Source organism: Haloprofundus sp. MHR1 (genome assembly GCF_005155585.1).
Taxonomy (GTDB): domain Archaea; phylum Halobacteriota; class Halobacteria; order Halobacteriales; family Haloferacaceae; genus Haloprofundus; species Haloprofundus halophilus.
In genome coordinates this window covers 57,672-512,913 of sequence record NZ_CP039833.1, presented here as the reverse complement: position 1 = coordinate 512,913, position 455,242 = coordinate 57,672, and the positions used below count along the sequence as shown (strand labels likewise).

General features: G+C 61.8%; 431 protein-coding genes, 5 tRNA genes, 1 other RNA gene and 3 pseudogenes (2 of these 440 only partly in view). 180 read left to right on the top strand and 260 right to left on the bottom strand.

What is annotated here, in order from left to right; translation table 11 throughout:
- The 3 genes from FCF25_RS02430 to FCF25_RS02420 form a co-directional block, all read left to right on the top strand.
- Positions 1-1,910: the 3' portion of an aldehyde ferredoxin oxidoreductase family protein gene (locus FCF25_RS02430; protein WP_117594589.1), read on the top strand. It extends 22 nt beyond the left edge of the window; 1,910 of the gene's 1,932 nt are visible here — the last part of the coding sequence; its start codon lies off the left edge, out of view; the stop codon is at positions 1,908-1,910.
- A 169-nt stretch (positions 1,911-2,079) separates the two neighbouring features.
- The gene (locus tag FCF25_RS02425; RefSeq protein ID WP_137047217.1) at positions 2,080-2,337 is read left to right on the top strand and encodes a hypothetical protein; all 258 of its coding nucleotides are present in this window, start codon (positions 2,080-2,082) and stop codon (positions 2,335-2,337) included.
- Between the two features lie 83 nt (positions 2,338-2,420).
- Positions 2,421-3,104, top strand: a complete 684-nt coding sequence (locus tag FCF25_RS02420) for a class I SAM-dependent methyltransferase (protein WP_137047216.1) — start codon at positions 2,421-2,423, stop codon at positions 3,102-3,104.
- Positions 3,105-3,201: 97 nt separating this feature from the next.
- Here FCF25_RS02420 and FCF25_RS02415 read toward each other — a convergent pair whose 3' ends face one another.
- The 6 genes from FCF25_RS02415 to FCF25_RS02390 form a co-directional block, all read right to left on the bottom strand.
- Positions 3,202-3,567: an AzlD domain-containing protein gene (locus FCF25_RS02415; protein ID WP_137047215.1), complete on the bottom strand. Its 366-nt coding sequence runs from the start codon at positions 3,565-3,567 to the stop codon at positions 3,202-3,204.
- Positions 3,564-4,262: an AzlC family ABC transporter permease gene (locus FCF25_RS02410; protein ID WP_117594584.1), complete on the bottom strand. Its 699-nt coding sequence runs from the start codon at positions 4,260-4,262 to the stop codon at positions 3,564-3,566. Before FCF25_RS02410 ends, FCF25_RS02415 begins: the two co-directional genes overlap by 4 nt.
- A gap of 301 nt (positions 4,263-4,563) precedes the next feature.
- Entirely contained in the window at positions 4,564-4,995 is a 432-nt protein-coding gene (locus tag FCF25_RS02405; RefSeq protein WP_232819735.1) for a hypothetical protein, read from the bottom strand.
- 2 nt (positions 4,996-4,997) lie between these two features.
- Positions 4,998-5,276: a hypothetical protein gene (locus FCF25_RS02400; protein WP_117594583.1), complete on the bottom strand. Its 279-nt coding sequence runs from the start codon at positions 5,274-5,276 to the stop codon at positions 4,998-5,000.
- 1 nt (position 5,277) lies between these two features.
- Complete coding sequence (locus tag FCF25_RS02395; RefSeq protein ID WP_117594582.1) at positions 5,278-5,556, bottom strand: ubiquitin-like small modifier protein 1; 279 nt, start codon at positions 5,554-5,556, stop codon at positions 5,278-5,280.
- A gap of 77 nt (positions 5,557-5,633) precedes the next feature.
- Complete coding sequence (locus FCF25_RS02390) at positions 5,634-5,837, bottom strand: hypothetical protein (RefSeq protein WP_117594581.1); 204 nt, start codon at positions 5,835-5,837, stop codon at positions 5,634-5,636.
- A 143-nt stretch (positions 5,838-5,980) separates the two neighbouring features.
- Here FCF25_RS02390 and FCF25_RS02385 point away from each other — a divergent pair, with 143 nt between their 5' ends.
- Together FCF25_RS02385 and FCF25_RS02380 are read left to right on the top strand one after the other, a co-directional pair.
- Positions 5,981-6,382 (top strand): hypothetical protein, encoded by a 402-nt coding sequence (locus tag FCF25_RS02385; protein ID WP_117594580.1) that lies wholly within the window; start codon positions 5,981-5,983, stop codon positions 6,380-6,382.
- 81 nt (positions 6,383-6,463) lie between these two features.
- On the top strand, positions 6,464-6,682 hold the full coding sequence (locus FCF25_RS02380) for a hypothetical protein (RefSeq protein ID WP_137047214.1): 219 nt from the start codon (positions 6,464-6,466) through the stop codon (positions 6,680-6,682).
- 734 nt (positions 6,683-7,416) lie between these two features.
- Here the strand turns inward: FCF25_RS02380 and FCF25_RS02375 are convergent.
- From FCF25_RS02375 to FCF25_RS02360, 4 genes are read right to left on the bottom strand one after another with little or no spacing between them, the layout of a single operon-like run.
- Positions 7,417-8,430: a cytochrome b/b6 domain-containing protein gene (locus tag FCF25_RS02375; protein ID WP_117594578.1), complete on the bottom strand. Its 1,014-nt coding sequence runs from the start codon at positions 8,428-8,430 to the stop codon at positions 7,417-7,419.
- Positions 8,427-8,888: a hypothetical protein gene (locus FCF25_RS02370; protein WP_174786363.1), complete on the bottom strand. Its 462-nt coding sequence runs from the start codon at positions 8,886-8,888 to the stop codon at positions 8,427-8,429. The genes FCF25_RS02375 and FCF25_RS02370 overlap by 4 nt, the downstream gene beginning before the upstream one ends.
- On the bottom strand, positions 8,888-9,526 hold the full coding sequence (locus tag FCF25_RS02365) for a 4Fe-4S dicluster domain-containing protein (RefSeq protein WP_117595295.1): 639 nt from the start codon (positions 9,524-9,526) through the stop codon (positions 8,888-8,890). Before FCF25_RS02365 ends, FCF25_RS02370 begins: the two co-directional genes overlap by 1 nt.
- A gap of 39 nt (positions 9,527-9,565) precedes the next feature.
- Positions 9,566-12,811 carry a formate dehydrogenase subunit alpha gene (locus FCF25_RS02360; protein ID WP_137047213.1) on the bottom strand — a complete coding sequence of 1,082 codons (3,246 nt, stop codon included), beginning with the start codon at positions 12,809-12,811 and terminating at the stop codon, positions 9,566-9,568.
- A gap of 210 nt (positions 12,812-13,021) precedes the next feature.
- Here FCF25_RS02360 and FCF25_RS02355 point away from each other — a divergent pair, with 210 nt between their 5' ends.
- Positions 13,022-15,148: a hydrogenase iron-sulfur subunit gene (locus tag FCF25_RS02355; protein ID WP_137047212.1), complete on the top strand. Its 2,127-nt coding sequence runs from the start codon at positions 13,022-13,024 to the stop codon at positions 15,146-15,148.
- Positions 15,148-15,777 carry a molecular chaperone gene (locus tag FCF25_RS02350; RefSeq protein WP_137047211.1) on the top strand — a complete coding sequence of 210 codons (630 nt, stop codon included), beginning with the start codon at positions 15,148-15,150 and terminating at the stop codon, positions 15,775-15,777. The genes FCF25_RS02355 and FCF25_RS02350 overlap by 1 nt, the downstream gene beginning before the upstream one ends.
- Before the next feature lie 214 nt (positions 15,778-15,991).
- Here the strand turns inward: FCF25_RS02350 and FCF25_RS02345 are convergent, their stop codons facing one another.
- From FCF25_RS02345 to FCF25_RS15470, 3 genes are read right to left on the bottom strand one after another with little or no spacing between them, the layout of a single operon-like run.
- Positions 15,992-16,228 (bottom strand): hypothetical protein, encoded by a 237-nt coding sequence (locus FCF25_RS02345; RefSeq protein WP_137047210.1) that lies wholly within the window; start codon positions 16,226-16,228, stop codon positions 15,992-15,994.
- The gene (locus tag FCF25_RS02340; protein WP_117594573.1) at positions 16,221-16,502 is read right to left on the bottom strand and encodes a hypothetical protein; all 282 of its coding nucleotides are present in this window, start codon (positions 16,500-16,502) and stop codon (positions 16,221-16,223) included. Before FCF25_RS02340 ends, FCF25_RS02345 begins: the two co-directional genes overlap by 8 nt.
- Positions 16,499-16,651: a hypothetical protein gene (locus FCF25_RS15470; RefSeq protein WP_157972726.1), complete on the bottom strand. Its 153-nt coding sequence runs from the start codon at positions 16,649-16,651 to the stop codon at positions 16,499-16,501. Before FCF25_RS15470 ends, FCF25_RS02340 begins: the two co-directional genes overlap by 4 nt.
- A 168-nt stretch (positions 16,652-16,819) precedes the next feature.
- Between FCF25_RS15470 and FCF25_RS02335 the strand changes: the two genes are divergently transcribed.
- Positions 16,820-18,016, top strand: a complete 1,197-nt coding sequence (locus tag FCF25_RS02335; RefSeq protein ID WP_217353087.1) for a Dyp-type peroxidase — start codon at positions 16,820-16,822, stop codon at positions 18,014-18,016.
- Between the two features lie 37 nt (positions 18,017-18,053).
- Here the strand turns inward: FCF25_RS02335 and FCF25_RS02330 are convergent, their stop codons facing one another.
- The 6 genes from FCF25_RS02330 to FCF25_RS02310 all read right to left on the bottom strand — a co-directional run bounded on the left by FCF25_RS02330 (position 18,054) and on the right by FCF25_RS02310 (position 21,934).
- Positions 18,054-18,242: a hypothetical protein gene (locus tag FCF25_RS02330; RefSeq protein WP_117594571.1), complete on the bottom strand. Its 189-nt coding sequence runs from the start codon at positions 18,240-18,242 to the stop codon at positions 18,054-18,056.
- An 82-nt stretch (positions 18,243-18,324) separates the two neighbouring features.
- Entirely contained in the window at positions 18,325-18,663 is a 339-nt protein-coding gene (locus tag FCF25_RS02325) for a hypothetical protein (RefSeq protein WP_117594570.1), read from the bottom strand.
- Positions 18,660-18,806 (bottom strand): hypothetical protein, encoded by a 147-nt coding sequence (locus FCF25_RS15465; RefSeq protein WP_157972725.1) that lies wholly within the window; start codon positions 18,804-18,806, stop codon positions 18,660-18,662. The genes FCF25_RS02325 and FCF25_RS15465 overlap by 4 nt, the downstream gene beginning before the upstream one ends.
- Position 18,807: 1 nt before the next feature.
- Complete coding sequence (locus FCF25_RS02320; RefSeq protein ID WP_137047208.1) at positions 18,808-19,074, bottom strand: hypothetical protein; 267 nt, start codon at positions 19,072-19,074, stop codon at positions 18,808-18,810.
- Positions 19,075-19,227: 153 nt separating this feature from the next.
- A complete protein-coding gene (locus FCF25_RS15460; RefSeq protein ID WP_168191193.1) occupies positions 19,228-20,067 on the bottom strand; it encodes a hypothetical protein in 840 nt (279 codons plus the stop codon).
- A complete protein-coding gene (locus FCF25_RS02310; RefSeq protein ID WP_137047207.1) occupies positions 20,057-21,934 on the bottom strand; it encodes an aldehyde ferredoxin oxidoreductase family protein in 1,878 nt (625 codons plus the stop codon). Before FCF25_RS02310 ends, FCF25_RS15460 begins: the two co-directional genes overlap by 11 nt.
- A 128-nt stretch (positions 21,935-22,062) precedes the next feature.
- Here FCF25_RS02310 and FCF25_RS02305 point away from each other — a divergent pair, with 128 nt between their 5' ends.
- Complete coding sequence (locus FCF25_RS02305; RefSeq protein WP_137047206.1) at positions 22,063-22,680, top strand: molybdenum cofactor guanylyltransferase; 618 nt, start codon at positions 22,063-22,065, stop codon at positions 22,678-22,680.
- 72 nt (positions 22,681-22,752) lie between these two features.
- Positions 22,753-23,742 carry a hypothetical protein gene (locus FCF25_RS02300; RefSeq protein WP_137047205.1) on the top strand — a complete coding sequence of 330 codons (990 nt, stop codon included), beginning with the start codon at positions 22,753-22,755 and terminating at the stop codon, positions 23,740-23,742.
- A gap of 26 nt (positions 23,743-23,768) precedes the next feature.
- Here FCF25_RS02300 and yqeC read toward each other — a convergent pair whose 3' ends face one another.
- The 11 genes from yqeC to trmY all read right to left on the bottom strand — a co-directional run bounded on the left by yqeC (position 23,769) and on the right by trmY (position 34,350).
- Positions 23,769-24,515 carry a selenium cofactor biosynthesis protein YqeC gene (gene yqeC / locus FCF25_RS02295; RefSeq protein ID WP_137047204.1) on the bottom strand — a complete coding sequence of 249 codons (747 nt, stop codon included), beginning with the start codon at positions 24,513-24,515 and terminating at the stop codon, positions 23,769-23,771.
- A 6-nt stretch (positions 24,516-24,521) separates the two neighbouring features.
- Positions 24,522-24,908, bottom strand: coding sequence for a hypothetical protein (locus FCF25_RS02290; RefSeq protein WP_117594565.1), 387 nt, complete (start codon positions 24,906-24,908; stop codon positions 24,522-24,524).
- A gap of 122 nt (positions 24,909-25,030) precedes the next feature.
- Positions 25,031-25,585, bottom strand: coding sequence for a hypothetical protein (locus tag FCF25_RS02285; RefSeq protein ID WP_117594564.1), 555 nt, complete (start codon positions 25,583-25,585; stop codon positions 25,031-25,033).
- A 452-nt stretch (positions 25,586-26,037) separates the two neighbouring features.
- Positions 26,038-27,795 carry an archaeosine synthase subunit alpha gene (gene arcS, locus FCF25_RS02280; protein WP_137047203.1) on the bottom strand — a complete coding sequence of 586 codons (1,758 nt, stop codon included), beginning with the start codon at positions 27,793-27,795 and terminating at the stop codon, positions 26,038-26,040.
- Between the two features lie 52 nt (positions 27,796-27,847).
- Entirely contained in the window at positions 27,848-29,338 is a 1,491-nt protein-coding gene (gene tgtA / locus FCF25_RS02275) for a tRNA guanosine(15) transglycosylase TgtA (RefSeq protein ID WP_137047202.1), read from the bottom strand.
- 75 nt (positions 29,339-29,413) lie between these two features.
- Positions 29,414-30,004 carry an NUDIX hydrolase gene (locus tag FCF25_RS02270; RefSeq protein ID WP_394347880.1) on the bottom strand — a complete coding sequence of 197 codons (591 nt, stop codon included), beginning with the start codon at positions 30,002-30,004 and terminating at the stop codon, positions 29,414-29,416.
- A 52-nt stretch (positions 30,005-30,056) separates the two neighbouring features.
- A complete protein-coding gene (locus tag FCF25_RS02265) occupies positions 30,057-31,340 on the bottom strand; it encodes an arylsulfotransferase family protein (RefSeq protein WP_137047201.1) in 1,284 nt (427 codons plus the stop codon).
- Positions 31,341-31,449: 109 nt separating this feature from the next.
- Complete coding sequence (locus FCF25_RS02260; protein WP_137047200.1) at positions 31,450-32,664, bottom strand: carboxylate--amine ligase; 1,215 nt, start codon at positions 32,662-32,664, stop codon at positions 31,450-31,452.
- A gap of 589 nt (positions 32,665-33,253) precedes the next feature.
- Positions 33,254-33,326: transfer RNA gene (locus FCF25_RS02255), tRNA-Pro, on the bottom strand.
- Positions 33,327-33,382: 56 nt separating this feature from the next.
- Positions 33,383-33,754: a CHY zinc finger protein gene (locus FCF25_RS02250; protein ID WP_137047199.1), complete on the bottom strand. Its 372-nt coding sequence runs from the start codon at positions 33,752-33,754 to the stop codon at positions 33,383-33,385.
- A complete protein-coding gene (gene trmY / locus FCF25_RS02245; protein ID WP_137047198.1) occupies positions 33,754-34,350 on the bottom strand; it encodes a tRNA (pseudouridine(54)-N(1))-methyltransferase TrmY in 597 nt (198 codons plus the stop codon). Before trmY ends, FCF25_RS02250 begins: the two co-directional genes overlap by 1 nt.
- 423 nt (positions 34,351-34,773) lie before the next feature.
- Between trmY and FCF25_RS02240 the strand changes: the two genes are divergently transcribed.
- From FCF25_RS02240 to FCF25_RS02220, 5 genes are all read left to right on the top strand, one after another.
- On the top strand, positions 34,774-36,465 hold the full coding sequence (locus FCF25_RS02240; RefSeq protein WP_117594557.1) for an ABC transporter substrate-binding protein: 1,692 nt from the start codon (positions 34,774-34,776) through the stop codon (positions 36,463-36,465).
- Positions 36,466-36,568: 103 nt separating this feature from the next.
- A complete protein-coding gene (locus tag FCF25_RS02235; RefSeq protein WP_117594556.1) occupies positions 36,569-37,567 on the top strand; it encodes an ABC transporter permease in 999 nt (332 codons plus the stop codon).
- A 2-nt stretch (positions 37,568-37,569) separates the two neighbouring features.
- On the top strand, positions 37,570-38,571 hold the full coding sequence (locus tag FCF25_RS02230; RefSeq protein ID WP_117594555.1) for an ABC transporter permease: 1,002 nt from the start codon (positions 37,570-37,572) through the stop codon (positions 38,569-38,571).
- On the top strand, positions 38,571-39,689 hold the full coding sequence (locus tag FCF25_RS02225) for an ABC transporter ATP-binding protein (RefSeq protein ID WP_117594554.1): 1,119 nt from the start codon (positions 38,571-38,573) through the stop codon (positions 39,687-39,689). The genes FCF25_RS02230 and FCF25_RS02225 overlap by 1 nt, the downstream gene beginning before the upstream one ends.
- Entirely contained in the window at positions 39,682-40,968 is a 1,287-nt protein-coding gene (locus FCF25_RS02220; protein ID WP_137047197.1) for an ABC transporter ATP-binding protein, read from the top strand. The genes FCF25_RS02225 and FCF25_RS02220 overlap by 8 nt, the downstream gene beginning before the upstream one ends.
- A gap of 74 nt (positions 40,969-41,042) precedes the next feature.
- On the opposite strand, the gene FCF25_RS02215 is transcribed toward FCF25_RS02220, so the two are convergent.
- From FCF25_RS02215 to FCF25_RS02205, 3 genes are all read right to left on the bottom strand, one after another.
- The gene (locus tag FCF25_RS02215) at positions 41,043-41,534 is read right to left on the bottom strand and encodes a hypothetical protein (RefSeq protein WP_137047196.1); all 492 of its coding nucleotides are present in this window, start codon (positions 41,532-41,534) and stop codon (positions 41,043-41,045) included.
- A 457-nt stretch (positions 41,535-41,991) separates the two neighbouring features.
- On the bottom strand, positions 41,992-43,017 hold the full coding sequence (locus tag FCF25_RS02210; RefSeq protein WP_137047195.1) for a DUF1616 domain-containing protein: 1,026 nt from the start codon (positions 43,015-43,017) through the stop codon (positions 41,992-41,994).
- A 131-nt stretch (positions 43,018-43,148) separates the two neighbouring features.
- Positions 43,149-45,389 carry a hypothetical protein gene (locus tag FCF25_RS02205; RefSeq protein ID WP_168191192.1) on the bottom strand — a complete coding sequence of 747 codons (2,241 nt, stop codon included), beginning with the start codon at positions 45,387-45,389 and terminating at the stop codon, positions 43,149-43,151.
- Positions 45,390-45,415: 26 nt separating this feature from the next.
- Between FCF25_RS02205 and FCF25_RS02200 the strand changes: the two genes are divergently transcribed.
- Positions 45,416-46,873: a DUF58 domain-containing protein gene (locus tag FCF25_RS02200; RefSeq protein WP_168191191.1), complete on the top strand. Its 1,458-nt coding sequence runs from the start codon at positions 45,416-45,418 to the stop codon at positions 46,871-46,873.
- Positions 46,874-47,440: 567 nt separating this feature from the next.
- Positions 47,441-48,289 carry a hypothetical protein gene (locus FCF25_RS02190; RefSeq protein WP_137047191.1) on the top strand — a complete coding sequence of 283 codons (849 nt, stop codon included), beginning with the start codon at positions 47,441-47,443 and terminating at the stop codon, positions 48,287-48,289.
- Between the two features lie 129 nt (positions 48,290-48,418).
- Here FCF25_RS02190 and FCF25_RS02185 read toward each other — a convergent pair whose 3' ends face one another.
- From FCF25_RS02185 to FCF25_RS02150, 8 genes are all read right to left on the bottom strand, one after another.
- Positions 48,419-49,387 (bottom strand): MoxR family ATPase, encoded by a 969-nt coding sequence (locus FCF25_RS02185; protein ID WP_137047190.1) that lies wholly within the window; start codon positions 49,385-49,387, stop codon positions 48,419-48,421.
- Positions 49,380-50,480 (bottom strand): DUF4350 domain-containing protein, encoded by a 1,101-nt coding sequence (locus tag FCF25_RS02180; protein WP_137047189.1) that lies wholly within the window; start codon positions 50,478-50,480, stop codon positions 49,380-49,382. Before FCF25_RS02180 ends, FCF25_RS02185 begins: the two co-directional genes overlap by 8 nt.
- Positions 50,481-50,756 carry a hypothetical protein gene (locus tag FCF25_RS15850; protein WP_137047188.1) on the bottom strand — a complete coding sequence of 92 codons (276 nt, stop codon included), beginning with the start codon at positions 50,754-50,756 and terminating at the stop codon, positions 50,481-50,483.
- A 691-nt stretch (positions 50,757-51,447) separates the two neighbouring features.
- Positions 51,448-51,924: an ArsR family transcriptional regulator gene (locus FCF25_RS02170; RefSeq protein ID WP_137047187.1), complete on the bottom strand. Its 477-nt coding sequence runs from the start codon at positions 51,922-51,924 to the stop codon at positions 51,448-51,450.
- A gap of 93 nt (positions 51,925-52,017) precedes the next feature.
- Entirely contained in the window at positions 52,018-53,250 is a 1,233-nt protein-coding gene (locus tag FCF25_RS02165) for an ABC transporter permease (RefSeq protein ID WP_137047186.1), read from the bottom strand.
- Positions 53,247-54,356, bottom strand: coding sequence for an ABC transporter permease (locus tag FCF25_RS02160; RefSeq protein ID WP_254425880.1), 1,110 nt, complete (start codon positions 54,354-54,356; stop codon positions 53,247-53,249). Before FCF25_RS02160 ends, FCF25_RS02165 begins: the two co-directional genes overlap by 4 nt.
- Positions 54,357-54,477: 121 nt before the next feature.
- Positions 54,478-55,206 carry an ABC transporter ATP-binding protein gene (locus tag FCF25_RS02155; RefSeq protein WP_137047184.1) on the bottom strand — a complete coding sequence of 243 codons (729 nt, stop codon included), beginning with the start codon at positions 55,204-55,206 and terminating at the stop codon, positions 54,478-54,480.
- Positions 55,207-55,392: 186 nt separating this feature from the next.
- A complete protein-coding gene (locus FCF25_RS02150) occupies positions 55,393-57,978 on the bottom strand; it encodes a PGF-pre-PGF domain-containing protein (protein WP_137047183.1) in 2,586 nt (861 codons plus the stop codon).
- A 176-nt stretch (positions 57,979-58,154) separates the two neighbouring features.
- Between FCF25_RS02150 and FCF25_RS02145 the strand changes: the two genes are divergently transcribed.
- Positions 58,155-59,177: a hypothetical protein gene (locus tag FCF25_RS02145; RefSeq protein WP_137047182.1), complete on the top strand. Its 1,023-nt coding sequence runs from the start codon at positions 58,155-58,157 to the stop codon at positions 59,175-59,177.
- Positions 59,178-59,427: 250 nt separating this feature from the next.
- Here the strand turns inward: FCF25_RS02145 and FCF25_RS02140 are convergent, their stop codons facing one another.
- The 3 genes from FCF25_RS02140 to FCF25_RS02125 all read right to left on the bottom strand — a co-directional run bounded on the left by FCF25_RS02140 (position 59,428) and on the right by FCF25_RS02125 (position 63,688).
- Positions 59,428-59,961 carry a metal-dependent hydrolase gene (locus FCF25_RS02140; RefSeq protein ID WP_168191190.1) on the bottom strand — a complete coding sequence of 178 codons (534 nt, stop codon included), beginning with the start codon at positions 59,959-59,961 and terminating at the stop codon, positions 59,428-59,430.
- 845 nt (positions 59,962-60,806) lie between these two features.
- On the bottom strand, positions 60,807-61,361 hold the full coding sequence (locus FCF25_RS02130; protein ID WP_137047180.1) for a DoxX family protein: 555 nt from the start codon (positions 61,359-61,361) through the stop codon (positions 60,807-60,809).
- Positions 61,362-63,001: 1,640 nt separating this feature from the next.
- Complete coding sequence (locus FCF25_RS02125) at positions 63,002-63,688, bottom strand: hypothetical protein (RefSeq protein ID WP_137047179.1); 687 nt, start codon at positions 63,686-63,688, stop codon at positions 63,002-63,004.
- 212 nt (positions 63,689-63,900) lie between these two features.
- Here FCF25_RS02125 and FCF25_RS02120 point away from each other — a divergent pair, with 212 nt between their 5' ends.
- Positions 63,901-64,710, top strand: coding sequence for a hypothetical protein (locus FCF25_RS02120; RefSeq protein WP_137047178.1), 810 nt, complete (start codon positions 63,901-63,903; stop codon positions 64,708-64,710).
- A gap of 127 nt (positions 64,711-64,837) precedes the next feature.
- On the opposite strand, the gene FCF25_RS02115 is transcribed toward FCF25_RS02120, so the two are convergent.
- Both FCF25_RS02115 and FCF25_RS02110 read right to left on the bottom strand, forming a co-directional pair.
- On the bottom strand, positions 64,838-65,323 hold the full coding sequence (locus FCF25_RS02115) for a hypothetical protein (RefSeq protein ID WP_137047177.1): 486 nt from the start codon (positions 65,321-65,323) through the stop codon (positions 64,838-64,840).
- Positions 65,304-66,005 carry a nucleotidyltransferase domain-containing protein gene (locus FCF25_RS02110; RefSeq protein ID WP_137047176.1) on the bottom strand — a complete coding sequence of 234 codons (702 nt, stop codon included), beginning with the start codon at positions 66,003-66,005 and terminating at the stop codon, positions 65,304-65,306. Before FCF25_RS02110 ends, FCF25_RS02115 begins: the two co-directional genes overlap by 20 nt.
- A 161-nt stretch (positions 66,006-66,166) precedes the next feature.
- On the opposite strand from FCF25_RS02110, the gene FCF25_RS02105 reads away from it, so the two are divergent.
- Positions 66,167-67,330 (top strand): tubulin/FtsZ family protein, encoded by a 1,164-nt coding sequence (locus FCF25_RS02105; protein ID WP_137047175.1) that lies wholly within the window; start codon positions 66,167-66,169, stop codon positions 67,328-67,330.
- Between the two features lie 88 nt (positions 67,331-67,418).
- On the opposite strand, the gene FCF25_RS02100 is transcribed toward FCF25_RS02105, so the two are convergent.
- The 6 genes from FCF25_RS02100 to FCF25_RS02075 all read right to left on the bottom strand — a co-directional run bounded on the left by FCF25_RS02100 (position 67,419) and on the right by FCF25_RS02075 (position 74,121).
- A complete protein-coding gene (locus FCF25_RS02100; RefSeq protein ID WP_137047174.1) occupies positions 67,419-67,700 on the bottom strand; it encodes a ribbon-helix-helix domain-containing protein in 282 nt (93 codons plus the stop codon).
- A gap of 236 nt (positions 67,701-67,936) precedes the next feature.
- Positions 67,937-69,037, bottom strand: coding sequence for a DUF5305 family protein (locus tag FCF25_RS02095; RefSeq protein WP_137047173.1), 1,101 nt, complete (start codon positions 69,035-69,037; stop codon positions 67,937-67,939).
- Positions 69,038-69,518: 481 nt separating this feature from the next.
- On the bottom strand, positions 69,519-70,502 hold the full coding sequence (locus tag FCF25_RS02090) for a signal peptidase I (protein WP_137047172.1): 984 nt from the start codon (positions 70,500-70,502) through the stop codon (positions 69,519-69,521).
- Between the two features lie 20 nt (positions 70,503-70,522).
- Positions 70,523-71,080 (bottom strand): hypothetical protein, encoded by a 558-nt coding sequence (locus FCF25_RS02085; protein ID WP_137047171.1) that lies wholly within the window; start codon positions 71,078-71,080, stop codon positions 70,523-70,525.
- Positions 71,081-71,151: 71 nt separating this feature from the next.
- Entirely contained in the window at positions 71,152-72,255 is a 1,104-nt protein-coding gene (locus FCF25_RS02080) for a bacterio-opsin activator domain-containing protein (protein ID WP_254425896.1), read from the bottom strand.
- A gap of 192 nt (positions 72,256-72,447) precedes the next feature.
- Entirely contained in the window at positions 72,448-74,121 is a 1,674-nt protein-coding gene (locus FCF25_RS02075) for a PAS domain S-box protein (RefSeq protein WP_137047169.1), read from the bottom strand.
- Between the two features lie 831 nt (positions 74,122-74,952).
- Here FCF25_RS02075 and FCF25_RS15845 point away from each other — a divergent pair.
- Positions 74,953-75,828 (top strand): hypothetical protein, encoded by an 876-nt coding sequence (locus FCF25_RS15845; RefSeq protein WP_254425879.1) that lies wholly within the window; start codon positions 74,953-74,955, stop codon positions 75,826-75,828.
- The gene (locus FCF25_RS02065; protein WP_137047168.1) at positions 75,825-76,385 is read left to right on the top strand and encodes a hypothetical protein; all 561 of its coding nucleotides are present in this window, start codon (positions 75,825-75,827) and stop codon (positions 76,383-76,385) included. The genes FCF25_RS15845 and FCF25_RS02065 overlap by 4 nt, the downstream gene beginning before the upstream one ends.
- 80 nt (positions 76,386-76,465) lie before the next feature.
- On the opposite strand, the gene aglF (FCF25_RS02060) is transcribed toward FCF25_RS02065, so the two are convergent.
- Positions 76,466-77,197, bottom strand: a complete 732-nt coding sequence (gene aglF / locus FCF25_RS02060; RefSeq protein ID WP_137047167.1) for a UTP--glucose-1-phosphate uridylyltransferase AglF — start codon at positions 77,195-77,197, stop codon at positions 76,466-76,468.
- 111 nt (positions 77,198-77,308) lie between these two features.
- On the opposite strand from aglF (FCF25_RS02060), the gene aglM reads away from it, so the two are divergent.
- Positions 77,309-78,607 carry a UDP-glucose 6-dehydrogenase AglM gene (aglM, locus tag FCF25_RS02055; RefSeq protein WP_137047166.1) on the top strand — a complete coding sequence of 433 codons (1,299 nt, stop codon included), beginning with the start codon at positions 77,309-77,311 and terminating at the stop codon, positions 78,605-78,607.
- Here aglM and FCF25_RS02050 read toward each other — a convergent pair whose 3' ends face one another.
- Positions 78,608-79,633: a sugar phosphate nucleotidyltransferase gene (locus FCF25_RS02050; RefSeq protein ID WP_137047165.1), complete on the bottom strand. Its 1,026-nt coding sequence runs from the start codon at positions 79,631-79,633 to the stop codon at positions 78,608-78,610. It lies immediately after the preceding gene.
- 814 nt (positions 79,634-80,447) lie between these two features.
- On the opposite strand from FCF25_RS02050, the gene FCF25_RS02045 reads away from it, so the two are divergent.
- Together FCF25_RS02045 and FCF25_RS02040 are read left to right on the top strand one after the other, a co-directional pair.
- Complete coding sequence (locus tag FCF25_RS02045; protein WP_137047164.1) at positions 80,448-81,689, top strand: glycosyltransferase family 2 protein; 1,242 nt, start codon at positions 80,448-80,450, stop codon at positions 81,687-81,689.
- 116 nt (positions 81,690-81,805) lie between these two features.
- Positions 81,806-83,266, top strand: coding sequence for an oligosaccharide flippase family protein (locus FCF25_RS02040; protein WP_137047163.1), 1,461 nt, complete (start codon positions 81,806-81,808; stop codon positions 83,264-83,266).
- Positions 83,267-83,395: 129 nt separating this feature from the next.
- Here the strand turns inward: FCF25_RS02040 and FCF25_RS02035 are convergent, their stop codons facing one another.
- The gene (locus tag FCF25_RS02035; RefSeq protein WP_217353086.1) at positions 83,396-84,424 is read right to left on the bottom strand and encodes a polysaccharide pyruvyl transferase family protein; all 1,029 of its coding nucleotides are present in this window, start codon (positions 84,422-84,424) and stop codon (positions 83,396-83,398) included.
- A 101-nt stretch (positions 84,425-84,525) separates the two neighbouring features.
- Positions 84,526-85,608: a glycosyltransferase family 4 protein gene (locus FCF25_RS02030; protein ID WP_137047162.1), complete on the bottom strand. Its 1,083-nt coding sequence runs from the start codon at positions 85,606-85,608 to the stop codon at positions 84,526-84,528.
- A gap of 395 nt (positions 85,609-86,003) precedes the next feature.
- On the opposite strand from FCF25_RS02030, the gene FCF25_RS02025 reads away from it, so the two are divergent.
- Positions 86,004-87,572, top strand: coding sequence for a hypothetical protein (locus tag FCF25_RS02025; RefSeq protein WP_137047161.1), 1,569 nt, complete (start codon positions 86,004-86,006; stop codon positions 87,570-87,572).
- A gap of 1,472 nt (positions 87,573-89,044) precedes the next feature.
- Here the strand turns inward: FCF25_RS02025 and FCF25_RS02020 are convergent.
- From FCF25_RS02020 to FCF25_RS02010, 3 genes are read right to left on the bottom strand one after another with little or no spacing between them, the layout of a single operon-like run.
- The gene (locus FCF25_RS02020; RefSeq protein ID WP_137047160.1) at positions 89,045-90,076 is read right to left on the bottom strand and encodes a glycosyltransferase family 4 protein; all 1,032 of its coding nucleotides are present in this window, start codon (positions 90,074-90,076) and stop codon (positions 89,045-89,047) included.
- 1 nt (position 90,077) lies between these two features.
- Positions 90,078-91,157, bottom strand: a complete 1,080-nt coding sequence (locus FCF25_RS02015; RefSeq protein WP_137047159.1) for a glycosyltransferase family 1 protein — start codon at positions 91,155-91,157, stop codon at positions 90,078-90,080.
- Positions 91,158-92,429 (bottom strand): sulfatase, encoded by a 1,272-nt coding sequence (locus FCF25_RS02010; RefSeq protein WP_137047158.1) that lies wholly within the window; start codon positions 92,427-92,429, stop codon positions 91,158-91,160.
- A gap of 489 nt (positions 92,430-92,918) precedes the next feature.
- On the opposite strand from FCF25_RS02010, the gene FCF25_RS02005 reads away from it, so the two are divergent.
- The gene (locus FCF25_RS02005; protein ID WP_137047157.1) at positions 92,919-94,070 is read left to right on the top strand and encodes a glycosyltransferase family 4 protein; all 1,152 of its coding nucleotides are present in this window, start codon (positions 92,919-92,921) and stop codon (positions 94,068-94,070) included.
- A 107-nt stretch (positions 94,071-94,177) separates the two neighbouring features.
- Here FCF25_RS02005 and FCF25_RS02000 read toward each other — a convergent pair whose 3' ends face one another.
- Entirely contained in the window at positions 94,178-95,098 is a 921-nt protein-coding gene (locus FCF25_RS02000) for an NAD-dependent epimerase/dehydratase family protein (RefSeq protein WP_137047156.1), read from the bottom strand.
- A gap of 367 nt (positions 95,099-95,465) precedes the next feature.
- Positions 95,466-95,771, bottom strand: coding sequence for a hypothetical protein (locus FCF25_RS01990; protein WP_137047154.1), 306 nt, complete (start codon positions 95,769-95,771; stop codon positions 95,466-95,468).
- Between the two features lie 192 nt (positions 95,772-95,963).
- Here FCF25_RS01990 and FCF25_RS01985 point away from each other — a divergent pair, with 192 nt between their 5' ends.
- The gene (locus FCF25_RS01985) at positions 95,964-96,194 is read left to right on the top strand and encodes an HTH domain-containing protein (RefSeq protein WP_137047153.1); all 231 of its coding nucleotides are present in this window, start codon (positions 95,964-95,966) and stop codon (positions 96,192-96,194) included.
- 10 nt (positions 96,195-96,204) lie between these two features.
- Here the strand turns inward: FCF25_RS01985 and FCF25_RS01980 are convergent, their stop codons facing one another.
- Positions 96,205-96,492, bottom strand: coding sequence for an ArsR family transcriptional regulator (locus FCF25_RS01980; protein WP_168191189.1), 288 nt, complete (start codon positions 96,490-96,492; stop codon positions 96,205-96,207).
- A gap of 197 nt (positions 96,493-96,689) precedes the next feature.
- Between FCF25_RS01980 and FCF25_RS01975 the strand changes: the two genes are divergently transcribed.
- Positions 96,690-97,421, top strand: coding sequence for a hypothetical protein (locus tag FCF25_RS01975; RefSeq protein WP_343192891.1), 732 nt, complete (start codon positions 96,690-96,692; stop codon positions 97,419-97,421).
- 685 nt (positions 97,422-98,106) lie between these two features.
- Positions 98,107-98,694, top strand: a complete 588-nt coding sequence (locus FCF25_RS01970) for a YdcF family protein (RefSeq protein ID WP_137047151.1) — start codon at positions 98,107-98,109, stop codon at positions 98,692-98,694.
- A gap of 468 nt (positions 98,695-99,162) precedes the next feature.
- On the opposite strand, the gene FCF25_RS01965 is transcribed toward FCF25_RS01970, so the two are convergent.
- The 6 genes from FCF25_RS01965 to FCF25_RS01940 form a co-directional block, all read right to left on the bottom strand.
- Positions 99,163-100,101 carry a hypothetical protein gene (locus tag FCF25_RS01965; RefSeq protein ID WP_137047150.1) on the bottom strand — a complete coding sequence of 313 codons (939 nt, stop codon included), beginning with the start codon at positions 100,099-100,101 and terminating at the stop codon, positions 99,163-99,165.
- 114 nt (positions 100,102-100,215) lie between these two features.
- Positions 100,216-101,283 (bottom strand): CARDB domain-containing protein, encoded by a 1,068-nt coding sequence (locus FCF25_RS01960; RefSeq protein ID WP_137047149.1) that lies wholly within the window; start codon positions 101,281-101,283, stop codon positions 100,216-100,218.
- Positions 101,283-103,064 (bottom strand): LamG domain-containing protein, encoded by a 1,782-nt coding sequence (locus FCF25_RS01955; protein WP_168191188.1) that lies wholly within the window; start codon positions 103,062-103,064, stop codon positions 101,283-101,285. Before FCF25_RS01955 ends, FCF25_RS01960 begins: the two co-directional genes overlap by 1 nt.
- Positions 103,065-103,939: 875 nt before the next feature.
- Positions 103,940-104,350 (bottom strand): type IV pilin, encoded by a 411-nt coding sequence (locus tag FCF25_RS01950; protein ID WP_137047147.1) that lies wholly within the window; start codon positions 104,348-104,350, stop codon positions 103,940-103,942.
- 772 nt (positions 104,351-105,122) lie between these two features.
- Positions 105,123-105,302: a hypothetical protein gene (locus FCF25_RS01945; RefSeq protein ID WP_137047146.1), complete on the bottom strand. Its 180-nt coding sequence runs from the start codon at positions 105,300-105,302 to the stop codon at positions 105,123-105,125.
- Between the two features lie 1,132 nt (positions 105,303-106,434).
- A complete protein-coding gene (locus tag FCF25_RS01940; protein WP_137047145.1) occupies positions 106,435-106,956 on the bottom strand; it encodes an ArsR family transcriptional regulator in 522 nt (173 codons plus the stop codon).
- A gap of 732 nt (positions 106,957-107,688) precedes the next feature.
- On the opposite strand from FCF25_RS01940, the gene FCF25_RS01935 reads away from it, so the two are divergent.
- Positions 107,689-108,255 (top strand): winged helix-turn-helix transcriptional regulator, encoded by a 567-nt coding sequence (locus FCF25_RS01935; RefSeq protein WP_168191187.1) that lies wholly within the window; start codon positions 107,689-107,691, stop codon positions 108,253-108,255.
- Between the two features lie 95 nt (positions 108,256-108,350).
- On the opposite strand, the gene FCF25_RS01930 is transcribed toward FCF25_RS01935, so the two are convergent.
- The gene (locus tag FCF25_RS01930; protein ID WP_137047143.1) at positions 108,351-108,626 is read right to left on the bottom strand and encodes a helix-turn-helix transcriptional regulator; all 276 of its coding nucleotides are present in this window, start codon (positions 108,624-108,626) and stop codon (positions 108,351-108,353) included.
- Between the two features lie 343 nt (positions 108,627-108,969).
- Between FCF25_RS01930 and FCF25_RS01925 the strand changes: the two genes are divergently transcribed.
- Positions 108,970-110,820, top strand: coding sequence for an ABC transporter ATP-binding protein (locus FCF25_RS01925; RefSeq protein WP_137047142.1), 1,851 nt, complete (start codon positions 108,970-108,972; stop codon positions 110,818-110,820).
- Between the two features lie 28 nt (positions 110,821-110,848).
- Here the strand turns inward: FCF25_RS01925 and FCF25_RS01920 are convergent, their stop codons facing one another.
- The 7 genes from FCF25_RS01920 to FCF25_RS01890 form a co-directional block, all read right to left on the bottom strand.
- On the bottom strand, positions 110,849-111,232 hold the full coding sequence (locus FCF25_RS01920; RefSeq protein ID WP_137047141.1) for a type II toxin-antitoxin system VapC family toxin: 384 nt from the start codon (positions 111,230-111,232) through the stop codon (positions 110,849-110,851).
- Positions 111,219-111,446: an antitoxin VapB family protein gene (locus FCF25_RS01915; RefSeq protein ID WP_117594535.1), complete on the bottom strand. Its 228-nt coding sequence runs from the start codon at positions 111,444-111,446 to the stop codon at positions 111,219-111,221. Before FCF25_RS01915 ends, FCF25_RS01920 begins: the two co-directional genes overlap by 14 nt.
- A gap of 80 nt (positions 111,447-111,526) precedes the next feature.
- Complete coding sequence (locus FCF25_RS01910; protein WP_137047140.1) at positions 111,527-113,098, bottom strand: glycosyltransferase family 39 protein; 1,572 nt, start codon at positions 113,096-113,098, stop codon at positions 111,527-111,529.
- 211 nt (positions 113,099-113,309) lie between these two features.
- Positions 113,310-114,977, bottom strand: coding sequence for a gamma-glutamyltransferase family protein (locus FCF25_RS01905; protein WP_137047139.1), 1,668 nt, complete (start codon positions 114,975-114,977; stop codon positions 113,310-113,312).
- Positions 114,978-115,163: 186 nt separating this feature from the next.
- Positions 115,164-116,711 carry a TrkH family potassium uptake protein gene (locus FCF25_RS01900; protein WP_137047138.1) on the bottom strand — a complete coding sequence of 516 codons (1,548 nt, stop codon included), beginning with the start codon at positions 116,709-116,711 and terminating at the stop codon, positions 115,164-115,166.
- 244 nt (positions 116,712-116,955) lie between these two features.
- Positions 116,956-117,411 (bottom strand): universal stress protein, encoded by a 456-nt coding sequence (locus FCF25_RS01895; protein WP_137047137.1) that lies wholly within the window; start codon positions 117,409-117,411, stop codon positions 116,956-116,958.
- Between the two features lie 159 nt (positions 117,412-117,570).
- The gene (locus FCF25_RS01890) at positions 117,571-118,005 is read right to left on the bottom strand and encodes a pyridoxamine 5'-phosphate oxidase family protein (protein WP_137047136.1); all 435 of its coding nucleotides are present in this window, start codon (positions 118,003-118,005) and stop codon (positions 117,571-117,573) included.
- A gap of 117 nt (positions 118,006-118,122) precedes the next feature.
- Here FCF25_RS01890 and FCF25_RS01885 point away from each other — a divergent pair, with 117 nt between their 5' ends.
- From FCF25_RS01885 to FCF25_RS01865, 5 genes are all read left to right on the top strand, one after another.
- On the top strand, positions 118,123-118,827 hold the full coding sequence (locus tag FCF25_RS01885; RefSeq protein ID WP_137047135.1) for a hypothetical protein: 705 nt from the start codon (positions 118,123-118,125) through the stop codon (positions 118,825-118,827).
- A complete protein-coding gene (locus tag FCF25_RS01880) occupies positions 118,824-119,273 on the top strand; it encodes a hypothetical protein (protein WP_137047134.1) in 450 nt (149 codons plus the stop codon). The genes FCF25_RS01885 and FCF25_RS01880 overlap by 4 nt, the downstream gene beginning before the upstream one ends.
- Positions 119,274-119,355: 82 nt before the next feature.
- Entirely contained in the window at positions 119,356-120,492 is a 1,137-nt protein-coding gene (locus FCF25_RS01875) for an ABC transporter ATP-binding protein (protein WP_137047133.1), read from the top strand.
- A gap of 167 nt (positions 120,493-120,659) precedes the next feature.
- Entirely contained in the window at positions 120,660-120,947 is a 288-nt protein-coding gene (locus tag FCF25_RS01870; protein ID WP_137047132.1) for an amphi-Trp domain-containing protein, read from the top strand.
- A 29-nt stretch (positions 120,948-120,976) separates the two neighbouring features.
- The gene (locus FCF25_RS01865) at positions 120,977-121,858 is read left to right on the top strand and encodes a universal stress protein (RefSeq protein ID WP_137047131.1); all 882 of its coding nucleotides are present in this window, start codon (positions 120,977-120,979) and stop codon (positions 121,856-121,858) included.
- A gap of 85 nt (positions 121,859-121,943) precedes the next feature.
- On the opposite strand, the gene FCF25_RS01860 is transcribed toward FCF25_RS01865, so the two are convergent.
- Both FCF25_RS01860 and FCF25_RS01855 read right to left on the bottom strand, forming a co-directional pair.
- A complete protein-coding gene (locus FCF25_RS01860) occupies positions 121,944-122,189 on the bottom strand; it encodes a type II toxin-antitoxin system HicA family toxin (protein WP_137047130.1) in 246 nt (81 codons plus the stop codon).
- Between the two features lie 3 nt (positions 122,190-122,192).
- The gene (locus tag FCF25_RS01855; protein WP_137047129.1) at positions 122,193-122,462 is read right to left on the bottom strand and encodes a type II toxin-antitoxin system HicB family antitoxin; all 270 of its coding nucleotides are present in this window, start codon (positions 122,460-122,462) and stop codon (positions 122,193-122,195) included.
- 183 nt (positions 122,463-122,645) lie between these two features.
- On the opposite strand from FCF25_RS01855, the gene FCF25_RS01850 reads away from it, so the two are divergent.
- The 3 genes from FCF25_RS01850 to FCF25_RS01840 all read left to right on the top strand — a co-directional run bounded on the left by FCF25_RS01850 (position 122,646) and on the right by FCF25_RS01840 (position 124,315).
- Positions 122,646-123,725: a TrmB family transcriptional regulator gene (locus tag FCF25_RS01850; RefSeq protein ID WP_117594524.1), complete on the top strand. Its 1,080-nt coding sequence runs from the start codon at positions 122,646-122,648 to the stop codon at positions 123,723-123,725.
- Positions 123,726-123,807: 82 nt separating this feature from the next.
- Positions 123,808-124,068 carry a hypothetical protein gene (locus tag FCF25_RS01845; protein ID WP_137047127.1) on the top strand — a complete coding sequence of 87 codons (261 nt, stop codon included), beginning with the start codon at positions 123,808-123,810 and terminating at the stop codon, positions 124,066-124,068.
- A 1-nt stretch (position 124,069) separates the two neighbouring features.
- Positions 124,070-124,315: a type II toxin-antitoxin system HicA family toxin gene (locus FCF25_RS01840; RefSeq protein WP_137047126.1), complete on the top strand. Its 246-nt coding sequence runs from the start codon at positions 124,070-124,072 to the stop codon at positions 124,313-124,315.
- A gap of 280 nt (positions 124,316-124,595) precedes the next feature.
- Here the strand turns inward: FCF25_RS01840 and FCF25_RS01835 are convergent, their stop codons facing one another.
- The 5 genes from FCF25_RS01835 to FCF25_RS01815 form a co-directional block, all read right to left on the bottom strand.
- Positions 124,596-125,417: a hypothetical protein gene (locus FCF25_RS01835; protein WP_137047125.1), complete on the bottom strand. Its 822-nt coding sequence runs from the start codon at positions 125,415-125,417 to the stop codon at positions 124,596-124,598.
- 134 nt (positions 125,418-125,551) lie between these two features.
- Entirely contained in the window at positions 125,552-125,794 is a 243-nt protein-coding gene (locus FCF25_RS01830; RefSeq protein ID WP_137047124.1) for a hypothetical protein, read from the bottom strand.
- A gap of 108 nt (positions 125,795-125,902) precedes the next feature.
- Entirely contained in the window at positions 125,903-126,598 is a 696-nt protein-coding gene (locus FCF25_RS01825) for a DUF2270 domain-containing protein (protein WP_137047123.1), read from the bottom strand.
- Positions 126,599-126,777: 179 nt separating this feature from the next.
- Entirely contained in the window at positions 126,778-127,383 is a 606-nt protein-coding gene (locus FCF25_RS01820; protein ID WP_137047122.1) for an OsmC family protein, read from the bottom strand.
- 122 nt (positions 127,384-127,505) lie between these two features.
- Positions 127,506-128,330 (bottom strand): winged helix-turn-helix domain-containing protein, encoded by an 825-nt coding sequence (locus tag FCF25_RS01815; RefSeq protein WP_137047121.1) that lies wholly within the window; start codon positions 128,328-128,330, stop codon positions 127,506-127,508.
- Positions 128,331-128,501: 171 nt separating this feature from the next.
- Between FCF25_RS01815 and FCF25_RS01810 the strand changes: the two genes are divergently transcribed.
- Both FCF25_RS01810 and FCF25_RS01805 read left to right on the top strand, forming a co-directional pair.
- Complete coding sequence (locus FCF25_RS01810) at positions 128,502-128,990, top strand: nucleotidyltransferase family protein (protein ID WP_117594516.1); 489 nt, start codon at positions 128,502-128,504, stop codon at positions 128,988-128,990.
- Positions 128,987-129,445 carry a DUF86 domain-containing protein gene (locus tag FCF25_RS01805; RefSeq protein WP_117594515.1) on the top strand — a complete coding sequence of 153 codons (459 nt, stop codon included), beginning with the start codon at positions 128,987-128,989 and terminating at the stop codon, positions 129,443-129,445. Before FCF25_RS01810 ends, FCF25_RS01805 begins: the two co-directional genes overlap by 4 nt.
- A gap of 561 nt (positions 129,446-130,006) precedes the next feature.
- Here the strand turns inward: FCF25_RS01805 and FCF25_RS01800 are convergent.
- Positions 130,007-131,230 carry an RNA-guided endonuclease TnpB family protein gene (locus FCF25_RS01800; protein WP_137047120.1) on the bottom strand — a complete coding sequence of 408 codons (1,224 nt, stop codon included), beginning with the start codon at positions 131,228-131,230 and terminating at the stop codon, positions 130,007-130,009.
- 135 nt (positions 131,231-131,365) lie between these two features.
- Between FCF25_RS01800 and FCF25_RS01795 the strand changes: the two genes are divergently transcribed.
- The 6 genes from FCF25_RS01795 to FCF25_RS01770 all read left to right on the top strand — a co-directional run bounded on the left by FCF25_RS01795 (position 131,366) and on the right by FCF25_RS01770 (position 140,023).
- Positions 131,366-133,324, top strand: a complete 1,959-nt coding sequence (locus tag FCF25_RS01795; RefSeq protein WP_137047119.1) for a glycogen debranching N-terminal domain-containing protein — start codon at positions 131,366-131,368, stop codon at positions 133,322-133,324.
- Between the two features lie 180 nt (positions 133,325-133,504).
- Positions 133,505-134,761, top strand: a complete 1,257-nt coding sequence (locus FCF25_RS01790; RefSeq protein WP_137047118.1) for a Gfo/Idh/MocA family protein — start codon at positions 133,505-133,507, stop codon at positions 134,759-134,761.
- Positions 134,762-135,025: 264 nt separating this feature from the next.
- Complete coding sequence (locus FCF25_RS01785; protein WP_137047117.1) at positions 135,026-136,147, top strand: BMP family protein; 1,122 nt, start codon at positions 135,026-135,028, stop codon at positions 136,145-136,147.
- Between the two features lie 74 nt (positions 136,148-136,221).
- A complete protein-coding gene (locus tag FCF25_RS01780) occupies positions 136,222-137,847 on the top strand; it encodes an ABC transporter ATP-binding protein (protein ID WP_137047116.1) in 1,626 nt (541 codons plus the stop codon).
- A 53-nt stretch (positions 137,848-137,900) separates the two neighbouring features.
- A complete protein-coding gene (locus FCF25_RS01775) occupies positions 137,901-138,977 on the top strand; it encodes an ABC transporter permease (RefSeq protein ID WP_137049336.1) in 1,077 nt (358 codons plus the stop codon).
- Positions 138,974-140,023 carry an ABC transporter permease gene (locus FCF25_RS01770; RefSeq protein WP_137047115.1) on the top strand — a complete coding sequence of 350 codons (1,050 nt, stop codon included), beginning with the start codon at positions 138,974-138,976 and terminating at the stop codon, positions 140,021-140,023. Before FCF25_RS01775 ends, FCF25_RS01770 begins: the two co-directional genes overlap by 4 nt.
- A 180-nt stretch (positions 140,024-140,203) precedes the next feature.
- Here the strand turns inward: FCF25_RS01770 and FCF25_RS01765 are convergent, their stop codons facing one another.
- Positions 140,204-140,962, bottom strand: coding sequence for a ZIP family metal transporter (locus FCF25_RS01765; protein WP_137047114.1), 759 nt, complete (start codon positions 140,960-140,962; stop codon positions 140,204-140,206).
- Positions 140,963-141,009: 47 nt separating this feature from the next.
- A pseudogene (locus FCF25_RS15780) lies at positions 141,010-141,318 on the bottom strand (DUF6789 family protein); the annotation flags it as partial.
- 502 nt (positions 141,319-141,820) lie between these two features.
- Here FCF25_RS15780 and FCF25_RS01755 point away from each other — a divergent pair.
- Complete coding sequence (locus FCF25_RS01755; RefSeq protein WP_137047113.1) at positions 141,821-142,213, top strand: putative toxin-antitoxin system toxin component, PIN family; 393 nt, start codon at positions 141,821-141,823, stop codon at positions 142,211-142,213.
- A gap of 174 nt (positions 142,214-142,387) precedes the next feature.
- Here the strand turns inward: FCF25_RS01755 and FCF25_RS01750 are convergent, their stop codons facing one another.
- Positions 142,388-143,029 carry a peptidase gene (locus FCF25_RS01750; RefSeq protein WP_137047112.1) on the bottom strand — a complete coding sequence of 214 codons (642 nt, stop codon included), beginning with the start codon at positions 143,027-143,029 and terminating at the stop codon, positions 142,388-142,390.
- Positions 143,026-144,411 carry a M28 family peptidase gene (locus tag FCF25_RS01745; protein ID WP_137047111.1) on the bottom strand — a complete coding sequence of 462 codons (1,386 nt, stop codon included), beginning with the start codon at positions 144,409-144,411 and terminating at the stop codon, positions 143,026-143,028. Before FCF25_RS01745 ends, FCF25_RS01750 begins: the two co-directional genes overlap by 4 nt.
- A 180-nt stretch (positions 144,412-144,591) precedes the next feature.
- Between FCF25_RS01745 and FCF25_RS01740 the strand changes: the two genes are divergently transcribed.
- Both FCF25_RS01740 and FCF25_RS15455 read left to right on the top strand, forming a co-directional pair.
- A complete protein-coding gene (locus tag FCF25_RS01740; protein ID WP_137047110.1) occupies positions 144,592-146,070 on the top strand; it encodes a carotenoid oxygenase family protein in 1,479 nt (492 codons plus the stop codon).
- A gap of 234 nt (positions 146,071-146,304) precedes the next feature.
- Entirely contained in the window at positions 146,305-146,445 is a 141-nt protein-coding gene (locus FCF25_RS15455; RefSeq protein ID WP_168191186.1) for a hypothetical protein, read from the top strand.
- Here the strand turns inward: FCF25_RS15455 and FCF25_RS01735 are convergent.
- Positions 146,442-148,511, bottom strand: a complete 2,070-nt coding sequence (locus FCF25_RS01735) for a hypothetical protein (RefSeq protein WP_137047109.1) — start codon at positions 148,509-148,511, stop codon at positions 146,442-146,444. The two genes, FCF25_RS15455 and FCF25_RS01735, sit on opposite strands and share 4 nt — an antisense overlap.
- A gap of 286 nt (positions 148,512-148,797) precedes the next feature.
- On the opposite strand from FCF25_RS01735, the gene FCF25_RS01730 reads away from it, so the two are divergent.
- Both FCF25_RS01730 and FCF25_RS01725 read left to right on the top strand, forming a co-directional pair.
- Complete coding sequence (locus FCF25_RS01730; protein ID WP_137047108.1) at positions 148,798-149,322, top strand: hypothetical protein; 525 nt, start codon at positions 148,798-148,800, stop codon at positions 149,320-149,322.
- A complete protein-coding gene (locus tag FCF25_RS01725) occupies positions 149,319-151,286 on the top strand; it encodes a hypothetical protein (RefSeq protein WP_137047107.1) in 1,968 nt (655 codons plus the stop codon). The genes FCF25_RS01730 and FCF25_RS01725 overlap by 4 nt, the downstream gene beginning before the upstream one ends.
- 248 nt (positions 151,287-151,534) lie before the next feature.
- Here FCF25_RS01725 and FCF25_RS01720 read toward each other — a convergent pair whose 3' ends face one another.
- Entirely contained in the window at positions 151,535-151,867 is a 333-nt protein-coding gene (locus tag FCF25_RS01720) for a hypothetical protein (protein WP_137047106.1), read from the bottom strand.
- Between the two features lie 297 nt (positions 151,868-152,164).
- Positions 152,165-152,773, bottom strand: a complete 609-nt coding sequence (locus FCF25_RS01715) for a hypothetical protein (RefSeq protein ID WP_137047105.1) — start codon at positions 152,771-152,773, stop codon at positions 152,165-152,167.
- A 301-nt stretch (positions 152,774-153,074) separates the two neighbouring features.
- Here FCF25_RS01715 and aglF (FCF25_RS01710) point away from each other — a divergent pair, with 301 nt between their 5' ends.
- Entirely contained in the window at positions 153,075-153,803 is a 729-nt protein-coding gene (gene aglF, locus FCF25_RS01710) for a UTP--glucose-1-phosphate uridylyltransferase AglF (RefSeq protein WP_137047104.1), read from the top strand.
- 363 nt (positions 153,804-154,166) lie between these two features.
- Positions 154,167-156,881 (top strand): LamG-like jellyroll fold domain-containing protein, encoded by a 2,715-nt coding sequence (locus tag FCF25_RS01705; protein WP_168191185.1) that lies wholly within the window; start codon positions 154,167-154,169, stop codon positions 156,879-156,881.
- A gap of 1,334 nt (positions 156,882-158,215) precedes the next feature.
- Here FCF25_RS01705 and FCF25_RS01695 read toward each other — a convergent pair.
- From FCF25_RS01695 to FCF25_RS01680, 4 genes are all read right to left on the bottom strand, one after another.
- The gene (locus tag FCF25_RS01695; RefSeq protein WP_137047101.1) at positions 158,216-159,145 is read right to left on the bottom strand and encodes a glycosyltransferase; all 930 of its coding nucleotides are present in this window, start codon (positions 159,143-159,145) and stop codon (positions 158,216-158,218) included.
- A gap of 46 nt (positions 159,146-159,191) precedes the next feature.
- Entirely contained in the window at positions 159,192-160,259 is a 1,068-nt protein-coding gene (locus FCF25_RS01690) for a glycosyltransferase family 4 protein (protein WP_137047100.1), read from the bottom strand.
- Positions 160,256-161,743 (bottom strand): flippase, encoded by a 1,488-nt coding sequence (locus FCF25_RS01685; RefSeq protein ID WP_137047099.1) that lies wholly within the window; start codon positions 161,741-161,743, stop codon positions 160,256-160,258. The genes FCF25_RS01690 and FCF25_RS01685 overlap by 4 nt, the downstream gene beginning before the upstream one ends.
- A gap of 75 nt (positions 161,744-161,818) precedes the next feature.
- Positions 161,819-163,414, bottom strand: a complete 1,596-nt coding sequence (locus FCF25_RS01680) for an O-antigen ligase (RefSeq protein ID WP_168191184.1) — start codon at positions 163,412-163,414, stop codon at positions 161,819-161,821.
- A gap of 347 nt (positions 163,415-163,761) precedes the next feature.
- Between FCF25_RS01680 and FCF25_RS01675 the strand changes: the two genes are divergently transcribed.
- Together FCF25_RS01675 and FCF25_RS01670 are read left to right on the top strand one after the other, a co-directional pair.
- Positions 163,762-164,661, top strand: a complete 900-nt coding sequence (locus FCF25_RS01675) for a glycosyltransferase family 1 protein (protein WP_168191183.1) — start codon at positions 163,762-163,764, stop codon at positions 164,659-164,661.
- Positions 164,661-165,860, top strand: coding sequence for a glycosyltransferase (locus FCF25_RS01670; RefSeq protein ID WP_137047096.1), 1,200 nt, complete (start codon positions 164,661-164,663; stop codon positions 165,858-165,860). The genes FCF25_RS01675 and FCF25_RS01670 overlap by 1 nt, the downstream gene beginning before the upstream one ends.
- Before the next feature lie 429 nt (positions 165,861-166,289).
- On the opposite strand, the gene FCF25_RS01665 is transcribed toward FCF25_RS01670, so the two are convergent.
- Positions 166,290-167,732, bottom strand: a complete 1,443-nt coding sequence (locus FCF25_RS01665) for a sugar transferase (RefSeq protein WP_137047095.1) — start codon at positions 167,730-167,732, stop codon at positions 166,290-166,292.
- 211 nt (positions 167,733-167,943) lie between these two features.
- Between FCF25_RS01665 and FCF25_RS01660 the strand changes: the two genes are divergently transcribed.
- Positions 167,944-168,225 carry a PadR family transcriptional regulator gene (locus tag FCF25_RS01660; protein ID WP_117594478.1) on the top strand — a complete coding sequence of 94 codons (282 nt, stop codon included), beginning with the start codon at positions 167,944-167,946 and terminating at the stop codon, positions 168,223-168,225.
- A gap of 245 nt (positions 168,226-168,470) precedes the next feature.
- Here the strand turns inward: FCF25_RS01660 and FCF25_RS01655 are convergent, their stop codons facing one another.
- Genes FCF25_RS01655 through FCF25_RS01645 form a run of 3 tightly spaced genes read right to left on the bottom strand, consistent with a single transcriptional unit; the run spans position 168,471 to position 170,016 of the window.
- Positions 168,471-169,436: a hypothetical protein gene (locus FCF25_RS01655; protein WP_137047094.1), complete on the bottom strand. Its 966-nt coding sequence runs from the start codon at positions 169,434-169,436 to the stop codon at positions 168,471-168,473.
- Positions 169,433-169,681 (bottom strand): hypothetical protein, encoded by a 249-nt coding sequence (locus FCF25_RS01650; RefSeq protein ID WP_137047093.1) that lies wholly within the window; start codon positions 169,679-169,681, stop codon positions 169,433-169,435. The genes FCF25_RS01655 and FCF25_RS01650 overlap by 4 nt, the downstream gene beginning before the upstream one ends.
- The gene (locus FCF25_RS01645) at positions 169,678-170,016 is read right to left on the bottom strand and encodes a hypothetical protein (RefSeq protein ID WP_137047092.1); all 339 of its coding nucleotides are present in this window, start codon (positions 170,014-170,016) and stop codon (positions 169,678-169,680) included. The genes FCF25_RS01650 and FCF25_RS01645 overlap by 4 nt, the downstream gene beginning before the upstream one ends.
- Positions 170,017-170,181: 165 nt before the next feature.
- On the opposite strand from FCF25_RS01645, the gene FCF25_RS01640 reads away from it, so the two are divergent.
- A complete protein-coding gene (locus tag FCF25_RS01640) occupies positions 170,182-170,421 on the top strand; it encodes a MarR family transcriptional regulator (RefSeq protein WP_254425876.1) in 240 nt (79 codons plus the stop codon).
- Positions 170,408-170,731, top strand: coding sequence for an HNH endonuclease (locus tag FCF25_RS16005; RefSeq protein ID WP_137047091.1), 324 nt, complete (start codon positions 170,408-170,410; stop codon positions 170,729-170,731). The genes FCF25_RS01640 and FCF25_RS16005 overlap by 14 nt, the downstream gene beginning before the upstream one ends.
- 204 nt (positions 170,732-170,935) lie before the next feature.
- Here the strand turns inward: FCF25_RS16005 and FCF25_RS01630 are convergent, their stop codons facing one another.
- The 16 genes from FCF25_RS01630 to FCF25_RS01560 all read right to left on the bottom strand — a co-directional run bounded on the left by FCF25_RS01630 (position 170,936) and on the right by FCF25_RS01560 (position 187,075).
- On the bottom strand, positions 170,936-171,670 hold the full coding sequence (locus FCF25_RS01630; protein ID WP_137047090.1) for an MBL fold metallo-hydrolase: 735 nt from the start codon (positions 171,668-171,670) through the stop codon (positions 170,936-170,938).
- A 110-nt stretch (positions 171,671-171,780) separates the two neighbouring features.
- Entirely contained in the window at positions 171,781-172,752 is a 972-nt protein-coding gene (locus FCF25_RS01625) for an aldo/keto reductase (protein WP_137047089.1), read from the bottom strand.
- A gap of 181 nt (positions 172,753-172,933) precedes the next feature.
- Positions 172,934-173,326, bottom strand: coding sequence for a helix-turn-helix domain-containing protein (locus tag FCF25_RS01620; RefSeq protein ID WP_137047088.1), 393 nt, complete (start codon positions 173,324-173,326; stop codon positions 172,934-172,936).
- A gap of 168 nt (positions 173,327-173,494) precedes the next feature.
- A complete protein-coding gene (locus FCF25_RS16000; RefSeq protein ID WP_394347882.1) occupies positions 173,495-173,947 on the bottom strand; it encodes a hypothetical protein in 453 nt (150 codons plus the stop codon).
- A gap of 440 nt (positions 173,948-174,387) precedes the next feature.
- Positions 174,388-176,457: a VirB4 family type IV secretion system protein gene (locus FCF25_RS01615; RefSeq protein WP_217353084.1), complete on the bottom strand. Its 2,070-nt coding sequence runs from the start codon at positions 176,455-176,457 to the stop codon at positions 174,388-174,390.
- Positions 176,454-177,467: a hypothetical protein gene (locus FCF25_RS01610; protein ID WP_137047087.1), complete on the bottom strand. Its 1,014-nt coding sequence runs from the start codon at positions 177,465-177,467 to the stop codon at positions 176,454-176,456. Before FCF25_RS01610 ends, FCF25_RS01615 begins: the two co-directional genes overlap by 4 nt.
- Positions 177,464-178,732, bottom strand: coding sequence for a hypothetical protein (locus FCF25_RS01605; RefSeq protein ID WP_137047086.1), 1,269 nt, complete (start codon positions 178,730-178,732; stop codon positions 177,464-177,466). Before FCF25_RS01605 ends, FCF25_RS01610 begins: the two co-directional genes overlap by 4 nt.
- Before the next feature lie 24 nt (positions 178,733-178,756).
- Entirely contained in the window at positions 178,757-179,272 is a 516-nt protein-coding gene (locus tag FCF25_RS01600; protein ID WP_137047085.1) for a hypothetical protein, read from the bottom strand.
- Between the two features lie 344 nt (positions 179,273-179,616).
- A complete protein-coding gene (locus tag FCF25_RS01595) occupies positions 179,617-181,251 on the bottom strand; it encodes a hypothetical protein (protein WP_137047084.1) in 1,635 nt (544 codons plus the stop codon).
- A 74-nt stretch (positions 181,252-181,325) separates the two neighbouring features.
- Positions 181,326-181,571, bottom strand: coding sequence for a hypothetical protein (locus FCF25_RS01590; protein WP_174786362.1), 246 nt, complete (start codon positions 181,569-181,571; stop codon positions 181,326-181,328).
- Between the two features lie 305 nt (positions 181,572-181,876).
- Positions 181,877-183,055 carry a hypothetical protein gene (locus FCF25_RS01585; protein WP_137047083.1) on the bottom strand — a complete coding sequence of 393 codons (1,179 nt, stop codon included), beginning with the start codon at positions 183,053-183,055 and terminating at the stop codon, positions 181,877-181,879.
- 71 nt (positions 183,056-183,126) lie between these two features.
- Positions 183,127-184,284 (bottom strand): hypothetical protein, encoded by a 1,158-nt coding sequence (locus tag FCF25_RS01580; protein ID WP_137049334.1) that lies wholly within the window; start codon positions 184,282-184,284, stop codon positions 183,127-183,129.
- Positions 184,285-184,448: 164 nt separating this feature from the next.
- Positions 184,449-184,883, bottom strand: coding sequence for a hypothetical protein (locus FCF25_RS15995; RefSeq protein ID WP_137047082.1), 435 nt, complete (start codon positions 184,881-184,883; stop codon positions 184,449-184,451).
- A gap of 8 nt (positions 184,884-184,891) precedes the next feature.
- Positions 184,892-185,425: a sugar-specific transcriptional regulator TrmB gene (locus FCF25_RS01570; RefSeq protein ID WP_137047081.1), complete on the bottom strand. Its 534-nt coding sequence runs from the start codon at positions 185,423-185,425 to the stop codon at positions 184,892-184,894.
- A gap of 149 nt (positions 185,426-185,574) precedes the next feature.
- Positions 185,575-186,549 carry a transcription initiation factor IIB family protein gene (locus FCF25_RS01565; RefSeq protein ID WP_137047080.1) on the bottom strand — a complete coding sequence of 325 codons (975 nt, stop codon included), beginning with the start codon at positions 186,547-186,549 and terminating at the stop codon, positions 185,575-185,577.
- A 106-nt stretch (positions 186,550-186,655) separates the two neighbouring features.
- Positions 186,656-187,075, bottom strand: coding sequence for an SWIM zinc finger family protein (locus FCF25_RS01560; protein ID WP_137047079.1), 420 nt, complete (start codon positions 187,073-187,075; stop codon positions 186,656-186,658).
- A gap of 111 nt (positions 187,076-187,186) precedes the next feature.
- Here FCF25_RS01560 and FCF25_RS01555 point away from each other — a divergent pair, with 111 nt between their 5' ends.
- Both FCF25_RS01555 and FCF25_RS01550 read left to right on the top strand, forming a co-directional pair.
- The gene (locus FCF25_RS01555) at positions 187,187-188,827 is read left to right on the top strand and encodes an acyl-CoA synthetase (protein ID WP_137047078.1); all 1,641 of its coding nucleotides are present in this window, start codon (positions 187,187-187,189) and stop codon (positions 188,825-188,827) included.
- A 178-nt stretch (positions 188,828-189,005) separates the two neighbouring features.
- Positions 189,006-190,388, top strand: coding sequence for an ATP-binding protein (locus tag FCF25_RS01550; protein ID WP_137047077.1), 1,383 nt, complete (start codon positions 189,006-189,008; stop codon positions 190,386-190,388).
- A 210-nt stretch (positions 190,389-190,598) separates the two neighbouring features.
- On the opposite strand, the gene FCF25_RS01545 is transcribed toward FCF25_RS01550, so the two are convergent.
- A complete protein-coding gene (locus FCF25_RS01545) occupies positions 190,599-191,015 on the bottom strand; it encodes a DUF1428 domain-containing protein (RefSeq protein WP_137047076.1) in 417 nt (138 codons plus the stop codon).
- A 69-nt stretch (positions 191,016-191,084) separates the two neighbouring features.
- Complete coding sequence (locus FCF25_RS01540; RefSeq protein WP_217353083.1) at positions 191,085-191,603, bottom strand: monooxygenase family protein; 519 nt, start codon at positions 191,601-191,603, stop codon at positions 191,085-191,087.
- Between the two features lie 840 nt (positions 191,604-192,443).
- Between FCF25_RS01540 and FCF25_RS01535 the strand changes: the two genes are divergently transcribed.
- A complete protein-coding gene (locus FCF25_RS01535; RefSeq protein ID WP_137047075.1) occupies positions 192,444-192,728 on the top strand; it encodes a ribbon-helix-helix domain-containing protein in 285 nt (94 codons plus the stop codon).
- On the top strand, positions 192,721-193,005 hold the full coding sequence (locus FCF25_RS01530) for a type II toxin-antitoxin system RelE/ParE family toxin (protein ID WP_137047074.1): 285 nt from the start codon (positions 192,721-192,723) through the stop codon (positions 193,003-193,005). Before FCF25_RS01535 ends, FCF25_RS01530 begins: the two co-directional genes overlap by 8 nt.
- A gap of 116 nt (positions 193,006-193,121) precedes the next feature.
- Here the strand turns inward: FCF25_RS01530 and FCF25_RS01525 are convergent, their stop codons facing one another.
- Positions 193,122-194,015, bottom strand: a complete 894-nt coding sequence (locus FCF25_RS01525) for a DNA-binding protein (RefSeq protein ID WP_137047073.1) — start codon at positions 194,013-194,015, stop codon at positions 193,122-193,124.
- A gap of 444 nt (positions 194,016-194,459) precedes the next feature.
- Between FCF25_RS01525 and FCF25_RS01520 the strand changes: the two genes are divergently transcribed.
- A complete protein-coding gene (locus FCF25_RS01520; protein WP_137047072.1) occupies positions 194,460-194,747 on the top strand; it encodes an antitoxin VapB family protein in 288 nt (95 codons plus the stop codon).
- 106 nt (positions 194,748-194,853) lie between these two features.
- Positions 194,854-195,285, top strand: a complete 432-nt coding sequence (locus FCF25_RS01515) for an ArsR family transcriptional regulator (protein WP_117594459.1) — start codon at positions 194,854-194,856, stop codon at positions 195,283-195,285.
- Between the two features lie 295 nt (positions 195,286-195,580).
- Here FCF25_RS01515 and FCF25_RS01510 read toward each other — a convergent pair whose 3' ends face one another.
- The 3 genes from FCF25_RS01510 to FCF25_RS01500 all read right to left on the bottom strand — a co-directional run bounded on the left by FCF25_RS01510 (position 195,581) and on the right by FCF25_RS01500 (position 198,564).
- Entirely contained in the window at positions 195,581-195,865 is a 285-nt protein-coding gene (locus FCF25_RS01510) for a type II toxin-antitoxin system RelE/ParE family toxin (protein ID WP_137047071.1), read from the bottom strand.
- A complete protein-coding gene (locus tag FCF25_RS01505) occupies positions 195,855-196,151 on the bottom strand; it encodes a ribbon-helix-helix domain-containing protein (protein WP_137047070.1) in 297 nt (98 codons plus the stop codon). The genes FCF25_RS01510 and FCF25_RS01505 overlap by 11 nt, the downstream gene beginning before the upstream one ends.
- 1,159 nt (positions 196,152-197,310) lie before the next feature.
- Entirely contained in the window at positions 197,311-198,564 is a 1,254-nt protein-coding gene (locus tag FCF25_RS01500; protein ID WP_137047069.1) for an RNA-guided endonuclease TnpB family protein, read from the bottom strand.
- Between the two features lie 262 nt (positions 198,565-198,826).
- Between FCF25_RS01500 and FCF25_RS01495 the strand changes: the two genes are divergently transcribed.
- Positions 198,827-202,474 carry an ATP-binding protein gene (locus tag FCF25_RS01495; protein ID WP_137047068.1) on the top strand — a complete coding sequence of 1,216 codons (3,648 nt, stop codon included), beginning with the start codon at positions 198,827-198,829 and terminating at the stop codon, positions 202,472-202,474.
- A gap of 924 nt (positions 202,475-203,398) precedes the next feature.
- A complete protein-coding gene (locus FCF25_RS01490; RefSeq protein WP_137047067.1) occupies positions 203,399-203,680 on the top strand; it encodes a PadR family transcriptional regulator in 282 nt (93 codons plus the stop codon).
- Between the two features lie 290 nt (positions 203,681-203,970).
- On the opposite strand, the gene FCF25_RS01485 is transcribed toward FCF25_RS01490, so the two are convergent.
- Entirely contained in the window at positions 203,971-204,399 is a 429-nt protein-coding gene (locus FCF25_RS01485; RefSeq protein WP_137047066.1) for an HNH endonuclease signature motif containing protein, read from the bottom strand.
- A gap of 341 nt (positions 204,400-204,740) precedes the next feature.
- Between FCF25_RS01485 and FCF25_RS01480 the strand changes: the two genes are divergently transcribed.
- From FCF25_RS01480 to FCF25_RS01470, 3 genes are all read left to right on the top strand, one after another.
- On the top strand, positions 204,741-205,505 hold the full coding sequence (locus FCF25_RS01480; RefSeq protein WP_137047065.1) for a YihY/virulence factor BrkB family protein: 765 nt from the start codon (positions 204,741-204,743) through the stop codon (positions 205,503-205,505).
- Between the two features lie 536 nt (positions 205,506-206,041).
- Entirely contained in the window at positions 206,042-206,224 is a 183-nt protein-coding gene (locus FCF25_RS01475) for an orc1/cdc6 family replication initiation protein (protein WP_137047064.1), read from the top strand.
- A 180-nt stretch (positions 206,225-206,404) separates the two neighbouring features.
- Positions 206,405-207,637 (top strand): MFS transporter, encoded by a 1,233-nt coding sequence (locus FCF25_RS01470; protein WP_137047063.1) that lies wholly within the window; start codon positions 206,405-206,407, stop codon positions 207,635-207,637.
- Positions 207,638-207,814: 177 nt separating this feature from the next.
- On the opposite strand, the gene FCF25_RS01465 is transcribed toward FCF25_RS01470, so the two are convergent.
- On the bottom strand, positions 207,815-208,543 hold the full coding sequence (locus tag FCF25_RS01465) for a hypothetical protein (RefSeq protein WP_117594443.1): 729 nt from the start codon (positions 208,541-208,543) through the stop codon (positions 207,815-207,817).
- Between the two features lie 514 nt (positions 208,544-209,057).
- Between FCF25_RS01465 and FCF25_RS01460 the strand changes: the two genes are divergently transcribed.
- Positions 209,058-212,000, top strand: coding sequence for a PAS domain S-box protein (locus FCF25_RS01460; RefSeq protein WP_137047062.1), 2,943 nt, complete (start codon positions 209,058-209,060; stop codon positions 211,998-212,000).
- A gap of 74 nt (positions 212,001-212,074) precedes the next feature.
- On the opposite strand, the gene FCF25_RS01455 is transcribed toward FCF25_RS01460, so the two are convergent.
- Complete coding sequence (locus tag FCF25_RS01455) at positions 212,075-213,520, bottom strand: hypothetical protein (protein ID WP_137047061.1); 1,446 nt, start codon at positions 213,518-213,520, stop codon at positions 212,075-212,077.
- The gene (locus tag FCF25_RS01450; protein ID WP_137047060.1) at positions 213,513-214,256 is read right to left on the bottom strand and encodes an ABC transporter ATP-binding protein; all 744 of its coding nucleotides are present in this window, start codon (positions 214,254-214,256) and stop codon (positions 213,513-213,515) included. The genes FCF25_RS01455 and FCF25_RS01450 overlap by 8 nt, the downstream gene beginning before the upstream one ends.
- Positions 214,257-215,205: 949 nt before the next feature.
- Here FCF25_RS01450 and FCF25_RS01445 point away from each other — a divergent pair.
- Positions 215,206-215,619: a helix-turn-helix transcriptional regulator gene (locus tag FCF25_RS01445; protein WP_168191182.1), complete on the top strand. Its 414-nt coding sequence runs from the start codon at positions 215,206-215,208 to the stop codon at positions 215,617-215,619.
- 207 nt (positions 215,620-215,826) lie between these two features.
- Here FCF25_RS01445 and FCF25_RS01440 read toward each other — a convergent pair whose 3' ends face one another.
- The 3 genes from FCF25_RS01440 to FCF25_RS01430 all read right to left on the bottom strand — a co-directional run bounded on the left by FCF25_RS01440 (position 215,827) and on the right by FCF25_RS01430 (position 217,353).
- The gene (locus FCF25_RS01440) at positions 215,827-216,390 is read right to left on the bottom strand and encodes a DoxX family membrane protein (RefSeq protein ID WP_117594438.1); all 564 of its coding nucleotides are present in this window, start codon (positions 216,388-216,390) and stop codon (positions 215,827-215,829) included.
- Between the two features lie 197 nt (positions 216,391-216,587).
- Positions 216,588-216,956: a hypothetical protein gene (locus tag FCF25_RS01435; RefSeq protein WP_137047059.1), complete on the bottom strand. Its 369-nt coding sequence runs from the start codon at positions 216,954-216,956 to the stop codon at positions 216,588-216,590.
- A gap of 187 nt (positions 216,957-217,143) precedes the next feature.
- The gene (locus FCF25_RS01430; RefSeq protein WP_137047058.1) at positions 217,144-217,353 is read right to left on the bottom strand and encodes a hypothetical protein; all 210 of its coding nucleotides are present in this window, start codon (positions 217,351-217,353) and stop codon (positions 217,144-217,146) included.
- Between the two features lie 829 nt (positions 217,354-218,182).
- Here FCF25_RS01430 and FCF25_RS01425 point away from each other — a divergent pair.
- The 4 genes from FCF25_RS01425 to FCF25_RS01410 all read left to right on the top strand — a co-directional run bounded on the left by FCF25_RS01425 (position 218,183) and on the right by FCF25_RS01410 (position 222,853).
- Positions 218,183-219,556: an ethanolamine ammonia-lyase subunit EutB gene (locus FCF25_RS01425; RefSeq protein ID WP_137047057.1), complete on the top strand. Its 1,374-nt coding sequence runs from the start codon at positions 218,183-218,185 to the stop codon at positions 219,554-219,556.
- Positions 219,553-220,287, top strand: coding sequence for an ethanolamine ammonia-lyase subunit EutC (eutC, locus tag FCF25_RS01420; RefSeq protein ID WP_137049332.1), 735 nt, complete (start codon positions 219,553-219,555; stop codon positions 220,285-220,287). Before FCF25_RS01425 ends, eutC begins: the two co-directional genes overlap by 4 nt.
- Positions 220,288-220,301: 14 nt before the next feature.
- On the top strand, positions 220,302-221,756 hold the full coding sequence (locus FCF25_RS01415) for an ethanolamine ammonia-lyase reactivating factor EutA (protein WP_137047056.1): 1,455 nt from the start codon (positions 220,302-220,304) through the stop codon (positions 221,754-221,756).
- 113 nt (positions 221,757-221,869) lie between these two features.
- Positions 221,870-222,853, top strand: coding sequence for a hypothetical protein (locus FCF25_RS01410; protein ID WP_137047055.1), 984 nt, complete (start codon positions 221,870-221,872; stop codon positions 222,851-222,853).
- 363 nt (positions 222,854-223,216) lie between these two features.
- On the opposite strand, the gene FCF25_RS01405 is transcribed toward FCF25_RS01410, so the two are convergent.
- A complete protein-coding gene (locus tag FCF25_RS01405; protein ID WP_137047054.1) occupies positions 223,217-224,008 on the bottom strand; it encodes a CPBP family intramembrane glutamic endopeptidase in 792 nt (263 codons plus the stop codon).
- A 208-nt stretch (positions 224,009-224,216) separates the two neighbouring features.
- Here FCF25_RS01405 and FCF25_RS01400 point away from each other — a divergent pair, with 208 nt between their 5' ends.
- From FCF25_RS01400 to FCF25_RS01375, 6 genes are all read left to right on the top strand, one after another.
- Positions 224,217-225,299 carry a trans-acting enoyl reductase family protein gene (locus tag FCF25_RS01400; RefSeq protein WP_137047053.1) on the top strand — a complete coding sequence of 361 codons (1,083 nt, stop codon included), beginning with the start codon at positions 224,217-224,219 and terminating at the stop codon, positions 225,297-225,299.
- Positions 225,300-225,493: 194 nt separating this feature from the next.
- On the top strand, positions 225,494-225,883 hold the full coding sequence (tnpA, locus tag FCF25_RS01395; RefSeq protein ID WP_137047052.1) for an IS200/IS605 family transposase: 390 nt from the start codon (positions 225,494-225,496) through the stop codon (positions 225,881-225,883).
- Position 225,884: 1 nt separating this feature from the next.
- Complete coding sequence (locus FCF25_RS01390; RefSeq protein WP_137047051.1) at positions 225,885-227,057, top strand: RNA-guided endonuclease TnpB family protein; 1,173 nt, start codon at positions 225,885-225,887, stop codon at positions 227,055-227,057.
- Positions 227,058-227,327: 270 nt separating this feature from the next.
- Positions 227,328-227,687 (top strand): hypothetical protein, encoded by a 360-nt coding sequence (locus tag FCF25_RS01385; RefSeq protein WP_137047050.1) that lies wholly within the window; start codon positions 227,328-227,330, stop codon positions 227,685-227,687.
- A 217-nt stretch (positions 227,688-227,904) separates the two neighbouring features.
- Positions 227,905-228,372 (top strand): hypothetical protein, encoded by a 468-nt coding sequence (locus FCF25_RS01380; protein ID WP_137047049.1) that lies wholly within the window; start codon positions 227,905-227,907, stop codon positions 228,370-228,372.
- 565 nt (positions 228,373-228,937) lie between these two features.
- Positions 228,938-229,162, top strand: a complete 225-nt coding sequence (locus FCF25_RS01375; protein WP_198665700.1) for a hypothetical protein — start codon at positions 228,938-228,940, stop codon at positions 229,160-229,162.
- Between the two features lie 205 nt (positions 229,163-229,367).
- Here FCF25_RS01375 and FCF25_RS01370 read toward each other — a convergent pair whose 3' ends face one another.
- The gene (locus FCF25_RS01370) at positions 229,368-229,880 is read right to left on the bottom strand and encodes a universal stress protein (RefSeq protein ID WP_137047048.1); all 513 of its coding nucleotides are present in this window, start codon (positions 229,878-229,880) and stop codon (positions 229,368-229,370) included.
- Between the two features lie 167 nt (positions 229,881-230,047).
- Here FCF25_RS01370 and FCF25_RS01365 point away from each other — a divergent pair, with 167 nt between their 5' ends.
- Positions 230,048-230,839, top strand: coding sequence for a winged helix-turn-helix domain-containing protein (locus FCF25_RS01365; RefSeq protein ID WP_174786361.1), 792 nt, complete (start codon positions 230,048-230,050; stop codon positions 230,837-230,839).
- A gap of 147 nt (positions 230,840-230,986) precedes the next feature.
- Positions 230,987-231,232, top strand: a complete 246-nt coding sequence (locus tag FCF25_RS01360; protein ID WP_117594429.1) for a CopG family ribbon-helix-helix protein — start codon at positions 230,987-230,989, stop codon at positions 231,230-231,232.
- A gap of 49 nt (positions 231,233-231,281) precedes the next feature.
- On the opposite strand, the gene glmS is transcribed toward FCF25_RS01360, so the two are convergent.
- The 7 genes from glmS to FCF25_RS01325 all read right to left on the bottom strand — a co-directional run bounded on the left by glmS (position 231,282) and on the right by FCF25_RS01325 (position 240,248).
- On the bottom strand, positions 231,282-233,090 hold the full coding sequence (gene glmS / locus FCF25_RS01355; RefSeq protein ID WP_117594428.1) for a glutamine--fructose-6-phosphate transaminase (isomerizing): 1,809 nt from the start codon (positions 233,088-233,090) through the stop codon (positions 231,282-231,284).
- Positions 233,090-234,346 carry a sugar phosphate nucleotidyltransferase gene (locus tag FCF25_RS01350; RefSeq protein WP_117594427.1) on the bottom strand — a complete coding sequence of 419 codons (1,257 nt, stop codon included), beginning with the start codon at positions 234,344-234,346 and terminating at the stop codon, positions 233,090-233,092. Before FCF25_RS01350 ends, glmS begins: the two co-directional genes overlap by 1 nt.
- A gap of 178 nt (positions 234,347-234,524) precedes the next feature.
- Complete coding sequence (gene glmU, locus FCF25_RS01345) at positions 234,525-235,709, bottom strand: bifunctional sugar-1-phosphate nucleotidylyltransferase/acetyltransferase (RefSeq protein ID WP_137047047.1); 1,185 nt, start codon at positions 235,707-235,709, stop codon at positions 234,525-234,527.
- Positions 235,710-235,839: 130 nt separating this feature from the next.
- Positions 235,840-236,409 carry a VIT1/CCC1 transporter family protein gene (locus FCF25_RS01340; protein ID WP_137047046.1) on the bottom strand — a complete coding sequence of 190 codons (570 nt, stop codon included), beginning with the start codon at positions 236,407-236,409 and terminating at the stop codon, positions 235,840-235,842.
- A gap of 7 nt (positions 236,410-236,416) precedes the next feature.
- On the bottom strand, positions 236,417-236,710 hold the full coding sequence (locus tag FCF25_RS01335; RefSeq protein ID WP_117594424.1) for a DUF211 domain-containing protein: 294 nt from the start codon (positions 236,708-236,710) through the stop codon (positions 236,417-236,419).
- 76 nt (positions 236,711-236,786) lie between these two features.
- Positions 236,787-239,357 carry a cation-translocating P-type ATPase gene (locus tag FCF25_RS01330; RefSeq protein ID WP_137047045.1) on the bottom strand — a complete coding sequence of 857 codons (2,571 nt, stop codon included), beginning with the start codon at positions 239,355-239,357 and terminating at the stop codon, positions 236,787-236,789.
- A gap of 78 nt (positions 239,358-239,435) precedes the next feature.
- The gene (locus FCF25_RS01325) at positions 239,436-240,248 is read right to left on the bottom strand and encodes an undecaprenyl-diphosphate phosphatase (protein WP_137047044.1); all 813 of its coding nucleotides are present in this window, start codon (positions 240,246-240,248) and stop codon (positions 239,436-239,438) included.
- Positions 240,249-240,366: 118 nt separating this feature from the next.
- Here FCF25_RS01325 and FCF25_RS01320 point away from each other — a divergent pair, with 118 nt between their 5' ends.
- Positions 240,367-240,936 carry a metal-dependent hydrolase gene (locus FCF25_RS01320; protein ID WP_137047043.1) on the top strand — a complete coding sequence of 190 codons (570 nt, stop codon included), beginning with the start codon at positions 240,367-240,369 and terminating at the stop codon, positions 240,934-240,936.
- A 114-nt stretch (positions 240,937-241,050) separates the two neighbouring features.
- Here the strand turns inward: FCF25_RS01320 and FCF25_RS01315 are convergent, their stop codons facing one another.
- The 5 genes from FCF25_RS01315 to FCF25_RS01295 form a co-directional block, all read right to left on the bottom strand.
- The gene (locus tag FCF25_RS01315) at positions 241,051-242,247 is read right to left on the bottom strand and encodes an amidohydrolase family protein (RefSeq protein ID WP_137047042.1); all 1,197 of its coding nucleotides are present in this window, start codon (positions 242,245-242,247) and stop codon (positions 241,051-241,053) included.
- A 208-nt stretch (positions 242,248-242,455) separates the two neighbouring features.
- On the bottom strand, positions 242,456-242,887 hold the full coding sequence (locus FCF25_RS01310) for a universal stress protein (protein ID WP_137047041.1): 432 nt from the start codon (positions 242,885-242,887) through the stop codon (positions 242,456-242,458).
- Between the two features lie 110 nt (positions 242,888-242,997).
- The gene (locus FCF25_RS01305; RefSeq protein WP_137047040.1) at positions 242,998-243,768 is read right to left on the bottom strand and encodes an ABC transporter permease; all 771 of its coding nucleotides are present in this window, start codon (positions 243,766-243,768) and stop codon (positions 242,998-243,000) included.
- Positions 243,768-244,772: an ABC transporter ATP-binding protein gene (locus FCF25_RS01300; protein WP_137047039.1), complete on the bottom strand. Its 1,005-nt coding sequence runs from the start codon at positions 244,770-244,772 to the stop codon at positions 243,768-243,770. The genes FCF25_RS01305 and FCF25_RS01300 overlap by 1 nt, the downstream gene beginning before the upstream one ends.
- A gap of 160 nt (positions 244,773-244,932) precedes the next feature.
- The gene (locus tag FCF25_RS01295; protein ID WP_137047038.1) at positions 244,933-246,738 is read right to left on the bottom strand and encodes an L-aspartate oxidase; all 1,806 of its coding nucleotides are present in this window, start codon (positions 246,736-246,738) and stop codon (positions 244,933-244,935) included.
- A gap of 616 nt (positions 246,739-247,354) precedes the next feature.
- On the opposite strand from FCF25_RS01295, the gene FCF25_RS01290 reads away from it, so the two are divergent.
- Both FCF25_RS01290 and FCF25_RS01285 read left to right on the top strand, forming a co-directional pair.
- Positions 247,355-247,696, top strand: coding sequence for a hypothetical protein (locus FCF25_RS01290; protein ID WP_137047037.1), 342 nt, complete (start codon positions 247,355-247,357; stop codon positions 247,694-247,696).
- 197 nt (positions 247,697-247,893) lie between these two features.
- Entirely contained in the window at positions 247,894-248,433 is a 540-nt protein-coding gene (locus FCF25_RS01285) for a DUF4112 domain-containing protein (RefSeq protein ID WP_137047036.1), read from the top strand.
- A 153-nt stretch (positions 248,434-248,586) separates the two neighbouring features.
- Here the strand turns inward: FCF25_RS01285 and FCF25_RS01280 are convergent, their stop codons facing one another.
- Complete coding sequence (locus FCF25_RS01280) at positions 248,587-249,771, bottom strand: PLP-dependent aspartate aminotransferase family protein (RefSeq protein WP_137047035.1); 1,185 nt, start codon at positions 249,769-249,771, stop codon at positions 248,587-248,589.
- Between the two features lie 208 nt (positions 249,772-249,979).
- Here FCF25_RS01280 and FCF25_RS01275 point away from each other — a divergent pair, with 208 nt between their 5' ends.
- Complete coding sequence (locus tag FCF25_RS01275) at positions 249,980-250,300, top strand: antibiotic biosynthesis monooxygenase (protein ID WP_137047034.1); 321 nt, start codon at positions 249,980-249,982, stop codon at positions 250,298-250,300.
- Positions 250,301-250,495: 195 nt separating this feature from the next.
- Here the strand turns inward: FCF25_RS01275 and FCF25_RS01270 are convergent, their stop codons facing one another.
- Positions 250,496-251,482: a DMT family transporter gene (locus FCF25_RS01270; protein ID WP_137047033.1), complete on the bottom strand. Its 987-nt coding sequence runs from the start codon at positions 251,480-251,482 to the stop codon at positions 250,496-250,498.
- Positions 251,483-251,672: 190 nt separating this feature from the next.
- Between FCF25_RS01270 and FCF25_RS01265 the strand changes: the two genes are divergently transcribed.
- Together FCF25_RS01265 and rnhB are read left to right on the top strand one after the other, a co-directional pair.
- Complete coding sequence (locus FCF25_RS01265; RefSeq protein WP_137047032.1) at positions 251,673-252,977, top strand: tRNA pseudouridine(54/55) synthase Pus10; 1,305 nt, start codon at positions 251,673-251,675, stop codon at positions 252,975-252,977.
- A gap of 562 nt (positions 252,978-253,539) precedes the next feature.
- The gene (rnhB, locus tag FCF25_RS01260; RefSeq protein WP_137047031.1) at positions 253,540-254,187 is read left to right on the top strand and encodes a ribonuclease HII; all 648 of its coding nucleotides are present in this window, start codon (positions 253,540-253,542) and stop codon (positions 254,185-254,187) included.
- A gap of 282 nt (positions 254,188-254,469) precedes the next feature.
- On the opposite strand, the gene FCF25_RS01255 is transcribed toward rnhB, so the two are convergent.
- Both FCF25_RS01255 and secF read right to left on the bottom strand, forming a co-directional pair.
- Positions 254,470-256,071 carry a preprotein translocase subunit SecD gene (locus FCF25_RS01255; RefSeq protein ID WP_117594403.1) on the bottom strand — a complete coding sequence of 534 codons (1,602 nt, stop codon included), beginning with the start codon at positions 256,069-256,071 and terminating at the stop codon, positions 254,470-254,472.
- Positions 256,071-256,961 (bottom strand): protein translocase subunit SecF, encoded by an 891-nt coding sequence (secF, locus tag FCF25_RS01250; protein ID WP_137047030.1) that lies wholly within the window; start codon positions 256,959-256,961, stop codon positions 256,071-256,073. Before secF ends, FCF25_RS01255 begins: the two co-directional genes overlap by 1 nt.
- Positions 256,962-257,040: 79 nt before the next feature.
- Between secF and FCF25_RS01245 the strand changes: the two genes are divergently transcribed.
- Positions 257,041-257,469 (top strand): hypothetical protein, encoded by a 429-nt coding sequence (locus FCF25_RS01245; RefSeq protein ID WP_343192890.1) that lies wholly within the window; start codon positions 257,041-257,043, stop codon positions 257,467-257,469.
- Positions 257,470-257,606: 137 nt separating this feature from the next.
- On the top strand, positions 257,607-257,891 hold the full coding sequence (eif1A, locus tag FCF25_RS01240) for a translation initiation factor eIF-1A (protein ID WP_117594401.1): 285 nt from the start codon (positions 257,607-257,609) through the stop codon (positions 257,889-257,891).
- 111 nt (positions 257,892-258,002) lie between these two features.
- Here eif1A and FCF25_RS01235 read toward each other — a convergent pair whose 3' ends face one another.
- On the bottom strand, positions 258,003-258,479 hold the full coding sequence (locus tag FCF25_RS01235) for a DUF5812 family protein (protein ID WP_117594400.1): 477 nt from the start codon (positions 258,477-258,479) through the stop codon (positions 258,003-258,005).
- A 91-nt stretch (positions 258,480-258,570) separates the two neighbouring features.
- Positions 258,571-259,083, bottom strand: a complete 513-nt coding sequence (locus FCF25_RS01230) for a hypothetical protein (RefSeq protein WP_137047029.1) — start codon at positions 259,081-259,083, stop codon at positions 258,571-258,573.
- 117 nt (positions 259,084-259,200) lie between these two features.
- Between FCF25_RS01230 and FCF25_RS01225 the strand changes: the two genes are divergently transcribed.
- Positions 259,201-260,487: a glucose-6-phosphate isomerase gene (locus FCF25_RS01225; protein ID WP_137047028.1), complete on the top strand. Its 1,287-nt coding sequence runs from the start codon at positions 259,201-259,203 to the stop codon at positions 260,485-260,487.
- Between the two features lie 87 nt (positions 260,488-260,574).
- Entirely contained in the window at positions 260,575-261,330 is a 756-nt protein-coding gene (locus FCF25_RS01220) for a CPBP family intramembrane glutamic endopeptidase (RefSeq protein WP_137047027.1), read from the top strand.
- A 54-nt stretch (positions 261,331-261,384) separates the two neighbouring features.
- On the opposite strand, the gene FCF25_RS01215 is transcribed toward FCF25_RS01220, so the two are convergent.
- Together FCF25_RS01215 and FCF25_RS01210 are read right to left on the bottom strand one after the other, a co-directional pair.
- Positions 261,385-261,843, bottom strand: coding sequence for an NOB1 family endonuclease (locus FCF25_RS01215; RefSeq protein ID WP_117594396.1), 459 nt, complete (start codon positions 261,841-261,843; stop codon positions 261,385-261,387).
- 4 nt (positions 261,844-261,847) lie between these two features.
- The gene (locus FCF25_RS01210) at positions 261,848-262,096 is read right to left on the bottom strand and encodes a PRC-barrel domain-containing protein (protein WP_117594395.1); all 249 of its coding nucleotides are present in this window, start codon (positions 262,094-262,096) and stop codon (positions 261,848-261,850) included.
- A gap of 209 nt (positions 262,097-262,305) precedes the next feature.
- On the opposite strand from FCF25_RS01210, the gene infB reads away from it, so the two are divergent.
- On the top strand, positions 262,306-264,108 hold the full coding sequence (gene infB / locus FCF25_RS01205; protein WP_137047026.1) for a translation initiation factor IF-2: 1,803 nt from the start codon (positions 262,306-262,308) through the stop codon (positions 264,106-264,108).
- A 157-nt stretch (positions 264,109-264,265) separates the two neighbouring features.
- On the top strand, positions 264,266-264,544 hold the full coding sequence (locus FCF25_RS01200; protein ID WP_137047025.1) for a hypothetical protein: 279 nt from the start codon (positions 264,266-264,268) through the stop codon (positions 264,542-264,544).
- 105 nt (positions 264,545-264,649) lie between these two features.
- On the opposite strand, the gene FCF25_RS01195 is transcribed toward FCF25_RS01200, so the two are convergent.
- The 7 genes from FCF25_RS01195 to pepF all read right to left on the bottom strand — a co-directional run bounded on the left by FCF25_RS01195 (position 264,650) and on the right by pepF (position 271,290).
- On the bottom strand, positions 264,650-265,033 hold the full coding sequence (locus FCF25_RS01195; protein WP_137047024.1) for a DUF5811 family protein: 384 nt from the start codon (positions 265,031-265,033) through the stop codon (positions 264,650-264,652).
- Between the two features lie 60 nt (positions 265,034-265,093).
- On the bottom strand, positions 265,094-265,567 hold the full coding sequence (locus FCF25_RS01190) for a pyruvoyl-dependent arginine decarboxylase (protein ID WP_117594391.1): 474 nt from the start codon (positions 265,565-265,567) through the stop codon (positions 265,094-265,096).
- 52 nt (positions 265,568-265,619) lie between these two features.
- Positions 265,620-266,846, bottom strand: a complete 1,227-nt coding sequence (locus tag FCF25_RS01185) for a proteasome-activating nucleotidase (RefSeq protein ID WP_117594390.1) — start codon at positions 266,844-266,846, stop codon at positions 265,620-265,622.
- Between the two features lie 120 nt (positions 266,847-266,966).
- A complete protein-coding gene (locus FCF25_RS01180) occupies positions 266,967-267,878 on the bottom strand; it encodes a CoA ester lyase (protein ID WP_137047023.1) in 912 nt (303 codons plus the stop codon).
- Positions 267,879-268,862: an isocitrate lyase gene (gene aceA, locus FCF25_RS01175; RefSeq protein WP_232819757.1), complete on the bottom strand. Its 984-nt coding sequence runs from the start codon at positions 268,860-268,862 to the stop codon at positions 267,879-267,881.
- Positions 268,863-268,945: 83 nt separating this feature from the next.
- Complete coding sequence (locus FCF25_RS01170) at positions 268,946-269,134, bottom strand: hypothetical protein (protein WP_254425874.1); 189 nt, start codon at positions 269,132-269,134, stop codon at positions 268,946-268,948.
- A gap of 356 nt (positions 269,135-269,490) precedes the next feature.
- Positions 269,491-271,290: an oligoendopeptidase F gene (pepF, locus tag FCF25_RS01165; RefSeq protein ID WP_137047021.1), complete on the bottom strand. Its 1,800-nt coding sequence runs from the start codon at positions 271,288-271,290 to the stop codon at positions 269,491-269,493.
- A gap of 177 nt (positions 271,291-271,467) precedes the next feature.
- Here pepF and FCF25_RS01160 point away from each other — a divergent pair, with 177 nt between their 5' ends.
- Positions 271,468-272,850, top strand: coding sequence for a M28 family peptidase (locus FCF25_RS01160; protein ID WP_137047020.1), 1,383 nt, complete (start codon positions 271,468-271,470; stop codon positions 272,848-272,850).
- Here the strand turns inward: FCF25_RS01160 and truA are convergent, their stop codons facing one another.
- From truA to FCF25_RS01110, 10 genes are all read right to left on the bottom strand, one after another.
- Positions 272,851-273,720 (bottom strand): tRNA pseudouridine(38-40) synthase TruA, encoded by an 870-nt coding sequence (gene truA, locus FCF25_RS01155; RefSeq protein ID WP_117594383.1) that lies wholly within the window; start codon positions 273,718-273,720, stop codon positions 272,851-272,853.
- A 25-nt stretch (positions 273,721-273,745) separates the two neighbouring features.
- A complete protein-coding gene (locus FCF25_RS01150; RefSeq protein WP_117594382.1) occupies positions 273,746-274,204 on the bottom strand; it encodes a universal stress protein in 459 nt (152 codons plus the stop codon).
- 60 nt (positions 274,205-274,264) lie between these two features.
- Positions 274,265-274,807: a hypothetical protein gene (locus FCF25_RS01145; protein ID WP_137047019.1), complete on the bottom strand. Its 543-nt coding sequence runs from the start codon at positions 274,805-274,807 to the stop codon at positions 274,265-274,267.
- Positions 274,800-275,264, bottom strand: a complete 465-nt coding sequence (locus tag FCF25_RS01140; RefSeq protein ID WP_137047018.1) for a hypothetical protein — start codon at positions 275,262-275,264, stop codon at positions 274,800-274,802. The genes FCF25_RS01145 and FCF25_RS01140 overlap by 8 nt, the downstream gene beginning before the upstream one ends.
- Before the next feature lie 97 nt (positions 275,265-275,361).
- Positions 275,362-276,657 carry a histidine--tRNA ligase gene (hisS, locus tag FCF25_RS01135; protein ID WP_137047017.1) on the bottom strand — a complete coding sequence of 432 codons (1,296 nt, stop codon included), beginning with the start codon at positions 276,655-276,657 and terminating at the stop codon, positions 275,362-275,364.
- A 210-nt stretch (positions 276,658-276,867) separates the two neighbouring features.
- The gene (locus FCF25_RS01130) at positions 276,868-277,785 is read right to left on the bottom strand and encodes an EamA family transporter (protein WP_137047016.1); all 918 of its coding nucleotides are present in this window, start codon (positions 277,783-277,785) and stop codon (positions 276,868-276,870) included.
- Between the two features lie 180 nt (positions 277,786-277,965).
- Positions 277,966-278,559 (bottom strand): alpha hydrolase, encoded by a 594-nt coding sequence (locus FCF25_RS01125; RefSeq protein ID WP_137047015.1) that lies wholly within the window; start codon positions 278,557-278,559, stop codon positions 277,966-277,968.
- Positions 278,559-278,921 (bottom strand): DNA-binding protein, encoded by a 363-nt coding sequence (locus FCF25_RS01120; RefSeq protein WP_117594376.1) that lies wholly within the window; start codon positions 278,919-278,921, stop codon positions 278,559-278,561. The genes FCF25_RS01125 and FCF25_RS01120 overlap by 1 nt, the downstream gene beginning before the upstream one ends.
- 87 nt (positions 278,922-279,008) lie before the next feature.
- Complete coding sequence (locus FCF25_RS01115; protein WP_117594375.1) at positions 279,009-279,464, bottom strand: 30S ribosomal protein S19e; 456 nt, start codon at positions 279,462-279,464, stop codon at positions 279,009-279,011.
- A 92-nt stretch (positions 279,465-279,556) separates the two neighbouring features.
- Positions 279,557-280,582, bottom strand: a complete 1,026-nt coding sequence (locus FCF25_RS01110; RefSeq protein ID WP_117594374.1) for a lysylphosphatidylglycerol synthase transmembrane domain-containing protein — start codon at positions 280,580-280,582, stop codon at positions 279,557-279,559.
- Positions 280,583-280,755: 173 nt separating this feature from the next.
- On the opposite strand from FCF25_RS01110, the gene thiL reads away from it, so the two are divergent.
- Positions 280,756-281,637 carry a thiamine-phosphate kinase gene (gene thiL, locus FCF25_RS01105; RefSeq protein WP_137047014.1) on the top strand — a complete coding sequence of 294 codons (882 nt, stop codon included), beginning with the start codon at positions 280,756-280,758 and terminating at the stop codon, positions 281,635-281,637.
- Between the two features lie 42 nt (positions 281,638-281,679).
- Here the strand turns inward: thiL and FCF25_RS01100 are convergent, their stop codons facing one another.
- The 3 genes from FCF25_RS01100 to FCF25_RS01090 all read right to left on the bottom strand — a co-directional run bounded on the left by FCF25_RS01100 (position 281,680) and on the right by FCF25_RS01090 (position 284,485).
- Positions 281,680-282,840 carry a site-2 protease family protein gene (locus FCF25_RS01100; protein ID WP_137047013.1) on the bottom strand — a complete coding sequence of 387 codons (1,161 nt, stop codon included), beginning with the start codon at positions 282,838-282,840 and terminating at the stop codon, positions 281,680-281,682.
- A gap of 298 nt (positions 282,841-283,138) precedes the next feature.
- The gene (locus tag FCF25_RS01095; protein WP_117595281.1) at positions 283,139-283,387 is read right to left on the bottom strand and encodes a hypothetical protein; all 249 of its coding nucleotides are present in this window, start codon (positions 283,385-283,387) and stop codon (positions 283,139-283,141) included.
- A 306-nt stretch (positions 283,388-283,693) separates the two neighbouring features.
- Positions 283,694-284,485, bottom strand: coding sequence for a molybdopterin synthase (locus FCF25_RS01090; RefSeq protein ID WP_137047012.1), 792 nt, complete (start codon positions 284,483-284,485; stop codon positions 283,694-283,696).
- Between the two features lie 157 nt (positions 284,486-284,642).
- Here FCF25_RS01090 and pyrH point away from each other — a divergent pair, with 157 nt between their 5' ends.
- The 3 genes from pyrH to FCF25_RS01075 all read left to right on the top strand — a co-directional run bounded on the left by pyrH (position 284,643) and on the right by FCF25_RS01075 (position 288,988).
- On the top strand, positions 284,643-285,362 hold the full coding sequence (gene pyrH, locus FCF25_RS01085; protein WP_117594370.1) for a UMP kinase: 720 nt from the start codon (positions 284,643-284,645) through the stop codon (positions 285,360-285,362).
- A complete protein-coding gene (gene lysS, locus FCF25_RS01080; RefSeq protein WP_137047011.1) occupies positions 285,359-287,047 on the top strand; it encodes a lysine--tRNA ligase in 1,689 nt (562 codons plus the stop codon). Before pyrH ends, lysS begins: the two co-directional genes overlap by 4 nt.
- Positions 287,048-287,200: 153 nt before the next feature.
- Positions 287,201-288,988, top strand: a complete 1,788-nt coding sequence (locus FCF25_RS01075) for a site-2 protease family protein (RefSeq protein ID WP_137047010.1) — start codon at positions 287,201-287,203, stop codon at positions 288,986-288,988.
- A 42-nt stretch (positions 288,989-289,030) separates the two neighbouring features.
- On the opposite strand, the gene FCF25_RS01070 is transcribed toward FCF25_RS01075, so the two are convergent.
- Both FCF25_RS01070 and FCF25_RS01065 read right to left on the bottom strand, forming a co-directional pair.
- Positions 289,031-289,552: a PadR family transcriptional regulator gene (locus FCF25_RS01070; protein ID WP_117594367.1), complete on the bottom strand. Its 522-nt coding sequence runs from the start codon at positions 289,550-289,552 to the stop codon at positions 289,031-289,033.
- A gap of 77 nt (positions 289,553-289,629) precedes the next feature.
- The gene (locus tag FCF25_RS01065; RefSeq protein ID WP_137047009.1) at positions 289,630-290,499 is read right to left on the bottom strand and encodes a formate/nitrite transporter family protein; all 870 of its coding nucleotides are present in this window, start codon (positions 290,497-290,499) and stop codon (positions 289,630-289,632) included.
- 121 nt (positions 290,500-290,620) lie between these two features.
- On the opposite strand from FCF25_RS01065, the gene FCF25_RS01060 reads away from it, so the two are divergent.
- Positions 290,621-292,174 (top strand): heme-binding protein, encoded by a 1,554-nt coding sequence (locus tag FCF25_RS01060; protein ID WP_137047008.1) that lies wholly within the window; start codon positions 290,621-290,623, stop codon positions 292,172-292,174.
- Positions 292,175-292,216: 42 nt separating this feature from the next.
- Here FCF25_RS01060 and FCF25_RS15990 read toward each other — a convergent pair whose 3' ends face one another.
- The 4 genes from FCF25_RS15990 to FCF25_RS01040 form a co-directional block, all read right to left on the bottom strand.
- Positions 292,217-292,645 (bottom strand): HVO_2922 family protein, encoded by a 429-nt coding sequence (locus FCF25_RS15990; protein WP_137047007.1) that lies wholly within the window; start codon positions 292,643-292,645, stop codon positions 292,217-292,219.
- Between the two features lie 157 nt (positions 292,646-292,802).
- The gene (locus FCF25_RS01050; RefSeq protein WP_117594363.1) at positions 292,803-293,138 is read right to left on the bottom strand and encodes a hypothetical protein; all 336 of its coding nucleotides are present in this window, start codon (positions 293,136-293,138) and stop codon (positions 292,803-292,805) included.
- 446 nt (positions 293,139-293,584) lie between these two features.
- Positions 293,585-294,637 (bottom strand): aldo/keto reductase, encoded by a 1,053-nt coding sequence (locus tag FCF25_RS01045; protein WP_117594362.1) that lies wholly within the window; start codon positions 294,635-294,637, stop codon positions 293,585-293,587.
- Positions 294,638-294,939: 302 nt separating this feature from the next.
- A complete protein-coding gene (locus FCF25_RS01040; protein WP_117594361.1) occupies positions 294,940-296,232 on the bottom strand; it encodes an MFS transporter in 1,293 nt (430 codons plus the stop codon).
- Positions 296,233-296,593: 361 nt separating this feature from the next.
- On the opposite strand from FCF25_RS01040, the gene FCF25_RS01035 reads away from it, so the two are divergent.
- Together FCF25_RS01035 and FCF25_RS01030 are read left to right on the top strand one after the other, a co-directional pair.
- The gene (locus tag FCF25_RS01035; protein ID WP_137047006.1) at positions 296,594-297,328 is read left to right on the top strand and encodes a helix-turn-helix domain-containing protein; all 735 of its coding nucleotides are present in this window, start codon (positions 296,594-296,596) and stop codon (positions 297,326-297,328) included.
- Positions 297,329-297,496: 168 nt separating this feature from the next.
- Positions 297,497-299,641 carry a GH32 C-terminal domain-containing protein gene (locus FCF25_RS01030; protein WP_137047005.1) on the top strand — a complete coding sequence of 715 codons (2,145 nt, stop codon included), beginning with the start codon at positions 297,497-297,499 and terminating at the stop codon, positions 299,639-299,641.
- Between the two features lie 18 nt (positions 299,642-299,659).
- Here FCF25_RS01030 and FCF25_RS01025 read toward each other — a convergent pair whose 3' ends face one another.
- Entirely contained in the window at positions 299,660-300,991 is a 1,332-nt protein-coding gene (locus FCF25_RS01025) for a glycoside hydrolase family 68 protein (RefSeq protein ID WP_137047004.1), read from the bottom strand.
- Positions 300,992-301,046: 55 nt separating this feature from the next.
- Positions 301,047-301,490 (bottom strand): hypothetical protein, encoded by a 444-nt coding sequence (locus tag FCF25_RS01020; RefSeq protein WP_137047003.1) that lies wholly within the window; start codon positions 301,488-301,490, stop codon positions 301,047-301,049.
- Positions 301,491-301,600: 110 nt separating this feature from the next.
- Here FCF25_RS01020 and FCF25_RS01015 point away from each other — a divergent pair, with 110 nt between their 5' ends.
- The 7 genes from FCF25_RS01015 to FCF25_RS00985 all read left to right on the top strand — a co-directional run bounded on the left by FCF25_RS01015 (position 301,601) and on the right by FCF25_RS00985 (position 307,334).
- The gene (locus tag FCF25_RS01015; RefSeq protein ID WP_137047002.1) at positions 301,601-302,500 is read left to right on the top strand and encodes an acyltransferase; all 900 of its coding nucleotides are present in this window, start codon (positions 301,601-301,603) and stop codon (positions 302,498-302,500) included.
- Positions 302,501-302,595: 95 nt separating this feature from the next.
- Positions 302,596-303,714, top strand: a complete 1,119-nt coding sequence (locus FCF25_RS01010) for a sorbosone dehydrogenase family protein (protein WP_137047001.1) — start codon at positions 302,596-302,598, stop codon at positions 303,712-303,714.
- Positions 303,715-303,890: 176 nt separating this feature from the next.
- Positions 303,891-304,223 (top strand): hypothetical protein, encoded by a 333-nt coding sequence (locus FCF25_RS01005; RefSeq protein ID WP_117594353.1) that lies wholly within the window; start codon positions 303,891-303,893, stop codon positions 304,221-304,223.
- Positions 304,224-304,265: 42 nt separating this feature from the next.
- The gene (locus FCF25_RS01000; RefSeq protein ID WP_137047000.1) at positions 304,266-305,000 is read left to right on the top strand and encodes a hypothetical protein; all 735 of its coding nucleotides are present in this window, start codon (positions 304,266-304,268) and stop codon (positions 304,998-305,000) included.
- Positions 305,001-305,093: 93 nt separating this feature from the next.
- On the top strand, positions 305,094-305,666 hold the full coding sequence (locus FCF25_RS00995; RefSeq protein WP_117594351.1) for a hypothetical protein: 573 nt from the start codon (positions 305,094-305,096) through the stop codon (positions 305,664-305,666).
- Positions 305,667-305,818: 152 nt separating this feature from the next.
- Positions 305,819-306,334 carry a CNNM domain-containing protein gene (locus FCF25_RS00990; RefSeq protein ID WP_117594350.1) on the top strand — a complete coding sequence of 172 codons (516 nt, stop codon included), beginning with the start codon at positions 305,819-305,821 and terminating at the stop codon, positions 306,332-306,334.
- A gap of 52 nt (positions 306,335-306,386) precedes the next feature.
- Positions 306,387-307,334, top strand: coding sequence for a hypothetical protein (locus FCF25_RS00985; RefSeq protein ID WP_137046999.1), 948 nt, complete (start codon positions 306,387-306,389; stop codon positions 307,332-307,334).
- A 42-nt stretch (positions 307,335-307,376) separates the two neighbouring features.
- Here FCF25_RS00985 and FCF25_RS00980 read toward each other — a convergent pair.
- A tRNA-Gly gene (locus tag FCF25_RS00980) sits at positions 307,377-307,447 on the bottom strand.
- Positions 307,448-307,741: 294 nt separating this feature from the next.
- Between FCF25_RS00980 and FCF25_RS00975 the strand changes: the two genes are divergently transcribed.
- Complete coding sequence (locus FCF25_RS00975; RefSeq protein WP_137046998.1) at positions 307,742-308,575, top strand: NAD+ synthase; 834 nt, start codon at positions 307,742-307,744, stop codon at positions 308,573-308,575.
- Positions 308,576-308,577: 2 nt separating this feature from the next.
- Here the strand turns inward: FCF25_RS00975 and FCF25_RS00970 are convergent, their stop codons facing one another.
- Positions 308,578-309,279, bottom strand: coding sequence for an enoyl-CoA hydratase/isomerase family protein (locus tag FCF25_RS00970; protein ID WP_117595280.1), 702 nt, complete (start codon positions 309,277-309,279; stop codon positions 308,578-308,580).
- 59 nt (positions 309,280-309,338) lie between these two features.
- On the opposite strand from FCF25_RS00970, the gene FCF25_RS00965 reads away from it, so the two are divergent.
- Together FCF25_RS00965 and FCF25_RS00960 are read left to right on the top strand one after the other, a co-directional pair.
- Complete coding sequence (locus FCF25_RS00965) at positions 309,339-310,055, top strand: hypothetical protein (protein ID WP_137046997.1); 717 nt, start codon at positions 309,339-309,341, stop codon at positions 310,053-310,055.
- Positions 310,056-310,110: 55 nt separating this feature from the next.
- Positions 310,111-310,182: transfer RNA gene (locus tag FCF25_RS00960), tRNA-Thr, on the top strand.
- 65 nt (positions 310,183-310,247) lie between these two features.
- Here the strand turns inward: FCF25_RS00960 and FCF25_RS00955 are convergent.
- Complete coding sequence (locus tag FCF25_RS00955; RefSeq protein WP_137049331.1) at positions 310,248-311,816, bottom strand: class I adenylate-forming enzyme family protein; 1,569 nt, start codon at positions 311,814-311,816, stop codon at positions 310,248-310,250.
- Positions 311,817-312,011: 195 nt separating this feature from the next.
- Here FCF25_RS00955 and FCF25_RS00950 point away from each other — a divergent pair, with 195 nt between their 5' ends.
- A complete protein-coding gene (locus FCF25_RS00950) occupies positions 312,012-313,148 on the top strand; it encodes a GNAT family N-acetyltransferase (RefSeq protein ID WP_137046996.1) in 1,137 nt (378 codons plus the stop codon).
- A gap of 11 nt (positions 313,149-313,159) precedes the next feature.
- Here FCF25_RS00950 and FCF25_RS00945 read toward each other — a convergent pair whose 3' ends face one another.
- Positions 313,160-313,762, bottom strand: a complete 603-nt coding sequence (locus FCF25_RS00945) for a metal-dependent hydrolase (RefSeq protein ID WP_174786360.1) — start codon at positions 313,760-313,762, stop codon at positions 313,160-313,162.
- Positions 313,763-313,918: 156 nt separating this feature from the next.
- Between FCF25_RS00945 and FCF25_RS00940 the strand changes: the two genes are divergently transcribed.
- The 3 genes from FCF25_RS00940 to FCF25_RS00930 all read left to right on the top strand — a co-directional run bounded on the left by FCF25_RS00940 (position 313,919) and on the right by FCF25_RS00930 (position 316,550).
- Positions 313,919-314,551, top strand: coding sequence for a hypothetical protein (locus tag FCF25_RS00940; RefSeq protein WP_137046995.1), 633 nt, complete (start codon positions 313,919-313,921; stop codon positions 314,549-314,551).
- Positions 314,552-314,639: 88 nt separating this feature from the next.
- Positions 314,640-315,314, top strand: a complete 675-nt coding sequence (locus tag FCF25_RS00935; RefSeq protein WP_117594344.1) for a TrkA family potassium uptake protein — start codon at positions 314,640-314,642, stop codon at positions 315,312-315,314.
- A 378-nt stretch (positions 315,315-315,692) separates the two neighbouring features.
- Positions 315,693-316,550 carry a dihydrodipicolinate synthase family protein gene (locus FCF25_RS00930; protein WP_137046994.1) on the top strand — a complete coding sequence of 286 codons (858 nt, stop codon included), beginning with the start codon at positions 315,693-315,695 and terminating at the stop codon, positions 316,548-316,550.
- Positions 316,551-316,568: 18 nt separating this feature from the next.
- On the opposite strand, the gene FCF25_RS00925 is transcribed toward FCF25_RS00930, so the two are convergent.
- From FCF25_RS00925 to FCF25_RS00910, 4 genes are read right to left on the bottom strand one after another with little or no spacing between them, the layout of a single operon-like run.
- The gene (locus FCF25_RS00925; protein ID WP_137046993.1) at positions 316,569-317,291 is read right to left on the bottom strand and encodes a TOBE domain-containing protein; all 723 of its coding nucleotides are present in this window, start codon (positions 317,289-317,291) and stop codon (positions 316,569-316,571) included.
- 54 nt (positions 317,292-317,345) lie between these two features.
- Positions 317,346-318,293 carry an ATP-binding cassette domain-containing protein gene (locus FCF25_RS00920; RefSeq protein WP_137046992.1) on the bottom strand — a complete coding sequence of 316 codons (948 nt, stop codon included), beginning with the start codon at positions 318,291-318,293 and terminating at the stop codon, positions 317,346-317,348.
- Positions 318,290-318,973 carry an ABC transporter permease gene (locus FCF25_RS00915; protein ID WP_137049329.1) on the bottom strand — a complete coding sequence of 228 codons (684 nt, stop codon included), beginning with the start codon at positions 318,971-318,973 and terminating at the stop codon, positions 318,290-318,292. The genes FCF25_RS00920 and FCF25_RS00915 overlap by 4 nt, the downstream gene beginning before the upstream one ends.
- 27 nt (positions 318,974-319,000) lie before the next feature.
- On the bottom strand, positions 319,001-320,056 hold the full coding sequence (locus FCF25_RS00910) for a substrate-binding domain-containing protein (protein ID WP_137046991.1): 1,056 nt from the start codon (positions 320,054-320,056) through the stop codon (positions 319,001-319,003).
- A 133-nt stretch (positions 320,057-320,189) separates the two neighbouring features.
- Between FCF25_RS00910 and FCF25_RS00905 the strand changes: the two genes are divergently transcribed.
- Both FCF25_RS00905 and FCF25_RS00900 read left to right on the top strand, forming a co-directional pair.
- Positions 320,190-321,293, top strand: coding sequence for a putative sulfate/molybdate transporter (locus FCF25_RS00905; protein ID WP_137046990.1), 1,104 nt, complete (start codon positions 320,190-320,192; stop codon positions 321,291-321,293).
- Positions 321,294-321,415: 122 nt separating this feature from the next.
- Positions 321,416-321,913 (top strand): hypothetical protein, encoded by a 498-nt coding sequence (locus FCF25_RS00900; protein WP_117594338.1) that lies wholly within the window; start codon positions 321,416-321,418, stop codon positions 321,911-321,913.
- 223 nt (positions 321,914-322,136) lie between these two features.
- Here FCF25_RS00900 and FCF25_RS00895 read toward each other — a convergent pair whose 3' ends face one another.
- A complete protein-coding gene (locus FCF25_RS00895) occupies positions 322,137-322,763 on the bottom strand; it encodes a non-canonical purine NTP pyrophosphatase (RefSeq protein WP_137046989.1) in 627 nt (208 codons plus the stop codon).
- A 198-nt stretch (positions 322,764-322,961) separates the two neighbouring features.
- Between FCF25_RS00895 and FCF25_RS00890 the strand changes: the two genes are divergently transcribed.
- A complete protein-coding gene (locus FCF25_RS00890) occupies positions 322,962-323,213 on the top strand; it encodes a hypothetical protein (RefSeq protein ID WP_117594336.1) in 252 nt (83 codons plus the stop codon).
- A 37-nt stretch (positions 323,214-323,250) separates the two neighbouring features.
- On the opposite strand, the gene FCF25_RS00885 is transcribed toward FCF25_RS00890, so the two are convergent.
- The 8 genes from FCF25_RS00885 to FCF25_RS00850 form a co-directional block, all read right to left on the bottom strand.
- Positions 323,251-323,526 (bottom strand): DUF5808 domain-containing protein, encoded by a 276-nt coding sequence (locus FCF25_RS00885; RefSeq protein ID WP_117594335.1) that lies wholly within the window; start codon positions 323,524-323,526, stop codon positions 323,251-323,253.
- A gap of 101 nt (positions 323,527-323,627) precedes the next feature.
- Positions 323,628-325,223, bottom strand: a complete 1,596-nt coding sequence (locus FCF25_RS00880) for a bifunctional N(6)-L-threonylcarbamoyladenine synthase/serine/threonine protein kinase (RefSeq protein ID WP_117594334.1) — start codon at positions 325,221-325,223, stop codon at positions 323,628-323,630.
- A gap of 8 nt (positions 325,224-325,231) precedes the next feature.
- A complete protein-coding gene (locus FCF25_RS00875; protein WP_117594333.1) occupies positions 325,232-325,543 on the bottom strand; it encodes a 30S ribosomal protein S24e in 312 nt (103 codons plus the stop codon).
- Between the two features lie 90 nt (positions 325,544-325,633).
- Positions 325,634-326,164: a GTP-dependent dephospho-CoA kinase family protein gene (locus FCF25_RS00870; RefSeq protein ID WP_117594332.1), complete on the bottom strand. Its 531-nt coding sequence runs from the start codon at positions 326,162-326,164 to the stop codon at positions 325,634-325,636.
- A gap of 7 nt (positions 326,165-326,171) precedes the next feature.
- Positions 326,172-326,369 (bottom strand): transcription elongation factor subunit Spt4, encoded by a 198-nt coding sequence (gene spt4, locus FCF25_RS00865; RefSeq protein ID WP_117594331.1) that lies wholly within the window; start codon positions 326,367-326,369, stop codon positions 326,172-326,174.
- On the bottom strand, positions 326,369-326,941 hold the full coding sequence (locus FCF25_RS00860) for a DNA-directed RNA polymerase (protein ID WP_117594330.1): 573 nt from the start codon (positions 326,939-326,941) through the stop codon (positions 326,369-326,371). The genes spt4 and FCF25_RS00860 overlap by 1 nt, the downstream gene beginning before the upstream one ends.
- 1 nt (position 326,942) lies before the next feature.
- Positions 326,943-327,317: a twitching motility protein PilT gene (locus FCF25_RS00855; RefSeq protein ID WP_117595277.1), complete on the bottom strand. Its 375-nt coding sequence runs from the start codon at positions 327,315-327,317 to the stop codon at positions 326,943-326,945.
- An 18-nt stretch (positions 327,318-327,335) separates the two neighbouring features.
- The gene (locus tag FCF25_RS00850) at positions 327,336-328,565 is read right to left on the bottom strand and encodes a translation initiation factor IF-2 subunit gamma (RefSeq protein ID WP_137046988.1); all 1,230 of its coding nucleotides are present in this window, start codon (positions 328,563-328,565) and stop codon (positions 327,336-327,338) included.
- A 189-nt stretch (positions 328,566-328,754) separates the two neighbouring features.
- On the opposite strand from FCF25_RS00850, the gene FCF25_RS00845 reads away from it, so the two are divergent.
- Positions 328,755-329,744, top strand: a complete 990-nt coding sequence (locus FCF25_RS00845; protein ID WP_137049328.1) for a DUF5787 family protein — start codon at positions 328,755-328,757, stop codon at positions 329,742-329,744.
- 3 nt (positions 329,745-329,747) lie between these two features.
- On the opposite strand, the gene FCF25_RS00840 is transcribed toward FCF25_RS00845, so the two are convergent.
- Entirely contained in the window at positions 329,748-330,572 is an 825-nt protein-coding gene (locus tag FCF25_RS00840; RefSeq protein ID WP_137046987.1) for an MBL fold metallo-hydrolase, read from the bottom strand.
- Positions 330,572-331,984: an ATP-binding protein gene (locus FCF25_RS00835; protein ID WP_137046986.1), complete on the bottom strand. Its 1,413-nt coding sequence runs from the start codon at positions 331,982-331,984 to the stop codon at positions 330,572-330,574. Before FCF25_RS00835 ends, FCF25_RS00840 begins: the two co-directional genes overlap by 1 nt.
- Before the next feature lie 280 nt (positions 331,985-332,264).
- Here FCF25_RS00835 and FCF25_RS00830 point away from each other — a divergent pair, with 280 nt between their 5' ends.
- From FCF25_RS00830 to FCF25_RS00820, 3 genes are all read left to right on the top strand, one after another.
- On the top strand, positions 332,265-333,398 hold the full coding sequence (locus FCF25_RS00830; RefSeq protein WP_117594326.1) for a thiolase family protein: 1,134 nt from the start codon (positions 332,265-332,267) through the stop codon (positions 333,396-333,398).
- 238 nt (positions 333,399-333,636) lie between these two features.
- Positions 333,637-334,305 (top strand): hypothetical protein, encoded by a 669-nt coding sequence (locus FCF25_RS00825; protein ID WP_137046985.1) that lies wholly within the window; start codon positions 333,637-333,639, stop codon positions 334,303-334,305.
- 129 nt (positions 334,306-334,434) lie between these two features.
- The gene (locus FCF25_RS00820; protein ID WP_137046984.1) at positions 334,435-335,043 is read left to right on the top strand and encodes a hypothetical protein; all 609 of its coding nucleotides are present in this window, start codon (positions 334,435-334,437) and stop codon (positions 335,041-335,043) included.
- Positions 335,044-335,103: 60 nt separating this feature from the next.
- On the opposite strand, the gene FCF25_RS00815 is transcribed toward FCF25_RS00820, so the two are convergent.
- The 4 genes from FCF25_RS00815 to FCF25_RS00800 form a co-directional block, all read right to left on the bottom strand.
- Positions 335,104-336,795 (bottom strand): aldehyde ferredoxin oxidoreductase family protein, encoded by a 1,692-nt coding sequence (locus FCF25_RS00815; protein WP_137046983.1) that lies wholly within the window; start codon positions 336,793-336,795, stop codon positions 335,104-335,106.
- Between the two features lie 42 nt (positions 336,796-336,837).
- Positions 336,838-337,482, bottom strand: a complete 645-nt coding sequence (locus FCF25_RS00810) for a cyclase family protein (protein ID WP_137046982.1) — start codon at positions 337,480-337,482, stop codon at positions 336,838-336,840.
- Positions 337,483-337,589: 107 nt separating this feature from the next.
- Positions 337,590-339,563 carry a long-chain fatty acid--CoA ligase gene (locus FCF25_RS00805; protein WP_137046981.1) on the bottom strand — a complete coding sequence of 658 codons (1,974 nt, stop codon included), beginning with the start codon at positions 339,561-339,563 and terminating at the stop codon, positions 337,590-337,592.
- A gap of 116 nt (positions 339,564-339,679) precedes the next feature.
- On the bottom strand, positions 339,680-340,597 hold the full coding sequence (locus FCF25_RS00800; RefSeq protein ID WP_137046980.1) for an MBL fold metallo-hydrolase: 918 nt from the start codon (positions 340,595-340,597) through the stop codon (positions 339,680-339,682).
- A 138-nt stretch (positions 340,598-340,735) separates the two neighbouring features.
- Between FCF25_RS00800 and serS the strand changes: the two genes are divergently transcribed.
- Positions 340,736-342,118 (top strand): serine--tRNA ligase, encoded by a 1,383-nt coding sequence (gene serS, locus FCF25_RS00795; RefSeq protein ID WP_117594319.1) that lies wholly within the window; start codon positions 340,736-340,738, stop codon positions 342,116-342,118.
- A 79-nt stretch (positions 342,119-342,197) separates the two neighbouring features.
- Positions 342,198-342,560 (top strand): SHOCT domain-containing protein, encoded by a 363-nt coding sequence (locus FCF25_RS00790; protein WP_137046979.1) that lies wholly within the window; start codon positions 342,198-342,200, stop codon positions 342,558-342,560.
- 14 nt (positions 342,561-342,574) lie between these two features.
- Here the strand turns inward: FCF25_RS00790 and FCF25_RS00785 are convergent, their stop codons facing one another.
- Positions 342,575-342,913 (bottom strand): nuclear transport factor 2 family protein, encoded by a 339-nt coding sequence (locus FCF25_RS00785; RefSeq protein ID WP_137046978.1) that lies wholly within the window; start codon positions 342,911-342,913, stop codon positions 342,575-342,577.
- 230 nt (positions 342,914-343,143) lie between these two features.
- Between FCF25_RS00785 and FCF25_RS00780 the strand changes: the two genes are divergently transcribed.
- Positions 343,144-343,647 carry a DUF367 family protein gene (locus FCF25_RS00780; RefSeq protein WP_117594316.1) on the top strand — a complete coding sequence of 168 codons (504 nt, stop codon included), beginning with the start codon at positions 343,144-343,146 and terminating at the stop codon, positions 343,645-343,647.
- A 126-nt stretch (positions 343,648-343,773) separates the two neighbouring features.
- On the opposite strand, the gene FCF25_RS00775 is transcribed toward FCF25_RS00780, so the two are convergent.
- Positions 343,774-344,178, bottom strand: coding sequence for a DUF5518 domain-containing protein (locus FCF25_RS00775; RefSeq protein ID WP_117594315.1), 405 nt, complete (start codon positions 344,176-344,178; stop codon positions 343,774-343,776).
- A gap of 87 nt (positions 344,179-344,265) precedes the next feature.
- Positions 344,266-344,628 (bottom strand): DUF5518 domain-containing protein, encoded by a 363-nt coding sequence (locus FCF25_RS00770; protein WP_117594314.1) that lies wholly within the window; start codon positions 344,626-344,628, stop codon positions 344,266-344,268.
- A 139-nt stretch (positions 344,629-344,767) separates the two neighbouring features.
- On the opposite strand from FCF25_RS00770, the gene FCF25_RS00765 reads away from it, so the two are divergent.
- Complete coding sequence (locus FCF25_RS00765) at positions 344,768-345,784, top strand: NOG1 family protein (protein WP_137046977.1); 1,017 nt, start codon at positions 344,768-344,770, stop codon at positions 345,782-345,784.
- Positions 345,785-346,362: 578 nt separating this feature from the next.
- Here FCF25_RS00765 and FCF25_RS00760 read toward each other — a convergent pair.
- The 3 genes from FCF25_RS00760 to FCF25_RS00750 form a co-directional block, all read right to left on the bottom strand.
- Entirely contained in the window at positions 346,363-347,076 is a 714-nt protein-coding gene (locus tag FCF25_RS00760) for an SIMPL domain-containing protein (RefSeq protein WP_137046976.1), read from the bottom strand.
- A gap of 35 nt (positions 347,077-347,111) precedes the next feature.
- Positions 347,112-348,527: a TIGR00341 family protein gene (locus FCF25_RS00755; RefSeq protein WP_174786359.1), complete on the bottom strand. Its 1,416-nt coding sequence runs from the start codon at positions 348,525-348,527 to the stop codon at positions 347,112-347,114.
- Between the two features lie 64 nt (positions 348,528-348,591).
- Positions 348,592-349,302 carry a 5-formyltetrahydrofolate cyclo-ligase gene (locus FCF25_RS00750; RefSeq protein ID WP_137046975.1) on the bottom strand — a complete coding sequence of 237 codons (711 nt, stop codon included), beginning with the start codon at positions 349,300-349,302 and terminating at the stop codon, positions 348,592-348,594.
- A 223-nt stretch (positions 349,303-349,525) separates the two neighbouring features.
- Between FCF25_RS00750 and engB the strand changes: the two genes are divergently transcribed.
- The gene (gene engB / locus FCF25_RS00745; protein WP_117594310.1) at positions 349,526-350,152 is read left to right on the top strand and encodes a GTP-binding protein EngB; all 627 of its coding nucleotides are present in this window, start codon (positions 349,526-349,528) and stop codon (positions 350,150-350,152) included.
- A gap of 136 nt (positions 350,153-350,288) precedes the next feature.
- Entirely contained in the window at positions 350,289-350,516 is a 228-nt protein-coding gene (locus FCF25_RS00740) for a hypothetical protein (protein WP_137046974.1), read from the top strand.
- 35 nt (positions 350,517-350,551) lie between these two features.
- Here FCF25_RS00740 and ddh read toward each other — a convergent pair whose 3' ends face one another.
- Together ddh and FCF25_RS00730 are read right to left on the bottom strand one after the other, a co-directional pair.
- Positions 350,552-351,478: a D-2-hydroxyacid dehydrogenase gene (gene ddh / locus FCF25_RS00735; protein ID WP_137046973.1), complete on the bottom strand. Its 927-nt coding sequence runs from the start codon at positions 351,476-351,478 to the stop codon at positions 350,552-350,554.
- 221 nt (positions 351,479-351,699) lie between these two features.
- Positions 351,700-353,007, bottom strand: a complete 1,308-nt coding sequence (locus tag FCF25_RS00730) for an NUDIX domain-containing protein (protein WP_137046972.1) — start codon at positions 353,005-353,007, stop codon at positions 351,700-351,702.
- 90 nt (positions 353,008-353,097) lie between these two features.
- Between FCF25_RS00730 and FCF25_RS00725 the strand changes: the two genes are divergently transcribed.
- Both FCF25_RS00725 and FCF25_RS00720 read left to right on the top strand, forming a co-directional pair.
- Positions 353,098-353,592, top strand: coding sequence for a metallophosphoesterase family protein (locus tag FCF25_RS00725; protein ID WP_137046971.1), 495 nt, complete (start codon positions 353,098-353,100; stop codon positions 353,590-353,592).
- A 43-nt stretch (positions 353,593-353,635) separates the two neighbouring features.
- Positions 353,636-354,394, top strand: a complete 759-nt coding sequence (locus FCF25_RS00720; RefSeq protein ID WP_137046970.1) for a coenzyme F420-0:L-glutamate ligase — start codon at positions 353,636-353,638, stop codon at positions 354,392-354,394.
- A 38-nt stretch (positions 354,395-354,432) separates the two neighbouring features.
- On the opposite strand, the gene FCF25_RS00715 is transcribed toward FCF25_RS00720, so the two are convergent.
- Complete coding sequence (locus FCF25_RS00715; RefSeq protein WP_137046969.1) at positions 354,433-355,587, bottom strand: pyridoxal phosphate-dependent aminotransferase; 1,155 nt, start codon at positions 355,585-355,587, stop codon at positions 354,433-354,435.
- Positions 355,588-355,825: 238 nt separating this feature from the next.
- Here FCF25_RS00715 and FCF25_RS00710 point away from each other — a divergent pair, with 238 nt between their 5' ends.
- Positions 355,826-356,809, top strand: a complete 984-nt coding sequence (locus FCF25_RS00710) for a 5,10-methylenetetrahydromethanopterin reductase (RefSeq protein WP_137046968.1) — start codon at positions 355,826-355,828, stop codon at positions 356,807-356,809.
- Here FCF25_RS00710 and FCF25_RS00705 read toward each other — a convergent pair.
- Positions 356,766-357,020: a hypothetical protein gene (locus tag FCF25_RS00705; RefSeq protein ID WP_117594302.1), complete on the bottom strand. Its 255-nt coding sequence runs from the start codon at positions 357,018-357,020 to the stop codon at positions 356,766-356,768. The genes FCF25_RS00710 and FCF25_RS00705 overlap by 44 nt on opposite strands.
- A gap of 221 nt (positions 357,021-357,241) precedes the next feature.
- Here FCF25_RS00705 and FCF25_RS00700 point away from each other — a divergent pair, with 221 nt between their 5' ends.
- Positions 357,242-357,523: a hypothetical protein gene (locus FCF25_RS00700; RefSeq protein WP_137046967.1), complete on the top strand. Its 282-nt coding sequence runs from the start codon at positions 357,242-357,244 to the stop codon at positions 357,521-357,523.
- A gap of 34 nt (positions 357,524-357,557) precedes the next feature.
- On the opposite strand, the gene mutL is transcribed toward FCF25_RS00700, so the two are convergent.
- Positions 357,558-359,210 carry a DNA mismatch repair endonuclease MutL gene (gene mutL, locus FCF25_RS00695; protein WP_137046966.1) on the bottom strand — a complete coding sequence of 551 codons (1,653 nt, stop codon included), beginning with the start codon at positions 359,208-359,210 and terminating at the stop codon, positions 357,558-357,560.
- A gap of 5 nt (positions 359,211-359,215) precedes the next feature.
- Positions 359,216-361,975 carry a DNA mismatch repair protein MutS gene (gene mutS / locus FCF25_RS00690; protein ID WP_137046965.1) on the bottom strand — a complete coding sequence of 920 codons (2,760 nt, stop codon included), beginning with the start codon at positions 361,973-361,975 and terminating at the stop codon, positions 359,216-359,218.
- A gap of 203 nt (positions 361,976-362,178) precedes the next feature.
- Between mutS and FCF25_RS00685 the strand changes: the two genes are divergently transcribed.
- The 5 genes from FCF25_RS00685 to FCF25_RS00665 all read left to right on the top strand — a co-directional run bounded on the left by FCF25_RS00685 (position 362,179) and on the right by FCF25_RS00665 (position 367,345).
- Positions 362,179-363,147 carry a MoxR family ATPase gene (locus tag FCF25_RS00685; RefSeq protein ID WP_117594298.1) on the top strand — a complete coding sequence of 323 codons (969 nt, stop codon included), beginning with the start codon at positions 362,179-362,181 and terminating at the stop codon, positions 363,145-363,147.
- Positions 363,144-364,217 carry a DUF58 domain-containing protein gene (locus FCF25_RS00680; protein ID WP_117594297.1) on the top strand — a complete coding sequence of 358 codons (1,074 nt, stop codon included), beginning with the start codon at positions 363,144-363,146 and terminating at the stop codon, positions 364,215-364,217. Before FCF25_RS00685 ends, FCF25_RS00680 begins: the two co-directional genes overlap by 4 nt.
- On the top strand, positions 364,214-366,451 hold the full coding sequence (locus FCF25_RS00675; RefSeq protein ID WP_137046964.1) for a DUF3488 and DUF4129 domain-containing transglutaminase family protein: 2,238 nt from the start codon (positions 364,214-364,216) through the stop codon (positions 366,449-366,451). The genes FCF25_RS00680 and FCF25_RS00675 overlap by 4 nt, the downstream gene beginning before the upstream one ends.
- A gap of 140 nt (positions 366,452-366,591) precedes the next feature.
- On the top strand, positions 366,592-366,885 hold the full coding sequence (gene yciH, locus FCF25_RS00670; protein WP_058581971.1) for a stress response translation initiation inhibitor YciH: 294 nt from the start codon (positions 366,592-366,594) through the stop codon (positions 366,883-366,885).
- A 148-nt stretch (positions 366,886-367,033) separates the two neighbouring features.
- Positions 367,034-367,345, top strand: coding sequence for a hypothetical protein (locus FCF25_RS00665; RefSeq protein WP_137046963.1), 312 nt, complete (start codon positions 367,034-367,036; stop codon positions 367,343-367,345).
- Here FCF25_RS00665 and FCF25_RS00660 read toward each other — a convergent pair.
- A complete protein-coding gene (locus FCF25_RS00660; RefSeq protein WP_137046962.1) occupies positions 367,342-367,698 on the bottom strand; it encodes a rhodanese-like domain-containing protein in 357 nt (118 codons plus the stop codon). The two genes, FCF25_RS00665 and FCF25_RS00660, sit on opposite strands and share 4 nt — an antisense overlap.
- 79 nt (positions 367,699-367,777) lie before the next feature.
- On the opposite strand from FCF25_RS00660, the gene FCF25_RS00655 reads away from it, so the two are divergent.
- The gene (locus FCF25_RS00655; protein WP_137046961.1) at positions 367,778-368,551 is read left to right on the top strand and encodes a hypothetical protein; all 774 of its coding nucleotides are present in this window, start codon (positions 367,778-367,780) and stop codon (positions 368,549-368,551) included.
- Between the two features lies 1 nt (position 368,552).
- On the opposite strand, the gene FCF25_RS00650 is transcribed toward FCF25_RS00655, so the two are convergent.
- The 7 genes from FCF25_RS00650 to FCF25_RS00620 all read right to left on the bottom strand — a co-directional run bounded on the left by FCF25_RS00650 (position 368,553) and on the right by FCF25_RS00620 (position 374,395).
- The gene (locus FCF25_RS00650) at positions 368,553-369,167 is read right to left on the bottom strand and encodes an NUDIX hydrolase (RefSeq protein WP_137046960.1); all 615 of its coding nucleotides are present in this window, start codon (positions 369,165-369,167) and stop codon (positions 368,553-368,555) included.
- A complete protein-coding gene (locus FCF25_RS00645) occupies positions 369,164-369,547 on the bottom strand; it encodes a hypothetical protein (RefSeq protein WP_137046959.1) in 384 nt (127 codons plus the stop codon). Before FCF25_RS00645 ends, FCF25_RS00650 begins: the two co-directional genes overlap by 4 nt.
- A gap of 66 nt (positions 369,548-369,613) precedes the next feature.
- Positions 369,614-370,030, bottom strand: coding sequence for a DUF5809 family protein (locus FCF25_RS00640; RefSeq protein ID WP_137046958.1), 417 nt, complete (start codon positions 370,028-370,030; stop codon positions 369,614-369,616).
- Positions 370,031-370,082: 52 nt separating this feature from the next.
- Positions 370,083-370,577 (bottom strand): DUF5810 domain-containing protein, encoded by a 495-nt coding sequence (locus tag FCF25_RS00635; protein ID WP_137046957.1) that lies wholly within the window; start codon positions 370,575-370,577, stop codon positions 370,083-370,085.
- 33 nt (positions 370,578-370,610) lie between these two features.
- A complete protein-coding gene (locus tag FCF25_RS00630) occupies positions 370,611-371,171 on the bottom strand; it encodes a GNAT family N-acetyltransferase (RefSeq protein WP_117594288.1) in 561 nt (186 codons plus the stop codon).
- Between the two features lie 142 nt (positions 371,172-371,313).
- Positions 371,314-373,290: an aconitate hydratase gene (locus FCF25_RS00625; protein WP_117594287.1), complete on the bottom strand. Its 1,977-nt coding sequence runs from the start codon at positions 373,288-373,290 to the stop codon at positions 371,314-371,316.
- Positions 373,291-373,438: 148 nt separating this feature from the next.
- The gene (locus FCF25_RS00620; RefSeq protein WP_137049326.1) at positions 373,439-374,395 is read right to left on the bottom strand and encodes a YeiH family protein; all 957 of its coding nucleotides are present in this window, start codon (positions 374,393-374,395) and stop codon (positions 373,439-373,441) included.
- Between the two features lie 333 nt (positions 374,396-374,728).
- Here FCF25_RS00620 and FCF25_RS00615 point away from each other — a divergent pair, with 333 nt between their 5' ends.
- The 3 genes from FCF25_RS00615 (at position 374,729) to FCF25_RS00605 (ending at position 376,372) form a co-directional block, all read left to right on the top strand.
- Complete coding sequence (locus FCF25_RS00615) at positions 374,729-375,205, top strand: deoxyuridine 5'-triphosphate nucleotidohydrolase (protein WP_117594286.1); 477 nt, start codon at positions 374,729-374,731, stop codon at positions 375,203-375,205.
- Positions 375,206-375,289: 84 nt separating this feature from the next.
- On the top strand, positions 375,290-375,973 hold the full coding sequence (locus FCF25_RS00610) for a helix-turn-helix domain-containing protein (RefSeq protein ID WP_117594285.1): 684 nt from the start codon (positions 375,290-375,292) through the stop codon (positions 375,971-375,973).
- A 45-nt stretch (positions 375,974-376,018) separates the two neighbouring features.
- On the top strand, positions 376,019-376,372 hold the full coding sequence (locus tag FCF25_RS00605) for a HalOD1 output domain-containing protein (RefSeq protein ID WP_157972705.1): 354 nt from the start codon (positions 376,019-376,021) through the stop codon (positions 376,370-376,372).
- Positions 376,373-376,937: 565 nt separating this feature from the next.
- On the opposite strand, the gene FCF25_RS00600 is transcribed toward FCF25_RS00605, so the two are convergent.
- A tRNA-Lys gene (locus FCF25_RS00600) sits at positions 376,938-377,011 on the bottom strand.
- 115 nt (positions 377,012-377,126) lie between these two features.
- Between FCF25_RS00600 and FCF25_RS00595 the strand changes: the two genes are divergently transcribed.
- Entirely contained in the window at positions 377,127-378,371 is a 1,245-nt protein-coding gene (locus FCF25_RS00595) for a M20/M25/M40 family metallo-hydrolase (RefSeq protein WP_137046956.1), read from the top strand.
- Positions 378,372-378,391: 20 nt separating this feature from the next.
- Here the strand turns inward: FCF25_RS00595 and FCF25_RS00590 are convergent, their stop codons facing one another.
- Both FCF25_RS00590 and FCF25_RS00585 read right to left on the bottom strand, forming a co-directional pair.
- Positions 378,392-379,078, bottom strand: a complete 687-nt coding sequence (locus FCF25_RS00590) for a hypothetical protein (protein WP_137046955.1) — start codon at positions 379,076-379,078, stop codon at positions 378,392-378,394.
- A gap of 216 nt (positions 379,079-379,294) precedes the next feature.
- Positions 379,295-379,525, bottom strand: coding sequence for a hypothetical protein (locus FCF25_RS00585; protein WP_137046954.1), 231 nt, complete (start codon positions 379,523-379,525; stop codon positions 379,295-379,297).
- A gap of 303 nt (positions 379,526-379,828) precedes the next feature.
- Here FCF25_RS00585 and FCF25_RS00580 point away from each other — a divergent pair, with 303 nt between their 5' ends.
- From FCF25_RS00580 to FCF25_RS00565, 4 genes are all read left to right on the top strand, one after another.
- On the top strand, positions 379,829-380,146 hold the full coding sequence (locus FCF25_RS00580; protein ID WP_137046953.1) for a hypothetical protein: 318 nt from the start codon (positions 379,829-379,831) through the stop codon (positions 380,144-380,146).
- 88 nt (positions 380,147-380,234) lie between these two features.
- Positions 380,235-382,001 carry a nitrite/sulfite reductase gene (locus FCF25_RS00575; RefSeq protein ID WP_137046952.1) on the top strand — a complete coding sequence of 589 codons (1,767 nt, stop codon included), beginning with the start codon at positions 380,235-380,237 and terminating at the stop codon, positions 381,999-382,001.
- A 535-nt stretch (positions 382,002-382,536) separates the two neighbouring features.
- Positions 382,537-383,367: a class I SAM-dependent methyltransferase gene (locus FCF25_RS00570; protein WP_137046951.1), complete on the top strand. Its 831-nt coding sequence runs from the start codon at positions 382,537-382,539 to the stop codon at positions 383,365-383,367.
- 124 nt (positions 383,368-383,491) lie between these two features.
- On the top strand, positions 383,492-383,797 hold the full coding sequence (locus tag FCF25_RS00565) for a DUF6360 family protein (RefSeq protein WP_137046950.1): 306 nt from the start codon (positions 383,492-383,494) through the stop codon (positions 383,795-383,797).
- A 4-nt stretch (positions 383,798-383,801) separates the two neighbouring features.
- On the opposite strand, the gene FCF25_RS00560 is transcribed toward FCF25_RS00565, so the two are convergent.
- Positions 383,802-384,218 carry a hypothetical protein gene (locus tag FCF25_RS00560; RefSeq protein WP_137046949.1) on the bottom strand — a complete coding sequence of 139 codons (417 nt, stop codon included), beginning with the start codon at positions 384,216-384,218 and terminating at the stop codon, positions 383,802-383,804.
- Between the two features lie 140 nt (positions 384,219-384,358).
- Between FCF25_RS00560 and ilvC the strand changes: the two genes are divergently transcribed.
- The 4 genes from ilvC (at position 384,359) to FCF25_RS00540 (ending at position 387,737) form a co-directional block, all read left to right on the top strand.
- Positions 384,359-385,432 (top strand): ketol-acid reductoisomerase, encoded by a 1,074-nt coding sequence (ilvC, locus tag FCF25_RS00555; protein ID WP_137046948.1) that lies wholly within the window; start codon positions 384,359-384,361, stop codon positions 385,430-385,432.
- Between the two features lie 60 nt (positions 385,433-385,492).
- A complete protein-coding gene (locus FCF25_RS00550; RefSeq protein WP_137046947.1) occupies positions 385,493-386,449 on the top strand; it encodes an oxidoreductase in 957 nt (318 codons plus the stop codon).
- Positions 386,450-386,650: 201 nt separating this feature from the next.
- The gene (locus FCF25_RS00545; RefSeq protein WP_137046946.1) at positions 386,651-386,947 is read left to right on the top strand and encodes a CPCC family cysteine-rich protein; all 297 of its coding nucleotides are present in this window, start codon (positions 386,651-386,653) and stop codon (positions 386,945-386,947) included.
- 160 nt (positions 386,948-387,107) lie between these two features.
- Entirely contained in the window at positions 387,108-387,737 is a 630-nt protein-coding gene (locus FCF25_RS00540; RefSeq protein WP_137046945.1) for a VOC family protein, read from the top strand.
- Positions 387,738-387,777: 40 nt separating this feature from the next.
- Here the strand turns inward: FCF25_RS00540 and FCF25_RS00535 are convergent, their stop codons facing one another.
- On the bottom strand, positions 387,778-389,019 hold the full coding sequence (locus FCF25_RS00535; protein WP_137046944.1) for an MBL fold metallo-hydrolase: 1,242 nt from the start codon (positions 389,017-389,019) through the stop codon (positions 387,778-387,780).
- A gap of 267 nt (positions 389,020-389,286) precedes the next feature.
- Here FCF25_RS00535 and FCF25_RS00530 point away from each other — a divergent pair, with 267 nt between their 5' ends.
- Positions 389,287-389,493 (top strand): hypothetical protein, encoded by a 207-nt coding sequence (locus FCF25_RS00530; protein WP_137046943.1) that lies wholly within the window; start codon positions 389,287-389,289, stop codon positions 389,491-389,493.
- Between the two features lie 55 nt (positions 389,494-389,548).
- On the opposite strand, the gene FCF25_RS00525 is transcribed toward FCF25_RS00530, so the two are convergent.
- From FCF25_RS00525 to rnpB, 5 genes are all read right to left on the bottom strand, one after another.
- Positions 389,549-389,824: a hypothetical protein gene (locus tag FCF25_RS00525; protein WP_137046942.1), complete on the bottom strand. Its 276-nt coding sequence runs from the start codon at positions 389,822-389,824 to the stop codon at positions 389,549-389,551.
- A gap of 51 nt (positions 389,825-389,875) precedes the next feature.
- The gene (locus FCF25_RS00520) at positions 389,876-390,772 is read right to left on the bottom strand and encodes a hypothetical protein (RefSeq protein ID WP_137046941.1); all 897 of its coding nucleotides are present in this window, start codon (positions 390,770-390,772) and stop codon (positions 389,876-389,878) included.
- Positions 390,773-390,925: 153 nt separating this feature from the next.
- Positions 390,926-391,975, bottom strand: a complete 1,050-nt coding sequence (locus FCF25_RS00515) for a matrixin family metalloprotease (RefSeq protein WP_137046940.1) — start codon at positions 391,973-391,975, stop codon at positions 390,926-390,928.
- 142 nt (positions 391,976-392,117) lie between these two features.
- On the bottom strand, positions 392,118-394,784 hold the full coding sequence (locus tag FCF25_RS00510) for a heavy metal translocating P-type ATPase (protein ID WP_137046939.1): 2,667 nt from the start codon (positions 394,782-394,784) through the stop codon (positions 392,118-392,120).
- Positions 394,785-394,919: 135 nt separating this feature from the next.
- Positions 394,920-395,294, bottom strand: an RNA gene (gene rnpB / locus FCF25_RS00505) — RNase P RNA component.
- A 134-nt stretch (positions 395,295-395,428) separates the two neighbouring features.
- Between rnpB and FCF25_RS00500 the strand changes: the two genes are divergently transcribed.
- Positions 395,429-396,031: a TIGR00296 family protein gene (locus tag FCF25_RS00500; RefSeq protein WP_117594266.1), complete on the top strand. Its 603-nt coding sequence runs from the start codon at positions 395,429-395,431 to the stop codon at positions 396,029-396,031.
- A gap of 110 nt (positions 396,032-396,141) precedes the next feature.
- Positions 396,142-396,399 carry a hypothetical protein gene (locus FCF25_RS00495; protein WP_137046938.1) on the top strand — a complete coding sequence of 86 codons (258 nt, stop codon included), beginning with the start codon at positions 396,142-396,144 and terminating at the stop codon, positions 396,397-396,399.
- Positions 396,400-396,423: 24 nt separating this feature from the next.
- On the opposite strand, the gene FCF25_RS00490 is transcribed toward FCF25_RS00495, so the two are convergent.
- From FCF25_RS00490 to FCF25_RS00475, 4 genes are all read right to left on the bottom strand, one after another.
- Positions 396,424-397,581, bottom strand: a complete 1,158-nt coding sequence (locus FCF25_RS00490; protein ID WP_137046937.1) for a nicotinate phosphoribosyltransferase — start codon at positions 397,579-397,581, stop codon at positions 396,424-396,426.
- A 181-nt stretch (positions 397,582-397,762) separates the two neighbouring features.
- Positions 397,763-398,596 carry a universal stress protein gene (locus FCF25_RS00485; protein WP_137046936.1) on the bottom strand — a complete coding sequence of 278 codons (834 nt, stop codon included), beginning with the start codon at positions 398,594-398,596 and terminating at the stop codon, positions 397,763-397,765.
- A gap of 87 nt (positions 398,597-398,683) precedes the next feature.
- The gene (locus FCF25_RS00480) at positions 398,684-400,042 is read right to left on the bottom strand and encodes an Hvo_1808 family surface protein (RefSeq protein WP_137046935.1); all 1,359 of its coding nucleotides are present in this window, start codon (positions 400,040-400,042) and stop codon (positions 398,684-398,686) included.
- Positions 400,043-400,159: 117 nt separating this feature from the next.
- Positions 400,160-401,710: an Hvo_1808 family surface protein gene (locus FCF25_RS00475; protein WP_137046934.1), complete on the bottom strand. Its 1,551-nt coding sequence runs from the start codon at positions 401,708-401,710 to the stop codon at positions 400,160-400,162.
- Between the two features lie 201 nt (positions 401,711-401,911).
- Here FCF25_RS00475 and FCF25_RS00470 point away from each other — a divergent pair, with 201 nt between their 5' ends.
- A complete protein-coding gene (locus FCF25_RS00470; protein ID WP_137046933.1) occupies positions 401,912-402,490 on the top strand; it encodes a cysteine hydrolase family protein in 579 nt (192 codons plus the stop codon).
- Here FCF25_RS00470 and FCF25_RS00465 read toward each other — a convergent pair.
- Complete coding sequence (locus FCF25_RS00465; RefSeq protein WP_117594259.1) at positions 402,483-402,932, bottom strand: PaaI family thioesterase; 450 nt, start codon at positions 402,930-402,932, stop codon at positions 402,483-402,485. The two genes, FCF25_RS00470 and FCF25_RS00465, sit on opposite strands and share 8 nt — an antisense overlap.
- Positions 402,933-403,239: 307 nt before the next feature.
- Here FCF25_RS00465 and FCF25_RS00460 point away from each other — a divergent pair.
- Positions 403,240-403,680 (top strand): annotated as a pseudogene (locus FCF25_RS00460) (DUF4385 domain-containing protein); the annotation flags it as partial.
- Between the two features lie 148 nt (positions 403,681-403,828).
- Here FCF25_RS00460 and FCF25_RS00455 read toward each other — a convergent pair.
- The gene (locus FCF25_RS00455) at positions 403,829-404,788 is read right to left on the bottom strand and encodes a hypothetical protein (protein WP_137046931.1); all 960 of its coding nucleotides are present in this window, start codon (positions 404,786-404,788) and stop codon (positions 403,829-403,831) included.
- A 124-nt stretch (positions 404,789-404,912) separates the two neighbouring features.
- On the opposite strand from FCF25_RS00455, the gene FCF25_RS00450 reads away from it, so the two are divergent.
- Positions 404,913-405,602 (top strand): lipoate--protein ligase family protein, encoded by a 690-nt coding sequence (locus FCF25_RS00450; protein ID WP_137046930.1) that lies wholly within the window; start codon positions 404,913-404,915, stop codon positions 405,600-405,602.
- Positions 405,603-405,609: 7 nt separating this feature from the next.
- Here the strand turns inward: FCF25_RS00450 and FCF25_RS00445 are convergent, their stop codons facing one another.
- Positions 405,610-405,801: a hypothetical protein gene (locus FCF25_RS00445; protein ID WP_137046929.1), complete on the bottom strand. Its 192-nt coding sequence runs from the start codon at positions 405,799-405,801 to the stop codon at positions 405,610-405,612.
- A 129-nt stretch (positions 405,802-405,930) separates the two neighbouring features.
- Between FCF25_RS00445 and FCF25_RS00440 the strand changes: the two genes are divergently transcribed.
- Positions 405,931-407,253 (top strand): dihydroorotase, encoded by a 1,323-nt coding sequence (locus FCF25_RS00440; RefSeq protein ID WP_137046928.1) that lies wholly within the window; start codon positions 405,931-405,933, stop codon positions 407,251-407,253.
- A gap of 170 nt (positions 407,254-407,423) precedes the next feature.
- Here the strand turns inward: FCF25_RS00440 and FCF25_RS00435 are convergent, their stop codons facing one another.
- Positions 407,424-407,723, bottom strand: coding sequence for a hypothetical protein (locus tag FCF25_RS00435; RefSeq protein ID WP_254425873.1), 300 nt, complete (start codon positions 407,721-407,723; stop codon positions 407,424-407,426).
- A 164-nt stretch (positions 407,724-407,887) separates the two neighbouring features.
- On the opposite strand from FCF25_RS00435, the gene FCF25_RS00430 reads away from it, so the two are divergent.
- From FCF25_RS00430 to FCF25_RS00415, 4 genes are all read left to right on the top strand, one after another.
- Positions 407,888-408,418: a hypothetical protein gene (locus FCF25_RS00430; RefSeq protein WP_117594253.1), complete on the top strand. Its 531-nt coding sequence runs from the start codon at positions 407,888-407,890 to the stop codon at positions 408,416-408,418.
- A 111-nt stretch (positions 408,419-408,529) separates the two neighbouring features.
- Positions 408,530-408,934, top strand: a complete 405-nt coding sequence (locus FCF25_RS00425) for a 30S ribosomal protein S6e (RefSeq protein WP_117594252.1) — start codon at positions 408,530-408,532, stop codon at positions 408,932-408,934.
- 52 nt (positions 408,935-408,986) lie between these two features.
- The gene (locus FCF25_RS00420; RefSeq protein ID WP_137046927.1) at positions 408,987-409,415 is read left to right on the top strand and encodes a hypothetical protein; all 429 of its coding nucleotides are present in this window, start codon (positions 408,987-408,989) and stop codon (positions 409,413-409,415) included.
- Positions 409,416-409,470: 55 nt separating this feature from the next.
- Positions 409,471-409,914, top strand: coding sequence for a DUF5807 family protein (locus FCF25_RS00415; protein ID WP_117594250.1), 444 nt, complete (start codon positions 409,471-409,473; stop codon positions 409,912-409,914).
- A gap of 9 nt (positions 409,915-409,923) precedes the next feature.
- Here FCF25_RS00415 and FCF25_RS00410 read toward each other — a convergent pair whose 3' ends face one another.
- Positions 409,924-411,159, bottom strand: a complete 1,236-nt coding sequence (locus FCF25_RS00410; RefSeq protein ID WP_117594249.1) for a DHH family phosphoesterase — start codon at positions 411,157-411,159, stop codon at positions 409,924-409,926.
- A gap of 291 nt (positions 411,160-411,450) precedes the next feature.
- Here FCF25_RS00410 and FCF25_RS00405 point away from each other — a divergent pair, with 291 nt between their 5' ends.
- Positions 411,451-411,891: a CBS domain-containing protein gene (locus tag FCF25_RS00405; RefSeq protein WP_117594248.1), complete on the top strand. Its 441-nt coding sequence runs from the start codon at positions 411,451-411,453 to the stop codon at positions 411,889-411,891.
- Between the two features lie 119 nt (positions 411,892-412,010).
- On the opposite strand, the gene FCF25_RS00400 is transcribed toward FCF25_RS00405, so the two are convergent.
- Positions 412,011-412,448 (bottom strand): universal stress protein, encoded by a 438-nt coding sequence (locus FCF25_RS00400; protein ID WP_117594247.1) that lies wholly within the window; start codon positions 412,446-412,448, stop codon positions 412,011-412,013.
- Between the two features lie 123 nt (positions 412,449-412,571).
- Here FCF25_RS00400 and FCF25_RS00395 point away from each other — a divergent pair, with 123 nt between their 5' ends.
- On the top strand, positions 412,572-413,024 hold the full coding sequence (locus FCF25_RS00395; protein WP_117594246.1) for a universal stress protein: 453 nt from the start codon (positions 412,572-412,574) through the stop codon (positions 413,022-413,024).
- Between the two features lie 15 nt (positions 413,025-413,039).
- On the opposite strand, the gene FCF25_RS00390 is transcribed toward FCF25_RS00395, so the two are convergent.
- The 3 genes from FCF25_RS00390 to FCF25_RS00380 all read right to left on the bottom strand — a co-directional run bounded on the left by FCF25_RS00390 (position 413,040) and on the right by FCF25_RS00380 (position 414,825).
- On the bottom strand, positions 413,040-413,798 hold the full coding sequence (locus FCF25_RS00390) for a creatininase family protein (protein WP_137046926.1): 759 nt from the start codon (positions 413,796-413,798) through the stop codon (positions 413,040-413,042).
- A 128-nt stretch (positions 413,799-413,926) separates the two neighbouring features.
- Entirely contained in the window at positions 413,927-414,460 is a 534-nt protein-coding gene (locus tag FCF25_RS00385) for a GNAT family N-acetyltransferase (protein WP_117594244.1), read from the bottom strand.
- A complete protein-coding gene (locus FCF25_RS00380; protein ID WP_117594243.1) occupies positions 414,457-414,825 on the bottom strand; it encodes a universal stress protein in 369 nt (122 codons plus the stop codon). Before FCF25_RS00380 ends, FCF25_RS00385 begins: the two co-directional genes overlap by 4 nt.
- Before the next feature lie 131 nt (positions 414,826-414,956).
- Between FCF25_RS00380 and FCF25_RS00375 the strand changes: the two genes are divergently transcribed.
- The gene (locus FCF25_RS00375) at positions 414,957-415,769 is read left to right on the top strand and encodes a DUF5806 family protein (RefSeq protein WP_254425872.1); all 813 of its coding nucleotides are present in this window, start codon (positions 414,957-414,959) and stop codon (positions 415,767-415,769) included.
- 31 nt (positions 415,770-415,800) lie between these two features.
- Here FCF25_RS00375 and FCF25_RS00370 read toward each other — a convergent pair whose 3' ends face one another.
- A complete protein-coding gene (locus tag FCF25_RS00370; RefSeq protein WP_137046925.1) occupies positions 415,801-416,199 on the bottom strand; it encodes a hypothetical protein in 399 nt (132 codons plus the stop codon).
- Between the two features lie 130 nt (positions 416,200-416,329).
- Here FCF25_RS00370 and FCF25_RS00365 point away from each other — a divergent pair, with 130 nt between their 5' ends.
- Complete coding sequence (locus tag FCF25_RS00365; RefSeq protein ID WP_137046924.1) at positions 416,330-416,686, top strand: hypothetical protein; 357 nt, start codon at positions 416,330-416,332, stop codon at positions 416,684-416,686.
- 320 nt (positions 416,687-417,006) lie between these two features.
- Here FCF25_RS00365 and FCF25_RS00360 read toward each other — a convergent pair whose 3' ends face one another.
- The gene (locus FCF25_RS00360) at positions 417,007-418,104 is read right to left on the bottom strand and encodes an aminopeptidase (RefSeq protein ID WP_137046923.1); all 1,098 of its coding nucleotides are present in this window, start codon (positions 418,102-418,104) and stop codon (positions 417,007-417,009) included.
- A 90-nt stretch (positions 418,105-418,194) separates the two neighbouring features.
- A complete protein-coding gene (locus FCF25_RS00355; RefSeq protein ID WP_117594239.1) occupies positions 418,195-418,599 on the bottom strand; it encodes a CBS domain-containing protein in 405 nt (134 codons plus the stop codon).
- A gap of 117 nt (positions 418,600-418,716) precedes the next feature.
- On the opposite strand from FCF25_RS00355, the gene gnd reads away from it, so the two are divergent.
- The 4 genes from gnd (at position 418,717) to FCF25_RS00335 (ending at position 421,270) form a co-directional block, all read left to right on the top strand.
- Positions 418,717-419,610 carry a phosphogluconate dehydrogenase (NAD(+)-dependent, decarboxylating) gene (gene gnd, locus FCF25_RS00350; RefSeq protein ID WP_137046922.1) on the top strand — a complete coding sequence of 298 codons (894 nt, stop codon included), beginning with the start codon at positions 418,717-418,719 and terminating at the stop codon, positions 419,608-419,610.
- Positions 419,611-420,128: 518 nt separating this feature from the next.
- Positions 420,129-420,374 (top strand): hypothetical protein, encoded by a 246-nt coding sequence (locus FCF25_RS00345; protein ID WP_137046921.1) that lies wholly within the window; start codon positions 420,129-420,131, stop codon positions 420,372-420,374.
- 121 nt (positions 420,375-420,495) lie between these two features.
- Positions 420,496-421,086, top strand: a complete 591-nt coding sequence (locus FCF25_RS00340) for a 2Fe-2S iron-sulfur cluster-binding protein (RefSeq protein WP_137046920.1) — start codon at positions 420,496-420,498, stop codon at positions 421,084-421,086.
- Positions 421,087-421,197: 111 nt separating this feature from the next.
- A tRNA-Arg gene (locus FCF25_RS00335) sits at positions 421,198-421,270 on the top strand.
- A 291-nt stretch (positions 421,271-421,561) separates the two neighbouring features.
- Here FCF25_RS00335 and FCF25_RS00330 read toward each other — a convergent pair.
- The 5 genes from FCF25_RS00330 to yaaA all read right to left on the bottom strand — a co-directional run bounded on the left by FCF25_RS00330 (position 421,562) and on the right by yaaA (position 430,733).
- Positions 421,562-424,711, bottom strand: coding sequence for a homing endonuclease associated repeat-containing protein (locus FCF25_RS00330; protein ID WP_137046919.1), 3,150 nt, complete (start codon positions 424,709-424,711; stop codon positions 421,562-421,564).
- Entirely contained in the window at positions 424,708-427,245 is a 2,538-nt protein-coding gene (locus tag FCF25_RS00325) for a DEAD/DEAH box helicase (RefSeq protein ID WP_137046918.1), read from the bottom strand. The genes FCF25_RS00330 and FCF25_RS00325 overlap by 4 nt, the downstream gene beginning before the upstream one ends.
- A 202-nt stretch (positions 427,246-427,447) precedes the next feature.
- A complete protein-coding gene (locus FCF25_RS00320; RefSeq protein WP_137046917.1) occupies positions 427,448-429,025 on the bottom strand; it encodes an ATP-binding protein in 1,578 nt (525 codons plus the stop codon).
- 1 nt (position 429,026) lies between these two features.
- A complete protein-coding gene (locus FCF25_RS00315) occupies positions 429,027-430,085 on the bottom strand; it encodes a tRNA-guanine transglycosylase (RefSeq protein WP_343192889.1) in 1,059 nt (352 codons plus the stop codon).
- A 186-nt stretch (positions 430,086-430,271) separates the two neighbouring features.
- Complete coding sequence (gene yaaA / locus FCF25_RS00310) at positions 430,272-430,733, bottom strand: peroxide stress protein YaaA (protein ID WP_254425893.1); 462 nt, start codon at positions 430,731-430,733, stop codon at positions 430,272-430,274.
- Between the two features lie 572 nt (positions 430,734-431,305).
- Here yaaA and FCF25_RS00305 point away from each other — a divergent pair.
- Together FCF25_RS00305 and FCF25_RS00300 are read left to right on the top strand one after the other, a co-directional pair.
- Positions 431,306-433,534, top strand: coding sequence for a homing endonuclease associated repeat-containing protein (locus FCF25_RS00305; RefSeq protein ID WP_137046915.1), 2,229 nt, complete (start codon positions 431,306-431,308; stop codon positions 433,532-433,534).
- A gap of 67 nt (positions 433,535-433,601) precedes the next feature.
- Entirely contained in the window at positions 433,602-435,653 is a 2,052-nt protein-coding gene (locus tag FCF25_RS00300) for a DUF5591 domain-containing protein (RefSeq protein WP_168191180.1), read from the top strand.
- Between the two features lie 44 nt (positions 435,654-435,697).
- Here FCF25_RS00300 and FCF25_RS00295 read toward each other — a convergent pair whose 3' ends face one another.
- From FCF25_RS00295 to FCF25_RS00275, 5 genes are read right to left on the bottom strand one after another with little or no spacing between them, the layout of a single operon-like run.
- A complete protein-coding gene (locus tag FCF25_RS00295; RefSeq protein ID WP_137046914.1) occupies positions 435,698-436,375 on the bottom strand; it encodes a hypothetical protein in 678 nt (225 codons plus the stop codon).
- Positions 436,365-439,301: a hypothetical protein gene (locus FCF25_RS00290; protein WP_254425871.1), complete on the bottom strand. Its 2,937-nt coding sequence runs from the start codon at positions 439,299-439,301 to the stop codon at positions 436,365-436,367. The genes FCF25_RS00295 and FCF25_RS00290 overlap by 11 nt, the downstream gene beginning before the upstream one ends.
- A complete protein-coding gene (locus FCF25_RS00285) occupies positions 439,298-440,125 on the bottom strand; it encodes a hypothetical protein (protein ID WP_137046913.1) in 828 nt (275 codons plus the stop codon). The genes FCF25_RS00290 and FCF25_RS00285 overlap by 4 nt, the downstream gene beginning before the upstream one ends.
- Positions 440,122-441,054 (bottom strand): hypothetical protein, encoded by a 933-nt coding sequence (locus FCF25_RS00280; RefSeq protein WP_137046912.1) that lies wholly within the window; start codon positions 441,052-441,054, stop codon positions 440,122-440,124. The genes FCF25_RS00285 and FCF25_RS00280 overlap by 4 nt, the downstream gene beginning before the upstream one ends.
- The gene (locus tag FCF25_RS00275) at positions 441,051-445,709 is read right to left on the bottom strand and encodes a DEAD/DEAH box helicase (protein ID WP_137046911.1); all 4,659 of its coding nucleotides are present in this window, start codon (positions 445,707-445,709) and stop codon (positions 441,051-441,053) included. Before FCF25_RS00275 ends, FCF25_RS00280 begins: the two co-directional genes overlap by 4 nt.
- A 447-nt stretch (positions 445,710-446,156) precedes the next feature.
- Between FCF25_RS00275 and FCF25_RS00270 the strand changes: the two genes are divergently transcribed.
- The 4 genes and pseudogenes from FCF25_RS00270 to FCF25_RS00255 form a co-directional block, all read left to right on the top strand.
- Positions 446,157-450,206 (top strand): DEAD/DEAH box helicase, encoded by a 4,050-nt coding sequence (locus FCF25_RS00270; RefSeq protein WP_137046910.1) that lies wholly within the window; start codon positions 446,157-446,159, stop codon positions 450,204-450,206.
- Positions 450,178-450,627, top strand: coding sequence for a phospholipase D-like domain-containing protein (locus FCF25_RS00265; protein WP_254425870.1), 450 nt, complete (start codon positions 450,178-450,180; stop codon positions 450,625-450,627). Before FCF25_RS00270 ends, FCF25_RS00265 begins: the two co-directional genes overlap by 29 nt.
- Positions 450,628-451,089: 462 nt before the next feature.
- Positions 451,090-451,905 carry a hypothetical protein gene (locus tag FCF25_RS00260; protein ID WP_137046909.1) on the top strand — a complete coding sequence of 272 codons (816 nt, stop codon included), beginning with the start codon at positions 451,090-451,092 and terminating at the stop codon, positions 451,903-451,905.
- A 177-nt stretch (positions 451,906-452,082) separates the two neighbouring features.
- Positions 452,083-452,642: pseudogene (locus FCF25_RS00255) on the top strand (hypothetical protein); the annotation flags it as partial.
- A 63-nt stretch (positions 452,643-452,705) separates the two neighbouring features.
- On the opposite strand, the gene FCF25_RS00250 reads toward FCF25_RS00255, so the two are convergent.
- On the bottom strand, positions 452,706-453,056 hold the full coding sequence (locus FCF25_RS00250) for a hypothetical protein (protein WP_117594233.1): 351 nt from the start codon (positions 453,054-453,056) through the stop codon (positions 452,706-452,708).
- Between the two features lie 94 nt (positions 453,057-453,150).
- On the opposite strand from FCF25_RS00250, the gene FCF25_RS00245 reads away from it, so the two are divergent.
- Positions 453,151-454,041, top strand: a complete 891-nt coding sequence (locus FCF25_RS00245) for a universal stress protein (RefSeq protein WP_137046908.1) — start codon at positions 453,151-453,153, stop codon at positions 454,039-454,041.
- A 102-nt stretch (positions 454,042-454,143) separates the two neighbouring features.
- Here the strand turns inward: FCF25_RS00245 and FCF25_RS00240 are convergent, their stop codons facing one another.
- Both FCF25_RS00240 and FCF25_RS00235 read right to left on the bottom strand, forming a co-directional pair.
- Positions 454,144-455,004 (bottom strand): hypothetical protein, encoded by an 861-nt coding sequence (locus FCF25_RS00240; protein WP_117594229.1) that lies wholly within the window; start codon positions 455,002-455,004, stop codon positions 454,144-454,146.
- Positions 455,005-455,120: 116 nt separating this feature from the next.
- Positions 455,121-455,242, bottom strand: the 3' end of a protein-coding gene (locus tag FCF25_RS00235; protein ID WP_137046907.1) for a PAS domain S-box protein. The gene runs 2,131 nt beyond the window's last position; only the last 122 of its 2,253 coding nucleotides appear in the window; its start codon lies off the right edge, out of view; the stop codon is at positions 455,121-455,123.

Here is a 455,242-nt window from a genome sequence, read left to right as displayed (position 1 = left end):
AGGACCACGTAGGGGAGGTCGACCTCACATCGGGCGAGGTGGCCTACCGAGGCATCGACGACGAGGACGCGCGCAAGTACATCGGCGCGCGCGGCCTCGGCGTGAAGTACGTCTTCGACGCCGGACCGGACGTCGACCCGGACGGCCCGGAGAACCGGCTCGCGTTCATGAACGGTCCGTTGACGGGCACCCAGACGGTGATGAGCGGCCGCATCGCCGTCGTCACGAAATCGCCGCTCACCGGCACCGTCACCGACTCCCACCACGGCGGCTGGTCCGGCGCGCGGCTGAAGTGGTCCGGCTTCGACGGCCTCGTCTTCGACGGCAAGGCCGAAGAGCCGGTGTACGCGTACGTCGAAGACGGAGAGGTCGAACTCCGCGACGCCTCTCACCTGTGGGGGAAGGGCGTCCACGAGACCATCGAGACCATCGGCGAGGAGGTCGACGGCAGCGTCGGCAAGAACGTCTCCGTGATGGCCATCGGTCCCGGCGGCGAGAACGGCGTGCGCTACGCCTGCATCGTCAACGAGGACGACCGAGCCTCGGGCCGCGGCGGCACCGGCTGCGTGATGGGCTCGAAGAACCTCAAGGCGGTCGTCGTCAAATCCGGCACCCGGATGCCGAAGCCGGCGGACCCCGAGACGTTCCAGAAGGGCTACCAGCAGGGGATGCAGGCGATTCAGGAGTCCGACGTCACCGCGCCGAACGAGGGTGGCCTCTCGATGTACGGGACGAACGTCCTCATGAACATCACCGAGGAGATGGACGGCCTCCCGGTGAAGAACGGCAAGTACACCTCGACGCGGAGCTTCTCCGAGAGCGAGGGGACGACCATCGACGCCGAGGAGGTCTCCGGCGAGAACGTCCGCGAGAACATCCTCGTCGACGAGCCGACGTGTCACTCCTGCCCCGTCGCCTGTAAGAAGGAAGTCGAGGTGACGACGATGCACAAGGGCGAGGAGATGAACGTCCGGATGGAGTCGTACGAGTACGAGTCGGCGTACGCGCTCGGCCCGAACTCCGGCCACACCGAGCGCGACGACATCGCGCTCATGATCGACCGCTGCAACGACATGGGCGTCGACACCATCGAGGTTGGCAACATGATGGCGATGGCGATGGAGATGTCCGAGGAGGGCAAACTCGACGACGTCGGGACGCTCGACTGGGGCGACTCCGAGACGATGGTCGACCTCATCGAGCGGATTTCGCACCGCGAGGAGGGCCTCCCGGACCTGCTCGCCGAGGGCGCGCGGCGCATCGCCGAGAAGAAAGACGCAGAGGAGAACTCGCTGGCCGTCAAGGGCCAGACGATTCCGGCGTACGACCCGCGCTGCATGAAGGGCATGGGCATCGCCTACGCCACCTCGAACCGCGGGGCGTGCCACCTGCGCGCCTACACCCCGGCCGCCGAGATCCTCGGCGTCCCCGAAAAGGTCGACCCGTACGCGTGGGAGGGGAAGGGCGAACTCACCGCGACGTTCCAGGACCTCCACGCCATCTCCGACAGCTTCGACATCTGCAAGTTCAACGCCTTCGCGGAGGGCATCGAGGAGTACGTCCTGCAGTACAACGGCATGACCGGCCTCGACGTGACCGAGGACGAACTCATCGAGGCGGGCGAGCGCGTCTACAACCTCGAACGCTACTACAACAACCTCGCAGGTTTCGACGGTTCGGACGACTCGCTGCCGGCGCGGTTCCTCGACGGCGAGGGCGGCGTCCCCGGACAGGGCGCCTCCGAGGGCGAGTTCTGCGAACTCGACGAGATGAAAGACGAGTACTACAGCCACCGCGGCTGGGTCGACGGCGTCGTCCCCGACGAGAAACTCGACGAACTCGAAATCGATATCGGTCCCGGCACGGGCGTCAGCAGCGGCAGCGACTCCGCCGCCCCCGCCGACGACTGAGCGACCGTCCAAATCGAAGATTTTTCTTTTTCCAGTTCCTGAGAGACTACTACGTCGTATTCACATCTCGCGGTCGACTTCGATTCGACCACGCCGACTCGCTCAAACGGACAGCCACAGAGAGTGTCGTTCGAGCAAACTTTTTCAGCGAGTCTACCGCAGAAGGAGTATGTCCCGAAACCCTCCGACCCTCCGCGAACTGGCACGGACGAACGCGGGAATCGTCGCGCTCGTCCTGTTTTTCTTCCTCGCGCTGTACTCGATACTCATTGCTCAACAACTGTTTTTCGTCATCTGGCTCGCCGTCGCCGTTTTACCGCTCTACCTGCTCTACCGCTTCGTCCTCGCGTTCGAGCGAATCGCCGACGCCGCACAGCGGTTCGCCGCCGTCCGCGAGCGCGAGTCGCCGTCCGAAGAACGGCCGTGAAATCCCGCGACCGAAGTCGTGGGCTTGTTCCGCGAATCTCTGCAACAGTACGATTTTTGGTACTCGGTAGCTCATCACGTACTGTGAGCGCAGAGAACTCGGAGCGACCCGGAAAGTCCGTCGACGAGCTCCGGCGCATCTACGGCGACGCCGCGTCGCAGTTCGACCGCGCAGAGCCGTTCGACCGGCTGTTTCTCGGACGGAGCCGTCACCGCCTCTTCTCGCGGGCCAGCGGTCGCGTACTCGACGTCGCCTGCGGCACCGGAGCCAACTTCCCGTATCTCCCCGCGGGCGTCTCGGTCGTCGGCGTCGACCTCAGTCCGGAGATGCTGGAGCGAGCGCGGAAGCGGGCCGACGAACTCGGCATCGACGCCGACCTCCGAGAGGCCGACGCGCAGTCGCTTCCGTTCGGCGACGACAGTTTCGACACGGTTGTCTCGTCGCTGTCGACGTGTACGTTCCCCGACCCGGTCGCGGCGCTCGAAGAGATGGCCCGGGTTTGCGAGCCCGACGGACAGATTCTCCTGCTCGAACACGGCCGAAGCCGCGTCGAACCGCTGGCGCGGCTGCAGGACCGCTTCGCGCCGTGGCACTTCGAGCAGATGGGCTGTCGGTGGAACCAGACGCCCGAACAGGTCGTGATAGAGGCGGGGCTCCAAGTCGACGGCGTCAGTCACCGGTATCTCGGGATTCTCACCGAGTTGGTCGCCTCGCCGTCCGAGCAGCCGTCGGATTCACACCCGTCCTCGGAACGCGAAGCGTTCTAACTTTGATCTGCGAACGAGACGCGGAGCGTCTCGTCGACGCCGTGAACGGCGGAGCTCTCTTCTCGACTCGGGTCGCCGACTCCTTTTCGCTAGCCACCTAGAGCAAAAACTGTAGCGCCCACAGCGCGCCCATCCCGACGGTGATAGTCGCGATGACGCTCTCGGTGCGCCAGGCGACGGCTGCCGCTATTGCACCGGCGAGCAGTCGGTCGTTCGAGAGCGTCTCGACGACTGTCGGCTCTATCGTCACGATGGCCGGGAAGACCAGCGCCGCCAACACCGCCGGCGGGACGTACCGAAGCACCGCGCGGATTCGCGGCGAGACGGTCTCTCCGGCCCCGCTTCGACCACCCGCGGACCCGGACCCGAACAGGGCGAGAAACGAAAAGCGGATGGCGAACGTCAGCACGCCGATGGCGAGGACGACGGCCCACACCGTCGTCGTCGGATACGACGTCGTCATCGAGGACCACGCTCCGCGAGGAGTCCGGCGACGATACCCACCGTCGCCCCGACGAGCAACCCGAGGTTCAGCGGGAGTCCGGCGGCGACGACGGCGACGACTCCGCCGCAGACGCCCGCCACCGTCGTCGGCACGTCCTTCATCGCCGGCACGAGAAGCGCCAGAAAGACCAGCGGAACGGTGAAGTCGAGGCCCCAACCGTCGGGGACGCCGGTGCCGAGGACGAGTCCGGCGACCGTCCCCAACTGCCAGACGACCCAGAGGCTCACCGCGACGCCGAGGTAATACCAGCGGCGGTCGGAGACGCCCGACGGTTCCGCCTCTCCGAGCGGTCCGTAGTGCGCGACCGAGAGCGCGTACGCTTGGTCGGTGAGAAAGTACGCCAGCACCGCCTTCGACCGACCGGCGAGCGACCGGAAGTACGGCGCGAGAGACGCCGAGTACATCAGCATGCGGAGGTTGATGACGACGGCGGTGAGTACGACGACCGGCACGGCGGCGTCGCGGGCGAGCAGGTCGAGCGTCGCCAACTGCGACGCACCGGCGAAGACGAACACCGAGAGGCCGACGGCCTGCGCCGCCGAGAGCCCGGCGTCGACGGCGGCGACGCCGAAGACGACGGCGAACGGAACGATGCCGAGAAACAACGGCAACACGTCCCGGACGCCGGTCCGAAGTTCCGTAGGAACGTTCATGTACACTCTCGGAACACCCGATAGGAAACCCCTGTCTATCCGGCAACGGCGTCACCTTCTTCTCTCAGCGAGTCGAGTGAACTGCGATTCGGAAAACACGCCGACGAGGGATGCAGTCGGTCGGTCCGGTGGTCGAAGTCGACGGCCAGGTGATTCTCGAAGACGTGAGCGAGGACGGCGGTAGCTGCTGTACGGGAGCGACCAGAACGAACCGATGAACGTCTACCGCTCCGACACCGAGTCCGGACGTACTCCGTCGGCGGCTATCTCGACCGCCGACTCCGAGCGTCGAGTCTGGCGGTTACAGGCCGATAACCGCGACTTGTCTGATTTCGAGCGCCGAGTCGAACTCCTCTCGCCGACCGTCGGAGCGCCCGATTCGACGCAACTGCTCCTCGTGGGTTCGGCGAATCGCGTCCGTCTCTCGGTGGTCGAGTCCGAGCCGCTCGCCGACGCCCGCCCAGTGGTCGTCGGGAACGAAGAACGCGGCGTACTCGTCGGTCTCGTCGACGAGTTCGTACCGCTGGCGATAGTCGTCTATCCGGCCGCCGAGATCCGCCTGCGTTCGTGTGAGAAGCGCCGGAAGCCGCTCCGGCGGGATGCTCGCCTTCGCGCCCGCGACGAGCATAACCTGCCCTTCGATGGGGACGTCTTCGATATCGACGACGGTCGGTTCGGCGTCGTCTGGGGGTGCGCCCGCGTCTCTTTCGCCGTTCCCGTGGTCTTCGGACACGGTTACCCGCCGGCGCGCATCGCTTTCTGCGAGAACCGCTCTATCAGCGGGTCGAGCGTCTCGGCGTCGCCCTCGAAGACGAGCGTCACCTCGGTGATGTCGAGGGTCGGCCCAATGTCGACTTTCTCCGAGGAGAGCGTCGCCTCCCAGTCGTCGCCGACGACGCGGTCGTCCTCGACGCGTTCGCCGCCGAGGTTCGTCAGGTAGTGGGCGGCGAGGCGCTCGGAGATACCCCGAAACGACTTCTCGACGGTTTTCGTCTCGTTGGTGGCGTCGCTCATCTCACCCTCCGGCGACCGGCGGGAAGACGCTCAGCGTGTCGCCGTCCTCCATGGTCGTCTCGATTCCCTCCATGTGGAGCACCTCGCGCCCGTTCTTCAGGACGTTTATCTGCGGTCTGAGGTCGCCGTCTTCGAGCAACTGGCCCTCGAGTCCGCCGAACTCCGCTTCGAGCGCCGAGAGAACGTCACCGACGGTGCGGTCCCCGTCGTACTCGCGCTCGATAGTCTTCTGTCCGACGGCCTCGCGGAACGTCGCGAAGAACCGCAGTTCGAGTTGCATAGTCGCAGAAGGCGTGGAATCGGTAAAAAGGTGTGCGGAGAGGCGGTTCGCGCCGCCGAGCGTCGCGCCGGGCGGCGTCACAGCAGGAGGTTCGCCGCCATCGCAATCAGGAAAATACCGATAGCGGCGACGATGAGCGCGTTCGAGGCGTTTCGGAGCCGCGTCGACGACGTACGCGGGTCCGGGTTGGAGTCTCGCGTCAGCCACATCACGCCGCCGACGCCGCCGATCGCGACGAGCAGTACCGCCACCACGTACACCGTGTTGAGGATTCCGGCCATATGCGAATAGTTCGCATGCTGGACACAAAAACGGTACGGCGACCCGGAGGCGACGAGTCGCGGGAGCGACGCGACGACTCGGCGCGACTCCCGCGAGTCGCCGACGTGCCAACATATATCGGAGTCGATGGCAGAGGTGAACTATGCGGATGGAACTCCGGGTGTGCAAGCACTGTTTCGAGGGCGAACACGGCAACCCGCAGAAGACGGCCGTCACGAAGGATATGGTGCGCTGCGCCCGCCGCGTCCGCGAGTACAAGGACCTCATCGGTCTCGACTCGCTGTACGTGACGATGGTCGAGGAGGGCGACCCCGGCGGCGCCGAAGAACTGCGCGCCATCGTCGCCCGCATCGAGAACGACCAGATTTCGCTCTCGGACACCCAACTCGTCATGGAGGACGACGACGGCAACATGCTCGTCTACCCCGAACCGAAGGACGTCCTCGAAGTGCTGACGCGCAACATCGACCAGATCAGCCAGCACACCAGACAGGACGTGACCGTCGAACTCTCCACCGAGGGCGCGGAGTTGCTCTCGGCGTAAGCGTAGACACACCGCGTACCGAGTGAATTATCCGAACAGTTCGGACAGAAAACTTATCCGAGGGTGGACGAACTCGTAGATATGTACCAAACACCCGCTCCGACGCACGGGTACGTCCCCGTCGTCGTCGCGTTCTGGGTGTATCTCGTCGTTGCGGGAGCCGTCGCGCTCGGGGCGATGGAGTTCGGTGTGTCCGATAGCGGGGCGCTTCTGGTCTTTCTCGTCGCCGCGGCTCTCCTGCTGAAGCCGTTCGTTCCCGTGTTTCGGCGGCTGATGTCGAATGCGAGTAACGAGGAGTGAGTTACTACGGGCGAGTGAAATCTAACAGTAGTTTGAATACGATTTTATTTATCCAAAACTTATGTTGAAGTAGCCATACATACCGGTGCTAAACTCACCGACTCATTCACTTTGGGCTTAGCAGAAGCAAACCCCTATTGAGGTTCACCGATGAACGTCGTCGCAGATAGTTATTAATACAATAATGCCATCCACGTCTTCATGAAGAAACGAGCCCTAGCGATATGTATTGGTGTGATTTTTTCAATAATATCTATATCTATTGTATGGATATACTTTGGCCCCGAAGTAGGAGTTCTTTTCGGGGTGTTTTGGATTGCACTCCCAGTTCTCACGAACGAGATTTTTGAACGACGGACACCATATTCGTGAGATACCCGTATTACCCCGTAACATGAATAAGAACGTGGTCTCGTGAGAACACACCTTTGACACGCTTAATCGAGAGTCCGAATAATCAATACGCATACCTACCTAGCAAATCAGCAGCCTCCGTTTCAGATACAAGTCTAAATAAAATAACCTCAACACGGGCTACTTCTAAGCAAACTACTCCGGTTGCAGGACGATGAACAACTGCGTTGCATTTCTTGTTTGTACGAGAATCGCGGAGCGATTCTCGGCCGAGGAGCGAACGGAAGCCGTGAAGCGGCTGAAGTAAGTGACGAGTGCTTTTGGTCGAGCTTTTACCGAGCGAGGGCAACGTAGTTGCCCGAGCGCAGGGTAAAAGGTCGCTAGTCGTCGTTCGGCTGGTTCACCTGTCCCCCGTCCGTCGTCGCCGTCGCGCGCGCCTCCTGCTCCAGCTGCTTCTGCCAGCGGACGCGAAGCAGGTTGCCGTACATCTGCAGCGCCATACCGATGAACAGCACGAGGATACCGACGTTGATGCCGACGGTCAAGAGCAGGTCCGTCGGACCCCCGCCGACGACGAGTTCGCGCGGCACGGGGTAGCCCTCGTCGAAGATGCTCCCGACGAGCACGCTGACGATGCCGATGACGGTGAGCACGCCCATGACGTTCGTCGCCCACCCCCACGACGGCGCGAGGGTGAGTTGGCTGATACCCGTCGAGTCGTGGTCGGTGTCGGCGTGCTCCTCCGGAATCAGCTTCCGGGGGATGAACGCCTTCACCTCCACCGGGTAGAACGCCGGGTGGAAACCGTGCTCGAAGATGTGGAACATCACGCCCATCAGCATGATGACGCCGAGCAGGCCGTGGAAGACGACGAATGCCATCGCCGCCGTCTTCGTGGCGAAGTACTGCATCACGCCGGTCTTGCTCCAGATGAGCAGTCCGGAGATGGTGAGCAGCGTCAGTTCGATGGAGAAGATGTAGATGACGCCCTTGCCGATGTACGACAGTAGCGGCACGTCGTCGGACTTGTAGCCCGCGAACTGCCGGGCGTTCGGGTGGCGCTCGTCGGCCATCCCGAGGACGAACTTGAAGTCCTGAATCGCCGCCGCGACGTCGTCGGGACCCATCAGAATCTCGCGGAAGTTACCGCGGCCGGTGCTCGTCGTCAGCATCATCAACACCCAAAAGACGATGAGCGCGACGAGGGCCAGCCCCGCGATGCGGTGGACCGCCGTCACGCCGGTGCTACCGCCCATCAGCGTGACCAACCACCAGAGTTCGTCGTTGAACATCAGGCCGTAGCCCGAGAAGAACAGGATGAACACGTCCAGCGCCAAGAGCGTGTGGAACGTCGTCGTCATCCGGGTGAACTTCCCGTGGTCCAAGTTCGTCATCGGCCGTCACCCCCTCGGTCACCGGGGGAACCATCGGTGTCGACGGACCCGTCGGCGGCCGCAGTCGCGTCGGCCGCCGTCCGACCACCGTCGGCGACGGCGTCCGCGTCCGAGTCGTAGCGCGCCGTCTCGCCGGGTTGTCGCATCCGCGAGGCGAGGCGGCGGAACGCGCCCCAGTGGACGAACAACATGACGAGGATGCCGAGTCCCATCAACACGTCGGCGGCGTGGATGAACGCGATGAGGAAGTCGAGCGCCGGAATCGTGTTCCCGGCGCGCCAGTCGGCGCCGATACCGCCGGCTTCGACGGTCGGAGCCACGCGGAACAGCGTCTCGGCGTTGTACGCGAACCCCGACGCCCACCAGACGACGACGGCGGTGACCGCGAGCGCGACGAGGGCGTTGACGGCGATGGCCAGCCCGCTGTAGTCGCGCGTCTCCGGCAGCGAGCGACTCATCAGAACGCCTCCGCGTCTTCGCCGAAGATGATCTCCATCGCCTCCGAGTTGAAGAACGACGCACTCCCGCGCTTGTCGAGTTCCTCGGCTATCTGACCGGCGGTGCCGACGAGGAGCGCGTCGGTGGCGCACTCCTCGGCGCAGGCCGGGCCCTTGCCGACGTCCTGGCGTTCCTCGCACATCGTACACTTGTCCATCGTACCGCCGGTGCCGAACAGTTTCGCCGCGCCCTCGTCGGCGTCGGGGAACTGCGGCGCGCCGAACGGACACGCCGACAGGCAGTACTGACAGCCGACGCAGAGGTCGTCGCGGACCTCGACGAACCCGTTCTCCTTCTTGAACAGCGAGTCGGTCGGGCAGACCGAGACGCATGGTGCGTTCTCGCAGTGGTAACACTGCATCGGCACGCTCGTCTCGCCGGGGTTCTGGCCCTGCCTGAGCGCCTTCGCGCTGTGGGCGTTGAGTCCCGCCGCCGCCTCCTCGCCTTCGAGCATCGTCGAGATGCTGATTCGCTGTTCGTCCCGCGGGACGTCCCACGTCCGTTTACAGGCGACGACACAGCCGCCGCAGTCGATACACGCCTCCACGTCGGGGAAGATTCGCGCGTCCTCGCCGACGCTCATGACACCCTGTGACATCTTCGTTTCGTTCGTGTTGTTTGTGGCCATCGTATCACCTCATTGGACGGTTTTCGAGTCGCGGACGTCGAAGTCCTTCTGCGTCCCGACGTTGTCGCGGTCCTGCGGGAACTCCAGCGCCGACAGGTCGACGCCCATGTTGAGCTCGTCGACGAGTTCCTGCGTCGCCGGCCGCACCTTCACCATCGCCGCCTTCGTCTCCTGCATCTGCGTCTCGACGTCGTACCCCTTCGACGTGATGAGGTTCACGCTGTCGCCCAGCGCGAACGGTACCGTCCCGTCGGGGTAGCGCTCCTCTAAGCTCTTGCCGCGCCAGACGCCGCCCCAGTGGAACGGGAGGAACGTCTCGCGGTCGTTCGGGCGGTTCGTCACCCGCGCCTTCACGAGAATCGACCCGCGGTCGGTCGTCGAGACGACGACCAGGTCGCCACCGTCGACGCCGAGTTCCTCGGCCATGTTCGGCGTTATCTCGGCGTACATGTGCGGTTGCAGGTCCGCCAGGAAGATGTTCGAGCGGCTCTCGGAGCCGCCGCCCTGGTGTTCGACCTGCCGTCCCGTCGTCATGATGACGTCGAAGCCGTTCTCGGCGGCTTTCCGCGTCGCATCTTCCTGGACCGTCGCGTTGTCCTGGTCGAGGCGGTAGAAGTTCCGCTGCTGGCCGTTCGCCGGCCACCGCTCGACGAGGTCCGGTCGCGGACTCTCGATGGGTTCGCGGTGGACCGGAATCGGGTCGAGGAAGTTCCACGCGACCGCGCGAGCCTTCGCCCGACCCGTCGGCGGGTCCGGCTGTTTGAAGTCGTAGGGGCGGTAGTCGTCGAGGTCGAACTCCGCCCAGTCGAAGCGCTCGTTCATGTCACGCGCGGCGTCGAGCACCGACTTCGTCGGGTCGAGCGCGTACCGCGTCGGGAGGTTCGGCGCGTCGGCGTTCTCCAAATCTTCGGGCAGCGTCGTCGTGAAGCCGGGATACTGCGGGACGCCGCGAATCGGCCCCGACCCGTTCCACCAGTCGGGGTTAAACGAGTCGCGAAGCAGGTTCAACCCCTCCTCACCCTGCTGGTCGAACGTCGCTCGGAGCGGGTAGTCCTGCGAGGGCGTCGTCATCTCGTTCCACTCCTGCGGGTTCGGCGCGGTCGTCCCCCACCGGGCGCGGAAGTCGTGGCCGCCCTCGTTGGGGTCTAAGTCGTCGGTCCAGATGATGGGCGTGCCGGGGTGGCCCTCGCCCCAACAGGGCCACGGGAGTTGCCAGAACTCGCCTTCGTGCGGCCCCTGGGTCGCCTTCAGGTCCTCGGTGCTGAACGCCCAGTCGTACTCGCGCTGGCTCTCCAGTCGCTCGGGGTCCTGCTGATAGCCGATGGTTCGAACGCCGAGGTTGATCTCCCGGAGCACGTCCTGATACGTGCTCTTGCCGCTGTACAGTTCGGGTCCGGTTCCCCAGTCGAAGTGGTCGCCGAAGCCGAGTCGGTCGGCGAGTTCCTGCATTATCTGCAGGTCGGGTTTCGTGTTGTGCGAGGGGTTGCGAACCGGGTCGCTCCACTGCACCGACCGGTGGGAGTTCGTCAGCGAACGGTAGTGTTCGTACTGACTCGCCGCCGGGAGGATGATGACGCCGTCGGAGCGGTCGGCCATCACCGACGCCAGCGAGGGGAACACGTCGACGACGACCAGCAAGTCGAGCAGGTCCATCCCGTCGCGCATCTGCTCCATCTCGCTGATGGAGTTCGCCGAGTGGCCCCAGAAGAACGCCGCCTTCACCGGGTTCGGCTGGTAGATTGGCGTCTCGTTGAGTCGCTGTTCCTGCGGGAGCGCGGCGTCGAACCACCGGGCGACGGTCAGCCCGTTCTGGAACATCATCGACCGCTCGCTCGGGAACGAGTCGTCGATTTCGTCGTCGCTCGGGCCCGCGGCGCTGGATTCGTCGGGGTTCGACGACTTGTCGTAGTTGACGTACTCGTCCTGTCGGGCGTACTGATCGCTCGGCATCAGGTCGTAGCGGTCGTACAGTTCGCGGAAGCTGATACTGCCGCTCGTGTACGGACTCTGCGACCAGACGTCGGCCCAGTACTGCCACGACCCGGCCGACGACACCGAGTAGTAGCCCGGCAGGATGTGGCTCGCAACCGCGAGGTCGGTCGCCCCCTGGACGTTCGCGTGCCCGCGCATCACCTGCAGGCCGCCGCCGCTGCGGGCGGCGCTGCCGGAGGCGAGACTCGCCAGCGCGTACGACCGGATGTTCTGCGTCCCGTTGTTGTGCTGGGTGCCGCCCATCGCCCACTCTATCTGGACGTTCGGCTTGTTCTCGATGACGAGGTCGCCCAACTCCCGGATCTGTTCCTCGCTTATCCACGTGATGTCGGCGACGGTTTCGAGGTCGTACTGGTCGAGGTTGCGGTCGATGTCCGGCCAGCCGTTCACCCGTCCGTTCAGCATCTCCCGGTCGAGTTCGTCCTGTTCGCGCAGGTAGTACATCAGCCCCATCATCAGCGCCACGTCCGTCCCCGGGCGGATGCGGTAGAAGTGGTCGGCGTGCGCCGACGTCTTCGTGAAGCGCGCGTCGACGGAGGCGATGGTGCCGCCGCGACGCTGGCCTTCGAGGATGTGCTGCATCGCAATCGGGTGCGCCTCGGCGGGGTTCTGCCCGATGATGATGTTGAGGTCGAAGTTGCGGTAGTCGTTGATAGTGTTCGTCATCGCGCCGTAGCCCCACGTGTTCGCGAGGCCGGCGACCGTCGTCGAGTGGCAGATGCGCGCCTGGTGGTCGCAGTTGTTCGTCCCGTACAGCGACGCGAGTTTCCGGAACGCGTACGCCTCCTCGTTGGAGTGGTGCGCGCTGCCGAGCCACATCGTGCTGTCCGGGCCGTACTCTTCGCGGATGCGCTCGAGTTCGCTCGCGATCTCGTCGTACGCCTGCGACCAGGAGATCTTCCGCCACTCGCCGTCGACTTTCTTCAGCGGATGTTTCAGCCGCTTCGGCGAGTGTTCGCTCCCGTAGATGGCCGCCCCTTTCGAGCAGAGCGACCCGTTGTTGATGGGGTTCTCGTGCCAGGGCTCCTGTCCGACGAACGCGTTGCCCTTCCGTTCGGCGCGGAAGCCGCAGCCGACCGCGCAGAAGTTGCAGATCGTCTTCGTCAGTTCCCCCTCCGTGTCGGTGCCGTCCGTCTCACCCTCCTCGCTCTGGGCGAGCGCCTGTCCGGCACCGCCCCCGCCGAGAGCGACGGCACCCGCGAGCGCGCTCGCCTTGAGGAAGGACCGCCTGTCCAAGTCCAGCGAAACCGGTTCTGTGCTCATTTCTGAGTGTCTCGTTCGGTCGTTCTCTCGTCCCGATTCGACTCGCCTCGTTTTCGTCGTGGGCGCATGCGTTGGTAAGATATCTGCTAGCAAAGACCATTAAATTACGGGAGGAATGTCCCATTAACCCGTTCCGCGGGCGAGATTACCGTATGGTAGCGGATTGTTGGCACGCAAAGGCTTTCGTGGGTGCTACGAGTTGTCGTGGGTATGAACGTCGGCGCTTTCGTCTGCTCGTGCGGCGACACCTGCGACATCGACCTGGAACGCGCGCGAGACGGCGTCCGCGACGTGGACGTCGTCGCCAGTTCGACACTCCTGTGCGAGGACGGCCTCCCCGCGATGGCGCAACTCGTCGACGAGTACGAACTCGACCAGTTGCTCGTCACCGCCCCGGATTCGGGCTGCCAACGGCGCTTCCGTGCGCTCGCGGAGGAGAAAGGCCTCCACCCGGAGGCCACCTCGTTCGTCGACCACCGCGCGGGCGCGGGGTGGGTTCACGAGCGCGACGCGGCCACGGACAAGACCGCTCGTCTGCTGAACGCGCGCCGCGCCGGACTCGAACACGAGGCGGCGACCCGAACCGTCACGGGCGAGGCCGGCGACGCCGTCGTCGTCGTCGGCGACGCCGAGACGGCCGCCGCGCTCGCAGACTCCGCCGAGGTGACGCTCGTCGCCGACGGTCGCGACTTCCACGGCGTCGACGCCGACCTCTCGGACGTGACCGTCGAACGCGGCCGCGTCGTCGGCGTCGAGGGCGAGTTCGGCGAGTTCGAGGTGACGCTCCGAGCGGAGGTGACGGAGGACTGCGTCTCCTGCATGAAGTGCGTGAAGGAGGGGCCCGGCGGGATGCTGACGCGCTACCCCGTCGACGTCGACCCCGAGGCTCCCGGCGGCGAGTGGGAGGAGTGCTGTCCGACCGACGCCATCGACCGCTCGGGCGTCGAACGAACCATCGACGCCGACCAGGTGGTCTCCCCCGACTCGCCCTCGGTCGCCCGCGGCGGCCGACTCGGCTTCTACACCGGCCCCGTCGACGCCGGAACCGTCGCGGCCGTCGAGAGTCTCCTCGGCGGCGTCACGAAACCGAAGTATCTCGACTTGGAGCTGGACGTCTGCGCCGCGGGCGAGTCGAGCCAGCGGGGCTGTACCGCCTGTACCGACGCCTGCCCCCACGACGCCGTCCGGCGACCGACCGTCGACTCCGTCGAGTTCGACGAGGTGGCGTGTCAGGACTGCGGCGCGTGTACGAGCGCCTGCCCGACGGGCGCGACGATGCTCCGCGAACCCTCGAACGAGCGCCTCGCCCGCGAGGTCGAAGCCCTTCTCGACGTCAAGGAGCAGGGCGGCGGTTGGCTGTTCAGCCGGGGTGAGAAGGGAATCGAGACGCCGGTTATCGCGTTCGTCTGTTCGGAGCGCGCCGCCGACGCGCTCCGCGCCTACGGCCGCCGCGCCGCCAGCGGTACCGACCTCACCTACCCGCCCATCCTGCCCGTCTCCGTGAACTGCACCGACACCGTCGGCGAAGCGCACGTGCTGCACGCGCTCGCTGCGGGGGCTGACGGCGTCGCCATCGTCGGCTGCGGGGACAGTTGTCTGCACTCCGGGCCGGACCCGAAAGCCGAACTCGTCGAGCGGCTGAACCGCGCGACGGCCGACCTCGGCCTCGGCGAGCGCGTCGGGTTCTTCGCGCCCGGCCCCGACGACCACGAGTCGTTCGTCGAAGCGGTCGAAGGGTTCGTCGAGGGCCTCTCGGAGACGCCGGTTCCGGCGGGCGAACACCGCGCGACGGGCGTCGTCCGCGACGACAAGCCGAACCCGGCGTTCAACACCCACGACTGGGCGCTGGAGAGCGTTCGAGCCATCGTCGACCGCGCCGACCCCGACCAGGACGTGATTCGGGGGCTGGAGACGTTCGGACTGATGGCGGTGAGCGACGCGTGCAACCTCACGCCGACCTGTTCGACGCTCTGTCCGACCGACGCCATCCGGCGGACGGCCGACGGCGACCTACAGTTCAGCCACGAGGACTGCGTCAACTGCGGGCTCTGCGAGGAGGGCTGTCCGGAGACGGCCATCACCATCGAGACGGGGTTGGACCTCTCTCGACTCCCCGAGCGCAACGACGGCGAGCGCTGGGAGACGGTGTACGAGGGCGAGATGGCCGAGTGCGTCCGCTGCGGGAAGCCGTTCGCCAGTCGGGGCTCCATCGAGAAGGTGAAAGGCGAAGTCGGCGACGTGGTCGAAGGCGTCGCGCCGAACGCCGACGCGAGCGTCTTCGACTACTGCGGGGACTGTCGCGCCGGGCTACTGTTCGAACACGGAGGTGGCCGGTGATGGACGACGCCGCCGTCTACGACGCCCGCCTCGAACTGCTGGACTTCGTCGTCGAGGTGTTCTGGGACGTCCCCGACGAGTCGTTCCTCTCGAACCTGCTCGGCGACGGCCTCCAGCTGCCGGACGCGGAGGTGAACGAGTCGTTGGACGAGGGGTTCGACCTGCTTCGACAGTTCGTCGCCGACAACGAGGGCCGCGACCCGGCGGCGGTCCGCGACGAGCTGGCGCGAGAGTACACGCGGGTGTTCGTCGGACCGCGTCCGCCCGTCCTGGCGCACGAGACGTACTACCGCGAGGACACCGACTTCATCGGCGAGGGGCTGGCGAGAGTCGAAGCCAGTTACGGCGCCGCCGGTTGGAAACCCCCCGAGGAGTACGGCGAGGAGAACGACTTCATCGCCGTCGAACTCGCGTTCCTCCGCTACCTCGTCGAACGACAGTACCACGGGGCCGAGGAGGCGTTCGGCTACGAACGCGTCTTCCTCGACGAGCATCTGTCCGCGTGGCACGAGGCGTTCGTCGACGACGTGCTCGACGAGACGGAGGAACCGCTGTTCCGGGCGGCGGCGCTCGTCTTCGACGGTCTCGTCGAGTTCGAAGACGAACTCGTCGCGCAGATGGTCTCGTAGGGACTCGCGTCGCTGGCTGTCGCTCGCGGGTGTCGAGTACCGATTGTCAGCCAGCGAGTCGAGCACAAGAACGACTTGCCGAGACTCCGCCCCCCATCGGGCCGCAGAGCGGAACGTGCTGACAACCGAATCGGTGTACGCTTTCACCTATAGAAAACCTGATTCCATAACAGATTGGGACTGTCCGCCGGGCGGCCGCATCGCGCGGGACCGTTCAGCGTCGGTCGGCCGCGTAGACGACGCCGAACCCCGAAACGAGGGAGAGGCCGAGGAACACCATCGTCACCGGCATCAGTAAGCTCATCGCCTGTTCCATCCGAAAGTACCACTCCCAGGTCGCGTACGACTCGGCGACGATGGCGACGACGGCGACACCCAACACAGATAGGACGAGTCCGGCGACGGAGACCGCGGCGAACCGGCGAAGCGCGGCGACCGAGCGGCTACGCATCGAACCACCACCGAGAGACGAACAGTGCCGCCGTGAGCGGCACGAGCGGCACCATCAACGCCGCGACGAACAGACCCATGTAACTGATAGTCGATTCGAGATGTATCGCCCAGTGCCAGGTCCCTTTCAGTTCGGCAATGACCGCGACGGTTCCGACGACGAGCAGCGAAAAGCACAGCAGCGACGCGAGGAGGTACACCGTCGCCCGGAGGTAGTAGAGCGTCCGCTCGGCGCTCGGAACGGCGGCGGCGAACGACCGAGACGCGCCGCTCACGACTCGTACTCCCCGTACGCGCGGTAGGCGTCGTACGCGACGAATCCGAGGACGACGGCTCCGAACCCGAGCGAGACGAGCGCGACCTCCAGCGAGATCGGCCCGTTGATACCCGTCACGCCCCGGGCGTGAAGGAGTGTCGGAAACATCGTTGACGGAGGTTGTGCGAGCGAGCGAATAAATGTACGGTCGATGGGAGTTTCGAACGGCAAACGTGACAGTGTACCGAACCGACAGACAGTTTTTTGCGAACGCCGCCACTGCAGTACACAGATACCGTGGTCTCCCGACGCACTGCGCTCAGTCGTCTCGCAGTCGTGACAGGAGCCGCCGGCTTCGCGGGGTGTAGCCGTCTGTTGGACCCGGCGACCGGCCCCGGCGTCGAGGGACTCGCCGCCAACCCGCGGAGCGACCGCCTCCCGGACCGCCAGTTCGCGCAGAGCGAGTACCTCCCGACCGACGACTCGGGCAACGAGTTGCAGGCTCGGTACCGCCGCGTGCTCCTCCTCGACATGCGCCGAGACCCGTCGGTCGAAGACGCGCGAACCGTCGAGCGTGCGATGCGGACGCTCGAAGCGGCGTACGACTGGCACCACGAGGGACTGTTCCACGCGCTGGCGTGGGGGACGAACTACTTCGAGCGCGTCGGCGAACTCTCGCACGTCCCCGTCTCGCCGCCGCAGGTGCTGTCGCGGACGGACGAACCGAACCTCCAGTCGTTCGACGCCGCGCTCGTCTTGGAGAGCGACCTGCCGTCGAACCTCGCGGCCGCCGAGAACGCGCTGTTCGGTTCCCGGAGCCGAATCGGAGGCGAGTCGGTCGACCACCGCCTCGGCGACGTGTTCGGCGTCCGCGGCCGCCGGACCGGCTTCCTCGGCGAGGGGCTCCCGGCCGAACACGCCGACGCCGAGGGCGTCCCCGGCGACGCGCTGACCGGCGAGGAGCAGATGTTCATGGGCTTCTTCTCGGGGCGCAAGCGGACCCAACCGAGAGAAGAGAGCGTCGCCATCCCGGAGGGGCGGTTCGTCGACGGAACGACGATGCACCTCAGTCGGCTGACGGTGAACCTCCGCGACTGGTACGGCGCGTTGACCGAGCGGGAGCGCATCCAGCGGATGTTCTCGCCGGAGTTCACCGAAGACGACGTGGCGAACCTCACCGACGACGTCCCGTTCTCCGACCGGGTCCGCGAACACGCCCGCGACCACGACGTCGTCGGCCACCACGAGAAAGTCGCGCAGGTCCGCCGCGACGACACCGACGAACCGCTGGTGCTCCGCCGCGACTTCAACACCGTCGACGGCGGGAAGCCCGGCGTCCACTTCGTCGCCTTCCAGCGGGAACTCGACGACTTCCGGCGGACGCGAAAGGCGATGAACGGCTGGTACGTCCGCGACGACAGTCCGGCGATAACCGACCGCGAACACAACGGCATCCTCAACTTCGTCCGCGTCACCTCGCGGGCGAACTTCTACGTCCCCGCGCGGAACGACCGCTCGTTCCCGCTGCTTTGAGCCGTCGCAGAAAAGTGGTCGTCGGCCGCCGCCGGCCTCACTCCGTCGGCTCGACGTCGTCGTCGAGGAGACCGAGTTTCGATTTCAGTTCCCGCGAGAACACCGGCTTGCCGTCGACTTCGCCCTGGTTGATCTCCTGCGGACCGGTCTCGTACTCCCAGACGGCGTGGCCTTTGTACTCGTCCATCGCCGCCGTCGGTCGCCACCCGCTGTCCTTCTTCGCCATGTGCGAACGGTTCGCAGTGCGTCGTGTTAATAGTTCGTGTGGCGGAGCGCGCCTCGGTCGAGGGTTCGGCAGGACGCGCGGCTCACTTCGGCGGGGCGTTCGAGGGCCGTTTCGCGTCGTCGTCCAGGAAGACGCGGGCGAACAGGTCGACGTGGAGGCCGAGCACCGTCGCCTCGTCGACGCCCGTTCGCTCCGCGTGCGACGAGAGCAACGCCGCCAGTTCGTCGCTGGGTTCGTAGCGAAGTTCGCCGTCCTCGACCGCGAACTCGACCTCGTGCGCGCCGGAGACGAGGTGTTCGACCTCCAAGAGCGCCTGTTCGGCTTTCACTTCGCAGGCGTCCTCGGGGTCCATGAGGCGCGTGTCGGCCCACTCCTCGGCCGCCTCGCGGAACCGCTCCGAGAGCGGGACGGCGAGCGTCAAAACGACACACCCCCCTCGTCGGCGAACGCGACGGTCCAGGCCGTCTGCTTTTCGCAGACCGGACAGCGCATCGTCAGCGTCGACTCGTCGAAGCGGCCGAACCGACCGAGTTGACCGCACTCGGTGCACTCGAACTGCGTCATCTCACTTCTCCGGCGGCCACGTGCTCGGCGCGGGGTCGGACTCGCCGAGTTCGCTGAACAGCACTAACAGGACGCCGACGAAGACGGCCATCACGACGAGACCGACGAGACCGCCCATCGCGCCCGTCCCGGCGGTCGGCGTCGTCCACGTGAGCGGCGACTCGACGAGCGAGAACACCCGTACCGCGGTGAGTGTCAACCACGCCATCGCGGCGACGATGCCGAACGTGAGCACCCACGACTGGCGGAAACCGTTTCTGAGGCTCATGCTGCGTGCTAATGCGTGTCGATATCACAAAAATGTACGTGCGTCCGTCAGGTATCGCTGGATTTCGCTGCGTCGTCGGCCTCCCCACCCGCGTCAGTCTTGCCACCCGCGTCAGTCTTGCTACCCGCGTCGCCCTCGTCACCCGCGTCGGCCTCACCGCCCCCCGTCGCGTTCTTCGCGTTCGTCGCCGTCTCGGTCGACGAGCGGCCATCCGGCCTTCTCGGCGGCGGTCTCCAGCGGGACGAACTCCCACCCGCTCTCCTCGGCGACGTACTCGTCGACGCCCGCGACGCCGACGACGACCATCCGCTCGGCGAAGAACATCGAGTGGCCGTCGATACCGGCGAGTCGCTCCGCCGGACCGGTGCCGGTGCCGTTGAAGAAGTCGACGTCGACGACCGACTCGCGCTGGAACTTGGTGATGACGTGGGCGTCCACGTCGCCGACGATGCCGACCCAGTCGGTCCACCCCTCCGCGTCGGCGAAGGCGGCCGCCGGGTTCTCCAGCCGTTTCACGGCTTCGTACGTCAGCGCCATCGTCATCTCGGAGGGTCCGCTCCCGTGCGGTCCCGTCGGCTCCGGTTCCACGTCGTCGTCCTCACCGTCTTCGCCGTCGTCGCCGCCCGCGTCGTCGGCGTCGACGGTCCCCGACGCCGCGCCTCCCGCGCCCCCGCCCTCGATGGGGATGCCGACCGGACTGTCGTCGTTGGTTCGCGGCACGCGCGGAATCGCGCGGTGGTCCGTCCCGGCATCATCCCCCGAGTCCGTCGGGGTGGCGTCGCCGTCGAGTGAGTCGGGCGAATTAGGCGATCCGACCGCGTCAGACGACTCGACCACGTCCGACGACCCGACCGCGTCGTCGCCCGACCCGTCGGTCCCCGTCTCGTCGTCGGGGTCGCCTTCGCCCTTCCAGAACCAGTCGCCGCGTTTGGGCCGCTCCGCGTCGCTGTCGGTCGATACGTCCAGTTCGTCGAGGTCGATGCTATCTGTCATCTGTGTCGTGTCGGTCGTGTCGGTCGTGTCGGCGGTCCGCGACGGTCGTCGTGTCGCGCCCCGCGTTCGTCGTCGTCGCCTCCTCGGCCAGTGGCGTCGCCTCGTCGACGACGCCGCCGAGGCCGAGTCGCTCGACCGTCGCCCGGGTCGGGCGACCGTCGGGGCCCCACCCGCGGGCGGCGTAGTAGGCGTCGAGCAGTCGCTCGAACGCCTCGGGGTCGACGGCGCGTCCGGCGGCGGGGCCCTCCGAGAGCGGTCGGCGAAGCGCCTCCGGGAGCGCGTCGTCGCTCCGGTCGAACCCCTCGCGGACGTTGAACAGGCGGACGAGCGTCCAGATTCGTTCGCCGGTTCGGCTCAGTTCGTCGGCGTCGTGCGGTAGTCCGACCGCGTCCAGCCACTCCCGACCGAGGTCGTCCCACATCGTCTCCCCGACGAAGTCGTCGGCGACGAGGCTCCAGAGGACGGAGCGGACGGTCTGCGCGCCCGCGACGGCCTCGACGACGTCGGCGTCGTCCCACGCCTCGAACACCTCGCGCTCGACCGGTCTGGCTCGGCGGTGGCAGGCCCCGCGGTCGCTCGTCGCGTACGCCAGCGCCATCCCGATCGCGCCACGAGGGTCGTACGACGGCAGTTCCATCGACTTGACCGTCGGGACGAGGTCGTCGCCGCCGTAGCGCGCCGCGGCGTCGGCGACGCCCTCGGCGAGCGCGTCGGCCAGTTCGCCGTCGCGTGCGGCGATTGCGTCGAGCAGGCGGCGGGCCGCCTCGTCGTCGCCGAAGCGGGCGTCGGTCTCGACGAGGCCGGCGTCGGCGGCGCGGATAGCCCACGCGACGGCGTTTCCGGCGCTGATGACGTCGACGCCGAGGCGGTCGCACGTCTCGCCGAGCGACGCGACGGCGTCGAACTCCTCGACGCCGAGTCCGGCACCGAGCGTCATCGGCGTCGCCCCACGCGGGACGCTCTCGCCCTCGCCCTCGTCGTCGTCGTCTCCGGTCCGGACGCGGAAGCCGCCGGGTGCGGTCTCCGTGTCGCGTTCGCGGCCGACGGCCGCCTCGCGCGCCGCCTCGATGCCGATGTTCTCGGCGGCGTCGAACTGGCCGCACTGCCAGCCCTCGGTGGCGAGGACGCCGACCTCGTTGGCGAAGTCGACGCTCTCCAAGGTCTCGCCCGCGGCCTGCCAGCGCCCCGTGTCGTGGTCTTCGTAGCGACGTTCGTACCGGTCGCGCAGTTCCGCGAGCGCCGGCGGTATCTCGGGCGCGTCGCCGCGGGCGACGACGGCCTTCAGTCGCTTCGACCCCATCACCGCGCCCGCGCCGCCGCGTCCGGCGTGGTGGTCGCCGCCGTCGGAGGCGATGGTCGCGTAGGCGACTTCGGACTCGCCGGCCGGCCCGATGCACGCGACGGCGGCGTCGGGAAACGCCGCGTCCGTCTCGACGGTGTCGCAGCCCCACAAGTCGTCGGCGGGTTCTATCGTCGCCGTGCCGCCGTCGACGACGAGCGCCACCGGCCGACTGGCGCGTCCGGTGACCAGGACTCCGAGACAGTCGTCGAGCGACCCGGCGAGGCGTTCGGGGAACGACCCGCCGCTGTAGGAGTCGAGAAAACCGCCGGTGAGCGGCGACTTCGTCACCGCCGCGTAGCGCGTCTCACCCGGGAGATACCCCGATAGCGGGCCGAGCACGAACGAGAGGAGGTTGTCGGGACCGAGCGGGTCGACGCCGGGTGCGAGCTCCGCGTAGAGGTAACGCGCGCCCAACCCCTTCCCGCCGAGGTAGCCGCGTCGCCACTCGTCGGGGACGCGCGCTCTCTCGACGGTCTCCGCCGAGAGGTCCACCCGCAGCACCGCGTCGCGCGTGGGCGTCGCCATCTGGTTTATAAATGATTCTTCACGGCAATAAACGTTGGCGGGGCGGCAGTCCGGACGACGGAGGGCGGTCCGAGGAGCGTTCGCCGACCGGCGCAAGAGGCATGTCCCGCGCTCTCGAACCGCCACGCATGCGCACGGGAGTCATCGTCGCCGGCGGCCGGTCGACCCGCTTCGGCGACGCCGACAAAGCGACCGCCGACCTCGCCGGAACGCCGATGATTCGCCGCGTCGGCGACCGACTCGCGGACGTCGTCGACGAACTTGTCGTCAACTGCCGCGCCGACCAGCGCGCGGCCATCCTCGACGCGTTCGAGAGCTACCCGCGTCCGGTCTCCGTCGCCGAGGACGAGACGCCCGACCAGGGGCCGGTGTCGGGGATTCGAACCGGCCTCCGCGCCGCCTCGGGCGAGTACGCCGTCGTCGTCGCTTGCGACATGCCGTTCGTCGACCCCGGCGTCGTCTCGTACCTGTTCGAGCGCGCCGAGGGCCACGACGCTGCCGTACCGCAGTTAGACGACCAGTGGTTCCAGACGACGCACGCTGTGTACCGAGCGACCGCGATGGCCGACGCCTGCGACGCGGCGCTCGAAGCGGGCGCGCGGAAGGTCGTCGACCCGCTGTTCGAGCTGGACTACGTCGTCGTCGACGAGACCGAGATTGCGGAACACGGGGAGTTGCGGACGTTCGAGAACCTGAACACGCGCGAGGAGTTCGAGGAGGCGGCCGCGGAGTTGGCAGGGGAGTAGCGTGAGTCCGAGAATGCGCAGAGAGACATCACGGGAGTGACTTTTATTACCGACCCGCGAGGCGATGAGAGTATGCGACGCCGCCAGTTCCTCGCGTCCGCCGCCGCCCTCCTCCCCGCCGCGTTCGGTGGGTGCGCCGCCCTCTCCGGAACCGACGTAATGAGCGGAAACGGACGACCAGCGGTCGCCTACGCGCCGACCGCCAGCGTTGAGATGACCGCCGTCGACGACGTAGACATCGCCGAACGAATCACCTACGAACTCGGGCCGCCGGACGCCCCACAGCACCGCTTCGTCGCCGACGTCGTCGAGAACGGGTCGACGACGACGGAGGGTACCGAACCGGAGATTCCAGCCGACGTGCTGGCCGTCTACGACGGAAGCGTCTATCAACTCGTCCAAACAGTCGAGAACCGCCAACACGCGACAGCGTACTCTGTCCTCATCGACATCGTCCAAGGATCAGTCGAGGAGGACGAAATTGTTCGGTTCGAGGACCTCCCGGCGGCCGACCGCGAGGTGTTCGCCGCTCGCGGCTTCGACGAGGGCGAGATTATCGGCATCGGGACGGGGCTCGTCTACACCGACGAGCAGCGCGAGGCGTCGGCGCTCGTCCCGGAGCCCGAGCACACCGTCATCGTCTGGGAGAACGGCGAACGAGCGCGGTTCAGCGTGGACGGCTCGCACGAAGTCGAACTGAAGACGTACCTGTACACGGCCGAGACTGTCGCGGAGGACGCCGCGGCGTACGGCCGAGAAGTCCGCGAATCGCACGAGTTCTCGCTGTCGGGGCTCTCGTCGGCCGAGCGGTCTGTCGTCGACGAGGCGGTCGAGTCCGAGCACGGATACACGGTCCCGCATGACGAGTCGCCGCCGGAGGCGCTCGTCTCGCTCGTCGACCGGTTCCGACCGCAGGACCCCGTCGAAGGCGGACAGGACGGGCGCACCAGCGGGTCGTACCCCGTCCGGTACAACGGTACGGTCCACTGGGCGAGTCTCTATGTGAACGAGAGTGTTTTCGAGAGTCAGGAAGACGAGACGTCGAACGAGAGCGCGTCGTAGCCCGTCGAATAGCCGTCTCCGGCGGATTACTCCACTACGTCGACGACCGGTCGCTCCTCGTCGAGTAACCGAGTCAGCACCACACGCTCTACGCGGTCACCCGCGCGCTCCAGCACCTTCGACGCGATGTCGCGCCCCACGTCCGCAAGTTCCGCGTCGTCGACTTTGTTCACGACCGGAATCGCCGTCGCTCCCTCGGGAACGCGCTTCAACCCGCCGTCGTCGCTGGCGAGGACGGCCGCGACCGTGTCGGCCGTAATCGTGTCTCCGGTGCCGATTCCGGCGATAGCTGCGACTCGCTCGGGTCGGTGAACCAGATTCTCGTCCAGCGGTTCGCCGACGACGTGCGCGCTGGCGATGGGCAGAACCGTGTCGGTCGTCTCCGGAATCTGCGGTTCCCTGTCGCTCGGGGCTTTGAAGTCGCGCATCCGTGCGCCGTCGGCTTTCACGAGCACCGGCCCGTCGTGCGCTGCGGCGAGACTATCGAGCAGTTCGTTCTCGTAGCCGTGGTACCGCACGTCGTCGGCCCGCCCGGGAACGAGGCCGAGCGGAAAGTCGTCGGCTGTCGCTCCTTCGAGCGCGGCAAGCGGGTCGTCGGTGACGACGACCGTCTCTACATTCTCTTCGAGCGACGGAATCGGGATTCGGACCGACGCGGTGACGACGGCCCGGTCGAGGCGCGAGGCCAGCGCGTACATCGTCGTCTTCTTGCCGCCCGCGCCGACGACGCAGGTCATCCTCTCGCGTGCAGCGAGGGCGTCTGCGAGGTGCATCGGCCGCTACCGCTTCCCGAAGCGGATGCCGTCCTCGACGAGGCGATGGTTCCGCTCGCGGTCGATCTGCTCGGTCAGCCAGTCGACTTCGTACAGCTGGAGCATCAAGTCGGCGTGGAGATTCCGCCACGCGATGGCGTAGATGGGCGACTGGCCCCACGCGCGCAGTTCGGGGACGAACTCGTCGTAGCGTTCGAGTTGCGACTCCAGGCGTTCGAGCGCGTCCGTGACGTACTCGGCGGCCTCGGCCTCGCCCTCCGCCTGGTCGATGGCACGGTTGATGCGCGACTCGATGCCGTCGACCGCGCGTTGCATGTCCTGAGCGGCGGCGTCGCTGTCGTCCGGCAGTGAGTCGAGGATGCGACGCGGGACGCCGAGTGAAACGTGTTCCATGGCTCGGAGTCACGCGGCCGCGTCTAAAAAGTTGGCTCGTCGGTCGTCCCGTCCGAGACCCCCCAACAGTTCTCGAACGGGGCGCTACGGGCGGAGTGCCCGAAGTCGTCGCTCGCGCGGCGTCACCCCAGCGAGGAGTTCGGCGCGTTCTGACCGCCGCCGCGCCGAGTTCGACGGAATCGGTGGTCCGCCAGCGACTCCCAGATGTCTTCGGCGGTGCATCGAGAGCCGCCGCCCGCCGGAGGTAGGTGACGACGGGAGCCGCCCGAGTCGTCGCTCCCCGCGACGTTGAACGGCTGTCCGCGCGTCTGCCCCCACGTCTCGCATTCGAGGACGTCGGAGCGGGCGGTGAGGTGGTCGGCCAGTGCGGCGATGCGCACCGGAATCTCGGTCACCTCGTGCTCACGTCGTTTCGGGTCGGCGACGGTGTTTACCCACTCCATCGCCTCGACGAACGCCGCGACCGCGGACGAACGGGTCTGCGTGAATCCGATGGTCGTGACGCTCGTCGCCTCGCCCGCGCTCTCACGACAGTACAGCTCCCACTCTCTGTTCGGCAGCCGAACGGCGTGCAGCGAGAGTCGCCACCGCTCGGGGACGAACTTCACTTCGTCGTCCGAGAGCGTCTCGCACATCCAGCCGTTCGGGACGACGATGTCAGTGGCCGTAGCGACCATCTTCGATCACCCCGTGAGTGCGCACCGGTGCGGTCGGCGCGGTCGCCTCCGCGAGGCGACCCGGGACGGTACCCTGCCTTTGGAGATCGCTGCCGTGGTATTGGATCTTTGACATGGCTCGTGCGTCGGCCCGGTCCGGAGGCCCGGTTCCGGTGGCCGTGATCCGACGGAGCGTCGTACCACACGACATCGAATAAATAGCTACAACCGTCCACTTGATAAATAGACAGTTGGCCGTTCTTATGCACCGATGAAACCACCCGCGAGCGTCGATTCGTCCCGTCAAGATGCCGTGGTGGGCTGATTCGCGGTCGGCGTAAAACGGGTACGAGTTCGTGACCGTTTTCGAGAAACCTCACATTTCGCAACTTCTGTCGAAATAGGCCGCGTAGGCGGCTTCTATCCTCCGAATTTGCCACCCGATTTCCGGCGTGAACGGTCGTGAACGGTCGTCACTTCTCGTCGACGTGTCGCACCTCGGCGGCGACGCCGCGCGTCGATTCGGCCATCTCCGGCCCCGACATCTCCGCTCTGGCGACGGCGAACGCCTTCGGCCCCTCGACGACCACCTCGTCGCCGGGACGGATCTCCTCGTCGGCGTCGACGACGCCGGGAGCGAGCACGCTGCCGTGCGGAACGAAACGGTCTATCTCGATACGTTTCGTCGGTGCGTCGGAGGCGTCCCACAGTCGCGCCCCGGCGAGCGTGAAGGAGAGCACGCCGTACTGCGGCACCATCGTCGCCAACTGCTCGCCGTCGCCGTCGCGGACCTGCAGTTTGGGGTAGCGACTCGTCATCTTGATGTCGGCGTCCGCGAACAGGGCGTCGCCCGCGCCGTCGCCGAACTGGTAGTCGGCGATGGCTTTCACGGTGTTGTGTTCGCGCTCTCGTTTTCGATACTTGGGTTCGTTCGACAGCGTCGACGCCAGATTCGCCAGCGACTCCGTCGTCGTCGGGTGGTCTTCGACGGTGTACTCGAACGGCGTATCCACGTCTCTCTCGACGCGTTCGACGATGTCGCGGTAGCCCTCCGGCGGGACGTGCGCGACGACGCGCGGGTACTCGTTGCGCTGGAGGTAGCGCCGCAGCACCTCGGTGACGAACTCCTTTTCGTCCTCGGACCACCGACCGGTCACGACGGAGTCGTAGTGCTGGGCGGGGTAGGTGAGTTCGAGTTCCTGCGGGACGACGCCGATGGGCGAGGTCATCGACACCTGGTGGGCGCGGAACTGTACGGCGTCGTGGTACTGGCCGTGGCTCTGCGACTCGCTGTACGGTTTTCGGGCCGAACACGGCACGAGCACCAGGGGAGTGTCGAACCGGTTTCGGTAGCGGGTCGTCACCCGCTCGGCGAAGCGCTGAATCTCGACGCGGCGCAGCGAATCTTCGGTCGCGGCGGTGAGTTCCGAGTCCCGAATCACGGGCGTTCGCTCCTCCAGGTAGCCGTACTGCTGGTCGAACTCGCGGAACGCCGCCGTGAGCCAGACGTCGTGACGGGCCTGTCCCTCGACGTAGTCGCGGAGTCGGCCGTCGCGGATGCGGCGGCGGACGGTCGCCAACTCCGCCTTCAATGCGTTGACGTTGTGTTCGGCGCAGTCCTCGCGGGTGAACTCGTCGACGCCGCCGAGACAGGCCGAGCAGGCGCAGGGGAGTTCGTCGAGGTCTTCGAGGAAGTACTCGGCGTCGCTCGTGAGGTACTTCCCCTCGAACCCTTTCACCCGGGCGCGCTTGGCGTCGACGAGGTCGATTCCGGCGTAGACGAGCGTCGCGGCGTTGGTCGGTGTCGCGACCCCCGAGAGGTACAGCGCGGTGTCGGCCGGCAGCGACTCGCTCGCCTCGATTACTGAGTCCTTGAAAGCGGCGGCATGTCCGACGAAGCCGTGGGCGTCCGAGAGAATGTACGCGTCCGCACCCACGTCGCGGGCGGCGTCGGCGGCGACGACGGCCGCGCTCGGGTAGTCCGTGTCGGGGTAGTCGACGGCGAACGACTCCTTGACCTCCTCGCGGGTCCCCGCCGGGAAACCGCGGTGCGGGAGGACGGTCAGGCGGTTCTCGTCGCCCTCGGGGGCGTCGCGTTCGGCCGCCCAGAGGCTTCCGGCGTCCTCGACGACGTCGTCGACGAGCGCGGGCGTGGTGCGCGACTCCGACAGGCGGAGTTCGCCGAGGCGAGCGGCCCCGTCGCGGGCGTGCACCTCGAAGTAATCGGTCATGGTCGCTCTCTGCGGCGGAGGGTGAACTATCTTGCTTTGTCCACCGACGCCGTCACTCGGACGCGACGGTCGACAGCGGTTCGAGCGCGACGGAGTCGGGGACCGCTTCGAGCGCCCCGTCTCCCCAGTCGTCGTGCGCGAGCGTGAACGACACCTCGGGGTTGTCGGCGACGAGCGCCGCGACGCCCTCGGCGGCCGCCCGTCGGGCCGCGTCGTCGAGTCGGTCCGGAACCTGCGCGTTCAGCGGGTACGTGTCCGAGAGCGCGCCGGGGAACGGACCGAACGGAGGGACGACCTTCCAGACGGCGTCGTACTCGCTCTCGGAGGGCGTCCCTCCTTCGGTCAGCAGCGCGTCGTCGTACTCCGCGAGGTCCAGTCGGGCCAAGCGACGGTGGTGTCGGCGAACTTCGGGTCGCCGCGCGCTCTCGTGGGAGACGTGGAAGAACGAGCCTTTGGCGGCGGGGTCGGACTCCTCTAGCTGGTCGGCGTGGTCGAGCAGCGCGCGGTAGCCGTCGAGCATCGCGGGGTGACCGCGGGCGCGGACCTCGACGAGTTCGAGGAGGTTGCCCGCGCGGATGGCCTGCTTGATGCGGCGAATTTCGGCGAACGTCACGTGGAGGTTGTGCTCGGCGAGGAGGCGCTCGGTGTCGGCGTCGCTGGCGCTTTTGACCTCGTCTGGCGTGTGCGACGAACAGACCGGACAGGAACACGGGAAGTAGTCGAGGTCTTCGAGGTGTTCGGTTCCGCGGACGGTGAGATAGCGCCCGTCGCGGGCGTAGAGCGCGTAGGCGGCGGAGTCGAAGAGGTCACAGCCCATGGCGACGGCGAGCGCGAACATCATCGGGTGACCCGCGCCGAAGAGGTGGACCGGACAGTCGGCGCCGAGGCCGCGCTTTGCGGCGGCGACGGCGTCGACCATGTCGTCGTAGCGGTAGGCGTTCATCAGCGGGACGACCGCCCCGACGGGGAACACGTCGAGGCTCGTCGCGTCGGCGTGACCGGCGGCGCGTTCCCGGAGGTCGGGGTACGTAGAGCCCTGCACGGGGGCGTTGATGAGCATCTCGCCGGCGTCGAACGCTTCGGCGTCGGCGAGCGCCCGCTCGGTGATTTCGAGTTCCTCTTCCGCCTGCTCGCGGGGGACATCAGGCGGCGTCGGGATGTCGACGGGGGTGCCGATGTCGGAGCCGATATCCCTCTGGAACTGCAGAATCTCGGTCGTCGTCACGTCGATGTCGCCGTACTCGGCCAGCTGGAACGACCCCGAGTCGGTCATGATCGCGCCCGAGAAGTCGAGCATCTCGTGGAGACCCACGTCGAGCGCCCGTTCGCGGAGTTCCGCGGTCTTGCGGATGATGTAGGAGTTGGTGATGAGAATCTCCGCGCCGAACTCCGACTGGAGTCGGGCGGGCGAAATCGTCTGGACGTTGGGGTTGACGACGGGTAGAAGCGCCGGCGTCTCGACGGTCACCCCGGCGCGCGGCACGGTGAGTTGGCCGATGCGTCCGGCCGTGTCACCCTGCCGCTGCTCGAAACAGTCGCGCATACACCGCCGCGTTTCGGCGGCGCGTCGGTAAGGGTTGCGTTCCGGCGGTACGGTGAACTGAACAGAGGAATCTAGTTACGGCCGCGCGAGTTCGTACTGCAGCACGCCGAGCGACGTCCTTCCATCCAGAATCTCGTTGTCGGCGACGGCCGCCAACAGCTCCTCGTAGCTTGTCGTCGTCGGACGGATGCTCTCGTTGAAGTCGAGTTCCTGCTCGGCGGTCGGCTCACAGCCGCGGGCGACGAAGTAGTGGTGAACCGAGTTGGCGATGCCGTTGGCGGGTTCGGCGACGTAGAACTTCTCCATCGTGTCGGCTTCGTACCCCGTCTCCTCGGCGAGTTCGCGGTGAGCGGCGGCGGCGAAGTCGTCGTCGTCCGGTTCGGTGCCGCCCGCTGGAAGACCGCGGTTGACGTGGCCGACAGCCTGTCGCCACTCCTCTACGAGCACCACGTCGCCGTCGGGGGTGAACGGCAGAATCACGACGGCAGGTGGCTCGTCGACGTAGTGGAAATCCGTCTCCGTGCCGTCGGGCAGGCGGACGTCGTCCATGCGGACGTCGAACCCCGGACAGGAGTAGTCGATTCGCGAGTCCGTCGTCTCCCAGTCGAGGCGGCTCCCGTCGTTGGCGGTCCCGCCGTCGGCGTCGGCGTCGGCGTCGTCGTTCACGTCTCGTGGTTCGGCGGCGAGTCGAAAAATCGTCCGGTCGACGGGCGGACGCTCAGCCGCGTCGCCGCGCCGCGAACGCCGAACGGGCCGCCGTCCCGAGGCCGGCGAAGACGAGCCCCAGCGAGACGAGCGTGACGACGAGGTGAATCTCGGCAACCCAGAACGGCAGCGGCACGCTCGTGCGGAGCACCTGTAGGAGGAACGAGATACCGGGGACGTCGCCGGAGGCGGTACCGGTGAACCTGCTCGCGCCGTCGCTGTGCGGCTGTCCGCCGACCGTTTCGCCCTCGGGGAGACGTTCGGCTTCGTACGGGATGTGACGCGTCCGGACGCTCCAGACGGTCTCGCCGGATTCGTTGACCTCGACGATACGCTGGTTCGCCGAGTCGGTGATGAGCGTGTTGCCGTTGGGCAAGCGGTCGGCGTCTCGCGGCCACGCGAAGGCGACGCCCTCGGCTTCGGAGAGCTCCCATCCGACGGTCCAGTTGCCGTCGTCGCCCCGCTGGAGTTCGACGACGCGACCGTTCTCTGAGTCGGCGACGAGTATCGTGTCCTCGTTGAGCCACTGCGGGTTGTGCTGGCGGTTCAGCACCGAGGGGTCGCCGACGCGTCCGTCCTCGGGGTTCGGGTCCTCGTTGATTATCTCGACGACGCCCTCGCCGCGTTCGACGACGACCAACTGGTTGGCGTTGCGAACCGAGACGAGGTAGCGGTCGTCGCCGAGGTGGTCGACGTCGTTGATGTGGAGCCAGTCCTCGCGCGTCGGGTCGTCGGGGCCGTCCGTGTAGATGCTGCTGGCGTTCCACTGCCACGTTATCTCGCCGCCCCGGACGGTCATGATGCGCTCGTGCTCCATGTCGCTGACGAGGAACTCGCCGGAAGGGAGTCGTTCCACGTCGTGCACTTCGCTGTTCGCGCGCGTGCGTACGGGAAAACTGAACTCCGAGACGACCTCCGGGTTCTCGCCGGGTTCGATGACGCGGAACCCGGTGTGGGTACACGGCGACTCGTAGGGGCCGCAGTCGGTGTACCCGCTGTCCATGAAGCCCGCCATGACGCTCCCGTTGTCGAGCATCGTCACGTCGAAGTAGCTGTCGGCGTCGGCGAGTTGCCAGGCGACCTCGTCGTTTTCGAGCAGGTAAACGCTCCCGTAGTCGTGGAGTCCCGGTCCGCCGCCCTGCGAGCCGACGAGCGTCCGCATCGTCTCGTTCGAGTCGGGGTCGTGGCTCTGGGTCGCGCCGATAGTCGGCGCGGTGGCGGCGCTGACGACGACCATACCGGCGAAAAGCGCGACGCCCGCGAGAACGAGGGCGGCACTCGTGCGTTTCGAAACCATCGAAGTACGGATAACTGTCGCGGGAACCACGATGAACGTTCGGGCAGCGGCGTTAGAGTCCGCGTCCCTCGCAGACGTCGGCGTCGCGGTCTCTCAGCGAGTCCCGCGCTCAACTGGAGCCGTGGAGCCGGTTTCGGAGCATTCGGTTCGCGCCACTGACGAACAGTCCGAGGTCGTCGACGTGCGTGTAGTCGAGGTAAGGGTCCTCGCAGAACGACGAGAACAGCTCTCTCGCCGTCGCGCCGAGCGACGGTCGCTCGACGTGCGGGGACTCGTCTCGAAAGAGACTGAGCACGTAACCGAGTTCGCCGCGGAGCGAGTGGCTCCCGCTGTCGATCTCGTACCTCGGGTCGATGCGGTCTATCTGGTCGGTCGCCGCCTGCCAGTAGTAGTACGGGAAGTCCGCACCCGCGTGAACGGTCGCCGGGAGCGACTGCCACATTCGAGGGTTTATCTCGGTGAGTTTGAACTCGCCGGTCTCGGCGTCGCACATGTACTCTACGCACGCGAGGCCGTGCCAGTCGAGTTCGCTCAACAGGTCGTTCGCTACCTGTTCGAGTTCCTCGATGTAGACGGACTTCCGGTAGACGCCGCCGCCGCCGACGTAGGAGTCGCCCCGAATCTGACGGTGCTGGAACGTCGCCAGCGGCTCCCCGTGGTCGTACAGTCCGGCGAACATGTACTCGTCGGAACTCGTCACGTACTCCTGGACGATGGGGTCGTGTTTCATCTCGTCTAAGATGGCGTCGACGTCGGGGTGTTCGCCCGGCGAGAGATGCTTGACGCTCTTGACTTTCGAGGACTGTCCGGGCGCGTAGCCGTCGACGTACCCGTCCGCGAGGAGGTTGTACCGGGATTTGATGATGAGTTCCGGTTCCCAGTCGTCCACTTCGCTGAGCAGTCGCGTCTCCGGCACCGGAACGCCCGCTTTCTCCGCGGCGGCGGCCAACTGAAGCCTGTCCTGCGAGCGCCGGAGCACCTCGAACGACGGGGCGACCAGGTCGACGACTTCGTCGAACTCGTCTCTGTAGCGCGAGAAGACGTACGCGTCCTCTTCGCGCGCGGGGATGACGGTCCGAACGTCCGGACGCGACGCCAAGCCGAGGAGAGCGTTCTTGTAGCCGACGAGGTCGACGTCGGGGGCCGGCACCGAGAGACGTTCCCCGCAGTACCGGGAGGCGAACACCGGTGGGTTGTCGTGTTCCGACGCGACGACGGTGTTGATTCCGCGCCGTCCGAGCGACCGTATCGTCGGGTACGTCCGAGACGGCCCGAGTCCGGTGGGAATCAACACCGATTCCCTCGTCCCACAGTTTTTAGCCATACTTACCAATTCTATTTCGAAAGACATTAATGCACTGCTGAGTTTAGCCCGTTACGCCCCACGTTACGCAGTTATCGGATCGTAAACGCCTGCTTTGTTCCGGTCTTTCAGAATCGAACTCAGCTATCCATCAAACGCCTGAATCCCACCGATATTCGCCCGAGATTCGGAGTTTTTCGCTCGTAATCCACCGTTTTTCGCCCGTAATCCATCGACACACCGACGACAGGCACCCCATTCGATACGTATGGGCGTCCTACTGGAGGGACGCCGCCGGGGACGCGTTCGTGTCCGTCTATTGTCCATTTAGGGGGTGTTCGCCCCTTCGAGGCGGGAGAAAACGGTCCGTTAGGACGACCGAGACGGGTGCTATCTTCGCGGCGTCACCGACTCCCGGGCACCGGATGCCTGCGCCGCTACGCGTCGCTCGCCGTTGCGAAGTGCGGGAGAAGTGGGCCGGCGCAGATTCGAACTCGCCCAGACGTGCTCGCTTCGCTGCGCGCGACTGGTCTGCCCGAATCCGCGTGGCGAACCTTTCACACCGCTACGGGCGACCTGCTGCGCTCGTCGTTGCAAAGTGCGGGAGAAGTGGGCCGGCGCAGATTCGAACTGCGGTTACGGCCACCCGAAGGCCGAAGGATACCAAGCTACCCCACCGGCCCGCACGACTGAGTTGCCCGGGACGATGTTTAAGAGTTGCGAAAGGCGGGGTACTGCGTCACGTCGTGTCGAAGTATCGCTGCGCATGCGAGGCGCACCCAGGATTGAACGCCGCCCCGCAGGACCGACAGGTGTGGCCGGAGTCGAGGTACGACGCGACCGAGAGCCGTTCACCGCAGACGCCGCACAGCACCGCCGGGTCGTCGAACCGGTCGGCGGGCCACCGCTGCGCTTCGTGGTCGGCGAGCGCCTCGTGGCACTCGAAACACGGGAAATAGACGCCGCAGCAGGGGAACTTGATCGCGATCACGTCCCGTTCGGTGTCGTAGTGCTCGCACCGAGTGTCGGCGTCGACGCCGACGCCGCGGAGGGGAACGTCGAATCGAGCGTCGAAGCCGAGTCCTTCGGCATCGTCGCGTTCCGGAGCCATCAGTATCGAGTGTAGGCTTCGGTGTCGAGGTAGTTGTGCGCGACGGTGATAGCGTGGTCGGCGTGCAGCGTCTCGGGGCCGAGACGCACGCGTTCGTCGGCCACGGCGTCGAGACGCGACGCCTCCTCGTCGGAGAAGTCGCGGTGGTCCGAGAGGACGAACGCCGGATTTTTGGGGGGGTCGACGTCGACGACGGGGGTACCGTCCTCGTGGAGCTGCATCACCGTCGACTCGGCGGCGACGGCGTCGAGCGTCGCCTCGAACCCCATGCGGTAGAGCGAAACCCCCGGACTGCTCTCGGCGGGCATGTGGCCGATGGCCTCCTCGCGCGCGTCGAGCGCCTTCCGAATCAGCGCCGCGGTACTCCGCTCGTCGGGGTTCAGCCGTCGGAGCTCCGACCCTTCGAATCGGACCGTGTACTCGTCGCCGAGGACGAGGTGGGTCCGCACGTCCTCACGAATCGCGTGCGAGAGAAAGAACGCGGAGTTGACGCATCGACAGAGCACGTCGAGGCGGCCCGCGCCGCCGGCGATGTCGTCCAGCGAGAACGCCGAAGTCGTGGGGGCGTCGTGGCCGATGATGACGAACTGGCGCATACCGGAGGTGACGGCGGAGCCGCCTTGGGTCTGTCTACTCGCCGCGCGCCGGTCCCGGCGCGAAAATCGTCGGCGTTTTCTCGCTCGGCCGTCCGCTCCGATGAGTGCACAAAAAACTGTGGTTGAATTTTCCAGACCACAACCCGATGTGTAGTTACGTTCGGTCGGAATCTGGCCTTGCTCTGGTTCAATCAACGGTTACAATACCGGTAACTCGGATAAACACCCGAACGAGAGTCGAAAATAGACAAACTGTAGAACCATTTAGAATATGAACCGGCAATCAACGTCTCCAATATTCCACAGTCGTCCAAAACTGGACCTTATTGTTAAATTCTGTTGAGAGATACGTCTGAAGAGCGTTAGGTATTTATATAATCGGCAAAGACGAAATGGTATCCTTCGCGAGTGATGTGACAGCGCATGACGAAAGATAACAACTCCCAACTGATCAATCGGCGTCGAATGCTCCAGGGCCTCGGCGTCGCAGGTATCGCAAGCGTAGCTGGTTGTTCGAGCGGTGGCGGTGGCGGTGACGACACCGACAACCAGAGCGGCAACGGCTCCGGTGGCGGCAACCAGAGCGGTGACGGCTCCGGTGACGGACAGTCCTCCCAGGGCGGTCAGCTCAAGATAGGTCTCGTCAAGAGTCCCCTCGAGTTCGACCCCATCGTCCTCAACGACGTACCGTCCCAGCAGGTCTCTCAGAACATCTTCGAGGGCCTCTACGAGTACGACGAGTCGACCGGACTCGTTCCCGCGCTCGCAGAGGGCGAACCGGAGGTCAACGACGACGGCACCGTGTACACCGTCCAGATCGCCGAGGACGCGACGTTCCAGAACGGCGACCCCGTCACCTCCGAGGACGTGAAGTACTCCTTCGAGGCACCGGTCAAAGAGGAGACCGAGAACGCCTCCGAAGTGAACATGGTCGAGTCCATCGACACGCCGGAGGAGAAGACGGTCCGGTTCAACCTCTCGTACCCGTACGGCGCGTTCGGCGAGACGACGCTCGCGTGGAGCATCGTCCCGAAATCCGTCCGCGAGGAGGACAAAGACGCGTTCAACAACAGCAAACCGGTCGGCTCCGGTCCGTTCCAGTTCGACGAGTGGCAGGAAGGGCAGTTCGCCCGCATCAGCCGCTACGACGACTACTGGGGCGACCTGACGCCGAACCTCCAGTCGGTCGAGTTCGTCCCCGTCGAGGAGTCGACGACCCGCGTGACGACGCTGCGCAACGGCGAGAACGACGTCATCGAGGAGATTCCGCCGAAGCTCTACTCCTCGGTCGAACAGATTCAGGACGCCGGTATCCAGGAAGTGCCCGGCATCGGGTACTTCTACATGGCGTTCAACTGCGCGGAAGGCCCGACGACGGACCCCAAAGTCCGCGAAGCGGTCGACTACTGCTTCGACATGGACCAGGCGGTCCAGAACTACGTCGAGCCGACCGGTGTCCGCCAGTACAGCCCGCTGCCGCAGTCCATCATCGACGACTGGGGCTTCAACGCCCAGCAGTGGCAGGAGATCCCCCACGGCAAAAACATCGAACAGGCGAACAAGCTGTTCGACGAGGCCGGCGTCAGCAAAGACTACTCGTGGCGCATCATCGTCCCGCCGGACGACAAGCGCGAACAGATCGGCGTGACGGTGTCGAACGGGCTGCAGGAAGCCGGCTTCAACAACGTCGAAGTCCAGCGGCTCGACTGGGGTGCGTTCCTCGAACAGTACGTCTCCGGTAGCGAGGACGACTACAACATGTACACGCTCGGTTGGTCCGGTTCGCCCGACCCCGACGCGTTCACCTACTACATGTTCGGCGCGACCGAGGACACTCTCGGCGTCACCGACGGAACGTTCTACCACGACTCCAGCGAACGCGCGAAGACCGCGACCGAGAAGTTCGTCCAGGCTCGCGAGATCAACGACCAGGAGCAGCGCAAGCAGCTCTACACCGAGGGCATCACGACGGTGCTCGAAGACCGCGCACACCTGCCCGCGTACAACCTCAAGAACAGCTTCGGCGTGAAGAACTACGTGAACGACTTCGCGGAGCACCCGGTGGACAGCTTCCACCTCGCGTCGAACCACAACAACGTCTCGGTCGACAAGTAGACTCGTCACAGCCCGAGTCTATCCGTTCAGTATTTCGATACTTACCGTGGAAAACATTCACAACCGTACTGCCGTAGGCTGCAATCAGGGATGACAGACAGCAATGAGTAGACTCCGATATGCGATCGGTCGACTCCTGCAGGCGATACCCGTACTGCTCGGAGTCGTGACCATCACGTTCCTTCTGACCGATGCGATTCCGGGCGATCCGGTGAGCATCATGCTCGGCCCCTCGCCGAGTGCACAGCAGGCCGAAGCCATCCGTGCGAAGTTCGGCCTCGACCAACCACTGTACGTTCGCTACTTCAACTACCTCTTCGACGTTATCCGCCTCGACCTCGGCGAGAGCCTCTACTACGGGGTGCCGGTGACGCAGAAGATCATGGAGCGGCTTCCCGTGACGATGCTGCTGATGGTGTCGAGCTTCTCGTTCGCGCTCGCTACCGCGGTGCCGCTGGGCATCATCTCGGCGAAACGTCGCAACAAGCCCGCCGACCACATCTCGCGCGTCGTCGCCCTCCTGGGCGTCAGCACGCCGTCGTTCTGGATCGGCCTGATGCTCATCATCATCTTCTCGTACAACTTCAACGTGCTTCCGGCGACGAGTCTCGTGATGCCGTGGGCCGACCCCACGACGGTCGGCGGCGCGTCGAACCAGATAGACGTCGTCATCACCGCCATCCAACATCTGATACTGCCGACCATCACGCTCGGCACGCTCCAGATGGCGGCGTTCACCCGCATCGAGCGCTCATCGATGCTCGAAGTGCTGGGTGAGGAGTACGTCAAACTCGCCCGCGCGTACGGCGTCAGCGAGGGGAAGATCCTCCGCAAGCACGCCTTCCGCAACGCACAGCTCCCGCTCATCACCATCGTCGGCCTCCAGTTGACGACGGCGCTGGGCGGTGCCGTCCTGACCGAGACCGTCTTCTCCATCAACGGAATGGGGCGGCTCGTCATTACGGCGATTCAGAACCAGGACTTCCTCTTGGTGATGGGGACGACGCTGATGTTCGGTGTCGTCTTCGTCGTCGGTGTCATCATCACCGACCTGTCGTACGCGTACGTCGACCCGAGAGTCTCCTTCGAGGGAGGTGACTGACAATGGCACCCGACACATCTACCCCCCAGAACACCGACGGACCGAACGGCGGCGCGGCCGGCGAACCGCAGGACGACGAGTTCGAGGCCCGCGTCGGCATCTGGTACACCGTCTCGCAGATCAAACGCGACCCGACGGCGTTAGCCGGCTTGGGAATCGTCGCGGTCATGACCGCCATCGCGCTGTTCGCGTACGTCGACGGCGTCTTCCTCGACTTCTGGTTCGCGGAGACGTTCTGGTACCACCCCAACCGCGACCCCTCGCAGGCGGAGATTCTCCTTCCGCCGTACGGGCTGACCAACGAAATCTACCCGATGACGCCCGGGACGCTCGAACACCCGCTCGGCACCGACCACCGCGGCCGTGACATCGCCGTCCGGCTGTTCTACGGCACTCGAATCGCCATCACGGTCGGCATCGTCTCCACCGGCATCGCGCTGGTGCTGGGGACGCTCGTCGGCGCGGTCGCCGGCTACTACGGCGGCTGGATCGACGACGCGCTGATGCGCGCCGCCGAGACGCTGTTCGCCATCCCGTTCCTCGTGCTCGTCATCGCGTTCATGGCCGCCTTCGGGCGCAACCTCACGTTCGCGATGGTCGGCGTCGGCATCGCGACGATTCCGACGTTCGCGCGACTCATCCGCTCGCGGGTGCTGAGCGTCCGCGAGGAAGATTACATCGAGGCGGCGAGAGCCGCCGGGGTACGCGACAGAAACATCATCCTCAGACACATCGTTCCGAACAGTTTCGCGCCGGTGCTCGTGCAGGCGACGCTGCAGGTCGGCATCAACATCCTCATCATCGCCGGCCTCTCGTTCCTCGGCTACGGCGCACAGCCCCCGACGGCCTCGTGGGGACAGATGCTCTCGGCCTCTCGGCAGTATCTGCTGCCGGACCCGTGGTTCAGCATCTGGCCCGGCATCGCCATCCTCATCACGGTGGTCGGTTTCAACCTCGTCGGTGACGGTCTGAGAGACGCACTCGACCCACGGATCAACAACTGATGGCAGAACCACTACTCACCGTCGAAAACTTGCAGACACAGTTCTTCACCGAGGAAGGTGTCGTCCGCGCGGTGGACGGCATCAGCTTCACGGTGGAAGAAGGAGAGCTCGTCGGCCTCGTCGGCGAGTCCGGCGCGGGTAAATCCGTCGCCACGAGCTCCATCATGCGACTCGTCGAGGAACCCGGCGAGGTCGTCGGCGGTACCGTCAAGTACCGCGACAAGGTCATCCTCGACTTCGAGGAGGGCCCGGACGGCGAGCGCCGCCCGTCCGACGAGATGCTGTCGAACAAGCAGATGCGCGACGAGATTCGCGGTAGCGAGATCGCCATCATCTTCCAGGACCCGATGGAGGCGCTCAACCCCGTCTTCACCATCGGCAGCCAACTGAAGGAGTTCATCGAGATCAACCGCGACGTCTCCGGAACGGAGGCCAAAGAGATAGCCGTCGACATGCTCCGCGAGGTCGGCATCCCCGAACCCGAAGAGCGCTACGACAGCTATCCGCACCAGTTCTCCGGCGGGATGCGCCAGCGCGTCCTCATCGCCATGGCGCTGTCGTGCGAACCGAGCCTCATCATCGCCGACGAGCCGACGACGGCGCTCGACGTCACCGTCGAGGGCCAGATTCTCGACCTCGTCGACGAACTGCAGGACAAATACGGCACGAGTTTCCTCTGGGTCACCCACGACATGGGCGTCGTCGCCGAGATCTGCGACCGCGTCAACGTGATGTATCTCGGCGAGATCATCGAGCAGGCGGAGGTCGACGACCTGTTCTACGAGACGAAACACCCCTACACGGAGGCGCTGCTCGACTCGATGCCGCGCCCCGACGAGACGGTCGAGGAGCTCGACCCGATAAAGGGCGTGATGCCGGAGGCGATCAACCCGCCGCCGGGCTGTCGGTTCCACACCCGCTGTCCGGACGCCCGCGAGGTGTGTCGCCGGACGCGACCCGTCTACCAGGACGTCGGCGGGCCGGAGGGGTACACCCACCGCGTCTCCTGTGTGAAGTACGAGGACGTCGGCTACGAGGACTCCGAACCGCTGGAGACGGAGGCGACCGCCGCGTTCGGCGGCGAGCTCGTCGAGACCCGAGGTGAGAGCAATGAGTAGCACGACGACGAAGTCCGAGGAGCGGGAGAAACAGGAGACGATACTCCGCATCGAGGGACTGACGAAACACTACTCGCAGGGGTCGGGACTGTTCAGCAGTATCTGGCCGAAACCGAAGGTGAAAGCCGTCGACGACGTCTCCTTCGAGATCGAACGCGGCGAGACGCTGGGTCTCGTCGGCGAGTCCGGCTGTGGGAAGTCGACGCTCGCGCGGACGGTGCTCAACCTCGTCGAGCCGACCGACGGAGCCGTCTACTTCAACGGGCGCAACATCGCCGACCTCTCGGGCGAACAGCTGCGCCAGCAGCGTGAGGACATGCAGATGATCTTCCAGGACCCCCAGTCCAGCCTCGACCCCCGGATGAAGATCGGGACCATCGTCGAGGAACCGATGCGCGCCCACGACCTCTACGAAGGAGAGCGCGAGGAGCGCGCACGCGAACTCTTGGAGAAGGTGGGCTTGGACCCGCAGCACTACAACCGCTACCCGCACCAGTTCTCCGGCGGACAGCGCCAACGGGTGAACCTCGCGCGGGCGCTGGCGGTCAACCCCGACTTCATCGTCTGCGACGAACCGGTGTCGGCGCTCGACGTGTCGATTCAGGCGCAGGTGCTGAACACGATGCAGGAACTGCAGGACGAGTTCGGCCTCACGTACCTGTTCATCGCGCACGACCTCTCGGTCATCCGGCACATCTCCGACCGGGTCGCCGTGATGTACCTCGGTCAGATGGTCGAACTCGCCGAGACCGAGGAACTGTACGAGAACCCCCAACACCCGTACACCCAGGCGCTGCTCGGGTCGATTCCGGTTCCGGACCCCCGAGCGGAGGGCCGCCGCGGCCTCCTCGAAGGCGACGTTCCGTCGCCCATCGAGCCGCCGTCGGGCTGTCGGTTCCGCACGCGCTGTCCGAAGCTCATCGCGCCCGAACAGTACGAGATGACCGAGTCCGAGTGGACGGGCGCTCGCCGCTTCATGCGGGCGGTCTCCCGACGGACGTTCGAGGTGGAGAACGAGGCTCAGTTGCGAGACGAGTTCTTCGATCAGGGCGTTCCCAGCGGCGAGGCCGGCGACATCGTCGAGACGGCCATCGACTTGTTGCTCAGCGACGAGTGGGAGCAAGCCGACGAGCTTCTCGAAGAGTCCTTCGCCGACCCGAGCATCTGTGCGCAGGAGAAACCCGACTACGCCGTCGAGACGGAGTACGGCACGGGCGTCCACCACGCGGCGTGTCACCTCCACCGCGAGGGAATCGACAACACCGCCAACGCCGACTGAGGCGAAACGTTGGCCCGTCGTCCGTTCTCCTTCTGATTCGACTCCGTTTCGGCCTCGCTCGGGGGCGAATCGGTTTATCCGAGTTCGATTTCTACAGAGTCGTGCAGGCGACCGTCGCCGGTCGCGACGAACGCGCCGAGTTCGTGAACGCCCGGGTCGGGGAGCTCCCAGGTCGTCCGGTCGGCGACTCGCTTGAGGCGACCGCTCCACGTCCGCTCGATGACTTTCGTCTCCTTGGCCCGGAAGGCGAACGACCCCGGACTGTCGCTCAGATACCGCGACTCGTCGCTTCCCTCCAGCAGTCCGTCGACGGTCCACCCCCAGAGCCGTCGCTGCGGCGTCGTCACCGTCACCGGAACCGGGAGTCGGTTCCGTATCGTGATCGTCAGGTCGACCGGCTCGCCGCGTTCGTAGCGGGTTCGCTCGACGGCGAGCCGAATCGTCAACCCGCGCCGGGCCAACGGTTGCGGGACGAACTGGCCGAGTCTCTCGGCGAACGACCTGCCGCCCTCGTCGAAGCCGTACCGACTCTCGCGGTCCGACGAGGCGGACGCTTTCCCTGGCATAGCGGTTCGTATCGAGCGTCGCGCAGATGGCTCTGTCGACTTCGTCGGAATGTGGTAGGATCTCGCGACGCGACTGTGTATGTAAGCTATCCACGACTAACGTTGTGGGCTATCTCTTTGGATCGCTGTGAATTAGGCGGGACTCGAGGGCGCAGAGAACAACTAGAACGCAAAACATTGTGGACTTGACTAGGGTAGTTTACATATAGAGCATAAAGCAGAGCACGATAGTGAGACTCAAAAGTACAATCAATAGCTTCCATTTCGTGTTGACTACTTCCGGCAATCCAGAAAATCCACTATCAAGCTTCATTTTTTGCTCCCAGATGAATATCGTCTTGTGGTCTCGGCTGTCTCCAAAACAGCTGTTCTCTCAACTCAAACATTTGTCTGCTGGATTGAAAGAACGGTCTATTAATAATGTTTGTGCATTGGTCAGTTCAATTCTGTGTTAAGTTTACCCAGATTCAGACTGAGAAACGTTTACCCACAGATGGCCCTCTCGATACGCGTTTTCAACAGTTGGGTCTGCAGGTGGTTCTGATTTATACAATAGGTACGTCAGCCGAAGTCGCTCGCCGGTGAGTTGCGGTTGTACTGTATGGTTAAGCCGCCACGACTCATTGTGCGCAAGTCGGGTTTCAAACCGCTGCAACTCTTCTTCTTCGAGCACTGTCGTCGAGTTATTGGATACCTCGACGCGTTGGAGTTCGACGACTACAGTATAGTTGACTGACTCGTGTTCTTGATTTCCGATTCCAACGTACAGAGACGTTGCTTCTCCCTGCGTCAGATTCTGTGGATAATTATCCGCGACGAGTTCTCCATCGTCGTTCTCGGTCAATAGATAGAGCTCAGAGAACGACTCTCCCTCCTTTGGGACCGCAACAGCGTATCCTACGCTCGCTACGGCAAGTACGACGCTTACTGCGAGGATGACGTTCAGCGCTGCATCCGTTTTCGTATCCGGTTCAAAGAGCTCTGCACGCCCAGCTGCAATCCACGCGCGATATGGAACTACAAACTGCTCTTCTTTGGGAAGGGACCGTCGGCGATTCGCAGCGATAATCGTTGCTATGATTGTGAACGCACTCAGCGAAATGACGATTGGGACTAAGCGAATCCCCCAAGGAGTGAAGTTGAGGATGAGACCAATGAGTGGCGAGATCGCAATGCTCGTCCCAAACGAAAGTGCAATCCGTTCGAGTCCATCAATTCCCCCGTCTGTGATTGCTCCTTTATCACCATCTTGGTGGGAGTTAGTCTCGCCTGCTTCAGGAAAAAGAGCGGCGATAAACGCATACCCAGGGATGAATAACACGAACGGAAGCCCCAGGATGATCCGCAGTGGCGTCTCACTGATTACCGGAAAGAGCGCGGCAATACCCGTGGCAAGGACAAATACCGAGACCGCTGCCAAATCCGCAGGCAACGTCCGTATTCCTTCAGGCAAGAGAAGACGCCAGTCGAATTCGCTACTCACATTTGCTCCCTACATGTACCCCGTGAAAAATGAGTCGATACTATTCGGAGTACAAGGTACACAGGGTGTATACAGCGGGCGGCACCACCCAACCACTCGCTAAGAAACGTAACAGAGCTACGATTTTATTCTCAGTCCGATGTGATACCATCGGTATCGGTGCTTTGGGACTCTCCAAGAAGCATTTTCACCGCAGACAGGGTATCTGAGGCATCTTTCGCAGAGAGTTCTTCACGCCGATAAGCTGCGTGTTCATACGCAACGGTAAGTTGCTGAAGTACCGTCAGATCAGTTTGTACTGCACTGTGGTCTGCAACTGTCTGGTACCACTCCCAGTGTGTTTGTTGCTCTATATTATCGCTTCTCAACTGCTTCGAGAACTGCTCACGTACTACCGTATAGGCTAGTTCAATGGCATGGTCGGTGCGTCCATCAGCTAAGGCATCAGTTGCAAGACTTAGACGAGATGATGCGGGTGAGACAGATACTGAAGGCTCGGTGACTGGTTCGCTGGTGATCGTTTCAGACTCGTCTATTTCAGATTTTTCGGTCGTCTCCTCGGCTTCGTCTTCCCGACGTCGCCACCATACAAATCCGGCGACGACGACTATGACGATGGCTGCAACTATCGCTACCGTAGCCGTGGTGAGGCCGCTCAGTTGGCCACTCTCCTGGGTTTTGCTGCCAGATTCACCCCCGAGATTGCGGAGTGTGACTTCAGTCACTGCACGTGACTGCTCGAGGTTCGTTTTTTCACCTGGGAACACAGCAGCGAATGCAACCGTTGAATTCACTGCCTCGAGATCTGAGGTCGAAACAGCAGTCTGGAAGCGACCGTTCTCGTTTGTAGTGGTCGAAGCAACTGTACTCCCATTTTGCTTAATGAGCACACTTTGTCCAGCAAGTGCTTTTCCTGTTTGTGTCGTCAGCTCGCCCTGAAGCGCCACTGAGGAACTTGAGGACTGGCTCCCTGAGACACTCAGTTGTGTCTCCGTAGGTTCGACCATCACTGTCTCTACTTGCTCGTCGATGGCGATTGCTTGCGATTGTGAGGTCGTAGAGACAGTGAGTGATTGCTCGCCTGCAGGAACTTCGGCTGGGACCGATTCAGTGAGGCTAAATGATCCAGCGTCAGTCGTTTGGACGGTTCCTAGCTCTACGCCGCCCATTGAGACAACAAGTGGGAGATCGCTCACTTGTTCGTCTTCAACGGAGACTGACCCAGAGACGGTCACTGTGTCATCAAAACTGGTAGTCGCTGGGGCTTCTGACAGTGAAACCGAGCCAGAGACTTGTTCGATAGATGTGTTGAGCGTCGTATTCGATCCATAGTAAATCGATGTCTCTTCAGGTACGTATCTGACTGTGAGTGTCGTCTCACCCTGTGGAAGTGTTCGTGGACGGAATGTGGTTGCAATGTGACCCTCTGCGTCTGTTTGTGTCTGAATCTGGCGTGAGCCAGTATTGAGGATGATGTTCTGATTCGAGAGGGATTCACCGTCTGCGGTCGTCAGTTGCCCAGTGATAGACAGCGGATTGAGATACGACGTCTGTGATTGTTGGGTTGTAAGGGTAAGTGAGGTTTCGACGAATTCTGCTGCTCGGATTTCTGCTTGTTGGTCGGTGATGTTCTGTGTGATGTTGGCGATGCGCTCTTGGGAGTCGTTCGTCTCGACACCTGTTCGGTTGCTCAGACGCTCGTAGGACGTCGTCAGATCCAAGCCGGTTTGACTGACGTTTGACTCATGTTCTGCTAGTTCTCGGGCAAGTTGTCGGGCACGTTCTTCGTCTCCGTTTTGCTTTGCCTCTTGATATTCGTCGTATGTATCGCGGTACGACTGTACGTCTGTTCCGTACTCTTGTTGCTCTTCGCGAGTGTGTTCGAGCCGGGAGCTTGCACCAGTCGATCCTTCGACGTCGACGTACTTGTCGAGCAACTCGGAGTACTCATCACCAATTAGATCACGGCCACGCTGGTACTCACCTTGCTCTATCTCGACTGTACCATCACCCAGTCGAGTCACCATTTTCTCTATGAGATATGCACGGAGTTGGGTAGTGTCTCCATCGCGGCCTGCAGTATCGGGATTCTCGTGACGGACAGAACTGTTGTTCGAGGGCGTCTGGCCTTGTACGTACTCGTCTTCGGTTAGCGCTGGTTGTGCATCTGCGGCAGCGACAGTCTCGCCCGCAGTTGCAACTACCGGAGTGGAAAATACGCTCACCAGCAGAAGGTAGCAAAGGAAAACTGCGAAAATTCGCTGATATAGCGAAGACGAACGGTTCACGATAGGGTCGAATGAGCGGAAGTATAAATTCTCTTTCTTCTCTGGAATGTGTTGAGCTACCAAACAACCGAACAGAACATTCAATGGTTACTGGTGATACTCCCAGAGCAATGCGGCTCACACGAGAAGGCACTGTGGTTGTCGTCTTGCTTGTTATACTGGCTGTGTTCGCAGTCCTTCTCGAAAGAATCACGCTCATTGTCGCCGTTGCAGCTGTTGGCGCGTGGCTTCTCACCTACCAGTGGTCTGTCGTCAATTCGTTCATCGAGGCCAACGAAACGCATTCGGTAGCTCTCACTCCACATCAGTCTCAACACTTCGTAGATGAGGACGTAGACATTACATTACAACTGACGAAGTCTGCAGCGACTGACGTCTCGTTGACTGTTGTGTCACCCCTGCCAGTTGGGGCTAGTGGCTCACCACGTGAGGACCGCCGCGTCTCAATTGCTGGCACTGATTCGAGTGTATCGACAGCCTTCACTCATCAGTATCCAGTTGCAGGGCAATATTCACTCCCAGCAATTGAGCTCACGTTTGCAGACCGGCTTGGGCTGTTTATCGAAGAGCAATATGTCGAAACAGAGACCCAGATTCAAATCACTCCACATGCACCGCGTTCGATGCACGTGGGACAAGGTGGCGAGCGTATCGCCTCTGCGTACGGTGATACACCATCGGGTCAGCGTGGCGGTGGCTTACTGCCGCTCGTTCTCAGAGAGTACACAGGCGAAGACTCGGCGCGCCAAATTGACTGGAAGGCTACCGCTCGACTTGGAACACCCTACATCACAGAATACGAGCAAGAGGCAGACTATCAGACGATTTTAGTCGTCGATCATCGCACCCCAATGGCTGACGGTCCACGTGGTCAAACAAAATTTGACTACGTACGGGATCTCGCACTAGGTTTTCTCGAAGCGGGGTTCGAATCAACGGATTCTGTCGGGATGACTGTTGTAGAGGAGGATTCCTATCGGTGGATTCGAAAGCCAACATCGGGTATTGAGTCACATCAAATACTCAGCGAGGAACTTCAACGACTCGAAGGACCGACTCCCTCTTCGTCCAAATCTCGGGTTACTGTTAGCGGTAGCCGCTTCCGCGAAGAAGGCCAACTGCTTCGACAACGGCTCTCAACAGAGTCGACAGCGTTCGAGACGACACTTCGTCACTATCTTCGGCCAGTGGCGAATCAAACGCAGACACAAGCCGATTCGCTGCAAGAAGCACTTACGACTCTCTACACGCGACGGGGTCGCAGTGGATCTGGCGAAGTTCTGTTGTTCACAGATGACTCAAACCGGCATCGGTTGCTCAATTCGATTTCTACACTCCGAAGGCACGGCTACACGGTTGGTGTTTTTCTCACACCAACGGTTCTCTTCGAATCTCAGAACCTTACTGACATCGCAGCAGAGTACGAACGATACGTCTCCTTCGAGGAGTTCAGAAAACGACTCACTCGACTCTCCGGAGTTTCTGCGTTCGAGGTTGGACCACGTGACCGGCTGTCTGTCCTGCTGTCAAACTCTCAAAGCCACCGACAGCAGTCTCGGCAGGATTAACTGTGCGTAGTAATAGACCCGAATTTATGAGCACTTCGTCGGACACGCAGTTATTCAACTCACGGGGGTTCCTCTCTTCCCAATCGCGAGTCCTCGCAGTCAGTGCAGTTTGTCTGGTTCTTGCTCTGTTTGGTGTCATTGGTGGCGTACTCGGTACTGTGATTGCCCTTTTGGTCGTCGCAAGTACAGTTTTCACAAACGAACTCATCGGATACGCGATTGGGTCGGTTCTCCTTGCTGCGCTCACCCCTGATGCATCGCTTGCTTCGTCGGTCGCTTCGTACATCGCTCTAAGTAGCCTTCTTCTCCCGTTGCTACAGCGATCTTGGGACCAGTCTTTTTTCTCTGGAGTACTCCACTACGGTGTACTTTTAGCGGTATTTACTACAGGAATCATCGCTATCAGCACGTGGTACTCTTCAGCACTCGTGGTGGCTACACTCGTTTTAACTGGCATCGGATTTTGTGGATATGGATTGCACCGATATGAGCGAGTGAGACTAGGCCTTGTCGAGGCAGGTGAGGCTCATGAGTAAATCAACGAACTCCGGACGTAGTGAGGAACGTATGGACGGTAGGGTAAACGCAGAATCAACGCCTGACCGAATGATTGAGCTCCAGGCACAAATTGAGCTATTAGAACGTGAAAACGAGCGACTTCGAAGAGAAACACGCCGTGCAAAGCAAGTTACGCATAGACGGGCCGCACTCTCGCTTGCAGTAATTGGTGCACTCTGTGGGGGGACAGCATTGTTGCTGCCGTCAGTCCGTGACCTCCTGTTTTCCCTCTCTGGAATCGGACTGTTCGGAGCAGTGCTGACCTACTATCTCACACCGGAGCACGTTCTCACAGCCGATGTAAGCGAGCGTGTCTACACCGCTGTTGTTGAAAACGAACAAGCAGTGGTTTCAGAGCTGGATTTAAGCGACGAGCGAGTCTATCTGCCGAGTACCGACTCTGGCGACGTTCGGCTTTTCATCCCTCAACACAGCGAGTACCAACTTCCAGAACCAGAGGAACTACGCTCGGTTTTCGTTGTTTCCGCGTCTGGGAACCAACGAGGCGTCTCATTCGTCCCTGCAGGGCAGTTACTGTTTGGAGAGTTCACAGAGACACACACCCTCTCAGAATCCTCCTTCGAGGGGTATATCTCACAACTCACCGACGCTGCTGTCCACTCATTCGAGCTTACGACTGCGGCAGAGTATGAAGTAAACGAGACTGAGGGTCGGCTTACCGTTGAATGTATAGAGCCCGCCTATAATGGTTCTGTCCAGTTTGATCATCCACTCTCGTCTTTCTTCGCAGTCGCAGTTGCTACTCGCCTTGGATCTGCAGTCTCGACAACGACGACTTTCAATGACGAAACTTTAACGACGACCTGTCAGTGGGAGCCTCTATCCGAGGATGAGTAGAATTATCAACTGGTAATCTAACCAACTGATTGTGGCTGCTTTGGACAAGCAGACACCACCCCAGATTTGGGGATGCACTCCCCCTCCCTTCTCTTTCCCATCAGAAACACAACGTTGGTCTGGTCGTCGCTAATGGGAATTCGTTGCGATATTCTCAGGGAGTGGAACCGAATCAAGAATCGATTGGATGATATCTTGGACAGAGCGCCCACTGAGTTCAGACTCCGTACTCAGTATCAACCGATGCTGCAGGATAGACGGCGCTAAGGCCTTGATGTCATCTGGAAGCACGTAATCTCGGTCATGAATTGCTGCTCGAGCTTTTGCGGCCCGAAGGAAGGCAATGGATGCACGAGGGGATCCGCCATACTCTAACTCTTCGGTGGTCCGCGTTTCCGCAACAATCTGCAGAATGTATTCTTTGATTTTGTCGGCGACAAACACCTGTTCGACGGCTTTACGGGCTGTTTTGAGATCAGCTTGTGTCACTGCTACGTTTGCCTGGTCAGCACGTAATTCCGAGCGCTGGTCGACACGATCGAGCAGTTGGTGTTCGATGTCGCTTGACGGAAGATCTACGACGAGCTTTTGCTGGAAGCGGTCACGCTGTGCTTCCGGAAGTTCGAACGTCCCCTCCATCTCTATTGGATTTTGCGTCGCCACGACAAAGAACGGAGACGGGAGTGATAGCGTCTCTCCGTCGATACTAACCTCTCCTTCTTGCATCGCTTCTAAGAGTGCGCTCTGTGTTTTTGGCGTCGAACGATTGATCTCATCTGCGATTACAACATTCGAAAATATTGGGCCTTCCCGACGCTCGAATTCTCCCGTCTGTGCCCGATAAACACTTGTCCCAGTGATGTCCGCAGGAACCATATCAGGCGTCATCTGGATTCGCTTTACCTCAAGGCCGCTTGTCCGAGCAAACACGTTAGCAATCGTCGTCTTTGCAACCCCAGGAACACCCTCTAAAAGCACGTGCCCGTTGGTCAAAAGAGCAATAGTGAGGCGCTCGACAACCTCTGCATTGCCGATAAGCACCGTATTCGCTTCTTTTTGTACGGCTTCATAGAACGCCGCCGCACTCACGCTACTCATTATCCTCTTTCTGCGCGTCGTTCATTAAAACTCCTTTTATTATGCGTCGAACCCGCTCTCGTTCCCACTCGGGATGTTGCGCTAGAAGATACGATTCTAGCGCAACGGTACGTGATTCGAGATTATCTTTCGTACTACTCTCTGTCTGGGGGTGTGCTGTCTTATCTCGCTGTAGGCGTTGGCTCAGCGAAGTCTCAACGGACGGATTGTACGCCCACAACCCGATGAGACCAATCAATCCAACACCGACGATAGCTTGCAAGAACGCTGACTGGCGAAGCGTCAACAACGCTACTGCCAGTGGTGGTTGCTGACCTGCATTAGAGAAATCAAACAGCACAGCATCTGTTTGTGTGAGCAAATTCCGACTCAGTTGCTCATTTCCTGGGCGGTCAACCATCGAGTTGATGAAAACACTCGGATCTGAGACTACGATTACTCGGCCATCACCGACCCGTTCGCTGACCATGACTGGCCGCTCACGCAGCGTTTCGTTATCGTCAAGCTCTCCGTTTGGTGTCGTATCCAGATAGCTGAACTCTGAGGATCTGGCGAGTACCGTCGAATTGTTTGCTGAAAGTACGGTCCCGTGATTCAGTGAGAGTTGCTCGACGTCTCTGGTGAGATTTGTGTCCGAAATATTCGTTGCAAGTGGCATCGCAGGAGAGCGGTAGTACGCTTCTTCATCACGAAGTGGGCGACCGTCGATGCGGGCTGAAACTCCAAGGTCTTCCAGCAAGGGATTGCTGTGAGCCCCATAGTCCTCAGCGACGACGAGCGTCCCTCCAGACTCAACAAACGCCTGGACTCTGGCTGTCTGTTGAGCGCTGTAATTGCGCTCTGGCGAGATAATAAATGCCGTTGTGTTTGTCGACGCGGAGTCGTATGCCGTCGTGTTCAGTATAACGGCTGACTCAGTATCGGTATCGTCAGCTAGCGTCTGCAACTGCGTTGTTCCATCCCATGCTCCATTGTAGATTCCGAACGCCGCAGCAGACGTACTTGCAGCGAAGATTGCACTTACCGCAAGACAGAGTGCGAGTACTATGGTGAGTAACTCGGGGTACGACCAGTCGCGGCCACGAAGACGCATCTAAAATACCCCCGAGGGAAGAATCTCAAGAATCCGCTGAACGACGATGTAACCGAATACGGCCAATCCGAGGACGATAACCCATCGGAGTCGACTTCGCCATTGGGGTGTGACTGAAAACGGTGCTGTGAGTTCGACGATTACCAAAAATCCGATGAGCGAACACACAAAGACTAGCTCTAAAGAGAGCGCATCCAGCAAGGTGAGTATCACCACGACGCCGAGCATCCACGCTATCTGTGCGTTGATAAACCGTGCTCGACGAACTGTCGTCATAGTCCCTCCGAGGTGGAAACCCACGACTTGAGTCGTTCACAAGACGCGTAACGTCTTGTTAGCCAATCAGAATTCTGTGAGTTCTGATGACGTGGGAGGAAACCGACAGGGTGATTCTCAAACAATACAGACTGCGTTGATTGGTTTCGATACGATTTATGTGACATTGAGTCGTTGGTGTTGGTAGTGCTGGAAGGCCAAACGTGTCTGCCAGTACGGGCCGGTGTAATGCGGCCCCGGACAGACCGTCCCGGCGATGTGCCGAAACTCGGGGACAATGCCGCTGTCCCTCCGAGGTGGTGTACACCACCCGCGAAACAGCCGCGTTCGAGTCCACCGAGAATTAAAGCGGTGTGAGTCAGCGCCTCCGGTTTGGAGAGTGAGCTTCCATACCCCTGTACCCCGGTGGGACACAAACCCCCTTTCGGGAGTACCCGCTCGTGGAATAGAGTAATTCCACACGGGGAACTGCTGGCGTGCAGCCCGCCTGCGAGGTGTCGAGTTGTGGGCCGAAACCCCTCGCGGGGGAAAGCCCACGACTGAAGTCGTGGGTACATTACTAGCTTTCCTCTCTAAGTCCTTGCTTACCAATGTGTCGGCTTCTGTTTGCAACAGTGATTCTGGTATATCCGCCGAGGAGTGGAGCGAGAGTTATTGAATCGACCGAAGAGATGAAGCACCCAGTAGAGTTTCACAGATCGTCAGGTGTCTCTAGCTCAGGTTCATCAAACTCGAGAGCTTCAGCAACGGCCTCTGGAAGGTCTGGTCGTGGAGCACCTTCGTGACGCAGCACTCGCTCAGACTTTTTCGTCTCCTCATAGACAGCGCGTGCTATCGGGACGCCCCGGAGGAAGTTGTGTTCGTAGAGGATCTCGACACCGCGTTCAGTCGGTCCCCAAAATTTCGAGGGGAGATTCCGCGTTGACGCATTCGGTTTATGAACGTAGGCATTGAGGAGACTCACCTCTCGAAGTCGCTCAAGCTGGTCGAGGATCGCGGCCTCGTTCTTCGAAATCATGTAGTCAAGTTCGGCCAGCGACACGAGGTGAGCGGGATGGCCGAGGATTAACTGGATGATGAGATACCGAGTCTCCTGCGAGAGCAGTTCACGCATTCGTCGCTGCTCTGCAAACGGATCCTCGAATCCCTCCGGAACCGTATCGCTCATATCTCAACCTAGCTTTCTCGACTGCATAATGATTTAGGTTAACTAGGTCAATAGAATCGTCGTTTGGCTGAGTCAATTAGGGTATAAAGGATGTCACGCGTTAAGGTGAGATAACGGTGAGAGCCTACTCAACCGCCATACAGCAATCAGAGAGCCCACGACACTCATAATGGGCGCAAGTACGAGTCCTGCCATGAGAACTTGCTCAGAAGCTTGTACCAGTCCTTCAAAGCCAACCAACTGCTCGGCGATGATATTGAGCACTTCTGCAGCAGGTACCGTGAGTACAACACCGAGGACGCCGCCAGCGATTCCTAGCAAGAGCGCTTGAATCACCACGATAGTCGAAAGCGTCGCTGTCGACCCACCAAGGGCACGAAACGCGGCGAACTGCTGTCGCTGTTGATACACAAGCGAAAGCAGGAGATTCACTGTCAAAGCGATACCTGAGATAAGCGCTAACCCAACGAGGCTGAGTCCACTTGCGATGACGACTGCCTGCCGTTGTAGCGTCGCTTGGAACTGCTCTTGGTTCGTCCGAATCGTATACTCTGGATACTGATCTCTAAGTTCGGTGGCCACTGCTTCAGGATTCGTTCCTTCTGTCAGCGAGACAGACACCATCGTCGAACGGTCTCCACCAGTCGTCCCCGTCACTTCCTGAAGTTCGCTGAGTGGTAATACGACTGTTGGCGTGCCAAGGAAGTTCGAGTACGTTGGCGAGATTCCGACAACTGTGAACTCGTGTTGACGTGCACTTGCGAGCGTCCCACCAATATAGAGTGAATCCCCGATAGAGACGTTCAGCATCGACGCTGTCTGTTCGTCGATGACGACCTCATAGATCATCGGCCCCTCATACGTGCCGTTTGCGTAGTGGATGTCCTTCTGATCGATTTCTTTTCCTTCGGTGATTTGTACAGAGCCACCGCGTGCAGGCCCACCGACACCGACGAACGTCTCGAACTGGGAGGTGTTCTTTCCAACATATACCGTTTGGAAGGCCAGTGGCGCTGCTGTTCGGACATCATCACGCGATTCAAGCTCATCAGAAAGCTGGTGAGAGTTCAAGACGGGGTTTTCAATTCCTCCTGCAGTTCCGGGAGCTAGTCGGGCTGTTCCACCAGTAATCCAGAGATCACGACCCGATGAATCAAATTTCTCCTGACCAGTCGTAACGACGCCTGCCCCGACGCTTGCAAGTAACGTTGCAGCAAGCACTGCAAGCGCGAGTCCAACGACCGCGAGCACAGTTCGCATCCGTTCGTGTCTAAGCTGTGCGAGCGCGACGGAGAGCCCTCCGCTGAGACGGCTCAACCACCTCATTGTTGGAGACCCTCCACTGGTTCGATACGGCGACTCAGCCAGATCGGATACGGCGCCGCAAGAACCCCGATAATGACTGCAACACAAATCCCATACCCAAACATGAGCGGATCGAAGAGTGCAATCGACTCGACGCCGAGCAAGTCTGCACTGAGCGCATTGACGACGACGATTCCACCGGCACCAAGGAGTACGCCAACAAATCCACCAATAAGCGTCACAACGACTGTTTCAGTGAGGATGAGAAGTGACTGGGAGCGAGCCGAATATCCAATTGCACCAAGCAATGCAAGGGTCGACCGGTCTGCGAGAATCTCAAGTCCCATGATGGTTCCGACGAGAAGGACACCCGTCACAAGTGCTGTGACGAATGCAGCTAGTGCAATTGCAAGCGACAGATTCGATGTCGAAACATCACGACTTGCAAATCCAGTCTGTGTCACAACCTCCGTACCAGGATAGAACCCAGCAAGCTTCGATTTGACGCTTGGATCGTTTGTCGAGACTAGAATCTGTTGTGCTTGGTCTCCGCCCGTACTCCCAGACAGTGCCTGGAGTTCTGAGAGATGCACAATCCCAACTGGGAGTGTCCCTGCCCCCGACTGAATACCGCCGTCTGTGACGTTTGCGATCTGAAGCGTTCTCGTTGTCCCTCTGTCCGACGCCGTATACTCACTTCCAAGGGACCCATTGAGCAAGTCTGCAGTCCCACTACTAACGACCAGTTCACCGGTCCAACTTCCATTGTACGTACCATTTGCATAGTAGGGGTCTCCAGGTGTAAGCCCAGCAGTCGATAACCCAGCTACGTTCCGCCCAGACTCGTCGGGAATCACACCTACCAGAAGAATATACTCACGAGTCCCATCAGCACCTGTTACGCGTGTGATTTGTGTCTGAACAGGCGTGACATATGAAATTCGATCGTCCGACCTGAGTCTCGAAGTTGCACGGTGAACACCGCCAAGTTGTGGTCCATCAACTTCGACAGCAAGCGAAGATTGACCAGTCTCCTCTGGGACAATCCAGTAATCGACGGACTCACTTTGGATTGCAGATTGTGAGGCAAGCCCCAGTGAGACACCTGTGACGACCGTCAAAAGCATGATTGCAAGCGCGACTCCACTGACGCTGAAGACGACCCGACTAGATGCAACAGCGAGTCGACCTCGGATTCGTGTGACAGCAAGGCTGATGAGGCCACTGATGCGCTGTAGTCTGCGTGAATTACCCATGCTGTGTGTCGATACGCTTTCCATCTTTGAGTCGAACAACGCGGTCCATCCGATCGAGTGTCTGCTTGTCGTGTGAGGCAACGAATACCGCACACTCACTCGTTAGGTCTTCAAATAAATCCAGAATCGAGGCCCCAGTCTCAGTATCGAGCTCCCCAGTCGGTTCGTCTGCGATAAGCAGGTTCGGGTCGGTCGAAAGCGCTCGTGCAATCGCGACGCGTTGTTGTTCGCCACCGCTTAGCTCACCTGGTTTGTGTGAGATGCGGTCTCGTAATCCAACTCGCTCCAGTAACGCCGTTGCACGCTCTTTGCGCTCGTTTCGACTCAGTCCTAACTCAATGAGTGGTAAGGCGACGTTTGCTCGGGCAGAGAGCGCTGGCAAGAGGTAGAAATGCTGAAACACAATTCCGACTCGCTGGAGTCGCATTTGCGCGCGAGATCTTTCGCTTTTGGTCGCAGTGTCTTCTCCGTCGAGAATGACCGTTCCTGAGGTGGGAACGTCAAGTCCGGCAAGGAGGTGCAGAAGTGTTGATTTTCCACTCCCACTTGGACCAGCGACCCCGACGAGTTCGCCACGTCGAACACTGAGTGAGACTGAAGATACAGCAGTGACCGTTTGAGCGGTCTTGTCTCTTCCAAATACTCGTCCAGCGCCGCCGAGGCTGTACGTTCGAGTAACGCCCTCACAACGGACGACAGGCGGCTCTTTGGAGTGTGACATCGTTTCAGACGTCTGCGAACCAGAAGACGTCGACCGACCCGGATTTCTCATTGGGCGCGAGTTTCCCAGACTGCTATAAAAAACTATCCGACACGACTGCTTGAGAAAGCTCTCGTCTCGTTGTGTCTCTTGGTAGTTAGACTGTCATCGAGTGGATGAGAGAAAATGTACTGCTGGAAGAGTGTGCTATCGCAGCCGCTCTTCGATTTCTCTGCGGTTGACGTAGGCGAACGTACCCACGATGACGAGTACGATCAACACCAACAGCAGGATAATCGGTAGCGAGAGAAGACCGCCTCCAGACCCATCTCCGTCATTCGTGTCATCACCGCCATCGACCTCGTCAACAGGCTCGTCCTGGACCGTGAGGACCCCGAGGCCCTCTCCGTTAATTGCGAGGTCATAGGAGCCTGCCTCGTCGAAGGCAACCGAGAAGATAACCTCTGTCTGTTCACCAGCAGGCACGGTCACGTCTTTCGTCTCGATAACCTCACCGTCTGCGGTGAGTTCGACCGAATAGGTGCCTTCTGCGTCACCAGTATTTTCGACAGTCGTCGTGATGTCCGTCGTCTGGCCGACTGCTGCGGTCGTACTCGCAAGCGACGAGCCGCTCAGTGCAAACGACGGCTGACCCGACTGATCGGATTCTTGGTAGCCGACCGCGTAAACCGTAAAGCCAGGCGACACCGCGCGGTAGTTGTTCCCGTTGAGGTGCTTCGTTTCGAGCGTCTGCCACTCACCGTCGTGGAAGCGAAGCAGTTGGACGTTGTCAGGCGAAACTCCCTCTGGGAGCTCCGAACTGTCGAGTCGGAAATTGAATTTGACGTTGTCAATGTCGTCATCAGAGAGACCGTTTGCATTCACCTCGAAGAAACGAACTGCGGGCGTAGGCGGCGTCGTGACGCTACCTGGCTGGCTGTCGAGATCAGCGTAGTCGACATTGAAGCCTTTCGCTGTGTTCTTCATCTGGATGTCGAAGTTCTTGAGCGCTCCACCGTTGTCAACATTGAAGCCGACAGTCTGTCCGCCAAAGACTGTGCCAGTGCTCGCGGTCATGCGGCCGTTGTTCTCTTTGGCCTTGATGCGGTCGGGACCGCGGTCTTCATCGTCATCGCTTGGCGGACCGCCGCCACCGCCGCCACCACCGCCACCACCGCCGCCTCGGGCTTCAGTGACTTCCAGTTGGAATGATCGAGCCGCCGTTGCCCCACGGTCGTCTGTTGCAACAACCTCGATGGTGTACGTTCCTTTGTCACCCGGTTTCGGTGCGATGTTTATTTTCGGAGCCCCCTCAGTATCTGTGTTGAGCTCTACGAAGTCTGGCGCGTTCGCAAGAGACAGCGACAGCGAGTCACCGTCAGGGTCCTCCGCGCTGACTGGGACAATCTTCGAGTTGCCCTCTTGGACCTTCTTATCGGGGATGTATTCGATCGTGGGGTTTGTGTTCTCCTCATCGTAACAGGTCTCACCCTCTGGAAGCATGCAGAGTGTGCCCTGGTCAACCGAGAAGTGCGATGGGTCGTCACCAACGGCGATGTGAACCCAGACGTATTTGGTCCGTTCCCAGTCAGAGTTGGTTTTGACGTTAATGAGTTCATCGTCGTCTCCCGAGATGGCAGTCAGGGAAGCGTCGATTTGCTGGCCGTCGTCGGAACCATCGCTCTCGGAGATAATCTCACCAGTACTGCTGATGCCCATCGTCGGGTCCAATTCACCGTCATCGAACGACTGGAAGGACGTTGCCTCGTCGCTGACACTCACGTGACCGTTGACTGAGGTAATGTCGCTTGTCGCAGTGACGTCCTTGATGTTTCCATCGTCGTCTTTGGTGACCTCGAAGTCAAGCTTGCTGTTCTCGAACTTCGAGCGTTCGTAGACGAGGACCATGTGGTCAGTCGATTCTGACGAGTAGTCGGCATCCGAGAACCGCGAGTGTGCGTTGAAGGTCAGCGTGTCGCCAGGTTTCGCGTAGATGTCGTCTTTTTCTCCCTGCTCTTCGACTTTGTCCTCGTTTTCATCTACGAGATACGTGTTAGATCGGGTCAGGAGGACAGGAACGGCGTCCATACCGATAACACGGACATTACCGGAGACCGAGAGGTCACCGTCGTGGGCGCTGAATCCGTCACTACCATCGAGCGGTTGGACGAGGAAGAACGCGTAGTGGCCAGGTTCGTCGGGCGTGTAGGACGTCTGCAGTTTCCCTTCGCTATCAATAGAGAGGTCGTCAACGACCTCAACGAAATCGGCGTTGTCGTTGACTGCCTGCTCGAATGATTCTTCATCAGTGTTCGAGTCTTCGAGCATCTCCTGTGCAGACTGGCTATCGAAACCGTCGCCCATCTTCGCAACGACGAGTTGAGCATTATTTTCGTCAGCGAATTTGGAGGTATCGACCGTACCGGCGCGCGTCTTGAACGTAAGGTCAATTTCATTGCCGACACGGTAGGAAGAGAGAACCTGTTTGTTGAGTGGGATATCACTCCCATCGACGTTCAAATTCGAGGATGGGGCTCGAACGTTGACAGTACCACCGTATGGGTCCGTCGGTCGCAATGAGAAGGGTGCATAGTCCCAGACACTCACTTGGTTGGTTATCTCTGTGCTTTCGCTTGCCAGCTCAGAGGTTTCTGAGTTGTACAGGACTGCATCGGATCCCAACGATTGGGAGTGTGAACTCCCGACCGCTGCGACGCCTTGGATCCCCATCGTTGAAGCCACCATGAGAACCGCAAGACAGACAGCCATTATTTTCTTAGAACTGAATGTCATTGTGTGAATTCTGTATTCCTAATTGATATCATTTCCGGTTAACATATGGTATCTGGTACGTCCTCAGATGCCGCAAAATCGCGGAGATTAGCTCTCAGCCGATGCAGATATTTTGCGCCTCACAGACAATATTGAACGGAATAGTTTTCAAGGAGGTCACACTGTTTCTTAACTATATGTACGTACGCGTAGGTGCTGTCCTCGTTTCTGTCCTCCTCTTGCTTTCAGGCGGGGCAGTTGTCCTCGCCGACAATCCAGACTATTCGATTAGTGTTCAAAATAATGTAGATGTCCCAGATCGAACGCTTACACTCCAAGGAACCGATTACGATGTTTCTGAGATTGGGTCTGTTGATTCTGGAGAGGACATCGTTGTGAATACTGATGGGCCAGACGGTGAGACATACCGAGTTTTACTCTACAACAGCAACGAACAACGAGAGTATCAAAGTGACCTTCAATCGGGTTCCAGTACCGTCTCATTTGATACAGAGGGGCTCACACCCGGGTCGTATCTCGCTGCAATTTACGGTCCACAGGGAGATGTCGAACAAGTCCATCCTGTTGTGATTAACGCATACGACATTTCTCAATCGATTCCTGCATCGGTAACGGCTGGTGAGACTGTTGACGTTACAATCGATGTCTCTGCTCGCCAGAATGCACCTGAGATGAGTGAAGTAGAGGTTGCGGTCGTTGCGCAGGGAGATACCACACAGCGAGTTACCGCGACGAAGGAGGGTGATGAATACATTGCGTCTGTGACGTTCGATTCGAGTGGCAGCTACGAACTGTATACTACTGTCCGGGGTACAGATACCTACAACGGTCAAAATGAACTGTTGGCACTCACTCAGACACAAGAAATCGAGGTAGCAGAAGCAACAACCGATTCAGGGAATGATGAGTCGTCTGGTGGCTCAACAACAACCGAACAGCCAACCAATACGACGACAACGGCTGCAGTTACCTCGACACCACTCGAAGAAACGACTACGCAGATCTCGAATACGACTTCCTCGACAACGGAATCTGAGACTACTACGTCGACGCAGACGTCTTCGGATGTCATCACGCCCAATGATACGTCTACGGCGGCAACTGAGACGACAAACACGGCAACACCTGGGTTCTCAATGTTGCTCGCAGTCGTTGCCTTGGTAGGTAGCATCTGTGCACTTGCCTTACGTCAACGTTAGGTAGATCATTTTTGGCAGGAAGTTCGTGGACCGTTGGGCCGGCTATAAAGTTCCTTGAAGAATTGGGATACAATATACGTGGTCATGTTCTTGACCTAGCAAGGGTTACTGGGTCGCCGCTACGGTGTAAATTCGAAAGTCAGATATTTTCGGTAGCGATGTGTGACATACTACTGAAAAGCTTTCACAGAGAATCTACCCCAGTTTAGTTACAGTAAGAATTGTCCGTTGCTTATCCTGGACGAGCGTGTTACCTTCGGAAAAATTGTGTAACCTTTTGAAGCCCCGGGTAGCCATCGTAGACCCAGACGACGACGCCTAGGAAAAATATTGCTAGCTCGAACATGAAGAACGAGTCCATTTCCATGTTTAGGAAATGAACAAGGAAACTTGAATCTGACTCATATGGCGGCGGTGGATACAGGGGCCACAGCAAAAATCGAAGAAAGACGACATCTAACTCAAGCAACGGTGAGAGTGCATCGCCAAGTAGATGACTAAGATACCCAACAGCAAATCCAATCCCGAGCGATTTACGGCTACTCCGTCGGGTAATGTAGAGTACGACGGTGAGAATGATCGCAGCTGAAATGAGCGAATGAGTTAGCGAGCGACCAGACGGAATCACGCCGAACGTCCATGCAAGCGGTTTGTCGATGAGATCTGGGAATTGGGTCCCGATTGCGAGTGCGATGACTGGTCCATCCGAGAGACGCCACTCGCGTTGCCAGGTGAGCAGTCGGTACAAAAGATACCCGAGTGCTGCGTGTCCCCATGGCCACATTAGTTGTAACTTCGGAGTCTCTGACATACATCTTCTGAAAACAGAAGAATGGGACGTCGTAGCTGAGCTTAGAATGAGGTACTAGACCGCTTCAAGGAAAGATACCTGTGAGTAGGGAGCGAAAGCGGGCGTCGCATGACGAGGATGGGTGCCTTGCGACGCTCCGCTGGCAGGCGAATCCGGGTGTGTTCGCTTGCCAATGAACTATTCGATAGGGGACAGATATCTATTCTGGATGCTCACCAAGTTAGGAAAGTGAAATAAACCGTAATTTTCACCGAGTACAATGAGAGTGGCTCTGAGTCGTGCAGAAATCGTAGTTCTCCGTGATAGCGAGACGCTCCGCGTCTCAAATTACTTGACTCTGATGTAGTTCATAACTTGTGTATCCGAAATTGAGAATACGAGGACCGAAAGGTTGACACACCACTGCGATGCCCTTGTACGGTCTGACACACCATTTGGGCCGTAGAGTAGCGAGTATTCGCTAAGTGGAATTTGACTCGCTACTATACGATACTGCTTATTGAGCCATGAAGATGATTCCTAATATTATTGGGGAGCCTCGACATCCCACCGATTGAGTACGAACTGCGTTTCAGGATTGAGTGGTCCGGCTCGAGTGGCAACGGCGTCTGTTCCTTGACTTTGTTTGAGACGGGCGTAAGCGAGTGCAGCACAAATCGTATCCGTATCTGGCTGCTGGTGACCAATCACGTAGGTCGATTTCGACATCGTCGCTTCGTAATCGTCTCAGATAGATAGCAGTTCCGTTAGTGAACTGTGAGTAAGTAATGTGCGACTTGGGTGGTACTACGAACTCAATTCTCAGCGGTCTGAAGACGTTATCCGAGGAAATACCGGGTCCAGGGATAGCGCTCAACGAGTGGCTCTCCTTGAATCTCGTACGCTTCGATGTAGGCGTCAACTCCGAGAATTCGACCAGCGCCGAAGGCAGCGACTGAGAGGAAGACGAGCATGTACGCGAAGTCGCCGTTGATGTACCCATGAGCGATGTCCCAATTGCCAAGATAGAACAACAACATCATGAACGCACCCCAGAACGCGGCAAATCGAGTCAGGGCACCAACTAAGAGACCCAACCCAATGAGAATCTCACCCCATGGGACAGCGATATCCACGAAGTCGACGAACCACGCGTTGCTACCCATTGCGACGAACAGATCGGCCACGGGGCTTCCGTTGGCCGGTGGCGCATTCTGCAGGTATCCCGCTGCGCTGAACTCTCCCGACAATACTTTGTCGAGACCGCTCTGAAAAAACGCTAGCCCCATCATGAGCCGCAATGCAAAAATAAACCACACGCTCAGCGTGTGGAGCCTCCCTTCCGCTGTGAACCCCGCGATTGTACTCCGTAGTTGGACCTCTTGAGAGGACATATTCGAGATAGATTGTCAGCAGCTTATAAAGTACCTTTGCTAGTGCAGTACAAATTCGGATAGACGCTCGCAATCTCTGACTTGAGTCTCTGTTCTGGATTTGCCAAAATAGCAGGCTCGCACCAATTGGAAGGTGTGTTCGAAGAACGTAGCAGACACTCTAAGGACAACAAGAGACTCGAGGAGCAGATTGTCAACGGGCCGTATCCGGGCAAGGATATACAGCCCGTCAACGAATCATGCTGACCCGGCGCGGGAAATTGCTTGGAAACCACGCCCCCGCTCACACAGAGGTGGCGAGTACTACGGGTGATGGGCCTTAGGTTAGGCCCTGCAGAGTCCTCTGGGCCCTCCGTAATAAACCTTTCAATTTATCTAACAGTATTGTTCACGGACTTGTGTCCACCGCTTGTTGGCAACCGAGTGAATGTTGGTGTGGTGAATTCTCGATACTCAACTATATGCTCTCTGAGTGCAATACTGGTAGAGCACGAATCACATGCGTAATCGTCATACTACGTCGATTTTATCGACGGTTCTAGTTAGTCGTTTGACGAACTTATCCACTCATGATATTGTTCTTTACTTGCAATATAGGTGGTGCGGACTGAGTTACTATCTCGGAAACGAAAGTGGAACTCGTGGACGACAGTGAACGCAAAGTGCTTGCAGATGGCTGTCCGACGCATCTGGTCGAGTCTCAGTGTCCTCAAGTTCGCGCACGATTCTGATGGACACGCTGTCACACCATTGGTCGAGTCCGAAGACCGCGAGCGTATCGAGAAGCGTTACCGGATGTTGTCTCGCAAACAACACGGCTCTGCGGGGACAACGCAGACGACCGTGCGTGAAGCAGTCTCGAAACCCTCTGCCAGCAATGATTAACTGGCATTCCCACCGTGTGGGAAGCCCCGCCGTGAACGGCGGGGAGGATGTCACTATACAGTACACGCAACGACCTCCCACGCATTAGTGTTGGCGGTGTTACAAAAATCCAGATCCCGGCCAACAAGAGAATCAACTAGTGCTGGTTACCCAATCTCTGATGCGTCGAAATTGATGTCCTCACTGCACTAACGCGCGAGGATTCTCACGTTGGGACGTTGGCTACTGGCTTACGGAGACAATTTCTGAGTTTCTAGAGATGAAGTGAGAAAATCTACGACTTCAGTCGTGGGCTTTCGCCTCGTATCTGTGTGAAATGTGGTCTCTGGTTTACTCGAATATCCAACCTTGCCCTCAAGTCTGGAACTGTAACGTCGAATAGCCGGATTTCTTTCTTGTAGAAAGAGAGGAACCAGACTATTAGAGTTTGAACTATAATAGCCTAGACTCTATCATCGTCGCTGTTCTCGAAAGTGGAGGCGAAAGCTATCCTCGGGAACTAGTGAGATGTGGTTTCTACCTGGCTCCTACATCCAAACCAATACATAGAGGAACTTTTATGATTTCACCCGGTTGTCGGTAACAATACTAGAGTTGTTACATCATATCAGCCACTTGGTTCATGATTTTGAAATTGTATGCTTATTTTTCCTACAGATGAGATATACCCTCAAGATCGACTCGTCAGTTCCCATCTGGGGACGGTATACGCTCGCTGGTCAACGTTGGAACTGCAATCGGAAATGTCGATTCTCTCAGCTCAATATGAGAAATTCACCAGCAAAGAACCACCAGCTTGCATCCGAAAGCAAGAGCATCGCTACGACGAACAGTGCGATAGTGACGATTCGGGAAACGACGGGTCGTATCTGGACCCACCGCGACTGGAACTCCGTGACAACGCCTTCGTGTTTTCCACAGCAGATTGCGCCGAGGATGATGACGAGTGGAGCTTGCGAGATTAGTATCCAAACTGAGTGGGCAGCAACGACCGACCACAGAGACGTTTCTCGGCTCGCGACCACGATAAGTGAGACAAACATCGGGTCGACAAATGCAGTGAGTGCAAAGAACAATCCGAGCCCGACGAGCGCTGGCAGGCTCGTCCCTCGAGGAATACGTGAACTGGGTGTCTGAGTGGTGGAGTTCTTGAGTCGAAGAAGTCCCCAACCCAGAAATCCAACTCCGAGTCCGAATTCGAGTGTTGCAATCACTGGATCAGTTGGGACAAAGACCGTCCAGTCGAGTTCGCTAATTCGAGGACCAAGGACAACTGTAAGCACCGTCCCAAAGACGAGTGTGCCAACAATCGAAATGAGCCCATAGAGAGTGACGTCTTGTTTTCGAGCCCCACCGCTAAGTGCTCCAGCTGCGAACAACGCTTTCGTAGGATCGAGGCCTGCAACGCCAAGTCCCAATGCAGTGAGTACGAGTTCGATCATTTGTGGGCTCTATCTGGAATGTCGAATGGATTTCAGTCCCCGTTCTGACTGGATGAGTAGTTTGTTATAACTTTTCTGTATGTGGTCTGTGAAATATTGTTAGAATATACAGAATGTTCAATTTGAGTGCTAGTAATCAACTATCGATACGTGTCTCCTTACTTCGAACGCACCCACAAGTGAGAAGTACGAAGACTCGCAGAACTACTGCAATGGGTACTGGTATACAGTTGTTTGACGAATCTGAGTTCGCCCGCCTCTACAGGTCACCTGCAAACGGCGACGGGTGGGTAGACGTCCAGCAGTACCGACGCCTCCAGGAATACGTCGACGATAATCCGAATACGACCATTTCTGGCGCTGCACGTGCGGTTGACATTCCTCGTTCACGCGCTCGACTCTGGTTGGGCGACAGTAGACCCAATGCAGTACGCGGACTTGACAGTGCGCGCGAGCACAACTGGCTGCCGCTGACATTCGATTCGCCGATGGTACGCCCGTTGACGGTGCTTCTCTCTGGAATCTTTTCGGGGGGATGGGTCGCACACGACTACGTTCCAAGTTTCACCGTTGACGTCAACGAGAGAGGGGTCAACAAGCAGATTGCGGAGGCACTACATGAGGCCGGCGCTGGATTGGAAGTGTCGCCCCGTCAAGAGGGCCATGTCGATATCAGAAAGCCTGCGCGCGATACCGGTGTGCTCGGTCGCGTGTTGGTCTGTCTCGGCGCACCTGTGGGCAAGAAATTCGAAGGTGACGTGCAGTTTCCGACGTGGTTGTTCGACGCACCGAGTGACGTTCGAGAGGCGTTCGCCGACCTCTACGTTCGCAATCGAGGCGTTATTCAAGACGGTGTGTTATGCATTCGCGAAAAGCGTCCTGACGCCTACCACGAGTCGCTTGCGGCGTATCTCTCGGCAGTGTCGGGTGAGCGTGTGACCGTTTCCGAATCGGGAACGGTGATGTGTTCTGTGGATGCGACGAAGGTACTTGGCGCGACGTTTGAGGATGTGTCCGCCTGAGAGGATAGCGCTCGTAGAGACACCGATACTGACTTCCCTGTCTGTGAATCGCTATACTCCGACCACGTTCGACATCGACTCGTTCACTAGCAATCTCCAAGTCAGTAGGTAAAGAATGGGTGACAATTCAACTGCAGATACAATCATGTTTCTTTGAGGATTGATTCACGACGAACGTATGTGTCTCATTGGCCAACGCAAACAGATTCTCTGCGCGTTCTCTTGCGGCGAGACCGTCTTGGTAGTATGTTTTTGCTCGATGATTTCGCCACAGATCTTGGAGATTGGTAGCGACGTGTTCTGAGAGGATTCCGCGTCTGATCGCTTCCGTATACACGCCCGGATGTGTTCCTGGGAGATCTCTAGGTTCGATACCGCCTTCGAGCAGTTTGAATTCGATCACTCGCTCGATAGCGACGAAGGACGCTTCAATCACAATTGTATAGTATCCCTGTTCGAGAAGCACCTCAGCACCTGCAAGAAGTCGACATGACTTCCGGAGTTGGAGGATATCTGCCTCTCTTGTTTCCAGTCCGACTTCGATTTCGTCAGGCCGTCGGTCGAACGCTGCCTGCACTTCGTCAACGAGTGTTTCAATTCGATTGCCGCTCATTGCTCAGCACCTCCTTTCTAACCTGCTGGAAGGCTTGACTACCGAAAACGGTGACTCCTTCTTGGAACAGCTCTTGAAGCTTTCCACTGGCTCGCTGTGCACTTTCGAGCGACTCAACAAATGACTCGAAGGTGTACCGATCGCCACTGAACTGCTCTTCGCTAAGCTCGGTGATGATAGTGGAAACTGTACGGCGGGCAATCGTCCGATCACCGTCGACGAGGACGAACACGTCGATATCGCTTTTTCGATCGGCTTCACCACGGGCAACGCTTCCAAACACGAGCACTCCGAGTAATCGATCGATTTTATCCTCGTTGTCAACAGCAGCTTCGACCCGATTTACAAACGCTCGAATGGGCTCGTGGTACTCCGTTTGCTCGATTGCGAGTATCGGATCGTCCTTCTGGAGAGTTGCAGGATTGATTGAGATGTAGTTTCGTTGGGCTGTCTCGCGTATGCTGATGACTTCGAGCTCGTCAAGGAGTTCGATTGCCCGCCAAATCGTCGACCGGCTGTGATCTGTTTCGCTTGCTAGCTCTTTAATCGTGAACTCAGACTCATGCGCATCAACTAGTATTCGCAAGATGTCGTCAGCCGCCCGAAGTCTGAAGATTTTCGTCTCACTACCTGGGTGGACGCGAACGCATACCTTTATCCCTTGTTTCGTCTCGTCGGACACTGTCCGAGTATATGCAACGAGGTATAATAAACGTTAGTTGCTGATCGAGATGTGGGGAAATCTGGTTGTGACCTCTCCCTTGAAATCGAACAGATATATTAGAAAATAAAGAAAGTTCCAAAGACCGGTAGATTCACAATCGTACTGTCAAACCTCTATCTATGAAATTGGTTCTCGTTGGGATTGGACACGCAGGGGGGAAAATCGTCGAGGCATTTTACGATCGTGAGACGCAGAACCTGCCAGAGTTCGTCGTTGACGCCGTTGCGTTCAACACGGCCCGTGCGGATCTTCACAGTCTCGAGCGTATTCCGGAGTCGAATCGATATTTGTTCGGTCAGGTGGATGCCAAAGGTCATGGTGTCGGTGGTGACAGAGACCTCGCAGCCTCGCTTGCTGCAGAAGACAAACACGAGCTTCTGGAGGCAATCGATTCGATTCCAACGGCGCATGCGGACGCCTTTCTTATCGTCACCTCGCTAGGTGGGGGCACCGGAAGCGGGGCCGCTTCAGTGCTCACAACAGAACTGCAGCGTCTGTACTCACAACCTGTGTATGGGCTTGGAGTGCTTCCAGCGGAGGATGAAGACGAGATCTATGCGGTGAACACGGCGCAATCGCTTCAGCGGCTCGTTCCCGAAGTCGATCATTTGCTCTGCTTCGATAACGAGACGTGGGTTCGCAGTGGAGAGACAGTCGAAGACGCGTACGAGCGGATTAATACCGAAATCGCTCGGCGACTCTCTGTGTTGTTTTCTGCAGGGGAGGTCACAGCAGACCGCCCGGTCGCAGAAAGCGTCGTCGATGCGAGCGAAATCATCAATACACTTGGACAAAACGGCATCTCAGCTGTCGGATACGCTGAAAGCCAACTCGAGGAATCAACGCAATCGACATCTCGATTCGGCCTTTCAAACCTGCTTGGATCGGACTCCGAACCGGTCGATCCGATACAGGCAACCAGCCGGATTACGACGACAATCCGCAAAGCAGCTCGTCGACGACTCTCTGTGTCGTGTGAACTCTCGAGTGTCGAGCGTGTGTTGGTCGTCGTGAGTGGCCCACCACAGTGGTTGAATCGAGACGGTATCGAAAAGGGGCGACAGTGGATCGCTGAGGAAACTGGCTGTCTCGAGGTTCGGGGTGGGGACTATCCACTTCCAAATAGTGAGGCTATCTCAGTTGTGATAGTGTTTTCTGGGGTGAGTGAGGTATCTCGTATTGACGATATCCAAGCGGTGGCTGCAAAGGTGCAAACACAGGAGTCGGCTGAGTCGGAGGAGGAATTCGAGTCGTTCGTTGGCGATGAGGGTTCCGTCGAATAGGAATCAACCTTGTTCATTACGCAATCTGCGACCTTCGAATCGAGTCCTCCGAGATGCTCGACGGCCTGAGCGATGTATTCGACCTCCGTCATTCGTCGCCGTCGAGTCCACGACGTTCCCGCACTTCGTCGGCGCCGTAGGCCTCGCCGTGTTCCGCCTGTTCGCGGCTCTTTTCGAGGTCGTCTAGCGTCTCTTCGGAAAGCGTAACCTGTGGATTCACCCAGTTGCGAAGCGCGTCGCGGATCGCCTCGGGTTTACTTGAATACCCACGGCGTTCCCACTCCTCGTCGATTTGGTTCAGAAGCGGTTCGGGAACGCGGACGTTGATCTTCTCCATCCGGTTGTCGCCGGCGTTCGTGTCGGTACTCATACGGTGTGATACAGCGGTGGTACAGAAAGAGCGTCTCAAACTTGAGTACAGCACCCACCTATTGCACGAATTTGCAGAACCTGCCCGCCTTTATCGTTGACACCGTCGTCCTCAACACAGCTCAAGCACACCTTCACATCTTCAATTATATTTCAGAGGCAAATTGAGATTTGTTCGGTAAGGTGGATGTCGAAGGTGATGGTAACGATCCCTATTGGTTGAGTATGAACTGTATTTCAGTCGTTGGTCATCGGCTCCCCAAGTGGGAACTCGAAGGAGTCTTCTGCTTCAGTAAGTGGCTCACCGTCTTGATAGATATAGACGATCTCACCATCGAGTATGGCATAGCGAGACTGTGAGACGTCGTAGACGATTCGTTTCTCACTGTCAATTGCGACATCAACGAGATCCTCTAGGGTCTCTATCTGAACCGCTTGGTGTGTGAGATTTTGTGGGAGCGTTCCGGCAGAAATCCACTCTGCGTAACGCGCTTTATGCAACGCCGCTCGTTCACGTTCTGGATCACAGTCATCGGCGTATACCACAGTTGCGACGCTGCCGACTGCACCACTGAGCGCGACGAGCACAAAGACGAGTGTCGTGTGTGGAACGACGACTAAGCCCAAAATGGGCAGTGACAGGCTGAAGACCTTCGAAGAGAGTGGCTGTATCTGGTTTTCAGTTGTTCTGTGTTCGTTCTGCATCGAGATGTGTTCGATCTCGTAGGAACCATCTCGAATGACTATCTCTCCACGGTCGCTCAAAAGTCCCTCGTAGGTATCTGTCGAGTACTGTGAGTCGACCTGGAGATACACATAGACACGCCCAGCATCCCTTATTTCGGATTCTAACTGAGCGACGCGTTGGTCAACTGCAGAGATATTCACCGGTGCACTGCTCACAACTCGTTGGCTCGGGGTGGCGACATTCGTCTTTTGGAGACGCTGAGTCTGTTTCCAGAACGTCTCGCCACTGGACGTCTCTGCTTCATACACGAGCGAAATCCGTTGGGTTCCCTGAACTGGGGCACCACTCGACGAGTTCGTCACTGCACTCACTATTACAGTGGGGGCGCTGCTCCGAGGGTAAACCGGCATATTCGAAAGTGTCTCACCCTGTGAATACAGCGCTGAGTCGTGCTCAATCGTTGCCCGTGAATTGATGGCCGTCTCGATTGTTTGGCGATCGGTTGTTGTCGTGACTTCAGTCGTTGGTGGCGAAGTGAACGTGATTCCAGCTCCAAGGATGCTGATAAGCGTGAGAGCGATACAGATTCGGAAGATGCGCCCGGACTGCGTCGCCAGCAAATACCGGAGTTTGTGGATGCCTGGAATCATTATGCGGTGATTGGTACGTATCGATTTGGTGCGTTGACCGTCAGTCCCCGACCCGATGCATTCACGTGGAAATACAGTCGCTCGCCATCGAGAGTGGAATCTGGTGCGATGGAGACATCGATCGTTTTAGAACGCCCATCGGGAAGCGAAAACGAAACGTCGTCACCGACTATCTCACCGTCGACGACGAGATCGCCCCTTTCCGTCGCGTTCGAATGCAGTTGGACTTCAACCGTTACATCCGTCTGCAAGTTGTTCGTGACCGTTACCAACTGGTTTTCCTGCCCGATCGTAACCGACTGGGCACTATCCAGCTTATGACTACCCTCAGAGTCGGCAACGACCTCAAAGGTTGAACCACGAGAGACGCTTGCCGTAGAGAACGACCCAGCCGGAACGACAAGTGATCCGACGAGTATGATTCCGACAACGACACAGAGTACTGACGACCGGCTTCGGCGTCGAGGGTGGGTTCGTGATTTCATCTGAACGAGTTCCTGAATGGACGCCGTCGCGACCGACTGTGCAAGAGCTGTTTTCCGTCGACAAACACCCACACGAGTAGATACAGCGGTCCAATGATCGCAGACATCGTCGCGACCGCAGCGAGGAGTGGATGAATCGCCTGTAAAGGCGAAACTACACCGTATGGCAAAACGGCAGGATAGCGGTAGAGCTGAATCGATGCCTGATAGGGACCAGGTGTACGCTGTGGCGGTACTCGGACCTGAATACCACTTATTTGGGTGGTTTGCTCACCTGCTGTAAGTGTGAGCCCTGTTGCTTCGATGAACTCGTGTGTGTACGCTGGGCGGCCACTGAACTCGACATCAACTGTTCGCGTTGCCGACTCACCGACCGGGATGATGTGATCGCCAGGCTCTGCAGTATCGCTCGCAATAAACGTCAGTGTGGATGTTGGCGCACCAAGAACGAAGGCCGCAGAACTACCGATAATGGCCATTACGACGAGTGGAATGAGAAGCGATCGGAACCGAACGATATCTCGAGTACGCGTCTTTCCACCAGTGAGGCCGGAGGTGACGATGAGAAGCCCAACGCCGAGTTTCCAATGCGTCTGTATGAAAGCGACAACCGTCCCAAAGTAGGGCAGCACAAGTGGTTGCCCACTAATTGTGGCTACTTTCCCCAGTACTTCCTCGCTCGTGACGAGCGGATACCCAGCGCTTTGGTCCGTTGAGGGATTGTTGTCGCCTTGAGTAATGAACCCATCCTCAGTGATTTCGACAACGCGATGGGTGACGTGTTCACTACGTTCTTCCGAGTAGTACGTGAGTATGTCCCCGGCTTCGATAGTCCCCGTCGGCACGACGAGATATCCGTCTCCCTGCATAATTGTCGGTTCCATGCTATTACTGTAGACGTACGAGAGGTGGATCGGTGAACTCGGCAGTATGAAGACGAGCAAGCAGATTATCGTTCCAACGTAGATCCACCGGTTCATCGAAAATGGAAGGTATTCGATTAGGCGGAGATGGTGAGCTCTCCAGTGAGATCTGCCGTCGAAAGATCGACATCCGTCGTGTCGATTGTGAGCACGACATAGTATGGCGTATCGGCAGTCGCCGTGAACGAGCCCTCTGCTTCCTCGCTTGCAGTCGTCTCCGAGGTTGCAGTAGAGTCGGTGTCATTCCATGACAACACTTCGAACTCCACGTTTGGGTTGGTACCAGTCGAACCATCGGGGTCAGCACCCCCGGTGAACGTGTAGGAAAGCGTCACGTCACTTCCTTTAGACGGCGTAATGGTGAATGCGTTCGCCGTAGTCGGATCAGCCACATCACCAAAGACGAACTCTGAGTTGGCGTTCAGAGATGGGAAGTTAATGAGTAGCTCCCCTGTCGTGGCATCCTCGGTGATTTGAGTGAACTCAGTACTTGGGTCAAGCGCGATGAGTGCCTCGCTGTCTGTCTTAACGCCAATCGTCGCCTCACGAGTGACCGTTGCGCTCGTATATGCTGTTGCTGCGATACCGGTGCCCATGATGGCACCAACCGTTGCGATGAGTGTTCGTCTCTGCATCAACTATATTGAAATACTGCATCCGAGGATAATCTGTCCTATTGGTATATAGGTCGGCGTGTGGAGCCTACCTACTCATCTAACCTCTCTTTAGAATCTGGGCCAAATGTATTCTGGAAAATTCGGTTGGTGCCTTTTCGAATATGCTGCTGAAACGTGGGTCCAGAGACACCGAGACTGGCTGCGATTTCCTCTCCTGTTTTGGTACGGGGCCACTCAAAGTATCCCTCCAGATAGGCTGTGTGCAGTGCTTGCAGTTGTTTTTCGGTCACGAGGTTCGCAATCTCATACTGTAAGCCACTTACCGCTTGCTTTGGGACCGCCGTTCGTCGAATCAACTCAAGGTGTGGTAATTCCTTAGTACACGCTTCGACGAACGACCGAACATCCGTCGAATCAGACAACGTTACCGAGAGACTTCCGCCTTTGGGACGGACAACGAGAGACTGAACCGAGCCGCCATGGTTGGAAATCACCGATGGGACGGTGAGAGTAGATGCGACGAGTGCAAGCAAAGCAGCACCGCCAGACGAGTCGACGAGGTTTGCGTCTGTGATATGTGTTGATTCACGGGCTGTTTCGAGGACAGAGTCTGGATTCTCAGCTTCGAGAGCGACATACACTAACCACGAGTCATCTCGATGCGGCGCAAGCGCTTCGACGGTAAGCGAACAGTCTGCGGTCGCTGCTAACTCGAATAATGGGTCATCGGGTGATTCAATCTCGAACTCGAGTGAAATCGAGTGTCCAGATAAAAGCGCCTCTTTTCGTTGAACTGCGCTAATCGCATTCCCGATATGGGCTGCTAACTCCTCTAAGACAGCGACCTCTTCATCCGCAAAGAGTCCTGGCTTCTCACCATAAACCTCGAAGAAGCCGTAGTGGTGGTTCCGGTCTGTAAGCGGAAAGCAGGCAACGCTGTGAAATCCGTTGGTGAGCGCCATCTTCCGCCATGGTTCATCTGTACTCTCTTGGAGGATGTTTTGGATGACGACTGGCTTTCCTGACTCAAGGACTTGCTGTGGGCGAGATTCGACGTTGTTTTCCTCATCACAATGCTTGAGAATCGAATCAAGGACTGACTGTTCCTTCCCAGCCCATTCATGGGCAACGAGTTCTGTTTCAGACTCGAAATCGCCGACCCAAGCGAACGAGTAGTATTCTGCGTTCGTCAGTTCCTCACAGACTGCACGTTCGACTTCAGTGTGCGACTCTGCCTTGACGAGCGCTGCGTTGATGTTTCGGATGATCCGGTTGATTCGGTTGATTCGTTGAAGCTGTTCGTTTTGCTGTGCAAGTTGGGTTTCTTGCTGGTGAATCGCTCGATCGCGCGCTGTGCGCTCAAGCGCTACTTCTGTATTTGCTGCTTACAACTCGGCGAATTCGACGTCGCTGTCGTCAAAGATGCCCTGCTCTGTGGCACCTGAAAGCAGCAGGCCATACTCTCCAAGCGGAACGTACAGTTCAGTCTCGATGTCCGTCTCTGGATTATAGACTAACCTGTTTTGCGAGACGTTTTCGACGACGCGTGTCTCGCCGTCGATAAAGACGTCCCACGCAATGCTATCACCGGTAGAAAACGTCGGAATCTCGTCGAATAGCTCGTACGTATCGTCGGTCGAGGCAGTAGGGCACAGGCTTGCTGTGTCATCATCCCAGAGAAACACGGTGACTGCAGGTAATTCGAGGATGTTAGCTGCTGCGTTGACAGCTGTTTCTGCAATCGATTCTGGTGTCCGCGCCTGCATGAGTTCGCGTGTCGTTTCATGGAGCGTCTTTAGCATCCGTTCTCGAGTCCGAAGATCGGATGCATGCTTTAGCTGATTAAGCGCTGCAGTGCCGTTTGCAGCGAGAATCTCGGCTAGTTGTTGGGACGCCTTTGAGAATGGTTCGTTCTCAGTCAGTCCTACATTGAGCGTTCCGTGTTCTCCAAGTGGGTAGTAGTATACTTGCTTCAGTTTCCCTCGGTCTCTTCCATCATCGATATCTTCCACGCGCGTGTAATGTTCGGAAACACCGCTTCGATAGACCCGAGAGACGGGCGCATCTTCGTTTATGGAGTAGTCTGGAAGCGTCGAGAAGACCGCTTTCGTCTCATCAGGAACGCCAACGGGGAGGAGTCTGTCACCCTCGATGAGCTGGACTGTACTTACAGGATTATCGACGACCTGCTTGGTTGCCATCGCAACGATTTCTGCGATCTCTTCTCGAGAAGTTGCTTCGAGCAGGTTACGCGTTGTTGTATGGAGGCCGCGGAGTGCTCGCTCGTACTGCTTTCGATCAGAGATATCCCGTCCGACCCCACAAATTCCGATAACGTTTCCCTCCTCATCGCAAAACGGGCTTCGACTGAACTCAAATGGGATCTGCGTTCCGTCTTTGGTGAGGAGGTCAACCTCCAGTCTCGGTGGCTCTTCTTCGAGCGCCGTCGACAACGATTCTTGGACTCGTTCGTGTTGCGACGCTGGAAATAACTCACTCGGAGTTAGGGTCTGGACGTCTGCATCCGTATATCCAGTTGTAGACGTTATCGCGTCGTTCCAATACTGTGGTTGTCCGTCTAAGTCCGTGACATAGACCACATCATCAATCGAACCGAAGAGACGGTCGATAACCGTGAGATTCTCTTCGAGACGTTGCTGTTGGCGGTACCGATGAACGAATCCAGTTACTGTCTCTACGATTCGGTCGACATGATTGAGACGGACGTCTTTTTTGAGATAGCCAGTGTTTGCCGTGTTGACCGCCCGACTAGCAATCTCTTCGCTTCCTGCACTGGTAAGCAAAATAAATGGGATGGCTGTATTGGTCGCTCGAATCGTTTCGAGTACCTCGATACCATCCATTTCAGGCATGTGATAATCGCAGAGAATACAATCAATATCTTCAGTCGACTCAAACCGCGCAATTCCATTCTGAGGGTCTGTTTCCGTCGTAAACTCGAATGCTTGATTCGTTTGCTCGAGAAGAATTTGTAATAGTTCGAGGAAATCACTATTGTCATCAATTAAAAGGAGTCTTATTTCGGTGTTAGAGGGCATTGATATCCATATTATTTTCTGCGCATATTAGTTGGCTGGTTTTGAAGTGAAGAATCGACAATAAGGTCGTGGTAGAGACTTGAGACACTCCCTTGCACTTTCTTGCCGCGTATCGTCGTGCTTGCTTGTCCAAAGACACCGACGCGAACCGGTGATTCGAGGTCGCTGTACGAGAGTCGGGATGAGCCAACCTTAACCAACACAGGCGGCATATGCGTTCAGGTTGTTGGTTAAGACTCGAGCCAATGGAGTTGTATTCGGATTCGTATGACCGATACTAGAGTGTGAAGTCTACCAAGAAGACTCGAAAGCTCAGTCTGTGGTGCCGCCTTCTTCCTGCAGGCGGCGTACGGCTTCGTCAAGACCAACTGGGTAGCCGACATTGACACGCCAGCTATCGTTCCTTTATATCTCGTTGTATTTCGTCAGACACTGCCCGAGTAGACGAAGCGAAGTACAACAAAACGAGGAGACGTTGTCGAGACACGGCTCGATGGACCCTATTTTGCTGAACCGCGAGGAAGGATGTTCCACGTCGTCGCAAACTACATTCACCTCTCACTACAAAGCCGGCCAAGGTAGTGAGAATCCTCGCAAGCTATTTTATCAATCGTATGAGTTCTCCGAGACGTGAGTACAGATGTAGAGCCAAGCGACTGGATGTGCCTTGACCCGTGGTGGTCAGCCTATACAGAAACCCATTCAATTGCTCGAAGTCACGCTTCAGCGCACGTATTCGGCATGCAGCGGTTGGCACATTGTTGGAACGAACTCGATCCGTGGTGGCAGGTGTACACAGAATCTTCGCCTGTCGAACAACGCTCTCCCTCGGTGCGAACACTCGGTTTAGAACAGTTGGGCGAATATTGGGACGAACTTGACCCGTGGTGGGACGTCTACACCGAGACGGGACATGAAACAGCAATAAAAATCTCCGAGCTCCTCGAACAGTCCAATGAAGAGTGGAAGGCCTCTGACGCACCCTTCGACACAGACCCGTTAGCTGTGGATTTGACGAACGAACGAGTTCAACGAGGACCGCTTCAGCCAAACGGTGAGGTAGCGTGGTCGCGGTGGTTGGCACAACTGTTGTGTCCGTCTGCAGCGCTTGTCTCAGAGCTCTTCGATGTAGCCGTGGAGCACCCTCCGAGCGAGGTCATCCGGGAAGCACGTCTTTCAAAAAAAGAAGGGGCTTTCCGACGACCGGATATTCTCGTCTGTGACGCCGAGTATGGAGTCTCGATAGAAGTGAAGTTAGGCGATGAGAACTACCAGAAGACAGCCGACACAGCAAGGCTCGTCGAGCAACACTACACCGAACAGGACTGGACGCACGTTCTCTTGCTCCCAAAACGAAAACGTGAGCGGCTTACCTCGATTGTTGAGCCACCACTCAAACCTCGGACCGATGGTCTGGCTCAACTTCACTGGGAGGACCCCGGCCCTATCGACGTGCTCTACTGGCGTGACGTGACGTCGGCACTTCGATTACTTCTGCGTCACGGCACAGTCATTGACGACCACTGGGCAGCCAATGCGTATCTGTTCTGTGCGGTCGCCGAACAACAACTCATGCAGTTCCAGCCGCAGGCAGTAATTGATCGATTGGCTGTCCCCACGGATGTCGTAGACACGATCCAACCGATTGGCATTGCCGAGGTTCTGGAACAACAACTAACATATCTCCGCGAGAGGGTGCGCCCATGACAGACGAATTCCTTACGAAGGGGCTCCAAAACGACCGCTATCTCAAGGCGCTTCAGTTGGTCGACCAGTTCGAAGACGAAATCGAAGCAATGTTGCTTGAATTCGGTCAGCGGATGGTCGACCAACAGCCCGATTTGTTCGATCGAAGAACCGACCCTAGTGTGAAAACCACTCAAAGTCCGTCCACTGGACTAGCGTCTCACCGAATGTACCATTCAATGGACGGACCTCGCGCTCCCGACAGCGGCAAAAACCAAAGACTGCACGTTCACCTGTACTGGATGCCGCCGACAGAATACGCCCGTACCGACGTCAACAGCGCATTACGGGCGTTTGGATACAAAATCAAGTCTGCTGATACGGATGTTGATGACTGGGTCGCAGAACAGACTCGGGCTCGTGACTGGCCGTTGCAAACATCTGGAAACCCGTACGACTCTAACACAGTCTTCTACAACCACGTCAGTTCAGCCGCGGAGATTGAAGAGACTGCAGAGACGCTCGTCGAACACTTTTCGGAGTTCGGAGACGCATACGCAGGTGATTCAGACGAGTAATCGTGATGAGAGAGATACCGCGTTGCGCAACAAGTTGTAGGCAGAGTTTCTGAAAGGGGAAAATACCGTTTGACGAGGGCTCAGTCTGCTTTCGCGACTTCTTCGTCCTGCAAGCGACGTTCGGCCTCGTCACGGTCCTCCGGATAGCCGACGTCGACACGCCAGCCATCGATGCGGAGTGCGTCAATCGTCCGCCCACTTTGGATAAGGAGATTGATTGCATCCGTGATCTCGTATTCGCCGCGGTCGGACGGCTGGACGAGATGACACGCATGGAAGATCTCCGGCGAGAACGTGTAAAAGCCAGTCATCACGAGGTTCGTCGGCGGCTCATCAGGTTTCTCGATGACTTCCGTAATCTCACCGTAGTCGTTCGTGTTACAGACGCCGTAGCGACTGGCTTCCTCCCAGGGTACTTCCTCGACGAGGAATGCGGCGTCAGCGCGCTGTTCTTGCTGGCGACGCATGACATCGCCGAGGTTTGCCTCGAAGATGTTGTCGCCGAGCATCAACACGAAGTCGTCGTCGATGTGCTCTTCGACGGTAAGGAGTGCGTGTGCCAGTCCCTTCTGTTCGCGCTGGTGGGCGTACTTGATCGGAACGCCCTGGACTTCGTCGCCGTAGTAGCTGATAATCTGTTCCTTGTTATGGCCGACGACGACGATGAACTCGTCTGCACCGAGGTGGGCGAGTTTCTCGAAACAATGTGTCAAGATGGGTTCGCCGTCGACTTCGACGAGACCCTTCGGTTTGTCATCGGTGAGGGGCTTGAGCCGAGTTCCTTTCCCGGCTGCGAGGACGACTGCCTTCATAGCACATTCGCGGAACTACTGATATGTATATCTTTTCACTAGAGTGGAGAGTTTCGCTGTTCTGGATTACTATCTGAACATTCTTAGGGAGTCGTCGCAACCACCGTCTCAATGCGCGTCAGCATCATCGGAAGCGGCTATGTCGGTACGACCCTCGCTGCGTGTCTTGCAGAGTTTGGCCATGAGGTCGTCAATGTGGATATCGATGAATCAATTGTGTCGCAAATTGAGGCCGGTGAGGCACCGATTCACGAACCCGGACTGGACGAGTTGATTGCGAAACATGGTAGTAATAGACTTCGTACGACAACCAACTACAGCCGTATCTTAGATACTGACGTCACCTTTCTCGCGCTTCCAACTCCGTCTGATGAAGACGGACAGATTGACACAAGCATCATCGAAGCCGGGGCTCGAACCTTGGGGGAGACACTTGCGAAGAAAGACGACATGCATCTCGTTGTCACCAAAAGCACAGTCGTTCCGGGGACGACTGAAGACGTCCTTGCATCGATCGTTGCTGAGACGTCAGGCAAGACACTGGGTGAGGATCTCCTCGTTGGGATGAATCCTGAGTTCTTGCGAGAAGGGAGTGCAGTTTCGGATTTGCAGCATCCAGACAAGCTCGTGTTTGGTGTGAATGAGACTGAAGCAGCAGATCTACTCACAGAGCTCTATGCACCGCTGCAAGCGGAGGCAGACTCGGAAATTCCGGTAGTTGAGACGGGTATCCGTGAAGCAGAGATGATTAAGTACGCGAACAACGCGTTTCTCGCCTCGAAAATCAGTCTCGTCAACGAACTCGGAAACATCTGCAAAGAATTCGGTGTCGACGCATACGAGGTTGCAGATGCAATCGGCTTGGATGATCGTATTGGTGAGCGTTTCCTCCGCAGTGGTGTCGGCTGGGGTGGGTCGTGTTTCCCAAAGGATACGGCTGCGATTATCACTGCCGCACGAGACGCAGGGTATGAACCACAACTGCTTGAGGCGGCTGTGAGTGTGAATGAGACGCAACCAAAGCGACTGCTTTCGCTACTCAGTAATCAAGTTGACGTGGAGGGAAAACGGATTGCTGTACTCGGACTCTCGTTCAAACCAGGTACGGACGATATCCGACACTCTCGTGCGATTCCCGTAATTGATGGGTTGCTTAGTCGTGGTGCATCTGTTGTAGCCTACGATCCGGTCGCTACCGAAAACATGCGCGAACAGTTCCCAGAGATTGAGTATGCGGAGAGTGCTGGGGATGCACTCGTGGATGCTGATGGCTGTGTTGTCGTCACTGACTGGGATGAGTTCGCAGCGCTCAACAGCGAATTTGATGAGATGAAAACTCCGATTGTCGTTGATGGTCGTCGCGTGATTACGCGACGAGACGAAATCGAGTATGAAGGACTAACCTGGTAGTTAGTTCTGGGCGACTTCAGTCGCGTCTTCGTCTGCTTCTTCGTTGCTCTCTGCGTCCTGAGAAACCGTCGTATGTGAGCCGACAACGCTCTCAGAGAGACCGATGTTCTCGACGGTCGCTTCGGTGTCGATTACCGAGTCGTTGAGCGTAGCGTTGGTGATGGTACTATCCGGGAAGACAACTGAACGAGTAAGCGTCGAATCAGTTACGGTCGCACCAGAGAGGATTTGGACACTTCCTTCGAGACGGGAGTTTTCGACTGTCGCATCGTCGGCGACGAGCGGTTCGCCTGCGAGCGCCCAGTCAACTGCTTCGAGATAGCCCTCTGCAGAGCCAATGTCAAACCACGCACCTGAGAACGTGAATGCGCGGACCGTCTGTCGCGACTGTAGCCACTGGAGGAACCAGCCCGGTTCATCCGGGTTATTGTCCGAGGATAGATACTCGTCGAACTGCGAGAGAACTTCAGAGGGGAAAGCGTAGCAAGCAAGCGAGACAAGCGTACTGTTTGGATTGTCGGGCTTTTCCTGGAAGTTCACCACTTCTCCATCGTCGAGTTCGACGAGACCGTATGCTTTCGCCTTCTCCTTCGATTCGACGTCGTAAGCGGCAAGCGACGGCGTAGACTCCTCCTCAAAGTGGTCGATAAACTCGGGAAGATCAAAACTGAAGAGGTTGTCACCGGCGACGACGACGAGGTCTTCGTCATTGTCTTCGAGATCCTCGCGATCGATGAGTTGGGCGAGCGCGCCGACGACACCGAACTTCTCGTCTTCCTCGTCAGTTTTCTCGACGGACAGTCGGGGTTTCTCGAACTCGGAGTCTTCGAGGTGAGTCTCGAAGTCTGGGGCGAAGCGTTCGTTCGTGCTGACGAAGACGTCGGTGATGCGGTCGTCGGCTTCGAGATCCGAAAGCAGTTCGTCGATGACAGTGGTTTCACCGACCGGCAAGAGCATCTTTGGACGGTCCTTCGTGAGTGGCCACAGGCGGGTCGCATACCCTCCAGCTAAGACAATCGCTTGCATAGGAGCGTACCAACACCTAAAATGTAAATAACTTACTATGATGGCAATTGAGTAGCGCTCTTAGAGGCGAAACTGGCTTTCGGAATATGAGTTAGACGCTAGCGCCACTCATTGAGATCGTAACGTAGGCTCGTATCGATATTCGGTCGTTCCTCCGCGGTCGACTCGATATCAGCAGACTGGGTTTGTATTTGGGCGTCTGATTTGTCTGCCCATGGGTGTTCGATTAGTCCGCGTCGAATGAGCCAACGGTGAACGGCGAGTGTGACCGACCGTTTGAGTCCCATAATCTCTATGAGCGCTATATCTGCTTTGTAATGAGAGCGCTACTGAGTACCATGGACGCAGTAATATCGGTTTTTAGGTGGTTTTGAGATTTGGTAATAATCGGGCAGAAAGACTTATGGGATAGTTGATGTGATTTGTTTGAAAGATGGATCCGAAACAGCATGACTCCCCTGAGCGGTCCGATGACCCAAAGACGGGGAAGCTCCAGTGCCGCGTCTGTGGGGTTTCTGTGTCCCGTTCTGATACGGGGATGCTTTCGATGTCGATTATGATGAACTGCCCAGAATGTGGCGCTTCACTTTGAGCTAATACTGTCTTCGTAGCACAGTAACAACTATGTAAGTTTCCTGATTTGCAGAGACTTCTACCTTCTAAGAATATCGACACGAAAGCAATTCTTTTGTAGGAGTAGTAATCAGTATCTTTCAGGGATAGTTCGCCGAGGTGTGAAATTCACTTGGCGGCTCATCTGCGACCTCCTGGGTCACTCTGACCTAGCGTCAGAAAGGGGAGAATATAAGACAAAATGTCACTGCAAAATTCAAAATCAAATACACTTCAGAACGCACAATCGCTAAACTCCGGAGCAGAAATTGAACTGGACCGCGACCATCCCGGCGATAAATACCTCGTTGACGAGGATAGTGAACAGACGCCTGAGTTTACCGTCGTCATGCCCACGCTCAACGAAGAACAGGGCATCGCCGAGTGTATCCGGCGTATCAAGAATGCACTCGTCGACTTAGAGATGACTGGCGAAATTGTCGTCAGTGATAGCTCCACTGACCGAACGCCTGAGATTGCAGAAGCACTCGGCGCACGCGTCGTTGTTCCGGATAAGCCTGGATATGGGTATGCGTACATGTACGCCTTCGAGCGTGCCCGTGGTGAGTACATCGCCATCGGCGACGCCGACTGTACGTACGACTTCGAGGAACTCCCGAAGCTGTATGATCTCGTGGCGAACGGTGATGCGGACATGGCCATGGGGAGCCGCCTTGAGGGAGAGATTCTTCCAGGCTCAATGCCGAAGCTTCACCAGTACGTTGGGAATCCGTTGCTGACGAAGTTCCTTAACGTGTTCTACCGCGCTGGCGTCAGCGACGCCCACAGTGGGATGCGTGTCTTTTCGCGTGAGGCGCTTGAGACGATGGACCTCAACTCAACGGGCATGGAGTTCGCCTCCGAGATGATTATGGAAGCCGGCGCGAAGGATTTAGAGATTGAAGAGATTCCGATTACGTACCACCCACGCGAGGGTGAAGCGACACTCGAGAGTTTCTCTGACGGCTGGCGACACGTGAAGTTCATGTTGGTGAATGCGCCTGGGCATCTCTTCTCGATTCCAGGGATGGTTCTTGGAGTAGTTGGGATGCTCGTGATGGGGCTCGCATATACGAGCGTTCAGCTTGGGCCGGTTTCGCTCGGTCTAAACTCGATGATCGCAGGGAGCTTGCTGACACTTGTCGGCTATCAAGTAGCGAGTTTAGGAGCCTTTTCGACGGTCGCAAGCGATCCGATTCAGAAAGCGAATGATCCGTTCACGACGTGGCTGATCCAGCGAGTCAGCCTCGAGCGTGGTGCTACGATTGGGCTTGGCATCTTTGGAGTCGGTGCAGCATACGCTGCAGTCGTTGTTGGACGGTGGATCAGGGGCGGCTTCGCGACGGTTCCCGTTGTAGAGACAAATATACTGGCGTTCACTGCGATTATTCTTGGGGTTCAGATCTTCTTCGGATCTTTCTTCCTGAGTGCGATAGCGAAGTAAATCAATTTGAAAGACTGAGTTCGTTGTTAAACTTTCATTTAGATAACAGTTCCTAACACGTCGCCTCAAATCATAGTTAATTAAGTCCTCAAAGCAATTGTTTCCCTACAATCAATATGGCTTCACTGCTACGTTCTATACTCTCCATATTTTCCGGGAAGTTAGCCGGAATACTGATCAGTCTAGCTTTCACCCCAATCCTCGTCCGAATCGTTTCTAGAGCGGACTATGGGCTCTATGCGAGTATTCTCGCGGGGTTCAGTATCATAACGTTGCTTTCGAGAGGAGGATTGTTCGATGCTACGCGTAAAATTGTCGCCGAGAACAACAACGATACTGCTGCGGTTTTGTCGGTTATATTGACAGCGTTGATAATTAGCATCCTGTATGCCGCTCTGGCTACAGCGCTCATCTTTGTGATTATCCAAATTGGTCTGATTCCCTCTCGGTACACCCCCTTCGTCTGGATTTTGGCAACAACCCTCCTGTTCACCAACATATTCGCGACTGTGAGAGGGGTATTCTATGGGTTCCAGCAGGAATCGATCAGTGAAATACTCAATGTATCACGTCAGTTGTTATACGCAATTTTAGCACTGATACTTGCGTACATTGGCTACGATGTAGTCGGCGTGTTCACTGGCTACGCACTCTCATTCATACTACTAGGGGTTTTAGGGATTGTTGTTCTGTTTAAATTTTCTCTGTTTTCGATTGGTGGAACTCATGAATTTCACACGTATGCACCTGAGATAGTGCGGTACGGCGGATTCCAGCTAATCGGAGGTTTGAGCGCGACGCTGCTGTACAAGGCAGATATCATCCTAGTGGAGACATTTCGCGGAAGCACATCGACGGCCCTCTATCAGAGTGCTATTGTACCAGCCGAAATGATATGGTTCGTTCCATCCGTCATACAGCTAGCCTTTCTTCAACGTAGTGCGAGTCTCTGGAAAGACAACAACATAGAGGAGATAAACAGTAACATCAGATTGGGAATTAAATATGGTGTACTTTCGTTGACGCTGTTTGGCGGCGGCCTGTTCGTTCTTTCTGAACCATTTCTCGCAGTATACTTCGGAAGCGAATACACGAGCGCAGCGTTTACACTGAAATTACTCATCTTCGGTACGTTCTTTTTGGGTATCAGCCGAACGGTCGTCCCGGTTCTACAAGCGACAGGCTCCGTCAAGGAAAGCGAGCTCGTCACAGTTGGTGGACTCCTTATCAACGTTCTGCTAAATGTTCTGCTCATCCCGAGATATGGCATTCTCGGTGCGGGTATCGGAACGACAATCTCGTACATTGCCATCTTCCTCGGTAATGTCGTTATCTGGTTCCAGTCCCCGTTCGACCTCGTCCCGTTCCGATGGGTATCCAGACTGATTTTCGTTCAGGCAGTCTTCTTCAGTGTTTTTGCTACTCTAGTATACGTTTCTAACTTTTCTCCGCTAATAACGCTCTCCGTGTTCCCAGCAGTTGGTTTCCTCATTTTCTTCGTTGTGAATCTCTATGCTGGCTATATTCCAAAATCAGCGATAGAAGACCACCTGAAAACGAGAATCGACTATCTGTAGCAGTGGTCAACTGCTGTAGGTTCATCCGCTCCTCAGACGCTGGAGGAAGTTACATCTGAATGCCTTACTGTCCAATGAGACGGAAGACAGCTTGGTGTTGAAGGCGTAGATGCTCTGCTTCTAGCGGCGTCACTCCAGATATTCGAATAGTAACTCCAAATTCTGGTGGGCTGAGTTCTGTATCGAGCTGACGTTCGACACGGACGTGAATTCAAATGGAACCTCTTTGTGAGGCTTGTATGCTGGCACGTCCAGCCGGTCGGCGATAGCTGCTACTTTCGGTTCGTAGGCTAGAGTGAGGACAGGTTTTCCACAGATTGCTGCAAAGATTAACGAATGGTAACGTGTTGTAACCATTCGTTCCATACGACTAACGCGATTGAGTGTTTTTTCGACCGAGAATTTGTGCTCGAAGATAGGGATATCTAGATGCTTGCGAGCGAACTCCTCATCTCTTGAGTGGAACGGAATAAAGACAGGATTCTCGATCTGATCACAGATGTTCTGTGCGTTGGCGATGTACCGTTCTGTCGCTTTATGCAGGTCCTCATATCCGAAGTAGTTCTTCAGGATCTCATCCGACATATCCTCCTTCTCGTCGAAATACGGTCTGAAGTTCACGCCCGTTTTGTCAGTTACTTCAGCCTCTGGGTCATCGTAGAGGAAAACGGGACACGCTGTAACAGTAATCTCGATATCACAAACTGCTTGAATATTGTCTTTAGCACGTTGGTCCCGAACAGTTATTAAATCTACGTTCGGCAGTGTCTCTGATATAAGGTTTCGAGCTTCCTCTGAATGAAAACCTGGCGCACCAACACCGATAATAAAACTCCGCTCACCACTAGTCACGTAATTGAGACGCTTTTGGAGATGGTCCGTGCCATACCAATCGTGAAGAACGCCGCCACCACCTAGTATTCTATTCGGGGCATTACTGTACTCAACATTTTTATCAAACAAATACGCCCGACGACCATTTTTTTTGAGAGTTTTTGTAAAAATTTCTCCCAAAGCCCGATCTCCAATATTGCCAGTTCGGTAGCTCCCTTGCACACCAACATCATGGGGAGAGTATTTACGTACGGAATTTCGAATCGCTGTAGAGACGTTCTCAGGATTTCTCACACTTTTCATTAATTGGCTGAGAGAATACATGCAGCAATGTTTCACACAGAGTTTGATAACTATTGTGAGAGAAGACTAGGAATGAGGCCAGCACTAGTGTGCACGCTTCACTTAAAAAGTACCAGTTCGGCTTACAGCAGCGATTCGTACAGCTCTACATACTGAGTCGCAACTGAGTCGATATCGAATTCGTCAATGCGAGAACGGGCCTGAGCGACGTATTCCTCTCGTACTGTGTCATCCGAAAGAAGCTTGGTCATCTTGTTTGATAGCTCGACGTGGTCAGTTTCATCGTCAAGTAACGTCCCCCCATCACCGACAGCCTCGGGAACACCACCGACAGTAGAACCGATGACCGGAGTTCCGGCTGCCTGGGCTTCGATGTAGACGATACCGAATCCCTCGACATCGTAGTTCATGCCGCCAGCAGGCAGCACAAAGAAATCTGCGTTCTGGAGGCGTTCGATTTTGTCGGCTTCACTTATTCGTCCGAGCATCCGAACAGAGTCAAGGCGTTCGGTCTTCTCAACGAGGGAGTCGTACTTCGGTCCCGTTCCGGCAATGTCAAGCGTTCTATCGCCGCGAGCGCTTTCGTCTACTTCCTGCCACGCATTAACAATTGTCTCGATATTCTTCCGGTCGACAATCCGTGATATCGTGAATACGTTATGTTCGCTCTCATCTGTTGTCTCAACAGATGGCGTGTAGCGGTCCACATCTATCGACGGGTGAATGATAGAATTAGGTGATATCCCATGATCCCGTTCGATAATAGAACCGGTGAACTCACTGACAGCATGGATAGCGGTTGCCTGTCTCAACGCAGCGGCGGCGAGGCGCTTGTTACTCAGTTCGAGGGCATGCGCGGTAACGATTGAAGGGATGCCTTTGGATTCTGCTGCTTGGAGTGCAGGCAGCATACGGATATGGGTAGCGTGGACGATATCTGGATCGTGTTCATCGATTTGCTCGGTGACTCGCCGGTAGACTGTATTGAAAAACGGATGAAAATGTGGAGAAAATATTTGTAGCGCAGATAGAGTCCGTCCAGTAGGGAGATAGTCTGTTTTAGTTGGGGTGTACTGTTCAGGATCAATCTGTTCGATAATTGGTGTATGACCCTGGTTTTCGAGACCCTTTTCCAGATTCCGAACAACAGTTTGTATTCCACCAGGTGGCGGTGGATAATCCGGTGTCACGATGAGTAACTTCATAGCCGAAGGTTAGAGCCACTTTTAAAATAGATTTATGTTCTCTTTGATGTACTACCCTCTGATCAGGGCCTGAGGATACCTCCTAAGGACTGACCGTTAGACCGGGACCCAGAACCTTTCAGAGTATGTCGATATCGGTCTAAAGACCAATAACCGCAAGACAGCGCCCTATCAAACGGCCGTGATAAACCCCACATTGATTGGGAATTGGTGACGACGTCAACAACGGCACCGGTCCCACCAATCCCTGCCCTATACCACAAATGGTCAAGTTATCGGAGAGTACCGAACTCCGTATGATGGTCTAAGAGATACACTATCAAAAATAGATGTTCCGGCATTCGGCTCGAATATCCAAAGCATCATATAACATCAAATAATCCATCCTGCATAGAATGGCCAACGCTCGATTGGTCCGGTGTAAGCTCTGGATATCTGTTTACTTCTTCGCATTCGCAGCATTCGCTTTCCTCTCGATAGTTCCAAACACTTCCATCCCTGTCGAAGCAAATTATGCCGCATTGCTTACGGTATTCATGCTTCCTGTCCTCATAGCTTTAAAATTCGATGTCCCCCTGTGGGTGCTATCTATCTTTGTTTTCGCGACCCCGTTCATCACGATGCTCGCAGTCGTTGGACCTAACGAAGCAGGATTCTACGGGTATGACCCGAACAACCATACCATGGTAGCATATGAGCTTTTTCAGAGTGGGTGGGGCGAAGTAACATCTTGGCTTGGTCACTGGCCAGCCTTCCCCGCTGCAGTGTCTGTCGTCGTCGAGGTAACCGGTCTTGATGTGGAGACTGCTGGCAAGTACCTCCCTTTGATCGTTGCTACAGTCCCACTCTTCCTCTTCCGCGGGCTGGCTCGTGTCGTCGATGACTCCGCGGCCTTTCTTGCCGCGATAGGGGCAGCCTCTTCACAGAAGCTCCTAACGTTTCAGGTGAAGTTCATCGAGGAGCCCTTAGCGATGGTTCTGTTATTCTTCTCGATTGCCGCGGTTTTCGTCGTCAGTAATCCAAGAAAACAGGCAATAGTTGTGGTCCCAGCGATGAGTATTATTGGGCTCGTCCACCACTACATCGCTGTAGTCGGGGCGGTGATTTTCTTATTGTGGTCTGCAGTCAGAAATCTGTCCCTCTCATCGCGCTTTGATACGATTCATACGAGATTTGTGCCGACAGCTGTTTACGGAATTATTGCGACCGTGGTATTGGCGTTCGTGTTCTTATTCCCATATGAATCGTTCTCACGTTTTGTCACCGTCAAACTCATAACTGGGTTTGACCCTCCGTCGCTCACTGGATCCGCTGCCCAACCAGCTTTTGAGAGGAAGCTATTGGTTTGGTCCTCGTTTGTCGTATACTTCGCGATGAGCACCATCACAGCTGCAGGTGTACTCTCGAAGGGGAAAACTGCCGACTGGGAGTTCGCGTGGGCAGTTCTGTCTGGCATTTTCGCAGTTGGTTTCCTCGGGACGACTGTCGCAGGCAAGATCGTCCCGCTGTCTGCGGGCCGGTATCTAGGTTTTATGATTCTATTATTAACTCCAGTCACCGTTGTGATGTTAGTCAATAAGCGCGTCACCGTACCACGACCCAAGACTGTTGCCGTGGTACTTGTAACAGCACTGGTCATTACGCAGCTTGCTCTCGTCCCAGCGTATGTCATCGATACAAACCCGTCACAAATGGTATATTTAGAGGCGCACTACACTTCCTCAGAATATGCAGCAGCCGATTGGATGAAGATACATGGACAGGGGCAGTTAATTGCCGATGAGCATCCCCGTTTCTGGACCTTCAGTAATAAATACGATAACGTAAGCAGGCTATCTGATGCCCCAACCTGCAAGTCTTACTCGGTTCAACGTTCTAATTATCTGGGGATAGACCAATGGGTCCGGCCAGCCGGGCATAACGTCTTTTACTCAGCGGGAGGGATTACGATCGGTAGCTGTTAATTTCACTCTTTAATACTTATATATTAGGAAGCCGTCCACGTCACAACATCAACGACAGACATTCAATTCTCAGTACTATCATCCCAATATCTGGCCCCTTCGTCGAGTCGACAGTCCCGCCGTTGCTGAATCTCTCATAACCGTCGTAGAGGAATGACACGGGATAGAAGATAGCCGTTGCGGGATCATACATCCGTCAGCGAAGTAAGCCAAGCCAGTATCACCGTTCATAGACACGCGAGTAGTGTTATCTGTTTTCAACTGTCGTATGTCAAGCACTATTTCTACATCCACATCTGTGTAGGTTTCAATAGCTACGCCACCACTGCTAATGTCTAGGTCTTGGGCAGACACACCGTCGCCTTGGAGATGAACTCCTTTGGACGTAGACGTATTTGGCTCTCTGAGCCCAACGTTTTCAACTTCGTAATGGGCTGTGAGTCTGATGAGTTGATTTCCGCGAGTCGTGGTATCTGTAACTCGAATGTCTAATTCGGACGTACGGGAGCCATCGGACCGGAGGTCAATAAGCCCCATCTGGTCAAACGCCCTGTATAATACACACCGTCTATCTCCACCTTGTGACTAGACTGCGCCAAAATTCCAAGCTCATCAGCGTGCGGACTTTCAACAGTTATGTCTCGGAGCGTGGAGTTGCCTTCGTCGCCAGCGGCACTTGGTATGCGAAATTTAACGACGTGTTCTAGCTGAGTCCCCTTGGGAGTTATCGCCGTGTCGTGGGCGTGGACGGTTTCGATGGTGTCACCCGAGGTTTTAGAACCGTTCCCTCACACGATAATGCCACCCGTGCTATAGAACACACTGCCTTCGATGTTCTTTGCATAGTTGTTGCTCCCATGTTCGATATACAACCAGTGGTCGGTGGCTGTGTTTTCGAGTTCGAGACCTCTGAACATGCTTTCGTCTCGGCAGCCACCAAATTTGTCCGGATGATGTAATTAAATAATACGATTCGACCATACAGTCGGTAGGGTGGAAGTCACCAGCCTCGTCCGCTGAAACAGCAAATCGTGGGCTCAATTGGAGCCGTATAAATAACGGAATTCCGATTCTCGTCCGTCAACCTCGACATTTCTGACCCCTCTTTCGTCCGCAAAACAGACTGTGGGGTATCACTTAGATTGTTTGGAAGAGTGGATTACGCACCAAGATAAACGAGCGGGTCAAACGTGACGTTGCTCGGGATGGAAAGGTAATCGCACTGAAACGTCCCTTATCGGGGGACGGCCAGACCCCACCGTTGTCCCCGAGGAAGTCCAGTTTCGCTTGCCAGTTCGCTTGGGTCGCGCCAGGATCAAGAAAAGAGATATTGATCTGTAGCTGCTCTATCCCTACCGAGAATTTGTTGAGCAAAGCTAATTCCAAGAGAAATAAGGATACACATCGGATGAGACATCCATGTTTAGTAAAGAAGCCTCATCAAGTGAGACACTATGACCATATTGCTCTTATCAACAGTGCTCTGTAGCAATTAATTCAGTTTTTCGTGCTACCTTTTCCCAAGAGAACTCCTCAGCCTTCGCAATACAAGAATCAGGAGACAGGCCCAATACATCAGTTACCCCAGTATGATAATCATCAGTCACCCGTCCACATGAGTCGTCGACGATTTCGGCTGCACCACAGCGGTCGCTGACGACGACAGGCGTGCCACAAGCGAGCGATTCGAGAATGACGTTGCCGAACGCCTCAAAGTTCGCTGGATGGATGGTTGCAATCGCCGAACTATAGTATTCGGCGAGTTCCGACTGGTCAACCCGTCCGATAGCCCGCAGATTCTCGGATTCGGCGACGTCTCCGACCACATACACAGGATAAGAAGCTTCACGGGCGAATGCTCTGACTTTCGGTAATCCTTTTCTAGGGCTGTTACCGACAAAGAGCACGTACTCGTCGTCGGGAACATCTCGGGGGTAGAAAATCTCCTGATCGACGCCGTTGTAGACGATGTGCGTCGGACTTGAAATTTGATATTCGTCTTTCCATACGGACTCTGTCAACTCGCTATTGAAGATCAGCCTATCGGCACAGTCAAACACCCGCTGTGTCGTCCAGCGACGAGTTCTGGCCAGTGCTGAATCTGCAATCTTGGTCAGTACTCCCATCTGAGTTCGGCTGAAAGTCCGTTCAATGTGTTTTGCATCGTGGACCTTGTGTAGCGTTGGGATACCGAGGTCGTATGGGATCTCGGTATGGGTCAGCGCAACGTCGTAGTCGTGAATGTCGAACCCACGCAACGTGTTGTATAGCGCAGTAGGAAACTGAAGATGGTAGCCTGAGAGCGAATAATAATCGACCCAGTGAATATCTAACGACTCCGCGCTCTCGATAGAGTCCGTGGTATCGATTGCTCGTGGTCTGCCAGCCAGAATTGTGATATTGTGTCCAAAATCGGCTAATTTGCTGTAAAGGTTTTTCAGATGGTACGAAATACCCCCAGCAACGTACGGGGGAAATTCACGTGAGATGACTATCAGGTCCATATTAGACCGTTTTTGAGAGAACGTCTCGTAGTTGTTTAGTCGCGTTTTTCCAGGTGAACTCTCGAGCATACGCTTTCCCCTGAGTTATAAGATTTCTAGCTAGTTGCTCATCCTCTAATATCTGTACTATTGCATCTGTAATGCCCTGAACGTCTTCAGGGTCAACCAGGATACACCCTTTTTGGAGGATCTCTCCGAGAGATGTCGTTTCAGAAGCAACGACAGGCGTGCCACATGCTAGGGCTTCCAGCGGCGGGAGCCCAAATCCTTCGTACAGCGACGGAAAGACAAAGACGTCCGCGTTCTCGTAGGCGAACTTCAGTTCCTCTTCAGTTACGAATCCAGGGGTAACAATATTATCTCGGCTTTCGATATCTACGCCCTTGAAAATGTTCTTGTTCTCAGGCCCAATGATGACCAGCTCGTGTGGGAGATTAGTTTGTTCTTTGATAGCGACGTAGGACTTGACGACCCGCTCCAGATTCTTTCGTGGGTTCATCGACCCGACGAATAGCAAGTAGTTCTCAGGAAGACCATCAAGTGGCTCACTCTTGGTGGTGAAAAACGACTCGTCAACGCCGTTGTATACGACAGATACTTTGGATTCAGGTACGTTGAGATGTTGGACAATCTCACCCTTCGAGAATTCAGAAACCGTCGTGATTGTGTCCGCCAGTTTCGCACCACGAGGAACAGTAGTTTTCCGGTACAGTTGATGAACGCCGCTAGACCATCCTTTTAGGGCGTTCACGTCGTGGATACACATCACGACGGGACACGAGGTCCGGGTTGCAGGAGCGTTGCCGTTCGGACAGTACAGCACGTCAATATCTGACCGGTCTGCCAGAGTAGGCAGTGCAACCCGTTCCCAGAGGAGACCGTACATCTGCGATGGGACAGGGTAACCAGTGGTGACAAGAGGAGTGTCTGGAAAGACTAATTCCAACTCCTTCGCACCAAACAAAACGACGTCAGTGTCGTCTCTTTCGATTAGTCCTTTCGTATGTTTTATCGAAGTCTGTACTGCCCCACCGGGTTCATCAACTGTAAACGTTCGTGCGTTAACGCCTACCTTCATCATCTATTCTTTGTACCCAAGCGCATCGAGCCGTCGTTCGACTTCGTCGTTCACTTCTTCTGAATCTGAAGTGCATTCACCGTTTTCTCGCTTAATACGTTCCTTGACGTGGGCTTCCAGTTCACTCTGGTGAGACCGGTCAGTACAGGAATCGAACTGAATTGACTCCGTCTCCTGATCTCGCTCACAGAAACAGGCACCAGTTTCGGTCCGGGAAGCATAACGCCGGAGATGGCTGTGCTCGTCTTCACCGCGGACTTGGAGGAACACTGTTCTGTCCTTCCCCGTTATCTCAAACAGTGATTCACCCTCCCATTCGTTATCAATGCTGACGATATCGTCAATGGTGGCAGCGATATCGAGTGTACTGGCGGGGGCCGTCACCTTCTTACCGCCGGCGCCACCCGGCGGCCGTACTAGCAACGGCACCTTCGTAATTTCGTCGTGCAGATACCGCGGGTGTTCATAGTAGCCGTGTTCACCGAACGCGTCACCGTGGTCGGCAGTGAAAATCACTACCGACTTCTCTATTATTCCACGCTCCCGAAGGTCATCCAGAAACTCCCCTATGCGCTCATCGATATACCGAATCTCGGCGTCGTATAGATCAATCAGTAGCTGCCGCTCATCGTCGGTAATGGAGTCGGGGTCGTTGATGGCATGCTTGTACAGCGATTGGGCGTCCCGACTGGACAAGCCGTGGTCGGAATACAGCGTCGCGTAGTCACCTGGCGGTTCGTACGGGCCGTGGGTGTCCATGTAGTGATTCCAGAGGAAGAACGACCCGTCCTCATTAAGCGAATCGACCCACTTCAATGATCGCTCGTTTATCTCCTCGGCGCGAGCGTAGTGTCGGTTTCGAAGCTTATCGAGCGCTCGCTGCGCCAGTGCGATCAGCTTGTGCTGGCCGAGGTGAAGGTCGTCATCGAATTTGTCAAACCCCCTATCGAAGCCGTACGCCCGTGAGACAAAGGGATTCGAGTGAAAGCCACCGGTTTTGAATCCCGCATTAGAGAGTGTCGAAGCAACTGTGTCCGTTGCGAGGCGATAGTCGGAGCAGATTGCGGCGTCGGGGTACTTGCCCGTGAGAAGTGCTGGTACCGCCTCACGCGTATGCGAACTTGCGCTGTAGGTGTTCGTGAAGTGCAAACTCTCCTTTGCAAGGTCGTCTAATACAGGTGAAGTTTCTCGATGATATCCGTGACAAGAGAGGTGGTCAGCACGGAGGGCGTCAGCCGAAAGCAGGATAATATTCTCTGGACGTTCCGTCGTCATCTGGGTGTAACCTATTCGCGCAGTATTTTATTCTTCCGAAACGAGAGATCAACTCGGGGATATTACTGTTCCATTTCAGACTCCTGGTCTTCGATGAATTCGCATAGGTCGGTGTGTCTCGCAGATTCTGCTATATTCGACGAAGCGGTTAAAGCGGTTCACTACGATCTGTCTGCAGTATTTGATTTCCGGTACACTACGGATCTGCTATGTTACGCATAGCATTCCTGAAGGTTTCGTTGTGACACTCTAATCCCAACTCTAAACGCTAGGATATGCGGGATATACGGTGAAACAGCAAGGTGTGACAAATGACTCTGGTCCCGCAATACCTCTTAGAAACGGTGTAGCTTGACACTTTGTTGGACAGTTTAGCCCTCGAAACGTATTATTCTAGTACGGCTCCAAGCACCTCCGCAATTGGAAAGTGAGAATCCGGCTTTTTCAAGACCGAAACAGTGTTATCGTAGCCAATATGTTCGGCATGTAATGCGAGTCTGTTTCGTCTCAAACGTCGTCTACCCTTACGTGACCGGCGGTGCAGAGAAGCGCATCCACGAAATCGCCACCCGACTCGTTGCGAAGGGCCACGATGTCACCATCTACGGGCGTCACTTCTGGGACGGCCCGGAGGAGATAACCCACGAAGGGATCACTCTTCGAGCGGTCGCACCTGCGACCGATCTTTATACTGATGATCGGCGCTCTATCACAGAAGCCATTGATTTCAGTGCCCGACTCGCTATTCCGCTGCGTAAAGAACTAAGCACCCAAAACCACGACCTTGTTGTCGCCTCCGTCTTCCCGTTTTTTCCCATCCTTTCCTCGAAACTTGCTGGGTTAGGAACTGGAACTCCCATTGTAACCACATGGCATGAAGTCTGGCGCTCCTACTGGAACGACTATCTTGGACGATTAGCTCCCTTTGGACAAACCATCGAGTATCTCACGGCACATACACCACAATTTCCCATCGCCGTCTCGGGAATCACCGCTGACCGTCTCGCCAAGATTGGGCCGTCACGGAATTCTATCGAAGTTGTCCCAAATGGTATCGACATCTCTCAAATCGATGACGCACCACTACCGAGAGACAACGGTCAGGACAGTTACGATGTTCTCTTTGCCGGACGACTCATTTCTGATAAGAATGTCTCGCTACTTCTAGACGCATTTGACTCAATTGCTGACCACTATGACGCAACACTTGGCATAATTGGCGATGGTCCAGAGAGTGACCGCCTGCGCAAACAAGCCTCAAAGCTTGGCTGTTCGGAGCAAATCTCCTTCCTCGGGTTTCTTGACGAGTACGATGACGTACTAGGCCACATGCGAGCAGCACGCGTATTTGCCTCTCCGTCGACTCGAGAAGGATTTGGCATCACGTTTGCCGAGGCGATGGCCGCAGATTGCACTGTGATTGCTGCAGACCACCCCGAGTCTGCAGCGAGCGAAGTCATCGAAGATGCTGGATATCTCGTTGATCCCTCAAAGGAGGCTGTTGCAGACGCACTCGATCGAGCCCTTGCTGGTGATCGGCCAACCCAGAATCCACGGTCTCGCGCTCAGCAGTTTGATTGGGATAATGTTGCTGACCAGGCTGAATCAGCCTATCGCAGAGCGGTCAATGGAACGTGGTGATTATGAACTGGAATAAGGTATCTTCTGTATAGCGTCGATTGTTGATGCCTTGCTTAGTTACTCAGTTGAGAGACACTGTATCTATACGTGAGGTAGAGCGACTCATATTATTCCTTGTACTGCCGACAGACCCTCTCTATTCCTTCTTCGAAGCTAATCTGGGGCACCCATTTAGTTGCTTTTCGCATCTTCTCAATCGAAGCCATCGTATCGTGGACGTACACACTGTCTGGAATTGGGTTTTCCACGTACTCTGGTTCTACCTCGGTAGCAAGTTCCTCGTTTAGTAGCTCAACAACGGTATTGAAGTTATAGCTCTCTCCTGTTCCAAGGTTATACACACCTGTCAGTCGGTGTTCTGCGGCTGCAACTAGACCACGAACGATATCATTGACGTGCGTGAAGTCACGCGTCTGCGTCCCATCCCCGTAGATTTTCGGCGACCGGCCATTCGCAATATCATCGGCAAACTGTGCGATGATATTCGCATACTCGCCTTTGTGTTCTTCAGCGCCACCATAGCCCTGATACACCGAGAAGAAGCGCATACCAGCCATCGACATATCGTAGTGGTTAGCAAAGTATTCTGCGTAACACTCACGAGCCAGCTTCGACGCCTCATACCCCGTATTCACCGTCACATCCATATCCTCAGGAGAGGGCTCTGTCCGATTCCCGTAAATCGAGGACGTGGAAGCATACACTACTGTGTCACACCCATCATCTCGCGCCTGTTCGACGACGTTTACGAAGCCTTCGACGTTCACACGAGCACCTTTCGTCGGGTCATCTTCGTGCATTGCGTACGATGAGAGTGCGGCGAGATGGAACACGACGTCAACGTCTGTCGGGAGATCTTCGTCCAGGACACTTGCGTTGACGAACTCGACTTCGTCGCCGAGGTTCTCAGGCGTTCCAAGATATCCGTCGTCGAGAGCAATAACGTCATTCGATTCAGCGAGATGGTTCGCAAGATTCGATCCAATGAAACCTGCTCCTCCAGTAACGAGAATACGCTGTCCTTGCATTTGGTCAAAGTGTAGTACTCTGTGGTAAATACTCTTTCATTGATGAGTTCATTCACAAAGATAGCCCTAGCTAAGTGGTACTCTTCTTTCGTCTCCTAGGCTCACTGTGGAGGGTTCAATAGGCCTTCAATACCATGAAAACAAAGAGATGTCAGTGGCGGTTTGTCGAGTAGCTACCGTCCTTGACAGTCGTGCACTTCGATTCGCTCTGGCAGTCCAACCTTCCGACAGACTGGACACTCAACTAGTGGCGTCGACGAAAGTTCCTCACAGGACTGCAGAGCTGCGTACAAGTGTGCTTGCACGTCAGGGTCCTGAGTCCGAGACAAAGCCTGGGAGAGATGCATTCGGAGTTCTTCGCGTGCGCTCATATACGGGCCTCCTTCTGTCGAACATCGACTCTGAGTCCAGCGTGTGCAAGTTGACCGAATGACTCCCAGCCACGTTTCTGTGCGACGTATTTCTGCCAGTGTGTAAGGGGGCGACCGTTGAGTGGTTGGTAGTAATCGAGGTCGCGGCCGTTGTGGACGACGACGGCGTCGGCGGACTGGTAGTAGTGATGCGTGTAGCCCTCTTCGTCGACGCCGAGAGTGAACGAGCGTGCGAGCGCGTGGGTGAAGTGGTTGATGAGCGATACGGTAGGCTCTTGTGTTGCGGCTTTCCTAGTTGACATTGGTCTTCTGCTCCAATTTGGAAGACCGGTCCCGCGTGTACCAGCACGCGGGCATTCTCATACCCGAAAGGGACCTGTCTTCCGTACCACAAGACACGTGTCTCATGGAAATAAACGTACCGGAATAGACTGACTCTGATGAGGTGAGACAGGTGTCGCAAGGGCTACGTGTACTGATTCTAAAGACCAGGTATGACGAGAAATCGTGACGAGGAAGGCAAGTTTACTGAGCTTACAACGTCCGAATCTGTGCTCAAGATTCTTGAGAACTCCGATGACCCAGTCATGACAGCAACGGAGATCGCTGACAAACTGGACGTCTCACGTGACACAGTGGGTCGAAAACTTGCTCAATTAGCAGAGGTCGACAAAGTCGGTCGAAAAGAGGTTGGTGCCAGATCCGTGGTTTGGTGGATAAAATAGCTGGGGTAAGCTACTCCAAAAAGTCTTCAAGAGTGAGATCCTCTGGTGAAATTTCACCAGACAAGTACTGTTCGCCCTTCTCTGTGATTTTGTATAGACCTCTTTCTTCGTCGTGATAGTCGACTAATCCTGCTGCCTTCAGTTTTCGAAGTCGCTGATTAATCGACGAGAGCGCATACGCGATGTTGGCCTCAATAACTCCAGGCGTCACTATCAGTGGTCGATTTCCCTCGTTTAGCAAGAACTCTAGAATCGCATCATCCGCACGGGTCATCCATTCAACGTGCGGTCGTCTCATGTTTCTATGAGCCACAGACCACCCAATAAGCGTGGCTAATATGTCGGTGAAGTATCTTGAACAGCGCGTTCTAACATAGCGTTCAATGCACTAGTTCTAAGTACCGACAGAGAGAAACACGGACTAACGACTGTTCACTGGATTACTTAGTCCTCTCAGAAAGGACCCGTGCTGAAGACACGGATCCGGTGCGGTCGATGGAAGTCAAACCGCATGCCATCGAACACCCCCCTCACGCAAAAAGGTCTCGTCGCACAGCCACCCCTCACCTCGGAGGTCACCCAATGACTGACTCTCTCGAAGACCTCCAGTCACGACTCGATGAACTCGAAGACCGCGTCGACGCACTCGAAAACCAAAAATCAGATCTCGAAGAAACGGTCGACGCGCAAGCTGAAACCATCGCCTCTCAGCGCGAGCAACTCAAAGCACAACGCGAACGCCTCAACGAGTACGAAGAGAAACTCACTGTATCGAGTGACCACCGAAAACACCTTCAACAGCGTATTCACGCACTCGAAGACACCGAAGATACAGACTCCGACGAGGCTAGTCAGAACAAATCGCCACTGCAGCAACTCGCCAGCCTCCCCTCGAAAGCCGTCTCGAAACTCACGGCCAACCAAGAACGTGCTCGTTTCATCGCCAAAGACGTCCGCGAGTACGCGAAGAAAGTCCCCGCAGGCTTCACCATCGACTCAGCCACAATCCGAAAGATTCTGAAAGCCAAAGAGGGGCGAACGCCCCACACCCAGACCATCAGTCGCGTCATGGACTTTCTCGACCGACTCGGGAAAGAAGACGTCCAGGTAGTCAAACGCCGTGGAACCAAACGCACCGTCTTCACAGAACGCGCAGTGGCCGAACTCGCGAGTACGTCACCGAAGTCGAACACGGCCATCACAGACGTTGTGATGAGGTGGCGATAACGAGGCTGTGATTTAGACGGACGAGTCTCACTCGGAGACCTCGTCCGCAGACACCAACCCACGAGTACGCCCTACTCTGAGCAGCAGCACCCGGAAAATCCCAGTCGTGGATAGGAGTTGTAGACGAGGTAGAAACGAGAGTAGAGAGAATACACGATCGAGACTAATCACAACGAGTGTGATATCGTACCGACTGACAGTGGCACAGCGATACGTGAAATATCAGAGCATGGGAAGGCCGTTACTGTGACAGGGGCCGAAATGGACGGTTGGTCTGTCTCCACACATCTCTCGTCGAACTCTTTCGTCGCTATAGAGAGTAGTGTGATCAAAATGGTGGGTACACTTTTCGCAGGAAACAGTAGCTCGAGCGTGCTCTCTGAGTTCGAATCGATTCTCACAGTTCGGACACCAGATGATCATTGTGAGAGGAGCGTGAATTTCATCGGTTATAGTTATTGTTAAATATACTCAACAGGGCGTGGTAAGTTGGAGATCTCACGGGATTACCAAGTTCCGTAATCATACGAGAAGGACGATTTGTAGAGGTGAATAGGAGACTAGAATCACCTACACACGGTCTACTCCCTGAGGTTACTCATGAATCACACTGCGCCACTACATCAAAATATTTGAGAGTTCAAATCAGCGAAGAGATTATAATCATCGACGAGAGGATGGACGTATGGTCGTTGTCGTGCTTGGTCATGAACTCCAATCGGAGGGCATACATCCGCAACTCCAAGCACGCATGGACGCCGGGATCGAGGCGTTCACAAACACTGACGCGACATATCTGCTCTTAAGCGGCGGCCAAGTAAATCCTCACATAGACAAAACGGAATGTGAGGTGATGGCCGAATACGCTCACTCCCAAGGTATCGATCCAACGCGTATCATCTCAGAGCCCTCTGCGTTAGACACAATCGGAAACGGTTACTTTACGCGCATCTGCATTGACGAACTCGGTCACCACGTAGAGACGCTCTATCTCGTGACCTCGCAGTATCACGCACAGCGAGCGAAATACATCTTCAAACAGTGCTTCGGCGATACCGTCGAAATCGATGTGAGCTACTGTGTTGATTCTGGGAGAGAAACACACCCAGTTCGTCACCGAGCCAAACTCGATCAAGTGAGAAAATTTTTCGACCCAATACCGACTGGTGACATGGATGCAATTCGTCAACGACTCAGCGAGACACATGAGCTCTATGAGCTGACTGAGACAACGCTGACGTCAGCAACGGCTGCCGATATCACCGTCCAATAACTCGAGTTCAGAGAGTCGCTCGTAGAACTCATCGCCCTCCATTCGCGTTACCGCAGAAAGCCCGTCGATTACGACGACTGGGTAGTAGTGGCGATCCTTGCGTGGCCGAAAGCCATGAACTTGGCTGCACTCACAGAGAAGACGAATGTACTCTCGGTTGGCGGCTGCGGCCACAGTATCTGGAACCGCTCTCTCGTACTGTGTCCACGTTTCAGAATCTTCTGACTCGCGTTCAAGCCGCTGTCGACAGCCCTCACACATTGTAATGAGGTTCTCCGACTTCGTGTTCTCTATCGACCCATCAATATAATGAGTAAGAAGCTGGTCAGTCGCACTACAGACCGCACACTCGCCAGCATTCATCGCAAAAGTGACCCGCTGAGGGTCTCTGTTCTCCTCTCGCTTCGATTCCGGCATACGGTACTCGATACCTCTCATAACCCCTAATGAATGTGCTGAATTACTAGACTAGACCATCGAACTGCTATACGCTTTCAACTGTGCAACTTCACTGCGTCGGAGCAAATACCCAATCGCGATGACGATGTTGATGAGGGGGAGGACGGCACCGAGAAGCCAATACGTCCAGAGCGGGTTCCAGACGCCTGCACTTTGCAATCGTCGAATATCGAGCCCCATCGCGATCGGCAATAAAACCCAGCCACCAATACCAAAAACAGCGACGACAACGCTCCCGTTAACAGTGACGGCAGAGCTACCCAGTACTGCTATCTGTGGAAGGATCGCCAGTACAATCAGAAGATGCCATCCGAACCCCGTTAGTGACTCTTGGACGTCTTCGGAGTTCGACGCAGAAGCTCGTGGCGTATCTTTTTCGAGGACCTGGTGACGTTGGTAGAGATACAGGAGGGTGACAACCAGATTGATTGGAAAGACGAACAAACCGAGCGTCCATTTGACTCGAATTCCCCAGTGGGCATGGGTTGCGAGATACCCCATATCGTAGTGCGCACCGAGTACGAGCAATCCAACTGCAATCGTACGCACAAACAGCCGAAGTCCCTGATCACCAACCGAGAACACGACGAATCCAATCCAGAGTAGTTGCGCGATGAATCCAGCATAGACGAGTGTAATCCAGCGTCCAGATCGGCCTGCACCACGGAGTGGCTTGTCCTCTGGATTTCGTCCCGAAAGGATGTTGAGTCGATCAGAGATGAGTGGTGAGTCACGTCTCCCACCGTTGGTGGCGACGTATCGAGCAAGCTCGAGAAGTGCGTAGCCTCCATAGAGGAGGTTTCCTGCGAGAAGCGTTGACCCACCAAGATCGTCTGTAAAAGAAAGCGCTGGGTGAGAAAGAAGGTCAGTAAGGATAGCAAAGCCGACGGCGAGCAGACAAAAGCCCAGCATCGCGAGGAAAATCGAGAGTGTGTCTCGCCGTTCCATGAGTAGTGCTTAGTACGTAATACTAATACACTCCTATTAAATCATAGTGCTAAAAGAGTATCAGGAATTGTAACAAGATGATTTGCTAAAGATGTCGATGAGAGATGGGTCCGACTATTCCGCTAACTCTGCGGTCCTTGCCGTTGCGAGCGTCTCAATGGCGTTTTCCGTCTGCCGAACAGCCCCTTGTACGAACTGTTCAGAGAGACTCTTCTCACGAGCCTTCTTCGCACCTCTCTGTAACGCAGCAAACGAATTCAAAACCGCCCCAAGCTGATTAATTGCCGTTCCGATCGCGTTATTCGCCTGCTTCTCACGACCTGACTCACACTCGTTGGTCGCTCGCTCTAAACTCTTCAAGACGGCTGTGAGCTTCTCTTCAAACGAGCGAGCCTGCCCACCAGACAGCTCCGTTGTAACCTCTTCTCGAATACCCTCAATCACTTGTCTCGCAGTCGCGATGAAGTCAGCTTTCCCTGCTACCGAAAGCGTGACCGTTTTCGTGTCACTGCCTGCGTTCTCCGAACTCACTTTGAAAGTGAGCGTAAACTCTCCAATACGGTCTGCAGTCAACGTAAACTCCGAGCGTGCTTGCTCCTCAGCTGCAAGCTCACCGATCGATTCCTCATCTGGCGATACGGGGAGTTTCGTGTTACCATCAATACTCACGTCACTCGCCACAGCATCCCCGATATTCATCAACGTAACTGGGATTGAGACCGTCTCACCCTTCGGGATATGAGTATTCGGCGTTGTCGTCTGAACGATTTCTACACTTGGATCTATCTGTGCCTCATCGAGAACTGGGTCAACCTCTGCTGCTTGTTTTTGGAACTGTTCTTCTTTTTCTCCGAGTTCTCGTGCTGTCCCTACCAGCTCATCTGGTTTGACGTTCTCTGGACTCGTCTCGAAGATTCCACCATAGGTGAGGATGCCCGTCCGAGAGAGACTCACGCTAATATGTGACCGAGCCAGCGATTCGAGTTGGTCTCGTTTCTTCGCAGATACGTCATTCGTGTTCCGGACTCGAAGCGCTTTCCGCGCACGAATCTCTTCGTCTTGCTTTACGTCACTGTAGGCTGCCTGGAGTTCATCGAGACGACTCGACGCCTGCTCGAAGTTTTCGCTTTCGACTGCAGTTGCGAACGCAGTGAGAAGATCTGGGATACGAGTAGCAGACATTAGACTCCACCTCCTGTGACGACATCATCAAGCGTTGCATTGTGGATATCGACTGTGGTGAACAGCACGCTCAAGCCACCAATCGTGCTCAGCGTAGCTGCCGTCAATCCGAACAGGAGACTCACTAACGTGAGAGCTGCCCCAACTGGTGCAAGGAACCCAGTGTAGAGCATGATCGTTCCAGCAAGCCCAAGGAAACTGGTGACCAACCCAATGAGATCGAAAAGTTCGAAGGCCTTTCTCTTCTCTATCACTTCCTCGTTCATCGCTTCGATTCCCCGCTGTGCGGCCTCTTGTGCATCCGTGGTGGTACCACCAATGTCGGCTGTCTCCGGTTCGGTGCCACCGAGGGCTTCGTCGAACTCCACGAGATTATCATCGATCGCTCGCCCCGGAATCACCTTCTCGAAGGTAGCGACGAGCCCATTACCGAGAGTATCTCGCTTGTCATCAATGAAATCTCCGAGAATGGCGCCCAACGTCTCTCCATCTTCAATTTCGTTGTCGAAGATCGACTCGAGGACGACTGCTAATGCTTCGTCAATCGCATTGCTGACTGGGCTGACGATTTCGTCGAACGACCCGACCATCAGCCCCGTCGTTAGTTGAATCGCGTCCTCGGCGAATACTGTAGCTTCACCGACTCTGTCTATTGATTGGGCGATCGATTTGAGTGCTCGAACGCCTGTAAGGATAATGACGGTGAGACTGATGGCACTGCTCACAGATCTGCCAGCGACGTCGTAGCGTCCGTCAGCGGCTGGCGAATCAGTGGGCGCACCAATCAGGTTATCGGGGTTTTGCGGCGAATCGAGTGTTTGGGGGCTGATGATTCCTAAGAGGTTCTCAGTGACGTTCTCGCCCGCTTTGTGACGTTCGACGATATCGGTTGCAAGTGCCTCATCAATCAGTTCATCTTCGAGTGATTGCTCGATACCACTCAGGGTCTCGCCCACTCGTGACCGTTCATCTATCGATGGAGAGACCGTACTGACTTGGGCTGCGAGTCTGCGTTTCTGGTCTGCGACTTCTTGGAATGACCGGGGGTTGGTGTCTGGTGGTGATTGTTCGCCGGGCGTGTTGGTGACGGTTCGTCCGCTTTCTTCATCCAATGGATATTGAATGAGGTCACCAGTCGGAAGCGTGGCGTCCGCTGGGGTTGCGACTGCGCGGGTGATAACGTAGCGGTCGTAGTCTGAAAGTGTTGCAGTTCCCCTGCGTCGCCCCATGACGCGGAACTGGTCGCGGGCTGTGAAGCCGTTTCCGTCGTAGAAAGATTGTCCGACTTGCTGTCCGTTGATGTAGACGGTGTAAGTGTTTTCGCTGGCATCGAGGACGACGCGTATGTTGTACCACTGGCCGTCCTGGAAGTCACCGCTGACTGCAATGTCGCCGCCGCCGAAGACGTTCCGGAAGTAGAGCCCTCGCCCAGCGATGCCGTTTGTGAATGCTCTAAAGCCATAGGAGGCGCTATCTTGGTCGTTGAATAGATAGCCGAGGCCGCTGCCTTGTGCGTGTCGCCAGAACATGTCGATTGTGAGGTCGCCGTCGGTAGAGGGACGAAATTGTGGTTTGACGCCACCGTCGTCGGCGACTCGGAGTGCTCGTTCGTTCTGTGTTTGGGGTGCGCCTTCGTTTAACCGACGGTACGTAGAGGCGGCGATTTTCCCATTTGGGAGAGGTGAGGGATTGATTTCGAGGGTTTGTACGGTTGAGAAACGCGGTTGTTTTTCTGTTATTGGCTCGCCTCTGTCGTTGACTGGTTCGTCTTCTTCAGCCACGACCTGGCCGGTCATCGTGATGTTTGTTACACTTGCGATGCCACCGTACCTGATTATCTGCCGTCTAGTAAATTTACTAACCATTGCTGCGAAAGCCAGTCAACTATCCTATATTATAAAAATACTGTATTATTATTTATAAGAGTAAGCGAATAAAATGGCATCTGTCCATACTATCCACAACCAGAATACGATCCGTAAACCAAGCAAAACCTATAGATAGCGCTCAAAGAGTGATCATCGAAAGCGCTTCCAACAACGTATCTACGTGCTCGAAGATGCCGAAGACACCAGTAAATCACCATTTCGACAGCTCGTCAGTCTCCCCTCGAAAGCCGTCTCGAAGCTCACAGCCAATCAAGAACGCGCTCGCTTCATCGTCAAAGACGTCCGCGAGTACGCAAAAAAAGTCCCTGCTAGCTACACAATTACTCAGCCTCAATCCGAAAGATTCTGAACGCTAAAGTCGCTCAGAATCGCTGAGAGACGCAATTACCTCTGAAAATGGTGGCAAATCGAGTTCCCTGCTATAGCACTTTCAGACTCGTCGCCTCATGAAGCGTAATCAGTTGTAACCAAAGTGGAACCGGGACAGATGACAATCTACCAATCAAACCAGTACTACTTCCTGTTACAATCGCGGCTGTTTCTGTATATCTTGGAAGCAACATTGGTGACCTGAGCGGATTATCTACGATGATGAAATTCGTCACGAGGAATGGTACCAGATGCTTCGACTTACTTTCGTGAAATTTGAATAGTTGTCACTGTAAGTTCGGTCGAGCACTTCAACGAAGGATATGGCCCAATAATCACCGCTAGAATTATTATTCTAGATAATATATTACTGAAGAAAGTTCGATGATTCGTTTCGATTACTCAGGGACTTCGTACGAGCCGACGACAGACTCGCCATCACCGCCTACGTAGACAACAGAGATAGAATCTCCGCCATTTACATCTACTTTTGCTGTCGACCCAGTTCTAACGATTTGACTGTAAGGGTCAGTCACATCGTTTCCGTTTTTCCGTACTTCAATCTCGCCAGCATCAAACGTGTCTCCACCACGGTGAGTAATCGTTACTGTGCCCGCACCTCCAGCTTCGTCTTCATCATAATCGAATCCGAAACTCGCCTGAGGCGCAGTCTGAATGTTATCCCCCAGACCCAAAACGAACGTCCCGATGACGGCCGCGAGGATCACAGTAATTGCGACCATAAGGATGACCCCTATGACCGGCGATACAGCCCGATTTTCGTTACCGAACGGATTTGGAAATTTCATGGTGTGTCTTGTTGAACACGTCCTCACTCCCCCTGTGGACAATTGAGAATCTCAGTAGGCATACCGACTCTACTGTGGAGGTGCGGGGACATTTGATTCACTCCCCCTCACACCATCGACCCGTCTCTATTGTCCGGTACTGAGTGTTTGCGTGTCTATCCAAGTTGAATACAGTAGGAATACATAACTCTTTCCTTGAATGAATGGTCTGTCAATTTGTATTGTTCATGAATGAAAATAAACTCGTCAGATATATGTCTTTTTAGAGAAGAGACTAAAATCCACCACGGCGTTCGAGCAAAAACTCTGGGTCAATACACCTCTTACATCGGTCTACGCGCATCGCAACATCGTATCGTCCATGCCATCTCAAACAAAACCTCCCACGTAGTAGTCCTTCGAGAGTACGATAAGAGCGACTTTGGCCGATTCGAGCGGTTCACACGGAGACCGAATCAGCGACCGCTGCGTGCTTCTGTAGAGTACGTACACACCGCTCCTCTTCCTGTCTGAGGTCACATGCTGTATACACGATACAGGTCGGATACTTACGGTTCGTCATTCGAGACACGACGACACGACCTGGAATCACAATTGCAAGGTCGTCCCCATTGTCGAACGTCAGTAACTCAGATGCTCTGCGAGAAACCCGTGACACCATCACCAACAACGAGGAAGTCGACTACGATGTCCATCCGCAGTTTACTATCGAAGAATCCATCCGCGACGCTCGGTGCTGTATCGGAAGCAGTGAGTACCAAACGAAGCAAAACTAGACTCTGAGATCCGAAACAACTCCCCAAGAAAACGCCATAAACGTAACCACGATAAGCGCAGTCGTCGCACTTCCAGCGATCGCCGCCATGCTTCCCGCCCCGAGCACCAAGAGGAATGCAACGAGGAGTATCCCCAAAAGTGCTATCCGGGTGGCTTCACCGATGGAATCGAACATCTACTTTTCCCCATTATAGTTAAGAGTATAATACTGTATCTTATTTTGAATTGAATTTGGACAGGGTATGGTAGTAGGGAAGAAAAAGAGTGTGTCATGACGTGCCTCACACGCTCGCCAAGAATTCTGATGTCTCGTTGGTGGGTCCAAGTGACGATCTCTACAACCCATTCGACCTCCTATCACATAGCGGTTCACAGTCAAATTCGGGCGGTACACTCCATCAGCTATGGCGAAAATGAGCGAATAACGCTTTAACCCAGACGACAACTGACAGAATTTCAATCTGTACAGGCGGTCCGTATCCGGAATCAGTCTCTTCATCTGGGTGTGTATCCGAACATGTGGGGCACACACCAGCAAGCCGGGCAGCGAGATCAATTGGGAGAACACAGCTTCGATGTCTGAGGGGCTCTCGACGCGATGTAGCGACTACGTTATTAACACCGTGCAAACGTCTATTCGGTCGGTTTTCAAAAATTGGAATCACTAGACGTAACGGAGTTGTACACCTATTCTGCACAAGTAACTCAGCGAGAAAATGAGTCAGGCGATTCATACGTAGGCAATCCTCTTTCGACGATATCGCCATCAAAAACGTCTGTGCCGTCTATTTCTGGGTTAATAATCGACTCTCGAAGACGACGCTATTCGACTTGCGTTCTTCCATGAAATCATGGGCGAGAGCGCGAGTGTATGGAAAATTCTGTTTTCAAAGTCGACACTGGAAATCGGAGCATCCACGACAGAGTGAGAATCTGCCCACGTCAGCGAAGAACCGGTCTACAGACGCCAGAACAGGGAGCGAAACTCAGACGATGATTGGCGATTATCTCCGAGTCGACGACAGCGTGACGTACCACAGTCGACGACGTACACTCAGGGGGATGAACGCTATTTCCGGATGTCAAATGGATGTATCCACATTCGGAGAGCCTGCTCGGTCGTCAGTGACCCACGGCTGAAGTCGTAGGCTTCCGCCTCACATCTGTGTGAATTGCCCAGCAAGTTCTTCTCGCGTCTCACGAACTGCGGGATGTCGACCAACACTTCGACGCAGTTCAAGCAATACCGCATGCGATGCCTCGCCTGAATCATACTCGCCATCAGCTGCAAACAGTATCGAGAGGGCCTACACTGGCTCAGGTGCCGATCCTGTATACTCTGCGTAGTGCTCAATCGCATCCTCTACGAGCCGCAGACGATACTGAATGAGAGCCCAGTCACTCGCAATCTCGCGAAGTTCACGTGTCTCTTGAGCGGTTTCCGTCTGCGCGGCTCGCGTACGGATTTCTCCAGAAGACACAACATTGTATTCCTCGCGCCAGTCCTCTAGCTGTTCTTGGAGGGCAGCACGCAATCCGACGAGATCATCTCGAGACCGACTGTCCAATAACTCTCGGAGCGCTTGCATCCGCGTATAAAGCGGGTCGGGCTGATACATCAGTGCTTGATCTCCAGACACTATTTGGAGGACACCCATCTCAGCAAGCCGTTCAAGGTGGTCACGAGCACTATTTCCAGCGACGAGGGCTTGGTCTGCAATCCAGTCGGCAGTTCTGGGCTGATCCAGTGTGACGGCGATGCTGCGAACGCGGTCAAACGCGCTCGTCTGTGCTTTCCATAGCGCAGAGCCAGGCGCATCGTCGGTCATACCTACATCATATACGAGGAGTACAATAGTCCCATCGAGAATGCAATTACTTGCATTTCACCCGATTCTGCGACCCCAAAAGGGGGAGTGTGCCCACGGGGAGCGATGGTGTGTCAGAACTGTCGGGGTGCCCGTGGGGGAGTGTCGATACTCCATTAGTAACTAGCCGCGCAGTACATATAATATTGTTTGACAGTCATTCTAAATGTCTTTTCCTGAGAGAAACGCCAGCCATCCGACCCGAAGAGCCAAGAGAGCTCTCACGTGACCTAGAGGTGATGCGAAAGTCTGAGACGCCACTTTCGAACATCGAACAGGAGGCCTTTACTCGCATCCAGCAGCTTGCCGACTATACCGACGGTGATCTCTCACCGACTGACGTTCGTGCAGCTATCAGAGCGGCCGACATTACACAACCAGACGAAATCCTCGAACAACTCATCCTCAAAGGCTATCTCTACAGAGTCGATAATACGATTCGGTTAACATAGCTGCGTCCACCCGTGACGAATCTGTTTACAATCACCGAACGCTGGGTTGCCCAAACACAGTCAGTATTTCTGGGTTACTCGAGTGTCTCATTCAAAGCCGCTTTCAATCAGTTCCTGACGCAAGATTCTCTGTTCCTCCCACAAATAAAATCATTATAAGCTACTCTTACTTAAGTATCAAGCTATTCAATGAACAAACCTCATGTCGAGTCAACTCGCCGGCGGAAGCACTGTGAATCAGATGACCTACGAACTGACGGGCTCTTTTTCTCCACACGATCTCAAAGAAGTCCTCGAACAACTCGGAGACAGTGTTCAAATCAAACGGTTTGAGCTAGAGGTCACACCCAGTGAAAATACACAACTCACACTGCCACAGATCGAAAGCACAGGCCAAGCAGATATCGAAGAAGAGCTGTCGAACCAACCGACGTCTACAGAGGAAACCCCCGACCTCGAACCACAACTTGAAACACAAGAGATAGAGACAGCACCAGAGACTGAGGCTGACGAAACATCCAAAGACCAACCAAAGGCACCCCGGTTGCAGGCTGGTGGAGACCCTTATCAGATCATGCAGGTCTTGACCAAAGAAGACGGATGGCTTCGAACTAAAGAGCTTCGTGAGATGATTCCCGACGACTGGGACGTCTCGAAGGATACGATTGGGACCTCCTTGTGGAACCTCGAAGACCGAGACCTCGTCGAGAAACGCCCCTACGAGGAGGACAAACGACAGACGGAGTATCGAGCTACGGATGCCGGTAAAGAGGCTGTCAAGCGTACGCAAGCGCGCGAGGAAGAGTAGATCGCTTTTGTCAGGTACCTCTGACTGAAGTCATGGGTTATTGACAGTACAACCATCCAATTGAACCCCCTCTCAAGTTGAATCTTTCCTAAAAATCAACCTTCGACGTACTGTGCTTCCCAGTTGTTACGGGCGTTGATCTCTCGGGTGCCTCGTTGGGTGACAGAATACACGTTGGTCCGTCTGTCCATTTTGCCTTTTTTCAGCAGTCCCTTATCGACAAGTGTGTCAAGGTTGGGGTAGAGACGTCCATGGTGGATTTCGGTTTCGTAGTACTCTTCGAGTTCATCTTTGATTGCGAGGCCGTGGGGTTCGTCGAGACCCGCAGTCACGGTGAGAAGGTCACGCTGAAAGCCAGTCAGGTCGTACACGTCTGAAGAGGTATTATTTATATTATATATGTCTTTTTTATTGTGTTGGTGAATATAATGTTAGTTTTGAATATAATCATTCGGGCGTCAGCTTGTCGAGGAACGTAGTTTGGTTTCCCGTCGTCGGCTTCCTCTCCCGACATGAGTCGTAGGCTACCGACCTGTGTACGCTAGCTTTTGATTCCGAAAAAATCGAACACCACCACGCAGTTCATGCCCGTTGGCACCGTTACCTTCGGTAAGGGCGTCTTCGGGCGTCGGCCATCGCATGTCACACGCAGTTCCCCCAGCCACAGGTGAGACGAATCCGAACGGCGCCGGCCGCGGACGACAGACGGACCCGATGGTTCGGCTCTTTTCGGACTACGGCCAGAAAGATCGCTGGCTGTTCGTCGTCGGTCTCGTCGCGAGCCTGTTCAGTCGACTCGTCGCGCTCGTTCCCCCGCTGGTGCTCGGTATCGCCATCGACGCGCTGTTCACCCCCGGCACCGAGACGGCGTACCGCCTCCCCGTCGTCCCCGACGGATCGCTGCCGTCGACGCCCGAAGCCCAACTGTGGCTCTCGCTCGGCCTCATCGTCGGCGCGTCGCTTCTCTCGGTCGCGCTCTCGTGGACGCAGGGCGTCTCGCTGTCGCTGTACTCGAATCGCGTCCAGCACGCCATCCGGACCGACACGTACGCGACGATGCAGCGCCTCGACGCGGCCTTCTTCGACGACAAGCAGACCGGCGAGGTGATGAGCATCCTCAACAGCGACGTCCGAAACCTCCGGGAGTTTCTCGGAACGACGCTCAGCGGCGCGGTCCAACTCGTCGTCTCCGCGCTCGGTATCGGCGCGGTGCTGTTCTGGCTCAACGCGCAGTTGGCGGCTATCACGCTCGTCGCCATGCCCGTTCTGGTCGTCTTTACCGTCGCGTTCATGCGGACGATTCGACCGCGCTACCGCGCGCTTCGCGCGAGCGTCGGCGCGCTCAACACCCGACTGGAGAACAACCTCTCGGGGATAGAGGTCATCAAGACCTCCAACACCGAGACGTACGAGGACGGCCGCATCGAGGACGCCTCGTGGGACTACTACCTGAAGACGTGGGCGGTCGCCAAACTGGAATACTTCTACCAACCGGGGATGGAACTCGCCGCCAACGTCTCGTTCGCGGCGACGTTCGCCATCGGCGGCTACTGGCTGGTCAGCGGGTCGACCGGTCCGCTGGGCGGTCCGGGGTTGCAGGTCGGCGAGTTCGTCACGTTCCTGTTCATGACCCAGCGGTTCGTCGACCCGCTGGCGGGCGCGGGCCGCATCGTCAACTCCTACGAGAACGCCCGCGCCTCCGGCGAGCGCATCTTCGGGCTGACCGACCTCCCGGTCGCCGTCGTCGACGACGAGAACGCTGTCGACCTCGGCCGCGTCGAGGGTCGAATCGAGTACGACTCTGTTTCGTTTGCCTACGAGGAGGGCCGACCCGTCCTCTCGGAGGTGGGCTTCGTCGCCGAACCGGGCGAGACCGTCGCGCTCGTCGGTCCCACGGGCGCGGGGAAGTCGACGGCCGCGAAACTGCTGCTTCGCCTTTATGACGTAACCGACGGGTCGGTCCGCCTCGACGGCGTCGACGTGCGCGACGCGACGCTCGACAGCCTCCGCCGCGCCGTCGGCTACGTCAGCCAGGACGTCTACCTGTTCGACGGCACGGTCAGAGAGAACCTCGTCTACGGCGCGTTCGACGCGACGGAGGCGGAGATGGTCGCCGCCGCGAGAGCCGCCGAGGCCCACGAGTTCGTCTCGGAACTCCCCGAGGGGTACGACACTCGAATCGGCGAGCGGGGAATCAAACTCTCGGGCGGGCAGCGCCAGCGGCTCTCCATCGCCCGCGCGATGTTACAGGACCCGGACGTGCTCGTGTTGGACGAGGCCACCTCCGCCGTCGACACCGAAACCGAGTTGCTCATCCAGCGGGCACTGACGCGGCTGACCGAGAATCGAACGACACTCGTCATCGCACACCGCCTCTCGACGATTCGGCGGGCCGACCAGATTCTCGTCCTCGAAGGCGGGCGCGTCGTCGAACGCGGGACGCACGACGAACTCGTCTCGCTGGGCGGGCTGTACGCGACGCTATGGGGCGTGCAGGCGGGAGAGTTCGACCGACTCGACGAGGCGGCCGTCGCGCGTCTGGTGCGCGAGGATGCGGACGATTAAACGGGAACTGTTGGCCCCCAACAGTAGGTCAGTACGTGAGCGTCTCGAGATCGTCCACGCGGTCGAAGTGGCCATCTCGTGTGATTAGCGTCGAACCCGACGAGCGACAGATACCCGCGATGAGCGTATCCATCGACCCAATCGGAGTTCCGGCATCGGACAGCTCAGCGCTCATGTACGCTGCCTCTGCCGCATCGTCGACGGTCAGTTCGAGCGGCTCGATCCAGTGTAGATCCTCACGGACTTCGCGGACACCCTCCTCCCCGCGAAGACGAGCAGCGCCGACGAATACTTCGTGCAGCACTACTGTCGGGGCGAAAAACGGCTGATTTTCGCGCGTTTCGAGTACCTGCTTTAGTTCCTCGGAGCCTTCGAGATAGTCGATGAGCGCACTCGTGTCAAAACAGTTCATTTCGACGCTCCTCGAGGTCGTCGTCGAACTCGTCTTCCGTTTCTTCGACGGCCTCGCGAAGACCGGTCCCCTTCCACGAGCCGAATCCTTTCATGATATCCCGCTCACTCCCCGTGAGACGAAGAATTGTATCCGTGAAACTCTCCCCTTCTTTTTTGTGTGCCTTCAGACGCTCGTACGCTTCGTCGGTGATTGTGAGACTCTTCGTCCCCATACGTATACGTCTACGTGTACACGTACTTAGGGTTCCCGTCGACGTGGCACCGAACGATCCGAAAAGAGAGCTGGAACGAACTACGACTCCGTCGACACTACGCGGAAGACGACGACGCCGTCGTTCTCGTACGCCGCCTCGTAACCCTCGGCGGCCATCAACGACGCCGCGAGTTCGCCGCCGCCGGTGGTTCGCTTCCCACGGACGATGTACGTCCCTTTCGGGACGTAGAGGTAGTCGGGCGTCACGTCCGCCGCGTTCAACGTCTCGGAGACGCAGTCGGCGGAGTCACAGGTCGACACCGTCCGGTACAGCTCTTTCTGCTCGGCGTACGTCTCCGCCCCTTCCCACTCGACGCCCCACAGGCCGACCACCATCGTCCGCTTGCTGACGTCGGGGAACCACTCGGCGGCGTCGCCGACGACGACGAACGTCGCGTCTTCGGGGGTCTCGTCGCCGGCCCACTCCATCGCGGCCACGTCGTCGTCGTCGACGAAGGCGGGCGCGATGGAGGGTTCGGCGACGGTCATCGAGTAGCCGACGACGCCGAGACCGCAGACCAGCGTCACGGCGACGGCGACGGCGGCGAGCGTCCGTCGCTTCGGTCGGGGGACTCGCTCGGCGACCGCGGTTCGGACCGGCGCGAACGCCAGCGCGACGACGGCGAACGTGCCGACGAACGCGACGAATCGCGCCTGCTGGAACAACAGCGCCGCCGCGACGGTCCAGACGCCGAGGAACGGTCGCCGGACGAGAAACAGCGCCGCCGCGAGCAGGAGCGGTATCGCGAGCCACGGGGTGACGGCGAGTCCGCCGCCGATGCCGCCGTGCGTTCCGGAGGCCTCGGTGAACACCTCGATACCGTGCGTGGAGACGTTCCAGAGCAGCCACGGCGTCGCCAGCGCGAACCCGCCGGCGGCGACGACGCCCCCGCGGAGAAAGCCCGCGAGCGACCGGTCGAGCGAGAGCCACAGGATGACGAAACTGCCGACGAAAAACAGCGTGTACGTCGGGTGCGTCAGGAGCGTCAGTCCGAAGCAGAGCGCGGAGACGGCGAGCCACCGGCGTTCGTAGCCCGTCGTCTCGACGGCGGTGTACAGTCTGTACCCGGCGTAGATGCCGCAGACGGCGAACAGGAACGCGGGTGCGCGGACCAACCCGCCGGCGGTGATGTGCCACTGGAGCACCTTCGGGTTGAGCGCGACGAGGAGTCCGACGGCCGACGCCGCCGGACGGGAGGCGAGCACGTCGCGCGCGAGCAGATACGTCGGCGCGAGATACGCGATGGTGACGAGCCCGGGGAAGAAGCGCGCGAGTGCGAACGGCCCGACGCCCGTCACGTCGCGTATCGCGGCGATGACGTAGAACATCAGCGGCGGGTACGCGAAGGGGACGCCGTCGACCGTGTAGTACGGTATGGATTCGGGTGGGAGATAGCCGTTAGCGGCGATCTGTTCGCCCATCAGGTTGTAGAGGCCGGCACCGTAACCCGGGTAGGCGTTGACCGTCAGATACAGAGCGTAGACGGCGACACCCGCCAGGAGTACGGGCGAGACGTAGCGGGCGTCCGCGCGGGAGAACAGCCCCGCGACGGCGCTCGGGTGGAACTGCCGAAGTTCGGAGACGACGTTCGAGTCGTCGGTATCACCCATCGGCTGTGTCACGAGGTATCACCACTCGTTCGACACACGAGGGGGTAAAGAGGGCGGAGAGAGGTCACGACTCCTCATTCAGGCTCTGGAAGAAAATATGTTCTCGGTTTCCGCCGAGCGATGCAACGTCGTACGACGGTGGTTGCACCGGGTGAGAAATAATAATCAGTGCGGCTGAGTTATCGGTACTGTGAAGTGCCGAGTGCGAGCTTCAGTACCCCAGCGCGTTGCCGTCTTTTCGGGGTTCCGTCGCCGCCGAGAGGACGCCGTCTTCGTTGCGGACGAACTGCGCGCCGCCGAACATCAGCGGCGCGAGAATCTGCACCTCGTGGCCCATCCGGGTGAGCGCCGTCGGCACGCCGGAGTCCGAGAACTCCTCGACCGCGAGCTGTCCGTCCTCGCGGTAGCGCCAGCGCGGGCGGTCCAACGCGGCTTGAATCGAGAGATCGTAGTCGACGACGTTCGAGATGACCTGCGCGTGGCCCTGCGGCTGCATGTACCCGCCCATCACGCCGAACGCCGCCCAGTCGTCCTCGCCGAGTTTGGCGACGGCGGGCACGAGGGTGTGGAACGGTCGCTTGCCCGCTTCGAGGTGGTTCGGGTGATCGGGGTCGAGCGAGAACGACGCGCCGCGGTTCTGTAGCGCGATGCCCGTATCGCCCGCAACGACGCCCGAGCCGAAGCCGGCGAACCGGGAGTTGATGTAGGAGACGACGTTGCCCTCGTCGTCGGCGACGCAGAGCAGCACGGTGTCGGCGTCTTCGGCCTGCGCGTCCGGAACTCCGAAGCTCACGTCGTGGTCGGCCGTCTCGCCGACTCCCTCGGCGCGCTTTCTCGCCCACTCCTTCGACGCCAGCGGCGGAATCTCCTCGTACTCGGGGTCGGTGATGTAGCGGTGGCCGTCGTGGAACGCGAGTTTCATCGCCTCCGCGAAGTAGTGGACGCGCTCCGCGGAGTCGAGCGGATGGTCGGCCGCGCCGAGTTCTTCTGCGATGTTGAGCGCTTCGAGCGCGATGAGTCCCTGGTTGTTCGGCGGCAGTTCGTAGATTTCGGCGCCGTTGTACGTCGTCGACACCGGGTCGACGAACTCCGGTTCGAAGTCGGCGAGGTCGTCGACGGTCATGAAGCCGCCGAGTCCCTGGATTTCGCTCGCGATGGCTTCGGCGATGTCGCCCTCGTAGACGATATCTGCTCCTTCTTCGGCGATGCGCTCCATCGTCGCACCGAGTTTCGGCAGCGACACCATATCGCCCGTCTCGGGCGCTTCGCCGTCGAAGAGGTAGGCGTCGCGGGCGTGCTCGGATTTGAACAGTTCCTCGCCGTGCTGCCACTGCGCGGAGACGACTTCGGTAACCGGGTAGCCGTTGTTCGCGTACTCGATGGCCGGTTGGAGCACCTCGCCGAGCGTCATCCGACCGAGTTCCTCCACCGTGGTCTCCCACCCGCGGGCGGTGCCGGGAACCGTCACGGCGTGCGGACCGAGGAAGGGCATCCCCGCCTCCTCCGCGGAGTCGACAGCGTAGCCGCGAGAGGCCGGATACCACGACGAGCGCGTCTCCTCGTCGGCGTCTTCGATAGCCTCCCGCACTTTCTCGATGCTCGTTCCCGAGGGCGCACCGCCGCAGGAGCGCATCGCGCCGACCTCGCCGTCGGCGGTGCGGTAGAGCGCGAACACGTCGCCGCCGAGGCCCGTCGACGTGGGTTCGACGACGTTCAGCGCCGCTGCGGTGGCGACGGCCGCGTCGAAGGCGTTGCCGCCCTCCTGGAGGGTGGTGATTCCCGCCTGTGCGGCGAGCGGTTGGCTCGTGGAGACCACGCCGCGACGACCGTACACGGTCGACCGGCGTGAGGTGAAACTGTCGAGGTCACTGGCGTCCATACCACCCCTTGGCAAATCGGCCTCAAAGAGCCACGCGAGTGGGGGGTTCTTGCCGGTGGTGGCTCCCGGTCGCACGGCGTCACTGGCTCTGTCGAAACCCACCGGAGCGGGATAGGAATAGCGTGCGAGATACGGGGGAGGATATAAGGAAGGATGTTCCGAGAACGGTGCATCTACTAAGGGTCGTCACTGCCGCCAAAACGTCGGTGTGAGGATGACCAGCACCGAGAGCACCTCCAAACGACCAATCCACATCAGAAAGACCATGTAGAGTTTTGCGGCATCCGAGAACGGCAGGAAACTGTTCATCGGACCAACAACACCGAAGCCCGGACCAATGTTCCCCAGCGTGGCAATGGCGACGCTCATCGCCTCGAGACCAGACAACGACACGCCAGCCGTTCGGAGACTATCGAGATACAGAAGCATCGTCGAGAGGGTGAATATCGTCAAAAAGAGCAGTATGAACACGAGTACATCGCGAATAGTCTGCTCGTCGACGACTTTCCGGTCGAGTCGTAGCGGTTTAACGGCCTCGGGATGGACCGACGTGAACAGTGTTCGGAAGATAGCCTTTTTGACGAGAACCCACCGGACAATCTTGATCGAACCGGCTGCCGACCCCGCAGAGCCGCCCAGAAAATACGCAAACAACAGTATCGTCTGTGCAGAGGCATCCCAGGTGTTGAAATCCATGCTCGCGTACCCAGTCGTCGTCACGATAGCGATCACCTGAAAGAGTCCCTGCCGGAGCGAATTTTCGAGATTTCCGGGAATGATGTCAAGGTTCGCCGGCGGTTCGGCGATTCCAACGCCGAGAAAGAGCACTGCCGAGATTACTGTCCCGAAAGCGAGGATGGCAAGTAGATACGAACGGAACTCTGTATTGTTGGTTAACCGGCGAGGCTCTCCCCGAAAGACGTACCAGAACAGAGCGAAGTTCGTCCCTGCGACAACCATGAACGGCATTACTGCCCACTGGACCGCAGGCGTGAACGCCTCCACGCTCCGTGCCTCCGGAGAGAATCCACCGGTAGGCAGTGTCGTGAGTGCGTGCGCAACCGCATTGTAGAGGGTCATGTTCGGCGCTAATCCACTCAGATGCAACCCGTAATAGACGACAATCGCGAGAACGGTGAACCCGGCGTAGATTCCCCATAGCCCACGCGCAGTCTGCTGAAGACGCGGCGTCATCTTCTCCAGCGATATTCCCGGTGCTTCCTGCTTCATGATCTGGGCACCTCCAACCGAGAGCTCTGGCAGGATGGCGACCATCAACACGAGAATACCCATACCGCCGAGCCATTGGGTGAGCTGGCGCCACATCAGCATCGCGTACCCATGGCGCTCAACCGAGATCTCCCCGAGAACAGTCGCACCGGTCGTCGTGAATCCACTCATGCTCTCGAACAGAGCGTTGACTGGATTGGCAACAGTGCCTGTTCCGGCGACGAGATACGGAACCGTTCCCACTAACGGCACGACCAGCCACGCAAGACTTACTAAGAGGAATACCTCTCGCTGTCTCAGTTCGCCATCGTTGTTGACTCGCTCTAAGAGGAATCCACCGCCAACCATGAGCACGCTAGTGGCGACGAATGGGACCGGGTTTTCACCGTAATAGAACGCCAGGACGAGCGGGAACAGCGGCGTAATGCCGATGTATTTGAGAACTGTCCCGACGAGGGCCACGCTTACTCTGTAATCGACATAGACGCTCGGTGTGCGGGCCATCGAATATCTATGGTGGTCGAACGACGAACGGGTGGGCGTTTCGGTTCGGTTGCGCTTCGAGGAGACTGTTCATTGTTTCCATCGTGGAGTCATTTTTGTTCTTGGATTCTGTCCCACTCTTCCACACAGTTCTCACAGAGAAATCCTGTGAATCCATCTACATCGTATCCCTGCACACTCGTATCGTCCCCACATCGCTCACATTTCATAGTTGGTCCTGATGGGTAACTCGGGTACTGTCTCGTCACGCATCGTGGGTGAAAACTATCCTCTTCTGTTCCTTCGGGAGTGCAATCACTGGTATTTTACTCCGTTTGAAGAGCTCAGTCGTGACATCTCCGCTGAGGAATTTGATCCAACGGCTTCCAACTCGCGGGACGAACGCAATCGAGGTCGCGTTTTCCTCTTCGGCGGCGTCCCGAATCGTTTCTCCGACGTTTCGCCCGTATAAGGTGCGGAACTCAAGCGTCGGTCCGTCGTCGGGAAACACATCCAAAAAGGATTGATACGCCTTTTCGGCGAACGCTTGACGCTGTTCGACGGATGCCTTGTCGGGTACCCCTTCGCCCTTCTCGATGACGTGAACGACGATGACCTGTGAATCCCCACGAGCATAGTGGTAGACGATTCGGGCGGTGCTCGCTGCGTCGTCTGGACCGGCGATTGGGACGATTACTGTGCCGAAAATATTGGAACTCATAGTCTCTACATTCGACTCCTTCACCAAAATCCCTCCGGTAGAATTGTTGGATACGTAATGAGGTGCGTCTCAAATTCTGATTGAACAATTCCTTCGAGCGGACCCCGGTTCTGTGTCGACGCCCTCCTGTTAGTTACCGTGCGACCTCCCAAACTCGACCTACGACGTTCGACGGCCGGTGACCGATTCGATGTCCAGCCGGTAGAACACCGGGTCGATATCCTCGACCGTCTCGCCGAAGACGCGCAGCGAGGTGTACGCCTCGTTGATTTCGGCGTCGTCGGGTCGGTCGTCCGCCGAGAGTCTGGTGAACGGCCCGCGGACGATGACGCTCCACGACTCGTCCGGCGACGGAGCGTCGTACAGCACGAAACACGCCTCGGCCGTCTCGTCCGCGAACGCCAGTTTGTCGCTCTCGTCGTGTCTGCCGAGACGGAAGTAGAGCGCGTCGCCGTCGAAGTAGTACGCGACCGGAATCGCGTACGCCTCGCTGTCTCGCGCGAGCGACAGCACGCCGTCGGTCCGCTGTTCGAGCGCCGCTTCGACCTCCGCTCGGTCCATACCGACGGTGTAGATGTATTCGAGATGGTGCAATGGAACCCCTCGGAGTATCGTTCGGCGGCGAGTGGGATAATCCAGTCGCCGAAACGACACTACTCCGGTAGTGTGCTACCGGTGTGCTTTTGCGTCCGGCGTGCGGCAACACGAGCGATGCGCGCGACGACCGACGAGACCCAACGCCTCGACCCGATAGCCGCCGTCTCGGCGTTCGGCCGGGCGACGTACTCCGACCTCGTGACCGTCGTCGCGCTGAGCGTCGCCGCGTCGCTCGCGTCGCTCCCACTCGTCACGCTCGGGGCGGCGCTTCTCGCGCTCGTGGAGACGATGACCGACGTCGTCGAGGGTGAGGCCGCCGGACGGAGGGTGAGCGAGCGGGCGCGACTCGCCGCCTTCCGCGAGTCGTTTCGACGGAATCTCCGACGTGGCCTCCCGTTCAGTCTGCTCGCAATCGCCGTCGTCGCGACGACCTACGCCTACTCGACTATCGCGCTCACCGTCCGACAGCCCGCGTTCCTCCTCGGCGCGCTCGCTGGCTTGTACGCCGTCGTCATCGTCGTCGTCGTCCTCTTTCGGGCCGCCTCGCTGGTGGCTCGCGCGCCCGAAGAACCTCGCACGGAGCTGTCTACGACCACCGCACTCCGCGACGCGGCGTACCACCTGCTGGAGACGCCCTCGTTCAGCGTCCTGCAGTCCTGTTTCGCCGCGCTCCTGTTGGGGCTCTGCGTCTCGCTCGGCATCGCCGTCGTGTTGCTGTTACCGGGGTGGCTGGCGCTGTTGGAGGTCGTCGCCTTCGAGGAGACGACGGGCGAGGGGGCCGAACGAATCGTCCTCGCGTACCGGGGTGAACTCGTGTGACCAGCCGAGAACTCCACCTCGTGAGCGCCGTCCCGGTGGCGTTTCTCGCCGTCGCCGTCGGTCACCACCCCGCCGTCGCGCTCCCGCTGGTCGTCGGGGTGTTGCTGCCCGAACTGGACGCGCTCCGCGAGGAGACGCATCGCTCGTGGCTCGTGCACACGTTTCTGTTCCCGACGCTGCTGTATCAGGCGGCGCTCCGTCTCGACCTTCTGTCTGTGCTTCCCGCGCTGGCGACGACGATTCACTTCCTCGCGCTCGGGATGGGACTTCACTTTCTGGCCGACTACGTCTACCCGCGAAAGCAGACGAACCCCGGCGCGGAGTGGCCCGTCCGCCCGGTCGGCTTCTCCTCGCCGTGGGGGCTGCTCTGGCTCGGTATCTCGTGGGCGATTCAGTGGTACGGCTACCTCGCCGCGGCGTTTCTGCCGTGGTTGGCCGGCGTTTGAGTCGACCGCAACTCGCCCGTTCGAGTGACACTACTCCAGTAGTAACACATATACGCCCGGAACGGATTGTTCGTGATAGACCATGGCAAGCGCCGAGTACGACGACGTCTACAAAGTGTTCGACTCCGGTGAGGACGAAGTCGTCGCCGTCGAGGACCTCTCTCTGACCGTCGAGGAGGGAGAGTTCCTCGTGCTCGTCGGTCCCTCGGGATGCGGCAAGTCGACGACGCTGCGACTGCTCGCGGGGCTGGAGACCATCTCCGACGGCGAGATACGCATCACCGACGAGGTCGTCAACGACGAGAAACCGAAGGACCGCGACATCGCGATGGTGTTCCAGAACTACGCGCTCTACCCGCACAAGACGGTCCGCGAGAACATGGCGTTCGGCCTGGAGATGACGACCGAACTCGCCGACAGCGAGATTCAGACGCGCGTCGAGGAGGCCGCGGAGATGCTCTCCATCTCGGAGCTCCTGGACCGCCGTCCGAAGGCGCTCTCGGGGGGACAGAAACAGCGCGTCGCGCTCGGTCGCGCCATCGTCCGCGAGCCCACGGTGTTTCTGATGGACGAGCCGCTTTCGAACCTCGACGCCAAACTCCGCACCGAGATGCGCACCGAACTCCAGCAGTTACACGACAAGCTGGGCGTCGCCACCGTCTACGTGACGCACGACCAGACGGAGGCGATGACGATGGGCGACCGTATCGCCGTCCTCGACGACGGGCAGCTCCAGCAGCTCGGCACGCCGCTGGAGTGCTACCACGAGCCCGCGAACCGCTTCGTCGCGGGCTTCATCGGGTCGCCCTCGATGAACTTCGTCGAGATGGAGTACGACCCGACCGCCGGTCGGGGGCTGACCGACGGCGTCACCTACCAGTTCACCGACGGGCAGACGAGCGTTCTCGGGAGCCGAGGGCGGGTGACGCTCGGTATCCGCCCCGAAGACGTCGAACTCGCGGGGGAGTCCGGTCCCGACACCGTCGAGGCGACCGTCGAAGTCGTCGAACCGATGGGCCGCGAACACCTGCTGCACCTCGACGTCGGCGGCGACGAGGTGACCGCGTCGGTGTCGGGCGACTACGACATCGACATCGGCGACCGCGTGCGTCTGCAGTTCCCCCGCGACCGCATCCACGCCTTCGACGCCGGTTCCGGCGAGACACTGTTCAACCGTTCGCGACAGACCGAGTCGCTGCCGGACGGCGTGAAGCTGTAGCGTTCCGGCAGCGTTCGGAGACGATTTGAGCTCAGCTGTAGCTTCGTGAACTGCCTCGGAGGCGAGCCCCGAGGACTCGGCCTGCGCCGCCTTGTGAGCCCGCGGATGGTTCTCGACGTTCGACAACCTGCCTCTCGCTTATGCGGTCGTGTGTTCTACCAGACAGTATGGGAGAGCTCGAAACCGAATCCGAGAAAACGCGGTCCGAGGTCGCGTCGTACCTCCGCGAGTTAGCCGACCAGTTAGACGGTGACGGGGACGTCACGCTCGAACTCGGCGGTCAGCACGTGCGACTGAACCCCGTGAATCCGGTGACGTTCAAGCTCGAAGGCGAGTCGGATTGGTCCGAGGGCGACACCGAGGCCAAACAGAGCATCGAGTTCGAGTTGGTCTGGTGGCGTGAGGCTCGGACAGCCGAAGAGGGCGCGTTAGATATCAGTACCGAGGGCGAGTAATTTCACCCACCTCTCCGACTGTAGACACCATGTACGACCGCATCTTGTACCCGACGGACGGGAGCGAGCCCGCAGAATCGGTGTTCGACTACGCGCTCGAAATCGCGAGCGCACACGAGGCGACGATACACGTCCTCAACGTCGCGGACACCGGCCGGGACAGCCTCACGCAGAGACAGGAGGCCGTCGCCGAGTTGGAGCGAGAAGGGCAAGAGATCGTCGACGAGGCGGCACAGCGTGCGACAGACGGTGGTGTCGCCGTCGTCTCTGAGGTCCGTCGGGGCACCCCGTCGACGGCCATCGTCGAGTACGCGAAACAGTTCAACGTCGACCTCGTGGTGATGCCGACGCACGGTCGGCGCGGACTGACGCAGTTTCTCGTCGGGAGCGTCACCGAACGCGTCATCAACACCGCCGAAGCGCCCGTCGTGTCGGTCAACCCCGACGGAGACCGCCCGCGCACCTACCCGTGTGAGAACCTCCTCGTCCCGGTAGACGGGAGCCGTGGCGCGCAACTCGCGCTGGCTGAGGGAGTCGCCGTCGCGAACGCGACCGGCGCGGCGCTTCACCTGCTGCACGTCGTCGACACGGGGAGTCTCGGCCTCGATGCCCGTTCCATCCTGAAGGAGGATGAACTGACTGAGAGGGCGAACTCGATCGTCGCGGACGCGGTCGAGACCGCCGAGACGGCGTCCGTCGAGACGATCGAGACCGAAGTCGAGTACGGCTCTCCGGCCAGACAGATTCGCAGCTACATCGACGAGAACGACGTCGACCTCGCCGTCCTCGGGACGCAGGGCGTGACGGAGTTCAACCGCTACGTGATGGGCGGCGTCAGCGCGAAACTGGTCAGAACGTCGCCGATTCCGATGATGTGGGTCCGCGAGCCCGAGTCGGACGACGCTGCGTGACCGACTTGCGCGTTGAGTGCAGCAGGGGCGAGTGAATCGACTCCGGATTCGATACTCCCGACCGGGCTCGTCCCTCCGTCGAGGATTAGGCGTTTTCGTCGATCCACTCGCAGAACGCATCGAAGTCGTGTGCGCCGGCACTTTCAGCGATGCTTCGGAGCGTCCCGGTACGGAGTTCGCTATGCAGCGGAACGGTCACCTGTCGGCGATCCTCTTCGTTCGTCGGGTGTTCGTAGTACAGTTGGGCGTGGTCCCCGGTTGTTCGTCGCCACTCGAATCCGCCGACGTTGACCAGTACTTTCACGATCTCCACCCCGGAGAACCGTCTCATCGATTAGTCGAGTACGTCCGGCGGTTCCTCGTCGCCAGTGGTGTTGTTCGCGGGGTCGATTCCCAGCGCACGAAGTTCCTCGTCTGTCGGTTCGCGGCCACGTTCACCGGTGTGAACTGCGACGGCGTCGTCGAGGTTATCCAGCGCCTCTTCTCTGGACTCTCCCTGTGTGGTCACGCCCGTGTCGACATCTTTTGCGACCCACCAGCCGTTCTCTTGCCAGAGGCGAATCTCGCCATCGTTGGCGTCACCGTTCCGAGTCGAACTGGCCATCGTACCTCTACTTGCCGGATGAGGTGTATAAGCATTCGGCACACCGCTCTCGTGGAAAACGCGACTGTGATTTCTCAGCGAAAGCACGCTGAATCGGTTAACTCGATAACCGACTCGCCCGTCAGTACACCGAAACACCGCAACACCGAAACCGTCCGCCCTCCCTCTATTCGGTATCCGAGCATGGACACCGACCAACTCCGCTCGACGCTGGAGCGGACCGGACTCACGCAGTACGAAGCCGAAGCCTACATCGCGACGGTCGAACTCGGCAGCGCCCCCGCGACCGAGATAGCCGACGCCTCCGGCGTGCCGCAGGCGCGCATCTACGACGTGCTTCGCAACTTAGAGAGCGACGGCTACATCGAGACGTACCAACAGGGGAGCCTCCACGCCCGCGCGCACGACCCCGCCGCGGTCGTCGACGACCTGCAGGCCTACGCGGAGACGGTGACGAGCGCCGCCGCCGAGATACGCGACAGGTGGGAGCGCCCGACCGTCGAGAACCATCGCGTGAGCGTGCTCAAACCCCTCTCGTCCATCTTCGACCGCGCGCACGAGGCCATCGAAGCTGCCGAGAACGAACTCCAGTTGGCGGTGACGCCCCCGCAGTACGACCGCTTCCGCGACGCGCTCGCGGCGGCGGTCGACCGCGGCGTCGTCGTCAAACTCGTCCTGACGCCCGAACAGTCCGCCGACGCCACCGTCGACGACCGCGTGTTCGACTTCGCGGGCGTCGCCACCGAGGTCCGACTCCGGACGCTGCCGACGCCGTTTCTCGTCCTCGCCGACCGGACGCACGTCTGCTTCGCGCCCGAAGCGCCGCTGCACCCCAACCACGAGTACGGCGTGCTCGTCAACGACTACTCGCTGTCGCGCATCTTCGACGCCCACTTCCAGACGGCGTTCTGGGAGACGTGGGAGACGCTGTACTCCGCGCGCGACGGGTCGCTGCCGGCGACGTACACGAACATCCGCGAGTGCATCCGCGACGTCTACGAGGACGTCGAGGCGGGGCGCGAGGTGACGCTCACCGTCATCGGACAAAACCGGACCGGACGCGAGAAACGGGAACTCACCGGTCGCGTCGTCGACGTGAACTACGTCGCCAGCGAGGGCGACGCCGGGCCGCTGCTGTCGAGTTTCGTCGAGGCGGCGACGCTCGAACTCGACACCGGCGACGAGGTGGTCAGCGTCGGCGGCTGGGGTGCGCTCGTCGAGGATATCGAGGGCCAGCGGTTCGTGGTAGAGAAAATCAATTGACGATGTTCGCGACGGTCGGCTCGAAATCCCAAAGGAGACCGTCCGAACGCTTATTGGAGCAGTGGACCTGGTTTCGGTAGGGATGGCCAGTACGACTCGAAAAAACGACGACGGGGGGGTTGAGTTCGTCCACGAGAGCGACGGACAGGTCACCGCGAGGGATATCGAGACGGGTGTCGCATCCTTCGGAGAGACCCGCGCAGAGGCGCTACGAATGCTCGCAGACGCCCTCGACGCCTACTACGGAGAAGGCGAGTCCGTAGAAACGGAGACGCTGGCCACGGAGTTCGGCCTCGACGAGGACGAGGTCGGAAGCGAAGGCCGCCCGCCGTGGGACGCCTAGCGTGGGCCGGACGACGTTCACGGGGCGGGAGGTCGCCAAAGTGTTGATGAAGCTTGGCTACGAACCGAAGTCACGGACCGGGAGTCACCTCACACTGGAGTACGTCAACCCAGACACCGGCGAGGTACGACGACCGACAGTTCCGATTCACGGTGAGATTCCCCGGGGGACGCTCGGAAGTATCGCCAAGCAGTGCGGTGCTGAGGACTTTCAGTCGTTCTGTGAGTGGGTCGACGAGCACTGTTAAGATGTGGCCCCAACAGTAAGCTGCAGAAGTGTGGAGAGAGCATCGCCCTTTAGAGCGAGGAAGGTGTTGAGTCGATTACTGAGGTGCTCGTCGACGGTTCGCCATCGAGCGCCTTTCGTTCCTCTGGTCCCCATCACCGAACTGCGAAAACCATCCTCGGATACCAGAGTCGTAGGAGTGGTGCCGAATCGTACCGACAGCCCGCTACAACGTCACCACACACTCCTTGAGTTCGTGCGTAGTAGCTCGAAATCGCTCCGTTCTGTCGAGAGCCGCCGGTTCAGAGATTCGGGGTTGAGTCGACGCCGGTTTTTCGCTCTCGAATCTCCTCGTAGAACGCGACCGAGTACAGCGCGCCCACGCTGCCGACGACCGCCGTGACGACGGTTGTGAGCACGACCTGTGCGAGCGCGCTCGTCAACGGGAGCTGTGCGGGGGCGGCCGCCGCAGCTCCCGCGCCCGACTGGGGCAGCAAGAGGAACTGCGCGACGCCGATAACGCCGGCGACCGCGAACACGCCGACCATCGTGACCACGAAGTAACCGACGGTGCTCAGGAGATTCCGGCGCACGAGGCCGACGCTCCCTTTGAGACCCGAGACGGCGCTTGCGTCGTTCAAGACGATTTCGTGGCTGTAGAACTGGATGAAGAACGCGAACACGAGGTAGACGAGGCCGACGAGGAGACCGACGCCGAGACCGACGAACAGTCCGGTCTGGCTGCCGCTCGCAGCGGAGAAAACGCCGGCGAAGACGCCGGCGAAGACGACGAACATCAGCACCAGGACGACTCCCGTAACCAGGAGGTACGCGGCGAGCAGCGAGACGTAGTTCCGCTTGCCGGCCTGGACGAACGTCTCGAGTTTCGTCTTCGTTCTGAGCGCTTCGTCGGCCATGCCGATCATCCCGCCCTGGACGAACGGGGTGCCGAAGACGTACACGACGAACAGCAGGCCCGAAACGACGAGCGAGAGTATCGGACTGACGTACTGTGCGAGCAACTGCGGTGCCTGGAGGAGACCGAACAGTCCGATTACCGCGACGAGAATCGGACTCCGGGCCAACGCACCGGGCACTTTCCGGAGGGCATTCAGGACAGCCATCTCTTAGGGTTCTAACGTAACACCAGATAGTCATTATGGTGAGTTGACTACTTTAGACGGACGCACCAACGGGTCGTCGAGGAGAGACTGACGGGGTGGAGAGCGTCCGTTCACCGCAGAGCTCGTCGGATATCTCACTCGTCGACGATTTCCGCGGCCGCGAACCACTGTTCGACGAGGGAGTTGACCAGCAGAAAGACGATAGTAAGATTCGCGACGCCGGCGAGAAACAGCATCAAAAGCTCGCCGGTAGGAGTGGCTCCACCTTCCAGAACCGCCGTCGTAAGCCACGTGACCAGGAGCACTCCGACCGTCGCGAAGACGACGTACTTACCGACCGAGGGTCGATTCTCCTCTCGAACCTTCATTTCTGGCATGCGGTCTCATTATCCAATGTGCGTAAAATACATATCGACGACCGAGTGTCACGACCTCACCGCTCACACTCGTCCGTGCTGGATACGGAGCGCACGTCGATGAACATCTCACTCTCGCTTCCACTTCCCCGGCTCTTCGCCGTGTATCTCCCCCGTCGCTTCGCGGCTGCTCGGCCAGAAGGCGACGACCGCGATACAGAGGTAGACGACCGAAAGCACGCCCGCGACAGCCTCGCCCGGGATTCCCGGCAACGCTGCGGCGTCGGACCACGTCGTCTCGGGCGTGAGGATGGTGATTTTGACGACCCAGGTGAGGCCGACGATGACGAACAGGAGGCCGTAAATCCGACGAAGTCGCCGCGAGAGCGCTTCGAGCAGCGTCACTTTGAACTTCGGATACCGAAGGTCGTCACCCAGTTCCTCGCGCCACTGCGAGTGTTCGACGCCTTTGGGGTCGAGTGCGTTCGCGAAGACGTTCTGCTGGACGAAGCGCACTCGGCTCCGGTACAGGTCGTAGAAGCGGTAGCGCCGCGCCTCGTAGCTGAGAAAGATACCCAAAACCACGACACCGACCAGTAGTAGGTTCGGAGATATGCTCGGGTCGGCCAACACGACCGAGAGAAGCGCGGCGATAATCGTGACGACCCAGTTGGTCGTCTGGTCGATGCGGTTCTGGGCGTTGTTCGTCTGGCTGACCTCGCCGCGGTAGTAGTGCGGAATCGTCGACAGGAGCGCGTCTGCGTCGTGGGCGATCTCGCCGGCCACCTCTTGGTCTTCTCTCTCGAGGGAATCGTGGGTTGTCATACGCTCTCTAGTGGCACCCGTCCGGCAAATCGTCGCTGTCGGGAGCCCGAGACAGTACGCTCGGGGGACGTATCCGTTCGTCGCTCGCGTCGAGTCGGCGAGCGGTCCGCGGCGACGCCGCCGAAACTCCCTCCCTTCGTCCCGCCGTCGTCGGGACACGGGCGGCGTCGGTCGTGCGCTCAGTCGTCGGCGTGCATCGCCGTGGTCGTCTCGACGGCGACGTCGACGTCCTGGGCGAGCGAGACGAACGCGAACACCGGCGCGCGCCGCGTCCACTCGTCTATCGTCTCCTCGTCGACGCCCTCCGCTTCGATCTCCACCTCGGCGGTGAGGTTATCGAAGACGCCGTCGGCTTCGTCGAGGTCGGCGAGGCCGAAGAGGACGCTCGGGTCGAAGTCGGTCCGGACGTGCGTCTGCAGTTTCTCGATGTCGACGCCGTTGGCGACGGCGTTGACGCTGATGCCCACGTTGATACACGACGCGAGCGCCGACAGCGCGGCTTCGATGGGTTCCAGTCGGTCGGTTCCGCCGACCCACCCGCCCGCGTCCATCACTTCCTTCCACGCCCCGTAGGGAATGGTGTACTCTCGGGTCTCGCGCGAAATCGTCTCGCCGCCGAGCGTGTAGCTGTCCACCTTCGCCAAACTGTGCGCGCACGTTCCCTCGTAGGTCGAACGCGCGCCGAGCCCGAGCTGCACCGCGTCGGGGTTCTCGGCCGCGTATTCGGCGAACCCTTCGAGTTTGTTCAGGTCTACGCCGTGCACGATTTGCTGGTCGTCAGTCATAGTTTCGTGTCGCCTCCGACAGCCGGAAGAACGACCTCAGAGACGTTGTAGTTATTTCGTGCTGTCTCGGCAGGTCCTGACATCGTTTCAGCTACTGACCGCGCGTCAACAGCCGCTCAGCCTCACTGCACGTAGGCTTCGGGTTCGACCGGTCGCGCGTCGGCCTCGAACGAGGCGTACGTCAGCTCCGCCCACTCGCGGATGACCGGCGCGTCGGCCTCGACCAACGCCCGGACCGACCCGCTGTCCCGTTCGTAACAGCTGATCGTGACTCGATCGTCGAGGAGGCCGACTCCGCACTCGGGGAGTTCGTCGTGTTCGAGGACGGTGAAGTTGTCCCGCCTCTGCATCTCCGAGCTGCGCTGCGGATACGTCGCGACGAAGTACGCGTGGCAACTCGGTCGGTCGATCAGCGTGATCTCGACTCCGGCGTCGATGAGAGAGAACAGCGAGTCGAAGCAGGGCTCCATCAGCGCAACCTCGGGTCGGAGATACCGGACCTCGTCTGTCTGCCGGAGGAGCGACTCGAACCGTCTCACGGGACGGTACGGCGAGTCGGGTTCCGGGAGCGTAACGGTCAGTTCGGCCCAGGTCTCGGTCGGGAACTCGGTCACCTCGTCCGGAAGCCAGTGCCAGACGTCGCGCAACTTCCGTTCGGTTTCGACGAGGCTCGTCAGGTCCTCCATCCCGGCCGCGATAGCCTCTCCGAGCCGCGTCGCCACGTACCGGTACCCCTCCTTTCGGACCCAGGAACGGTACTCGAACTGGCGCAACGTTCGCCGAATCGTCGACGGCGACACGCCGGTTTGCTCACAGAGTTCGGAGCGACTCCGGGGACGCTCCGTCAGCGCAATGAGCGTCGGAATACGGTGCTCGGACCGCGCGAGATACGCGATGTCACCGATTGGTGAGTCCGTGTCGACAGTGTTCGTGCCATTTAGTCCCATGTTACTCTTTGGCAAACGGCCGAGATAACTATTTGGGGCGGAGTACGCGCTCTGTATGCAGCACGCCCGTCGGGACATCTCCGAGTTAATATCACTGGTGAGACATCTACAAGGAACAGTGTCCGAGGGGCACCTGCGTTTTTATATGGCCGGAAACCCTGATTTCGGACAATGAGAACCGTCGAGTCGACCGCTGTCAATGCGTCCGTTGATCTCGACGCCCTCCTCGGCGTTCTTCGGGAGCATCCGGTCCGGCTTGCGATTCTCTTCGGCTCACACGCGACCGAGACGACGCACTCAGCAAGCGATATCGATCTCGCGGTCGAATTCGACGCTGAACGCCCGTCAGATTCGAACTACAACGATACTTTCCTTGGATTGAGTGCCGATCTGAGTGATACACTCGGGACCGATGACGTGGATCTCGTCGATCTTCATGCAGCCTCACCAGCACTCGCGGAGGCGGTCTTCGAAAATGGTGTACTCCTCCTCGGCGAGCAAGAACGCGCCGCCGAGCTTCGTCAGCAGATAACGGCGGCTGATACCGAGACGCAGTCACCTCGCGAACGGCTCGACGCAGCGCTGGCCAGAATTGACGCCCATCTCGATAGCGGTGATGCTAGGGCGCCTGTATCCGGCGAGTCGGAGAATGACGGATGACGACTGATAGCTTTCCAGCGGACCGTCTCAACAGGATTCTGACTGCTGTCGAAACCATTGAGGAGAGCCTCGGTGTACTCGCCCGGAAGCAGCGTCTCAGTCGCGACGAATACAAGTCTGATTCGGATACTCGTGATATCGTCGAGCGCCGGTTCGTAAAGATGACTGAAGCCTCGATTGACATCGGTGAAGAACTCGTCAAGCACGAACGTGGGCACCCACCAGCTAGCAATCCAGAGTCGATGCGAGCGCTCGGTGAGATTGGAGTGCTTTCACCAACGCTGGCCGAGGAGATGGCACAGGGGGCTCGATTCCGCAACGTGTTGTCGCATACATATGGACGAATCATCGATCACGATGTCGTCTACAACGCGCTCCAAGATCTGGAGCGCTATCGACTGTTTGTCCAAGCGGTTCGCGACTACCTCGATTCCATCGGCGCGCTTGACGACTGACTTCGTCGGAGAAGCGAGTAAATCAACACCTAGTTGCCGAACTCAAGGAGAGAACCCACGACTGTACTCGTCGGAAGCCACGACCGACCACTAACGGCGCTCGCAAACCTATCGGAAATCGGTTAGAAAGCTATTTACCGGCTATGAGCCTCTGAGGAGCAGGAGATGCCGGCGTACTGTCGGCCTCGAAGCACATGACTGAGAAACATCTACACAATGGAAACGAACCGACTGTGTTCGCACGATGCACCGATTGTGCGAACATCTATCCCGCACAGGAGAAGACGAACGGGAGTTTCCGTCCGGTCGGGACAGACGGGTCGTGCAACTGTGGAAACGCAGAATTCGAACTCGTCGATTGAAGAACAGATCGTGTCATCCCGCCGAATCGCGGGCTATCGTCTGTCATGTTCTGGACGTATGGACACCTGTTAAGAAACATTCGAGAATCCCACTACTGAAGTAGTGTGAAGTAAGACGTATAACTGGGAGCCGACCACAACACACGATAGGTCAACTGCCTCGGCGTCAAGCCCCGAGGCTTGTCGGTGGACTCCCGCTCTACCCGAGTAACTCGGTAGGTCGGAATCGACCATTTGCGTTCACCGTCCCTGACTTGAGAGCCAGTTGACTTGTGGCTCGTTCAGCACCAGACTTGAGCCAGTGCTGAACAAGACGCCACCCGATATTCCGAGCGGCGTTATAATCGCTATGCAATTGCTTTCCACATTTCAGGCACTCAAATTCGTCACCGTCACGATTGTTTTCGTGCGTGAAGCCACACTCACTGTGACTACACCGCTGAGACGTGTACGCCGGATTCACGTCGTCCACGTCGATGCCGTGTTCTTCGGCTTTATATTCGACGTGTCGTTGCAGTTCGCGGAACGCCCACTGCTGGAACTTTGAAGCGTTCGAGATGCGTTTGCGGATATGTTTCAGGTTCTCGAACGAGATTGCCGTGCAATTGTTCTCCACGGCTTCTTGCACAATCGCTTTTGACATGCGGTGGAGGTAGTCCGTGCTCCACCGAGCGAACCGATTGCCGATACTTTTGATGGTAAGGTGTGCGGAGCGAGTGCCCGTCTGTTGTAAGCTGCCGCGCCGACGCTCGTACTCTTTGCGGCGGTGGTTGAGGTAGTCTGCGTTACCGAAAAACGCTCCCGTACTGGTGACGGCGATATATCCGTCCACGTTCAAGTCCACACCGAGAACCACTCCGTTCTCGGATTCTTCGTCACAAGACGGTTCAACGTTTTTCTTCACGGCGACGTGGAGGTAGTACGTTCCGTCACGTTTGTGCAGCGTTGCTTCGCGTTTATCCCATTCATCCGTCCAGTAGTCCTCGAACGGCGTGCCTTCCTCGTTGACGGGCGTGACGTATCCGCCCGTCACACGCTTGTCGGTTGTGGCGAGGGATACGTGGTCGTCATTGTAGGTGATGGTTCGTCCGTTATACACGACGACTGAGCCTTTGAACTCGGGTTTGCTTGCTTTCTCACCGTCTTCGATGATGCGATCTTTGCAGTTTCCGAGTGCGGTGGCCGCGAGGTTCCTCGCGGATTGAACGAGACTGGATTGCAGAGAAAGTTTGCTACGAACGTCAGAATACGTCTCTTTGTGGAGCGTATTCTTCGTGTCCGTGATTTCGTAGGGGTTGTCGTCCCATCCGTGGTCTGCGACGTGTTGGGCTGCGTGTCGGAACTGCTCGAACGTCTCGTCGAGAACGCTGTGTGCGTCCTCGGGAACGTCGAGTTTGACTTGGATGTTCCGAACAACCTCCATACTTCATTAGTATAGGCAGAGATACTTAGAACTACATAATAGGTTGGAAGTCGGTCTTGCTATCAAACGCGGTATGTGCATCTATTGTCTGCTTCCTCCCACAACTAAAGTCGTGGGTCTCCGTCTTGATATCTGATGAAGACAGACAGCACCGTGGCGAACGGGTCGACCTTCCTCGTGACCGACGAGGACGGCGCGCCGACGCGTGGCCACGACGGGTTCTACCACCGAGACACGAGGCGTCTCGACCGGTACCGACTCGGGGCGAGCGGGAGAACGCTCGAACCGCTCGAACTGGTCGACGTCCGCCCCGCCGAGCGACTCGTCCACCTCGCGACGCCGCTGGAGCGCGGCGCGCGAGCGCTGCAACTGAGTCGCCGCCAGTTCGTCACCGACGGCCTCTACGAGTCGGTGACCGTCACGAACCTCACGCGCGACCCCCACACGGAGACGCTCGAACTCGCCGTCGGCACCCGGTTCGACGACCTGTTCGAGGTGCGCGGCTTCGACGGCAACGCGCTCCGCGACCGAGATATCGACGTGGAGACGCGCGAAAACGGCGTGACGTTCACGTACGACCCCGACGACGTCGAGTTCGACGCGTCGGTCTCCGTGACCGCGAACCGCGACGTCGACGTCGGCGTCGAGACCGCGGGCGACCGGGTCGACGCGACGCTGTTGGTGCCGCTGGAACTCGACCCGCAGGAGTCACAGCAGCTCTCGCTTGCGGTGACGACCGACGGACCGACCTCGAACGTGCGGGCGGCCGTCGACGCGGCCCGCGACGAAGTCCGCGAGCGCGAACGCGAGTGGGCCGAAGCGACGACGCTGGAGGACGCGCCCGCAGGCTGGGAGTCGGTACTCGAAGAGAGCCGCGAGAACCTGCTGGAACTCCGTCTCGACACCGAGTACGGACCGATGCTCGCCGCGGGGATGCCGTGGTTCGCGACCGCGTTCGGCCGCGACTCGCTCATCGCCGCCTACCAGTCGCTCGGCCTCTCGACCGAGTTGGCGAAGGGCACCTGTCGCTACCTCGCCGCCCACCAGGCCGAGGCGGAAGACGAGTTCCGCGACGCCGAACCGGGCAAGATTCTCCACGAGGTCCGTTACGGCGAACTCGCCGCCCGCGGCGAGGTGCCGCACTCGCCGTACTACGGCACCGTCGACGCGACGGCGCTGTTCGTCGTGCTCGTCCACGAGACGTGGAAACGCACCGGCGACGACGCCTTCGCCGAGGAGCTGCGCCCGCACGTCGAACGCGCGCTCGACTGGCTCGACGAGTACGGCGACCGCGACGGCGACGGCTTCCTCGAGTACCCGACCGACGGCGGCGACGGCAGCCTCACCCATCAGGCGTGGAAGGACAGCGGTGACGGCATCATGCACCCCGACGGCGAGCATCCGGAGGGACCGCTCGCGGTCGCCGAGGTGCAGGGCTACGCCTACGACGCCAAGCGCCGCGCCGCCGACCTCGCACGCCACGCCGGCGACGAGGCGCGCGCGACCGAACTGGAGCGCGAGGCCGCCGCCCTCAAGGAGGCGTTCGACGAGGCGTTCTGGCTCCCCGAGGAGAACTGCTACGCCGTCGCGCTCGACGGCGAGAAAAAGCGGGTCGCGTCGGTGACGACGAACGCGGGTCACTGCCTGTGGAGCGGCATCGTCCCCGAGGCGCGGGCGGACGCGCTCGTCGACCGCCTCGTCGCCGACGACATGTTCACCGGCTGGGGCATCCGGACGCTCGCGGCGAGCCACGGCGTCTACAACCCGCAGAGCTACCACCTCGGCAGCGTCTGGCCGCACGACAACTCGCTGGTCGTCCTCGGGATGGCCCGCTACGGCCGCGTCGACGCCGCCCGACGGGTCGCGGAAGGGCTGGTCGATGCCGCGGAAAAACGCGGCAACGACCGCCTCCCCGAACTGTTCGCCGGGTTCGAGCGCGAGGAGACCGAAGTGCCGGTCTCCTACGGCGAAGCGTGCGAACCGCAGGCGTGGGCCGCCGCTGCCCCGCTGGCGTTCCTGCAGGCCGTCGCCGGAAGCGTCGCGGAGGTCCCCGACGAACCGGACTCGCGTGACGCGCCGACGCCGAGTTCGTAGGCGCTGACAACCGCGAGGCTCCGTTTGGGACGGCGATGCGCTGCGCGGTCGCCCCGGAAACACGACGCTGGTGACGTTGTTCGTCTCGGCCGTGGCGAGTACAGTACGACACTGCACGGTGAGAGGGCGAGCGGCGTGTCAAGCTATTTATATTGCCGACGGCGATTGCTCATCGAGTACATGTCAGCGAACGATTCACTAGGGATCGGGTTCGTCGGTGCCGGATTCATCACGGATACGTTTCACTCCGAGACGCTTCGCGGGATTCGCCACGCCCACGCGGCCGGTGTGATGAACCCCACCCGGAGCAAGGCCGAGGCCGTCGCCGAGAAACTCGAGGAGTACGAGTGCGGCGACGCGACGGTCCACGAGTCGGTCGGCGACCTCACCGAGGACCCGGATGTGGACGCACTCTGGATCACCAGTCCGAACTTCACCCGCCTTGAGACGGTCGAAGAGATCGTCAGTGCGGTCGAAGACGATGCTAACCTCGACGGAATCGCCATCGAAAAGCCACTCGCACGCAATCTCACGGAGGCCAGGCGAGTCGTCGAACTGATCGAGTCGATCGACGTCGCCCACGCGTATCTCGAGAACCAAGTCTACATGCCCGGCGTGGAGAGGGTCAAAGCGTTGCTGTGGGAGAGCGCCGAGGCGGCGGGTCGTCCCTACCTCGCGCGTTCGGCCGAGGAGCACGCGGGACCGCACTCGGCGTGGTTCTGGGACGGGGAGAAACAGGGCGGAGGCGTTCTGAACGACATGATGTGTCACTCCCACAAGGTCAACAAACACCTGCTCGAATCGACGACGGGTGACGACCTGACGCCGCTCGCGGTCACCTGCGACCTCTCGACGCTGAAGTGGGCGCGTGAGGAGTACGCAGACCGGCTTGCGGCGGATTTCGACGTCGATTTCCAGTCGAAGCCGACTGAGGATTACGCACACGCGACGGTGTTCTACGAAACCGACGACGGGGAAGTCGTCGTCGCGGAGTCCACGAACTCGTGGTGTTTCGTCGGTTCCGGACTCCGGATAACCATCGAACTGCTCGGCCCGGAGTACTCGGGGAACATCAACACACTCGAATCCGGCGTCGGTATCTTCGTCTCGTCCGATAACGAGGACGACGCGGGCTACGTGGTCGAGAAACAGCAGGCGACGCAAGGAGAGATGGCCGTCATCCCCGACGAGGTGACGACGTACGGGTATCTGGACCAGAACCGTCACGTCGTTTCCGCGTTCCGTGCGGGCGAGAACGCTCGAGAGGACCTCCACGACGGACTGGAGGTCGTCGAACTCTGTATGGCCTCGTACCTCGCTGCCGAACGCGGAGAACGTGTCGAATTTGCCGATGTCGATTTAGAGGGGTACATTCCCGCGCCCGCACGCGGCGAGTTCGATCCGTACCCGGCCGAATCGACGGGTGACCGACCGTAGCGGTCGCGCGACCGACAATCGGGGGTGTCACTACTCTCACCGATGAGACGACGAACGCGTTGATAATGGCCGGAGCGGTCCGAGGTTGTTTACTATCTGAAAATGCCTTAACTAATCTATTGTGATACACGGATTATGTCGAGCGTTCGGGAGAGGGCAAACCTACTTCTCGGTGGCAGTTTCGGTGAATAGATGTCAACTATGCGGCAACATTGTTGGTAGTGCATAGAATCATATACTCGAATTACGGTTGGTAGTTGTATGATGCCTCACAGGAAAGATGGGTGTAGCCGCAAAGACTCGGACAGCGAGAGATCATCGGTCGACCGCCGGTCGTTTCTCCGGTCGGGAGCGGCAGGAGCAGCGGCGGTCGGCGGACTGTCGCTGGCCGGTTGTATGAGCGGAGGCGGCGGAGGCGGCGGCGCCGAGTACCAGATGACGATTATTTCGAGTCCGGCGGGCTTCGACGATCAGGCGTTCAACGACAACGCGCTTTCGGGACTCGAAGACGCGGCCGAGGAGTGGGACATCGACGTCAATCAGGTCGAGGAGACGAACCAAGGCGCGTACGCCGAGCGGCAGGCCGACGCCGCCGAAGCCGGCCCCGACCTCATCGTGCTGGTCGCTGACCAGCATACGGACCCGCTGCAGGAGAACGCTCCCGAGTACCCCGACGTCAACTGGATGCTCATCAACAACGTCGTCGAGGAACCCAACGTCTCGGGGTGGATCGAGATGAACCACGAGATGTCGTTTCTCGCCGGTGTCGGCGCCGGGACGCTGACGCAGGAAGAGATCGAACATGAGGGGAGTTCGACGAACCCCGACGAGAGCACCGTCGGCTTCGTCGGCGGTGAGGAGATTCCCCTCATCGAGGCGTTCGAGGTGTCGTACAGACAGGGCGTCGAGTGGGTGGACGACAGCATCGAGGTGCTCACCGGCTACGGCGGCAGTTTCAGCGACCCGTCGGGCGTGAACGACCAGGCCGTCTCGCAGTTCGACAGCGGGGCCGACATCGTCTGGCACGCGGCGTCGGCCGCGGGCGAAGGGGCGTTCCAGGCCGCGGACGACAACAATCGGTTCGCGATCGGCGTCGACAGCGACCAGTCGGTCGCGTTCGACAGCTATCAGGACGTCATCCTCGGTTCCGCCATCAAAGCGCTCAACGAGGCGACGTACGAGGTCGCGGGGGCCGTCGTCAACGACGAATGGGACAGCGTCCAGGGAGAACAGAACCTCTCCACGGAGGGCGGACAGATCGACTGGGTGACCGGCCAGGCGTTCGACGGCAACATGCCCGATTCGCTCGACCAGAACATCCAGGACGCGAAGGACGCCATCGTCAACGGCGGGATCGACTTCGAGTGCGGTCCGACCGGGTGTTGAGCCGAGAGCGAAGCTTTTCAGCCGATATTTTATTCCCCTCCAAAAGAGTGTATCATGACTAACACGAGCGCACTATGACTGCGAATAGCACACCCCCGGCCGTGAGATTAGCGGGAATCACCAAACGGTTCGGCGACGTCGTCGCGAACGACAGCGTCGATTTTACCGTCGAGGCGGGGTCGATTCACGCGCTCATCGGCGAGAACGGGTCCGGAAAGACCACGCTGATGAGTATTCTCTACGGTCTCTACGACCAGAACGAGGGGACGATACACGTCGATGGCGAGGAACGGTCGTTCGACACCCCCCGGGACGCGATGAACGCGGGAGTCGGTATGATTCACCAGCACTTCCAGCTCGTGATGCCGATGACCGTCCTGCAGAACGTCGTTCTCGGCCACGAGCCGGTGAAAAACGGATTCGTCGACGAAGAGCGCGCGCGAGAAGAGATCGAAGCCATCAGCACCCGCTACGGGTTCGACGTCGTCGAACATCTCGACACCCCGGTCAGGGAACTCGACCTCGGGACGAGACAGCGCGTCGAAATCGTCAAGAGCCTCTACCGCGGGGCCGAGATTCTCATTCTCGACGAACCGACGGCCGTCCTCACGCCGCAGGAAGTGGACGGACTGATCGACCTCATGGAAGACCTCAGAGCGGACGGCCGCTCTCTCATCTTCATCTCGCACAAACTCGACGAGGCGTTGGCGGTCGCCGACGATATCACCGTTCTCCGCGACGGCAACGCGGTCGGGACGGTGTCCGCTTCCGAGACATCCGAGGCGGAACTCGCCCGCATGATGGTCGGTCGGAACGTCCTGTTCGAAAGCGACGCCCGCGAGACGACGGTCGGTGAACCGGTTCTCGAAGCCGAGAACCTCCGGGTCGCCGGAGATCGCGGCCTGGAGAAAGTCTCGGATGTGAGTCTCTCGGTGAGGGAGGGCGAGATTCTCGGCATCGCGGGGGTTCAGGGGAACGGGCAGACCGAGTTGGTCGAAGCCCTCACCGGTCTCCGAACCCTCAGTTCGGGCGTCGTCCGATTCGACGGCGACGACATCTCGGCGGCGTCGAGGCGCGACCGAATCGAGGCGGGTATCGCCTACGTTCCCGAAGACCGCCACGTCGAGGGGCTGGTGATGGAGTACGACCTGGTCGAAAACGGACTGCTCGGAAATCAGACGATAGCGCCGTTTGCGAACGGCGGCTTCCTCGATTGGGGGGCCGTCCGCGAACACACCGAGGAGATCATCGAGGAGTTCGACGTGCAACCGCCGAACCCCGACAGCGAAGCGGAGTCCCTGTCGGGCGGAAACCAACAGAAGTTCATCGTCGGTCGGGAACTCGGCCACGACCCGGACGTGTTGGTCGCCTCCCACCCGACTCGCGGCGTGGATATCGGGGCGATAGAGTTCATTCACGAACGGTTGACCGAACTCCGCGACGAGGGACTCGCGATCGTCGTCGTCTCCTCGAAGTTAGAGGAGATTCAGGCGCTCTCGGACCGAATCGCGGTCATGTACGAAGGCGAGTTCATCGACACGGTGGACCCGGGCGACGTGACCGAAGCGGAACTCGGCCTCCTGATGGCCGGACAGCGCCTCGACGACGGGGGCGACGCGTCCGAGGACGGAGTGCCAGAGGGCGAGGTGTCTCCGAGCGGGACGTCCGGGGACGAATCGAGTAGCGGGGTCGAGACGTGAGTTCGACCGACGAACCCGGCGCTCGGTCGCTTCTGGACCGCGTCGGCGACCGACTGTTCGACGCCACGGTGCTGGAGCGCCTCGGCATCGCGCTCGTGTCGATACTCACCGCGATTCTCCTCGGCCTCCTCATGGTCGCCGCCGCGGGGTACAATCCGATAGTCTTCCTGAACAACTTGATCGTCGGCGCGATCGGGAGCGAGCGAATGCTGGCGCGAACGCTACGGATATCGACGTTCTTCATCGTAACCGGCGTCGCCGTCGCCATCGCGTTCAGAGCGGGCGTGTTCAACATCGGCGTCCAAGGTCAGTTCGTCGTCGGTGGACTCGCCTGCGCCATGTCCATCCTCTGGGCGGCCCCGTACCTGCCCAGCGGGGGGCTCGGCGGGGTCGGTCTGATGCTCATCGGAACCGTCGCCGCCGCCGTCAGCGGCGGCTTGTACGGCGCGCTCCCCGGCGTGTTGAAGGCGTACGCCGACGCGAACGAGATAATCACGACGATAATGCTGAACTTCATCGCGATCGGCGTCGTCAGTTGGCTGATCACGAACCCGTTCCGGGAGGCGGGGTCGACGAACGTCCAGACCGAACCGCTCCCGGCCAGCGTCGGACTCCCGCCGGTCGTCTTCGGCGAGTCGGGGTTCTCGGTCGTCGGACTCGTCCTCACGCTCGCGCTCGTCGCGGTCGTCGCCATCGTCATGGCGCGAACTCGCTTCGGCTACGACATGATGACGAGCGGCTACCAGGCGTCGGCCGCGGTGTACTCCGGCGTGGACGCGAAGCGAAACGTCGTCGCGACGATGACGTTCTCCGGTGCGGTCGCCGGACTCGCGAGCGCGCTCTTCGTCATCATGTATCAGGGACGGTTTCTCGAACCGGCGAGCATCCACACGTACGGCTACGACGCGATCGCGGTGAGTCTGCTCGCGGCGAACAACCCGCTCGGCGTCGTCCCGGCGGCGCTGCTGTTCGGCGGCCTCAATTCGGCGACGTCGTACATTCAGATCTACAGCGACGTCCCCGTCCAACTCATCGACGGTATCGTCGGAATCGTCATCCTCTTCGTGGCCGTTCCGGAGCTGTTCCGCATGGCCGCACACTGGGCCGAGTTCGGAGGTGAAGACGAATGAGCGTCGTCGAGTACGCCGGTCGTAAACGAGTCAGGCTGGTCAGCCTCGCCGTCGTCGCGGCGCTCGCCGTCGGAGTGGTGGCGACCGTCGCGTTCGACGTCCCGCTCGAAAGCATCTTCACGCCCGGATACGTCGCCCGGTCGATGGAGTTGGCGGCTCCCATCACGCTCGCGGCGATTGGCGGCCTGTACGCCGAGAAGAGCGGCGTGTTCAACATCGGACTCGAGGGGTTCATGATATTCGGCGCGTTCTTCGCGGCGGTCGGGACGTACTTCGCGGGAGGTAGCGGGCCCGTCCACGCGTGGGCCGGAATCGCGTTCGCGACGGCGCTCACGACGGTACTGGCGTCGCTGTTCGCCGTTCTGTTGATTCGGTACAAGGCCGACCAAATCGTCGCCGGTCTCGGCGTCTGGTTCATCGGTCTCGGTCTCGCTCCGTTTGCGGCGTCCGTCATCTGGGGGTCCAGAAACAGCCCCCGAATCCCTTCCGTCGGGCGACTGACTGTGCCGGGCCTCAACGAGATACCGTATCTCGGGCGAATCGTCTTCGACCAGTCGCCGCTCGTGTGGCTCACCGCTCTCGTCGTGGTCGGTTCGTGGGTGTTCCTCTACCGAACGAACTACGGCTACTGGATTCAGGCGGCGGGCGAGAATCCGGAGGCGCTCGATACGGCCGGTGTCGACGTCAATCGCGTTCGCTACGCGGCGGTGATATTCTCGGGGGCGATGGCGGGCCTCGGCGGTGCCGTGTTACTCGCCCACAGTTCGTCGTTCATCGGCACCGGCCAGACCATGGTCGACGGTCGCGGATGGCTCGGCATCGTCGCCTATCTGTTCGGGAACTACAATCCGCTCGGTGCGGCCGTAGCGGCACTTCTCTTCGGAGGGGTCGATATGCTGCAGGGACAGCTCCAAACGCTGAACATCGATCTCTCCGCCAAGTTGCTGGAGCTGCTCCCGTACGTCGTCGTCATCGTCGTACTCAGCGGGTGGGGGAAGACGCGGGTTCCCGCATCTGTCGGCGAGCCGTACGAGTCGGAGGACTGACTACCTCCCGCGACGTTTCTTGAACCGCGAAAAACCGGGCAGAAGCCACGCCTGCGGCGTTCACTTCGCTCCCTCGTTAGCCGGTCGGTCGCGAACTCGTCGCGACTGGATCGAGACCGCAAGTTCCGGGTTCGAAGCCCACAGATACACTCTCTGTACTCCGCATTCGACGGATTCTCCTCACCCGGTTACTCCACCAAACAGTCTGATTCCGAGCATGAGGACGATGCCGACGAGGAAGACGAGAAAGTAGAGCACGGAGCGGAGCGTGTCGTCTTCCCGCTTTATCTCCGGAATCAAGTCCGAACTGGCGATGTAGATGAAGTTACCCGCCGCGAACGGAAGCAGGAACGTCGAGAGGTCGGCGAAGACGTTGTCGAGGTAGAAGCCGACGACACCGCCGAGGATGACGGTCGACTGCGTGAGATAGTTGAGGACGAGCGCCCGGCGTCGGTCGAACCCGCCGTAGACGAGAACGCCGAAATCTCCGATCTCCTGCGGGACTTCGTGGAACGCGATCGCCAACGTCGTGACCAGGCCGAGCGGCACGCTCACGAGGAACGCCCCGGCGATGACGAGTCCGTCGATGAAGTTGTGGAGCGTATCGGAGACTAAGACGAGGTAGGAGACGGGTTCGTGTTCGTGGGTCGTAGCGTGGTGGTGATGCCACCGAAGGAACTGTTCGAGCACGTAGAACAGACAGAACCCGCCGATGACCGTCAGAAACAGCGGCAGCGTGTCAGCCGATTCAGTTTCGGCGACCGCCCGGGGGAGGAGATGGAGGAACGCACCCCCGATGAGACTTCCCGCAGCGAAGGCGACGAGGCCCAACAGTATCTTGTCGGTCAACTCGTCGCGCAGAAACAACGTGAGAACGCCGACCCACGCGGTGAGACTGACGCCGACGGTCGTGATGACGATCCACCCGAGCGGGCTCATCTATCCAGTATCGTGTCGGCGAGCGTATAAATCATATAGGCGGCCCGTCAGTCGCTGAGGAACGTGCGGTGGTCCGCGAGGTAGTCGTACCCGCCGCCGAGAACGAGTCCGTATATCAGATACGACACCAGCGTCACGGCCAGCAGCGGGAGGTCCTCGGCGACCGTCTCGGTTCCGACGAAGACGCCCAACAGAGCGCCGACGACGTATCCGGACCAGAGGATGAGTCCGAACACCGCGCCGTGGGCGACCCCCGACTCGCCCGGGAGTCCCCACGTGAACCCGCCGAAGAGGAGCGGCCAGGCCACCGCGAAGATGAGTCCGAACCAGAGGTACGTCAGCAGCGTCGCGGTGAGCGTCCCGAGTCCGCAGTAGGGAGGTCCGCCGACGGCACAGAGACTCGTGAAGTGGCGAACACGAAGGGGTCTGTTCCGGGGAGCAACACGTCCGCAGCGAAGAGAAACACGAGAAGTACGACTGTCGCTACGACTCCCGCTCCGAGGCTACTTCGGATCGGACCCATAGGATAGCATCAACTCCGTTACACAAAACTGTAGGCTTGATTCCGGAGTTGCGAACGACTCTGCAGAACCGTCCGAGAGCGAGGAGTCGAGCAACGCCGATTCGACGGGACGAAGCAAATCGGTTCGACAGAGCGGAACTCTCGAACAGAGAAAGCGATTTACAGGCACGCCTGCAATTACTGGTAATGGGTAGCTACGCAACGCCGCCGAATCGGGCTGACGAATCGTCCGACGACAACGAACCTCGACCGCGACTGGGCGATCTTCTTTCGGGCCGATTTGCAGATGTAGACCTCGATTCCGTCGAAGTAGTCCGTGACGAACGAAAGTAGGAATGAAGGTCTTCATCGATACGAACGTCTTCATTGCCAGTCTGACCGACGAACCGGGCCGCGGCGAGGTTGCGACGCAGTTACTCAATAAAGACTACGAGTTCTGTACATCTATTCTAAATCTCATGGAGATTCGGTCAGTGATGACCAAGAAGAAGCGCGTTGAGCAAGACCGAGTCGAAGCGGTATTATCTGATATTTACAGTACTGTGGACATATACGCACCCGAAATCAGTGACCAAATCACGGCGTATGAATTACAGCGGGACAACCTCCTCTATACGATGGATTGCGTCCTTCTCGCATTGGCGGACGACGTGAACGCGACGTTGACTACTTTCGATGGAGAGATTCTCGACCACGGTGGTGTCGCACCAAAAGAGTTGATTGACTAGTTCGACCCGAGCAAGAACCTGCTATCGTGGTTTTTTGATAACAGGCCGCGTTCCTTCCTCGGGCCCGGTGCACTCGTTCGATTCCCGTGAGAACCGTCGTTTAAGTGTGACATCCAATCCAGTACGAAGGTCGGTGGAGGACGATCAAAGGAGAGTCAACCAGAGACCGCCGACTCAGCCGCCCAGCGTCGTCTCGAACGTCAACTCGACCGCGCGCTGCTGCAGTTCGAGCGGGAGGCTCGCCTCCACCGCACCGCCCGCCGTCGCTTCGTCCTCGCTCGCTTTCTCGGCGGCCATCTCCGGCGTCAACGGCATGTGGACGAACCCCATCGGCGTCTCCAGCCCTTCGCGCTCCAAGAGCGCCCGCGTACTGTACAGCACGTTGTTGCAGAGGTGCGTTCCCGCCGTGTTCGAGACGCGCGCGGGAATACCGGCGTCCAACAGCGACTCGACGACCGACACCACCGGAAGCGTCGAGAAGTACGCGTCCGCGCTGTCGGCGTCGATGACTTCGTTTCGCGGTTCCGCATCCGCGTTGTCGGCGACGCCGCCGCAGTCGTTGACGTTGACGCCGATTCGTTCGACGGAGACGGCGGAGCGGCCGGCCGCGAGTCCGGTCGAGACGATCACGTCGGGGTCGTAGTCGGCGACGAGCGTCGCCATCTCGTCGGCGGCGACGGCGTACTCGACCGGCAGCACGCGACCGACGATCTCGTGACCGGCGACGGTCCCGCCGTCGAGTTCCTCCGCGAGCGTCTGCGTCGGGTTCTCGTCGTCGTCGCCGAACGGTTCGTAGCCGGTGAGAACCAGCGTCATCGGCCCTCGTTCGCCTCGCTTCGAGCGTCGTCGTCGTACGGCCAGCGTCCGCCCATCTTCAGTTCGGTGACGTAGCCGGCGTCGATGCTGTCTCGAATCTCGCTGCGCGTCTTGTGCGGCGTCTCCACCTCGTCGCTCGCGAGATGATAGGCAGTGCTCGCGAGAATCGTCGCCACGTCGCGCAGGTCGCGCGGGTCGAGTTTGTCCAGCGTATCGGCGTGGGTGTGTCCCCAGCCGCGGCCGCTCTGGTCGGAGGTCGAGGAGGCCATCACCGCGGGGACGCCCTCCTGGACGAACGCCCACTGGTCGCCGTGCGGCGAGATGGTGTCGCCCGACTGGATGGGCACGTCGAGCGTCTCGCCCATCGCCTCGAACGCCTCGCCCATCTCGTCGAAGCCGTTGGTGCCGACGCGGACGTTCCGGGAGTTCGCCGGGCCGTCGACGTTCAGGACGCATTTGACCGAGTCGAGGTCGCGACTCTCCGCGAAGTGGTACGCCCCCCAGAGGCCGATCTCCTCGGAGCCGAATGTGACGAACCGAACGCGGGAGTCGAGGTCCGATTCGACCTGCGCGAGCAGTCGGCCGATTTCGGCGACGAGCGCCGACCCCGCACCGTTGTCGTTCGCGCCGTCGGCGATGTCGTGGGCGTCGACGTGCGCGGTCACGAGCACCTCTTCGTCGGCGTCGGCGGGGCCGAGGACGCCCTCGACGTTTCTCGATTTCGTCGGTTCGTTTCGGCAGTCGACGTCGAGTTCGACGACGAACCCCTCCTGTTCGTCCGCGTAGCGCGCGAGTCGCTCGCCGACCTCCTTGGAGACGCCGACGGCCGGAATCGGCCCCGGTCGGTTGTGGTAGCCGACCTCGCCGGTCGGCGGCAGCGACCCCTCGATGTGGTTTCGGAAGAGGAATCCGATCGCGCCGTGGTCGGCGGCGTTGACGTACTTCTCCATGCGGTGGAGCCACCGGTCGGTGTTCTCCGGGGTGTCGCTGGAGACGAGCGCGATTGCGCCCTGCAGGTCGTCGCCGACCTCGTCGAACTCCTCGTAGGTACCGTCGCCGACGTCGACGACCGGCCCCGAGACCGTCCCCGATGGCGACCCCGGCAGCGCCAGCACGTCGTGTTGGCTCTCGTGGCGACGCGGGTGCGACCCGCGGAGTTCGATAGCGGAGCTGCCGCGCCACCACCCGGGGATGTCGAACTCGTCTATCTCGACCTCGCGCAGGCCCGCCTCCTCGAAGGCGTCGGCGACGACCGCCGCGCCCGCCTTCTCGCCTTCCTGTCCGGCCATTCGATTGCCGACGTCGACGAGCGACTGGAGCGTCTCCCACCCGAAGGTGCTGGTCTGTGCGTCGCCGACGACGTCGTCGGGAAGTCGTGTCATGCGAGAGCGTTCGTCGGGGACGACAAGAGTGTCGGGGAAGCGGTCAGCTACTCGAACTGCACTCCGGGCGCGGAAGGGACGGAACGACCAGGACAAACACCATTCGGCTGGCGACTGACTCCTCGGTATGGACTGCGGAGCCGCAGTCGAAGCGGTACCGATAGTCGAGGTGACGCACCGATGAGCGGCGACCACCGACTCGGCCTCCGACCCGCGACGACCGAGTACGCCGACGAACCGCTCCGAATCGAGGGTGAGATTCCACCGTGGCTGGAGGGGACGCTCGTCCGCAACGGCCCGGGGTCGTTCGCCGTGGGCGACCGCCGAGTCAACCACTGGTTCGACGGACTGGCGATGCTGCGCCGCTTCGCCATCGGCGACGGCGAGGTCCGGTACAGTAACCGGTTCCTGCGGAGTCGACAGTTCCGCCACGTCCGCGAGCACGGACGCCTCCGCCTCCGCGAGTTCGGTACGGACCCGCAGTGGCGCGGCCTCGGTCACCTCCGACGGTTCGGGATTCGCGCGGCGACGGACAACGCCCCCGTCGACGTAGTCTACCTCGGCGGCCGCCATCTCGCGGTGACGGAGACGCCGCGGTGGACCGTCTACGACCCCGAAACGCTCCGGACGCGGGGGGAACGGGAGTTCGACGACGAGGTCGGACGGGCGGGCCCGCTCGCGCACGTCCACTACGACCCGTTTCGAGAGGAGATTGTGGGCGTCGCGACGCGCTTCGGTCTCCGGAGCGAGTACGTCGTCTACCGCGTCCCCGACGGGAAAGAGCGGCGCGAGGTGGTCGCGCGGATTCCGATTCGCCGCCCCGGCTACCTCCACAGTTTCGCGCTGACGCCGAACTACGTCGCCGTGCTCGTCCCGCCGTTTCGGACCTCGCCGCTCGCGTTGCTCCGGGACCGCCCGTTCGTCGAGAGTTACCGCTGGGAGCCCGAACGAGGGACGCGCGTCCTCGTCGTCGACAGAGAGAGCGGCGAACTCGTCGTCGATACGCGGACCGCGCCGTGTTTCGTCTTCCATCACGTCAACGCCTTCGAGCGAGGCGGTGCACTCCACCTCGACGTGGCGGCGTTCGAGGACGCGAGCGTCGTCGACGCGTTCTCTCTCGACAGCTTTGACTCGCCCGAGTTCGCGCCGCCGGGTGCGGAACTCCGTCGCCTGCAGGTCGACCCCGAAACCGGGCACGTCGTCACGCGGGCGTTACATCCGGGTCACGTGGAGTTTCCGACGATTCACTACGGGCGTCACAACACCCACCCGTATCGCTACGTCTACGGTGTCGGAACCGCCGAGCGCTCGCCCGAGGGCTACGCCGACCGAATCGTGAAAATCGACCTCGGCGAACGCGACGGTCAGTTTCGGGCGTCGAGAACGTGGACCGAGCCGAACGTCTACCCGGGCGAACCGCTGTTCGTACCGCGAGTCTCGCCCGAGACGGACGGAGACGGCGAGGAGACCGTCGCGGAGGACGACGGCGCGCTCCTCTCCGTCGTGCTCGACGCCGACGCCGAGCGGTCGTTCCTCTTGATACTCGACGCGGCGACGATGACCGAGCGCGCTCGGGCGGTGTTCGACGCGCCGATTCCCTTCGACTTTCACGGCCAGTTCTACCGCAGTGGCGAGCGACCGACCCGTTCGATGGCATAGCGAGACTACCGAGGAGACCGTCGAGAGACGGCGTGTCGGCCATGCCGACCCGAAAATGACAGCGGTCGAGAATAGGCGGAAGAACCACATACCCTCCGTGAGAAACGATAACTCGGCGGCTGTCGTGACAGCTGATAAATGCGTTATTGCGTCTAGATACTGATATTATATTATTGAATTATCTGTGGGAAGTGTTTAAATATACTCATTATCTCGGAGGGTGTCGTCTGTAGTATGAGCCAGAACGACTCTGCGATGGCGAACTACCTCAAAAACAACCCCCGGATGGTCGGCGTCGTCTTCACGATGATGCTGCTTCTCTCACAGACAGGAAACGCCGCGGCGGCGGCCGGTGGATGGGTTTCTGGCCCTTAAACCTCGTACCGTTCGATAGATCTGCTCCACCGGAGCTCACCTTCGAATCGAACAGGCAGATCTTCAAGTTGAAGAAATTCAAACAACTCCTCTGCTGAAACCTCTTGGGTCTGAGGTGTGCCCGACGGGAGAGAATACTGTTGTTGGTCGGAAATATACGGAATCATCAAGCTACCCATGCCAAACTTATCGGTGGGGTATCCGCGAACCGAAATTTCGTATTGGTTTTCTTTTTGACTAACCTCGCAGAGGAAGGGTGCGCCGCTTTCAGCCTGCGCGATGGCGAGGCCACCATCACCGACGACGACGTACTGATTGCCGACGATGCTCTCGCCGCGAGCGATTTCGAGCGCCACCGAAAGTGGGAAGCCCCCGTTGAGTAGGCGCGCCAGCGTCGAACCGATGCGCACTGCGCCGCTGTTGATGACGTCCGAGAGCGTGACGATGCCGCCAATGGCTCCGGCCTCGATGAGCGACAGTCCCTGTTCGTAGGACGTACAGCCGTTCAACAGGAACGCGTCGACACCCACGTCGTCGAGTTCGCGCGCGTCGAGGCGGCCGTCGGTGCACTCGAAGCCGCCGTCGTCGATGTGGCCGATGTAGTGGAGGAACTCCGTCTCCTCGCGGAGCACCTCGGCCAACTCGTCGGTGGTGAGAGAGCGGTGGATGCGGACGTCGAACGGGAGTTCGTCGCGCGACCCGTACACCTGGTCGATGTCGTCGCGCTCCTCACTCATCTGGGCGTCGTTGCAGACGACGACGATGTCGATGTCGTCGTCGTCGGCTACCGTCCGACTGAGTCGGTTACGATACGCTTCGATGGTGGCCTTGTTCGCGCCGACGGGCGCTCCGTCGCCGACCCACGCTTGCTCGACGGAATCGGCCGACTCGGGTTCGACGAACTCCATCGACGATGGCTGTGCCGCCGTACTCCGGGTGAACTCGTCGCTGTCGCGGAGGAACTCCTGGACGGCGTCGACCTGTATCTTCGGCGCGGTCGACGCCTCCGTTTTCGTGGGCGTGCGCACGATTGCGAGGTCGTCGACGAGAAACGGCAGTAGCTCTGCGCTCTGAGCCGTCGGCGCGACGTGGCTGACGAGTTTCCACTCCGGTTGGTGCGGTTCCAGTGTCTCGTACGGAATCGAGAGGTACGCTTCGAGTCGCTCGTCTGAGGGAAGCTCGTAGAGCCGTTCGAAGTCGATGTCGGCGGTCGATTCGACCGCGCGACGCTCGTGGAGGTCGACTTTGTATAGTCCCTCGGTCCGACAGAGGCAGTCGAGGAAGAACACGTGACGTAAGACGCGCTCGAGTTCTTTCTCGACGCCCTCGCAGGTGTCGAGTCGGTGCTCGAAGCCCGAGTCGGTCACGAGGCGAGCCACTGGTCCGGGTTCGACGCGTGCACCGAGGTAGTACGCGAGCGGTGCGGCCGTGTGGACGTACGAACGTTCGCGCGGGAGTTCGATGCGGATGCCCGTCTCGGGGGCGACGACGTCGTCCGGTGCATCGAACGTCTCGCCGAGTTCGACCGTCGGCGGGTGACCGCGGAGCGTCGGGTAGGACCGCTCCGGCGTCGTCGTCTTCATCGCCGACCCGAACAGCGAGACGGCGCGCATCACGTCCTCGACCGAGTCGCCGACGGTGATGGTTCCGGCCGGGTGCTCGTGGTGCGAGCGCCCGCCCAGCGATACCGTCGTCTCCGCGCCGAAGTCGAGACGCTGCTGCGTGCGGTCGACGGTGAGCCCGCTCGACACGCGCAGGTACATCTTGATTGGCGTACAGAGTTCGACGGCGTACTCGCCGTCGGGGAGCGTGAGCGAGTCCGAGGGAGTGACGTGTGCGAGCATCGTCCCGTCGGTGTCGCGGACGTAGATCGGGACGACCGTCGGCAGCGTCAGCGACGACGTTCGGAACGAGACGGCGGCGTCGACGGGGAACCGAAACTCGTCGGTGTCGACGGGTTCGGGGTCGACCGGATTCGGCGTCCCGAGTTCGTATCGGTGGCGCTCGACGGGGTCGACGACTTCGATGCCGTCGCCGCCGTCGCTGCACCCGAACCGTACGGTCATCGAGACCACCTCCGGGTAGAGGCCACGGTTGGGTGAGTAGTCATTGCCCATTGAATTTGGCTGAAAGTATAACAATGTGTCGGCGTCGCCGAAGGTTCGACGAAATGTCTTCAACCGGGGCCAGAAGTCGCATCTGGCCGCGACAGATGCGCTTCTTGCAGGAGGAGAAGACGCCGCAGTCTGGCGAAACCGGCCGTCGAACATCGGTTCTCACAACCGATCAGTCAGAAGTCCTGTATTTCAGTTCCGACGCATTTATCCAGTCTCTCTGCCGTTCGCAGGTAGCATGCGAACGTCGGGCACCGTCGTGTGGCTCTCGGTTCTTTTAATCGCGGCACTCTCGATAGCGAGCGGCCCGCTCGTCGGCGGCGTCGACTTCACGTCCGCGGGGGACACGACCGGCGACAGCGGGTCCGGGGGTGCGCTCGGAGCCGGGAACGCGACGGTCACCGACGTTTCCCTCGATGCAGCGGGAGTCCGACTCGAACGAGGTGGCTACGGTTCGCAGGCGTACTATCTCAGCGTCCCGGACGCGACGGTCCGGCTTCAATCGGTGACCGGTCGTCCGATACTCAGCTACAAGATCCGGGTTCCCGCGCTCGGTCTCGAACGGAGTTCGGCCGTGTTTCTGAACGAGTCGTACACCGAAGCCGGGGCGACGACGCTCGCGTTGACAGTCGACGACGACCCCGTCGACCCCGAGCGGGTGACCGAGTCGAGTTACGAGGCGGAGCTGTCGGTGCTGTTGCGGACGGAGTCGGGGAGTCGGACGCTTCGACGGCTCTCGGTCACCGTGGAGGTCGAACGGTGAGCGACTCGAAGCGACGTCTCGTGACCGAAATCTTCGGCGATAGAGCGGGTCTCGCGCTGTTTCTCTTCTCTCTCGCCTTCTTCAGTCTGTTCTGGCGCGTCGGCGTGTTCGTCAACGACACCTACACCGTCGCCAACGCGTTCGTCGGCGTCGCCGACGGGCATCTCTACGTCGACGAACTCCGATACGGCCCGGCCGACGGCGCGACGCCGGGAATGAACGTCGTCGACGGCCGGCTGTACGGTCGAAACTACGGACAGATGGCGCTCGCGCTCCCGATACTGTGGGCGCTCGAACTGAGCGCGCTCGTCGCGGCCCCCCGACTCGTCGTCGTCGGCCTGTGGAGTCTCACTGTCCTGGGCGCGTGTGTCGTCGCTGGACGGGTCGCCGGTCGTCCAGCGGTGGGCGACGTTGTCGGCTCCGTCGCCGCCGTGGGACTGTTCGCGGCGAATCTCCCGTTTGCGACGCCGCTCGACCCGAAGTGGTTCCCGTTGATGGCGCTACAGTTGGCGTCGATGCTCGCGGCGGCGCTCGCGGGCGTCGTCACGTATCGGTTGCTCGCGCGCGTCGCCGACAGGAGAGCGGGACTCGCCGCGGGAGCGCTACTGACCGTGGCGACGCCCGTGGGCTTCTGGGCGTCGTTGCCGAAGCGACACGCGACGATGGCGCTCGTCGTCGTCGTGGTGCTGTACACGTTCTATCGAAGTCGAGAGTGCGCCGAAAGCGACCCTCGACGCGCGCTCGGCTTTCGGGCAGCAGCGTACGCGACGATCGGTCTCTCGACGTGGGTGCAACCCGCCGAGGCGTTGACGCTGTTCGTCGCGCTCGCACCGGTCGACTTGCTGACCGCGCGGCGCACCGACTGGCGTACGCTCGGCGTCGTCGCCGCCGCGTTCGCGCTCTCGCTGCTCCCGTTTCTGGCGACGAACGCGGCCGTGACTGGAAATCCGCTGTCGCCGCCGCGTCTGTGGCCTCGGTTTACGGGTGAGCAGGCACTCGCGGTGGAGCCGACGAGCGGAACCGGCAGCGAGAGCGTCGGTAGCGAGGTCGGCGGTAACGAGACTGTCGACGCCGAAACCGCCGGCGGAGAAGACGTGAGCGGAAACGGCGGTGACGCCTCGAACACCGACCTCGTCGCATCCGTCGGCGTACTCCTCGTCAGCGCCCTCGACCGGGCGGCGCTGTTCGGCGAGTTTCTCGGCCGGGGACTGCGCGCGAGCGTCGAACCCGTCCGACTCTACCGCATCTTCGTCCGCAGCGGCTATCTCGCCGGCGTCGCCGGCGACGACGGCGGCGAAGCGGTCAACATGGCGCTCGTCGAGTCCGCGCCGGTCCTCGGTGCGCTCGTCGGGATGGTCCCGCTCGCGGTTCGCCGGGTGCGCAGGTCCGTCGGGAAGCGGTCGAATCGAGGAGCGGTCGGCGACCGACTGTTTGGATTTCTCACCGCCCTACAGTCGCCGACGCGCGCGACGGACCTGCTGGCCGTAACGAGCTTCTCGACGTTCTCGCTCATCTACCTGCACCGGCTGCCGCTGCACGCGATGGTGACGGTTCGGTATCTCGTGCCCCTGGTTCCGATACTGGTCTACGCAGTGGTTCGTCTCGAAAGCGTCCGCGACGCACTCGGTGAGTGGTCGGCGCTCGGATGGAGCTACGTAGGAACGGTCGCTGTCGGCGGTCAGTTGCTGTTGCTCGCACTGCTGCTCGACGGCGTCCAGTTGGGCGAGGCGATCCAGTTGCACGCGCTGGTCCATCTCGCGGCCGCGACGGCGCTGGCGCTGTGGGTTCTGTTCGCTGCGCGTCGTGACGAGACGCATCCGCGCGTCGGTGCCGCACTGGTGGGCGTCGCCTGCGGGTCGACGACGGTGTTTCTGCTGCTGTCGGGCTGGGAGTACTTCGGGTACGCGGGCGAGTTCGCGCTGCCGGCGATTCGCGTACTGTCGCGGGCGCTGCCGCTGTTCTAACGAGCAGTCGGGTGAACGTGCTCACCCGTGTCGACCCTCGTACTCGGTGCCGTTGCGGTGTACGAGAATAGCGCGACCGTCGAAGAACTCGACAGCGCCGGGAACGTCGCGCCGACGTCACCGTCGCGGTCGGCTGAGCCGACTGTATGGGTCTAATAGAGGAGAGTGACGGAGCAATTCACTAAAGAAACCCCGGTCGAACTCCGGGGGAGCGGGTACGAACCGAGTTCGGAGTGCGGAGCGTTTTCTCAGCGCCGTATCTGTCCCTGTATCTGGCTTCGGACGTCGGCGGCGGAGTCGTACGTTCGGTCGTCGGCCGGGGCGAGCACCTCGTCGACGGGCTTCCACCCGCCCCGCGTTTCGACCTCGCGGTCGCCGAAAGCCTCGATCAGTTCGTCCGTCGTCGCCGGATACTCGTGGGTTTCGAGCGCGTCGTCCAACTCGCCGAGTCCCTCTTCGGGTTCGTCGGGCACCGGTTCGGTCTCGTCAGCGCGGTCGCGCGCCTCCTGCATCTCCCGCTCTCGTTGGCGTCGCTCCGCATCGTCGGCTTGCTTGTCTCGACTCTTTTTCGTATCTGCCATCCTCTACACTACGGGAGTGAGCGATAAAACGCTGTGGCCGTCCACGGTGAAGCGCTCAATCAAGTGACTCTGTCGGCCCGTTCGCTCGGTTCGACCGTGTCTCGGATGTTACGACGGCCTCTCGGGAGATTCCGCGGGATGTTTGTTCGCTCCGAAAACAGTTTACAGAACACACTTTCTATTTGTCACATTTGACACCGTCGACGGTTCTGATAAAATTCCGAGAGAGCGAGTTCACCGCGTCGGGTCTCCGGAGTCGATGCCGTTGACGGATGGCGAGCGCGTCGCGTCGGGCGCTTACCGAACGTCGCGAGTTCGTCTCAGTTGCTGGCGGCCGAAGACGACCCACGCGAGTCCGAAGAACACCATCGGTCCCGCCCACGGGTCGGCCGTCTCGCCCATCACGTACGTCGTGAAGCCGTACGCGAGCGGGAGACCGACCGGCAGCGCGGCGACGAAGAGCCAGCTTTCGAGTCTCGGCTGGACGTCGGCACGGAGCCTCGCAACGCCGAACCCAAAGGCACCGACGACCGTGACGAGGAACCCCAGGACGAACCCGAGGAAGGCGATGCCCGGGCCGTAGATGGCTATCGGCAACGCGACGGCGGTCACGATGGTTCCGAGTGCGACCATCGCGAAGGTCAGTTTCGCAACTCTCCCGAACCAGTCGCGTTCGTGCAGGTAGAACGCCGGGAGTCCGACCAGAATCAGCAGGAACCCGATAGCGCCGAGCGGGTCTGCGTAGACGAACTCCGCCTCGTTCAACACGGTGAACAGTGCGAGACCGACCCCCACGACGAGCAGCCCACCGAGAATCGCGGCGAGCGCGCTGAGCTGCCAGAACCGACCGTCTGTCGACGTCGTCTTCCCGTACTGTCCGACCTCTTCCGTCTCGTATGTAACCATGCTTCCACCGATTCGGAGGTGGTACGTGCGTACCGCGTTCGAATCAGATAGATTACGCGTTCTCAGGGCTTAACGAGTGACCTTGATTTCGAGAACCCGTTTTCGGTGAGTCGATTACGAAACTCGATTCGGTCAGCCGTCTAACCCGCTCGCCACGTCCGAGTCGTCGAATTCGTTCACTTTCGCCGGTCGTCGCCAACTGCTCACAACAATTCAGCCGGTGTGACGAATTTCATATAGAGATAGAGAACACTCACCGTCAGTGTAAAGACACATATTGGATGCGTTCGCGGAGGGTGGTATGCAAGCAGTTGTGCTCGCGGCGGGGAAGGGGACTCGCCTGCGGCCGCTCACCGACGAGAAACCGAAGGGACTGGTCGAAGTCGACGGGAAGCCGATTCTGACGCACTGTTTCGAGAAACTCGCTCGACTCGGTGCCAACGAGTTCATCGTCGTCGTCGGCTACAAGAAGGAGAAGGTCATCAGCCACTACGGCGACGAGGTGCAGGGCGTTCCCATCACCTACGCTCACCAGCGCGAGCAAAACGGGTTGGCGCACGCGCTGCTCACGGTCGAAGAACACATCGACGACGACTTCATCCTGATGCTCGGCGACAACGTCTTCGAGGCGAATCTCGGCGACGTGCTCCGACGACAGCGCGAAGAGCGCGCCGACGCGGCGTTTCTGGTCGAGGAAGTGCCGTGGGAGGAGGCGAGTCGCTACGGCGTCTGCGACACCAACGACTACGGCGAGATAATCGAAGTCGTCGAGAAACCCGACGAACCACCGTCGAACCTGGTGATGACCGGGTTCTACACCTTCTCGCCGGCCATCTTCCACGCCTGCCATCTGGTCCAGCCGTCGGACCGCGGCGAGTACGAGATTACGGATGCCATCAACCTGCTTCTGCAGAGCGGGCGCACCATCGACGCGATTCGTTTGGATGGTTGGCGCGTCGACGTCGGCTATCCCGAGGATAGAGAGGAAGCAGAACGGCGGTTACAAGAGGAACTCGCAGAGACGGCGTAGTTCGACGGAAGCCGTCGTCACCGCCCTTCGGAGGATTTTAACCGTTCTTTCACCGTGTAGCCAGCAATGACTGAAACGCGCGAGGCGACGAACGCCCTCCTCGCGGAGCGGCCGAACGCCGAGTCGGCGCTTCGTTCCATCCTCGCCGCCGACGAACGCGGCACGTGGACGTTCGACGACGTAGACGTCGACTCGGGACTGTTCGGCGAGATCGTCGCCGCGGATATCGTCGAGAAGCGAGACGGTGGCTACCGGGTCAACGACCCCGCGGCGGTTCGTGCGGCGCTCGACGGTGACGAGGGGGCGACGGAGACGGCGTCTTCACGGTCGATTTCGACGCCGTCGATGCCTTCGCTCTCGAACGTGCGCGTCGACCGGACCGCTGCGCTCGCGCTCGCGGGGGCGCTCGCCTTTCTCGCGCTGCTTCGACTCATCTCGATTTCGGCGGTGTTCCGCGAGGGCGCTATCGTCCTCTCGGCGAACGACCCGTACTTCTACCGGTACATCGTCGAAACCGTGGCTGCGGAGACGAGCGGGCCGTTCGACTTCGGCGCGTTGGCGTCGTTGCCCCAGCGCGTGACCGCTGGTGAACCACTTTTGGTCGTCACGCTCTGGTTCTGGACCGAGTTGCTCGGCGGCGATGCGAATGCTTCGGGCGTCGTTCTCGCCGTGTATCCCGTCGTCTTCGCGGTGCTGACCGGCGCGCTGGTGTATCTGACGACGCTTCGACTGACCGACGACCGACGGGTCGGACTCGCCGCGGTGCTGGCGCTGGCGCTGGTGCCTGCGCACGCCTACCGGACGAGTCTCGGATTCGCCGACCATCATGCGTTCGACTACTTCTGGCTGGCGCTGACCGCGGCGGCGCTGGTATCGTTGGCCGTGCGGTCGAGTCGCGGCTCCGACCGTGATGCGGGGATGGCGTTTTGGAGTGTGGTGTTCGGCGTCGCCGTCGCCGGGCAGACGCTCGCGTGGGAGGCCGGGCCGTTGCTGATTCTGCCGCTCGGGTTGATCGTCGTCGGCTGGGCGACCACGGCGGTTCGAGCGGGGATGTCGCCGATTCGCGAACTGGGCGGCGTGGTCGGTGGGTTAGCGCTCGCCGCCGTACTGACTGCCGGTGCACACTTCGCACTGGGGTGGCACGGAGAGACCGTCGCGTTCGCGCCCGCGGGGTTGTTCGTCGGCGCTGTCGCTGTGGTGGGCGTCGCCGAACTGGCACTGCGTCAGCAGTGGTCCGCGGGGAGGCTCCTCGGCGGAGAGGTCGTCGCGGGCGTCGTCGTTTTCGGGATTTTGCCCTTCGTCGTCCCACAGTTGGGAGCCGAACTGCAGAGCGGGATTCAGTTCCTCTTCGAGACGGAGGGAATCGTCGAGACGCAGTCGCTCGTCAGCGCCGACCAGGGCTCGCTCGTCGGGCCGCTGCTCTCGTTCGGACTGTTGGTTCTCCTGGGACTGCCGTACGCTGGATGGGCGATGCTGCGTGGGTCGCGGGCGTACGAACCGGGCTTGCTGGCGATGGCGACGTACGCGTGGTACTTCCTCGCGTTGGCGCTGGTTCAGTTGCGCTTCGCCGGTGAGCTGTCGGTGTTCGTCGCTATTTTCGCGGGGTTGGGCTTCGTCCATCTGGCGGCGAAGATAGACGCGGTGCGGATGCCGAAGCCGTTTGCCGAAGTGGAGTCGGGACGGCGTGGTCGTGAAAAAGCGGAGGAGACGATGGGGTTGGAGCGCCCGGAGCGCCGCGAGGCGATGTCGCTTCTGGGACTTGGACTGTTCGCCGGGAGCTTCAGTTTCGTCCAGATTCCGGTAAAGACTGGGCAGTTGTTGGTTTCTGATGGGTTGTACGACGCGGCGATGTGGATGCGTGAGTATTCTGAGGAGCAAGGGTGGGAGTATCCCGAGAACTACGTGTTCAGCGAGTGGAGCTGGAATCGGGCGTACAACTATCTGGTGAACGGGAACTCGGATTCATACGGGTTTGCGCGGAGCAACTATCGTGAGTTCCTCGGGTCGAGCAACGGCGAGAAGTGGTACCAGCGGTTGCAGGACCGAGTGGGGTTCGTCGTGACTGAAGGTGGAGCAACTGTCGCCGGCAACGCTGATGGCGGTGCGATGCTGCAGTCGCGGTTGCACACCCAGTACGGAGGCGGTGATGGGTCAGTTCCCGGTATTGGCCACTACAAGGCACTCTATGCGAGTGAGGGCGGGTCACAGAAGGTGTTCGGTCTCGTTCCCGGTGCGATACTCGTCGGACGTGGCGACGGGGACAGTCAGACCGTGACGACGGAGGTGGACGTCGGAAGTGAGTCGGTCACGTACGAGCGGTCGGTACAGCCGACGGAGAACGGGTGGTGTGCGGTTCGAGTGCCGCATGCTGGGGAGTATTCGTTGGCTGGCCAGCAATATCAGGTCTCGGAGGAAGTGGTGCAGTCTGGCGGGTTCTCGTCTGAGAAGGGGTCCCGTGCGGTGTGGTCGTTCAACGAAGGGCACGGTGAGTACGTGTTCGATTCAGAAGGAGGTCACCATGGATACGCTAATGGTGTTTCGTGGACCAATGGTATTGACGGGCGCGCGTTGGCGTTCGACGGGAGCGGGTCGGTGACAGTTCCAAATGTAGAGGAATTGAGTGGAGAGAATGGATTCACTGTGTCGGCATGGCTTCGGACGGATGGAGGTGTCGACTATCAAGAAAAGTTGCAGTACCCACGTATCGTCTCAAATGCAGAGAACAGTAGATACAACGAAACAGCAGGTTTTCAGATAGCCTTAGCAAATGGCAAGGCTCTAGCGTCTCTCGGCGACGGAGAAGACGTCGCGACCTTAGTAGGTCCTCCTGTTGACGACTCGGAGTGGCATCACTTAGCGCTTGTTTGGAATAGCAACGAAGTATGGTTTTACGTTGACAGTGAACTCGTCCAGCACCAGAATTTCACTAGTTCAGTAACACCGCCAAATTATCTCGGTATTGGCGCATCTTCGGACAACTATCAACGGTTCCGCGGACGTATCGACCAAGTAGAGATACGACGGCAGCCAGCCGGTCAGAAAACTATTATCCAGTTATATGAGCAATTCACATCCTAATCTCTCAGTTTGTATCTCGGTGCTAATTTGAGAGTTGACGTATTATCCCAATCAGTGCAAATACTCGCCACTCGCGGGGTCGGATTCATTGTAGGCCACCTGGCGGGGGCTTTTCTCGAAGACGGCTACAGCATCACCTCCCTCAACGATTTAGAGCTATTCTATGATGTTGGAATCCAGAATAGAGTGTTGAACAGTATCGATTAGTCATTGCCGAGCGGGCGAGTATCAACTCATTATCGGCGCTGACAGCGGTTCATAAGACAGCGCAAGCCAACGCTGGACTCGCTTGACGACCAGCTTCCGCTCGCCAGTTTGAATAAAAGCGCGATATGCCTCGGATGAACCATGGAGAATCTACACTTGACTCTCGTCCGGAAGAAACATCTAGAGAGGCATACCTATAAAAGATATTCGATTTTCGGGGAGTCATGGTAAACAACCGTCCAAAAAGAATATTCCCGATGAGATTTCATCTCGTTCGGCTATAGTAGGTTTCACTTGTCGGCCCAGATCGGAAACTGTTCAATGGATTCAGCGCCATCAATTCCACGAAATCACAGCAAAGAGACCTGGTGTACGGAAAGTCTCATTTAGGAAATCCCTGTCTTCGTACCACTAGTATTATCTATGAATATTCAACTGACAGAGGTCGTATCTTAGATGGAGATGTACCGGTGGATTAATTTTTAGTAAAAATATCTTGATACTCTATATAATATTACTAATAAATTATCACCACGCGCGTCGATATATACTCGGGTTACTAAGCAGACTCTGCGGACTTTATTCAAATTCACACTCAGTTACTGAGTTTGAGAGGGTACGTGGCCGATCTTTAGATTAGTTCAACCTCAAATAAAATACGACTGTCAAGGGGCTAAGGAGTCCGAATGGAAAAGAACGTTTTAGAACGCTAGCACTCACGAAAACCCTGTGGGAAACCAGCTTATCGGAAGTGCACCCTCTCGAAATTATTTGTCTCACGGCCGTTCTCAGTCGCCACATATACACTAGACAGCTCCGGCGGTTCCAAGGCTCCGATGACCAGCGCGCCAAATTGCGTCTTGACGAAGCGCTCACAGTAAACCATCAGACGAGCGCCCGTGGCGATGGCAAAGCCGCTAACGTCAGATTTTTCGAACATCTGGGTGTCGAAGAGTGGAATCACCGTTATTTCGTCAAACCTCGTCTGGTGGACTAGCGCAAATCCACGATTTTACCAGCAACGAACCTGGGAAGAAAATCCGCTATAATGTCGAATATATTGGGGTTAGGACTTCTGGTACGACATGGAAACCGTCATCTAGCATATTTGGTCCACCAAATCCTAATTACACTGCGTCTATCAACTGTTCCCAGTGGACAGTGAACCTCTTGATATCATATTCTTCCTCTACGAATCGCTTTGCATTTTGGCCGAGAGAAGAGGCGAGCTCCCGATTGTTTCTAAGCTGTTCTATCCGAGTGTACGCCTCTTCAGCGTTTGCGACGACGAATCCCTCTACTCCGTCTTGAATAATTTGATTTGGGTGTTCCCACGTGATTATGGGAAGTCCGGCGGCCATGGCCTCAAGAAGTCCCAGGTTGTATGAATTCTCCGGAGGTTTAGTCAGGTTAAGATAATATCTATGTGACTTATATGTCTGGAGCAAGGTCGTCCATCCTTCCGGGCTAGCCTCCTCTATACTGGGGTTCTTCCCCACAATTTTGATAGATGTTTTCTCAAGAAGATATTTGAGTGCATTTGTCCGGAAATGAGGCCTTTCTAAATGGTTAGCTACGACGACTCCGCTCTGTTTTGCTCCTGACCACTCTGGAAATTGCTCTGTCGGAATGCCATGTCTGATTGTCGTTCCTTCGAAGGGCCATGTCTCTGCTACGAACTTCGATATAAATACAACGTCAAACTTGTCTTGTTTCACGAGCGGTCGGAGTGCATGAGCAAGGCCGCTCTTTGCTTTCTGTCTCATGTAATTCTGATCCGACCCCGGGTGTTTGCGGTTCCCGTGGATTACCTGTATTAATTTTGTTCGGTGTATAGCGCTCTTCGGGAGTAGTGGCCATAAATCCGATAGCTGATGGCTAATTACCGCATCCATCCGTTTGATGAGTTCCTCGTCAATTTTGTCGATCATCTTTACGTTTTCAGGAATTGGCCGCGTCTCTTCTTCCCACCTGTTGACCACATAGAGGTTAACATCTGCACGACTGAGAAGATATAAATACGGTGTATGCCTGTTTATCGTCAAAATGTTGCGCACGGCTTGACTATCCTATGAGAACCGAGTAGTAAGAGGATACCGCTTCTTACAGTTGCTGATTGAGTTCGTGACTGACTTCGCTGGCAACATCCTTCCAACTTCTGAATTTGGGCGATGGATTGACATTTGCACATTTTTTGACTATCTCTGAAATATCTGAGTCATGCCCGACAATATATCCGTTCTCGCCATTTTCAATTAGGCTGGCCACACCACAATTATCCGTCACTACGCACGGTGTTCCTTCCGCGAGTGCCTCTGCTACGACGAGACCATACGACTCCCAGTCGGAAATATGCATAAGACAACTTGCACCCGCCATCGCCGATCGAGTAAGTTCGTAGCTAAGTGGTCCCAATACATGGACGCGGTCCTCAACGCCGTGCTGCTCAGCTACATGAATTGGGTCTCTCTTCACTTCGCCGATGAGTATGTAATCGACCTGCGGTATTTCTTTAAGTGCGTTCACAGTCTTCTCTTGCCCCTTCTCTGGAGTAACATCTCCTACGCTCAGGATGTATTCGCTGACCGAGTGATTTACCCTATCGTCAAGAAGAGCTTCGAACTTCTCGGAATCAACATCCACATGTGTAACCCCATTCTCAATGACAATTTCTCCCGAATCAGATATATATCCTCTAGTGACTAACTCTTTCTTTTCAAGATTTGAAACGAATATCACACTGTCAGCTATCGCTGTTTCCGCTCTAATTAGTGGCCTTAGAAGATATCTGTGTTTAGCTGACTCACGACCCATGAATGAGCTATGTGTGTGATATACTAACTTGGTCTTACTAGTGAGCGAAGCGACAGCTGCCGAGATCGCATGTGGTCCAGACAACCCATGGCAGTATATAAGATCGTGTTTCTGACCTTCTTTGACTAACCTTTGAGATAGAGCATAGGGCCTGGCTGATGTCCTTGCGAGCGAGGGGGTCTTCAACTGTACTATTGGAACACCGTCCCACTCATACCGTTTATATACGTCTCCGAATGAATATATTGTTGGATTGAATGTTTTTTTCAGATAATCAACAATCCATTTTGCAGTACGTTCCCCTCCTCCCACCGGATTAGGGAAATATGACGAACAGAAAACTGCTATATCGCTCATGTAATTAACCTTAGTAGCGTGTCTTTGATGATGTTATCTCTTTCGTCTATCGTGACCCTGGATAAACCTAAAATGAAAAGTATGCCTGCTCCTACGGTCGCCCCAAGAAGTGCTATTAGTTGAGGCAGGTCAGCTATCTCTAGAGCCGTGATGAGACCTGCCGTCAACACTGGTATTATGCTCGCCCGTAGGTGATCCTTGGAAAATGGGTTAATCCCCAAGTATTGATAGATTTCCAATAGGCGAAGTGCTTCCATCAACGCCATTGAACTGGCGGTCGCGACAGCCGCTCCAACATACCCAAACTGAGGAATAAGCAGGATATTGAGAACGACATTTGCGATTACTGCTATACCTGTGTTGATGAGATCAAGTCTAGAACTCACAGCCATGTTCAGTGAATGCGCCGCTGGACCAGCCAGAGAATGGACAACATGTGCGGTGGCAATCAGCATGAGTGCCACCCCACCTTGAATAAATTCTCTTCCGAAAAGGCTCAGAAGAGTATTCCTGAAACCAATAAGCAGCACGAAACCCGTGATAGTTGATATAAACAACCATCTGGAAAACACTGGATATAAATCTCGGATTTGATCAACATCTTCTTCCAAAGTCGCAAACAGGGGCTCAATCAATAAGCCAAGTGCGAACGAAGGAATCACCAATACAGATGCTAATTTGAAAGATGCTTGGTATATTCCGGCTTCTGATGCACTCCTTAGTGCTCCAAGAATGAACTTGTCTATCCACAGCAGGAGGAACGTGGACAGTGTACTGCCTAGGACGGGGATGGAGAATCTCAAGAGATCACTTGCCCGCGATGCCGAAACGAACAGTGAGTCATCCCTACTTCGGGGAACGAAACTAAAGGCTACGAGAAATATGACTATTTGCGCAACCGCATATCCCCCAAGGGCACCAACTATGCCTGTATTCAGAGCTATTAGGGAGACTGGAAACACGAATACGAGGCTCGGTTTTAGAATTAAATCTATGATTATGTAATCTCTTGCAGAATTGAATGCTCGCAATCCATTAGCAATCACCCCGGATGCAGCAACAAACGGGATTGACCAGACTGAAATATACAACAGTGTTACTACATCAAAGTTGAATAATCGGCCTATTTTGGCAGAGAAGACAATCATTGATACTGCGATTGCGCTCCCGGTAACGAGTGAAATAGCAATACTGGTCAGGAAAATTGGCGCCGACCGCTGTCTATCCGTGGAGTCGGCATACTTTATTATGCCTCTGCTCAAGCCGAGTCGAGAGGCCGTTCCTGCTAATACTATCATCCCTATTATGATCGCGTATTTTCCGAACGCCTCCGGGCCGAGTAGAGATCCAACTGCTATTTGCACACCTAGCCCAAGCGCCATCGCGAAGCATCTACCTACGACAGAGAGACCGGTAGAGGATACAACCGCAGCTAACCGTTCCGAGATCTGTTCTTCAAATTCTATTCCGCGCTCAGTAGACACGGTCTGATATGATTACTGAACAGTTGAACTGTCTTTCGCTCACGAGCCTGCTCAATTCTGAGCCAGATAATTCAATCACCTATCGACGTATACGGTACTGGCAGCAAGTATCCAGAACGGTAATATGACTGTGAACCGGTCAAGGACCACGTGATCAAGTAGACCGAACGCCAAGCAGCCAAGTATACCTGCAAATATTCCAGATTGAACTACCCTATCGGCCTCCTCTTCAAACACCGTTCGAAGTATTCTCTGGAGGACCAGAAGCACTGCTACAATATAGAAGACCAATCCTGGAATACCGATTCCTGTAGCAATCATCAGATAGATGTTGTGAACCCCCATCGGTGGCGAGATACCATATTCGGACGCGATATATCGAAAGTTAACGCCACCAATCCCGAATAGGGGTTCTCGAACGATGATATCAAGAGATGCGAGATACTGTTTCAGACGGATTTCGAGTGAATTTACGCTGAATAGGGGATTTTCGTACAACCAGTCCGGTATTTGAACGGCGGGTGCTGACCCATCCGGCGTTACTGACGTCCCTTCACTCATCCCCAAATCTGGACTCCCTGTTGCGTTCCCCGAACCGTTTGAGCCCTGTTCCTCCGGGGCGTTGTTCTGTCGCGTAACATCGGACGGTGCAAGCGTGATGGCCGACATGATCACGCCGAAGAAAACGTATTCGGCCATCGTGTGGGTAGTCTCACGTACCCGCTGTCTATTGGCGAGCAACAGGAGAACAGCGAACGCCGCTAACGAGACAAGCATCGCCCCCCGCGCCGCATCGCTAGTCGTCGCGCGGTTCAGGAAGACCATCGCCACTGCGAGAAGTGTCAATCCCATCTTCCGCGCTCGGTCCTCGTTCGTGAGCGCGAGCGCAACGACGACCGGAACAACGAGCACCGTGAGGGCGGCATAGGCATACGCCATCCCCGTGAAGCCAGTGACGAAAAGGCCCATCTCCACTTGCAGTCCGCCCGGAACGTGCAAGAGCGCCGTGGTCGGTTCCGCACCTCCGCCGAGGTGCGACAGGCCGAACGACCGCGCGTTGAGGAACTGCGCGGCCGCGACCGCAGTGTGGAGCGTCACGGCGACAACAACGAGACGTACCGTATCGCCGGCAGTGATATATGCGTCGTCAATTGCACGGCCAACCGTAACGGACGCGAGCCACACCTGCAAGAGGTATACAGTGAAGAATGCGGCGACCATAGGATGACTCGGACTACCGAACACCGCTGAGAGCGCCGCCCAGACGACCACGCCCCCCAGCGCAAACTCCGATTTCTTGTACCGATCCCGGCGATACCAGCCGTTCTTAACGCCTACAGCGGCGAGGACGAGGAGCGGAAGTTGGAACGCCCAAAGCGAGGGCCCGAAGAACCCCGTCACATTCCGGAGATACCACTCGTCGAAGAGCGGTACGTAAGGCGAGGTCAGCGGGACGTTTAGTGCGAACGTTGACGTAATCACGAGCGCGACGACCGCGCCACCGACGACTGTGCCTCGCTGCACGACGAGCGCACCGTAACCGACCGTGACCGCGACGATCGCCAGCAGTGCGGGGTACGGGACAACCGATTCAAACAGGACACCCACTACGGGCGCGAACACGCCCAGACCAAGACACAGGAAAACGACGTAGCTGTCGATGTCCGACAAACTCCACTCGATTCCTCGCTCTCGATACTTCATCCGATAGCGTCTATTTCTATCGGTAACTAATAACGCCGTTGGGTTCTAATACGAAGCGGCTAAGGTGCCGACACCCGCTAGCGATAATAGTGCCTGTTGGAATCGATTCGCGCTCACTCGTCGGGGCCACCTCCGGGGTCGGAAACTACCTCCGCGGCGTCGTCTCCGCGTCTGCGTTCTCCCAGACCCCGCGTGGGTACTATCGCCTGCCGACCGAGAACGAGCCATCCATGTCAATACCGTCGACCCCGCTGCGAGCGTCCCGGGTGGTGGACCGCGCTCTTGGTCCCGCTGCACCAGCGTGGTGGGTGAATGTGACGCTCCCGCTCGCCCTCCGCGAGGACGATGTCGACTGTTTCCTCGGCCCGAACTTCCTCAAACCCGTCTACTGCCCTGCGCCAAGCGTTATTGTCGTCCACGACCTTGTACACCGCGTCCATCCCGCTGTTCACACTGCACCGTACCGTGCCTACCTCCGGACGTTCCTCCCGCTCTCGGTCCGCACAGCCGACCACATCGTCACTGTCTCCGAAAGTACGAAACGAGACCTCCAGCGGTTCTTCGACGTCCCCGACTCTCAGGTATCCGTTGCGCCGCCCGCCGCAGACGACCGGTTCCGACCGCGCACCCTTTCTGACGACGACCGCAAGCAACTCCATGAGGAGTACGACCTCCCCGACGAGTTCGTGCTGTTTGTCGGAAACGTCGAGCCCCGAAAGAACGTCTCGACGCTGGTTCGTGCGCTCGCACGGCTCCCTGAGTCCGACCGGCTCCCCGCAGTCATTGTCGGCCAAGACCACGTCCCGGACCCGGAGTTCGCAGACACTCTCAACGCCGCGTGGTCGGATGGACTCGTCCACCGCCCTGGATACGTTCCCGATGACGACCTTCCGTTGCTATATAACCTCGCGTCCGTCTTCGTCTACCCCTCTCTCTACGAGGGGTTCGGAATCCCGCCACTGGAGGCGATGCAGTCGGGGACGCCCGTTGTCACATCCGACCGCTCCTCGCTACCCGAAGTCGTCGGTGACGCCGGCATCACGGTTGACCCCACCGACCCCGATGCGCTCGCCGACGCCATCGCACGACTGCTGACGGACTCAGACCTCACGCAGACATACAGGGAACGCGGACTGATACGAGCAAAACAGTTCACATGGAAGAGTACGGCGCACACCATCAGTAACGCGCTCGACACGGTTCGACGCAACTGATGGCCCGCATACTCGTCCTCTGTTCCCGACTCCCGTATCCGCTGACCGGAGGCGCGAAAATACGGATGTTCTACACCGCCCGCGAACTCGCACTCGAGCACGACGTCGAACTGCTGGTCGTGGACGAAGCTCCGGTCGACGACAAAGCAATCTCCGAACTCGAATCGGTGTTCGCGGACGTCAACGTTTTCTCCCACCCATCGTCCCGATTCTACCTGAACACCGTCCCCGGTCTGTTTTCGCGGCGTCCACTCCAGGCACACTACTTCCACTTCGGGGCGGTGAACACATGGCTGGACGAGCACGAACACCGGTTCGATCTATTGTACTGCAACCATGTCCGTACCACGGAGTACGTTAGGGGCCGCTCAACGCCAAAAGTGGTCGACCTTGTGGATGCCATCTCCCGGAACTACCGGGAGGCGAGCCGGGACGCGAGCGGGCTCTGGCGGTTCATCTATCCGTTGGAGTATCGGCGACTGCGGCGGTACGAACGCCGAGTCGTGCGCGCGTTCGACCGGGCGTTCATTATCACGACCGCCGACCGAGCGTTCATCACCGACGGTGGATCATACCCCTCACCCTCGGTCCTCCCGAACGGCGTGAAACCCGAACTACTTGAGCGCGAACCTGCCGCCCACCGCGTAGTGGAGTCAGCACCGACGATCGTCTTCCTCGGGAAGATGGATTACTTCCCAAACGAGAACGCGGCCGAATACTTCGCTAGCGAGGTATTCCCGCAGGTCCGCGAGACGTATCCTGCTGCCGAGTTTTTCGTAGTGGGTTCTAGCCCGAGCGACAAAGTGGCCGTTCTTGACGACATTCCCGGTGTCACCGTCACCGGGTTCGTCGAGGATCCCCGAGAGTACCTTAATCGGGCAGACGTAGTCGTTGCACCAATGCGCCACGGCGCAGGGTTACAGAACAAGGTTCTTGAAGCGATGGCGCTCGGCCGCCCTATTGTAGTCACTTCCCTCGCTAGGGAAGGAATCAATGCGGACGACGGACGACACCTCGTCGTCGCTGACGACCCGCAATCATTCGCCGCGGAAGCTACCGCCCTACTATCGAATGTAGAGCGTCGCCGACAGATTGGTCGTGCGGCACGCGATCTCGTCGCGTCCCAATACACGTGGGAACGTATCGGGAAATATCTCCGTAAGACTGTGGGGGAAACCCTCGAAGCCTCCCGCGAGTGATTACACGAGTCGATTGTCCATTTTTGAACGAATCTTGTACTCAGTCACATTTAGTGCTCGCGTGTACACTTCTACAGGTAGGCAAGGCGAGTGAGTACAGGTTCGAGTGCGCGTGAACCACGTCGTAGGAATGAGTGTCCCGAAGAAAAAACGCCACACCGAGCGAGATGTTGTTGTCGAGCGAACTTGTCGTCACCGGATAGCGCACGAGATCATAGCCGTCTCAGCACTCTCGGTGCGATTCGTTGACGCTACGCGAGAGCGTCAACAACGTTACGTCGTAACCCCATCGCCGCTTGATCGCGACTCATCGCATGGACGCGGTACGCACTGCCGCCCTTCACCTCCGGATACAGCGTCTGCGCGACGCGGAGAATTCGCATTACGCAGCGCTTGCAGAACGAGCAGTATGGTTCGTTCGGTTCGGCCTCACCGAAGGTACTCCACGATATCTTCGAGAACCAACCACAACTGTCGCATAACAATCTTCGTATCATACCCCAGCGACTGCCGTCGAACGTACTCGATGTCGTAGCGAATCTTCTCGTCCGGCTCATGGCCTGTCGCCTGGTTGACCTGCGCCAATCCGGTCAGCCCTGGTTTGATGAACCACCGTTTCTGCCAGTCCGCCACACCGGATTGAATATCCGAATCCAACTCGGGACGCTCCGGTCGGGGGCCGACGACGCTCATCTGCCCGACGAGAATCGCCCAGAGCTGGGGAATCTCGTCGATGTGCGTCCGCCGAAGCACCTTCCCGACGCGAGTCACGCGGGGGTCAACTCCACCGGCGTCTTCCTCGCTCACCACCGCCCCCGTCTCGGCCTCGGCGTCCTCAACCATACTCCGGAACTTGTAGACGCTGAACGTCTCGCCGAAGACGGCTGTCCGCTCTTGTTCGTACAACACCGGCCCGTCGCTGTCGAGTTTGATCGCGAGCGAGACGAGTAAGAGAAGCGGCGAGAGAACGAGCAACCCCGCCGCCGCGAACACTACGTCGAACCCACGCTTCAGCATGTAATCCTGCATGTCCCACGGTTCGACGTCCACGTCGACCAGCGTCCCCACGCTCGATTCGGCGGTCAACACCGAATCGGCGTAGTCGCGGTGCACCTTCACCTCGACGCCGTGTTCGTGGCACGCGTCGATCGCGCCGAAGAACTCCGCGCGGTCGGGGCGCATGAACGCCAGCACGACGGTGTCGACGTGCTGCTCGACGAGCACGTCGTCTAGCCGGGAGAACCCGCCGAGATGCGTGAGTTCCGGAAGCACGTTACCGCCGTCGGCCCTCGCGTCGGTCGCCGCCGTGTCGTCGTCGACGACTGCACGCCGGCGGGTACGCGGCAGCGCGCTCGTCGGGCAGACGTAGCCCAACACGGACAATGACACCTCCTGAGCGATGCGCTCGATGAGCGTCGGGTCGTCGCCGACGATGACCGTCCGCCCGGACTCCGCGGGCGGTCGACGGCGAATCCAGACGAACCACGCCGGCAGCGCGACCAGCAACAGACCGACGACCATCACGAGCGTCGCGCGCGGGAGTCTGTGCGACCACTCGAAGTAACCGAACGTCGCGAGCGCGAGACCGGCGACGAGGACGAGTTTCTGCGTGAGCGCGACGACGTCGAGAATCCGACGCGGGCGCGGCTTGTACAGCGGCACTAAGCTCGCGAGCACGGCGAGAACCGCCGTCCAGACCGCACGGCTGAGCGAGGTCCCTTCGAGAACGTGTGCGTCGAGGCGGTCGAACAGCGGAACGTACGTCGTAAACAGCCACTGCGGAAGCGGATGGTTGGCGAAGTACACCGCGAGGGCCGTGAGACTGGCAGCGCCGACGACGCTGACGACCCGGTACCGCCACCCTGTAAGCATCGTATCATGGAATAAATCGGCAGCAGATAAACGCTATGATTAGGCCAAAGATGCAGCTCGGAATCAAAAATACGTGTACTAACAATTTCGAGTCGGCCGATTCTACGGTGAGTGGCTCAGGTATCCACGCTCGCAATCTACAGTCCACTCACAAACTGTCGGTGAAAGTGACACTGTGAAACGTTATACACGAGTTCGTTGGTTGTGTCATATGCACAACTTGAGTGGTTTCCAACGAGATCTCCTGTACGTGATTTCTGGACTCGATCAACCTTCGGGACAGCAAGTCAAAGACGAACTCGAATCGTACGTCGACGGCGAAATCAACCACGGACAGCTCTACCCGAACCTCGACACCCTCGTCAACAAATCATACGTCGAGAAAGGTCCGATAGACCGTCGAACGAACTACTATGCAATTACGGAGAACGGGAAAGAAGCGATCCGCAAGCGGCGGTCGTGGGAAGATCAATACCGATCGGTCGAAGCGTGATTCGACACGGTGCCTGAAAGCTTCCTGACGCCGCTGTAAGCGCGTCCGAGACAGTTGCGTAAGCTCAAAGCCCCTCGAAAAGTCTCAGGTAAACTCGATTCGCGTCCGCTTCACGTCCGCTCACAAAGTAGACTCTGCAGTAGCGAAGTGTTGTATACACACTGCGTTTGTCTGAGCCCAATCAGACGTGTATCTGCTGAGAGAGGTTCGGGTTCTCACCCTGGATGTTGACTTACGCTTGTTTCTCACCTCGTGCTTACAGCGGCGTCAGGTATGGATTGTTTTGTGTGAGAGGCGTTTCCAGAGTCACTTCTGGTGGCTTGCTGTATCGATTCGAACAACGCATCTGCGTCAGTACGAGCGTCTTCTACTGCCGACCGCTCGTGGCCGTCTGTAGTCGTCTCCGTGTCCACAGTCTCATCCTCGAAGTTTCCAGTCTCAATTTCCTCCATTGCGTCTTCGAGACCGTCCATGTAGTCTGTGAGTCGACCTACATCTGCGACTAAGGAATTCTCCTTGCCCGGTTTGTCCTTGCCACGGAACTCGAAAAGAGGCTCTTGTCCTCCTTTCCGGGTGAAGTCTTCGAACGCGAGGAAGGCACGTCGAACAGTCGTCGACTGTCCACTCCGCGTCATATCTCCTGCGTTGCGGAGACAACGCTTGGCCTGCTTTGAGCTGTACTGATACTCGTCACCAGAACGCTGTCCGCGTTCGATTACATCCCGGAATAAGCGGACTGCCCTGCGAGTGCTTGCGTGCTTTTCTTCGCGGAGGTATTCGGCGTCGCCGTCGCGGTAGTCCTGATGGAGTTTGTGCAGCGGCACCAACGAATCGCGCATGAGTTCTTTGCGCGTGGCTGTACGTTCTCCTGTCTCGACGTACTCTTTGAGGTCTCGAACTAGCGATTTCGTCGTCGACAACGCTGAGCCGATCGGGACGCCACCGATGTAGATGTCCTTGGGATTTTTCGCATGTCCTTCATCGGTGAGTTCGCCTCGGATTTCGACGAAGCGCTGCTCGTCACGGTGGTCGTCTAATTGTCGACGGAGTCGTGCATTCTCTTCGCGGACGTCCGTGAGTTCTGCACGTAACTGATCAACCTCTTCGCGTGTTGGTCGACGCTCAAGTTCTTCCTCTAAGGAGTCAAGTCGCGAGGTGAGCGCCTCGATCGCCTCTTCGTTGGAAGCGACGGTGTCGACATCGACGCTCATCGGTCTCCCTCCGAGGAAGCGATAGCAGAGTCACATCCAACCGTGGTCTTCTGCGAGGGTTCGTCGAGGAACGTCCGGCAGTCGTGCTCAAGAATGCGTTCGGGGAGCCCGACTGCACCACAGACCTCACACGTCGTCAGTTCCGTCTCTGAGTCGCCGCCATCCTGTGAGTGGTTACAGTCGAGCCGTTCGCGTTGACAGCCATAGCAGAACTCTGTCTCGGGCTGGTTGTCGAAGGTGCTCATGCTGTGGCCTCCGCGACACGCCAAAGCGTCTGGACAACCCCAGTCTGTTCACAGATGATTCCTGTGGACTCTCCGGTCCAGATATTTCGCTGGGTACCGAGGATGTAGGTTTTGGCGTTCGCCCAGTCACCACGGACTTTGACGAGGTGGATGAGTTGGTCTTCGCCGTTGACGACAGGAAACTCGCGGGTACCGAGGTTGACGACGGTGAGTGGCTTCGACCGGTCGTCGAAGAGTACCTGATCTCCACGACGGAGATCTCGAATGTTGGTGATTGCTTCGCCTGTCTTTCGACTGTCGGTGCAGTTTTCACTGCTGGTTGCGTTTGTTGACATGCTTTCGCTCGCTCGAAAGCGTGGTCGGCGGTGCAACGCCGGCCGATTTCTCGGCTATACCATGCTTTCGTCAATGAGTCCTAAACATCGCTTAGACGTAAACCTATTGGTTGTAGGCTTGCGACCGTAGGTTAATAAACATCGCCATGCATCATACATTTGTAGATGAGTTCAGAAATCGCATCCATGAATCCTGAACACCTCCGTGACGCGGATAAAGGAATTCTGGATGAGTTGAAAACAGGCCGGGCAAATGCTCCTCTATTGGCCGAACGCTTGGACTACTCAAAGCAATACGTCCGTGAACGTCTTGTGATCCTTAAGCGAGAGGGCCACATCCGTTCCTTAGGATACGGGTTATATGAGTTTGTGAACGACCCCCGAGAAACGCATGGAGAGGATTGACTGTCCTGAGGAGGGCTGTTTCTACACAGCGCCCTGTATGAAGGCCTTCAAATCACACTATGGGAATATGCACGAACCGCCATACCCCTATGAGAGAAAGTCACCATACGGTCCTCACTGGGCACGTCAACGAAGACGGACCGTTGAACGGGATGAATACACGTGCGTAGAGTGCGGCTGTCTGTCGCAAAAACAGGGCGGCACGGTCATACTGCATGTTCACCACATTGATGAGGATAAGCAGAACAACTACTTAGAGAATCTTCAGACACTCTGTAAGGGCTGCCACCGGCAAAAACACGATCACTAAGAAGTGATAGACGAGGTCGATACCGCACTCGAATACAGCTCGGCCTCGCCGAAATCTGATTGGGATTGGCGGAAGTCATCGTACTTTCTCAAGAGAACGGCGAGAGTTCTACAGGTTACCTGGCTTGTAGGTAAATCGCGTGCGCTTGCCTACTGCCAGTATCCCCGATGTGCTGAAGAACCACCCCTTCGGAAACGGTTCCTATTATAGCGAAATCTGTGCTCCGTCTTCAGGAACGTGGACGTTCTCCGTTTTCGACCGCAATTCGTCGCGGGTGAGAAGGCAGTGGTTGATCGCCTCCATGTGGACGACACCGACGATGCCATCAGTGGCGCCGCGGACGGCGACGATGTCCTCAACTCCCATCGTAATCGGTTCGCCGTGATTGAACTGTGCTTCGCCGCCGTTGAGGATAACCATATCCGGTGTAAACTGGTCAAGTGTCCGTTCGACCGCATCGTACCAGACCGTGTCACCAGCGAGGTACAGCGTCTTGTCGGCTTCAAAGATGAATCCGGAGACAGGCCCCATCTCCTCGGCTAGCTGTCCGTGTCCATGACGGCCAGGCGTTCGATGCAGTGTGACCCCGTCGAACGAGACCTCGTCGTCAACCGGTCGGACGTCGGTGAACCCGTCGTCTCCGAAGGCGTCTGCTTCCACAGGCTGACAGAACAACGGGACGTCGGCGTCAAGTTCCTCCGTTGCTGCCTCGTCGAAGTGGTCCGGATGACGGTGAGTGACGGCCACGGCGTCGTAGGACAGTTCGATGTCTGGCAGTGGGACAAGCGGATTCGAACGGTCGTTCGGCGTATTCTGTATGGGCGGCAAATCACCGGGAGCCGCAAACAAAGGATCGACGAGGAACGTCGTCTCGCTCACGGTCACGAGGACAGTCGCATTCCGTACGAGACGAACACTGAGGTTTGAGCTGGTCGACATGCGAGAGAACCTTCGACAGGCAGCTAGTTATCGTCTACTCACAATTGCAGAAACACCATCAGATAGTAACCACTTCAACAGAGCCGGTGCTTTGGGTGACCAAACCAGGTTCACTCGTGTCCTGACACCGGAATCGGCTCGTATGGCTCTTCGAGGTACTCAATGTCAGAATCCGACAGGGAGATGTCGAGCGCTTCCACAGCGTCTTCGAGATGTTCGATACTCGACGTTCCGACGATCGGCGTCGTCACCCATTCTTTGTGGAACTGCCATGCGAGCGCAATCTGTGCCATCTTCACGCCCTTTTCGTCGGCGAGTTCCTGCACACGCTGATTTATCTCGGGACCGCCGCCCTTGGTGTAGCCACGCCCGAGCGAGGACTCGTGTTCACCGCGCGTCGTCGCGTCGAACTCTCCGTAGGGACGTGTGAGAAAGCCCGCCGCCAGCGGACTCCACGGCATCACCGCGATGTCCTCTTTCTCACAGAGCGGCAGCATCTCTCGCTCCTCCTCTCGATAAGCGAGGTTGTAGAGGTTCTGCATCGAGACGAACCGCTCTAGACCGAGACTATTGGACGTATGGAGGGCCTCGGCGAACTGGTGTGCCCACATCGACGACGCACCGATGTGGCGCACCTTCCCGCGGCGAACCGCGTCGTCCAGCGCGCGAAGCGTCGTCTCGATGGGCGTGTCGTAATCGAAGCGATGGATCTGGTAGAGGTCAACCGTGTCCATGCCCAATCGGTTGAGCGAATTTTCTAACTCCTGTTCGATACTCTTCCGTGAGAGGCCGCCGGAGTTCGGGTCGTCCTCGTCCATCTGCCCATAGACTTTGGTTGCGACGACGAACTCGTCGCGGTCGTACTCTGAGAGTACTTCGCCGAGAATCTCTTCGCTCTCGCCGTAGGAGTAGACGTTCGCCGTGTCGAAGAAGTTGATTCCGAGGTCGATAGCTCGCTCGATGAGTTCGCGGCTCTCTTCTCTGTTGAGCATCCACTCGTCCCAGTTCGTTCCAAAACTCATGCAGCCGAGACAGATCTTGCTTACCGTTGTTCCGGTCCGACCAAAGGTGGTGTACTCCATGCCGAGACGATACAGAGAAACGGCAAAAAGATACGGTAGGACCGTCTGCCCTGCCGGAACACGGTCCCGCTCTCGATTCTTCCCAATTACCGGTGGAAAGACACGCCAAGTGTTCGAGTTTGACCGATACCACCGAAGTTCTCAGGAAGTGCCGAAAGTCACCCGATTCTGTGAAATCTGACTACGAGTAGGCCTCGTTGAACTCACGTTCCCGACGCATCAGCTCCTCGACACCGTGTTTGAGGATTCCACATCCCATTGCTGTCGGCCGGTAGTACGTGTAGAAGCCTTGGCTGTCGGCGGTTCGGCGTTGGCGTTTGTCGACGAGACCGACGTCGACCAACTCATCGAGGTGGTAGTGGAAATTGTGGGGTTCAACGCCAACTGCAGACTTGAGTTTAGCAGCGCTCAGTTCGTTGTTGGCGACGAGCGTTCGCAGGATGCGAAACCGCGTTGGGTGGCCGATCGCCTGTTGCATTGCGAGGTACTCTTCGAGCGTCAACCCGCTCTCTTCGGGAAGCGGTGGCTCTGGTTGACGAACCTCGTCTGTAGGGCGACGGTCGGTTTCGGCCATGAATTGCCTCGATTGGGAGTTGTTTTGCTACGTACTTAGTTATTCTCTAGTAGAATATTCACAAGAATGAGAATGGTTATGCATGAAATTCAAACAGATGATCTGAATTTGGAGACGAATCTCGGAGATTGTCCCTCAAGCGTTCACTACAGAATCAACGGAACGGAGTCAACTGGAATATCCGTCGGTAACACGAGTACACGCCCGCTCAACAGTCATCTCACCATAGGTCGCACCGTCAGCGTAGTGAACCTCATCCCACTTCTCACGAACCAATCCAGACTGTCGAAACAGCCGATCGACTTGTGAGGAATCACCACCCGCCCAAAACGCAAGCAAACAACACAGTGCAATATCTGCCTCCGAATGGCTATCGTATCCACTGATATCACCGTTCCAAAGTCGAGAGAACTTCTCACTGTTTGCCGCTGATTGGGCACGTTGGAGTATCTCTTCATCATCCAATTTCGAGGAGAACGACAGCCTACGGGGTTGCGTGGTAGATTTCGTTCCTGAGCGAGTTGACCCAGAGTCGGCAACGAAGTCAGAGTGAACGCTTCGAATCGCGCGCGAACGCTCACGAATCTGTTCGGGCGTTGTGAGCACATGATTGCCAGTCATCGTGAAAAATCGGCCGTCGTCGTACATCTCGACCATCCCGCGTCGACGTGCGCCACTGGGGAGGGTCCCCCGAGCGATGATATGTACTCCCGTTCCTGATGGCGAGACTTCAGTATACGACCGGAGACGTCTGACAATCTCGACGGCCTCGCTATTCAGCGTCACCGCATCAGGGTCACGACAGTCATCGAGGTCGATGCCGACATACGGGTCGTCACTGGTGAAGACGAAGCCGATGCCCGAAATCCCATTCTGAGTCGCACGAGCCAACGCCTCGTCGAAGGTACCCCACGTAGCCGCATCGGCAGTCGAAGCGTACGTCCCACTCGTAGGGTTGAGCGGAACCTTCGTCTGCTTGCCGTCTCGCTCTATAGACCCCCAGCAGACCCACTGTGGGCGATGGCGAAGTTCGATCGGGAGCGCGTTCGGATTCAGAGACCTCACCTCAATGTCTCTCCTGGTCGGTGGAGCTTCCCCTCGCCGCCATACCGAGAGACAGAGTAGGGCTGGCCATTCCTTTCGGTCTCCGTCTGGATGTCTTGTGCGGGAGTCGCCGATGAATCTCGTAAATCTCTCTGTGAGAATCCATTCGCGATGACGTCTGCTTCGAACGGACTCGCTCGAACTCGAAGCGGGAACCAGCCTTCCTCATCGATATTGAGGAGTGCTTCTGAGTAGCCGTCCTCGTCGTTACCGGCCTTTGCCGTCTGCACCCAATTCACCTCACGTTCGCTCAATCCGAACCAGTCTGCAAGCGTCTCAGCTTCTTCTTGGACGCGATGGATGAGCGTCATCGAACAGAGATTTGCAATCGTCCGCGCCTCCGGTGTGAGAGCGAACTCCCCGCCCGTCTGTGTGATGAACTGCAACGAGAGGTCGTAGTGTCGACTGTGTCTGACTGCCGTCTCTAAGAACTCAAGCGAGGTCGTATCGTTCATCAGATAGTGGGCTTCGTCAATCGCAAATACGACGCGTTTCTCAGTGCCTTTCGCACGCTCATAGACGGCGTTGAATAACACCTGCATCATCAGACTCGTCTCTGTCCGCCCGCGCGTCCCCTCCTCTTGGTGGAGGTCAAGGTAGACAACGTGTGAATCGAGGTCGAACTCCGTTGGTTTCGCGAGATTGGCGAGGTCACCGCCTTCGTGAAACGACGGCCGAAGGTCCTTCAACAGCGACTGCGCGTCGTCAGCGACGCTTCGCTGTTCGCCCGTGGTTGCATAGCCAAACGCGGTCGGGTCCTCAAGCAAATCTTCGAGAACGGCAATGACGTCTCGGACGGTGGGTGACTCACGACTGTGCGTCTTTGGGTCGCGGGTGATTCCGTTGCGTTCGTAGGCCTCCTGAATCGCCCGTCGAAGCGTCTGCTTTCGGTCACCGAGCGGATGGGTCGCAACGTGGGTAAAGAACGTCTCGAAGAACGCCAGCACCCACGAGATTTGCTCTGACCACGGGTCGAGGTCGGGAACGTCTGCGAGAACATGTTCAGGCGTCGCCTTGAGTTCGAGTGGGTTGAATCCACGCGTCCCCCCGACTGTCACACGCTCGCCACCGAGTGCAGCGTTCACGCCTGCAAAGCCCTGGAGTGGATCGAGCATGATGAGAATCGTCTCGGGGTCATACATCGCTCGACGAACGAGCTGCAGTTTCGTCGAGAAGGATTTCCCCGCACCGAGTTTCCCGATGACCATCGTACAGTAGCCCGTTTCACGATTGAATCGGTCCAAGATGAGCGGGCTCTCGTTGAGTGCGTAGGTCCCGTACTCGATTCCGGGTTCGGCAAACGCGCCTGCAACGAAGGGAAACATCGCACCGACCGCCCCGCCCAACATGGGAGTCTTCGTCTGCATCGACTCGTTCAGTCGGTCGACGCCAACTGGACTCGCAGCGACGAGCGAGTCGAGTTGTGCCCATCGCGGTGTAATCGGCGTGAGATTCGCAGGTGAGCGTCGTGCTGTGTTCGCGACTGCATCCGAATCAATTTCTTCGGGCGTCGGTCCACGGACCGAGAGATACATCGACGTATCGAATGCCTTCATCGACGTATTCCGGAGTACATCATACATCTCGCGGTAGTCTTCGAGGTCTTTTTGAATACCGCGAGCGCCTGCCCGTCGCTTGTCTTCGAGATACTCGTAGTCGGCTTCGAGGTCTTCGAGGCGATTCTCCAGCGAGTCGAGTGTCCGATGTGTATCCCGTGGCGTGAGATGAATCGAGACATCCGTCGTTCGCGTCTCTGGACTCGAATACAGCGTCTCGAACAATCCATCAGCGGGTGCATCAGGATACTCGCCAATCCAGAGCGTCCGTGCCCACTGTTCACCCGTTCGAACTGCATTCGGTGTCCGCTCGATATCGGATGGCGTGATAATCGTCTGATGGCTGTCTGAGGCGGTCGTGAGACGGCTGTATTCTGGCTCGTAGTCGACAGCGGCATCTTCAGACTCACCACGCTCGTCAGGGTCTTCAGCTTCAGCGCGACGCCAAAACCGCAGTCGCTTCCAGTTCATTTTCGACCTCCGACGAGTGGTCGCGTCCGCAAGACGCGAGTGATATCCTGATAGTCGCGTTGTTCGCCTGCCCAGAACTCACAGATGAGTTGCGTCGCCTCCTCGGCATCGACACGGTAAGCACGACAGCCGTCTATCCCACGGAGTCCGCCTTCGATTCGTCGCAGTCGTTCGTCCAGTGCATCGAACATCGCCTCACGTTGTGCTTCGATTCGGGGGGCCAATCGCGCTCGGACGAATAGACCCAGAAGAGGCGCGGCTGCGAGTTTCTCTGTGAGGCTTTCACGCTCGAAGCGAACTTCGGCGGGTGTCACAGAGACGACGACATAGTGGTCGCGAATCGTCATCCGCCGCTCGTCGAGATCTGCTGCGTACCACGAGGTGTAGTGTTCGATAAGTGCGGCAAGCTTTGGATTCTCTTTCACGTCCGGATCGGTGAGCCTGGATTCGTACTGGGCGAGATACTCGTCTGTGGGAAACGGCTGCGTCGTCGAATAGAGTTGAATCGGGAATTCGACGACAGTGTTGCAGAAGTCTTCGAACGCTCTCGCTTTCGTTGCCCATTCAGCATCCGTCGCCAACGCCATCGTCGGTGGCGTAACGTGGACGAGCCCAACCAGAGCGCCATCAGTTCGCTCGATAGCGCCTCGGTCGGGATGGACACGCTCGATTTGCGTGTATTGTTTGGCGTCTTCGTGGGTGAGTTCTTTCGAACCTCGGTGAAATCCAATGAACGTCGCGAACCAATCGAGACTTGTCGTGTACGTTGGCGTGAGGTAGACAAACAATGCCCCGAGGGCAATCGCACCTCCTGCGACGGGAAGGGTGAATGTCTGTAATCGGTAGCCTGCAATCGCCGTCGACGGTGAGAGCACGACCTGCGTGAACAAGATGACGAGTACCCCTGGGAACAACGCGACTGTGAGGTCCGTCAGCGTGTACGTGCCGAATAATTTTGCGTCAGTACCGAGCGATTTTGGAATGCGTTTGGTTGGGTCGTTCTGGTTCATGGTTGCTCGTCTGGTCTGTCATCGGGACGTCTCTGCTTTCGATTCTCAGCCTCGCTCGATTCAGGTGAGCGAGAAGATGTCCGCCGCTTCGACTTGCGCCGGTTCTCGAATCGTCCACCTCGACCGTCTCCGGATGGAGAGTCAGAGCGACTGGTTCGTTTCGACCGCGTGGGAGACGCTTCGGAATTCCTGTCGCTGGCTCCGCTAAGGCGTCTACGAAGTTGTGACCCTGATGCGCTGAGCCGCGATCCGGTCGCGTGGGCGCGCGAGTGACCAGAGTTGAGAACCGTTTGACCGTCTGCTCGTATCGCAGGTCGACCGCGTGCACCCCGCATGAAGTTCTGTCCGCCTTGTGCGCCGCCTCGCCCCGTCTGAATGGTTTGGTTCACGCGCGTTCGAGCGCGCTGCGTCGAGACGCGTTGTGCCATCCGGTCGGTGATGAAGAACAGCGCACCGGCCTGCCAAAAGAGCACGAACGGCGAGACGACTGCGACGATGGGGATAACGAGTGCAGTGAGCCACGCACCGATACCACCCATCGAGAGCTCGAAGCTCGAACCCATGATCTCACCGATTCGGAACAACAGCGCAACCGGAACGGTCATGAAGAGAAACGGCACGTAGAATCCTGCCAGTCGCTTCATGAAGCCAGAGACGAGCGAAAACGGCCCGACACCTGGTATCCAGAACGCGATGAGAATCGGCATGAAGAGGACGAAGAGATAGAGCACAATCCTCCTGACAAAGTAGATCAGTGCAATAAGCACAAAAAGAATGAAGTCCGTCGCTAAGGCGATAGCGGTCCCAAGCACGCCAATTGCGGTGAATGACAGCGTCTCGAAGAGCGAGATATCAGAGAAGTTTGGGACAAGAAAGCCAGTAAGCGCTTCAATGAAGCGAAGCGAAATGGTTGCGAGCCACCACCAAGATAAGATGCCGAGCAAGCCTGAGAAAGCCCGCTTTTTGAGCTTGGACCGATGGTAGTTACTGAAGAGGTAGCTCGTCGATTCAAAGAAGATGACTAAGCCGATCGAGAGTCCCCACAGTAACAGCGCTAATGGGAGAATCGAGTCCCAGTAGTAGTCGTACATTTGCGGCCAGACGCCGTTCGTGGGTCGAGTAAAGACTGCATCTGGATTGGGCGTCTCAACGACTATATCGAGTAGATCACCAGCGTACGTCTCAATGAGTACCTCGATAGGACTGAAGAGAACCTCTAGAAATTCTTGAAGTGCGCCGACAATGACGTCTGTCAGCGTACTCATGCAGGAATTCCTCCGTTAGCGTAGCTATACATCTGAATCACTGCTTTTAGCTGGTTGAGTCGAGACATCACTACAGACGTACTCATCAGTGAGGCCCACCGAATGAACATCTCCACCAAGTGTGGCCTCTATGTGCTGTTCGAGCGAGTCACCGGAAGCAGTGCCTACAACAACGGTCAACTCGGAGTGGCCATTACAGGTCTGGCCCCTCTGATTCCGAAGGAGGAGCGGCGACCTCGTTCCGACGTACGTCCTCTGATCATCGGGGAGGAGAATCAAGTCGTCTGGTTCTTGAGGTATCGAGATATACGGGATGCCAGCACCATCTATGAGCTCGTCGTTTGTAGCTGCATTTGGGGCGTCTCTGTAGGTGATATCATACACCCACGTTGGTGCAGTCCCTATGTTCTCAACGGTAACAGCGAGTTTGCTAAGGTCACTGATTCGGTCTCCTCCGCGGTATTGAGTGATATCGACAATGCGAATATCTGGAACCAAATCAATAACGCGTGATGTGGTGTCCTGGTCGCTGACAGCCACCAGTTCGTGCTGACCTGGTGTGTAATGTTCGTAGGTGCCTAGTCCTGCCCGAATATCGAGGACCCGAATCCGAGCTGTCGTCTCTCCCGTCGCAACACCTGTTTGTGCGAACAGACTCCCGTCTGGCCCAATCAGATTGAGTCTCGTGACCGTATGGTCATCTTGCAATCGAACAACCAAATACGGACCCTCAAAGGAGATGTCACGAAAGACCGAATCCTCAGGTACGCTCGTAGGCGTCGCCCCATCTGCGGTGTCGCTATCTTGGGTACACCCAGCAAGGGCAGTAATGCCGAGAACGCCTGCTTTGAGCAGTGTTCGACGAGACACACAGTGGGCCTGCATCACAACCGCCTCCAAGGAGGCCACACATGCCAGCCCGTGATTCGGTCGATGAAGAACACACCCAGCAAGAAGAGCGACACCGATACCGCGACTTCATAAAGCACTGAGAGCATCGACTGCATCGGCCCCCGGACGTACACTACATCAGAGTCACCCACATACCCAGGCACCGACCGCCACCAGTGACCCGGTTCGTACCGCGCAGAAACGCCGCCTGCCGAGTGTGAGAGCGTCGTCGTCACTGTTCCGTTGTTACTCGTGTTCACACGCTGGTCTTCTAGAACGACGTAGCCCTCTCGACTGAGCGTGTTAATCGGCTCGCCCGTCTGTGCATCTCGAAGACGCACACGAACGGTAACGGAATCCTCAGTCGTGTTCAGGACCTCCAGCGTGAGTTCGCTTTCATTGATTGGGACTGTCGCAAAAGACGATTCGCTCGCATCGACTTCGACACCGCGGACGAGGCCGTACGCCGTCACTGACGTGAGATTATGCTCTGTGGTCGTTGTTCGAGTCGCAATTCCGTAGCTTGCGGTATACGGTTCGTCGATAGTGTCCAACAGGACCGTCTTGGGTACGGTCGGTGGCTGTGTCTCTATACCGTAGGTTTCCAGAATCGTCACTGTCCGACGTGGAGAGGGTGTTGGACCGGTCTCGATTGGAAAGGCGTTCACTTGCAACGGATGCAGCGAAGAATGTTCGACCGTCTGACCCTCATCCGTGCTCGTGACGAGTGTATCCCACTCTGGGTCTCGTGCGGAGTAAAAGCGCCACACACCACGGACGTCACCATTTGGCAGCGAATAGCCAAGCCACGGCTGATTTTTGTAGACGACGAGACCCAAATCGCCGTTTGGATACACCGCTCGATAGCCCGAGATAGTGAGGTCGTATGCGACCACATCGATACTGTCACGGACGACCTGCGTCTCCGTCCGGCGTTCACGCTGAATGTCCCATTCGAGACAGGCCCCTCGTGCATCGCGAGCAGTACAGACAGACACGCGTCTTTCTACTGTGACTGCGATTTCTGCGACGAGTGTGAGTGAGTGGAGTTCGTCTGTCTGACTAGCTAGCGAGTAGGGTAGCTCAGGTGTGTGAGTCCCGGATGTCGTAGATTCAACTTCGCCATTGACGAGCAGTCGTGTCTCGACGATTTCATGGTCGACTACCTCCCAGTTCGTCCGTCGATCACCATGTGTCGTGTTCGCTGGCACAGCCACGCGATAATCAACGGTTCCAAGGAGCGTTCCATTCGAGGCGACGTACAGCGGTTGGTCAGACGGTGATAGTCGCGCCCGCGTTGAGGGCTGGACTGCAAATATCTCGGTGTATGCGTCTTTGACGAAGCGTCCATTACTGAGCGTCGCATTCGGTGGATGGATCGACTGAGTTGCGTCGGTCTGTGGGAAGTCCTGTAAGTCCCCACGATTCCACTGCTCGACCGCTTCAGGTGGCGTGTCAAGTGGGATGTCCGTTCCCGCAGCGAGTGTACACAGTTCTGCTGACGACTCGTTCGAGAGATCTTCGAAAGCACTGACGTTCGAGACATCCTCATCACCTGCCCACAGCGTACAGTAGGTCGTCTCGTTGAGTCCGTGGTCGGATTTGTTGGATGGATGGGCAACTGACATCGACGGAGTCGTCGCCAACGTGAGTGCAAATACAGCCAGTGTGAAGACGAGGATGCTTCCAAGCGGCGTAGGTCTTAGAACGCGCAACTTGCGCCTCCAGAGACGACTTCGGTGAGAAGGAAGCCGATAATCGCCGTTCCGAGCGGGGCGACGATGACTCCCCAGATGACGGCTTGGTTGCGAGCTTCTTTGAGTTCTTGCTTGAAGTCAGCCCGCCGTACAGTCGGAAGCGCGACCGTCGTACCAAGTGCGATTACGCCACCGACGAGTGGCCCACCAAACTGGATGAGGGTAAAGAGATTTTTGATTGTTTGTGCCATGTCCGTATCGCAGAAGGCAGCCCCCGTTTCCTGTGCAAGGGCCGGTTGTGACCCGATTAGTACGACAAGCGCGAAAGCGCTCACCGTACGGGCAACGGAAATCGAGACGTGATTTTGGAGAACGGAGGCGCTGTACCTTCGTAGACCGTCGAATCGACGTCCGGACACGGACAACGGGTGTTCACCACTGCAGATACTGTTGGAGAGAGATCTACCAAACATCATACCCAAATTCGAAACGACGGGTCGATGTACTCACCTGTCGCAACGCAGTGGTAGCCGCTGGAAAAGCCGTTATAAGACACTCATCCTTTTGACCTTTCTTTCCCTCCGCCTTTTGTGTCGGGTATTTTACTGTGGTTGAGTAGATTGGATATGAGATATCGAAGCGGTGGGTCTGACACCTCTCGGTACCTCTGGTAGTGCGCCTCTGCCCACGCTATCAAGTCCGCATCACTCCCAATGATCATCTCCGATTGGAGTCCATCTCCAAAATCTACGGAATTCCTTGGATTGGATGGCGCGACTACGACAGTATCGCCGTTGATGATGTCGAGTTCAACGGGAAATTCGTCGACTTCGGGAACGACGAGTAGACGTACGTTGGTAGCACGGATAGCACGATGCACGATATCGCGATACCGGTCTTTCTTCGGGCGGGTATAGAGCACAGGTCCCGTTATTAGTAGCTCGTAGGGGACGCCGGATTTGATGACTGGATAGAAAATGGCTGCACGTTGAGCCGAACTACACGAACGAAGACTCCGAACGTCATCGACACCGGCAGCTACGATCTTTTGAAGCGCAATCATCGTCCGATCTGGGGCAACTGGTTCATCGATAATTTGCTCGGCTGTTGTGAGCGACTCAAGTGGGAAATCGGCGATTCGGTCGTCACAACAGCAAAAGAAGATTGTATGTCGACGAGCGATGCGGACGCCGCTCATCAGTGAGTCGTACGTAGCGAGCACGTCTCTCCCAGCGGTTGTGAGGGTATACTGACCAGTTGAACGATCTCGCGTGACTAACCCATGGTCGAGAAACCCAGCGATTGTCCGATGAACCGTCGACCGTGACGGATTCGCAGACCCACGGGCGAGGTCAGCTTTTCTTGCAGGATTCGTTCGAAGTCGTCTGAGCAGTGTCGGCCGTAGAATCGACCGCAAAAGATACGAGAGACTCGAATCAGAATCGCCAAATTCGTCAGCAGTAGTTGTCACGTCGATGTGATGCAGTACGACCGCCCCGAACCCCGTTACTTCGTATCCATCATAGTCGGTACCGTCGTTCGAGATGAAGTGCCATTCGTGGACAGGGTCGAGTAGTCGGTAAATCGTGGTTCGGTCGACGTCGAACTCGTCTGCGAGTGTCTCAAAACTTGCTGGCTCTTCGCTGAGTCGAGTAAGAACCACGTACGGGATAACATCCCCTATCGATTGCGCACCAGCCAGATGTGCCAGTATGTCGTGGTCGGACACAGCCATCGTGAGAGTCGCAGGGAGACTCCGACGAATAAGTCCTTTTGCCGACGACAAGATGGTTTACGCCGAAAACATTACTCAGAGACAGATACGAATCGATCGCGTAACAGCGCTTCTCGGTGCTCGAACTGTTCTGCCCTTTCACGCACGTCTCGGCCAATACGTCCGATTTGAGCAAGCGCAACTTGGCTCTCCAATCCGGTTTGGCCGTTTTGATCGGTGTCGGCCTCAGCCTGCTGTTTGAATGTCTGCTCTACGGTGTCTATGGTCGCCTCGGGATTGAACAGAATATCGTTGGCCGTGCGGACGTACCGGTCAAGCGATGCGCCCTCTTTCCCACTGAAAAAGTGCGTCAAGGCATAGGTCGCTCCGGAATGTAGCGTCCACATATCGATGTCGAGTGGGTCAGCGGCTTCACTTCGTGCATCGCTGGCTGCGTGCTTGGCCAAGTACTCCGGTAAGTCTAGCAGTTCGTAGAACTCCACCACGTCGAACGGCATCGCGGTGAAATCGACGGTGATCTCGGTCGCATCTTCGATGAACGCGAGAAGATCGTTCGCGACGAATCCGAGTTGTTCCATGATGATTTCCCACCACGCGTAGAAGTCACCAACCTCGCCGACGTGTTTGACCGTCTTGCGGTCAGTCAGTCGGCGAATCGAATTCGCACAGTAGTTGTCGCGGGCAAAGCCCTCGACGTACACCGCGTGGCCGCCGAAATAATCGTAGCCCGACGTGACGCCCATCGTAATCGGGTCGTTTCGCCCAGGGAGTTCGACGGAGAGGCCGTCGAACAGAATATCCATGTGGACTTCGCCGCCTCCACGGTACTGTCGTATCTCACCGAAGACGACGTCGGCTAGCGGGTGTTCGCCGAGAGTCTGTTCTCGAAGTACATCCGTCAGTGGGGCGTACACGTCGGTCGGATTGATGACTGAGTAGCTGTCCGTTGGAATGTGAAAGAGCGGGTCAGACGGTGTCTCATCGCTGGCTTGCGAAGCCAGTCGAGTTGGTTCGACAATCGCGTTGTGTCGCTCCGTCTGAACCCACTCGTCGGTGTATGGGTTCTTGTACGCAACGTCGCTGGTAATCGCTCGTGGGAGATTTCGAATCGCCTCAGCGAATGAGACCGGGTTGTCGATTGTCGTCTCTCGCGCATACCACGCAGGAAGCTCAAAATCTGTTCGGCCGTCGACACCTGCGAAGACAGTTGTTGTTTCTGGGGTTCTCATTTCGATTTCCACGGGCACTCGAATTGATGCGCCCGCACCCGTTGCGGGCGCGTAAAAACTCTCTCAGATTTCAGTCGCTCATTTGGCTCTGTTGGAACCCTCAATCACTGAGAGATTAGTGAGACAACCATTCGCGACCTGGTTTCACCTTTGGGAGACCGTCCTCACTTGTCCCACAGGGACGCTATTCGGTCTTCGATTTCGTCGAGGACGAGTCGAAGCACGTCGCGATAGTCGGTCGGCCACGAGGCGTCGTTGCCAGGGGTAGGGGCAGCTGGTGGGGGATGGAAATGATTCCGCGTATTGTGGGGATTTGGATGGCGATCCCACCGACACTCCCAGGCGCGGTTAGGATGCACTTCTCGATAGTGAATTTTGAAGCCATCATTCGTATACCAGCGAACGGTCAAAGTCGCCTCCTCGACGAGTTCGGGATAGTACGATGATGCGAGTGTGACCTGGAGTTCGAGGTGGCCATTTGTATCCGTGATCGTTGCCTGTGCGACCTGAGCCGTCGCTTGGAGACGTGTCTGAAGAAATTCGAGTATTGGGCGGTCGATAGGCGCGGGGCTACGTCCGTCTCCTGTGGGCGGTGCCATCGATACGGCTACCCAGATGCCTGCTCAGTCTCACCACTGGTGCGTTGCTGGCGTGCACGTTCATAGCGTGTGCGCTCCTCGCGAGCGGTCGCCCAGTCGCCGAGGTCACTATAGACGTCGTCGATAGTCCGACCGTCGCGTGCCTCTGCAGCGTCGACGGCGTCGACAGCCGCTGGCGTCGTAGCATCGTACGAATCTTCGTACTCGTCGATACGCGAGGTTAGCTCTCGGACACGCTCTTGAAGTTCCTCGATAGAGTGGGTGACTGCGAGTTGATTGACTTGCCGCCACTCGAAGTAGGCGTCGTTGCGCTCGTAGGTGACTGGATGACCATCGTGGTGTGTGACGACGCCTAGTTCGCTAAACCAGCCCAAGTACTTCCGAGCGGTCTTTGGGTCACAATCTGCTCGTTTGGCGATGGCGCTCGCTGCGGTCGGCTCGCGAGTCTGGAGGATAGTCCCGTAGACACGTTGCTCAACATCGTCACCGCGAAACGCGTCGTCGAAGGACGGAGGCTTATCTGGAGACTCGCTATTGGACATACTCATTCTTGCACGGCTACGGATATAATTCTTGCTTCGGGGATATTATTCCCGGATAGTGCGAAAGAGCAAACTCGGTGGGTAGTAGCCTGTTAACCAACAAAAGCGAAGCCTCTTCAATTGGTGTTGGTTAAAATACTCACTGAGAATTAGAATTTTGATTCAGGTGTGCTCTCGGTGTTTGGGTTACAGTTACCACGCTCCTCCCTGAGCTCACAGTAACGTTCTCGTACTGTCGTAGTCGCTACGCCAGCTAACCGAGCGATCTGTGTCTGCGTACAATAAGCGCCGAATTCACGACAGGCGAGATACAGACACCCCGCAGCAACGCCTGATGGATTGCGTCCGTTGGTGAACCCTCGCTCTTCGGCTATTCTCGCGAGTCCCAAAGCTCGATACCGAACCTCGTCTGAGACCTCACACTCAGACGCGAATCGAAGAATCAAATCTCGAATGTCGACTGCTGGAATCTGTAACCCAAGTTCGGCGTTCAATACCCGGTACCCTAACCGGACCTTCTGTCGGGTACACAGTGCGACCTCAGCTACCTCACTGATTGTCCGAAGCGATCCTCGGCATCGACACGCCGCATATACACTCCCTGCGGTCATCGTCTCGATCGAACGTCCGCGAATGAGGTTTTCTTTCTGGGCAGCACGATAGATGGTACACGCCTCCTCACAGACCATTCGTGGCAACTCGAGTGCAGCGGTTATTCGGGTGATTTCGCCACAGGCGTGAGCGAGGTTCTGTTCTGCTTTCGTTCGCCAGCGTGCTCGGCCGTGTTGGTGACGGAGTCGAGAGATGTGTCGACGCTTCCGCCCAGAGAGGATATTGCCCTTTCCGTCCTTCCCAAATCCAATCTCAGAAGAGAGCCCCCGGTCGTGACGCGCAGGCGTCAGTGGTGCACCCGTTCGTTTAGGGTTCGTTTCATCGTCAGTAAACGAGCGCCACTCGGGGCCGTGGTCGAGTCGATGTTCGTCGACGATGAGCCCACACTCGGTACAGCTACTCTCGCCACCTTCGGTCACAAGTGTACCCGAACACTCCGGACAGGTCGTCGCAGTCGTTGTTTTGCCACTCTCTTCGTCGAAGCCACTCTCGTAGATGTCTCTCAGCGACATAGTTCACTTTGAGGCGATTAGTTCCGAATCGCCCCGCACCCGTCAGGGGCAGATAAAATTCTCTTGAACTCTAAGTGAGAATTCACCTCCTGTTGAGAGGTCAAGTTCACTCCTGTAAGGGAAGTCCGCGTCGTCCTGTACGAACACACTCCCAACACGGAAATCCATTGGAGAGCTGTTCGCAATCGCACGATGACTCATCTGTCTCGTACCTCGTAGATGCCCGCACAGAGCCACCATCGGCGAGAGCCTGCATCTCCACGGCTGCATCTACAACGACGCTACGGATTGCAACGGCAACTCGATGTTTGCACGCCCCGGGATATTTTTCGTCTGCAGGACACTCACAGGCGATAGGAACGCCGTTTTCGATCTGGACTCGGTACTCGTGGTTCTCTGGGTCGGTGTAACGCTCGTTGCGAACGAGGACGTCACCATCGAGAAGTGAGAAGCACAACGGTTCGTACTGTGCTCGATCGAGAACGCGACCAGACGGTGCCAATTTCGACAGTAGATGTTCGGTCATTGGGTTTCAGCGACGCGCTCGGAGTGAGCGCCCCGCACCCCTGAGGGGTGGATAAACTCTCTTTGGTTACCGCGTCGCGAACACTGAAGTCTGAGACCACTGAGTTATGGTATGACTTGGCAAATCATGCCACGGTTCGAGAGCTACGAACAGGCCCGACGGGAGTTCGAGTGGGCGCTTCCCGACCGCTACAACCCCGCGACGGACTTCCTCCGAAAGCACGACGACCCAGAGCGCGTCGCGCTTCGGTACGAGAACCCGGACGGCCCGTCGGCGAACCTCACGTTTCGTGACCTCGACGACCGCTCTGACCGCCTTGCCGCCGCCCTCGCAGCGCTAGGTATCGAGGCAGGCGACCGTGTCGGCGTCGTCGTCCCCCAGAAGCCCGAGAACCCGGTCACGCATCTCGCAAACTGGAAACTCGGGGCGGTGTCCGTCCCGTTGACCGTCCTCTTCGGTCGAGACGCGCTCGAATACCGACTCGTCGACAGCGAGGCCAAAGCGGTCGTCGTCGACCCCGCGGTCCGCGACGAAATCGACGCAATCAGTGATGCGTGTCCCGACCTCGAACACGTCGTCGAGCTCGGGTCGAACGTCGAGGGAGACGCACACGCCTTCGACGACCTCGTCGCATCCGAGAAGCCTGGCATCGACGTGTACGACTCGACGCCGGAGACGCCGAGCGCCATCATGTACACGAGCGGGAGCACCGGTCCGCCGAAGGGCGTCCTCCACAGTCACGCACTCTGGCTTGGACGCGCTGCGGCCGCCTACAACTACTTCGACCAGGGACTCCACGACGCGACGCTGTGGACGCCCGCCGACTGGGCGTGGGGCGCTGCGCTCGGTGGAACGCTGTTCGCAGCGCTGCACCACGGCTGTACTATCGTCGGGTGGCCGCGGGAGGATTTCGACCCCGAGGACGTGTTCGATTTCATGGCTCGCCACGGGGTCACGAAGGCGTTCATGCCGCCGACGGCGCTGCGGATGTTGATGTCCGTCGAGAACCCCACCGAGAAATACGACCTCGCTCTGGAGACGCTCGCGGCGGTCGGCGAACCGCTCACACCCGAGATTCTCGACTGGGTCGACGAGACGTTCGACGACGTGCCGGTGAACGAGTTCTACGGACAGACGGAGCTCAATCTCGTCGTCGGCAACAGCTCGAACTGGTTCGAGGCACAGCCCGGCAGCATGGGCAAGCCGCTTCCCGGCTACGACGTGGCCGTCGTCGACCAAGAAACCCGCGAGAGACTCCCGACGGGCGAACCCGGCGAGTTGGCCGTCCGTCCGGACGACGACCGCGTGTTCTTCGACGAATACTGGGGCTTACCCGAGAAAACGGCCAACAAGCGACTCGACGGTGACTGGTTCCTGACCGACGACATCGTCATGCAGGACGACGAGGGCTACCTGTGGTTCGTCTCGCGCGCCGACGACGTCATTCTCACGAGCGGCTATCGCGTCGGCCCGATGGAGGTCGAGAAGGCGATTCTCCGACATCCGAACGTCGAGCAAGCGGGTGTCGTCGGTGTCCCCGACGAGACGCGAGGCGAAGCGATCCAAGCGTACGTCCAACCGACGAGCGACGCGTTCGACGAGGAGACGCTCCGAACGGAGATCGAGGACTTGGTCCGCGACCGACTCGCTGCGTACGAGTATCCCCGGCACATCGAGTTCGTCGACGAGTTACCGACGACGTCGACGGGGAAGATTCGCCGACTCGACTTGCGCGAAGAATCTGAGAAGTAAACAGCATCGAACTGGCCTCCTTTCACGCCCGAAGACGGGGTATGCACTCGATTCTGTATCACGTTCCGAGGCAGTTTACACACAACGGATACGGTACTCAGAATTAGGGTACTTTCAAATACCGTATTCTGAATTACCTTAGCAGTACGTTTTTGCTGTAGCACACGAATATCTCAGCATGGAGTTCGTCGACCGGAATGCAGAACTTGGCCGGCTCACCAAGCTATACAACTCTGATCAAGCAGAGTTAGCGGTGATTTATGGTCGTCGCCGATTAGGAAAGACGGCCCTCGTACGCCAATCTCTCACTGACTACGAGGACGCCATTCTGTTCCAAGCAAAACAGAAGACGAAGGAACTCCAGATTCGAGAGTTCGTCGATACGGCCGAAGAGTCCTTCCCTGGTATCTCGCGTATCCGCGAAAACTGGGACTCATTGATTGGATATCTAGCAGACCAAGACGCCATCGTAGTGCTGGATGAATTCCCATATCTCATCGAAGAAGAACCCAGTCTCCCCTCAGTCATTCAAGAATTGTACGACTATGGTGTGGACGAGTCCGCACTGACACTCGTGTTAGTCGGCTCGTCAATCAGCATGATGGAAGACGCAGCACTGTTAGGAAACAGTCCGCTGTATGGTCGATGCTCTGAAAAACTCGATATCACCGAGCTGCCGTTCAATGCAGCAATGAGCCTCTATCCCGATAGCTACAGCCCCAGCGAGCAAATTCTGCTGTGGGCTGTATTCGGAGGCACTCCCTACTACATCGAAGAAGCAGCCACGTACAACACCATTAGCGACGCAATCGAACAAACACTCCTTTCATCACATTCAGCTCTTCACAACGATCCCGACTATGTACTCCGGATGGAACTCAGCGAACCGACACGATACTTCTCTATTCTAGAAGCCATCGCCGGTGGAAACACCACTCTCAACGAAATCGCACAGGCAAGTGGAGTCGACTCAGATCAAATCTCTCGGTATATCGACCGCCTCAAGCGGCTTCGTCTTGTCGAACGAGAGGTCCCGATTACGGAGCGGCCTGAGAAGTCCCGGAGAGGCCAATACCGCATCGTAGATTCGATGTTCGAGTTCTGGTTCCGGTTCCTCTATGGAACGCCTATTCAGTACGACCAGCTTACGCCAGGTGCATATGACACAGTTGTGGAACCCAAGATGAACGACTTCGCTAGCGGGACGTTTGAGACGCTTGCCCAACACGCCCTTCGGGAGCTCTACCCCTCATATACTATCACTCGAACCGGACGATGGTGGTACCAAAACCATGAGATCGACGTCGTCGGGATCACTAACAGCGATGTACTGCTCGTCGGAGAGTGCAAGTTCCAGAATTCGCCGGTCGGGTACGATGTATTGAGTACGCTCGAAAGTCACGAATCAGAGCTTCGTTGGAACCCAGAACAAGGTGGTGAGCGCAAATGTGAGTATGCCGTGTTCTCGAAAAGTGGGTTCACAAACTCGCTGAGAGAAATCGCTACTGAACGTGATGACGTCTCGCTGTTCACTGCTGAAGATGTTGTGAATGCGCTTTAGTGAAGCCCGATGTTTGACACGGCGCGTGCGAGGCGTGGCCCCGGCCACGACCGCGCGCGAGGGGCGTTCGAGCGAAGCGAGAACGACGGCTGGGGAGGAAGCTGGCGTCCAGAAAAAGGCTCTGTTGGAACCCCCAGTTAGTGATCGAAGTATCGTACAGGATACAGAGCATACATCCATTGCTGTCGGCAAAGGGATCGACTCCGAGATCTACCCGCTCGTTTCGATTGGCTCTTCGTCCGACGCTTCCGCCTGGTACTCGACGAGAGCCTCGAAGCCGCCATAGGCCATTCGGGCAACGTCGAACGGCATCTCGATCTCGTCTGCTCCCTCTATCGCCTCCATCTCCTCGTGCACCGCGGCGTTGACCTCGTCGCGGTGTTTTCGGGACTCGTAGACGACGAACGCAAATATCACCGTCTCGTTCTGGTCCGCAGCCACGAGGTCGGGGAACGTTGCCAACTCAACGTCCCCCATGTCCGGAGCGAGGTCGTCTCCGACACACTCGAAGTACTGAAGCGCGCCGTGATCGATCCAGATCTTTCCCGCCTCCGCCGCCATTTCACGGTACTCTTCGATCTTGTCACTCGGGACCGGCAGCACGTATCCATCGACGTATTGGCTCATGAACTGCTCACCGAATTCTATTGGTCGCCTGAGGAGAAATCGTTTGCCGGCGATTCGAGGTTGGGGTGTCTAACTCTCGATGGGTTCCTCGGCTGACGTTGCTTTCCGGGCGCTCCCGTCGGGTGAGAGCCCGAGTCGTCGCTTGTGTTCGCGCATCGGAACCATCTTCGCGTACTTCCCAATTCCGATAGGCGGGACGTTGCGGAAGAACGTCTCGAACGAGTCGCCGTCGACGACGTAGAGTTCCGCCCAGAACCCAAGTCCTCCGTCCGGGTCGACTTTCTCGTTGTACCACTTCCAAGCTGAGACGTGAGAGCCGTTTTGCTCGGTCGCGAATCGCTGGAGGTCTTCGAGCGACCGCCAGTACTGCATGGCAGCCCCTTTCCGGAGCCCAAGGAAGATCGGTGTGTACCCGAGGAACCCGCTTTTGGGGTCCGCCTCCAGCTCCTTGAACATCCTCGCGACCTTCCAGTTCGCCAGTAACCAGTGCGGGAGCGCGCTTAGCTTGTTGAGCCGTATCCCGTTGATGTAGATCACGAATCCGTCGTCCATCTCCGCAGCCATCCGCTCTCGGAATATCTCTGCCATTAGTATTCTACGCCACCGCAGAGCATAAACCAGATAGACGGTCTCACCAGAAGATTGGACTTGGAATCGTCGCTGACCGACTCGCGCCCTGTACTGAACGATTCAGTTCGGTAACGTAGAGCGCAGAACCGCTGACCGACTTGCGCGACGTATACAGCACGACTCTTAGAACAGGTCACCAGTTGATGCTTTCAACATGGTCTGGATTTTAAATCATCTTCGTGGTTTGGCACTCTTCATGGGGATTAGTTTCGAACGTGAGCGTGACAGGCTTTTCGCCGCACACGGTGGAAGATCGCGGCACAACCACGAGGTCTACAGCGGCGAATTGTCTACTTGTTCATCGACGTTTGGAGAATACGGTACCCGAGAATAGGGTATTCTGAAATACCGTATTCTGAGTTACCTTAGAATGAACCGCCTAGAGGTCAAGTGGCTATAAAGACTCTCGGTCCCTCGTCATGACTGAAGACCTTCGGTCTTCCAAACGACTTTGAGCCACTCGTTTTGTCTATCTGTAGAAGTAGTCGTCAAATCGCACGTATTCCGCAGGTCAATAGGTAGAGCGGAGTCACAGAGGGTGGAATAAGGAATGAATGTACGTGGCGCGTGCGAGGAGTGGCCCGCGGCCACGATCGCGCGCGAGGGGCGTCCGAGCGAAGCGAGGACGACGGCTGGGGAGGAAGCTGGCGTCCAGAAAAAGGCTCTGTTGGAACCCCCAGCTAGTGATCGAAGCATCGTACAAAATACAGAGAATGTATTCAGTAGACGGAAAATCCCAGTCGCTACTCAACGTGTAGCGTCGAAATTGATTTAGTAAGACAGGAGTAACACAAGCGTATGTCTGAAGCAACCACAGGATCAAACGGCGATGACGAAATCGTCACGGTGAATTTCAAAGTCACACAGTCGTTTCTCGACGAAATAGACACAACATGGCAGGGACGTGGGTTCAATAGCCGAAGCGAATTCATTCGCTACACCCTCCGAGATGCAACAGAATTTCCGACGTTCGACCGCGATGAACTCATCGCCCTCCTCCAGGCAGAGGAGGATATCCGTAACGGACAGACCATGAGCGCCGACGAAGCTCGCAAGCAATTCGGAACGGACAGCGATGAGTGAGGGCGACTGGACGTGGGAATTAGCATCGAACGCCCAGAACGACCTTTCGGCGCTGTCTCCACCTGAGCAAGAGCGGATACTGAATAAGCTCAACGAAATTGTCGATTCCCCGTGGCGCGATCCACCAGACTATGGTGAACCACTTCAGAATAGTCCGCACAAGAAGGTGCGCATCGGTGAGTTCCGCTTAGCTGTGACCTTCCGCCAATCCGAATACCGAATGGTAGTTGCCCGTATCAAACGTCGAAGCGGTGCCTACACCGCTGACGACGATTGATGCGACTAGCAGTCACATGCCTCCTAACCGACTTGCGACCTGTATGCAGCACGACTCCCGAAACCTGTCACCGATTGGGGGGTTTAACAGAGCCAGAAAAAGAATGGCCGAATTAGCTATTCAGCCCACCATTGCTCACCTTCGGGGAACGATATCGACGACCAGCCCGTCAGTGCAACCGAGCACCGACCCTGATACCAATTTCGCGCTACATTCCGCAACACCACCTGGTCGCCTTCTGCCATCATCGGCACGTTCGACTTCTCCCATACCGTGAACTTCGTTCGCCCGCTCTCGTCTTCGATAAGCCCAACCTGCTGAATCGCTCTGCTCCGTGGCTCCCACAACTGGGTTATCGTCCCAGAGATATTCACCTCGTGGCTTTGTACCTCCCCGAGTGCTTCGATTGGAACCACTCGACCGGGGTCGGTCCGAAACTCCTCGAACACCCCGATGACTGCGCTCATCAACTCACACCCGTCGACGACGCGCTCGGCTACTCGTCGACTAATCGCTGCCTGCGACCACCCCGGTAGCTTCCCTGCCAATCGCGCTGCTTCCCGGTTCACAGCACCCAATTCGTTACACGATAGCTGCTCACGAGGATCTACCACATCCGGGTCCGCCCATGGGTCTACGCTCGCCGCTCGCTTACAGAACGCACGTCGACGTTCGACGCTTCCACGCACTGCCACTCGTCGCGTCCGCGCTTCCCGGTCCGACTCCTGTTGTCTGTCGAACCGCACTCTCGTCTGTCTGAGCTCCCACTCTCTCGCCTCGATCCGTTCTTCCTGTTCGAGCGTCAGTCCACGCCGCCGCGTCTCGTAGTGGTCGGTGTCGATTCTCGCCCGAATCTCCATCTCCACGGTCGCTCTGAGATTCCGTTCGCGTTCTGCAACCTCGTCGACGACCTCGAAGCCGTCTTCGTCGAAAACGCCCGTGTTCTCGAACTGACCATGTTCACCGCGCTGTCCCGCAACTTCATTACCGATTGCGTTCTTACTTGCCATTGGTCTTCACTGACCGAAGGCGTTTCACGACGCCCGACAACCGCGACTCCACTCGCGGTTTTCTACACAACCACACCGACTGTTTCTCGACAGAGACGTCTGCACGCGCCGCTTTGCGCCTTCGCTTCGCGCCCGGGGCGCGAAGCGGCGCGTGCGGAAAGAATCAGCCAACCAGCTACGCGCGCCGCCCCGCCCGCAGTGAGCGGCCAGCGGAGTTAGCGTGGCGGTCCGGCGCACCCACGGAGCGCACGGACCGACTGGCTAACCCGCTGGCGTCCAACTGGACGAGCGAACGGAGGGCGGAACAGGCGGCGAGCGGGGCGTGCCACGGCTGAGAGACAAGACCGGGGTTCTGAAACGACCGAAAAGAAGTGATTGACGTGTCTCTCCATCTCGAAACGGACCCCAACAGACAAATCCAGAATCTGACACATCCGTATGCAGATGTCCAAGAGCATTCGACTCTCCGAGAAATCCTATAATCGACTTGTAGCCCACAAAGAGGACGATGAATCGTTCTCGGATGTCGTGCTTCCTCTCGCTGTCGAGCGCTCTCTTTTCGAACTTGCTGGAGTTCTTTCGGACGAGCAGGCTGACGCCTTCGAAGACGCAATCGAAGAACGCCGCTCTCGCCGTCACGACGATCTCGAAGGAGTTGCAAAGGAAATACAAGAGTCCTGGAATGTCACCTGCTACGGCGTCAACTCTCTCTTACAATCAGTTTTTCTATAGTATATTCTCCTAACTTCAGTGCTAAAGACACATTCTCTCAGAATCGGTGAATGGAGAGTATGATGCAGCGATTAGTATTATGAGAGCCTCACCCCAAGATAGAGATATGAGACCGGAGACAGAGCCGGTACCTAAAGACGAAACCAACGTGGGTGATACAACGTCCGATACATGGCGTGCACTCCAGCGAGCAACTGACAAAAAGCGTGCAGACATAATCGCAGATATCGTCGGTCATCCGGTGGGCGCACCCAGCGTCGAAGAACTCGACTACATGAATCCGCCACTCAGCGACGACTCGATCCGTCGCCACCTCAACACCCTCGCAGACGTCGGTGTTATCCAGGTACGCGAGTTCGAGACCGGGAATCGTATCCGGGGGTACCCCTACCAGTTCTTCGAGCTCACTGCCGAAGCACGCGACCTGTTCGATCGCAATGGCCTCTTCCCAGAAGACGCATGGAAACGACAGTACGCCGCTGTCGAGAAGACGAGTCGAATCAAAGAGCTAGAATCGATGCCGCGCCCCGATAATTGACGAGGAGAGTGACGCTTTCTCCGTTCATTCTATAGACGAGGCAGGCCGAGTGCTGTGGGACTTGACCGGGGTAGTTCGCCGGCAAAAAGCCACACCCCCGACAATATACTTTCCCTATAATGCATACAAGCACTTCGGTGGTGTGAGATGCTGGTTCGTTATGGGTTGAGAGAATTGCCTGCGTAGTTTACAAAGCGCGTCGTGAAAACGGGAAGCCTCGGGGCTTGATCCCGAGGCGATCCACACAGATACGAGGTGGAAGCCCACGACTGTAGTCATGGGTAACTGACGAATCTCAATCGTCAGCGGTGTATGCACCACTTCGGTGTTCGATTCGATGGACTTCGAGAACGGACTCGTCGTAGTCGACGATGCAAGCAAGACGGTACTGTCCGATGCGGAGTTTCGAGAACGGGCCGCCCGTCAAGGGCTCAACGAAGTCGTCCGGCTCTCGCCACTCTGAGTCGATGATTTCGTCAAGCTTCGAGACGATACGGTCCTGGACGTGTGTCTCGAGTCCGTCGAATTGGGTCGCAGCACGCGGTGCGAACTTCCATGTCCAATCCCCCTCACTCGTCATCCGCGCCCCGATCCATCATCTCAAGAACCTCATCTCGTGAAACTAACTCCGCATCGCCCGACCGGATGTCGTGTTCGCTCGCCGCAATCTGCTTCCACCCTTCTCGTGAGAACTCGGGATGCTTAATGGCGTCACGAGCCGCGTAACGAAGGAACTCGCTTCGGGAATTGAACCCCTGTTCTTCCCACGTCGCGTCGATATCTTCGAGGAAGGCTTTGCTCAGTCGAAGGTTGATTTGTACCATCTCCGGCCCATTGTCGCCGGTCCCAGTATCAGCATCAGACATATACAATTGCTATACGTCTGTGTAGCATAAGGCTTTCTTGCAACTTCGTCGCGATACCAATCACGCGGCTCTCACGGCCCCAGAAAGAAGCCCACGCCACTCGGTCGTACTTCAAACATCGGTGCAGAAATCTGTTCTTCACCACGCTGTCGCCAGCGGCCATTCTCATACTGTTCCTCGCAACGCGACCACCGCACGCCGTGTATATCTGCTCGATACACGATACGATGTCTCTGGCCGTCGCGTGTTCGGAACTCGACGGTGAAACGATGCGAACTCATATCGCCCCCTCTGATCGACCTTCATCGGTCGGCTCATCAACGAGATACGTCGTCCCTGCGGACTCTGGAAGCGCTCTCCGCATCAACACCGCACCACAGAACTCACAGCACTGCAGTGATTCAGCCCCGATGAGGTACAGCGACCGGTCTGAGCCTGGATGCGCACACTGAGGATTGGACAGTGCTGGATGTTTTCTGCCCCTGAATCGAGAGACAATCGTTCGAAGTCGACCACCGATCTGTCGTCGGAACGTTGGTTGGTGCACTGAGTAACACCTGCACCCCCCGGGGGTGTGATAAAATTGGCAGGCGTATCGCGGTGAGTACTGCGAGATCACGCTGCAAACGCCAAAACACCGAGCAAGAGGAACCAACGCAAACCACAGGGTGGGGTCGAAAGGGGCCGCCGTGTCGCTTGAGCGAGACGTTCGTAAGACGTGTGCGTCTTGCGAGCCAATCAGAAACCAGCGGTCTCTGATGACGACGTAAGGACCGCAGCGAGTCGCAGCCAGCGACACGGCGCGGACTTTCAGAATCACAGAGTTACACTTCTCTTCTGGTTTCCGTCCAGGTCGCTCACGAGTGGTCATACCCTATAGTATGAGAAACTCTGAGACGTAGCCAGCGGTGCAAACGTCCTCACAGACGCGAATTCAGCGAACGCATTTCGGGAAAGAGAGGACGTTTCGTCTGTCTTCACACTGTCTCCTTAACGGGAGCACCGAGTCTGAGAGTACATTTCATGTAAACTACACAACCCTACTCGCTCGGCGCTGACGCGCCTCGCTTTATTGGGGTTGGGGCCATCGACGGAACAGAATCCCGGTGAGACTGCGAAAGGTCAGGCCCTCCATTGTTTTGATGTGAACTCCCAGCAATCAGGTCTCAGCAAGAGGCTGATACCCGTCGCCGTTCATCAGTCCACCATTTATACGCATGTTTACTGATGCGTCTACACTCTCCGACATAGGCAAGGAGTGCAGTCTGTGTTGTCGCTTCTGAACGTACCTCATACCAATGTTCTTGGCCGCGTTGTAATCCGCGTTCACCTTGTATCCGCATTTCAAGCACTCAAAGTGTTCTCCGTGACGGTTACCCTCGTGGGTGAATCCACAGTCCGTCCGAGAACAGCGTTGAGACGTGAAATTGGGTTTTACTCTCTCAACAGCGACGCTCTGCTGTGCTGCCTTATACTCAACGTACTCAACGATCCGTCGAAACGCCCACAGATGATGCCATTTAGCGAATCGAAGGCGTTCCCGGATACCATCAAGGTTCTCGAAGACAATCTGGGTACAACCAGTTTCAACCGCTTCTTTGACGATTTCGTTCGCTATGGTATGGATGTACTGCTTCCGCCACCCTTCCTCACGTTTTCCGAGTCGAAGCAATGCATTGTGAGCGGCCTGCGTCCCGCGCTGTTGCATCTTAGCACGCCGTTTTTCGAATTCGCGGCACCAGTGATCGTAGTCGTTGCCCTGCCAGAACCTCCCTGTTGAAGCGACAGCAAGCGAGTTGACGCCGAGGTCGATACCGAGGACTGTTTGGTGCTCAGTATCTGCCAGAACCTCAGAATCGTCTTCGCCGTCGCGGTCGTATCTTCGTGTGCTGATGTGGAAGTAAAACTCGTCATCTACTGCGTCGTACTGGAGTGTGCTTGTTCGGAATTCAAATTTCTCTGACAGTACGTACTGTTCATAAGGTGTTGGACTCTCTGCGGGGAGCTCGAAGTCGCACTCAACGCGTCCATTGACAGTCGAGAGAGATACTTTATTTTGGTAAAACGTTGCACTCCGTTTATCGTAGACAATGCTCCACGACGTGAACTCTGGTTGGCTTACTCGTCGCCCGTTCTTCCAGTGTTCGACGCACCCTTTTGTGGCTTGGACGGCGCGTCGAATTGCTTTTTGTACGAGGTTTGCCACGAGGTCGGTTTCCTCATGAAGTTCGTAATAGAGCGCACTACGGGCTTTCGTGTTTGACGTGACGCAATTTTTGTACGAGGTGTCGTCCCAACAGTACTCACTGGCACGATTGGCACAGTACAAGAACTGTCGAGCGGTTTCGTGGAGGTCGCTACGTCGTCCGTCAGGAACAACAATTTTAACGGGTGCGGTACGTCGGACCTCCATGACCGGGGATGTATCCGTAATGCTTTTTAAATTCAGACATCGGTCTGCTATTGAGCGAGGGTAGTCGCATCCCGTTTCGGCTCCCCCTCGGCTTACTCGCTCGCTTCTTTCGTTGCTTGAGGGTGTGAATGCTATCTCAAATCGTATTGAACTGCTCAGCTGTCCGCCGTTTGTCTCTTGGATTCACATTCTGTTGCAGACGCAGCCACACGAGTGCGGCCCATGCATACTCACGAGAATCTGAAGAAGCCGACGCTACTAGATGGCTGATGATACCGACCTCCCAGTACCGCTCGAACAGGCACGAACCTACATTCGCGTCCGACCAGCAGACGAATCGCTGAACCCAGAGACCGTTGCGACACACGTACGCCGTCTCCACCAACTCCCACAACAGCGCCACTCAGCAGGGATCAAACTCTTCGATCGCCCCTCACCGCCAACAATCGAGTGTCTGCTCATCTCTGAAGGAGCCGGTGAGGCGAGTCTCACGTATCTGTTCGGCGTCAACGAACCCGAAGCGACCGATACACTCGAACGCGTCCTCAGAGGGTTGTTTCCCGACTCGTACGAACTCACACGGACAACCCGAACTGCCGAGGAAATCCGAGCACATGGGTCCAACCCAGACTCAACGAATGAAACAGACGATGCGTCCGATTGCATCGCTGCTGTCGAGTACGAGGGTTGTGTCGAACGACCCCGAGATTGGCAAACGCGACTGACGCCCTTCAGCGAGTTCGAAGCCGGCGAGAGTAACCAGAACCAGAGTCAGAGCAAGACGCACACGCGAATCCCGCTTGCAGCCATCATCGAGACGATGGCAGCCAGCGACTGCTCGATTATCTACCAGACACTGTTACGCCCGAAACCGGATTGGACGGCTGCGGCCGACGTCCGACGAAAAGCACTCGAGACGAGTCAGGACACCCTCGGTGGCAAACTCTCGACTGCCGTATTCGGCCCACCAGACGACGACCTCCCGATTCCACACAGTGACGAAGCGAGACTCGACGAACTCGCGGTCCGTGAAACACACCGCTCGTTCGACGTGAACGCCCGCATCGCCATTCTCTCTCACGGTGAAGACACAAGTACTGCGGCCACGGCGATTGCTCACGAACTCGCCTCGGCGTTTGCGCCCGTCGGTCGAACGTCGTATGAACTCACAGGACGTGTTCGACGTGGCCACGAAGCCAGCCACCTCCTGACCGCAATCTGTGAGCGGACGTTCTACGCACCGACGTACACACAGTTCTCGAATCGCCTCCCGTGGCGCACTCCACAGAGTCGGGCAATCGTCGCCGACGCAACGGAGGTTGCGAACTTCTTCGCCGTCGATGCCAACGCGCTCACCGCAGCCGGGGTGCGTGCTGTTGCCCCGACGCCCGGCGAGCGGACGCCGTTGGCACAGCCACCGAAAGAGTTGCTCGCACGCTATCGCGGACAGGGGTTGCTTCTCGGAACGCCACTCACCCAGGATGGGACTGAAGCGACCGAACCGCTCACGCTCCCACCGAGTCTGCAGTCGTTACACGTTGGGTGGTTCGGCAAAACTGGCGCAGGCAAGACGACGAGTGCGAACAACGCCATCTTGCACAATCACAGCGCCACGTCAGGCGCAGACATCATCATCGAACCGAAAGGCGACGGGATGGCAGTCGATTACCTGACAGCACATTTCGCAAGATTCGGCACGCTCGATAACGTCATCTACTTCGATTGCGCTGAGGTACTGCCTGCGTTCTCATTTTTCGACATTCGCGATGAACTCGACGCAGGCGTCTCTCGGACGACGGCCGTCGAGGATACGGTCGACCACTACATCGAAATTCTCTCTCAAATCATGGGAACAGACCGCTTCGAGCAAGCCGTTCGCTCGCCCGATATCATCCGCTATCTCACGAAAGCGATGTTCGACCCCGTCAGTGGACACGACGCTTTTTCACACCGTGACCTCCACACGGCAGTCCGACAGATGCACGAACGCCAAGTGGCTCCTGCGGTCTCCGATGCCGATCTCGAACGGATGCTCGCGGGCGTCGTTGCGAATCGCGCACGGTCGTTCGACGAGATTATGCAAGGCGTGGCAAATCGAATCGAGAAAATCCCGCTTGACCGGCGTCTTGCGCGTATCTTCAATCACGTTGCCGTAGACGACCCAGACACGCCCGTTTTCGACCTCGCTCGCTATTTGAACGACGACGTCGTCATCATCTTCGATACGGGCGACCTCCGCAGTGAGGCACAGCGCGTCCTCACACTCGTCATCCTCTCGAATCTGTGGACCGCGCTTCGTCGTCGCTCGAAGCGCACACCGGACGGTGAACTCCCGCTCGTCAACGTCTATATCGAGGAGGCTGCGAGCGTCGCCGTCTCCGACTTGCTCAAACAGTTACTCGCCCAATCACGCAGCTTCGGCTGTTCGCTAACGCTGTCGATGCAATTTCCCGCCCAACTCCGTGCGTACGGCGACGACGTCTACGACGAGGTGTTGAACAATATCTCGACGTTCATCACGGGCAACGTCCCCGTTGACCGCCGTCTCGCTGAGAGACTCGCCACCGACGATATGGATGCGCAGGCAATCGGCAATCGGTTACGAGCACTCCGCCGTGGAAAGTGGCTCGTCCGCCTCCCGGCTGGTTTCGACCATCCGGAGCCGCGTCCATTTCTCGTCAAATCAGCTGCGTTGCCGCCCGGTGATCCGTCAGGCGACCACCCCTTTACGGCCGCCCAACAGGAGGCGTTCGAGGGTGCACTGACGCGATGTCGTGAACGAACGATAGCCGACTACGGACTGACGCTTACCCTCCCGAGTACGGCCACATCCGATGAAGGCGGTGCGGAGACATCGAATGAGACGGATGTAGACTCAGATACAAAGACAGAGACAGCTGCCTCAGATGATGGCTCATCGCTCCCACAGCAGCGAGTCGACTCTGCGCTTCCGTACACAAATCGGATGCCACCGACGGTTCGCTACAGTGACTCCATTCATGCGCTTTTCTGTACGGACTGTTACAATCGCTACGACCCGACCATCGAGGGCATGCAGCGCGCCATTGCGTGCTGTTTCTCACTTCGAGACATCGACCGCGATGACGTGCCGATCTGCGAGATAAACCTCAAGCTCACTCCTGAAGAGCGGGCTGTCTCAGGGTATACGGATACACAGCTGCTGTTCCTCCAGGCTGTGTATAATGCCCAGCAACTTCGATATACCCCACTCGAATACGATCTGTTACACGATTCGATGCTCCGCTTACAGGAATACGTTGGAATCGAGTCAGCGGCCGTCGAGAGTCTCATCGACGACGGACTGCTTCGACACGATACCGACCACCCACACCGTCTCTACTCGGTGACGCCCGATGGTCGAAGCGAAATTGGGGAAAGCTACCGTCAAGGCGTCGACTACGGCCACGGTGCAGGTGACCTCGAAGAGTCGAGCCAGCACGTCCTCGCCATCGAGGTGGCCCGACAGTACCTCGTCGAAGCGTACCTCGAAGACCCAGAGTCGCCTGTCGTCGACGTGATTCCGTACTACGATATCGATGACCGCCGTCGTCTCGACATCGCAGGCCTCGGTGCTGATGGCACTATCGTCGTTGCCGTCGAAGCCGAGCGGGTGAATCACGACATTCGCCGTGCCGTCCCCGAAGATTTCGATAAGATCGCCGACTGCAACGTTGACGACGCCATCTGGGTCGTCATGACTCAATCTGCAGGCCACGCAGTACTGCAAGCGCTCAACGACCCGCTCGAGGGCGACCCGCGCGTCGAGAAAACCTATGCGAATACGACCCCACCACAGCAGTTCCGCATCGAGACACCCGGGTTGACAGCGATGTATCCGGTCGAGTGGTTGCGCGACCAGTTATCAGAGAGCAATCGAGGTGGATTCTGAGTTTGCTACTCAGTCGTCTCTGACGATGAGTGTATGGCGGCTGAAACAATATGCAAGTAACGTCCCGAGCGGGTTAGTGACCCACGACTGAAGTCGTGGGCTTCCTCCTTGCATCTGTGTGGAACAGGTGAACGAGTCAGCGGATTTGAACACCTCGATTCATAATCAGTCCCATCCGGTTAGAACAGTCCACACCACCTCTCGAGCAGCGAAACGAATCAATCGAAGTTTCATAATCGGCCTCACAACCCGCAAGAGACCGTCTATCCACCGTTCGAGGTGAGAGTATGAAGCCAGTGATAACCCAGACGAGATGTGTGTCCATTCGCCACGAATCGATGTTTCGGTGCCTCTCACAGCAGTTTTCGTGTTCGAGCTGGCCCATTCTCGAACGAACCACAACCTCTAAGATACAAAACCGATAGACGGCGACCGATTATGAGAATTGAAAGTGATTACTAGACGAATCCCCCAGAGACCTCAATCTCTTTCTCTTATCTAAACACGGCTTATATCGACTCTACAAGCCACTTTCGGGCGCGTGGGTTAATTTTGACCCATTCTACGTTTCCTTCTCGATACCTCCTAGAGAGAATTCTCGTCACCACCGTCTGTCCTCTTGCGGTGAACATGACTGAGTATGAACGGCAATAGACAACGAGTGATCCGCGAAAACGACAAATAGAGCGCTCGAAGCACACGATGTCCGATTATGAGAACGCTCCTTAAACGAGTGAGCCGAGACATCTCACCCGCGGCTGTATTCGAGCGCCGGAGACTGTTCGACGAACGTCTGCCCGCCGATCTCGTGCTTTCGGTTCACCGACCGACGACGCCGACCGTCCAGACGCCGAGAGTTCGTTCAGAGTTGTCAGCATAAGTGACACTGCGAACCATTATATGCAAATTTGTGGAGTATATCATATGCACGACTTGAGTGGCTTCCAGAGAGACCTCATGTACGTGATTTCTGGGTTCGACAAACCGTCAGGACAAGAGGTCAAAAAAGAGCTAGAACAGTACGTCGACGGTGAGATCAACCACGGGCGACTCTACCCGAACCTCGACACCCTCGTCAACAAGGGGTACGTGGAGAAAGGGCCGATAGATCGTCGAACGAACTACTACGCGATCACCGAGAAAGGTAGAGAGGCGATTCGCGAGCGGCGTTCGTGGGAAGACCGACACCGGATGGTCGAAGCGTAACTAGAGAGCGCACAACTGGGGGCGCGCTCCCTTCTGAGACCGGCGAGCCTTCGAGATCCTTGCCACTACAGCTATAGATCCATAGCAGAGCATACGCTCGTAGATTAACTCCTTCTCAGCGAACGACCGGTGCTTTGTGCATCCAGAGGTAGGAAACCAGCCACATGAACGAGAGCGTCGATACCCAGAGGCCGATGAGGAAGGCGATATAGAGCGGACTCATTTTTGAGGAAAATTGCGCGTTCTAGCATATCCGTTTTGCTTTCGAGTTCCCGAATACGCTGGCGTGTTCACTGTAGGAGACCACGTTCGTCGAGACGTTCGTAGAAGGTGGCCGCGTCCAGTTTTTCGACGCCTGAAACACCGTCGACGACGACGAGCGGAAGGTAATGCCGATGTTTGTCCGGACGCCATCCGAGTACCTGGTTGCACTCGCAGACGAGACGGACGAACTCTCGGTCGACCGAGGCGGCAACGTCGTCAGGAACGGCAACGTCGTATTGCATCCACGTCTCCGAATCCCGAGAATCGGCGTGAATTCGCTGGTGACAGACCTCGCACATCGGAACGCAGTTCTCTGCCTCCGTGTTCGCTTCTACGCCATCGATGTGGTGGATTCGTATCTGCTCAGTCGTACCGCAGACGGTACACTGCTCGCCAGATACGGCAGGATCGAACTCCCCGATGTTCTCTCGCCCCTCGTGTTTTCGCTCCTGCATACGTTTTCTCGTAAGACATTCTCATAAATTGTAATTAATGTATGGTTCGCTAACTGATTGGTACTGGACCGGTATCTCGTTCCGTCGCCGCGGCACCGGTGGCGTGTATCTATCCCACAAATCCGGGTATTCTGGAGGCGCTTGCGTCGATGTCGGCTTCGGTTCGAGAGAGTTCGTAGACGAGGTATGTTCCTCGAGACCCGCTGAATGTAGAGGGCGTCTCGCCTCGAACGCAACGACCGTACTCCGTAGCTCCGCGGCTGAAGCAGTGAACTTTCGCTCCGAATCCGCGTGACGAGCTCCGGTGCAACCTCTTTGTCTGTAGGTACACTTACTCCTGTATGGGAGGGTTGGCGCGCGTACTCGATGTCACCGTAGCTGTGGCTCGGGCGGCGTACGAGGAGGAAATCAAGTATCCGGCCGGCGCACTGGCCTACTATGCGTTCGTCTCGTTCGTTCCGCTCTCAGTGTTAGTGTTCGCAATCATCGGCGAGAGGCTCGCACTCCAGTTATATACGACGACACCGCAGTTTCTCACAGTCGAAGCCCAGGGGTTGATGTACGACGCGATGACCGAAGTCTCGGGACGGACCGGCGCAGGAGTGTTCGCGATCGTCGTCCTCGCCTGGGGCGGGGCGAACATTGCGACCGGGTTTCTGGCTGTCGTCGAACGCATCGAGAACGCCGCCGAGCGGTCGCTTCGCGTGCAACTTCGCGATGCGGTAACTACGCTCGTCTCGTTCAGCCTCGCGCTCACGATGATCGTCGTCACGAGCGCGGTGTTCGCACTACTGCCGGCCACGCCTCTGCTCGGGGTCGTCGGGTCTGTCGTTCTGCTCGTCGTCCTCACCGGGGCGTTCCTCCCGATGTACTACGTCCCCTCCCGAGCCGTGACGTCGTGGTCGGGGGCAGTTCCCGGTGCCCTCACCGCCGCCGTTGGCTGGTCGGCGCTTCTGTTAGTCATCCACCTGTACGCCATAAACGCAACCCGGTACGCGATTTACGGCGTCCTCAGCGGCATCATCATCATTCTCACGAGCCTCTACGTCGCCGCGTCGATGCTCATGGTCGGCGTCATCGTCAACGCAGTGCTCGCAGGCGAATAATATCCTCTCGTGCACGAAGTTGAGAGATGCTGTAGGCACGTTGAAGGCTAAGATAGCGTAGACTGTAGCCGCCTTCAGCGAGGCGAACTCAACAGTAATGTGGAGTGGTGAGAGGGAAGTCACACCCCCGAATTTCGAAATGAAATCTCTCAAGAAAGAGAGTAGAGAAGGGAGTCTCACACACCGTCTTCGAAATGAATCGGAGGTCTATCTAGTCGTATTTGGGTTTTCGAGGTCTGTGGACGAGGCTTACACGGCTTTCGACGTTTTCAGTATGAATTTCATTTCGAGGAAACAGATGGTTCTCTAGGTGCGTGTGGAAAGAGTGTTTGTGAGCGATTTCATTTCGATTGGTGGGTGGGGGTCGTTTTGGGACGATAGGGAGTTCATTTCGAGTATAGGGTGTTCATTTCGAGATTGACAGGGTCATTCCGACGCTGGTTGGTGTTTCATTTCGAGTGCGGCCCCTTCATTTCGACACAACCCCGTTCATTTCGAAAGAGGTCAATGCAGGTTGGTCAACAAACACACCATCGATGGACACTCCCGGCGAAGATACCTCAAATTCCTCTGACACTGACCAATCCACAGAGTCCGTTGTAGAGAGTATTCTCGACGAGATCGACGCACTCGCTGTTCTCGAGACACTGGAGCAGGACGATGCATTTGACAGCATCGACCGAGAGAAGTCCCGCTCTCTCGCGACACAGTTCCTGTGATAAGTTGATACTCAACAATTACACGTTTAGAGATGAGAAAGTTCCTACACTCACAGACAACTCGACTGATTTTTGACGAAAACTTCAGACTCTGGCAGCCCACTCGAAGAACTCCACTTCGTGAATAAAAAATAATATAACAGGATATACTTTGTAGCCCTCCGTTGCCGGCACACACATATGACTGGCTGTGCGGGTATCGGGACTCGGTGGGCGCTCTCTGGGAGTATTCTGAAGTACTATCTCTACAAGGCGACGAAAGCAGTCGAGTTCTACCGGCCCGTTATGTACCTCTTCTTTCTGGCACAGGGGCTCTCGTTCACCCAAATTGCGATTTTAGAGGCGCTGTACAATCTGACGACGTTGTTCGGGGAGATCCCGACTGGGTACATCGGTGACCGAGTCGGACGGCGCAACAGTCTCCTCATCGGGACGTCGATCATCGCGCTGACGCTTCTCGGTATCGGCCTCTCGAATTCGTTTCTCCCGCTGGCGGGCCTCTACGTCTGCTGGTCGATGGGCTACAACTTTCGCTCGGGCAGCGAAGACGCGTGGCTCTACGACACGCTCACCGACGACCTCTCGGAAGACGAGTTCGCTCGCGTGAGAGGGCGCGGAGAGTCGGTCGCGCTGGCAGTCGGTGCCGGTGCGGCCGTGGTCGGCGGGTATCTCGGCAGCATCGACCTCTCGTACCCGTGGTTCGTCGCTGCCGGCGTGACGAGCATCGGGATCGTCGTACTGCTCTCCCTCGACGATCCGGAGACGTACAAGCGGACGAACTCGGAGGCGCTGAGTCTTCGCCAAACGGTCGGCATCGTCCGTGATGTCCTTACTCGCCGCCAACTCCGGGCGTTCCTCCTGTACTACTACGTTCTGTACGCCGGTGTGACGTACCTCGTGTTCGTCTTCCTCCAGCCGATTTTCGAGACCGTCGTTCTCGACCTCGGGGTCGCTCAGTCACAGGTCGAGAGCCTGCTCGGGTGGTTCTACGCGGCGTACAGTATCGTCGGCGCAGTGCTCAGCTACTACACCGGTACCATCGAGCGGACCGTGGGACTGCGAACGTGGTTTCTCGTTCTGCCGTTTGCCGTCAGCGGTGCGTTGGTCGGGATGTACTTCGTCCCGTTACTGGCGCTTCCGACGTTCCTGTTGATACGAGGGCTCTCGGACGTCACCCGCTCGTTCGCCGGACAGTACATCAACGACCGCATCGAGACGCTCGGCCGCGCCACCGTGCTGAGCGCGATGGCGATGGTCAGCGGGCTGGCGGTCGTCCCGTTCCAACTCGGGAGTGGGGTTATCTCTGATACGGTCTCGCCGCTGTTCGCACTCGCCGTCGGTGGCGTCGTACTCGCCGGGGGCTCGGGCGTCATCCTCCTTTGGCAAGAACCTATCGGCGAGAAACAAGGGTAACTCTCCGGTTTGCGTCCGACGGTACACACGTGAACAAGGGATAGTGGCTTTCGAGCTCCATCCGCTGCATTCAGCACGGGGCTTCCGGTAGAGACGATGAAGGATTCAGCGACTACGTCGTATGGAACGCGCGTATCGGGTAGACTGGACAGTGGGAGAAGTCACAAGAGCGACGCATCAACCTCGGAGTCGGTACATCCGTTCCATCTCTCGGAACTGTGAGAGCAGCCCGGATTCTTCGTACACCCTGAAAATGTATCGCGGGACGTCTCTCTCGGTAGTGCGGGCCATGAAGGGTTCGCCCCAGAAACTCAAGAGGGCCTGCGACTCCCCGGAGACGTGATCGGTGATGATGAAGGAGACGCTCTCGTCGAGGTCGTACCAAAGCGGGTCTTCGACGGTGTCGTGACCCTCGCACGCCGCTACTTTGGGTTCGACGTGTGCCCTCCAGTTCTCCCGCTCGCTCTCGTCGAGGACGAACTGGATCGAGTCCACGTTGGGGTTCTCGATCGCGGGTCGAAGCAGCGCATCGAACAGACTCTGCGGTCGGAACATCAGCAAGCAGACGTGAAACCAGACCATGTCGCCGCTCGCGTTCCGTCCGAACCGAGCACTTTCCGAGCGGAGCGACTCGGGGCCGATCAGTTCGACGCTCGGGGCGGGAAGCGCCCCCCGAACGTCGCGGACGAGATTTTCGGTCCGTTCGACCGAAGTAGCGATCTCTTCGGTCTGCTCTTCGCGCCGAAGGTCCCGGATGAACAGCAACGAGAGGAGAACCAGCGTGATCATCACCAGTACGCCCTCCTCGATGATGTGCAAGAAGTGGAGGACGAGCGCGAGAACGGCGGCGATCAACCCCGCGACGGCCTCCCACTCGATTGACCGAATCCGATGTCGAAGCCTCATATCACTGTACTCGGTCGCATCGGGTGAAATACTAGGTATTGGATAATCTACACATAGACTACCGCCGAATCCGTCGTGGCCGTTTTGTACACGAACCGAATGTGTCTTTCTAACGATACTCATGGATCCTAAACGATTAGCCACACCGCTAATACTCGAAAAGCGACTACACAGTAGTGGCGAGTGACTCCCAGCAACTGCTCGCCGATGAGGCACCCCAGAAGGTGGTGTGTCAGATCAGAGAGAACGCGGTGGTGTGTCAGAACCTACGTCTTCTCTCGGGGGAGGTTCGTACGTAGCTATCGATCGGGGAGTTGGCGGTCGGAGAGTGGCGGTTGAGGAGTGTCGGTCGGAGAGCTGGCGGCTGAGGAGCTAGCGGCCGAAAGTGCATTACTGCGAGCGTGCTGAACGCCGCGCGAAATCGTCCGATGGAATTCCGTTCACTCCCTTCGACCGACGACACACCCTCCAACTGCGGAGGATTTATCCGGCAGTATCGCGAGAAACTAAAGTAGTGAGCGACGTACAGTTAACCGACGCACTTCGGGAGACCCTCGCTCTCCTCGAAGCGGGAGGGGCACCCGTGACGACGACCGAGATCGCAGACCGAACCGGCCTCGGCCGTCGTAGCGCCTACGAGCGCCTCGAACGCCTCGTCGATCGCGGTCGACTCGAAACGAAGAAAGTCGGCGGCAATGGACGCGTCTGGTGGCAGCCGGTCCCGGACGAACGAACGTCCACGGCGGAATCGGACACATCGGACGCCGAGTTTCGCTCGCTCGTCGAGGCGACCGAGGAGTACGCTATCTTCATGCTCGACCCGGACGGACGCGTCCGGACGTGGAACTCAGGTGCCGAACAGATCAAGGGCTACACGGCCGACGAGATCGTCGGCGAACACTTCTCGACGTTCTATACCGACGACGAGCGCGCGGCCGGTGTCCCGGAGGCGAACCTCGAAAAGGCCGCACGTGACGGCTCGGTAGAAGACGAGGGGTGGCGGGTCCGAGCCGACGGGTCGACGTTCTGGGCGAACGTGACAATCTCCGCGATTCGAAACGACGACGGCACGCTCGAGGGGTACACCAAAGTCACCCGGGACATGACCAACCGACGGGAGTACGAACGTCGCCTCGAGACGCAGACGGAGCGTGTCAAACGCCAGCGCGACGAACTCGAAACCGAACTCGACGAGGTGTTCGAGCGCATCTCGGACGGGTTCTACGCGCTCGACGACGAGTTGAGGTTCAGGTATCTGAACGATCAGGCGATGGAGACGCTGGGCGTAGACGAGTCCGCCATCGGTGCAGATATCCGCGACGAAGCCGTCTCCACGGCCCCCCTCGAAGACGCGCTGTACGAAGCCCTCGAAACGCAGGACTCCGTGATTTTCGAGGAGTACTACGAGCCGGCCGGCAGGTGGTTCTACAACGCCATCTACCCATCGGATACGGGCCTATCGGTCTATTTCCGAGACATCACACAGAAGAAAGAACGCGAGCGGGAGCTCGCACGCTTCGAGCGCGCGGTCGAAGCTACAGGTCACGCGATATACATGACCGGCCCCGGCGGCGAGATTACGTACGTCAACCCGGCGTTCGAAGAGACCACGGGCTACGCGGCCGAGGAGGCGGTGGGAGAGACGCCGAGCATCCTCCAGTCGGGCGAACACACCGACGACTACTACGAACGGCTCTGGAAGACGGTCCGGGCCGGCGAAGTGTGGGAAGAAGAGATTATCGACCAGCGAAAGGACGAAGCGTTGTACTACGCCGAGCAGACGATCGCGCCCGTGACCGACGAGCACGGCGAGATCGACCGATTCGTCGCCGTTCAGAACGATATCACGGAGCGGAAGACGCGCGAACGGCAGTTCTCGACGTTGATCGACAACGTCCCCGGGATGGTCTATCGGTGCCGTAACGAACAGGGTTGGCCGATGGAGTTCGTCAGCGACGCTTGTCGGGAGATAACCGGGTACAAAGCCGAAACGCTCGAATCCGATGCCGTCTCCTGGGGGGACGACGTCATGGACCAGACGGAGAACCCGAATCTGTGGGAGCAGATCCACGAAGCCGCGGCCGACGGCGAATCGTTCTCCGTGACCTACCGAATCGAGACGGCCAACGGCGAGAGCCGGTGGGTCAGGGACTTTGGGCGCGGCGTCTTCGACGACAACGGCAACTTCGTCGATATCGAGGGGGTCATCACCGACGTCACCGACCGCAAGGAGCGCGAACGCGAACTCGAACGCCGCGCCAATCAGCAGCAGACCGTGGCCGACCTCGGACAGTTCGCGCTCGAAAACGACGACCTCGACGAACTCATGGACCGAGCGTCGCGCCAGGTGGCGGACGCTCTTGACAACGAGTACTGCAAGGTGCTCGACCTCGACTCGCACGCCGAAGAACTGTTGCTCCGTCAAGGCGTCGGCTGGCGCGACGGCATCGTCGGCGAGGCTAGGGTATCAGCCACCGAATCGGACTCCCAGGCGGCGTACACGCTGGCGAACGACGACCCGATTGTCGTCGAAGACCTCGAGACGGACCCGCGCTTCGACGGCCCCGAGTTGCTGCGGAGCCACGACGTCCGAAGCGGTCTCAGCACCGTCATCGGCCCGTTCGACGAGCCGTGGGGAATCCTCGGCACCCACGACACCGAGAAACGGGAGTACTCCGAGGAGGACGTGACCTTCGTCCAGAGTATCGCGAACGTTCTCGCGGAGGCGATCGAGCGCCGCCAGTACCAGCAGGAACTCGAACAGCTAGTCGCCGACCTCGAAGAGTCCAACGAGCGGCTCGAACAGTTCGCCTACGCCGCCTCCCACGACCTCCAGGAACCGCTCCGGATGGTATCGAGTTACCTGCAACTGCTCGAGCGTCGCCACGGTGACGCGTTCGACGAAGACGCCGAGGAGTTCCTCGCGTTCGCCGTCGACGGTGCCGACCGCATGCGCGCGATGATCGAGGGGTTGCTCCAGTACTCGCGCATCGAGACGTCGGGCGACCCGCTCGAACCGACCGATCTCGATTCAGTTCTCGACGAGGTCCTCGAAGACCTGCAGTTACGGATCGAAGAAAGCGACGCCGACGTGACGTCCGACCCGCTCCCTCGAGTCGAGGGTGACGCAAGCCAGCTCCGGCAGGTGTTCCAGAACCTGCTCGACAACGCGATTGAATACAGCGGTGACGAACCCCCGCGCGTTCACATCTCGGCCGAGAGAGCGGGAGACGAGTGGGCCGTCTCGGTGCACGACGAAGGAATCGGTATCGACCCCGACGACACGGATCGTATTTTCGAGGTCTTCAACCGACTTCACACCCACGAGGAGTACGATGGGACCGGCATCGGACTCGCGGTCTGTCAGCGGATCATCGAGCGCCACGGCGGTGATATCTGGGCCGACTCGGACCCCGGCGAGGGAGCGACGTTCTCGTTTACGGTCCCCGACGCGTAGCGCGTCACAGCGGATTCGAGGTTGAGGCCCACGACGTTAGATGCGAGGTTGAGGTCCACGACTGCAGTCGCGAGTCACCGGAGCTCCCGGTATCGTCTCGACCACCGCGGAATCGACCGTCGATACAGGACGACGCCGGCGATTGCGAGGACGGCCCCGCCACCCCCGAGTGCGACCACGCTACCGAGAGACAGCGGTGCGAGTGCAAACCCGACGACGAGAATCGGAACCAGCGGGAACATCAGTGCGACACCGAAGACCGCAAACAGGGCAGTGTCGAAGAGAAACTCGTTCGGGGAGAGTCCCGTCAGATACACCGTAACCCCGAAGATGTAGCACGCGACACCGACGAGCAACACGGCTCCGACGACTGCGTCGAGATACTGACTCCCGCGCCAGCCGAGCGCGAGCGCATAAAACGCGAGTCCGACAGATGGACCGAGCAGGAGAAACGCCCGGAACTTCGCCTCGAAGACGGCGGGAACGGACACGGGATGGACGAGGTACGAGTCGAGGTCGTCAGACTGTGTGAGCCAGTTGTACGTCGTAAACCCCGAGAGCCCCAGAATCGCGCCGAACGAAACGCCGACAGACGGCGAGACGCCGGTGATCTGGCCGGCGAAATCGACGAGACTGACGGTGACGCCGAAGAGAACTGCCGCCGAAAAGAACACCTTCCAGAATCCGCCGGCACTGCGGTGTACGTCGAGGAGCGTCTTCGTCGCGAGCGGATCTCCGATACGACGCCACCATCGACGAAACGACGGTCCGACAGTGCGGGCCGGACGGGGTGCAGTCGCATCGAACGTAGCGGCTCCGAGAAGAAAGACCGCGAGCACGAGCGTCACCGCCGCACCGATTCGCGAGAGCGTCGGTTCGAGAAACACGCCGTAGGGCGTGTAAGCGGCGACGTCGACGCCGCCGACGGCCGCCGCAGCAACGGCCGCGAGGAGAAGCGCGAGCATCGCGAGACCGGAAGCGCCCCGCCGAGTGAGTCCGAGTCCTGCGATCGTCGCTCCCATCCCGAGAACGAACGTCGCAGTCAGAGTCGTCCACAGGACGAGTGCCGTCTCGCCCGTAGAGACCAACCCCGGAAATCCCCCAGTCTCGAGGGTGACCAACACCGTCCCGAATGTCATCGGCAACAGGAACAATAGCGCGTAGTAGACGACATCCTTCACGACGAAGATGCCGAGCAACCGATGCTGTGAGAGCGGCAGCGTCCGGGCGGTAAAGACCAAGAGCGTCACGTCGCCGAGGAGGTTCTGGAGTGCGTCCCGTCCGACGAAACCTATCGACCCCGTGTGAAGACCGAAGACGAGTGCAAGCGCGTGCAGACCGGCAAACACGGTTTCCGGCTCCGTACCGGTGACGACGAGCAACCACGCCATCCCTGCAGTCAAGAGGGCGACAAACGCCGGGAACAGAGCGAAATGACTCCCGCGAAAGAGGCGGCTGTGCATTCGCCACTCTTCGACGAACATCTCGACGAAGACGCGGCGCATTCGGCCGTCAGTCACCCGCTGGAACACCTCGTTCGACGGTCGCGTCGACGCGGTCTAAGAAAACGTCGAGGAGCGTCTGGTCGGTCGCGAGTTCGGCCGGGCGAACGTCTTCGACGAGCGTCCCGTTGTACACGATCCCCACGCGCGAACACAGCTCCTCGGCCACATCCACGTCGTGCGTCGTGACGACTACCGTGTTGCCGGCATCTCGGTACTCGCGCAGAAAGCGCTTCACCCGCTCCTGGACGATTGGGTCGAGATTGGCCAGCGGCTCGTCGATGAACACGAGCGCAGGCTCGTGGAGGAACGCGCTCGCGATCATGACCTTCTGCTGTTGGCCCCGCGAGAGATCCGTGGACAGTGTGTCGAGTTTCTCCGAGAAACCGAGTCTGTCGGCCCACGTCCGGATTCGCTCGTCTAGCTCGTCGTCAGAAATTCCACGGACTGCACCGACGAACTCGAAGTACTCCCGGGGAGTCATGAAGCTAGGAGGCGACTCCTTTTCGGGAAGGATTCCGACTCGTTCGCGGGCTGCAGTCGGGCGTTCGACCGGGTCGACGTCCAGCACGGTGACGTGACCGCGCTCCGGTGTGAGTCGGCCGGTCAAAATCTCCATCGTCGTGGTCTTGCCGGCCCCGTTTGGACCGAGAAGGCCGAACAGTTCGCCGTCGTCGACGGCGAGGGAGAGCCCGTCGACCGCGGTGACGTCTCCGTACCTCTTGTAGAGCGCTTCGATCTGGATTGCAGTCACGGAAGTCTGGCGACATCATTCTCCCCGAACGTATATAATTAACCGACTATCGTCTCCAAAAATTGTCGACGGGCCGGCCCGGCGTGAACCCGGTTACGGATCGTCCGAAGCGGAAGTCCACGCTTCACTCGTAGGTGACTGACGAGTAGGTGACTGACGAGTAGGTGACTGACGAGTAGGTGACCACCCGGTCGTATTTTTGCCTAAAATAGTAGGTTGATGTTTGTTATCGCTAGACGTTGAATTTCTCTACGGTTGCTGGCTGCCCTACTCTCTACACCGATTCGGTGTGAGAGCGACGATAGGGGACGTTCGAGGGAATACCCGAATACGAGGCCTGAGGGTAGTTCCCCGCCAGCAACCCAGTCAGAGAATCCTCTCGGACGCGTCTCCGCACACGCGTACAGTGACGGCCCGTAGCGACCATTCGACAGCTCGGAGAGTCGAGTGCACCATTTGACGCGAATCCAGGGAAAGTCCGCGTCGTCGGTTCTGGGGCGGTTTCACTCCGTTCGCGACTCCGGAGACCGGTCTACTCGTACAGAGGTTCCCGCTGTCAGAGCGGCGACGGAGACGGCGGTGTCTACCGGTCGGCAACCGTGAAGTTAGCGTTTCCACAGTCCGGACAGTCCTTCGTGCCGACCGGGATGAGTCTCTCGTCTTGCGTGCGTTGACCGAGCACGTACCCGTTGCAGCCCGAACATTGGAGCAAACGACGCTTCATCTCTGTAGAGAGAGCGGGGAGAGAGGATAGCTGTGGTGCGTGAGTATTGAGCGTCGTGAACGGTTGTCTGCGGCCGTCGCCAGGGAGGGTCGTCTTAGAACCGGGCGTATCCGAGAGCCTCGCGTCGTCGGTAGCCGCTCTACCTGACAACGCAGGATACCGTCCGAAACACGTGAATTCGACGTATATACTCCCGGAATTTACGTGCCGTGACTTCACGCCCCTGTGGAGGCCATCGTAGTACACATGATGAAGCCCTCGCAGGATGCGACACCGGATCGGGCGTTCGAGTATCTCTCTGGTGGCTCCCTCGAAACGCTCGTCGCAGACGCGGTGGGTCATCCTCGTCGTCGAGCCGTCCTTGCACACCTCACAGAGCAGCAACGGCCCGTTCTCCTCGAAGACCTCGCCGCGGCGGTCGCGCGCCGAGAGTACGACTCGCCGAGCGACGAGGACGTCAAGGAGGTGCTGACCACACTCTACCATCAGCACCTCCCCAAACTCGCAGCCGCCGACATCGTCGAATACGACGGAGAGGGCGATTGGATTTCGGTCGAGCTCACCGAGGAGGCCACACCGCTGAAGGCCAGCCTCGAAGCGAGCCTCGGCGAGAACGTCACCGAGTATTACACCACCTAGTCGCTCCCACGATTCACGCCACGAGCGTATTCGACAGCGGTAGACCGGTGTATATCTTCCTCGACTACACTCCGCCTCGATGGCGAGTTTTCTAGCCTGTCGGAGACCGAGTTGTCGACAACGCGTCTCAGACTCCAGTAGCGAGGGAGCTTCCGACTGAAGTAGCGCGTGGTCGGTGCAAAAGAACCGAGCCTCAGACGAGACCGCTCATCCGAGGACGTATTCGAGTTTCGGGTACTTCTCGACGAGCGTTTCGCCGCCGACCTCGTGGTTCTCGACGAGCGCGTCGAGGCCGAGGATGCGGCCGGCGCCGAACGCCGCGACGGCGAGGAACACGAGCATGTACGCGAAGTCGCCGTTGATGAGCCCGTGGGCGATGTCCCAGTTACCGAAGTAGAACAGCGCCATCATCGTCGCGCCGAAGAACGCCGCCAGGCGGGTGAGAAGCCCGACGAGGAGTCCGAGCCCGATGAGCAGTTCACCGACGGGTACGGCCACGTCGACGAAGCTGACGAACCAGGGGGTCGTTCCCATCCACGCGAACACGCCGGCGAGGGGGTTCCCGTTCGTCGCGGCGACGTTCGCCAAGTACCCCTGTGCGGCGAACGGCTCGGGTCCGGTGAGCTTCGTCCAGCCCGAGTACAAGAACGCGTAGCCCATCATCAGACGGAGCGCGAGGACGAACCACACGCTGAGGCTGTGTGCGCGGGCGCCGACAGTCAGTCCACCGATGGTGCTTTCGAATCGGTTGGCAGCGGTTATCGTCTTCATAGTACAGTTGAGAAGAGTACCGGTGGGAGTATAAATACGGAATCTGGTTCCCGACTGGTGAGAATCGTCCCGCGTCGTGCAGTTGTCGACGGGGACGAGCTTCGGTGAATCGCGTAGAACAGCCTCGACTCCGCTCGTCGGTGTACGGTACGTCGCCGTATTTTTGAGCGGAAACTACTGCGAGATGGGGAGAGAGCTCACCAATCCAAGTGACTCATATCCTCGGACTCTGAGAGTTCCAGATACGGACGGACAGGACGAATTCCGTCCGAGATGGAGATCAGTTCCTCGTCGGCGTCGTACTCGACCACGTCGGCGCGGATGAGCGCCGAGAGATGGTTGTGGAGTAATCCGACGTAGATTCGGTGATAGTGGTCCATCGTCGGTTCGCCCTCCCAGATGGCGAGCTGCTCGGCTAGCTCACCGAGGTGGATGGCTCCGACTTGCGTGGTCAGATAGTACAGCGCGTACCGACGTCTCTCGTTCGACAGCAGCGAAAAGATCTCCGACGGCGAAAGATTCGGATTGCCATCTGAAGGGTTTGTGTCACTTGTTTTTGTAGTCATGATGTACCTTCTCCGTACCTGCCTACACAGCATACGTCTCCAGTCCTTTCGCCGCCGACTTCAGCAGTGTACAGTAAGAGTCAGAGCCAGTAAACTACATAAGTGTTATGTCCCTCACATGTGTCACAGATGCGGACTCTCTACCGGAGAACTACTGTTCCGAGGTCGGTCATCGAACGGTTGGATGTCACTCTTCGATGAAATCCGGGTCGTACTCGGGTTGTGCTGGCGGCTTTTCGCTGATTTGAATCGACCAATCGGGGAGGTTCGGCGAGTTCAGTGTTATCTGCCACCGCCCTTCGAGCGGTACGCCTCGAGCGAACGCCTCTAGGAGGAGCGTCTCGAGTGACTGCTCGAACTCCCTGAGCGCGGAACTATCGTCTTGCTGTGTGTCCATTATCGTCGGGTATCTGTTTTGGAGCGGCTGTACGGAGGGTCCTCGTCGGTGTCTGTAGAGATTCTGCACCCCTTAAGCGATTGGAAGTATATGAAGACTTCTCTCCCGACGTCGCTCCCGGCCGGAGTTCGAACCGACCCGTCGCCCGAAATATCGCGGATCAGTCCTCCGCGAGCGTCCCTGTAAACGTCCCCTCTCGTGACAATATTATTTCCAATACAGATTGACTGTAACTCATTATCCGGAATAAATTTATTACGTTCCAATCACTCATAGAACATGGCGGCCCCACTCCCACACCGCCACTGAGGCGTCGCACCAGCGAGGACGACGAAACCTACGGGGTCGCCACGAAGGGACGCACCGAGCGACTTGAGGGAAGCGTCAGCATCAGCCGATGTGGAGAATCTGCCCGGTTGATTCTCCATCCACCTTACCCCCTACCATCACCTGTCACCGTCGTCCTCGCGGAGAGGCAGCGTCGTCCGTTGGCACCCCTGACGCTGTCTTTCAGCGGAGAGATAAATAGACGCTTTCAAAATCACCTCCTAAGAGCGTCGCAAATCGATGCAGTCGAGCTAATTCTTCCGACGAAAACTCGGTACCTGCGAGTCGACACTACTCGGAAGTGGATTCGAGCAACACTCAAGTCGCGCGCTGTTGAGAATCTAGGTTGTGCTAGAAGTTGCCACGCCACGCGATTCGACCGAACACCTCGACAACCCATCGTCGTAGGCTACCTTCGACGCCAGAAAAAGGCTAACAGACGACCTAGCTTGGCAATTTCTAGAAGTCACGACAGAAACCGACCGCGCTACGGAAGACACAGATGACTATTGCATCACGCATCACCGGGTCGAGACACACGTTCGACTCGGTTCGAGAAGTACTGGCGAAAGCAAACGAAGAGAAATCCGGAGACCAACTCGCAGGAATCGCAGCAGACTCCGAAGCCGAACGCATCGCTGCGAAGGACGCGCTCGGCTCGCTCTCACTCAAAACACTCCGACAATCGCCTGCTGTTCCATACGAAGACGACGAGGTGACTCGAATCATCGAAGACGGTGTCGACGAGGCTGCGTACGACCGAATCAAAGACTGGACGGTCTCGGAGTTCCGCGAGTTTCTCGTCGACGAACAGACGCGCAAACCCGAGATCGCGCGCATTCGACCGGGATTGACGAGTGAGATGATCGCCGCCGTTGCGAAACTCATGTCGAACATGGACCTGATTCAGGCGGCCTCGAAAATGCAGATCACCGCTCGGTGTAACAACACTATCGGCACCGAGGGGACACTCTCGTTCAGACTTCAGCCGAACGATCCGAGCGACGACGTCGAAAACATCCGTCACTCGATACGGGAAGGTCTCTCCTACGGCGTCGGTGACGCCGTCATCGGTATCAACCCGGTCGAAGACAACACAGAGCGAACAAAGCGACTGCTCGACGTGACGAAGGAGTTCATCGAGACGTGGGACGTTCCGACGCAAAACTGCGTGCTCTCACATCTCACCACGCAGATGGAAGCCGTCCGCGCCGGTGCACGCGCCGACTTGCTGTTTCAGAGTCTCGCGGGAACCGAAGCCGGCAACGGAGGCTTCGGCATCGACGTCGACCTCCTCGACGAGGCCTACGAGTTCGGGAAACAACACTGCACCGCGTCGGGACCAAACATCATGTACTTCGAGACCGGGCAAGGCTCAGAGCTGTCGAGCGATGCACACGCAGGCGTCGACCAAGTCACATTAGAAGCTCGGTGTTACGGGCTCGCCAAGCGCTATGACCCGTTCTTGGTGAACACGGTCGTCGGATTCATCGGTCCAGAGTACCTCTACGACGGAAGACAGGTCATCAGAGCCGGACTCGAGGACGTCTTCATGGGCAAACTGACCGGTATCCCGATGGGCATCGACGCCTGTTATACGAACCACATCCAGGCCGACCAGAACGACATCGAGAACCTCGCCGTCTTACTCACCGCCGCCGGGTCGAACTACTTCATCACCGTCCCGATGGGCGACGATACGATGCTCAACTACCAATCGAACAGCTATCACGACGCTTCGGCGCTGTGGGACATCTTCGACGTGGGTCCCGCTCCAGAGTTCGAAATGTGGCTCGAGTCGATGGGACTCATGAAAGATGGACGGCTGACCGCACGCGCTGGCGACCCAACGCGGTTTCTGGAGGGTACCCGATGAGCGACTCACGTCAACCGGGCGAGAGAGGGCCCACTGACGAGGAGGCGCTCGAACGAATCGTCGATGCGAGCCCGTCTCGACTCGGCGTCGGAAGAAGCGGAACTCGGCCTCGGACGTCGTCGATGCTGTCGTTTCGGGCTGACCACGCCAGAGCCCGCGACGCGGTCTTGACGAAGGTGTCCGACGAGATGGTCGACGAGGTAGACCTAACACCGATTCAGAGCCGAGTCACGGACCAAGACGAATATCTCGCTCGACCTGACTTGGGCCGACAGATCAGCGACGAAACCAAAGCACGTATTCGAGACGAGTGCACGCTGGACCCGGATGTCCAGATTCTCGTCTGTGATGGACTGAGTTCCACGGCGGTTGAGGCGAACGTCCCCGATCTGTTGCCGATGCTCGCAGATGGACTCGAAGAACACGGATTCAAGGTCGGAACGCCACTGTTCGTCAAGTTCGGTCGCGTCGACGTAATGGACACAATCGGTGAAACACTCGGTGCAACGAGCGTCGTGAACCTCATCGGGGAACGCCCTGGACTGAACACGGCCGAGAGTCTGAGTGCCTATCTGGTGTACGACCCAGACCCAGAGAAACCGACGGCGAAGAAATCGGTCATCTCGAACATCCACGCCGATGGGCTTCCAGCGGTCGAAGCGGGCGCACAGATCATAGCCCTCGTCGAGCGAATGCACGAACAGCAGGGCAGTGGCATCGACCTCAACTAAGGCCGAAACGACGTATGACCGAAAATAGCCCTCCGACGCTCACCAGCGTCGGTATCGATATCGGAACGACGACGACGCAGGTCATCGTGAGCGAACTCACGGTCAATCGGTCCGGTATCGGGGCTGTCACCGTCGATATCGGTGAGACGGAACTCGTCTATCGAGGAGCAATCCACGAGACGCCGCTTTTAGATCGACAAACACTCGACACGGACGCAGTCCGCGGACTCGTCGAATCGGAACTCGACGCTGCAGGCTACCCAGCCTCGACGATCGACAGCGGCGCTGTCATCGTCACAGGGGAGTCGTCGTACAAAGAGAACGCTGAGGAACTCGTCACCCACATCGCTACTCGCACCGGAGAGTTCGTCGTCGCAGCAGCAGGCCCCGAACTGGAAGCCGTCTTAGCAGGGAAGGGGTCGGGGGCCGCAGCGTGGGCTACAGAGAGTCAGGAAACAGTGCTCAACGTCGACGTGGGGGGCGGGACGACCAATATGTGTCTGTTTTCGGGCGACGATATCGTCGAGACACGGTGTCTCGACGCCGGTGGCCGACTGCTCCGATTCGACGAGTCGGGACACGTAACGCACATCTCGGAACCTGCGAGACGACTCGTCGATATCCACGATCTCGATATCGACGTTAGTACGCAACCGACCGATGCCGAGTTACGTCGACTCGCAGCCGCGATGGCTGACCTGATATTCGACACGATAGAGGGTCCACCACTGACTTCAGTCACCGACTCTTTCACCATTGGAACGAGTGGGTACTCGGAGAAGACGGTCGACACCGTCGTGTTCAGTGGTGGCGTTGGTCGCCTGATTTCGACGATAGAGAAAGCAGACGAGTGTTCACCGTTCGCGTTCGACGACTTCGGTGTCGTCCTCGCGTCTGCAATTCGACGAGAACTCGACCGGCGGTCACTTCAGGTCCGCCAAGCCGACGAAGACATTAGAGCAACTGTCGTCGGTGTCGGAACCCAAACGGCGTCGTTCAGCGGGACGACGACCCATATCGACGAGTCAGTACTCCCACTTCGGAACCTGCCGGTCGTTGAGGGGCCAGCCATCACCGAGAATCAAGACCCGAACCTCCTCGTCAGTGAGTTACAGCGTTGTTTCGAGCGGGGATGTGAGCTATACGAGAGTGACGAGACGTCGCCGTTCGTACTGTCTCTGCCATCGATTACGCCATTAGATTACGAGCGAATCAAAGCGCTTGCACAGACACTAGACGAGGTGTACAAGCAGTATTTCACGAGCGGGTTCCCCCGAATCGTACTGACGAGACAGAACTGTGCGAAGGCGCTCGGCCAGCAATTACGCTCTGCGTCGAATACGACTGCCCCGCTTATCGTCGTAGACGAAATCGTGGCCTCTGATGGCGATTATCTCGATATCGGCGATCCACTGGAGGGCGGCCAAACAGTCCCCGTCGTCGTGAAATCGCTCGTATTTGGAAGCTGAATACGAGCGACCGTACTGACAGGATTGGGAATTGTGAACCTGGGTTTACCACGCACTTCTCAACCGGAATACATCAACAGAAAGCACTTATCCTCGATACTACAATCGGAGGTATGCGTCGTCGTGCCCTCCTCAGCAGTGTTGGCCTCCTCGTTTCGGGTTGTACTGCCGCTTCTACAGCAAGCGATCAGAACGCATCGTCTGCGACAGAAATCCCAGAATCGACCGAAACCCCCTCCGAACCGACGTGTGAGTCATCGCCGACGACTACACCCGATACACGAGAAAAACCAGCTGATGCAGAGTTCGAGCTCGCTGACCTCCAGGTGACGACAGACACCGATCGCCCTTCTCATCAGTACATCCTCGAGACGTCGGCGTTCTACTCTGCAGACGCGGTCGACCGCGAGGCGTCTCGAACTGACGAAGAACAAGTGGTCGTCGACATCGAGGACGTTGAAGACGAACAAGTGAAAACAGCGATCGAGACGGCAATTTTGGAGGGCGAATGGAAATCACAGACTGTCCCTGAAGGCCTACCTGAGACAATCGAGCGCGTGGACTTCTTTACGGGTGTCTCGAAAGACGATACGTACACGCATATCGGATTGACACTTCACCATCTCGACCCGGATGCACCCCCGGCAATCGAGTTCACCGCCGAGATCGCCGATCGATACGTCGCTCCAGAGAGCCCTGGAGCAATTGACTTCAGTCTCCGAAACCGAAGTCCCAAGACCCAAGAGATATTCTCTGGGACGGTCCCACCGTTCGGGATGCTGTACGCGGAGGCGACAGAAACTAACGAATCGTTCCTCTTGTGGCGCGAATACGAGGATGAAGGCTGTATCAACCGATTTGACGGTGGCTGGTCGTGGTGCGATATCGGAATCCTTTCCGAACTCAAATCCTGTGAGCAGCTCTCCAAAAGGTATGAAATTCTCCCGAGTACAACGGACAGCTACCCCGATGATACTGTGCCGCAGCGTGCAGGCACATACCGAGTTGAAGAGACCGTGAGTTACAGTTTGGATAGCGGTACGCCGAATTCAGTGCTCTCGTTCGAGGTCGAATTCACGCTGGAGCGGATGTCGTAGCTGGTGGCTACCGTTCGAGACAGTAACAACCCAGTCTGCAAGGGATTAGCCGAAATGGAGAATAAGCCATTCTTGCTGAGTAGTACTCTCGAGACGACTGATTCTGTACTCGGTGCTATCTCTCTGAAACATAACTGTCTTGTAAAACACAAAAGACCTATATATGGCGTATCAGAGACACAACTGTCGGGCGTGTTTCGGGGGCCCCGTTCTCCGACGTGTCCTGACGACGGCACGTGAGTTGTGACTGTCATCTCACTCACTGCATGGCTCGTCCGCGGCTGGGGGGCTGCGGGCGGCTTTCGACTCGGTAACCAACTTCGTCTACGAGCGACCGCTCCCGTCGGTGAGTGAACTCTCGACTCACGAGACGAGCGTACTCAGGTACAGAAAGCCGAACAGCGTCGCGTTGTACAGTCCGTGGACGAGCGCCGGAACGACGATGTTCTCGGAGAGTTCGTATACGACGCCGAAGGTGACGGCGGGGACGAGCAGTAGTCCGATGGTGACGAAGCGCGCACTCGCGGCCCCCGACAGCGCGAAGTAGTGCACCGACGCGAAGACGACGCTCGCGAGCGAGATGGCGACGACGGGGCCGAACCGCTTGCGGAACCGCCCCTGGACGACGCCGCGGAACAGAAGCTCCTCGCCGGGACCGATGAGGAGAATCGACCCCGGAATCAGCCACAGCAAGAGCACGGGATTCTCCAATCCGAGGGCCACGCTGTTGTTCGTCGCACCCTCGACGCCCGCGGCCGAGATCGCGTAGCCGACGGCGCCGACGAGTCCGAAGACGCCGACGTAGGCGACGACCACCAACAGCAGGTCACGGAGCGAAGGGATGCGAGCCGGAATCGCGAACTGCTGTGTCGGCAACCAACTCCGCTGGCCGACGACTCTCGCGAGCAGCGCCCCGATTCGGTGTCGGTACCGCGCGTAGACGACAGCGGTGAGAAAGCAGCCGATTCCCTGTGTCGTCACCAACCCGACCACCAAGACGAGCGTCGGCGAGAGTTCGGCGACGCCAGAAGACAGCACGGCGACGATGACGAGTGCCGCCAGGAGCGTCCCGAAGCCGAGACCGAACACGCCGAGGGCGGTCCCGCTGACGATCGCGGTCGCCGCCGAGGTGACCGACCCGCTAGCAGTACCCATCGCCACCCACCTGCGCGTACTCACCGGAGGACATCGACTCACAGTAGGGGTGTCGGCGTGATAAGCGTCTTCGCTCCGGTGGCTGAGCGAGGCGATTCGCTCGGAGGTAGATAGAGCGAAGCGGACCGAGCGGACCGACGACGAAAAGGGCGACCGAGACGGGACGACCCACACCGTGTTATTTGCGACTGCGCGTCGACTCCACCATATGTCAACAGACCTGCTCGTATACGGGTCGTACGGCTACATCGGTGCGTTGGTCGCGCGGACCGCGGTCGACGAGGGACTGTCGCCGGTCATCGCCGGCCGTCGCACCGAGCGCGTCGAAGAGCAGGCGCTCGAACTCGGCGTCGACTACCGCGTCTTCGCGCTCGACCACCCCGACGTCGTCCGCCGGCAGATCACCGACGTCGACGCGGTGTTGAACTGCGCGGGACCGTTCTCGCGGACCGCCGATAAACTGCGAACCGCGTGTCTGCGGGAGGGTGTCGACTATCTGGACCTCGCAGGGGAGATCGACGTTCTGGAGGCGGCCGCCGAACTGGACCGCGACGCCGAGAAAGGAGACGTCACCGTCCTGCCGGGCGTCGGCTTCGACGTCGTCCCGACCGACTGTCTGGCCGCCCATCTCGAATCGCGGCTCCCGTCGGCGACGTCGTTGACGCTCGCGTTAGAGGGTCTCGGCACGTTCTCGCCGGGAACGCTGAAATCCATCGTCGAGGAGCTCCCGCAGTCGGGAGTCGTCCGCGAGAACGGGGCGCTGCGGACTGTTCCGGCGGCGTGGCGGACGCGGTGGTTCGACTTCGGCGGCGGCGAGAAGACGGGCGTGACGGTGCCGTGGGGCGACGTCTCGGCGGCGTACTACACGACGGGCATCGAGAACATCGAAGTGTACGCGACGGTGCCCGAGTTCGCCGTGAGCGCGATGCAGCGCACTCGACCGCTCGTCGCGGTGGCGGCGACGCCGCCGGTCCAACGACTGTTGATGGGCGTCGTCGACGCCGTCGTCTCCGGGCCGACCGCCCAGGAACGCGCCCAGAGCGCGAACCACATCCTCGGCGAAGTCGAAGACGACGAGGGCAACAGGGCCGCGGCGCGACTGAAGACGCCCGACACGTACAACTTCGCCGCTCAGTCGGCGGTCGAGGCGGCGCGGCGCGTCCTCGACGGCGACGTCTCGGCGGGTTTTCAGACGCCCGCCTCCGCGTTCGGGTCGGAGTTCGTCCTCTCGTTCGACGGCGTCGAACGCGAAGACGTGGAGAACCTCGACAGCGTTGTACCCGTAATGTAGGGGTACAGCTGGACAACTTGGTGGTTCAGTCGTCGGTACTGCCAGTGAATTCCCACTACAGAAATACAAGGAGAAAGCCCACGACGTGAGTCGTGGGATGAACCCGATAACACAGACACAAACCATCCTCGATAGCACAATGTAGGTTTGATAAATACAATACATTCAATAATGAATGACATCTATCTAAGACCATGCCACGCGGGTATAGTCGAGAACGAACATCAGTTCAAAATCTCCACTATCACTTCGTGTGGTGTCCAAAGTACCGCAAACCGGTGTTAACTGACGAAGTTGCCAACCGCCTCAAAACGCTCATCGTGGAGAAAGCCGACGAACTCAACCTCGAGGTTCTCAGGCTGACAATCGAGCCCGACCACATACACTTGTTTATCACGGGGAATCCGAAACTTTCTCCGAACAAGATTATTCAACAGGTCAAAGGCCACACATCTCGTACACTCCGTGACGAGTTTGATTTCGGCCTTCCCTCGTTGTGGACACGTTCGTACTTCGTCTCAAGCGCAGGCGAGGTGTCAAGTCAAACCATCGGGGAATACATCGAAGCACAAACGGGACAATAAGATGCACCGCGAAGTCACCACGACGGTACGGATTAAACTCCACTCGCTCACCCAGCGGAAAGTCCAACTCGTCGAACGCGAATACAGCGCATTCCAAGACGCCGTTCACGGTGACACCAACGCGAATCTCTACTCCGCAACCAAACAACAAGCGGGGAATGTTCGGTCAAATAAGAACCCACGAGAAGACACCGAACAACCAGTCGTTCTCCGCAATGACTGCATCACTATCGAACACGATGAAGACACCGTTATCTCATCATGGTGGTTCAAACTGCCCGTCTATAACCCGGAGAAAGAACGGGGAGACAGCATCTGGGTGCCTGTCTACGTCCCTGAGAAGGATATACATCTACTCAACAGCAAGCAAATCCGTGACTCGCAACTCGTCCACCAAGACGGCGAGTGGTACGTTCATCTCGTCTGTAAGCGGTCTGTGGCCGTCGCAGACGAGTACGACGATGTACTCGCCGTCGACATGGGCGCAAAATGGATCGCCGTCAGCATCTTCCTCTCCGACCGCAACACACAGTTCCATGGCGCGGAAGTTCGGCGGGTTCGTGAGCACTACAAGCAACTCCGCAAGTCCATCGGGAAGGCGAAAGTCCGGCAGGGCGCACAAGTTATCGAGCGCATCGGAGACAAGGAATCGCGGACGGTTGAACACGAACTGCATCAGGTGGTAAACGAACTTGTTTCTCGCGCTCGTGAGCGCAACGCCGTCATCGTGTTCGGTGATATGACCGGGTTGCGCTTCGATAACGACAAAGGACGGTACGTGAACGACAAGACTCACAAAATGCCGTTTGCAAAGACGGCGAACATCCTCACGTACAAGGCCCACCTCGATGAGCGGGAATGTATCCCGGTCAAAGAGTACGACACATCTGTGACGTGTTGGCGGTGTGGCTCGCAGAACACGAACCGTGAAGTACAGGGTCGGTTGGAGTGTGACGACTGCGGGTTAGAGGATAACGCGGACAAAAATGGCGCATCGAATATTGCGAAACGAGCCGTCGGTAAGAACATTCAGAGTCCGCTATCGACGGTGGGGGCTGTTGTGGCTCAGCCCAAAACGCAGGTCGTACTCACGGGAACGAACGGCGAGATGGAACCTGCGAACTCCCCAGAAGACGTGAAACTAACCCTCCGTGAGGGAAGTTCGCGACTTTAGTCGTGGGAGTAGTCACGTCCTGCCGGTAATCGACTGGCTGAACGCACAGTTGAGTTGGTTCTGAGGAGCACAGCGAGAGTTCCGCGGCGCAGGTGGCCCGTGGTCGACTACGGGATGGCGGAGCCACGTCGAAAAGAATCACCGAGACCCCTCGTCCCGCGACCACTCGAAACGTTCGTTCGGCGCAGAAGGTCTGGTTAGTCCGAATGTGGGCAGAAGAGCTTTCCTCGTCGCGGGCGACCCGGTAGTTACAGTGGAGGTCACCAACCCGTGAACACGTTCCTTCGATACACCCTCTGTGCGCTCGCAGTGACCGCCCTCCTGCTCGGTGGCGCGAGCACGAGCGCGCTCGCCGACACCTCGACCGAGTCGACCGCGACGGACGCCCACGAAATCGGCGTGACGGACCTGACGGTCGATATCACCGACGTCCACCTGACCGGGTCCGGCTTCCCCGAGTTAGAAATCGACGAGGCGAGCTACACGATCGACGACGCGACCCTGTCGACCGACGGCGCGACGGTGTCCATCGACGGTCGTGACCATCAGATCGGCGCTATCGAGTTCACCGTCGACAACGTCGGATTCCACCTCGAAAACATCACCATCGGGCCGGAGACGGCGAGCTAACACTCGTTGGGTCTCTTCGGCTGTGCGTTCTACGAACGAGTTGGAGAGTATGAGCTCTATCGAAACGCGTAGTCAGTGACAACTTGGTGAGAGTGTGCTGAATAGAACGCGCGTATGCCGCACGGTAAGGTTCCAAATCGAGATAAGTCACAACACTAAGTACAGTAGAGGTCCTCAGTTGAGAAACATATTTAACAGATTGTAATTAGTTCGTGGTATGGGATTTTCGCGCCGTTCAGCTCTCCGACTATCTGGTATTGCACTCTGTAGTGGGATGGCTGGCTGTTCATCATACAATCCGTTTGGAGAGAAGCCATCACAAGTTTACATAACGGATATTACCATCGTGAATCTCGATACCGAACCCCACCTATTTGACGTGATGATTCGGGATGCGAAGACGGAGACTGTCGTCTTTTGGGAACGATACACTGCAGATGCGGCGACAAAAGCGGAGAACGCTCCGCACTACACTACTGCTGGTGGGACATACTGGGAAAATCCAGTTTCAGACTCTGGTGAATATGTCCTCTATGTAGACGCCGACCGAGAGATAGCTGAAAACGATAGTGAGTGGGAAACTGCTAAACTGACAGAACAAGGAGACTGTGTTGGGCTGGACGTTGGCATCGACCAAGAAGGGTATCTGTACATTAGTGTCAAATATCCCGAGTCGTGTCGATAACCTCTCTACCGTCAAGAATGGTGATTGACTACTACGCTCCCTTCCCCGAAGGTTATCTTCAAGTATTTGACCTGAAAATAGCTCTACCTCTGTGATGGATGCACCCTCTGTATCTCGCACTCCGTTACTGACAGCAGTTGAGGAATTCGTTCACCGACTGCTGAATACAGTGCGCATATCGGTCACAAGCTGGTAGCGAAATCGGTCGGTACAGAGATTACATTGCTCAGTAGAGAAGTTTTCAGAGACGGCACCCTTATCCATTTGTGGCCCGTTCTTTCCTATACAGAAACCACGAGTACACATTGTGCGTTCGACCTTGATGATGAAGAGGTCGCTTGAACCGGGCCTTCCCGGTTGTTACGCTGTTCCCTTGTTCCCTTCGCGTGGCCGGCACGCGGATGCATCGCAGTATCACGCGTTCCTGACGAGCCACGCAACCATGACAGCAATCACCGACGCCCTACAAACTGGAAGCACTACACTCGACCAACAATTCATATCTCTGAGTCATCCCACTCGCCGCCGGATACTGATAACCCTCGCGGAAGATAATCCACGGGATGTGGACGAGTTCGAGAGGTCTGACTTTACGACAGAAGACGGAGAACTCGAACAGTTCATCGTCACGCTCCATCACAACCATCTACCTCAGCTCGCGGATGCTGGATTCATCGATTGGGACCGCGAATCCAACACTATCACGCGCGGGCCGAACTTCGAAGAGATACGGCCACTCGTCACGCTCATCGCCAACCATCAGGAAGAGCTTCCTGAGAACTGGCCGTAATCTCGTGAGTGTTCCATAAGCCTACCTCCCTAACGATTGTTTCGTCGCGGAGGCTAAACGAACAACGACTATCTGCTGCATACACCCTCTCTATTCAGCACGCGGTTCCTATTACGTTCTAACGATTTCGACAAAGCAAGCGCACCCGCAACGAGTGCGTGAGCCTCGCGGGAATACGGCGTTCGCAGAGAAATGGTCGCCCGTACTAAACCGTCAGCACCGGCGCGGCGGTCGACCGGCGGACGCGGTCGGTGACGCTCTTCGGTGAGAGGAACCGACGCAGGCCGCTTCGACTCGGTTCACCGACGACGACGAGGTCGACGTCGTGATGCTCGGCGTACTTCGCTATCTCCTCGGCCGGGGTACCGTAGCGCAGTCGTTTTTCGACCGAGAGGTCGTGGTCGGCGGCGGCGTCGCCGACTGCGTCCAGCGCCTCCTCGGCACGCTCCTCACGACGTTCGACGACCACGTCCCAGTGGTCGACCGAGGCGTTCATCCGGACGACCGACAGCGCGTCGACGCGCGCGCCGTGGCTGGCCGCCACGGAGAGCGCGACCTCGGCGACGCGCTCGTCCATCTCGGGGTCGACCGCGAGGAGGACGTGCTCGAAGACGCCGTCTCCGCCGGAGACGGCCGCCGGTGCGGGCTCGAAACGGTGCTCCGCTCTCTGATCTCCCACCGCAGTCGTGTCCTCGGCGAACGCCGAATGTGCTGCCATATCTAACGCTAAAAGGCGTAGAAACATATATTTGTCCAGAAAAGTATTCGAGACGTTTCGATATTTCATCCCGCGTCGGATAGTCGGCGCTCGGGAGTTATTCACGCCGTGAATACGCCCCGAACCGTATCTCAACAGCTATGCCGGAGGCTGTGAGAACTCTATCCATGACGGACCCGCTCGAGGAGATCGAGTTCCTCGCGCGCTCGCAGAACCGGATCGCCGTCTTGGACGCGGTGGCGAGCGGTCCGCACACGCGACGCGAGTTGGAGGACGCCGTCGGCGCCTCACAGCCGACGCTCGCGCGGATTCTGCGCGACTTCGAGGAGCGTCGCTGGGTCGAGCGGGAGGGGACGCAGTACGTGCCGACGCCGTCGGGGTCGTTCGTCGCGGCGAGTTTCACCGACCTCCTGTCGAACGTCGAGACCGAAGTTCACATCCGTCCGGTCGTCCAGTGGCTGCCGACGGCGCATCTCGACGTCGACCTCGCCCGCTTCGGCGACGCACGAATCACCCGGCCGACGCGGACCAGTCCGAACGGACCGCTGAAGCGGGCGCTCGAACTATCGGCGCGGGCGGAGACGCAACTGGTCGCCTCCTACGTCCTCAACCACGAGATGCTGGAGACGCTGCACGGAGCCGTCGTCGAGGGGACGCAGTCGCTGCGCGGTGTCCTCTCCCGCGAGACGGTCGAGACGCTCCGCGACGACCCGGCCTCGCAGCGCCGCCTCCGCGAGCTACTGAGCTGTGAGGACGCCGACCTCCGACTCGCCGAGGAGCCGATTCCGTTCGCCGTCGGCGTCGCCGACGAGACGGTGTTCTTCTTCCTCAGGGACGACGACGGGTTGCTGCGGGCGCTGTTGGAGTCGACCGACTCCGAGATTCGCGAGTGGGCCGTGCGGGCGGTCGACGACTACTGGAACCGCGGCGTCGGCGTCGACGCCGGAGTCGACTCGTAGTCGGGCGACCAGCCGCAGTCGTCGAAGGCGTAGCAGCGACGGGTGCGTTCGGGAGGCTTCCCGACGAAGTGGGGACGTTCCGACAGAGCGGCGAGAGAATTCGCCCCGACGCTTGGTTTTATTCGGCCGAACGTTGACCGGTCGGGTATGTCCAGAGTCGAAGTGACGCTGCCGGACGACCTCTCAGACCGCATCGACCGCCTCGTCGAACAGGGCGAGTTCCTGAACCGACAGGCGGCGATGGAGGAACTACTCTCGATGGGCGTCTCGACGTACGATACGACGGACGAACCGGGGGAGGAACTGGACGACGAGCTGTTCAACCAGAAAGTCGAGGAACAGCAGGACCCGGCGCTGCGCGACAACGTCGAGGGCGACGGCTCCCCCTACTGACCGGGGCCGAACGTGAGCGTCGGTCGAGAGACGAGCGCCTCGACGGCTCTCACTCGACGGTCACGCTCTTCGCGAGGTTCCGCGGCTTGTCTATCGACCGCCCGAGCGCGTTTGCGACCCAGTAGGCGACCAACTGCAACTGGACGTTCACGAGCACCGGCGCGACCCGCGCCGAGCCCGACGGGACGCGCAGCGAGGCGTCGGCGTAGCGCTCTATCTGGTCGTCGTCGGTGACGGCGACGACGGGCGCACCGCGGGATTCGACCTCGCGAACGTTGCCGAGCGTCTTCTTCGCCGGCACGTCGTCGCCGGTGACGACGGCGAAGACGGGCGTGTTCTCGGTGACGAGCGCGAGCGTCCCGTGTTTCAGCTCGCCGGCGGCGAACCCCTCTGCGTGCTCGTACGTGATCTCCTTGAACTTCAACGCCCCCTCCAGCGCGACGGGGTAGTTCAACCCCCGACCGATGAAGAAGTAGCCGTCGCCGCCGAGATACTCGTCGGCGACTTCCCGGGCCGTCGACTCGTCGAGCACCTGCTGCACTCGTCCCGGCAGGTCGCGCAGCGTCTGCAACACCGCTCGCCGCTCCTCGCTGGAGCGACGGTCGCCGGCGAGATACTCGACGAGCAAGTTCAGAGAGACCAACTGCGAGGAGAACGTCTTCGTCGCCGCGACGCCGATTTCGGGGCCCGCGCGGATGTAGAGCGCGTAGTCGCACTCGCGGGCGGCGGTGCTGCCGACGACGTTCGTCACCGCGAGCGTCTGCGCACCGCGGGCGCGCGCCTCCCGGAGCGCCGACAGCGTGTCGGCCGTCTCGCCGCTCTGGGTGATGCCGACGACGAGCGAGTCGCCCAGCGGCGGGACGCCCGTCGCGTACTCGCTGGCCAGGAACGCCTGCGCGGGGATGCCGAGCGAGTGGAACAACTGTACCCCGTACAGCGCCGCGTGGTAGGAGGTGCCGCAGGCGACGAGGTGGACGCTCTCGGGCGTCTCTAGTCCGTCGAGCTCCGGCAGCGTCACCTCGCCGCGGCGCTCGTCGACGCGCCCGGAGAGACACTGCCGAAGCGCCCGCGGCTGCTCGTTGATCTCCTTGAGCATGTAGTGCTCGTAGCCGCTCTTGCCGGTGTCCTCGACGTTCCAGTCGACCGTCTGAACGGATTTGTCGACGCGGCGGTCCGCCCCATTTCGGACCGTCCACCCCGAGGGCCGAAGCGTCGCGAACTCGCCGTCGTCGAGGTAGACCACGCGGTCGGTGTGCGCCAGGAACGCGGGCACGTCGCTGCCGAGGTAGTAGCTGTCGTCACCGACGCCCAGCACCAGCGGCGAGTCCCGTCTGGCGGCGAACACCGCTTCCTCGCCGGCGACGATGCAGACGAGCGCGAAACTGCCCGAGAGGCGGTCGACCGCCGCGCGGAACGCCGCCTCCGGCGACGCGCCGGCGGCGAGTTTCTCCTCGACGAGGTGCGGAACCACTTCGGTGTCGGTGTCGCTTCGGAACTCGTGGCCCGCCGTCTCCAACTCCTCGCGGAGTTCGTCGTAGTTCTCGATGATGCCGTTGTGGACGACGGCGACGCTGCCGCTGCAGTCGGTGTGCGGGTGCGCGTTCACGTCCGTCGGCGGGCCGTGCGTGCTCCAGCGCGTGTGGCCGATACCGACTCGACCGCCGACCGAGCGCTCCGAGAGCGCCCCGCGGAGCGCGTCGAGTTCGCCCGCCCGCTTGACGACGTCGACGTCGGCGTCACCGTTCGAGAGCGCGACGCCCGCCGAGTCGTACCCCCGGTACTCCAGTTTCGAGAGGCCCTCCATCAGCACGTCGAGCGTCTCGTCGCCCCGGCCGACGCAGGCGATGATGCCGCACATCAGCGCACCACCTCCGAACCCGGGTCGAGGACGCCCGAGACGGTCGTCCCCGTCCGAAGCGTCGCGTTCGACCCGACGAGCGTTCCCGGCGCGAAACTCACGTCGCCTTCGGCGTGGACGCGGTCGCCGACGACCGCACCGAGTCGCTTCCCCTCGTGAATCCGCGTGTCGACCCGGACGTCGCCGGGACCGCCGGTGACGGCGCACGACGGCCCGAACCAGACGGCCTGACCGGTGACGCAGTCGACGACCGTCGAGTTCGGTCCGACGCGGGTGTCCTCGTCGACGATGGAGTCGACGACGACGGCGTTGGACTCGACGGTGGCGTTCTGCCCGACGGCGACGTTCGGACCGACGACCGCTCCTGGACCGATCTCGCAGTCGGCGGCGACGACGACGGGCGCTTGCAGCGTCGCGCTCTCGTGAACGCGCGCGCCGGGGGCGACCCAGACGCCGTCGCCGTGACACCGGACCCCGGCGTCCGTTCTCGTCTCGGTGTCGGCGGACGAGCGGAACAGGTGCGTACCGTCGGCCAGCAGCCGACGCGTCGCCGCCAGCAGGTCCCACGGGTACGTCGCGTCGGTCCAGTACCCCTCCGAGAGGACGCCGCGGACCGACGCGTCGCTGTCGACCAGTCGGGCGATGGTGTCCGGAAGCGCCGTCGTTCCGTCGACGGCCGGCGTCTCGCGGATCGCCTCGAATATCGTCGACGTGAATGCGTAGACGCCCGCGTTGACGAGGCGGTAACGCCCCTCTTTCGGCTGCTCGACGAGTTCGACGACCCGATCGCCGTCGAGACGCACCGACCCGTATCTCGACGCCCGCTCGCTCTCGACGACGCAGAGCGTCGCCGCGACGGCTTCGCGTTCGCTCTCGGAGTAGGAGTCGTGTGTCTCGACGACCGCCTGCACCAACTGCGGTTCGACGACCTGGTCGCCGTTGACGACCAGGAACTCGTCGCCGACGGCGTCGGCCGCCTGCAACAGCGAGTGACCGCTCCCCAGTTGCTTCTCCTGGACGTGGTAGGTGACCGAGACGCCCTCGTAGGAGGGGCCGATGTGGTTCTGCACCCGCTCGCGCTTGTAGCCGACGACGACGTGCAGGTCGGTGACACCCGCCGACAGCAGCGCGTCGAAGACGTGTTCGATGATGGGCCGAGTCGCCGCCGGAAGCATCGGCTTGGGGCGGTTCCTCGTCAACGGGCGGAGACGTCGCCCCTCGCCCGCCGCGAGTACGACGGCCGACTGAATAGACATACAAGAGGCGTCCGCAACGAGCGGGATGAACTTTGCTTTCTCTAGGCTAGTCGAACTGTACCGAGTCGAGGAACGTTCGAGAACGGTACCGAACCAGCGTCGTCCGAGAACGGTACCGAACCAGCGTCGTCCGAGAGAGCAGTATCGAACCGGAGACGAGTCGGGACGCGACCGGACGCTACCGGTCGCGCGTGACCGACTCGCCGGGTTTCGTCGCCGCGCCCTCCGAGAGGATGACGCCCGCGTTGAGGCTGGCGTTGATGCCCGTCTTCGACTCGTCGCCGCAGATGACGCCGAGTTTCCGGCGCCCCGTCGAGACGCGCTCGCCCTTGACGGTGAGTTTCACGGCTTCGCCGTCGTGGCGGAGGTTCGCGACTTTCGTGCCGGCGCCGAAGTTCACGTCGCGGCCGAGGACGCTGTCGCCGACGTACGAGAGGTGGCCGACCGTCGCTCCCTCCATGAACACGCTGTTTTTCACTTCGACGGCGTGGCCGACTTTCGCGCCCTCGCCGACGACGGTCGCACCGCGGACGTAGGCGTTCGGGCCGACCGACGCGCCCGAGCGAATCAGCGCCGGCCCCTCGACGACGACGCCGGCGTCGACCTCCGCGCCCGCTTCGACGACGACGTCGCCGCGGAGGTCCGCACCGCCGTGGACCTCGCCGCGGATGTCGCGCTCCAGTTCGCCGACTTTCCACTCGTTGGCCGCGAGCAGTTCCCACGGTCGGCCGACGTCGAGCCAGCGCTCGAACGGCACGTCGGTGACGTCTGCTTCCTCGCAAGCGCGGGCCAGTACGTCGGTTAGCTCGAGTTCGCCGCGCTCGCTCGTCTCGACGTCGAGCCAGTTCTGCGCCTCCGCCGGGAAGATGTACGCGCCGGTGTTGATGCGGTCCGACGGCGGGTTTTCGGGTTTCTCGATGACGCCGCGAACGTTGCCGTCTCTGATGTCGAGGACGCCGTACTCGCTGGGGTTGTCGACGCGGTAGGAGCCGACCGCGGGGCCGTCGTCGTACAGCGCTTCCAGCGACGGGTGGTCGTACAGCGCGTCGCCGTTGAGCACGGCGAACGGCCCGGGGTCGAGATACTCGGCACCGGCGCGAACGGCGTCGGCGGTTCCGCGCTGTTCCTCCTGGACGGCGAACTCGACGGGGACTCCGGCGTACTCCTCGCCGAAGTACTCTCTCACCTCGTCGGCCTCGTAGCCGACGATGAGGACGAGTTTGGACGCTCCGGCGGCGACGGCGGCGTCCGCGGTGTGGGCGACGAGCGGTCGGTCGGCGACGGGCAGCATGGGTTTGGGACGGCTCTCCGTGAGGGGGCGCATCCGCGTCCCCTGCCCGGCGGCGAGCACGAGCGTTTGCATATACTCCCACGCACACCGACCAGCAAGATATGAATTCCGACTGAGGTTGTGGTAAAACAACACATACACCGGGATACTCCGCGGTTCGAACGGTACTCGACGTGACACCGCCGGTCCGGAGCACGGGTCGTCATCCCGGGAGGAACAGATTGAGAAACGCGACGACGAGCCCAGCCGCTCCCATCCGAATCCCGGCGACGACCCAGTTCTGCTTCGAGATGGTGCCCAGATACGCCCCGAAGACGAACAGCACGAGCACGCCGACGAGCACGGAGGCGACGGTGGCGAGAAACAGCGACAGCGACGCCCCGACGGCGAGGAAGGGCAAAAGCGGGAAGATGATGCCGATGAGTGGACCGACCCCGCTCGCGACCGCGTTAATCTTCCGCGCGCTCTCCTGTCGCTGCTGGACGTCGGTCTCCTGGAGGTTAGTCAGCATCGCGCGCTCGATGCGGGCGATTTCGGCGCGCTTCTCGGCGCGCTCGATCTCCCAGACGCTCCAGACGCCGGAGGTTCCGAGACCGACCGCGGCCCCCAGTCCGATTTTGAACACCGTGAGTCCGTCCGGGACGCCGGAGAGATAGGCTCCGACGCCGATACCGATGCTCGTCAGCGTGCCGTCGAAGCCGTTCGAGATGAAGTACCGGCGCGATATCGACCGAACCTCGTCGCGTCGGAGGAGCTCTCGATAGCTCGTCATCGGAGACTCAGCGGTCCTGTGGCGTCGGGCTCTGTTCGACCATCGCCTCGCCGCAGACGACCTCGTCGATGGAGTGGACGGTCCCCCCGAGGCGATCGACCGTCTCCTCGACTGCCGTCGGGTCGACGCCGTCGCCGACGACCGTGAGTTTGCAGTTCTGGACCTCGCGGTCTGTTTCGACGAGGACCGCGTTGACACCGTCGACGCCGCGGCTCTCCGCGACCGCTTCGGCGACCGCGACGAGGTCCGGTTCGTGGGGCTTCAGGAGGTCGACGACGAGCCGCCGTATCGGTACTGTCATAGCACGGTGAAGACGGTCACGAGGGGCTTAACTCTGGAGTCGTCGACCCGCGGTCGAAGCCGCGGGTGTTCCCCGTTCATCCGTTCGTGAGCCGTTTCGTCGCGAGCGCAACCGCGACGTACGCCGGGAGACAGACGACGAGAGCGCCGCCGACGAGCGCCCAGTCGTCGAGGCCGAGCGGGACTGTGCCGAAGTACCGATTGAGCGGCGTGTACAGCACCAGCAGTTGGAGGAGAAGCGAGACCGCGACCGAAGCCGCGAGCCAGCGGTTCGAACGCGTCGGCGTCTCGCGCAGCCACCGGATGACGTACAGTTTCTCGAACTCGAGGACGACGAAGGCGGTGAACACCATCGTCATCGCGTAGGGCGTGACGACCGGCGACCCGTCGAGCGTCAGGAACATGAGCCCGAAGACGACGGCGAACGTCACCGTCCCCATCCCGGCGACGAGCGCCAGCATCGGCCGGTCGACGATTCCGCGGTCGGGGTTTCGCGGCCGGCGCTCCATCACGTCTCCGCTCTCGGGGTCGACGCCGAGCGCCAGCGCGGGAAGGCCGTCGGTGAGGAGATTGATCCACAGCAGTTGGACGGCCGGCAGGATGAGATAGCCGTAAATCGAAGCCAGAAAGACGAGCGCCACCTCCGCGATGTTCGCGCTCAACAGGTACGCGACGAACTTCCAGACGTTGTCGAAGATAGCGCGCCCTCGTTCGACCGCCCGCTCGATGGTCGCGTAGTTGTCGTCGAGGAGGACGACGTCCGACGCCTGCTTTGCGACGTCCGTCCCGCGGACGCCCATCGCGACGCCGATGTCGGCGTTTTTCAGCGCCGGGGCGTCGTTGACGCCGTCGCCGGTCATCGCGACGACGTGACCGTTCTCCTGGAGCGCGCGCAGGATTCGCACCTTGTGCGCCGGCGACGTGCGCGCGAAGACGGTGGTCGACTCGACTCGCTCTCGGAGCGCCCGGCCGTCGAGTTGTTCGAGTTCGTCCCCTTCGAGCACCTCGCCGTCGATACCGAGCGACCCGGCGATAGCCGTCGCCGTCCGGACGTTGTCTCCCGTCACCACCTTCACGGCGATTCCCGCGCGTTTCGTCGCGGCGATGGCCTCGGCGACCTCTTCGCGGGGCGGGTCGATGAGCCCCGCGAGCCCGACGAACGTGAGTCCCTCGTCGAGTCGCGCCGGCGTGTCGGTGTAGGCGAACGCCAGCACTCGAAGCGCGTCGTCGGCGAACTCGCCGACTCTCGACTCGATGCGTTCGCGCGAGTCGTCGGTGAGCGGTCGCCGACCGTCCTCGGTGAGGACGGAGTCGGCGTTCGACAGCACGACCTCGGGCGCACCCTTCACGTACCCGACGTCGCCGTGGACGGTCCCCATCCACTTCCGCTCCGAGGAGAACGACACTTCGCCGGTCCGCGGATGCGCCTCGCGCAACCGCGGCACGTCGAGACCCCACCGTTCGGCCGCTTCGACCAGCGCCCACTCGGTCGGGTCGTCGTCGGGGTCGGTCGCGTCGTTGCAGAGTGCAGCGATTCGAAAGAGGCGTTCCGCGCGGTCGAGGCCGTCGCCTCCCTCGCGGGTCGAGTCCCGTCCGCGAAGGTCGACCACGGTGTCGTTCAGCCAGACCCTGCTCGCAGACATCCGACCCTCCGTGAGCGTGCCCGTCTTGTCGGTGCAGATGACGTCTACGGCCCCGAGCGCTTCGACCGCGGGGAGGCGGCGGACGAGCGTGTTCTCGTCGGCCATCTTCCGCACCCCCAGCGCGAGCGTGAGCGTCACCACGGCCGGTAGCCCCTCGGGGACCGCGGCGACAGCCAGCGAGACTGCGGTGAGCGCCGCCTGAATCGGTTCGGTGTCTCGGTAGACCAGAACCGGCGCGACGACCGCCGCCAGGACGAGGACGCCGCCGCCGAGCCGTCGACCGAGCGTGTCGAGTTCCCGCTGGAGCGGCGTCTCCGTCTCGTCGGTCGCCGCGAGCTCGCGCGCGATCGCGCCGACTTCCGTCCCCATGCCGGTGGCCGTGACGACGGCGACGCCCCGTCCGCGAGTCACGTTCGTCCCCTTGAACACCATACTCGAACGCTCGGCGAGCGGGGTACCGGCGTTCACGGGCGTCTCCGATTTCGTGACCGGCGCGCTCTCGCCGGTGAGCGCGGACTCGTCGACCGCGAGGTCGGTCGTTTCGACGACCCGCGCGTCCGCAGGTACCACGTCCCCGCCGCTCAACACGACGACGTCACCGGGGACCAGTTCGGTGGCGTCGAGTTCGACGCGCTCGCCGTCGCGGAGGACGGTCGCCGTCGGCGTCGTGAGCTCTCGGAGCGATTCGAGGCTCTGCTCGGCGCGGTAGTCCTGGACGAAGCCGAAGACGCCGTTGGCGACGACGATGAGCGCGATGAGCGCCGCGTCGACGGCGTGTCCTGCCCAGACCGAGAGCGCGGCAGCGGCGACGAGCACCCAGATGAGCACGCTGTCGAACTGGGCGACGAAGATGGCCGTCGACGAGCGCTGACCGCTCTGTACGATGTCGTTCTCGCCGTGTCGTTCGAGTCGTTCGCGCGCGTCCGTCGACGACAAACCGCCGCGCTCTGCGTCGTAGGCGGACAGAACCTCGTCGGTCGGCTGACTGTGTGCGGACTCGGACACTGGGCGAGTGTACGACGCCCAACACATTGGTAGTACACCTGCGAGAGTGCGCCTCCGAAGGAGCGCGAGAGACGACGCTCAGAGCGTGACGACGAGGCCCCCGACGAGCGCGAGCGCGCCGAGGCCGACGCAGACCGCCCAGAAGGAGACTCGCCGGACGACGCGCATCAGCGCGTCGATGGAGAGATAGCCGACGACGGCCGCCGCGAGGAGTGCGACGCCCGCCTCCGTGAGCGTCACGTCGGCCAGCCCGTCGTCCAGAACGGCGATGAGGCCGCCGCCGAGCGCCGCCGGAATCGAGAGCAGAAACGAGAGACGGAACGACTCGGGACCGTCGTGACCGCGGAACAGCAACGCGCTCGCGGTGACGCCCGACCGGGAGACGCCCGGCAGGATGGCCAGTCCCTGCAGGCCGCCGACGAGCACGGCGTCGACGAGGTTCGGCGCGTCGCGCCCGGCGAACTCGAACCCCGAGGCGACGCGCTGGAGGACGCCGGTGGCGACGAGCAGCGCGCCGACGAGCGCGACGAACAGGCCGCCCGTCAGCGCCGACGCCGCCTCGACCAACAGGAGGTAGGCGCTGACGCCGACGACGCCGGAGACGAGCGTCGCGACGCCGAGAAACGACAGCGTCGGCGTCGCCGAGAACGCCGTGTTCGGTCGCCACCGCGGGAGGTCCGCGAGCACCGTCCGAAGTTCGTCGCGGTAGTACGCCGTCGCGGAGACGGCGGTGCCGACGTGTAGAAACAGCGCGAACGCGACGGCCCGCGAGGGGTCGCTCCCGACGGCGGTGAGCGCGAGCGCGATGTTGCCCTCGCTGGAGATGGGGAGCCACTCGAAGACGCCCTGCACGACGCCGACGACGAGCGCGACGAGGAGGTCACGGTCCATGACCTATGCGACGAGACCAGGTAGATGAGAGTTGCCCTTCGGAGGCGACGTGAGATTCGAGGCGACGACCCGGTGCGGGCCGAAGCGCCTATCCTCCGAACCGGCGTACTCGACGACGATGCTCCCTTGGGGTCACGCCGCTCTCGGTTACCTCCTCTACTCGTACGGGCTTCGGCTCCGCCGCACCGGTCCGCCGTCGGGACTGGCGGCGACGTGCGCGCTCGCCGTCGGCACGCAGTTCCCCGACCTCGTCGACAAACCGCTCTCGTGGACGTTCAAGGTGCTTCCGGGCGGGCGAACGCTCGCGCACACCCTGTTCGTCGCAGTCCCGCTCCTCCTCGCGGTGGCGTTCGTCGCTCGCCGCTTCGACCGTCGCCGCGTCGGCGACGCGTTCGTCGTCGGGTACGCCTCGCACCTGCTCGGCGACGTCCTCTGGCAACTCGGTCAGGGGAACGTTCGCGTGCTGGCCTTCCTCGTCTGGCCGCTGATTCCGGTCGACGAACCCGAGTACGACTACAGCATCGTCGAGTTCTTCCTCCAGCTGGAACTGACGGCGGGGGTCGCCTTCGGCCTCGTCGTGACGGTGGTCGGTCTCCTCCGGTGGTGGCGCGACGGGGCACCGCCGCTGCCGTCGCTCGGCCTCGAAGTCGCGCACACCGCCGAGAAATCGTCCGGCGAGCGTGAGTAGTCGCCGGCGAGCGTGAGTAGTCGGAGACGGGCGTCAGGGCTCGGAGACGGGCGTCAGGGCTCGGAACGAAACGCCGCCAGGTCGACGACGAACACTCGGCCGACGTCCGGTCGACTACCAGGCGTACTCCTCGCGCGGGTCTACGTCGTCGCGTTCGCGGTCGAAGACGTGTTCGCCGTCGACGAAGACGTGTCGGGTGCTCGATTCGATCTCGTAGAACGGGCCGTCCCAGACGGCGATGTCGGCGTCGGTACCGACGTCGAGGGTGCCGACTCGGTCTTCGATACCGAGGATTTCCGCAGCGTTCCGGGTGACGGTGTCGAGCGCCGCCTCCTCGGGGAGACCGGCGCGCACCGCGAGGCCGACGCAGACGTCGAGGTGCTGCTGCGGCAGGACGGGGGCGTCGGTCTGGATGGCGACCTTCACGCCGGCGTCGTGGAGGATGCCCGGCGACTCGAACGTGATGTTGCGCAGTTCGTACTTCGCGCCCGAGTACAGCGAGGGCCCGCAGACGGCGGGAACGTCGCGCTCGACGAACTCGTCGGCGACGAGGTGGCCCTCGGTGGCGTGTTCGATGGAGAGGTCCTCGATGCCGAACTCGTCGGCGATGCGGAAGACGGTCACGATGTCGTCGGCGCGGTGGGCGTGGACGCGGAGCGGTAAGTCGCCCTCGACGACTTTGGCGAGGTTCTCCATCCCGAGGTCGCGGTCGAACGGTTCACCGTCCTCTCGGGCTTTCGAGCGGCGAGCGACGTAGTCCTCGGCGTCCATCAGCGCCTGCCGGAGGGTGGCGGCGACGCCCGGTCGCGTCGATGGCTGGCGGTCCTTGCGCTCGCCGTGGAACCGCTTGGGGTTCTCGCCCATCGCGGCTTTCATACCGTCTTCCTTGATGAACATCTCGTCGGCGGTCAGGCCGTACGTTTTCATCGAGCAGATGACGCCGCCGACGACGTTCCCGGAGCCCATCCGCGCGGAGACGCTCGTCACGCCGTTCTGGAACGCGTGTTTCAGTTCCTCGTCTCGCGGGTGAAAGCCGTCGAGGGCGCTGACGTGCGGGGTCACTGAGTCGGTACCCTCGTTGAAGTCGCCGTCCTCGGGTTCGCCCCACTCGGCCATCCCGGCGTGGCTGTGGGCGTCGACGAGTCCCGGCGTGACGTGCGCGCCGCCGACGTCGAGTTCCTCGGCGTCGTCGGGCGCGGCCACCTCGCCGACGCCCGCGATTTTGCCGTCCTCGATGAGTACGTCGCCCTCGACGGTTCCCTCGTCGGTCGCCGTGTGAATCGTCGCGTTGCGGATGACAGTCGCGCTCATGGTCGGTGATGTGCGTACGCCTAACAAAGCGTTTCGATTCGAAACAGGGTGGTCGACAGTTCGAGGTACAGACGCTCGTCGACGCCGCCGAGCGGTCGCTCTCGTAGCGCGTCGTCCGCGGGCCGTCCGACGCCGACCGGTTCCTCGGACAGTAGTCTCGGAGACGGTCCCGCCGAGTCGCTTTCGCGGCGTTCCCGGACGCCGAACGCTACGCCCTGGCCAGCAGCACCGGAACCTCGACGGAGCGCACGACGCGGTCGGTCGTGCTTCCGAGGAGTTTTTCGGCGAGGCCGGAGCGTCCGGTCGCTCCGATCGCGACGAGGTCGACGTCGTGCTCCTCGACGTAGTCGACGATGGCCGAGTCGGGGGTCCCTTCGAGAATGACGCGCTCGTAGTCGACGCCGGCGCCCTCGGCGCGCGAGACGGCCTCGTCAAGCGCGTCGTCGGCCTGCTGTTCGAGCGTGTCCGAGAGCTCTTGGGCGATCTGTCCGGACGCCGCCGCCGACATCTCCGTCCCGACGTCGACGACGTGCAGGAAGTGGACCGTCGCGTCCTGCGGCGCGGCGATTTCGAGCGCCTCGTCGACGGCGGCCAGACTCGCGTCGCTCCCGTCTGTCGGAACCAGAATCGTGTCGTGCATCCCGCGAGTGTACCGGGCCGAGTGTGAAAAGCGCTTGACGACACACCGTTTCAGTGACCCGTCGTCGACGACGACGGTCGAGAACCAGTCTCCTCAGGTCCGTGACTCGCTCAGTCCGTCAGCCCGTAGCCGCGCTTGAACAACACGGTGTTGACGCCGACCATCGTCACCGCCATCAGCGACAAGACGCCGAGCGAGAGGTTCGGGTCGACCTCGGAGGTGCCGAGGAAGCCGAACCGGACGCCGTCGACCATGTAGAACATCGGGTTCAGGAGCGTCGCCGTCTGCAGGGGCCCCTCGGGGAGGTTCTCCAGCGCGTAGAAGACGCCGCCGAAGAAGACCAAGGGCCTGAGGATGAACTGGTTCATCATCGTCAGGTCGTCGAAGTCGTCGGCCCAGAGGCCGCCGACGATGCCGAAACTGGCGAACAGCACCGTGATGACGACGGCGAACGCGACGAGGTACAGCGGGCGCTCGACGCCGACACTCGTGAACACCGCGCCGACCGCCGAGATGATGATACCGACGATGACGCCGCGGAGCGCGCTCGACAGTGTGTACGCCCACACCATCTGCGAGTACGACAGCGGCGAGGTGAGCGCCTCGTGGATGTACTCGTTCCACCGGCCGTGGAAGATGGAGAAGGAGCCGTTCTCGAACGCGTTCGAGATGGCTCCCAACACGACGAGGCCGGGCAGGATGAACAGGATGTACGGCACGCCCGCGATCTGGCCGACGCGGTCGCCGAGGATGACGCCGAACACCGAGAAGTAGAGGACGTTGGTGATGAGCGGCGGGACGAACGTGTTGCGCGGGCGGCGGACGAACCGGAGAATCTCGCGGCGCGTCAGCGTCTTGAAGCCGGTCGGGAACACCGCCATCAGCGGTCACCTCCCGCGCCGGGCGCTGCCGCGGTCGCTCTCTCGGCCTCGCTCTCGTCGCCGTCCTCGTCGCCGACGGTTTCCTCGCCGCGCGTCATCTCGACGAACACCTCTTCGAGCGAGGTGCGCGAGATTTCGAGGTCGACGATCTCGAAGCCCTCGCGGTCGAGTTCGCGGACGACGTCCGGCGCGACCAACCCGCCCTGTCTGGCGGTGACGACGAGGCGGTTGTCTTCGAGTTCGACGCTCTCGACGTTGCCCTCGCCCGCCGCGAGCGACGGGGCCTCCGCGGGTGGGTTTCGCAACTGTATCTCGATGCGGTCGGCGCCGCGGTCCATCAGGTCCTCGGGGCTGTCGACGGCGACGATGCGTCCGGAGTCCAGAATCGCGACCTCGTCGCAGAGGCGCTCTGCCTCCTCGATGTAGTGGGTCGTGAGCAGAATCGTCGTCCCCTGGTCGTTGAGTTCGGTGATGAGTTCCCAGAGGTCGTGGCGGAGCTGCACGTCGACGCCCGCGGTGGGTTCGTCGAGGATGAGCAAGTCGGGGTCGGTGATGAGCGCCCGCGCGAGGACGAACCGGCGCTTCATCCCGCCGGAGAGCCAGTCGAAGCGCGTGTCGCGCTTCTCGTAGATGCCGACGCGCTTGAGCACCTCGTCGGCGCGCTCGCGGGCTTCCTCGGCCGGGATGCCGTGGTAGCCCGCCTTGTGCTCCAGCACCTCGCGGATGGGGAAGAACCGGTCGACGTTGAACTCCTGCGGGGCGAGGCCGATGGCGTCGCGCGCCTCGCGGTAGTCGTCTTCGACGTCGTGGCCGAACACCTCCGCGGTCCCGCCGCTCTTGCGGACGAGACCGACGAGAATCGAGATGAACGTCGTCTTCCCCGCGCCGTTGGGACCCAGGAGACCGAAAAACGAGCCCTCGGGCACGGTGAGCGACACCCCGTCGAGCGCCTGTACCCCTTCGTACCGCTTCCGCAAATCGCGAACTTCGATGGCGGCAGTCATTGTCGGTCGTCGGCGACGGAACGGATTAAGGTCAGCGAAGGGGGAAGCAACGCGGTGTGGTAGCGCCGGTCACGACGGGTGAAACGGGTGGTGGAGCGTCGAAGGAGGGGCGAGCATCGGCGCGACTCACCGACGGCCGTACTGTCGGGGGCGACTCCGACTACTCCAAGTGGTGGTACTCCAGTTCGTGACCCTCGTCGATAGCCTCCTGCACCTCCTCGCTCGGCAGACCGGCCGCACGGTCCCACAGTGCTATCCCCGTGTCGCCACGGCGGGCGAGGACGTTCTTGCGCCACTCGTCGCGTTTCTCGGGGTAATCGGTGCGGTAGTGCGCACCCCGCGACTCCGTGCGGCGCTTCGCCGACTGCAGGACGCCGTCGGCGACGACGAGCATGAACGAGAGGTCGACCGCGTCCTCGAACGCGCGACTCGTCCGGTCGCCGTCGAGACGGAGGTCGGTCGTCTTCTCGCGCAGCGCGGCGAGTTTTTCGAGTCCCTCTTCCAGCGATTCCTCGTCGCGGAGGATGCCTGCGTCATCCTCCATCACACCGCGGAGTTCAGCGAGCAACTCGGCGGGCGTCGTGTCGCCGTCGCTCTCGGCGAGTTCTGCGAGCGCGCGAAACTCGCGTTCGGCGAGCGTCCGCATCCCGGCGGGCAGCGACGGCTCGCCGTCGGTCGATTCGTCGACGACATCGGCGACGTGCTCGCCGACGAGTTTGCCGATGGCGACCGTCTCCGCCAGCGAGTTGCCGCCGAGGCGGTTCGCGCCGTGGACGCCCGCGACGGTCTCGCCGACGGCGTAGAGGCGTTCGATGCGCGTTTCCCCCGTTCGGAAGTCGATGTCGACGCCGCCCATCGAGTAGTGCGCCGTCGGCGCGACTTCCACCGCCTCCTCGGCGAGGTCGATACCGAGGCTCTGGAACCGCTCGTACATCTTCGGCAGCCGCCGTTCGATGAACTCGCGGTCGTGGTGAGAGATGTCGAGGTAGACGCCGCCGTTCTCGGTGCCACGGCCCTCTCGTACCTCCTGAGCGATGGCACGAGCCACCACGTCGCGGGCGTCGAGTTCCATCTGGTTCGGCGAGTAGTCCTCCATGAACCGCCCATCCTCGACGTTGAACAGGCGACCGCCCTCTCCTCTCACCGCCTCGGTGACGAGACGACCGGACCACTCCTCCTCCCAGCCGGGGTCCTGGACCATCCCCGTCGGGTGGAACTGGACGAACTCGAGGTCCAGCAGATCCGCGCCCGCCTCGTACGCCAGCGCCTGTCCGTCGCCGTTGTTCTCCTCGTCGCGCGAGGAGTGGCGGTCGTACAGCGACGAGTACCCGCCCGCCGCGAGCACGACGTGATTCGCCTCGAACAGGACGAAGTGGCCGTCGTCCATGTCGTAGGCGACCGCGCCGTGGACGCGCGCGCCGTCAGACAGCAGACGCGTCACCATCACGTTCTCGCGGTACGGGATTTCGAGCTCCCGGGCTCTGGAGACGAGCGTCTCCAGCATGGCCTCGCCGGTTCGGTCGCCGACGAAGCAGGTCCGGCGGAACGACTGCGCGCCGAAGTAGCGCTGGTCGATTTCGCCGTCTTCGGCTCGGTCGAACGGCATGCCCCACTCGGCGAGCTCGCGGATGCGGTCGGGCATGTGCTTGGTCGTCAGTTCGACCGCGTCGGGGTCGTTGACGAAGTGACCCTCGTCGTAGGTGTCGGCGGCGTGGATTCGCCAGTCGTCCTCGGGGTCGAGGCTTCCGAGCGCCGCGTTGATGCCGCCGGCGGCCCACGTGGTGTGTGCGTCGCCGTGCGAGCGTTTCCCGATGACGAGGCTCTCGACGCCGCGCTCGGCCAGTTCGATGGCCGTTCGCGCGCCCGCGGCCCCCGCGCCGACGACCAGCACAGGTACGCGTACTTCCTCGTACTCGGGGACGTCGCCGCCCTCGTCGGACGGGTCCGTCGGCGGTGTTAGTGTCATGGAGCTAACCAAGTAGGAGTTAGTGCCGGACACGCCTAAGGCCTTCGCGCTCGCGTGCGCGAGAGGGAGCGGCTACAGCGATGAGCGGCTACAGCGATGTTACCGCGGTGTACGGGAGTTGAATGACAGACCGTGACACACACCGACAACGTTTATGTATTAACCGCGTGACGTGTCCCGTAAGCGCCCGCAGAAGCGGGCACGGTGAACGATGCTCAGCCAGACCCACCACACCACGTCGCCCACTCCCGCCACCGAGCGGCCGGCGAGCGGTGTGTCCACCGGCAACTGCGCCGGAGTTGGGTCTGGCCCATCCAAGCCGTACGGTCGGTTCGACTCCGTCATCGCGTGAGCGCGCGACGCCCCCGGCGTCTGCGTATCCAGCGCGGTCGTCGGAGTCGAACCCCACGGTTCATTCTCCGGCGACTATCGACGGCAGCGACGCGCGCGTCTCGGACCCGCGCGTCGGCACCGCGGCGCGTGCCGCGTCCGCCGTCGCCCGACGAAACGTCTTCCGACCGAAGCCGCCGCCTCGCGCGGTGGGGTCGGTAGCTCAAGCGGCCAGAGCGGTCCATCGAGCGGACAGGTGAGGAATCGACTCCCTCCCGACCCCCTCATGTCAGTGCAGAAACTGCCTTCCGTGTCGGCGTCAGCCGACCTGACGGTGTTCGTCTCGCGTGACGCCTCCGGCGACCTCCGGACGGCCGTCCGCGAGCGACTGCGAAAGCTAGACGGCGTGACGAACGTCGAGGCGTTCGAGCTCTGCGGCCTCCGGCCCGGCCTGAACGACCTGACGGTCGAAGTCCGCGCGACGCTCGTCGTCGAACTCGACGTGGACGCCGGCGAGGGGGCGACGGCGCGCCGAGACGCCGCCGCGCTGGAGGCCCAGCTGTTGGACAGTTTCGGCGTCAAACGGGCGTCGGTCGTCTCGGAGGTGCGCGATGTCCGCGACGCGTGAGCGCGGTGAGCGACGTGGTGCGCACTCTCCGCGGTCCAGCGGTGGGACACGCCGGGCGATTCCGGCGGAGGTGGGTTCGACTCCCATCGGAGAGCCTTCTTCGTATCAGGTGACCGCAGTAGTGTGCTTTCGACCATCTCGTCCGCCGAGATGCTGAGACGCCGAGACGTTTTGTTGGTCGCCGCCGAAGGAGTGGTGTGACCGAATCGGCGGAGACACCCCCCAGCGCGGTCGAGAGGGCGAACGGAGGAGGCGACACCACCTCGGCGGGCCGAGTCGCCGAGCACGCGGAGACGCTCCGTCGACTGCGACGCCTCGGCCGCCTCCTCGACAACTCGATTCGGATTCCGGGGACGAACTACCGCATCGGTCTCGACCCGATAATCGGCTTGATTCCCGTCGTCGGCGACGTTCCAATCACCGCGGTGTCGGCGTACATCGTCGCCGAGGCGGCCTACCTCGGGGTTCCGAAGGTGACGGTGCTTCGGATGCTGTTCAACCTCGCCGTCGACGCCGTCGTCGGGTCGGTCCCCGTCGTCGGCGACCTCTTCGACGCGGTGTGGAAGGCGAACGCCAGAAACGTCCGTCTCGCCGAGGCGCGCCGCGCCGACCCGCGAGCGGGCGAGGTGGACCGACGGTTCTTCACAGTCGTCGTGGGCGGGCTGTTCGTCCTGTTGCTCGCGCTCGGTGTCGTGTCGACGCTGGCGGTGCTGTGGCTCGTGGGGCAGTTGGTCTGACAGCTCACCGGCTCGATTTCGCCAGTTTTCGGGGCGTAGACTACGTTTCGGTCGATACTAACGGCGTACTGAATGCGGAGGTGTCTGCAGCAGTTCGTCACTCGCATCCACGTCGGTCGACCCAGCAATCGGGTACGACGAACGGGGCCGAGGTTACGGGAGCGCCGTCCGGAGATCCTCGCAGAGGTCGTCGGCGTCTTCGAGACCAACGGATACCCGGACCAACGTCTCGGGAATCTCCGCTGAGTCCACACTGCGACTGAACTCGTCGGGAATCATCAGCGACGGTACCTCGATGAGGCTCTCGACACCACCGAGACTCGCTCCCGGCGTGAACAGTTCGAGTCCCTCGACGAACGCCTCCAGTTCGACGAGTGTGCCGTCGAACTCGAAGGAGAGCATTCCGCCGTACCCCGACATCTGTTCGCTCGCCAGACCGTGTTGCGGGTGGCTTTCGAGACCCGGATAGCGGACACGAGCGACCCGGTCGTGGCTTTCGAGGAACCGGGCAACCGCCGTCGCGTTTTTCTCGTGGTGTTCCATCCGCGCGGGCAGCGTCTTGATACCTCTCGCAACGAGGTAGCAGTCGAACGGCGAAAGCATATTCCCGAGCCCGACCCGCTGTGCGAACGCCAATCGCTCGAAAACCTCCCCGTCGTCGGTGATAACGGCTCCGCCGATCGAGTCGGAGTGCCCGTTGAGATACTTGGTAGTGCTGTGAACGACGACGTCGGCACCCAGTTCGAGTGGGGCCTGGTAGTACGGACTCGCAAAGGTGCTGTCCACGCCGAACAGCGCATCGTGGTCGTCGGCGATATCGGCTATCGTTCGGATATCGCACAGCCGAATCAAGGGGTTCGACGGTGTCTCTGCCCAGACGAGGTCCGTGTTCGCGTCGACTGCATCGGCGACGTTGTCGGGGTCGCGGACGTCAACGAAGTCGACGTCGACGCCGAGATGTCCGGCCATGTGTTCCGTGAGGAGCTTTTCGGTTCCGCTATAGACGGAGTCCGAGGAGACGACGTGGCCCCCCGGGGGGACCAGCGACAGCATCGTCGTCGACGTGGCGGCCATCCCGGAGGCGAACGCCAACCCGTGTTCGCCGCCTTCGAGGCGGGCTAACTGCTCTTCGAGGGCTGCCCGGGTCGGGTTGCTCTCGCGCGAATAGTCGTGTTCGTTGGCGTCCTCCCCGCTGGTCCACTCGAACGTGGTCGAGAGGTGGAGCGGCGGGACGACGTCGTTCGTTCCATCCCCGCGAGGACGCGTCTCGGCTTTGGCTGCGCCGACTGCGATGGTCGCGAATCGGTTCCTGTCGGACTGGTTGTCGTGTCGTGTCATCGAATACTCACCACGGAACCTCTCGGCCTCGATTTAGAGAAGCGTTCAGAGGGCTGTTCTCAGTCGCGGAAAATAGGTGTGGAGTTTCCGGCGAGGGGGGCCAGAGACCCAAACCCGCCTCAGTGATGGGTCGGCGAGTCGGTGGGCCCAACCGTCGTCTGCTCGCGGGGGGAAGCGTCTTGTTCCCGGGGACGACTGGATAGTCCAGATGTATTTGGTAACGTTCCGCCTCGCTCCCGGCGAGTACGATGCGGAGTTTCACGAGTTGAACGACGTGATACAGGCGGCTGCCGAGGACACGGAGGGATATCTGGGCAAGCAGACGTGGCACGCGCCGGACGACGAGGAGGTTCTCGTCGTCTACTACTGGGAGTCGTCGGACGCACTCGAGTCGTTTGGAGCGGATGCGGACCACAAACGCGCGAAGCAGCGGTGGACGGAGTGGTACGATGCGTACGAGGTCACCGTTACGGAAGTCGTTGAGACGTACGGAAGCGGGTTCGGTGACGATGCGAGCCCGCTCGTGTAGGGGTCGTCGACTGGTCGATTAGCTCCGCACAGGAAACTGCGCACCGTCGAGTTCGGCGACCGAGCCGTGACCTGTCGTCAATCCGAACACCGCGTAGTGGTTGCTCGAACCGAGCGTCGGGGTGGGCCGGACGCTGCCGACGACGGTTGAGGCACCTCACCGCACGAGGTCCCCAGTTGACTTGCGTCAGTCTCCTCAGTCGTCGCCGAACGCCGTGTTACGCCGGGCGCTGCTGTCGGGGACGTAGACGTTCTCGGCGTCGTAGCCGCGACCGACGCGCGCCTGCAGGCGAACCATTTCGTCGAACGCGTCGCCGCCTTTCAGCAGCGCGAACCCGCCGACGATGAGCGCGAAGCCCGCGACGGTGCCCGCGGAGAGCGACTGGCCGAGCGCCGCCCAGCCGACGAGCGCGGTGACGACGGGGACGACGTACTTCACGAGGCTGATTTCGACGGCCCCGAGGCGGTCGAGCAGGTCGAAGTACAGCACGTAGCCGACGGCGCTGGAGACGAGCGCGAGGTACGCGAGCGCGGCGAAGGCGGTCGGCGTCCACGACAGAGCCAGCGGTGGGGTTTCCCCGAGCAGTCCGCTGACCGCGTGGAGGAACGCCGCGCCGACGAGCATCATCCACGCCTGCGTCGGCACCAGCGACAGCGGCGCGTCGTAGCGCTCGGTGAGGACCGTTCCGAGTGCGAAACTCACCGCCGCCAGCGCGAGGAGAACGATGCCGACGAGGTCGCCGCCGAGCGTGCTCCCGCCGGTGGCGACGACGACGACGCCTGCCAGCCCGAGCAGGACGCCGACAGCGCCTCGCGCGTCGAGTTGCTCGCCGGGCAGCAGAAACCGGGCGAAGAGCGGCGTCAGCACGGGCGCGGTACTGGCGACGATGGCGGCGATGGAGCCGCCGACGTAGCGCTGGCCGGAGAACAGAAACGCGAAGTTCAGCCCGATGACTAACAGACCGCCGACGGCGACGAGTCGCCACTCGGCGAACGTGCGCGGCCGCCAGCGGTCGCTGCGGGCGACCGCGAAGGCGAACAGCGCCGCGCCCGCGACGTCGTAGCGGAGCGCGGCGAACAGCACCGGCGGCAGCGTCGTCAGACCGGCGTCGATTGCGAGATAGGCGGTACCCCAGATGACCGAGAGCGTCAGGAACAACGCGAGATTTCGATAGCGGCTCATTCCGATAGGTGGTAGCGGGCGTAAAAGACGGGGGCACAAGAAGCTTCTCGCAGTCGTGATACCGCGGTTCATCCGGGACCGTGATACATAGTGAACGACCGTTTGAGTCGCCGAGCGGCCCCGGGGGACGCCCGTCGAGGCCGGCCGCCGAATAGCAAGACGGAAAGGAACGCCGACGCGAGTACCGTCTATGGGAATTCTCGACGACGCGCGCGCGCTGACCGAGGGCGGGCCGCTCTGCGACGCCTGTCTGGGCCGGGTGTTCGCCGACCGAAGCTACGGACTCACCAACGCCGAGCGCGGCCGGTCGCTCCGCGTCGCCGCGGCGTTGGAAGACGACGAAGAACCCGAGAGCGTCGACCCCGCCGACTGCTGGGTCTGCGAGGGGCTCTGCGGACGGTTCGACGAGTGGGCCGAGCGCGCCGCCGCGACGGTCGAGGGCAGCGACGGAAGCGAGGGCGAGACTGTCGAGTTCGAGACGTACCAGGTCGGCACCCGAGCGCCGCCGCTCGTCGAGGAGAACGAGGCGCTGCTTCGGGAGATGGCCGGTCTCCCCGGAGACGCCGGCGAACCGTTCAAATCGGAGTTCAACCGCGAGGTCGGCAAGCGGTTCGGCCGCCTCACCGACACCGTCGTCGACTTCCAACGCCCCGACGTGCAGTTCGTCCTCGACATCGACTCCGACACCGTCGAGACCGAGGTGAACTCGGCGTTCGTCTACGGTCGGTACCGAAAGCTCGTCCGCGACATCCCGCAGACGGAGTGGCCCTGCCGCGAGTGCGACGGCAGCGGTCGACAGGGTCGACAGACCTGCGACCACTGCGGCGGCAGCGGCTACCTCTACGAGGACAGCGTCGAAGGCTTGAGCGCGCCCCTCGTCCTCGACGTGATGGACGGCGTCGAGGCGCTGTTCCACGGCGCGGGCCGCGAGGACGTCGACGCGCTGATGCTCGGGACCGGTCGCCCGTTCGTCGTCGAAGTCAAGGAACCCCGACGCCGCGACGTCGACGTCGAGCGCCTCGAAGGCGACATCAACGCGTTCGCCGACGGAAAGGTCGAGGTCGAGGGACTCCGCCTCGCCGAACACGACATGGTCGAACGGGTGAAGGGACTGGACGCGAGCAAGACGTACCGCGCCGAAGTCGAGTTCGACGCCGACGTGAGCGAGGCGGCGCTCTCGGAGGCCGTCGAGGAACTCACCGGCGCGACTATCGAACAGTACACGCCGCAGCGGGTCGACCACCGACGCGCAAACCTCACGCGAACGCGGCACGTCTACGACGCGAGCGCCGAACTGGTCGACGACCGCCACGCGACGGTCGAGATACACGGCGAAGGCGGCCTCTACATCAAGGAACTCGTCTCCGGCGACGACGGCCGAACCGAACCCAGTCTGGCCGACCTGCTCGGCGTCTCCGCCGTCGTCACCGCCCTCGACGTGCTCGCCGTCGAAGGCGAAGACGAACCGTTCGAGCGCGAGGAGTTCTTCAGGTAGCTCGCCGCGGACGAACAACGTCTCACCGCGCGATAATGGTCAACACGATTATCAGTTATCGCGTTTTACAGTAACGCAGACGCCGCCGGACGGTGCGAGAATCCGCTCTCACGCACGCGAGCGTACCTTCATGAGCAACTCGGTGGGTGCCGCCGACGGGTGGACGCCCGCAAATCGTCCGCGTGCCGACGTTCCGGCGGCGTCGCTCCTGTTACTCGACCGTCGGTAGTTCGGAGACGGAGGCGGCTCCGAGTCGGCAGAACTAGTTAATACCAACGCAATCATAGCAAGAATTATTACCGGCTGCGCTTAGCCGTCGCATGGGTGCTGACGGACTGCGGGAGGACGCTGACACACCTGCGGTCGGACGGAGGTCCACAGCATCCACCTCTGGTTGACACACCTCGCCTCCCGCGGGGCCTCCTACGACAGCGACATAATAAATTATTGTCATACCACTCACTCACTGACACAGTTTCCGTATCTGTCGTATCTCGCGAGACGCGGACAGGTGACCGACGCGGACGGAAACACCTTAGCGTTCGCCGCGAGAGGCGCGACCATGCAACTCGGTGCCGACGAGGCGGGGAAGGGTCCGGTACTGGGGCCGATGGTCGCGGCGGCGGTTCGCGCACCCTCGGCGGCGCTGCCGGACGGACTCGACGATTCGAAGCGGCTCTCGCCCGCGAGGCGGGAGTCGCTCGCGGCGCGACTCCGCGAGGATTCGGCGGTGACCGTCGGCGTCGCCGTCGTCACCCCCGCGCGCATCGACGACCCGGAGACGGACATGAACGGCTTGACCGTCGCCGCGCAGGCGGAGGCGCTCGCCGCCGCCGCCGAGAACGGCGACGTCGCCGTCGTCGACGCGGGCGACGTGGACGAAGCGCGGTTCGGTCGCCGGGTTCGAACGGCCGTCGAAGCCGACGGTCGAACCATCGACGTGCGGTCCGAACACCGCGCCGACGAGGCTCACCCGGTCGTCAGCGCCGCGAGCGTCGTCGCCAAAGTCGAACGCGACGCCCGCGTGGCCGCCATCGCCGACGAGTACGGCGAAGTCGGCAGCGGCTATCCGAGCGACCCGACGACGCGAACGTTCCTGCGGGAGTACGTCCGCGAACACGGCGCGCTCCCCGACTGTGCGCGGGCGTCCTGGCAGACCTGTGCCGACGTGCTAGCGGCCGCCGAGCAGTCGGCGCTGTCTGAGTTCTGACGGACGAGTCAGAACACGCCGAGTTCGAGCGCGCCGAAGAACAGGCCGAAGAAGACGGTCGTTGCCAGGAGGACGATCATCAGGTAGTCGAACGCGCCTTCCGGTGTGCCGAGCGATGGTAGGTGCATATCCACCGGTTCTACGTCCACCGCCTTGTGCGTATAGGATTCGAGTCGGACGAGGGGGCGAAAAGTCGCGTCGAATCAGACGTTCAGGCGAGAACCGCCTCGAAACCGGGTGAAAGGCGAGAAAACCGAGAGAAATCTGGGCGTCGGAACCCGTTCAGCGGTCGGTCAGAAGCGACCGCAGGATGTCACCGTAGGCCGGACGGGTGACGATGACCCCGACGAGCACACCGAGGATGGTGAAGATGGCGAAGCCGCGGAGGTCGCCGAGCGACAGCACGGCGAGCGGACTCATGGCGATGATGGTCGTCGCGGCGGCCGCGCCGATGACCCAGAACGCCTTCTTGAACCGCGACTGGAACACCTTTCGAGAGCGGACGTCACCTTCGGCCATCACCTCGTCGGCGATGATGATGAGGTCGTCCACCCCCGTCCCGATGACGGCGATGAATCCGCCGATGACCGCCAGGTCCAGCGGGTAGCCGAGCCACGCGGCCGCGCCGAGCAGGATGACGACCTCCGAGAGCGCGGTCAACACCATCGGCGCGGCGACGCGCGCGGAGCCGTAACGGAAGAAGACCACGCCGCTGACGGCGAGGACGGCGATGATGCCCGTGATGAGCGAGTTGATGCGGAAGTTCTCACCCTGCGTCGGCGAGATGTACGACGAGGTCCCCTCGCCGCCCGGACCGATGTCCAGCGGCGCGGGGAGCGCGCCGGCGCGGAGGTTGATAGAGAGCTGCTGCGCCTCCGAGTAGTTCGCCGTCTGGAGGACGAACTGCGGGTTGTTCTCCCACTGACCGCTCTGCATGTCCTGTGCGAGACCCGGACTCATTCCGGCGGAGTAGATTACCTCGCCGTCCACGACGGTCAACAGACACGGCTGGGTGCCGTTGGGGTTCTCGTCGTACGTGCAGGCGGAGCCGCCGTTGCCGGCGACGCCCGTCTCGACCATCTTCTCTTGGAACTCGGGCGCTTCGGACTCGCGGATCACGACGGGCACGTTCGGCGGCGTGCTGCCCTGACCCTGCTCGGCGTTGCCGATGTCCTGGAAGTCGCCCTGTTCGAGCACCAGTTCGCGGCGGTACTCGGTCGAGCCGTTCCCTTCGTCGGGGTAGTAAGCCTCGACCTGTACCTGCCCCTGCTGGCTGACGAGGTCGAGCACGTCGGAGCGCTGCTCGTTCGGCACTTCGATGAGGACGAAGTAGTCGCCGGTCGACGTAGAGACGACCCGCGCGGAGCCCCCGGAGAGCCCCGCCTGGTTGATCTTGTTGCTGATGACGTCGACGGTCTGCTCGCGCGTCTCCTCGGTGACGCCGTCGCGGACGTCGCCGTACTCGTAGCCCGCAGCGTCGAGCGCCGCGGCGAGGTCGTCGGTCGTGACGTTTCGGGTCGTGACCTCGACGGTCGCCGGACGGTCCTGCGTCGGCTGACGAACCGTCACGTCGGTGACGTCGACGCCGTCGAGTTCGTCGGCGACGTTTCGGCTCACCTGCGGCGTGGAGTCGTTCTCGAACTCGACCTCCTCGGCGGTGACGCCGACGAGCGGCGCGCGGATGCGCGTCCCGCCGGAGAGGTCCAGCCCGTAGACGAGGTTCGTCGGCCCGTCGCTGGCTCCGGCGACGGTATCGTTACCGACGGTCTCGTTGCCGCCGTCGCCTCCGGCGGCCCCGCCGGCGGGGCCGAACAGCGCGACCATACTCGCCGCGAGGAGGACGACGAGGAGGATGACGCGCCAGTTGTCGCGGAGCGCGCCCATCAGCGCTTCACCCCCTCGAACTTGTACCAGCGAAGCAGACTCAGGTTCAGCAGGTACGTGTTCATCAGGTCGGCGGTGAGCCCGAACACGAGGATGATGCCGATAGCCGACAGCAGTTGGATGCCGAACAACGTCGCCGTGATAGTCATGACGACCATCGCCGCCAGCGACGTGAGCGTCATCGTGACACCCGTCCGCATCGCGCGGTACGTCGACTCGTAGAAGTCGCCCGACCGCCGCAGGATGTGGTCGTTCAGGAGGATGTCGGAGTCGACGCTGTACCCGATGAGCATCAACAGCGCGGCGACGGTCCCGAGCGACAGTTCGATGCCGAGTGCGTTCATCATCGCCACCGGGATGACCACGTCGGAGAACGCCGAGACGACGACGGCGATGGAGGGGACGAACGTCCGAAACAGCGCGAAGACGACGAGACTCATCCCGACGAACGCGACGGCGATGCCGCCGAGCGCGAGTTGCTGTGAATCGCCGGCGAAGCTCGCAGACACCGTCGATAAACTCTCGATTTCGAGCTGTTGGGCCGCGTCGTTCGGCGGGTTCTCTACCGTCTGTTCCAACTGCGCGGGGTCCGTGCCGGGGCCGAAGGTGACGACGTACGTCCCGTCGGAGGGGACGGACTGAATCGACTCGATGTCCGCGTCGAACGCCCGCTGGATGACCTGTTCGGCCTGTCCGTCGGGCGCGTCGACGGCGAGTCGCACCTCCGTTCCGCCGGAGAACTCGGTTCCGAGCGCCACGGGCGCGCCTGTCGTCGCGAACGTGACCGCGATGACGAGAAGCGCGAGCGCGAGGACGGCGAGCGGAACCGCCGCGAGTTGGCGATTCGTGTACCGGGTGTAATCGACCTCCGGTACGTCGAATGCGACCATGCGGGGCGGTAGTCAGCGCGTCGAATAAGCCTTCTTAAATTCCCGTGCGCTCTTGTGCGTCGGTCACGTACGGCTCTCGATGGCCGAACCCACCCACACGGACGACGGAAACCGCCGGACGGACGGCGGGAACAGCCGGACGGGCGACGGAAACAGCCGGACGGACGACGGAAACAACCAGACGGAAGACGAGAACGGTCGACGAACCGCGACGCGGGTCGTCCTCTCGCACCCGAAGAACCTCAGCGACTGGGGTCGCGACCAGATTTCGTCCGACCGATACCGGGGCTACCTCCGGCGAAAACTCGATGCGGCCGCCGTCGGCGACACGTTCGAGACGTTCGTCGACGTCGGCTGTTGCGGCGACAGTCTCGACGTCCCGTTCCGCGTCGAAGCCGTCGAGGGCGGCGAGTTCGTCGGCGACGAGACGGAGGTGGCGTACACAGAACGCGACGAGACGATGGAGGGCGGATGGCGCGTGCAGAGTAAAGCGGGGCCGACGGGGTGAGCGCTGCGGCCGCCCAACCGACGAGGTGAGCGCTGTGGTCGCCCAACTGACGGAGTCGCGCGTCGCTCGTGGCACGCTGTGACATCCGCTAACGCGGACCCCAAACGTCTTAACCGTCTCCGTATCCTTCTTAAGCTATGAGCGAAGAAACCGGGCGTCGAAACCTTCGAATGCCCAACGACGACGAGCTGTTCGCGGTCGTCACCGAGCACAACGGTGGCAACCACGTCCGCGTCCGCTGCAACGACGGCAAAGAGCGCATGGGCCGGATTCCCGGCCGCATGAAGTACCGCACGTGGATCAACGAGGGCGACGTCGTCCTCGTCGAACCGTGGGACTGGCAGGACGAGAAGGCCAACATCGAGTGGCGCTACACCGACCAGGACGCCGAGCAGCTCCGCCAAGAAGGCCACATCCAGTAATCGATTTCTCCGGACGGCGCGGCGAGCCGTCGATGCGCAACTGTCGCCGACGTGACGTTCTCGGCATTTTCGAAACCCGACGAGCGACGCGTCTCCGTTCGCGCGACGCCGTCACGGCATGTACCGGACGACGACGACGCCGGGCGACGAGCGTATCTCGACCCGATTCACGCCGAGTCTCGCCGCCCGCGACAGCAGTCCCTCCTCGTCGTCGAGCACGTCGGCGACGGCCTGCTCCGTCGTCTCCTCGGGGACCGTAACCACGTGAATCTCGCCGGTACCGGCGCGTTCGCGGCGGGTGAGTTCGCCCGTCGGCTGGTCGGCGGCGACGTCGCGGGCCATCGTCGTCGGCGACTCGTCGCTCTCCTCGATTCGGAGCGGGCGACGCGATTTTACCTCTACGAGTTGCCACGTGACGTTCATCGGCGGGTCTGGCGCGACGACGCCCTCGACGGCGTCGTGTCGTTCGACGCCGGGGTTCGACGCCAGCGCGTGGACCTGCCCGTCCTCGACGTCTTTCAACACGGCCGTCTCGTCGTCGGCGGCGGTGACGAGAAACGTCCCTTCCTTCGATTCGTCGTTACTCATGCCCAGCGATAAGTCGCCGCGACGTTTTTCGGTTTCGTCGTCTCGGCGGTGTGCGGCGTCGTGACAGAGTCGACCGGAGACGCTCGCCGCGTCACCGGAGCCGACGGTGGAGGCCGAAGATGAAAAGCGCCGCCGAGAGCGGCGGGACCAACCCGGCCACCTGCGGGAGTCCGTAGAGGAGTTCGACGAGCGGCGCGAGCGGGCCGGTGACCGGCGTCTGCAGGTCCGGCGGGACGGTGATCACCGCGCCGACGTACAGCGAGGTGAGGAAGACGAACCCCGCGAGTCCGAGTGCGAAATCGTAGTGTTCGTGCTCTCGGGTCTCCTCGCGTCGGTGTCGTCGGGCGACGAACAGGGTCGGCGCGAGAATCGGCGCGACGAGGAGCAGTCCGACGACGGCGTAGAACGACCGCGAGAGCGTCAGCTGTCCGCCGCCGAAATCCGCCGTGTTGGCGATGAGGACGACGAGTCCCATCGCGACGACGAGCGTGAGAAACAGCGCGACGAGCGCGCTCACGGCGACGTAGAGGCGGAACAGCCACGAGGTCGAGTGCGTCAGGGCGTACGGGAACGCGCCGAAGACGCCGTTGTAACCGTCGGCCATCGTCGGCGCTTGGGACCGGGGGCGATTAAGCCGATTGGTCCGGAGTCGGTCGATACCACCTCGAAGGCGTCGCGGGTGAAGACAACGCCTTTGGTGTCGGCGCGCGCGCGTTCGGCCATGTACGTCGACCTCGGCAACGTCCTCGATTCGACGCCCGGACTGAGCCGCGAGCAGTTGGAGCGCCTCGACGAGCGCGTCGCCGACGCCCACGAGCGCATCGAGCAGGGTCGCGCCGACGCCGAACACGGCTACGCGGCGCTGAATCTCCCGGAGACGACCGACCCCGACGAGATTCGTACCGCGGTCGAACCGTTCGGCGACGCAGAGGCCGTCCTCACCGTCGGCATCGGCGGCAGCGCCCTCGGCGCAGCAACGGTGTCGGAGGCGCTCGGCGGCGACGTCGAGGCGCACTTCCTCGACAACGTCGACCCCGAGGCGACGACCGCGCTGTTGGACTCCCTGCCGCTGGACGAAACGGCGGTCAACGTCGTCTCTCGCTCCGGCACGACGGCCGAGACGCTGGCGAACTTCCTCGTCGTCCGCGACGCGATGGAGTCGGCGGGCGTCGACTGGACCGACCGGACGTTCGTCACCACGGGCGAGGAAGGCAACCTCCGCGAGTTGGCCGAGAAACACGACCTGCCCGCACTGAAGGTGCCCGACGGCGTTCCGGGCCGGTTCTCGGCGCTCTCCACCGTCGGCCTCGCCTGCGCGGCGATTCAGGGCCACGACCTCGACGCGATTCTCGCTGGCGCGGGCGACGAAGCCGACCGACTCTCGGGGTCGCTGTTCGATTCTCCCGCGTACGCCTACGGCGCGGCCGCATACGCGCTCGACCGCCGCGGCGCGACGGTCAACGCGATGATGCCCTACGCGGAGTCGTTGGAGTACTTCGCCGAGTGGTTCGCGCAACTGTGGGCCGAGAGCCTGGGCAAGGAGGGCGTCGGCCAGACGCCCGCGCGCGCGCTCGGCGCGACCGACCAGCACTCGCAACTCCAACTGTATCGGGCGGGACGTCACGACAAACTGGTCACGCTCGTCCGTCCGCGCGAACGCGAGGACCGGCCGATTCCCGAGACCGAGTTAGAGGGGCTGTCGTACCTCGGCGGCTCGACGCTCGGCGAACTGCTCGACGCGGAGTTCGAGGCGACGGAGGCGAGTCTCGCCGCGGCGGGCCAGCCCAACGTCCGAGTCGAACTCGACCGCGTCGACGAGCGCGGCGTCGGCGAGTTGCTCTACGGGATGGAGGCCGCCTGCGTGCTGTACGGCGAACTTGAGAACGTCTCGACGTTCACCCAGCCCGCCGTCGAGTGGGGCAAGCGCGCCGCTCGCGGACTGCTGGGCGGCGGCGACTTCGAGGAGGCCGACGCGGTGAGCGACAAGACGCGACTGGAAATCGAGTAGGCGGTCTTCTCGGTCTTCGCTCCGCCTCGGGGCGGCATCCCCGACCGGTGCATCTATTCGGCGTCGGCGAGTAGGTACGACGAGCAGATGCAGTCAGACCCATCCCCGCAGACCTCTCGATCACAGACGCATCTACAGGCCGCAGCGAACGTCGTCTTCGTCGTCGCCGGTGCGTTCGCCGTGGGTATCGCCGTCTCGCTCGTCGGCGTCTTGTTGCTCCAACTCCTCGGCGTGTCGACGCAGACACCCCTACCACGCGCCGTGCTCGCCTCACTGCAGTACGTCGGGTTCGGCATCGCGGCGTACCTCTACCTGAGCCGACGAAACGAGTGGCACATCGTCCGCTGGCGCGTCCCCCGACTTCGGGATTTCGGGTGGATGGTCGGCGGCCTCGTGATTCTGGTCTCCGCGCTCGTCGGCGTCTCCGTCGTCATCCAGCAACTCGGGATTCAGGTGGCGGCCAACCAGGTAATCACGACCGGCCAGCAGAACCCCGTCTACTTCCTCTACATGATTCCGGTGACGATGCTGTTCGTCGGCCCGATGGAGGAACTCATCTTCCGCGGCATCGTCCAGGAGAAACTCCGCCGCACCTACGGACCGGCCGTCGCCGTCGTCGTCGCCAGCGCCGTCTTCGCCGTCGCCCACTGGCTGGCGCTCGTCGGCAGCAGCGGCGGCAGAGTCGCGAGCATCGCCGTCATCTTCGTCCTCGGGGCGGTGCTCGCGCTGTTGTACGAACGAACGGAGAACCTCGTCGTGGTCGCCGTCGTCCACGGGCTGTTCAACTCCTACCAGTTCCTCGGCCAGTACGCTATCGCGACCGGACTGATTCCCGGCGCGTAGAGCACGGAACTTCTCGGCGCGTAGAGAACGGTACGCAGTCGGTCGGCGTCGCGGCTACGCCGGGTTCTTCCGGGTGAGGTCCGACCCGCAGATGGGACAGCGGTCGTGTTTCTCGTCGAACTCGCGGCCGCAGCCGGCGCACTGGAACCGCCAGTTGCGCTGTTCGTCGATGCCGTCGCGGGCGATGACCTTCACCGAGACGCCGAGGTGTTCGGCGACGTTCTGCATCGCGTAGTCGTCGGTGACGAGCGTCGCGTCGAGTTCGAAAGAGGTGGCGAGCAGCCGCATGTCGGTTTCCGAGAGCACGTCGGCGTCGCCGGTCTCGGTGGCGGCGCGGCCGATCGTCTCGACGGCACCCTCCGCGGGGATGTGGATGTGCATCCCCGCGCCCTCCATCGCGTCGAAGCGGAAGGCGTGTTCGCCCTCTAACTCGGCCTGGACGTCGGGAATCGAAGCGGTCTGCTCGTCGGTGTGGTACTCGTGGATGAACGCCGAAGAATCGAGGACTTGCATCTACCTAGCGCTGGACGACGATGTAATCTTTCACCGCTTTGACGTGGCTGACCGGGATTCGGAAGCGACCCGCGTCGTCGCGGTCGAACGACCCCGTGTCGACGCCGAGCGCCTCCTCGTCGGGGGTGACGAGCAGGTCCGAGAGCGCGCCCGTCTTGTGGTTCATCGTGATGTTGTACAGCATGCCGAGTTCGGTCCCGTCCGAACCCATGACGGCTTTGCCCGAGAGGTTCTCGGCGAGTATGTCGGCCATAGCCGCCTATTCGAGTCCGGTCACATAAACGCCACGGGGTCGTCTGACGAGCGTCTGTCGGGACCCGCCGCGTCGAACGTCCAACCCGAGACGAACGTCTCTTTTTCGTGTGTCTCTCCGTCGATGAAATCACCGTCAGACGGAGTTGAAACACTTAACTTCGGTCCCCGATATTCGACGGATAAGAGAACTTCTCCGGGGCGATTTTCATGTCAGATACGGACCAGCCACCACAAGCCGAGACGCTTCGCACACCCATCGTCGCCGTTCTGGGTCACGTCGACCACGGGAAAACCAGCCTCCTCGACAAGATTCGCGGGTCAGCCGTCAGCGAGGGCGAGGCCGGGGCGATTACCCAACACATCGGGGCCACCGCCGTGCCGCTCGACACCGTGTCGGCGATGGCCGGCAGCCTCGTCGACCCCGACGACTTCGATTTGCCCGGCTTGCTGTTCATCGACACGCCGGGGCACCACTCCTTCTCGACGCTTCGCTCGCGCGGCGGCGCGCTCGCCGACATCGCCATCCTCGTCGTCGACGTGAACGACGGCTTCCAACCGCAGACCGTCGAGGCGCTCGACATCCTCAAGCGGACGGGGACGCCGTTCGTCGTCGCCGCCAACAAAGTCGACACCACGCCGGGGTGGAACCCGCAGGAGGGGTCGCCCATCAAGCCGTCGTACGACGGTCAGAGCGACCGCGCGCGACAGATGCTCGACACCAACCTCTACGAGATAATCGGCCAACTCTCCGACGAAGGGCTGTCGGCTGACCTCTACTGGCGCGTCCAGAACTTCCAGAACAACGTCGGCGTCATCCCCGTCTCGGCGATGACCGGCGAGGGGATTCCCGACCTGCTCGCCGTCCTGATGGGCCTCTCCCAGCGGTACATGAAAGCCGAGATGGCCGTCGACATCGCCGGTCCCGGCGCGGGGACGGTGCTCGAAGTCAAGGAGGAGCGAGGCTTCGGCGCGACGCTCGACGTGGTGCTGTACGACGGCACCGTCCGCGAGGGCGACACCATCGTCGTCGGCGGCACCAACGGCCCCATCGTCACCGAGATTCGTGCGCTGTTGCAACCGCAACCGCTCGCCGAGATTCGCACCGAGAAACGCTTCGAGCGCGTCGACGAAGTGAAGGCCGCGGCGGGTGTGAAGATCGCCGCCCCCGACCTCGACGAGGCGATGGCGGGCGCCCCGGTGCGCGTCGTCAGAAGCCGCGACGTCGACGACGTGATTCAGGACGTCCAGGCCGAACTCGCCGAGATAGAGGTCAGCACCGAAGAGGAGGGCGTCGTCGTGAAAGCCGACACCCTCGGCAGTCTGGAGGCGATGGCGAACGCGCTGAAAGAGGCCGAAATTCCGATTCTCCGCGCGGAGGTCGGCGACGTGGCCCCCCGAGACGTGGCCGTCGCCGGAACCGCCCGCGAGGACGAGCACAAGGTCATCCTCGCGTTCAACGTCGACGTGCTGCCGAACGCCGACGACGAACTCGACCACAGTAACGTGCGGCTGTTCGACGACGACGTCATCTACCAACTCATCGAGGAGTACGAGGCGTTCGTCGACGAGCGCAAGCGCGCCCAGCAGGAAACGGTGCTCGACAAGATCGTCCGCCCGGCGCGCTTCCGCATCCTCCAGGACCACGTGTTCCGTCAGAACGACCCCGCCGTCGTCGGCGTCGAGATAATGTCCGGGACCCTGAAGAACAACATGCGCGTCGTGAAGTTCGACGGCGACAAGCCGACGCGAGTCGGCCAACTCTCGGGCATCCAAGAGCAGGGCGAGGACGTCAAACAGGTCCGCGCGGGCAACCGCGTCAGCGTCGCTATCGACGGCCCGACGGTCGGCCGCCAGATAGACGAGGGCGACGAACTGTGGGTCGAACTCCCCGAGAAACACGCGAAGATTCTCGAACAGGAACTGTCGAGCGAGATTCCGGGCGACGAGTTGGAGGCGCTACAGGGGTACCTCGACAAACACCGCCGCCGCGACCCGTTCTGGGGGAAGTAGACCGGTCGAATCGACCGCCGAGTAGCCGGCGAGACGTGACGACTGCGGCGGTGACGGTTCGTACGTTACGCAGAACCCCCCAGTTGGTCACGAGTGCGTGACGTGAAGTGAAATTTTAGTAGTCCGCTCCCGTTACTGTCTCGTGAGGTGGTGAGTAATGAGTGTCAAAATCGACAGACCCGGTAGTACCGCCGTTCCGACGACGCGCGTCTCGCGCTACGACCTGCTGTTGGCACTCATCCCGACGTTGCTGTTGGCCGGCCTCCTCGCGGGACTGCTGTCGACACTCTCGCTCGCACACGGTGCTGCACTCGGCGGCCTCGTCGCCGCGACGCTGGTAGGGTACGGGTTGTTTGTCGATTCGCCGGTCGACCCGACGACCCGACCGCCGGGCGGCGCACGCCGTGCGAAGAGCCACGACAGATATCGACGGTAGCGAAAACGCGGCGTCGCGCGGCGTCCTCTCTCCTGTGACGTGACCGACGAGCCGAGAGAACGCTCTCGGCGGTCGGGATACCGGAGAGAAGACCTGAACGACTGTTTATCGCGCTGTCGGCGTCATGCCGTCGCCGACGGCGGCCATCGCCTGCATCGCGGCGCTCGCGGCGAGTCCGCGGGCGACCTCGCGGCGGTCGTCGTCGTCGAGGCCGGATTCGAGGTCGTCGACGTCGGGGGTGAATCCGGCGCTGACGGCGTGGCCCGCCGGGGGGTGGACGGCGACGGTCGCTCGCGGACCGTTCGAGTCGTAGGAGAGCTCGGAGCCGATAGCGTAGCCGTCGGGGAGATACTCGCGGGTCTGGGCGACGATGCTGGCGACCGCTCGGCGGAGCTGTTGGCGCTCGTCGCCGGTAAGCTCCGTCGACAAATTCGGCTGGTCGGTGTCGACGGCGTCCGGAACGCCCGCAAAGGGGGTGTTTCCGTTCATACTAACTCAATCGTCCGCTTTAGGCGGTAACCGACTAAAAAGGCGTCGGCAGGAGCAAACCTACAGAATCGGTTCGCTCTCCCCGTAGGCCGCGACGACGAGCGCCGTCGTGTACTCGCCCGAGTCGGCCTCGGCGGACGCGACCTCGACGCGTTCCTCCTCGAACGTCCACTCTCGGAGGTCGCGCCCGGCGTCGAGACCGGCCGTCACCCGCTCGCGGACGGTCTCGGCGTCGGTCTCGCCCGCCGACTCGTAGAACAGCCCCGGTCCGGGTCCGGTCGTCCATCCGAGGCCGGCCGAGACGCGACCCGGTCCGGCGGCGGTCGCGCGCGCCTCGACGACGGTGAGCCGTTCACCGGCCGGGCCGAGGTCGGGTGCGGTGCCGACGTACTCCACGTCGGCGTCGGCGGGGACGACGGAGGAGACGGCGACGAGGTTGTAGTTGTGGATGTTCGCTTCGGCGAGGGCGGCGTCGTACGACGACATCGGCGTCGGGCCCGTGGCGACGCCGCTCACGACGCGAATCGTGCTCATTACCGGAAGACGAGGCGGCGAGAAGTAAGCGCTTGCGAAAACAGGTCGGTGGTTAGTACTGGTAGTCGGTGAACTCGCCGACCGGGTCGTCGTCGGTCTCGACGAGTTTCTCGCGGGCGTCCTCGAAGTCCTCCATTCTCACTTCGGTGCGCTCGTCGCGGATGGCGAACATCCCCGCCTCGGTGGTGAGGCTGGCGATGTCCGCGCCGCTGAACCCGTCGAGGTCGTCGGCGAGCGCTTCGAGGTCCACGTCGTCGGCGACGTTCATCCGACTCGTGTGGATTTCGAGGATGCGCCGACGGCCCTCCTCGTTCGGTTTCGGCACCTCGATGAGGCGGTCGAACCGCCCCGGTCGGAGGATGGCCTCGTCGAGCATGTCGAAGCGGTTCGTCGCCGCGATGATGCGGATGTCGCCGCGCTCCTCGAAGCCGTCCATCTCGCTGAGCAACTGCATCATCGTCCGCTGGACCTCGGCGTCGCCGGAGGTCTTCGAGTCCGTCCGTTTCGAGGCGACGGCGTCTATCTCGTCGATGAAGATGACGGCGGGTTCGCGCTCGGCGGCCAGGGAGAACAGGTCGCGGACCAGTCGCGCCCCCTCGCCGATGAACTTCTGGACGAGTTCGGAGCCGGCCATCTTGATGAAGGTGGCGTCGGTCTGGTTGGCGACGGCTTTGGCGAGCATCGTCTTGCCGGTGCCCGGCGGGCCGTAGAGGAGCACGCCGGACGGCGGGTCGACGCCGACCTCCTCGAACAGTTCCGGCGAGGCCAGCGGGTCCTCGACGGCCTCTTTGACCTCCCGAATCTGCTCCTCGATGCCGCCGATGTCGTCGTAGGCGACGTCGGGTGACTCGTCGACCTCCATCGCCTGCGCTCGGGCGTCGGTCTCGTCGTCGAGGATTCGCTGGACGGCGAAGGAGTCGTTGATGGCGACGCGGTCGCCCGCCTCCAGTCTGTTCTCCAGTTGCGGCGACACCTCGGTCAGCACCTCCTGGTTGTTGCCGTGCTGTTTGATGACGACGCCGTCGCCGGTCACCTCCTCGACGGACGCGAGGTACAGAGACGCCTTCTTCAGGGTGTCGTTGCGGCGTTTCAACTGGTCGACCTCCGACTGGAGGTCGCCCATCCGGTCGTCGGCTTCTGTCAACCGTTCGTCTAACTCCTCGTTGACCTGGACGATGCGTGCGAAGTGCTTCTGCATCGCGGCGAGCCGCTCGGCGTCCGACATCTCTGGGTCGAGGTCGAGCCGGGGGCGGTCGGGGAGCGAGGGACTCCGAGACATTATCTACCCGAACCATGGGGATGCGCGTAAATGGGCCTTTGGGTCACGAAACTCGGCAGCGAAGTTACACGAAAACCGGCGAGCGGCCGAGAGCTGTCGGGTTTCCGAACGCCGCCGACGCTAGAGCACGCCCGCCTGCTCGGCGCGGGCGACGACGTTCTTCGCCATCTTGTTCGTCGCCTCGTCGACCATCTCGCCGTCGACGGAGACCGCGCCGCGGCCCTCGCTGGTCGCCGTCTCGTAGGCGTCGACGATGCGCCGCGCCTTCTCGGCCTCCTCGGTGTCGGGAGCGAACACCTCGTTGGCCGGCTCGATTTGGCTCGGGTGGATGGCCCACTTGCCGTCGCAGCCGAGCAGACTCGCGTGCCGACAGGAGTCGCGGAATCCCTCGGTGTCCTCGATGTCGGCGAACGGCCCGTCGATGAGCTGGAGCCCCCGTGCCTTCGCGGCGTGGGCGAGTCGAGCCAGCTGGTAGTGCCAGTAGTGGCCCGGGTAGTTCTCACCGCTGCCGATGGTGAGTCCGGCTGCGCCGACGCTGGCGGTGTAGTCGCCGGGACCGAACACGAGCGACTCGATTCGCTCGCTCGCGGCGGCGATTTCGGGGGCGTTGTTCATCCCCTCGGCGCTCTCGATCTGGGTCTGCAGCCCGATTTCGCCCACCGGGAGGCCGTTGTTCGCCTCGACCTGCGCGAGCAGGTTCTCGACCGTTCTGACCGTGGCCGGGTCGTGGACCATCGGCACCATGATGCTGTCGAGGTACTCGCCCGCCTCGCCGACGACCTCGATCACGTCGTCGTACCACCACTGGGTGTCGACGCCGTTCATCCGGAAGCACGGGCGCGTCTCGCTCCAGTCGTAGTCGACGAGGCCCTCGACGACGTTTCGGCGCGAGTCGATCTTCTCGTTCGGCGCGACCGAGTCTTCGAGGTCGAGGAACGCCTCGTCGGCCCCGGAGTCGGGCGCTCGCTCTATCATCTTCGGGTCGCTGCCGGGCGTCGCCAGCTGGCTCCGGCGCAGCGTGACGTCGGGCATCTAATCGCCTCCCTCCGTGCCGATGGGGTCGGTCTGTTCCTCGCTGTAGCCCGCCGACTCCTCGATGCGCGACCGGGCCTCGGCGTCGAAGCGCATCTCGGTCTCCTGATACCGGTCGACGAACGAGAGTTCGTGGTGCGATTCGGTCGGGTGCCCGAGGTAGCGCGATTCGAGGTCGAACTGCGCCTCCTCGCCGTCCTCGGCCAACTTCTGGAAGTCCTCGTAGACGGCGTGTGCGCCCGAGTGGAGGCCGAACAGCGTGATGAAGATGTAACCGTACCCCAACTCGCCGAGTTCGGCGAACGTGAGGGGGTCGTCCTCCTCGGACCACGCGAACGACGACGAGTAGTTGAACGCCAGCGTCAGGTCGGGGTGGGTCTCGTGAATCTCCTCGGCGTAGCGAATCGCGTCTTCCCGACTCGGGTCGGGCATCTCCGGCCAGACGATGTCGACGCCGGCGTCGGCGTAGATGCGCCCGCGTTCGAGATGTTCCTCCCAGTCGCCGTTCGCCGAACCGTACGCGTCGGTCCGGGCGATGATGACCGTGTCCTCGGACTGCTTGGCGTCGACGGCGGCCTCGAAGCGCGCGCGGGCCTGCTCTCGGGAGACGATCTGCTTGCCCGCGATGTGGCCGCAGCGCTTCGGCGTCGTCTGGTCCTCGATGTGGATTGCGGCGGCCCCGGCCTTCTCGTACTCGCGGACCGCCCGGCGGACGTTGTGAACCCCTCCGTAGCCGGTGTCGCAGTCGGCGACGACCGGGATGTTGCAGGCGTCGACGATACGCTTCGCGTTCTCGACCATCTCGGTCATCGACACCATCTCCAAATCGGGGAAGCCGAACTGGCCGAGCACGGTGGAGTAGCCGCTCATGTAGGCGGCGTCGTGACCGGTCATCTCGGCGAGGCGCGCGTCGAGCGCGTGGTAGAGCCCGGGCGCGAACACGTACGGCTGTTCGTCCAGCTTTCGGCGGAACTCGCGGCCCATCGGGTTGTCGAGGTCGCGGGTCGTGATGGCGTCGCCGGTGGGCCGCTCGTCACTATCGCCCGGCGGCGTCTCGCCGTTCTGGCTCATCGGCGTTCCTCCGGTCGGGCCGTCTCGGTCTGTCGCTCCTGTCTGTCCAGCGCGCGTTCGAGCCGGGTGATCTGACGCTTCAGGCTCGTCAACTCGGTCCGGAACTCGCGTCGCGTGTCGGTCGTCTCGTCGGTCTGGATGAAGGGGACCAGCGGCGCGTCCGCCTCGCTCTCAGTAGGTCGCATCGAAGTGGTTCGAATGGTGGTCTGCGGCGTTCGGCGGTCGGTTCTCGTATTCTGGTCGCGTCGCGTCGGATCGGTGTAGGTCATATGGGTGGTCTCGGTCGCTGAATCGGTCGGCTGTCGGTTCGAGAGTCGGGCGCTGTGCGGGTCGTGGGATGTACGTGTACTGCCATGCTGATTCACCGCATCAGGAGGGACTGGGAAATGAGCAATAAAGGTAATGATTGATAATGATAATATTTGTTAATGGCTTATTTCGCGTAAGAGGTGTCTAAGTGATGGATGTTATCATCTAACACGGTTCGGCGAGAACACGAGAGTATCGAAGCGAAAGCAGAGAGGAAAAAGCAGAGCGACGGCTATTCGAGGTCGAGCAACTCGGCGACGCGGTCGAGGTAGTCGCCGTAGACGCCCAGCGCGTCCTCGATAGGCTCCGGAGAGGTCATGTCGACGCCCGCCGTCTCCAGTACTTCCATCGGGTACGCGCTCCCGCCCATCGCGAGCGCCTCGCGGTAGTCGGCAGCGGCGTCATCGCCCTCGTCGAGGATGCGCTCGACGACGGCGACGGCGGCGCTGATGCCCGTGCTGTACTGGTAGACGTAGTAGTTGTAGTAGAAGTGGGGAATCCGCATCCACTCGCGGGCGATGCGGTCGTCGACCTCGGCGGGTTCGTAGAACTCCGCTTTCAGGTCACCGTACAGTTGGTCGAACGCGTCGGGGGTGAGCGGTTCGCCCGCCTCGACCGCCTCGTGAATCTGGAGTTCGAAGTCGGCGAACATCGTCTGGCGGTACAGCGTCGAGCGGAACCGTTCGAGGTACTCGTCGAGGACGTGGCGGCGCAGTTCGTCGCTCTCGGCGTTTTCGAGCAGGTAGTGGGTGAGAAGCGTCTCGTTGACCGTGCTCGCCACCTCGGCGACGAAAATCTCGTAGTCGGCGTACTGCCACGGTTGTTCGTTCTTCGCCAGCTCGGAGTGCATCGAGTGGCCGAGTTCGTGCGCCAGGGTGAACATCGAGGTGATGTCGTCCTGGTAGTTCATCATGATGAACGGCTGGGTGTCGTACGTGCCCGAGGAGTACGCCCCGGCGCGCTTACCGCGGTTCTCGTACACGTCGACCCAGCGGTCCTCTAATCCTTCGGCCATCCGCTGTTGGTACTCCTCGCCGAGCGGTGCGACGGCCTCGACGACGTACTCCTTCGCTTGCTCGTAGCTAATTTCGGGGCCCTCCTCGCCCGTCAGCGACATGTAGAGGTCCCACATCTGGAGGTCGTCGACGCCGAGCGCCTGCCGCTTCAGGTCGGCGTGTCGGTGGAGTTTGTCGAGGTTGTCGCGGACCGTCTCCAGGAGGTTGTCGTACACCTCGACGGGGACGTTCGGCCCGTCGAGCGCCGCTTCGCGGGCGGTGTCGTAGTTACGGGCTTCGGCAAGTTTCACGTCGGCTTTGACGCTGTTTTTCAGCGAACTACCCACCGAGTTTCTGACGTCCTCCCACTCGTCGTAGAACTGCTCGTGGACCTCCTTTCGGAACTCGCGGTTCGGATGCTTCTGGAGTTTCGTGAAGTTGCCCTGCGAGATCTCTATCTCGTCGCCGTCGGGGTCTTCCACCGTCGGGAACGTCAGGTCGGCGTTGGCGAGCATCGAGTAGAAGTCGCTCGGCGCGCCCATCACCTCCGAGAGGTCCGCGAGCAGTTCTTCGACCTCCTTCGAGCGCGTGTGCGGCTTCGCCCGGAGCACGTCGTCGAAGTAGTGTTCGTACTCAGCGAGCGCGGGTTCGTCGTCGACGTACGCTCGCACGTCGTCCTCGTCGAGCTCCTGCAGTTCAGGTTCGACGAAACTGGCGGCGCTCTGAGCGTTCGCCGCCAACGACTGCGCCCGCGCCGACAGCGCCTGATACTCCTGGTTCCGGGTGTCCTCGCTGGCTCGGAGCTGCGCGTAGGAGGTGACCTTCGAGACGTCGCGCATCACCGATTCCAGCAGTTCGAGCAGTTCGTACAGCGTCTCGGCGTCCTCGGCCGCTCGACCCTCGTAGGCCGCGATGTCGTCGATGCGCGACTCGACGTCCGCGTACGCCTCGTTCCAGTCGTCGTCGGAGGCGTAGATGCTCTCCAGGTCCCACTTGTACTCCTCGTCGATGTCGCCGCGTTCGGGAACCGAACTCATGGTTGGAGGTTAGCCGGTGCGAGGGTAAACTTTGCCAAGTCGAAACACGGCAACAGTTGCCGAGGAGTTCTCGGTGACAGGAACGCCGGACGGGAGAGCGGCGGACGACGGAGCCGAGGCGAGACAGCGACTTCCGCGAACCGAGCACCTATGCCACGGTGTGCCCAACCGCGGGCTATGTCCGAACAGGAGACGACGCCGGGCGACGCCGCAGTGGCCGGCGACGCCGCAGATACGACAGACGGGTTCGCCGCCGCGATTGGCCGCACGTGGACCGACGACCGGCCGTGGAACTTCATCACCGACCTCACCGCACTCGGCGACCGGATGGGCGGCAGCGCAGGAGAGAGACGAGCGGCCGACCTCGTCGCCGACGCGTTCGAGGACGCGGGCGTCGACGACGTCGGACTCGACACGTTCGAGATGAACCAGTGGACACGCGGGTGGACCGAGCTCGAACTCACCGCGCCTGTCGAACGGCCGTTCGACGCCATCGCGCTTCCGTACTCGCCGTCGGGCGACGTGGAGGCCGAACTCGTCGACGTGGGCTACGGCACGCCCGACGAGATAGCAGCCGAGGACGTCGACGGGAAGATAGTCGTCGCGAGCACCACGACGCCCTCCGGCCGGTTCATCCACCGGATGGAGAAGTACGGCTGTGCGGTCGAGGCGGGCGCGGAAGCGTTCGTCTTCGTCAACCACATCGAGGGCCAGCTACCGCCCACGGGCTCTCTCACCTTCGGCGACGAGGGGTCGGTCCCGGCCGTCGGCGTGAGCAAGGAGACAGGCGCGTGGCTGAAGGAGTACGCCGCGAACAACAGTGGGGAGACCGGTCGCCTCCGTATCGCCGTCGAAGCCGAGACCACACCGGGAGAAAGTCAGAACGTCGTCGGGCACGTCGGACCGAACACGGACGAGGAACTGCTCCTGCTCGCGCACTACGACGCCCACGACATCGCCGAAGGCGCGCTCGACAACGGCTGCGGCATCGCCACCGTCGTCACGGCCGCCCGGATTCTCGCGCAGGTCGACCTCGACGTCGGCGTCCGCGTCGCCGGCGTCGGCTGCGAGGAGATCGGGCTCTTGGGTGCCGAGCGCGTCGCCGAGACGACCGACCTGAGCGAGGTGAAAGCCGTCGTCAACGTCGACGGCGCGGGGCGGTTCCGCAACCTCGTCGCGCTCACGCACAACTCCGACGCGATGAGCGCCGCCGCCGAGCGAATCGACGAGTCGACCCGTCAGCCGATAAACGTCGACGACGCGCCGCACCCGTTCAGCGACCACTGGCCGTTCGTGCGCGAGGGCGTCCCCGCGTTCCAACTCCACAGCGACAGCGGCGAGCGGGGCCGCGGCTGGGGTCACACCCACGCCGACACCCGCGACAAGGTCGACGACCGCAACATCCGTGAGCACGCCATCCTCACGGCGCTGCTCGTCGACGACCTGGCGACGGCGGACGCCCCACGACTTGACCTCGACGACCTCGCCGCCACGTTCCGCGAGAACGATTTCGAGGTGGGGATGCGCGCGGCCGACCTCTGGCCGGCCGAGTGGGAGTGACTACGCTCTCGTCCCGTCGAGCACCGTCTCGCAGACGCGCGTTCTGACCGCGCTCTCCACGCGCGACGCGCCGAACACCTCTTTCACTGTCGTTATCGCGTCTTCGTCGCGCTCGAACTCGACGCCCGGGTAGTCGACGTCGGTGAGCACCAACCCGCCCGCGGGTGCGGGCGGAATTCCCTCGCGGCCCTCCAGCGAGTCGGCGGCGAACGCTCGCTCGATTCGCTCCGTCGGCGCTCCGGAGCCGACGATACGGACGAGCGAGACGACCCGGCGGACGAGTTCGCGGGCGAACCCCGGCGCGGAGACGGTGAGAACGAGAAACTCGCCGTCGCGCCGGAGCGACCCCGACAGCTCTCGAACCGTGTTTCGGTCGTCGGGCGTGAGATTGTCGAAGTCGTGTTCGCCGCAGAGCGCCGAGAGCGCCGCCCGCGCTCGGTCGTCGTCGACGGCGGCGTAGGGGTCCGGCGTCGGGTAGTCGGCGTCGTCGCCATCGCCGCCGTCGCGTCCACTGCCTGACGGCGCGTAGAGGTGGTACGTGTACTCGCGCCGAGTCGCGTCGTGCGTCGCGTGGAAGTCGTCGGGAACGTCGGCTGCAGCCCACGCGCGGACGGTTCCCGGGAGCTCGCTGTTGACCGCTCCCGGCGTACACCAGTCGGGACAGTCGAAGGCGACGGTCTGCGCGACGGCGGAGACGCCAGCGTCGGTACGTCCCGCGGCGGCGTAGCCCGACGGCCGATGGCGCGTCTCGTCGTAGACGCCGAGTTTCGCCAGCGCGTCGAACAGCGCCCCCTCGACCGTCGGCACGTCGGGCTGGCGCTGGAAGCCGTAGTAGGGCTGGCCGTCGTAGGCGAGGCGGAACGCGCGCATAGCCGACCGTTCGGACGAGAGAACTTTAACGAGGACGACTCGCGTCGTCGGTCTCACTCTCGGTGTCACGGACGGTCAACACCGGAACGGGGGCGTTTCTGACGACGCGCTCGGCGACGCTCCCGAGCACCACGCGCCTGACGCCGCGGCGGCCGTGCGTGCCGACGACGACGACGTCGACGTCGTGACCGGTCGCGTAGTCGACGATGGCGCTGGCGGGAGAGCCGTGTTCGACGGCCGTCACGACGGGGACGTCCACGGCCGCTCCGGCTTCCGCAACGGCGTCGACGGTCTCCTGCGCCTGCTCTTCGAGCGCGTCGAAGACGGGCGTCGCCCGGATGTCGACGTCGGTGTACACCCTCGTGTCGACGACTGTGAGCGCGTGGAGCGTCGCTCCGTACTGTTTCGCGAGGTCGAGCGCGTGGTCGACTGCCGCCTCCGAAGGGTCGCTGCCGTCGGTGGCGACGAGAATCGTATCGTACATCGTAGATCACCATGGAGGCCTACAGCACGGAGATACGTGTGTGTTTGCTGGCCGGTCGCGCTACGGTCGACCGCGAACGGCGTCGACCGCGCGCAGTAGCACTACGTCGACGGCGCCGAACACGCCGCCGACGAGCGCGCCGACGGCGGCCGAGACGAGCGCCGCGAGCAGTCCGATGGCGAGCACCGCGAGCACGGACGCACCCCCGATGACCAGAAAAGCCGAAGAGGCCACCAGTGGAGCGAGGAGGAAGCAGACGCCGGTGACGCCGCCCCAGAGCGTCGCCCGTTTCGCGGCCGCTCGGGAGTCGAACCCGTCTCCGTCCCACGCGCCGGCGAGCGCGCGCCGGTTGGTCCACCACGTGAGCGCCCAGAGGTACGCAAAGACGCCCAGTCCGACCGCGGTGTTCAACCCCGAGAGGAGCTCTCCGAGCGGCCCGGCGACGTGGAGCGCGACGACGAGAACGACCACCAGCGCCGTGACGTGAAACGTCGCGAGACCCCAGACGGCCAGCGCGGGGAGCGGTCGCCTCCCCTCGGTCTCTGCGTCCGGTCCGTGTCGGTTCTGCCCTCTGGTACACTCGCCCACCGGCGGCTCAGCCATGCGCTAGCACCTCTCCGAAGCCGACGAGTGCGAGCAGCGTGAGGGTCGTAACGCCGTAGACGGTTCGGAGACGAGTAACCGAGATCGCGTCGTCACTCGGTCGCCCCGCCGCGAACGATATCCACAGCGTCCGGACCGCCGACCCCGCGAGAAACGCCGTCAGTATCGCCAGTTTGAGTGCGAGCGTCGTCCCCCACGTCGTCTCCAGAGGGGAGACACCGGGTCCGAGCGAGCCGAGATTCCCGACACCGGCGGCGACGACGACGCCGAGCGAGCCCCAGAAGAGCCACTCGTAGGTTGCTGCGACGGCGAGAGCGGTGTGCGCGGGGTCGATGCGGCCGGTCGAATCGGCTCGGTGGCTCGCCGCCCACGTCAGGGCGGCACCGCCGACGGCGACGGCGACCCCGGCGACGTGGAGCCACCGAACGAGGAGGGCAGTCGGATGCGAGAGGACCATCCGTCGGCGATACGTGTAATTGAAACATAATTATTTCCCAGAACTGGTTTCTCGTCTACGACCCGGAGAGCGAACACGCGCCCCCGCGGACCGCCGTTCAGACGTAGTCGTCGTACCGCGGCGCGTCGCGGTCGCCGGGGAAGTCGTCGACGGGCGCGGTCGTCTGTTCGCCGCTCTCCATCTCCTTCACCGTCACCTCGTCGTTCTCGAGGTCCTGCTCGCCGACGATGACGACCGTCTCCGCGCCGATGCTGTCGGCGTAGCCCATCTGCGCGCCGAAGCTCCGCCCCGAGACGTCGGTCTCGACGGTGTTGCCCGCCGCGCGCAGGTCGCGGGCGACGCGGCTGGCGACCGACCGGGTGTCGCCGACCGAGAGGACGTAGTAGTCAGTCGAGGCCGCTCCCTCGGGCCAGACGCCCGCGCGTTGCAGGAGGAGGTTCAGCGGCGCGTGGCCGGGCGCGACGCCGACGGCGGGCGTCGGCTGGCCGCCGAAGCTCTCGATGAGGTCGTCGTAGCGCCCGCCGCCGAACACCGAGCGGCCGACCTCGCCCGTCGAGTCGAAGCACTCGAAGACGACGCCGGTGTAGTAGTCCAGTCCGCGGGCGGTCGTCAGCGAGACGGTGCAGTACTCGCGCGCGCCGAAGTCCTCGGCGGCGGCGAGCACCTCGTGGAGGTTGTCGACGGCCGTCTCCACGTCGTCGCCGCCGAACTCCGCGATCTCGTCGAGGTCGCCGCCCGCGACGAGGGCGTCGAACTGCTCGGCGTCGTCCCACGAGAGACCCGCGTCGGTGAGAAGCCCGAGGTACTCGGTCTCGTCGACTTTCGCGCGCTTGTCGACGGCTCGGATGGCGGCGCGAGTGTCGACGTCGGGACGGAACGAGGTGAGGAGACCGCCGAGAATGTCGCGGTGCGAGACGCGGAACTCGAAGTCCTCCGCTGAGAGACCGAGGTCGGTCAGTGCGTCGGCCGCGAAAGCCAGAATTTCGGCGTCGGCTTCTGGCTCCGACGAACCGAAGATGTCGACGTTCGTCTGGTAGAACTCCCGGAATCGACCCTGTTGGACCTGCTCGTAGCGCCAGAATGGACGAGTAGAGACCCACTTGATGGGTTTCGATAGCGCCTGCTGTTTGGCGACGACCATCCGCGCGACCGTCGGCGTCAATTCCGGCGTCAGCGCGACCTCGCGGCCGCCTTTGTCGGTAAATGCATAGAGTTCGTCGACGATCTCCTCGCCGGATTTGTCGACGTACATCTGCGTCCGTTCGAGCGCGGGCGTTCCCACCTCGCGGAAGCCGTACCGCGCGGCGGCGTCCTCCAGCGTGTCGATGACCTCCCGTCGGGGAGCCATCTCGTCGGGGTAGAAGTCACGAAACCCCTTGAGTCGGTCGTACATGCACGGTGCTTTGCGGAGCGGTCGCTTGAAGCCTGTCCTTTCGTCGGGCGAACGACGGGAGTGAACGTTCAAATACGGTGACGGAACCACTCCCGCGGGTGCACTAACGAATCGACGCAACGCGGCCGAGGCGGGTGTGCGACGCGCCGCTTGCGGACCCGAGACGGAGTCGCCTGTTAGCCACGCAAAATAGCCGCTCGAAATCGGCGTTCAGAACCAGCCGAGAGCCGCACCGAACGTCCCGGAATCGAGCGCGATGAGGCCGACGCCGAAGACCGCCAGCGCCGCGGCGACGAGTCGCGTCCCGAAGAACTCCTCGCGGAGGAGCACGCCACCGAGAACGACGGCGACCACCGCCTGCGTGTTGATGATGGGCGAGGCGATACTCGCCGGCACCGCCGCGAACGCCAACGACGTGACGTGCTCGCCGAGCGCGACGAGGAACCCGCCGACGGCGAGTTCGCCGAGCGTTCGTCGCGTGAGCGCGCCGTCGGACCACGACCGAACTGCGAAGGGGAGGACGACGACCGTGACGCCGCCGAGTAGAACGACGACCCACAGCTGCGGCTGGAGGCTCAGTTCCTGGAGCACGACGCGTTTTCCCACGTCGCTGACGGCGTAACAGGCGGCGCTCAACAGCGCGAGCTGCGCCGCCGTCGACGACGACGCTGCACGGATCGGGTCGGCCAGGCGTCCTCCCCGGTAGTTAGCGACGTAGACGGCCAGCGTCGCCACGACGACGCCCAGCATCTGAATCGGCGCGAGTCGCTCGTGCAGCAGCAGTATCTCTATCGGGAGGACGAACACGGGGACCACCTTGTTTATCGGCGCGACGTAGGAGACGTCGCCCGCGTCGAGCGCCCGGAGGAAGATGAGAAACGCCGCGCCCGTCGCGCAGATTGTCCCGACGAGGACGCCCAGCGCCTCGACGCCGAGCGACGCGAACGACGGCGTCTCCGAGGGCGACACGGACGTGAGAAGCACCGGAACGTACCAGGCGATCGCCGCCACGTTGACGAGGACGGTGAGAACCGAACCGGGAATCCCGTCGAAGTACCGTTTGAGGACGAACAGGTAGACGCCCCAGACGACGGCCGCGACGAGCGAGTACGAGATTCCCGAAGTCACGGCTACCGCTCGCGTCTACGACGACATGAGCGGTTCGATTACCGCCGATAGAGGCACCCGATATCGGGCGGGTACGTTCAGGCTGAAGCCTCCCCTCGACGGCGTTCCGGGGGTCGAACGTTCCGGGTTCGGAGAGCGAGGGCGCGCGCCGCCGGCGGGACAACCCGTCGACTGCCGCGTTCAGTCTAACAGCCCGTGGACGTACGTCTGTTCGTGTTCGGGGAAGACCTCGCCGACCGAGTCGGTACCGTACGTTTCGATGAGCAACTGCCGGAGTTCGCCCTCGTAATCGGCTTTCGGAACCGTGTCGCTCGGACCGACCTCGATGTCGAGCGTCTCCTCGACGAGTCGGTCGACCGCCCGGCGACCGAACCCCGACAGCGGCGCGAGGTAGTCGACGTCGTAACGGTCTTCGAGGCTCTGCGCCTGCGCGCGCGAGATGGTCGGAACGCGGTCGTCGCGGCGCGTGCCGTCGGCGATAGCGTCGTAGCCGAGTCCCGCGACGGCCTCCAGCGCCGCCTCGTGGACCTGCTGAATGCCGTTTCGTGGGTAGCCGTCGGCGTGCATCCGGTCGACGGCGTCGGCGGCGACGTTCTCGTCGAGTTCGACCGTCTCGAACGGGTAACCGAGCGTCTCCGCGGCCGTCTTCGCGTGCGTCCAGTCGTCGGTGAACCCGAAGTGTGCGGTCACGAGGTGCACGTCGTAGAACGAATCGAGCGTGAGGGCGGCGAGCGTCGAATCTTTGCCGCCGCTGTACAGGAGGGCCAGTTCCATCAGCGACGGCGGATGTTGAAGCGCTTCTTGTCGGGCTGGAGTTCCTTCAACAGCTGTTTCATCTGCTCTTCGTCGATTTTCGACTGTATGCGGCCGCTCTGTGCGAGCGCGACGAGCTGCTGTTCGACCTGTTCGGCGAAGTCGGGTTTGCTCATCTGGACGGCGTTGAGACGCTGCCGCGCGCCGTCGGTGAGATACTGGCGCAGAATCGCGTCTTTCTGCGCCTGTGCGCGCTCCTCGGCGGCTTGCTGGGCTTCCTCGTTGCCTTGCTGTTGCTGCTGGCCTTCCGCTTGGTCTTGGAGCTCCTGCAGGCGTTCTCGACGGAGTTCGTCGAGCCGTTCGTCGTCGGGATTTCCGCTCATACACGAACTTTTCGCGCGCGGCAGAAAACGATTACGGACAGCCAGACGGCTGGCGGTCTCGAACCTCTGAAAAAGCGTGTGTGTCCTCTACGCGTAGCGTTCGAGTTCCGGACGGTCGAGCGACTCGAAGGCCGAGGCGGCGGCGTCGTCGAGGAACGCGCGGCCCTCGTCGCTGATACGCCGGCCGTCGCCGCCGGCGCTCTCGACGAGATCCTCTTCTTCGAGTTGCTGGAGGATGACGCGGATGATCTTCTTGCTGCCGGTGTCGGTGTGAGCTTTGGCGACGCGGTAGCGCGTCGACCCGCGCTTGCGGCCGCCGTACTCGACGGCGAGACGTTCGACGCCGAACGGACCCTTCGTGGCGAGTTTCCGGAGGACACTGGCCGCGCGAACGAACCAGAAGTCGTCGTTCTGGGGCGGGAGCTCTCGGCTCGAGCCGGTTTTGGCGAACTGAATCCAGTCGGGCTGTTCGATGCGGTCCTCGAGTCGGTCGGCGACCTCCTGAATGAGGTCGTCCGCCGGAACGTCATAGAGGGTTACCATGGCTACGAGTTCTGCGTAGCGCTGTTTAAAAGCATCGTATTGGCGTCGTCGCCCCTATCCAGCGGGCTTTTCGGTCCCGGTACGAGCGGCGGTCAGGCGCTGTTGAGACCCAGAACGCTGACGACGACGCCACCGATGAGCGTCGGCAGCCAATACACCGCACCGCGGTAGATGACGATGGCCGCCAGAATCGCCGACTGCGTGACGGCGGGGCCCGTCGCGGCCAGCAGGAGCACGAGGAGAACGCTCTCGATGCCGCCGGCGCCGCCGGGGAGCGGTGTCACGCCCGCGATAGCCCCGATCGGGACGACGAACAGCATAATCGACGGCGAGACGGGCGTGCCGACGGCGTGGAACGCCAGCCAGAGACCGAGCATCTGTGCGAGCCAGCCGGCCGCCGAGAGCGAGACGGCCAGCAGCAGCCCGCGAGGGTTCGTCGCAACGCGTTCGATGGCGGCGAAGAAGCGACTGATACGCCCCTCGATGCTCTCCGCGGTCGGTTTCGAAATCCGCGGGACGAAATCGGCGACGCGTCGGATGACGGGCGTGAGCACGCTGACGGCTTTGTGTTCGAGTTGGTACCGCCGCTGCCACCCGACGTAGACGAGGCCGGGGACCGCCGTCGCGAGGACGACAACGGCGATGACCGCCAGTTCGAGGTTCTGTCCGAGCGTCGTCTCCGTCGCGAAGTAGACGGCACCCGCGAGCGCGAGCGTTATCGAGGGGACGAAGTTGAGCGTGTCGACGCTGGCGATGGCTGCGAGGCCGGTCTCGTACTCGGCGTCGGAGGTCTGCGAGATGAGTAGCGCCGTCACCGGTTCGCCGCCGGCCTGTCCGAACGGCGTGATGTTGTTCGAGAACATCGCACCCGAGAAGACGAGAAACGACTTCAGCGCCGAAATCTCCACGCCGAGCACCGAGAGGACGGTCCGAAGCGACAGCCCCCACGCGAACAGCCAACCGAGCGTCGCAACGACGACGAGGGCGACGAACCGGATGTCGGCGTTCTGTAACTGCGTGGCGAGGTCGTCGACGCCGATGAACGAGAAGAGAACCGCGAACACCACCAACGCACCGGCGAAGCCGAGCACGGTGGCCCGGAGGTTCTCCGTAGACATATCAACCCGAACGTCAACTGCCGGCATTAAGCCACCGGAACCGACAGCAGTGGTAGCGATAACTTACGCCTCGCTTCCGACGCGGTAGCCGTGGTACTGTGCGATCGACTCGCACGAGAACGCGACGCCGGACGCCTCGGTGGCTTTTTCGCGCCGACGCCGAAAGGCCGAGCATGGACGAGCGGACGGCGCTGCGAACGTTGGCGGCGGAACTCCAGGCGGCCGGTGACGACGCCGCAGTCGTCGACGGACTGGTCGTGACGACCGACATGCTCCACGAAACGACGGACTTCCCGGCGGGAACGACGCGCTACACCGCCGGGTGGCGGTCCGTCGGCGCGTCGCTCTCTGACGTCGCCGCGATGGGCGCGGACGCCGTGGCGACCGTCGCCGCGTACGCCGCGCCCACGTTCGACGAGGACGAACTGGGTGCGTTCGTCCGCGGGGCCCGCGACGTCTGCGAACTCGTCGGCACCGAGTACGTCGGCGGCGACCTCGACACGCACGACGAGTTCACGACGGCGACGACGGCCATCGGCCGGACGGACGACCCGGTGCTTCGGTCCGGCGCGAAGCCGGGCGACCTGCTCTGCGTCACCGGCACGCTGGGGCGGTCGGCGGCCGCGCTTCGCTCCTTCGAGCGCGGCGACATCGAGCGGGGCAACGACCTCTTCCGGTTCGAACCGCGTGTGACCGCGGGCGCGGTACTCGCCGACTACGCGACGGCGATGATGGATTCGAGCGACGGGCTCGCGCGGTCGGTCCACCAGCTGGCGGAGGCGAGCGACTGCGGGTTCGCGCTCGACTCCGCGCCGATTCCGGTCGACACCGCCGTCGAGGACGCGACCGACGGTGAAAGCGACTACTGGGAGTCGGCGCTTCATTTCGGCGAGGATTTCGAGTTGGTGTTCACGCTCCCCGAGTCCGCGCTCGACCGCGCGACGTCGGCTTCACCGGTGCCGGTCGCACGCATCGGACGCGCCACCGAGTCGAGTGCGGGGGTAACACTCGACGACGAGTCGCTTCCGGACCGCGGGTACACGCACTCGGCGTAGCGCCGCCGACGCGAGCGTCTCGGCTCCCCGGCTCTCGGACTCTCACGCGCTCATCAGCTGAATCGGCACCAGCATGAAACACAGCAGGCCGAGCGCGAAAGTGAACACGCCGACGAGCTGTCGCTTCCAGCCGATACCGGACTCGTCGATGGGGTGGGCGGGGCCGTTGATGGCGATGAACAGCGAGAACAGCCCCCAGAAGGCCCACAGGCCGACAGACTCCTGGAGGCCGAGGTCGCGAACGTAGTAGAGGTAGCCCGCGAGGCCGAACAGGCCGAGCGGAACGAGCGTCGCCACGGTCTCCTGTCTCCGTCCGAGCATCGCGCGGACCATGTGGCCGCCGTCGAGTTGACCGACCGGCAAGAGGTTCAACACGGTGAAGAACATCCCCACCCAGCCGCCGATGATGACCGGGTTCACCGTCTGCGGATAGCTGTAGTCGCTCGGTTGGCCGAGGAACGTCGCGATGAGGTCCAGCAGCAGCGGATTGTTGAACTGGATGACCTCGGTGCTCCCGACGAATACGCGCTCGGGAATCGTAATCGGGTCGAGCGACAGGCCGATAGCGGTGACGAGAACCGTCGCCGCCAACCCGGCGAGCGGCCCGGCGACGCCGATGTCGAACAGCGCCTTCCGGTCGGGCATCTGCCCGCGCATTCGGATTATCGCGCCCATCGTGCCGAACGGGAAGATAAAGGGAATGAGATACGGCAGCGAGACGTCGACGCCGTGGTAGCGACCCATCACGTAGTGGCCGAGTTCGTGCGCGCAGAGGACGCCGAGCACGGCGGCAGTGAAGGGCCACGCTTCGAGCGCGACCAGCGGGTTCTCCTGAATCTGGCTTACGGGGATGTAGTACCACGCGTACGCGCCGACGAACAACGTCGAGGTGACGGTCGCGACGAACAGCAACAGGTTCTTCCAGGGGACGCCCTCGAGGCCGACCGAGAGGGGTTCGGCGACGAGCACGTCGAGTCCGTCGTTCGTCCGTGCGAGCCGAACGTCGTAGCCCGCTTGTCGGAACGAAGGCCAGACCTCTTCGAGCAGCGAGCGGCGCGAGACGAGCGACTCGCCGTAGTACAGCAGTCTTTCGTCGTCCGTACGTACCTCACGAACGTAGAACACCGAGCCGAGTTGTTCGAGCGAGGGACCGTCTGCGGGGGCGGCCGCGGGGCCGTACGGAGGGCTATCGGCCTCGTCCATCTGATACTACGTCTACCGCACAGAGGAGTATAAATCCGGTGTCGATGCCGACGAAGGCCCGACGACGCCGGGTGTGTCGGCGTCGGGAGAGGTGCGTGTATCAGCGTCGGGAGAGGTGCGTGTATCAGCGTCGGGAGAAGTGCGTGTATCGGCGACGGGAGAGGCGGTGCGTGTCGTCAGCGGAGTGGTGGGAAGTAGGCCGCCGTCGTCCGGAGACGAAGGAGTTGCATGGTTCGCGAGCGGTGTCGAAAGGCGAGGACCGTCGCCGAAACGGGTCGCGGGGACCGGGGTGTTACCCTTACGAGGTGGGGGCGACGCGCCAGGTGGTCGCGCTCGTGTACGACCACTTCTCGATGGTGAGCTCGTGGGTAGAGTCGCGGAGTTTCACCATCAGCGCGCCGATCTCTTTGGGCGAGAGACCGACCTCGTCCGCGATGAACTTACCCTTGAAGTACAGTTCCCCGTCTTGGGCTTTCTCGACGAGATACTGCTTGAGTCGGGTCTCTTTCGAGCGTCCGTCGGTGGAGGGGTTTGCTGTTGCGCTCATTTTCGTTCTGACCTCGTTCACCACATGGCCGGTAGAGATGTTATAAAGGCAGGAACGTTAGCCACAGTTCGGCCTCTTTCAGGCTGAAGCGACGCAAAGGATTCGTTTTACGACGTTTTTTCAGACCCTTAGAACTTTTACAAGTGGTTTTGAGACTATTATTCGATATCTATAATACAAAAAAGAAATGCCAGATTAGCTGGTTGCTGGACCGTTTACGGGCGACAATAGCGGCTTTTAGCACTCCCAACCGCCCCGAAACAGTGGTCGAACGAGGAGAATGTTGCCTCGACGCGAAAGTCGCGGCTATCTGTCGTGAACCCAGAAGTCCGACTCGACTGTGGTCTCCTTCTTGAAGATGGGGACCTCGTCCTTCAGACGGTTGATGCCGTCTTCGACGGCGCGGAACGCCTCGGTTCGGTGGCCGGCGAGGACGACGACGAAGACGATGTCCTCGCCGTCTTCGATGACGCCCGTTCGGTGGTGCATCAGTACGCGTTCGACCCCGTCGCGGGCTTCGATGTCGCGTCTGATCTCCGAGAGTCGTTCCTCGGCGACGCCCTCGTACTTCTCGAACGTCAGCCGCGTCGTCCGCGGGTCGTCGTCCGCGTCCTTCGCCCGCACGCGACCGGTGAACGTCGCAATCGCACCGGCGCGATCGGCGCGCGGGTCCCGCTTGACCCGCTCGACCAGTGATTCCAGCGTAACGTACGGTTCGAGCGCCTCGATACGGGAACTGAGGTCGTCGAGGTCGACCTCGTCGAGCGACCGTGCCGAGAGAAGCGGAGCGTGCGAACTGTCGTCAGGCGCCGACTCGCTGCCGAGAACCACCGTCGGTAGACGATTCGACTCGAACCCGGCGAGGAGCGCGAAGTCGTAGTCGGTGGCGAGGTGGTCGAGCAGTTCGTCGCGCGAGCGGTCGCGGCCCGCGCCGACCCAGACGCCGTCGTCGGAGAGACCGTACGACGCCGCCGAGTCGGGTGCGGGGTCGCTGCCGTCGGGGAGCCGTTCGACCGTCGCGACGCGGCCGTCGAGTCGCGCGGCGAGTCGCTCGGTGAGCGTCGTTGCGCCCGGACCGACGACGCAGAGTGTGCGCATACCCGGAAGACGGGGGACCGAACGGCTTTAGTGTTGCTCAGCGAGGCGTCGACGACGCTCGGGGGCGAACCGACACCGCGCGAGACGGGTGTTCTCGCACCGCGGAACGTGGCGGAGTTGATAACCCTTAAGACCGAATCCCAGCAACCCGGTTGCAATGAGAGTCGTCATTTCTATCGGCGGAAGCGTCCTCGCGCCGGAGCTCGACGCCCGCCGGGTCGAGGCCCACGCCGCCGCAATCGAGTCACTCGCCCGCGAGGGCTGCGAACTCGGCACCGTCGTCGGCGGCGGCGGAGTCGCTCGCGAGTACATCGACGCCGCGCGCGGCCTGGGCGCGAACGAGGTCCAGTTGGACCAGATCGGTATCGACGTGACGCGCATCAACGCGCGCCTGCTCATCGCCGGCCTCGGCGCGGGCGTCAACCCCGCTCCGGCGCACAGCTACGAGGACGCGGGCGAGGCCATCCGTCGCGGCGACATCTCCGTGATGGGCGGCGTCGTCCCCGGACAGACCACCGACGCGGTGGCCGCGGCGCTCGCCGAGTACGTCGACGCGGACCTGCTCGTCTACGCGACGAGCGTCGACGGCGTCTACAGCGCCGACCCCCGAAGCGACGACGGCGCCGAGAAGTTCGAGGAACTCACGCCCGAGGAACTGGTCGGCGTCATCGCGCCGATGAGCACCGACGCCGGCTCGTCCGCACCGGTCGACCTGCTGGCGGCGAAACTCATCGAACGCGCCGGAATGCGAACCATCGTCCTCGACGGCACCGAACCGCAGCGACTCGAACGCGCGGTGCTCCGCGGCGACCACGAGGGAACCGACATCGTTCCCGCGGGCGCGGGCACCGAACCGACGTACTGGTCCCAGCGATGAGCGTCGACGACGACCAGCCGACGACCGTCGACGACCAACCGACGACCGCCGCCGACGACGAAGGTGGGCGGGAAGACGGTGGCGACACCCACCACGCGTTCTGGGCCGACGAGGTCGCCGACGAGATTCTCGCGCGCGACCCCGACGAACCCATCGTCGTCAAGGGCGGCATCTCGCCCTCAGGCGTCGCGCATCTCGGCAACTTCAACGAGATTCTCCGCGGCTACTTCGTCGCGGAGGTGCTCCGAGAGCGCGGCTACGAGGTCCGGCAGGTGTTCACGAGCGACGACAAGGACCCGCTCCGGAAGCTCCCCCGAAAGCTCGCCGACAAGGAGGGGAACATCGTCGGTCTCGGCGACGTCGACGCGGGCGCGCTCGGTCAGAATTTGGGTAAGCCGTACACCGACATTCCGGACCCCTTCGGCGAGGCCGAGTCGTACGCGGCGCACTTCGCGGCGCTCATCGAGGCCGACGCCGAGCGACTCGGCGTCCCCGTCGAGATGATATCGAACACCGAACTCTACGCGGACGGTACGTTCGAGCCGGTCGTCCGGCACCTGCTCGAAAACGCCGACACCGCGCGCGAAGTGCTCTCCGAGTACCAGAGCAAGGTAGACGACGACTACGTCCCGTTCAACCCCGTCTGCGGAAACTGCGGGAAGATAACCGAGACCGTCACGGCCATCGACCTCGACGCCGGCACCGTCGACTACGTCTGCACCGACATGACCGCAGGTGACAACACCATCTCCGGCTGCGGTCACGAGGGGACGGCGACGTTCCGCGAGGGGAAACTCCCGTGGCGTTTCGAGTGGCCCGCCCAGTGGCAGGTGCTCGGCGTCGACTTCGAGCCGTTCGGCAAGGACCACGCCGAGGGCTCGTGGCCCAGCGGCGAGGACATCGCGCGGAACGTCCTCGGTATCGAACCCCCGGTGCCGATGACGTACGAGTGGTTCACGCTCAACGGCGAACCGCTCTCCTCGTCGGCGGGCAACATCGTCACCGTCGCCGAGGTGCTGGAACTCGCCGAACCCGAGGTGCTTCGGTACTTCTTCGCGCTCAATCCGCGCCGCGCGCGCGACTTCGACCTGCGCCGGTTAGACCTCCTCGTCAACGATTTCGACCGCTTCGAGCGCGTCTACTTCGGCGAGGAGACCGACGAGAACATCGAAGCGCTGGCCGACCGGGCATACCCGCTCCTCGTCGACGAGGTTCGCGAAGACCGGGTCCGTCTTCCCTACACGTTCGCCGCGGTGCTGGGGATGGTCGACGACCCCGAACTCCGGGTACAGATGGCGAAGAACGAGGGTCACGTCACCGACGAGACGCCCGAGTGGGCCGTAGAAGACGCGATGGAGCGCGTCGAGAAGGCCCGGACGTGGGCCGAGCGGATGGACAACGAGTACAACTACCGCCTCCAGACGGAACTGCCCGAGGTGGACCTCGACGGCGACGTGGCCGCCGCGCTCTCGGACCTCGCCGACTTCGTCGAAGAGGGCCACACCGGCGAGGAGATTCAGGGCGAAATCTACGAGGCGGCGAAGGTGCACGACGTGCAGACCGGCGACCTGTTCCAGGCGGGCTATCTGCTCTTCTTCGACCAGACGCAGGGACCGCGCCTCGGCGAGTTCCTCGGCGAACTCGAAGCGGCGTTCGTGGTGAAGCGGCTTCGGCGCGAGGAGTGAGGCAGAGAGTCGAGAGAGCTGATTTCTGTTGGCGGTCGCAGTACGGGACGGCCCCGTCGGCCGAAGAGGAGAGCGTAGCGCCGTCGTTGCGGCGGCGGCGACTCGCCGATACAATCCGAACGTCTTTCCCGCTACCATCCCTTTCTTGGGCCAATGAACACGCTGCTGTGGATACTTATCGGCGTGATCCTCTACACGGTACTCGCCCTCGTCCTGCGACAGCTCGGTGTCCTCCCGAGTTCGGTGAAGATGCAAGGTCCCCTGATGACGATACACACGCGTCGGGGCCGCGCGTTTCTCGACTGGCTCGCCACACCGAAACGGTTCTGGCGGGCGTGGAGCAACGTCGGTGTCGGCATCGCCCTCGTCGTGATGTTCGGCACGTTCGTCCTCCTCGTGCTCCGCGGCGTCCAGATTCTCCAGAATCCCCCCGCGCCGACGGCAGTGAACGCCCCGCGAAACGTCCTCGTCATCCCGGGCGTCAACGACTTCCTCCCGCTGTCGGTCGCTCCCGAGATCGCGTTCGGCCTGCTCGTCGGCCTCGTCGTCCACGAGGGCGGCCACGGCCTGCTCTGCCGGGTCGAGGGCATCGACATCGAGTCGATGGGCGTCGTCCTCTTCACGATTCTCCCCATCGGCGCGTTCGTCGAACCCGACGAGGAGAGCCAGCGGAAGGCGAGTCGGGGCGGACGGACCCGGATGTTCGCCGCCGGCGTGACGAACAACCTCGCCGTCACCGCTATCGCGTTGGTGTTGCTGTTCGGTCCGGTGACCGGCGCGATCGCGGCGGCTCCCGGTGCGGCCGTCGGCAGCACGTTCCCGAACTCGGCGGCCGCCGCCGCCGGAATCGACGCCGGCGACCGAATCGTCGGCTTCGACGGCGCGAACGTCACCTCGGACGCGGAGCTCCAGAACGCGCTCGAGGAGAGCGACACCGCGAACGTGACCGTGACGCTCGCGGACGGAACCGAGCGGACGGTGCAGCGCTCGCTTCTGGTGACCGCGATGTCGCCGAACTCGCCGTTGGCCGCCGACGGCAGCGCCGGCGTTGAGACGAACGACACCATCGTCGCCGTCGACGGAACGACGGTCAACACCGAGTCCGGGCTGCGTCAGGCCGTCTCCGACGACCCCGTCGTCACGCTCACCGTCGAAGACCAGCGCGGCGAGGAGTCGAACGTGACCGGCCCGATCGGCGTTCTTCTCGGCGTCTCGCCGGACGGACCGCTGAGCGAGCAGACGGACGTCCCCGGCGGCGAACAGGTCGTCGTCACGAGCATCGACGGCGAACGGACGCTCGACTACTCGGACGTACAGGCGGCGCTCGACGGCGGACAACCGGGTGACGAAGTGAACGTGACCGCCTACGTCGACGGACAACTGCAGACGTACACTGTGACGCTCGCGACGGCGAACGACGGCACCGACCGCGGCCTCGTCGGCGTGACGCAAGGGCCCGAACTCAGCGGCATCAGCGTCAACAGCCTGGGCGTCGTCTCGTACCCCACACAGCAGTTCCTCGGTATCCTCGGCGGCGACGTGCAGGGAGGACTGTTCTCGCAGGTGCTGTTCATCCTCTTTCTCCCCTTCGCGGGGACGGTCGTCCCGGGGTTAGAGACCAACTTCGCCGGCTTCGTCGCCGCGAACACGAGTTTCTACACCATCAGCGGTCCGCTCGCGGCGCTGGGCGGCGGCGTCTTCGTCCTCGCGAACGTCCTCTTCTGGGTCGGGTGGATAAATCTCAACCTCGCGTTCTTCAACTGCATCCCGGCGTTCCCGCTGGACGGGGGCCGCATCCTCCGCACCTCGACCGAGGCGGTCGTCTCGCGGTTGCCGGTCGAAGGAAAACAGCAGTTGACGAGCACGATTACGACGGGCATCGGTCTGCTGATGCTCGTCAGTCTCCTGCTGTTGATGTTCGGGCCGCAACTGCTCTCCTGAGCGGGCGGCCTCCCGTTTCCCGTCGCTGCTTCGTTCGGGCGTTTACGACTCGAAGTCGATGCCGTAGCGTTCGTAGAACTCGGCGGGAGTGTCGTCGATTCGTTCGAACGTCTCGAAGTCGCGTTCGTGGTGGCGAATCAACTGCTCGATGATCCACGAACTGAACGTCTCGTCGAACTGCCACGCCTCCTCGGGGCTCTCGACGTCGAACCGACCGTCGGTGGCGAACGCGACGTAGACGTGGTAGAAGCCGAGGATGACGTCGGCGAACTCCTCGGCTTTGCCGCCGGTTTCGACCCGCTTCTCGCGGAGCTCTTCGCGGCCGCTGTCGGTCAGCGCGAAGTACTTCCGGTCGGGTTCGTCCTCGCGGTCGACCCGCTCGGCCCAGCCTTTCTCTTCGAACTTGTAGAGAATCGGGTAGACGGAACCGTACGACGGTTCCCAGTGTCCGCCGCTTATCTCGCGTATCTCCTTGAGAATCTCGTACCCGTACCGGGGTCTCTCGCCCAACAACTCCAGAACCAGATACGAGATGAGGCCTTTCGGTGGGCCGCTTTTCCGCATTGGTTGCCCATCAGGGTGGCGTTGTGAAAGCGTTTCGGTTAGTAGGACTTCGACTGGTCGGTCAAACAGCTGTCGTGTCACTCCCTGTCGGTCGTGTCGTCGCCGAACCCGGACGTCGACCCGGCATCGTAGTCGACGTCGACGTCGTCGCCCGCGAGCGCGACGTGGCCGTAGTTGAGCAGCGCGACGAAGACGCCGCCGCCGACGGCGTTACCGAGCGTCGTCCACGTCAGGAAGTGCGCGAACTGTCCGAGCGTGACGCCCTGTCCGAGGAACATCGCCGCGAGCACCTCCGTCGTCCCCAGCAGCGCGTGGTGAAACGGCGCGAATCCGATAGTCGCGGCGACGACGAGGATGATGACGACCCGACTGATGGTGTCTCGGCTCGCGGCGACGAGCCACGTCAGAAGCCCCATCAGCCACCCGGCGACGACGCCGCTGGCGGTGATGACCCACCACGGGAACGGGAGCAGCGCCTCCGCCATCGACCCGAACGCCGCCGGGTCGACGATGTTCATCGACGGGCCGATGGCGGCGATGAGTCCGGCGAAACAGAGACAGCCGACGAGGTTGGCCGCGAGAACGACCCCCCACAGTTCGAGGAGGTCACGGATCGAGGCGCGGTCGGTCAGCACGGGCAGGACGGCCATCGTCGTGTGCGCGGTGAACAGCTCGGTCTGTCCGATGATGACGAACAGGAAGCCGACGGCGGAGACGCCGCCGAGGGTGAGCTGCTTCGCGAGCGTCGACCCGAAGTTCGGCTGGAACGTCAGCGCCATCCCCATGAACAGCGCGCCGAAACTCACCGTGAGACCCGCGGCGAACCCGGAGATTGCGACGCCTTTCACCGGGCGGTGCATCTCGGTGAGCGCGTTCTCCATCTCCCGTTCGATGATGTGTCGGTACGAGAGAGTCGCACCCGTCGGGTCGTCGGTCGTAGAGGACATCGTATAGTGGCTCGACCGACGCTCTCTGATGTAAAACCAGTTGGGGTGAAATCAGGTGCGGGGGCGGCTCTCCGCGTCGCGACTCAAAACGCCCTTAGTCGACGGGGTCCAACGTCGGGGCATGCCACGAGCGCCGCAGACCGAGGAAGGGTGGTACGCGCTGCACGACTTCCGGAGCATCGACTGGGACGCGTGGCGCAACGCACCCCAGCGAGAGCGCGACCGCGCCGTCGAGGAAGCGGTCGACTACCTCCAGTCGCACGAAGCAGTCGAGGACGACGAGGCGGGCGCGTCGGCGGTGTTCTCCGTCGTCGGTCACAAAGCCGACCTCCTGGTACTGCACTTCCGGCCGACACTCGACGCGCTGTCGACCGCCGAGCGCCGCTTCGAGCGGACCGCGCTCGCCGGGTTCACCGACCAACCGACGTCGTACGTCTCGGTGACCGAAGTCAGCGGCTACGTCTCCGACGAGTACTTCGAGGAGGGCGCAGACGCCGTCGACGAGGGTCTCCGGCGCTACATCGAGGGGAAGATGAAGCCCGACATCCCCGACGACGAGTACGTCAGTTTCTACCCGATGAGCAAGCGCCGCGGCGAGGAGTACAACTGGTACGACCTCTCCTTCGAGGAGCGCGCCGAGTTGATGGCCGGCCACGGCGACGTGGGGCGGAAGTACGCGGGCAAAATCAAGCAGGTCATCGCCTCCAGCGTCGGCTTCGACGACTACGAGTGGGGCGTCACCCTGTTCGGCAGCGACCCGACCGACATCAAGGATATCGTCTACGAGATGCGCTTCGACGAGGCGTCGTCTCGCTACGGCGAGTTCGGGCAGTTCTACGTCGGTCGTCGGTTCCCGCCGACCGACCTCGGCGCGTACCTCGACGGCGAACCGGTGCCGACGAGCGAACACGACGGCGCTGGCGACCACCACGGTCACGGCCACGGCGAGAGCGGCGGACACCACGATCACGGTGAGGGCAGCGGTCACCACCACGGCGGCGACGGTGGTCACCACGGCGGCGACGGTGGTCACCACGGCGGCGACGGCGGTCACCACGGTGACGACGGCCACGATAAGGAGTCGACGGACGACGAGGATATTCGCGGCGAACTCACCGACTTGAACATCTACGCCGGACAGCCCCACGGCGAGGACGTGTACGCGACGGTGCTGTACTCGGAAGCCGACACCGACGAGGTGTTCGACGAGGTCGAGGGGCTCCGCGGCAACTTCGAACACTACGGGACGCACGTCAAGACGGCCGTCTACGAGGCGAACGAGCGGGGTCGGTCGGCCGTCGTCAGCATCTGGGAGACCCAGAGCGCCGCGGAGACGGCCGCCGGCTTCCTCTCGGAGCTCCCCGGCATCGTCTCGCGCGCGGGCGAAGGGTCCGGGTTCGGCACGATGGGGATGTTCTACACGGTCAAATCCGACCACCGAGAGGAGTTCGTCGACAAGTTCGGCACCGTCGGCGGTCTCTTAGACGAGATGGAGGGCCACCAGGAGACCGACCTGATGGTGAACGTCGAGGACGAAGACGACATGTTCATCGCCAGTCAGTGGCGCTCGAAGGAGGACGCGATGGGCTTCTTCCGCAGCGACGAGTTCCGCGAGACGGTCCAGTGGGGTCGCGACGTGCTCGCGGACCGGCCGCGACACGTCTTCCTCGCCTGAGACGACCCGGCTGATTCGGTCGGGTCGCACGACCCAGTCGGCTCAGCGCGTCACGAGCGTCGCTCCCGGCGCGTTCCTTCGGACGCTCTTGATACCGTTTTTCGCGGCCGCCTTCGACGAGTAACCCTCGCCCCCGTCGGCGATGATGTTGCCGTTTCGATGTCGGAGCCGCCAGCGCCACTCGTCGGCTCTGTCGCGGTACAGCTCGAACGTCGCCGCCGCGTCCGATTCGGAGTCGTCAGAATCGGTTCCGGCATCGGCGTCCGGTTCGTGGTCCGTTTCGGGCGTCTCGACCGCCTGGTGCGTCTCGGCGGCTTCGGTCGTTTCGGCCGGGGCGGCTCGACCCCGCTCGTCGGCGTCTTCTGTCGTCTCCGACGCGTTCGCGGTCGATTGCGAGTCGGAGTCGTACCGGCCGATAGTCTCGCCGTCGGCGACGACCGAAACCGAGACGTGGACGTGTGAGTCGGTCATACGATACCGACGACGTCGATGAACGTATTACTTTCCGACGGTTGTCGAGGGTGCGCAGTGAAAGTGGGTGGGTGAGCGCACGCACCGTCGCCTGCCGTCCGATTCGAAGCGAAGCGGAGGGGTGCGAGAGCGGGATGCGGATGGCCGGAGCACGCGACTACCGGGAACGGTCCATCGACCGTGCAAACTCGAGATACGGTTCGAGTTCCGACTGCGGGTCGGTCAGTCGGAGACGGCGAGTCCGGCGGTCGTACTGAACGAACGGGGACGCGGTCAGTCTCGGTATCACGGTGTGGTGGAGTTCGAGGCGGAGTCGGCGTCGGTCGTCGAACGGTGTGATCTCTCGACGGAGGAGGCCGTCGACGAGTCGTTCGTACCGGATACCGTCGTCCGACTCGGAGAGGGCGTACAGCACGCCCCGGCGCGAGGGGTCGGCGAGCAACTCGAACACCGTCGACGGTGAGAGCGATCGTTCGGGGTCGTTCGCGGACATTACTGTGGTGAGGCGTGGTCGACGCCGAGGTGCCGACCGAACTGTTTCACCGAGCACGTAGCGACGCTCGTTCTTCGCTGAAGGCTGGACCACATACTGTCAGTTAGTTACTATAATGGCCGACGATATATAACCGGGGCCTCGTGTGGGAGGGTATTAAGTAACCGCGAACACGGCGCGTCGCGCTCCTTCGACGGCCGACCGACCCAGTGAGAGCAGCGAGAGTGTCTTTGCGACGAGATCCGCCCGTCCGCGACGGAGCCGTTCGAAGATCGCGTTCATCGAGAGTCGAAGTGGTCTGCTACCTCACCGGAGGTCGCGCTGGGCGGCTCCCGGCCGGGCGTCTTCGGCGATGTCGTCGAGTTCGAAGTCGCGGCCGTGGTCGCTGTAGTACACGCGGAACGTCGCTTGCTCGTTCTTCGGGAATTCGTATCGCAGTAGAAGGTTTACAACCCGGCGTTCTGCTTTCCGGTGCCGACCAGGTCCGCACCGTCGACGGAGGAGCGAAGGCTATCCATGCCATCGTCGCGGGATACGCCGAAGTTATCCTGATACAGCGTCTCGACGCGTTCGACTTCTGCCTCGGAGAGCGGCGGCGTCTCGGAGGCGGCCGCCCACTCGTCGATGTCGTCCGCCGTCCGGAACGTCGGCGTCACCGACGCGACGGCGTCGTGGCTGAGTAGCCACTGAATCGCCGCTTGGCCCATCGTCCGTTCTCCGTCGCGCTCGAGGAACCGAAGCGCTTCGACCTTCTCCCATCCCGTCTCGTACCACTCGTCGGGGCGGAACCCGCGGTGATCACCGGCATCCAGTTCGGTGTCGGGCGTCACCTGTTCGTTCAACAGTCCCGAGGAGTGGGGGACCCGGGCGATGACCGACGTGTCCGCCCCCTCGCGTGCGATGGTGTCGAGGAAGTGGCGTCCGGGAGTCTGCTCGAACACGTTGAACACCGTCTGAACGGCGTCGAAGTCGAGTTCGACGGCGCGGTCACCCTCCGCGAGCCACCCGATAGAGGGGCCGAGCGCCCAACCGAGGGCGTCGACGGTTCCCTCCTCCTGCAGCGATTCGAGCGTCTCGACCACTTCCGGCGTCACTTCGTCGACGTTCGCGTTGTGCAGTTGGAGGAAGTCGACGTAATCGGTGTCGAGCCGGTCTAAGCTCCGTTCGACGCAGGTTCGAATCCACTCGGGGTCCAACCGCTTGGGCAACTCGCCGTGGCCCGCCTGCGGGTGGTTGTAGAAGTCGTAGCCGATCTTCGTCGACAGCGTCACCTCGTCGCGGTGGTCCGAAAGCGCCTTCCCGACGAGTTTCTCGCTGTCGCCGTGACCGTAGACGTCGCCGGTGTCGAAGTACGTGATCCCCCGGTCGAGGGCGTGTTCGATCATCTCGATGGCCTGCTGTTCGGTTCGGTCGCCCCACCAGTCGGTGCCGACGACCCACGCGCCGAAGCCGACTTCGCTCACTTCCACTCCCGAATCGCCCAGCGTTCGGTAGTTCATACCGCGAGCTAAGGTGAGACGACACTTATCGGAACCGGTTCGACCGTCGAAACCGGCAGAACCGACGTGCCGTCGACGTTTCGCGGTCGAGGGCGACCGTCGCCGTCGTCGGCGGGCGCCCAGGAGTAAACCACATACTGAGATACAAAATCTCTCGAAGGCCGGTCCGCGGTTCTACAAACAGCTCTTTTCGGCGACTCGGTTGGACGGGTTTTCCGCATCGGTTCTCGACAGCCGGGATTTTCCGACGTGACAAAACAGACTGAGGACGAACGAGTCCAGAAAGGGCCCGGGCCACAACACTAGTCCTCAGACACGACACGAGTCGGCGGTTCAGTAGCCGGAGCGGGTGGCTCGTGAGTCCCGAAGTCGGGATGGGTCTCTTCCATCCAGACGTAGACGATTGCGCCGGAGACGAACATCAGGAGCGCCGTCGTGTAGAACGCGGCTTCGACGTTCACGAACTCCATCGAGAGTCCGATCAGGATCGCACCGACTCCGTAGCCAGCGTCACGCCACATCCGGTAGACGCCCATCCCCGTCGCACGCCACGTCGGATGAGCCGCATCGCCCGGAACGGTCATCAGATTCGGGTAGAGCAGCGCCATTCCGAGCCCGGAAACGCCCGAGAGAACGGCCCACGGGAGATACCCTTCGACGAGTACCATTCCGAGGATACCCGCGCCGGCGAGGAACATGCCGACGACGACGGGCGGGCGGCGACCGATCCGATCCGCGAGGCCACCGGTTGCGATCTGAAAGAAGTACATCGCACTGTGGATACCGATAACGAGCCCGACAGCCGCGATTCCGAGCCCCCGACCGGTGAGATACAGTGGGACGGCGAGCCAGAACAGCGTGTCGACGAACTTCTCGATGTGACCCGCCTGTGCCGCGGCGAACAGCGTTCTGTCTCCGTAGGTCGCCCGCTTCAGGACCTCGATGAACGGGAGATTCGCGTCGTGGTGGTCGTCGTCGTCGACTTCCACCGCCGCGAGCTGGACCGTCTCCTTGATAAGGAAGATCGAGATGAGGAACGCCAACACGACCACGACAGCGAGGAAGTAGAACGGCTCGGGTCGGAGACTCGTCCGGGCGGCGATGACCCCCGTGACCCAGGCACCGGCGGCGACGCCGCTGTAACCGAACGCCTCGTCGATACCGACGGCCAGCCCTCGCTGCTCGGGACCTGCGATATCTATCTTGGCGTTGATCGCCATACTCCACGTCAACGCTTGGTTGATGCCGAGGAGGATGTTCCCGACGGTGATCCAGCCCCAACTCGGCGCGAAGATCAGGATGACCGGAAGCGGTAGTGCAGTCGCCCACCCGAGGACGAGCACTGGCTTGCGGCCGTATTCGCCGCCCCACTTGCCGGCGTAGAGGTTGAGCAGCGCCTTGACGAACCCGAACGAGACGACGAACGAGCCGATGACGAGCAGCGACTCGACGCCGAGTACGTCACGACCTAGCACGGGGACGACGGCGCGCTCGGACCCGATGGTCAGGCCCGTCGCAAACACCAAGAGGACGTGTAGCGAGAACTGCCCGAGGTGCTCGCGGATGCCCTGTTTGAGTTCGGTTTCCGTACTCATGAATCACTCAGTCGCGCAGTTGTTGGGACCCGGTTCGGCCGACTCGTCGACGGGGCTGATTCCCGCCCGACGTTCGTCCGCTCGACGCGCTCTCGGGATGCTCCGGTTCGACGCGAGTTCTCGGACGAGTGTTCGTTCGTCGTAGACGTCGTCGTTGAGATTGCCCGGAATACGCCACTCCTCGTTGTCTTCGTGACGGATATCGAGGACGAGCGGTGTACTGCCGCGTTTCGTAACTGTTCGCCGGGTTCTCCCGCCGGTAACTCTCGCATCGGTGTTCACGGATAAGATTCGTATTTGCATATAGGCACTGCCGGACATGGCCGGCACCCTTAATCGTCACCGGGTCAAAGTTGGTCCCATGAGTCTGTACGAGGCCTCGATTCGGGTCGAACACGAGTGTCCGTACCGGAAGATCTCGGAACGGCACCCGGACCTGACCATACGCGAGTGGCCGTTGAGCGACTGCCAGGTGCTCGAAATCTCCTCGGAGACGACGCCGACCGACGAGTTACTCGAGGAGATCGGCCAGATCGGGACCGTCCTGCACGAGTCGAAGGACGACAGCGGGTATCACGTCGTCACGCAGTCCTGTCTCTGTTCGCTCGAGGAGTCCATCATCGACCGCTTCGAGGAGCACAACTGCCTGTACCAGTCGCCGACGATCTACCGCCAGGGATGGGAGCACTACACGGTGGTCGCGTTCGACAGCGAAGATATTCGGGACCTACTTGGTGACCTGCGAGCCGATAGGGAAATCGAGTTGCTCTCGAAAACCTCGATTTCGGAGACGCAGATTCCGCACAGCATGTTAGCCCCGGCGAATCAGCTGTTCGAGAACCTCACCGACCGGCAGCTGGCTGCACTCCAGTTAGCGCTGGAAAGCGGGTACTACGAGCAACCGCGGAAGACCTCCCTCCGGGAACTGGCCGGCAAGACGGCCGTCGCTCGCTCGACGTACGAAGAACACCTCCGGAAGGCGGAGAACAAACTCCTCACGAACGCGGGACAGGTCCTGCGACTGGTCACCGCGACCTCGACGGCCGACCCGCTGCGAGTAGAAGAGACCCGCAAGGCCGAACAGGCCGCCGATTGAGCTTCCGGCACCCGCCAGGGGAGAGTGCTCGACTATCCGGCGGCGAGTACGTCCCCGAGGCGTTCGCCTTACCGTCTGTTGAACCCACGTACAGTCAGGTCGGAAGCGCGTCCGGTCGCCAACGGGAGTCGGCAACGCTTAATCGCCCAGCGACGTCAGTCGTAGAGGATGGACACGCTCCCAGCACGCGTCGCGTGTGTGTACGTAACCGACCGTTCGCCGGAGCAGCGGGCGGCGTACGAGTGGTGCGCGGAGGCGGCGACGACCGCCGATATCGTCTCGTTCGCCGCCGTCGCCGAGGGGGCCGTCGACCTCGGCGCCTACGACGCGGTCTGGTGGCACCGCGACGCGCCTCTCGACGACGGGCCGGCGGTGGTCCGCGAGAGCGCTCCACGCATCCACTCGTTTCTCGAAGACGGCGGCGGAGTACTTCTCTCGCTTCGCGCCCTCTCCGCGGTCGAACCCCTCGGCATCGACAGCGTCCGCCCGGACGCCGTCGGCGTCGAAGACGTTCACGAACCCGCCGGATTCGCGCGAAAGGCGCTTTACGCCGACCACCCGGTGTTCGAGTCGTTCGACGACCGATTCCACCTGGCGTCGCCCGACGACGGCCGACAGTTCGCGCGATACGAGACACTCGTCCCCGAACGGGGGCAGGTTCTCGGGAGTTCACTGCGCGGCGACGACCTGTTGGTCGGTCACAAGTCGCTGTTGTCGTGGCGCGTCGGCGCGGGGGCGGTCGCCGGTGTCGGCGAGCATCTCCAGTTCGACTGCGAGAGCGGCGAGACGCGCGAATGCGACCGGTTCGCACGGAACTTACTGGCGTCGCTCTCTTCCGACCGGTGGCCGACGTTCACCGAACGACCCGACGATACCGAGGGGTTCGAGACGGTCCGGACGGCGCTTTCCGACGACCACCACCGACCCGGATACCATCTCGCCGCACCCGCGAACTGGCTGAACGACCCGAACGGGCTCGTCTACCACGACGGGCGGTATCACCTGTTTTACCAGTACAACCCCGCGGGGCCGTTCCACGGGTCGATTCACTGGGGGCACGCGACGAGCGAGGACCTCGTCGACTGGCGCGACGAACCGGTGGCGCTCTCGCCGTCGCCGGACGGTCCCGACCGCGACGGCTGTTGGTCGGGGTGCACCGTCGTCGACACCGACGGAACGCCGAGGCTCCTGTACACCGGAGGCCGCGGTCGCGTCCAACTGCCCTGTCTGGCGACCGCAGCCGACGACGAGCTCCGGACGTGGACCAAGCACGCCGAGAACCCCGTCATCGAGGCTGCGCCGACGGACCCGCCCGTGCTGGCGACGAACGACTGGGACGCCGAGTTCCGCGACCACTGCGTCTGGCGACAGGACGGCGTCTGGTACCAGCTCATCGGCGCGGGCGCGCAGTCCGGCGGCGGCGTCGTGCTGCTCTACCGCGGCGAGAGCCTCGACGAGTGGGAGTACGTCGGCCCGCTGTTCGGCCGCGAGGAGCCCGACCCCGGAACCGTCTGGGAGTGCCCGGAGCTGCTGACGTTCGAGGAGGGAGAGCTTCTGCAGGTTTCGAACTACGACCGGACCATCTACTTCGTCGGCGAGGCGGATTTGGACGCGCCCGACTTCGCCCCGACGAACGAGGGCGTGCTCGACTACGGCGACTACTACGCCCCGCAGTCGCTTCGCGCGCCCGACGGCCGCGTGCTGACGTGGGGGTGGCTCCCCGAAGCCCGCGACCTCGACGCGCAGTGGCGCGCCGGCTGGTCGGGCGCGATGTCGCTGCCGCGGGAACTCGACGTGTCCGGAGGCGACATCGTCCAGCGACCGGCCGCCGAACTGGCGAGCCTCCGCGAGCGGAGCGCGCTCTCCGGCGACGTGTCGCTGTCGGCGGGCGAACGCCGGGCGCTCAGGGTGACGGGTAACAGCTACGAACTGGCGTTCGACGTCGCCCTCGAAGAGGGTGCGACGTTCGAACTCGGCACCTTCGAGTCACCCGCGCTCTCGGAGCGAACGGTAGTCAGATACGACGGCGAGTCGGTCGTCGTCGACCGCTCGGCGTCGAGCCACGGTCCGGCGGCGAGAGGCGAACAACGGATGCCCGTCGGGGGGGACTCGCTCTCGCTTCGCGCGTTCGTCGACGGCTCGGTTCTGGAACTGTTCGCGAACGAGCGCCGGTGCCTCACGAGCCGCGTCTACCCGACGCGCGACGACGCGGAGGGCGTGTCGCTGGCGGCGGTCGGCGGCGGCGCGACGCTACGGTCGGCGAGGGCGTGGGAGCTCGAAGCGACGTTCCCGGCCGGGAAGCGACGGTCCTGAGGCGACGGCTCTGACAGCCTACGTCCGCCGCCCGTACCCGCTCTCGTTCGGCAGTTCCTCGCCGCGTTCCCACCACGGTTCCGGGAGTCTCTCGTCCGGCAGCGGGAGGTGTCCGTGGCCGAGCGTGCCCACCACCCTCGTCCGATTACCGTCGAGTTTCAGCCGGACTGTCGGCGCGAGCGTCCCGCCGAAGCGACGCAGTTGTTCGGCCTCGGGGAGCACCGCGACCTCGTCGAGACTCGGCCGGTCGAACTCGAAGTAGTTGAAGAAGGAGGTGACGAGCAACTCGTCGCCGTGGTCGTAGGCGAGCCACGAGTACGCCTGAAACGGCGCGTTCGCGGGGTTCGTCAGCACCAGACCGGAGCCGTTGAGCGGTTCGTACTCGCCGCGCAGCGAGTCGGCGACGAAGCCGTACAGCGCGTCGTAGCCGTCGAGACCGGGCGCGAACGTGTGGTCGTGACTGGAGATGAAGAGGTAGTAGCGCCCGTCGCGGCGGACGGCGTGCGGGCGTTCGAGTTCCTGATTCACGCAGACGGCGTCGAGTAAGGGGGGCCGGAGTTCGAAGTCGGCGGGGTCGCCCGTCGGCGACTCGGCGACGCCGACGCTGCCGTTGAACTCCTGCTGGGCGGCGTCACCGCCGCAGGCGTCCGATTCCTCGGGAACCGGCGTGTTGGCCTCGAAGAGGAGATAAGTCGTGCCGTCGTCCTCGAAGAACCACGGGTCGCGGAAGGTGTAAATCATTCCGCGCGACTGGCTCTCGGTCTCGTAGTACTCGCCGTCCGGTTCCAACAGGACTTCGTGGGTCCACGGCCCCTCGATGCGGAGGCCGTTTTCGTCCGCCTCTATCGTGCCACCGTGGCCGACGGCGAGCCGCTGCGTGTAGGTGAGTTCCTCCTCACCTCGTGCACCCGAGGCGGTGTAGTAGGCGTAGACGGTTCCTTCGTCGTCTTCGCCTCGGTCGTACAGCGCGCTCCCGGCCCACTGCCGCGACCCGAGCGGCCCTCTCTCGTCGACGTCGAAGACGGGGCCGCCGGTTTCCCAGTTCTCGCCGTCGCGCGAGTAGAAGTAGCGGACGGTCGCCACGTCGTGGCGCTTGCCGGGCAGGAGTTCCGAGGAGGAGGTGAGCGCGAGGATGACGCGGTAGCCGTCGATTTCGGCGACCGAGCCGTCGCGCTCGCGGAGGAACCACGTGTCCCAGATGTGGAGGTCGGAGTCGACGGGTGCCTCCGGCGGGTAGATGATGGGCGCGACGGTGTCCTCGGAGCGCTCGATGCCGGCGGCGTGGTCGCGGGTCCACGCCGGGGTGCGGCGGTCCTCGGCCGGGGAACGCCGCTCGGAGTCGTCTTGCATGCTGTAGCCTGTCGGATGCAGGCTCTAATCTCTCCCGATAGCGCTCGACGCGAGGTTACAGCTGCGGAACTTCGGAGAACGTCAGTTCGCCGTCCTCGGTGATACGTAGCTGTCCGTTTCTCGATTTGTTCGAGACGAACCACTCCCACCGTTTCGAGCGAGAGCTCGTTTCGGCGTCGATTCGGTACGTTCCCGTCGCGTCGACGAACGGAGTCGTCTCGTCCGTTCCGGGAATTCTGTTGTCGTCGCGCATCTCGGCGGGCTCTAACTCGTAGGTGGAGTGTAGTACGGTTTCGCCGGCGTACGCGACGGAGAGCGAGAGAGAACGGCGACTGGTATCGTCGTTCTGCAGCAGTACCTTTCTCGACTTCTCCGAAGGCGGTGCCCGCTCGCGTGCGACGGCGGTCGGCTTATCTGTCGCGGTACCGTCGGCGCACCCGACGAGAACCGTGCCGACCGCGACCGAAACGACGCCCCGCGAGAATCGCCGTCTGCGCATGACTTCGATGAGAATCTGCCTCGACAAGAGTGTATCTCCCGGTTTCGCGTGGTCTGACCCGGCGCGCACACACCCGAACCGATTTGAGCGATGATAGCCAAATTGGTCCGATGACAAAACGTCACATCTCGCTCCCCCTCGCGGCCGAGGAAGGAGTTCGAGCCTTCATCGACGAGGTTGACGAACGACTCTCCGGCGAGGAGGACACCTGTGACGTGGTCCAAGACGTGCTCGTCGACCTCTACGGCGACCGCGAGGCGTACGAGCGCTGGCAGGCGGGCGAAGACGTATCGAACGCCGAGCGCGTCCGCCTGCAGGGGTACGACCCGTGTAACTCGACGTTGGAGTCCGAGTACTACGCCGAGAAGGACGAGGAGAAGTTCAAGCGCTCGAAGCATCTCCAGTGGCTCTGGCGGCAGTTCGACGCGACGCCGATGGCCGACAACGTGGAGTTCGCCCTCCGGTTCCGACAGATGCTCGCCGACCACCTGTTCGAGGAGGCCGGCGAGAACCTCCGCCTGTTCAAGGGCATCACGATGACGTACGGCCACAACATCCGCGTCGGCGACAACACCGTCGTCCACGACGACGTCCACCTCGACGACCGGGGCGAACTCACAATCGGGAATCGCGTCTCCATCTCCGACGGCGTCCACCTCTACAGCCACGACCACGACATCGTCGACCAGACCGCGGTGAAAAACTTCCACACCGTCGTCGAGGACGACGCGCGCGTCACCTACGACGCGATGGTCCGCGCCGGCTGCAGAGTCGGCGAGAACAGCGTCGTCGGGGCGCGGTCGGTCGTACAGGGTGACGTTCCTGCCCACCACGTCGCCGTCGGCACGCCCGCGAAGAGCGTGAAAATCAAGCCGGGGTGGGAGGACGAAGCCGAACCGCTGGAGGCCGGCGGCGAGAACCGACAGGCCGAGCGCGAGATTCCGTACGACCTCCCCGAGGGTGTCGACGTGTTCGACGAGTTCGGACGCGACTTCGAGTCGTCGAACTGAGCCGAGCGTTCGGCCCTCGACGTTCGGAGAGGTTTGAACGTCGAAACGTGATTTTCTTGCGATAGTTTTTGGTTAGCGAAAGCAGATATTCGGCTATGAACCGACGGACCTATCTCGGCCTCGCCGGCGTCGTCGCCCTCGGCGGTTGCCTCGACGACCCGACCACTTCCGACCCGCCCGGAAACGACTCCGCCGAGCCGTCGACGGACGACGCCGAGACCACCTCCCCGCCGCCGCAGACCATCCAGCACGAGACGGTGGTCACGGGGCTGGAGATTCCGTGGGGAGCGGCGTGGCGCGACGGCGACCTCTACCTCACCGAGCGCCTCGGGCGAATCGTCCGAATCCCCGACGGGGAGGGCGACCCCGAGGAACTGCTCACCGTCGACGACGTCGTCCAGGACGGCGAGGGCGGCCTCCTGGGGCTGGTGTTTCACCCGAACGAACCGGCGGCGTACACGTACCACACGTACTCCGGCGGCGAGTACGAGTTCACGAACCGTATCGTCCGCCACGACCTCGAAAACGGCTGGGAGTGGGAGCCCATCGTCGACGGCATCCCCGGCGACATCATCCACGACGGCGGTCGCCTCGCCGTCTACGAGGACAGCCTCCTGGCCACCGTCGGCGACGCGAACGACCGCGACCGCGCGCAGGACACCGACTCGCTCAACGGGAAGGTGCTCCGGTTGACGTTCGACGGGGAGCCGCATCCGGACAACCCCTTCGACAACGAGGTGTTCACCTACGGTCACCGCAACCCGCAGGGACTCGCCTTCCGGCAGGGGACCATCTTCTCGACGGAACACGGCCCCGCCGAGAACGACGAGGTGAACGTGCTCGAAGCGGGCAACAACTACGGCTGGCCGGAGGTCGGCGGCACCGAGAGCACCGACGAGTACACGGGCGCTATCACCGAGTACACCCCGACCATCGCCCCCGCGAGCGCGACGTTCTACGACGGTCCGTACCGCGAGTGGCAGGGCGACTTCTTCTTCGGAACGCTCGCCGGCGAACACCTCCGCCGCCTCCGCATCGACGGCACGGAGGTCGTCGAAGACGAACCCCTGTACGAGGGCGAGTTCGGTCGGCTCCGGACGGTGTTCACCGGTCCGGACGGCCACCTCTACGCCGTGACGAGCAACCGCGACGGGCGGGGCGAGCCGCGCGACGGCGACGACAGGGTCGTCCGCTTTTTCCCCGAAGCGGAGTAGCGACCGTCCGATTCTGTCGGACGGAACCGGTTCGCTCGACAGCCGCTCTCGTCACGTCTCAGCGCCCCTCGTCCGCGGTTCTCGACTCCACTACGGCCGGCTGCCGGCGCGCCGTCGGCGACGTTCGTTTATAAGCAAACCGAAGACACAAGTCCCATGATGACAAATAGCACAGTATGCGTGCACTGTGGGGATGGATACTCGTGTACGTGCTCGGGTTGGTCGTGCTCCAACTGCTCGTCTACCGATATCTCGGGGGCGAGGGCGGCGCGTTCGCCGAGGCCGACAGCGCAATCGCGCGGCGCGGCGGGAGCGGCGACGAATCCGCAGAGCGCGAGATGGCCCACGATCGAACCGCGGCCGCGAGCCTGAGTCCGGCGATGTCGGCGGCGACGACGGAGGCGTTCCGGAAGTCGGCGACAGAGCGCATCTGTCCGCACTGCGGCGTCGAGAACGAAGCGGACACGACGTTCACGTTCTGCCGCAACTGCGCCCAGCGGCTGGGATGAGCGACCGGACGACTCTTTACCGGGCGCTCCCGTAGCGACGGCGTGACTCGGAGTATCGCCATCAACGTCGCCGCGAACACGAACCTCCCCGGCTTCCGCGGACCGGTGTATCCGGACGGTCGGTTCGAGTACGTCCCGATTCCGGAGCGAGCGGGGACGAGCGAGCGAGTGCCGACCTACGGCGACCTCTCGTTCGGCTTCGACCTCCCGGAGTCGGTGCTCGATACGTCGGTCCATCTCGACCCGGCGTTCGCGGGCGTTCACGGCGCGACGCGGCACACCTACGGCGACGAGCACGGCGTCAAAGCCGGACCGCTCTCGGAGCTGTCGCCGGGCGACTCGCTGTTCTTCTACGCGACGCTGAGTCTCCACGGCGGCGCACCCACCTCGGACCGCGTCGTCGACGACGACTGGGGGACCTACCTCATCGGCGAGTTCCGCGTTCGTCGGGCGGTGACCGGCGAGCAGTACGAGGCGCTCTCGTCGACCGAACGGGAGCGATTCGCCGAGAACGCCCACGTCAAGCGCGACCCGTTCGACGCGAAGGTGCTCGTCGAAGGCGACGAGAAGTCGAGACTGTTCGAGCGCGTCGTCCCGTTGAGTTCGCGCGAGGCGGGGGCGACGGCGAACCGCCTCGTCACCGAACTGTCGAACGACTCCGGAAAGGGTCCGTGGTGGCGGCGACGCTTCTGGTACGACGAGCCGGCGACGGCGGAGCTTCGAGCAATTGTCGACGGAGACGGCCGAGAGGGGGCCGGTGCGCCGTGGTTCGGATAGCGCGGCGGGCCGAAACGTCGACAGCGGCGGACCCGACACTCTCGAAACCGGTCCGGCGCGCGGGTTAAATCCTCAGCGCGCCTCCGAGACACCATGGCGCTGAGAGACATCGACAGTCACACGAGAATCGAGCGGCGGACCATCGCCGGAAAGGAGGCGCGCGTCTACCTCGACCCCGACGAGATTCGCGTCGAGTGGCGACCCGGACGGGCGGTGTATCTCGGCGTCCGCGTCGGCGACCGAATCAAGAACGCCGACCGCGACGTCGCCTCCGCGCGCATCGACGAGTGGGAGGTCGAGGAGATAACGCCCGAGCGAGTCGTCGGCCGCAGTATCAAAACCGGCGAGCGCCGCGAGTGGGACCGCGAGACGCTCGAACGCGGGTTGGTCGTCGGCAACTACGCGACCAACCTCACCGAGTTCGCAACGGTGGTGGTTCACGAAATCGGGAGATACGACGGGCGCGACCCCTACGTGACCGTCCTCGCCTACGGCAACAACGGCGAGAAGTACGGGCGACGATACGGGTTCGTCGACGCCGGCGAACGGACGGTCGAGTTCCACGACCAGGACCCCGCGGTGGAGCGACTCGCCCCGGAGATGGCGACGGCGTTCGACGAGTTGGTCGTCGGGGCGATGAAAGACGACGGGTACGTCGTTCGGTGACCGCGGGTTCGTCGTTCGGTGACCGCGGGTTCGTCGTTCGGTGACCGGCCTCGGCGTCGATCCACGTGCGGGTCACCACGGGCTCGACCGCGTCGACCCTCCGAACGGAGGACGGCGATAGGCTCTTTCACGTACGACTAGAAGAGCGGGCTATGGAGAGTTCGACCGTGGCAGTTCTCGGAGTCGTAGCGACGGGCGTCTTGCTCGTGTGCAGCGCGTTCTTTTCGAGTTCGGAGACGGCCATCTTCTCGCTGTCGACGGAGTGGGTAGAGCAGCAGTCGACGACGGGAGACCGCCGCGCGCAACTGCTTCGGACGTTGCGCGACGACCCGCATCGGCTGCTGGTGACGCTGCTAGTCGGCAACAACGTCGTGAACATCGCGATTTCGAGTATCGTGACCGTTCTCATCGCCAGCTATCTCCCGCCCGGAGTGGCTATCGCGGCGACGACGCTTCTCACGAGCTGTCTCGTCCTGATATTCGGCGAGATCGTCCCGAAAGCCTACGGGCTCGGCAACGCGGAAAACTGGTCGCTACGCGTCGCGTCACCCATCCGGCTCGTCGAGCGGGCGCTCTCGCCCATCATCACGGTGTTCGACGCGATAACTCGGCGGATCAGCGCGCTCATCACTGCCGATCCCGACATCGAGAAGCCGTACACTGAGTGACCGGGGGTTCGGGGATAGAAAGATTGTTAACTTTGTTTGACAGTCAACATCAATGATGGGAAAGCTTTCGAGTCTAACGTATTACCGTGGAGTGAACGTTTTTATGGCTATCCTGTCAGTAATAGTAATTATTCTGTTTTATTTCTATTTGGAGCTCAAGCCATCTTGGGCACCTAAACTGCCAGAAATGATTTTGGGAGTCCCTCCTTTTGCACTCACATTTGGGTTGTTGTGGTACTACCTCTCTTCCAATCCCGACCCAAAGATTCTCTCACGAATCCACGTTGTTCCATTTACTGGTGAAGGTAGCGAGGAAGAAATAGCAGTGGAGAGCTCGCAGAAAATAAAGAGAGTATCTGGGATAGATTCCGAAGAGGAGCATGACTTTCCAGACCCAATTCAAGAGGGTTTTTGTGGAGCTAGGACGAACGAATTGGCTTACGAGGAGTTTCCAAGCAAACTTAAGATATGTTTCGATATCGGAAATAAAGGACGTTCAGGGGTGACACTTCATGAGTATTGGACTATCGAAAATAAGAACACGAAACAAGTAACTCCATTACACGATAACCGTTCTGTCCGGATTCCGCCACCATTAGTCCATTTGTCTGAAGCAGGATTTGGCAAGTTCCAGAAGTGGGTGAATCACATACCAACGGTTGATTTATCCCACGAAAGTCCATGGTACTACGCCAATTTAAATGAGCGTCCAAAGAAGATTATACTGCAGGATTCCGACGAACGAGTCTTCTTGCACGCAAGAGGTCGACGTCCAGAATCAGTTACAGTTCCCCTTAAGAGCGGAGAAACTCGTCCTCAGCTAGTAAAAGGTGAAACATATCGCTATGATATTAAGATATACACTACCTCTTCCAAGCCAACAGATAGCGTCACTGTTTGGTTTGTTCTAGAGGATTGTACTGTAAAATGGTGGACTACACGATCGTCTCTCGAAAATTGGCTCCGGGAACAATTGACTAATATCGGTTCCAAGGGATAATACTGGTTCAGAGAGTATATCGAAAGCACCAACCGAAGGGAGTGCGCCGACCGGGAATCGAACCCGGACCGGTGGCTTGGGAAGCCACTGTCCTACCATTGGACCATCGGCGCTCACTGCGTTCGCACCGTACCTCGACGGACTGCGTCCGTCTCACCATCGGCGCGCTCGTTACACTCGCGCCCCGCGGTTCGCCTCACTTCGTTCGGCTCACCATCGGCGCTCATTGCATTCGCCCCGGGATTCACTTCACTGCGTTCAGTGAATCATCGGCGCTCACTGCGTCGAGTGCGGCCGAAAGTACCGGACGGGAACACTTCAAGATAGCGTTTCGCGGAACTGGACGCGCGTCCAGCAAATCCCGAGAAGAGATGCCTATTAGTCACCGACGCGTCTACGATTAGTCGATGAGTAGCGACACGCCGATTCTCGACGACACTGCACCGCTGGACCTCCGCCTCTCCGACGAGGAACTCGAAGCGACGCGCGAACACGTCGTCTCGTTCATCCGGAGCGTCGTCGACGACGCCGGCGCAGAGGGCGCGGTGCTCGGTCTCTCGGGGGGCATCGACAGCACGCTGACCGCCTACCTCGCCGTGGAGGCGCTCGACGAGGAGGGGCTCCACGGCCTCGTGATGCCGAGTTCGGTCAACACCGAGGAGAACATGAGCGACGCCGAGCGCGTCGCGCAGATACTCGAAATCTCCTACGACGTAATCGAGATTCAGCCCATCGCCGAGCAGTTCTTCGCCGCCTTCCCCGAGGCGGCCGAGGACCGGATGGCCGCCGGGAACGTCTACGTGCGCACTCGGGGCGTGCTGGGCTACTTCGTCGCCAACCACAAGAACCGAATCGTCCTCGGGACGGGCAACCGCAGCGAGGCGATGACCGGTTACTTCACCAAGTACGGCGACCAGGCCGTCGACTGCAACCCCATCGGCAACCTGTACAAACAGCAGGTTCGCCAGCTCGCCGCCCACGTCGGCGTACCCGAGGACCTCGTGACGAAGACGCCCTCCGCCGAGATGTGGCTCGAACAGACGGACGAAGAGGAGATGGGCATCAGCTACGACGCGCTCGACGCAATTCTCGCGCTGCACGTCGACGGCCCGCTGTCGACGGCGGCGACGGCGCGGCACCTCGACGTGACCGAATCACAGATAGCGCGCGTCGAACAGTTGGTCGCTCAGAGCGCTCACAAGCGGTCGATGCCGCCCGCACCCGACGCGCTGGAGTTGTAATCTCACCCTCTGTCCGCCGCGATGTCGGCGGCGTGCGCCCGCACGAGGTCGCCGAACGCCTCCGCCTCTGCGGCCTCCTGTGCGTCTCTCCCCCGCCGGTCTCGCATCCGCGCTTTCACCGCTGCCAGTGCGTCCGGTTCGTTGGCCGCGAGGCGTTCGGCGACCGCCAGCGGTTCCTCCTCGATTCGAGAGACTAACCCCGTCCGCAGTGCTTCCTCGGCGTCGATAGCGCGCCCCGAGAGTGCGAAGTCGAGCGCGTCGCCCTCGCGCATCACCCGCGGGAGACGGACCGTCCCGCCCCACGCGCCGAACAGCCCGAAGCGGACGCCGGGTTCGGCGAACGTCGCCTCCGGCGTCGCCACGCGGAGGTCGCAGGCCAACGCGAGTTCGACACCTCCGCCGCGGACCGCACCGTCGATACCGGCGACGACGACACAGTCCGCGGTTTCGATGGCGTTTGCGACGCGCTGACCGTGGCGGGCGAACGCTTCGGGGTCCGAGAGCGAGGCGACCACGTCCAAATCTGCTCCGGCGCAGAAGGCCGGTCCCTCGCCGTGGAGGTAGACGACCGGAACGTCGGCGGCGTCGGCACCGGTGACCGCGGCCTCCAGCGCGTCCAGGTCCTCGGGGCGGAGCGCGTTGCGCCGCTCGGGTCGGTCGAGGGTGACCACGCGGAGGCGCTCGCGGTCGGTGAAGCGAACCATACCGGTTCTGCGGGGGAGTTTCCAAAGGTCTTTGCCTTTCCCGTCGCTACCGTCCACTGATGGACGACGCCGTGCGGACCCGCGATGCCGCGCGCGAAGCGCTCTCGGATATCGACCCTCCGAAACTGTTAGACGCGCTAGATGCGCGCCTGGCGGACGCATCGATGCTGCCGGGAGCGCTCGCACTGGGGAGCGCGCGGGCCCTCGACCCCGACGTGAACGCCGACGCGCTCGCCGAACGCGCCGCCGGCGTCCAACTGATCTACGAGGGCCTCCGTCTCACTCGCGACCTCGCCCGAGAGGAACCGTGGGCCGACGGAGTCTCGGCGCGACAGAACGGCGCTGGCGACCTCATCGCGGGTATCGAGGCGGATATGCTCGTTCTCGCCGCCGACGTGCTCGTCGCTCGCGGCTTCTTCGTACTCGCGCGGACGGAGGCGGCGACGCGCGCCGTCGACACCGTCCGCGCGTTCGGACGCGACCAGACGCTCGGTCGTCGACCGGCTTCGAGCGTCGACGACGGCGAGTCCGACCGCGAGACCGAAACCTTCGACCGTCGACTGGAGGCCGACGTACTCGACCTCGCGGTGCTCGCCGGCGCGACGGCGGTCGGACAGTCGGTGCCGGAGTCGCTCTCGACGTACGCCGACGAACTCGCCGCCGAACACGGAACGGCGTTTCCACCCGTTCCCTCTACCCTGTCCGAGACGGCCGCCAAGCGGTTGGCGACCGGCGGCGGGGAAGACGACCCCGTGGCATCGCCTACCGATAGCTGAGCCGAATCGAAACGCCTAAAGACGAATCGGGCAAACGACTGAATGCGCAGCAAGCGCCTGGGTAGCTTAGCGGTAAAGCGCGTCCTTGGTAAGGACGAGAGCCCGGGTTCAAATCCCGGCCTAGGCTTTTCTCACAAACTCGCGAGACGGACGACAGCGATGAGTGACGCGTGAGTTTGAGAGCCTCTCAAACTACGTCCCCTCCCGCAGCTCCACGCGCCGAACTTTGCTGTTGTGTGTCCGGGGAAGTTCCTCGACGAACTCGACGGTCCGCGGGTGCTTGTACGGCGCAACGCGTTCGAGACAGAACTCCCGAAGCGTTTCGGCGTCGACGGCCGAGCCCTGCCTGCGAACGACGTAGGCTTTCACCGTCTCGGTGCGGCGCTCGTCCGAGACGCCAACGACGGCGGCGGCGACGACGTCCGGGTGTTCGTACAGCGCGTTCTCCACCTCGCGCGGGTAGACGGTGTAGCCCGCGGTGACGATGACGTCCGATTTCCGGTCGACGATCTCGTAGTAGTTGTCCGCATCGCGGCGGGCCACGTCGCCGGTGCGGAAGTAGCCGCCCTCGGTGAACGCCGCCTCTGTCTCCTCGGGCCGGTCGTAGTAGCCTTCGAACACGTGCGGGCCGCGGACGAGCAGCTCGCCCGTCTCACCCGGCGGTACGTCGCGACCCTCGTCGTCGACGACCCTGCAGTCGGTCGCCCGGAGCGGTTGACCGATACTGCCGAGTCGCGGACCGAACGTCGACCCGAAACCGACGTGGGTCCCGCCGCCGGTTTCGGTCAGCCCGTACGCCTCGAACAGTTCGACGCCCGCCGTCGCCTCGAAGCGCTCCTGGACCGCCGACGGCATCCGGTCGCCGCCCTCCATCACCTCTTCGAGACTGGAGAGGTCGTACTCGCCGAACCGTTCGTGGTTGACGAGGTCGACGTACATCGCGGTCACCGCGCCGAACTTCGTGATCCGCTCGCGCTCGATGGTTTCCATCGCCGCCTCGGGGTCCCACTCGCTCGGGTCCCGCAGGTAGACGGTCGCCCCGCGAATCAGCGGTTGCCACGTCCGGTTGACGAACCCCGCGATGTGCGCCAGCGGCAACACCGAGAGGAACCGCTCCTCGTCGGCGCGGAGCGCCGAGCGCTCGAAAGCGATGAACGACTGTGCGCGCAGGTTTCGGTGCGTCAGCAGTACGCCCTTCGGCTCCCCGGTGGTCCCGCTGGTGTACGGTTGCATCGCCACGTCGTCGTCATCGCGGTGGACCATCGTGGGCTCGGCGTCGAGCGCCGAGAAGGCGACGGTGTCGACGTCGGCGGAAACGGCGTTGGGCGGCTGCTCGTCGCCGACGAGAATCACCAGCGGGTCGGCGTCGAGGCGGTCGAGCGCGTCTTCGACCTTCGGGAGCAGCGACGGTTCGGTGACGAGCGCCTCGGCGTCGCTGTCGTCCAACTGCGATGCGAGTTCGTACGCCGTGAACTGCGGATTTGCCGGAGAAAACGGCAGTCCAGCCTTCAGTGCGGCCAGTGCCGTGAGCACGAGTTCGGGACGGTTCGAGAGGAAGATACCGAGCCGGTCGTCGGGGTCGAGGCCGCGTTCGTGTAGCGCCCCGGCGAGCCGCGCCGACCGGTCGCTGAGTTCGGCGTGGCTGTACCGCGTGTTCCCGGTTTCGAGGGCGAGTGCGTCGCCGCGCTCGGCGGCGGTTTCGTCGTACACGCGCGCCGCGTTACCGGATCGTGCAGCGGGGGAGAACGCGCCAGGGTGCATCACACCCTCGTTTCGCCGAAGTCGGGTAAAAGAACGATGTCCGTTACGAGATTACGACACGAATTCCGCGAGCGTCCGCTAACTAAGGAGTGGGTTAAAGTTGACATTTATGCCAGTAGCGGGCCTCTACTCTCGGACAGAAAGGGTAGTCGCACCGTGCAACTATGTCAGCAGTCGACGTAAGGGCGATACGAGATGGACGACGAGGACGACGAGCGCGAGAGCTACCGCGTACGACAGTACGAACCGACGGACCGAGAGGCGGTACTGTCGCTCTACGAGACAGTGTTCGACCGCACCGACCCGAACTGGTTCGACTGGCGCTACGTCGAGAACCCGTACCTCGACGAGACCCCCGTCGCCGTCGCCGAAACCGAGAGCGACGGCGAAATCGTCGGCGCGCGCCCGAGCGTCCCGATTCCGCTCCGCGCCGGCGACGAGCGCGTCCTCGCGGTGGTGCAGGTCGACCCGATGGTCGACCCCGACCACCGCCGGCGGGGTCTGTTCTCGAAGATGGTGACCCACGTCTACGACCACTACGCGACCCGCGAGCCGCAGGTCTCCATCGGCTTTCCCAACGAGGCGGTGCTCGGCGCGCTCGACAAACTAGGCGAGCGACTGTCGCTGCACCGCGGCGTCACACGCGAGTTCCCGGTGTACTACCGCGTGCAGAACCCGACCGCACTGGCGTCGCTCGGCGGGGAGCGAGCGGGGAAGACGCTCGGCAAACTCGCGACGGCGGCGACTCGGGGGTATCTCTCGCTCCGGACCGGCACCCCCGCGGACGCCGACGTGAGCGTTCGCCGCGAGACGGGCGTCCCCGCCGAGGAGTTGGCGGGCCTCGTCGCCGCGTCGCCGCTCTCGCACGTACACGCGGACAGAGACGCCGAGTTCTACGCCTGGCGGTACGCGAATCCGCGGTTCGAGTACGAGACGCTCCTCGCCGAGCGGAGGGGCAGTCCCGTCGCCGCGTTCGTCGTCGGCACGCAGCTGGGTCTCGATTCGGCCGTCGTCCACGTCACGGACGTCGCTCCGCTCACCGGCGGCGAGGCGTGGGTCGACGCGGTAGACGCGCTGCTCGCGCGCGTCGTCGCCGACAACGAGGACGCCGACCTGCTATCGGTGTTCGGCGAAGCGCTCCCCGAGCGACTGCTCGGTAAGTACGGCTTCACCCGGAACGACGAGGGGCCGCTCTCGCGGGTGACGAGTCCGAACTACCTCGTCGCGCGGCCGCTCACCGACGAGTCGGTGGACGAGTGGACGGTCGGCGGACGGCGGCTCTCGGACGGCGAACGCTGGCGGTTCACGTTCTGCGAGCGCGAAATCGGGTAATCGCCGACCGTCTACCGGAAGTCCTCGACGAAGCGTTCGGGGACGTACACGAGCAGTTCCGGCGGTGCTGTGCCGACGAGGCGCTCTGCCACCTCGACGAGCGCCTTCCGCAGCAGGGAGTACGCCGCCGAGACGGCGAGCGCGAGGGCGACGACCGTCTGCGCGGTGCCCGAGAGCACCAGGAGCGCCGGGATACCGAAGACGGCCCCCAGGAGGAAGTCCTCGGGCGCGCCGTCGTAGCGAATCCAGCGCTTGGGCGCGAGCCACCGCCCGTTGAAGTGGTCGTACACCGCGCGGTCGGAGGTGGCCTCCCATGGCTTGAGTTCGAGGCCGCCGCCGAAGATGTCCATCACGGAGTGGATCGCCGCCGCCGCCAGAAACAGCGCGACTGCGAGCGCGACCGGCGACGCGACGAGCGCGGCGACGGCGGCGGCGACGAACGCCGCGAGCGAGAAGTACACCGGGAAGTGGAGCGTCTTTCGGTGGGCGACGTAGAGGTCGAAGTCGGGGAACAGTCCGCCGAGACCGGCGGCTGCGACCGGGAGGAGGCCGCCGTCGGGGGCGACGACGAGCGCGAGCACCACCCCTATCAGGGCGTGCGTGGTGGCCATCATCGCCCCCGAGTAAGGTGTACGAGACAAAAACCGTGTCGGGAACCGTGGGAACGCGGCGCACGATACGGCGGGGGCGAACGACCGCGTCTCCGCCGGAAACAGCGCTCGTCGGGCCGACGGAACACCGTTTAAGCCGGGGAGCGAGAACACGGTACGATGGCGTTGTTCCCACTGTCGGTGCGTCGACAACGACGGCTCAGTCGCGGTCTCCAACTCGTCATCGCGGGGGTGCTGGTCGTCGGCGTCGCCCGACGTAACCTCAGCGTCGTCGTCAACGCGGCGATGGCGCTCGCGGTGACGTTTCTGCCGGCGCTGCTCGAACGCGACAGCGACATCAGCCTCGGCGCGGGCGTAACGCTCTGGGTGACGCTCGCGGTCTCGCTGCACTCGCTCGGGATGCTCGGTCTCTACACCGCGATACCGTGGTGGGACAGCCTCACGCACACGCTGTCGGCGTCGGTCGTCGCCGGGGTCGGTTACGCGACGGTGCGTGCCATCGACGAGCACACGCGAGCGGTGTACTTCCCGCCGCCGTTTCTCTCCGTGTTCGTCCTCGTCGTGACGCTCGCCTTCGGCGTGTTCTGGGAGGTGTTGGAGTTCAGCGTACGCGGAGTCACCGACCTGCTGGGTCTCCAGGCGGTTCTCGTTCAGTACAGCCTCGAAGACACCCTGACCGACCTCGTCTTCGACGCCGTCGGCGCGGCGCTCGTCGCGTTGTTCGGTACGCACAGACTCTCGGCGACGGTCGACTCGCTCGTCGGACGACTCGAACAGCGGCGCGGACGGTGAACCGACGAGCGACCGAGGGCGAGACGGGAGCGACGACGAGTCGCGGATGGGACGTAGCTTTTTGAGGCGGAGCGCGGTATACAGAGGCATGCGATTCGTTATCGTCGGGTACGGTCGGGTTGGCTCTCGAACCGCGCGAATCCTCGCGGAAGAGGGCCACGAAGTCGTTCTGGTCGAGAACGACAGGGACAAAGTCGAACGCGCCCGAGAGGCCGGGTTCGAGGTCATCGAGGGCGACGGGAGCAACGAGGCCGTCTTGGAGCGCGCCGGACTGGACGACGCCGTCGCCGTCGGCGGCATCACGGGCGACCTGAACACGAACTACGCGGTCTGCATGATCGCCAAAGAGTACGGCTGTCGGACCGTCCTCCGCATCGACGCCGACTACCGCGAGGAGATATACAAAGAGTACGCCGAGGACGTCGACGAGATAATCTACCCGGAGCGACTCGGCGCGGCGGGCGCGAAAACCGCTCTCTTGGGCGGGAACTTCAACGCCATCGGCGAGCTCACCGAGAATCTCCAGCTGTCGGCGGTCACCATCCCCGACGGCTCGCCGGTCGTCGGCAAGCGAGTCAGCGAGATAGCGCTGCCGTCGACCGCCCGCATCTACGCTCACGGCGACGACCGGGAGGCGATGACGATTCCGTTGCCGCAGACGACCGTCGAAGTCGGAGACAGAGTCGCGCTCATCGTCGAGCAGGAGTCACTCGAAGACGTCCGCAGACAACTACTCGGAGACGCAGCGGTCGAGAGCGCCTGAATCGAGTCGACAATGGAGTCGAGTCGGCAGTAGAGTCGAGTCGGCAGTGGAATCGAGTCGGAGTACGTGAAAACGTGGTCGGTCCGGGGTCGGTCGCGGGGGACGGCCGGCCCGGAGCGAACTCGGATGCAGTCGGGTGGGGTTCGGCGTGCATCCGGGCGCGAACGGGTGGGAGGATGGGAACAGATGCCGTCTACGCGCCCGAATGAACGGAGCCTGTGGACGGACTTAAATCCGCGTCAGACGGACGTGTGACTGCTGTACGACGCCGAATTCGGCCATTCAGACGTGTGACACGTTTCCGCCCGCGACGACGGAGAAAGCGGACCGTGCGACCCCGACCCAAAGCTACAATTTCGCCGCGCGTGACCGGGCGCCATGGAAGGAATCGGACCACCGCTTGCGACCCCGTTCGACGAAGACGGCGACCTCGACGAGGAGGCGCTCAGAGCGCTCGTCGCCTGGGTCGAAGCCCGAGGCGTCGACTTTCTGGTCCCCTGCGGGTCGAACAGCGAAGCCGAACTGATGAGCGTCGAAGAGCGCGCCCGGGTCGTCGAACTCGTCGTCGAGGAGGCCTCCGTGCCGGTGCTCGCCGGAACCGGCCACCCCGGCCTGCGCGAGACGAAGCGGCAGACGCGGTTGGCCGCCGACGCGGGCGCCGACGGCGCGCTCGTCGTCACGCCGTTTTACTTCCCGCACGACGAGGCGGCGCTGGAAGCGCACTACCGCGAGGTGGCCGACGACGCCGAGATTCCGGTGTACCTCTACAGCGTCCCTGCGTACACCGGCGTCACGCTCTCGTCCGACGCCGCGGGTCGACTCGCCGGTCACCCGAACATCGCCGGGATGAAAGACTCCAGCGGGAACCTCGAAGCGTTCGGCCGCACCCGACGACTCGCCGGCGACGAGTTCGAGTTCTTCGTCGGTGCCGGCAGCGTCGCCGCGCACGCGCTCGACGCGGGGGCCGACGGCGGCATCTTGGGCCTCGCGAACGTCGCCCCGGAAGCGTGCGCCGAGATATACGAACGCCACCGCGAGGGCGACGCCGAGGGCGCCCGCGAGTTGAACGCCGGTCTCGTCGAACTGAACCGCGCGGTGACGTCAGTCCACGGCGTCCCCGGGCTGAAAGCGGCGATGCGTGCCCGCGGCGCGCCCGCCGGCTACGCCCGTGCGCCGCACCAACCGGTGGACGACGAGGCGCGGGAAGAGCTCGAAGCGCTCGTCGCGGAACTGTAAGACGAGTCCACGGAGTCGCTACCGTTCGTCGTCGACTACCGTCGCTCGCGTCGCCGTCGCCTTGAACGACGCGACGACGGGCACACCGTCACCCAATCCGAGCCGTTCGACGCTCTCTGCGGTCACGAGCGCGAACAGCGGCACGTCCGCGCCGATATCGACCGCGACGGTGGCGACGGCGGTGCCGGAGTCGAGGTCGGAGACGACGCCCTCGAAGCGGTTGCGGGCGCTCGTCGCCGCCGACGGGGGCGCGTCGTCGGGCGCGTGCAGCGTCACGGCGTCGGCGCGGACGCTCACTTGCACGGGCGTCTGTGGGTCGACCCCGTCGGCCACGTGGCCGTCGGCGCCGACGACGAGCGCGCGAACCGGTCCCGCGTCGGTGTCAACGACGCCGAGTTCGCCGTCGACGCCGGCGACTCGGCCGTAGAGCACGGCTTCGCGCGCGCCCGTCGTCCCCGAGAGGGCCGCGCGGAGGCGCGCGAATCGGTGGAGCAGCGCTCCGGCCCCGTCGGTGAGTTCGCTCCCGCCGCCGTCGGCCCCGCCGCGTCGACGCTCGACGAGCGGGCCGAAGGCGCCTTCGAGCGTTTCGAGTCGAGAGAGCGCGCGGGCGCGGGAGCGTCCGAGCGCGGCGGCCGCGGCGCTGACGGAGCCGGAGTCGTCGACCGCGCGGAGCAGGTCGGCGTCGTCGTCGTCGAAGGTGACGCCGTCGGATGCGAGGTACGCCTCGAACGCGCCGTCCATACCGTCCGTTCGCGGGCCCCCGTAATGAGTCCACCACTCCCGAGCGCCTCGGTCTCAGTAGACGAGTTCGCCCGCGACGAACTGGCGGGCGCGGTCGTCGTGCGGCGACTCGAACACGCGCTCGGTGGGCCCGTGTTCGATGCACGTCCCGTCGAGAACGACCGCCGTCTTGTCGGCGACGCGGCGCGCCTGCGCCATGTCGTGCGTGGCGAGCGCGACGCCGATACCGCGCGCTTTGGCCTCGCGCACGGCGTCCTCGATGACGGCGGTGTTCCGCGGGTCGAGATTCGAGGTCGGTTCGTCGAGCAGGAGCACGTCGGGGTCGACCGCGAGCGCCCGCGCGACGCCGACGCGCTGGGCTTCGCCGGACGAGAGCGACTCCGCGTGTTTGTCGACCATGTCTGCCATGCCGACGGTGTCGAGCGCGTCGAGCGCGGCGTCCGGGGGCGACCAGGCGCCGACCGTTCGCAGTAGCGAACCGCGGAGACGACCCCACCGCGAACGTCTGACGCCGAGACCGTACGCGGCGTTGTAGCCGACCGACGCCGAGAACAGCGACCGGTCCTGCGCGACCAGGCCGATGCGTCGCCGGAGTCCGAGACGCTCTTCGTCCGACAGCGACCACGCGTCGCGGGCGTCGGAGTCGGCGTGCCCGTCCGTCGATGCGTCGGCCTGCCCGGCCATCGACGCGTCGGCCTGCCCGGCCATCGACGCGTCGGCCTGCCCGTCCGCTCGAACGGTGGCGACGGAGCCGCCGTCGGTCGCACCGTGGGTGCCGCTGAGGGCGTCGTCGAGCGCGATCCGGCCCCCGTTCGGCCGCGAGAACAGCGCCAGGAGTCGCAGCAGCGTCGTCTTTCCGGTTCCGGAGGGGCCGACGATGGCGAGCACTTCGCCGGGTTCGACGGTGAGCGAGACGTCTTCGAGGACCGGCTTCCCGTCGAAGCCGTGAGAGACTCCGTCGGCGACGAGGCGGAGGCGGTCGACGGCTTTCCGCCCGCTCATGCCCGCCCTCCGTCGCGGATGCGACCGCCGAGCGCGTTGACGACGAGGACGAGCACGAGGAGCACCGCGCCGAGCGCGAGTCCAGTCTCGTAGTTCCCGCGGCGAGCCTCGACGGTGACGGCCGTGGTCAGCGTCCGGGTGAAGGAGGTCTGTTCGGGCGGGTAGACGATGTTGCCGCCGACGATGAGCACGGAGCCGACCTCGCTGATGGCGCGGCCGTAGCCCGCGAGGACGGCCGTGACGATGCCGTAGCGCGCCTCGCGGAGGACGAGCAGCCCCACGTCGGTGTTCGTTCCGCCCGCGGCGAAGGCGGCGTCGCGCAGGTCGCCGCCGACGCTCTCGACGGCGGAGATGGAGACGCTGAGGACGACCGGCGTCGCGAGGATGGTCTGCGAGATAATCATCGCCTGCGGCGTAAAGAGCAACTGGAGGTCGCCGAGGGGGCCGGCGTTCGAGAGCGTCAGGAGGACCACGAGACCGACGACGACGCTCGGAAAGCCCATCCCGGTGCTGATGACCGTCGTGAGGAGGCGTTTTCCGGGGAAGTCGCCGAACGCGACGCCGACGGAGACTGGGAGGCTGACGAGCGTGCTGATGCCGACGGCGACGGTGCTCACGTACAGCGACACGATGGTGACGCTGACGAGGTAGTTCAGGTTCAGATCGCCGAAGGCCGGAATCACGGTTCTGTCTGAGGTAGCACCCGACTAATAATCCGCCGGGACGTGGTGTTCGACCCAGTAGAGATACTGTTTGTCGCGCCGCGAGAGCGACTGACTCTCCTCGGCGCTGTACCCCTGCGGGACGTACTGTTCGAAGTTCGGCTCCTCCGAGAGCGCGTTCGGGAAGAACAGCTGCGAGCCGTTGGCGGTGTAGCTGTCGATGGTGCCCTGCCCCTCGGGGCTCGTGAGGAAGCCGACGTACGCCATCGCCAGGTCGTACTCGACGTTGTCGTGCTGGGCGGGGTTGACCGGGATGACGCCGTAGGGGTTCTGCAGGATGACCGGACCGCCCTGCAGCGGCCCCTGCACGTGGACGACGAGGTCGATTTCGTCCTGCATCGAGAGGTACGTCCCCCGGTCGGCGATGGTGTACGCGCCCGACTGACTCGCCTGGTTGAGCGTGTCGCCCATCCCCTGACCGATGGCGCGGTACCACTGCCCGCCGGGGTCGACGCCCGCCTCCTCCCAGACGAGCAACTCCTTCTTGTTCGTCCCCGAGTCGTCGCCGCGGGAGACGAACGTCGACCCGGTCTCGGCGATGGTCGAGAACGCCTCCGTCGCGCTGTCCATCCCGTCGATACCCGCCGGGTCGCTCTCGGGGCCGACGACGACGAAGTCGTTGAACATCACGTCGCGGCGGTTGACGCCGTGGCCCTGCTGGAGGAACTCGTCCTCGGCCCCGCGCGCGTGGACGAGAATCACGTCTGCGTCGCCGGCCGCGCCCGTCTCGATGGCCGCGCCGGTTCCCTGCGGGATGGTGTTGATGGTCGCGTCGAACCGCTCTTCGAACATCGGGTTCAGTTCGTCGAGCAGACCCGTGTCGTACGTGCTCGTCGTCGTCGCCAGCGTGAGTTCTCGTCGGCCACCGCCGTCGCCGTCGCCGTCGCCGTCGCCGTCGCCCTGACCGCCGCTGTCGCTCTGGTTGCCCGTCGAACCGTTGTCGGTGTCGTTCTCGGAGGGGTTTTGACTCGAACAGCCGCTCAGCCCGAGAATCGCCCCCACGCCCGCGGCCTGAACGAACCGTCGACGTTGTATCTTCATGGATTCATCGATGGAGAGCGGGTGGTTAAGTGTTACTCACTCGCCGTAACCGCTCGCGGTTTCGTCCGGTCGCTCGGGTGGAGAGATGCGATTACTGAGAACACTCATGATTCCCGCCGTACAGCGCCCGGTAATGGCACTCGCGGACGTTCGAGAGAGCAGGACGATTCGGTTCGACACCGGGGAGGTGACCGGCGCGTTGGGTGATTCGGTTACGGTCCTCCCGATAGTCGTCGCGCTCGGCGCGCTGACGCCGATGTCGCTCTCGCACGTCCTCGTCGCCTTCGGCCTGTTCCAGGTCGTCTGGGGCGTCGCCTACGGCCTCCCGCTGTCGGTCGAACCGATGAAAGCGCTCGCGGCGCTCGCCATCGCCGGGGCGCTGAGCTACGGCGAACTCGTCGCCGCCGGCCTCGTCGCGGGCGCGGTGCTGCTTCTGGCGGGACGGACGAGCGCCATCTCGTCGGTCGAACGCTACGTCGGAGAGCCGGTGGTTCGCGGCGTCCAACTCGCCGTCGCGCTCCTCTTGGCGCAGACCGGCGTCGAACTCGGCCTCGGCAATCTCGCGCTCGCGGCGCTGGCGGTGGCGCTCACGCTCGGCGTCGCCGCGGCGGGCCGACCCCGAGCGGCGACGCTCGTCGTCCTCGGCGTCGGCGGGGCGATGGCGGCCGCGACGGCCGGCGTGCCGACGCCGCAGCTACCGGCTCTCGGCGTCTTCCCCGCTGGCGGCCCCGCGCTCACCCTCGGCGCCGTGGAGGGTGCGACGGCGCAGTTGGCGATGACCGTCGGCAACGCCGCCGTCGCCACGTCGCTTCTCTGCTCGGACCTCTTCGACGCGGACGTGTCGGCCGACGACCTCTCGACGAGCATGGGCGTGATGACGCTTCTCTCCGTCCCCTTCGGCGGCTTGCCGATGTGTCACGGGAGCGGCGGTCTCGCTGGCAAGTACGCCTTCGGCGCGCGGACCGGCGGCGCGAACGTCGTCCTCGGCGCCCTCTACGTCGTCGCCGCGCTGTTCGCGGGCGTCGTGCTCGCGTTCCCGATGGCGCTTCTGGGCGTCCTCCTGGTGCTCGTCGCGGCGCAGTTGGCTCGGAGCGCAGTTCGGACGGAGTCGCTCGCGCTGACCGTTCTCGTGGGCCTCGTCGGAGTGGCGACGAACGTCGGCGTCGCGTTCGTCGTCGGAGTCGTGCTGTGGCTCGGCGCGTCGAGGTTGGGCGTGGCCGGGACCGCAGACCGGTAAGCGTCTTGTGGTCGCGCCGCCATCTTCGGGTATGACCTGGGCCGACCTCTTCGAGCGAGCACCGGAGTACGACGTAGCCGAGGACGAGGTGCGCGACGAGCTCGAACGGAGGCGGAGCGAGGATGACTGAGCGCGCGGAAGTGACCGAGCGATCCGAGGCGTCTCCCGCGCGCGTCGTCGCCGACGCGGACGTGCTCGCGGCGGACCTGCTCGTCGGCGGCGACTCCCGGCGAGCGCTCGACTGTCTCCGCGAACACTCGTGGACGACGCTCGTCGCCAGCGACGCGCTGTTGGACGACGCCGAGGCCGTCGTCACCTCGCTGGCGGACGCGGAACTGGCGACCGACTGGCGCGAGAGAGTCGAGACGCTGCGCGAACCGGTCGACCACGCCGACGGCGACCACCCGGCGCTGGGTTCGGCGTACCACGGCGGCGCGATGCACCTCCTGACGCTCGACCCGCGCCTCCAGACGGCGCAGGCGGGCGCGACGCTTCGGAAACGCGTCTCGCTGAGCGTCCGCCACCCGAAGGCGTTCGCGACGCTGTTCGACGCCGCGAGTCTGTATCGGGAAGTCGAAGGCGGCGAGTATCCGGGCCCGGACCGCGACCCGCGGACGTAAGCGGCCGTGGTCGGGACTGTTTGATAGTCGGTGATAGAAAACGGTGAGGGAGTTCCGAACAGCTATCTAGAGAGTGTTTGTTCAGCGGCTATATCGACTCGAACATTCAAACGCTCAATTCGTTCGCGTTTGAACCTACGTCGGACGCTTCGCGCCCGACGAGGTTTGCTTCGCTACCGTTCAGCGAACCGCCGGAGGACAGAGCCCTCCGAGGCACGCCTCGCTATCGCTCGGCGTACCACTCCCCGAACTTCGCCAGCGCACGCCCCCGATGCGAGATGGCGTTTTTCTCCTCGGTGCTCATCTCGGCCATCGTCTTTCCGTCGTGCTCGAAGATGGGGTCGTAGCCGAATCCGCCCTCGCCGCGCGGGGCGACGAGCCGGCCGCGGACGACGCCTTCGAACAGTTTGACGGGCAGAGGTTCGGTCTCCTCGGCGTCTCGCTCCGCGCCCGCCGCGGCGGCGGCGACGCGGTCGTCGCGGTCCACCGGGTCCGGCGATGCCGCGAACGGTTCGCCGTCGCAGTAGGCGAGCACGCAGCGGAACGACGCCTTCCGGTTCTCCTCCTGTTCGCCCAACCGCCAGACGCGGTCGACGCCGACGGTATCCTCGACGTACGAGGAGTACGGACCCGGAAACCCGCCGAGGGCGTCGACGAACAGCCCCGCGTCGTCGACGAGGACGGGTTCGCCCACCTGTCGGTACGCCTCGCGCGCGCCGTGAGCCGCGATACGCCCGAGGTCGTCGCTTTGAATCTCCGTGTAGTCGAAGTCGACCTGTCCGACCGACTCGCCGAGGTACGACGTCGCCTCCGCGACTTTCCCCTCGTTCGTCGTCACGTAGTGGAGCATATCCGAGGAGGGGGTCGCCGGTCGCAAAGAGGCGTCGGTCTCGCGAAGCGCCGACCGCACGCGGAGTGTACGCGTAGAGCACACGCGCCGGGAGGAACTGTATTATCGTTTGTCATGGGGCGAGAACTACATAGGACTCGGTATCAGAAGGTAAGAAAAATATCAGGTTTTAAGCCAGTAGGGTCGAACAAGCCGGGTATGTCCGGGGCACGGCAACAGCGCGCTGTGGAGTTGGTGACAGTCAGGAAGGAGATGAACGCGCACGGCGCGATGACCGTCGAGGCAGTCGACTCGAACGCCACGCGCCACATCGCCGAGTACGAGACCTCGCAGTTGCAGTCGACGCTACAGCAACTGCCCGCCGGGGCGTCGGTTCCGCTGGAACTGCGTCCGGTCGGCACGCGCGGCAACGTCTGGCGCGCGACGGGTCTCGCTCGTTCGCGTCAGTGACGACTCGCGGTCCGTCGAAGTGGGAGAAGAGCGCGGTTCAGTCGTCGTCGACGACGACTTCGACCGGTCCGTCGTCCTCGTACTCGGCTTCTTCGCGGCTCTTGCGCTCCTGGAAGAGCAGCACCGCCGCGACCAGCAGGACGACCCACGAGCGCCAGTTGGCGAGGTTGAGCGTGTAGCCCACGCCGAACGGTTTCTTCACCAGCATTCGGTCACCGGGTTGCCAGTACGAAGACAGCATCCGACCGGCGCTCGGGCGCTCGAAGTTGTACGGGACGCCGAACAGTTCGCCGGTCTCGGGTTTGTCGGCCATACGAGAGCGATACACTCGCCTCTGATAAATCGTTTTGGCTGTGTCGTCGCGCGTGCAAATCGCGGCGCGACCCGGTCGATGGGTCAGCGCAACCCGGTCGGTCAGCGATAGCGCCCGCGCGACTCCACGGTGCGGAGGCGCGCGAGCACGTCGTCGCCGCCGGTCTCCGCGTAGCCCGCCTCGAACGCCTCCAGAAGCGGGTCGGGGTCGGCAGCCGTCCCCTCGATGCTCTGTTCGAACACGTGCAGGTCCATCGCGTGGTCCTCGACGTGGCCGGTGTGAAAGCCGAGGCCGAAGTCGATGAGGAACGTCCGACTCTCGCCGACCCGGACGTTCCGCGTCGTCGGGTCGCCGTGGACGATTCCGACGCGGTGCAGCGACGCGAGGGAGCGACCCACGTCGGCGACGGCGTCGGCGTCGAGCGTCGCCGCGAGGTCGGCCTCGCCGACGCGCTGGAACGTGATAGTCGCCTCGCGCACGTCGACGTCCCGAACCAGCGGCGTCGGGACGCCCGCCCGCCGCGCCTCGCTCGTGAGCCGCGCCTCCGCGACCGTCCGCTCGCGGCGGAGCCGCGCGTCGAGTTCGGGGTGGCGGTACGCCTTCGGGACGCGCCGTTTCACGACGCGCTCGCCGTGGAACTCGACGGTCGCTTCCGCGCCCCTGACGGCGCCGTCGTCGTCGACGGCGCGGGCGACCGACTCCGCGTCGCCGCGCCACGTCACCGGCACCTGGTCGGGGCGGAAGTTCGGGTCGATGGCGGATTCGTCGATGGGGACGGTGTCGCCGGCGGCGCACATCTTCGCGCCCAAAACCGCGATCATCCCGGCGTTGTCCCGCAGGAAACGCGGGTCCGGCGCGTAGAACTCCGCGCCGCGTTCCTCGCACATCGACGCCAGCATCTCCCTGAGGCGCCGGTTCTGTCCGACCCCACCGCCCAAGACGAGTTCGTCGGTCCCCGTGAGCGAGAGCGCGCGCTCGGCGACTTCGGTGAGCATGCCGAAGACGTGCTCTTGGAGCGAGAAGCAGATGTCTTCGACCGCCTCGCCGTCGTCAGCGGCCTGCTTTGCGGCGCTCATGATGCCCGAGAAGGAGAAGTCCATCCCCTTCACCGTGTACGGGAGGTCGATGTACTCGCCGTCCGCGGCCGCCCGTTCGACCTTCGGCCCGCCGGGGTGGGTCCAGCCGACGTGTCGGGTGAACTTGTCGATGGCGTTGCCGACGCCGGTGTCCATCGTCTCGCCCAGGACGCGGTAGCGACCGTTGTGGTAGCCGAGCAGGTGGGCGTTCGCCCCCGAGGCGTTGAGACAGACCGGGGAGTCGAAACCGGACTCGTGGCGACCGATTTCGAGGTGCGCGACCATGTGGTTGACGCCGACCAGCGGCACGTCGAGCGCGCCGGCGAGCGCTCTGGCGGCGGTGCCGACGATGCGGAGACACGGGCCGAGGCCGGGGCCGCGGGAGAACGCAACCGCATCTATCGGAGGGCTCTGTTCCCCACTCGTCGCTTCGGCGCGCTCCAGAACGGTTTCGACGACGCGCGGGATGGCCTCGCTCATGTGTTCGGCCGCCTCGCGCGGGTGAATGCCGCCGCTGTCGGGTTCGTACGGGTCTGATTCGATAAAAGTCTCGTCGCGTTCTGTATCGTGCAACGCGGCGCTGGCGGCCCACGCCGTCCCTTCGATACCCAGAACGCGCACGTCTCGGATTACGCTTCTTCGGCTTCCGCGTCGCCGTCCTCCGCGGTGATCTTGTTGCGTTCGAGCATGTACTCCTGCTCGACGTCGCGGGCGAACTCGGGGCTCTCGTACACTTTCGCGTAGCCGGCGGTCTTGCGCATGCCGAACTTCGTGTCGAGTTCGTGGATGACGACTTCGTCGGAGTTCTTGTCGAGTTTCGCCGCGAGGCTGTCGCGGACCGAGAGGCGCGAGGGCGTCGCCTCGTCGTGGGTCATCGTGAATCGAACGTCCGTTCTGTGCAACATTGGGTTCTCCTCCTCGTCGATGATTTCGATTTCCATAGTTCAGTTGCTCATAAATCCCGGCGAAGCAAGTAAAAGGATTTCGAAGAGAGGGGGAGCGGACGACGGCCGCGAGATGCGAGTCGGGGGTCAGACGCCGAGCGTCTCGAACGCTGCGTCGGAGTCGCCCTCCAACTGCTCCATCAGGTCGCGCGCCTCAGCCTTCGCATCCGGCGTGACGGCCACACCGACCATCCCCTCGTCGGGCTGGCCGTAGACGACGAGCGCGCCGACGGGAGCGACCAAGATAGCGGGGAGCGTCGCCAGGTCCTCTTCGCCCTCGGTGACGACGACGACGGTGTTCTCGTCGCTGTCGACGGCCTCGCGGAGCGCCGCGAGCAACTCCCGAGAGAGCGTCGCCGCCGGGTTCTCGACTTCGATGCGCGGGTTGTCCCCCGAGAGGACGCGGCTGATCTCGTCGCCGACGGCCTCGCGCTTGGTCTTGCCGTCGACGACGGCCACGTCGGGGTCGCGGTCGGCGGTTCGGAGGTGGTAGGTGACGACGTCGCCGACGGCGATAATCGGACCCTCTGCTTCCGAGAGCAGTCGCTCGGCGTCGACGTAGACGGGACCCAGCGGCTCTTTGAACGCTCCCCGGAGCGCTTCGGGGAGCCGCAGCATCAGCGGCTCACCGGACCTTCAGCGCGTAGCCGCCGGGTTCGTCGACGTTCATCTCGCGGGCGATTTCGCTCTCTTCCGGGTGGGTGATGACGACGTACCCCGCCCAGTCTTCGGTGAGGCTCGACGACCCGCAGTGGTCACAGCTCTGTGAGTCCGGTTCGTTGATGTAGTGGCACTCACGGCAGGCGAGGCGGGGTTTAGCCATCAGTTACCCTCCGTCGTGGCCTGTCGCTCCTCGCGTTCGGCCTGGAGCCAGCCGTGCTTGCCGAGGCCGGGCTGTTTCGCCGTGAGGCCGATCTTCGAGTCGCGCGGGTTGCGCTCGTCGATGCTCTTGGTGACGACGCGGACGCGCACGGAGTCGCCGACGCCGAGTGTGTCCGACGACTCGGTCGACGCCAACTGCTGGTTCTCGCCGTCGTAGGCGAGATACTCGTCCGATATCTGCGAGACGTGCAGCAGTCCGTCGACCGGACCGATACCGACGAACGCGCCGAACTCGACGACTTCGACGACGATGCCGTCGACGACTTCCTGCATGTGGGGGTCGTACGTTATCGCGTCGAACTCCGCCTCGTAGTACACCCCCGGTCGGTTCGGGAGCACCGAGCCGTCGCCGATATCTACCACCTCGGCGATGCTGACGACGCTGCCGACGTCCTCGTCCATCCGTCCTTCCAACTTGTCCTGTAGCAGACGCTTCACCCGTTCGGGCGTCACGTCGGCGAGGTGCCGCGGGGGCACCTCGACCGTGTCCTTGAGTCGTACCCTCTTGTACATGTTATGGTTCTGTGATACTCAGTGTGTTCCGACCCCTTAAACCGATTACCCGAACGCCGCGTTCGAGCAGACGGTCGCGCAGGGGTTGGTCGTTCGTGGCGACGTACTCACAGTCGCCGCGCGCGCCGAGTTCGACCAGCGCGTCGTCGGCGTACGTCGCCTCGGTCTCGACTTGCTGACAGCGGTCGGCCGCCAGATCCGCACCGACGCTCGCCGCGACGCTCTCCTCGCCGTTGCCCGCCGAGAGCGTCTCCAACTCGTCGACGACGGTCTCGGGGACCACGAGGTCGACGGTCCCCGGACCGAACAGTCGGTCGAGTTCGTCGAAGACGCGGACGTCCAGTTCGACGGGCATCATGAGCGCGTTGGTGTCCATGGCGACGACGACCATCCGTTACTCGACGAGCGTTCCGATGCCGATGAGTCGCCAGCGCGCGCCGACGCGGCGGTTGATGGCTATCTTCGCCCCTTCGGCCGCACAGACGGGGCGCTTCAGCGACACCTCGCACTCGTTCTCGCGGGCGCTCGTGACCGCGCCGACGGTCGTCGCGGTGCCGACGGTCAGCATCAGCGGTTCGCCCGTCGAAATCTCGTCGATTTCGTCGTCCCCGCCGACGACGCGTTCGAGGAGGTCGACCTCCATCTCGAACGCCTCGCGGGTCGGCGGCAGCGTGCCGGGCGTTCCGGCGACCTGCCCCGCCAGCGCGTCACCCTTCGTGAGACTCGGGTCGAGACCGGTGCCGACGCCGAGCAGTCCGCCGGGCGTCGCCGTGTCGAGCATCTGACTGCCCGCCTGCAGCGAGCGAACCGTCGTCGTGATTGGCTGCCACTCGGACTGGCCGCCCTCTTCGACCTCGCGGCCGGGGCGCAGTTCGATCTCGTCGTCGACGCTGAGCGTCCCGTCGACGAGACTGCCGCCGACGACGCCGCCGAAGAGGTCCTCCCACGTCGTCCCCGGTCGGTTGATGTCGAAACTGCGCGCGACGAACATCCGCGCGTCGTCGCTGTCGGAGCGCTCGGGGGTCGGAATCTCGCGCTCGATGGCGTCGATGAGCAGGTCGAGGTTGACGCCCTGCTGGGCGCTCACCGGGACGATGGGCGCGTCCTCGGCGACGGTTCCCTCGACGAACTCCTTGATCTGTTCGTAGTTCTCGACGGCGCGGTCGCGGTCGACGAGGTCGACCTTGTTCTGTGCGATGACGACGTTCTCGATGCCGATGATGTCGAGCGCCATCAGGTGTTCCTCGGTCTGCGCCTGCGGCACGTCCTCGGTGGCGCTCACGACGAGCACCGCGCCGTCCATCAGCGCCGCGCCCGAGAGCATCGTCGCCATCAGCGTCTCGTGGCCGGGTGCGTCGACGAACGACACCGTGCGAATCGGTTCGCTCGGTTCGCCGTTCTCGCACTCCTCTTCGACCGTGTAACACTCCGGTTCGTCCATACCCGGACAGCGTCGGAACGTCGCGTCGGCGTAGCCCAGGCGGATGGAGATACCGCGTTTCATCTCCTCCGAGTGCTGGTCGGTCCACGACCCGCTGAGCGCCTGCACCAGCGTCGTTTTCCCGTGGTCGACGTGGCCGACGAGTCCGATGTTCACCTCCGGTTGTTGTGTTTGTGTCACCATTGACCTCCTAAGAGCAATCTTGCGAAAGATTCGCCCCGTGCGAGTGATAAAGTTGCTGTTCTCACCGCGGCTGACGGTTCGCGCCGTGTGAACAACCGACTCGATTTCGGCGATTCGGAGCCCTCCGCGAGTCTCCGCCGACTCGTCGGCGGTTCGCCGCGCACCGCGTCGGCGACGACCAGTTCCCTTTTGCCCGCCCGCCGCCTCCGCTCGCCCGTGCAGGAGTTCGGGTTCGAGCTGGCCCTCTGTGCGCATCTCGAAGAGACGACGGACTCGCTCGTCGCCCGACAGCTCGGGGCGGCGGTCGCCTCCCCCGGCAGCCGCATCGTCGACACCGTCCTCGTCGAACCGGGGCCCGAGTTCGACGCGCGGACGCGAATCACCCCGAGCACCATCCCCGCGCTGGCGGTCGAGAGCGCCGCGGGCGTCGGCCGCGCGACGTACTGGAAGGACGCCTTCGACTGCCACCCCGACGTCGCCCGCCGCGTCGCCGACCGCGCCGTCGAACTCGGGTTCTTCGAGCGCGAGCGCCGCGGCGGCCGCGAGTACGTCCGCCGGACGACGCGCTACCCCGACGACTGGTTCTCCCGCCTGGTCGGCATCGAGAACAAACCCGACCTCGGGCGACCGGGCGACCTCGAACGACAACTCAGGACGGACGTGAGTCTCGCGCTGTTCGACGAGGTGGTGCTCGCCACCGAGAGCTACGTGACGCGCGCGCATCTCAACCGAATCCCCGAGGAGGTCGGCGTCTGGCGCTTCGACCCCGACAGCGGCGAGCGCGAGGTCGTCCGCGAGGCGGCGACGCTCTCCGTCGCCGACCCCGGCGTCGAACTGCTCGACGAGCGGCCGCTCCGGACGGACGTGGCCGTCGTCGGCGCGGGCGAGAAAGCGCGGAAGCGGCGGCGAATCGCCGAACGCGCGTACGGGAAGGGGTGGCGGAGCTACGACCTGCCCGCCTGTGCCCGGATGAGCCTCACCGACGACGGGCGACCCTACTGCGAGCACTTCGGACGCGTCGTCGACCCCGGCAGCGACTGCGGCGAGTCGTGTCCGGGGTTCGAGGCGAGCGATCCGTCGGAACTGGGGTTGGACGCGATCCGCGCCGAGCGCTCGCCGTGGGTCCGGGAACCCTCGGGTGTCGCGCGGCGACAGAGCGGGCTGGACCAGTTCGGGTGAGAGCTACAACACGTACTGCTCGCCGTCGACCGCCAGCGGTTCCTCGAACGCCTCGTCGGCGGGATAGAAGTGCGAAGTGTGGACCAAACGAGTCTGCTTCGCGCGCAGCTCCTCGGCCATCGAGAGCGCGCCCTCGCGGGTCATGTGTTTGTGGCCGAACGTCCGCGGGACGCCCTCCTCGTCGCGGTGGCGGCCGCCGGCCGGGTGGTGTTCGCAGAGCGCCGCCGGGACGATAGCGTCGGCGAGAAAGAGGTCCGGGCCGGCGAGCGCCGCGCGCGAGTCCTCGGGGACGTCGTAGCTCGTATCGCCCGACAGCGAGAGCTTCGCACCCGTCTCGGGATCGGAGACGGCGAGGCCGTAGCAGAGCAGCGGCGGGTGGTCGACGGGGACGAGCGTCACGTCGAAGCCGCAGACGCGAAACGACTCGAACGGCGTCACGGCGTGGACGGTGATTCGGTCGAGGTAGTCGAACTTCGAACGGACCGTCTCGGCGACGCTCTCGCCCGTCTTCGGGTCGGTCTCGTCGGCGGCGTACACCGGGAGGTCGTCGAAGATTCGGTAGGCGTTGCCGAGGCCGTCGAGGTGGTCGAAGTGGATGTGGGTGACGACCAGCGCGTCGGGCAGCGGCACGTCGTGGGAGAGAAACTGGCTTCGGAAGTCGGGGCTGGCGTCGACGAGCAGCGCCTCGCCGGTCCGCTCGTTCTGGACGTGAACCGAAAAGCGCGAGCGTTCGACCCCCCGTTCGCGCGCCGCCCGGCAGGTGTCGCAGTCGCACCCGACGGTGGGCGTGCCCGTCGTGTCGCCGGTTCCGAGGAGGGTGACGCGCATCAGTGCTGATGGTCGTGCGCGTGATCGTGGTCGTCGCCGCGGTCCGAGGCGTCCGACGACTCGCCGTTGCCCGCGATGAGCGAGTCGGAGTCGCTGTCCATCATGTCCATGTTCTTCAGGTTGTCCCGCTCCTCGAAGTCGGCGACCGCGTCGAGGATGTCCTCCTGCGTGAGCGACATCCGCTCCTCGGTCAGTGCTTCCAAGACGGCCTCGCGGAGGACGAGTCGGAGGTCGCTCCCGGTGAGGCCCTCGGTTCTGTCGGCGACCGACTCGGGGTCGAACTCGGCGATCTCCATCCGCTGGGTGATGACGCGGAGGATGTCCGCGCGCATCTGCCGGTCGGGCTTGGGGAAGTTGACGATCTCGTCGAAGCGCCGCCACGCCGCCGCGTCGAGCTGGTCGGGGTGGTTCGTCGCCCCGATGAGCAGCACGTCGTCGCGGATGAGCGAGATGTCGTCGATGCTCTTCAGCAGGGTGTTGACCGCGCGCTTGAGCGCCGCGTGCTCGTCGCTGCGGCGGGTTTTGGCGACGGAGTCGAACTCGTCGATGAAGAGGATGCACGGCGAGAGCCGTTTTGCGACCTCGAACGTCTTCTCGACGTTCTTCGCCGTCTCGCCGAGGTACTGCGAGGTGATCATCGAGAGTTTGACCTCGACGAACGGGAGCCCGAGCTCGTGCGCGAGCGCGCGTGAGATAGTGGTTTTACCGGTTCCTGGCGGGCCAACGAACAGCAGTTTTCCGATCTCGCGGAGGCCGATCTCGGCGAGGTAGTCGCGGTGTTCGATGGCTTTGACGATCTTGCTGATCTCGCCCTCCTGGTCGCTCGTGAGCACGAGGTCGTCGAGCGTCATCTCTATCTCCTCGGGCGCGCGGACGTGGACGAGGTCGAGCATCTCGGCGTCGCCCTCCTCGTCGTCGGTGTCGAAGTACGCCTCCAGCAGGCTGTCGATCCAGACGCGGTCGGCGTGGATGGGGCGGTTCTGCTCGCGGGCCTCCTCGTGGGTCACGTCGATGCCGTCGCGGCCTTCCGCGACGAACGCGAGCGTCGGATTCGTGACGAGGCGGTCGCGGTCGGCGCGCTTGAGGTACCACTCCAGCGCCATCTCCGGTTGGGTGAACGAGAGCGTGCCGGAGAACTCCGTCCGGTCGGTGAACAACAGGTCCGAGACCGCCTCCCAGGGACGTTCGACGCCGGTGGCCGTCCGGGCGTCGGCCTCGGTGACCGAGAGCGGGCGTTCGACGCCGCCGAGGGGCTCGACCTCCGCGGAGTCGGTGTCGGTGTCCCCGTCGCGCTCGGCCCAGAAGACGCGCCGATAGCGTGGCGGGAGGTCGTTCTCGTCCAACTCCCGGTTTTCGTTGTACACGTGGGCCGTGAGAAGGAATTCGACGACTTCGAGAGCCGGGGTGCTCATCCCCGAGAATTAGCTGCCAGAGAATCTTAATACCGTCGAACCGGCGCGAACGCCCCACTCGCGAGCGACACCGACCGTCGGTCCCCGACCGCGCGTCCGCCGATAGCGACGCGGAAGTCGTCGACGGCGACGCGGAAGTCGTCGACGGCGACGCGGAAGTCGTCAGTGCGCTCGGCGAGCGTTCGAGCCGCGACGACGCCGCAACGGACGCCGGATAAACTCGGTTTCTCCGGCCCCCGGTTCTCCCACGTTTATCAGGATAGACCCCGGATGGGCAGGTATGCCAACACCAGTCATCGCGGCCGCGCGGCGGACCGCACAGGGCAAGGGCGGCGGCGTCTTCGAGGACGTCCGCAGCGAAGACCTCTCGGTTCCGCTCATCGACACCATTCTCGACGAGACGGGACTCTCCGGCGACGACATCGACGACCTGATGTGGGGTGTCGCCCAGCAGCGCGGCGAGCAGGACAACAACGTCGCCCGCGTCATCGCGCTGCTCTCGGAACTCGGCGAGAACACGCCGGCGACGAGCATCAACCGCTGGTGCGCGTCCTCGATGCAGGCCATCATCAGCGCCAGCGACGCCGTCGCCGCTGGCAACCGCGACGCCATCATCGCCGGCGGCGTCGAGAACATGTCGCGGGTGCCGATGGACGGGGACTCCTACCAGCACCTCCACCCGGAGCTCTCCGAGCGGTACAACATCTTCCAACTCCAGATGGGGATGACCGCCGAGAAAGTCGCCGAGGAGTACGGCGTCAGCCGCGAGGAACAGGACGAGTACGCGCTCCGCAGCCACGAGCGAGCGGCGGCGGCCACCGACGAAGGCTACTTCGACGACCAGATCGTCCCCATCGAGACCGAGGACGGCGTCGTCGACGAGGACGAGGGGATTCGCCGCGACACGTCGCTGGAGACGCTCGCGGACCTGCCGCCGGCGTTCACCGGCGACGGCACCGTGACGGCGGGCAACTCCTCGCAGATCTCGGACGGGGCGGCGGCGACGCTCGTCACCAGCCGCGAGTTCGCCGAGGACCACGGCCTCGACGTGCTGGCGGAGATCGGCACCAACGCCGTCGCGGGCGTCGACCCAACGGTGATGGGTATCGGCCCGGTCCCGGCGACGCGGAACCTCCTCGAACGTAACGGTCGCTCCATCGACGACTACGACCTCGTCGAACTGAACGAGGCGTTCGCCTCGCAGGCGGTCTACGCCCGAGGCGAACTCGGCATCGACGAGGAGAAGTACAACGTCAACGGCGGCGCAATCGCGGTCGGTCACCCGCTGGGAGCGAGCGGCGCTCGCCTCCCCGTGGCGCTCGTCCACGAGATGATTCGCCGCGACGTCGACCGCGGACTGGCGACGCTCTGCGTCGGCTTCGGTCAGGGCGCGGCCATCGAGTTCTCGCGGTAGACCACAGGGGCGAAGCGCGAGCGAGCGGGTGCGGGCCGAGGAGGGTCCGACCGGACGGAAGGCCCCGACGGCGGCTTTTGTTCGAGCTTTTTCCGAGCGACCGAGCGTCAGCGAGGGAGCGAAGCGAAAAAGGTCGTCGCGTCAGGGCGCGGCCATCGAGTTCTCGCGGTAGACGGCGGAGAGCGGAGCGTCGCTACCGACGCTTGATTTTTACGGCTGGGCGTTGCCCTCCGAGGCGATGGCTCGCAACGATACGTCAGGGCGTGCGGAGACGACTCGTCGAGGACTGCTACGCGCCGCGGGCGTCTCCGTCGCCGGACTCGCGGCGACGAGCGTGCCCGCCGCCGTCGGGTCCGCGCAGACGGTGACGACGACGGCGGCGATCTCGGGCGACGCGCCGACGTTCAGCGGCACCGACTACACCGGACTGTTCGTTCACGTTCGAGGCGTCTCGAACGACCAGAGCGTCTCCAGGCTCGACAGCTGCGACTTCTTCGGCAGCGACGACGAGGCCATCGTCTACGTCGTCCGCCTCATCGACCGCACCGCTGACGACCACCCGAGCGAGGAGACGCTGCTCTACGCCGTCGAGGGGACCGACGAGCTCGGCGTCGGAAACCTCTACGTGGTGAGCAACCAGCAGTCCTGCGGCGGTCCGCTCGTCGAGCTCGAACTCGAATCCGTCGGTGCCAGTACCATAAACGTCTCTACCGGTGACGGTGGCGGCGCGGCCACCGAGAGCGGCTCCGGCGAGGAGTCGACCGCGACGGGCGGCGAAGACGCGGCCGACGATGGGGAGACGACGGGGTCGACGGAGACGACGACGCCCGGCTTCGGTCAGCTCGCTGCCGCCGCGGGTCTCGGCGGCGCGGCCCTCTGGTTCGGCCGCTCCGCCGACCGCGAGTAGTCGCACAGTCACGTCGTCGCACCGTCGCGTCGTCGCGCCATCACATCACCGCGCTGTCATCCGCGTTCGCCCGCCGTGAGAGAAGTGATATCGTTTATTGGGGTGGCGTCGGTCTCTGCTCGTATCAGAATGTCGGAGGCTGACGAGACGGCGGTCGGCGTGACGCGGCGAGAGCTGGTCCGCGCCGCCGCGTCGGGGTCGGGGACGACGACTGTCGGACCGGCGTTCGTGGTGAATCCGGACGAACGACAGGGAGAGACGGTCACGGCCGAGGTGGCGGCGGGTTCGGAGCCGACGCCCGAGGGAGCCGACTACACCGGCCGGTTGGTGCACGTCGTCGGCCGGGTCGCGGAGACCGACACCGACGCCGCCTCCGGGGGACAAAGTCGTTCGGTCGACGGAGACGTTCGACGGTACGAAGTCGTGGTCGTCGACCCCGCCGCGGGAGGTGTTCGAGCGACCCGCGTCGACCTGCTCGTTCTCGGACCGTCGACGCTCCGAACCGGGTCGCTGTTCGCCGTCGAGAACCACCGCCGCGAAGGCGGTCGGACGCGGTTGAGCCTCGAACGAATCAGCGCGAGACGGGGGGCCTCGAATCTCTCGGAGACCGCACACGCCGCCGTCGATTCGTCCGTCGAGCGTCGCGGAGCGACGACCGCCGGCGTCGGTGCGGTGTCGACGCTCGTCGGTCTCGCCGCGGTGGTGTACGCGTTCGGTCGGCGAATGAGCGGTCGCTGACCGTCGCGGCGTCTCAGTCGGCGGATGAACGGTCGCTGAGCGTCGCGGCACCGTCGCGCCTCAGTCGTCTGCGGAGGTCGGGTCGGACGAACCGGCCGAGTCGACCGCGCCGGGAACGGTTCCGTCGGCGTTCCACCCTCGGACCTCGTAGTACTCGTCGAGCGCGGCGTCGAAGTCGGGGAGGTCGTACGGGACCGCGTCGTCGTCGCGGTCGAAGCCGCGGGCGTTGTTGAACGCGCGTTCGAGTTCGACGACGCGCGCGCCGATCTCTCGAAGTTCGTCGTACGGCGCGTCGAGCAGCGTCGAGAGTCGTTCCGGCGAGAGGAAGTCGCGGGAGAACTTGCAGGCGACGGCGCTGTCGAGCACCGCGTTGTGGTTCTCCTTCTCGACGACCAGCGGCGCTTTCCCGTCGAGTCCGTCGGGGTCGACCGCCTGGTCGCGGGGGACCAGCGGGTACTCCTTGGCGTAGAACTCGGCGTACATGTGGTCCGCGCCGCGGTTCGAGGTGGCGAACGCGAGGCCCTGTCCGTTGAGGTGGCGACCGTCGTGGGCGGGGAACTCCATCCCCTTCGCGCTCCAGTTCTCGACGCCCAGTTCCTCGTGGACGCGGGCGACGCCCTCCGCGAGCGTGTCGCCGACTCTCTCGCGGTAGGCGATCCGCTCGACCAGTTCGTGGACGAGGTCGGCGTCGCCGAAGGCGTCCTCGCTGGCGAGGTACGCCGAGACGGTGTCGCCGCAGGAGATAGTGTCCATCCCGAGTTCGTCGCACAGTCTGTTCGACTTCATCACGGCGACGAGGTCCGAAACCCCGGCGTTCGCGCCGAACGCCATCACCGTCTCGTACTCGGGACCCTCGGTTTCCAGGCCGCTCTCCTCGTCGCGGGTCGGCAGTTTGCAGGCGAACGCGCAGGCCGAGCAGGTGCCGCGCTTGTACTTCTTCTCGGCGACGGCGTCGCCGCCGATGGCTTCCGCGCCTTCGAAGGAGAGCTCCGAGAAGTAGCGCGTCGGCAACGCGCCGACCTGGCTCGCGTACTCGGTCATCCCGGCGGTCCCCGACCGCTTCATCGGGTGGTCGGTGGTGGCCGCCTCGCGGTGGATCTCCGCGGTCACGTCCGCGAGGTCGAGCGTCGACTCCGCGTCGCCGTCGAACGTGACGAGTTTCACGTTCTTCGCGCCGAGCACCGCGCCGAGGCCGCCGCGACCGAACGCGCGGCTCTCGGAGGTCATGATGGAGGCGAAGCGGACGCGGTTCTCGCCCGCCGGGCCGACGCAGAGCACGTGGTCCGAGCCGAGTCCGTGCGTCTCCTCGACGTAGTCGGAGACCTCGGAGGTCGTCGCCTCGACGAGTTCGGGCACCGCCTCGAACTCGACGCCCGCGTCGGTGACGTGGACGGCGAGCAGTTCGTCGCTCGCGCCGGTCACCTCGACGGCGGCGTAGCCCGCAGCCACGAAGTTCCGCGAGAGGAACCCGCCGGCGTTCGAGGAGAGCAGGCCGTCGGTGAGCGGCGAGAGACCCGTCGCGCTCATCCGACCGGTGAAGCTCATCTGCGAGTGCTGCAGCGGACCGGTGGCGAAGAGGACGCTGTTCTCGGGTCCGAACGGGTCGGCGTCGGTCGGGATGCGGTCGGACGCGAGTTTCGTGCAGACGCCCCGGCCGCCGACGAACGAGTCGAGCACGTCGTCCACGTCGATTCGCTCGGCGGTCCGTTCCCCGACGTCGATGGAGAGCAGCGGTCCCTGTACGTGGTGCATACGCCCCGGTTTCGTGGACACTCCGATAAACGTTCGTGAACGTTACTCGGTGACGACGGGTGCGCGTTCCTCGGCCACGACGCGCACTGGCGAGCCGTCGACGCCGACGAACGACGGCGGGTACGCGTGGAGACGGAATCGGGTAGGGAGGTCGGCGTCCGCGAGGCGCAGGTTCTCGAATATTAGCCGGTTCGCGCCCGAGAGCGCCCGGTGCGCCGGGAGGTCGGTGCTCCCGAACGGGTCGGGGCTGGCGCAGTCGAGCGCCACGTCGTAGCCGCGGTCGGCGCACCACGCCGCCGCCTCCGGCGACAGCGACGGGTGGTCGTGGTACTCGCCTGTCCCCCAGTGGACATCCCACCCCGTGCGGAGGACGAGCGCCTCGCCGTCGGGAGCGGGGTCGGCGGCTTCGAGCGCCGCGGGCGACACCGTCGCCCCCGCGTCGAGCGGTCGGAGGTCGACGAGTTCCGCGTCGAGTCGGAAGCGCGAGACCGGAAACGCCGAGAGCGGGTCGCCGTCTTCGAGGACGTGCGACGGCGCGTCGACGTGAGTGCCGGCGTGGCTACCGACCCCGATGTCGGTGACACGATAGCCGTCCGCGGCGTGGCTCGCGTGCGGACGCAGTCGGACCGACGGGTCGCCGGGGTAGACGGGCGTGTCGGGCGAGAGTTGGTGCGAGAGGTCTTGCACGGGCGTCGGTAGGGAGGCGGCGCTCAAGAATCGTCTCGTCGCAGGCCGAAACCGCGTCCCGGGTGGGCGGTCGACCTAGTGCGGTCGGTGTCGGCGGGTTGCCCGACTCAGTTCGCCGCGGGGGCGTCGTACAGCAGGTCGACCTGGTCGGCGTATCGGTCGAGGATGTTTCGGCGCTTCTTCTTCATCGTCGGCGTCATCAGGTCGTTGTTCTCCGTGAACTCCTCGGGGACGAGGCGGAACTGCTTTATCTGCTCGTAGGACTCGAACTGTTCGTTCGCTTCCTCGATTTCGGCCTCGATTCGCTCGTACACGCGGTCGTCGCGGCAGATGGCTTTCGGACCGTCCGGGAGGTCGATACCCTCGCGCTCGGCCCACTCGCGGACGCCGTCGAAGTTGGGGACGACGAGCGCGCTGACGAACTTGCGGCCGTCGCCGAGCACCATGCACTGCTCGACGAGCGCGCTGGACGCGAACGCGTCCTCGATGGGACCGGGGGCGACGTTCTTCCCCGTCGAGAGGACGAGAATCTGCTTTGCGCGCTCGCGGAAGGCGATGTAGCCGTCCGGTCGAATCTCGACGACGTCGCCGGTACGGAACCATCCCTCTTCGTCGAAGGCGTCTTCGGTCTCTTCGGGGCGGTTCCAGTAGCCCTGCGTGACGTTCGGGCCTTTGACGAGCAGTTCGCCCACGTCGCCGGCCGCCGACTCCTGCGTCTCCTTGCCGACGACGCTGTCGTCGACGCGAACCTCTACGTCCTGTACCGGCGGACCGATAGTGCCGATCTGCGGATTCTCGGGCGGGTTGACGGCGACGACCGGCGACGTCTCGGTCAGCCCGTAGCCTTCGAGGATGGGCAGGCCCATCCCGTGGTACAGCGCGCAGAGGTCCGCCGAGAGACTGCCGCCGCCGCTGATGAAGAAGTCGATGCGACCGCCGAGCGCCTCCCGCACTTGGTCGAAGACGAGTCTGTCGGCGACGCGGTGCTTCGCCGTGAGCAGCGTGCCGGGACTCTCGGTCGTGTGGTACTCGCGACCGACGCCGGTCGCCCACTCGAAGATGCGCTCTTTGACCGGCGATTCCGACGCCTGCGTCCGAATCGCGTCGTACAGTTTCTCGTAGACGCGAGGGACGCTCGTGCCGACGGTCGGCTGAACGAGTTGGAAGTCCTCGCGGAGCGTGTCGGGGCTCTCGGCGTACGCCACCGTAGCGCCCGCCGCGAACATCAGGAAGTGACCGGCGAGGCGCTCGAACACGTGCGCCAGCGGCAGAAACGAGAGCGTCGTCGACTGCGTGTCGATGACGGGCAAGTCGCCCTTGTCGCGCCGCGGCCCGAACCGTCGGTAGCACTGGTTGACGTTCGAGCGAAAGTTCCGGTGGGTGAGCTGGACGCCCTTCGGTTGGCCGGTCGTCCCGGAGGTGTAGATGAGACTCGCCAGGTCCTCGGGGTCGCGGGCGTCGAGCCACGACTGGTACTCGGCCTCGTCGAAGACGGCCGCGCCGCGGTCGTGGAGGTCGCCGAGCGTCAGGATGTCGTCGCGGTCGCGGAGCGCCCCGCCCATCCCGCTGCCGTCGGCGAGGTCGTCGACGACGACGATGAACTCCAGGTCGAGGTCGTCTTCGACCGCGAGCACCTTCCGCAGCAGGTCGGCGTTCTCGACGACGACGGCCGAGGCGTCGGGGTCGCCGAGCAGGTACTTCACCTGTCGCTCCGACGACGAGGTGTAGACGGTGGTGACGACGCCGCCGGCGGCGAGAACCGCGAAGTCGGTCTGTGCCCACTCCATCCGCGTGTGCGAGAGGATACCGACTCGGTCGCCGGTTTCGAGGCCGAGGCCACGGAAGCCCGCAGCGAGGTTGCGAACGATATCGCGCATCTCCGCGTAGGTGACGGTGCCGTACTCGTCGGCCGCCGCCGCCGGAACCACGTCGGGCGCGAGCGAGCGGTCGTAGATGCCGCCTTTGTACCGCTGGGCGATGCGGTTGGCGTTGCGTTCGGCGCTCTCCTCGAACATCACGGGGAGCGTCGTTCGACCGAGGACCTCGCTGTCGTACGCCGCTTCCGCGTCCCGCCAGTTCATACCACGCAGATACGGTATCCCACATTTAAAAGAATGTACGTTTGCGAACACCACAACGCGGCGTGCGTTGTATAGGATTGAATCGACCCGAGGGAGAGAACGAACCGTCGGCGGCGTTACTCGCGCTGCTGGTCGCGGTAGTCGAGGTAGCCTAACACGCCGCGGACGTTCAACCGTTCCTCGGCGGTCGCCTTCCGCTCGCCCCACGTCCCCGCCATATCGGTGTGTTCGGCGAAGTGGTCGATGACCGCCTCGTCGTCGTCGAGCGCCTCGCGTTGGCGGCGGACCGCTTCGACCCACTCGACGAGGATGCGCTTGTACTCGCCCATCAGCTCCTCGCTGAACTCACAGGGGCCGAAGTGACCGAAACAGAGCGTTTCGGGGTCGCGCTCGACGATGGTGTTGACGTCTTCGAGGCACTGTTCGAGGTCGAACTGCGACGGCGGCGACGTCTGCCGAATCTCGTTCTCGCTCGGGACCCAGATACCGGCGGCGTCGCCGGTGTAGAGCGCGTCCGTCTCGCGGTCGTGGAACATCACCTGGTGGGGCGCGTGTCCCGGCGCGTGAATCACGTCGAGCGTCCGGTCGCCGAGGTCTATCTCGTCTCCGCCCTCGATGCCGTCGATGCGCTCTTCGGGGACGGGTTTCGGGTCGACGTAGAACTCCCACTGGTCCCCGACGGCGGCTTTCGTCCCCTCGACGAGACGCGAGGGGTCGACGAGGTGGCGGACGCCGATATCGTGACAGAGGACCGACGCGTTCGGGCACGCTTCGACGAGAAAGCCCGCGCCGCCCGCGTGGTCGAGGTGGACGTGCGTCGGGAGGACGTACGCCACCGCCTCGGGGTCGATTCCGACCTCGTCCATCGCGTCGAGGATGTACTCGTAGTGGGTGCCGATGCCCGTGTCGACCACCGCCGGTCGGTCCGCGTCGACGAGGTAGACCGACCCGTACGACTCGGTGTCGTACATGCCGGTGTCGACGTAGTAGGTGTCCTCGGTACCGGGAACTGGAGCGACGTCGCCGATTGCCATGTACCGTTGGCGTCCGCGGCGGAGAAAAGCGTTCGGACGGCGGTGACCGTGTCCAGAGGCGGCGACGCGACGGCGACGGTGAGACGACGGCACACGGATGCGACACGGTTTTGCCGGGGCCGACTGAATCTCGAACAAATGCTCAGCAGACAGTACCTCCGGGAACACGCCGAGGAGGTCCGGGCCGCCCTCGACCAGCGGGGGATGGACGACGTGGACCTCGACCGGATTCTGACCGTCGACGAGGAGTGGCGTTCGCTGAAGAGCGAGGGCGACGACCTGCGGCACGAGCGCAACCAGGTGTCGAGCGAGATCGGCCAACTGAAAGCCGACGGGAAGGACGACGAGGCCGACGCGGCCATCGCTCGCTCACAGGAACTGAAGGAGAAGCTTCAGGACGTCGAGCAGCGCGCCGACGAACTCGAAGCCGAGTTGCAGGAGTCGCTTCTCGAACTCCCGAACGTCCCCCACGAGGACGTACCCGTCGGCGACGACGAGGACGACAACGTCGAGGACCGCCGCTGGGGGTTCGACGACCTGCGTGACCTTCCCGACGAGGTGACGCCGCACTTCGAACTCGGCGAGGAACTCGACATCATCGACGAGCAGCGCGCCGCGAAGACGACCGGGTCGGGATTCTACTTCCTCAAGGGCGAAGGAGCGATGCTCGAACACGCGCTCATCCAGTTCTTCCTCGACGTCCACCGCGAGCAGGGGTACGTCGACCTGTTCCCGCCGATTCCGGTCAAGAGCGCGTCGATGGTCGGCACGGGACAGTTACCGAAGTTCGCCGAGGACGCCTACCGCATCGGCGGCGGCGAGACCGAAGCGTACGAGGACGACGACCTGTGGCTCTGTCCCACGGCCGAAGTGCCGGTGACGAACATGTACGCCGACGAGATTCTGCTGAGGGACGACCTCCCCCTCAAACACCAGGCGTACACGCCGAACTTCCGACGCGAGGCGGGCGAACACGGAACCGAGACGCGGGGCATCGTCCGCGTCCACCAGTTCAACAAGGTCGAACTCGTCAACTTCGTCGAACCCGAGGAGAGCTACGACCGTCTCGAGGCCTTAGTCGAAGAGGCGGAGGAAGTGCTGAAGCGCCTGGGCCTGCCGTACCGCGTGTTGACGCTCTGCACCGGCGACCTCACCTTCGCGTCGGCGAAGACGTACGACATCGAAGTGTGGGCACCGGGCACCGAGAGCGACGACGGCCCCGACCGCGGCGGTCGGTGGCTCGAAGTGTCGTCGGCGTCGAACTTCGAGGAGTTCCAGGCGCGCCGCGCCGGTCTCCGGTACCGCCCCGAGCGCCACGAGTCGGCGGAGTACCTCCACACGCTCAACGCCTCGGGAACGGCCGTCGGCCGAGTCATGGTCGCGCTGCTGGAGTACTACCAGAACGACGACGGCACCGTGACGGTGCCCGAGGCGCTCCGGCCGTACATGGGCGGCCGCGAGGTCATCGAGGGCCACGAACCGGTCGGCGAGAGCGCCGTCGGTGCCGGCAAGAAGGACTGAGTTCGGGCCTTTCTCGACTGATTCCCTCTCGCCGGGAATCGGCGACACTCTGTTTCTCGTTCGACGCCTACCCTCTCTCATGGGCCAGACAGTTACGAGAGTCGCTCGAATCGGTCTCGTCGGGTTAACGATACTGGTCGCACTGCCGCTGCTGACGGTGGCGTTGGTCGGCGGGCCGCCGATGGGATGGTGGGCGGGCGGCCACATGGCCGGCGACGCGTGGGGCGGTGGCGTGGGGGCGTTCGTCGTGATGGCCCTCTGGATGCTCGTGCCGCTTCTCGCCGTGCTGGGCGGTGGCTACCTGTTACTCCGCGCGCTCGGCGGTGACGGTGAGCGCGGTGGCGACCGGGCGCTCGAAGAACTTCGGGTCGCCTACGCCCGCGGCGAACTGACCGACGAGGAGTACGAATCACGCCGACAGCGCCTCGAACGGGAGACGTAGCGACTCCCGCTGAGTTAGTCGTCTCTCGCGAACGTCCGAAGTTCGGCGACGACGTCACCTTCGAACCGATGGACGTCGACGAACTCGAACAGGCGCTCGCCGTCGACGCCGAGCAGACGGCCGCGAACGACGAGCTCCGAGCCGTCGCCGTTCTCGTATATCTCGTCGAGTTCGTGACTCGTGCGCTTGTTCGGTCGCTCGTCGCGCATGAACGAGACGAACGTCTCGCGGCCGTCGAGCGTCCTGTCGGGACGGTCGTGGACGAACGTCGGCGCGAGGTGGTCAGACAGCGCCGGGTAGTCGTGTTCGTCGAGCGCCGAGTAGTACGCGCGGACGACGGCGACGTGGTCCATGTGTCCTCACTCCGTGGTGGTGCCGTATGATGGTTTTGGCGAACAGACGAGCGAATCGGTGGGTCGTCGAAGTCGCACGTCGGATGCTCGCGCTCCCGCCTCGTTCGACGCGCGTCGGCTCGTCAGGTCACGAGGCGAGGTGGCCCCGTCATCGCGGATAAACGCTCGCAGTGACGCGTCGTCCGGCCGGCGAACGAGGCGTTTTTCTGCTACGGTCGTCCATCCTCGGTGTGGAGCTTCACGTCCGGTACGAGGGAGACGACGACCCGACAAAATGTACGGCGAGGAAACTCGCCCGATTCGACCTCACGGAGTTACATCGTACCGACCGGGCGGCGCCCCGCGGCGTCATCCTCAACCCCCACGCCGACCAGGCGCTGTCGCCCGCGGACGCGCCACGGGCCGAGGAGCGGGGACTCGTCGCGCTCGACTGCTCGTGGGAGTCCGCCGAACGCGCGATGTTCACGCTCGGCGGCATCCACCGCGCACTGCCGTTTCTCGTCGCCGGCAACCCCGTGAACTTCGGCCGACCGATGGAACTCACGACGGTGGAGGCGCTGGCGGCGGCGCTCTGTATCTTCGGTCACGACGACTACGCCGAGGAGATTCTCTCGAAGTTCACGTGGGGCCACACCTTTCTGGAACTGAACGAGGAGCCGCTGCGGCGCTACGCTTCGTGTGCGGACTCGACCGAAGTCGTCGAAGTGCAGGCCGAGTATCTCGACCGGGAGTAAGTGGTCACCGGACGCGGGAGTGAGTAGTCACCGGACGCGGGAGTGTAGTCACCGGATGCGGGAGTATAGTCACCGGACGCGGGAGCGTCAGCAACGTCGAAAATGCGGAAAATCGGTTTGGGTTCGTCAGCGACCGGTCGGTTGGGTCCGGTCGACGGGCGACGAACGCTTCAGCATGGCACCAATCGCACCGCCGACCGCGCCGGGGATGGCGTAGAGGCCGAGGAACAGGAGAGCGACGAGCGCAAACGTGAGGCCGACGAAGCCGAGGAGTACCGTCCCCAGAACCGCCAGCACCGCGTACACCAGTATCGCGCCGATAGTCGTGGCGACGATACCGTTGACGGCACCGTTGCCCATTCCGTGGCCCGCGACGTACCCGGCGGCGAGTCCGCCGACGATACCCGTCACACCCCATCCGACGACGGGGAGCGTGAGGTCGGTCAGCGGGATCGCGTTGCCGCCGAGTAGTCCGAGTGCGAGCGTGACGACGAATCCGATGGCGATTGCGCGCCAGTTCAACTCTGCCATAGCAACGGAGAGAACGCGACGCAGGATATTGAACTCGTCTGACGAACTCTCGGACACTCCCGGAAACCGGCGAGACGCGGCGTCGACTCAGCTCTTCGCCCACGCGCCGACCGCACCCGCGAGCGCGCTGTCTACGGCGAACAGGAGGGTGATCACCGCGCCGACGACGAGGATGCCGCCGCCGGCGACGAGACCGCCGAGCGGGCCGCCGGCGAAGCCGAGAAGGCCGCCGAGCAGCGCGACGAAGAGGGTGAGAACGATACCCGAGATCGACCCCGCGACGAGGCCGTGCCACGCGCCGCGGCCGAGACTCCCGCCCGCGAGGTAGCCCGCCGCGAACCCGCCGATGAGACCCGCGCCGATCTGTCCGACTATCGGTACCGAGAGGCCGACGGCTCCGACGACGAGGAGGACGACGAAGCCGACGCCGACCGCGCGCCAATCTGTCATGGGCGAACGTAGGTCGTCACGGGGCAAAAGCGTCGTGCCTGGGCCGGATTTGGGCCCCGGAGAGAACCGAGCGTGAAACGTTGGCGCACGGGCCACACAAACGGACGCCCTTTAGTACGCCCGTCGTCAAAGGATGACCATGATTTTCGAGAATCTTCCGACGACGCCCCGGTCGGAGGAGCTCATCGACAAAGCGTTCTCGCGGGCGGCGCGGGCGGGGCGAGCCAAGTCGGGCCTCGAAGCCCAGGAGTCGATGCTGCAGACGGCGGCGAACATCCTCTCGGACAACGTCCAGAACGTCGTGACGGCGTGGCCGGACTTCGAGACGGTCGACCCGTTCTACTACGAACTCGCGGACGCCGTGCTCCGCAGGCAAGGGACGTTCGCGTCTGAGGCCGACGATATCGAAGGCGACGGAGGCGTCGACACGCTCCGGCAGAGCCTCGCGAACCTCACGTGGGCCGGGCGTCAAATCAAAGAGCTCCACCGCGAGTACGTCTCGAAGCTCCGCCGCAGCAACATCGACACGGCGCGAAAACACCGCAAACAGGCGTTCGCGCGGATGGCCGACATAATCGAGCAGGTCGAAGACGACCTGCTGCGCGTCAGCGAGGCGCGCGACGCGCTGAAGAATCTCCCCGACGTGCGCCCGGACGAACCGGCCATCGTCGTCGCCGGCTACCCGAACGTCGGCAAGTCGTCGTTCGTCAACACGGTGACCCGCGCGAGCAACGAAATCGCCTCCTACCCGTTCACGACGAAAGGCGTCCAACTCGGTCACTTCGAGCGCAACCGCATCCGCTACCAGATTATCGACACGCCCGGCCTCCTGGACCGACCCGAAGCCGAGCGCAACGACATCGAGCGGCAGGCGGTCAGCGCACTCGAACACCTCGCCGACGCCGTGCTGTTCGTCGTCGACGCCAGCGGCGACTGCGGCTACCCGCTCGACGCGCAGTTGGAGCTCCGCGACGAACTGCAGCGACGGTTCGACGCGCCCGTCCTCACCGTCTGTAACAAGAGCGACCGCTCGACGGACGTCGACGCCGACGCCTACATGAGCGTCACCGAAGGGGAGGGTGTCGACGACGTGCTCGACATGGCCGTCGACGCCGTCGGCTTCGAACCTGACATCCCGCCGTCGCGGCGCGAGTAAGCCGAAGCCGAGGGCTCCCTCGAAGTGTTCGGTAGGTTTCCGAAATAAAGTGACTGGATAGCGCCCGAACGGCTGTCCGCTACCGGTAGACGGTCATCCAGGCGTGGGCGTGCCGGGCCCCATCGGCGTTTCGTCGTCCTCCTTGTCACCGCGGTTGAGGATTGCATCTCGAACCCGGTCAAACGCGGACTTGTCCGTGCGAGTGATGGGTGAGTGCATACTGCATTCCGTGTTGGTTATTAGCACACTTAGGCCTGGTGGGAGCAGGTGTTCGACGAGGTGACGATGCAGCACGCTCGGCAGAACCGTCGTCGCTCACCGAGCGAGGGGACAGTATCGGCGAGAAAGCGTCCGAAGCACCAGTAGGAGTGTATCGGGTCGAGCGGATGGGGCCGCGTCAGCGGGGAAGCGAGAGGCGAACCGCGGAGGGCGGTAGCGTCAGCGGGGAGGTGGGGGCGAACCGTTGGGGAGGCGGCGTCAGCGGGGCGAACCGCGGAGGGAGACGGCGTCAGCGGGAGGCGAACCGCGGAGGGAGGTGGCGTCAGCGGACGACCAATCGGACCACTCTACTTCGTCGCTCAGTTGGCCGCGTACGTCGCTTGCACCGTCACGGTGACGGAGACCGGTCCGGGGCGAACGCTCGTCCCGGCCGCTCCGGCGTCGCTGGCCATCTCGTAGCGGGGCGAGTACGGGTCGCTCGCGCTAGTCGTCGAGAGGGTTCTGACTTCACCGAGTTCGAGGTCGGCGGCCGAAGCGAGACTCGACGCCTCGCCCTCGGCGTCGGCGACGGCGGCGTCGATGGCTTCTTCGCGGAGTTCGGCGCGCTTCTCGTCGCTCAGCGTGAACTGGACGCCGTCGACGCGGGAGGCGCCGTTGTCGACGGCGACGTCGATGAGTTCGCCGGCGCGGTCGGGCGTCGCCTCCACGCGGTAGGCGTGGCGGGCGGTGTAGCCGACGACCCGACGCTCCTCGCCGCTGTGGTCGTAGTCGGGCTGGACGGCGTAGTACTGGGTGGTGATATCGTCCTCGGCGACGCCGGCGTCGACGAGCGCCGCGACGAGCGTGTCGGAGCGGTTAGCAACGGTGTCGCGGGCCTCGGCGGCGCTGTCGGCGCGCGCTTCGACTGTGACCGAGAGCACCGCGACGTCCGGGTCGGCGCTGGCTTCGCCCGACCCGGAGACGGAGAGCTGCTGACCGTCGGCGGCGGACGGAGACGAGGTCTGTAACGGTGCGAGACACCCGGCCGTCAACAGCGCGACGGCCAACACGACTGCGGGTAATCTGAGGCGCATACCGTCAGATAGTCACCTGAAACTATCAAGGCGCGCTAAGCACAAAGAGCCGTTTTACATACCGCCGCGCGCGTCCGCGAGGGAACCGCCGACCGGGCTGCTACCTCCTCCGACTGCGACACGGACCCGGTCCGGTCCGTCGACCGGTCGATTTCGACGTATCTGACGACGACCGTGGTTCGTTCGGAACTGGCGATACCGAACGGTGCGTTCGTGTTCGCGCGGATGCGCTCGACGATGGCGTCGGCCACCGGCGGCGGGTCCATACCGACCGGGTGGCCGACCGTGACGGTGACCTGCCGCGGTTGACGGAACGGAATCTCGTCGTCGTACTGGACTTCGAGGTTGAGACGCGTCAGGTCCTCGTGTTCGGACAGCACCGCGTCGACGGACGTTCGGGCGGTCTCCTCGAAGCTACTCGTCCGGAAACTGGCGTACGTGACGCCCCCGAGAAACGACGAGAGCACGAGGATGGCGACGCCGAGCACCAGGATGCGTCGAAACGTCGCGTCTTCGGCGCTCGGGCGCTGAAAGAGGTCGACGGGGCGGTACCCCATGTACCAGAGCACCCCGAGAGCGGTGAAGTTTATCGAGATGAAGTTGACCAACACGAGGACGAACGACCCGAGAACGGTCGCCGGACTCCCCCACGCGATACCGATGCCGACGACGGCGATGGGCGGGACGAGCGCCGCGGCGATCATCACGCCGACGAGCGCCGCCGAGACCCCGGAAGAGATGCTCAGCGCGCCCGCGACGCCCGCCGCGAGCGCCACCGCCAGCGAGAGCACGTCGGGCGCGAGACGGAGGCGCACCTGCTGAACCTGAAACACCTCCTGGACGCCGAAGGGCGCGATGCCGGTCAGACGGAGAATCAACGCGAACACGGCGGCGCTGACGATGGCGAGGGCACCGCCCGCGATCTGCTGTTTGGCCCCTCTCAGGAACAGGTCGCGGTCGTCGACGACGCTGCCGACGCTCGTCGCCATCGCGGGGCCGACGAGCGGCGCGATAACCATCGACCCGACGATGACCGCGGCGTCGTTGAGCAGCAGTCCCGCGGTGGCGACGACGGCGCTGATCACCGTCATCGTCACGAACACCGGCATCTCCGGGGCGAGTTGCTCGGCCGAGGCGACGAGCTCCTCGCGGGCGATTCTGTCGCCGTTGTCCTCCTCCTCGGCGTACTTCTCTCGCAGACCGTCGAAGCGCCGCGAGATGACCGTCTCCGCGTCGAGAACGACGGTGTACGCGTCGCGCTCGATTCCCGTCTCTCGGAGTTTCTCGAGCACCGGTTCGACCGCGTTCGTCGGCAACGGAATCGAGACGATGGCGATGTACTCGCGGCCGCTGGTCTCGTCTGAGAGCGCGTAGTCGATGCCCTCGTCGTCGAGGAGGTTCAAAATCGCCTCCCGCTTGCCCGCCGGAACCATCACCTGAACGAGTCGCACACCCGATACTCACAGCGAGAGGGGAAATATCCTGAGGAGTGGGTCGTCCGAGGAGACGGCGGGCTCAGTTCGGTTCCAGACGCTGTAGTACCGGTATCTCGGCGAGCTTCTCCGCGCCGAGCGCGTTCCAGTCGACGCCGCCGGGCCGGTCGTACCGCGTCTCGGTCCGAACCGTCCGCTCGGGTGTCACCACGAGGTCGAGCGGAACGTCGTGGGCGTCGGGCGTCACCTCGGCGTCGTCGACGACTTGCAGTTCGTGGACCGTCGTCGCCACTGTCGTCTCGTCGTCGACGCAGTCGAGTTCCCGAAGCACCGCGAACTCGAGGTCGCTGTACCCCTCTCCCTTGCCGATTCGTGCACCCGTCTCGGCGACGGCGACGCTGCCGGCGACGATGAAGTCGACGTGCGGCATCTCGTCGGGGCCGACGGGGACGCCGTGCTTCGCCGACCCGGAGATCGTCGTCGCGGCGTCGATGTCGGCTATCTCCGCGGGGTCGAGTTTCAGAAACGGTTCCTCGTCGCGGAGTCGGGGGACGGCCACGTAGACCGTCTTGCCGTCGCGGAGCGCTCGGCGTCGAACGGGCAGCTGCGGCGCGTCGGGATTCGCCTTCACCGTCTCCGCCGCTCGCCACTCGTCGGTGTCGGCGAGTCCGTCGGCGGCCGCTTTCGCTCCGGCGAAGTTCGTGATTCGGCCCTCCGGCGGGTACGGAAAGCGGTTGACGCCCTCGGTTTCGAGGGTGGTCCAGACGCGTTCGCGGAGGTCCTGTTTCTCCATCGCGAGGGGGTTGTCGCCGACGCCACGAAAAGATCACCGGGTCCGCGCCCGACTCGGACGACCCCGAGTCGGACAGACCCGAATGACCCCGAGTCGGGCGGCCTCGGACGGGCCCGGAGCGACGCCCCCCGGCGAGAACGGCGTCCGGCGGCGCGGACGGGAGTCGACGACGACGAGCGGCGCGTCCCGCGGCGTTTATCCGGCCGAGCGAACTATCGAGCGTATGTTCGAGAACCGACCGAACCGCGACGCCGAGGTGGTGTTCGTCGGCCGGTCGAACGTCGGGAAGTCGACGCTGATGCGCGAGTTGACCGGCCACTCCGGGTTCAGCACCGGAAAGAAGCCTGGCGTCACCCGCGAGCCGAACCACTTCGACTGGGCCGCCGAGAGCTTCATGTTCACCGACCTCCCGGGCTTCGGTTTCATGTCCGGCGTCGAGGAGGGCCGTCGCGAGCGGATCAAAACCGATATCGTCCGCTACATCGAGGACAACGCCGACTCGATTCTCGCCGCGGTGCTCGTCGTCGACGGCAAGAGCGTCGTCGACATCATCGACCGCCACACGAACGACGACGAGATTCCCCACGACGTGGAGATGTTCTACTTCCTCGACGAACTCGACGTCCCCGTCGTCGTCGCCGTCAACAAGATGGACAAAGTCGACGACAGGGACGAGCGACTGAACGAACTCTGCGACCGTCTCGGCCTGTTTCCGCCGTGGGAGCAGTGGGAAGGCGAGGTCGTCGCCCCCATCAGCGCCAAACGCGGCAGCATCGAACCGCTCAAGGAGGCGCTCCGATTCCACTTTCACGAGGCCAAGCGAGACGACTTACTGAAGTTCGTGAAGTAGCGGCGCGGTCCCGTCCGCGGGTCGGCTCTCGACTGCCGCGCTGTATAGACCACGGCCGAACTGTCTCTATATAGTCAAGAACACCCATACACGATTTATGGTCCCTCGTGCTGTTCTCACTGCGCCGGTGACATCCATGGCTACGAAACAGACAGAGACGGTGCTCTCACAGCACCTCACGACCGAACAGTACACGAAAGTCACCGATATCGCCGCGGAGGAGGGTTGCTCCGTCGACGACCTCCTCGCCGACATCGTCGACGAGTACGTCACGGAGTACGAGGCTGACGACCGCGAGACCAGCGGGACGGAACGGCCGCTTCACCCGCAGACGCGGGTCGGGCGTCGCTCCAGCTACTTCTGACGCCGCGTCGTCTCCGTCGCCGAGTGTCAGACCGCTCAGACGACCCGATTGACCATCTCCTCGCCGTCCCGAACCCGCTCGACGTTCTCCCGAAGGAGGCCGGCGATATCGCGGTGGTAGTCGCGCGTCATCGCGCCGACGTGCGGCGTCAGCACGACCTGCTCGAACTCCCAGAGCGGCGAGTCCTCGGGAAGCGGTTCCTCGGCGAACACGTCGAGCCCTGCGCCCGCAATCTCGCCCTCGCGGAGCGCCGCGACCAGCGCGTCCTCGTCGACGACGGGACCGCGAGCGACGTTGACGAGGTAGGCGTCCTCGCGCATCGCCTCGAACTCGGCCGCGTCGACGAGCCCTTCCGTCTCCTCGGTCAGCGGCGTCGCCACCGCGACGAACCGCGCGTCGGCGATAGCTTCGTGCAGGCGGTCGGGGGTGTACACCGTCTCGACGCCGTCGACGGGGTCGCCCGACCGGCGGACGCCGACGACGTCCATCCCGAGGCCGTTCGCCCGCTCGACGATGCCGCGGCCGAGCGTCCCGAGGCCGACGACGCAGATTCGCTCGCCGTCGACGGTGAACGGTCGCTCGTACGGCAGGCGCGTCCACTCCCGTTCGTTCTGCGCGTCGCGGTAGACGTACAGTCCGCGCGCGAACGAGAGCATCATCCCGGCCACCGTCTCGCCGATGGTGGTCCCGTGGATGCCGGTGCTGTTGGTCAGCGCGACGCCGGCTTCCTCGTAGGCCGGAACGTCGAACTCGTCGTAACCCGCGCGGATGCAGTGGACCCAGTCGGCGTCCAGAAAGCCCGTCCCGGGCCCGAAGGCGACGACCGCGTCGCCGGACCCGAACTCGGTGCCGTCTTCGACCTGCTCGACCGGGACGTCGAGGTCCGACAGCGCGTCCGCGAGCGCCGCGCCGGGAAGCGCCTCCTCGACCGACTCGTGAACCGCGATGCGAGTGAGATTCATACGGGGTACGTCACGGAGGACGCTCCTGAACGTTTCGAGGCCGGTCGAATCCGCCGGAGTCGTCGCTGGCGGTCGTGAGGAAGGGCGACTCGGAGTGAGGGTGTCGTCACAAGGGGCTCGGAGGGGGTAACCCTCGTCACTGTCGCCCACCGGGAGTACGAGAGACGGGGTTTTGACCGTCACGGTCCGCCGTCGCGGCGCGGTCGACGGAGGCCGAACCGCTACTCGCTCCACTCCCGCCACTCGCGTCGGTCCTCGGCCAACCGCGCCACCTCCTCGGCGTCGAGAACGCCCGACTCGGTGACGACTCCCGAGACGAACGCCGCGGGCGTCCGGTCGAACAGCGGGTTCTCGACCGACAGCGGCGCCGCCCCGTCGTACAGCTCCGACTCGGGCCGCGACTCCGGCGAGAACTCGTCGTCTGCGCTCACTTTGTCCGCGGCGGCGACGACGTAGAGAGGGACTCCCTCGCGCTCGGCGACGAGCGCCAGCATCCTCGTCCCCGCTTTGTTTGCGACGCTCCCGTCCGGAAAGACCGTGTCCGCGCCGACCAACGCGGCCGAAACGTCGCTCTCGGCGGCGACGTGCGCGAGCGCCGCGTCCGTCGTGAGCGTCACGTCCAGTCCCGCCTCCGCGAACGATTCGGCGGCGTCGACGCCCTCGCCCCCCGGCCGAGACTCGGCGACGAGCACGGGCCGTTCGGTCGCCGAGAGCGCGGCTGTCGCCGTCCCGGAGCGCGAGAGCGTCGCTATCGCGCCCTCGTCGAGCGTCGAGAGGAGTTCGGTCGCCCGCGCCGCCGCCCCCTCGTCCGCGTCGAGCGCCGCTCGAATCACCGCCTCCGCCGCGTCGCGGACGCCCGCCGGCGTTTGGCCGCTCTCCGCCGCCTCGGACATCGTCCGGTTGATTCGGTTGGCGACGACGGCCATCCCCGGCCGAGCGTCGCGGAGCTCGCGGGCGACGGCGGCGACGCGGGCCCAGCCGTCCTCACCGTCGTCGCCGTGTTCACGGCCTCCCCCGCCGCTTCCGCGTTCGAGGCCGCGCGCGACGTCCGCCGCCTCGTCGCGCAGCGCTTCGAGCGCGCGAACCGAGACGTACGCTGCGCCGTGGGTGTCGTCCCCTCGCACGCTATCGACGGTCGGTGCGACGCGTCGATACGTCTCCCAGAGCTTCGGAACGGTCGGTCGGTCGAGCATCGACTGCGGGGGGAGCCACTCCCAGTCGGCGAGCTCCTCGTTGGGCGACACCTCGCGCGAGTCGGAGTCGAACAGAAACGGGTGGACGGTCCACTCGCGGTCGTTCGCTTCGTCCGTGACGTCGAGCGGGTCGCCCGCGCGGACGAGCGTCGCACCGTCGATGCCCGTCTCCTCGCGTACCTCGCGGCGAGCGTCCGCGGGGGCGTCCTCGGGCGAGCCCTCGACGTAGCCCGAGACGCCGCCCCACAGCCCCGCGTAGGTGCCGACGGCGTCGCTTCGTCGAACCAGCAGGACGTCCGCGCCGCCGCGGAGAAAGACCGTTACGACGTGAGTCATACGCGACGTTAGTCGACCGGCACAACGACTTTTGTGGTCGACGTGGCCGTCTATTCCGTATGCAGGTTGCTATAACTCGGCGACACGCACATTCCGTCGAGTGCGGACGACCTCCCCGAGTGGGTTCGGACTCGGCTGGCCGACGCCGATTACACGCTCCACACCGGGGAGTTCGACTCGGTCGAGGCGTACGAGACGGTGCTGGCGCTCACCGACGGCATGCTGACGGCGGTGGCCGGCGACGCCGACCCGTCGGAGTTGGACCTTCAACCGGTCGAAGCCGTCGAGTTGGAGGGCGTCACGTTCGTCGTGACCCGCGACCGGGCGCGCCTCGCCGACGCCGTGCGAGAGCGTCTCGACGGCGCTCCCGTCGGCGACGACTCCGAAGGTGACCTCGACGTGGTCGGTGTCCTCGGCGACGACCACGACCCGACAGACGAGCGCGTCGACGGCGTTCGAGTGCTTCGTCCGGGCAGCGCGACCGGCGCGCCGCCGACCGCCCAACCGACGATGTTCGTCGCGCAGGTCGAAGACGGCGAGTACGAGACGGCGCTGCGACCGTACGAGGAGTTGCAGTTCGATTAACCGGCAGCGCGGCGCTTTTCACGCCGCTCCGCAACCTCGGAGTATGGAACTGCTCGCCGTCCCCGACCTCCCGGAGATTCGGCCGGGGGACGACCTCGCGGCGCTGATTCGCGAGCGTATCGAACTGGAACCGGACGACGTCGTCTGCGTCGCCAGCACGGTGGTCTCGAAGAGCGAGGGCCGCCTCGCGGAGCTCTCGGAGTTCCCGGCGGGGCCGCGCGCCAGAGAGATCGCCGCACGCCTCGAAGCGATTTCCGGCGACGAGAAAGACCCGCGATTCGCACAGGCCGTCCTGGAGGAGAGCACCGAGATTATCATGGAGGCTCCGTTTCTCCTCACCGAGTCGCGCTTCGGCCACGTCGGCGTCAACGCCGGCATCGACCGCTCGAACGTGGCGGACGCGGACCTCCTCCTCCTGCCGAAACGACCCTCCGAGAGCGCCGAGCGCATCCGCGAGGAACTCCCCGCCGACCGCGTCGTCGTCACCGACACCTGCGGGCGACCGTTCCGCCACGGCCAGCGCGGCGTCGCCATCGGTTGGGCCGGGATGCCCGCCGCCCGCGACTGGCGCGGCGAGTCCGACCGCGACGGCCGCGAACTCGGCGTGACGGTCCAGAACGTCGTCGACGAACTCGCGGCGGCGGCGAACCTCGTCGCCGGCGAGGGCGACGGTGGCACGCCCGTCGTCGTCGTCCGCGGCTTCGAGTTCGGCGACCACGAGGGGTCGGACGCGCACTTCCGCGAGGTCGACGGCGACTTCGTCCGGCAGGCGCTCAGAGAGTGGACGTTCGAGTCGAACTGAAGGGATTCGGCGAGCGACGCGACGCGCGGCGAAGCGACTCAGCGCTCGTCGAGCGCGCGTTCGATGCGGTCGAAGCCGAGTTCGAGTCGGTCGAGGCTGTTGGCGAAACTGAGCCGAAGCTTCCCCGCGCCGGCGTCGCCGAAGCCGTCGCCGGGCGCGAGCACGACGCCGTACTCCGTGAGAAGTTCCTTCGCCACGTCGAGACTCGACCCCTCCACGTCGATGTCGAGGAAGGCGTAGAACGCCCCCTGCGGTTTCGGGCAGCTGAGACCGTCGATGCCGTCGACGCGATCGACGACGTAGTCGCGGCGCTCGCGGAACGCCTCGTACATCGCCTCGACCGGTTCCTGTGGACCCGTCAGCGCCGCGAGCGCGGCGTGCTGGGCGACGCTCGACGCGCACGAGGTGGTGCTCTCGTGAATCTTGGTCACCTCGTCGATGATTTCGCCGGGGCCGCAGAGCCAGCCGACGCGCCACCCCGTCATCGCGTACGTCTTCGAACAGGAGTTGACGGTCAGCACGTGGTCGGGATGGCCGGTGAGCGCCGCGATGCCCGTCGGGTCGCGGTCGTAGGCGAGTCCCAGATACACCTCGTCGGCGATGACGTAGGCGTCGTACTCGGCGGCCGCGGCGACAACCTCTCGAATCGCGCTTTCGTCGTACATCCGCCCCGTCGGGTTCGAGGGCGAACAGAGGACGACCGCGGCGGTGTTCTCGTTCAGCGCGTCGGTGACGCGCGCGACGTCGAGCGAGTAGCCCTCGTCTGCGGGCATCGGCACCTCGACGGGGACGCCGTCGGCGAGTTTCGCCTGCGCCCAGTAGTTCGGCCAGCTGGGCGAGGGGATGAGCAGTTCCTCGCCGGGGCCCACAGTCGAAAGCACGGCGAGCAGCAACGCTTCCATCCCGCCGTTGGTGACGACGACCTCGTCGGCGGCGACCTCCACGTCGAAGCGGTCGGCCATCGTCCCGGAGATGGCCTCGCGGACTTCGGGGAGGCCGGCGTTCGAGGTGTAGTGCGTCTCTCCCGCGCGAGCGGCCTCGGCGGCGGCGTCGACGACGTGTTCGGGCGTGTCGAAGTCCGGTTCGCCGACTTCGAGGCGGACGAGGTCGCGGTCGGTCGCCTCCGCGAGGTCGAACATCACGCGGATGCTGGAGCGGTCGACCGCCCGGACGCGTTCGGTGGGTGTTGCCATGGTCGTGGTGGCGACCAGCGCCGCAAAAACGTTCGCGTGGCGGCGTTTCGCGCGCGACGGTGGGCGACGACGTGACGCGAACGCAGGCGGCCGGAACCGGCGAAGTGCGCGCAGACAGAGGCAGGTCGTGACGGGACGCCGGTCTTTTTATTTGCGCACACCCTCGGCGCACACGAATGACGACACCCCGCAAGCGCCGCCACTCCCGCCGCCGACCGACGAGACGAGGTGAGCGGTGATGCTCGGCATCGAATTGACGCCCGAACATCCGGTCTCGGAACTCGTCGAACTCGGCGTCGCCGCCGAGGAGACCGGGTTCGACTCGGTGTTCGTCTCCGCGCACTACAACAACCGCGACGCGTTCGCCGTCCTCTCACAACTGGCCGCCGCGACCGACTCGGTTCGACTCGGCCCGGGCGTCGCCAACCCCTTCGAGACGCACCCCGTCACGCTCGCCTCGAAGGTGGCGACGCTCGCGGAAGCCAGCGACGGCCGCGCGACGTTCGGCATCGGGCCGGGCGATCCCTCGACGTTGCGAAATCTGGGCCTCGAAGACGAGCGGGGCCTCCGACCCGTGCTGGAGGCGTTCAAAGTCGCACAGAAGCTCTGGAACGGCGAGCGCGTCGACCACGAGGGGACGTTCAAGGCGCACGACGCCGGGTTGAACTACGACCCGCCGGGCGAGATTCCCGTGTACGTCGGCGGTGAGGGGCCGCACATGTGCCGGATGGCCGCCAAGCACGCCGACGGCCTCCTGTTCAACGGCTCCCACCCCGACGACCTCGCGTGGGCGCGCGAACAGGTCGAACAGGGACTCGCGGACCGACCCGACGAGCGCAGCGAGTTCGACCTCGCGGCCTACGCCTCGGTCAGCGTCGCCAAGGGCAGAGAGTCGGCGCGCGAGGCCGCCCGGCCGCCGGTCGCGTTCATCGCCGCGGGGGCGGCCCCACCGGTGCTGGAGCGACACGGTATCGACCGCGAGCGGGCCGGCGAAATCGGCGAGAAGATAAGCGCGGGCGAGTTTTCAGCAGCCTTCGACCTCGTCACGCCCGCGATGGTCGACGCGTTCTGCATGGCCGGGACGGTCGGCGAGGTGACGACGCGGATGGAGAAGGTGCTTCGGCACGCCGACGGCGTGGTCGTCGGGTCGCCGCTCGGTCCGGACCTCGAATCCGCGATCAGTCTCGCCGGACGCGCGTACGACCGGGCGACGAGACGTTGACGCCGAACTCGCGGACGACCGCGCCGGCGGCGAGGTAGAGCAGCACGAGCGACGCGCCGACGACCATCGCGCCGCCGGCGGCCATCGAAACCGCGCGGAAAACGGTGGAGACGACGTCGCCGCCGGACAGCAGCACGTCGGTGACGAACAGGCCGACGAGTTGGAACGCGCTCACGACGAGTTGTGTGAGGAAGTCGAGTATCGTAACCATGCACGGGCGTTGGAACCGCCGGTATATGGGTGTTGGTGGTTAGCGTCCGTCGTCGCGCCGTTCACGGCGATGGCCGTGTTCGGCGTCCTCGTCCGGTCGCATTCGGCGTCCCGTCTGGCCGCACTCGGCATCCTCGTCCGGTCGCTCGTCTCCGACACCGAGCGCACCGCGTGAACCGTTCAACGGAACCGCTTAAGCGTCGCCGACGACGACGAACGAGCATGGGAGAGGACCGCTCGCTGGACGAGTTCCTCGGCAAGTCGGGGGCGGACAGCGTCGGCGACGGGGAGTCGCCAGAGGAAGACACCGAGCGGAGCGAACCGAACGACGGCGACATCAAGTCACCGAACGACGGCGACGCCGAGGACGCGAAACCGGCGGTCGCCACGTTCCGATGGTCGTCGACGGGCGCGGCCTGCGACGCCTGCGGCGAGACGGTCCAGCGGCGCTGGCGCGACGAGGAGACCGACGGGTTCGTCTGTATCGACTGCAAGCCGTGGTAGCGCGGTAGCGAGACGAAGCGAGGGCAGCGCCCGACTACGCCAACCGGGACTGCCCGCGCTGGAAACCGCGAACGAGCGCCTCCTCCTCGATGGAGAGCACCGTCGGGCGGCCGTGCGGGCAGGCGTACGGCTGGTCGCACTCGCCGAGTCGCCGGAGGAGCGCCGTCGCGTCCTCGCCGGAGAGCGTGTCGCCCGCCTTCAGCGACGGGTGACAGGCGAGGTCCTTCAGCAACTCGTCGCGCAGTTCCTCGGGTTTCGCACCCGCCCGGAGGGTGTCGAGCGTGTCGCGGAGCGCGTCGGCGTCGAGCACGCGCCCGAGCGGCGCGGGGACGGCGGTGAGTCGGAACGCCGACCCGCCGAAGGGGTCGAGGTCGAAGCCGAGTCTCGACAGCGTCTCGCGGTGGCTCTCCACCGCGGCGGCCTCCGGCGGCGACAGCGAGAGCGTCTGGGCGGGGTCGACGTCGACCGACGCCACCTCCTCGCCGTCGAGCGCCGCCCGGAGACGCTCGTAGTTGACGCGCTCGTGGGCGGCGTGCTGGTCGACGACGAGCAGGTCGTCGTCGGCCTCGCAGAGCAGGTACAGTTCGCGGAACTGCCCGATGACGCTCACGTCGTCGAAGTCGGAGTCGCGGGAGGCGGAGGCGAGAGACGAGTCGAGGTCCATCGCCACGGCGGCACTCCGGCGGAGGTCGGCGGTCGTGAGCGCGTCGTTTACCGCCGTCTCGACGGCGTCGGCGACGGCCGACTCGTCGCGGAAGGCGACCCGTTCCTTGGCGGGGTGGACGTTCGCGTCGACCAGTTCCGGGGGAAGCGAGACGGTGACGACGGCGACGGGGAAGCGACCGTTCGAGAGCAGGTTACCGTAGCCGCGGACCGCCGCCCTGCGGACCACCTCGTCGCGCAGCGCCCGGCCGTTGACGGCGGTGTGGACGTGGCTGTGCTGCGCGCGGGTGATGGAGGGGTAGACGAGCAGCCCCTCGACTTCGAGCGAGTACTCGTCTCCGTCGAACTCGACTGTCGTCCGGTGGTCGAACTCGGTGCTCTGTCCGGCCACGTCGCGGCCGTACGCGCCGAGGACGGCGTCGGTGTAGCCCGTTCCCGTCGTCTTGAACGTCTCGCGGCCGTCGTGGGTGAGCGAGAATCTGACGCGGGGGTTCGCCAGCGCGTACCGGGTCACCACGTCGCTGATGCGGCCGAACTCCGTTCGCGCGGCGGCGAGGCTCTTCCGCCGCGCCGGGCGGTTGTGAAAGAGGTCGCGGACCTCGACGGTCGTCCCGACGGCGCGTCCCGCCGGGTCGACGCGCTTCTCGCCGTCTTCGACGACGACGCGGGTCCCCCGCGGGCCGCCGTCGTTCGTCGTCACGTCGAGCGTCGCCACCGATGCCATGCTCGGCAGCGCCTCGCCGCGGAATCCGAGCGTGTCGACGGCGTCGACGTCGTCGGGACCGTCGAGTTTGCTCGTCGTGTGGCGTTCGACGGCGAGGGCGGCGTCGTCCTCGCCCATCCCCGCGCCGTCGTCGGCGACGCGGATGCGTTCGGTGCCGTCGCCGTCGACGGTCACGTCGACGCGGGTCGCGCCCGCGTCAAGGCTGTTCTCCACCAGTTCGGTGACGACGCTGGCCGGGCGCGTCACTACCTCGCCGGCGGCGATCTTCGCTATCGTTTCGCTGTCTAATCGTGAGATCATCGAATCTACTCGTCGAGGGTGCGTTGGAGGTCGTTCAGCAGGGTCAACGCCTCCAGCGGCGTCGTCGTCGCCACGTCGACGTCGCGGAGGGTTTCGGCCACCTCGCGGAGGCGGTCGTCGGTGCCGTCTGTCGATTGTCGCTCCGCGAGCATGGGGGTTTCGTCGGTCTCGTCAGCGGACTGTCCGTTCGTCGAGAACGACACGAGCGACGTGTTCTCGGCCCGAGTCGGGCGCGACTCGGGGCGGGTCTGGGTCGCCGAGTCGGTGCTGTCGCCACCGCCGTCGCCGGTCTGCGAGTCGTCGACGAGTCGTTCGGAGCGCTCGACGACCGAACTCGGCACGCCGGCCATCCGCGCGACCTCGACGCCGTACGACGAGGAGGACGCGCCCTCGGCGACGCGGTGCAGGAACGTCACCTCCGCTCCGGTTTCGTCTCCGTCGGGGTCGTTGTCGTTTCCGCGTTCGACGGTGAAGTGGAGGTTCCGGACGCCGGGCAACTCCTCGGCGACGCCCGTGAGTTCGTGGTAGTGCGTGGCGAACAGCGTCGTCGCCCCCACCTCGTCGTGGAGGAACTCGGTCGTCGCCTGCGCGATGGCGAGGCCGTCGGTCGTGCTCGTGCCGCGGCCAACCTCGTCGAGGAGGACGAGCGAGTTCTCGGTCGCGTGGTGCAGAATCGTCGTCAGTTCGCTCATCTCGCGCATGAACGTCGACTGGCCGCCCGCGATGTCGTCGGACGCGCCGACGCGGGTGAACACGCGGTCGACGACCGGCAGTCGAGCGGAGTCGGCGGGCACGAAACTCCCCAGTTGCGCGAGGACGACGACGAGCGCGACCTGCCGCATGTAGGTGGATTTGCCGCTCATGTTCGGTCCGGTGACGAGCGCGATTCGCTCGTCGGTGAGGTCCGTGGGATTGGGGACGAACGACTCCTGCTGGCGTTCGACGACCGGGTGTCTGCCGCCCTCGATGCGGATGCCGTCCGCACCGAGTTCCGGGCGCGTGTAGTCGTTCTCGACGGCGACCGTCGCCAAGGTGGTCAGCACGTCGATAGTCGCCAGCGCGTCGGCGACCGACTGGATGCGCTCGCTCTCTTCGCCGACGTCGCGACGAACGTCTCTGAACAGTTCGTATTCGAGGGCGTCGGCGCGCTCTGACGCGCCGAAAATCTCGTCCTCGCGGCGCTTCAGTTCGGGCGTGTAGAAGCGCTCGGAGTTCTTGAGGGTCTGCCGCCGCGTGTAGTCGTCGGGCACTCGGTCGAGGTTCGGGTTCGTCACCTCGATGTAGTAGCCGTGGACCTGGTTGTGGCCGACCGATAGCGAGTCGATGCCGGTTCGCTCGCGCTCTCGTTCCTCCAGTTCGGCGACCCACTGGCGACCCTCGCGCTCGGTCGCGCGTAACTCGTCGAGTTCGTCGTCGAATCCTTCCCTGATGACGCCGCCCTCGGTAATCTCCATCGGCGGGTCCGACGCGATGGCCCTGCCCACCAGGTCGCGCACGTCTTCGAGTTCGTCGAGCGAGTCGCGGAGCGAACGGAGGCGGTCGCTCTCGGCGTCTTCGAGCGCTTCCTTGACCTCGGGCACCACGTCGAGCGTCGCCTTCAGCGAGCGAAGGTCGCGGGCGTTTGCCCGGCCGCGGGAGACGCGGGCGACGAGTCGCTCCACGTCGTACACGTCCCGCAGGTGGTCGTGGAGGTCCTCGCGGACGAAGGAGCGAGACGCGAGCTCGTCCACGGCATCGAGGCGCGCGACGATGCGCTCGCGGTCGACGAGGGGGCGGCGGAGCCACTGCTGGAGGCGACGACGACCGAGCGCGCAGGCGGTGTCGTCGAGGGTGTCGAACAGCGTCGGTCCCGCCGATGGTCCCTGCGACTCGAACAGTTCGAGGCTCCGCAGCGCCGTCGCGTCGAGGCGGAGGCCGTCGCGGGGGTCGTAGCGCCGGATGCGCGAGACGTACTCCAGCGTCTCGTCGCCCTGCGTGTACTCGGCGTAGGCGAGCAGCGCGCCGACCGCGCGCAGTTCGGCGTCGTTGCCGACGACCGCCTCGGGCCGAGGAACGTACTTTGCGAGCGTCTCGCCGGCGGCGTCGCGCTCGAACGCGTCGGGGTCGAACTCGGTGCGCATCGCGTCGCCGTCGAGGTCTGCGGGGTCGACGGCGGCGTCGGGGCCGACGACCACCTCCGCGGGGGCGACTCGCTGAAGCTCTTCGAGCGCGCGTTCGGGCGTGTCGGCGCTCGTGACGAGGCACTCGCCCGTAGAGACGTCGACGGCGGCGACGGCGTGGTGTGCGGGGTCGCTGTCGTCGGTGGCGCGGCCGGCGTCGTCTCGTTCCGCGCTGGCGACGCAGGCGACGTAGTTCGTCGACCCCGGCGCGAGCAGTTCGTCGTCGACGACGGTTCCGGGGGTGACGATCTGCGTCACCGCGCGGTCGACGAGGCCGGAGGCCTCAGAGGCGTCTTCGACCTGGTCGGCGACGGCGACGCGGTAGCCCGCGTCCAAGAGCGTCTCGACGTAGGAGGCGGCGTTGTCGATGGGGATGCCCGTCATCGGGTAGGTGCCCGTCGAGTCCTCCCGCTGGGTGAGCGTCAGTTCGAGCACGCGGGCGGTCTCCTCGGCCGCCTCGCAGAACGTCTCGTAGAAGTCGCCGACCTGAAAGAGGACCAGGAACTCGTCGTACGCCGCGCAGAGGTCGTAGTACTGGCTCAGCATCGGCGTCAGGTCCTCGCGGTTCGCCCGCATCTTCGCCGGAGGTCCCGTGACCGCGGTCATACCGAGAGAGGGGAGCGCGGGCGGTAAAAGCCACACGACAACGGGCCGCAGCGTCGCGGCGCCACACGCGTACGCCCGGCAAAGTTACGTGGATTCGACCGTTATAGAACAGCGAGAGACGTGTGCGCCTCAGCCTCACGGCCAGTTAACCCGGACCGACGCGACGCCCGAGCAGTGCCGAATGTGTCCTCACTACGCATCATATGACTGACGCAGAGACGACGACCCACGGAGCGAGCGAACGCACAGCCTTACCCGTCGAGGAGACAGCGGCCCTCGTCGGGCGGATCTCCGAGAACGTCGAGCGCGTCATCGTCGGCCACGGCGACGCCATCGAGCACATGGTCATAACGCTTCTCGCCAGAGGGCATCTGCTGCTCGAAGACGTGCCGGGGGTCGGTAAGACGATGCTCGCGCGGTCTATCGCCCGCTCGGTCGACTGTTCGTTCACGCGCGTCCAGTTCACGCCGGACCTGCTCCCGTCGGACGTGACGGGCGTCAACGTCTTCGACCAGAAGACGCGCGAGTTCGAGTTCCAGCCCGGTCCGGTGTTCGGCAACGTCGTCCTCGGCGACGAGATAAACCGCGCGCCGCCGAAAACTCAGAGCGCGCTGTTGGAGGCGATGGAGGAGTCGCAGGTCACCGTCGACGGCACGACGCACCCGCTTCCGAACCCCTTCACCGTCATCGCGACGCAGAACGACGTCGAACTCAGTCGCACGTACGAACTACCGATCGCCGAGATCGACCGCTTCATGAAGAAGCTCCGTCTCGGCTACCCGGACGAGGCCGACGAGACGGAACTGCTGGGCCGCGTTTCGAACCGGCACCCCATCGAGACGCTCGAACCGGTCGCGACCACCGAAGACGTGCTGCGGGCGCGAGAGACGGTCGCCGCCGTCGAGGTGTCCGAGCCGGTCCGGTCGTACGTCTCGAAACTGGCGACGTACACGCGGAACAATGCCGAACTGGGCGTCAGTCCGCGCGGCAGCATCGCGCTGGTTCGCGCCTCGCAGGCCCGAGCGGTGCTCGACGCCCGCGAGTACGTCGTTCCCGACGACGTGCAGACGGAGCTCCGGAGCGTGTGGGCCCACCGCATCCGTCCGGAGACGGGAAGCGAAACCGGGACGAGTGTCGTTCAGGCGGCGTTAGAGGCCGTCTCGGTGGAATGAGACTCACGCGGCGCGGTGTGGCCGTCGTCGGCGTCTGCGTCGCCGGGGTCGTCGCCGCCGAACTGTACGGCTCCCGCTCGCTGAACGCCGTCGTCTTCCCCGCGCTCGTCGCGCTCGTCGCCGCGGTCGTCCAACTCCAGTCGTTCGACGAGCCGAGCGTCCACCGCGCCGTCCCCGACGACGGCTTCGTCGGCGAGACCCACGAGGTGACGCTCGAACTCGCGACCGACGGGACGCCGTACAGCGCGGACGTCGTCGACCGCGTCGGCGACGGCCTCTCGCGCCGGACGGGCGCGGCGAGAACCGAGACCACCGTCGGCGGCGACCCCGTCGGCTACGACGTGACGTACGAGCGACGAGGCGAGCGCACGCTCGGTCCCGTGACCGTCGTCGCGCGCGACGTGTTCGGGCTGCTCGAGACGGAGTTTACCTGCCGCGACACCGACCGCGTGCTCGTCTATCCGTCGGTTCGGCGGGTCCCCGGGTGGGCGCGCGCGGAGCTCTCGGGCGTCCACGGCGTCGGACTCACCGAGGACCGCGACGAGTTCAACACCATCCGCGAGTACCGCCCCGGCGACGCCCTGCGCGACGTTCACTGGCGCTCCAGCGCCAAGCGCGGCAACCTCATCGTCACGGAGTACAGCGCCGACGAGGAGCGACGCGCAGTGACGCTCACGGCGGGCGGGCAGACAAAGCGCGCCGACGCGATGGCCGAGGCCGTCGCCAGCCTCTCGTTCGCGCTGTTGGAGGCGGGCGTGCCGGTCACGGTCTCGGCGCCCGGCGGACGAATCGACGCGGAACCGACCGCCCGCGACAGACGGCGGTTGCTCGAACTGCTGGCGCGAACCGGCGGAGGGGAACCGCCGGAGGCGACCGCCGACGTGGTCGTCCGCGCCGAGCGCGACGCGGTTCGGGTGCTCGTCGACGACCGGGAGACGTCGTTCGAGGCGCTGACCGAGAGGCGACGGGCGACCGACAGAAGCGCCGCTGCAGACGGGGAGTCGTCGACCGACCGGCCGGAAACCGCGCGCTCGGACGGCGGCCAGCGGTCGACGGGTGAGACTGCGTGAGCCGTCGCACGAGTCGCCGCACCTTCCGCGGCGGCGCGCTCGCGGCCGTCGCGTTGTTACTGTTCGCGCTCACGAGCGTGCTCTATCACATCACCGACGTCGTCGGCGTCGGCGAGAGTGCGACGTATCTCCTCGTCGTCGCCGGAACCGTGCTGGCCGCGACGGGAGTCGCGCGGCTGTTCCGGCCGCGAACGGCGTTCGTGTTGACGCTGCTGTTTCTCCTGGCGGGGTTCGCGGCGTACTTCTTCTCCTTACCGGAGGCGCAGCGCGCCGCGTTCTCTCTCGACGGAGTGCTCGCAGACGTCGTGGCGTTGCTCACCGGTCTGTCGGTGCTGCGGCTGGCGCAGGCGGACGTGTGGGCGCTCGCGGCGACGCCCGCGCCGGTGTTCTTCACGTGGTATCTGGCGCTCCGTCGGCGCTACGTGAGCGCGGCGACGGTCGGCGGGGCGACGCTCCTGCTGTTGGTACTCACGGGCGACGCGGACCCCCTGACGACGCTCGCCGGCGTCGTGGGCGTCGCCGGCGCGGTCGGCCTGGGAACGCTCGAAGCCCGCGGAGGTGTCAGCGCGCAACTGGATACGTTCGCTATCGTAATCGCGGCGATGATCGTCGCCTCGGCGTCGCTGTCGGTCGTTCCGGGCGGTGCGACGCAACCGCTGCTCCCGGAGACGAACGCGCCGACGAGCGAACAGAATCTCGTCCAGTCGAGCGACCAAGTCGACATCGAAGGGAGCATCAGACTGTCACCGAAAGTGCGGTTCAGCGTCGAGAGCGCTGAACCGCGCTACTGGCGCACCTCGGTGTACGACCGCTACACCGGCGGCGGGTGGGTGCGGTCCGAATCCGAGACCCGAGTGTACGACGGCCGACTGGAGAGCGGGCCGGGCGAGCGCCGCGAACTCACCCAGCGCGTGACCGCGCGGACGCGGCTGGAGTCGCTGCCGGCGGCGGCCGAACCGGTCGAACTGCGGGGCGGCCCCGCCGACGACGCGCTCGTCACCGACCAGGGGACGCTGCGCGCCGGCGGGTCGCTCCGCGCGAACGAGAGCTACACCGTCGTCAGCGAACCGCCGCGCTACACGTCCGAGCAGCTGCGGCGCTCCAGCGACGACTACCCCGACGAGGTAGCGGAGCGGTATCTCCAGTTACCCGACAGCACGTCCGACCGCCTCCGCGAGCGGGCCGCGAACGTGACCGAAGGCGAGGAGAACGCCTACGACAAGGCCGTCGCCGTCGAGGAGCATCTGGAGTCGACCAAGGAGTACTCGCTGACCGTCGACGAACCGTCGGGCGACGTCGCCGACGCGTTCCTCTTCGAGATGGAGGCGGGATACTGCACGTACTACGCGTCGACGATGGCCGTGATGCTCCGCTCGGAGGGGATTCCCGCGCGGATGGCGACCGGCTACACGCCCGGTCAGCAGGTCGCCGAGAACGAGTGGGTCGTCCGCGGGCTGAACGCCCACGCGTGGGTCGAGGTGTACTTCCCGGAGGTCGGCTGGGTGCAGTTCGACCCGACGCCGAGCGACCCGCGTCAGTCCGCCGAGAACGCTCGTCTGGAGAGCGCGCGACAGGGCGACGAGAGCAACGTCGACACCGACAACTCCTCGGAGGGCGAGTGGACGCCGACGCCCACCGAGACGCCGGACGAGACGACTACCGACACGACGTCCACCGACACGAGCGCGGACGTCGACGGGCCGCAGGCCGAGCAGTCCGGCGCGAACGAGAGCCGTCCCAGTGGGGCGGTGAGCGGACTCGGAGAGAACCAGACGGCCGTGCCGACGACGAGCGAGAGCGTCGGCGCAGCCGAGGAGGACGCCGGCGGCGGCCTCCCGTCGAGCGAGACGCTCGGCGTCGGACTGGCGGCGCTCGTCGGACTGGCGGCGGTGGCGCGCCGAACCGGTGTCAGCACGCGAGCGTATCGGAGCGTCTGGGTGCGGGTTCAGGGACGGCGACGGACGCCCGAGCGGGATACCGAGCGGGCGTTCGAGCGACTCGAATACCTGCTGTCCCGACAGTACCGGGCGCGTCGACCCGGCGAGACGCCGCGGCGGTACTTGCGAAGTCTCTCCCGACTCGGCCTCGACGAGAGAGCGCTCCGCGTCGGTGAGGTGTACGAGCGCGCCCGGTACGGGCCGGGCGTCAGCCGCGACGAGGCGGAGTCGGCGATCGAGACGGTCGACGCGCTCGTCGGCCGGTCGACGCCGATACTGGGACGGTTCCGGTCGTAGCGGTCGTCACCAGCGACAGCCGCGGTGTCGGTCGCAGCCTCGGTCGTAGGCGACCCCCGCGGTGAGAGCCCACGGAAAGCGACCGAGGGGACCGGTTCCCGACACTGTTTTGTACCCCCATCGAGTAGTTCCGCCTTGTAATGTCGGAAGTCTGCTCGACGTGCGGGCTGCCTCAGGAACTCTGCGTCTGCGAAGACGTGGCGCGAGAGTCCCAAGAGATCAGCATCCGCATCGACGAGCGCCGCTACGGGAAGGAGGTAACGGTCATCGAAGGATTCGACCCCAAGGACGTGGACATGAGCAGTCTCTCCTCGGACCTGAAGTCGAAGTTCGCCTGCGGTGGAACCATCGAAGACGATTCCATCGAACTGCAGGGGAACCACAGTGGTCGCGTGGAGGACTTCCTCCGCGACAAAGGGTTCAACGTCGCGTGACCACGCCCGCATGACCAACTCCTGACTCGGCCTCACGTCGAGTCTCCGTTCTTTCACCGCTCCCCTCGTAGAGAGGCGAGTCCACCCGGCCGCCGCGGACGGGTGTCACTTACTCAATACTTTTGTGCGACGACGGAGAGCGATGAGCGTGAACGCTCCGAATCTGTTCGCCCCAGACGGCGGTACGAGGCGATTGTGGGGTCGGGTGACGCTCGCGATGTTCACGGTGACCGGCGTCGTCGTCGCGTTGGCGGAGTGGGGGTTGATTCCGCGAGACCTGATGATAGTCGGTGCGCCGGCTATCGTCGCCGCCTCACTCACCGATTGGTATCTCTACTACGAGTTTCCGGGTGACTCCGGGGCGAGTATCTGGCTACTCGTCTACGGATTTCTCTTCGTGCAGTCCGTCGTCGTCGCCGGTGTCGTAACGAAACTCGTCTCCTTCCGAATGGAGAATTAAAACGGCGACTGCGGTCCCTCGTCGCTCTCGGTCGGCCGCGCGGAGTCGACATCGCCGGTCCACGAGGTGAGTCCGCCTTTCATGCTCTCGACGCGGGCGTCTTTCGTCCCCTCGTAGGATTTGATGAGGCGGGCGGCCTGTTGGCTGGCTTGCCCGTGCGGGCAGACGGTGACGATTCGGTCCGCGTCGGCGAGCGCCTCGACGCGGTTCGGCAACTCGGCGAAGGGGATGTTCTCGCTGCCGGAGATGTGCTCGCGGTCGAACGCTGCCGGCGAGCGGATGTCGACGACTCGCGGCGGGTTCTCGCCGTCGAGGAGCTCCTCGACTTCTTCGGGCGTGATTTCGCCGTCCATATCACGACATTCCGGCGAAGACGGATAAGGGCGCGGGTCGCGGGGAAACGGTTATTATTGTGTTACGTAATTTCGTGATATGAAACGACCCCCGCGACGGATAGCCCTCCTCCTCGTCACCCTCCTCGTCGTCTCCGCGGCGGGCGCGCTGACACTCCAACCCGCACCGACCGCCGAACACCGAGCCATCGCCGCCGACGACACGCCGACCGAGAAAGCGACGACAGCGATGGAGAACCTGCGAGCGACGAACTACACCTACGACCTCGACGTTCGGTTCGAGAGCGGGGCACACGACCGGTTCGCGTACGCTGTCGACGGGCGGAGCGGACGCGCGCACGGCAGCGCGGATATCGCAGACCGCCGGTACGAGGCGATGTACACCCACCACACGGTGTGGACGCGAAACACCACGTCCGAGACACCGAGCGCGTGGAACTCCAAGCCGAGCAAGTCGTACACAGATATTCACCTCTTCCGACCGCAGCAGGTTGAGAACGCGACATTCGAGCAGGTGTCGGCGGACAACGGGACCCTCGTCCTCCGCGCGAACCTCACCGGTGAGGAGACGAGAGCGATGTACTTCGGGCCGTGGAGTCAGAACAGCACCGCGACGTTGACGCTCCACGTCGACCGCGACCGGGAAATCGTCACCCGCGCGACGATGAACGTGACCGACGACGCCTCGGCGGGACACTACCTGATGAGCGACGACGTCTCGACCGGCCAGTTCGAGGCGACGGTCAGCGACGTCGGCGAGACGGAAGTGGAGAAACCGGAGTCGATTCCGTCGCCGACGGTCGACGAGGTGGTCAACCGAGTCGTCGTCGGTCTGCAGTCGCTCGACGGATAGATTACAACAGCCCGTCGTCTTTCGCCAGCAACAGTCCCTCGATAGTCGCGTCGTTCGTCGGTTGCGCGCGGGCGACGGCGACGGCGTCGTCAATGGGTACCGCCTTCGGCGTCAGGAACTCGTTGGAGTCGAGTTCTCGCTCGCCGGGCGAGAGACCCTCCGCGAAGACGATGCCGCGGCGGTGTCGAAGGAGGCCGGTGCAGGTCCAAAACTCCTGCAGCAGCGAGAGACTCGACGCCTCGAAGCCGGTCTCCTCGCGGAGTTCGCGCTCGGCCGCCTGCGTGAACGACTCGCCTTGCTCGACGATTCCTGCGGGGAGTTCCAACTGCGTCTCGCGGACGGTCGGTCGGTACTGCTCGACGAAGAGGACGTGGCCCTCCGCCACCGCGACGACGACGACGGCCGTCGAGAGTTCCGCCCAGTAGTACTGTTTCTCGGTGCCGTCGGGTTGCCGGACCCGGTCGTAGCCGCCGGTGAACCACCCCGTCTCGTACTCGGCCTTCGAGTCGAGGACGGGCCACTTGGGGTCGCCGAGCGCGTCGCGGCGACCGCCGTTGGCTGCGCTGTTCGTCCTACTGTCGTCGCGGTCGCCGTCGTCGTGTGTTTCGTCGCTCATGGTTGCACTTGCTCCACGGCGACCCAGTAGCGCGTCCCGTCGTACTCGACGAGTACCCGTCCGTCGCGTTCGGCGTCCGGGTTCTGCGTCGTGAGCGCGTCCCGTTCGTCGAACGGCGAGTGGGTGAACGACTCCTTCAGTCCGAACGGACCTTTCTGATACCCCTCCGAACGGCCCTCCGCGAGCGCCGTCGAGAGGTACGGATACCGCTGGCCGGAGAAGTCGGTGACGTTCACGGCCGGGCCCGAGGCGTCCGTCTCCTCGGCGGTGAGGTAGTACGGGTCGCCCGTGCCGAGATAGCTCGGGAGCGCCCCCAGCGCCAGCAGGCCGACGGAGAGGAGGACGACGAGCGCCAGCACGCGGCGCGTAATCGGTCGCACGTCCGTCGTTCGGACGGGGTAAGTAAACCGGTTGCGCTCGCGGCGGCGCGAAGTCGGAGAATCGCGTCAGAACAGGTCGCGGTACACCCGGCCGAACGCCTGCCGCCGGAGCGTCCCCGCCGCCGCCTCCGGTTCGTTCTGGTACGTCGCCGCGAGCACGCGGTCCGCGAAGGGAACCGCGTGCCAGACGACGTTGTCGACGTTCTCACTGCCGAGTCGCTCCACCTCGTAGTCGGGGTGCTCGTCGCACCACGCCTCGAACTCCTCGCGTGTGCCGTCGTGGACGACGAGCAACGAGGCAAACAGCGCGTCGCGTGCCGTCTCGACGACTTCGCCGGTCACTCGGTCGCGGTACTCGTCGCGGTCGAACTCCATCGCTTTGGCCGTCTCGCGGACGACGACCTGTGCGGCGGGGCCGACCGAGTCGTACAGCTCGCGCGCTTCGTCCTCGGAGTCGGGCGCGAACGCGCCGTCAGTCTGCATGCTCGCCCTGTCGGAGCGTCGTCCTAAACGCGTTTCCGTCCCAGGTCGCCGGTTACTCCTCGTCGGTGTCGCCGTCACCGACCTCGGCGTCGTCGACCTCGCTCTCGCTCTCTTCGTTCGCGGCCGAGTCCGACTCCGGTTCGTCCGTTTCGAGCATCTGCTGGGTCAACTCCTGCGCCTCCTGTAGCACCTGCTGGGCCTCCGCGTTCATCGACCCCGACCCGCGCTGCGCGGCCGAACCCGGGTCGAAGAAGCCGCCGGGGGAACTGTCGTGGTCGTGCTGGTGGCCGTGTCCGTGCTGGTGGCCACGCTCGGTGTGCGTCGACCCGACCGTGTCCTCGAACACCTCGTCGTACTCGGTCTCCTCGGCGTGGTCGGGGACGACCCCGGCGAGTTCTTTGGGGCCGCGCTCGCTCCAGTTCGGAATCTGCTCGTCGAGCCACGCCTCGTGCTCCTCGTGGCGGAGCATCGCCGTGAACGCGAGGTGGTTGGCGAGATGTTCGGCGTCGCGCTGCGGCACGTCGCAGACCGGACAGGCGTATCCCATGCTCGTCGTTGTCGCCGGAGCGAAAAAAGCGTACTACTCCTCGCCGCCGCGCTGCCACTCGTCGGCGTCGACGACCATCACCAGCGCCGCCTCGCCGTCCTCGTAGTACCGCGGGATGCGCCGCAGGGGTTCGAAGCCCTCGCTCTCGTACAGCGTCTTCGCCGGTTCGTTGTGTTCTCTGACTTCGAGTTTCACCAGGTTCGCGCCGCCGAGCGCCATCGAGACGAGCGACTGCCGCAACAGCATCCGACCGAGCCCTCGTCCGCGTGCGTCGGGGTGTACCGCGATGTCTTTGACGTGGCCGATGTCGCGGCCGTAGTTCGGCATCACGTCGGCGACGACGTAGCCGACGACGCGTTCGGCGCACCCGCCGTCGTCGCGCTCGACACGAACGCCGTCGTCGCTCGGTTCCGCTGACTGGTCGACGCCGTCGACGGCGACGAGAAAACCGGGCTCACCGAGAAACTGCTCGAACGCCGCGAACGGCCACGGCTGCTTGAAACAGGTCTTCTCGATTCGGAACACGTCGAGGAGGTCCGCCCGCTCGGCGCGTCGGACGGTCGTTCCTTCGGCGTCGGCGGGGATGGTGGTCACGGGAGGCCGTTCGAGGCGACGAATAATAAGCGCGCGGGCAACAGTCACGTTCGAGTGACCGTTCGAGTGACCGTCCGAGACGGCGGTGACGAGGCGGCCGCTCGGCGAGCGAAAAATAGAGAAGTCGGGTGCGAACGCGCGTTCAGTCGTCGGCGGGCGTCGCGCCGCTGCCGCCTTCTTCGTACTGCTGCTTCGTCCACGAGAGCTTGCCGCCGGCGGCGAGAATCTCGCGCTCGCGCTCGGAGGCGTCGAGCTGGGCGGTCGCTTCCCAGTCGTCGTTCACGCGGACCGTGAACTCCTCCTGGCCGGAGCGGACGCCGTCGCCGACGTCGTCGACGATTTCGACGTCGTCGCCCTGCTCGATCTTCTCGTAGGTCTCCTCGTCGATGGTCAGCGGGACGAGGCCGAAGTTGAACAGGTTCGCCTTGTGGATGCGGGCGAACGACTGCGCGAGAACGCCCTCGATGCCGAGGTACATCGGGCAGAGCGCCGCGTGTTCGCGCGAGGAGCCCTGACCGTAGTTCTCGCCGGCGACGAGGAAGCCGCCGTCGGCGTCGAGCGCGCGCTGTGCGAAGGACTCGTCGACGCGCGAGAGCGTGAACTCCGAGAGCTTCGGCACGTTCGAGCGGAACTTGAGGATGTCCGACGTCGCCGGGATGATGTGGTCCGTCGTGATGTTGTCGGTCATCTTCAGGAGCGCCTCACCTTCGAGGTGCGACTGCAGCGGGTCCTTCAGCGGCACGTCGCCGATGTTCGGGCCCTTGATGAGGTCGTCGTCGACGGCCTCGTCGGGCGCGATGAGGTCGGCCTTCGAGCCGTCGTACTTGTCGGGCAGTTCGAGGCCCGGATCCTCGAGGTCGCCGAGTTCGTCGGCGAGGTCGCGCGGGTCGACGATTTCGCCCTTGAGGGCGGCCGCGGTGGCGACCTCCGGCGAGCAGAGGTAGACGGAGTCGTCCTCGATGCCGGAGCGGCCCTCGAAGTTGCGGTTGAACGTGCGCAGCGACGTGGAGTCGGAGGCGGGCACGTGACCGATGCCGATACACGCACCGCAGGTCGCCTCGGAGAAGTTGACGCCCGCGGCCATCATCTCGGCGGTCCAGCCCTGACGGGCCAGAATCTCGGAGGCCTGCTTCGAGCCGGGCGCGACGATGAGGTCGGTCTTCTTGTTGATCTCGCGGCCCTTCAGCATCTTCGCGGCCGGGAGGATGTCGGGGTAGCCGCCGTTCGTACAGGAGCCGATGATGACCTGGTCGACGGACTCGCCCGCGACCTCGCGGACGGGCACGACGTTGTCGGGCATCGATGGCTTGGCGATGAGCGGTTCGAGGTCCGAGAGGTCGATGACGATCTCGTCGGCGTACTCGGCGTCGTCGTCGGGCTGGAGGTCGACGTGTTCGTCCTCGCGGCCGACGCGGCGGAGGAAGTCCTTGGTCTTCTCGTCGGTCGGGAAGATGGAGGAGGTCGCGCCGAGTTCCGTGCCCATGTTGGTGATGGTCGTGCGCTCCGGTACGGAGAGCGTCTCCACGCCGGGGCCGGTGTACTCGAACACCTTGCCGACGCCGCCTTTCACCGAGAGCTGACGGAGCATCTCGAGGATGACGTCCTTCGCCGTCGACCACGCGGGCAGTTCGCCCTCGAGGCGGACGTTGACGACTTCCGGCATCTCGACGTAGTACGCGCCGCCGCCCATGGCGACGGCGATGTCGAGGCCGCCCGCGCCGATGGCGAGCTGACCGAGGCCGCCGGGCGTCGGGGTGTGGCTGTCCGAACCGAGGAGGGTCTTGCCGGGCGCGGCGAAGTTCTCCTTGTGGACGTTGTGGCAGATGCCGTTGCCCGGTCGGGAGAAGTGTGCGCCGAACGTACCCGCCGCGGAGCGGAGGAAGCGGTGGTCGTCCGTGTTCTTGAAGTCGAACTGGTACGTCTGGTGGTCGCAGTACTGCGCCGCGAGTTCGGTCTGGACTTCGTCCAGTTCGAGCGCCTCGAACTGCAGCCAGACCATCGTTCCTGTCGTGTCCTGCGTGAGGACCTGATCGATCTCGATGCCGATCTCCTCGCCGGGCGTGAGTTCACCCTCGACGAGGTGGTCGGCGAGAATTTTCTCAGTTACCGTCTGTCCCATAACGTCCGATGGTCGTCTCCCGTCGGATATAAATCCCGCGTGTTTCCTACCCGAAGAACCGTGTGGAATCGCATCGAGGCGGCAATTTTCGCGAAACTGGCGGTGTAAATCCGGAACCGAGTAAAACTCGACCGCGGCGGCGACGCGTTTAAAATAGCGCGGTCACCACGACGAGCGCGACGGCGCCGACGACGAGGAGGTACGTCGTCAACACCAACAGCGGTTTGAGACCGGCGTCGCGCATCGCCTCGAGTCGTATTTCGAGCCCGAGTCCCGCGAAGGCGAGCGCAAACAACCAGTCACCCGCCCGCGAGATGATTTCCAACTGCCCGGCCGAGAACGCGCCGAGATTGGCGACGACCGCGAGCAGCAGAAAGCCGAGCAGGAACGTCGGGAACCCCGACCAGAGGCGCGCCGCCACCGATTTCGAATCGGTGTCGGCGGCGTACGCGAGCGCGTAGCCGACGGCGACGGCTCCGATGAACGTGTTCCTGAGGAGTTTGGTGAGCGTCGCCCACCGTCCGGCGACGGCGTCGTAGCCGAACCCCGCCGCCGTCACCGGCCCGGTGCTGAACATCGTCAGACCGGCCCAGACGCCGAACTCCGTGGAGTCGAGCGCCAACAGGCTCCCGACCGCCGGAAAGACGACGATGGTCACCGCGTCGAGGAGGAGAATGCTGGCGGCGACGTAGGCCAGTTGGTCCTCGTCGACGCCGATGCTCCCGCCGACCGTCGCCGCCGCCGAGACGCCGCAGACGCTGGCGCCGCTGGCGAGAAGCGACCCGGTTTTCGTCGGCAGGTCGAACGGAACCCGCGAGAGCGCCTCGACAAACAGGAGTCCCGAGACGACAGTCGCCGTCACGAGGCCGACGAGGAGGAGCCCGGACGACTGGACGGCCTCGGCGGAGAGACTCGCACCCAGGAGCACGATTCCCGCCTCCAGCAGCGGCGTGTGGAGAGCCACACCGGGGTGGAATCGGTCGGCGACGCCGACGGTGTTGGCGACGAGTGCGCCGCCAGCGATGGCGAGAACGAGGCCGTCGACGGCCGGGACCGCCGACCCTACCGCGGACGCGACGACCGCGATACCGGCCAGGAGCGCCATCCCGGGGAGGCGTCGAGTGACGGTCGGCGCCACCGTCACCGGTGACCGTCGACGAGAGAGATTCTGAGACCGTCGACGAGAGGGATTCTGAGCCCGAGTGTCGTCGCCTGCTGTCCGCGTGCAACCCGTCGCCGCCGCGTCGCCGAGACGGCGGCTAAAATCACCGCTACATCAGATACGCCGACGGTGAGAGAGCGTCGAGAGACCATCGATAACTACCGAACCTGTAGCGGCGTGACGGTGATAACCGTTGTGTGATGCGACACGCGTAGCGGACAGAATTGCCCGTAGAAAACGGGAACGGCTATCTGCCGGGAACCGACATGCCGAGACATGTACCGAGCAGGTTCGTTCGTCGGCGACAACGTCTCGCCCGTTTCGGCGGAGCAGCTGCAACCGAACGGCGTCGACCTGACGCTCGAAGCGGTCTTCGAACAGCGCGAACCCGGTCGTATCGGGTGCGACGGGAAGGAAGTCGGCGACCGACAGGCGGTCGAACGCGAGGAGACCGACGGCGAGACGGAGACGTACTACCTCCCGCCGGGCGGCTACGTCGTCCGGTACGCGGAGACGGTCCGCATCCCGGAGGACCACGTCGGCTTCATCTACCCGCGGTCGTCGCTCTTGCGCAACTCCTGTATGCTGAACACGGCGGTGTGGGACGCCGGCTACGAGGGGAAAGGCGAGGGTCTCCTCGAAGTCCACCACGACGTCGAGATAGAGCGCGGGGCGCGAATCGCGCAGTTGGTGCTCGCGGCGGCCGACCACGACGGCACCTACGACGGGAGCTACCAGGGCGAGAATCTGTAACGACGTATCGGGAGCCAACCGTTCGCACGGCAAACGTTGTCGGAGAGTCATCCTTTTTACCTCGAGACGACTGGATGCGCCTAGATGAGTCTCATCGGGGAGTTCGTTCTGGACACGCCGATTCTCCAGCAGGCACTCTCCTCCGAACCCGGCGTCGTCGCCGACGTCGAGTTGATACAGACGGACGAGGCGGGCGTGATTCAGCTGTTCGTCTGGGTGACGGGAATCTCCGCGGAGGAGTTCGCCGCCGCCGTCGACGACGACCCGACGGTGACCAACCTCACCCCGCTCGTCGACGTCGACGACAAACGCCTCTACCACCTCGAATACACCGAGTACGGGCACAGTTTCTCGGCGTACCCGGCAGTGGTCGAACTGGGCGCGATGAATATCAACATGACGTGGGAGGACGGCGTCTGGCAGATTCGGATGCGGTTTCCCGACCGCGAAGCGCTCCAGGCGTACTACAAACAGGACCTCGACGTCGACGTGACCCGTCACCTGACGGCCGTGTACAGCGAGAGCGGCGAGTTGCCCGGCGAGTCGTTCGGTCTGACGGGGCCCCAGCGCGAGATTCTCGTACGGGCGCTCGACCGAGGATACTTCGAGGTGCCGCGGCGCACGACGCTGAGCGAACTCGCGGAGGAGATGGGGATCTCCGCACAGGCGGCCTCGGTTCGCCTCCGACGCGCCCACAAAACGTTCGTCCAGAACGGACTCGCCGGCGTCGACTGGAGTGACCGGGAGTTAGAGTATATAAATGATTGAACAGTCAACCGAGGATGCTACACAGTCTCTCATTACATATGGAGTATGGTCGGAGAGGTCGAATCGATGGAACACTCGAGCACCGAGGACAGCGTCGACGCGGACGGGCGCGCGAACGACGCACCTGGAACATCAGAGGCATGGTATCGCCCGGGTGAGTCCCTCGACTTGAGTGTCACTATCCTCGGCGCTGTCGCCGACGCGGCGGGCGTAGACCCGCTGCACAACGAGTTCTCCCCGCTCTACGACAGCGTCGACGTCGACGCGCTCGAGACTGCACTCTTCGGCCCTGATTCGCGACGGCCGCGAGACATCCGCGGCGAACTCGCCTTCGATTACGAAGGGTTCGAGGTCGCCGTGAGAGCGGACGGGCGAGTCAGCGTCAGTGCACGAGATTGAGCGGAGCGACCGGAGGCACCCCCAATCTGTCTCCGTTCATCACAACACTGACAGACGCGACGACCGCATCAGACATGGCTGGCTGACCCACGTCACTGGGTAGAGTTCGACTTCGGGAGACGTTGAGATCGCTCACGGTGCGTGACAGAGCACGTACCGTCCGTTCTCCCACCACCTTCTGCGTCACATCAGAGCACGAGCAACGGATGTCGGCGGGGAGCGAACGGAGTAGGCGGACCGACGGGAGTCGCTTCGTTTCTCGTGGGCGACTCGCACCGCTACGCGATGCTCGTCGGGTGGTTCGTCGCAGAAGCGGGCTGGGAGGGAGTTGAACCACGGTCGTTTCGCTCGCTGGCGCTCGCTTCACTCCCTGATTCAACACCTCCTGTAGCGTTTTCACTGCTCACTCGGTTCGCAGGAAAACGGGCTGGGAGGGAGTTGAACCACCGAAACTTCGGTCGCTTCGCTCCCTCGTTCCGTAGTTCAACTCTCTCCGGAGTCGCTTCGCTCCTCGTGGGCGACTCGCACCGCTACGCGATGCTCGTCGGGTGGTTCGTCGCAGAAGCGGGCTGGGAGGGAGTTGAACCCCCGACCGTCTGGTTAAAAGCCAGACGCTCTGCCTAACTGAGCTACCAGCCCTCGAACTGAGTTACGCGAGAGCGCTGAAAAGTGTTTACATCGGCGGCCGCCCGACAACGCGGCGAAACCCTCGGGCGTCCGAACGCTTAGGCGGGGGGGCGTCGTCGGTGTGGGCATGAATCTCCAGACCTTCACCGAGGAGTTTCTCCGTTTCGACACGACCGACTGTCGGGAAGCGGCGGCGCAGTCGTGGTTCCGCGAGCGACTCGACGAGTTCGGCTTCGAGACCGTCGAGTGGCACGCGGACGCCGACCGTCTCGCCGAGCATCCGTCGTTTCCGGACGACCCCGACGACATCGTCGTCGCCGACAGACCGAGCGTCGCCGGCGTGCTGGAGTTCGGAAACCCCGACGCCGGACCGACGCTCGTACTGAACGGCCACAGCGACGTCGTGCCCGCCGAAGACGAACTGTGGGACAGCGACCCCTTCGAACCGACGTGGAACGGCGACGACCTCACCGCCCGCGGCGCGGTGGACATGAAGTCGGGGGTCGCCGCCTGCGTGTTCGCGGCGCTTGACGTGCGCGACGCCGTCGAAAACGGGGAACTGGCACTCGACGGTCGAATCGTCGTCGAGAGCGTCACCGGCGAGGAAGACGGGGGTATCGGAGCCGCCGCGGCGGCGCTCGACAACCCCTACCCGTTCGACCGCGACGCCGCCATCGTCGCCGAGCCGACCGACCTGACCGTCGTCACGGCGACGGAGGGGACCGTGATGAAGCGTCTCCACCTCACCGGGCGGTCGGCGCACGCGGCGACGCGGTGGGTCGGCGAGTCGGTCCTGCCGCACTTCGAGCGGATTCGTCACGCCTTCGAGGAACTCGAAGCCGAACGCGGCGAGCGCGTCCACCACCCGCTGTACGAGGAGTTCCCCGTCCCGTGGCCCATCTGCATCGGCCGCGTCGAGGCCGGGTCGTGGTCCTCGACGGTTCCGGCGTCGCTGACGGCGGAGATTCGCATCGGCGTCGCTCCCGGCGAGACGGTGGACGAGGTCGAGGAGGAGTACGAGGCGCGCCTCGCGGAGGTCGTCGCGGAGAGCGAGTGGCTCACCGAACACCCACCCGAGTTCGAGCGGTTCACCATCCAGTTCGAGTCCGCCGAAATCGACGCCGACGAACCGGTCGTCGCGGCGTTACAGGCCGCGATGGGCGACGCGGGGTTAGCCGATACAGAAGCCCGCGGCGCGACCTACGGCGCGGATTCGCGTCACTACGTCGAGGCCGGTGTCCCGACCGTCGTGTTCGGACCGGGGACGATAGAACAGGCGCACTTCCCGAACGAGACGATCCACTGGCCGGACGTGGAGACGGCGCGGGCGACGATTGCGATGGCGGCGCGGCGGTACCTCGCGGAGAACTGACGGGGCTACAACTGCGGGGGCTACTCGTCTCCGTCGCGGAGGTACGCGACGAGCGCGTCGCTCAGCACGTCGTCGGGCGACCGGTCCGACAGCGACGCGCGACGGCGGAGTTCGACGTACGCCTCCGGCGGCAGCGAGACGGAGATGTGTCCCAGTTCGATTCCGCGCTCGCGGAGGGCGGACTCGACGCTCTCGCCGTCGTTGACGGCGCTGGCGAGGCGACGGACCTCGCGGACGGTGAGGTCGCCGTCGAGCGTCGCCCACGCGAGCGCGAACCGCGCCTCGCCGGAGACGCGAGCGATGTGCTTCGCCGCGGTGGGCGCGATGTGGCCGAGGGCGACGTGACGACGAACCGACCGCGGGAGGTCGTGGACCCGCGCCCACTTGCGGATGAACGCGACGGAAACGTCGCCGCCGGCCTCCTCGGCCGCCGCTTTGTACGACCCGACGCCGCGGACGAGCGCCGCACACGCCGCGGCACCGCGGAGCATGTAGACGTTGTCCGCGCTGCCGACCGTCGAGTCGGCGAACTGACGCACCGTCTCGGCGGCGTGGGCGACGCTCTCGGGGTCGTCGGGGTCGAAGCCGACCGCTTCGCGCGCCCGCTCACCCGTCACCGCGGGGTCCGAGCGGACGACCGGTTCGCCGACGGGCGAGGTGCGGTCGGCCTCCGAGGGCGGCACGTTCGACGTCGGGTCGTCTCTCATCTACGGTCCGTTGGGCGGGGTCGGTCAAAAGCGTCCCGTGCTCTGGCCTGCGGGGTGCGATACCGACAGGTCGGGATATCGACTACGGGCGGCTGTCGGCGGAGCCCTGGGATTCGACGGTGCAGAGAACGACGGAGCACTGGGGGTCGGCGGCGCAGAGAACGACGGGGCGCTGGGAGTCGGCAGCTCATTGTGGGAGTTTGAGGAGGATTCGAGTCAGTCGTCGGCGTTCTCGGCCGGGCGGGCGTCCGCCTGCGCTCGGCGTTCCGAGAGGTGTTCCCAGATTTCGGTACAGCCGGCGCCGTCTTCGAGACCCGAGAAGTGGTCGTCGTCGTCGTCGGTCGGGCGGTCGGCATCGGTCGGGCGGTCGGCGTCGGTCGGGCGGTCGGCATCGGCCGGGCGGTCGGCGTCGGGCGTCCTCTTCTCGGAGTGCGCCGGGTCACTCATCCGCCGCATCGACCTCCTCGTACAGTTCGGGGGCGACGTCGGCGGACGCGTGTTCTCGACGGGTCGCGTCGTCGTGGAGATTCGTCACAGTACCCATTGAGAGCGTCGACCGAATAAGGGCGTCTTCGGTAGTAAACCGTGCCAGCACTCCCCGATACGGGAACCGGTTGCCGCTATTTCTGACGGCCGAAACGGGATTGGCCCGCCGCAGTCTCGCGATTGTTCGCGCACCGTCCGTCGTGGGGATGTCGGAAGCTTGCATCGACCGACGTAGACAGGTATCCGAAGGCCGAACGACGGATAGTGACCGTCTCGCTTCGCATCCAGGACGACGGCGCGTGGCTCTCCGTCGACGACCAACGACGCGTCGGCGTCGGAGAGCTCTGGCGCCTCTACGACCCCGCTTTCTGCGACTGCGACCTCGCCGACGCGGTGGTCGAGAACCTCGTCGAACCCGGAATCGACGGCCGCACGGTCGAACTCCGAGCGGTCTGTCAGTGCATCGTCTGCGGCGAAAAGACGACGACCGACTGGTTGCCGGTCGGCCGCGTCGTCGACGGCGAGTGGCGAACTGTCGACCGTGACGGCCTGTTGCCGTCGAACGCGAGTCGACGACCGTGAGTGGGCAACATTATCCGCTTTCAGCGAGCACCGGGGATGGTTGACGGGGCAACGAGTGGTTTAGGCGTGTGGGCGATAGGGAACTCCAATGCCGACCGACGTGGAGCGATGGAAGTCCGAGGTGTACGGTAACGAGATACGGGAGCATCTGTTCGAGTTCGCCGAGCAGGGGTGGGAGTCGATTCCCGAAGACGAACGCGACGCCTGGTTCGAGCGCTTCAAGTGGTGGGGGCTGTACCACCAGCGAAACGGCCAGGAGAGCTACTTCATGATGCGCATCGGGACGCCCAACGGCGTGCTCGAGCCGGGACAGGTCCGCGCCGTCGGCGAGATCGCCGACGAGTTCGCCCGCGGCCCCGGCGTCAACCCCGAGTTCGGCGCGGCGTACGCCGACTTCACCACCCGGCAGTCCATCCAGCTCCACTGGATTCGCATCGAGGACGTCCCGGCTATCTTCGAGAAACTCGACGAACACGGGCTCTCCACGCAGCAGGCCTGCGGCGACTCCTGGCGGAACATCGTCGGTTGTCCCGTCGCCGGCAAGGACAAACACGAGCACGTCGACGCGCTCCCCGTCGCACTGGACCTCCACGAGACGTACAAGGGCCACGAGGACCACACGAACCTCCCGCGGAAGTGGAAGGTGTCGGTCACCGGGTGCCGCGAAGGCTGCGGGCAAGGCGACATCAACGACCTCGCGTTCGAGCCGGCGACGAAGAGCGGACGGAAGGGGTTCAACGTCCGCGTCGGCGGCGGCCTCGCCCGCAACGAACCGCGACTGGCCCGCGGCCTCGACGTGTTCGTCACGCCCGAGAAGGCCAGTGAGGTCGGCGGCGCTATCTCGGCGCTGTTCCGCGACCACGGCGACCGAGAGAACCGCTACAACGCCCGCGTCAAGTTCCTGATGGACGAGTGGGGCCCCGAGAAGTTCCGTCGCGTCCTCCAGGAGGAGTACGTCGACTGGGAGCTACCCACTGCGGGCGAGGACCTCCGCGAGGAGTACTCGTACAACTCCGGCTACGCGACGGGCGGTCACTCCGACCACGTCGGCGTCCACGAGCAGAACGACGGCAACTACTACGTCGGACTGGACGTGCTCGTCGGCCGGATGGGCGCGGCCGACGTGCTCGAACTCGCCGACCTCGCCGAGGAGTACGGCTCCGGCGAAGTTCGCCTGACGCAGCGCCAGAACGCCATCGTCACCGACGTGCCCGAGGAGAAACTCGACGACCTGCTCGCCGAGCAGTTGCTGGAGAACTACTCGCCGGACCCGCACCCGTTCATGCGCGGCTCCATCGCCTGCACCGGGACGGAGTTCTGCTCGCTCTCCATCGTCGAGACGAAGAACCGCCAGGTGCGCTACGCGCGCTGGCTGAAGGAGAACGTCGACCTCCCCGAGGGCGTCGAGGACTTCCACATCCACCTCTCGGGCTGCACCGCCTCCTGCGCGCAGCCCCAAATCGCGGACGTGAGCCTCCGCGGGATGAAGACGCGCAAGAACGGCGAGGCCGTCGAGGCGCTCGACATCGGCCTCGGCGGCGGTCTCGGCGAGAATCCGCAGTTCGCCGACTGGGTCGGCCAGCGCGTCCCCGCCGACGAGGTTCCCGGCGCGATAAGGAACCTGCTCGCCAACTTCGAGGAACGGCGCGAGGGAAGCGAGACGTTCCGCGAGTTCGTCGAACGCCTCGACGAGGAGGAACTCGCCGAACTCGTCGAACCCGAGGAGACCGACTACGAGGACCCGATGATGCACAACACGAAGCTCACGTGGTACCCGTACGCCGACGAGGACGAGATGGACGACAGCCCCGCGCCCGCGGAGGCCGACGGGACGCCGATTACGTCGGACGACTAGAACCCACCTTTTCCGCTGCGCGGACGGCTTCGCCGTCCGCTCGGCAAAAGCTCTCTTCGCGGTGAAACCGCGAAGGCTTAGCAGACGCGAAGCGTCTGCTCTCGGACCAAAAGCACCGTCAGAGCGGAGCTCTGACGAGCCCTCGTTCACTTCGTTCACGAGGACACCCGTCGCTCACTTCGGCGCGCAAAGCGCGCCGCCGTTCGCTTCTCGGCCCGCTCGCTCGTTTCGCTCGCTCGCGGTAGAGATACTCGTTGGCGGTTCTGTCAGAATCCTCAGCCCTTGATAGGAACCACGTGCTGTAGACAGGGGGTCGATTCGCGGAGAGGGGATTCCGAGGAAACTCCCCCTCCCTTGTATGACGTTGAAGTTATATAATTATCATTAGTGGCAAATGGCTTGCTCTCTCGTCGCGTCTCTAGGAGTGGTCTTACGATGACAGTGCACGTGAACTCGGCAGACGGTAGTACAGGTAGAGGCGTTCAAGGGCGATTTCACAGTCCCGTCTGCCGGTCTGACAAAGTGAGGGATACCCATGACCGCTAAGGATACCCGAGAGACAGAGGCCGCCTGGGACGAGATTGCTGCCGGCTTCGACGAGTACGCCACTCCTTTTACCATCTCTTTCGCGGAGACCGTGCTTCAGCGAGTTGACCTTCATCCAGGAATGCGATTTCTGGACGTGGCCGCCGGCAGCGGAGCGCTCAGTATCCCAGTGGCACGCCTCGGCGCAGAGGTAGTGGCGACGGACATCTCCCCCGCGATGGTGGAACTGCTCGTGGCGCGTGCGCAGAACGAGGGTCTGTCCAACGTCACGGCCCACGTTATGGACGGCCACGCCCTCGAGCTCGAGGACGATACCTTCGACGTCTCCGCATCGCAGAACGGTGTTTCACTGTTTCCGAACATGCAGCGCGGGCTGCGCGAGATGGTGCGTGTCACAAAGCCAGATGGTCGGGTGTTGATTCTAGCGTTTGGTCCGCCCACCGAGGCGGAGTTTCTCACCTTCTTCGTGGGGGCTCTGCAAGCGGCCGTTCCCGACTTCGATGGGCTCCCGATGGATCCCCCACCCCTACCATTCCAGGTGGCAGATCCCGAGAGTCTGCGTGAGCAGTTGGCCGACGCCGGACTGAACGACATCCGCATCGACACCGACGTGTGGGACACGGAGTTCCGGTCCGCCATGCATCTCTGGAACATGGTGATTAACAGTAATCCCATCGCCGCCTCGTTGGTCGCCGACCTCTCGCAAGAGCAGATATCCGAGGTTCAAAAAAATCTGGACACCAAACTCCGTGAACGCTCCAAGGGGAGCGGCCCCGCAGTTTTGACCACCCGGATGAATATCGGCATTGGGACGAAGTGAAAACGCCCTTATTGGCTAATTTTCGTCGTTACCTTCGGAGAACAGTCACCCGACGAGTCGGACGTTCGTCGCTTCTCCGACGACGACCCGTCACGCCCATTGTCGACCAAATACAAAGGCGAGTATGCCAGACCGACTGCTCCGCATCAACGCCTACACGACGTTCGACATGCTCGACGGCGAGGCGCACGGACACGAGTTCGAGGAGGAGGCGTTCGCCGTCCTCAACGTCACCGCGCCGAGAAAGAACCCCGACGCCGTCACGCTCGAACTCGAACTCGACAACACTCAGTTAGAGCACCTTCCAGCGCACGCCGACCGGGTGACGCTCACCGCCGACGAGGCGCGAACGCTCGCCGGAGAGTTGGAGAAGTACGCCGGACGCGTCGAGGCGGCGAACGACGGTGGAGACGGCGAAAGCGACGACTGAGTTCTCACTCCGACTTCCACGCGTCGCTCTCGGCGCGCTCGCGCCACTCCGTCTGTTGCCGTCGCTCGGTCACGTGGTCAAGACCGTCGACGAGTTCGTCGCGGACGGTCGCCTCGTAGTCGGTTATCTCCTGCAGGAAGCTCCGACGGAAGTCGCCGACGATTTCGTACGACCAGCGGTCGTCGAGCGCACCCGACGGGAGGTGTCGGTCCCGGAGTTCGTCCGCCAGTTCCTCGTGGCCCGCCGCGCGCAGGTGGTCTTCGGCGTCGGCCATGCGGTCCATCGCGTGACCGAGGTGGTGGTGGAAGTCGAGCAGCGCCCCGTACCCTCGGTAGACGTACTCGATACCGACCTGAAACTCGTGGAGCGCCTGTCGCTCCGCCTCGGAGATGTCCTCGTCGATGTCGCCTGCGTGTGGCATAGGATGGGTAGGACGAAACGAGGCAAAGTCCTTGGGCCGTACTGGTCCGCCGGCGGCGTCGCGAGGTGTCGGAAGATGTCGGAAGGTGTCGGGGAGCGTCGGCACGAAGCTATTTCAGAGACTCGTACGCAGAGAGAGGCATGGCCGACTCCACCGTCTACGACGAATCGGACGCCGACCTCGACGCGCTCTCCGGGCGCACCGTCGCCATCATCGGCTACGGGAACCAGGGACGGGCGCAGGCGAAGAACCTCCGCGACGCGGGCGTCGAGGACATCGTCGTCGGCAACCGCAGGGACGCCTCGTGGGACGAGGCCCAGGAGGACGGCTTCCCCGTCTACGAGACGAGCGAGGCCGTCTCCGTCGCGAGCGTCGTCTTCCTGCTCGTCCCCGACGAGGTCGCCCCCGCGGTCTACGAGGAGCACATCGAGCCGAATCTGGAATCCGACGACGTGCTCAACTTCGCCTCCGGCTACAACGTCACCTACGAGTACATCTCGCCGCCCGACGACGTGGACGTGGTGATGGTCGCGCCGCGGATGGTCGGCGCGATGGTCCGCGAACTGTACGTCGACGGCCGCGGCGCTCCCGCGTTCCTCGCGGTCGAACAGGACGCCTCGGGAGAGGCGCTCGACGTGGCGCTCGCCGTCGCCCACGGCATCGGCGCGACGCGCTCGGGCGTCATCGAGGGCGACTTCGAGACGGAGACGAAACTCGACCTGCTGACCGAACAGGGGCTCATCCCGGTCATCGCCAACGCGCTCATCGCCAAGTGGGAGGTCGAACGCGAGGCGGGCGCGCCGCCCGAGGCCATCCTGATGGAGCAGTACCTCTCCCAGGAACTGAGCCACATCTTCCGGAAGGCGGCGACGATGGGACTCGTCGAGCAGATGCCGCTGCACTCGATGACGAGCCAGTACGGTCAGTTGGCGGGAATCGACGAGTTCGACCGCGAACCGCTCCGGGAGTTCATGCGCGAGAAGATGGACGGCATCGACGACGGCTCGTTCGCGACGGAGTGGACGCTCCAGCAGCAGGCGGGCTACCCGAAACTGAAGCGCCTCTACAAGAAGTACCGCGACCACGAGATGATCGAGGCCGAGCAGACGACCATCGACGAGTTCGGCCTCGACGAACTCGACGACGCCGGCGACGCCGACGCGAACAACGCCGACGCGAGCGACGCCGACGAACTCGACGAGTCCGCCAACTAAACCGACCGAGGACGCGACAGCGCTACAACGTTCTTTGCGCTCGAAACCGTACGTGGAGTCATGACGAGAGACGACTGGACGGCAGCCGACGTGCCGCGACTCGACGGACAGACGGTGGTCGTCACCGGCGCGAACAGCGGCCTGGGATACCACGCGACGCGCGCGTTCGCCCACCGCGGCGCGCACGTCGTCATGGCGTGTCGGGATATGAAACGGGGCGAGGAGGCCCGAGGCGAACTCGCCGCGAGCCGACCCAGCGGCGCGCTCGAACTCCAGAAACTCGACCTGGCCGACCTCGACTCGGTACGGACGTTCGCCGAGACGTTCGCGGACGTCCACGACCGACTCGACGTGCTCTGCAACAACGCGGGCGTGATGGCGATTCCGCGCGGCGAGACCGAAGACGGCTTCGAGACCCAGTTCGGCGTCAACCACCTCGGTCACTTCGCGCTCACGGGGCTGTTGCTCGACCAGATGACCGGCGAGGAGGTGCGCGTCGTCACCCAGAGCAGCGGCGTCCACGAGAGCGGCGAGATCGGTTTCGACGACCTGCAGAGCGAGGAGTCGTACGACGAGTGGGGCGCGTACGCACAGAGCAAACTGGCGAACCTGCTGTTCGCCTACGAACTCCAGCGGCGACTGGACGACGAGGGGATAGAGAACGTCCGAAGCGTCGGCTGTCACCCCGGCTACGCGGCGACGAACCTCCAGTACCGCGGACCGGAAGCGAAGGGGTCCAGAGTCAGAAAGACGGCGATGCGCGTCGCCAACGCCATCTTCGCACAGTCCGCCGAGTGGGGGGCGCTGCCGATGCTGTACGCCGCCACCGAGGACGTTCCCGGCGGAAGTTACGTCGGCCCCGGCGGGCTGATGAACATGCGCGGCCACCCCGAGGTACAGGAGTCGAGCGAGCGCTCCTACGACGAGGTGGCCGCCGGACGACTCTGGAGCGTCTCCGAGGAACTGACCGGCGTCGAGTACGACTTCGAGGCGCTGGCCGACGCGTCGAGCGAGTGAACGGACGGGCCGGGCCACGCGGTCGAAATCGCTCGCCGACAACGCAGTGCAGATCACCCACCGTCGACACCACGAGCCGACTCCACGAGGATACAACGTACGTCGAATTGTCACTCTCCACCGCGGCGCACCGTCGTAAAATAGTGATTATCTCACCGAAAGTCTGCAAAGATTGATATACTCGGGCGTGGACTAATCGGTATGGCTCGACGGCACTCTCGACTGCGAGGGTTCTGTCCCTGCTGCGGGTTTCGGACGCTGAGCCGGGGCGAACGCGGGTCGTACGACGCCTGTGATATCTGCGCGTGGACCGACGATCCCGAGCAGTTCGAGTCGGTGACCGTGACTCGCGGCGAGAACCCCGACGCACTCGTCGACGCGTGGCAGAACGTGAGACGGTTCGGCTGGGCGGGACACGGGCAGCGCCCCGAGGACTTACGAGACCCGACGGTGCGCGACCAGCGCGACCCCGAGTGGCCGTATCGGGAAATACAGTGACGGCGCGGTGGCGCTCCGACGAAGCGCCCCGTCCGGCGGTATCGGCCGCGTCTACCTCTCACCGTCCGACACGCCGAAACCGACCGCTACTGACACGCGGGTAACCGGGTGACGCTCGCGTCAGCGAGTGTATTTCCGTTATCGGCGACTAGAGAGGAGCATGAACGACGACCAGTCGACGACAGAGCTCGAAGTCACCGCCGACTTACCGGACGCGCCGTTTCACACCGCCGGCGTCGACCACATCACCTTCGTCGGCAGCAACGTCGATGACACAGTCGCGTTCTATCGCGACGTGCTCGGCATGCCGCTGGTGCTGAAACAGCCGAACCTCGACGCGCCGCACGTCACCCACCTGTTCTTCGACACGGGCGACGGCCGGATGCTGACGTTCTTCGTCGAGGAGGGGCGGCAGTCGAACCGCGGTCCGCAGCGCACGCCGCTGGGCGGCGTCCACCACGTCGCCTTCCAGTTCGAACCGGAGCGCATCGAGGAGATAAAACAAGCTCTCGAGGAGCGCGGCCACCGCTACAACGAGTTCGACCGCGGCATCTTCCACTCGCTGTACACCACCGACCACAACGGGTTCGTCATCGAACTCTCCACCGACAAGTTCGAGATTCCCGACGAACACCGCGGCGAGGTGCTCGCGCTGGCGCAGAAAAAGCGCGTCGAGGAGGGCGCGGAGTACGCCGAAGGGAAGCACCTGAAGGAAGCGCTCGAAGCGCTCGGCCTGCCCGCCGAAGAAGTGAATCTTCCCGACGCCGGCTCCGGAGCGGGCGGACTGTAACTCGGAGTTCGGCCGACTCGCTTTCGGTCGTTTCCGCGAGTCAGACGCGGACCGTCTCGCCGAGCTCCGGCGCTGTCGCCTCGAACCCGTCGTCGCGGAGTTCGGCCGCGAACGCCTCGCAGCGGTCGCCGTGGTTGACCAGCACTCTCGCACCCCCGTACTCGTCCAGAAGCGAGCGGAGGCCGTCGGCGTCGGCGTGCGCGGAGAAGTCGTACGCCTCGGCCTGCGCGGCGACCGGAACGACGCCGCCGTTCAGTTCGCAGCGGCCGCGGTCGAGCAGTTCGCGGCCGGGCGTCCCCTCGACCTGGTACCCCGTCATCGCGATCTTGTTCACCGGGTCGGTCCGAATCTCGGGGATGTACGTCATCGCGGGGCCGCCCGAGAGCATCCCCGAGGTGGTGATGACGACCGTGTTCTTGCGGGCGATACGCTTGCGCTGGCCGTCTCTCCCGGTGACGAAGCGCGCGTTCGACGTCGCCCGTTTGAGCGCGTCGGCGTCGCGGACGAACTCGGGGTAGCTGCGGAGCATCCGGGTGACGCCCTGACCCATCCCGTCGACGTAGCAGTCGATGTCGTGGGCCGCGCAGACGAGCATCAGCTCCTGCGTGCGCCCGATGGCGAACGCCGGCACGACGACGGTGCCGCCCTCCCAGAGCGTCGTCCGCACCGACTCGACGAAGCGCCGTTCCACCTCGGCGCGGGGTTCGTGGTCGACGTCCGAGTACGTGCTCTCGCAGACGACGACGTCGGCTTCGGGCCGTGCGGTCGTGCCCGACACCAAGCGTTGTCCGCGAGCCGAGTCGGTGTGGAAGTCGCCCGTGTACAACAACCGCGTCTCGCCGTCGTCCACGAGGACGTGCGCGCTGCCGGGGATGTGACCCGCGTTGTAGAGGGTTACCTCGTACCCGGCGGCCTCGAACGTCTCGCGGTAGCCGTGGGTCTCGGCGACCTCGGTGACGCGCTTGAGGTCGTTCTCGGTGAACGGACAGCTGTACGTTCCGCCGTGCAGTTTGAGCGTGTCACGCGCGAGCGTCATCGCCAGCTCGTACGTCGGCGGCGTCCAGTGGATGGGCGGGCGCGCGTCGCCCGACAGGAGCGTGGGAATCGCGCCGACGTGGTCGAGGTGGCCGTGGGAGACGACGACGGCCTCGGGGTCGACCGACCCGACGGGGAACTGCGGGGGGTTCCCCGTCAGCATCCCGTAGTCGAGGAGGAGACGGTCGTCGACGAGGATGGCGCTGCGACCAACCTCGCGCGTGCCGCCGAGAAACTGGAGTTTCACTGGGGCCACTAGCCGAGAGGACGGTTTGGGTCCGTCGATTCCGGTCGGGAACGACCTGACCTCCGCGGGAGGGTGAACGGCGGGTGAACCGAACTGCGGCCGCTGTGCGACGGCGGGCCGCAACAACGGTCGCCGTTCGGACAGTTTCGGCGGGCAGTCAACAGAAGGTTTACAACGTTAAAATCGCAGTTACCGCCGTGTATCGCGTCTCACCAGACAGAAAAATGATGGAAAAACGAGTTGCAGCGTCGGTCGGGGGTGTCGTGCGTGAGTGACCGAGAGTCGGCGGACGACGCGTCGTCTGCGGTCACCGGTCTCTGCCCCGTCGACGACTGCGGAGAGTCGTTCGTCGGCGTCTCCGTCGACACGCTCCGAAGACACGTCATCGACGCCCACGGCTATCTGGCGCTGATAGAAGCCCCCGGACTGACGCTCGTCCCCGAGCAGCCGCGTTCGCGGGGACGGCGCGACTGAGTCCGCCGACGGCGGGAGTGAGCAAACGCGAAGCGTTTGCGAACGTCGCCGAGCGCTACTCCTTCGGAATCCGTCGCACCTGAAACGGTTCGTAGCCGCCGTAGGCGGCTTCGAGCGCCCCCATCCACCAGTTCCACCGACTCGCGACGCCCTCGTCGGGCGCGTCCGAGAGATTGTCGACGATCTCGTCGACGGTGAGCGGAACGCCCCTGTCGGTCTCGGCCTTCTCGGTGTCGGCGAGGTCACCGGCCTGCCTGACGACCACGCGTCGCTCGGCCTCGGCACCGGTGAACTCGCGGCGAAGCGCCGCGTCGAGTTCGTCGAGGTTCACGTTCTCTCGTTCGCGCGCGAGCCACAAAACGCTGTGCGGGCCGGGTGACGCTCACGCTCGCCACGCGGCGAACAGCAACAGCGCCGCGAACAGACCGAGGATACAGACGGCGTAGACGGAGAGTCGCGGGTTGCCGACGACGAGCACGACGAACGCCGCCACGCCGAGAAACAGCAGTCCCAGTCCGCCCGCGGCGACGCGGACGGCGGGGTCGGACGCAGCGTTCTCGCGCTCCGTCGCTCGAATCTCGTCGAGAACGGTCCGAATCGCGGGGAACGACGCTGCCGGAAACACGACTACGCGCGGCGCATCGAGCGCCATGTCGTCGTACCGCAGCCAACAGACGACGTATCGGCCGAGACGAAGTGAACGGTACCCCGACAGCGACGAGATATCGTGGCGCTGTTGGCTGTCGGCGACCGGACGCGCGAGCGTCGCCGACTCGGTGTCGAGACCCCCCTCGGTGTGCCGTGCCCTGTCGACGACGTACAGTGCGACGAGTCCGACGCCGTAGGCGACGGGCAACAGCGGGTGCAGGAGCGTCGTCGAAAGTATCACACCGCCGACGAGGGTCGCCGCCGTCACACGCGGAAGCGAGAGCGTGTCGACGCCCGGAAACAGCGACGCCACCGACTCGCCCCCCTCGACGCCGACGGCCGCCGCCAGATACAGCAGCGACGCCGGGCCGCCGACGAAAAGCAGAATCAAAAGCAGCCACTCGCGTCCGAAGCCGCCGCTCGGGGCGTCGAGGGAGGCGAACGTCGCGAGCGCCACGGCGAGGGAGAGAAACGCGACGACGAGGCCGACTAACCCGTGTTTGGCGAGTTGGTCGAGTTCGCCGTCGGGCGCGGCACGCCACTCGACGCGGCGGCCGTCACCGCCGTCGGGGCCGTCCGATGGCGGAACCGAAAGCGAGACCGAACTCCGGGGCGTCGGATGCGGAGCCATGCCTTCCGTTCGGCCGGAGGTGAAATGATTGTATCGACGACAGTCGTCACCACCACGAGAGAAACAGGAACAGCGACGCGAAGAGCGAGACCAGCACGGAGAATCCGAGCGGGACGGCGTCGACGAACTGAACGAAGCTACTCCGCTACCGACTCACTCCCACCATTCGCTCCGGATTTCGTCGTAGTCGGGGTCGGGGTCCTGGAACGGCTCCGGTTTGTCGGCGGGATTCTCCGCACCGAGGCCGTACGTGGCGAACCACGTGCCGACGTGCCAGCCGATAGCGTCGCTGTCGAGTTCGACGAGCGTGATTTCGAGCCGTTCGTACTCCTCTATCGCGCCGTCGCCGTCGGGGTCCGGCCCAGACGACACCGCGCACGACCCGGGGCCGTCGTCGCAGGCGGAGTCCTCGGCGAACTGGATTCGCACGTCGGCGTCCTCGGGCGAGTCGACGTACTCGAACGTCAGGTTGCCGGGGACGTTCTCGTCGGTACCCTCCTCGTAGTAGCCGAAGGCGTGGCGAATCTGCTCGCGGGCGGCCTCGGGGTCGGACGCGTCGTCGGTGTCGGCGTAGACGGTGAAGTGGGGGTCGGCCCACGGGAACGCCCGCTCGGTGGCGTTCGGCTGCGGTTCGGTGTGCAGCACCGACGAGGCGGCCATCACGTCCGCCGGTTCGTCGTCGTGACCCAGTCCGAGCGTGTGCCCGAACTCGTGACGCAACACGAGTTCCGTCGACGCGTCGGAGAGGCCGGTTCGGACCGAGACGGTCTCGGGTCGCTGAATCTGTCGCGAGTCGGTGATGCGCGGCGCACAGCCCGCCGCGCCGGTCACGTTGCTACAGTTCGGCACCTCGTCGACGAACTCGACGACGATGTCGGGGTCCTCCGCGTCGGGGACGACGCGGTACGCGACGTCGAAGCCGGTGTACTCGCGGCCGTTCTGCTCCCAGTAACTCGTCGCCTCGCGGACCAGCGGCGCGAACTCGCGGTCGGGTTCGTCGCGGTTCTCGATGGCGACGACGACGGGGTCGTCGCCCCACGGGTTGGTCCCGGTGCTCGCGGTCGCTCGCTCTCGGTCGGTGGAGGTCGACGAACTGCTCGGAAGCGGCACGTCCGACGAGCCGCCGCCGTCGGCGAGAGAACCGAGGCACCCCGCGACGAGGAGGAGGGCGACGACGGCGAGCGTCGGCAGTCGAGACGACATACGATGAGTTGCTACAGACGAACGTATGAGCGTTGCGACCCTTCACGTAGTCGAAGACTTACGTCGAAAAACCGGTACACGGACCGTGTCGCGTCGGATGCTCTATCGGAACAGACGGCTCGAAAGCGGAGAGCTGCCCGTCTCAGTCGTCGCTCTGGGCGGCGACCGCCTCGGGCGCGCTGTCCTCGGGGCTGACGTTCGCGAGTCGGAGCGCGTTGCCCGTGACGCCGAGGCTCATCCCCATGTCGCCGATGACGACGGCGTGGATGACCTGCACGACGCCCAGCGGCGCGCCGACGGCCAGAATGGCTTTGACGGCGAGCGAACTCCAGATGTTCTGGCGGATGACGCGCCCGGCGCGCGCCGAGAGGTCGTAGAGGTACGGCATCCGCGAGAGGTCGTCGCCCATCAGCGCCACGTCGGCGGTTTCGAGCGCGGTGTCGGTGCCGGCCGCGCCCATGGCGATGCCGACGGTGGCGGTGGCGAGCGCGGGCGCGTCGTTGACGCCGTCGCCGACCATGGCGACGTGTTCGAACTCCTCGCGCAGCGCCTCGACGGCCTCGACCTTCTGTTCGGGCAGGAGGTCCGCGCGGACGTCGTCGACGCCGACCTGCTCGCCGATGACGCGGGCGGTGCGTTCGTTGTCGCCGGTGAGCATCACGACGCGCTCGACGCCGAGTTCGTGGAGTCGCGCGACGGCGCGCTCGGCCTCGGGGCGGACGGTGTCGGCGATGGCGACGACGCCCTCCAGTTCGTCTTCGGTGCCGACGACGATGACCGTCTTCCCCTCCGACTGGAGGCGGGGAATCGTCTCGTTGACGAGGTCGAGATACGTGCCGTGGTGGCAGTCTTTCGTCTCGGTTTCGGCTTCGTTCGCGCCACTCACGACCCCCCCGTCCGTCTCGACGTGGGCGTGTTCGAGGTCGAAGCCGAGGTCGGCGAACAGACCGGGTTTCCCGGCGTAGTGGGTGCGACCGTCGAGGTCGGCTTTCACGCCTTTGCCGGTGATGGACTCGAAATTCTCGATGTCGCGGTCGGCGACCCCTTCGCGTTCGGCGTGGTCGACGATGGCCGTCGCGATGGGGTGCTCGCTGCGCTGTTCGATGGCGCGGGCGCAGCCGAGTACCTCGGTGTCGTCGTTGCCGTTGAGCGCGATGACGTCGGTGACGCCGAGCTCGCCCGTGGTCAGGGTACCGGTCTTGTCGAAGGCGACGGCGCGGACGCGACCCATCGCTTCGAGGTGCTGGCCGCCCTTGATGAGCACGCCGTTCCGCGCGGCGCTCGTGATACCGGAGACGACGGAGACGGGCGTCGAGATGACGAACGCGCAGGGACAGGCGATGACGAGCAGCGTCAGCCCGCGGGTGAACGCCTCGGTCCACGCGACGCCGAAGACGAACGGCGAGACGGCGGTCGTGACGATGGCGGCGGCGACGACGACGGGCGTGTAGTACGCCGCGAACCGGTCGACGAACTGCTCGCTTTCGGTCTGACCGCGCTGGGCGTCCTCGACCATCTCGATGACTTTCGAGAGCGTCGACTCGTCGGCGGTGGCGGTCGTCTCCACCTCCAGATAGCCCTCGGCGGCGATGCTCCCGGCGAACACCTCGTCGCCCGCGGACTTGTCCACAGGGACCGACTCGCCGGTGATGGGCGACTCGTCGACGGCGCTCTGTCCGTCGGTGACGGTGCCGTCGAGCGGCACCTTCTCGCCCGGTCGGACGACGACCGTCTCGCCGACGGCCACGTCCTCGACGGGGACGGTGGTCTCGTCGCCGTCTCGGAGAACCGTCGCCGTGTCCGGCGACAGTTCCATCAGCGTCTCAAGCGAGTTGCGCGCGCGGTCCATCGAGTAGCGTTCGAGCAGTTCGGCGACGCTGAACAGCACCGCGAGCGTCGCCGCCTCGAACGGTAACCCGACGAGTATCGCGCCGACGACGCCGGTCCCCATCAGGAAGTCGATGTCGAGGCTGCGGTTCTTCGCGGAGTAGTAGCCGTTGCGGACGATCTCCTGCCCGGCGACGGCCGCCGCACCGAGGAAGAACAGCCACGCGACGGTCACCTCGTAGACGAAGGTGAACAGCGTCGCGTCCAGACCGGGGAGAATCCACTCGAAGAGGACGCCGCCGAGAAGCAGGACCGCCCCGGTCCACGTCTTGAGCGCGCGGGGACTCCGCCAGATGGACTCCGTCGAGTCCGTCGTCTCCTCGACGGCGTAGCCCGCGGACTCGACGGCGGCGACGAGGCCGCCGCGCGAGACGCGGTCGGGGTCGTACGTCACCTCGACGCGACCGGTAGTCGGTTGCGTCTCGACGGCGACGACCCCGGGCGTCGATTTCAGCGCGTTGTCGACTTTCCCCGCGCAGGAGGGACAGTCCATCTCGGGGACGAGGAGCGTCTCTCGGGCCGTGGTCTCGACGGCGTAGCCCGCGGATTCGACGCGCTCTCTGACCGCCTCGGGGGTCGTCAGTTCGGGGTCGTAGTCGACGAGCAGCGTGCCGGTCGTCGGTTGCGGGTCGATGTTTCTCACCCCGTCGAGCGTCTCGACGCTCCGCTCGACCTTACCGGCGCAGGAGGGGCAGTCCATCTCGGGGACCGAGAGGCGGAGATGCGTCTCGTCGTCGGTACCGCCCCGGGCCGCAGGAGTCGCGTCCTGGCGGTGTGGCGAGTCGGAGCCGTGGTCGTGACCGTGGCCGTCGTGGGCGGGGTCGTGACCGCACTCCGACGGTCCCGAGTCCGACGTGGACTCGCGGTCGTGCGCCGAGCAACACCCACAGTCGTCGGTGTCGTTCGGGCGTGAATCGGTCATCGACTCGAAGTAGTCGGTCCACGCTTATTAATCGAACTACCAGAATCGGGGGGTGAGTTACGCCGAGGCTATTACTGGTGCGGGTTCTCGTTAATAACACGTTCGAGGACGACCGCGTCGCTCGGCGCGAGAAGCGGCTGAGAGGAGTAAGCCCCCTTCTGTTCGTCCCGACATTCGGCTGAGCGTCCGCGTCCGTCGTCCGAACTACCGTGCGGCCGGGCGACGCACGAATCGCGCCGCGTCGGCCGCGTGGCGCGGACTTGCACCGGTGAGGTTTCGCCGTTCCATCCGTTCTCGGTCGTCCACCCTCCGTGGGTTAACTCTCCTCGCTTACGGTCGGATTCGCACACGTCATCGGTCGGACCGAGGGGTCTCGTTTCTGTTCCAGAGCCAGCCGTCTCCGACTCCGGGCTTGCGCCCGGTCACCTGTTCGGACGGTGGGGGGACTTTCCTCATGTCCCGGCGGCGCGCGAGCGCGCCGTGGGTCACGGTGGTCGGGCTCTCTCTGCCGAGCGAAACTACTCTCAGGAGTCGAATAAGTCGTTCGGTCGGGTTCAACACCGTTATGCAGCCGTTAAAATCCGCTAAATTGATAGCTTGTGTGAAGGGAAGCGTTCAAGTCAATTGCGCTCCAGAATGGTTGTATGTCCGAGGCGCAGACCATACGCCTCTCCTACGAGGATGGGGCTCGAGCGGTCGAACTCGCTCGGGAATCGGTCGAATCGTTCGTTTTGCACGGTCAACGAGAGCAACCGGGAAGCATGCGCGACGCGTTCTACGCTCGAACGGGCGCTTTCGTCCGGTTGCAGTCCACACGAGGGCGAAGACAGCTCCGCGGCTGTGCGGGAGCCTATCGAGGGAAGGACCAGCTCGGTCACGCGATCGTCGACGCCGCCATCCAAGCGGCGTCGGGCGACTCGTGCGGCTCGGAAGTCGAACCGCCGGAACTTCCGAATCTGAACATCTCGGTCTGCATCGTCAACAACACGATTCTCACCAACGACCCCCTCACTGACCTCGAACTCGGTACCCACGGGGTCGCCGTCGACAGCGGCGGACAACACGGCTGGCTCTACCCGACGATTCCCGTCGAGAACGGCTGGAGCAAAGAGGAGTACCTCACGCGCGTCTGCCGGAAGGCGCGGCTCTCGCCGTTCGCCTGGAAGGACGACGACACGATGGTGACGCTCTTCGAGGGCCAAGTGTTCCGCGAGCGGTCCGACGGCGGCAGCGTCCAGGAACTGTAATTCGCCGATTCCGATTTTTCGAATCGCTACGACCCAGCCACAGCCAAACCGACTGCACCTCGCGCTCACCTCCGACGGAGTTTTGGCGGTGGTTCAAGTGCTGAAAAGCAATGGTTGAAACACCCGTAACCAGCCCCTACTCCACGGTTCTGTACTCGCTTCGGTTCCTCCCGCACGCGCTCGTCTTCGCTCTCGGCGTGACGTCGGTCGGCGTCGCCGCTGGAGGTGTGCTTGCGAGGCTCCTCGGTGTTTGGTTTCCGCTTCAGGGAGGAGTTCCACAGCTCGTTCTCTTCTTCGGCGGCGTCGTCGTCAGCGTACTCTCCGGTGTCGCCATCGTTACCGAACTGCTCGGGGCAGTCACCAAGTGACGACACCCGAGGGCGACAGCGGCGCTACTCCCCGCCGAACCCGGTCTTCGCCGCGTCGGCCAGCGCGCGCTCGGCGGCCGCGTCGACGTCGAACGACCGGACGACCTCGCCGCCGCGGACCAGCGGCTCCATCAGCGACTCGCCGTCCGCCGGGGGCTCCGCCCCGCGGAGACCGACGTGGTGGCGGCCGTCGGGCGTCCGGTACACCTCCTTGACGCCGGAGAGTTTGCCCCGCTTGGCGATGGCCTCGCCGTCGATTTCGACGATGTCGAGCGCGAAGTCGACGGGGTCGGCGTTCGAGACGTAGCCGCCGACGCCGAAGCCGTCGACCACGTCGCGGAGGTGGCGGAGGTCCGCCGGGCCGAGACCGCCGCTGACGAAGATGTCGATGCCGTCGATGCCGCGGGCCTCCAGTTCCCAGCGCACCTCGCGGACGATGTGGCGGAAGTCGCCGCGGCGCGAACTCGTCGTGTCGAGGCGCACACCGGAGAGACGGTCGCCGAGCGCCTCCGCCGCGCGGACGACCTCGTCCTTCTCGTCGGAGAACGTGTCGCAGAGCGCGACGCGCGGCACGTCCTCGGGCACCGCCTCGTCGAACGCCAGCCACGCCTCCTCCTGATTGCCGCGGCCGAAACAGAGCAGCAGCGCGTGCGGCATCGTCCCGCTGGCCTCGCGGCCGAGCACATCGCCGGCGGCGACGTGCGAGAAGCCGTCGAGGCCGCCGAGGAGCGCACTGCGCTCGACCATCGCCGCGATGGAGGGGTGGACGTGGCGCGCGCCGAACGAGAGGACGTTCGACTCCGGGGCGGCGACCCGGGTTTCGAGCGCCGCGGTGGCGACGCCGGAGGCGTGCGAGAGAAAGCCCAAGAGAGACGTTTCGTAGCGCGCGAACTCGAGGTAGTCGCCCTCGATTCGCATCACCGGGCCGCCGTCGAACAGCGTCCCCTCGGGGAGGGCGTCGACGCGGACGTCCAGGGGAGCCAACAGCGCGGCGGCGTCTTTCACGCCGGCGAGTAGCTCGAAGTCGCCGGAGGGGAACTGGTCGGCGGTGACTTCGGCGACGACGGGCGGGTTCTTGCCCGCGTGTCGGAGCGTCGTCTCGGTCCGGTCGAAGTAGGCGTCGGTCGCGCGGCCCTCGCGGATGGCCTCGGAACCGACGATGTCGAACTCGCTGTCGCTCATACGGTCGCGTTCGGACGGCCGACGCAAAAAGTCACCCTGTTGCGCGCCGAGCGGCGCGGACGGCGGAATCGCTCCGTCGAAACGCTCGGTCAGGGAGTTCGACGAGGCCGCACCGGACGCCCGTACTGTCGTCGGTACTGGGGGCCTCTCCGCTCGGCGTCTACATCAGGTGGAGGGACAGTCACCGGACGACGGTCACGGGCGCGGGAGACCGCCTCGCGACGGTTTCTGCGACACTTCCGAGGAGGAGCCGAGACGCACCAGACCGACCGTGGCTCCCCACAATCACGTGGTCGATGTCGTTGTTTTCCACGTAGTCGAGAATCGCATCCGCAGGCTCGTTCGGCCCCCATTCGGTGATCGTCGTCGCCGTCACGCTGACGTCGTACTCCCGCGCGAGGTCCTGCGCGTCCGCCAGCAACCGCTCGGCTTCCTCCTCGATCTGCTCGTACTCCGCTTCGGAGTAGACCAACTGCCCCTCGCCGTAGTGCGTCTCCATCGGGTCGATCGCGTGGAGTATCGTCGTCTCGACGTCGGGAAAGACGGAGAAGGCGTATTCGAGCGCTCTCCTCGACTGTTCCGAGCCGTCGACCGCGACGAGGTGGTGCTTCTCGCCCGTCCGTCGGTGCGGGTGAACGATAGTGACCGGGACGGGCGCTCGTCGCAGGACGCGCTCGGCGACGCTCCCGAACAGGATTCGTGACGTCCGCTCTCGGCCGTGGCTTCCCATCACGATCTCGTCGACGCCGTTCTGCTCGCTGTAGGTCACGATCTCGCGGCTCGGGTGACCGACTCGCGTCTCGGTTTCGACCTCGATACCGCGGCGCTCGGCGGCGTCGAGCAACTCCGCGAACACCCGTCCGGAGCTCAGTTCGTCGTCGTCCGGGGCGGTGTGTCGAGGGTCGATGACGTGAAGCAGGGTGATGTTTCCGTCGGGGAACGTCGCCGTCGCGTGTTCGAACGCGTCCTTCGAGAGCGGCGACCCGTCCGTTGGTATCAACACTTCCCGTGGCATATCGGATGGACGACACCGACTGTGATAGTGGTTATCACGAAATTTCTGAGACTCCGATACGACTGAGAGTGACGCCGCGAGCGCGCGTCACTCCGACGCGTGAACCGCGTCCAACTGCTCGGTCGTCGGTGCGTTGACGACGGAGACCGTCGTTCCCTCCTGTCGTACTCGGAACGCGTCGCCGAACGAGCTGTCGTCGGGGACGCGGTAGACGCCGTCGCCGACCCGCTGCGCGCCGAGGCGGTTCGTCAGCGTCGCGCGGTAGGCGTCGGCGAACTGGCGGGCGTCCCGCTCCGAATCCCACTCGCTCTCGAACACGTAGCCGTACTCGCCGTCGTCGCTCTCGTAGGGGACGACGGCGTCGCCGGCCCACCCCTCGGTCGCCGGGTGCGAGTAGTTGTACGGCGAGTACTCGTCGGGGCTGTTCCGGAGGCTCTCCCGGCTGATGTGGCCGTTCTGCCAGAACATCGCGTACAGCGACGCCTCGCCGACGGTGTCGGCGACGGGTCGGGTGTCGAAGCGCGACCACTCCTCGGAGGAGCGGTCCTCGACGCTGACGTTGACCGGCCGCTCGTCGGGGTACTTCGCCGGGTGGATTATCTGTTCGGTGCTCTGCGGTTTCTCCTCGTAGACGGCGTCGACCGCCTCCCAGCCGCCCTCTTGGTGGAGTTCGTGAACGAACTGCGGGCCGTCGGCGTACGGCGTGTAGATGGTGAGGAAGACGCCGGGCGCGCCGCTGTCGCCGCCGCCACCGCCGCCGCTGTTCGGCCGGGGGACGCAGTCCCACTCGGTGCCGCAGCGCTGTTCGTACAGCGTCTCGGTGTAGCGGGCGTCGCCCTCGACGATGCCGTTTCGCGCGAGTTGGCCGTCCTGCGTCGCCGCGCCGCTCTCGAGGCCGAAGTGTTGGTCCTGCAGCGCGTGGACGAGTTCGTGCGCCAGCGTCGTCCGGTCGATGACGGGCGTCTCGGAGTCGCTGACGATGACGATGCGGTCCTCGCTCGGCGAGTAGTACCCCAACACAGAGCCGCCGTAGACGGAGTCCATCACGTCCGAGACGTTCCGGTCCTCGCCGACGAGCAACAGCGACTCCCAGACCTGGTTGTTCCACGCTTCGTACGCTGGATCCGTCGCTCCGCCCCGTTGCTGTCTGTACTCCTCGCGGGAGATGACCTCGACCGGGACCGGCTCTTCGAACTCCAACTGCCGGACCAGTTCGACGCGGGCCATCGTCCGGGCGACGAACGCCTCGCGCTCGGTCTCGTTCAACCCGTCGGACTGGTCGACGTTCAGGGAATCGTCGGCGGCGTAGCCGTTCTCCCAGCCGAGGCGGTCTTCGCCGTCGCTTTGCCCGAACCCGCCGTCGAACGGCGACCCGTCCGTCAACGGTGCAGCGCACCCGGCGAGGACCACGCAGGCGACGAGTGCGACTGTGATGCGCGTGTACACACCTCTACGTTGGGATGCGCCGCGAAAAGCGTTCCCACAGGAGGAGGTTCGAGTGGAACCGTCGACGACGGCGGAGACCGAAACGCGGAATCCGGACGTGACCTCGGTCCGCGCGGGCTACGACTGCGTCGCGCGGACGTTCGAAAGTTGGTCTACGGTCGGCGCGTTGACGATGTAGACGGTGTCGCCGTCGTGGACGACGCGGAACGCGTCGGCGAAGCCGTTGTCGCCCTCGGCGATTCGGTAGACGGTTCCCGGCCCGGAGGCGTCTCGGACTTCTCGCGCGCTGCGGAACTGGAGGAGTCGCTCGTAGCCGTCGAGGAACTCGCCGGCCTGCGAGGAGTTGTCCCAGACGAGCTTCCAGACGTACCCCGTCTCGCCGGCGTCGTTCTGGTAGGCGACGAAGCGGTCACCGCGGAAGCCGTCGGTGTACGGGTGGTCGTAGTTGAACGGGGCGAACTCCTCGACTTCGCCGCTCTCGTTGAGGTTGTACCACTGCTGGGCGGGGATTATCTGCGTCTGTCCCTTCGTCTCGTAGAGCGGGTAGACGAGCATCGCGTTCACGCCCGCTTCCCCGAGTTCGCCGTAGTTCGGCCGACCCTCGGGTTCGAGTTGCTGCCACGTGCCGCTCGTGCGGTCGGTCACGATGGGGTCGACCGGCGTGTCGTTGGGGTACCGGTCGGGGTGGATGACCTGTTCGGTGCTGGCGGGCGGGTTTTCGTAGGCGGCGTTGACCGCCTCCCAGCCGCCGCGCTCGCGGAGTTGTCGGACGAACGCGGGACCGTCGCTGTAGGGTTGGTACTGGATGAGGTACGGGCCGTAGTTGGCGAGACCGTCGCCACCGCCGCCTCGGGCGCTGTCTTCGAGACAGTCCCACTCGCCGTCGCAGCGCTGTTCGTAGAGCCAGTCGACGTAGTTGCCGTCGCCCTCGACGAGGCCGTCGACGGCGTTGTGTCTCTCTTGCGTCGACTGGTTGTAGCGCGTCAGGTCGAACTGCTGGTCCTGCAGCGCGTGGAACAGTTCCTGCGAGAGCGTCACCTCGTTCAGTTTCGGCGAGGTGGTGTTCTCGCTCACGATGACGATGCGCTTCTCGGCGGGGCTGTAGTAGCCGCCGACGGAGGCTCCGGTATTCGAGTTCTGGACGGCGATGGAGTCGGTCGACTCGTTGATCATGAACAGCGCCTCGAACTTCGCGTTGTCGAACGCGCGGCGCTGCGGCGGGTAGTTCGCGCCGCCTCCCGCGGACTGATTGCGGAACTCCGCCCGCGAGATCACTTCGACGGGGACTGACTGCTCGAACTCCAGGCCGCGAATCCGCTCGACGCGCGCCATCGAGCGATTGACGACCGTGTCGAGTTCCGACTCGTTGAGGCCGTCGGACTGGTCGACCGAGAGCGTCTCGTTGTACCAGTAGCCGCCCTCCCAACCGAGTCTGTCGGAGTCGGGGTCCGGCGGGGACTGTGCCATCGCGTTGCCGGAACCGGGCGCGTCACCGGCCGGCGGGGCGTCGTCGGTCGAAGCGGCCGAATCGGCCGCGTCCGTGGCACTCGACGGTGTGTCGTCCGCGCCGTCGGGGGCGGCGGGCGTCGATTCCTCCGAACCGACGAACCCGGCACAACCCGACAACACCATCAGCACGGCAACCGCAACCGCGAGAGTACGTCGCATACGTCTCCAACGGTGTCGAAGGTGAAAAATCGTCGCCCGAGCGTCGTCGCCTGCGACGGCGCGGGTGTCGTCGACGGCGAGACGTGGCGGTGCAGATGTCGTCCTCGACGAGACGTGGCGGCACGGGTGTCGTCGACGGCGAGCCGCGGTGGCGACTTCGACCTGCCAAACGATTTACTCACCGCGAGCCGAGAGACGCGTATGTACGATTCGGACCGAACCGCCGTCGTCGTCGTCGACATGCAGAACGGCTTCTGTCACCCCGACGGCAGCCTCTACGCCCCCGCCAGCGAGGAAGCCATCGGCCCGGTATCGACGCTCGTCGACCGCGCGCACGACGCCGGCGCGCGTGTCGTCTACACCCGCGACGTCCACCCGCCCGAACAGTTCGACGGCAACCACTACTACGACGAGTTCGACCGCTGGGGCGAACACGTCGTCGAAGGGACGTGGGAGACCGAACTCGTCAACGAACTCGACGTCCGCGAGGACGACCACGTCGTCACCAAACACACGTACGACGCGTTCTACCGGACCGAACTGGAGGGCTGGCTGAACGCCCACGGCGTGAGGGACCTGCTCATCTGCGGGACGCTGGCGAACGTCTGCGTGCTCCACACCGCCGGGAGCGCCGGGCTCCGCGACTTCCGGCCGATTCTCGTCACGGACGCGCTCGGCTACATCAAGGAGGGGCACAAGGAGTACGCCGTCGACCACGCCGACTGGCTGTTCGGCGAGACGACGACGCTCGACGACGTGACGTTCGACCGAGTCACCTGAACAGTCGGTAGGCGGCCTGTCCGGTGGCGACGGCCTCGGTCCCCCCGTCGGGGGTCGGACTCTCGACGGTGATCTCGCTGACGCCGATGCTCCCGCCCGCGCGGACGACCTCCGCCGTCGCCGTCAGGTCGCCCGAGGCGCGGCGCAGATAGTTGACGTTCAGGTTCACGGTGGCGACGCCGCCCTGCGCCGGGTTCTCGAACGTCGACCGCTGGGCGACGCCGCCGACGGTGTCGACAAGCGTCGCGGCGACGCCCCCGTGGATAGTCGGCGGCGACGTGGTGTTGGTGAGTTTCTCGTCGTACGGAATCGACATCGTGACGCGTCCGCGCTCGATGCTGTCGACGCGCGTGTTCAACCACGAGAGGTAGCCGTGTTCCTGTTCGATGAACTGCTGGAGGAGCGCAGCGGCGTCCGACGGGAACGATTCGGAGTCGTCCATGGTCGTGTTCGTCCGCGGAGGTGTTTGTAGCCGCCGATTCGTCGACCGCGAGCCGACGACTCCGAGGCGAGTTCGACGGTGGAATAATACGGAACAACGGCGTACTGGGCGCATGGACTCAACGTCGGACGGAAGTCGGACGGGCGACGAGTCGGCGGCGAGCGGAACCGAACGGACCGAATCGACGGACGAACCGACGGACGAATCGAACGTCGAGGCGACCGAAGAGACGCAGTCGGAAGAGACGCCCGACAGCGATTCACGTTCCGAAAGCAGCGGAGGAAGCGGAGGAAGCGGAGGCAGCGGAGACAGCGGACCCGAGTACGAGACGAACTTCCGTGACCGCCCCGAGTGTTACTCGGTCGGACGCGGCGAGGAGGGCGTCTTCAAGGTCCAACCGTACAAGGACGAACTCCTGCCGCTGTGGGGTTACGCGGACCGGGAGTCGGCCGACGAATCCGGCGACGCCATCTACGACCGATTTCTCGACTACCGCGACGACGACGACTTCGTCGGGATGGACATGGCCCGAAAGTACCTCCAGATGGGCTACACCCGCTCGATGCGGTACGCGCGCTACCCCGGGGGCAAGAAGTACGACGACGACGGCGAGGAGTGCGAGGCCCAGCGCTGGGCCGACGACGACAAACGCGAAGCGGCGCTCGTCTACGAAGTCTGGTGGGACAGAGTCGAAGCCGACGAGACGTACGCCGAGCGGAAGCGCGAACACCGCGAGAAACACGGTTAGTCCGGTCACCGACTCCGGCGTCGACCCCGCTCTATCGTCGATTCTGTTCCGTCGTCTCCGCCCTACCGCCGCTCCGCCCTACCGCCGTTCCGCCCTACCGTCGACTCTGTCCTACCGCCGACTTCCCTTCGCCGTCTCGACGGCTCACTCAGCCCAGGCGAATCGGGTCGTCGCTCTCCGCGAGTTCGACGCGGACGTCGTCGCCGACGGCGAACGCGTGGCCCTCGTGGAAGACGAGTTTCGCCCCGAACGCCGAATCCTGCGCGAGAAACAGCGAGAGCCCGGTCGCACGCTCGCCGTCGGCCAACACGTCGAAATCGTTCCAGCACACGTCGCGTCCGGCCACGGACCCGACCGGAAAGCCGAGAAACGAGAGCGGTGCGTCCGCCGGTTCCCGACCTCCGCGACCGTCCGCCGCCGAGAGCACTCCGCCGCCGGCGTAGTGCGCTAACCCGCCGTCGAGAACGCGTCCGTCGTCGGCCGCGATGCCCGCGAAGTACGCACCGGGGTCGGGATGTGCCGGCGCATCGAGGAGCGCGTACGTCTCGCCGACCTCGACGACGGTTCCGGTGCCGTCCCACGCGAGCGGTTCGACGGGTACGTCGAGCGTCAGCGGGAGCGACCCGCCCGCGCGGTAGGCGTTCTGGTCGGCGCGACGAAAGCCGAGGTGGACGTGGTTGTCGACCCACCGACCGAAAAAGCCCGACCGGACCATCTCGCCGAGAGGCTCGCCCGCCTCGACGTAGTCGCCGGGTTCGACCGCCGGGTCGACGTGGAGGATTCGGGCGACGTGGTCGTCCTCGTTGTCGACGCCATCGTCGCCGTCGACGCCGTCTTCGGGCCGCTCTCCGCGGTCGAACCGAACTCCCGGCGAGTTCGCCTCGTCGACGGCGACCAGTATGAGGTGGTCCTGCTCGACGGCGTACGGTTTCGGCGGCGCGCGAACCGACTTCGTGTCCAGCACCTCCCCCGAAATCGGCGAGAGCCCCTCGTTCGTCTCGGGGTAGAAGTCGACGGCGCGGCCGCGGTCGTGCGCCGGGTACGGCGAGTTGTACAGCGAGAAGCGTCGATAGCGCTCGGCGACGGGCGAAGAGAGCGTGACCGCCATTGGCGAGAGGTGGGCGTTCGAGGCTATAGCCCCGTCGAAGCCGACGGAGGCGGCAGTGAGAAGAACGGCAACACGGGAGCGAGAAGCCGGGAGGATTAGGTTCACTCGGCGCGCAGAGGGCGATATGCGAGTCGTACGCGGCAGGGCGAGCGACCCGAAGACCGACCGCGACGTGACGGCGACGCTGCTCGAAGACGCCGCCGAGACCGGCGTCCCGGCGCTCCGCGTCTGGTCGCCGCACCGACAACTCGCGTTCGGACGGCGCGACGCGCGCGCCGAGCGCTACGACGCCGCCCGCGAGGCGGCCGAAGCGCGCGGGTACCCGCCCGTCGAGCGGAGCGTCGGCGGTCGTGCCGTCGCCTACACCGGAACGACGCTCGCGTTCGCGCACGCCCGACCGGTCGAGGACATGCGGCGCGGGTTGGACGAGCGGTACGACGACGCGGTGACGACGGTGGTCCGCGCACTCCGGACAGTGGGGGTCGACGCCGAGCGGGGCGAACCACCCGAATCGTTCTGTCCGGGCGCTCACTCGGTGCAGTCGGCGGGCAAAATCGCGGGCGTCGCCCAGCGCGTCCGCAAGGGCGCGGCGCTCGTCTCCGGGTGCGTGCTCGTCGCCGACCACGAGGAGATCGCCGACGTTCTGAAGCCGGTGTACGCGGCGCTGGCGGTTCCGTTCGACCCCGGTTCGGTCGGCAGTGTCGCCCGAGCCGGCGGTGATGGAGACGCCGAAGCGGTCGCTCGGGCGCTGGAGGACGCGTTCGTCGACGACCGGGACGCGACGGTCGAGCGCGTCGAAGCGGAGACCGGGTGAAAACGGGCTATCGCACTCGTCGGTAGACCCGCAGCAGCATCGAGACGGCCGTCCCGATTCCCGGTACGCGCGAGGAGAGCGCGGCCGCGGCGAGAAGCAGAACGCCGCTCACGCGCCGCCCCTTGGAGAACGCCACGATGGCGTCGACGAGCGTCGATACGATACTGAGCTTGTTCATCGAGTTGACGTTGAGAGACATCGTGTAGAGAACGTTGCCCACAACGATAAGCGATACCCGCGAACCGACGACGCTTCGACCGGAGCGGCGTCACTCGCGCGGACCGTCACCGTTTACCACCCCGCCCGACGAGAGTCGGACACCCAGACAATGCTCATCACGCACGCACGCCTCGCCGACGGCCGCGAGGTAGACGTCCGGACGGCCGGCGAGACCATCGCGGCGGTCGAGCCCGCGGGGTCGCTCTCGCCCGACGGCGACGAACGCGAACTCGACGCCGACGGCCGTCTGCTTCTCCCCGGTGCAATCGACGCACACGTCCACTTCCGCGAACCCGGCTACTCACACAAGGAGACGTGGGAGACGGGGTCGAAGAGCGCCGCCGCCGGCGGCGTCACCGCCGTCGTCGACCAGCCGAACACCAGTCCCCCGACCGTCGACGGCGACGCCTTCGACGAGAAGGCCGAGTTGGCCGAGAGATCGCTCGTCGACTACGGCATCAGCGGCGGCGTCACGGAGGAGTGGGACCCCGACTCGCTGTTCGACCGGCCGCTGTTCGCGCTCGGCGAGGTGTTTCTCGCCGACTCGACCGGCGACATGGGTATCGACGCCGACCTCTTCGCGGACGCCGTCGCCCGCGCCGCCGAGGCCGGCGTGACCGTGAGCGTCCACGCCGAAGATGCTGAACTGTTCGACGAGAGCGCGAAGGACGAGGATGCCGGCGGCGAGGGTCGCGACGCCGACGCCGACCTGTGGAGCGCCTTTCGGACCGCGGAAGCCGAGGCCGCCGCCGTCGAACGCGCCCTCGACGTGGGTGCGGAGTCGGCCGCGTCGATTCACATCGCCCACACGAGCACGCCCGAGGGCGTCGACGCCGCGAGCGAGGCGGGCGCGACTTGTGAGGTGACGCCGCACCACCTGCTGCTGTCGCGCGAGGACCTCTCGGAGTTGGGCACCTACGGCCGGATGAATCCGCCCCTCAGGAGCGAGGCGCGCCGCGAAGCCGTCTACGAGCGCGTCGCCGACGGGACGGTCGATATCGTCGCCACCGACCACGCGCCGCACACCCGCGAGGAGAAGGAGACCGACCTCTGGAGCGCGCCCAGCGGCGTCCCGGGCGTCGAGACGATGCTGCCGCTGCTGCTGAACGAGGCCCGCGAGGGACGGCTGACGTACGAACGCGTCCGCGACCTCACCGCCGCGAACCCGGCGCGCATCTTCGACTTGCCGCAGAAGGGCGCGGTCGAAGTCGGCAGGGACGCCGACCTCGTGCTCGTCGACCCCGACGACCCGAGCGAGATCCGCGGCGACGAACTCCACAGCAACTGCGAGTGGACCCCGTTCGAGGGCTTCTCGGGGGTGTTCCCGCGGGTGACGACGGTCCGCGGGCGGGTCGTCTACGACCCCGAGGGCGAGACGGGCGCGCTGTCGTCGACGTTCGGCGACGCTGCGGGCGCGAACGTCAGAGAGTAACCTGCGGGCGGAGTCGCTCCGGCGGCGGGTCGCCCCGAAAAATGAGCCGCGACCGTCGAAACCCGAGGCGCACCTCGGGAGTACGTCTCGTCGCGTGTCGGTCGTCGGTGGTCTATCGGTCGTCCGTCGTCTACCGTCTGTCGTCGAGCGTCTATCGGTCGTCTATCGGCCTATTCGAGGACGCGGCTCAGCAGACCCTGGCTCTCGGGGTTGACGACGACCGAGTTCTCGAGTCGGTCCGCCATCCCCTTCTGGCGCATGTAGCTGGCGAACGCGAGGAACGTCGGCGGCCAGAGGCCGATGAAGATGCCGCGCGTCTTGTTGCCGCGGATGTAGAACTGATACCACGACAGCGCCACCGAGAGCGCCGAGGCGATGAGCGCGACGTCGGCGCCGGACTCCTGAGCCTGCGCCATCTCCTGCTGCGATTCTCGTGTCGTCTGGTTCTGCGATTGCCCTAAAATCGACATTGCATAGGATAGGGCCACGACGACACGTATGATTGTTGTGCCTTATTTTGAGACGAAAACAAGTAACGGACGCGGAGAGTCGTCCGTCGGAGTCTGTCGTCGAGAGCGGATTCACGGCGTCGCCGAAACGAAGCTTTTTGGCTCCGCTCCGGGACGGCGCTGTTATGAACGACCACCCGTTGTCGGGGAAGGAGGCGGCGTGGGAGGCCGTCGTCGCCGACATGGAGGCAACCGCGGAGGCGTACCGAGAGGAGGGCTGGGAGACGACTGAGCTCCATCCGGGCGACGTGGTACCGCTCTCGAACGTCGATATCGGGCTGGACGTTGAGGACGAACTCGGCGGCGACGAGACGGATGTATCCGAGGAACGCCCCGGCTGGAGCGGACTCGACGTGCTGTTGCCGGGCAACGAGTTCACCGCCGTCGAGGGCGTCGTCGAGGCGTCGACGTTCGACGAATCGGAGGTGCTTCGCACGCGGGAGAACGGCGTCGTCCTCGCCGTCGTGGTGATGAAAGCCTCGGGCGAAAAACGGGCCGTGTTCGTCCCGCTGTACTACGACATCGCCGACATCGCCGGCGTGGCGAGCGCCGCGCGGAGCGTCGGGCGGCTCGAAGTGGCGCTGCGACCGCTGTCGAACGACCAGCGGGTGTTGTTCGCGCTCGACGACCCCGAACTGGTGCTTCCGGAGGCGTGAACTGAGCGAACCAGTCACACCCCGAAACACCCGACAACGACCGGGAGGGGGCGCGAGAATCCGGCGACGCCTTTCGACGTTCTTTTTATCCGCGACCGTTTCGTACCCCGTATGGCAGATTTCAAAGTCGTCGTCGCCGACCCCGAAGACGGCTCAACGCACCAGTTCGACGCGGACGGACAGGACGCGAACCGATTCCTCGGCCGAGACCTCGGCGACGAGGTCGACGGCGGTGCGGTGGGCCTCGACGGGTTCACCCTCGAACTCACCGGCGGCTCCGACAAAGCCGGTCGACCGATGCGCAAAGACGTCCCCGGACCGAACCTCAAGTCGCTGCTGCTCGAAGGCGGCGTCGGCTACAAGCCCTCGCGCGACGGCGAGCGCAAGCGTATCAGCGTCCGCGGCCGCGAGATCAGCGAGGAAGTCGTCCAGATCAACGCCAAAGTCGTCGACGGCGGCAGCGTCGCCGACGCGCTCGGCGGCGACGACGAAGACGGCGACGAAGACGACGAGTAACGCCCTGACCCGATTCCGACCGTTTTTCCCCACCGCGTCCGGAGTGGCGACCATGCCGGACCGAGTGTCTCACGAGAACCCCTCGGTGACGACGTACCGCGCGCGACTCGAACGGAGCGGCGGCACGCGACGCCCCTGTCTCCGCCTCCCCGACGGACTCAACGCCGAGAACGGCGACATCGTCAGGCTCGTCCTCGACGGCGACGAGCACCACGCTAAAATCGACAGCGACGCCCAGGGGATGCTGATTCGCGGCGCGTACGACAACCGCCGTCTGGCCCGCACGCCCGGCGAGGGCGAGAACCGACTGGTCGAGTGGGCCGAGACGAACGGCCGAACGCCGGGCACGAGCGTCGAACTCGACGAGGTCGAACCCGGTCACCTCTACGGGCTCCGCGTGCCGGGCAAACGCGCCGTCTACAGCGTCACGCGACAGCCGAAGTCGTCGCTGGCGGACATCGCCCAGCAGTTGGACGAGTGAGGAGGAGCGACTCGCAGTCACGCGCTTTTTACCGCTGGCACGCCGACGGGAGTGCATGAGCGACCGAGACGAGTTTCTCGCGGGCGAGCGCCTCGACGACGTGGCGCTGTTTCTGACCGACGACTACCTCGACGAGCAGGGGAAGATAGCCAACTACGGCGAGACGGTCGAGGGCGGGGTTATCCTCGTCGAACCCGGCGACAGGGGGCGACAGCTGTTCGCCGCCGGAACCGGGATGAAGGCGATGGAGTTCGCACAGAGCGCGATGGACACCGAGGGAACCATCGCCGACGACCTGAGCGGCGGGGAGTGTCCGGCCGCCGAAAGCGACGAAGACGGTGGAGCCGAGGGCGACCACCGCGTCAAGTTCGTCTTCGCGTTCGCGGAGGCGAAAAACGAGGAGGTCGGCGGCCTCTACGCCGAGGGCGACGTGATTCACGCCTACGCCCAGTGCGAGTGCGGGCAGTCGTACTCGGACCGCTGGGTCGTCGACGCGTAGCGAGACGGTCTACAGTTCGGTCTCGACGCCTTCCTCGGCGTCCGTCTCTTCTTCGACCGCTTCGGCGACGCGCTCGAATGCGGCCAGGATGACTCGCTTGGCCGCGCTTCCCTGAGTACTCCAGTGGTTCGCGTAGTCGAGCATGTCGTCGTAGATGTCGGGTTTGCAGCCGGCCGCGCGCGGGTGACCGCCGCCGTCGACGTACGCGGCGACTTCGTGCGCGCGCTCGAAGCCCTCCGAACCGCGGATGCTCGCGCTCCCGGCGGGCTTGACGATGATTGCGGCGTCGGCACCCTGCTCGCGGAGCGCTTCGGCGACTTCGTTCTGCGAACAGCGGCCGTACGTGACGCCGACGGTCCACTCGCCGACGCGTTTGAACTCCGCGCGCGAGACGGCGAGGTCGACGAGTTGCTCCTTCTCGACGCGTCGGTGTTCGACGTACGCGAGCGCCTGCTCGGGGAGGTCGGCGCCGTACGCGCCGACGACGGCGACGTACTCCTCGTTGTCGACCCAGTAGGCGTAGTCGGCGAGGTCGTCGCTTCGCTCGTCGTCTCGAATCCAGAGGTCGTGGTCGCGGGTCACCGCGGCGAGTTCCTCGAACTGCTCGGAGAACTCGTAGTCGAGCGAGCGCAGCGCGACGTCGGTCGTGCACTCCTCGTCGGAGTCGCCGACGACGAGGTCGACGCCCGCCTCGCGGACCGCGCTCTCGACCGCTTCGTCCCACTGGTGGTGGTCGAACCACCGGACGCTGTCGGCGTGGGCGACTATCGACTCCACGGCTTCCTCGACGTACTCGTACCTGTCCGGGCAGAGGTCGCAGACGTACACGTCGATACCGTCGTCGGCGTACTCGGCGACGCGTTCGAGGGCGTCCTCCATGTTGTGCGGACCCGCACCGACGAGCGCGACCGGCGAGTCGAGCGCTTCGTCTTCCTCGTCTTCGTCCGCGTCCTCGGCTTCCTCGTCTGCGGCGAGCGGGTCGTCGCTCGTGCGGCGTTCGATGTCCTCCAGGAACGGTTCGGGGTCGAGCGCCGCGTCGTACAGTTCTCGAATCAGCGCCGCGCAGCCGAGCCCGTCGGCGTCGAGGTCGGCGACGACGACGGCTTCCGCGCCGTCGACGGCTTCCTTCACGCGTTCGTCGGCGCGGTCTTCGTCGAGCGAGTCGGGGTAGAAAAAGCCGGTCCCGGGGAGCAGCGATTTCCGCGAGAGGGGGAGCAGTCCGGAGTCGATGAGGTCGTCGTCCATACGGGACGGAGGTGTGGCGGGGTGAAAACGGCGGTGATTTGGCGAGCGTCAGCGAGCCAAATCACGTGAATCTCTCGCTCTCTCCCGGTTCGACCGCGTCGGAAGCCGAACACCTCGTCGGAAGCCGAATCCACCGCCGTCGGAAGCGAAACCGAGTTCGACCGTCCCGCAGTCACCCGGTTTTCGAGAGCCCCACGAGCGACCGCCACGCTCCGAACGGGGGTAAAGCACCCGTTGACACAAACAGTAGCCTGTCAGTAACTAACGTCTGACAGTCCGAAGGGAGACGCGATGTCAGGGAGTGTGCAGAGGGGTCGACCCGGCGGAGAGCCGGGCGAACCGACGTTGGGGTTGCCCGTTTACGGAGTATCGCAGCGGACGCCGTTAGCCGCGCTGGCCGACGGGCTCGACCCGAGCGGGTGCGTCGTCGTGCTGGACGGCGAGCGACCGCTCGGCGTGTACAGTCCGAGACAGGTGCAACGCGACGAGACCGACCCGTTGGCGCCCGAGACGGTCGGCGATCTCACCCCGGAGAGACCGCTCGTCGTGGAGGCGGGCGTTCCGGCCGAGACGTGTCTCGAACGCGCGCTCGGCGACGGAGAGCGGTTCGTGTTGGTCGTCGACGACGCGGACCGGCTCGCCGGCGTCGTCACCCGGTGGCAACTGCTCGCGGCGCGAGAGCGCGGAGACGCCGATACGCCCGTCGTCGAGTTGCTCGTCGACGGCGAGTGACCGCGGTCGGGTCGGCCGAGAATCGACCGAAACCGACTGCCGAGAAGTCGGTCTGAGGCGGAAGCCGGGACCGAGAGGTGGGAGACGCGAGCTTTCGGTGCCGGAGTCCAACGCGCGGTTCAGATGCTCTCCGACGCGTCGAGCTGTCGCACCGTCAACACGGGGACCGGACACGTCCGGACGACCCGCTCGGCGACGCTGCCGATGAGAAACCGGTTCTCGCCGTGTCGCCCGCGCGTCCCCGTGGCGACCACGTCGGCGTCGTGCTCGCGGGCGTAGTCGCTGATGACGGCCGCGGGACGGCCCTCGCGGACGGCGGTGGTCACCTCGCGGGTCGTCTCCGCGCGGACGGTTTCGAGTGCCTCCTCGCCGCGTTCGTGAAGCGCGTCGCGCATCTCGTCGCGGAGTCGGTCCGGCGACGAGTCCACTTCCCCGCTGTCGACGACGTAGAGCGCGTGCACCGACGCGTCGAACGTCTCCGCGAGGTCGAGTGCGACGGCCACCGCACGGCGAACGCTCTCGGAGCCGTCTGTCGCGATGACGATGGTGTCGAACATATCGCCGCGTTCGCCCGGCCACGGCATAAAACCACGCGCGACCGACGGGGGTCGGTGCGCGGAGACGGCGAGTGCGACGGCTCGGGGGGAGCGTTTTTGATGTAGGCCCGCACAGAGAGGGGTATGACGACGCCCTTGGAACTCGACATCGTGCTCGTGCCGGTCGACGGGAGCGACGAGTCGACAGTGGCCATCGAGTACGCCATCGGCATCGCCGAGCGATACGACGCCGCCGTCCACGCCGTCTACGTGCTCGGCGAAGAGATGGTTCGCGCCATCGAGAGCGACGCCGTCGACGAGGACGAGGTCGCCGCCGAGACGGAGTCGTTCACCGACAACGTCGCGCAGATGGCCGAGGTGCACGACGTCGAAGTGACCACGTCGACCGCCTACGGCTTCTCGACGCACGTAAAGACCCGACACCCCGGTAGCGTCGTCCTCGACACCGCCGAGGAGCTCGACGCCGACTTCATCGTCGTCCCGCGCGAGCCCGTCTCCGGCGACCCCGGCGAGGTGCTCGAAAAGGCCGCCGAGTACGTGCTGTTGTACGCGAGTCAGCCGGTGCTGTCGGTCTGAGCGGCTTCTGCCGGATCAGACCGCGTCGCGCTCGGCCTCGATTCGCTCGACGTAGGCGTCGGCGAGTTTCGAGAATATCGCCTCGCCCGCCTCGGGCGTCGCCTCCCGCGGGTCGCCGAGCACGCCGTTCTCCGTTATCGCCTTGAACCCGTCGCCGAGCAGCCGCGAGACGGAGATGTCGCCCTCGCGGCCGACTTCGAGCCGGTCCGTCCGGACGAGCCCCTCGTCGACGGCCATCACCATCGCCGTCTCCGCCGCACCCGCGTGAATCACCGGTTCCTCGTACTCGACGCCCGCGGCGCGGAGGCCCTCGTTCATCAGTTCCATCAGCGTGTCGAGCTCCGCCAGCGCGATGACGTTCGCGTCGAGTTCGCGGGCGATCTCGGGCGCGACGGTGTTGACCGGCGCGAAGTTACCGCCGTGGGTCGGCACGAGCACGAGATGCTCGAAACCGTGAGCGTCCAGCGACCGGCAGTACGACCGAATCAGCTCCATCAGCGTCTCGGGCGGAATCGTGATCGTACCGGGAAAGTCCATGTGGTGTCCGGAACAGCCGGGTCGAATCGTCGGCGCGGCGAACGCGTCGCCGAGTCTCTCGGCGATGCGCCGCGAGAGTTCGTCGCCCGCGAGCGTGTCCATGATGAGCGGTAGATGCGGTCCATGCTGTTCGACGGAGCCGACGGCGACGACTGCGGTTCGCGTCCCGTCTTCGAGGGCGTTCTCGATGTCCGTCCACGTCTGGTTCTCCAGTAGCACGTCCGGTGTGCGAGTCATACACAGAGTGCTGCACGGAGACGTGCTTAGTCGTACGCTTCTCGGAAGAACGCGTTCGGCGAGTGTGCGCGCGAACGCCCTCGGACAGTTCGTGGCCGGTCCACGGGACGTTCTCTGCCGGCGTCGGGTCAGTTCAGCCGAATCGCCATCTCCAACTCGAAGCTCTCGGCGTTGCTCGTCTCGAAGCCGATCTTCTTGTAGAGCGCGACGGCCGCGCGGTTCCACCGCTCGACGGTGAGCCACACTTTCTCGGCGCCGCTGGTCTGGCCGTGGCCGAGCAGCGCCTCGATGAGGTGCGTGCCGATGCCGGCGCGCTGGTACTTCTGGAGCACGAAGATGGCGAGTTCGTAGGCGTCCTCGTCGGGGACGAGCGTCGCGTGTCCCGCCGCCTCGTCGTCGTGCCAGGCGACGACGTTCAGACAGTCGGCGTCGAGAATCGTGTCGAGCCACGACCGGATGCGCTCCTCGCGGCCAGGTGGGATACCCTGCGCGCGGTCGGCGGGGTCGAACTCGGTGTACATCTCGACGAGTCGCTCGTAGTCGTCGCCGTCGGGGTCGTAGGTGCGGACCTCGATGGCGCGACCTTCGCGGTCCTCGAACTCGATGGGCGGGGCGTCGAACGGACCCGCCGGTTCGTCGGGGTAGAGACGCTCTCGCTTCATCGCACTAGTTTCACCGTCTTGTGGGAGTTCAGGAGCACGAACTCGGCGATGCTCCCGATGCTGATCTTTCCCATCGGGCTGCGCTGGCCGCCGCCGAGGACGACCTGGTCGAAGCCGCCGCTCTCGGCGAGGTCGACCAGTCGGCTTCCGGGGTCGCCCTCGACGTGTCGAATTTCGGCGTCGAAGGCGACGCCTTCCAGTCGTTCGCGGACGTGCGTCTCTATCTCCTCGGGCGTCGCGTCGGAGTCCGGGTTCTCGACGATGGCGACGGTGAGGTCGTCGGCCGCGGCGACCGCCCGTTCGACCGTGCGTTCGAGCGCCTGATACGAGTCCTCGCTTCCGCCGATTCCCAGTAACACCTTCATGTGCGAGGCAGTCGCAGGCGGGGGCCAAAACAGTTGCCGCCGAAGGCGGGGGTCGACGGCTTCGACGCGGGTCCCGATGCCGGTCGGACCACGCCGACAACCCTTTTGTACCCGGTTCACAAGGGCGGAGTATGGCAGACGACCCCGCGACGCCCTCGGAGTCGCCCGAGCGAGAGACGAAAAACGGTGCGCGCGACGAGACAGTCGGTGCTGACGACCGCACGGCGGACGCAGCGGAGAGAGAGGAGACCGGGACAACAGAGACGAAAAACGGCGCGGCAGCGCCCGACGAGGCGAGCGACGGCCCCGTCGACACCGACGGCGAGCGCCACGACGCCGACGCTGACGGAACCGTCGACGCCGACAGCCCTGCCGACGCCGACGGTTCCGTCGACGACACCGCCACCGAGGACGTGCCCGAGGACGTGCAGAAGTACGCCCGCTTCAAGAAGATGGACGGCGCGCAGTACGACCGCGTCAACGGCTTCCTCCGCGACCGGACGTACATCACCGCCCGCGAGTGGGCCATCGCGCGCCTCTGCGCGGACTTCCGGACCGAGACGGGCGTCGAGATGACGAAAATCGGCGAGAATCTCCCCCGCTTGGTGCCGTTCATGACCGACACGTACACCCCGCAGGCGGTCAATCAGGCGCGTTCGTCCTTCGAGGGGAAGGTGAAGAAAGCGGGCGCGACGTTCCTCTACGGCGCGATGAGCGGCTTCTTCACCGCCGAAGAGTTGGACGAGACGATGTACGAAGTGACCGAGATTGCGAAGTTCCTCCTCGAAGTAGAGGGCGTCGACCTGGCCGTCGCCGAGGAACTCGACGCCGAGGAGCGGATTTCGAGCGTCATGCGCGAAGTCCGCCAGTCGAGCGCGCAGCTGCGCGCCGAGGAGGTCGAGTGCCCCGAGTGCGGCCACGTCCACGAACCGAAGCAGGGGTAGTGGGTCCGACCGCCGGGGTCCGAAGTCGACGTTAGCAGGTCGCCGCGACCGTCTCGTACGCTTCTCCCTCGTACTCGACGATTCGCGGCGCGCTCCACGTGTCGGGTAGCGACTCCATCGAGAGAGTTCCGTTCTCGCGGGCGCGGTCGAACTCGGTGCGTCGGTCGGCGGAGAGATTCTCGTACGCCAGCGTCCGATCCGCCTCCGCGGCCCTGTCCTCGTCGGCGAGTTCGACGTGCAGGAGGTACGGACAGTCGGCGTAGGCGGTCGTCGAGTGTCCGTCGGTAGTCGGGGTCGGCGACGTCGTCGCCGGCGGTTCGGTCGGGGACTCCGTCGCGGTCGTCTCGGGGGGGTCGTCCGCCGGCGGGACGCTGGTGCAACCGGCGACGAGAAGGCCGAAGACGACGAACAGGAGGGCGTATCGACGCATACGGAGAGAAGCGAGTCGTCCGGTAAGTGCTTTCCGTGCGGGAGTCGAGTCGGGCCGAACAGCCGTCGGGTCGAGCAACCGGCGTCGAATCGACCCACACTACTTCGTGTCTGGGCGCTCACTCTCACCTATGGTCGACGAAGAACTCGGCGAGGCGACGATCGTGTACGAAGACCCCGACGGCGAGACGATAGAGAAGAACGTTCAGAACGAACACGTCGCGTACTTCCAGGACCACTGGCTGGTGAAAGTCGGCGAGGACGACGAGGGCCGCGACATCGTCCACCGAATCCCGGCGACGCGAGTGTACCACGTCGAGCGAACGGTCGAGAAGTTCGAAGAGGAGGTGAAGACCATCCGCGACCAGGTGCAGTCGTTCACCGACGACCTCCGGTCGAGGCTCCTCGGCGGCGGCGAGGAGTCAGAGGGAGAGAGCAAGCCGCTCAGTATCGACGTCGAAGGGGACTCGAACGACGAGCGTCGGTAGCCGCGCGACGATCACTCCTCGAACCCGTCCTCCCACCGGAACCGTCCGTTGCACCTTTTTCCCTCGCTCGCTCCGCTCGCTCGGCAAAAATCTGCACCAAAAAACGTGGGACCGTTACTCCTCGAAGCCGTCTTCCCACCGGAACTGTCCGTTGCACCTTTTTCCCTCGCTCGCTCCGCTCGCTCGGCAAAAATCTGCACCAAAAAACGTGGGACCGTTACTCCTCGAAGCCGTCTTCCCACCGGAACTGTCCGTTGCACCTTTTTCCCTCGCTCGCTCCGCTCGCTCGGCAAAAATCTGCACCAAAAAGCGCGGGACCGTTACTCCTCGAAGCCGTCTTCCCACCGGAACCGTCCATTTCGCTGGACGAGTTCGCCGTCGACGAGCAGTCGCGAGTCCTCGCTCATATCGGTTATCATGTCGACGTGGACTGCCGACTGGTTGCCCGACTCACCTTCAGGGAGACAGGAGTCGTACGCGCGACCGACCGCGAGGTGAATCGTGTCGCCCATCTTCTCGTCGAAGAGGATGCTGTCGGTGAAGCGGTCGATACCGCGGTTCATGCCGATGCCGAGTTCGCCGAGGCGGCGCGCGCCCTCGTCGGTGTCGAAAATGTCCGCGAGGACCGTCTCGTTCTGACCGGCGCCGAAGTCGACGACCTCCCCGTCCTCGAAGGTGAGGTGGACGTCGGTGACGCGCTTGCTCTGGATGGTCATCGGCACGTCGAAGAGCACCTCGCCCTCGGTGGCGTACGGTGCGGTGAACACCTCGCCCGAGGGGAGGTTGTGCGAGTCGTAGGCGACCGACGCGGCCGAGTTGACGGCGGTTCGCCCCTCGATGGACATGATGAGGTCCGTCTGCTCCTTCTCGATGCGGACCTCGCTCCCGGCGTCGAGCACCTCTTTCATCTGCGCCATCTCGTCGGCCAGCGCCTCCCAGTCGCGGAGCACGGCGTCGTAGACGAACTGCTGATACTCCTCGTAAGCCATCCCGGCCTGCTGGGCGAGCGAGCGCGTCGGGTGCACGGTGGAGACCCAGTCGGTGTCCATGCGGGCCTCGCGGGTTCCTTCGCGTGCACGAGCGAACGCGCGTTGGGTCCCACCGGGCACGTCCGCGGTCGCGGTCGTGTTCCGCCCGCCGCCGAGGCGGAGGTACGCGTCGGCGTTCTCCAGGAGCGCGAGTTCGTGGGCGGGGTCCTCGTCGAACTCGCCGTCGTGGCTCTTCAGGTACGCCCGCGAGACCTCCGCGGAGTCGTAGAGGGTGACGACGTTCGCCCCGCGTTCGCCGAGTTTCTCCGCGACGGCGACGGCGAGGTCGTGGGCGTCCTCGGCGACGCTGACGACGACGTCGTCACCGGCCTCGATGCGTGCGCTCCAGTCGACGAGCACCTCGGCGTGCTCGCGTACGCGTTCGTCCATGTGCGGGTGGAGGAGCGACTGGCCGAAAAACGGGGCGGTTCCGGCGGCGTACGCGGAGGGACGACCGCCGACCAACCACGGTCGCCGTCGTCACCCGTCGAACATCGAGAGGATGCGCGTCAGATCCTCGCCGTACTGGACGAGCGCGTCCTCCAACCGGACGACGCCGACGAAGTCGCCCGCGTCGTCGACGACGGCCGCGCGGCGAGCGTTCTCGTCCGCGAGGTGCGCGACCAGCGCCGAGAGGTCCTCTGACTCGCGGACGGTGACGAGGTCGTCCGAGAGTATCTCGCCGGCGGTCTCGCCGTCGAGGTCCTCGCCGGCGACGTACGCGCGGCCGATGTCGGCGGGCGTCAACAGCCCGAGCGGTCGCTGTTCGTCGAGCACGGCGACGAGTTCGAGCGACCCCTCGCGCATCGCGGCGGTCACGTCGCCGACGGGCGTCGTCGGCGCGGCCGTTGCGACGGTTGCATCGAGGATGTCAGAGAGCGTCATGTCGAGAGGTGTACGGGTTCGGGAAGCGTAAGTCCAGCGGCGCTCCGAGTGGCGAGGGTCACCCCCGCGACTCCGACGAACCACAACCCCTTACCTCCCTCCGGTAAACCTCCGACCATGCAACTGGGCGTCATCGGACTCGGACGAATGGGCCAGATAGTCGTCGAACGAGTGGTCGCCGCGGGCCACGACGTGGTCGCGTTCGACCTGAGCGAACGAGCGGTCGAGACCGCCGCCGACGCGGGTGCAAAGCCCGCAGAGAGCGTCGAGGACCTCGTCGAGAGACTCGGCGACGAGAAGCGCATCTGGCTGATGGTTCCGGCCGGCGACGCCGTCGACGCGACGCTCGCGGACCTCGACGCCTACCTCGACGCCGACGACGTGGTCGTCGACGGCGGCAACTCCCACTTCGAGCGCTCCGTCGAGCGCGCGAAAGCCTGCCGGGCGGCGTACCTCGACTGCGGCACCAGCGGCGGTCCCGCGGGCGCGGAACTCGGCTTCTCGCTCATGGTCGGCGGCCCCCAGTGGGCGTACGACGAACTGACGCCCGTCTTCGACGCCGTCGCCACCGGACCCGACGGTCACGACCGGATGGGCGAGTCGGGGTCGGGCCACTACGTGAAGATGGTCCACAACGGCGTCGAGTACGCGCTGATGCAGGCGTACGGCGAGGGCTTCGAACTCCTCGCGGACGGCCGCTACGACCTCGACCTCGAAGCCGTCGCCCGGACGTGGAACAACGGCGCGGTTATCCGCTCGTGGTTGCTCGAACTCTGCGAAGAGGCGTTCACCGAGGAGGGCTCTGATCTGGGCGACGTCGCCGACCACGTCGCCGGCGGCTCGACCGGCACGTGGACGGTCCAGGAGGCGCTCGAACAGGAGATTCCGGTGCCGCTCATCTACCAGGCGCTCGCCGAGCGCTTCGACAGCCGAAACGAGGGACGATTCTCGCGGCGGTTGGCGAACCGACTCCGCTACGGCTTCGGCCGTCACGAAGTCGCTCGCGACTGAGCGTCTCGGAGACGGACGGTCCGTCCCACTGACCGCGGGGACGACGCTATCCCCTCGGCGAGCGTACTACTGAGAAGCGAGGAATCAAGTATGACATCGGTTCTCGGACGGGGGAGACAACTCCGCAGAGCGGTGCTTCTGCTCGGATGCGGCGTGACGCTCGCGGCGGCGACGCTTCTGGCGGCAGTCGCCGCGCTCTACGTGGTGCAGACGACTCCGCGCGGGGTGCTCAGTTGGTACGGACTGGCGTTCGGTGCAGGTCTCATCGGTGCTGCGCCGGTGGTCGCGAACGAGTTGCTCGGGCGAGTGGTCGAGGCCCGTCGGACTGCGACTGCGCGACGACGGGAGTCGCCGGTCCCGCCAGTCTCGCCGGCCCCGCCAGTCTCGCCGGCCCCGCCAGTCTCGTCGGCCTCGCCAGTTTCGCCGGTCCCCCCGTCGACAGAGACGCCCTGACTGCGCCGACGTTTCGACGGAGGAACCGAGAACAGCGTTATCTGACTCCGCGGCGTACGGGGAGTATGGACAGAAACGATGCGACTGCTCACCTTCGACGGATGCTGAGTCGGGCGCGATACGCGGCAATCGGTGCAGCCATCGGCGCGGGTCTCGGCGGACTGTTCGGTAAGGAAGCCGCGAGCACCGGCGGGGCCGTCGGGGCGCTCCTCGGGGCGACGTTCGGCGAGACGCGCGTGAGCGCTCGAAGCCGATTCGACAAGCTACGTGCCCGCAGCGAAGAGGAGTTCAAGCGGATTCCGCTGGAGTAGCGAACGCGCTCAGCGGGAGTTCCCGGTGGTTCGCCGGCGACGCTCCGAGCGCCGACCGCCGCGCCGCCGGGCTATCGGCGGAATCACAACTGTTGTAAACCCGCACTCCGTAGCCGCCGATATGTCTCTCATCGACCCAGTGGCGGTAGGACTGGGCGCGGCGCTGACGGCGCTGGCCGTCGCGATGCACTTCTCGAAGGGGACGGGGTGGACGGCCACCGCCGACATCTCCCAGGAAGTGCTCGAACAGCGCGCGTCGACGGTCCCCGAGACCGACTTCCCCGAACCGATGAACCGCTCTATCGGCGGCGGCGGCGCCGTCGCCGTCGGCGGCGCGGCGGCGGGCGAGGAGGGCGAACTCGAAGAGGGCGAGGCCCAAGAAGAGAGTTCGAGCCCCGCTGACATCCCCGAGGACGAAGTCGAGTACTTCGAGGTGGAGTTCGTCAAAGAGGGTTCGACCATCGAGATTCCGAACAACCAGACCGTCCTCGAATCCGGCGAAGAGGAGGGTTGGGACCTCCCGTACGCCTGCCGACAGGGGCAGTGCGTCTCCTGTGCGGGTCAGATCACATCCGGCGGCAACTCCGAGGACTACGTCGTCCACGACAACCAGCAGATGCTCGACGAGGGCGAACTCGACGAGGGCTACACGCTCACCTGCGTCGCTTACCCGCGTGCGGATTTCACCATCGAAACCGGTACTGCACCGTAATCGGTCGACGACTGTTCGATTTTTTCTCTTCTGACGACGGCTCTCGAGACGGCAGCGCCGGCGAGGTTAGGTCACAACGGTTATAGCCAGTTATCGTGTACGTCGGGGTGAGGGCCCGTAGCTCAGTGGACAGAGTGCTTGGTTCCGGACCAAGATGTCGCGGGTTCAAATCCCGTCGGGTCCGTTCTAATTCATAGCGCTTCCGAATCAACAGACAGCAGAGAGGTGTTTATAAATAACACCTCTACCCACCCTCTGGAGTTCGTTATGTGGCATGTCGGCGTCACCGCCGTCTTGCGGTTCGTCGGAGTCAAATGGTACTCGTTCTGACTTAATTCTAGCGGTGAGGAGAATCGCCACTTCAGGAGAGATCTCCGTGGAGAAGGATAATCAGAGGCAGTTCAGTGACACCGATATACAAAGCATTGAAAAATATGCATTTATCCGAATTTTAGAGCGCTTTCCTATGTGGAAGCTAACCCGCTTGGGACCCCGGAGTTAGCTCACCAACGTCAGCTTTCATCCGCAACGCGATTTGTTTTGAGATTCCATCGATAGCAACGAGTTCATCTATCGTTGCTTTCTGCACCTCTGTTACTGAGGTTAATCCAGCATCGTAGAGAACCGACGCTTCAGTCTCTGTTACGCCACTAATCCTAGTAAGTTCGGCAACTACGTCATCTCTCGACAACTCCGAACTAAGCTCGATGCGCTCAGCCAGATCGAGGGCGCTCTCCCACGTCCCAAACCGAGTTTCTACCGTTGAAACAGACATCGAACCTTGATCATTCATCTCGGCCTTGCTCGGGTATTGACCGAGTGTCCTCGTCAGTTCGGCGATTGACTCAAGGATATCGACACGAGTGTATTTGCGTCGATTTCTGGAAGCCCAGTCGACCGGTTCCAAGTTGGCTGCACGAAGAACATCCTCCCACGAGCCGAACATCTCTACATACTCGTCTGAGGGGTACCTCCCACAGGCGTCGACGAACTCTTCTCGCGGGGATTCTCCGATGGTCACCGCCAGTTCTTGGAGTTCATCAACGAGCTTGGTGCGGCTCGCTCCAGAAATGTCGTACCCAGACCGTTCGATAGCGTTTCGCAACTCTATGAGACGGCTTTCCGTCTCACGGTGTCTTTCCTCGAGATCAGCGGCATTTTGCAGCTGTGAATCACCGATTATTTCCTTGGCCATATCGAGCGAGTCGCGAGCGGTCATCCAGCTCTCGTTAGCTGCACTTGCGTCCTCGATATCGAGTTGCTGGTTGCCCTTCGAGATGAGTTGACTTGCTCTGTCGAGATGGTGGGCAGCCTCCGACGAGCGGCGCTTTCGATACGTTTCGAGAGACGACTCGGCACTCGACCTGTACTCACGGAGCGTTTCTAGGCGTTGCTCGATTTCCCATTGTTCCGCTAAGTCGGATCTCTGAGCCCACTGTTCGGCGTCGGATAGATGTTCTACTGCTTCGGTGAATCCTTTCGCTGCGTCATCGTACGCGTTGGTTTCGAGGTCGTCAATGGCTCGAGCAACTGCTTTCTCAGCGAGTTCCATCGAGCTCCAACAAATCCTGAAATGCTTCCGTCGGAGCGCGTCGGAGCGCTCACTTTCCAAACGGCGGGATAACTGTCTGACCTGTTTTCGGCTATCGCTTCGGTCGACTTCTCCGACAAGTTCAATCGCCGCATTTAGCTCTTGTTTCGCGTGCCCAAAGTGTCCACTCGAACTTTGATACGAGCCCTCTTTACTCGCTTCGACGCCAGCTTCGATCTGCTCTTCGACCGATTCGATCAACGAGTCGAATTCTAGTGAGTTTCGATGCCGTTCAACTAACTCTTCGGTCTCCTCGGCTTGGTTCGCCAAGTGCTCCAACCGTTCTTGTGCTGCTCCGCCGACACTCTCGACAATGGGTTGAACCGTTTCGATGGTACTGGCTGCCGACTCAAGATGATCACCTGAAGCTTCAATGTTGATCGCGGTCGTATCCTCACCGAGCCCATTGATTGCGTGCTCGATATCACGCTCTGCTTCATCGAGTCGTTTTTCGATCTTCTGTGTCTCGAGTTCAGCGTGTATCTGATTGTCCAGTCTGTCGAGCTTTTCTCTACGGCGCTCGATTGGTTGAGTCCATTCGTGTTCGCTCAACTGCGTGGTAATTTGGTTTGCCGCATCGAGGTGTTTCCCACCGCGATTCACGTGGTCGAGAGCAGAGGTGAAATTTCCATCTTGAATCGCTGATTCGATAATTCCGATCCGCTCGTCACAGGCAGTAATCGAAGAGAGAAGTCGTATAGACTGATTTACGCGCGTCAACTGGTTACGGAGTTCGTCGACTTGTGTGGAAAGTTCCACTTCAAACTCGTTCTCTACGAGCGAGCGCAGTTTGTTCTCTACTTCATCAGTAATCTGCTCTGCCTTTTGTAACTCAGATTCTGTCTCCTCGTCTTTTCCCTCTTGAAGGCTCGTACGCGCTTTGACAACTGCGTCCTCAGCCTTTTCTAGTAGACTAATACTCTCATCGTGAAGGCAGACCCAGTCGTTTAGCTTCGAATACTTCGTGTGTGCCTTCCTGTGTTGAACTTTCAGGAAATTTTCGACTAGAGACTCAGCAGAACGGCGGAGACGTCGCTCTGTTTTCTCTCCAATCCGAGGGATATGAGAGAGAGAATTGGCCTCGACGATGTCTACTGGCGACTCGATGCCGTGGTCACGTAGTGAGTCTGCTCGCTGTTCCCCAATACCATCTATGTCAGTTAGTGTGGGTTGGGGTATCGGCGAGCCAAGGAAGTCGATATCATTGTAGGTGATGTCTTTCGACTCTGCGAGATCGACGGCCTGCTCGATGTTTTTCGTTGCCTCCTGGTACGTCTCACACGCGTTTTGAGCTGACCGGGACAGGAGTTCGTCCCCCTCCTGTATTTGAATGTAGCCGACTGTCAGCGCTGTTTGGAAGTAGTTACGCCAATATTTCGATGATACCGCTTCGACGGGCGCTAAGGCGTTTCCAGAGGACGATGTAGCAGTGAGAGTTGCTGATGAGAGATCCTCTATTGCGGATTCGAGTGTGCGATATATCTCTAATGCTGAATCGAAGTTTTCAGCCTCGTACTCATCTTCAGCAGCGTCCAGTTTTTCCTCGACAGGTTCGATTGAGCTAGATAGCGTTTCCCACTCAGCAGCCCCATTCTCAACCTGTGTCCGCAATTCATCGATAGCTACAAGGTGAGATTTGGCTTCCGCTCGGAGCCTCTCTGATCTTACCTCATTTACGAGTGATTGGTACGTCTGTTCAAGCGATTCAACACGGACTGTTGCGCTCTCCGCTGCACCTCTATCGAGGTCGTCGTCGATATTCTCCCGTTCTTGTGCCAAGTGTTCCTTTGCCGCAGTTTCGACCGACACTATCGCCTGTTTCCGTCGATGCGTTACCCATCCGAACGAGATGAGTACTCCAAGCAGAATATACGAACCAGAATTGGTCGACGCCAGAGCTGTAGCCTGTTTAAAATCCCAGAGTATGGCACAGACAGTCGCCACAAGTAGCAGTAATACTCCGGCTTTCAGTAATCGTGACCGGCGGTTCCACCGCGTAAACCGCCTAACTTCGCCTTCGATTTGTGAACTCATTTTGATGACCTCGCATCGAATGCGTCCTCGTTGTTGTCGATGACATGTTTGGAGAGGGCTTTCTTGACCGCCATCTGAGCGAACTCGCTGGACGATACTCCGGTTGACGCGAGCGCGACTCGCAGTACTGAACAGAGTACTGGGTTAATTTCGACGGCGCTCAAGAAGTCTGTGTCCGAATCAGATTCACTGGCACCTATCTTCGCAATCTCAATTTCTTCGAGTCCTTCTCGAATGGCCTGCTCAATGAATCGACTATCGTGACCGATAGAGGCGTTCCCCTCAACGTGCTCTGAAACGGCCTTCAAGAGAGTCATCGGAAGTTCAATCTTAGAATCACTGTGACTCGAAACGTAGTTCGTCCTGTTCGATGGTTGTGTGCCAGACGTGAGCTGAGGGTCCATTTTGAGGAGAACTGACTCCTCGCTTCCGCGGATCTCTTCACAGATGTTACGAAGTCGTTCTCGAGCGTCTTCGTTCGTCGGCCAGGAGTAGGAATCCGATCCAAGAATCCCGTGTGCTCCGTGCTGTTCGAGTTGGTAGAGTGACTCGTCGACACCCACTTCCATCGTCTCGAACCCCGGTCGGGCGTCGAACGATTCTCCCCAACTGACGAGCTGACTCGCCATGTCGAGCAATTCCTGTCCGTCCTCTTTGAGGAGTACTGCGTCCTCCTCTGTAGGAATCCCGACAACGTGGTAAAAGGTCGCTCGTTTGTCGCCATCAGGGTTTCTGAGGATTCGACCAATTCGTTGGACGAGCGAGTGGCTAAGGCGACCGCTTGAACGGTTGATCCCGACGTCTGCGGTTTTGATGTCGACACCCTCTCCGAGTGTGGAGGCGGTTCCGATAATCACACCCACCTCCCGCTTCTCGTCGAACGACTCGATTGCCTCAAGCGGATCGCCATCGTAACTATCGAGGTCGACCACGAGATCGTCGAAGTTTTCGTTCAGTTCTCTGCGCAGTCCTGAAACGACGGTTTCGATCTCATCCCCGGAGTTGAGGAGGACTACGCATTTGTGGTCATGAACGTGGTTTAGCGTGATAGACGTGATCGCAGAGAGCGTCGGCGAGAGATTGTACTTTGTCAACCCCCGAGACTTGGTTGCAGCAGAGAACTTCCGGAACTCGTCGTTGCGCTCCTTCACTTCTCGACCGTATCGAGATTGCGTAATAGACCGTGCCTCAGAGAGCGAATTGAAAGACAACTGGTCATCAGCTACGTCTTCGAGAACTGACGCTGCTGATCCGTCGGAGTACTGGTCATAACCGGTACGATACTGCTCTGTCACCTCGGCGAGCGTTGATTGGCCTTCGAACGGGACAATTCTGACGTGCCAATCACACTGAGGGATAATCCCGACACGCTGGCCGTCTCGGAGCGAGAACTCGAACAGTTTCGGTATCTGACGTCGCTCAAGTGTGTTACTGTTCTTCTCGTTGAGCGACCCCGAGAGCGCCAGCAAATGACCACTCATCTGGTCCAAGAGAGCGCCGAAGCCGCTCCCTCCTACGTAGTGGTGCGTCTCGTCGAGGACGACGAGGTCAGCATCGGGGACATCTCTTTCTAACAACCGATTTGGCGTCCAGAAATGCACCTCTCCCCACGAATAGCGAGCCGTGTATTCTCCGTCGCTAGCTGACGCCTCTTTCGGGATATTGAGATGCCGGTCGAACTCTCGCTTCCACTGGTCGAGGATGACCGACCGGTGTGCGACGACGACCACGGTTGCATCACTGTCTGTGTCTGGACGGAGATTCTTTCGCGTGAGATCGGTATCATTCGGATGTAAGTCCCCGAAGTGATGTGCGATGGTTGCAAGGCCGAGGAACGTCTTCCCAGTTGCAGTCGCCATGTCGACGTATCCTCGACAGCCGGAGTCAAGCCATTCGGCGAGTGCCTCTCGTTGGTGCTCCCAGAGTGCGGTCACCATCTTCGGTTGTTCAAGTAGCTGTAGGAGGCTTTCTCCCGACCGTCGACTCTCTTCTGAGATTTCTACTAACGCATCTACAAACGCATCGCTCCGCGGACGACAGAAGAGTTCAGCCATGAGGTCGGTTACGGCTGCTCCTTCCGGAAGACGAATCCGCTCGAAGTCTGTATAGTCGAAATTCTGGTCGGCAACTGCCCCAATCATCGCCTTGTTCAGTACAGCCTCCACCGCTCGGCTCGTCGAAGTGTAGTTCGTATGTTGTGAGGTCTCAATATCCCGTTTTAGGCCATTGAGTGCCCACATGACGATTCCGAGATCACGACCAGATACACTTCCAACAGGGAGGCTCGTCTCCGAACGTTGCCTTCCGGTTGTCCGTGCCAGCCCGCGTCGATAGAGAGTCCCCGTCTCAATTGAGAAGTCGCCCTTCGTAAGATTGGTGTCGCCAATCGTTATACCTTCCATCACCAACGTCGCCGACTCATCAATGTACGAGGGCCATTGTGCTTTGGGCATTCCTCTGAGCCACTCATCTTGAAAGATTTCGCGCGGTGTTTTCTGGCCAGTACTGGCGTCTGCTATCTTATCGATATTCATCCAACCCCTCCCCTATTGCTTCCTTAGAACGGTCGCATGCGACAGATGAGGTATGAACCGTGCCACACCTACTCATTCACGTATGATATTCATATCATCCTATAACAATGTATCGGTTATATATCAGTTAGTGGGATAATTAGAGTAGTTTGGCCAGGAAAACTCACGTAGAGAATAGCCGTGGTGTTAGTCTCCGCCGAAATTAGTCGAACCGTGAGCGAACTTCGACGATGTGAATGGTATGCCGAGACTCGGTACCGTACGTAATTCGGTTGCTCTTGAGGTCAAACTCTACGTGTCCATTCTGATACCCGCGACGTTCGATCTCGCGGAGCTTGTCTCGGTCGCCGATCTCCCAGCAGAGGATCTTTCCTACACTCTCGAGCGGTTTGTCTTCTTCAAAGTGATCAGTGAGCTTCAGATGCACCGAGCTCCCGTAGAGACGACCGTTCTGTTCCACGAGTGCGTTTACGTCCGCACCGAGGTCAAAGTCTTCAACGGTGATTGTCGGCTTCGCTCCTTCTCTGTTTGACCGTTCTAGACCAAGGATGACTTCGGATTGATTCGTTGCTTCGAAACGGCCACGTTCGGTTACCGCTTTTTTCCGTTCTTCCACGGACTTTTGTTGAGTCGATGCCTTCCGATTCAACTCTGCAACTCGTCGCTGTTCGAGATACCCCTTAAACCATGGATCAGCGGCAATCTTCGACAGGAAGTAGTTAAGTTCCTTTTCGATCGCTTGGTAGATGGCGCTTGACTTGTTACGAATCTTCTCTCGGTTCGCAGAGAGTTCTATGTCCTGGGAGTTCGCGATGAATAGGAAGTGAATAAACTCGTTATCGTGCGATATTGCCTCGTTGAGCCGTTCGACCTTGATATGGTCTTTAGCGAGCCAGATCCCGAATTGCGCGGAGTGTCGACCGTACGTCGGAAGCTCATCTCTGGCATCCTTACCCCCAACCATTCCGACGACCTCTAATTCAGTTTTCTCACCGTTATCCGCCTCTATCTGGAGGGTTTTCGGCCCATAATGCTTGCACATCCGAGCTTCCGGGAACGGTTCCTCACCGGGATCGAGTTGTTCCTCCGGGAACTCAAGCTTGTTGTTCGTGACTAATCTCTCTCGCGAGTCGTCAATCCCGTTGTCGAGCCTTACGGTGATTTCAATCTCACGGAACTGCTCTGGATGGAAGTGATACTTCGTCGATCCAGCTAATGTCTTCCACTTGAGGTAGTGTTCAATTTTATTGTATGTTAGTGACTCAGGAGCGAAACCGCGGCCAGATTTGAAACCAGTTACCTTGATACGCGTACCATCATTACCCGGACGCGTCGCTGACTCAGTAACCTCGTACTCAGGGAGCTCTCGGTTGTTGAGTGTTTCCCACGGCTCGTCCATCACTGCGTGGAGGTTTTTCCCCTCATGGGCCGTGTCGACGATGATTTGGTTACTCTTGTAGAGAATCTTTGTTCCGTGCCCCTTGTATCCAATTGAGTCGTGTTCAGGGTCACTCTTCGTCGAATTGCCGAGGTCGAAGAACGATTCGAGATCCGACTCAGACATACCTCGACCGTTATCCTCGATGATGATCTCTGACTCCTGAGCACGGCTCTTAATACTGATTTCTACCTCCGTCGCCCCAGCGTCGTAACTGTTCGAAAGCGCTTCACGAATAACTTCGAGCGGGTCCTCGAAGTCGCTCGCAATCTCCAAAAACTCGTTCACTTCGTTGACTTTCGGTCGCTTCCTCGTCTGTCTCTCTGGAGTTGTTTCCTGCATGTTAGAAGTACCCGCCGAGTGATTCGTTTACAACGCGGTGTGCGAACAGCCGCATTGATTTGTTCTGTCCGAGTGTCGATTCGAGATATTCGATAAGGTCGTCTGTTCCCGGTGAGCGGATGCAGTCCCTAATATAGGCCACCTCACGTTTCTGGATGATGAGATTGTGCATCGCCACAGGACCGAGTTCGTCTTTTCTGTACTCGGCATTGCCTTTCATTCGACTTACCAGCTCCTCGTTGGAACAAACTGGACAGCCGCACTCGCCGAAATTCACCTCGTCGATGGACTTCGACTCGGTCAATGAGGTAGCGTACTTACCGTTAATCGCAGAGTGGAGGTACGAGGATGAGTCGAATGAGTCTGCGCCGACCGCTGCTAAGAGGGGAATTGCACTCGACGAGATTCCCAGTACGTGGAGCGGTAAGTCGTCGAATCCCCAGTCTTCGAGTATTGACCGGCAGTCCTGTATCGCGTCTATGAGGCGACCCTTGTTGTCCTTGAGCGGAACGAGGCTACCCAACGCCACACCATCGAACTCATCGTGTACTCGCGAAGAACCGACGATATCGTCGATCTCCCCCAGAAAGGTATCAAGCATCGAGTAGTTGTGTCCGTGGAGCGTCAGGAAACGCGCGCTCGTCGTTCCTTCTGAGAGGTCGAGAAATTCGACGACGTTCTCTGCGGTCTGTCGGGCCTTCTCGACCCTGGTTTCGTAGTCGTCGTCCGGTGCGATTGGGCGGTCTAAGTTGACGATGATATCGCCGCCCATCCGCTGTTGAATCTCGAAGATTTTCGCTTGATCAATCTCGACTTCGAAGTTGCTGCCATCGAGTTCGTATCCGCCGAGGAATTTGAATCCTCCAGAATCTAAAAACAAGGTCCCATTGAACTCCTCGAAGACCTCACGTTCTTTGACCGGCTCTGCGACGTAGTCTTCGTACCGCTCTCGAGAGATATTGTAATCGGTGAGTGAACCGACAGAGGTCATGACGCCATCGAAGTACTCGCTGTAGTCATCCCCACCGATTACGTCGTCGCCAGTCATGAACTCCTTCATCGTCCGATGGATTCCGCCACCATAGAGACTTCGTGCTAACCCTCCAGCGTAGAAATTCACCACGGGGAGGAGATTAGGGGTCTCGAGTTCGGTATCCTTTATTCGAAGAGTACCTGCCCGAGCATCTCCAACTGTGGAATCGACTTCGAAACTAGCGACTTTGGTTTCTGGAATGTCAAATGACATTCAAGCAGACACCTTGAGAGCAGTATCGTCACCACGGATGACTCGCTTGAGAACCTGCCCCTTGTACCCAATTCCATCTCCTTTGATGAACTCGGTGGTGACGTCGAGTCCCCGGTCGAAGCCCTCGATTGCTGCCCTGTATTCGCGCCCCATATTGACGATAATGCGGTCGTATTCTTCATCAGTAATAAGCCTCCTGAGTTCGGCGACGACTTTTGGTCGCAGTTCTTCAGCGCGTTTTGTATCCATTCGTCGATCGTAGTAACTAATCTGATCGTCTGGTTGAAGAAGTCCGTGCTCAGCCGAGAGGATTCGTAACTCCATGTCAGACCGCCATTCGTCCTCTCTTATCGACTTTTTGATTATTTTGTAGAAGTATCCGGAGTACAATTCCAATGCAGGGTGCCTTCCTGGGGCCTCTACCTTCGAATTTGAGCAAGATTGGACCAATAGTAAAGACATTAACTGGTCTCTCTTCGCCGAGGCCTTATTCTTTACTACCAAAGATTCGTCTTCACTAGCTTGAAAGGCCAGCCCCACTCGAAATTCTCAGTAATCGCATAGTGCTGGGGTTGTTGACTACGTGGCAGGTGAATAGTTAGTTCGGCACGTCCGCAGAAACTGCGCTAACCAGGAACTCGGTAGAGAACACTGGTGTCAGCTAAAAGCTAAAGTAAAGTGGTAAATGCAAGGACCGGTTTGGTTGTACCAGATGACCGGGAGTCAACAAAAGAAGTTGACCATTGACGTGATCTCGGAGGACGGTAAGCGTCTAAGTGATGTTTTCATTTCCGTGGTTTCTGGGGAGTACGCGGACCACGAAAGGAGTAGGGACGGTAGTGTAACCTTCGTTCACGAATTCAAATCACCCGTAGAAGTGACTGTCCACCACTGCGAGTACGTACCGCGGACGAAAGCCGTCAACGTGTCCCCAAAACACCTACGGCAGAGTGTACGTTTATCTGACCTGACGTACAATCTACCCCAAGGAGAGATATGACACGGTGTCCCGAACACGTAGCCACGACGAAGGTGTGAACAAGTACATCCAGGATGCGAATCAATCGCTTGAGTCAGTCTCTAAAGCCCACGAAGACCCGAACGAAGTGTATCGCTCAGTTCTCAATGCACATAGTTCGCTCTGTACTGCGCTCAACTCACTCAGCTCGAGCGCGCCTAGTAATGATGGAACCTCACGTCGGCGCATCGATTCACTGAAAAAGGATATTGAAGGGTTGGAACAGTACGCTGAACTCATCGCTGCCGACGAACGAGTGCTCGTGGAATTGACGGAGCAATCTAGTGATTCGACTGATCCACTATCAGAAAGCGACATCGTTCAGATTCGTGATTTCCTGGATGATATTCGCGATCTACCTGCTGTGGGCCAGACGAAGGGGTTGCGCGAGGAATCTTTCGATCAGTTTTCGCACCACCTTCGAACCTTGCTACGCAAATACGAAGACCACGAGCCATCTCAAGACGAGCTTCTTTCTCACGTGGAGCAACTTGCTAACCAGCTCAACCGTATTCCATCACACGAGGATATGAGACTCGAAGGAAGGTATAATCTCAACACCTATTACGATCACTTCGGTTCGTGGTCGGGCGTCGTCAAAGCGACGGATATTGGACATTATGAGGCGTTCCTTGATGATCTCCGATCGGTTAGCGAGAAATTAGGAAGACGACCTACTTCCGCTGAATACGGCGTTCATGGAGAGTACACACTCAGCCGGCTAGAACGAGCTTTCGGAACATGGACGAGAGCTTTAGAGGCATCTCGGGTCGATTCGGCGACGAACGAAGACCTCTGTAATGCGATTGAGAAGTTGGCCGAGGAACGTGGGCGTGTTCCGACTGCTCGTCAGATGGACCAACATGGCCTCTACAATTCCCAACTCTATGCAGACCGATTCGGAAATTGGCTGGCAGCCATAGAAGAGACGAGCCTCGACTATCGGTCGGACGTAATTGGCGATTTAGAAGCTGTCGCGAAGTCGTTGGGCCGTCCACCGACGACGACAGAGATGGATAAACACGGGACCTACTCGTCGGGCGATGTCTACAACCACTTCGGTTCCTGGGAAGAAGCGAAGGAAGCGATTGAAGTGCCAGAACCACAAGAGAAAGGTTCGACTGAGAGGCGTGATGAGATTCTCACATCTCTCGAAAAGCTGGCCGACACAGTCGGTAGAGTTCCGAACGGATCTCATATGGAGGAGCATGGAGAATACGAGCAACACGAGGTCACCAACGAATTTGGCAGCTGGTACGAGGCAATTGTGGCTACAGACCTCAATCCAGAGTCGGACCTCATAAAGGATGTCCGCGAAGTCGCTAAGAAAGTCGGAACTCCTCCAACGCTTGGTCAACAATCTACGTATGGAAGATACACTCCTCAAGACGTTTACCGGTACTGTGACTCCTGGCCAGAACTGAAGACAGCAGCGGGAGTTTCGGCACAGTCAGAGGTCGATGCTCTTCTACAAGCTGGCGACACTGAATCTCCAGAGGAGCCTAGTTCGCATTCAGTCTCGCCATCCGAACTCGCTGAACGATACGAGGAATTTTGGCAACTCAGCCGGGCAGTGCATGGGCTCGTAGAACACGTCGATCCAGAAAATACAGATTCGCTGATGTGTCAGTGGCGAGACCTTCTATCGCAGTTCCTCTCGTCAGGGTTGGAGGGATGGGAAGAGGGGTACGGGCCCCAACAGTCGGATCGATCAGAGGTTAGCATGAAGGAGTATCGAGCTACGTATGGCGACGGTGACTCTGTGACCGAGTTTCAGGTAATCGAAACAGCGGTAGTCGACCCAGTTATTGGAAATCTCCTCGAAAGCCTCGACAAAGTCGATGCGGGACGGTCGCTTCGTGTACCTGTGATCCCCGATACCGCTGAACCACTCGCAGTGTTCGTTGAGACAGAACACGAACTTACACGCGCCAAGAAAGCCCTCGCTAAGTTCCCCGAGCGCCCATCAGTAGACGGATGGGAGTGGGTCGATGAGGGTGATGTGACACCCCGAGACGGTGACTCACAGGACACGTCGAACTCATCTGGAGATAGGTCCACACAAGCGGTCTCAGAACTCTGTGCCGTCGGTGGTATCGAAGAGGGAGAGGCCGAATCTCTCATTGCTGCTGGCTTTGAATCAGTTGCAGACCTGAAACATGCGACACTCGATGAACTCGTTCGAGTAGACGGAATTTCAGAAGGTCTAGCTTTCAGAATGAAAGCAGACGTTGGAGGTGTATAGTCGACGGACCGACCGATAACGCAAAGCAAAGCGACTAACAACCTACGCTGAATAACCAAGGAAAGCGATGTCTGTCTTTCGTGTCGAGGAGGAGGGTGACGATGGGTACGGGAGACTCGGGACTCTTGACCTCCCCTCTTACTCCGTCGATACACCTGCTCTGTTTCCCGTTATCAATCTCATCGGAGGGACAACGAAGGCATCTGGCGGTGTATGGCGTCGAATGCGTGAACGACTCATCTCTGCGGATCGTCTCCAAGGCGTTATGTTTCAAGCCATGAGCTTCACGGATTATGGCGTCTCTCCTGACAATCTAAACAACTTCTGGCGAACCGAAACATTCCACGAAAAATACGAGAGCCTGAATGCCCCGGTTTTCATTGATTCTGGTGGATTCAAGCTTATGAACTCCGATACGTTCGGTGCAGCACCGTCAGAGGGCGGTGCAGAGAACGAGTGGGGACTGTACACGAATCCAGAAAGTATCCTCGGCCTCCAAATTGACTTTGGTGCCGACATCGTTGCAACGCTCGACTATCCCGTTCCGCCGAACCTGAACGCTGAAGAGCGCGAAGAACGGATGTGGAAGAGCATCGAGAGTTCGATACGCTGTCTCCAATTACTCGATAATCCTGACCAGTTCGACACCGACACGCTCCTCAATCCGACTGTGGCCGAGCGAATCCAGACTGGGGGTTTCGATCCCACAAAGGGTGGTCAAGAGAGGCCCGGTGTCTACATCGCCATCCACGGACACGATGACGAGTGGGTCAGTTGGTACGTTCAGAAATTTATCGAACGGGTCGAAGAAGAGGGCCTCGAAGACTCGTTCGAGGGATTCGCGATCGGATCGCTCGTTCCCCTCCGAAGTAGTATTGATATCTTGGTCAACATAGTCAATGGTGCAAAACAAGCGATAAAACAGAAAGGGCTCGACGACGACGTCGGTCTTCACGTATTCGGTATCGGTGGGAAACAGGTCGGGCTACTTTCGCTGCTCGGTGCGGATTCGTTCGACTGTTCGAGCCACATGCAGACCGCGATGTACAAGAAGTACCTCGTTCCGGACACGTGGGAACACGTCAAACTCGACGATCTCGAGGCGTATCTCGAGGAAGGAGAATTCCCCTGTGCACTCGAGAACTGTCCGTTGTGTAGTGGTGAGTACAATGTCGATTATACCCTCCTGAACGAGGAGCTCAACCTCAACCTCGATTATCACGAACGCGAAGCTCGAAAGGAGAATGACGAATGGATCAAAAGCGACTACTACGCACTCCTTGCCGGCCACAATTTCGAGGTCTACAACGACGAGTTACAGCGTGTCCGGGATGCGATATCAGATGGACGACTCCTCGAGTACGTCGTCGGACTCGCTCGCGAACATTCCGACATCGCTAAAGGACTAAAACAGGCACAGGTACAGGACCCAACAAATCAACTCACAAAGGACCTTCGAGAAATTGGCGCAGAGGATCTTATACCAGGGCCTGGGCTGAAGACCGATCAGAAGCGGCTCACCGAATGGGGCGGTGGCGTAGAAGACCTGGAGATGACTCAGACGATTTCGCTCAAGCACCGGCCAAGCGATTTCGATATTCTTCAGATGAGGTACGAGCCACCGAAGAACAAAGACGTACTCCTCATGATTCCGTGCAGTCAAGTTAAGCCGTACTCAGAATCGCGGACGCATTCCGTCCTCTGGGACAAGTTAGGGAGCCAGTCGGACCGCATACACAAGGTGACTGTTTCGGGGATGTACGGTCCAGTTCCTCAGGAGATGGAGCAACGGGACCCCGTTCTTGAGTACGAGTACGTGCTGGCGAACGAAGACACGAGACAGCGTGAGCTCGTGACGAAGCGAGTGACGCAATATCTCGAGACGCACGGTGATGCGTACGACTATATCGTCGGGTATGTGGCGAGCTCAAACTACCGACAGGTAATCGAAGACGGGTTCGAGGCGTACGGTCGAGGTGAAATTTTCCCCCGCGACCCCCGTGCACTTCAACTGACAGAACACTTCCGCAACGAGAATATTCAGCAGCTCATTGACTATCTCCAAGAACATCCAGCTGCTTCGTCCTCCGACATCGAGTCTTCGAAGATACTAGATTAGTCCACTCTAGTCAGACCTGAATAAAGGGTTTCTACAGATGGCCGCTACGATAGTGACAACTCTACGTGCTCTTCCAAGTCCGAGTCTCGGAGTTGTTGGAGTTGGGCGTCGCTCAAGTCGTCAAGTGCAAAGCGCTCATCGTCGAGTAGACCGTCTACGATTCCCTCCAGCGGAGTGTCCTTGTACGGTCCGAAGAGATCAGCTTTCGCTTCTTCGTAGAACCGTCGCATGTCGGAACCATACTCACGGGAACGGTCTTTGAGCGTCTCGATAGCTGCGTCGTCGTTGCGGTAGACCTGCTCTTTCCAATTCCAGTCGTCAAGAAGACTAGCGATCGATTCCAGCTTAATTTCGCTAACTCGCTCGACACGCTGGTTCAACCGCTGCATCCCGTTCATCTTCTTCGACATCGAGATTCGGGCTTCCTGGATACGGTTGTCTACCTTACGCTCCTCTTCGTCGACCATCTGCTCTAACTCCTCAATCTCCTCTGAGAGTGAATCGAGGTCGCCGTCGTTCAGGTGTGCTTTCGCTTCTTCAACGGCTTCTTTTGCTCTCACGTCGATCTCGATGTCCGTATGAAGGAACTCCTCAGCAAGAACTCGCTGAAGGACCGTCTCTTCCATCGTCTGGGCGACATCATTCAACCGGTTTTCGAGTTCGCTGTGTTGATACTTCTCGTAAACCTCCTCAAGCCTCTGCTCGAATGATTTACTCGACATAGTGCGAACTCACCTCCTGAAACAGGCCGCCGATCGAGTCGCCGCTACTTCCTCCCTTGCCTGCAAAGGGGACCCCTCGGAAGCGCGTAACTACCTTGAGGTTCGAGAGCTTCTGACTTGCGAGTGCAGCTGTAATCCGATCGAACTTGTCTCCAGACGACAACTCATGGGCGAGTCGAGCGGTCTCCCCCGCAGCCACGACGTCCTCGTTCGAATGCCGGCAGACCTTTCCGAGCGCCTCACGGAACTCTGCGTCGACACCATCGTATGTTCGCAGGCTATCGTATATTTCGGCGACCCGGTCCATATCTGTCCCTTCTACGGTCGATGTAACGTAGTCCACCGTCTCATCGTCGTATCCTCGCTTCACAACCTCGTCGAGTACCTTCCGTACGTCGTACATCGTATCTGCGAAGTCCTTGACGTTGTGTCCGGTCTCGAACCGCACTCGTGCCTCAATGTTCTGAATGTAGCCGCGACCGAGCATCTGTAACACTTTGTATGGTGAGTTGCGGTCCAGTCGTCGGCGAACTTTCGGCACGTCAAGGGCACTTGCAGAAACACCGAAGACCTCTCCGACTAGCGACTCGACGTACGCTGCGTCATCCATCGCGTTCGAGAAGTGAGGATAGTCAGCTTTGTCGGCTACTCCTTTTAGCGCCTTTTTAAGGTCCGGATCGAGTGAGAGACTCTCATCGCTTTGGTACCGTTCGTTGAGTCGTTCGGCGGTTACTGGCTTCGTCGGGTTGTCGAGAAGAACGAGCGTCGCATACGAAGCGAGCAGGAAGTCAGAGAAATCCAGTTGTGCATGTTGCTTGTACAACACGTTTTCGTTGTCGAGCTGTGTTTCAAAGATACGCTGACGCCAGCGGTTTGCGTATCCGGTTAATTGCGTGCCGATGCGCTCACGCATCTTCTCGTAGTTGGCGCTTCGTGGCTTCTCAACTCGCCGAACACCAAATTCAACTAACTGTCGGAGGTCCGACCGCTGGAAATCCTCCCGGTCGAGGAGAATTTGATCCCACTGCGGTGCATCGTTCGAGTCCGGATACACGAATGGGGCTTTTTCGCTGCTGAGATTGTATCGCAGAGGCTGGCCCTCGTAGAGTCTGAAGTCGTCAGTAAGGTCCTTGAGGAGGTCTCTGAGCCCCCGCCGAATATACATATTCGTGTCTGGGTACTTTTGAGGTTTTTCGAGCCAAGAGTCGACCTCTTGTTTCGCCTTTTCTATCTTTATCTCAAGAGAGCTACGCCCCCTACTTATTATTTCGCTGCATTCGCCGCATTTAATCGTCCCATCAGATTCAGTGATAAACTTCGACACTGGTGCATGACAGTTTGGACATCCCTCTGGTGGAGGGTTAGTGCCACCAGTTTTGTTGACGCGTACCTCCTGAGAACCGACTTCAATCTCATCGGGGAGTCCGTCGACTGGCAGGCCAAAGGCATCGACAAATTTTCGGTCGATGACTACTACGGTATCCTCTTCGACGCCGTACCACTTCGCCAAGTCAGCGTACTCCTCAGCTTCGTCGTAGACAGCGTCTGCGACGGAAACGGTGTTCCGGAGCGGCTTGAGAACATCAGCGCTTGACGGTACTTCGATGATTCCGTCGTAGAAATCTCGAAGAACCTCGAACACGACCATGATCAGCTCGCGCGGCGACTGTTGATCTTCTTCGAGGCCCGTGTAGATTCGCCGGAGGAACGGTTCGTTGAACGGGAAGAGATCACGGAATGACTCGTCGCAGAATCCGCACTCGGCACAGATCGATCCTGCCGGTGCAGGTTTCAGGTCGAACGAGTCGTCGTCTCGGTCGTACCGGACACTCTCGTCGTGATTCTTTATATAGCCGAGATATGGCCGAACGAAATCGACCGCTGTCTGTTCGGTGAGGAAAGGTACACTGTTGGAGTTGGGGGTGTTCGTTTGGTAGAACTCGAAACGGTCACCCGCAGTCTGAGTATGGAGAACTTCCGTCGAGTCGTGCGTACCGGCAATGATGAAGTCCCAGTTGTCGCTCGTTTTGTCACGCTCCATGTAATTCCGGAGCTTCTTCGCTTCCATCGCAGCGATCGAGAAGTCCTCGAAGACGAGTACTGGACGTGTATCCTCGAATCGTTCACCGACTCGCTCCAGGACTTGATCTAGTGAGGCGGTGTCGTACCGGTCTCGAATCTCTCGCCAGAGCTCTGCATCGAAGGCACTCGCCGCCTCGCTGGATTGAATATCGCCTTCGAAGATCTGTAAGTAATCGTTCTGTTCGAACTCCTTCTCGCCGACGAACTGGACTTTCCGGTCGTACTCTCCCCGCTGGACGAGTTGGACGAGTTTGTCCGCGACGTAATCACGGATCTCGTTCTCTTGGTCTGCGGTCGTCTCGACTTCGTAGTCCAACCGACGGAGATTCAGGATCGCACCAGACGTTGCATTGTTAGCGACCGTCTGTGGGTTGTGTTCGATGTCTGATTTGAGGTTCTTGAACTCGCTCGCGCCCGGAAGTTCCTCACCGAAGTGTTCCTCGTAGAACTCGGGAATACGATCGGAGAGGATCGTCATTAGGTCGTCGTTCTTGTCGATGTGAAGAGTTGGCCGATCGTCCTCTGTTTCGAGCCGGTGCGAGAGATACGCGCAGAGTTCGGATTTACCCGTTCCAACTACACCTTCGATAACGACGACGAAGTTCCCCTCTCGTTCTTCGGAGAATTGCCTGTAGACGTGGTCTTCACTGACTGTTCGTTCAGTGCGTGGGTCAGACCCGTCGTAAACCTCCATCGGACGGTGTGTAAACGAAAAGAGGTCGTAGTCCTCAGACCGAACGGCAGCGACCTTGCTGAAGAGTCTTCGTAGCGTCTTTTCATCGACTGCATCGAAGTGAGGACAGCGTCCGTTCTCACTCTCTACCGGTGTTGCATAGCTGCTCATGAGAGTACCTCGATAGAGTTTGCCTGACTGTCGATTCCACGTCGAATCGGAACCTGTTGGAGATTAATCGCCCCAGCGTCCCCTGATTCGACGATTCTAATCCGGTCGTCTGCGACGAGGTTGAAGAGGACACGCGAAAGTGGGGCAGGAACGCCATCAGGGCCCATATCTACGAGAAGCAAATTGTCGTTGAGCCACTCTTCGTAGAACTGGATCGTAATTCTCTCACGGCCAGCGGCGTTCGAGGCGAGTCTGATTGACTCGTAAATCAACTCTTCATCTGGATACGTCGTATAGACACGACCACTGGCTTTGTAGATGAGACCCAGAAATCTCGCTAAGCGGGACCAGTTGATCATTTTAGGCTCATTCATGTCAATTGGGCCCTGTTGAGAGCGGGGTTCATACCCTCGCTCTCTCGCGAAGCGATTCATTCGGGAATATGTCGACTCGGCATTCGACTTGAACGTCTGAATGTTCTCTTCGAGTAAATATTGATAGTTCAGCAAGACGACTGACTGTTTCCCCCAGCTATCCGGCGTTGCACTCGACGCAAGCTGGTGAAGGGCGGCCAGACGAAAGTTCAAATCGTCATCTCCGGTCTCCCAGGGGTAGTCGATGGTGTAGTAGTCGGGCTCCTCGCGCCCGATCAGACCGATCTGTTGTAGGCCTCCGAACCCTTGCGAGAGGAGATTTTCTGGAAGGTCAGTATCCTCTTGGACTGACTCCTTCGTCGTGTTGCCGCGCTTGATCGATCGATAGACGGTCTGTAGTGGCGCTGGTGTCTGTACCGTGTTCAGTATGTAACCTTCAGTTTCGCTCATGGTAGATCGTTCGTTAACCAGTCGTGATATTTCGATTCGATGTCATTCGCTTCGGGAGTCAATTCTTTCGCCGCCTCTTTCGCTTTTCGATGTTTGGGGCTCCGCGCTGCATACGAAAGATCGAACGTTTCGACGTCGTCAGCGACAGCCCGATTCAGTTCTCGCGCAATCTGGATGCTCTCCTGACGGTCCCACTCGATGCGTCGTCTGAGCCACCCACCTAGCGCCTCGATTTTGTCGTCATTCTCGAGTGGCCCACTTCCCTGTGCATCTGCTGCCGCGAAGATTTCACAGAATGTCCCATACATTGGGAGATAAGGCGCATCCGGTAACACATCGAGGAGCTCCTCGACAGTCATGAGACGAGTTCCCTCTACGAGCTTGTAGAGAACCGCATTGTCCTGTGCGAAGAGGTTCTTCGTATCTCGAAGCGGGAGCTGCCAGCCGGCGTCGGCGTACGACTCTTCGATTGCCTCGTAGACACGCTCGTAGGACCCGACACGGTCGACGAATTGCTCTTGGTACAGCGGGCGAGTTCCGCCGACGGGTTGAAACGTGCGGTCGTCCGCGACGACGACTAGCGACCCCTCGCTGACGGTGTATCGATCCACGAGTTGTTTGATCGAATACTTCGTCTGATGCTCGTAGTAGCTCGTCGTGACTACGGCGAGGTCCTCGTCAGCTGTGAGGTCCATATTTCCGACGACGTGGTAGTCACATCCAGGGAACTCGTACTGCCTCCCTCCTTTCTCGTACTCCCACGTCTGCTTCAGTTGTCGCCACGACGTTGGATACGTGAAATCTCCGACGCCGAGGTGCTGAAGCGCCGGGAGCGAACGGAGCTTCCAGAAGTGGACACTACCCTCTGGGTCGTGGATGAAGGCGACTTCGTTCGCCTCGAGACGACGTTTGACCGCAGCGAGCTTCACGCGCTCGCCACCCCGATAATCGCAGCGAGTGTCCGGTGGTCGAGCAAGTCGTTCTCGAGGTAGTGAGCCGGCGTCCGCGAGAGGAGGAGACACTCGTCGCAGTAGGAAACACAGTCGCAGTCGGCGATTTCGTCCACCCGTGCACCGACCTGAGTGAGGCTCTCTTGGACGCGCCACGTGATGCCATTACCACCTTGCCGACTGTCGACCAGGGAGATTTCTACGGTGTCGCCAGTCGTCGTCGATTTGATCCGGAAGTCACTACGGTCACATTCGGCAACAATCGCGACAGCACGCTGAAGCGCTTGTTCCAAGCTGGTGAGCGCCTGTGGCCACGATTTCGAGTCGTGGGTCGCGTGGTTGTATCGTTCTTCGAGTGCTTCGCGATTGAATCGAAGGGTGAGCCCCTGGGTGTGGTACTGTTGCCCTACTGGGCGGTACTTCTGCGCCTCCGCCTCGTTGAGACGGTCACGCCACGAAAGACCACTCGACGACGAGGTCTCACTCTCGTCCTCTTCGATCAGCGCTTCAGACCGGATGACCGTGGTATCCGGACTGGTTGAGTGACCTCGTTCGAAGGCGTAGACGAAGTCGGTGATTTCGTACTGCCCGTATTCGACTTCACACGGAAGCCCGAAGAGTGTCGTCTCCTTCGTCTCCATCCCCCCGTCGATGGTTTCTATGTACGTCGACATCTGGCCGTGGGTCCGCCAACCACTCTGTGCCCCACGGGCGAGTTGGCACTCTACGTTAGCGATTCCGTGGACCTCGGTCGTCTTGAGCTCCGAATCACAGTGGGGACATTCTACTTCACTGGTATCGTAACTCTGGAAGCGACGGTCACACTCCTCGTTGTCACAGATAGCGACCTCGGCGAGCGCCGTCGGGGTCCCGCGGACGTCGCCTACGAGGTAGTCAGTCCCGTGGAGAGTAACTAACGCTCCGAGGTCGTTCTCCTCACCGGGATACATGTCGTAGAGTCGTCCGCTGCTCTCGAACGAGATTTCGTCACTGTACCCGCTGAACTTGACTGGGAAGGACTGACCGAACGACCGATAGTTGGCGAGGTAGCCGAGCCTGTCGAGCCACTGATCTAATCGGCTCGCATTCTGCGTGAGGTCACGATTCGCCGTCGCACCGCTCGACATGGTTCGCAGTCGACCGAACGTCTGTTCGCTACGAGTCGACAGAGAGAGTGGTCCCCCGTCCAAGAAGATTCGATCGAACACTTCGACGCCGCGGTCACCGAACACTTCGCCGACGTGCTCGCGAAGGACATCTGCTCTCTCTTCCGTGATGAACTCCGTGAGAATTCCGAGCCGCTCCTGGACAGCAGATACAAACTTGGTGAGGTTCTCACGTTCGGGCTCCGGAATGCTGTACATCCGCATGAAGACGTTCGTCTCGTGGGGGTTCCGCGCGAGGTAGGCGAACACTTCGGTCGCAACGTGACCGGCGAGTAGTTCGTCGAAATCGTACGGATGGGGAACACGGACCGGCTCGAAGCCACCGAGGTAGCTGTCGAGGTTGGCGTAGTAGTGGCCGTCGACAGGGTGTTGACCACGAACGACGGTCATGACGAGCGAGGAACTACCCCGTGTCCGTCCCGTACGCCCCGACCGCTGTACGTAGTTCGTCAGCGTCGGCGGGACTCCGACTTGAGCGACTGTGTCGAGGCTCCCGATGTCCACACCGAGTTCCATCGTCGGTGTCGAACTCACGATGTTTACGTCGGGGTCTTCCTTCCGGAAACTCTCCTCAATCGCCCCCCGGACGGTGTGCGGGATGTTCCCTTTGTGGATTCCGACCGTTACGAACTCTGGAGACTGTCCGTTCTGAATCGGTCGCGTTACGTCGTGTGCCCAGTGGTCGAGGGCGTACTCCCACTCTGAGTCGATATCAGCGTAGCCCGGCGTTGCGGTGAGCGTGCCGTCACTCGTCTCGGAGAACCGGCGGTACACATCAATCGAATCACCGCAATGCTGACAGTGGTCAACTGCCTCCCCATCTTGGGTCACCGGATGTGACGAATAGCACTCCTCGCAGAACGCGACTTCCGGGAGAAGAACGAGTTCAGATCGATCCTTCGTGATGATCCTAGTGAAGATACCGCTGTCAGCCGGCTCGTCGAGTACTCCCATCTGGTTGACTTGCTCTCGTGCTGACTCGAGGTACGCCCGAAGCTCTTCGAGCTTGGAATCGTCTGCGTTCGACGAGTCTACAGATTGTTTGACGTCGTCGAAGGGCATGATCGAGACGATACCCGCTTCGAGCATGTCCGCGAGCACGTCATCGACAAGATCGTCGATTCGCCCACGTTCGATTGTGAGTCGGTCGTCTAATCGATCGAGAATCTTCGACCGCGTTAGACCGTTGAACGAGACTCTGTTGTACGTGAACGACGCGTTGTTCAGCACGAACAGTTTGTACAGTTCGTGGGCGATGGTCATCTCGACGGGGTCTGACCGATCGGCGACGACGTCTCCAGTGACGAGTGCGCTATCGAGGAGCGCATCGCAGTTCGAGAGACCGGCGTGATTCCTGATCGTCTTCTGGAGCGGTTGCAGGAAGTTGTACGCCTCAGAGTCTTCGTCGATCTGGTTCTGGACGAGCGGGTCCCAGTACTCCGACTGAAGTCGCGATGCGACCGTCACGTACAGGTCGTAGTTATCGGCCCTCCCACCCTCCTTGATGAGTTCTTCGAGGTAGAGTGTCTGCGCCATGAGGCCGTACTCCGTCTCGATAATCGTGTCACCGACGCTCTCCGCTGCGCTGTGAGAGTCGGAGAAGACGAGGGTCTTCTTCGACGGAGTCACGTGGCAGACTTCGGTCAGCATGTACGAGAGAAGCGAAGATGTCGGCACACCCACGTCGTTGAGCTTTGGACGTCCACCACATCCGGGACAGTGCTCGGACCGTGACGCCGACTCGATTGGTACGAATACCTCTTCCTCCTCGGTTTCGAGTTCCACGTACGGCTCGTGACAGGTTCGACAGAATTGGACCTCGGGTAGCGCGTCCCCACACTCCGAACACCGCTCGTCTCGCGTGAGCCTCTCGCATCTACGACACCAGAAGACCCTGTGCGGTGGCTTGAGGAACACATGGTACTTCTCGGTCACGATACCGGCGAGTCGACCGAACGCCATAATGGTCTCGACGGTACCCTTCGGTACGTCTGCGCCTCGTTCTGCGGCGTTCTCGAGCAACGCATCGTACGCTTTGAACCCGACAACACCAGTCGTACCTGTGTCGAACCACTCGGTGAACGCAGCCACTTCGGGAACGGAGTCGATGACGAAGTCGTACCACCCGCTCGTGAATCCGCTCTCTTCGATCACGGCCTCTACGATTCGGCTTCGTCCCGACTTCGACCGAAGAACGTCATCATTATCTGTGAATTCGTCCTGTTGTTGTAGCTCCGCGACAGTTCTCACGATGGGCTTGACAACCCACTCAGGTGCATCCGAAGAGACCGTAAGTTGGTCGCGGTCAACGAGGCCGACTTCAGCGAGTGTCGCAATTCCGTTCGTAACGTCCAATTCCTCAACGAGGGCCTCAGCGTTCTCGACATCGAGCGCAGCGACTGCGAGCGCGTGGGTGAGGTCACTCAAATCGCATGGTGCGAAGCGGTCGAACGAAGGCTCACCGTTGATCCGAAAACCTCGTGGGGTGAACTCGACGGCGTTGATATCCTCGGGCTCAGTCTCCACGCCAGCTAATGATGCAGCGAGCGATCGCGGGTTATCGACTGTCGCGGAAACCATCGTCACCTGCGGGTCGTTGTCGGCGTAAAACGCTTTCAACCGCTGGGACAAGAGCGAGACTGCTGCCCCCTGTATCCCACTCCAGACGTGTGCTTCGTCGTAGACGATATGTTTGAGGGGTTGATCACCGGGCTGATCACCGAGCAGACCTCTCGTCTCGTCGTTGTTCGAGACGAACATGTAATCGAGCGCTTCCGGAACGGTCAGGAGGATATCTACCCCCTGTCGGATGGCCTCGCGGGTGACTCGAATCCACGAGTACTGGTTGTCGTCCGTTCCGACACTCGTGTTACTGAGGACACGAAGCTTTTCACTCTCATCTCGGGGATCTACGAGGCCTCTGATGTACGATCCCTCTTCGACTTCGTAACTCCGTGTTCCAACTCGTTGTGGAGTGTCGGAGTCCCAGATGCCGATCGTTATCCGGTCGTCAGGGTCGCGTGTTCGATTAATGTGATCGAGGTAGGTGATGAACCGGTTCAGCTGGTCGACACCCAGCGTCTTCATCGGATACAGGATAATCGACTTCAGCCCTTCCTCGTCTGTCGAGAGGCAATAGTTGAGAATCGGTAGGAAGAACGCCTCCGTCTTACCAGCTGCCGTAGGCACTGCGAGGATGTTGTCACGGTTCGTCGTCTCGATCTGCCGAATCATCTCGGCTTGGTGTTGATACAGCGATCCGGATCCGTTACCACCGAACAGTTCGGCGATAATCGTCTCTGTAATCGTTTCGTCGTAGCCGAGTTCGTCGAGGAACGCGGCGGCTGTCTGTTCGTGGAACTTTGGAGCATCGACGAACTCGACGAACGGACCCTTTCGTTCGATGAGCTCTTCGGAGACGAACGACTGTGCGTTCGAGATTCCGTCGATGCCTGAGAGTTTCGTCATACGGCGATTCCACCACGTAATTTCGGCAGCCCTACCGACCGCCGCGTCGAGAGTGTCTTGTGGAGATTGCATTCTATTGTTGTTGTTGCTACCTTTTGAGTGAGCTATTAAATCTGTTTCACGAGCGATTCGTCTGGAGCTTCAATCTTCAACTCGGGTGTACTCTTCCACAATTATCTTTCCTGATCTGTCTATAGCTGTCCACACTAACACGCCCAATAGTCTCAATTGATAGAATAGAGAGTACGTGAGGTCTACTGCTCGACTTTTCTTTCTGCTAGAATTCAAGTCAGAAGGTGACAGAACACCTCCGTTGTTTAGGTGATGTGAAGGTGCCTAGATTCGCCAGTGGTTTCGTTATCGGTACTATCTTTCCTCGACCGAAACAAACGCTGCTTGTCGAAGCATTGAACAGGAAGTCACTACTTGCAAGGAGTAAGCAGCCTGATGAAGTATTTCGACCGCAATTCAAATCCCTCGCGGATGGACGAGGATATTCGACCGCTCCTGCGGGGCCTCTTAGAGAACACGCAGATCTTCGGACCGGACGATGAAAACCCTCGGTACGTCACAGACGCGCTAAAGTACACCCGGAAGCCACAGAAGCGGCGAGACGTAGAAGAGAACAAGTATAGGGGAGAGGACCCGTTCATCGACGAAATTGTCGAGATATTTGGATTCGATCCACTCGACTTTCAGGCAGACAGCTGGCGGTTAGTTCGCGACCTCGACGCGACACGACAAAGAGAGAATCGCTCCCAAGGTGCGATCTTCTCTGCACCGACTGGTTTTGGAAAGACGGAGGCGTTTCTCGGACCGTTGTACCAACTACTCCGTGACGGTAGCCAGGAGATGGCAGTCCTCGTCTATCCGAGCCGTGCCCTCCTCCAAGACCAGCTCGGTCGAATACTCAAACACCTTCATCAGATCAAAACGACCAGTAACGACCAACTCTCTGTCGGAATCTGGACCGGGGACACGCCGTACGATCGATCGGATGTCGAAAACCAATCTGCGCTCTTCGAACGGTCGAATGGAAGAAGCAAATTCCGTTTGGCTAACTGTTGGTGCGGAGACGACGATGAGAATCACTCGTTCATCTTCACTGGTGGGGACGATGGATACGAACTCGTCTGTGAGAACGACCCCTCCCACTCCTTTACCAGCCGTGAACTGATTCTCAACCGGACCGATATGCGTCACGGCGGACAGCCGAATCTTCTACTAACTACGTTAGAGTCACTAGAACTCTTCGGGCTGAAGCCCAACTACGATATCATAGATTACGCAGATACGATCGTCTTCGACGAGATCCACCTCTACACTGGGCTCAGAGGTGCGCACACTGCGAACATCGTGAAAAACATCGAGTCGGTTACCGACGACGCCCTTCTCTGGCTTGGCTCGAGCGCCACCGTAGACGATGCGAAACGCTTCACAGGGAAGATCTTCCCGGTCCCGACGAGCCGAATCGAATCCGTCTCCCCCGCTGAGTCCGATTTCGACACAGACCACAACGACGAGGAACACTACTACTTCCTGAAATCTACGGCAGACGGTCCAGGAGTGTCATCGATGTTCATCCAACAGATCATGCTACTCGGTCATGGTCTGCTGCAACAGAACGACGCACCTCAAGGGAAGATTCTCTCGTTCATAGACAGCATCAGTCAGGTAAATCAGAAGAGAAGTCAACTGGAGGACGCCGATCAGAACAGACAGCTCTGGGAGTACCACGTCGGGTCAGGAGAAGCAGACGATTGGGAACGTGTGGCAGAGGAGATGGGCTACGATTTCCTCAACGAGAACCTCGATTTCGCTTCCGTCTACTCTGACGTAGGGTTCGATGCGTCCGTTACCGAGAGCGACGTTCTCCTCTCGACGAACTTCCTCGAAGTGGGTATCGACGTCGGGGACATTACGATCGTGACTCAGTACCGAACGCCGTGGAATCTCTCCTCGTTCGTCCAACGTGCCGGGCGCGCAGCACGCAAAGAGGGGACCGATTCTCACATCTTCGTCTTTCTCTCAGACCTCACAGCCGACTCCAATATGTTCTACCGCGCTGACCGATTCCTCGGATCTGAAATTAGAACGCCGCTCAAAACAGATAACGAGGTTGTAGAGTGGATTCACGACCAGTTCGAGACGTTCTATGCCGTCATGAGCGGCATACTTGACGAAGGGTACATTTCGACGCAAAAGGACAAAGACGCTTTCTACAAAGCGTTCCTCGTAGACGAACTCGGGTGGGGAGATTACTATACGTTACTCACCAACCCTTCGAAAATTCTCTCTCGCGAGTTCGACATCTATGAGTCATTTGATGCATTCACAGGACAGCGACCGGTCATGAACCTCCTCGCCACCTTAGAGGGGGAACGAGAGCGATTGAATCAACGGACGAACATCGCCGGTACCGACGGGAACAGAGGTACCGAGGTGGTTGTCTCCCTCACCGAGGCAGTTCGCGAGAACATCCTTCGATTTATCCAGGAACGGGTAGAGATGATTGAGACGTGTCGGTCTCACCCGAGTAAGATACTGGAGGAGAGTGAACTGTCGGCCCTCGAAGAGAAGCTGGAGTCGTTGAGAGCAGCAGCTACCGACGATGCAGGGGAAACCGACGCTCTTGCCGACCAGTTCCAAGCTCTGCTACCGAACCTCTTCCATATCACCGGCGACGTCATGCTCGTGACTAATCAGGCCCAGAGCCAGGGCGTCGACGTCGGAGGATTCCAGTTCCAAGCGCAGGATATCCAAGAGCAGGTCACGGAGCTGAGAGAGCTAACTGATGACGACGAGATCGGGAAGCTCGAACGTCAACAGAAACAGGTCTACTACCTGATGCAGGCGCTCGAGGAGGTGCACAAGTATCACAAAATCGAGACGAACTACCTCAGTCTCTACTTCATCAAACACCTCCTTCGGGGTGGCTACTACTACGATCGGTTCCTTCGTGCGAGCGGAAAAGCGTTGAGCGACGAGGTGTGGTACATCCCGGACAACTACTTCGACGACGCGGGTAAGTACTTCACCGTCTTCAGCGACGAGAATCGGATTGGAGGGTCAGAAGAACCGATTGACAAACTCGTCCACTCGTACACACCGCTTCGTAGTGAGTATCAACAGGACGCAGGTCACCTCCAGGCCTTCGTACCAAAGACTGTCATTGAGGACGGTACAGTCCGCTTCGACTTTAGCGACATCGACGGTGAAGAACGCCCTGATCTGCTGATACCAGAGTCGATTATCCTCACTGATATTACGGACTTGAGTGGCACTCAAGCGCTCAACATTGTTCGCTACTGTCCGCAGTGCCTCCAGATTATCGACGACAGTAGCTGTCTGCGTCACAATGATTCGAAGCTGGGCAAGATCCATGCCAGTCCAAACGTCGAAACAACGTTAACCGAACGAAGTGAGGAGCAGACGAGAGGAGGTGTGACGCTCGCGGACATCTCTGGGAAGGTACGACTGACCGGTACATCTCTCGAGATTACGCCTGCAACGTACAATCGAAGCTCGAATGAATACATCTTCACCGGTGGTGACCGAATCAAGCGAGAAATAGAAGCACCTCAGCAGACGCTCGGGTTCACCCTCGACACACGTGGTCTCCTATTCGATATCAGTACGTTCCTTGACGCTGCGGCAGACGGCGAGATACAGGAACGAGTACGCCAATACAAGAGTTTCGACGAGACTTCGCCGACCTACGTAGCCGCACACACGGCTGCTCATTTCTACACGCAGTTCGTCGCCGACCTCGCAGGAATCAGTCCGAACAGCCTCTTCTACGGTGTCGACCTCGACAACGAAGAGGTGTACGTATTCGAACGCTCGCAGGGAGGACAAGGAATCGCTGACATGGTCTTCGACGACCTCCGTGAGGACCCCGCAACTGTTCTCGAGTCGATTACTCGGATCTCGTACAACCCGCAGGTGCTCAACGAACGTCTGTGGGCCGACTCGGAGTTCGTCGAAAAATTACCTCCTGTATCACCTGATCGAGAGACAATCGAAACACTCGTACGAGAGTCCGATGTCGTTCCGATATTCGACCACATCGTTGACCTCGTCGTCGAAGAAGTACGGTCCTCGATCGACCGGGCAGGCCAGCTCGCAAAAGAGGAAACGACGTCCCGCCGCACAGCATATCACATAAAACACGTGGTTGCACGCGAGCGCGTCGCTGGAAACGACGAGTTCCCCCGTGTAGCAGTCTCAGAACTCGATCCGGACTTCGACGGGTACGAACGTGCGGAACGACTGTTCTTCTCGCCGGACATCGACGGCTGTGTCGATAATCTCCATCTCTCCGAATGTATTTCCCCTCACGACCAATCAGATGCACTCAGTTACGTCTTCCTCGAACTCCTTCGAGAGCAGATTATCGAACGAGTTCCTAGCGACGAAGTCGTCACGCGCATCTTCGACATCGAGGCACTCCCGGGAGGTGATTACGATGGTACGAGCGTTTTCGTTACCCTCTAGCGGGCTCCGGTATCTGCTTGGATACTCACTCGTCCACGCCGACCGCGTGGCGATCTGCTCACCGTGGCTGAGCGATGTCGAACTTCGCCTCCCACTCGGAACAGACGTTCAGAACAGACGAATGCCCCTCTCGGAGGCATTCCGTCGATTCGAGACCGAGCTAAATGTCTACGTGAGACAGGGAGAATCTCACAACGAGTTCATTCTTTCACGGATGGGTCAGTCCGCAACGGTCACTGAAGTCGACGACCTGCACGCGAAAGCAATCGTCACAGACGGATACGTCTATATCGGATCCGCAAACATCACTCGTGGTGGCCTTCTGATGAACCGAGAGCTCTGTGAAATCGTCGAGAATCAGTACGAGGACGTAGCGACGTATCTGAAGTCGGAGCTGGGTCTCGCAGTTGTAAAAGAGTAATCGCCAATTCTCAGTCGCTGTGTCTGACGAACAGACGGACTTTGGCTACCTCGAATATCGAAACAGACTTGGAAGCATCCACGATACAACGAGAAAGTCTTGGTTTTATTTTCAACAGCAAGAGACCGGTCTATCGAACATGAACGAAGTGTATTAGAATAATCGGCGCTGTTACTGACTGTAGCCTTCGATACGTATTTGATCCTTTCTAGGCTATTGGCTACCGACCCTCCGCAACTCGAGTTAGCCCTCGTGGGTAATACTTGGTGTTATAGTCGAAAAATTCATTCACAACGGTTCTTGGAACCGAAGTGGGTGTGAACTCTTCAATCGTGTAAATGAGATTTGAAGAGTCTTACCACGCACTATAGAGTTGTTCCGTAACTGAAGTCTTTAGCCCAATTCTGATACGACGGACAATCAGGATAGACTCAAATAATCGCACACCGAGCTGGCATCTAAATGCAAGAGAGTCCGATTATACCCGATTTCAATCTCAACCACCCGAAAAACTACTTCGGCTATACAATTGCAGTTGCGAGTGCCGCATCAGAACTAGATATTGAGGCGGCTACTCTCCTCAATATGGAAAACGAGAACGAGAAGAAGATCAACGGTGACGTAGAGGGATCTCGAGATGGGGCTCGGAATCTGGGCTTGATAACGACTACCGCTGATGTCGACATGATTACTGGCTTAGGTCAGCGTGTAGTTACTGTTGGAACGACTGAGCACGGGAGCAAACAGGCTGCACTCGAAGCTTTTCGCTCTCTCTATAGGCGACGAACGAAATTCCTCGATAGGTTCCCAGAGTGGAGATCAATTACACAAGAAGTGATGAGAAACCAGCCAGGGGTTGCACGACTTGTCACGCTCATGCAGGAGATTCAAATAGTGCGAGGCGATTCTGCCCTCCCTCTACCACTTCTCGTCCAAGAAATCTACCACCGTGACCCTGAATTCGCACGGAGTTGTTTCATCACGTCTGAGAGGAGAGAACAGATTGATTCCTTCGATTGGAAGCCAGCTGGGAGTGATTCGACACCTAATGAACTGTGGAATCCCAAGCTCTATCGACCCTCGATTGTACACCAATTTAAGTCGATGCTTTGGCATTCTGGCATCCTCACGACCAAGGGAAAGACTCGATCTAGTCTCGAGTTTTCGGAGAACTTAGAGCAGTTTACCTGGGCACTAACACCATCATTCTTGGAGGAGGCTACCCAACAAGCCCAGAAGAATCCTAAGCTGGGAGAAAGGCGGGACTGCGATGAATAGACACGAGATGCGCAACCGCCCGCACGGGTTGAGACGACTACCAGCCGAATTATCCGGAACACAGAGTTGGTGAAATCTTTGAAATTAGAATATGAGTATCGGTGTTAAGTCTGTGGTGACCGCCGACAGAAAGGCAGCCATGAGTACTACGCCGAAGGTCATCATCTCCACCCGTTGGGTGCGGCGTTCCTCGGACTCACTGACGAGCGTCCCGACCGCACCGAACTCACGTCGCTCGGCGAGGAGGTAGTCCGGTTCGCGCTGCGCCGATACGACTCGGTCGACGCCGCACTGTCGACGTTCGAAGAGTGGCGCGGGTCGAGAACGCGGTTCTGCGACCTCGCCCCCGAGTGGGGCAGTTGACGAGACGCGTCGTCTGGGCGTACCCGGCGACCCAACTGTTGGTCGAGGAACTGCAGACCATGCACGAGGACGGCGTCCGCGACCCGTCGCTCGTCGACCTCGTCGAGTGGCTGCACGTCCTCCACCCGACGTTCACCGTGGAACTGTTCGTTCGGGGAACCCGGGACGTTCGCAGTCGGGTGTTGGACGGGGACGGCGACCTCCGGCTCGAAGCGCTTCGGGAGGGGGACGTCTTTCACTCGCCGACGGTGTTCCAGTTGAAGGCGATGCTGTACCACGCTGGCATCCTCACCGAACGAGGGGCCGAACCGCACCGACTCGACCCGGAGACGGACGTCTGGCGGCTGCGAGAACCGCTGTCGTACCGCCGCTGACCGCGCTCGCACCGACCCTGCCCTGTTGCTCGTGTCGGCCCCGCTCTGTCGCTCGCGCCGACCTCACTCCGGTTCGACGATGGACTGCTCGTCACCGTAGTCGAGCGAGACGGTGTGGCCGGTGTGTCGGGCGTGGGTCTCCGCCCACCGACGCGCGGGGTGTTCGGAGAGGAACTGGTCGCCGTCGGGGCACCGTCGGCAGGTGGCGACCCACGGCGTCACGTCGTCGGGGAAGTGGCCGGTGTGGCGTCTGTGGTCGAGCGCGAACTGCTCGAACGACTGGTTGCCGACGCTCAGCTCGTCGAGTTCGTAACCGAGGTCCCAGGTGCGGTCGCAGCGCGTACAGCGAACCGTCGGCGTATCGTCGACGTCGGCGGCCGGCGGCGTCTCGTTGTCGTCGTTGGGTTCGGACACACCCGCCGTTGCACCGCGAGGCACTTCTATCCGACCGTCGGGCGCAGGAACCATTCATATCGAGTTATGACATACCACTCCGTGGTGTTCGAGTGTGTACGATACGATACTGGTTCCGACCGACGGCAGTGAGGCGGCGGCGCGGGCGGTAGACCACGCACTGCTCTTGGCGGAAGCGACCGACGCGTCGGTGCACGTGCTCTACGTCGTCAACGCCGAGCCGGACGAAGTCGCGGCTTCGACCGACGAACGCGACGCCGAGAACGTACAGGACAGCCTCCGCCGGTTCGGAGAGCGTACGCTCGACGACGCCGACGAACGAGCGGCGTCGACGGCGGTGCCCGTCGAAACGTCGATTCGGACGGGCGTGCCGCACGAGGAGATTCTCGCCGACGCCGACGAACGAGACGTCGACGCGGTGGTGATGGGTACGCACGGGCGCAGCGGCCTGCAGCGATATCTCCTCGGGAGCGTCGCCGAGCGGGTCGTCCGCTTGGCCGACTGTCCGGTGATGACCGTCCACGGCGACGACGACGCCTCGCCGTACGAGCGGATTCTCGTCCCGACCGACGGCAGCGACTGTGCGGCGGTGGCGACCGAACACGCGGTGGCCATCGCCCGCGCGTTCGACGCGGAGCTCCACGCGCTCTCGGCGGTGAATCTCGTGGAGGCGGGCGGTCTGTTCAACGCCGGCGGCGTCGACAGCGGCTTCGTCGAACGGCTCGAGGAACGGGCGCAGACGGGTGCGGACGCGGTCGTCGAACGCGCCCGCGACGCCGACGTCGACGGCGAGGCCACCGTCGTCCACGGCGTTCCCCACGAGGAGATCGGCGAGTACGTCTCCTCGAACGACGTCGACCTCGTGGTGATGGGCACGCACGGCCGCAGCGGCGTTCGACGGTATCTACTCGGCAGCGTGACCGAACGCGTGCTCCGGACCGTCTCGGCTCCGGTTCTCGCGGTGCGTCAGCGGGACGACACCTGAGCCCGGGCGTCGCCGAGCGTGCGGCGGGCTATCGCCGCGAAGTGGCGTCGGAAGAAGGGGAACGCGGCCGAACTGCGTCTGGTTCCGCGCGGGGAGAGAGCTTCAGTACCGCGAGGGGAGGTACGCCAAACCGATGAGCAGGACGACGAGCGCTCCGGAGAGGATGGTGACGCCCTGCAGTCCTTTCAGGTGACGGTTGTACGTCGCGATCTCCTGCTGTTGTGCCTGGTAGCTCGCTCTGTCCTGCGTGAGGTAGACGGTCTCGTTTTCCGGGAAGTAGGCGAGGTACTGCTGGTCGCCGACGGTCACGTTGGCCTGGTCTTCGAGGGCGGCGGTGTTGTTCTGCGGCGCGGTCCACGCCAGCGTCGCCTCGCTGGCGGTGATGTTCTCGACGGTCGTCTGGTTACCCTCGAAGTCGAACTGCTGGCCCTCGTCGTACTGGGTGCTCTCCGGTTCCGGGAAGAACTGGTCTTCGGGGACGAGCGTCGGGTTACCGCTGCCGTCGTTGTAGACGACGTACCGCTGGCCGTCGCGCGTGACCATCTCGTTGTCGACGGACTCGTTCGCCTGCAGCAGCGCCGTGCGGTTCAGTTCCTCACGGAGCGTGAGGCTGTCGGGGTCGGAGTCGTTGGGGATGAGAACGCGGTAGCTCTCGTTGGAGACCGACACCGAGGAGTTGTTCTCCCAGGTCTGTGTGTAGCGTGCGGAGTCGTTCGTCCACGCGATTTCACCGGTGCGAGAGAGCGTGGTCGGACTGCCGTGGTCGCCGCCTTCGACCTGCGCGTCGAGCGACGTCACGGTGTACTGCTGTCCTCCCTGAGTGAACTGGTCACCCTCCTGAAGTTCGTGTTCGGCGTTCTCGAACTGTATCGTCGGTTCTTCGGCCGTCGCAATGAGCGAGTAGGAGGCCGCTCCGACTAACAAGAAGAACGCGACGGAGATGGCTGCGGCGCGTCGTTGCATAGTTTGGGCAAAGGAGAGACGGGGTATAACAATTACTTTTCGCGGACCCGCAACGCGGTGGTCGGCGCGAGAGGAATCGACGAACGCGGGGCCGGTGCCCGCGGAGACGACGGTCGCTACTCGGGAGCGTCGCTGGTGCCGTCGGCGGCGACGGTTATCTCGAAACGTGCACCGCCGCTGTCGCTCTCGACGACGTCGATTCGCCAACCGTGAGCCTCCGTAACCTGCTCGACGATGT

Bases quoted from the DNA above. Each gene is read 5' to 3' on its own strand.
- aglF (WP_137047104.1), top strand. From the start codon at position 153,075: ATGCAAGCAGTTGTGCTCGCGGCGGGGAAGGGGACTCGCCTGCGGCCG.
- FCF25_RS01015 (WP_137047002.1), top strand. From the start codon at position 301,601: ATGACAAAACGTCACATCTCGCTCCCCCTCGCGGCCGAGGAAGGAGTT.
- FCF25_RS00840 (WP_137046987.1), bottom strand. From the start codon at position 330,572: ATGCGCGTCACCCTCCTCGGAACCGGCGACACGACGGGCACGCCCACC.
- FCF25_RS01110 (WP_117594374.1), bottom strand. From the start codon at position 280,582: ATGTCTACGGAGAACCTCCGGGCCACCGTGCTCGGCTTCGCCGGTGCG.
- FCF25_RS01435 (WP_137047059.1), bottom strand. From the start codon at position 216,956: ATGACTACAAAAACAAGTGACACAAACCCTTCAGATGGCAATCCGAAT.
- yciH (WP_058581971.1), top strand. From the start codon at position 366,592: ATGTCGGAAGTCTGCTCGACGTGCGGGCTGCCTCAGGAACTCTGCGTC.
- FCF25_RS15850 (WP_137047188.1), bottom strand. From the start codon at position 50,756: ATGACGACAGTTCGTCGAGCACGGTTTATCAACGCACAGATAGCGTGG.
- FCF25_RS01785 (WP_137047117.1), top strand. From the start codon at position 135,026: ATGCCTCACAGGAAAGATGGGTGTAGCCGCAAAGACTCGGACAGCGAG.
- FCF25_RS00930 (WP_137046994.1), top strand. From the start codon at position 315,693: ATGGAAGGAATCGGACCACCGCTTGCGACCCCGTTCGACGAAGACGGC.
- thiL (WP_137047014.1), top strand. From the start codon at position 280,756: ATGGACGAGCGGACGGCGCTGCGAACGTTGGCGGCGGAACTCCAGGCG.
- FCF25_RS01625 (WP_137047089.1), bottom strand. From the start codon at position 172,752: ATGGAGTACACCACCTTTGGTCGGACCGGAACAACGGTAAGCAAGATC.
- FCF25_RS01830 (WP_137047124.1), bottom strand. From the start codon at position 125,794: ATGCCAGAAATGAAGGTTCGAGAGGAGAATCGACCCTCGGTCGGTAAG.
- FCF25_RS00320 (WP_137046917.1), bottom strand. From the start codon at position 429,025: ATGCAGGAAACAACTCCAGAGAGACAGACGAGGAAGCGACCGAAAGTC.
- FCF25_RS00885 (WP_117594335.1), bottom strand. From the start codon at position 323,526: ATGGCCGACAAACCCGAGACCGGCGAACTGTTCGGCGTCCCGTACAAC.
- FCF25_RS00650 (WP_137046960.1), bottom strand. From the start codon at position 369,167: ATGAGCGACGAAACACACGACGACGGCGACCGCGACGACAGTAGGACG.
- FCF25_RS00260 (WP_137046909.1), top strand. From the start codon at position 451,090: ATGCAAGAGAGTCCGATTATACCCGATTTCAATCTCAACCACCCGAAA.
- FCF25_RS00965 (WP_137046997.1), top strand. From the start codon at position 309,339: ATGGACGACGCCGTGCGGACCCGCGATGCCGCGCGCGAAGCGCTCTCG.
- FCF25_RS01770 (WP_137047115.1), top strand. From the start codon at position 138,974: ATGAGCGTCGTCGAGTACGCCGGTCGTAAACGAGTCAGGCTGGTCAGC.
- FCF25_RS01750 (WP_137047112.1), bottom strand. From the start codon at position 143,029: ATGACGCTGGTTCTCACCGGCTACGAACCGTTCGGCGACGACGACGAG.
- FCF25_RS02410 (WP_117594584.1), bottom strand. From the start codon at position 4,262: ATGAACGTTCCTACGGAACTTCGGACCGGCGTCCGGGACGTGTTGCCG.
- FCF25_RS01565 (WP_137047080.1), bottom strand. From the start codon at position 186,549: ATGTCGCTGAGAGACATCTACGAGAGTGGCTTCGACGAAGAGAGTGGC.
- FCF25_RS02005 (WP_137047157.1), top strand. From the start codon at position 92,919: ATGCGAGTCTGTTTCGTCTCAAACGTCGTCTACCCTTACGTGACCGGC.
- FCF25_RS00900 (WP_117594338.1), top strand. From the start codon at position 321,416: ATGACTGAGCGCGCGGAAGTGACCGAGCGATCCGAGGCGTCTCCCGCG.
- FCF25_RS15460 (WP_168191193.1), bottom strand. From the start codon at position 20,067: ATGACAGATAGCATCGACCTCGACGAACTGGACGTATCGACCGACAGC.
- FCF25_RS01665 (WP_137047095.1), bottom strand. From the start codon at position 167,732: ATGCTTACAGGGTGGCGGTACCGGGTCGTCAGCGTCGTCGGCGCTGCC.
- FCF25_RS01920 (WP_137047141.1), bottom strand. From the start codon at position 111,232: ATGAACTGTTTTGACACGAGTGCGCTCATCGACTATCTCGAAGGCTCC.
- FCF25_RS00420 (WP_137046927.1), top strand. From the start codon at position 408,987: ATGCCGGACCGAGTGTCTCACGAGAACCCCTCGGTGACGACGTACCGC.
- FCF25_RS02040 (WP_137047163.1), top strand. From the start codon at position 81,806: ATGGCTTCACTGCTACGTTCTATACTCTCCATATTTTCCGGGAAGTTA.
- FCF25_RS02170 (WP_137047187.1), bottom strand. From the start codon at position 51,924: ATGAGCGATACGGTTCCGGAGGGATTCGAGGATCCGTTTGCAGAGCAG.
- FCF25_RS01990 (WP_137047154.1), bottom strand. From the start codon at position 95,771: ATGTCAACTAGGAAAGCCGCAACACAAGAGCCTACCGTATCGCTCATC.
- FCF25_RS02085 (WP_137047171.1), bottom strand. From the start codon at position 71,080: ATGCAGAGACGAACACTCATCGCAACGGTTGGTGCCATCATGGGCACC.
- FCF25_RS00595 (WP_137046956.1), top strand. From the start codon at position 377,127: ATGAATCTCCAGACCTTCACCGAGGAGTTTCTCCGTTTCGACACGACC.
- FCF25_RS01470 (WP_137047063.1), top strand. From the start codon at position 206,405: ATGACTGGCTGTGCGGGTATCGGGACTCGGTGGGCGCTCTCTGGGAGT.
- FCF25_RS01415 (WP_137047056.1), top strand. From the start codon at position 220,302: ATGACCGAAAATAGCCCTCCGACGCTCACCAGCGTCGGTATCGATATC.
- FCF25_RS00870 (WP_117594332.1), bottom strand. From the start codon at position 326,164: ATGCTGCGGCTCCCCGAAGCGCTCCGGGGAGCGTTCAAAGAGCCGCTG.
- FCF25_RS01380 (WP_137047049.1), top strand. From the start codon at position 227,905: ATGGGATTTTCGCGCCGTTCAGCTCTCCGACTATCTGGTATTGCACTC.
- FCF25_RS00370 (WP_137046925.1), bottom strand. From the start codon at position 416,199: ATGCGTCGATACGCCCTCCTGTTCGTCGTCTTCGGCCTTCTCGTCGCC.
- FCF25_RS02425 (WP_137047217.1), top strand. From the start codon at position 2,080: ATGTCCCGAAACCCTCCGACCCTCCGCGAACTGGCACGGACGAACGCG.
- FCF25_RS01690 (WP_137047100.1), bottom strand. From the start codon at position 160,259: ATGAGCGATATAGCAGTTTTCTGTTCGTCATATTTCCCTAATCCGGTG.
- FCF25_RS01535 (WP_137047075.1), top strand. From the start codon at position 192,444: ATGTCTGAAGCAACCACAGGATCAAACGGCGATGACGAAATCGTCACG.
- FCF25_RS02365 (WP_117595295.1), bottom strand. From the start codon at position 9,526: ATGTCACAGGGTGTCATGAGCGTCGGCGAGGACGCGCGAATCTTCCCC.
- FCF25_RS01945 (WP_137047146.1), bottom strand. From the start codon at position 105,302: ATGTTCGATTCCATCGGTGAAGCCACCCGGATAGCACTTTTGGGGATA.
- FCF25_RS02000 (WP_137047156.1), bottom strand. From the start codon at position 95,098: ATGCAAGGACAGCGTATTCTCGTTACTGGAGGAGCAGGTTTCATTGGA.
- FCF25_RS00820 (WP_137046984.1), top strand. From the start codon at position 334,435: ATGTCGGAGGCTGACGAGACGGCGGTCGGCGTGACGCGGCGAGAGCTG.
- FCF25_RS01125 (WP_137047015.1), bottom strand. From the start codon at position 278,559: ATGGAACTGGCCCTCCTGTACAGCGGCGGCAAAGATTCGACGCTCGCC.
- FCF25_RS00945 (WP_174786360.1), bottom strand. From the start codon at position 313,762: ATGATGGCCACCACGCACGCCCTGATAGGGGTGGTGCTCGCGCTCGTC.
- pyrH (WP_117594370.1), top strand. From the start codon at position 284,643: ATGAGAGTCGTCATTTCTATCGGCGGAAGCGTCCTCGCGCCGGAGCTC.
- FCF25_RS01655 (WP_137047094.1), bottom strand. From the start codon at position 169,436: ATGAGCGTCGATGTCGACACCGTCGCTTCCAACGAAGAGGCGATCGAG.
- FCF25_RS02290 (WP_117594565.1), bottom strand. From the start codon at position 24,908: ATGGAACACGTTTCACTCGGCGTCCCGCGTCGCATCCTCGACTCACTG.
- FCF25_RS01290 (WP_137047037.1), top strand. From the start codon at position 247,355: ATGTCAGTGCAGAAACTGCCTTCCGTGTCGGCGTCAGCCGACCTGACG.
- FCF25_RS02235 (WP_117594556.1), top strand. From the start codon at position 36,569: ATGAGTAGACTCCGATATGCGATCGGTCGACTCCTGCAGGCGATACCC.
- FCF25_RS01065 (WP_137047009.1), bottom strand. From the start codon at position 290,499: ATGTCCTCTACGACCGACGACCCGACGGGTGCGACTCTCTCGTACCGA.
- FCF25_RS01980 (WP_168191189.1), bottom strand. From the start codon at position 96,492: ATGAGACGACCGCACGTTGAATGGATGACCCGTGCGGATGATGCGATT.
- FCF25_RS00265 (WP_254425870.1), top strand. From the start codon at position 450,178: ATGGTACGAGCGTTTTCGTTACCCTCTAGCGGGCTCCGGTATCTGCTT.
- FCF25_RS01915 (WP_117594535.1), bottom strand. From the start codon at position 111,446: ATGGGGACGAAGAGTCTCACAATCACCGACGAAGCGTACGAGCGTCTG.
- FCF25_RS00940 (WP_137046995.1), top strand. From the start codon at position 313,919: ATGGCGTTGTTCCCACTGTCGGTGCGTCGACAACGACGGCTCAGTCGC.
- FCF25_RS01805 (WP_117594515.1), top strand. From the start codon at position 128,987: ATGACGACTGATAGCTTTCCAGCGGACCGTCTCAACAGGATTCTGACT.
- FCF25_RS01870 (WP_137047132.1), top strand. From the start codon at position 120,660: ATGGGAGAGCTCGAAACCGAATCCGAGAAAACGCGGTCCGAGGTCGCG.
- glmS (WP_117594428.1), bottom strand. From the start codon at position 233,090: ATGTGCGGCATCATCGCCTGCGTCGGCCGGGGCGACGAGACGCTCGAC.
- FCF25_RS00355 (WP_117594239.1), bottom strand. From the start codon at position 418,599: ATGACGCTCTCTGACATCCTCGATGCAACCGTCGCAACGGCCGCGCCG.
- FCF25_RS01225 (WP_137047028.1), top strand. From the start codon at position 259,201: ATGTACGTCGACCTCGGCAACGTCCTCGATTCGACGCCCGGACTGAGC.
- FCF25_RS00570 (WP_137046951.1), top strand. From the start codon at position 382,537: ATGACCGCTAAGGATACCCGAGAGACAGAGGCCGCCTGGGACGAGATT.
- FCF25_RS01305 (WP_137047040.1), bottom strand. From the start codon at position 243,768: ATGGCGGTGTTCCCGACCGGCTTCAAGACGCTGACGCGCCGCGAGATT.
- FCF25_RS00330 (WP_137046919.1), bottom strand. From the start codon at position 424,711: ATGAGTTCACAAATCGAAGGCGAAGTTAGGCGGTTTACGCGGTGGAAC.
- FCF25_RS01515 (WP_117594459.1), top strand. From the start codon at position 194,854: ATGAGACCGGAGACAGAGCCGGTACCTAAAGACGAAACCAACGTGGGT.
- FCF25_RS02385 (WP_117594580.1), top strand. From the start codon at position 5,981: ATGCGGATGGAACTCCGGGTGTGCAAGCACTGTTTCGAGGGCGAACAC.
- FCF25_RS02215 (WP_137047196.1), bottom strand. From the start codon at position 41,534: ATGCCAGGGAAAGCGTCCGCCTCGTCGGACCGCGAGAGTCGGTACGGC.
- FCF25_RS01935 (WP_168191187.1), top strand. From the start codon at position 107,689: ATGACCTACGAACTGACGGGCTCTTTTTCTCCACACGATCTCAAAGAA.
- FCF25_RS00450 (WP_137046930.1), top strand. From the start codon at position 404,913: ATGCGAGTCGTACGCGGCAGGGCGAGCGACCCGAAGACCGACCGCGAC.
- FCF25_RS00520 (WP_137046941.1), bottom strand. From the start codon at position 390,772: ATGGCTCCGCATCCGACGCCCCGGAGTTCGGTCTCGCTTTCGGTTCCG.
- FCF25_RS00775 (WP_117594315.1), bottom strand. From the start codon at position 344,178: ATGGCAGAGTTGAACTGGCGCGCAATCGCCATCGGATTCGTCGTCACG.
- FCF25_RS00800 (WP_137046980.1), bottom strand. From the start codon at position 340,597: ATGGCAATCGGCGACGTCGCTCCAGTTCCCGGTACCGAGGACACCTAC.
- FCF25_RS01885 (WP_137047135.1), top strand. From the start codon at position 118,123: ATGCGCGCGACGACCGACGAGACCCAACGCCTCGACCCGATAGCCGCC.
- eif1A (WP_117594401.1), top strand. From the start codon at position 257,607: ATGAGCGAAGAAACCGGGCGTCGAAACCTTCGAATGCCCAACGACGAC.
- FCF25_RS02190 (WP_137047191.1), top strand. From the start codon at position 47,441: ATGGACGGTAGGGTAAACGCAGAATCAACGCCTGACCGAATGATTGAG.
- FCF25_RS01810 (WP_117594516.1), top strand. From the start codon at position 128,502: ATGAGAACCGTCGAGTCGACCGCTGTCAATGCGTCCGTTGATCTCGAC.
- FCF25_RS00325 (WP_137046918.1), bottom strand. From the start codon at position 427,245: ATGAATATCGATAAGATAGCAGACGCCAGTACTGGCCAGAAAACACCG.
- FCF25_RS00470 (WP_137046933.1), top strand. From the start codon at position 401,912: ATGTACGATTCGGACCGAACCGCCGTCGTCGTCGTCGACATGCAGAAC.
- FCF25_RS00680 (WP_117594297.1), top strand. From the start codon at position 363,144: ATGAGACTCACGCGGCGCGGTGTGGCCGTCGTCGGCGTCTGCGTCGCC.
- FCF25_RS00710 (WP_137046968.1), top strand. From the start codon at position 355,826: ATGCTCGGCATCGAATTGACGCCCGAACATCCGGTCTCGGAACTCGTC.
- yqeC (WP_137047204.1), bottom strand. From the start codon at position 24,515: ATGCACCTCGCAGACGCCCTCGCTGCACGCGAGAGGATGACCTGCGTC.
- FCF25_RS01335 (WP_117594424.1), bottom strand. From the start codon at position 236,710: ATGACAGTACCGATACGGCGGCTCGTCGTCGACCTCCTGAAGCCCCAC.
- FCF25_RS00835 (WP_137046986.1), bottom strand. From the start codon at position 331,984: ATGAGCACCCCGGCTCTCGAAGTCGTCGAATTCCTTCTCACGGCCCAC.
- FCF25_RS00465 (WP_117594259.1), bottom strand. From the start codon at position 402,932: ATGGACGACTCCGAATCGTTCCCGTCGGACGCCGCTGCGCTCCTCCAG.
- FCF25_RS00445 (WP_137046929.1), bottom strand. From the start codon at position 405,801: ATGTCTCTCAACGTCAACTCGATGAACAAGCTCAGTATCGTATCGACG.
- lysS (WP_137047011.1), top strand. From the start codon at position 285,359: ATGAGCGTCGACGACGACCAGCCGACGACCGTCGACGACCAACCGACG.
- FCF25_RS01790 (WP_137047118.1), top strand. From the start codon at position 133,505: ATGTCAGCGAACGATTCACTAGGGATCGGGTTCGTCGGTGCCGGATTC.
- FCF25_RS00925 (WP_137046993.1), bottom strand. From the start codon at position 317,291: ATGGACGGCGCGTTCGAGGCGTACCTCGCATCCGACGGCGTCACCTTC.
- FCF25_RS01605 (WP_137047086.1), bottom strand. From the start codon at position 178,732: ATGAGTACGCTGACAGACGTCATTGTCGGCGCACTTCAAGAATTTCTA.
- FCF25_RS02140 (WP_168191190.1), bottom strand. From the start codon at position 59,961: ATGTGGCCATGGGGACACGCAGCACTCGGGTATCTTTTGTACCGACTG.
- FCF25_RS00740 (WP_137046974.1), top strand. From the start codon at position 350,289: ATGGCTACGAAACAGACAGAGACGGTGCTCTCACAGCACCTCACGACC.
- FCF25_RS02130 (WP_137047180.1), bottom strand. From the start codon at position 61,361: ATGTCCTCTCAAGAGGTCCAACTACGGAGTACAATCGCGGGGTTCACA.
- FCF25_RS02065 (WP_137047168.1), top strand. From the start codon at position 75,825: ATGACAGACGAATTCCTTACGAAGGGGCTCCAAAACGACCGCTATCTC.
- FCF25_RS01160 (WP_137047020.1), top strand. From the start codon at position 271,468: ATGTCCGAACAGGAGACGACGCCGGGCGACGCCGCAGTGGCCGGCGAC.
- FCF25_RS01505 (WP_137047070.1), bottom strand. From the start codon at position 196,151: ATGTCTGATGCTGATACTGGGACCGGCGACAATGGGCCGGAGATGGTA.
- FCF25_RS01715 (WP_137047105.1), bottom strand. From the start codon at position 152,773: ATGGTTACATACGAGACGGAAGAGGTCGGACAGTACGGGAAGACGACG.
- FCF25_RS00415 (WP_117594250.1), top strand. From the start codon at position 409,471: ATGAGCGACCGAGACGAGTTTCTCGCGGGCGAGCGCCTCGACGACGTG.
- FCF25_RS02250 (WP_137047199.1), bottom strand. From the start codon at position 33,754: ATGGCTCCGGAACGCGACGATGCCGAAGGACTCGGCTTCGACGCTCGA.
- FCF25_RS00700 (WP_137046967.1), top strand. From the start codon at position 357,242: ATGGGAGAGGACCGCTCGCTGGACGAGTTCCTCGGCAAGTCGGGGGCG.
- FCF25_RS02045 (WP_137047164.1), top strand. From the start codon at position 80,448: ATGTCACTGCAAAATTCAAAATCAAATACACTTCAGAACGCACAATCG.
- FCF25_RS00715 (WP_137046969.1), bottom strand. From the start codon at position 355,587: ATGGCAACACCCACCGAACGCGTCCGGGCGGTCGACCGCTCCAGCATC.
- FCF25_RS16000 (WP_394347882.1), bottom strand. From the start codon at position 173,947: ATGACTGGCAATCATGTGCTCACAACGCCCGAACAGATTCGTGAGCGT.
- FCF25_RS01090 (WP_137047012.1), bottom strand. From the start codon at position 284,485: ATGCGCACACTCTGCGTCGTCGGTCCGGGCGCAACGACGCTCACCGAG.
- FCF25_RS01190 (WP_117594391.1), bottom strand. From the start codon at position 265,567: ATGAGCACGATTCGCGTCGTGAGCGGCGTCGCCACGGGCCCGACGCCG.
- FCF25_RS01550 (WP_137047077.1), top strand. From the start codon at position 189,006: ATGGAGTTCGTCGACCGGAATGCAGAACTTGGCCGGCTCACCAAGCTA.
- FCF25_RS01325 (WP_137047044.1), bottom strand. From the start codon at position 240,248: ATGGACCGTGACCTCCTCGTCGCGCTCGTCGTCGGCGTCGTGCAGGGC.
- FCF25_RS00295 (WP_137046914.1), bottom strand. From the start codon at position 436,375: ATGTCGAGTAAATCATTCGAGCAGAGGCTTGAGGAGGTTTACGAGAAG.
- FCF25_RS01310 (WP_137047041.1), bottom strand. From the start codon at position 242,887: ATGCACGACACGATTCTGGTTCCGACAGACGGGAGCGACGCGAGTCTG.
- FCF25_RS02125 (WP_137047179.1), bottom strand. From the start codon at position 63,688: ATGATCGAACTCGTACTCACTGCATTGGGACTTGGCGTTGCAGGCCTC.
- FCF25_RS02095 (WP_137047173.1), bottom strand. From the start codon at position 69,037: ATGATTCCAGGCATCCACAAACTCCGGTATTTGCTGGCGACGCAGTCC.
- FCF25_RS02220 (WP_137047197.1), top strand. From the start codon at position 39,682: ATGAGTAGCACGACGACGAAGTCCGAGGAGCGGGAGAAACAGGAGACG.
- FCF25_RS01390 (WP_137047051.1), top strand. From the start codon at position 225,885: ATGCACCGCGAAGTCACCACGACGGTACGGATTAAACTCCACTCGCTC.
- FCF25_RS00365 (WP_137046924.1), top strand. From the start codon at position 416,330: ATGGTCGACGAAGAACTCGGCGAGGCGACGATCGTGTACGAAGACCCC.
- FCF25_RS01580 (WP_137049334.1), bottom strand. From the start codon at position 184,284: ATGAGAACCCCAGAAACAACAACTGTCTTCGCAGGTGTCGACGGCCGA.
- FCF25_RS15470 (WP_157972726.1), bottom strand. From the start codon at position 16,651: ATGTTTCCGACACTCCTTCACGCCCGGGGCGTGACGGGTATCAACGGG.
- FCF25_RS02225 (WP_117594554.1), top strand. From the start codon at position 38,571: ATGGCAGAACCACTACTCACCGTCGAAAACTTGCAGACACAGTTCTTC.
- FCF25_RS01905 (WP_137047139.1), bottom strand. From the start codon at position 114,977: ATGGACGCCAGTGACCTCGACAGTTTCACCTCACGCCGGTCGACCGTG.
- FCF25_RS02240 (WP_117594557.1), top strand. From the start codon at position 34,774: ATGACGAAAGATAACAACTCCCAACTGATCAATCGGCGTCGAATGCTC.
- FCF25_RS01265 (WP_137047032.1), top strand. From the start codon at position 251,673: ATGGGAATTCTCGACGACGCGCGCGCGCTGACCGAGGGCGGGCCGCTC.
- FCF25_RS01070 (WP_117594367.1), bottom strand. From the start codon at position 289,552: ATGCGGAAAAGCGGCCCACCGAAAGGCCTCATCTCGTATCTGGTTCTG.
- FCF25_RS00970 (WP_117595280.1), bottom strand. From the start codon at position 309,279: ATGGTTCGCTTCACCGACCGCGAGCGCCTCCGCGTGGTCACCCTCGAC.
- FCF25_RS01545 (WP_137047076.1), bottom strand. From the start codon at position 191,015: ATGAGCCAATACGTCGATGGATACGTGCTGCCGGTCCCGAGTGACAAG.
- FCF25_RS00515 (WP_137046940.1), bottom strand. From the start codon at position 391,975: ATGTCGTCTCGACTGCCGACGCTCGCCGTCGTCGCCCTCCTCCTCGTC.
- FCF25_RS02155 (WP_137047184.1), bottom strand. From the start codon at position 55,206: ATGTCACACTCCAAAGAGCCGCCTGTCGTCCGTTGTGAGGGCGTTACT.
- FCF25_RS01475 (WP_137047064.1), top strand. From the start codon at position 206,042: ATGGACACTCCCGGCGAAGATACCTCAAATTCCTCTGACACTGACCAA.
- FCF25_RS01610 (WP_137047087.1), bottom strand. From the start codon at position 177,467: ATGAACCAGAACGACCCAACCAAACGCATTCCAAAATCGCTCGGTACT.
- FCF25_RS00620 (WP_137049326.1), bottom strand. From the start codon at position 374,395: ATGGCGCTCCTGGCCGGTATCGCGGTCGTCGCGTCCGCGGTAGGGTCG.
- FCF25_RS01410 (WP_137047055.1), top strand. From the start codon at position 221,870: ATGCGTCGTCGTGCCCTCCTCAGCAGTGTTGGCCTCCTCGTTTCGGGT.
- FCF25_RS01755 (WP_137047113.1), top strand. From the start codon at position 141,821: ATGAAGGTCTTCATCGATACGAACGTCTTCATTGCCAGTCTGACCGAC.
- FCF25_RS01965 (WP_137047150.1), bottom strand. From the start codon at position 100,101: ATGGAACGGCGAGACACACTCTCGATTTTCCTCGCGATGCTGGGCTTT.
- yaaA (WP_254425893.1), bottom strand. From the start codon at position 430,733: ATGTCTTTACTATTGGTCCAATCTTGCTCAAATTCGAAGGTAGAGGCC.
- FCF25_RS01045 (WP_117594362.1), bottom strand. From the start codon at position 294,637: ATGAACTACCGAACGCTGGGCGATTCGGGAGTGGAAGTGAGCGAAGTC.
- FCF25_RS00660 (WP_137046962.1), bottom strand. From the start codon at position 367,698: ATGGACGGCGAAATCACGCCCGAAGAAGTCGAGGAGCTCCTCGACGGC.
- FCF25_RS00315 (WP_343192889.1), bottom strand. From the start codon at position 430,085: ATGAAGGAGTTCATGACTGGCGACGACGTAATCGGTGGGGATGACTAC.
- FCF25_RS01370 (WP_137047048.1), bottom strand. From the start codon at position 229,880: ATGGCAGCACATTCGGCGTTCGCCGAGGACACGACTGCGGTGGGAGAT.
- FCF25_RS01140 (WP_137047018.1), bottom strand. From the start codon at position 275,264: ATGGTCCTCTCGCATCCGACTGCCCTCCTCGTTCGGTGGCTCCACGTC.
- FCF25_RS02150 (WP_137047183.1), bottom strand. From the start codon at position 57,978: ATGACATTCAGTTCTAAGAAAATAATGGCTGTCTGTCTTGCGGTTCTC.
- glmU (WP_137047047.1), bottom strand. From the start codon at position 235,709: ATGCAAACGCTCGTGCTCGCCGCCGGGCAGGGGACGCGGATGCGCCCC.
- FCF25_RS01650 (WP_137047093.1), bottom strand. From the start codon at position 169,681: ATGAGCACCTTCGACAACCAGCCCGAGACAGAGTTCTGCTATGGCTGT.
- FCF25_RS01500 (WP_137047069.1), bottom strand. From the start codon at position 198,564: ATGGAGGTCCGACGTACCGCACCCGTTAAAATTGTTGTTCCTGACGGA.
- FCF25_RS02115 (WP_137047177.1), bottom strand. From the start codon at position 65,323: ATGAGCGGCAATCGAATTGAAACACTCGTTGACGAAGTGCAGGCAGCG.
- FCF25_RS01040 (WP_117594361.1), bottom strand. From the start codon at position 296,232: ATGAGTACGGAAACCGAACTCAAACAGGGCATCCGCGAGCACCTCGGG.
- FCF25_RS00345 (WP_137046921.1), top strand. From the start codon at position 420,129: ATGGACAGAAACGATGCGACTGCTCACCTTCGACGGATGCTGAGTCGG.
- FCF25_RS02390 (WP_117594581.1), bottom strand. From the start codon at position 5,837: ATGGCCGGAATCCTCAACACGGTGTACGTGGTGGCGGTACTGCTCGTC.
- FCF25_RS01035 (WP_137047006.1), top strand. From the start codon at position 296,594: ATGAGTCTGTACGAGGCCTCGATTCGGGTCGAACACGAGTGTCCGTAC.
- FCF25_RS00510 (WP_137046939.1), bottom strand. From the start codon at position 394,784: ATGACCGATTCACGCCCGAACGACACCGACGACTGTGGGTGTTGCTCG.
- FCF25_RS01115 (WP_117594375.1), bottom strand. From the start codon at position 279,464: ATGGTAACCCTCTATGACGTTCCGGCGGACGACCTCATTCAGGAGGTC.
- infB (WP_137047026.1), top strand. From the start codon at position 262,306: ATGTCAGATACGGACCAGCCACCACAAGCCGAGACGCTTCGCACACCC.
- FCF25_RS02120 (WP_137047178.1), top strand. From the start codon at position 63,901: ATGGGTACTGGTATACAGTTGTTTGACGAATCTGAGTTCGCCCGCCTC.
- FCF25_RS02050 (WP_137047165.1), bottom strand. From the start codon at position 79,633: ATGCAAGCGATTGTCTTAGCTGGAGGGTATGCGACCCGCCTGTGGCCA.
- FCF25_RS01440 (WP_117594438.1), bottom strand. From the start codon at position 216,390: ATGAAGACGATAACCGCTGCCAACCGATTCGAAAGCACCATCGGTGGA.
- FCF25_RS01825 (WP_137047123.1), bottom strand. From the start codon at position 126,598: ATGACAACCCACGATTCCCTCGAGAGAGAAGACCAAGAGGTGGCCGGC.
- FCF25_RS01210 (WP_117594395.1), bottom strand. From the start codon at position 262,096: ATGGCCGACATACTCGCCGAGAACCTCTCGGGCAAAGCCGTCATGGGT.
- FCF25_RS01795 (WP_137047119.1), top strand. From the start codon at position 131,366: ATGAAGACAGACAGCACCGTGGCGAACGGGTCGACCTTCCTCGTGACC.
- FCF25_RS02185 (WP_137047190.1), bottom strand. From the start codon at position 49,387: ATGAGTAGCGTGAGTGCGGCGGCGTTCTATGAAGCCGTACAAAAAGAA.
- FCF25_RS01075 (WP_137047010.1), top strand. From the start codon at position 287,201: ATGAACACGCTGCTGTGGATACTTATCGGCGTGATCCTCTACACGGTA.
- FCF25_RS00340 (WP_137046920.1), top strand. From the start codon at position 420,496: ATGTCTCTCATCGACCCAGTGGCGGTAGGACTGGGCGCGGCGCTGACG.
- FCF25_RS01850 (WP_117594524.1), top strand. From the start codon at position 122,646: ATGGACACCGACCAACTCCGCTCGACGCTGGAGCGGACCGGACTCACG.
- aglF (WP_137047167.1), bottom strand. From the start codon at position 77,197: ATGAAGGCAGTCGTCCTCGCAGCCGGGAAAGGAACTCGGCTCAAGCCC.
- FCF25_RS00560 (WP_137046949.1), bottom strand. From the start codon at position 384,218: ATGCCACACGCAGGCGACATCGACGAGGACATCTCCGAGGCGGAGCGA.
- FCF25_RS00540 (WP_137046945.1), top strand. From the start codon at position 387,108: ATGAACGACGACCAGTCGACGACAGAGCTCGAAGTCACCGCCGACTTA.
- aglM (WP_137047166.1), top strand. From the start codon at position 77,309: ATGCGCGTCAGCATCATCGGAAGCGGCTATGTCGGTACGACCCTCGCT.
- FCF25_RS00605 (WP_157972705.1), top strand. From the start codon at position 376,019: ATGGTCGGAGAGGTCGAATCGATGGAACACTCGAGCACCGAGGACAGC.
- FCF25_RS00635 (WP_137046957.1), bottom strand. From the start codon at position 370,577: ATGGGATACGCCTGTCCGGTCTGCGACGTGCCGCAGCGCGACGCCGAA.
- FCF25_RS00290 (WP_254425871.1), bottom strand. From the start codon at position 439,301: ATGAGCAGCTATGCAACACCGGTAGAGAGTGAGAACGGACGCTGTCCT.
- FCF25_RS01615 (WP_217353084.1), bottom strand. From the start codon at position 176,457: ATGAACTGGAAGCGACTGCGGTTTTGGCGTCGCGCTGAAGCTGAAGAC.
- FCF25_RS01220 (WP_137047027.1), top strand. From the start codon at position 260,575: ATGCAGTCAGACCCATCCCCGCAGACCTCTCGATCACAGACGCATCTA.
- FCF25_RS00435 (WP_254425873.1), bottom strand. From the start codon at position 407,723: ATGTCGATTTTAGGGCAATCGCAGAACCAGACGACACGAGAATCGCAG.
- FCF25_RS01960 (WP_137047149.1), bottom strand. From the start codon at position 101,283: ATGTCTGCTACTCGTATCCCAGATCTTCTCACTGCGTTCGCAACTGCA.
- FCF25_RS01845 (WP_137047127.1), top strand. From the start codon at position 123,808: ATGGCCAGTACGACTCGAAAAAACGACGACGGGGGGGTTGAGTTCGTC.
- FCF25_RS01620 (WP_137047088.1), bottom strand. From the start codon at position 173,326: ATGGCCGAAACCGACCGTCGCCCTACAGACGAGGTTCGTCAACCAGAG.
- FCF25_RS01940 (WP_137047145.1), bottom strand. From the start codon at position 106,956: ATGACCGACGATGCGCCTGGCTCTGCGCTATGGAAAGCACAGACGAGC.
- FCF25_RS00495 (WP_137046938.1), top strand. From the start codon at position 396,142: ATGGTTGAAACACCCGTAACCAGCCCCTACTCCACGGTTCTGTACTCG.
- FCF25_RS02180 (WP_137047189.1), bottom strand. From the start codon at position 50,480: ATGCGTCTTCGTGGCCGCGACTGGTCGTACCCCGAGTTACTCACCATA.
- ilvC (WP_137046948.1), top strand. From the start codon at position 384,359: ATGGCCGACTCCACCGTCTACGACGAATCGGACGCCGACCTCGACGCG.
- FCF25_RS01660 (WP_117594478.1), top strand. From the start codon at position 167,944: ATGCACAACTTGAGTGGTTTCCAACGAGATCTCCTGTACGTGATTTCT.
- FCF25_RS00240 (WP_117594229.1), bottom strand. From the start codon at position 455,004: ATGCAACGACGCGCCGCAGCCATCTCCGTCGCGTTCTTCTTGTTAGTC.
- FCF25_RS02345 (WP_137047210.1), bottom strand. From the start codon at position 16,228: ATGCGTAGCCGCTCGGTCGCCGCGCTTCGCCGGTTCGCCGCGGTCTCC.
- FCF25_RS02075 (WP_137047169.1), bottom strand. From the start codon at position 74,121: ATGCCCTCTAACACCGAAATAAGACTCCTTTTAATTGATGACAATAGT.
- FCF25_RS01800 (WP_137047120.1), bottom strand. From the start codon at position 131,230: ATGGAGGTTGTTCGGAACATCCAAGTCAAACTCGACGTTCCCGAGGAC.
- FCF25_RS02200 (WP_168191191.1), top strand. From the start codon at position 45,416: ATGCGGCTCACACGAGAAGGCACTGTGGTTGTCGTCTTGCTTGTTATA.
- spt4 (WP_117594331.1), bottom strand. From the start codon at position 326,369: ATGGCTAAACCCCGCCTCGCCTGCCGTGAGTGCCACTACATCAACGAA.
- FCF25_RS01180 (WP_137047023.1), bottom strand. From the start codon at position 267,878: ATGCCCGACGTCACGCTGCGCCGGAGCCAGCTGGCGACGCCCGGCAGC.
- FCF25_RS00375 (WP_254425872.1), top strand. From the start codon at position 414,957: ATGGCAGACGACCCCGCGACGCCCTCGGAGTCGCCCGAGCGAGAGACG.
- FCF25_RS00825 (WP_137046985.1), top strand. From the start codon at position 333,637: ATGGCTCGCAACGATACGTCAGGGCGTGCGGAGACGACTCGTCGAGGA.
- FCF25_RS02300 (WP_137047205.1), top strand. From the start codon at position 22,753: ATGCGACGCCGCCAGTTCCTCGCGTCCGCCGCCGCCCTCCTCCCCGCC.
- aceA (WP_232819757.1), bottom strand. From the start codon at position 268,862: ATGGGCCGCGAGTTCCGCCGAAAGCTGGACGAACAGCCGTACGTGTTC.
- FCF25_RS01540 (WP_217353083.1), bottom strand. From the start codon at position 191,603: ATGGCAGAGATATTCCGAGAGCGGATGGCTGCGGAGATGGACGACGGA.
- FCF25_RS01985 (WP_137047153.1), top strand. From the start codon at position 95,964: ATGACGAGAAATCGTGACGAGGAAGGCAAGTTTACTGAGCTTACAACG.
- FCF25_RS01060 (WP_137047008.1), top strand. From the start codon at position 290,621: ATGCCACGAGCGCCGCAGACCGAGGAAGGGTGGTACGCGCTGCACGAC.
- FCF25_RS02090 (WP_137047172.1), bottom strand. From the start codon at position 70,502: ATGAACCGGTGGATCTACGTTGGAACGATAATCTGCTTGCTCGTCTTC.
- FCF25_RS01300 (WP_137047039.1), bottom strand. From the start codon at position 244,772: ATGACTGCCGCCATCGAAGTTCGCGATTTGCGGAAGCGGTACGAAGGG.
- FCF25_RS15465 (WP_157972725.1), bottom strand. From the start codon at position 18,806: ATGACGCAGTTCGAGTGCACCGAGTGCGGTCAACTCGGTCGGTTCGGC.
- FCF25_RS00360 (WP_137046923.1), bottom strand. From the start codon at position 418,104: ATGGACGAACGCGTACGCGAGCACGCCGAGGTGCTCGTCGACTGGAGC.
- FCF25_RS01950 (WP_137047147.1), bottom strand. From the start codon at position 104,350: ATGAAATTTCCAAATCCGTTCGGTAACGAAAATCGGGCTGTATCGCCG.
- FCF25_RS01185 (WP_117594390.1), bottom strand. From the start codon at position 266,846: ATGTCTCGGAGTCCCTCGCTCCCCGACCGCCCCCGGCTCGACCTCGAC.
- FCF25_RS01740 (WP_137047110.1), top strand. From the start codon at position 144,592: ATGAGCGGCGACCACCGACTCGGCCTCCGACCCGCGACGACCGAGTAC.
- mutL (WP_137046966.1), bottom strand. From the start codon at position 359,210: ATGATCTCACGATTAGACAGCGAAACGATAGCGAAGATCGCCGCCGGC.
- FCF25_RS02230 (WP_117594555.1), top strand. From the start codon at position 37,570: ATGGCACCCGACACATCTACCCCCCAGAACACCGACGGACCGAACGGC.
- FCF25_RS01640 (WP_254425876.1), top strand. From the start codon at position 170,182: ATGAGTTCAGAAATCGCATCCATGAATCCTGAACACCTCCGTGACGCG.
- FCF25_RS02160 (WP_254425880.1), bottom strand. From the start codon at position 54,356: ATGCTTTTGACGGTCGTCACAGGTGTCTCACTGGGGCTTGCCTCACAA.
- FCF25_RS01510 (WP_137047071.1), bottom strand. From the start codon at position 195,865: ATGACGAGTGAGGGGGATTGGACATGGAAGTTCGCACCGCGTGCTGCG.
- FCF25_RS01895 (WP_137047137.1), bottom strand. From the start codon at position 117,411: ATGAGTTCCAATATTTTCGGCACAGTAATCGTCCCAATCGCCGGTCCA.
- FCF25_RS00640 (WP_137046958.1), bottom strand. From the start codon at position 370,030: ATGCAGACTGACGGCGCGTTCGCGCCCGACTCCGAGGACGAAGCGCGC.
- FCF25_RS01520 (WP_137047072.1), top strand. From the start codon at position 194,460: ATGTCCAAGAGCATTCGACTCTCCGAGAAATCCTATAATCGACTTGTA.
- FCF25_RS02020 (WP_137047160.1), bottom strand. From the start codon at position 90,076: ATGGACCTGATAGTCATCTCACGTGAATTTCCCCCGTACGTTGCTGGG.
- FCF25_RS01595 (WP_137047084.1), bottom strand. From the start codon at position 181,251: ATGTCAGTTGCCCATCCATCCAACAAATCCGACCACGGACTCAACGAG.
- mutS (WP_137046965.1), bottom strand. From the start codon at position 361,975: ATGACCGCGGTCACGGGACCTCCGGCGAAGATGCGGGCGAACCGCGAG.
- FCF25_RS02260 (WP_137047200.1), bottom strand. From the start codon at position 32,664: ATGGCTAAAAACTGTGGGACGAGGGAATCGGTGTTGATTCCCACCGGA.
- FCF25_RS01230 (WP_137047029.1), bottom strand. From the start codon at position 259,083: ATGGCCGACGGTTACAACGGCGTCTTCGGCGCGTTCCCGTACGCCCTG.
- FCF25_RS01720 (WP_137047106.1), bottom strand. From the start codon at position 151,867: ATGGCAGATACGAAAAAGAGTCGAGACAAGCAAGCCGACGATGCGGAG.
- FCF25_RS01730 (WP_137047108.1), top strand. From the start codon at position 148,798: ATGCGAACGTCGGGCACCGTCGTGTGGCTCTCGGTTCTTTTAATCGCG.
- FCF25_RS02015 (WP_137047159.1), bottom strand. From the start codon at position 91,157: ATGATGAAGGTAGGCGTTAACGCACGAACGTTTACAGTTGATGAACCC.
- FCF25_RS00440 (WP_137046928.1), top strand. From the start codon at position 405,931: ATGCTCATCACGCACGCACGCCTCGCCGACGGCCGCGAGGTAGACGTC.
- FCF25_RS00270 (WP_137046910.1), top strand. From the start codon at position 446,157: ATGAAGTATTTCGACCGCAATTCAAATCCCTCGCGGATGGACGAGGAT.
- FCF25_RS00585 (WP_137046954.1), bottom strand. From the start codon at position 379,525: ATGAGTGACCCGGCGCACTCCGAGAAGAGGACGCCCGACGCCGACCGC.
- FCF25_RS16005 (WP_137047091.1), top strand. From the start codon at position 170,408: ATGGAGAGGATTGACTGTCCTGAGGAGGGCTGTTTCTACACAGCGCCC.
- FCF25_RS02375 (WP_117594578.1), bottom strand. From the start codon at position 8,430: ATGACGAACTTGGACCACGGGAAGTTCACCCGGATGACGACGACGTTC.
- FCF25_RS01120 (WP_117594376.1), bottom strand. From the start codon at position 278,921: ATGAGCGGAAATCCCGACGACGAACGGCTCGACGAACTCCGTCGAGAA.
- FCF25_RS00750 (WP_137046975.1), bottom strand. From the start codon at position 349,302: ATGGAGAAACAGGACCTCCGCGAACGCGTCTGGACCACCCTCGAAACC.
- FCF25_RS00855 (WP_117595277.1), bottom strand. From the start codon at position 327,317: ATGGACACCAACGCGCTCATGATGCCCGTCGAACTGGACGTCCGCGTC.
- FCF25_RS00765 (WP_137046977.1), top strand. From the start codon at position 344,768: ATGATTTTCGAGAATCTTCCGACGACGCCCCGGTCGGAGGAGCTCATC.
- FCF25_RS01255 (WP_117594403.1), bottom strand. From the start codon at position 256,071: ATGGGCGCGCTCCGCGACAACTGGCGCGTCATCCTCCTCGTCGTCCTC.
- engB (WP_117594310.1), top strand. From the start codon at position 349,526: ATGTTCGAGAACCGACCGAACCGCGACGCCGAGGTGGTGTTCGTCGGC.
- FCF25_RS01030 (WP_137047005.1), top strand. From the start codon at position 297,497: ATGGACACGCTCCCAGCACGCGTCGCGTGTGTGTACGTAACCGACCGT.
- ddh (WP_137046973.1), bottom strand. From the start codon at position 351,478: ATGAATCTCACTCGCATCGCGGTTCACGAGTCGGTCGAGGAGGCGCTT.
- FCF25_RS01855 (WP_137047129.1), bottom strand. From the start codon at position 122,462: ATGGCCAGTTCGACTCGGAACGGTGACGCCAACGATGGCGAGATTCGC.
- FCF25_RS00625 (WP_117594287.1), bottom strand. From the start codon at position 373,290: ATGGGACAGACGGTAACTGAGAAAATTCTCGCCGACCACCTCGTCGAG.
- FCF25_RS01340 (WP_137047046.1), bottom strand. From the start codon at position 236,409: ATGACGAGCTATCGAGAGCTCCTCCGACGCGACGAGGTTCGGTCGATA.
- FCF25_RS02415 (WP_137047215.1), bottom strand. From the start codon at position 3,567: ATGACGACGTCGTATCCGACGACGACGGTGTGGGCCGTCGTCCTCGCC.
- FCF25_RS01025 (WP_137047004.1), bottom strand. From the start codon at position 300,991: ATGCAAGACGACTCCGAGCGGCGTTCCCCGGCCGAGGACCGCCGCACC.
- FCF25_RS01765 (WP_137047114.1), bottom strand. From the start codon at position 140,962: ATGAGCCCGCTCGGGTGGATCGTCATCACGACCGTCGGCGTCAGTCTC.
- FCF25_RS00385 (WP_117594244.1), bottom strand. From the start codon at position 414,460: ATGAAGCGAGAGCGTCTCTACCCCGACGAACCGGCGGGTCCGTTCGAC.
- FCF25_RS01910 (WP_137047140.1), bottom strand. From the start codon at position 113,098: ATGGGTGATACCGACGACTCGAACGTCGTCTCCGAACTTCGGCAGTTC.
- gnd (WP_137046922.1), top strand. From the start codon at position 418,717: ATGCAACTGGGCGTCATCGGACTCGGACGAATGGGCCAGATAGTCGTC.
- FCF25_RS01975 (WP_343192891.1), top strand. From the start codon at position 96,690: ATGGAAGTCAAACCGCATGCCATCGAACACCCCCCTCACGCAAAAAGG.
- FCF25_RS01525 (WP_137047073.1), bottom strand. From the start codon at position 194,015: ATGGCAAGTAAGAACGCAATCGGTAATGAAGTTGCGGGACAGCGCGGT.
- FCF25_RS00920 (WP_137046992.1), bottom strand. From the start codon at position 318,293: ATGAGCGGGCGGAAAGCCGTCGACCGCCTCCGCCTCGTCGCCGACGGA.
- FCF25_RS01780 (WP_137047116.1), top strand. From the start codon at position 136,222: ATGACTGCGAATAGCACACCCCCGGCCGTGAGATTAGCGGGAATCACC.
- FCF25_RS01495 (WP_137047068.1), top strand. From the start codon at position 198,827: ATGGCTGATGATACCGACCTCCCAGTACCGCTCGAACAGGCACGAACC.
- FCF25_RS00500 (WP_117594266.1), top strand. From the start codon at position 395,429: ATGTCCGAGGCGCAGACCATACGCCTCTCCTACGAGGATGGGGCTCGA.
- FCF25_RS00575 (WP_137046952.1), top strand. From the start codon at position 380,235: ATGCCGACCGACGTGGAGCGATGGAAGTCCGAGGTGTACGGTAACGAG.
- FCF25_RS01480 (WP_137047065.1), top strand. From the start codon at position 204,741: ATGGGAGGGTTGGCGCGCGTACTCGATGTCACCGTAGCTGTGGCTCGG.
- FCF25_RS00895 (WP_137046989.1), bottom strand. From the start codon at position 322,763: ATGCTCCACTACGTGACGACGAACGAGGGGAAAGTCGCGGAGGCGACG.
- FCF25_RS01320 (WP_137047043.1), top strand. From the start codon at position 240,367: ATGCTCCCTTGGGGTCACGCCGCTCTCGGTTACCTCCTCTACTCGTAC.
- FCF25_RS01150 (WP_117594382.1), bottom strand. From the start codon at position 274,204: ATGTACGATACGATTCTCGTCGCCACCGACGGCAGCGACCCTTCGGAG.
- secF (WP_137047030.1), bottom strand. From the start codon at position 256,961: ATGGTCGCATTCGACGTACCGGAGGTCGATTACACCCGGTACACGAAT.
- FCF25_RS01020 (WP_137047003.1), bottom strand. From the start codon at position 301,490: ATGCGCAGACGGCGATTCTCGCGGGGCGTCGTTTCGGTCGCGGTCGGC.
- FCF25_RS00830 (WP_117594326.1), top strand. From the start codon at position 332,265: ATGCCAACACCAGTCATCGCGGCCGCGCGGCGGACCGCACAGGGCAAG.
- FCF25_RS15455 (WP_168191186.1), top strand. From the start codon at position 146,305: ATGAGCCAGAACGACTCTGCGATGGCGAACTACCTCAAAAACAACCCC.
- FCF25_RS01900 (WP_137047138.1), bottom strand. From the start codon at position 116,711: ATGGCCCGCACACCGAGCGTCTATGTCGATTACAGAGTAAGCGTGGCC.
- FCF25_RS00770 (WP_117594314.1), bottom strand. From the start codon at position 344,628: ATGACAGATTGGCGCGCGGTCGGCGTCGGCTTCGTCGTCCTCCTCGTC.
- FCF25_RS01425 (WP_137047057.1), top strand. From the start codon at position 218,183: ATGACTATTGCATCACGCATCACCGGGTCGAGACACACGTTCGACTCG.
- FCF25_RS01315 (WP_137047042.1), bottom strand. From the start codon at position 242,247: ATGAGCGCGACTGTCATCCGCAACGCGACGATTCACACGGCGACCGAC.
- FCF25_RS02380 (WP_137047214.1), top strand. From the start codon at position 6,464: ATGTACCAAACACCCGCTCCGACGCACGGGTACGTCCCCGTCGTCGTC.
- FCF25_RS00990 (WP_117594350.1), top strand. From the start codon at position 305,819: ATGGAGAGTTCGACCGTGGCAGTTCTCGGAGTCGTAGCGACGGGCGTC.
- FCF25_RS00720 (WP_137046970.1), top strand. From the start codon at position 353,636: ATGGAACTGCTCGCCGTCCCCGACCTCCCGGAGATTCGGCCGGGGGAC.
- FCF25_RS02330 (WP_117594571.1), bottom strand. From the start codon at position 18,242: ATGGCGAAGAAGGACAGCGGGTGGCGACCGACGGCGGCGATGGACGAG.
- FCF25_RS02350 (WP_137047211.1), top strand. From the start codon at position 15,148: ATGGACGACGCCGCCGTCTACGACGCCCGCCTCGAACTGCTGGACTTC.
- FCF25_RS00400 (WP_117594247.1), bottom strand. From the start codon at position 412,448: ATGTTCGACACCATCGTCATCGCGACAGACGGCTCCGAGAGCGTTCGC.
- FCF25_RS02370 (WP_174786363.1), bottom strand. From the start codon at position 8,888: ATGAGTCGCTCGCTGCCGGAGACGCGCGACTACAGCGGGCTGGCCATC.
- FCF25_RS00875 (WP_117594333.1), bottom strand. From the start codon at position 325,543: ATGGAAATCGAAATCATCGACGAGGAGGAGAACCCAATGTTGCACAGA.
- FCF25_RS00850 (WP_137046988.1), bottom strand. From the start codon at position 328,565: ATGGTGACACAAACACAACAACCGGAGGTGAACATCGGACTCGTCGGC.
- truA (WP_117594383.1), bottom strand. From the start codon at position 273,720: ATGCGCGCGTTCCGCCTCGCCTACGACGGCCAGCCCTACTACGGCTTC.
- FCF25_RS01815 (WP_137047121.1), bottom strand. From the start codon at position 128,330: ATGGGACTAAATGGCACGAACACTGTCGACACGGACTCACCAATCGGT.
- eutC (WP_137049332.1), top strand. From the start codon at position 219,553: ATGAGCGACTCACGTCAACCGGGCGAGAGAGGGCCCACTGACGAGGAG.
- FCF25_RS01645 (WP_137047092.1), bottom strand. From the start codon at position 170,016: ATGTCAACAAACGCAACCAGCAGTGAAAACTGCACCGACAGTCGAAAG.
- FCF25_RS00935 (WP_117594344.1), top strand. From the start codon at position 314,640: ATGCGATTCGTTATCGTCGGGTACGGTCGGGTTGGCTCTCGAACCGCG.
- FCF25_RS01630 (WP_137047090.1), bottom strand. From the start codon at position 171,670: ATGTCGACCAGCTCAAACCTCAGTGTTCGTCTCGTACGGAATGCGACT.
- FCF25_RS01590 (WP_174786362.1), bottom strand. From the start codon at position 181,571: ATGGCACAAACAATCAAAAATCTCTTTACCCTCATCCAGTTTGGTGGG.
- FCF25_RS01865 (WP_137047131.1), top strand. From the start codon at position 120,977: ATGTACGACCGCATCTTGTACCCGACGGACGGGAGCGAGCCCGCAGAA.
- FCF25_RS00730 (WP_137046972.1), bottom strand. From the start codon at position 353,007: ATGACTCACGTCGTAACGGTCTTTCTCCGCGGCGGCGCGGACGTCCTG.
- FCF25_RS02105 (WP_137047175.1), top strand. From the start codon at position 66,167: ATGAAATTGGTTCTCGTTGGGATTGGACACGCAGGGGGGAAAATCGTC.
- FCF25_RS01280 (WP_137047035.1), bottom strand. From the start codon at position 249,771: ATGACACGACACGACAACCAGTCCGACAGGAACCGATTCGCGACCATC.
- FCF25_RS02265 (WP_137047201.1), bottom strand. From the start codon at position 31,340: ATGGTTTCGAAACGCACGAGTGCCGCCCTCGTTCTCGCGGGCGTCGCG.
- FCF25_RS01875 (WP_137047133.1), top strand. From the start codon at position 119,356: ATGGCAAGCGCCGAGTACGACGACGTCTACAAAGTGTTCGACTCCGGT.
- FCF25_RS00275 (WP_137046911.1), bottom strand. From the start codon at position 445,709: ATGACGAAACTCTCAGGCATCGACGGAATCTCGAACGCACAGTCGTTC.
- FCF25_RS02010 (WP_137047158.1), bottom strand. From the start codon at position 92,429: ATGACGACGGAACGTCCAGAGAATATTATCCTGCTTTCGGCTGACGCC.
- FCF25_RS00550 (WP_137046947.1), top strand. From the start codon at position 385,493: ATGACGAGAGACGACTGGACGGCAGCCGACGTGCCGCGACTCGACGGA.
- FCF25_RS01050 (WP_117594363.1), bottom strand. From the start codon at position 293,138: ATGTCCGCGAACGACCCCGAACGATCGCTCTCACCGTCGACGGTGTTC.
- FCF25_RS00430 (WP_117594253.1), top strand. From the start codon at position 407,888: ATGAACGACCACCCGTTGTCGGGGAAGGAGGCGGCGTGGGAGGCCGTC.
- FCF25_RS02320 (WP_137047208.1), bottom strand. From the start codon at position 19,074: ATGAGCCTCAGAAACGGTTTCCGCCAGTCGTGGGTGCTCACGTTCGGC.
- FCF25_RS00910 (WP_137046991.1), bottom strand. From the start codon at position 320,056: ATGAAGATACAACGTCGACGGTTCGTTCAGGCCGCGGGCGTGGGGGCG.
- FCF25_RS01170 (WP_254425874.1), bottom strand. From the start codon at position 269,134: ATGCGACCTACTGAGAGCGAGGCGGACGCGCCGCTGGTCCCCTTCATC.
- FCF25_RS01570 (WP_137047081.1), bottom strand. From the start codon at position 185,425: ATGTCCAATAGCGAGTCTCCAGATAAGCCTCCGTCCTTCGACGACGCG.
- FCF25_RS01430 (WP_137047058.1), bottom strand. From the start codon at position 217,353: ATGGACACACAGCAAGACGATAGTTCCGCGCTCAGGGAGTTCGAGCAG.
- FCF25_RS01490 (WP_137047067.1), top strand. From the start codon at position 203,399: ATGCACGACTTGAGTGGCTTCCAGAGAGACCTCATGTACGTGATTTCT.
- FCF25_RS02100 (WP_137047174.1), bottom strand. From the start codon at position 67,700: ATGAGTACCGACACGAACGCCGGCGACAACCGGATGGAGAAGATCAAC.
- FCF25_RS00760 (WP_137046976.1), bottom strand. From the start codon at position 347,076: ATGCGCCTCAGATTACCCGCAGTCGTGTTGGCCGTCGCGCTGTTGACG.
- FCF25_RS01400 (WP_137047053.1), top strand. From the start codon at position 224,217: ATGTCAACAGACCTGCTCGTATACGGGTCGTACGGCTACATCGGTGCG.
- serS (WP_117594319.1), top strand. From the start codon at position 340,736: ATGCTCAGCAGACAGTACCTCCGGGAACACGCCGAGGAGGTCCGGGCC.
- FCF25_RS00905 (WP_137046990.1), top strand. From the start codon at position 320,190: ATGGCACTCGCGGACGTTCGAGAGAGCAGGACGATTCGGTTCGACACC.
- FCF25_RS00655 (WP_137046961.1), top strand. From the start codon at position 367,778: ATGAAACGACCCCCGCGACGGATAGCCCTCCTCCTCGTCACCCTCCTC.
- hisS (WP_137047017.1), bottom strand. From the start codon at position 276,657: ATGTACGACCGACTCAAGGGGTTTCGTGACTTCTACCCCGACGAGATG.
- FCF25_RS01555 (WP_137047078.1), top strand. From the start codon at position 187,187: ATGACTTGGCAAATCATGCCACGGTTCGAGAGCTACGAACAGGCCCGA.
- FCF25_RS02395 (WP_117594582.1), bottom strand. From the start codon at position 5,556: ATGCAACTCGAACTGCGGTTCTTCGCGACGTTCCGCGAGGCCGTCGGA.
- FCF25_RS00860 (WP_117594330.1), bottom strand. From the start codon at position 326,941: ATGTACAAGAGGGTACGACTCAAGGACACGGTCGAGGTGCCCCCGCGG.
- FCF25_RS00955 (WP_137049331.1), bottom strand. From the start codon at position 311,816: ATGCACCCTGGCGCGTTCTCCCCCGCTGCACGATCCGGTAACGCGGCG.
- FCF25_RS01195 (WP_137047024.1), bottom strand. From the start codon at position 265,033: ATGAACGGAAACACCCCCTTTGCGGGCGTTCCGGACGCCGTCGACACC.
- FCF25_RS15995 (WP_137047082.1), bottom strand. From the start codon at position 184,883: ATGGCACCGCCCACAGGAGACGGACGTAGCCCCGCGCCTATCGACCGC.
- tnpA (WP_137047052.1), top strand. From the start codon at position 225,494: ATGCCACGCGGGTATAGTCGAGAACGAACATCAGTTCAAAATCTCCAC.
- FCF25_RS00950 (WP_137046996.1), top strand. From the start codon at position 312,012: ATGGACGACGAGGACGACGAGCGCGAGAGCTACCGCGTACGACAGTAC.
- arcS (WP_137047203.1), bottom strand. From the start codon at position 27,795: ATGACCGATTACTTCGAGGTGCACGCCCGCGACGGGGCCGCTCGCCTC.
- FCF25_RS01530 (WP_137047074.1), top strand. From the start codon at position 192,721: ATGAGTGAGGGCGACTGGACGTGGGAATTAGCATCGAACGCCCAGAAC.
- tgtA (WP_137047202.1), bottom strand. From the start codon at position 29,338: ATGCGCGACTGTTTCGAGCAGCGGCAGGGTGACACGGCCGGACGCATC.
- FCF25_RS02030 (WP_137047162.1), bottom strand. From the start codon at position 85,608: ATGAAGTTACTCATCGTGACACCGGATTATCCACCGCCACCTGGTGGA.
- FCF25_RS02285 (WP_117594564.1), bottom strand. From the start codon at position 25,585: ATGGTCGCTACGGCCACTGACATCGTCGTCCCGAACGGCTGGATGTGC.
- rnhB (WP_137047031.1), top strand. From the start codon at position 253,540: ATGCAACTCGGTGCCGACGAGGCGGGGAAGGGTCCGGTACTGGGGCCG.
- FCF25_RS00410 (WP_117594249.1), bottom strand. From the start codon at position 411,159: ATGGACGACGACCTCATCGACTCCGGACTGCTCCCCCTCTCGCGGAAA.
- FCF25_RS00390 (WP_137046926.1), bottom strand. From the start codon at position 413,798: ATGACTCGCACACCGGACGTGCTACTGGAGAACCAGACGTGGACGGAC.
- FCF25_RS00790 (WP_137046979.1), top strand. From the start codon at position 342,198: ATGGGCCAGACAGTTACGAGAGTCGCTCGAATCGGTCTCGTCGGGTTA.
- FCF25_RS02035 (WP_217353086.1), bottom strand. From the start codon at position 84,424: ATGTATTCTCTCAGCCAATTAATGAAAAGTGTGAGAAATCCTGAGAAC.
- FCF25_RS00380 (WP_117594243.1), bottom strand. From the start codon at position 414,825: ATGAAGGTGTTACTGGGAATCGGCGGAAGCGAGGACTCGTATCAGGCG.
- FCF25_RS01270 (WP_137047033.1), bottom strand. From the start codon at position 251,482: ATGAGCCGCTATCGAAATCTCGCGTTGTTCCTGACGCTCTCGGTCATC.
- FCF25_RS01560 (WP_137047079.1), bottom strand. From the start codon at position 187,075: ATGACCGAACATCTACTGTCGAAATTGGCACCGTCTGGTCGCGTTCTC.
- FCF25_RS01745 (WP_137047111.1), bottom strand. From the start codon at position 144,411: ATGACACGACTTCCCGACGACGTCGTCGGCGACGCACAGACCAGCACC.
- FCF25_RS01360 (WP_117594429.1), top strand. From the start codon at position 230,987: ATGTCCAGAGTCGAAGTGACGCTGCCGGACGACCTCTCAGACCGCATC.
- FCF25_RS01350 (WP_117594427.1), bottom strand. From the start codon at position 234,346: ATGTCTATTCAGTCGGCCGTCGTACTCGCGGCGGGCGAGGGGCGACGT.
- FCF25_RS02310 (WP_137047207.1), bottom strand. From the start codon at position 21,934: ATGGCGACGCCCACGCGCGACGCGGTGCTGCGGGTGGACCTCTCGGCG.
- FCF25_RS00815 (WP_137046983.1), bottom strand. From the start codon at position 336,795: ATGCACCACGTACAGGGACCGCTGCTCTCCATCGACGTCGGGGAACGG.
- FCF25_RS01735 (WP_137047109.1), bottom strand. From the start codon at position 148,511: ATGACCGTACGGTTCGGGTGCAGCGACGGCGGCGACGGCATCGAAGTC.
- pepF (WP_137047021.1), bottom strand. From the start codon at position 271,290: ATGAGTTCGGTTCCCGAACGCGGCGACATCGACGAGGAGTACAAGTGG.
- FCF25_RS00455 (WP_137046931.1), bottom strand. From the start codon at position 404,788: ATGGCGGTCACGCTCTCTTCGCCCGTCGCCGAGCGCTATCGACGCTTC.
- FCF25_RS01465 (WP_117594443.1), bottom strand. From the start codon at position 208,543: ATGAGGCTTCGACATCGGATTCGGTCAATCGAGTGGGAGGCCGTCGCG.
- FCF25_RS00425 (WP_117594252.1), top strand. From the start codon at position 408,530: ATGGCAGATTTCAAAGTCGTCGTCGCCGACCCCGAAGACGGCTCAACG.
- FCF25_RS01245 (WP_343192890.1), top strand. From the start codon at position 257,041: ATGGCCGAACCCACCCACACGGACGACGGAAACCGCCGGACGGACGGC.
- FCF25_RS01145 (WP_137047019.1), bottom strand. From the start codon at position 274,807: ATGGCTGAGCCGCCGGTGGGCGAGTGTACCAGAGGGCAGAACCGACAC.
- FCF25_RS00985 (WP_137046999.1), top strand. From the start codon at position 306,387: ATGATGGGAAAGCTTTCGAGTCTAACGTATTACCGTGGAGTGAACGTT.
- FCF25_RS01275 (WP_137047034.1), top strand. From the start codon at position 249,980: ATGTATTTGGTAACGTTCCGCCTCGCTCCCGGCGAGTACGATGCGGAG.
- FCF25_RS01010 (WP_137047001.1), top strand. From the start codon at position 302,596: ATGAACCGACGGACCTATCTCGGCCTCGCCGGCGTCGTCGCCCTCGGC.
- FCF25_RS01585 (WP_137047083.1), bottom strand. From the start codon at position 183,055: ATGGCTGTGTCCGACCACGACATACTGGCACATCTGGCTGGTGCGCAA.
- FCF25_RS15990 (WP_137047007.1), bottom strand. From the start codon at position 292,645: ATGACCGACTCACACGTCCACGTCTCGGTTTCGGTCGTCGCCGACGGC.
- FCF25_RS02355 (WP_137047212.1), top strand. From the start codon at position 13,022: ATGAACGTCGGCGCTTTCGTCTGCTCGTGCGGCGACACCTGCGACATC.
- FCF25_RS00405 (WP_117594248.1), top strand. From the start codon at position 411,451: ATGTCAGGGAGTGTGCAGAGGGGTCGACCCGGCGGAGAGCCGGGCGAA.
- FCF25_RS02025 (WP_137047161.1), top strand. From the start codon at position 86,004: ATGGCCAACGCTCGATTGGTCCGGTGTAAGCTCTGGATATCTGTTTAC.
- FCF25_RS00685 (WP_117594298.1), top strand. From the start codon at position 362,179: ATGACTGACGCAGAGACGACGACCCACGGAGCGAGCGAACGCACAGCC.
- FCF25_RS01970 (WP_137047151.1), top strand. From the start codon at position 98,107: ATGGTCGTTGTCGTGCTTGGTCATGAACTCCAATCGGAGGGCATACAT.
- FCF25_RS01215 (WP_117594396.1), bottom strand. From the start codon at position 261,843: ATGCAAGTCCTCGATTCTTCGGCGTTCATCCACGAGTACCACACCGAC.
- FCF25_RS00615 (WP_117594286.1), top strand. From the start codon at position 374,729: ATGTACCGAGCAGGTTCGTTCGTCGGCGACAACGTCTCGCCCGTTTCG.
- FCF25_RS00805 (WP_137046981.1), bottom strand. From the start codon at position 339,563: ATGAACTGGCGGGACGCGGAAGCGGCGTACGACAGCGAGGTCCTCGGT.
- FCF25_RS01925 (WP_137047142.1), top strand. From the start codon at position 108,970: ATGGTTCGGCTCTTTTCGGACTACGGCCAGAAAGATCGCTGGCTGTTC.
- FCF25_RS00995 (WP_117594351.1), top strand. From the start codon at position 305,094: ATGGCGCTGAGAGACATCGACAGTCACACGAGAATCGAGCGGCGGACC.
- FCF25_RS00395 (WP_117594246.1), top strand. From the start codon at position 412,572: ATGACGACGCCCTTGGAACTCGACATCGTGCTCGTGCCGGTCGACGGG.
- FCF25_RS00785 (WP_137046978.1), bottom strand. From the start codon at position 342,913: ATGGACCACGTCGCCGTCGTCCGCGCGTACTACTCGGCGCTCGACGAA.
- FCF25_RS02145 (WP_137047182.1), top strand. From the start codon at position 58,155: ATGTACGTACGCGTAGGTGCTGTCCTCGTTTCTGTCCTCCTCTTGCTT.
- FCF25_RS01820 (WP_137047122.1), bottom strand. From the start codon at position 127,383: ATGACTGACGACCAGCAAATCGTGCACGGCGTAGACCTGAACAAACTC.
- FCF25_RS01235 (WP_117594400.1), bottom strand. From the start codon at position 258,479: ATGAGTAACGACGAATCGAAGGAAGGGACGTTTCTCGTCACCGCCGCC.
- FCF25_RS02360 (WP_137047213.1), bottom strand. From the start codon at position 12,811: ATGAGCACAGAACCGGTTTCGCTGGACTTGGACAGGCGGTCCTTCCTC.
- FCF25_RS00490 (WP_137046937.1), bottom strand. From the start codon at position 397,581: ATGAGCGACAGCGAGTTCGACATCGTCGGTTCCGAGGCCATCCGCGAG.
- FCF25_RS00485 (WP_137046936.1), bottom strand. From the start codon at position 398,596: ATGCCACGGGAAGTGTTGATACCAACGGACGGGTCGCCGCTCTCGAAG.
- FCF25_RS00475 (WP_137046934.1), bottom strand. From the start codon at position 401,710: ATGCGACGTACTCTCGCGGTTGCGGTTGCCGTGCTGATGGTGTTGTCG.
- FCF25_RS00975 (WP_137046998.1), top strand. From the start codon at position 307,742: ATGAGTAGCGACACGCCGATTCTCGACGACACTGCACCGCTGGACCTC.
- FCF25_RS01860 (WP_137047130.1), bottom strand. From the start codon at position 122,189: ATGAGACGGTTCTCCGGGGTGGAGATCGTGAAAGTACTGGTCAACGTC.
- FCF25_RS00705 (WP_117594302.1), bottom strand. From the start codon at position 357,020: ATGGTTACGATACTCGACTTCCTCACACAACTCGTCGTGAGCGCGTTC.
- FCF25_RS01485 (WP_137047066.1), bottom strand. From the start codon at position 204,399: ATGCAGGAGCGAAAACACGAGGGGCGAGAGAACATCGGGGAGTTCGAT.
- FCF25_RS00610 (WP_117594285.1), top strand. From the start codon at position 375,290: ATGAGTCTCATCGGGGAGTTCGTTCTGGACACGCCGATTCTCCAGCAG.
- FCF25_RS01670 (WP_137047096.1), top strand. From the start codon at position 164,661: ATGGCCCGCATACTCGTCCTCTGTTCCCGACTCCCGTATCCGCTGACC.
- FCF25_RS01005 (WP_117594353.1), top strand. From the start codon at position 303,891: ATGCGTGCACTGTGGGGATGGATACTCGTGTACGTGCTCGGGTTGGTC.
- FCF25_RS00300 (WP_168191180.1), top strand. From the start codon at position 433,602: ATGTCTGTCTTTCGTGTCGAGGAGGAGGGTGACGATGGGTACGGGAGA.
- FCF25_RS00285 (WP_137046913.1), bottom strand. From the start codon at position 440,125: ATGAGCGAAACTGAAGGTTACATACTGAACACGGTACAGACACCAGCG.
- FCF25_RS01295 (WP_137047038.1), bottom strand. From the start codon at position 246,738: ATGACACTAACACCGCCGACGGACCCGTCCGACGAGGGCGGCGACGTC.
- FCF25_RS02165 (WP_137047186.1), bottom strand. From the start codon at position 53,250: ATGAGGTGGTTGAGCCGTCTCAGCGGAGGGCTCTCCGTCGCGCTCGCA.
- FCF25_RS00890 (WP_117594336.1), top strand. From the start codon at position 322,962: ATGTCCGGGGCACGGCAACAGCGCGCTGTGGAGTTGGTGACAGTCAGG.
- FCF25_RS01200 (WP_137047025.1), top strand. From the start codon at position 264,266: ATGAGTGTCAAAATCGACAGACCCGGTAGTACCGCCGTTCCGACGACG.
- FCF25_RS00565 (WP_137046950.1), top strand. From the start codon at position 383,492: ATGCCAGACCGACTGCTCCGCATCAACGCCTACACGACGTTCGACATG.
- FCF25_RS01405 (WP_137047054.1), bottom strand. From the start codon at position 224,008: ATGGGTACTGCTAGCGGGTCGGTCACCTCGGCGGCGACCGCGATCGTC.
- FCF25_RS01365 (WP_174786361.1), top strand. From the start codon at position 230,048: ATGACGGACCCGCTCGAGGAGATCGAGTTCCTCGCGCGCTCGCAGAAC.
- FCF25_RS00545 (WP_137046946.1), top strand. From the start codon at position 386,651: ATGGCTCGACGGCACTCTCGACTGCGAGGGTTCTGTCCCTGCTGCGGG.
- FCF25_RS01835 (WP_137047125.1), bottom strand. From the start codon at position 125,417: ATGGCTGTCCTGAATGCCCTCCGGAAAGTGCCCGGTGCGTTGGCCCGG.
- FCF25_RS02305 (WP_137047206.1), top strand. From the start codon at position 22,063: ATGCGCACGGGAGTCATCGTCGCCGGCGGCCGGTCGACCCGCTTCGGC.
- FCF25_RS01095 (WP_117595281.1), bottom strand. From the start codon at position 283,387: ATGAGCGCAACAGCAAACCCCTCCACCGACGGACGCTCGAAAGAGACC.
- FCF25_RS00590 (WP_137046955.1), bottom strand. From the start codon at position 379,078: ATGAGAGACGACCCGACGTCGAACGTGCCGCCCTCGGAGGCCGACCGC.
- FCF25_RS01100 (WP_137047013.1), bottom strand. From the start codon at position 282,840: ATGGACGAGGCCGATAGCCCTCCGTACGGCCCCGCGGCCGCCCCCGCA.
- trmY (WP_137047198.1), bottom strand. From the start codon at position 34,350: ATGCGCCAGTTCGTCATCATCGGCCACGACGCCCCCACGACTTCGGCG.
- FCF25_RS02400 (WP_117594583.1), bottom strand. From the start codon at position 5,276: ATGAGCGACGCCACCAACGAGACGAAAACCGTCGAGAAGTCGTTTCGG.